Source organism: Microvirga guangxiensis, from assembly GCF_900102135.1.
GTDB classification, from domain to species: Bacteria; Pseudomonadota; Alphaproteobacteria; order Rhizobiales; family Beijerinckiaceae; genus Microvirga; species Microvirga guangxiensis.
Map to the genome: position 1 here is coordinate 279,792 of NZ_FMVJ01000003.1, position 335,000 is coordinate 614,791.

The 335,000-nt window shown below is 61.0% G+C and carries 299 protein-coding genes, 2 tRNA genes, 1 pseudogene and 3 riboswitches (1 of these 305 only partly in view); of the genes and pseudogenes, 157 read left to right on the forward strand and 145 right to left on the reverse strand.

Annotation, left to right across the window (positions count from 1 at the left end):
• Positions 1–377 carry the beginning of a glycoside hydrolase family 2 protein gene (locus BLP10_RS04885; protein WP_091131007.1) on the reverse strand. The gene continues 2,374 nt to the left of window position 1, outside the view, so 377 of the gene's 2,751 nt are visible here — the first part of the coding sequence; its start codon is at positions 375–377; its stop codon lies beyond the left edge, outside the window.
• A gap of 326 nt (positions 378–703) precedes the next feature.
• Here BLP10_RS04885 and BLP10_RS04890 point away from each other — a divergent pair, with 326 nt between their 5' ends.
• From BLP10_RS04890 to BLP10_RS04915, 6 genes are all read left to right on the forward strand, one after another.
• The gene (locus tag BLP10_RS04890; protein WP_091132058.1) at positions 704–991 is read left to right on the forward strand and encodes a hypothetical protein; all 288 of its coding nucleotides are present in this window, start codon (positions 704–706) and stop codon (positions 989–991) included.
• Positions 992–1,136: 145 nt separating this feature from the next.
• Entirely contained in the window at positions 1,137–3,692 is a 2,556-nt protein-coding gene (locus BLP10_RS04895; protein WP_244510399.1) for a DUF3772 domain-containing protein, read from the forward strand.
• A complete protein-coding gene (locus BLP10_RS04900) occupies positions 3,689–4,183 on the forward strand; it encodes a CAP domain-containing protein (RefSeq protein ID WP_091131010.1) in 495 nt (164 codons plus the stop codon). Before BLP10_RS04895 ends, BLP10_RS04900 begins: the two co-directional genes overlap by 4 nt.
• A 105-nt stretch (positions 4,184–4,288) precedes the next feature.
• Complete coding sequence (locus BLP10_RS04905) at positions 4,289–6,268, forward strand: ABC transporter ATP-binding protein/permease (protein WP_091131014.1); 1,980 nt, start codon at positions 4,289–4,291, stop codon at positions 6,266–6,268.
• Between the two features lie 108 nt (positions 6,269–6,376).
• Positions 6,377–8,179, forward strand: a complete 1,803-nt coding sequence (locus tag BLP10_RS04910; RefSeq protein ID WP_091131017.1) for a glucan ABC transporter ATP-binding protein/ permease — start codon at positions 6,377–6,379, stop codon at positions 8,177–8,179.
• Positions 8,180–8,206: 27 nt separating this feature from the next.
• The gene (locus tag BLP10_RS04915; protein WP_091131020.1) at positions 8,207–9,079 is read left to right on the forward strand and encodes an alpha/beta fold hydrolase; all 873 of its coding nucleotides are present in this window, start codon (positions 8,207–8,209) and stop codon (positions 9,077–9,079) included.
• A 6-nt stretch (positions 9,080–9,085) separates the two neighbouring features.
• On the opposite strand, the gene BLP10_RS04920 is transcribed toward BLP10_RS04915, so the two are convergent.
• The 3 genes from BLP10_RS04920 to BLP10_RS04930 are packed head-to-tail and all read right to left on the reverse strand — an operon-like array spanning position 9,086 to position 12,158.
• A complete protein-coding gene (locus BLP10_RS04920) occupies positions 9,086–10,387 on the reverse strand; it encodes an HlyC/CorC family transporter (RefSeq protein WP_091131023.1) in 1,302 nt (433 codons plus the stop codon).
• Positions 10,384–11,532: a 3-dehydroquinate synthase gene (gene aroB, locus BLP10_RS04925; RefSeq protein ID WP_091131027.1), complete on the reverse strand. Its 1,149-nt coding sequence runs from the start codon at positions 11,530–11,532 to the stop codon at positions 10,384–10,386. Before aroB ends, BLP10_RS04920 begins: the two co-directional genes overlap by 4 nt.
• Positions 11,529–12,158, reverse strand: a complete 630-nt coding sequence (locus tag BLP10_RS04930; RefSeq protein ID WP_091131031.1) for a shikimate kinase — start codon at positions 12,156–12,158, stop codon at positions 11,529–11,531. The genes aroB and BLP10_RS04930 overlap by 4 nt, the downstream gene beginning before the upstream one ends.
• Before the next feature lie 193 nt (positions 12,159–12,351).
• Between BLP10_RS04930 and BLP10_RS04935 the strand changes: the two genes are divergently transcribed.
• Positions 12,352–12,498 carry a histidine kinase gene (locus BLP10_RS04935; RefSeq protein WP_091131036.1) on the forward strand — a complete coding sequence of 49 codons (147 nt, stop codon included), beginning with the start codon at positions 12,352–12,354 and terminating at the stop codon, positions 12,496–12,498.
• Entirely contained in the window at positions 12,498–13,427 is a 930-nt protein-coding gene (gene xerD, locus BLP10_RS04940) for a site-specific tyrosine recombinase XerD (protein WP_091131039.1), read from the forward strand. The genes BLP10_RS04935 and xerD overlap by 1 nt, the downstream gene beginning before the upstream one ends.
• Before the next feature lie 6 nt (positions 13,428–13,433).
• On the opposite strand, the gene metW is transcribed toward xerD, so the two are convergent.
• Entirely contained in the window at positions 13,434–14,081 is a 648-nt protein-coding gene (gene metW / locus BLP10_RS04945) for a methionine biosynthesis protein MetW (protein ID WP_091131041.1), read from the reverse strand.
• The gene (metX, locus tag BLP10_RS04950) at positions 14,078–15,247 is read right to left on the reverse strand and encodes a homoserine O-acetyltransferase MetX (RefSeq protein WP_091131045.1); all 1,170 of its coding nucleotides are present in this window, start codon (positions 15,245–15,247) and stop codon (positions 14,078–14,080) included. The genes metW and metX overlap by 4 nt, the downstream gene beginning before the upstream one ends.
• A gap of 885 nt (positions 15,248–16,132) precedes the next feature.
• On the opposite strand from metX, the gene BLP10_RS04955 reads away from it, so the two are divergent.
• From BLP10_RS04955 to BLP10_RS04965, 3 genes are all read left to right on the forward strand, one after another.
• On the forward strand, positions 16,133–16,987 hold the full coding sequence (locus BLP10_RS04955) for a chorismate mutase (protein ID WP_091132066.1): 855 nt from the start codon (positions 16,133–16,135) through the stop codon (positions 16,985–16,987).
• 271 nt (positions 16,988–17,258) lie between these two features.
• Positions 17,259–18,362: a histidinol-phosphate transaminase gene (gene hisC / locus BLP10_RS04960; protein ID WP_091131048.1), complete on the forward strand. Its 1,104-nt coding sequence runs from the start codon at positions 17,259–17,261 to the stop codon at positions 18,360–18,362.
• Positions 18,355–19,302: a prephenate/arogenate dehydrogenase family protein gene (locus BLP10_RS04965; protein ID WP_091131051.1), complete on the forward strand. Its 948-nt coding sequence runs from the start codon at positions 18,355–18,357 to the stop codon at positions 19,300–19,302. Before hisC ends, BLP10_RS04965 begins: the two co-directional genes overlap by 8 nt.
• A gap of 176 nt (positions 19,303–19,478) precedes the next feature.
• Here the strand turns inward: BLP10_RS04965 and BLP10_RS04970 are convergent, their stop codons facing one another.
• Positions 19,479–20,528 carry a DUF2125 domain-containing protein gene (locus BLP10_RS04970; RefSeq protein WP_091131055.1) on the reverse strand — a complete coding sequence of 350 codons (1,050 nt, stop codon included), beginning with the start codon at positions 20,526–20,528 and terminating at the stop codon, positions 19,479–19,481.
• Between the two features lie 126 nt (positions 20,529–20,654).
• On the opposite strand from BLP10_RS04970, the gene BLP10_RS04975 reads away from it, so the two are divergent.
• Positions 20,655–21,191, forward strand: a complete 537-nt coding sequence (locus BLP10_RS04975; RefSeq protein ID WP_091131060.1) for a gamma-glutamylcyclotransferase — start codon at positions 20,655–20,657, stop codon at positions 21,189–21,191.
• Here the strand turns inward: BLP10_RS04975 and BLP10_RS04980 are convergent.
• The 5 genes from BLP10_RS04980 to BLP10_RS05000 form a co-directional block, all read right to left on the reverse strand.
• Complete coding sequence (locus tag BLP10_RS04980; RefSeq protein WP_091131063.1) at positions 21,179–21,616, reverse strand: hypothetical protein; 438 nt, start codon at positions 21,614–21,616, stop codon at positions 21,179–21,181. The two genes, BLP10_RS04975 and BLP10_RS04980, sit on opposite strands and share 13 nt — an antisense overlap.
• Positions 21,617–21,675: 59 nt before the next feature.
• A complete protein-coding gene (locus BLP10_RS04985) occupies positions 21,676–22,476 on the reverse strand; it encodes a lysophospholipid acyltransferase family protein (RefSeq protein ID WP_244510400.1) in 801 nt (266 codons plus the stop codon).
• Between the two features lie 401 nt (positions 22,477–22,877).
• Positions 22,878–23,579, reverse strand: a complete 702-nt coding sequence (locus BLP10_RS04990) for a YdcF family protein (RefSeq protein WP_244510401.1) — start codon at positions 23,577–23,579, stop codon at positions 22,878–22,880.
• Between the two features lie 252 nt (positions 23,580–23,831).
• The gene (locus BLP10_RS04995) at positions 23,832–24,812 is read right to left on the reverse strand and encodes a cell division protein FtsX (protein WP_091131070.1); all 981 of its coding nucleotides are present in this window, start codon (positions 24,810–24,812) and stop codon (positions 23,832–23,834) included.
• A gap of 5 nt (positions 24,813–24,817) precedes the next feature.
• On the reverse strand, positions 24,818–25,441 hold the full coding sequence (locus BLP10_RS05000) for a cell division ATP-binding protein FtsE (protein ID WP_244510421.1): 624 nt from the start codon (positions 25,439–25,441) through the stop codon (positions 24,818–24,820).
• Positions 25,442–25,802: 361 nt separating this feature from the next.
• Here BLP10_RS05000 and hpt point away from each other — a divergent pair, with 361 nt between their 5' ends.
• Positions 25,803–26,372: a hypoxanthine phosphoribosyltransferase gene (hpt, locus tag BLP10_RS05005; RefSeq protein WP_091131077.1), complete on the forward strand. Its 570-nt coding sequence runs from the start codon at positions 25,803–25,805 to the stop codon at positions 26,370–26,372.
• A 137-nt stretch (positions 26,373–26,509) separates the two neighbouring features.
• Here the strand turns inward: hpt and BLP10_RS05010 are convergent, their stop codons facing one another.
• Entirely contained in the window at positions 26,510–27,019 is a 510-nt protein-coding gene (locus tag BLP10_RS05010) for a TspO/MBR family protein (protein WP_091131080.1), read from the reverse strand.
• A gap of 68 nt (positions 27,020–27,087) precedes the next feature.
• Here BLP10_RS05010 and BLP10_RS05015 point away from each other — a divergent pair, with 68 nt between their 5' ends.
• The 3 genes from BLP10_RS05015 to BLP10_RS05025 all read left to right on the forward strand — a co-directional run bounded on the left by BLP10_RS05015 (position 27,088) and on the right by BLP10_RS05025 (position 31,250).
• The gene (locus BLP10_RS05015) at positions 27,088–28,242 is read left to right on the forward strand and encodes a trans-sulfuration enzyme family protein (protein WP_091131083.1); all 1,155 of its coding nucleotides are present in this window, start codon (positions 27,088–27,090) and stop codon (positions 28,240–28,242) included.
• An 81-nt stretch (positions 28,243–28,323) separates the two neighbouring features.
• Positions 28,324–30,267 carry a bifunctional 2',3'-cyclic-nucleotide 2'-phosphodiesterase/3'-nucleotidase gene (locus BLP10_RS05020; RefSeq protein WP_091131087.1) on the forward strand — a complete coding sequence of 648 codons (1,944 nt, stop codon included), beginning with the start codon at positions 28,324–28,326 and terminating at the stop codon, positions 30,265–30,267.
• A 356-nt stretch (positions 30,268–30,623) separates the two neighbouring features.
• Positions 30,624–31,250, forward strand: coding sequence for a hypothetical protein (locus BLP10_RS05025; protein ID WP_091131090.1), 627 nt, complete (start codon positions 30,624–30,626; stop codon positions 31,248–31,250).
• 10 nt (positions 31,251–31,260) lie between these two features.
• Here the strand turns inward: BLP10_RS05025 and BLP10_RS05030 are convergent, their stop codons facing one another.
• Both BLP10_RS05030 and BLP10_RS05035 read right to left on the reverse strand, forming a co-directional pair.
• The gene (locus tag BLP10_RS05030) at positions 31,261–32,148 is read right to left on the reverse strand and encodes a YihY/virulence factor BrkB family protein (protein WP_425286936.1); all 888 of its coding nucleotides are present in this window, start codon (positions 32,146–32,148) and stop codon (positions 31,261–31,263) included.
• Positions 32,149–32,320: 172 nt separating this feature from the next.
• Positions 32,321–33,931 (reverse strand): calcium-binding protein, encoded by a 1,611-nt coding sequence (locus BLP10_RS05035; protein ID WP_091131094.1) that lies wholly within the window; start codon positions 33,929–33,931, stop codon positions 32,321–32,323.
• A 321-nt stretch (positions 33,932–34,252) separates the two neighbouring features.
• On the opposite strand from BLP10_RS05035, the gene BLP10_RS05040 reads away from it, so the two are divergent.
• A complete protein-coding gene (locus BLP10_RS05040; RefSeq protein WP_091131097.1) occupies positions 34,253–35,119 on the forward strand; it encodes a DMT family transporter in 867 nt (288 codons plus the stop codon).
• Positions 35,120–35,171: 52 nt separating this feature from the next.
• Here the strand turns inward: BLP10_RS05040 and BLP10_RS23075 are convergent, their stop codons facing one another.
• The 4 genes from BLP10_RS23075 to BLP10_RS05060 all read right to left on the reverse strand — a co-directional run bounded on the left by BLP10_RS23075 (position 35,172) and on the right by BLP10_RS05060 (position 38,155).
• Entirely contained in the window at positions 35,172–35,339 is a 168-nt protein-coding gene (locus tag BLP10_RS23075) for a hypothetical protein (protein WP_175493768.1), read from the reverse strand.
• A gap of 111 nt (positions 35,340–35,450) precedes the next feature.
• Positions 35,451–36,539, reverse strand: a complete 1,089-nt coding sequence (locus tag BLP10_RS05050) for a TRAP transporter substrate-binding protein (protein WP_091131102.1) — start codon at positions 36,537–36,539, stop codon at positions 35,451–35,453.
• A 154-nt stretch (positions 36,540–36,693) separates the two neighbouring features.
• Positions 36,694–37,308: a hypothetical protein gene (locus tag BLP10_RS05055; protein WP_091131105.1), complete on the reverse strand. Its 615-nt coding sequence runs from the start codon at positions 37,306–37,308 to the stop codon at positions 36,694–36,696.
• A 124-nt stretch (positions 37,309–37,432) separates the two neighbouring features.
• Positions 37,433–38,155 (reverse strand): DUF4142 domain-containing protein, encoded by a 723-nt coding sequence (locus BLP10_RS05060; protein WP_091131109.1) that lies wholly within the window; start codon positions 38,153–38,155, stop codon positions 37,433–37,435.
• Positions 38,156–38,290: 135 nt separating this feature from the next.
• On the opposite strand from BLP10_RS05060, the gene BLP10_RS05065 reads away from it, so the two are divergent.
• The gene (locus tag BLP10_RS05065) at positions 38,291–39,397 is read left to right on the forward strand and encodes a S1C family serine protease (protein WP_091131113.1); all 1,107 of its coding nucleotides are present in this window, start codon (positions 38,291–38,293) and stop codon (positions 39,395–39,397) included.
• An 11-nt stretch (positions 39,398–39,408) separates the two neighbouring features.
• Here BLP10_RS05065 and BLP10_RS05070 read toward each other — a convergent pair whose 3' ends face one another.
• Positions 39,409–40,677 carry a glycoside hydrolase family 1 protein gene (locus BLP10_RS05070; RefSeq protein ID WP_091131116.1) on the reverse strand — a complete coding sequence of 423 codons (1,269 nt, stop codon included), beginning with the start codon at positions 40,675–40,677 and terminating at the stop codon, positions 39,409–39,411.
• Between the two features lie 164 nt (positions 40,678–40,841).
• Here BLP10_RS05070 and hpf point away from each other — a divergent pair, with 164 nt between their 5' ends.
• Positions 40,842–41,246: a ribosome hibernation-promoting factor, HPF/YfiA family gene (gene hpf, locus BLP10_RS05075; RefSeq protein WP_091131119.1), complete on the forward strand. Its 405-nt coding sequence runs from the start codon at positions 40,842–40,844 to the stop codon at positions 41,244–41,246.
• Positions 41,247–41,308: 62 nt separating this feature from the next.
• On the opposite strand, the gene clpB is transcribed toward hpf, so the two are convergent.
• Positions 41,309–43,933, reverse strand: coding sequence for an ATP-dependent chaperone ClpB (gene clpB, locus BLP10_RS05080; protein ID WP_091131123.1), 2,625 nt, complete (start codon positions 43,931–43,933; stop codon positions 41,309–41,311).
• Between the two features lie 199 nt (positions 43,934–44,132).
• Between clpB and BLP10_RS05085 the strand changes: the two genes are divergently transcribed.
• From BLP10_RS05085 to BLP10_RS05095, 3 genes are all read left to right on the forward strand, one after another.
• On the forward strand, positions 44,133–44,456 hold the full coding sequence (locus BLP10_RS05085; RefSeq protein WP_091131127.1) for a hypothetical protein: 324 nt from the start codon (positions 44,133–44,135) through the stop codon (positions 44,454–44,456).
• Positions 44,457–44,462: 6 nt separating this feature from the next.
• On the forward strand, positions 44,463–44,732 hold the full coding sequence (locus tag BLP10_RS05090; protein WP_091131130.1) for a hypothetical protein: 270 nt from the start codon (positions 44,463–44,465) through the stop codon (positions 44,730–44,732).
• 88 nt (positions 44,733–44,820) lie between these two features.
• Positions 44,821–45,603 carry an MOSC domain-containing protein gene (locus BLP10_RS05095; protein WP_091131134.1) on the forward strand — a complete coding sequence of 261 codons (783 nt, stop codon included), beginning with the start codon at positions 44,821–44,823 and terminating at the stop codon, positions 45,601–45,603.
• Between the two features lie 101 nt (positions 45,604–45,704).
• On the opposite strand, the gene BLP10_RS05100 is transcribed toward BLP10_RS05095, so the two are convergent.
• The 6 genes from BLP10_RS05100 to BLP10_RS05125 all read right to left on the reverse strand — a co-directional run bounded on the left by BLP10_RS05100 (position 45,705) and on the right by BLP10_RS05125 (position 52,921).
• On the reverse strand, positions 45,705–46,580 hold the full coding sequence (locus tag BLP10_RS05100) for a DUF4167 domain-containing protein (protein WP_091131138.1): 876 nt from the start codon (positions 46,578–46,580) through the stop codon (positions 45,705–45,707).
• A gap of 381 nt (positions 46,581–46,961) precedes the next feature.
• Complete coding sequence (gene prmC / locus BLP10_RS05105) at positions 46,962–47,810, reverse strand: peptide chain release factor N(5)-glutamine methyltransferase (protein WP_091132074.1); 849 nt, start codon at positions 47,808–47,810, stop codon at positions 46,962–46,964.
• Positions 47,811–47,812: 2 nt separating this feature from the next.
• The gene (gene fosX, locus BLP10_RS05110) at positions 47,813–48,226 is read right to left on the reverse strand and encodes a FosX/FosE/FosI family fosfomycin resistance hydrolase (RefSeq protein WP_091131141.1); all 414 of its coding nucleotides are present in this window, start codon (positions 48,224–48,226) and stop codon (positions 47,813–47,815) included.
• Positions 48,223–49,311, reverse strand: a complete 1,089-nt coding sequence (prfA, locus tag BLP10_RS05115) for a peptide chain release factor 1 (protein WP_091131144.1) — start codon at positions 49,309–49,311, stop codon at positions 48,223–48,225. The genes fosX and prfA overlap by 4 nt, the downstream gene beginning before the upstream one ends.
• Complete coding sequence (gene ptsP / locus BLP10_RS05120; RefSeq protein ID WP_091131148.1) at positions 49,311–51,578, reverse strand: phosphoenolpyruvate--protein phosphotransferase; 2,268 nt, start codon at positions 51,576–51,578, stop codon at positions 49,311–49,313. The genes prfA and ptsP overlap by 1 nt, the downstream gene beginning before the upstream one ends.
• 104 nt (positions 51,579–51,682) lie before the next feature.
• Complete coding sequence (locus BLP10_RS05125; RefSeq protein WP_091131151.1) at positions 51,683–52,921, reverse strand: aspartate kinase; 1,239 nt, start codon at positions 52,919–52,921, stop codon at positions 51,683–51,685.
• Between the two features lie 129 nt (positions 52,922–53,050).
• Here BLP10_RS05125 and ubiG point away from each other — a divergent pair, with 129 nt between their 5' ends.
• Positions 53,051–53,794, forward strand: a complete 744-nt coding sequence (gene ubiG, locus BLP10_RS05130; RefSeq protein ID WP_091131155.1) for a bifunctional 2-polyprenyl-6-hydroxyphenol methylase/3-demethylubiquinol 3-O-methyltransferase UbiG — start codon at positions 53,051–53,053, stop codon at positions 53,792–53,794.
• Here ubiG and nhaA read toward each other — a convergent pair.
• Both nhaA and BLP10_RS05140 read right to left on the reverse strand, forming a co-directional pair.
• Positions 53,767–54,981, reverse strand: a complete 1,215-nt coding sequence (nhaA, locus tag BLP10_RS05135; protein ID WP_091131159.1) for a Na+/H+ antiporter NhaA — start codon at positions 54,979–54,981, stop codon at positions 53,767–53,769. The two genes, ubiG and nhaA, sit on opposite strands and share 28 nt — an antisense overlap.
• 100 nt (positions 54,982–55,081) lie before the next feature.
• Positions 55,082–55,600, reverse strand: coding sequence for a metallophosphoesterase family protein (locus BLP10_RS05140; RefSeq protein WP_091131163.1), 519 nt, complete (start codon positions 55,598–55,600; stop codon positions 55,082–55,084).
• Positions 55,601–55,862: 262 nt separating this feature from the next.
• Between BLP10_RS05140 and BLP10_RS05145 the strand changes: the two genes are divergently transcribed.
• Positions 55,863–56,237: a hypothetical protein gene (locus BLP10_RS05145; protein WP_091131168.1), complete on the forward strand. Its 375-nt coding sequence runs from the start codon at positions 55,863–55,865 to the stop codon at positions 56,235–56,237.
• Between the two features lie 63 nt (positions 56,238–56,300).
• Here BLP10_RS05145 and BLP10_RS05150 read toward each other — a convergent pair whose 3' ends face one another.
• The 5 genes from BLP10_RS05150 to BLP10_RS05170 form a co-directional block, all read right to left on the reverse strand.
• Entirely contained in the window at positions 56,301–56,744 is a 444-nt protein-coding gene (locus BLP10_RS05150; protein WP_091131171.1) for a DUF1178 family protein, read from the reverse strand.
• A 55-nt stretch (positions 56,745–56,799) separates the two neighbouring features.
• Positions 56,800–57,663, reverse strand: a complete 864-nt coding sequence (locus BLP10_RS05155; RefSeq protein WP_091131174.1) for a carbon-nitrogen hydrolase family protein — start codon at positions 57,661–57,663, stop codon at positions 56,800–56,802.
• Positions 57,664–57,812: 149 nt separating this feature from the next.
• Entirely contained in the window at positions 57,813–58,214 is a 402-nt protein-coding gene (locus BLP10_RS05160; protein ID WP_091131178.1) for a hypothetical protein, read from the reverse strand.
• Between the two features lie 126 nt (positions 58,215–58,340).
• Positions 58,341–58,598 (reverse strand): glutaredoxin 3, encoded by a 258-nt coding sequence (grxC, locus tag BLP10_RS05165; RefSeq protein WP_091131181.1) that lies wholly within the window; start codon positions 58,596–58,598, stop codon positions 58,341–58,343.
• Positions 58,599–58,634: 36 nt separating this feature from the next.
• Entirely contained in the window at positions 58,635–59,414 is a 780-nt protein-coding gene (locus BLP10_RS05170; RefSeq protein ID WP_091131185.1) for a ComF family protein, read from the reverse strand.
• 361 nt (positions 59,415–59,775) lie between these two features.
• Here BLP10_RS05170 and BLP10_RS05175 point away from each other — a divergent pair, with 361 nt between their 5' ends.
• From BLP10_RS05175 to BLP10_RS05190, 4 genes are all read left to right on the forward strand, one after another.
• Positions 59,776–60,660 carry a methyltransferase domain-containing protein gene (locus tag BLP10_RS05175; protein WP_091131188.1) on the forward strand — a complete coding sequence of 295 codons (885 nt, stop codon included), beginning with the start codon at positions 59,776–59,778 and terminating at the stop codon, positions 60,658–60,660.
• An 83-nt stretch (positions 60,661–60,743) separates the two neighbouring features.
• A complete protein-coding gene (locus BLP10_RS05180; RefSeq protein WP_091131191.1) occupies positions 60,744–61,109 on the forward strand; it encodes a DUF427 domain-containing protein in 366 nt (121 codons plus the stop codon).
• 81 nt (positions 61,110–61,190) lie between these two features.
• Complete coding sequence (locus BLP10_RS05185; protein ID WP_091132078.1) at positions 61,191–62,339, forward strand: iron-containing alcohol dehydrogenase; 1,149 nt, start codon at positions 61,191–61,193, stop codon at positions 62,337–62,339.
• An 8-nt stretch (positions 62,340–62,347) separates the two neighbouring features.
• A complete protein-coding gene (locus BLP10_RS05190) occupies positions 62,348–62,782 on the forward strand; it encodes an acyl-CoA thioesterase (protein ID WP_091131194.1) in 435 nt (144 codons plus the stop codon).
• Here the strand turns inward: BLP10_RS05190 and BLP10_RS05195 are convergent.
• Both BLP10_RS05195 and BLP10_RS05200 read right to left on the reverse strand, forming a co-directional pair.
• A complete protein-coding gene (locus BLP10_RS05195; RefSeq protein WP_091131196.1) occupies positions 62,766–63,683 on the reverse strand; it encodes a DMT family transporter in 918 nt (305 codons plus the stop codon). The two genes, BLP10_RS05190 and BLP10_RS05195, sit on opposite strands and share 17 nt — an antisense overlap.
• A 4-nt stretch (positions 63,684–63,687) precedes the next feature.
• The gene (locus tag BLP10_RS05200; RefSeq protein WP_091131199.1) at positions 63,688–64,113 is read right to left on the reverse strand and encodes a (deoxy)nucleoside triphosphate pyrophosphohydrolase; all 426 of its coding nucleotides are present in this window, start codon (positions 64,111–64,113) and stop codon (positions 63,688–63,690) included.
• Positions 64,114–64,224: 111 nt separating this feature from the next.
• Between BLP10_RS05200 and BLP10_RS05205 the strand changes: the two genes are divergently transcribed.
• Complete coding sequence (locus tag BLP10_RS05205) at positions 64,225–64,602, forward strand: hypothetical protein (protein ID WP_091131202.1); 378 nt, start codon at positions 64,225–64,227, stop codon at positions 64,600–64,602.
• 9 nt (positions 64,603–64,611) lie between these two features.
• Here BLP10_RS05205 and argJ read toward each other — a convergent pair whose 3' ends face one another.
• The gene (gene argJ, locus BLP10_RS05210) at positions 64,612–65,853 is read right to left on the reverse strand and encodes a bifunctional glutamate N-acetyltransferase/amino-acid acetyltransferase ArgJ (protein ID WP_091131206.1); all 1,242 of its coding nucleotides are present in this window, start codon (positions 65,851–65,853) and stop codon (positions 64,612–64,614) included.
• Between the two features lie 155 nt (positions 65,854–66,008).
• On the opposite strand from argJ, the gene BLP10_RS05215 reads away from it, so the two are divergent.
• Positions 66,009–66,221, forward strand: a complete 213-nt coding sequence (locus tag BLP10_RS05215; RefSeq protein WP_091131210.1) for a hypothetical protein — start codon at positions 66,009–66,011, stop codon at positions 66,219–66,221.
• A gap of 82 nt (positions 66,222–66,303) precedes the next feature.
• Here the strand turns inward: BLP10_RS05215 and BLP10_RS05220 are convergent, their stop codons facing one another.
• Entirely contained in the window at positions 66,304–67,215 is a 912-nt protein-coding gene (locus BLP10_RS05220; RefSeq protein ID WP_175493785.1) for a peptidylprolyl isomerase, read from the reverse strand.
• Positions 67,216–67,469: 254 nt separating this feature from the next.
• Here BLP10_RS05220 and secA point away from each other — a divergent pair, with 254 nt between their 5' ends.
• Complete coding sequence (secA, locus tag BLP10_RS05225; RefSeq protein ID WP_091131214.1) at positions 67,470–70,283, forward strand: preprotein translocase subunit SecA; 2,814 nt, start codon at positions 67,470–67,472, stop codon at positions 70,281–70,283.
• 97 nt (positions 70,284–70,380) lie between these two features.
• Complete coding sequence (locus BLP10_RS05230; RefSeq protein WP_091131218.1) at positions 70,381–70,866, forward strand: hypothetical protein; 486 nt, start codon at positions 70,381–70,383, stop codon at positions 70,864–70,866.
• 222 nt (positions 70,867–71,088) lie between these two features.
• On the opposite strand, the gene BLP10_RS05235 is transcribed toward BLP10_RS05230, so the two are convergent.
• From BLP10_RS05235 to BLP10_RS05245, 3 genes are all read right to left on the reverse strand, one after another.
• Positions 71,089–72,372: a L,D-transpeptidase family protein gene (locus BLP10_RS05235; RefSeq protein ID WP_091131222.1), complete on the reverse strand. Its 1,284-nt coding sequence runs from the start codon at positions 72,370–72,372 to the stop codon at positions 71,089–71,091.
• Between the two features lie 261 nt (positions 72,373–72,633).
• Positions 72,634–73,587 (reverse strand): acetyl-CoA carboxylase carboxyltransferase subunit alpha, encoded by a 954-nt coding sequence (locus tag BLP10_RS05240; RefSeq protein ID WP_091131226.1) that lies wholly within the window; start codon positions 73,585–73,587, stop codon positions 72,634–72,636.
• 123 nt (positions 73,588–73,710) lie between these two features.
• A complete protein-coding gene (locus BLP10_RS05245) occupies positions 73,711–74,454 on the reverse strand; it encodes a class I SAM-dependent methyltransferase (RefSeq protein ID WP_091131229.1) in 744 nt (247 codons plus the stop codon).
• 117 nt (positions 74,455–74,571) lie between these two features.
• Here BLP10_RS05245 and gloB point away from each other — a divergent pair, with 117 nt between their 5' ends.
• Together gloB and BLP10_RS05255 are read left to right on the forward strand one after the other, a co-directional pair.
• A complete protein-coding gene (gloB, locus tag BLP10_RS05250) occupies positions 74,572–75,339 on the forward strand; it encodes a hydroxyacylglutathione hydrolase (RefSeq protein WP_091131231.1) in 768 nt (255 codons plus the stop codon).
• Between the two features lie 33 nt (positions 75,340–75,372).
• On the forward strand, positions 75,373–76,131 hold the full coding sequence (locus BLP10_RS05255) for a GNAT family N-acetyltransferase (RefSeq protein WP_091131234.1): 759 nt from the start codon (positions 75,373–75,375) through the stop codon (positions 76,129–76,131).
• A gap of 8 nt (positions 76,132–76,139) precedes the next feature.
• Here BLP10_RS05255 and yddG read toward each other — a convergent pair whose 3' ends face one another.
• The 3 genes from yddG to BLP10_RS05270 all read right to left on the reverse strand — a co-directional run bounded on the left by yddG (position 76,140) and on the right by BLP10_RS05270 (position 79,340).
• Positions 76,140–77,045, reverse strand: a complete 906-nt coding sequence (yddG, locus tag BLP10_RS05260; protein ID WP_091132084.1) for an aromatic amino acid exporter YddG — start codon at positions 77,043–77,045, stop codon at positions 76,140–76,142.
• A gap of 129 nt (positions 77,046–77,174) precedes the next feature.
• The gene (gene phbB / locus BLP10_RS05265; RefSeq protein ID WP_091131237.1) at positions 77,175–77,900 is read right to left on the reverse strand and encodes an acetoacetyl-CoA reductase; all 726 of its coding nucleotides are present in this window, start codon (positions 77,898–77,900) and stop codon (positions 77,175–77,177) included.
• Positions 77,901–78,161: 261 nt separating this feature from the next.
• Positions 78,162–79,340: an acetyl-CoA C-acetyltransferase gene (locus BLP10_RS05270; protein WP_091131242.1), complete on the reverse strand. Its 1,179-nt coding sequence runs from the start codon at positions 79,338–79,340 to the stop codon at positions 78,162–78,164.
• Positions 79,341–79,555: 215 nt separating this feature from the next.
• Between BLP10_RS05270 and phaR the strand changes: the two genes are divergently transcribed.
• Entirely contained in the window at positions 79,556–80,134 is a 579-nt protein-coding gene (gene phaR / locus BLP10_RS05275) for a polyhydroxyalkanoate synthesis repressor PhaR (RefSeq protein WP_091131245.1), read from the forward strand.
• A gap of 2 nt (positions 80,135–80,136) precedes the next feature.
• On the opposite strand, the gene BLP10_RS05280 is transcribed toward phaR, so the two are convergent.
• From BLP10_RS05280 to mtgA, 3 genes are all read right to left on the reverse strand, one after another.
• On the reverse strand, positions 80,137–81,747 hold the full coding sequence (locus tag BLP10_RS05280) for an EAL domain-containing protein (protein ID WP_091131248.1): 1,611 nt from the start codon (positions 81,745–81,747) through the stop codon (positions 80,137–80,139).
• Positions 81,748–81,937: 190 nt separating this feature from the next.
• A complete protein-coding gene (gene rpmF, locus BLP10_RS05285; protein ID WP_091131251.1) occupies positions 81,938–82,123 on the reverse strand; it encodes a 50S ribosomal protein L32 in 186 nt (61 codons plus the stop codon).
• 144 nt (positions 82,124–82,267) lie between these two features.
• Entirely contained in the window at positions 82,268–82,954 is a 687-nt protein-coding gene (mtgA, locus tag BLP10_RS05290; RefSeq protein WP_091132088.1) for a monofunctional biosynthetic peptidoglycan transglycosylase, read from the reverse strand.
• A gap of 103 nt (positions 82,955–83,057) precedes the next feature.
• Between mtgA and BLP10_RS05295 the strand changes: the two genes are divergently transcribed.
• Positions 83,058–83,984, forward strand: coding sequence for a polyprenyl synthetase family protein (locus BLP10_RS05295; RefSeq protein WP_091131254.1), 927 nt, complete (start codon positions 83,058–83,060; stop codon positions 83,982–83,984).
• Here the strand turns inward: BLP10_RS05295 and BLP10_RS05300 are convergent.
• From BLP10_RS05300 to BLP10_RS05325, 6 genes are all read right to left on the reverse strand, one after another.
• Positions 83,981–84,889 carry a DMT family transporter gene (locus tag BLP10_RS05300; RefSeq protein ID WP_244510402.1) on the reverse strand — a complete coding sequence of 303 codons (909 nt, stop codon included), beginning with the start codon at positions 84,887–84,889 and terminating at the stop codon, positions 83,981–83,983. The genes BLP10_RS05295 and BLP10_RS05300 overlap by 4 nt on opposite strands.
• A gap of 195 nt (positions 84,890–85,084) precedes the next feature.
• Positions 85,085–87,031, reverse strand: a complete 1,947-nt coding sequence (locus tag BLP10_RS05305) for a potassium transporter Kup (protein WP_091131261.1) — start codon at positions 87,029–87,031, stop codon at positions 85,085–85,087.
• A gap of 193 nt (positions 87,032–87,224) precedes the next feature.
• Positions 87,225–88,508: a flavodoxin-dependent (E)-4-hydroxy-3-methylbut-2-enyl-diphosphate synthase gene (gene ispG, locus BLP10_RS05310; protein WP_091132091.1), complete on the reverse strand. Its 1,284-nt coding sequence runs from the start codon at positions 88,506–88,508 to the stop codon at positions 87,225–87,227.
• 108 nt (positions 88,509–88,616) lie between these two features.
• The gene (locus tag BLP10_RS05315) at positions 88,617–89,108 is read right to left on the reverse strand and encodes a Fur family transcriptional regulator (protein WP_175493786.1); all 492 of its coding nucleotides are present in this window, start codon (positions 89,106–89,108) and stop codon (positions 88,617–88,619) included.
• A 174-nt stretch (positions 89,109–89,282) separates the two neighbouring features.
• Positions 89,283–89,933 (reverse strand): class I SAM-dependent methyltransferase, encoded by a 651-nt coding sequence (locus BLP10_RS05320; RefSeq protein ID WP_091131270.1) that lies wholly within the window; start codon positions 89,931–89,933, stop codon positions 89,283–89,285.
• Positions 89,930–91,072 carry a glycosyltransferase family 4 protein gene (locus tag BLP10_RS05325; protein ID WP_244510403.1) on the reverse strand — a complete coding sequence of 381 codons (1,143 nt, stop codon included), beginning with the start codon at positions 91,070–91,072 and terminating at the stop codon, positions 89,930–89,932. The genes BLP10_RS05320 and BLP10_RS05325 overlap by 4 nt, the downstream gene beginning before the upstream one ends.
• Positions 91,073–91,177: 105 nt before the next feature.
• Between BLP10_RS05325 and BLP10_RS05330 the strand changes: the two genes are divergently transcribed.
• The 7 genes from BLP10_RS05330 to BLP10_RS23825 all read left to right on the forward strand — a co-directional run bounded on the left by BLP10_RS05330 (position 91,178) and on the right by BLP10_RS23825 (position 96,754).
• On the forward strand, positions 91,178–91,507 hold the full coding sequence (locus BLP10_RS05330; RefSeq protein ID WP_091131274.1) for a SemiSWEET family sugar transporter: 330 nt from the start codon (positions 91,178–91,180) through the stop codon (positions 91,505–91,507).
• Between the two features lie 26 nt (positions 91,508–91,533).
• Positions 91,534–92,718 (forward strand): DNA topoisomerase IB, encoded by a 1,185-nt coding sequence (locus tag BLP10_RS05335; RefSeq protein ID WP_091132095.1) that lies wholly within the window; start codon positions 91,534–91,536, stop codon positions 92,716–92,718.
• Positions 92,719–92,774: 56 nt separating this feature from the next.
• Complete coding sequence (locus BLP10_RS05340) at positions 92,775–93,110, forward strand: hypothetical protein (RefSeq protein WP_091131278.1); 336 nt, start codon at positions 92,775–92,777, stop codon at positions 93,108–93,110.
• 70 nt (positions 93,111–93,180) lie between these two features.
• A complete protein-coding gene (locus BLP10_RS05345; RefSeq protein WP_091131281.1) occupies positions 93,181–94,059 on the forward strand; it encodes an MBL fold metallo-hydrolase in 879 nt (292 codons plus the stop codon).
• A 66-nt stretch (positions 94,060–94,125) separates the two neighbouring features.
• Entirely contained in the window at positions 94,126–95,562 is a 1,437-nt protein-coding gene (locus BLP10_RS05350) for a cytochrome ubiquinol oxidase subunit I (protein ID WP_091131284.1), read from the forward strand.
• An 11-nt stretch (positions 95,563–95,573) separates the two neighbouring features.
• Positions 95,574–96,623, forward strand: a complete 1,050-nt coding sequence (cydB, locus tag BLP10_RS05355; RefSeq protein WP_091131288.1) for a cytochrome d ubiquinol oxidase subunit II — start codon at positions 95,574–95,576, stop codon at positions 96,621–96,623.
• Positions 96,623–96,754 carry a hypothetical protein gene (locus BLP10_RS23825; RefSeq protein WP_280141076.1) on the forward strand — a complete coding sequence of 44 codons (132 nt, stop codon included), beginning with the start codon at positions 96,623–96,625 and terminating at the stop codon, positions 96,752–96,754. The genes cydB and BLP10_RS23825 overlap by 1 nt, the downstream gene beginning before the upstream one ends.
• 4 nt (positions 96,755–96,758) lie before the next feature.
• Here BLP10_RS23825 and BLP10_RS05360 read toward each other — a convergent pair whose 3' ends face one another.
• A complete protein-coding gene (locus BLP10_RS05360; protein WP_091131291.1) occupies positions 96,759–97,583 on the reverse strand; it encodes a hypothetical protein in 825 nt (274 codons plus the stop codon).
• Between the two features lie 398 nt (positions 97,584–97,981).
• On the opposite strand from BLP10_RS05360, the gene BLP10_RS05365 reads away from it, so the two are divergent.
• The 8 genes from BLP10_RS05365 to BLP10_RS05400 all read left to right on the forward strand — a co-directional run bounded on the left by BLP10_RS05365 (position 97,982) and on the right by BLP10_RS05400 (position 110,331).
• Positions 97,982–99,763, forward strand: a complete 1,782-nt coding sequence (locus BLP10_RS05365) for a type I secretion system permease/ATPase (protein ID WP_091131293.1) — start codon at positions 97,982–97,984, stop codon at positions 99,761–99,763.
• The gene (locus BLP10_RS05370) at positions 99,764–101,086 is read left to right on the forward strand and encodes an HlyD family type I secretion periplasmic adaptor subunit (protein ID WP_091131297.1); all 1,323 of its coding nucleotides are present in this window, start codon (positions 99,764–99,766) and stop codon (positions 101,084–101,086) included.
• A gap of 245 nt (positions 101,087–101,331) precedes the next feature.
• A complete protein-coding gene (locus tag BLP10_RS05375; protein ID WP_091131302.1) occupies positions 101,332–103,566 on the forward strand; it encodes an alpha,alpha-trehalose-phosphate synthase (UDP-forming) in 2,235 nt (744 codons plus the stop codon).
• Positions 103,559–104,329, forward strand: coding sequence for a trehalose-phosphatase (gene otsB, locus BLP10_RS05380; protein ID WP_091131305.1), 771 nt, complete (start codon positions 103,559–103,561; stop codon positions 104,327–104,329). Before BLP10_RS05375 ends, otsB begins: the two co-directional genes overlap by 8 nt.
• 4 nt (positions 104,330–104,333) lie before the next feature.
• The gene (locus BLP10_RS05385) at positions 104,334–106,145 is read left to right on the forward strand and encodes a glycoside hydrolase family 15 protein (RefSeq protein ID WP_091131309.1); all 1,812 of its coding nucleotides are present in this window, start codon (positions 104,334–104,336) and stop codon (positions 106,143–106,145) included.
• On the forward strand, positions 106,135–107,184 hold the full coding sequence (locus tag BLP10_RS05390; protein WP_342025958.1) for a glucokinase: 1,050 nt from the start codon (positions 106,135–106,137) through the stop codon (positions 107,182–107,184). The genes BLP10_RS05385 and BLP10_RS05390 overlap by 11 nt, the downstream gene beginning before the upstream one ends.
• A gap of 67 nt (positions 107,185–107,251) precedes the next feature.
• Positions 107,252–108,367, forward strand: a complete 1,116-nt coding sequence (locus BLP10_RS05395; protein WP_091131313.1) for a succinylglutamate desuccinylase/aspartoacylase family protein — start codon at positions 107,252–107,254, stop codon at positions 108,365–108,367.
• Between the two features lie 380 nt (positions 108,368–108,747).
• Entirely contained in the window at positions 108,748–110,331 is a 1,584-nt protein-coding gene (locus tag BLP10_RS05400) for a peptide chain release factor 3 (RefSeq protein WP_091131316.1), read from the forward strand.
• Between the two features lie 22 nt (positions 110,332–110,353).
• On the opposite strand, the gene BLP10_RS05405 is transcribed toward BLP10_RS05400, so the two are convergent.
• The 6 genes from BLP10_RS05405 to BLP10_RS05430 form a co-directional block, all read right to left on the reverse strand.
• A complete protein-coding gene (locus tag BLP10_RS05405) occupies positions 110,354–111,823 on the reverse strand; it encodes a sensor histidine kinase (protein ID WP_175493787.1) in 1,470 nt (489 codons plus the stop codon).
• Positions 111,824–111,979: 156 nt separating this feature from the next.
• On the reverse strand, positions 111,980–112,882 hold the full coding sequence (locus tag BLP10_RS05410) for a sugar kinase (protein ID WP_091131322.1): 903 nt from the start codon (positions 112,880–112,882) through the stop codon (positions 111,980–111,982).
• An 81-nt stretch (positions 112,883–112,963) separates the two neighbouring features.
• Complete coding sequence (locus BLP10_RS05415; protein WP_091131326.1) at positions 112,964–113,872, reverse strand: N-acetylglucosamine kinase; 909 nt, start codon at positions 113,870–113,872, stop codon at positions 112,964–112,966.
• 43 nt (positions 113,873–113,915) lie between these two features.
• Positions 113,916–114,806, reverse strand: a complete 891-nt coding sequence (locus BLP10_RS05420) for an N-acetylmuramic acid 6-phosphate etherase (RefSeq protein ID WP_091131329.1) — start codon at positions 114,804–114,806, stop codon at positions 113,916–113,918.
• Positions 114,807–114,914: 108 nt separating this feature from the next.
• Positions 114,915–115,934 (reverse strand): serine hydrolase domain-containing protein, encoded by a 1,020-nt coding sequence (locus tag BLP10_RS05425; protein ID WP_091131332.1) that lies wholly within the window; start codon positions 115,932–115,934, stop codon positions 114,915–114,917.
• Between the two features lie 3 nt (positions 115,935–115,937).
• Complete coding sequence (locus tag BLP10_RS05430) at positions 115,938–117,035, reverse strand: anhydro-N-acetylmuramic acid kinase (protein WP_091131334.1); 1,098 nt, start codon at positions 117,033–117,035, stop codon at positions 115,938–115,940.
• A gap of 138 nt (positions 117,036–117,173) precedes the next feature.
• Between BLP10_RS05430 and BLP10_RS05435 the strand changes: the two genes are divergently transcribed.
• The 4 genes from BLP10_RS05435 to BLP10_RS05450 all read left to right on the forward strand — a co-directional run bounded on the left by BLP10_RS05435 (position 117,174) and on the right by BLP10_RS05450 (position 120,961).
• Positions 117,174–118,673, forward strand: a complete 1,500-nt coding sequence (locus tag BLP10_RS05435; RefSeq protein ID WP_091131338.1) for an ABC transporter substrate-binding protein — start codon at positions 117,174–117,176, stop codon at positions 118,671–118,673.
• Positions 118,674–118,742: 69 nt separating this feature from the next.
• Entirely contained in the window at positions 118,743–119,690 is a 948-nt protein-coding gene (locus BLP10_RS05440) for an ABC transporter permease (RefSeq protein WP_091131341.1), read from the forward strand.
• Between the two features lie 3 nt (positions 119,691–119,693).
• Positions 119,694–120,518 carry an ABC transporter permease gene (locus BLP10_RS05445; RefSeq protein ID WP_091131345.1) on the forward strand — a complete coding sequence of 275 codons (825 nt, stop codon included), beginning with the start codon at positions 119,694–119,696 and terminating at the stop codon, positions 120,516–120,518.
• Positions 120,515–120,961 carry a GNAT family N-acetyltransferase gene (locus tag BLP10_RS05450; RefSeq protein ID WP_175493788.1) on the forward strand — a complete coding sequence of 149 codons (447 nt, stop codon included), beginning with the start codon at positions 120,515–120,517 and terminating at the stop codon, positions 120,959–120,961. The genes BLP10_RS05445 and BLP10_RS05450 overlap by 4 nt, the downstream gene beginning before the upstream one ends.
• On the opposite strand, the gene nagA is transcribed toward BLP10_RS05450, so the two are convergent.
• The 7 genes from nagA to thiB all read right to left on the reverse strand — a co-directional run bounded on the left by nagA (position 120,958) and on the right by thiB (position 128,299).
• A complete protein-coding gene (gene nagA, locus BLP10_RS05455) occupies positions 120,958–122,094 on the reverse strand; it encodes an N-acetylglucosamine-6-phosphate deacetylase (RefSeq protein WP_091131349.1) in 1,137 nt (378 codons plus the stop codon). The two genes, BLP10_RS05450 and nagA, sit on opposite strands and share 4 nt — an antisense overlap.
• Positions 122,094–123,146, reverse strand: coding sequence for an SIS domain-containing protein (locus BLP10_RS05460; RefSeq protein ID WP_091131353.1), 1,053 nt, complete (start codon positions 123,144–123,146; stop codon positions 122,094–122,096). The genes nagA and BLP10_RS05460 overlap by 1 nt, the downstream gene beginning before the upstream one ends.
• A complete protein-coding gene (locus tag BLP10_RS05465; protein WP_091131357.1) occupies positions 123,133–123,915 on the reverse strand; it encodes a GntR family transcriptional regulator in 783 nt (260 codons plus the stop codon). The genes BLP10_RS05460 and BLP10_RS05465 overlap by 14 nt, the downstream gene beginning before the upstream one ends.
• Positions 123,912–124,793, reverse strand: a complete 882-nt coding sequence (locus BLP10_RS05470) for a glucosamine kinase nucleotide-binding domain-containing protein (RefSeq protein WP_091131360.1) — start codon at positions 124,791–124,793, stop codon at positions 123,912–123,914. Before BLP10_RS05470 ends, BLP10_RS05465 begins: the two co-directional genes overlap by 4 nt.
• A gap of 231 nt (positions 124,794–125,024) precedes the next feature.
• Entirely contained in the window at positions 125,025–125,726 is a 702-nt protein-coding gene (locus BLP10_RS05475; protein ID WP_091131363.1) for a thiamine ABC transporter ATP-binding protein, read from the reverse strand.
• The gene (locus BLP10_RS05480) at positions 125,713–127,287 is read right to left on the reverse strand and encodes an ABC transporter permease family protein (RefSeq protein ID WP_091131366.1); all 1,575 of its coding nucleotides are present in this window, start codon (positions 127,285–127,287) and stop codon (positions 125,713–125,715) included. The genes BLP10_RS05475 and BLP10_RS05480 overlap by 14 nt, the downstream gene beginning before the upstream one ends.
• 10 nt (positions 127,288–127,297) lie before the next feature.
• Positions 127,298–128,299, reverse strand: a complete 1,002-nt coding sequence (gene thiB / locus BLP10_RS05485) for a thiamine ABC transporter substrate binding subunit (protein ID WP_091131370.1) — start codon at positions 128,297–128,299, stop codon at positions 127,298–127,300.
• A gap of 68 nt (positions 128,300–128,367) precedes the next feature.
• A riboswitch (TPP riboswitch) is annotated at positions 128,368–128,474 on the reverse strand.
• A 127-nt stretch (positions 128,475–128,601) separates the two neighbouring features.
• On the opposite strand from thiB, the gene solA reads away from it, so the two are divergent.
• A complete protein-coding gene (solA, locus tag BLP10_RS05490) occupies positions 128,602–129,786 on the forward strand; it encodes an N-methyl-L-tryptophan oxidase (RefSeq protein ID WP_091131373.1) in 1,185 nt (394 codons plus the stop codon).
• Between the two features lie 210 nt (positions 129,787–129,996).
• Positions 129,997–131,799 carry an HWE histidine kinase domain-containing protein gene (locus tag BLP10_RS05495; RefSeq protein WP_091131378.1) on the forward strand — a complete coding sequence of 601 codons (1,803 nt, stop codon included), beginning with the start codon at positions 129,997–129,999 and terminating at the stop codon, positions 131,797–131,799.
• 28 nt (positions 131,800–131,827) lie between these two features.
• Here the strand turns inward: BLP10_RS05495 and BLP10_RS05500 are convergent, their stop codons facing one another.
• The gene (locus tag BLP10_RS05500) at positions 131,828–134,173 is read right to left on the reverse strand and encodes a Tex family protein (protein ID WP_091131381.1); all 2,346 of its coding nucleotides are present in this window, start codon (positions 134,171–134,173) and stop codon (positions 131,828–131,830) included.
• A 194-nt stretch (positions 134,174–134,367) separates the two neighbouring features.
• Between BLP10_RS05500 and BLP10_RS05505 the strand changes: the two genes are divergently transcribed.
• From BLP10_RS05505 to BLP10_RS05520, 5 genes and pseudogenes are all read left to right on the forward strand, one after another.
• Positions 134,368–135,696 carry an Hsp70 family protein gene (locus BLP10_RS05505; RefSeq protein WP_091131385.1) on the forward strand — a complete coding sequence of 443 codons (1,329 nt, stop codon included), beginning with the start codon at positions 134,368–134,370 and terminating at the stop codon, positions 135,694–135,696.
• Positions 135,697–135,770: 74 nt separating this feature from the next.
• Complete coding sequence (gene ppc / locus BLP10_RS05510; protein WP_091131388.1) at positions 135,771–138,557, forward strand: phosphoenolpyruvate carboxylase; 2,787 nt, start codon at positions 135,771–135,773, stop codon at positions 138,555–138,557.
• 106 nt (positions 138,558–138,663) lie between these two features.
• A pseudogene (locus BLP10_RS23080) lies at positions 138,664–138,834 on the forward strand (plasmid stabilization protein); the annotation flags it as partial.
• A 139-nt stretch (positions 138,835–138,973) separates the two neighbouring features.
• Positions 138,974–139,891 (forward strand): dihydrodipicolinate synthase family protein, encoded by a 918-nt coding sequence (locus BLP10_RS05515; protein ID WP_244510405.1) that lies wholly within the window; start codon positions 138,974–138,976, stop codon positions 139,889–139,891.
• Between the two features lie 14 nt (positions 139,892–139,905).
• Entirely contained in the window at positions 139,906–140,685 is a 780-nt protein-coding gene (locus BLP10_RS05520; RefSeq protein ID WP_091131395.1) for an SDR family oxidoreductase, read from the forward strand.
• Between the two features lie 56 nt (positions 140,686–140,741).
• Here BLP10_RS05520 and chrA read toward each other — a convergent pair whose 3' ends face one another.
• The 3 genes from chrA to BLP10_RS05535 all read right to left on the reverse strand — a co-directional run bounded on the left by chrA (position 140,742) and on the right by BLP10_RS05535 (position 143,836).
• Positions 140,742–142,133, reverse strand: coding sequence for a chromate efflux transporter (gene chrA / locus BLP10_RS05525; protein ID WP_091132105.1), 1,392 nt, complete (start codon positions 142,131–142,133; stop codon positions 140,742–140,744).
• 10 nt (positions 142,134–142,143) lie between these two features.
• Positions 142,144–142,962 carry a chromate resistance protein ChrB domain-containing protein gene (locus tag BLP10_RS05530; protein WP_091132109.1) on the reverse strand — a complete coding sequence of 273 codons (819 nt, stop codon included), beginning with the start codon at positions 142,960–142,962 and terminating at the stop codon, positions 142,144–142,146.
• A gap of 109 nt (positions 142,963–143,071) precedes the next feature.
• The gene (locus BLP10_RS05535; protein WP_091131398.1) at positions 143,072–143,836 is read right to left on the reverse strand and encodes an LOG family protein; all 765 of its coding nucleotides are present in this window, start codon (positions 143,834–143,836) and stop codon (positions 143,072–143,074) included.
• Between the two features lie 465 nt (positions 143,837–144,301).
• Between BLP10_RS05535 and BLP10_RS05545 the strand changes: the two genes are divergently transcribed.
• Positions 144,302–145,480, forward strand: coding sequence for a fumarylacetoacetate hydrolase family protein (locus tag BLP10_RS05545; RefSeq protein WP_091132113.1), 1,179 nt, complete (start codon positions 144,302–144,304; stop codon positions 145,478–145,480).
• 333 nt (positions 145,481–145,813) lie between these two features.
• On the forward strand, positions 145,814–146,581 hold the full coding sequence (locus tag BLP10_RS05550; RefSeq protein WP_091131405.1) for a CYTH domain-containing protein: 768 nt from the start codon (positions 145,814–145,816) through the stop codon (positions 146,579–146,581).
• A 42-nt stretch (positions 146,582–146,623) separates the two neighbouring features.
• On the opposite strand, the gene BLP10_RS05555 is transcribed toward BLP10_RS05550, so the two are convergent.
• Genes BLP10_RS05555 through BLP10_RS05565 form a run of 3 tightly spaced genes read right to left on the reverse strand, consistent with a single transcriptional unit; the run spans position 146,624 to position 148,348 of the window.
• Positions 146,624–147,475 carry a lytic transglycosylase domain-containing protein gene (locus BLP10_RS05555; protein WP_091131409.1) on the reverse strand — a complete coding sequence of 284 codons (852 nt, stop codon included), beginning with the start codon at positions 147,473–147,475 and terminating at the stop codon, positions 146,624–146,626.
• 46 nt (positions 147,476–147,521) lie between these two features.
• Positions 147,522–147,998 carry a hypothetical protein gene (locus BLP10_RS05560; RefSeq protein ID WP_139165437.1) on the reverse strand — a complete coding sequence of 159 codons (477 nt, stop codon included), beginning with the start codon at positions 147,996–147,998 and terminating at the stop codon, positions 147,522–147,524.
• Positions 147,995–148,348, reverse strand: coding sequence for a DUF6152 family protein (locus BLP10_RS05565; protein WP_091131416.1), 354 nt, complete (start codon positions 148,346–148,348; stop codon positions 147,995–147,997). Before BLP10_RS05565 ends, BLP10_RS05560 begins: the two co-directional genes overlap by 4 nt.
• Positions 148,349–148,533: 185 nt before the next feature.
• Here BLP10_RS05565 and BLP10_RS05570 point away from each other — a divergent pair, with 185 nt between their 5' ends.
• On the forward strand, positions 148,534–148,833 hold the full coding sequence (locus BLP10_RS05570; protein WP_091131418.1) for an HlyU family transcriptional regulator: 300 nt from the start codon (positions 148,534–148,536) through the stop codon (positions 148,831–148,833).
• A 149-nt stretch (positions 148,834–148,982) separates the two neighbouring features.
• Entirely contained in the window at positions 148,983–150,719 is a 1,737-nt protein-coding gene (locus tag BLP10_RS05575) for a catalase (protein ID WP_091131421.1), read from the forward strand.
• 30 nt (positions 150,720–150,749) lie between these two features.
• On the opposite strand, the gene BLP10_RS05580 is transcribed toward BLP10_RS05575, so the two are convergent.
• Positions 150,750–151,631: a YihY/virulence factor BrkB family protein gene (locus BLP10_RS05580; RefSeq protein WP_091131424.1), complete on the reverse strand. Its 882-nt coding sequence runs from the start codon at positions 151,629–151,631 to the stop codon at positions 150,750–150,752.
• A 249-nt stretch (positions 151,632–151,880) separates the two neighbouring features.
• Positions 151,881–152,945: an NAD(P)-dependent alcohol dehydrogenase gene (locus BLP10_RS05585; RefSeq protein ID WP_091131425.1), complete on the reverse strand. Its 1,065-nt coding sequence runs from the start codon at positions 152,943–152,945 to the stop codon at positions 151,881–151,883.
• 528 nt (positions 152,946–153,473) lie between these two features.
• Between BLP10_RS05585 and BLP10_RS05590 the strand changes: the two genes are divergently transcribed.
• From BLP10_RS05590 to BLP10_RS05610, 5 genes are all read left to right on the forward strand, one after another.
• Entirely contained in the window at positions 153,474–155,420 is a 1,947-nt protein-coding gene (locus BLP10_RS05590) for a PrkA family serine protein kinase (RefSeq protein ID WP_091131428.1), read from the forward strand.
• Between the two features lie 29 nt (positions 155,421–155,449).
• Positions 155,450–156,751 carry a YeaH/YhbH family protein gene (locus tag BLP10_RS05595; protein WP_091131431.1) on the forward strand — a complete coding sequence of 434 codons (1,302 nt, stop codon included), beginning with the start codon at positions 155,450–155,452 and terminating at the stop codon, positions 156,749–156,751.
• A complete protein-coding gene (locus tag BLP10_RS05600) occupies positions 156,748–158,292 on the forward strand; it encodes a SpoVR family protein (protein ID WP_091131435.1) in 1,545 nt (514 codons plus the stop codon). Before BLP10_RS05595 ends, BLP10_RS05600 begins: the two co-directional genes overlap by 4 nt.
• A gap of 96 nt (positions 158,293–158,388) precedes the next feature.
• Positions 158,389–158,850, forward strand: a complete 462-nt coding sequence (locus BLP10_RS05605; protein ID WP_175493791.1) for a hypothetical protein — start codon at positions 158,389–158,391, stop codon at positions 158,848–158,850.
• Between the two features lie 69 nt (positions 158,851–158,919).
• Positions 158,920–159,210: a hypothetical protein gene (locus tag BLP10_RS05610; protein WP_091131439.1), complete on the forward strand. Its 291-nt coding sequence runs from the start codon at positions 158,920–158,922 to the stop codon at positions 159,208–159,210.
• A gap of 256 nt (positions 159,211–159,466) precedes the next feature.
• Here BLP10_RS05610 and BLP10_RS05615 read toward each other — a convergent pair whose 3' ends face one another.
• The 6 genes from BLP10_RS05615 to dctP all read right to left on the reverse strand — a co-directional run bounded on the left by BLP10_RS05615 (position 159,467) and on the right by dctP (position 165,340).
• Positions 159,467–160,648, reverse strand: a complete 1,182-nt coding sequence (locus BLP10_RS05615) for a YihY/virulence factor BrkB family protein (RefSeq protein WP_091131442.1) — start codon at positions 160,646–160,648, stop codon at positions 159,467–159,469.
• A gap of 410 nt (positions 160,649–161,058) precedes the next feature.
• Complete coding sequence (locus BLP10_RS05625; protein ID WP_091131450.1) at positions 161,059–161,913, reverse strand: shikimate dehydrogenase; 855 nt, start codon at positions 161,911–161,913, stop codon at positions 161,059–161,061.
• Positions 161,914–161,948: 35 nt separating this feature from the next.
• Complete coding sequence (locus BLP10_RS05630) at positions 161,949–162,404, reverse strand: type II 3-dehydroquinate dehydratase (RefSeq protein ID WP_091131453.1); 456 nt, start codon at positions 162,402–162,404, stop codon at positions 161,949–161,951.
• A 28-nt stretch (positions 162,405–162,432) separates the two neighbouring features.
• Positions 162,433–163,734, reverse strand: a complete 1,302-nt coding sequence (locus BLP10_RS05635) for a TRAP transporter large permease (protein ID WP_091131457.1) — start codon at positions 163,732–163,734, stop codon at positions 162,433–162,435.
• Positions 163,731–164,249: a TRAP transporter small permease gene (locus BLP10_RS05640; protein WP_091131462.1), complete on the reverse strand. Its 519-nt coding sequence runs from the start codon at positions 164,247–164,249 to the stop codon at positions 163,731–163,733. Before BLP10_RS05640 ends, BLP10_RS05635 begins: the two co-directional genes overlap by 4 nt.
• A 98-nt stretch (positions 164,250–164,347) precedes the next feature.
• Entirely contained in the window at positions 164,348–165,340 is a 993-nt protein-coding gene (dctP, locus tag BLP10_RS05645) for a TRAP transporter substrate-binding protein DctP (RefSeq protein WP_091131465.1), read from the reverse strand.
• A gap of 156 nt (positions 165,341–165,496) precedes the next feature.
• On the opposite strand from dctP, the gene BLP10_RS05650 reads away from it, so the two are divergent.
• Genes BLP10_RS05650 through BLP10_RS05660 form a run of 3 tightly spaced genes read left to right on the forward strand, consistent with a single transcriptional unit; the run spans position 165,497 to position 168,785 of the window.
• Positions 165,497–166,165 carry a GntR family transcriptional regulator gene (locus tag BLP10_RS05650; protein WP_091131469.1) on the forward strand — a complete coding sequence of 223 codons (669 nt, stop codon included), beginning with the start codon at positions 165,497–165,499 and terminating at the stop codon, positions 166,163–166,165.
• Between the two features lie 5 nt (positions 166,166–166,170).
• Positions 166,171–166,839 carry a GntR family transcriptional regulator gene (locus BLP10_RS05655; protein WP_091132115.1) on the forward strand — a complete coding sequence of 223 codons (669 nt, stop codon included), beginning with the start codon at positions 166,171–166,173 and terminating at the stop codon, positions 166,837–166,839.
• 59 nt (positions 166,840–166,898) lie between these two features.
• Complete coding sequence (locus tag BLP10_RS05660; protein ID WP_091131473.1) at positions 166,899–168,785, forward strand: bifunctional sugar phosphate isomerase/epimerase/4-hydroxyphenylpyruvate dioxygenase family protein; 1,887 nt, start codon at positions 166,899–166,901, stop codon at positions 168,783–168,785.
• 9 nt (positions 168,786–168,794) lie between these two features.
• Here BLP10_RS05660 and BLP10_RS05665 read toward each other — a convergent pair whose 3' ends face one another.
• The 6 genes from BLP10_RS05665 to coxB (BLP10_RS05690) are packed head-to-tail and all read right to left on the reverse strand — an operon-like array spanning position 168,795 to position 173,521.
• A complete protein-coding gene (locus tag BLP10_RS05665; protein ID WP_091131476.1) occupies positions 168,795–169,040 on the reverse strand; it encodes a hypothetical protein in 246 nt (81 codons plus the stop codon).
• 44 nt (positions 169,041–169,084) lie between these two features.
• The gene (locus BLP10_RS05670) at positions 169,085–169,432 is read right to left on the reverse strand and encodes a cytochrome C oxidase subunit IV family protein (RefSeq protein ID WP_091131480.1); all 348 of its coding nucleotides are present in this window, start codon (positions 169,430–169,432) and stop codon (positions 169,085–169,087) included.
• Between the two features lie 9 nt (positions 169,433–169,441).
• On the reverse strand, positions 169,442–170,164 hold the full coding sequence (locus tag BLP10_RS05675) for a heme-copper oxidase subunit III family protein (protein ID WP_091131484.1): 723 nt from the start codon (positions 170,162–170,164) through the stop codon (positions 169,442–169,444).
• 14 nt (positions 170,165–170,178) lie between these two features.
• Positions 170,179–170,883 carry a cytochrome c oxidase subunit 3 gene (locus BLP10_RS05680; protein ID WP_091132118.1) on the reverse strand — a complete coding sequence of 235 codons (705 nt, stop codon included), beginning with the start codon at positions 170,881–170,883 and terminating at the stop codon, positions 170,179–170,181.
• Positions 170,876–172,654 carry a cytochrome c oxidase subunit I gene (ctaD, locus tag BLP10_RS05685; protein ID WP_175493792.1) on the reverse strand — a complete coding sequence of 593 codons (1,779 nt, stop codon included), beginning with the start codon at positions 172,652–172,654 and terminating at the stop codon, positions 170,876–170,878. Before ctaD (BLP10_RS05685) ends, BLP10_RS05680 begins: the two co-directional genes overlap by 8 nt.
• A 60-nt stretch (positions 172,655–172,714) precedes the next feature.
• A complete protein-coding gene (gene coxB, locus BLP10_RS05690; RefSeq protein WP_091131491.1) occupies positions 172,715–173,521 on the reverse strand; it encodes a cytochrome c oxidase subunit II in 807 nt (268 codons plus the stop codon).
• Between the two features lie 334 nt (positions 173,522–173,855).
• Between coxB (BLP10_RS05690) and BLP10_RS05695 the strand changes: the two genes are divergently transcribed.
• The 3 genes from BLP10_RS05695 to BLP10_RS05705 all read left to right on the forward strand — a co-directional run bounded on the left by BLP10_RS05695 (position 173,856) and on the right by BLP10_RS05705 (position 179,041).
• Positions 173,856–177,209: an adenylate/guanylate cyclase domain-containing protein gene (locus BLP10_RS05695; protein WP_091131494.1), complete on the forward strand. Its 3,354-nt coding sequence runs from the start codon at positions 173,856–173,858 to the stop codon at positions 177,207–177,209.
• A gap of 254 nt (positions 177,210–177,463) precedes the next feature.
• Entirely contained in the window at positions 177,464–178,201 is a 738-nt protein-coding gene (locus tag BLP10_RS05700) for a hypothetical protein (RefSeq protein ID WP_091131498.1), read from the forward strand.
• A gap of 24 nt (positions 178,202–178,225) precedes the next feature.
• Positions 178,226–179,041 carry an SAM-dependent methyltransferase gene (locus BLP10_RS05705; protein ID WP_091131501.1) on the forward strand — a complete coding sequence of 272 codons (816 nt, stop codon included), beginning with the start codon at positions 178,226–178,228 and terminating at the stop codon, positions 179,039–179,041.
• A gap of 205 nt (positions 179,042–179,246) precedes the next feature.
• On the opposite strand, the gene BLP10_RS05710 is transcribed toward BLP10_RS05705, so the two are convergent.
• The 5 genes from BLP10_RS05710 to BLP10_RS05730 form a co-directional block, all read right to left on the reverse strand.
• A complete protein-coding gene (locus tag BLP10_RS05710; RefSeq protein ID WP_175493794.1) occupies positions 179,247–180,338 on the reverse strand; it encodes a TRAP transporter substrate-binding protein in 1,092 nt (363 codons plus the stop codon).
• Positions 180,322–181,122: a bifunctional hydroxymethylpyrimidine kinase/phosphomethylpyrimidine kinase gene (gene thiD, locus BLP10_RS05715; RefSeq protein ID WP_091131508.1), complete on the reverse strand. Its 801-nt coding sequence runs from the start codon at positions 181,120–181,122 to the stop codon at positions 180,322–180,324. Before thiD ends, BLP10_RS05710 begins: the two co-directional genes overlap by 17 nt.
• A complete protein-coding gene (gene thiE, locus BLP10_RS05720; protein ID WP_091131512.1) occupies positions 181,119–181,784 on the reverse strand; it encodes a thiamine phosphate synthase in 666 nt (221 codons plus the stop codon). Before thiE ends, thiD begins: the two co-directional genes overlap by 4 nt.
• Positions 181,781–182,569 carry a hydroxyethylthiazole kinase gene (gene thiM / locus BLP10_RS05725; RefSeq protein ID WP_210183593.1) on the reverse strand — a complete coding sequence of 263 codons (789 nt, stop codon included), beginning with the start codon at positions 182,567–182,569 and terminating at the stop codon, positions 181,781–181,783. Before thiM ends, thiE begins: the two co-directional genes overlap by 4 nt.
• Positions 182,560–182,665: riboswitch (TPP riboswitch) on the reverse strand. It overlaps the preceding gene by 10 nt.
• A gap of 43 nt (positions 182,666–182,708) precedes the next feature.
• Positions 182,709–184,115, reverse strand: coding sequence for an aminotransferase-like domain-containing protein (locus tag BLP10_RS05730; protein WP_091131515.1), 1,407 nt, complete (start codon positions 184,113–184,115; stop codon positions 182,709–182,711).
• A 117-nt stretch (positions 184,116–184,232) separates the two neighbouring features.
• Here BLP10_RS05730 and BLP10_RS05735 point away from each other — a divergent pair, with 117 nt between their 5' ends.
• The 8 genes from BLP10_RS05735 to BLP10_RS05770 all read left to right on the forward strand — a co-directional run bounded on the left by BLP10_RS05735 (position 184,233) and on the right by BLP10_RS05770 (position 193,032).
• Positions 184,233–185,093: a DMT family transporter gene (locus BLP10_RS05735; protein WP_091131518.1), complete on the forward strand. Its 861-nt coding sequence runs from the start codon at positions 184,233–184,235 to the stop codon at positions 185,091–185,093.
• A 178-nt stretch (positions 185,094–185,271) separates the two neighbouring features.
• Entirely contained in the window at positions 185,272–186,087 is an 816-nt protein-coding gene (gene fdhD, locus BLP10_RS05740) for a formate dehydrogenase accessory sulfurtransferase FdhD (protein ID WP_091132125.1), read from the forward strand.
• A 91-nt stretch (positions 186,088–186,178) separates the two neighbouring features.
• A complete protein-coding gene (locus BLP10_RS05745) occupies positions 186,179–186,829 on the forward strand; it encodes a cytochrome c3 family protein (RefSeq protein WP_091131521.1) in 651 nt (216 codons plus the stop codon).
• Positions 186,830–186,834: 5 nt separating this feature from the next.
• Positions 186,835–189,747, forward strand: a complete 2,913-nt coding sequence (locus BLP10_RS05750; protein ID WP_175493796.1) for a TAT-variant-translocated molybdopterin oxidoreductase — start codon at positions 186,835–186,837, stop codon at positions 189,745–189,747.
• A gap of 3 nt (positions 189,748–189,750) precedes the next feature.
• Positions 189,751–191,064: an NrfD/PsrC family molybdoenzyme membrane anchor subunit gene (gene nrfD / locus BLP10_RS05755; protein WP_091131529.1), complete on the forward strand. Its 1,314-nt coding sequence runs from the start codon at positions 189,751–189,753 to the stop codon at positions 191,062–191,064.
• On the forward strand, positions 191,061–191,600 hold the full coding sequence (locus tag BLP10_RS05760) for a DUF3341 domain-containing protein (RefSeq protein WP_091131533.1): 540 nt from the start codon (positions 191,061–191,063) through the stop codon (positions 191,598–191,600). The genes nrfD and BLP10_RS05760 overlap by 4 nt, the downstream gene beginning before the upstream one ends.
• Complete coding sequence (locus BLP10_RS05765; protein ID WP_091131537.1) at positions 191,591–192,085, forward strand: c-type cytochrome; 495 nt, start codon at positions 191,591–191,593, stop codon at positions 192,083–192,085. The genes BLP10_RS05760 and BLP10_RS05765 overlap by 10 nt, the downstream gene beginning before the upstream one ends.
• A complete protein-coding gene (locus tag BLP10_RS05770) occupies positions 192,082–193,032 on the forward strand; it encodes a hypothetical protein (protein ID WP_091131541.1) in 951 nt (316 codons plus the stop codon). The genes BLP10_RS05765 and BLP10_RS05770 overlap by 4 nt, the downstream gene beginning before the upstream one ends.
• A 20-nt stretch (positions 193,033–193,052) precedes the next feature.
• On the opposite strand, the gene BLP10_RS05775 is transcribed toward BLP10_RS05770, so the two are convergent.
• Positions 193,053–193,598 (reverse strand): c-type cytochrome, encoded by a 546-nt coding sequence (locus tag BLP10_RS05775; protein ID WP_210183594.1) that lies wholly within the window; start codon positions 193,596–193,598, stop codon positions 193,053–193,055.
• A gap of 326 nt (positions 193,599–193,924) precedes the next feature.
• Here BLP10_RS05775 and coxB (BLP10_RS05780) point away from each other — a divergent pair, with 326 nt between their 5' ends.
• From coxB (BLP10_RS05780) to BLP10_RS05805, 6 genes are all read left to right on the forward strand, one after another.
• Positions 193,925–194,848: a cytochrome c oxidase subunit II gene (gene coxB, locus BLP10_RS05780; RefSeq protein WP_244510407.1), complete on the forward strand. Its 924-nt coding sequence runs from the start codon at positions 193,925–193,927 to the stop codon at positions 194,846–194,848.
• On the forward strand, positions 194,845–197,412 hold the full coding sequence (locus BLP10_RS05785; RefSeq protein WP_091131548.1) for a cytochrome c oxidase subunit I: 2,568 nt from the start codon (positions 194,845–194,847) through the stop codon (positions 197,410–197,412). The genes coxB (BLP10_RS05780) and BLP10_RS05785 overlap by 4 nt, the downstream gene beginning before the upstream one ends.
• On the forward strand, positions 197,412–197,771 hold the full coding sequence (locus tag BLP10_RS05790) for a hypothetical protein (protein ID WP_091131552.1): 360 nt from the start codon (positions 197,412–197,414) through the stop codon (positions 197,769–197,771). Before BLP10_RS05785 ends, BLP10_RS05790 begins: the two co-directional genes overlap by 1 nt.
• 23 nt (positions 197,772–197,794) lie before the next feature.
• Entirely contained in the window at positions 197,795–198,322 is a 528-nt protein-coding gene (locus BLP10_RS05795) for a DUF421 domain-containing protein (RefSeq protein WP_091131556.1), read from the forward strand.
• 182 nt (positions 198,323–198,504) lie between these two features.
• Positions 198,505–201,216 carry an Ig-like domain-containing protein gene (locus BLP10_RS05800; protein WP_091131559.1) on the forward strand — a complete coding sequence of 904 codons (2,712 nt, stop codon included), beginning with the start codon at positions 198,505–198,507 and terminating at the stop codon, positions 201,214–201,216.
• A gap of 131 nt (positions 201,217–201,347) precedes the next feature.
• The gene (locus BLP10_RS05805; RefSeq protein ID WP_091131563.1) at positions 201,348–203,534 is read left to right on the forward strand and encodes a CHASE2 domain-containing protein; all 2,187 of its coding nucleotides are present in this window, start codon (positions 201,348–201,350) and stop codon (positions 203,532–203,534) included.
• 82 nt (positions 203,535–203,616) lie between these two features.
• Here the strand turns inward: BLP10_RS05805 and BLP10_RS05810 are convergent, their stop codons facing one another.
• Positions 203,617–203,985: a hypothetical protein gene (locus BLP10_RS05810; RefSeq protein WP_091131566.1), complete on the reverse strand. Its 369-nt coding sequence runs from the start codon at positions 203,983–203,985 to the stop codon at positions 203,617–203,619.
• A gap of 484 nt (positions 203,986–204,469) precedes the next feature.
• Between BLP10_RS05810 and BLP10_RS05815 the strand changes: the two genes are divergently transcribed.
• The 3 genes from BLP10_RS05815 to BLP10_RS05825 are packed head-to-tail and all read left to right on the forward strand — an operon-like array spanning position 204,470 to position 208,489.
• A complete protein-coding gene (locus BLP10_RS05815) occupies positions 204,470–205,627 on the forward strand; it encodes an acyl-CoA dehydrogenase family protein (protein ID WP_091131570.1) in 1,158 nt (385 codons plus the stop codon).
• Positions 205,628–205,668: 41 nt separating this feature from the next.
• A complete protein-coding gene (gene aliB / locus BLP10_RS05820) occupies positions 205,669–206,814 on the forward strand; it encodes a cyclohexanecarboxyl-CoA dehydrogenase (RefSeq protein ID WP_244510408.1) in 1,146 nt (381 codons plus the stop codon).
• Positions 206,815–206,860: 46 nt separating this feature from the next.
• Positions 206,861–208,489 (forward strand): cyclohexanecarboxylate-CoA ligase, encoded by a 1,629-nt coding sequence (locus BLP10_RS05825; protein ID WP_091131577.1) that lies wholly within the window; start codon positions 206,861–206,863, stop codon positions 208,487–208,489.
• A gap of 42 nt (positions 208,490–208,531) precedes the next feature.
• Here BLP10_RS05825 and BLP10_RS05830 read toward each other — a convergent pair whose 3' ends face one another.
• On the reverse strand, positions 208,532–209,023 hold the full coding sequence (locus BLP10_RS05830) for a MarR family winged helix-turn-helix transcriptional regulator (RefSeq protein WP_091131580.1): 492 nt from the start codon (positions 209,021–209,023) through the stop codon (positions 208,532–208,534).
• 90 nt (positions 209,024–209,113) lie between these two features.
• Between BLP10_RS05830 and BLP10_RS05835 the strand changes: the two genes are divergently transcribed.
• The 10 genes from BLP10_RS05835 to BLP10_RS05880 all read left to right on the forward strand — a co-directional run bounded on the left by BLP10_RS05835 (position 209,114) and on the right by BLP10_RS05880 (position 219,586).
• Positions 209,114–209,881: a glucose 1-dehydrogenase gene (locus tag BLP10_RS05835; protein ID WP_091132133.1), complete on the forward strand. Its 768-nt coding sequence runs from the start codon at positions 209,114–209,116 to the stop codon at positions 209,879–209,881.
• Positions 209,882–210,006: 125 nt separating this feature from the next.
• Positions 210,007–210,816 carry a 2-ketocyclohexanecarboxyl-CoA hydrolase gene (badI, locus tag BLP10_RS05840; protein WP_091131583.1) on the forward strand — a complete coding sequence of 270 codons (810 nt, stop codon included), beginning with the start codon at positions 210,007–210,009 and terminating at the stop codon, positions 210,814–210,816.
• A 5-nt stretch (positions 210,817–210,821) separates the two neighbouring features.
• Positions 210,822–211,859, forward strand: coding sequence for a zinc-binding dehydrogenase (locus BLP10_RS05845; RefSeq protein ID WP_091131586.1), 1,038 nt, complete (start codon positions 210,822–210,824; stop codon positions 211,857–211,859).
• A 5-nt stretch (positions 211,860–211,864) separates the two neighbouring features.
• Positions 211,865–213,961, forward strand: a complete 2,097-nt coding sequence (locus tag BLP10_RS05850) for a 3-hydroxyacyl-CoA dehydrogenase NAD-binding domain-containing protein (protein ID WP_091132136.1) — start codon at positions 211,865–211,867, stop codon at positions 213,959–213,961.
• Positions 213,962–214,082: 121 nt separating this feature from the next.
• Positions 214,083–214,874, forward strand: a complete 792-nt coding sequence (locus BLP10_RS05855) for an enoyl-CoA hydratase/isomerase family protein (RefSeq protein ID WP_091131589.1) — start codon at positions 214,083–214,085, stop codon at positions 214,872–214,874.
• A gap of 242 nt (positions 214,875–215,116) precedes the next feature.
• On the forward strand, positions 215,117–215,965 hold the full coding sequence (locus BLP10_RS05860; protein WP_091131593.1) for a branched-chain amino acid ABC transporter permease: 849 nt from the start codon (positions 215,117–215,119) through the stop codon (positions 215,963–215,965).
• A 1-nt stretch (position 215,966) separates the two neighbouring features.
• Positions 215,967–216,983, forward strand: coding sequence for a branched-chain amino acid ABC transporter permease (locus tag BLP10_RS05865; protein WP_091131597.1), 1,017 nt, complete (start codon positions 215,967–215,969; stop codon positions 216,981–216,983).
• Positions 216,980–217,681 (forward strand): ABC transporter ATP-binding protein, encoded by a 702-nt coding sequence (locus BLP10_RS05870; protein WP_091131602.1) that lies wholly within the window; start codon positions 216,980–216,982, stop codon positions 217,679–217,681. Before BLP10_RS05865 ends, BLP10_RS05870 begins: the two co-directional genes overlap by 4 nt.
• Positions 217,678–218,376 carry an ABC transporter ATP-binding protein gene (locus BLP10_RS05875; protein WP_091131604.1) on the forward strand — a complete coding sequence of 233 codons (699 nt, stop codon included), beginning with the start codon at positions 217,678–217,680 and terminating at the stop codon, positions 218,374–218,376. Before BLP10_RS05870 ends, BLP10_RS05875 begins: the two co-directional genes overlap by 4 nt.
• 31 nt (positions 218,377–218,407) lie before the next feature.
• Positions 218,408–219,586 (forward strand): ABC transporter substrate-binding protein, encoded by a 1,179-nt coding sequence (locus BLP10_RS05880; RefSeq protein WP_091131607.1) that lies wholly within the window; start codon positions 218,408–218,410, stop codon positions 219,584–219,586.
• A 261-nt stretch (positions 219,587–219,847) separates the two neighbouring features.
• Here the strand turns inward: BLP10_RS05880 and BLP10_RS05885 are convergent, their stop codons facing one another.
• Positions 219,848–220,549: a GntR family transcriptional regulator gene (locus tag BLP10_RS05885; RefSeq protein ID WP_091131610.1), complete on the reverse strand. Its 702-nt coding sequence runs from the start codon at positions 220,547–220,549 to the stop codon at positions 219,848–219,850.
• Positions 220,550–220,931: 382 nt separating this feature from the next.
• On the opposite strand from BLP10_RS05885, the gene BLP10_RS05890 reads away from it, so the two are divergent.
• The 13 genes from BLP10_RS05890 (at position 220,932) to BLP10_RS05950 (ending at position 236,028) form a co-directional block, all read left to right on the forward strand.
• Positions 220,932–221,975, forward strand: a complete 1,044-nt coding sequence (locus tag BLP10_RS05890; protein WP_091131613.1) for an ABC transporter substrate-binding protein — start codon at positions 220,932–220,934, stop codon at positions 221,973–221,975.
• A 2-nt stretch (positions 221,976–221,977) separates the two neighbouring features.
• Complete coding sequence (locus tag BLP10_RS05895; protein WP_091131617.1) at positions 221,978–222,796, forward strand: ABC transporter ATP-binding protein; 819 nt, start codon at positions 221,978–221,980, stop codon at positions 222,794–222,796.
• Positions 222,796–223,692: an ABC transporter permease gene (locus tag BLP10_RS05900; RefSeq protein ID WP_091131620.1), complete on the forward strand. Its 897-nt coding sequence runs from the start codon at positions 222,796–222,798 to the stop codon at positions 223,690–223,692. Before BLP10_RS05895 ends, BLP10_RS05900 begins: the two co-directional genes overlap by 1 nt.
• A 92-nt stretch (positions 223,693–223,784) precedes the next feature.
• Entirely contained in the window at positions 223,785–225,479 is a 1,695-nt protein-coding gene (locus tag BLP10_RS05905) for a thiamine pyrophosphate-binding protein (RefSeq protein WP_091131624.1), read from the forward strand.
• Positions 225,480–225,482: 3 nt separating this feature from the next.
• The gene (locus tag BLP10_RS05910; RefSeq protein ID WP_091131627.1) at positions 225,483–227,105 is read left to right on the forward strand and encodes a GMC family oxidoreductase; all 1,623 of its coding nucleotides are present in this window, start codon (positions 225,483–225,485) and stop codon (positions 227,103–227,105) included.
• Between the two features lie 10 nt (positions 227,106–227,115).
• Complete coding sequence (locus BLP10_RS05915; RefSeq protein ID WP_091131630.1) at positions 227,116–227,511, forward strand: carboxymuconolactone decarboxylase family protein; 396 nt, start codon at positions 227,116–227,118, stop codon at positions 227,509–227,511.
• 168 nt (positions 227,512–227,679) lie between these two features.
• A complete protein-coding gene (locus tag BLP10_RS05920) occupies positions 227,680–228,705 on the forward strand; it encodes a YeiH family protein (RefSeq protein ID WP_091131634.1) in 1,026 nt (341 codons plus the stop codon).
• A gap of 79 nt (positions 228,706–228,784) precedes the next feature.
• Entirely contained in the window at positions 228,785–229,882 is a 1,098-nt protein-coding gene (locus BLP10_RS05925; RefSeq protein WP_091131638.1) for an AbrB family transcriptional regulator, read from the forward strand.
• Between the two features lie 586 nt (positions 229,883–230,468).
• Entirely contained in the window at positions 230,469–230,933 is a 465-nt protein-coding gene (locus BLP10_RS05930) for a DUF4126 domain-containing protein (protein ID WP_091131642.1), read from the forward strand.
• Positions 230,930–232,309 carry an FAD-containing oxidoreductase gene (locus tag BLP10_RS05935; RefSeq protein ID WP_091131646.1) on the forward strand — a complete coding sequence of 460 codons (1,380 nt, stop codon included), beginning with the start codon at positions 230,930–230,932 and terminating at the stop codon, positions 232,307–232,309. Before BLP10_RS05930 ends, BLP10_RS05935 begins: the two co-directional genes overlap by 4 nt.
• 205 nt (positions 232,310–232,514) lie before the next feature.
• Positions 232,515–234,812: an FdhF/YdeP family oxidoreductase gene (locus tag BLP10_RS05940; protein WP_091132139.1), complete on the forward strand. Its 2,298-nt coding sequence runs from the start codon at positions 232,515–232,517 to the stop codon at positions 234,810–234,812.
• The gene (locus tag BLP10_RS05945) at positions 234,812–235,519 is read left to right on the forward strand and encodes a cytochrome c oxidase assembly protein (RefSeq protein WP_175493797.1); all 708 of its coding nucleotides are present in this window, start codon (positions 234,812–234,814) and stop codon (positions 235,517–235,519) included. The genes BLP10_RS05940 and BLP10_RS05945 overlap by 1 nt, the downstream gene beginning before the upstream one ends.
• The gene (locus BLP10_RS05950; protein ID WP_091131651.1) at positions 235,516–236,028 is read left to right on the forward strand and encodes a CopD family protein; all 513 of its coding nucleotides are present in this window, start codon (positions 235,516–235,518) and stop codon (positions 236,026–236,028) included. Before BLP10_RS05945 ends, BLP10_RS05950 begins: the two co-directional genes overlap by 4 nt.
• Here BLP10_RS05950 and BLP10_RS05955 read toward each other — a convergent pair.
• On the reverse strand, positions 235,998–236,513 hold the full coding sequence (locus BLP10_RS05955) for a DUF2231 domain-containing protein (RefSeq protein WP_175493798.1): 516 nt from the start codon (positions 236,511–236,513) through the stop codon (positions 235,998–236,000). The genes BLP10_RS05950 and BLP10_RS05955 overlap by 31 nt on opposite strands.
• Between BLP10_RS05955 and BLP10_RS05960 the strand changes: the two genes are divergently transcribed.
• The 7 genes from BLP10_RS05960 to BLP10_RS05990 all read left to right on the forward strand — a co-directional run bounded on the left by BLP10_RS05960 (position 236,493) and on the right by BLP10_RS05990 (position 243,952).
• Positions 236,493–237,209: a cytochrome c oxidase subunit II gene (locus BLP10_RS05960; protein ID WP_091131657.1), complete on the forward strand. Its 717-nt coding sequence runs from the start codon at positions 236,493–236,495 to the stop codon at positions 237,207–237,209. The genes BLP10_RS05955 and BLP10_RS05960 overlap by 21 nt on opposite strands.
• Positions 237,206–239,686, forward strand: a complete 2,481-nt coding sequence (ctaD, locus tag BLP10_RS05965) for a cytochrome c oxidase subunit I (protein ID WP_091131662.1) — start codon at positions 237,206–237,208, stop codon at positions 239,684–239,686. Before BLP10_RS05960 ends, ctaD (BLP10_RS05965) begins: the two co-directional genes overlap by 4 nt.
• On the forward strand, positions 239,683–240,003 hold the full coding sequence (locus tag BLP10_RS05970) for a hypothetical protein (protein ID WP_091131665.1): 321 nt from the start codon (positions 239,683–239,685) through the stop codon (positions 240,001–240,003). Before ctaD (BLP10_RS05965) ends, BLP10_RS05970 begins: the two co-directional genes overlap by 4 nt.
• Positions 240,004–240,202: 199 nt before the next feature.
• Positions 240,203–241,561: an amidase gene (locus BLP10_RS05975; RefSeq protein WP_091132143.1), complete on the forward strand. Its 1,359-nt coding sequence runs from the start codon at positions 240,203–240,205 to the stop codon at positions 241,559–241,561.
• Between the two features lie 44 nt (positions 241,562–241,605).
• The gene (locus BLP10_RS05980) at positions 241,606–242,487 is read left to right on the forward strand and encodes a polysaccharide deacetylase family protein (protein WP_091131669.1); all 882 of its coding nucleotides are present in this window, start codon (positions 241,606–241,608) and stop codon (positions 242,485–242,487) included.
• Positions 242,488–242,538: 51 nt separating this feature from the next.
• A complete protein-coding gene (locus BLP10_RS05985; RefSeq protein WP_091131672.1) occupies positions 242,539–242,868 on the forward strand; it encodes a hypothetical protein in 330 nt (109 codons plus the stop codon).
• A complete protein-coding gene (locus tag BLP10_RS05990) occupies positions 242,861–243,952 on the forward strand; it encodes a CobW family GTP-binding protein (RefSeq protein ID WP_091131676.1) in 1,092 nt (363 codons plus the stop codon). Before BLP10_RS05985 ends, BLP10_RS05990 begins: the two co-directional genes overlap by 8 nt.
• Positions 243,953–244,175: 223 nt before the next feature.
• Here the strand turns inward: BLP10_RS05990 and BLP10_RS05995 are convergent, their stop codons facing one another.
• A complete protein-coding gene (locus BLP10_RS05995) occupies positions 244,176–245,426 on the reverse strand; it encodes an RWP-RK domain-containing protein (RefSeq protein ID WP_091131680.1) in 1,251 nt (416 codons plus the stop codon).
• 793 nt (positions 245,427–246,219) lie between these two features.
• Here BLP10_RS05995 and BLP10_RS06000 point away from each other — a divergent pair.
• Positions 246,220–247,899: a DUF3987 domain-containing protein gene (locus BLP10_RS06000; RefSeq protein WP_139165438.1), complete on the forward strand. Its 1,680-nt coding sequence runs from the start codon at positions 246,220–246,222 to the stop codon at positions 247,897–247,899.
• 192 nt (positions 247,900–248,091) lie between these two features.
• Here BLP10_RS06000 and BLP10_RS06005 read toward each other — a convergent pair whose 3' ends face one another.
• The 3 genes from BLP10_RS06005 to BLP10_RS23085 all read right to left on the reverse strand — a co-directional run bounded on the left by BLP10_RS06005 (position 248,092) and on the right by BLP10_RS23085 (position 251,178).
• Positions 248,092–250,071, reverse strand: coding sequence for an AAA family ATPase (locus tag BLP10_RS06005; RefSeq protein ID WP_091131687.1), 1,980 nt, complete (start codon positions 250,069–250,071; stop codon positions 248,092–248,094).
• Between the two features lie 75 nt (positions 250,072–250,146).
• Positions 250,147–250,707: a GIY-YIG nuclease family protein gene (locus BLP10_RS06010; RefSeq protein WP_091131690.1), complete on the reverse strand. Its 561-nt coding sequence runs from the start codon at positions 250,705–250,707 to the stop codon at positions 250,147–250,149.
• Between the two features lie 114 nt (positions 250,708–250,821).
• On the reverse strand, positions 250,822–251,178 hold the full coding sequence (locus BLP10_RS23085) for a hypothetical protein (protein ID WP_091131693.1): 357 nt from the start codon (positions 251,176–251,178) through the stop codon (positions 250,822–250,824).
• A gap of 306 nt (positions 251,179–251,484) precedes the next feature.
• Here BLP10_RS23085 and BLP10_RS24000 point away from each other — a divergent pair, with 306 nt between their 5' ends.
• The gene (locus BLP10_RS24000; protein WP_091131696.1) at positions 251,485–251,676 is read left to right on the forward strand and encodes an integrase core domain-containing protein; all 192 of its coding nucleotides are present in this window, start codon (positions 251,485–251,487) and stop codon (positions 251,674–251,676) included.
• Between the two features lie 339 nt (positions 251,677–252,015).
• Complete coding sequence (locus BLP10_RS23830; protein WP_175493799.1) at positions 252,016–252,222, forward strand: ArdC-like ssDNA-binding domain-containing protein; 207 nt, start codon at positions 252,016–252,018, stop codon at positions 252,220–252,222.
• An 81-nt stretch (positions 252,223–252,303) separates the two neighbouring features.
• On the opposite strand, the gene BLP10_RS06030 is transcribed toward BLP10_RS23830, so the two are convergent.
• Positions 252,304–255,828, reverse strand: coding sequence for an AAA family ATPase (locus BLP10_RS06030; protein WP_175493800.1), 3,525 nt, complete (start codon positions 255,826–255,828; stop codon positions 252,304–252,306).
• Between the two features lie 388 nt (positions 255,829–256,216).
• Between BLP10_RS06030 and BLP10_RS06035 the strand changes: the two genes are divergently transcribed.
• The 5 genes from BLP10_RS06035 (at position 256,217) to BLP10_RS06060 (ending at position 266,173) form a co-directional block, all read left to right on the forward strand.
• Positions 256,217–259,813 carry a DEAD/DEAH box helicase gene (locus BLP10_RS06035; RefSeq protein WP_175493801.1) on the forward strand — a complete coding sequence of 1,199 codons (3,597 nt, stop codon included), beginning with the start codon at positions 256,217–256,219 and terminating at the stop codon, positions 259,811–259,813.
• Positions 259,810–262,980 carry a sacsin N-terminal ATP-binding-like domain-containing protein gene (locus BLP10_RS06040; RefSeq protein WP_139165439.1) on the forward strand — a complete coding sequence of 1,057 codons (3,171 nt, stop codon included), beginning with the start codon at positions 259,810–259,812 and terminating at the stop codon, positions 262,978–262,980. The genes BLP10_RS06035 and BLP10_RS06040 overlap by 4 nt, the downstream gene beginning before the upstream one ends.
• Before the next feature lie 210 nt (positions 262,981–263,190).
• On the forward strand, positions 263,191–263,412 hold the full coding sequence (locus tag BLP10_RS06045; protein WP_091131710.1) for a hypothetical protein: 222 nt from the start codon (positions 263,191–263,193) through the stop codon (positions 263,410–263,412).
• A 150-nt stretch (positions 263,413–263,562) separates the two neighbouring features.
• On the forward strand, positions 263,563–264,048 hold the full coding sequence (locus BLP10_RS06050; protein WP_091131713.1) for a hypothetical protein: 486 nt from the start codon (positions 263,563–263,565) through the stop codon (positions 264,046–264,048).
• An 892-nt stretch (positions 264,049–264,940) separates the two neighbouring features.
• A complete protein-coding gene (locus tag BLP10_RS06060) occupies positions 264,941–266,173 on the forward strand; it encodes a class I SAM-dependent methyltransferase (RefSeq protein ID WP_175493802.1) in 1,233 nt (410 codons plus the stop codon).
• 59 nt (positions 266,174–266,232) lie between these two features.
• On the opposite strand, the gene BLP10_RS06065 is transcribed toward BLP10_RS06060, so the two are convergent.
• From BLP10_RS06065 to BLP10_RS06085, 5 genes are all read right to left on the reverse strand, one after another.
• Complete coding sequence (locus BLP10_RS06065; protein WP_139165440.1) at positions 266,233–267,501, reverse strand: phospholipase D family protein; 1,269 nt, start codon at positions 267,499–267,501, stop codon at positions 266,233–266,235.
• A gap of 333 nt (positions 267,502–267,834) precedes the next feature.
• A complete protein-coding gene (locus tag BLP10_RS06070) occupies positions 267,835–271,074 on the reverse strand; it encodes a type I restriction endonuclease subunit R (protein ID WP_091131729.1) in 3,240 nt (1,079 codons plus the stop codon).
• Complete coding sequence (locus BLP10_RS06075) at positions 271,071–272,273, reverse strand: restriction endonuclease subunit S domain-containing protein (protein WP_091131732.1); 1,203 nt, start codon at positions 272,271–272,273, stop codon at positions 271,071–271,073. Before BLP10_RS06075 ends, BLP10_RS06070 begins: the two co-directional genes overlap by 4 nt.
• A complete protein-coding gene (locus BLP10_RS06080) occupies positions 272,270–274,291 on the reverse strand; it encodes a type I restriction-modification system subunit M (RefSeq protein ID WP_091131735.1) in 2,022 nt (673 codons plus the stop codon). Before BLP10_RS06080 ends, BLP10_RS06075 begins: the two co-directional genes overlap by 4 nt.
• A 570-nt stretch (positions 274,292–274,861) precedes the next feature.
• Positions 274,862–274,951 (reverse strand) — tRNA-Ser (locus BLP10_RS06085).
• 404 nt (positions 274,952–275,355) lie between these two features.
• On the opposite strand from BLP10_RS06085, the gene BLP10_RS06090 reads away from it, so the two are divergent.
• The 4 genes from BLP10_RS06090 to BLP10_RS06105 are packed head-to-tail and all read left to right on the forward strand — an operon-like array spanning position 275,356 to position 279,049.
• Entirely contained in the window at positions 275,356–276,960 is a 1,605-nt protein-coding gene (locus tag BLP10_RS06090; RefSeq protein WP_091131739.1) for an HTH domain-containing protein, read from the forward strand.
• Positions 276,953–277,585: a class I SAM-dependent methyltransferase gene (locus BLP10_RS06095; RefSeq protein ID WP_175493803.1), complete on the forward strand. Its 633-nt coding sequence runs from the start codon at positions 276,953–276,955 to the stop codon at positions 277,583–277,585. Before BLP10_RS06090 ends, BLP10_RS06095 begins: the two co-directional genes overlap by 8 nt.
• Positions 277,563–278,399 carry an SIR2 family protein gene (locus BLP10_RS06100; protein WP_244510410.1) on the forward strand — a complete coding sequence of 279 codons (837 nt, stop codon included), beginning with the start codon at positions 277,563–277,565 and terminating at the stop codon, positions 278,397–278,399. Before BLP10_RS06095 ends, BLP10_RS06100 begins: the two co-directional genes overlap by 23 nt.
• A complete protein-coding gene (locus tag BLP10_RS06105) occupies positions 278,396–279,049 on the forward strand; it encodes a non-canonical purine NTP pyrophosphatase (protein ID WP_091131746.1) in 654 nt (217 codons plus the stop codon). Before BLP10_RS06100 ends, BLP10_RS06105 begins: the two co-directional genes overlap by 4 nt.
• A gap of 646 nt (positions 279,050–279,695) precedes the next feature.
• On the opposite strand, the gene BLP10_RS06110 is transcribed toward BLP10_RS06105, so the two are convergent.
• On the reverse strand, positions 279,696–280,610 hold the full coding sequence (locus BLP10_RS06110) for a hypothetical protein (protein ID WP_091131749.1): 915 nt from the start codon (positions 280,608–280,610) through the stop codon (positions 279,696–279,698).
• Positions 280,611–281,251: 641 nt separating this feature from the next.
• Between BLP10_RS06110 and BLP10_RS06115 the strand changes: the two genes are divergently transcribed.
• On the forward strand, positions 281,252–281,794 hold the full coding sequence (locus BLP10_RS06115; protein WP_091131753.1) for a recombinase family protein: 543 nt from the start codon (positions 281,252–281,254) through the stop codon (positions 281,792–281,794).
• 267 nt (positions 281,795–282,061) lie between these two features.
• Here the strand turns inward: BLP10_RS06115 and BLP10_RS06120 are convergent, their stop codons facing one another.
• Together BLP10_RS06120 and BLP10_RS06125 are read right to left on the reverse strand one after the other, a co-directional pair.
• Entirely contained in the window at positions 282,062–283,810 is a 1,749-nt protein-coding gene (locus tag BLP10_RS06120) for a site-specific integrase (protein ID WP_091131755.1), read from the reverse strand.
• Between the two features lie 68 nt (positions 283,811–283,878).
• A tRNA-Ser gene (locus tag BLP10_RS06125) sits at positions 283,879–283,968 on the reverse strand.
• Between the two features lie 201 nt (positions 283,969–284,169).
• Here BLP10_RS06125 and BLP10_RS06130 point away from each other — a divergent pair.
• Both BLP10_RS06130 and msrA read left to right on the forward strand, forming a co-directional pair.
• Positions 284,170–284,490: a PetM family of cytochrome b6f complex subunit 7 gene (locus tag BLP10_RS06130; RefSeq protein WP_139165441.1), complete on the forward strand. Its 321-nt coding sequence runs from the start codon at positions 284,170–284,172 to the stop codon at positions 284,488–284,490.
• Between the two features lie 85 nt (positions 284,491–284,575).
• Entirely contained in the window at positions 284,576–285,235 is a 660-nt protein-coding gene (gene msrA, locus BLP10_RS06135; protein ID WP_091131763.1) for a peptide-methionine (S)-S-oxide reductase MsrA, read from the forward strand.
• Positions 285,236–285,271: 36 nt separating this feature from the next.
• Here the strand turns inward: msrA and mepA are convergent, their stop codons facing one another.
• Both mepA and BLP10_RS06145 read right to left on the reverse strand, forming a co-directional pair.
• Positions 285,272–286,183 (reverse strand): penicillin-insensitive murein endopeptidase, encoded by a 912-nt coding sequence (mepA, locus tag BLP10_RS06140; protein WP_091131766.1) that lies wholly within the window; start codon positions 286,181–286,183, stop codon positions 285,272–285,274.
• 100 nt (positions 286,184–286,283) lie between these two features.
• Positions 286,284–287,450: an SDR family oxidoreductase gene (locus BLP10_RS06145; protein ID WP_091131770.1), complete on the reverse strand. Its 1,167-nt coding sequence runs from the start codon at positions 287,448–287,450 to the stop codon at positions 286,284–286,286.
• Positions 287,451–287,485: 35 nt separating this feature from the next.
• On the opposite strand from BLP10_RS06145, the gene BLP10_RS06150 reads away from it, so the two are divergent.
• Positions 287,486–287,665 carry a hypothetical protein gene (locus BLP10_RS06150; RefSeq protein ID WP_091131774.1) on the forward strand — a complete coding sequence of 60 codons (180 nt, stop codon included), beginning with the start codon at positions 287,486–287,488 and terminating at the stop codon, positions 287,663–287,665.
• A 4-nt stretch (positions 287,666–287,669) separates the two neighbouring features.
• Entirely contained in the window at positions 287,670–288,080 is a 411-nt protein-coding gene (locus BLP10_RS06155) for a PRC-barrel domain-containing protein (RefSeq protein ID WP_091131778.1), read from the forward strand.
• 113 nt (positions 288,081–288,193) lie between these two features.
• On the opposite strand, the gene BLP10_RS06160 is transcribed toward BLP10_RS06155, so the two are convergent.
• A complete protein-coding gene (locus BLP10_RS06160; protein ID WP_210183595.1) occupies positions 288,194–288,889 on the reverse strand; it encodes a hypothetical protein in 696 nt (231 codons plus the stop codon).
• A gap of 647 nt (positions 288,890–289,536) precedes the next feature.
• Between BLP10_RS06160 and BLP10_RS06165 the strand changes: the two genes are divergently transcribed.
• From BLP10_RS06165 to BLP10_RS06180, 4 genes are all read left to right on the forward strand, one after another.
• Positions 289,537–290,403, forward strand: coding sequence for a DMT family transporter (locus tag BLP10_RS06165; RefSeq protein WP_091131783.1), 867 nt, complete (start codon positions 289,537–289,539; stop codon positions 290,401–290,403).
• Positions 290,400–291,491 (forward strand): ATP-dependent DNA helicase, encoded by a 1,092-nt coding sequence (locus BLP10_RS06170; RefSeq protein WP_091131787.1) that lies wholly within the window; start codon positions 290,400–290,402, stop codon positions 291,489–291,491. Before BLP10_RS06165 ends, BLP10_RS06170 begins: the two co-directional genes overlap by 4 nt.
• A 74-nt stretch (positions 291,492–291,565) precedes the next feature.
• Positions 291,566–291,739 (forward strand): DUF1328 domain-containing protein, encoded by a 174-nt coding sequence (locus BLP10_RS06175; RefSeq protein WP_091131790.1) that lies wholly within the window; start codon positions 291,566–291,568, stop codon positions 291,737–291,739.
• 192 nt (positions 291,740–291,931) lie between these two features.
• Entirely contained in the window at positions 291,932–293,020 is a 1,089-nt protein-coding gene (locus BLP10_RS06180) for a TRAP transporter substrate-binding protein (protein WP_091131792.1), read from the forward strand.
• A 57-nt stretch (positions 293,021–293,077) separates the two neighbouring features.
• Here the strand turns inward: BLP10_RS06180 and BLP10_RS06185 are convergent, their stop codons facing one another.
• On the reverse strand, positions 293,078–293,911 hold the full coding sequence (locus BLP10_RS06185; RefSeq protein WP_091131795.1) for a lytic murein transglycosylase: 834 nt from the start codon (positions 293,909–293,911) through the stop codon (positions 293,078–293,080).
• 118 nt (positions 293,912–294,029) lie between these two features.
• Here BLP10_RS06185 and BLP10_RS06190 point away from each other — a divergent pair, with 118 nt between their 5' ends.
• Both BLP10_RS06190 and arsC read left to right on the forward strand, forming a co-directional pair.
• Positions 294,030–294,683, forward strand: a complete 654-nt coding sequence (locus BLP10_RS06190) for a hypothetical protein (protein WP_091131797.1) — start codon at positions 294,030–294,032, stop codon at positions 294,681–294,683.
• A gap of 85 nt (positions 294,684–294,768) precedes the next feature.
• Positions 294,769–295,194, forward strand: coding sequence for an arsenate reductase (glutaredoxin) (arsC, locus tag BLP10_RS06195; RefSeq protein ID WP_091131800.1), 426 nt, complete (start codon positions 294,769–294,771; stop codon positions 295,192–295,194).
• Here the strand turns inward: arsC and BLP10_RS06200 are convergent.
• From BLP10_RS06200 to hrcA, 5 genes are all read right to left on the reverse strand, one after another.
• On the reverse strand, positions 295,191–296,426 hold the full coding sequence (locus BLP10_RS06200) for an MFS transporter (RefSeq protein ID WP_091131802.1): 1,236 nt from the start codon (positions 296,424–296,426) through the stop codon (positions 295,191–295,193). The genes arsC and BLP10_RS06200 overlap by 4 nt on opposite strands.
• Before the next feature lie 248 nt (positions 296,427–296,674).
• On the reverse strand, positions 296,675–298,480 hold the full coding sequence (gene lepA, locus BLP10_RS06205; protein WP_091132154.1) for a translation elongation factor 4: 1,806 nt from the start codon (positions 298,478–298,480) through the stop codon (positions 296,675–296,677).
• A 111-nt stretch (positions 298,481–298,591) separates the two neighbouring features.
• The gene (locus tag BLP10_RS06210; RefSeq protein WP_091131806.1) at positions 298,592–300,070 is read right to left on the reverse strand and encodes a SulP family inorganic anion transporter; all 1,479 of its coding nucleotides are present in this window, start codon (positions 300,068–300,070) and stop codon (positions 298,592–298,594) included.
• Positions 300,071–300,527: 457 nt separating this feature from the next.
• Positions 300,528–300,932 (reverse strand): hypothetical protein, encoded by a 405-nt coding sequence (locus tag BLP10_RS06215; protein WP_091131809.1) that lies wholly within the window; start codon positions 300,930–300,932, stop codon positions 300,528–300,530.
• Between the two features lie 212 nt (positions 300,933–301,144).
• Positions 301,145–302,236, reverse strand: coding sequence for a heat-inducible transcriptional repressor HrcA (gene hrcA / locus BLP10_RS06220; RefSeq protein ID WP_091131812.1), 1,092 nt, complete (start codon positions 302,234–302,236; stop codon positions 301,145–301,147).
• Positions 302,237–302,380: 144 nt separating this feature from the next.
• Here hrcA and rph point away from each other — a divergent pair, with 144 nt between their 5' ends.
• Both rph and rdgB read left to right on the forward strand, forming a co-directional pair.
• Positions 302,381–303,094 (forward strand): ribonuclease PH, encoded by a 714-nt coding sequence (rph, locus tag BLP10_RS06225; RefSeq protein WP_091132157.1) that lies wholly within the window; start codon positions 302,381–302,383, stop codon positions 303,092–303,094.
• Positions 303,091–303,732 carry an RdgB/HAM1 family non-canonical purine NTP pyrophosphatase gene (gene rdgB, locus BLP10_RS06230; protein WP_175493808.1) on the forward strand — a complete coding sequence of 214 codons (642 nt, stop codon included), beginning with the start codon at positions 303,091–303,093 and terminating at the stop codon, positions 303,730–303,732. The genes rph and rdgB overlap by 4 nt, the downstream gene beginning before the upstream one ends.
• Positions 303,733–303,793: 61 nt before the next feature.
• On the opposite strand, the gene BLP10_RS06235 is transcribed toward rdgB, so the two are convergent.
• Entirely contained in the window at positions 303,794–304,270 is a 477-nt protein-coding gene (locus tag BLP10_RS06235; protein WP_091131819.1) for a DUF2852 domain-containing protein, read from the reverse strand.
• Between the two features lie 122 nt (positions 304,271–304,392).
• A complete protein-coding gene (locus BLP10_RS06240) occupies positions 304,393–305,073 on the reverse strand; it encodes a TetR/AcrR family transcriptional regulator (protein WP_091131823.1) in 681 nt (226 codons plus the stop codon).
• Between the two features lie 172 nt (positions 305,074–305,245).
• Between BLP10_RS06240 and hemW the strand changes: the two genes are divergently transcribed.
• A complete protein-coding gene (hemW, locus tag BLP10_RS06245; protein WP_091131826.1) occupies positions 305,246–306,406 on the forward strand; it encodes a radical SAM family heme chaperone HemW in 1,161 nt (386 codons plus the stop codon).
• Positions 306,407–306,526: 120 nt separating this feature from the next.
• Here hemW and gshB read toward each other — a convergent pair whose 3' ends face one another.
• Positions 306,527–307,474 carry a glutathione synthase gene (gshB, locus tag BLP10_RS06250; protein ID WP_091131830.1) on the reverse strand — a complete coding sequence of 316 codons (948 nt, stop codon included), beginning with the start codon at positions 307,472–307,474 and terminating at the stop codon, positions 306,527–306,529.
• 166 nt (positions 307,475–307,640) lie between these two features.
• On the opposite strand from gshB, the gene BLP10_RS06255 reads away from it, so the two are divergent.
• On the forward strand, positions 307,641–308,510 hold the full coding sequence (locus tag BLP10_RS06255) for a lipid kinase (RefSeq protein WP_091131833.1): 870 nt from the start codon (positions 307,641–307,643) through the stop codon (positions 308,508–308,510).
• A 19-nt stretch (positions 308,511–308,529) separates the two neighbouring features.
• On the opposite strand, the gene BLP10_RS06260 is transcribed toward BLP10_RS06255, so the two are convergent.
• Complete coding sequence (locus BLP10_RS06260; RefSeq protein ID WP_175493804.1) at positions 308,530–308,733, reverse strand: YjiS-like domain-containing protein; 204 nt, start codon at positions 308,731–308,733, stop codon at positions 308,530–308,532.
• 103 nt (positions 308,734–308,836) lie between these two features.
• On the opposite strand from BLP10_RS06260, the gene BLP10_RS06265 reads away from it, so the two are divergent.
• Positions 308,837–309,709, forward strand: a complete 873-nt coding sequence (locus tag BLP10_RS06265) for a LysR family transcriptional regulator (protein ID WP_091131841.1) — start codon at positions 308,837–308,839, stop codon at positions 309,707–309,709.
• Here the strand turns inward: BLP10_RS06265 and BLP10_RS06270 are convergent.
• Both BLP10_RS06270 and rsmI read right to left on the reverse strand, forming a co-directional pair.
• Entirely contained in the window at positions 309,706–310,083 is a 378-nt protein-coding gene (locus BLP10_RS06270) for a YraN family protein (protein ID WP_091131844.1), read from the reverse strand. The two genes, BLP10_RS06265 and BLP10_RS06270, sit on opposite strands and share 4 nt — an antisense overlap.
• Positions 310,080–311,018, reverse strand: a complete 939-nt coding sequence (rsmI, locus tag BLP10_RS06275; protein ID WP_091131848.1) for a 16S rRNA (cytidine(1402)-2'-O)-methyltransferase — start codon at positions 311,016–311,018, stop codon at positions 310,080–310,082. The genes BLP10_RS06270 and rsmI overlap by 4 nt, the downstream gene beginning before the upstream one ends.
• Positions 311,019–311,158: 140 nt before the next feature.
• Between rsmI and BLP10_RS06280 the strand changes: the two genes are divergently transcribed.
• Positions 311,159–312,436 carry a penicillin-binding protein activator gene (locus BLP10_RS06280; protein ID WP_091131852.1) on the forward strand — a complete coding sequence of 426 codons (1,278 nt, stop codon included), beginning with the start codon at positions 311,159–311,161 and terminating at the stop codon, positions 312,434–312,436.
• 194 nt (positions 312,437–312,630) lie between these two features.
• Here BLP10_RS06280 and BLP10_RS06285 read toward each other — a convergent pair whose 3' ends face one another.
• From BLP10_RS06285 to BLP10_RS06300, 4 genes are all read right to left on the reverse strand, one after another.
• Complete coding sequence (locus tag BLP10_RS06285) at positions 312,631–313,140, reverse strand: OsmC family protein (protein WP_091131854.1); 510 nt, start codon at positions 313,138–313,140, stop codon at positions 312,631–312,633.
• A 16-nt stretch (positions 313,141–313,156) separates the two neighbouring features.
• On the reverse strand, positions 313,157–313,945 hold the full coding sequence (locus BLP10_RS06290) for an ABC transporter ATP-binding protein (protein WP_091131857.1): 789 nt from the start codon (positions 313,943–313,945) through the stop codon (positions 313,157–313,159).
• The gene (locus BLP10_RS06295; protein ID WP_244510422.1) at positions 313,945–314,697 is read right to left on the reverse strand and encodes an ABC transporter permease; all 753 of its coding nucleotides are present in this window, start codon (positions 314,695–314,697) and stop codon (positions 313,945–313,947) included. The genes BLP10_RS06290 and BLP10_RS06295 overlap by 1 nt, the downstream gene beginning before the upstream one ends.
• A 131-nt stretch (positions 314,698–314,828) precedes the next feature.
• Positions 314,829–315,797: an aliphatic sulfonate ABC transporter substrate-binding protein gene (locus BLP10_RS06300; RefSeq protein ID WP_091131864.1), complete on the reverse strand. Its 969-nt coding sequence runs from the start codon at positions 315,795–315,797 to the stop codon at positions 314,829–314,831.
• Positions 315,798–315,839: 42 nt separating this feature from the next.
• Positions 315,840–315,917: riboswitch (SAM riboswitch) on the reverse strand.
• A gap of 158 nt (positions 315,918–316,075) precedes the next feature.
• On the opposite strand from BLP10_RS06300, the gene BLP10_RS06305 reads away from it, so the two are divergent.
• On the forward strand, positions 316,076–318,826 hold the full coding sequence (locus tag BLP10_RS06305; protein ID WP_091131868.1) for a [protein-PII] uridylyltransferase: 2,751 nt from the start codon (positions 316,076–316,078) through the stop codon (positions 318,824–318,826).
• Positions 318,827–318,886: 60 nt separating this feature from the next.
• Positions 318,887–319,501: a nucleotide exchange factor GrpE gene (grpE, locus tag BLP10_RS06310; protein WP_091131872.1), complete on the forward strand. Its 615-nt coding sequence runs from the start codon at positions 318,887–318,889 to the stop codon at positions 319,499–319,501.
• A 92-nt stretch (positions 319,502–319,593) separates the two neighbouring features.
• Here grpE and BLP10_RS06315 read toward each other — a convergent pair whose 3' ends face one another.
• The 13 genes from BLP10_RS06315 to BLP10_RS06375 all read right to left on the reverse strand — a co-directional run bounded on the left by BLP10_RS06315 (position 319,594) and on the right by BLP10_RS06375 (position 330,664).
• Positions 319,594–320,529 carry a hypothetical protein gene (locus BLP10_RS06315; protein WP_091131875.1) on the reverse strand — a complete coding sequence of 312 codons (936 nt, stop codon included), beginning with the start codon at positions 320,527–320,529 and terminating at the stop codon, positions 319,594–319,596.
• A 34-nt stretch (positions 320,530–320,563) separates the two neighbouring features.
• The gene (locus tag BLP10_RS06320) at positions 320,564–321,184 is read right to left on the reverse strand and encodes an alpha-ketoglutarate-dependent dioxygenase AlkB (protein WP_091131879.1); all 621 of its coding nucleotides are present in this window, start codon (positions 321,182–321,184) and stop codon (positions 320,564–320,566) included.
• A gap of 139 nt (positions 321,185–321,323) precedes the next feature.
• Positions 321,324–321,944: a 2,3-bisphosphoglycerate-dependent phosphoglycerate mutase gene (locus BLP10_RS06325; protein ID WP_091131882.1), complete on the reverse strand. Its 621-nt coding sequence runs from the start codon at positions 321,942–321,944 to the stop codon at positions 321,324–321,326.
• A 24-nt stretch (positions 321,945–321,968) separates the two neighbouring features.
• Positions 321,969–322,775 (reverse strand): 4-hydroxy-tetrahydrodipicolinate reductase, encoded by an 807-nt coding sequence (dapB, locus tag BLP10_RS06330; RefSeq protein WP_091132160.1) that lies wholly within the window; start codon positions 322,773–322,775, stop codon positions 321,969–321,971.
• A gap of 116 nt (positions 322,776–322,891) precedes the next feature.
• Positions 322,892–323,197 carry a DUF1330 domain-containing protein gene (locus BLP10_RS06335; protein ID WP_091131886.1) on the reverse strand — a complete coding sequence of 102 codons (306 nt, stop codon included), beginning with the start codon at positions 323,195–323,197 and terminating at the stop codon, positions 322,892–322,894.
• The gene (locus tag BLP10_RS06340; RefSeq protein ID WP_091131890.1) at positions 323,197–323,487 is read right to left on the reverse strand and encodes a DUF1330 domain-containing protein; all 291 of its coding nucleotides are present in this window, start codon (positions 323,485–323,487) and stop codon (positions 323,197–323,199) included. Before BLP10_RS06340 ends, BLP10_RS06335 begins: the two co-directional genes overlap by 1 nt.
• Positions 323,488–323,546: 59 nt before the next feature.
• Entirely contained in the window at positions 323,547–324,566 is a 1,020-nt protein-coding gene (locus tag BLP10_RS06345) for a DKNYY domain-containing protein (protein WP_091131894.1), read from the reverse strand.
• A gap of 123 nt (positions 324,567–324,689) precedes the next feature.
• Positions 324,690–325,487 carry a class D beta-lactamase gene (blaOXA, locus tag BLP10_RS06350; RefSeq protein WP_091131897.1) on the reverse strand — a complete coding sequence of 266 codons (798 nt, stop codon included), beginning with the start codon at positions 325,485–325,487 and terminating at the stop codon, positions 324,690–324,692.
• Positions 325,488–325,509: 22 nt separating this feature from the next.
• The gene (pyrF, locus tag BLP10_RS06355) at positions 325,510–326,244 is read right to left on the reverse strand and encodes an orotidine-5'-phosphate decarboxylase (protein ID WP_091131901.1); all 735 of its coding nucleotides are present in this window, start codon (positions 326,242–326,244) and stop codon (positions 325,510–325,512) included.
• Complete coding sequence (locus tag BLP10_RS06360) at positions 326,241–326,864, reverse strand: class I SAM-dependent methyltransferase (RefSeq protein WP_091131904.1); 624 nt, start codon at positions 326,862–326,864, stop codon at positions 326,241–326,243. Before BLP10_RS06360 ends, pyrF begins: the two co-directional genes overlap by 4 nt.
• Before the next feature lie 66 nt (positions 326,865–326,930).
• Positions 326,931–328,073 carry a molecular chaperone DnaJ gene (gene dnaJ / locus BLP10_RS06365; RefSeq protein WP_091131908.1) on the reverse strand — a complete coding sequence of 381 codons (1,143 nt, stop codon included), beginning with the start codon at positions 328,071–328,073 and terminating at the stop codon, positions 326,931–326,933.
• Positions 328,074–328,249: 176 nt separating this feature from the next.
• On the reverse strand, positions 328,250–330,169 hold the full coding sequence (gene dnaK, locus BLP10_RS06370; protein WP_091131911.1) for a molecular chaperone DnaK: 1,920 nt from the start codon (positions 330,167–330,169) through the stop codon (positions 328,250–328,252).
• A gap of 240 nt (positions 330,170–330,409) precedes the next feature.
• Positions 330,410–330,664, reverse strand: coding sequence for a hypothetical protein (locus BLP10_RS06375; RefSeq protein ID WP_091131919.1), 255 nt, complete (start codon positions 330,662–330,664; stop codon positions 330,410–330,412).
• Between the two features lie 208 nt (positions 330,665–330,872).
• Between BLP10_RS06375 and BLP10_RS06380 the strand changes: the two genes are divergently transcribed.
• Positions 330,873–331,346, forward strand: coding sequence for a cupin domain-containing protein (locus BLP10_RS06380; protein ID WP_091131923.1), 474 nt, complete (start codon positions 330,873–330,875; stop codon positions 331,344–331,346).
• A 423-nt stretch (positions 331,347–331,769) separates the two neighbouring features.
• Here BLP10_RS06380 and BLP10_RS06385 read toward each other — a convergent pair whose 3' ends face one another.
• Positions 331,770–332,666 carry a methylated-DNA--[protein]-cysteine S-methyltransferase gene (locus BLP10_RS06385; RefSeq protein ID WP_091131928.1) on the reverse strand — a complete coding sequence of 299 codons (897 nt, stop codon included), beginning with the start codon at positions 332,664–332,666 and terminating at the stop codon, positions 331,770–331,772.
• Positions 332,667–333,066: 400 nt separating this feature from the next.
• The gene (locus tag BLP10_RS06390) at positions 333,067–333,483 is read right to left on the reverse strand and encodes a MerR family transcriptional regulator (RefSeq protein WP_091131932.1); all 417 of its coding nucleotides are present in this window, start codon (positions 333,481–333,483) and stop codon (positions 333,067–333,069) included.
• A 68-nt stretch (positions 333,484–333,551) separates the two neighbouring features.
• Here BLP10_RS06390 and BLP10_RS06395 point away from each other — a divergent pair, with 68 nt between their 5' ends.
• A complete protein-coding gene (locus BLP10_RS06395) occupies positions 333,552–334,289 on the forward strand; it encodes a cation efflux transmembrane domain-containing protein (protein WP_091131936.1) in 738 nt (245 codons plus the stop codon).
• Positions 334,290–335,000 lie beyond the last annotated feature (711 nt).

Genomic DNA, 335,000 nt, shown 5'->3' on the forward strand with positions numbered 1-335,000 from the left:
TCGGCAGGATTGTCGGTGGGGGAATCCACGCGCACCTTGATCTCGTTCGGTCCCGGCTTGAGGTGGGGGGTCACGTCGAACGAGAAGGGAAGGAAACCGCCTTCGTTATGGCCGACCGCCTCGCCGTTGATGAAAACCTTCGTGTTGTGAAAGACGGCGCCAAAGCGGATCCAGATGCTGTCGTGCAGCCACGCTTCGTCGATCTCGATGGTTCTGCGATAGATCCCGATGCCTGCGCGCATGCGCAGGTCGGAAAACTGAGCCTGCCAGGGACTCGGCACCATGATCTGGCGAACCTCCGCCGGGCCCGACAGACGATCGTCGGCCACGTGCAAAAATTCCCAAGCCCCGTCCAGACTGATGCGATTGTCCTGCATGTTTTCTCCTTGAATTAGAGATTACCCAAGGGCGCCTAAGACGGCGAAAAAATGGCTGCGAGCCGGGATACGAATGCCGTTCCCGGGGGTGCGACAATCGATGCTTTCACGTCTGCCGGAACCATCGGTCCTCGTCCCTGAGATTGGGTTGGTGTTCCGTCGTGAACAACGGCGGAGTGCTTCAATGGATCCAAAAGGGAGAGCGTGACCTCGATATGATCTATCATCGAGGCTTGGCAGGAACCGCCCCCTCCATCCAGCGTTGCCCTGACAACGCAGAGCCTTGCCGCTCGCCCGACATTCCGCAGTTTCCAAAGAGGCTTGAGATGGTTCAACAAATCCCCGACGATCGCGCCCGCCAAGGCGCTTCCGGCCGCCCGGTTCTGGGCGTTTTGCTCGGCTCATTGCTTCTGCTCGCCGTTGCAGTGGGCGGTTATTTGATCTGGGCAGGGGCACAATCGCCTGACGACCCTGGAACGGATGCTGCCCGCTCGGCCACCACCGGATCGACGACTGGCTCGTCCAACGCCAACCCTACGGACAGGGTTTCGCCTGCCAACCCGGCTTATCCTGCCCCCAACGCGCAGCCATCCGCAAACCAGCCGGCACAATGACAAGAGACTAAATTCTTCGAGAAAGCCTGGATGGTGGCCCGCCATCCAGGCTTTTTTGTTGCACTTCACTGGTCCGGCGGCGAGTTTTCGCCTTATTGATTCGCGAAAGAACCGACCCGAACGGGAATGCGATAAGGCGGACTGAATGACCGGGATTGGACTGAAGCGGCTTTTGAACGCCGCGATTGTTGCGTGCAGCCTTGCTTCGGGCGGCTTCGCTCTGGCGCAGTCGGCCCCTCAGGCACAGCCCCAGATTCCTGCTTCCTCTCCGGCTCCTGCTCCCCAGCAGCGTGCGCCGTCACCTGCAGCCCAGGAGGGGCCTGCAGCAACCGTATCGGCGGAAACGAAGGCAGCGCGCGCCAAGCTCGATGGTTTCAAGGCCGACCTCGAGCAGAAGGAACTGGCGCTGCAGGGGCGGGCGCAGTCCGATACCGAACTGCAGAATCTGCGTCAGCAGATCGAGCCTATCATCGCAGCGATCCGGGTTGTCATCGAAGAGCAGGCACCACGGCTGGAGGCGAGCCGCCAGCGCCTTTCCCAGCTTGGGCCAAAGCCTGCCAATGGCCAGCCCGAGGAAAGCGCCGACGTTGCCCGGGATCGCGCGGATCGTGAAGTGGCCGTTGCCGAACTCGACGAGACGCAGCGGCTCGGACGCGCATTACTGGTCCAGGCAGAGCAACTGAGCGCCCAAATCGGTGATCTGCGCCGGGCCGGGTTCACGCGCGCGCTGTTCGAGCAGAGCGACGGCATCCTAAGCCCCAATCTCTGGATGAGCGTCATCCAGGCCATTCCGAATGAGCTGAGGGCACAACGGATCGTGCTCACCGACGCCCTTGAGCAGGCGAAGCGCAATGCGACCCTGGGCGTGCTCCTGCTTCTTGGTCTCGCCATTGGGGCCGCCGTGGCGCTTTATGTCGGGCGTCGCTCTCTTGCGCCGCGCTTGGTGAGGCGCGATCCCGAGATCACAGATCCATCCCGCCGCAGCCGCCTGATGGCCGCAGTCGGCGTTCTTGCGCTCGGAGCAGGTCCGGCGATCGCAGGCAGCTGGATCGTCTGGATCGCATTTGATTCGGCGGATATCGTCCCGCCCCGCCTGGAAGAGGTTGGAAAATCGATGCTCGGCGGCTTGGCCTTCATCGCCTTCGTGCGTGCTCTGATCGATGCCGTTCTCGCACCTGGCCATACGTCCTGGCGCTTGATTCCGGTGCGTGACGTTTCTGCAGTGCGCATCATGGGTTTTTCGGTCACGCTGGCGACCGTGCTGATTGTCGAGAAGGTGATCGAGGCCTTCAATAAGGCCGTTGCCGCCGTGTTGCCCATCACAGTGATCACCAGGGCCGTCTTTGCACTGGCTATGGCATTCATCTTCGCGGAACTGCTGCGGCGCTTCGCGACGAGCGAGAACCAGGACGAGAACTGCCTCGGCCCATACGTGGCGCAGGAGGTCGATATCGGCGGACCGGTGCGAAGCATCGGCTGGTTTACTGTCGCGGTCGTCATCGGCAGCGTGATCGGCGGCTATACGGCTCTTGCTTCATTCGTCGTCGATCAGGCCATCTCGATCTCCCTGATCATCGCGATGCTTGTTCTTTGCATCACTCTGGCGGACGAGTTCATCGCCGGATCTCTCCGCAGTCAGAGCAGGCTCGCCACAACGCTGCAAGCCAATACGGGCATCCGCCGCCGTTCTCTGGAGCAGATCGGGGTGCTGGCGAGCGGCATCGCCCGGCTCGCGCTCATTATCATCGCCATTCTGATGGTTCTCCTGCCCTGGGGAATCGAATCCACGGATGTGATGGGTTCGCTGCGGGCTTTGTTCTTCGGGTTCAGTGTCGGCGATGTCACGATCTCCCTGTCGTCCATCCTGATTGCGGCGTTTTTGTTTGCTGCCGGCTTCACGGTCACGCGCATCATCCAGCGCTGGCTCGACAACACTTTCCTGCCTGCGACCGATCTCGATGCGGGTCTGCGCAACTCGATCCGCACGGCAGCGGGCTATGTGGGCATCATCACGGCCGGCGTTGTCGCCTTCACCTATCTGGGCTTGAGCCTGGAGCGGCTGACCATCGTAGCCGGTGCCCTCTCGGTGGGTATCGGTTTCGGCCTACAATCCATCGTCAATAACTTCATTTCAGGGCTCATCCTGCTCTGGGAACGACCGATCCGCGTGGGCGATCTCGTAGTGGTCGGTGATGCTGAAGGCTATGTGAGACGGATCAATGTGCGTTCGACCGAAATTCAAACCGGGGATCGCGCGACACTCATCGTCCCTAATTCGAACCTGATTTCCGGTGTCGTCCGCAATCGCGTTCGCAACGATCGTGTCGGGCGGGTGCTTGTCACGATTCCCGTGCCCCGCGCCTCCGACCCGGATCAGGTTGCGGAAATCATGAGAAACGCTGCTCTTGCGCATCGTGAGGTTATGACCGAGCCCAATCCGCGTGTCCTGTTCAAGAAGGTGACGGAAAACACCATCGACTTCGATCTCGTCTGCTTCGTGGATGACATCGATGCGGCGGGCAGGGTGTCGAGCGATATCTATTTCGACATTTTCCGGGGCCTGAGAAAAGCCGGTATCGGTGTGCCGACGCCGATCGTGCCTGAGCCCAAGGAAGAGGAAAATCCGAAGGACGACAGCTCCAAAAAGGGTGGAGAAGAGGATGAAACCTTAACTCTTCTCAAGGATAAATCGCCTGCATGAAGAGCCTCCTCTGTTCAAGCCTTGCAGCGCTCGTCCTGGCGGGATGCCAGACCGGGCAGCGCCAAGCACACCAGACGCCGAGCTTCTATACCTCCATGGCCAATTCCGGCGCGGTGGTGGATGCAGTCATGGCGCGCGACATGATCGGCGCCTATCGCCGCAACAATGGCTTAGGCCCCCTCACGCTCGACCCCGATCTGCAGGCAGCTGCCCAGGCGGAAGCCGATGCCATGGCGGCGGCCGACAAGCCGAGCTCCGCCGAGGCCTTCAAGGGTCGGCTATCCTCGGCAGGCTTCCTCGCGCCGGGAGCCAATCTCTCTGCAGGCTATCATACGCTCGCCGAGGCGTTCTCCGGTTGGCGGGAAAGTCCTCAACACAACAGGGTGCTGCTCGATCCCAAAGCGACGCGGATCGGCATCGCTACAGCCTATACGCCGAACTCGAAGTACAAGGTCTATTGGGCTCTGGTGGTCGCGGCCGACAAACCCTGATCTAGGATTTGTTTCGGTTTTGTAGTGGCTTGGAACTTAATTCAAAGCGTAGCTCTTTAGATTCAGCGTCGGTGGTGGCGTTGTAAGAGCGTGTTTTGAAAGACCATGCCGGACTTCGATCCCAAGCTGGGCAAGCAGATGCCCCCGCCTCCAGCGACAGGCAGCGAGCAGGACGTCGGACCCGGTCAGGATACTACGCTTGCGAAGGAAGCGGACCACGCCGCCGCTCACCAGACGAATCAAAGGCTTCCTGAACCTCCCCATGAATTGGCGCCCAGCATCGGGCGCGAGATGTTCCTGCTGTTCCGGGACATGTACCGGAACCGGAAGGGCTGGCCGATGACCCGGCTGGCCATTGCCATCGTCGTCATTCTCATCGGCAACATGGTGGGCCAGGTTCGTCTCAACCAGTGGAACGGCGCTTTCTTCGATGCTGTCGAAAAGCGTGACACGTCATCCTTCTTCGATCAGCTTCTCGTCTTCGTCATCATTGTTGCCGCTCTCCTTTCCCTCGTCGTGGCGCAAACCTGGTTACAGGAGAGGCTCAAGATCCGTCTGCGGCAGCGCTTGACTCAAGTGCTGCTCGATCTCTGGCTCAAACCCAACCACGCTTATCAGCTTGGCTTCATGGGAGAGAACAGCCGCCAGCCCGATCAGCGTCTGCAGGAGGATTGCCGTCTCTTCTCCGAGCTGTCGACGGAGTTGGGTGTCGGCATGCTCCAGGCCTTTCTCCTGCTCGTCAGCTTCATCGGCGTCCTGTGGACGCTCTCGGGCGACACCACCTTCATGATCGGCGGACGGGAAATCACGATCCCCGGCTACATGGTATGGGTTGCCATCGGCTATGCCGGCATCGGCTCCGGGCTGACCTGGCTTGTCGGCCGCCCGCTGATCCGCCTCAATACCGAGCGCTATGCCCGTGAGGCCGATCTGCGCTTCGCGCTCGTCCGTGTCAACGAAAGCGCGGAGAGCGTCTCGCTCTACAATGGCGAGAACGACGAACGACGCAATCTCGATGACTTCGTAGAGGCTGTTCTCAAGTCAACGCGCCGCTTGTCGGGGGCGCTCGCGCGTCTGACCTGGATCACGTCAGGTTATGGATGGCTCGCGATCGTCGTGCCGATCCTCGCAGCCGCACCTGGTTACTTCAGTGGACGTCTCTCCTTCGGCGGCATGATGATGGTGGTCGGCGCGTTCAACCAGGTGCAGGCGGCCCTGCGCTACTTCGTGGACAACTTCCCGAAGATCGCCGATTGGCGGTCTGCAGTTCTGCGCGTGGCTACCTTCCGTCAGGCGGCCATCGATCTCGAGGAGGTCACGGCCCAGAACGGCAGGATCGAAATCTCGCCCCATCCGCAAGGCTGGCTCAGCTTCGAGGGATTGTCGATCGCCTTGAGCGACGGAAGCATTCTCATCGAGGATGCCACGGCAGAAATACAACCCGGCGAGCGCGTATTGATCATGGGTGAGTCTGGAGCGGGCAAGAGCACCCTGTTCCGCGCCATTTCGGAACTTTGGCCTTGGGGCTCGGGCACGATCCGCCTGCCGCCCGGTCACGAGATGATGTTCCTGCCGCAGCGTCCCTATCTCCCATTAGGGACCCTGAGAGCAGCTCTCAGCTATCCTGCATCGCCGGAGACATTCGACGATGCCGCGATCCGCGGGGCGCTGGAACGGTGCGGATTGGGAGAGTTCGTGGATATGCTCGACAGGCATGAACGGTGGGACAAGACCCTGTCGCTCGGTCAGCAGCAACGTGTCGCCTTCGCACGCGTTCTTCTGCACAAGCCGCGCTGGGTCTTCATGGACGAGGCGACCTCTGCCCTCGACGAGGAAAACCAGGCTTCCATGCTGTCCCTGTTCGACGATGAGCTGAAGGGCGCGACAGTAATGTCCATCGGGCATCGGCCTGGACTTGAGGAGTTTCACACCCGAACCCTCTACATTCGAAAGACAGAAGAGGGCGCGATCCTCTTGCCGCAGTCCCGCCTCCAGAATGCTGCCCATCCGCGGCGGAAATGGATGGGAAGCCTCCGCAAGCGCTTCAAAAAGGGCGACCATAACCATAGGCGAAGCGAGGCATGAGGCGTTCATATTCTCCAGCCTTGGCAACTTCAGGGAACAGGATTACGAAACTCCTCCTCGGGAGTGGAGTTCTCCATATGACCATGGCGCCGGGGACAGGGTGATCCTATGCGGCTGATCAGGCTTTACATCCGCGTGCTGGGCCAGCTTGGGTCTGACCTGAGAGTGGGCGCTCTGCTCGCCCTGGCTAATGTCGCCCTGGCGATCTCGGCCTTCGCAGAACCGATCCTGTTCGGTCGTATCATCGACGTTCTTACGCGTGCCCAGATCCCGGGTTCGGCTCCAGTAACGTTCTCGGTGCTTACCCCCCTGATCGTGGCATGGGTGGCCTTCGGCCTTTTCTCGATCGGTGCAGGCGCTCTCGTGGCCCTCCATGCGGACCGGCTCGCTCATCGCCGGCGTCTTGCCGTTGTCGCCAATTATTTCGAGCACGTGCTCGAGCTTCCGCTCGCTTTTCACACGTCCACCCATTCGGGCCGGGTTCTGAAAGTCATGCTGGAAGGCTCGGGTAGCATGTCCTGGCTCTGGCTCGGGTTTTTCCGTGAGCACCTGTCGGCCATCATTTCTCTTGTCGTGCTGCTGCCGCTCACCGTTTTCTTGAACTGGCGGCTCGGAATTCTGCTTGTGGTTCTTGTTGGCGTCTTTGCGGTGCTGACAGCAATCGTGCTGCGTAAGACCGAGACCCTGCAAGGCTCGGTCGAGCGTTATCATTCCAGTCTTGCCGAACATGCTTCCGACGCGCTGGGCAACGTGCCCGTGATCCAGTCCTTCACGCGCATCGAGGCTGAAAGCCGTTCGCTCCGCACGATCATTCAGCAATTGCTGCAGGCGCAGAATCCGGTCCTGTCCTGGTGGGCTTTGGCTTCCGTCGCGTCGCGCGCGTCAGCCACCATCACGGTCACAGCGATCTTCCTGCTCGGGACCTGGCTGCATCTCAACGGCCTTGCCACCATCGGTCAGATCGTCACCTTCATGAGTATGGCGACGATGCTGATCGGGCGTCTGGAGCAGGCGGTCAGCTTCATCAACCAGCTCTTCATGCAGGCGCCGAAGCTGCAGGAGTTCTTCGAGATTCTCGATACGGCGCCTGCCGTTCACGACCGGCCGAACGCCAAATCGGTGGAACGCTTCGAGGGCGAGGTCGTGTTCGACAATGTGAGCTTCTCCTATGACGGCAAGCGCTCAGCCGTCCAGGATGTCTCCTTCTCAATTCAGCCCGGCGAGAATGTAGCTCTGGTCGGCGCAACGGGTTCGGGCAAGTCGACGACGCTTGGTCTCCTGCACCGTGCGTTCGATCCGCAATCCGGATGCATTCGGATCGACGGCGACGACATCCGGGATCTCACGCTGGCATCCTTGCGCCGCAACATCGGCGTCGTGTTTCAGGAGCCGATGCTGTTTGCCAGAACAATCCGCGAGAACCTGCAGGTTGGGCGCCCGGATGCCACAGACGCTGAAATGATCGAAGCCCTGCAGCGCGCACAGGCCATCGAGTTCATCTCCCGCCAGACGGAGGGCCTCGATACGGTTATTGGCGAACGGGGCCGCTCGTTGTCAGGCGGCGAGCGCCAGCGCCTGTCCATTGCGCGGGCCTTGCTGAAGAACCCGCCGATCCTCATCCTCGACGAGGCAACTAGCGCGCTTGATGCCGCCACCGAGAAGAAATTGCAGAAGGCCCTGGATGAAGTGATGAAAGGGCGCACGACCTTCGTCATCGCCCATCGCCTCGCCACGATCCGCAACGCCAATCGCATCCTCGTCTTCGACCAGGGGCGCGTGATCGAGACGGGTACTTTCGACGAGCTTGTTGCGAAAGGCGGCCGCTTTGCGGAACTGGCGCGCGCACAATTCATGGCGGCCGAGGAGCCTGCGGTGCAGGTCGTGCGGCCGAATGTTGTCGCGCAGGCTTGACCTATTCCTCGAATCTCTGCGAGCGGCATGAAACAAGCAACCGATCCTCGAGCGGCCGGCATCTTCCTCCAGAGCAACGGCATCACGCTGCATTGCATTGAGGCTGGGCCGAAAGATGGCCCACTCGTCATTCTGCTCCATGGCTTTCCAGAGTTTTGGTGGGGATGGCGCTATCAGATCGAACCGCTGGCGCAGGCCGGTTTTCGAGTCCTCGTGCCCGATCAGCGCGGCTACAATCTCAGTGACAAGCCCGAAGGCCGCAGGGCCTACCAGCTCGATTTACTGGCACAGGATGTGATTGGGTTGATGGATGCGCTTGGATGCAGCATATGCTCCCTCGTGGGACACGATTGGGGTGGCATTGCCGCCTGGTGGACCGCCACGCGACATCCCGATCGAATCGATCGGTTGGTGGCGATCAATGCGCCGCATCCCGATGTTGCCGGCAGTTACATGCGCCGTCATCCCAGCCAGATGCTGAAAAGCTCGTATGTCGGCTTCTTCCAGCTTCCCTTCATTCCCGAAGCCATGCTTTCAGCCGACAGCTACAAGGCCCTCAGACGCTCTCTTCTGCGCACGAGCCGCAAGGACACCTTTTCGTCGGCCGATCTGGCTGAGTATGAAAAGGCTTGGACCCGGCCGGGTGCGCTCACAGCCATGTTGAACTGGTACCGCGCCTTGCCGTTCAAGCCATCGCAGTCCGTGGAAGCCAAGCTCGCGATGCCGGTGCTTGCGATCTGGGGTATGCGCGATCCATTTCTGGAGTTCGGGCTTTGCGAGAAGAGCTTGGCCTTATGCACGAAACCGCAGGTTTCTAGGTTCGAGAAGGCAACTCATTGGGTTCATCTGGAAGACCCCGATGCCGTCAGCCGGAGGCTTGTCGATTTCCTGAAAGCCTGAATGGAATCAGCTGTCCCTGGCCCGCGCAGGCTGAAGCGGGGTGATCCTCAGCGCCGTGATGCGGTTACGCGATTTGCGTAGAACCTGGAAGCGGCATCCATGGAAGGTGAAGATCTGGCCGGTATCGGGAATCGTCTGAGCTTCGTGAATGACGAGGCCCGCGATGGTGGTGGCCTCCTCGTCCGGCAAGTTCCAGTCCATGGCGCGATTGAGGTCGCGGACCGGAACTGAGCCATCCACATTCACGGAGCCATTCGGCTGCGGTCGCACGCCCTGCACGGAGAGATCATGCTCGTCCTTGATGTCGCCGACGATCTCCTCGAGAATGTCCTCGAGCGTCACGAGGCCCATGACCTCGCCATACTCATCCACCACCAGGGCGAAGTGCGTTTTCTTGGCAAGGAATGCCTTGAGCTGGTCGCGCAGCGAGGTGGTGTCCGGCACGAACCAGCTCTCCAGCGCAATCGCCTCCACCTTCAGCTTGCTCGCATCGCCTCCGACAGCATCGAGCGCGCGCAGCAGGTCCTTGGCGTGAAGAACGCCGACGATATTCTCCTGGCTCTCACGCCAGAGCGGCATGCGCGTATAGGGCGAGGAAAGCACTTCGCGCACGATCTCTTCCGACGAGAGATCGGCATTGATGGTGCGCATCTTCGTGCGGTGAACCATGACCTCCGAGACGCTGAGATCCTCGAGATCGAGGAGGCCGCCCAGCATGTCGCGCTGCACCTTCGCGACGCCGCCTTCCTTGTGCAGCAGGTCGACTTGGCCGCGAATTTCTTCCGACGCGGAAAGGATTGGCGTGTTCTCACCGATCCTGATGCCGAACGGGCGCAGCATCAGGCGCACCAAGCGCTCGACGGCGATGGCCAAAGGGCCGAGGATCGCCACGACCCAGGACATGGGTCGCGAGAGAAAAAGCGAGACGCTGTCAGGCGATAAGATGGCGATGGTCTTGGGTGTAACCTCGGCGAATACGATCACCAGCACCGACATGATCGCGGTGGCATAAAGTGCGCCGCCATCGCCGAAGATGGCGACAAGGACACTGGTCGCAAAGGCCGACACGCCGATATTGACGATATTGTTGCCGATCAGAACAGTGCCGATGAACCGCTCGCGCATCTCGAGGAGACGGTTCACCAAGCGGGCTCGCTTGTCGCCTCCCTTTTCCAGCATGAGCATGCGGGAGCGGGAGGCACCCGTGAAGGCCGTTTCACCTGCCGAGAAAAAGGCCGACAGCAGAAGGCAGAAGATGACGACCAGGGCGGCAACCCAGAGATCGCCGGAAGAGGATTCCTCGATCATGACGATGATGCGTTGATTTCACTCATCAGGAATGTGCGGACTTTCCCTGCTTCGATGCCGGGGGCGATGAAGCTCTGACCGATACCCTTGGCCAGGATGAATGTGAGCGATCCACCCTTCACCTTCTTGTCCTGGGCCATCGCGTCCAGAAGTTCGTCCACCGTGCCGCACCCACCCGGTACATGGGACAGGCGCGTGGGAAGTCCAACGCTCGTCAGATGCGCCTCGATGCGCTCCGCGTCGGAGATCGGGCAGAGGCCCAGAGCGGCCGAGAAGCGGAACGCAAGGTTGAGGCCGATAGCGACGCCTTCTCCATGAACGAGGCGCGCGGAATCGTAAGCCGTGATCTTTTCCAGCGCATGACCGAAAGTATGGCCGAGATTGAGCAGGGCACGATCGCCGGTCTCGTGCTCGTCGCGCACCACCACGGCGGCCTTGGCGCGGCAGCTCTGCGCAACGGCTTCATCGCGCTCCATGCCGCCTTCGAAGATGCCCCTCCAGTTCCTTTCGCACCAGGCGAAGAAGCGCGCGTCGTCGATCAGGCCGTATTTCACCACCTCCGCATAGCCGGCGCGCATCTCGCGGAGCGGCAGCGTGTCGAGGAGGGCTGTATCGGCCAGAACGAGGCTCGGCTGATGGAAGGCGCCGACGAGATTCTTGCCGTGACGGGAGTTGATGCCGGTCTTGCCGCCGACGGATGAATCCACTTGCGCGAGCAGGGTGGTCGGCACCTGCACGAAGCGGACGCCGCGACGCACCACAGCGGCGGCAAAGCCTGCAAGATCGCCGATCACGCCGCCACCCAATGCGATCACGAGGTCGCCGCGCTCGATTTTCGCTTCCAGCACCGCGTCGCACACCCGCTCCAGGCTGGCATAGGATTTCGTCGCCTCGCCAGGAGCAAGGGTGATGACGGATGTGCGCAAGCCGTGGGTCTGCAAGGCATCGGAGAAAGCCTGCGCGTAGAGCGGACCGACATGCTCGTCCGTCACGATAGCGGCGGCGCGGGCGCCAAGCGCTGCGATGCGGGAGCCTACCGTGCCGATCAGGCCACGCCCGACCAGAATGTCATAGGCCCGCTCGCCGAGAGGGACCGGAACCGTCAGCGCGGATGCGGTGCTGGCCTGAGCCGATGCGCTGCTCATTCGGCGCTCCCCTGCTTTTCCTTGTCGAACCAGCCGCCGAGAGCCTTGATGATATCGGCCACCACACGGTCGTGCGGTGCCTCATGCGAATCGATGGTGAGATCCGCCAGAGCATAGACCGGGTAACGGAGTTCCATGAGCCGGCGCATAGTGCCTTCCGGGTCGGGGTTGCGCAGGAGGGGGCGGGTGTCGCGCTTGCGCACGCGCCGCATGAGCACGTCGAGATCGGCCTTCAGCCAGACCGAGATGCCGCTTTCGGCGATGTTCGCGCGGGTATCCTCGTTCATGAAAGCCCCGCCGCCGGTGGCCAGCACCATGGGGCCTTCCTGGAGCAGGCGGGCGATGACCCGGCGCTCGCCGTCGCGGAAATGCTCCTCGCCATGAATGGAGAAGATATCGGGGATCGTCATGCCGGCGGCCGCCTCGATCTCGTGATCGGCGTCGCGGAAAGGCAGCTTGAGCGTCTGGGCCAGTCTCCGGCCCACCGTGCTTTTTCCGGCGCCCATGAGCCCGACGAGCACGATCGACCGTGCGCCGAGCTGGCGGCTGATCGGGTGGCCGCGCCGGCGACTCTCAGTCTGCCCGCCAGCTTCATCGAGCGGATTGAAGCGGCTGATATTGTTCATGAGACTGTCCTAGAGCATCGGACCGGAAAGTGGAATGCACTTTTGGGATCAATCCGAAGTCCGCTTAAGGCAGCGGATCGTGCGGCCCCGATGATCGGAGGGCAGAGAGCTGAGTGGAGCGTGCCTTAACGTAAGGACTTGCCTTTGCGGCTCATGCATGGTTCTAGCGAGGTAACGCTTAGAAGAGGGTCCCTTGCCCACGTTATTCCGGTTTCTCCTCGTCGTTGCCATTCTCGCGGGCTTAGGGTTCGCCGCCATGTTCGCGCTGGCGACCTTCGTCCACCCCGATCCACGCGAGATTACGGTACCGGTCCCGACCCAGCGGGCCCCTTCCACCTGATGAGCGGCGCGCGTCAGGCCAGCCTTTTCCTGGACATGCTTGCCGCCGAGCGCGGCGCCTCCAAGAATACGCTGGATGCCTACCGGCGCGATCTTGAGGATTATCTGAGCTTTCTCAACGAGCAGAGGGCGCAGCCTGACAGCGCTTCCGCCGCCACCATTCGCGGATTCATGGCGAGCCTCGAGGAGCGCGGCCTGAAGGCCACCTCCGCCGCCCGCAGACTTTCCGCTGTGCGGCAGTTTCACAAATTTTTGTATGTGGAAGGCTATGCTCCCGCCGACCCTACGGCTGCGGTTTCCGCTCCGAAGCGGGGCAGGGTGCTGCCTAAGGTTCTCTCCGTCGATCAGGTGGACCGTCTGCTGCAGGTGGCCCATGAGGGGGTTGTTCATCCCGAGGCTTCGCAGCCTGAGCGGCTCAAGGCGGCCCGCATGGCCTGCCTGCTCGAGCTTCTCTACGCCACGGGCCTGCGCGTCTCGGAACTTGTCTCGCTTCCGCGCAGCGCCGCCAAAACCCGCGACCGCTTCCTCGTTGTTCGCGGCAAGGGTGCCAAGGAGCGTCTCGTGCCCCTGACAGAAGCGGCGCGGGATGCGGCCCGCGCCTATCTCGCCTTGCTGGAAGAGCAGGGAAAGGCGACCGGCCCCTGGCTGTTCCCGGCGGACAGCGAGACCGGCTATCTGACACGCCAGGCTTTCGCGCGCGATCTGAAAACGGTGGCGGCCGGAGCGGGTCTGCGCGCCGACAAGATCAGCCCCCACGTGCTGCGCCACGCCTTCGCGAGCCATCTGCTCCAGAATGGTGCCGATCTGCGTGTCGTGCAGGAATTGCTCGGCCATTCCGACATCTCGACGACGCAGATTTATACGCATGTTCTGGACGAGCGTCTCAAGAGCATGGTGCGCGACCTGCATCCGTTGGCGTCGGGGGAGTAGGGCGGCTTACTTCCGCTTGAGCAGAAACACGCCCTGGTCGCCGAGAAGGTTCCAGACCCACCAGGGCAGGCTCACCTGCATGGGCTTTCCGCCCGCGTTGAGGGCGACGGCCTTTTCCATCTGCGCGCCGACCTCGCGGCACAGCTCCACGAAATCGCGGATAGTGCAGAAATGGATGTTGGGCGTGTCGTACCAGGAATAGGGCAGGTTTTCCGTTACCGGCATGCGGCCCTTGAGAGCCAGGTCGACGCGCACGCGCCAATGGCCGAAATTCGGAAACGACACGATGGCGCGGCGGCCGATGCGCAGGAGATGCTCGAGCACCACGCGTGGCTGGCGGGTTGCCTGGATCGTCTGCGAGAGGATCACGTAATCGAAGGTATCGTCCGGATAATCGGCAAGATCCGTGTCGGCGTCGCCCTGGATCACCGGCAGGCCTTTCGAGAGGCAGGCGTTCACGCCCTCGCGGGAAATCTCGATGCCGCGTCCGTCAACGTTTTTTCGATCGCGCAGGAGCGAGAGCAGAGCGCCATCGCCGCAGCCGACGTCGAGCACCCGCGAGCCCGGCTCCACCATGTCGGCGACGAGCAGGAAGTCGAGGCGGTGGCCGGTGGCGAGATCCGTTGCCGGCAGAGCGAGACTCGATGTGGTCATGCGATGCCCCGCACCCGGGCCGCCGCGTCGATGAAGCCGCGCGCCGCCGCAAACATCTCAGGCTCCTCGAGCAGGAAGGCGTCGTGACCCTTATCGCTCTCCACCTCCACGAAGCCGACCGACGCCGCGGCAGCATTGAGCGCATGCACGATGGCGCGGGAGTCGGAGGTGGGGAACAGCCAGTCGGAGGTGAACGAGATCACGCAGAAGCGCGTGGTCGAGCCCTTGAAGGCTTTTGCGAGCGAGCCGCCATGCTCCGCTGCGAGATCGAAATAATCCATCGCCCGCGTTACGTAGAGGTAGGAATTGGCGTCGAACCGCTCGACGAATGAGATGCCCTGATAACGCAGATAGCTCTCGATCTGGAAATCCGCGTCGAAGGAGAATGTCGGGGCGGCGCGGTCCTGGAAATTGCGGCCGAACTTCCGGTGCAGGGCCATCTCGGACAGGTAGGTGATGTGCGCGCCCATGCGCGCCACCGCGAGACCTTTCGAGGGCCGCGTGCCCTCGAGCAGATAGCGTCCGCCGCGCCAGTCGGGGTCGGCCATCACGGCCTGGCGGCCGACTTCGTGGAAGGCGATGTTCTGAGCCGAATGACGCGCGGCGGTGGCGATGGGGAGAGCCGCGAACACGCGATGCGAATAGCTCGCTGCCCATTGCAGCACCTGCATGCCGCCCATGGATCCGCCGATCACGCAGAACAGGGTCTCGATGCCAAGCCTGTCGATGAGGGCCGCTTGCGCGCGCACCATGTCGCGGATGGTGACCACCGGGAAATCGAGCGCGTAGGGCTGGCCGGTCGCGGGATCCGTCGAGGCCGGGCCCGTCGTGCCCATGCAGCCGCCGATCACGTTGGCGCAGATCACGAAGAAGCGGTTGGTGTCCACCGGTCTGCCGGGACCGACCATGGTCAGCCACCAGCCGGGCTTGCCGGTGACGGGGTTGTCGTTCGCCACATGCTGGTCGCCGGTGAGCGCATGGCAGATCAGCACGGCGTTGGAGCGCTCTGCGTTGAGCGTGCCGTAGGTCTGGTACGCGATCTGCCAGGGGGCGAGCGCGATTCCGGAATCCATCATCAACGGCTCGTCCGCGCCAAAGCGCATGACCAGGCTCGACGGATCGTCGGCTTGGCTTCGCGCTTCCAGGGAGAGGGGTGATGCTGTCATGGATGAGGCGGCTGTGTTCGATTTTCCGAACAAGCCGTAATTCGTACAGGTCCAGCCGTCAACGCGCATAAGGCCCCATAAGGATTTGTCGCGGGGGCAAGCTGGGTCTCAAAGAGCAAGCGGGAATGGCCTCGCGAGCGTTTGCTCCGAGGGTGATGGGACGAGGGAGGGCGCGAGGAGGCGTCCGGCTCGTGTATCTAGTGTGTGAAGAACCCGACGGCTCCTCGCGCACGGTTTGTTTAGGCGGACATCGCATCTTGCAGCAATGGGCCTCCCGTCACAGGATTGCGAGGCCTGCACAGGACCGTTCCGGCTCCCATCATTCACGACGCCTCGCGAGCGCGCCCCTCCTGGAGCCGGATGCCCACAGCTATAGCCGAGGTTAGGACCAAAGTCAAGAACAAAGTAAGAACATAACATCCGCTGCCGTGCTTGGGTGGGGCGCGGGTTCCCTCCCCCTTGCGGGGAGGGGGAGGGGTGGGGGTCGATCGACCGGGTGAGACCTCAAACCAGTGAGACACGGGAAGACCTCTCCCGGGTGGGAGCGCAGCTCCGGGTGAGGGACTGCCTAATCCGGATGGCGGTCCCTCACCCCTGCCCCTCTCCCACCCGGGAGAGGGGATGTGCTGTAGGGCCGTCATGTTCACTGGAGCAGCCGCAGCGCTCTGACTGTCCGACCCCACCCCTAACCCCTCCCCGCAAGGGGGAGGGAAGTGCGCGTTGCAATCGTCCTGCGGGTTGAGCCTCTCCCGCGCAACCCCGGTCTTCCCCTGGTCCAACCGCTCGGCCGCGATGAGGCCGGGGCGCCTTTCCGCTTCCTTCAGCGGGGATGACAAGCGGCTTCAAACGGGCCAAAGAAAAGCGCAACGTTTCAGGATCGAAGCCATGACCGCCGAAAAGCCCGTCCCGTCGAAGCCCGTTCCATCTCTTGCCGAACTGCGCCAGGAGATCGACCGTATCGACGAGGCCATGCACCGGCTGCTCATGGAGCGCGGCACCATCATCGACCGGCTGATCGAGTCCAAGAAGGCGTCCGAGACGGGCATCAGCTCCGCCTTCCGTCCCGGCCGCGAGGCCTCGATGATGAAGGCGCTGGCCGAGCGCCATCAGGGCCTGCTCCCCCTCGATACGGTGGAGAGCATCTGGCGGGTGATCATCGGCACCTTCACCTATGTGCAGTCGAATTACTCGGTCCATGCGGATGTGTCGGGGGGCGATGCGCCCATGCGCGACTCGGCCCGGTTTCATTTCGGCTTCACCGTTCCCTGCATCAACCAACCGAGCGCGGCGGCGGTGATCGAGGCGGTGGCGAATTCCAAGGGCGACCTCGGTATCTTCCGCCTCGACCAGGGCGCGACCAGCGGCGCCTGGTGGCGCACCCTCGCCGAGAAGGACCGTCCCAAGGTCATCGCGCGGCTTCCCTTCATCGAGCGGCCGGACCATCCGGCGGGAACCCCGGTCTTCGTGATCTCCAAGCCCCTGACAGACAATGCGGTGCGCGACGTTGTGCTCTACGCGGCCCAGTTCGAGCGCTGGCATAAGGGCGCGAACGAGGCGCTGACGCGGCTCGGCGGCGAGGTGGTGGCGAGCGCCGCCGACGCCAACGGCCTGTCCGAACTCATTGCCGTGCCCGGCATCGTGGAGGCCTCCCGCCTGCAGCAGGAGCTGACGGAAGCAGGCGCGAGCCTCGCCCAGCTCGTGGAAGTCGGAAGCCATGCCGAACGTTTCCACGTGAAATAACCATCGAGCTGCGGTAGAGCCTTCTTCGGGTCAGTGAATGACGTTCGATGATTGGGCGCGATTTGCCCTCCCCCTTGAGGGGAGGGATTGAGGGTGGGGGTCGTAAAGTCAAAGCGTCGCGTTTCGTGATGAACTCACGACGCTTTTACAACTCAATCTCTCACCCAGCCGTACACCCCCACCCTTGCCCCTCCCCTCAAGGGGGAGGGAAGAGAGCGGTGAACTGAAGCGCTAACCCTGTTCGCAATCGATTGCCTAGGAAGTTTTGAAAATGTCCGTTCGTCCCGAACCCCGTCCCGGCGTCATGCAGATCGACGCCTATGTGCCCGGCAAGAGCAAGGCCGCTGCGGGCGTGAAGGTTCATAAGCTCTCCTCGAACGAGACGCCTCTGGGGCCTTCTCCGAAGGCGATCGAGGCGTTCAATTCGTTCGATCATCTGGAGCTTTATCCGGACGGCTCGGCCATGAAGCTGCGCGAGGCCATCGGCGCGAAATACGGGCTCGATCCCAACCGCATCGTCTGCGGCGCAGGCTCCGACGAGCTGCTCTCGCTCGTCACCTATGCCTATATGGGCCCAGGCGACGAGGGCCTCTACAGCGAACACGGCTTTCTCGTTTACCGCATCGCGATCCTAGCCGCGGGCGGCACGCCCGTGGTCGCGCCGGAGAAGGATTACCGCACCGATGTGGATGCGATCCTGAGCCGCGTGACGGACAAGACGAAGATCGTCTTTCTCGCCAATCCCAACAATCCCACCGGCACCTACATTCCCTTCGACGAGGTGAAGCGCCTGCATGCGGGCCTGCCGCCGCATGTGCTGCTGGTGCTCGACGCCGCCTATGCGGAATACGTGCGCCGCAACGATTACGAGTCCGGCCTCGAACTCGTCGCCACGTCCGAGAACGTGGTGATGATGCGCACCTTCTCGAAGATCTACGGCCTTGCCAACCTGCGCATCGGCTGGATGGTCGCGCCCGCGCATATCGCCGACGCGGTGAACCGCATTCGCGGCCCGTTCAACATGAACGGGCCGGCCCTGGCCGCTGGCGTCGCTGCCGTGCAGGACGAGGCCCATGTGGTGAAAGCCGTCGAGCACAACGCGCAATGGCTCGAATGGCTCACCGGGGAGATCGAGGCGCTCGGATTGAAGGTCACGCCGAGCGTTGCGAATTTCCTGATGATCAACTTTCCCGCGGAAGCCGGAAAGACCGCCAAGGAGGCGGATGAATTCCTCTCGGGCCGCGGTCTCATCCTGCGCCGGATCGATGCCTATGGTTTGCCGAATGCCCTTCGCCTGACGGTGGGCAGCGAGGAAGCGAACCGCCTCGTGGTGGAGGCTTTGCGCGATTTCATGAAGGGCGGCAACAATGCCTGAGCGTCTCGGACCTCCTCTCGACATGCCGCTGTTCGATCGCGTCGCGCTGATTGGCCTCGGCCTGATCGGCTCGTCGATCGCGCGCGCGGTGAAGCACCTGAACCTCGCCGGCACTCTCGTGGCCGTCGACCGCAGCGAAGAGGTGGTAACGCGCGTGCGCGAACTCGCCATCGCCGACGAGGCGACGACCGATTTCGTGGCAGGCGTGAGGGATGCCGATCTCGTCATCCTCTGCGTGCCGGTCGGCGTCTGCGGCACCGTGGCGGAGGCCATGAAGCCGGGACTGAAGCCTGGGAGCATCGTGTCCGATGTGGGCTCGGTGAAGGCGTCCGTTATCGCGCAGGTGCAGCCGCATCTGCCGGACGGCGTGCATTTCGTGCCGGCGCATCCGGTGGCGGGCACCGAGCATTCCGGCCCCGATGCGGGCTTCGCGACCCTCTTCCACAATCGCTGGTGCATTCTCACCCCGCCGGAAGGCGAGGATGAAGAGGCCGTCGAGCGGGTGCGCGCCTTCTGGACGGCCATGGGCTCGAACGTGGAGATCATGGCGGCGCAGCACCACGACCTCGTTCTGGCGATCACGAGCCACGTGCCGCACCTTATCGCCTACAACATCGTGGGCACGGCGGCGGATCTGGAGACCGTCACGCAGGGCGAGGTGATCAAATTCTCCGCCGGCGGTTTCCGCGATTTCACGCGCATCGCCGCGTCCGATCCCACCATGTGGCGCGACATCTTCCTGCACAACAAGGAAGCGGTGCTCGAAATGCTGGGCCGCCTCAACGAGGACATCGCGCTGCTTGCGCGCGCCATCCGCTGGGGCGAGGGCGACAAGCTGTTCGATCTCTTCACCCGCACCCGCGCCATCCGCCGCGGCATCATCTCGTCGGGACAGGAAACGGCGGAGCCCGATTTCGGGCGCCGCAAGGACCAGGCATAAGCGCCGCGCCTTATCCAGAGAGTCCGACGGCTCTACCGCGTCATAGCCGGGCCCGGCTCGGCCATCCCGGCGTCTTTCCCTCGGGATGAGAGCGGTGTTTCAAGGCTGGGATCACCGGCACAAGGCCGGTGATGACGCAGCAGATGTCGTCTTGAGGGATATGTTTCGAGCCACCCTCAATAAAGCGGCTGCAATCTCACGTTCGGGATCACGAACGGTCCCATCGCGAGATAGCCGTTGTTGAGCGTCAGCTGCGGCAATTGCGCAAGCTGCGGCTTTCCATTGCTGCCGCCCTGTGCGCGCGGGTTCTGCCCCAGCAGCGCGCCCAGCAGGGCGCCGCCCGCGCGATTGCCCGTGATGTTGCCGATGAGGCCGTCGAGACCCGCTGCCGCAACGGTGAGCTGGCCTGCGGGGCGATGCTCCTCGTCGAGATTCAGCTTGCCCTTCGCTTCGATGCGGCGGGGCCCTTTCGCAGCGGCCAACGTCAGGACGTCGAGCGTGCCGCCCGCGCTGCGCCAGCGCTCCAGCTCCTGTGCGATCGGGCGGCCCTGGAAGCCTGTGGCCTGCGTGACGGTGACGTCCGCGTTCAGGTCCGTGAGTTCCGAGCCGCCGATGAGGGCGTCGAGCAGCGGAACGGTCGCCTGCCGGATCGACAGGGCCGCGTCATAGGCCTTCTCCGATGCGCGGGAGGGATTGGGGCGCAGATGCAGTTCGAGATACTGGCACGAGGTCGCGATGTCCTGCGGCGCGAGGCCTGTCACGGTGAACTTGGGGGAGGTGGCCGCAACCGACAATCGCTGCAATCCGCTCCGTGAGGCATGGATGCTCGCCTGCAGCAGATCCCATTGGCCCTGCACGTTCGCCTTGCCGTCGGTCACGCGCATGGGGCCTGCGACCTCCACGATCACGAGCCGCGGCTGATAGACCTGCGCGATGGCTTCCGTGCGTCCGAAGGAGGCGGTCACCGCACCCTGCTTCAGCTCCAGCGTGTTGCAGACGATCTCGATGCGGAACGGATAACCCGCGATGGTGCGATCCGCGCAAGCCCATTGACGACCTCTTTGAGCCTCCGACGCGATCCAGGCATCCAGCGCCTCGGCTGCGCGGTTGCGGATGAAGAACCACGCCACGCTCCAGGCGATCGCGACGAGAAGCAGCAGGACGAAAGGCGTATAGAGCCAGAAGCGGCTATAGCGGACGTTTTCCGTGCGGATGGCCTCGGCCATGCAAGATCTCCTGTTGTGCTGCTGCTTCGTAGCTGGTAGCGCGCATGAGGAAAAGTGCTCTCCACTTTTCCCTTAAAGCGGCGCGCTCCTTAAACGGCAAAGCAGGCAAGGTTCGGGCATGAGGCGATGACGGACGGATCGGACGACCTGTGGGTTTTCGGCTACGGCTCGCTCATGTGGAGACCGGGCTTTCCTTTTGTCGAACGCCGTCATGCCCAGCTTTACGGTTATCGCCGCGCGCTCTGCGTGCTCTCCTATGTTCATCGCGGCACGCCGGAAAATCCGGGGCTGGTGCTCGGCCTCGACCGGGGCGGGCGCTGCCACGGCGTCGCTTTCCGCGTCGCGAAGGATGAAGTGCAGGCGACCGTTCACTACCTGCGCGAGCGCGAGCAGGTGACGAGCGTCTATCTCGAGCGGCACCTGCCCCTGCGGCTCGACGATGGCCGCGCCATCACGGCCCTGGGCTATGTGGCCGACCGCAAGCACGGGCAATATGCCGGAAATCTGGAATTCGAAGAGGTGCTGGCCCTGGTGCGGCAGGGCCGGGGCATCTCGGGGGCGAACCCTGATTACGTGCGCTCGACCCACGAGCACCTGCTCGGCATGGGCGTGGTCGATCCGCTGATGCAGCGGATCGTCGAGGCTCTCGATCAGGACGCCTGATCCGCGTTCTCGCGCAAATCGGCCAGGATCTCGCGGCGGCGCGCTTCCGTGTCGGCGAGGCGGTGGATGTGCAGTTCGGAGGCGCCGCGCTCCCGTACCTTTTCGAGCCAGCGCGTGCGGGTTTCCTCGCTGGGCTCGGCTCCCGCAAGAACCGAATCAACCACATGGCCGACGCCGCTCGTGTCGCGGCTCACGGCCAGGATCACCGCATCGGTGACATCCAGCAGTTCGTTCAGATCGAGGGGATGGACGCCGACGATGTAGCGCCGGCCCGACAGCCCGCGCCAGGAGCTCAAGGTAGCGGGAGAGGAGCGAAGCCCCGCCGTTGCCCTCAACCTTTCCTCACGCACGCCAGCCCTCCGCATTCGGTCGTTGCGGAGGTCCCGCATGGCCGTGTTCCAGGATATGGTACGTTTGTTCGCCATATGTTCTTATATGTAGGTGTGGCGAAGCGTCCCGTCAAGGTCGATAAAGCTTAGCAGTATCAGATATTTGTGCTGGAAGTGGCAGGTGTTCCGACCGAATCGCCGAGACCCAGCTCCCGACGGCCCTCAGCCAGCAGCCTGTTCGAGGATTCCTCGATCCGGTCCTGTACGAGCCTGAAGAACTCCTCCCGCTTCAGTCCGGGAGCGATCGGTTCGAGAATCTCCAGACGGATCGTGCCGGGGCGGCGGATGAACTGGCGGCGGGGCCAGTAGAGGCCTGAGTTCAAGCCCACCGGGACGCAGGGAAAGCCGAGGTTCTGGTAGAGATGCGCCACGCCGTATTTGTAGGCGGCCGGAGCCCCCGGCGGACGGCGCGTGCCCTCCGGGAAGATGATGATCTGGCGTCCGTGCTGCGCCTCTTCCCTGGCGCGCGCGGTCATCTGCATGAGAGCCGCCGATCCGGCCTTGCGGTTCACCGGCACGCAGCCTGCCTTCCAGAGATACCAGCCGAAGAAGGGAAGCCACATCAGCTCCCGCTTCAGGATGAAGGTCGGGTCGTCGAAGACCGTCATCAGGGCGAAGGTTTCCCACAGGGATTGGTGCTTGGCCGCCACCAGGGCGCCGCCGGACGGGATCTTCTCGACCCCGTGGATCTCGGTTCTGGTCCCGGCGATGACGCGCTGCAGCCACAGGGAAGAGCGCGCCCAGACCTGGACCATCCTGATGAAGGTCTTGCGCGGCACCAGCATGCCCGGGATCAGCAGGATCAGCCACAGGACGAGATAAGCGTAGAAGACGACGTTGAAGAGCAGGGAGCGAACGAACAGCATGGCTTCGTGAAAAAGGAAAAAGCGGAGCATCGGGCTCCGCGGGAACCGCACCTTACCGCATCATGCGGAAAAGTGGACCCGGTTTTCCGCGCCGACGGTGCAGGACGGGTCGGAGCCTTCAAGGAGGTACGTGTGCCGGATGGGTGTGTTCCCTCCCCGTTGCGGGGAGGGGCAGGGGTGGGGGTCGATTGACCGGGTGAGACCTCAAACCAGTGAGACGCTGGAAGTCCTTTCCCGATTGGGAGAGGTCGGAGCGCAGCTGCGGGTGAGGGACTGCCTGATCCGGAAAGGGCATTCCCTCACCCCTGCCCCTCTCCCACCCGGGAGAGGGGGATGTGCTGTCGGGCTGTCTGGATGCTTGCTGCGCCCCGACTCTGCGACCTCAACCCTCGGCTCCTCCCATCAAGAGGGAGAAGCGGACGCGAGCCGTCTTAATGCACGGATGTGTGGGCGCTGGCCTGCTGGCTCGGAGCGCCGCGGCTGATGAGATAGGCCATGGAGGAATCCTCCGGGTCGTCCTCGAACCGGGTACGGACCCAGACGGCCAGGAATTTCAGGTATTCCGTGGCCAGCACCTTGGCGGTTGCCGAATTGTGCCACCAATCGTGCGGGTCGATGGTCGCGGCCACCGGATAGGGGATCTTCTGCCGGTTCGGGAGGGCGTGGTCGAGCTCCACCAGCATGCGGGGCATATGGTAGTTCGACGTCACGACGATGATGGTGTCGAAACCGTTCGTTTCAGCCCAGCGGCGCGTCTCGATGGCGTTGCCGATGGTGTTGCGGGCCCGGTAGTCGAGATCCACGCAGCAATCGAAGAGCTGGCGCTGGCCGGGATTGAGGCGCGAGATCTGGTCCCGGTTGGTCTTCTCGTTCACGCCCGAAATCAGGAGCCGCTTGGCATAGCCCTTGGCCAGAAGATCGATGGCGTCGCCGATGCGCTGCGCGCCGCCGGTCATGGCCACGATGCCGTCGGCCCGGGTCTCGGGGGGCTGCTCGAAACGGTCGAGGGTGTAGACGAAGGCAAGGAAACCTAGAAAGAAGGCCAGGCAGCCGGCGATCAGGCTCCATGCGCCGATGCGGAAGATACGGCGAATCGGGGAGCGTTTCGCGGAATCCGTCGAGGCATCGGACATCGTCCAGCCCCAGCCTAAGGCTTCAGCGGGTTCCATGGCGCTCGGCGTCATCCAACTCTGCGTCTGCGAACTCATCCTGGAGGATGATACAGGAGAATGCGGCAATGGAGAGGCAACCCTCTTTATCCACGGGAAGCGACGGAACATCGAGAGGTCGATTCCGATCTTCCGCGTAAAGCGATGCGCTGCTTCATGAAACGGGCATCAGGCGAAACCCGGGAGCGGCTTTCACTCTCGAGCGACAATGGATGATCAGCCATTATCGTTAAGAAAACGTCTCACCGTCAGCCTTGACACGATTCCCGTGATCAGCGCGACGAGCAGCGCGATCAGGATCACGACCAGATACCCTGTCCAGCTCATGCTGAAGGCCCCGAACAGGGCCTCGATCTGGTCGCCCGCCGGGCTGGCGCGCCACGAACGGGTGACGAGGCCGAGAACGATGGTGAGCACCAAAGCCGAGCCCGCACCGATCACGCTGCCGCGAAGGCCGAGCCTGAAGAAGCGGCGCTGGAATTCCCTCGCGATGAAATCGTCGTTGGCACCCACGAAGTGAAGCACTTCCACCACTTCCTTGTTGCCCGCCATGGCCCCGCGCGTCGCGAAGATCACCGCAAGGCCCGCGGCGACAAGCACGAGGGCGACCAGGAAAACCCCGGTGCCAATGATGGTGTTCGCCATGGTCGACAGGCGCGAGACCCAGAGGGCGTGATCGTCCAGGGTCGCCCCCGGCACCTCGTTCTGGAGGCTTTGCCTCAAAGGTCCGAAATCGGGCCTCACATCCTCCTGCAGCTTGATGACGATGAGGCGCGGAACCGGCAGGTCCTTGAAGTCGAGGCCGGTGCCGAGCCAGGGCTCGAGAAGGCGCTCGGATTCTTCCTTCGTGAAAGGCTGGGCTGCTTCCACCCCCGGCGTCCGGCGTGCGAGCGCCACGGCGCGGGCGACGTCGTCTTCCATAGAGCGCTGGGGATTGGGGCGGATCTGGATTGTCACCTCGCGGGCGATCTCGGAACGCCATTGGGCGGAGCTGGCGGCCACCAGCTCCGCGCCCCCCGCGCAGAGAGCGGCCAGGAAGGTGAGGATCGCGATGACGGCGGCAAGCGCCTGGCCGCCCGCCGAATCCACGGGCACCAGGGGCGCGTTGCGGCTCAGGGAAGCGGGCAGGGAGCGTTTCTCGCCGCCCTGCGGCTTGTTCGACGCGGCCTTCCTGAGACGGGGCTGGGGCGCGTTCATCCGGCTCACTCGTCGATATGCAGCCGGCCGTCGCCGAGCACGAGGCGGCGCACATTGAGCTGTTCCATGAGGCTGAAATCGTGGGTGGCGATCACCACCGAGGTTCCGAGCCGGTTGAGCTCGATGAAGAGGCGCAGCAGGCGGCGGGCGAGGGAGGGGTCCACGTTGCCGGTGGGCTCGTCGGCGAGCAGCAGGTCGGGCCGCACGATGAGCGCGCGGGCAATCGCGGCGCGCTGCTTCTCACCGCCGGAAAGCACGGGCGGCAGCATGTGCATGCGGTCGCCCAAGCCCACCCAGCGCAGAAGCTCGACGACCTCGGCGCGGTAGCTCGACTCGTCCTTGCCCTGGACGCGCAGGGGAAGCGCCACGTTCTCGTAGGTGGTGAGATGGTCGAGCAGGCGGAAATCCTGAAAGACCACGCCCATGCGGCGGCGAAGGCCGGTCAGCTCGTCCTTGGAGATCCTGGAGACATCCTCGCCGAAAAGCGAGATCAGTCCCCGCGTCGGCTTCACCGAGAGCAGGATGAGGCGAAGCAGCGTGGTTTTTCCCGCGCCCGAGGGACCGGTGAGGAACTGGAAGGAGTTCGGCTCGATGGAGAAGGTCAGGTCGCGCAGGACCTCGGGCCCCATGCCATAACGCACGCCCACATTCTCGAAATGCACCGATGGGGCGGCGCCCTCATCGAATTCCTCGTCGTAATAGGCTCTCACGCGCGCCTGAACCCTCCTGAAGACGCAAGACGAAGTGGCGGACAAAGAGGTCGGCCACGGGCGATTCGTCCCGTTATCGCCCCAGTATGGTTAGCAAGCCATAAACTTGCGGGACGCGGACGGAAAGCGAGGCGGTCGTGGAACATTGCCGCAGGATCGGCTGCAATTCCTCAATTTGCCGGGAGAATCGTGAAGTCCGTTTGACTTCCGCGCTCCGCCATGGTCGTGAAGGGGGAAGCCTTCAGGCTTTTTCGACAAAAATTTTCTGGACCGACTGACGATGAAAGCTGCCCACCGTATCCGGGTTCTCTTCGACGAAGACGCCATCGCCAAGCGCAACGAGGCGCTGGCGCAGGAAATCGCGAGCGCGAAGCCCGAAAACCTGCTTGTCGTCGCCGTTCTCAAGGGCAGCTTCATGTTCGCGGCGGACCTGATCCGCGCCCTGCACCGGACGGGCCTCGAGCCGCAGGTGGAGTTCGTGCATCTCTCCAGCTATCTCGACGGCACGGTCTCCTCCGGCAACGTGACCATCCTGCGCGACGTGGAAAGCGACGTGCGCGGCCGTGACGTGCTGCTCGTGGACGACATTCTCGAATCCGGCCGCACGGTCACCTTCGCCAAGGACCTGCTGATGGCTCGCGGCGCGAAGACCGTGAAGACCGCGGTCCTGCTGGAAAAGCCCGGCAAGCGCGCCGTGTCGATCGATCCGGATTACGTGGGCTTCACCTGCCCCGACGTGTTCGTGATCGGCTACGGCATGGATGTCGCCCATTCCTACCGCCAGCTTCCGTTCGTCGGCGTGCTCGACCGCCACGACACGAACCCGGACCTGTTCGACAAGCCGGAATAAGGGCTCTCCTCCAGAGCACTGTCCTCATCCTGAGGAGGCGCGAAAGCGCCGTCTCTAAGGATGTTTCAGTGCGCTCTGGAGACGCTCGCCCTTCGAGACGCTTCGCTCCTTAGGGCGAGGCTGTGTGGTGATGTGGACTACCCGTTCAATTGCCAGATCGCGCCATTGAGCAGCGTCGCGAAGCAGACCCAGGCGAGGTACGGAACGAAGAGCAACGCCGCGACCCGGTCGAGTTTCCAGAAGGCTGCGATCGTAGACAGGATTGCGACGATCAGGGCCGCGATGACGACTAGGCCCAGGAGAGGGCTCTGCGCGCCGAAGAAGGCGAAGGACCAAGCTGAGTTCAGCGCGAGCTGCACGAAGAAGATCACGATGGCCCCCGTGCGCCCGGGCGTGCTTCTCGGCAGCGACAGGATGCGCCAGAGGGCATAGGCCATCATGGCGTAGAGCATGGTCCAGACCGGGGCGAAAAGCCAGTTCGGCGGACTGAAGCCAGGCTTGGCGAGCCCCGCATACCAGGTCGGGATGTTCGGCTGGGTCACAAGGCTTCCCGCCACCGCAACGGCCACCACCGGCAGAACCGCGATCAGGAAGCGGGGGAGAGGCGGCGTTGCATGGCTGCCCGGCACGGTTTGGTCTGTATGCATCCTCGAAATCCCTTTAAAGCAGTGCTCATCTTCAGACTACGCAACAGTCACGCTTCCCGGAGGTTCCCATGTCGTCGTCGCATTCCCCTTGGTCCAAGCGCAGCCTGACCGCTCAGGCCATGGGCCATGTGGACCCGATCACGAAAGCGGTGGTGCCGCCGATTCATGTGGCGACAACCTACATCCGCGACGAGGACAACGCCTATTCCTCCGGCTACGTCTATGGCCGCCCCGACAACGCCACCATCCGCGAGGCGGAAGAAGTGCTGGCGATGCTCGAAGAGGCGCAAGCCGGCGCGTTGCTCTTCTCCTCCGGCATGGCGGCGGCAACCGCCGTGTTCCAGGCCCTGAACCCCGGCGATCACATCGTCGCTTCCAAGGTCATGTACTGGGCATTGCGGAGCTGGCTGATGACGGAGGCCGTTCGCTGGGGGCTGGCGGTCGATTTCGTGGAGACGGACGATCTCGATGCTCTTCGCGCCGCCATCGTGCCGGGCCGCACCAAGCTCGTATGGGTCGAGACGCCCTCCAATCCGCTCTGGACCGTCACGGACATTGCCGCCGTCGCCGAGATCGCTCATGCGGCGGGCGCGCGGCTGGCGGTCGATTCCACCACCGCCTCCCCGGTGCATACGCGCCCGCTCTCCCTCGGCGCCGATATCGTCATGCATGCGGCCACCAAGGTGCTGAACGGTCACTCGGACGTGGTGGCGGGCGCGCTTGCCGGCGCGAAGGCCGACGAGTTCTGGGCGAAGGTCGCCTCCATCCGCAAGATGCAGGGCGCGATCCTCGGCCCCTTCGAGGCCTATCTCCTGATGCGCGGCATGCGCACGCTCCATGTGCGCACGGCGGCGCAGGCGAAGTCCGCCCTCGATCTCGCGGAGCGGTTCTCCGCGCACCCGAAGGTGGCGCGCGTTCTCTATCCCGGCCTGCCGCAGCATCCGGGCCACGATATCGCGGCCCGGCAGATGGAAGGCGGCTTCGGCTACATGCTGTCGATCCAGGTGACGGACGGGGAGGCGGCCGCCATTCGGACGGCCGCCAAGGTGCGCCTGTGGAAAAGGGCGACGTCGCTCGGCGGGGTTGAAAGCCTCATCGAGCACCGCGCCTCCATCGAAGGCCCTGGAACGCCTTGCCCGCCGGACCTGCTGCGCCTGTCCACCGGGATCGAGGACGTGGAGGACCTGTTCCGCGATCTCGACGAGGCCCTGCGGGCGTCGTGAGCGGGCTCTCTTGATCCTGTCATAAAAGTTGTGCTTCCTTCTGTTCTAAGAAACAACGTTCCATTCAGAGGGAAGCCGTCCATGACATCGTCGATCACCCGCCGCCGCGTTCTTCAAACCGGCGTCGCCGCCGCCGCTCTCGCGGGCATGCCGCAATTCGCCTGGGCCGCCGGTCCGGTGGTGAAGCTCCGCATCATGGAGACCACCGACCTCCACGTGAACATCTTCCCTTACGATTATTATCGCGACGCGGCGGATGACACGGTGGGCCTTGCACGCACGGCGACCCTCGTGAAGGGCGCGCGCTCCGAGGCCAAGAACAGCCTTCTCTTCGACAACGGCGACATGATCCAGGGTTCGCCGCTCGGCGACTTCATCGCCTATCGCCGCGGCATGAAGGCGGGCGACGTTCATCCCATGGTCGCCGCCATGAACGAGCTCAACTACGATTGCGGCACGCTCGGCAACCACGAGTTCAATTACGGCCTCGAATTCCTGCAGAACTCGCTCGGCGCCGCGAAATTCCCGATGGTCTGCGCCAACGTCGTGAAGGCGAACGGCGAATTGCTGCAGAAGCCCTGGATCGTGCTCGACCGCGAATTCACGGACGAGTCCGGCGCGAAGCAGAAGATCAAGGTCGGCGTGATCGGCTTCGTGCCGCCGCAGATCGTGCAGTGGGACAAGGCCCATCTCGACGGCAAGGCCACGACCGTGGACATCGTCGACGCGGCCAACAAGCATGTGCCTGAGCTGAAGAAGGCCGGCGCCGACATCGTCGTGGCGCTCTGCCATTCCGGCATCGCGGGCGGCGAGCGCAAAGGCGGCGAGGAGAACGCGGCTCTGCATCTCGCGAAGGTCGACGGCATCGACGTGATCCTCACCGGCCACCAGCACTTCGTTTTCCCGGGCGGCAAGGAATTCAACAACATTCCGGGCGTGGACGTGAAGGCGGGCACGCTGCACGGCAAGCCTGCCGTCATGGCCGGTTTCTGGGGCAGCCATCTCGGTCTCGTCGATCTCGAGCTGACCAAGGACGGCGATGCCTGGAAGGTCGCGAATTTCCGCACGGAAGCGCGCCCGATCTACGACCGCGTCGACCGCAAGGTGGTCGCGAAAGTGGATTCCGACACGGCGGTGATGGCCGCCGCGCAGGCCGGTCATGACGCGACGCTCAAATATGTGCGCGAGCCCGTTGGCACCACGGCGGTGCCGATCCATTCCTACTTCTCGCTCGTGGCTGACGACGCTTCCGTGAAGCTCGTGGCCGAGGCGCAGGCCTGGTACGTGGCCGACCAGCTGAAGGCCTCCGCCTTCAAGGACCTGCCGATCCTGTCCGCGGCGGCGCCCTTCAAGGCCGGCGGACGCGGCGGCCCGAACTACTTCACCGACATCAAGCCCGGTCCGCTCGCCATCAAGGACATGGCGGATATCTATATCTATCCGAACACGATCCGCGTGGTGAAGGTGACGGGCGCGCAGGTGCGCGAATGGCTGGAGCGCTCCGCAGGCATCTACAACCAGATCGATGCGGCCAAGGGCGGCGAGCAGGAGCTCGTCAATCCCAAGTTCCCGGCCTACAATTTCGACGTGATCGCGGGCGTGCAGTACAAGATCGACCCGACGCAAGCCTCCCGCTACGACGACAACGGCAAGGTCGTGAATGCCGATGCGCACCGCATCAAGGAGCTGACCTATAACGGCAAGCCCGTGACGGACGATCAGCAGTTCCTCGTGGTGACGAACAATTACCGCGCGGGCGGCGGCGGCAACTTCCCCGGCAATGACGGCAGCACCATCGTGTTCGAGGCGCCCGATCTCACCCGCGATGCGATCATGCGCTATATCCTCGAGAAGAAGGAAGTGGCGCCGAAGGCCGACGGCTCCTGGTCGCTTGCGGTGCCCGCCGGCGTCACCATGACCTTCACGACGGGCCCGAATGCCGCCGCCTATCAGCCGGCCGGCATCAAGGTCGAGAAGATGGGCGATGCGCCCGATGGTTTCGTGAAATACCGCATCGTCGGCTGACCTCGCAGAGACGACGTTCTGGAGCGGCCGGGCTTTTGCCCGGCCGTTTTCGTTCGAGGCCGATGCGTCCTTATGTCCATCGAGAACGCGACCAGCAGAACTCTCTTGTTCCTCAAGGCTTTTGCGTATCCGCTCGAGCCGGTGCGGACCTCTGATGATTATTTGGGCACCGCGCAGGCTAAACCCTTGTTCATCTCTTTGTTAGACACTCGCCTGCGAACCTCGTTACATCTTTTTATTCGTTTCAAGATTTTATTCTTTGTCGCTCCATGTCTTTGCAACTTTGGAAAATTGCAGGCTTTTCGCTTTGCGTTCTTGGTCTTTCTCCCTCGGCCCTCGCGCTTGAAGACGGAGCAATGGCCGACATGCAGGTCTGGCGCGTCGAGGATGTCGCTGCCCGGCGTGCCAGGATGCCGGCCGCGAGCTATTCCCTGAACCGCACGCAGACCTGGGCGAACGGGCTTGCCGCATCCCGCTTCTCCACCTTCACGCCGTTCGATTCCGCCAAGAGCGTCGGAGCGAAGATGCAGCCGTTCCAGGATTGGAACTTCATGGTCGGCACGGAGCTGACGAGGAACAGCGGCGAAAACCGTTTCCTGTCATCGAAAGCCATGTGGGAGACATCCTGGTCGCGGGATATGCATACGCTCGGAGGCCTTGAAATCGGCCTCTCGACAATGGGCTCCGTGGACAACGCGCAGGCCGACTATTTCCAATCGCTGAGCGGAAACCTGCACGTACCGCTGGGGCTGCCTTTGAATGCATGGGACATGAAGCTCCGGGTCTCTCCCAACATGAACGTGGACGTGTCCAACGGAACGCTCAGCTCAAGTCTCATGTCGGAGCTTCTGGGGCAGACGGTGCTCAGCTCCGATTCCGAGTTTCAATCGGTTCTCAACGTTTCCGTCGGCTACAGCCTCGCGCCGGATACGCGCCCCGCGGGATTGGCGAGGGTGGAACTCAGGATTTCGCCGAAGCTCTAGAAACGCATCCCTAAGGGAGCGTGATCACATCGGCCATGTTGGGCTTCGGTTCCTTCCCAAGCCGTCTCTGCTTGGCGGCGAGGATCGTGCCGTTCAATTCGCCGCCGAACAGGAAGATCGCGCCCAGGGTGTAGAGGAAGATCAGCGCCACCATCGCCGTGGCGAGGCTGCCATAGGTCGAGGCGTAGGCGCTCGGATAATAATCGAGATACCAGCTGAAGCCGAAGCCGCCGAGGAGCCACAGGAAAAGCGTGACGCTCACTCCCGGCAGCACCGACCGGAAGCTGCGCCGCCCGGCGGGAACGAGCTTGTGGGCCAGCATGAGCCCCGCCACGATGATGATTGTTGCAACGCCGATCCGCAGGAACCCCACCAGCACATCGAAAGGCTGCAGGGCCGGCACCCATCGCAGCACGCCGCGCCAGATGAAGGGGCCAAGGACCACGAGAAGGGCCATGGCCATGAGCACGAAAGCGCCGCCGATCACGAAGGCGATGGATTCGAGCCGGGTGAGCCACCACGCGCGGGTCTCGCGCACGTTATAGGCGCGGTTGAGACCCACCCTGAGGCTCTCCACGCCGCTCGATGCGAAATACAGGGTCAGCACCACGCCCAGGGTGAGCACGTCACTGCGCCGCCCGGTCATGATGGTGTGGATCTCCCCGGCAATGGGCCCCGCGATCTCCTCGGGCCATGCCTCGAGAATGAGGTCGGCGACCTCGTCGGCGAGCGTCCCGGTGCCGAACACGCTCGCGAGCGCCGTCACCAGGATCAGGAAGGGGAAGAAGGAGGTCAGCACCGACAGCGCGATATGGCTCGCGATCGCCCAGGCATCGTGCAGCACGAAGCGGTTCATGGTGATCACAAGCAGTTCGAACGTGAGGCGCAGGCGTTTCAACAATGGGGCTCCAGGCTGCTGGAGATGGTGCGGCGAGAGGGCGGTGCAAGGCAAGACCGCCCAACCTTGGCAGGAACCTTGCCCCAATCAGTCTTAAACGGCAGCGCTGCCGTTCGTTCCCATAAAAAAGGCCTCCCGGAGGAGGCCTTCACAGCTTTCCGATCGCGAAGGATCAGATCACGAGGATATCGGCAGCCGTCAGATTGATCTTCTTGTCGAACTTGATGATCTCGACGGCCTTCTTGGAGCCCGATCCGTCCACATCGTAAGACAGGGTCTTCTTGCTCTTGTTGTAGATGATGTAGTCGTTCTTGTCCGTGGCCTTGCTGCCGAGCTTGAAGAAGTCGTCCTTCAGCTTGCCGGTCTTCTTGAGCTTCTTGAAGATCGCGTTGTCGAGCAGGATCTTGTCCTGCTTGACCTTGAAGTCCGTGATGCGATCGAGGTTGAACGTCTTGTTCGTCCTGTGGTCGCCGATCTTGCTGTCGAAAACGAACGAGTCGCGGCCGGATCCGCCCGTCAGGACGTCGTTGCCGATGCCGCCGTTGATGCGGTTGGCGCCGGAATTGCCGAGGATCGTGTTGGCGGAAGCATCGCCCGTCAGCGAGATGCCAACGGATCCGGTGGCGATCACCTTGCCGCTGAACTGGCTGCCGTTGAAGTTGGCCGAGGTGTAGACGATGTTGTTGCCCTGGCTGTCGATCACCACGTCGCCTGCATTGTCGACGTAATAGGTGTCGTCGCCGCCACCGCCTTCCATCGTATCCGCGCCGCGCCGGCCGTCGATGATATTGTTGGCTTCGTTACCGATGATGTGGTTGGTGTGGTAGTTGCCGTAGAGGTTGATCGCCCCGGCTCCGGCAGCCGCCTGGAACAACTCGATCTCGCCATCGCCGCGTGCGGCCAGATCGAAGGTGACGGTGGTGATCACATGATCGTAGCCTTCGCCGCCGCGCTCGCGCACATAGTCAAGGGCATTATCGACATAGTAGAGATCGTTGTCCGCAAGGCCCTGCATATCGTCGGCGCCGAGGCCACCGTAGAGGGTGTCGTTGCCGCCCTTGCCGACCAGGATGTCGTCGCCGATGCCGCCGTCGATGTAATTGGCGCCGGTATTGCCGTTGAGCGTATCGGCATAGTTGGAGCCGGTCAGGTTCTCGAAACCATTGATGTTGTCGCCATTCGCATCGCCGAGACTTCCAAATCCGTTGACGGCTCCATCAGCGCTGTTGAGGGTGACATTCACGCCCGAGCCGGCTGTCGCATAGGAAAGCGTATCGATTCCCGCGCCGCCCCGCAGAATGTCAGCGCCCACACCGCCGATGATCGTGTCGTTGCCGTCACCGCCCTGGATATCGTCGATGCCCGCGCCGCCGTTGAGCCACTCGGAGACGGCGTTGCTGCCCACGATCGTGTCGTTGTGGTTTGAGCCGATGACGCCTTCGATGCTCACGTAAGAGTCGGAATCCGTTCCGGCAGCGAACGCGGGGCCAGTCGAAGGAGTATTCACGTTGAGATCGATCCGCAGCCCGGATGTGGAATACTCATAGGAAACGATGTCGAAGCCAGCCCCACCGATGAGATGATCTTCCCCAAGGCCGCCGATCAACGTGTCGTTGCCGTCGCCGCCTGAGAGCTCATTGCTGCCGTCAGAGCCCGTGAGGACGTTGTTGAGCGCATTTCCCTGAACATTGCTGTGCAGGGTGGAAGCGCCACCCGGAATCTCAAAATTCACCTCGCCCGCTTCGAGGACAAAGGTGTTCGTTGCATCTTTGTAGGTTGCCATGAGGTGTCCCCCCTTGCTTGGTGTCACTAATTTTTGCGGTATCTCGGTCGACTAGGGTTGGCCTCAGAGATGCTGGCCCACGACGCCGAATTCATGTGATTCGTGCTTATTACATACAATATTACGTAACGTTTAACAGCTCCGGCTTCACCGGGGTGGAAGCCATAATGTCACAGCTCGGCTTCAGGATGTGCTTCGACGCACGAGGCCGCTCTCCGAAGCGTGAGGCATGGCTCCGGCATATCGACAAGAAGACCCTGAGAGGCCTAGAAGGGGGAGCCCTTTTCAATCGGCGCTCCAAGCACCTTCCGGCCCATCCCCATGCCCTCATCCCCGCTCGCCCGCCTCGCGCCGCCGCTCTTCGTGCTCATCTGGGCGACGGGGTTCATCGTGGCCCGGGCGGTTGCGCCCTATGCCGATCCCCTGACCTTCCTGCTGGTGCGATACCTGCTGGCCCTTGCGGTTCTGGGGCTCATCATCCTGGTGGCCAGGGCGTCCTGGCCCCGTACGGCGAGTGAATGGAGGAACGGGCTCATCGCCGGGGCGCTGCTCCACGGGTGCTATCTCGGCGGCGTGTTCTGGTCCGTGAAGCATGGTCTCCCGGCTGGGATCTCCGCGCTGGTGGCGGGCCTTCAGCCCCTGGTGACGGGGGCTCTCGCCGGGCCCCTGCTGGGCGAGACGGTTTCAGGCCGCCGCTGGGCGGGCATCGGTCTCGGCTTCGTGGGGGCTGTCCTCGTGGTCGCTCCCAAGCTCGGGGCCGGCGGCGTGCCGGCATTCCCGCTTCTGATCTGCATTCTCGGCATGCTCTCGATCACCGTCGGCACGATCTGGCAGAAGCGCGCGGGCAGCGCGCAGGACCTGCGGGTGAATGCCTTTGTGCAGTATATCGGCGCCGCCGCCGTCACCCTGCCGATGGTATTGCTGACCGAAGAGATGCGCATGGAATGGACGCCGCCGCTGATCGGCGCCATGGCCTGGGCCGTGCTCGGCCTGTCCATCGGCGCGATCGGCCTGCTGCTGTTTCTCATCCGGCAGGGCGCTGTCGTCGGCGTGGCGACGCTGCTCTATCTCGTGCCGCCGGTCGCGGCCATCATGGCCTTCGTGATCTTCGGGGAGGCCTTGAGCCTGATCCAGATGCTCGGCATGGCCTGCGCGGCCCTGGGCGTTGCCGTTGCAAGCCGCAGCTGACATGGAAAAACCCCAGGCCTCAGGCCTGGGGCATCGCATCGGATAACGAAACTTACTTCGTGATCTTCACAGAAACTGGGTCGCTGGCCGGGAAGGTTTCTTCCACGCCTTCATCCAGCTTCTCGTCGAGAGACTTCTTGGAGTTCTCCGGCAGCTTCTCGTCCTTGGACTGAGATTTGTCGGCCTGTTCATCCTTGTTGCGCATCTTGTCGTTGTTCATGGGGATCTCCATGGGCTTGGAAAAAGCGTTCCCCTGAACAACGCCGCACTCAAGGCTTCGATCCCGCCAAGGTGAGGAAAAGGCGACGCTTGCGTCGCCTTTCCAAGAAGCTTACCGCTGGCCCTGCTGCTGGTTGACGAAGTAGTCGAAGGGCAGCTCGGCGATGCGGAACCAGGTCAGCTCCTTCTCGCGGAAGGCGCTCCAGTGATCGAAGATCTTCTTGAACTTCGCGTTGGACGCCGCGATGTCGCTGTAGGTCTTGAAGGCTTCCTTGTAGCTCTGCTCCATCACATCGCGCGGGAAGGCGCGCAGCTGCGCGCCCTGCGAGACGAGACGGCGGATCGCCTCGGCGTTCTGCGCATCGTATTTCGCCATGCACAGGGCATTGGCTTCGGCGCAGGCGGCTTCCAGGATGGCCTTGTAGTTGGCAGGCAGCGAGTTCCACTTCTCCATGTTCACGTAGAGCGAGGGCTGGGCGCTGCCTTCCCAGAAGCCGGGATAGTAGTAGTACTTCGCAACCTTCACGAAGCCGAGCTTCTCGTCGTCGTAGGGTCCGGAGAACTCCACCGCGTCGAGCGTGCCGCGCTCCAGCGCCGGATAGATGTCGCCGCCCGCGAGAACCTGCGGCACGACGCCGAGCTTCTGCAGGATCTGGCCGCCCATTCCGGCAATGCGCATCTTGAGGCCCTGGAGATCGGCAACCGAGTTGATCTCCTTGCGGAACCAGCCGCCCATCTGCGCGCCGGTCTGGCCTGCCGGGAAGGAGATGACGTTGTAGTCCTTCAGGAACTCGCGCACGAGGTCGAGACCGCCGCCGTAATACATCCAGCCATTGTGCTGGCGCACGTTCATGCCCCACGGCACGGAGGTGTCGAACATGAAGGTGGGATCCTTGCCGATGTAATAGCTCGACAGGGTATAGCCGCATTCCACGGTGCCGTTCTGCGTGGCGTCGAGCACCTGCAGGCCGCTCACGATTTCGCCGGCGGCGAACACCTGGATCTGGAACTTGTTGTCTGTGGCGGCTGCCACGCGCTTGGCCACCATCTCGCCCGCGCCGTAGAGGGTGTCGAGGCTCTTGGGATAGCTCGACGCCATGCGCCAGCGAATCTCGGGCTGGGACTGCGCGATCGCAGGCGAAGCCACGACGCCTGCCGCTGCAGCGAGACCGGCGCCTTTGAGAACGTTTCTTCTATCCATGAGAGTTTCCCCGTAACTTTATTTCAATTAAGTCATTCGACTTGAACGATCCATAAAGCCCAAGGGAGGTGCTGTCACTCCGCCTTCCGGCTGAGTGAACAAAGACATGCCTCGGAGACATGGCTCCGAGGCAGTGGAATCGTATCGAAAAGGATCAGCGTTCTTCCGATCCGCCCTTGGAAAGGGGGCGGTCGACCTGGCCTTCCGCGGCGCGGCCTGCGCGCTTCGGCGGCTTCTCGTCCCCGGTGGAGGACAACGACTTTCCACCGGACTGGCTCGCCGTAGGATGCCCGCGCACGAGCGTTCCTTTCGGCACATCCACCGCATTGCCGGGAGCGGGCACGCGCTTGCGCGAGGTCGCGCCGCCGCTCATTCCCGTCGATCCCGTTCCTGCATCCGTCTGAGCTGCGCGAGCCGCGGGGCTTTTGTTCGCCGTCGTCGGCACGCCTTCGGCGATCTCCTCGTTGGACAGGGTGAAGCTGGCGTCATCGTCTTCCTCTTCCGGCACTTCCTTGAAAGAGCGGATTCCCGCCTTGGAACCGCTGGCGATCCGTCCGTCGTCCACGTGATCGATGTCGAGATCGGGATCGAGTTTCTTCGTTGCGCCCATCACGCCGGTGGCTTTCGCCGCTGCGCGCTTCGTGTTGCCGACATCGTTGCGCTGAGTCGGGCCCGCGATGAAATCGTCGCCGCCTTCTTCCTGCACAAGCTCGTTCAACACTTCATCGACCGGAGGCTCAGGCGGATTTCCGCGCTTGTCTCGCGCCATCGGATATTCCTCTTCTTCGTTTCCCGGCGGGCTCGAGAGCGTGCCCGCCTATCTTGAAAAGCAACGGCCTGTTGAAAGAGGTGTTCCGGCCCGCGCCGTGCAAACAGGCGGGGCCGCGACACCTTTAGCGGCCAAGCTCCTTCTGCATGGTTTCGAGCAGCACGATGTGCTCCTTGATCTGGCCGCGCGCGAGCTTGGCGATGTTGGTCATCTCGCGGTTGCCGGAGTTCTTTAGGTAATCTTCCTGCAGCTTCAGAAGCTTCTGATGTCCCTGAATCTGCATGGTCACGTATTCACGATCCAGCGCGGCGCCGGGCTGGGCTTTCGACAGGCGCTCCATGGCGGCGGAGTCCTCCTGCGACAGTTCCGGTGCCGTGGCGGCCGAAGCCTGTGCGCCCGCGGAGGTCGATGCGGTCGCGGCCGGATCGGCGAAGGAGCGCATGACATCGGTGAGGGTATTCTGCTCGCCGATCTCGAATTCGGCGAACTGCTTCACGCGCGGATCCTGCGCCTTCGAGAGGGCGAAGTTCGATTGCTGAAGCGAGACCGTGCTCAATGCGAGCGCCTGCTGAACGTATTGGCGATCGGCCTGAGATTGCTGCTGGCCTTGCGCGGAGGGTGCGCTGTTGGCTTGGCCCTGCCGCATCGGCGTCTGCGTATCCTGCGGAGCGCCGCCCTGCTGCGTGCGCTGCTGGCGCTGTTCCGCACCCTGGCCGAGGGCCTGGTTAGACCGCGTTTCGGTCGGCTGCGGCGTTACGGGATAGGACGGTGCCTGACTTTGCTGAGCGAAGGCGGGAAGGGCGAAGGCGGCGGCGATGCCAGCAACCATGAGACGGCGAGAGGACATGAGCTTCTCCTGAAAGGGCCTGTGGTGTCGAACGCTCGCCGAAGAGTTTTGTTCGAGATATCAGTTGGGAGGAACGAAGTCCGTCCAAGCGCGTCCATTGTGTGAGATCGCATGCGGCAACCACACGGAGAAGAGATGCAGGAGCGGACGACACGGCTCATCATGTTGGCGGTTGCGGTGCTGCTGGCGATCCTTGTGATTCAGCCTTACGTCAGCACCTATCTGTTTTCTGCCCGCGAACCGCGTGCGGTGACGGCGCGCGGCGACCTGTCGGAACTGGAACGCTCGACGATCCGCGTGTTCGAAACCGTGGCGCCATCCGTGCTGCAGGTCGTGAGCGTGTCGAACCGTGGCTTCACGACGGAAGCGGAGCCGTCGGGATCGGGGACGGGTTTCGTCTGGGATGCCGCCGGTCATGTGGTGACCAACGATCACGTGGTGGCAAACGGCACAGGCTTCGTGGTGCGTCTCGCTTCCGGCGAAGTGGTGCCTGCCGAAGTGGTGGGCCGCGCGCCCAACTACGATCTCGCGGTGCTGCGGCTCAACACCCGGAGCGGCTTGCCAGCCCCTGTCGCCATTGGCGGCTCCGCCGATCTCAAGGTGGGGCAGACGGCCTATGCCATCGGCAATCCCTTCGGCCTCGACCAATCCCTCACCACAGGCATCATCAGCGCGCTCAAGCGCCGCCTGCCGACAAGCGGCGGACGTGAGATCGCCGACGTGATTCAGACCGACGCCGCCATCAATCCCGGCAATTCCGGCGGCCCGCTGCTCGATTCCGCAGGGCGGCTGATCGGCGTGAACACGGCGATCTACTCTCCCTCCGGAGCGAATGCAGGCATCGGCTTTGCCATTCCCGTCGATGTGGTGAACCGGGTCGTGCCGGAGCTCATCCGCAGCGGTCGCGTTCCGACGCCCGGCATCGGCATTCTCGCGGCGAACGAAGCCGTCGCCGCTCAGCTTGGCGTCACCGGCGTCATCGTTGCGGGCGTGGCGCCAGGCTCGCCCGCGGAACAGGCCGGGCTGCGCGGAGTCGATCCCACCATCGGCGCCATCGGCGATATCATCATCGGCATCGAAGACGTGCCGGTGCGGCGTCTGTCCGATCTCACGGACCGGCTCGAGCGCGAAGGCACGGATAAGACCGTGACGCTGAAGGTGATGCGCAACAACCGCACCCGCGATGTCGCGGTGCGCGTGGTGGATGTGGGTGAAGTGGCGCAGCGACAGCCCCGGCGGTGAAACCGCCGCGCTCAGCACCAATCCTTGTCGGACGTGACGTTCATCCGCTCGGCGGCTTCCTTGATGTCGGAGAGATCGACGGGATCGCTGAACGGGTCCTCATCCAGAACCGTGACCCGGTTCAGAATGGTCTGCCACTTCCGCAACTCATCGATGTAGGGCTGGTACGGCACACGCTTGAGGGTGCCGTTCTCCTCCACGAGATCGCACAGGCCGTTGTGCAGCCACTCCCCCGTGTGCCAGTCGGGCATGTCGATTGCGGGAAAGAGGCAGACGCCGTGCAGATCGATGCCCTTGCGCACGGCGGCAAGCGATTCCTCGACGATGTCGCACAGCCAGTCCGGGCGGCCCTCCCGCAGGCCGCTCGTCTCGCCCACGATCATCGGACGGTGATAGCGCTCCCAGGCATAGCTCAACAGATCGCCAAGAGGGCGGATCCGCTCGTCATGGGGTTCGAGCGAAGCATGCGGGCCATGCTCGCGATATTCCATCTGCCCGAACGAGTAGCAGTTGACGCCTACGATATCGAGCACGTCCGGCGAGCCGCCGAGTTCGGGATGACGCCGACCGGCAATCACGTCCCAGGCGAAGAACGTGTCCTCGTAGGTCTCGCGATCCGCCTCGTCCCGAAGGTCGGACCTGTCGCGCGGAGCCACGACGAGGATCAGCGGATCGATGTGAACCATGCGCGCTTCAGGGTCGACGTCGCGGATAGCCTTCACGGCTGCGATGTCGGCGCGGCACAGAGCCAGACGCAGCTTGATCCGCTGCTCGTTGGTGGTGCCGAAGGGAGCGGTCCAGCCCCATTCGCCGCCCATGAAGGCGAAGAAGGTGATCTCGTTGATCGGAGTAAAGAAATGCGGGCCGTGAATGCGCGTGGTCACGTATTCAGCGGCGGCGCGGGCATAGGCCGCGAAACGCTCCGCGAAATCGTCCGCGAAGGGATCCGCGTCGTCCGGATAGCCGTAATGGCAGAGATCCCAGATCGGCAGGATCTGGTGGCGGTTCATCGCATCGATGAAAGGATCGAGGCATGAGAAGTCATAATCCGCGCCCTTGTCGACGAACGGCCAAGGTATGCCCTGCCGCGCAACGGCGATGCCGAGGGAGCGGAGAAACGCGTAATCCTCGTCCACGTGTTCACGGTGCTGCGTTTCTGCGACGAGATCGCGCCGTCCCTGGTCCTTCCAGATGAAGGTGGAACACTCGAAGCCCGAGAGAAAGAACGTCGGAAAAATGCCGGGTCCGCTCGTGGCGGCAGAACCTGTTGCGGGCTGCATGATCCTGTGCAAGGCTGGCGTCCTTCTCTGCGTGAAGGGATTTTTCCGTTCGCGAAAGCTAAACAGGATATAACTGCCGCCGGAAAAATTTGTTTCCTTTCATCCTGAAACCTTCTTGCAGAACAGCCGTTAGCCCTCGAACCTTCACACCAACGGAGGACCGAATGAGTCTAGAAGGCGCCGAAAATGCGATCCTGGTGCAAAGCTCGAATGTCGATCTGGGAGATATGTTTCCCGAATATGCCAGAACCAACATCCGCCAAGTGGCGAGCAAGTATTTCGGAAGGCTGAGCACCGCCTCCGTACACGTCACCCGCGAGGGAAACACCTATCGGTGTACGGTGAACATCCAGATGGGCGCTTTGAAGGTGATGACCGGCGAGGCCAAGAACAAGGACCTCTATGCCGGCTTCAGGCAGGCTTTGCAGAAGACGGCCAAGCAGCTGCGACGTTCAAAGCGCGAGTTGCGTGAGGACAAGGTCGCTCGCACCAACAAGGACATGCTGCTCCGCGAGGGCAACAGGCCCCCGGCCCGCGATGAGGACGATTTTCGCGCCGCTGCGGAATAGCAATCAGACATGAGAAAGGCCGGGTTCGTCCCGGCCTTTCCTATTGCCATGATTGATAGCGATCAGTTCAACCGCACGCCTTCCGGCGGGCGCTCCGTGGCCTTGGCCACGACGGCGTCGCCGATGGTCAGGCCCATGGGGCCTGCATGCACGGGGACGGACTCGCCGTCCTTGATCTCACCGGCCAGGATGGCCTCGGCCAGCGGATCCTGAACGTTCTTCTGGATCACGCGCTTCAGCGGACGCGCGCCATAGGCGGGGTCGTAGCCCTTCTCGGCAAGCCACGCGCGGGCATCGTCGTCGAGTTGCAGCGTGATCTTGCGATCTTCCAGCAACTTCTGCAGGCGGGTGAGCTGGATGTCGACGATGGCACCCATCTCCGAGCGCTTCAGCCGGTGGAACAGAATGATCTCGTCCACACGGTTGAGGAACTCGGGCCGGAAGTGCGAACGCACCACGCCCATGACTTCATCGCGCACCGCGTCCGTATCCTGACCCTCGGGCTGGTTCACCAGATACTCGGCACCCAGGTTGGAGGTCATGATGATCAGCGTGTTGCGGAAGTCCACGGTGCGGCCCTGGCCGTCCGTCAGGCGCCCGTCGTCGAGCACTTGCAGCAGGACGTTGAAGACGTCCGGATGCGCTTTCTCGATCTCGTCGAACAGCACCACCTGATAGGGCCTGCGGCGAACCGCTTCCGTCAGGGCGCCACCCTCCTCATAGCCGACATAGCCGGGAGGCGCGCCGATCAGGCGGGCGACCGAGTGCTTCTCCATGTATTCCGACATGTCGAGGCGCACGAGCGCGGTTTCGTCGTCGAACAGGAACGCGGCGAGAGCCTTGGTAAGCTCCGTCTTGCCGACGCCCGTGGGGCCGAGGAACATGAACGAGCCGATCGGCCGGTTCGGATCCTGCAGGCCTGCGCGCGCGCGGCGCACAGCCGTCGAGACGGCTTCGACCGCTTCACGCTGGCCGACGACGCGTTTGCCGAGATCCTGCTCCATGTGCAGCAGCTTCTCGCGCTCGCCTTCCAGCATCTTGTCGACGGGCACGCCGGTCCAGCGCGAGACGACCTGCGCCACGTGGTCGGGCGTCACCGCCTCTTCCATCAGGCCGCCGCCATCGGCTTTCTCTTCCACATCGGCAAGCTGCTTCTCCAGGCCCGGGATGACCCCGTAGGAGAGTTCGCCCGCCTTCGCCCAATCGCCGTTGCGCTGTGCGGAAGCGAGCTGGTTGCGCGCCTCTTCGAGCTTCTTCTTCAGATCGGCGGCGGCGCCCAGCTTGTCCTTCTCCGCCTTCCAGCGCGAGGTGATGGCAGCCGATTGCTCCTCCAGATCCGCAAGCTCCTTCGTCAGACGCTCGAGGCGGTCCTTGGAAGCGGCATCCGTCTCCTTCTTGAGAGCCTCCTGCTCGATCTTGAGACGCACGATCTCGCGGTCCACGTTGTCGAGCTCTTCCGGCTTCGAATCGACCTGCATGCGCAGGCGCGACGAGGCCTCGTCCACGAGGTCGATGGCCTTGTCCGGCAGGAAGCGGTCGGTGATGTAGCGGTTCGAGAGCGTGGCCGCGGCCACAAGCGCGGAGTCGGTGATGCGTACGCCGTGATGCTGCTCGTATTTCTCCTTCAGTCCGCGCAGGATCGACACCGTGTCCTCCACGGTGGGCTCGCTCACGAAGACAGGCTGGAAGCGACGGGCGAGTGCTGCGTCCTTCTCCACGTGCTTGCGATACTCGTCGAGCGTGGTCGCGCCGACGCAGTGCAGCTCGCCGCGTGCAAGCGCAGGCTTCAGGAGGTTCGAGGCGTCCATCGCGCCATCGGCCTTGCCCGCGCCGACCAGCGTGTGCATCTCGTCGATGAAGAGAATGATGCCGCCTTCGGCTGCCGTCACTTCGTTGAGCACGGCCTTCAGGCGCTCCTCGAACTCGCCGCGATACTTTGCGCCCGCGATCAGCGCACCCATGTCGAGGGCAAGCAGCTGCTTGTCCTTCAGCGACTCGGGCACGTCTCCATTGACGATGCGCAGGGCAAGGCCTTCCACGATGGCGGTCTTGCCGACGCCGGGCTCGCCGATGAGCACCGGGTTGTTCTTGGTGCGGCGCGAGAGCACCTGGATCGTGCGGCGGATTTCCTCGTCGCGGCCGATCACCGGATCGAGCTTGCCCTCGCGGGCCGCCTCGGTGAGGTCGCGGGCATATTTCTTCAGCGCATCATAAGCGTTCTCCGCCGTCGCATTGTCGGCGGTGCGGCCCTTGCGCAAGGCATTGATGGCATTGTTCAGCCCTTGGGCCGTCACGCCGGCCTGGGCCAGAATCTTGCCGGCCTCCGAATCCTTCTCGACAGCGAGCGCCAAAAGCATCCGTTCGACGGTGACGTAGGAATCGCCGGCCTTCTCGGCAGCCTTCTCGGCGGTGTCGAAGAAGCGCATCAGGTCGCGCGTCGCCTGAGGCTGCGCGGCGGAGCCGGATACTTTCGGCTGCTTGGCGAGCCATTGCTCGACCGCTGCATGCGCATCGCGCGAGCGTCCGCCCGCGCGGTCGATAAGGCCGGCGCAGAGGCCTTCCGGATCGTCGAGCAGGACCTTCAGCACATGGCCGGGGGAGAGCTGCGGGTGTCCTTCCCGCATGGCCAGATTTTGCGCAGCCTGAACGAAACCCCGGGCGCGCTCGGTGTATTTTTCGAAGTTCATATAATCATCCCTCCTCAAGCTATCCCGCCCTCTTCGAGGCACAGGCCAGCTCAGTGATGTCGGACCTTCTTCAGGAAGCATCCGCTGCGCTTAAGGTGGGGGCAAGGCGCAAGAACAACAAGAGGGGTCTTAAGGGGAACCCCTCTTGAGGCCTCGCATTGACCCTGCACGTGATTTCAATGGATTCAAGGAGGCTTCCATGTCGCGCGATCCGCGCTCAGACGCCGAAAAAGCCCGTGCCGATCTGGCGCGAAATGCCGAGCTTGGTCTGGCCGTTCCCGAAAGCCCGGCGGAGGAGCAGCCCTCCGTCACTCCGCAGACCTTCGGCGACACGACTGAGAACGGTCGCCTGCTCAGGAACGGAGAGGGGGCCAAGGCCACCGACGCCGACCAGGATATCGGCGATTCGACCGGCACCATGAAAACCTCCCGCGATATTCCGGAGAACCGTCAGAACGTCGAAACCCCGCCGACCCATCGCAGCGACCGGAGCGATGGTGTGCTTTCGCGCGCAAAGGAGTAATTCACCATGGGATTTTCAGATTTTCTTTCCCGTCTCAGCCCCAAGAAGCGCAAGGCCGAGAAGGCCCGCCAGGAGTTGGTGGCCAATGCCGAGAAGGCGTTGCGCATGAAGCAGGAGGCTGGGCCCACGGCCAATATCCCTGAGCACCAGACCTCGCATGAGGGCATGCAGCAGGATCCGCACATGGTCGAGTTCGACCGCTCGAGCGGTCGCGAGGCCGGCTTCACGCCGCAGCTGAAACGCTCGAAGGTGGCTCGTTCGGGTGACGCTTCCTAACATCCTCATGCAGATTTTCAGGTGAGAGAGCCCTGCCGGTTTCCGGCGGGGCTTTTCTCTTGGTAAGGCATGCCTTAACCCAGGATGCATGAGCATCCGCATCGCCTCTCTTCAACGCTATCCCGTAAAAGGCCTCTCGCCAGAGAATCTGGAGACCGCTACCCTCGACAAGGGCGGGTACTTCCCCGGCGATCGTCTTTTCGCCATCGAGAACGGGCCTGCCGGGTTCGAGCCTTCAAGCCCGCAGCACCAGCCCAAGATCAAGTTTCTCATGCTCATGCGCAACGAGAGCCTGGCGCGGCTGAAGACCCGCTATCTCGACCGCATCACGACGCTCTTCATCGAGGAGGGTGGGCGCGAAGTGGCGCGCGGCGATCTTTCGACGGAGCAGGGAAGGCTCGCCATCGAGGCGTTCTTCCGCCGCTATATGCCGAGGGAGCTGCGCGGCCCGCCGAAGGTGCTCACTGCGCCTGATGGCTTCCGCTTCACCGATTCCCGGCGGGGCTATGTCTCTCTTATCAATCTCGCCAGCGTGCGGCAGCTCGAAACCGTCATCGGCGCGCCCGTCGATCCTTTGAGGTTTCGCGGCAACCTGCATATCGACGGGCTGGAGCCCTGGGCCGAGTTCGATCTCGTCGGGCAGGTACTCACCACCGCGTCCGGCGTGCGGTTGAAGGTAACGAAGCGCATCGAGCGTTGCGCCGCCACCAATGTCGATCCCGATACCGGCATCCGCGACCTGCAGATTCCGAAAAGCCTCATGCAGGCCTATGGCCACTTCGATTGCGGCATCTATGCCGAAGTGCTCAGCGGCGGGAGCATCGCGGTCGGCGACCACCTCGAAACCGAGCAGGCGACACTGGCGCTGTAAGAGGGGTGTTCAGCCGTCTCGTTCAGGTCGCCTCCGGGCTTTAGACAACAAAAAAGGGAGAGCCCGGCTCTCCCTTTCTTAATCTTGTCTTGTGCGAGCCGTTACTCGGCGGCGGGCGTTTCCACATCCGGCGTGAAGCTGCCGCCCTCATCGCCTGCGTTCTCGACGACCTCACGGCGAGGACGGCGGGTGCGGCGGGGACGCTTCTCGGCAGCCTCGGTACCGAAATCCAAGGTCGGAGCCACGGGCTGCTCCTCGACAGGTGCGGGAGCCGAGCGAACCGGGTTGGTCAGGAAAGCCGGCAGGCCACCTGCATCGGCGTTGTCCGCTTCCTCGCGAGGGCGGCGGTCGCGCTGGAAGCGCTCACGGCGCTCGGGGCGGTCCTGACGCTCCTGGCGTTCAAAGCGGGCGGGGCGCTCACCCTCGCCGTTGCCGGCCTGGTCGTCGCGCTGGAAATCCTGCCGATCCTGGCGCGGGCCACGATCGCGCTGGAAACGCTCACGACGGTCACCACGCTCCTGACGATCGCCGCGGTCCTGGCGCTCGCCACGATCCGGACGGTCTCCACGGTCGAAGCGGGCCGGGCGGTCGCCTTCGCCGCGTGTCTCGTAAGGCTGCGGCTGGGAGCCGAAGTCGGCCTCATCGCCATTGCCGCCGGAACGCTCGAAGTTCGGACGATCCTGGGCGAAGCCCTCTTCGTCGCCTTCGTCATCGAAGCGCTGCTGGTAGCCGTACTGCTCGCGCAACTGCTCCTGAGCGGCCGCGATGATGCGGTAATAGTGCTCTGCGTGCTGGAAATAGTTCTCCGCAGCCACCGGATCGCCGCTCGCCTGCGCATCGCGGGCAAGCTGGCTGTATTTCTCGGCGATATGCTGAGCCGTGCCGCGGATCTTCACGTCCGGGCCGTTGGACTCATAGCTCTTGGTCAAGGGATTGGGACCCTTGTTACCACCATTGTTGCGGTTACGACCGCGCATACGCCTGTTTTGTCCTGGTCTCATTTTTTGCTCTACGAGCCTCGCTGGTTCTTCAAACCCACGCGATATGCAGCCAATATTCACCGAACGGGCTCAACGCCCACCGTTCGCGTGGCAAACCGCCTGTCGTTCAGCCAGAGCGCAAACGAGCGCCTGACTATCCTTCAGTATCGGGTTCAGATGATCGCGCTCGGCTGTTCATTAAGCCCCTGCCTGCGCGATGGATATCGTTTGGTCTTCCGGCATGCTCCTCCTGGGAGCTACCGTTTTCTTACGACCGAGGACGATCTCTATGATCGAATCTAGCGGGTTCCTCTCGGTCCAACAAGCCATTTTTAGCTTTTACCCCTGCCTGAGGCAAGAATGCCTCACTCGGTACGGTTATGGGCGCCTCATGGCAACACATCTGGGGTTGCCAGAAAGATCGTGAGCGATTTCCACGATTTCAAGGCCCTTCTCTGCGGCCAAGGTTTTTAATTCCTCCGCCTGGTCGTAGCCGATCTCGACCGCCAGAAGACCCCCGGGCACAAGAAGGCGACGGGCCTCGTCCAACAGGATCCGGTAGGGCTCCAGCCCGTCCGGGCCGCCGTCGAGGGCAAGCAGGGGGTCATGCTCCCGCACCTCCCGGTCGAGGGTGGGGATGACGGGAGAAGCGATATAGGGCGGGTTGGAGACGATCAGGTCGAACTGGCCTGTCACCGCATCGGCCCAATGGGACAAAGCGAAAAGGCTGCGGTCTCCCACCCCGTTCGCCCAGGCGTTCCGGCGGGCGGTTTCGAGGGCGCCCGGCGACAGGTCCACCCCCAGACCGGTGGCCTGGGGCAATTCATGGAGCAGGGCCACCAGGATGCAGCCCGAGCCGGTGCCGAAATCGGCCATCAGCAGGGGTGCCTGCCGGTCGGGCAGGAGCTCGAGCACCGTCTCCACCACGGTTTCCGTGTCCGGACGCGGCACCAGAGTCTCGGCCGAGAGGGCGAAGGGCAGGCCCCAGAACTCCCGTTCCCCGACGATTCGCGCCACCGGCTCATGAGCGAGGCGCCGTCGGGTGAAAGCCGCGAGAAGCTCTGCCTCGGCTGGGGTCAGTGGAATGTCGGGATTGGTGATGAGCGCGGTCGCTGGGATATCGAGCGCGGAGAGAACCAGCAGACGGGCATCGATAGCGGCTGTCTCGAAACCCGCTTCCATCAGTGTCTGGCGCAAGTTCCTGAGCGCTTGGGCGCGGGTGAGAATGCTCACGCCGCAACGCCTTTGCGATACCGCTCCAGCCGCTCTTCCAGCGTGCCGGTATGCAGTTCGAACAGATGGTTGTCGTGGTCGTAGAAGTAGATCGAATGACCTTCGCCTTCCACGCGCGGGCGCGGCTCGCGGGTCTCCAGACCGAGTCTTTCGATGCGGGCGCGATAATCGTCGATTTCGGAAGCGGGAATCTTGAAGGCGATGTGGTTGTAGCTGCGCGACGGCAGGCTTTCGCCTTCCATCAGCGCGACCCATTGCCCGCCGACGATGAAGAATTTTTCGCGCGAGAGCGAGAAGGTGTCGTCGCCTGAGGAATAGACCTCTTTTCCGTCCAGAACCTGTTCGACAATCGCGCTCATGCGGTCGAGATCGCGGGTGATGAGCGTGATGTGGCTCAGGCCCTCGATCACGCGGCCTGATCCTGGTCCGCGAGCTGGGCTGCCTGATGCTCGGTGATCAGCGCATCGACCAGCTCGTCGAGGGCGTTGCCGGCCATGACCTCTTCGAGCTTGTAGAGCGTGAGGTTGATCCGATGATCGGTCACGCGCCCTTGCGGGAAATTGTAGGTGCGGATGCGCTCGGAGCGATCGCCAGAGCCCACCTGCGACTTGCGGTCGGCGGCGCGGGCCGCGTCCTTCGCGGTGCGCTCGGCGTCGTAGAGGCGCGAGCGCAGCAGTGCCATGGCGCGGGCGCGGTTCTTGTGCTGGGAGCGTTCGTCCTGAACGAACACCACCGTGCCCGTCGGCAGGTGCGTGATGCGGATGGCGGATTCGGTCTTGTTCACGTGCTGGCCGCCAGCGCCCTGCGCGCGCATGGTCTCGATCTTGAGGTCCGCGTCGTTGACGACGATGTCCACATCCTCCGCTTCCGGCAGCACGGCGACGGTGGCGGCGGAGGTGTGGATGCGGCCTTGCGTTTCCGTGTCGGGCACGCGCTGCACGCGATGCACGCCGCTCTCGAATTTCAGGCGCGCGAACACCCCGCGCCCTTTCACCTCGGCCACCACTTCCTTGTAGCCGCCAGCGGTGCCTTCGCTCTCGGAGACGATCTCGACCTTCCAGCCTTTCAGGTCCGCATAGCGCGAATACATGCGCAAAAGATCGCCCGCGAAGAGAGCCGCCTCGTCACCGCCCGTGCCGGCACGGATTTCGAGGATGGCGCTTTTCTCGTCCGCCTCGTCCTTCGGCAGCAGCATGATGCGCAAGTCCTGCGCAGCCTTCTCCAGGTCCTCCCGCGCCTGCGGGATTTCCTCCTCGGCGAGCTTGCGCATTTCGCTGTCCGTCGAGGGATCGTCGATCAGCGTTTGAAGTCCTTCCAGGTTGTCTTCCATGGCGCGGTAGGCGCGGATCGCGCCCACGACGCCGTCGAGCTCGGAAAGCTCGCGCGACAACGCGACGAAGGTTTCCGGATCGGGGCCGGCATTGAGCGTCGCCGTGATGATGTCATGGCGAGCGAGAATAGCGTTCAGGCGGTCGGTGGGAGGCGCAATCGACATCAGACCGGAATACCACGGCTTTCGGCAAACTGAGCAAGTTTCGGGCGCAGCGTATCGCCGCTTCCCGCATGCTCGAGCTCATTGTGAAGGAAGGTTTCGAGCTCGGCGATATCGAGCGCGAGCAGCATGGCTTTCACCGGCCCGATGGACGCCGGCGACATGGACAGCGAACGGAAGCCGAGGCCCAGCAGCGTCATGGCTTCGAGCGGACGTCCGCCGATCTCTCCGCACAGGGTCGCCTGGCAGTTCGAGGCGAGAGCCTGCTCCGCAACCATCTTCAGGGCACGCAGCATGGGCGTGCTCAATGGATCGAAGCGGTCCGCCACGCGCCGGTTCTCGCGGTCGATGGCGAAGAGGAACTGCATGAGATCGTTCGAACCGATGGAGATGAAGTCGGCCCGGTCGCAAATCTCTTTCAGCTGGAAGAGGAGCGAAGGCACCTCCAGCATCACGCCGAGCTTGAGATCGGAGGGAAGGACGTGGCCGTGATGCGAGAGATAGCTCTTCTCCCGCTCCACGATGGTCCGCGCGCGCTCGAACTCGTCGCAGGTCGCCACCATCGGGAACATGATCTTCAAGGGGCGCCCGGAAGCGGCCTTCAACAGGGCGCGCACCTGGGCGCGCAGGAGGCCCGGACGGTCGAGGCCGATGCGGATGGCGCGCCAGCCGAGCGCGGGATTCTCCTCTTCGACGGCCTGCATGTAGGGCAGGATCTTGTCGCCCCCGATGTCGAGGGTGCGGAAGGTCACAGGCTTGTCGCCCGTTTCCGCGAACACGGCGCTGTAGAGCGCCTGCTGGTCGGAAGCGGAGGGCATCCTCTCGGCGATCATGAACTGCAGCTCGGTGCGGAACAGGCCGACGCCGGCGGCGCCGGTTTCCTCGAGATGCGGCAGGTCGACGAGAAGGCCCGCATTGAGCTGCAGCGTGATTTCGACGCCGTCCTTGGTCATGGACGGCACGTCGCGCAGCTTGAGATATTGCTCCTGCCGCCGGGCGCGGAGACGGGCCTTTTCGGCATAAGCCGCCTCGACATCCGCGTTCGGGCGGATCTGTACTTCACCGGCTGCGCCGTCGACGATGATCGCGTCGCCTGGCTCGGTCAGCGAGGTTGCGTTCGATACCTCGCCCACGGCGGGAATGCCGAGCGCGCGCGCCACGATGGCGATGTGACTGGTCGGACCGCCTTCCTCGAGCACGAGGCCGCGCAGGCGCGAGCGGTCGTAATCGAGGAGCGCCGCAGGACCCATGGAGCGGGCCACGATGATCGCATTGTCCGGCAGGGAATGGCGGTCGGCCACGAGATCGCGCCCGACGAGGCGGAAGAGCAGGCGGTTGGCGAGGTCGTCGAGATCGTGCAGGCGCTCGCGCAGGTAAGGATCCGTCTGGCGCAGCATGCGGGCGCGGTTGTCCGACTGCACCCGCTCCACGGCGGCCTCTGCCGTGAGGCCGGAGATCACGGCCTCGCGCATGCGGCGCAGCCAGCCCTGATCGTGGGCGAACATGCGGAAGGTCTCGAGAACCTCGCGGTGCTCGCCGTGATGGGCCACGTCGCCACGCTCGATCAGCTCGTCGATGGAGACGCGCACTTCGCCGATGGCTTTCTCCAAACGCTGGAGCTCGGACTCGACGTTCTCGGCGATCAGGTTCTTGATGACGACGCGGGGCTCGTGCAGCACCACATGGCCAAGGCCGACGCCGTCGGCGAGCGCCGTGCCCTTCTGGTAGACGGGGCGGCGAAGCGCGATGCCCGCATCGACCGGGGCCAGCGCCTGCAGCTCGCCGGTCGCGAGCATCTCGGCCACCACCATGGCGGTGGTCTGGAGCGCCTCGACTTCCTCTTCCGTATAGACCCGGTAGGTGCGGTTCTGGACGACGAGAACGCCGAGGGTGTTGCCCGCGCGCAGCAGCGGGACGCCGAGAAAGGCGTGGTAGATCTCTTCGCCCGTCTCCGGCTTGTAGGAGAAGGACGGATGGCTCTGGGCATCGGAGAGGGCCAGCGGTTCGGCCGTGGAGGCGATGAGGCCGACGAGGCCTTCGCCCGCGCGCATGACGGTGAGGTGGACGGCCTCCCGGTTCAGGCCCTCGGTGGCGAACAGCTCGAGGACGCCGTCGCCGCGCATCACATAAACGGAACACACCTCCGCCACCATGTTGGCGGCGATCTGGATCACGATCTTGTCGAGGCGGTCCTGAGCCCCCACCGGCTCCGCCATAATCTCGCGGAGGCGGCGCAGCAGAAGGCGCGGACCGCCGGGAGCGCTTGGCATGAGCTTCTCAGTTCCCGTCCTTCGGAGCCGGCGAGGCGAACCGGCGGTTGTTGAGCCGAGTGTGGCAGGCCGGGTGACCCGCCGTCAATCTGGCCTGCTCTCAATCAAGCCTTGTCCAGGCCGTATAGCGAGTGGAGCGTGCGCACGGCAAGCTCAGTATAGGCCGAGTCGATCAGGACAGAGAACTTAATTTCAGAAGTCGTGATCGCGCGGATGTTGATTCCCTTGTCGGCCAAGGCTTTGAAGGCCTTGGCGGCGACGCCCGCGTGACTGCGCATGCCGACCCCGATGGCCGAGACCTTCACCACGTCCGTGGCGCCCTGGAGGTCGCGGAACTCGATCTCGCCTTTGTGGGCGTTGAGAACCGTGCAGGCCCGCTCGTACTCGGCGGAGGGGACGGTGAAGGTGATGTCCGTGGTGGTGGTGTCGTCCGACACCACCTGGATGATCATGTCCACGTTGATGTTGGCGTCAGCCAAGGGCACGAAGATCGAGGCGGCGATGCCCGGCTTGTCGGCCACATTCCGCAACGTAATCTGGGCTTCGTCGCGCGAATAGGCGATGCCCGTGACAACCTGCTGTTCCATGATGTCTTCCTCGTCGCAGATGAGGGTGCCGAGCTTGGGATCGGCGGGATCGTCGAAACTGGAGCGCACATAGGTGGGAACCCGGTGCATCATGGCGAGCTCGACCGAGCGCACCTGGAGCACCTTGGCCCCGAGGGAGGCCATCTCCAGCATTTCCTCGTATGAAACTTTATCCAAGCGCTGTGCCTTGGGCACGATGCGCGGATCGGTGGTGTAGACGCCGTCCACATCCGTATAGATGTCGCAGCGCTCCGCCCCGATGGCGGCGGCCAGCGCCACCGCGCTGGTGTCCGAGCCGCCGCGGCCGAGGGTGGTCACGCGCCGGGTGTCCTTATGGACGCCCTGAAAGCCGGAGACGACGGCGACTTCCTTATTCTTTTCAAAGCCTTCGATGATGCCGGAGCCGTCGATGTCGGCAATGCGGGCCGAGCCGTGGGCATCCGAGGTCATGATCGGGATCTGCCAGCCCTGCCAGGACCGGGCCTTGATGCCGATCTCCTGCAGCGCGATGGCGAGAAGCCCCGAGGTGACCTGCTCGCCGGAGGCGACGACCACGTCGTATTCCTTGGCGTCGTAGAGAGCGGAAGCGTCTTTCACCCAGCCGACCAGTTCGTTGGTCTTGCCCGACATGGCCGAGACCACCACGGCCACGTCGAAGCCGGCCTCGACCTCGCGTTTGACGTGCCGCGCCACGTTGCGGATTCGCTCTACGTTCGCGACGGATGTACCGCCGAACTTCATGACAAGACGGGGCATGCGAAGAAGGCCGTGGGTTAGTTGAAAATTTTGCCCTTCGCGACTTCGGAAAGGCGCGTATACATGACGTTCAGTCCGCTCCCTGTCAACGCGCGGAAATCAATTCTTTAGCCTAAGGAATCGGATCTCATGACCGACGCCGCATCCACGACCATCGACCCTGCCGAGGTCGCCCGTTTCGAGCAGATTGCCGAAACGTGGTGGGACTCGAACGGTCCCATGAAGGTGCTGCACAAGTTCAATCCCGTCCGGCTCGCCTATATCCGCGACGAGGCCTGCCGCCGGTTCGGACGCGATCCACGCTCCGCCCGTTCGCTCGAGGGGCTGACGATTCTCGACGTGGGCTGCGGCGGAGGGGTGCTCTCGGAGCCCTTGGGACGGCTCGGCGCGACGGTGACCGGCCTCGATCCGGCCCCCACCAACATCTCCGTGGCCAAGCTCCATGCGGAGCGCGCAGGGGTGCCAGTCGATTTCCGCAACGAGACCGTCGAGGCGGTCGTCGCAAGGGGCGAAACCTTCGATATCGTGCTGGCCATGGAAGTGGTGGAGCATGTGGCGGACGTGCAGGCCTTCGTGAATGCCTGCGCCCAGGCGGTCAAACCGGGCGGCGTTCTCGTCATGGCGACGATCAACCGGACGCTTCGCTCCTTCGCCTCCGCCATCGTCGGCGCCGAGTACATCCTTCGCTGGCTGCCGAAGGGCACCCACGAATGGGACAGGTTCGTCACCCCGGACGAGCTGACCGATGCCCTCAGGAATGCAGGCTTCGCCGTCAACGACCTGACGGGCGTCGGCTACAATCCCCTGCGCGACAGCTGGTCCCTCAGCCGAGACCTCTCGGTCAATTACATGCTGCTCGCCTCGCGGACCTGAAGCTTTTCGCGGGGCGCGAAGCTGAGCAGGATATAGCCTGCCAGCGCCGAGAGAACCGAGCCCATGAGCACGCCGATCTTGGCCTCGTCGGTGAGCAAGGGGTCGTCTGGGAAGGCGAGGGCGCCGATGAACAGGCTCATGGTGAAGCCGATGCCGCAGAGCAGAGCCACGCCGTAGCATTGCAGCCGCGACGCGCCTGCGGGCATGTCGGCAAGGTTGAGACGGATCGCCAGCTCGGAGAAGGCGAACACGCCCACCTGCTTGCCGATGAAGAGGCCCATGGCGATGCCGAGGGGCAGGGGGCTGAGCAGGGCGTCGAACGACAGACCCGACAGTGACACGCCCGCATTCGCGAGACCGAAGATCGGGATGATGCCGAAGGCAACCGGCTTATGGAGCGCATGCTCCAGGCGGTGGAGCGGGGCATCCTCCGCCCGCGTCGCCTTCGGGTTGGCTTGAAGCGGGATGGTGAGCGCGAGCGCAACGCCCGCCAGTGTAGCGTGAATGCCCGATTGCAGCACGAAGAACCACAGCACCGCGCCGACAAGCAGATAGGGCACGAGGCTTGTGACGTTGAACCGGTTGAAGCTCACGAGCGCGACGAGGCAGAACACGGCTCCGGCAAGCATCGGAAGCGACAGATCGCTCGTGTAGAACAGGGCGATGATGATGATCGCGCCGAGATCGTCCAGGATCGCAAGCGCCGTCAGAAAGATCTTGAGGGAGGTCGGCACGCGGGAGCCTATGACCGCCAGCACGCCGAGCGCGAAGGCGATGTCGGTAGCTGCGGGAATCGCCCAGCCGTGATGCAGGTGCGGTTCGTTGCGTGTGATGAAGAGGTATACGAGGGCCGGCACGATCATGCCGCCGAGCGCCGCGATGCCGGGCAGGATGCGGCGCGGCCAGGTGGAGAGCTGTCCGTCCAGCATCTCACGCTTGATCTCGAGTCCCACGAGCAGGAAGAACACGGCCATCAGCGCATCGTTGATCCAGTGCAGAATGCTCAGGCCAAAGACGTAGGTTTTCAGGATTCCGAAATAGACAGGCGCTGCAGGAGAGTTGGCGAGAACGAGCGCGATTACCGTCACGCCCATGAGGATCATGCCGCCGGAGGCCCCGCTATCGAAGAATTGGCGCATCAAGGAGATGCGCCGTGTCGGCCTCAGATCGCTTTTCGGATGATCCATCCCTCACTCCTATCGTTCAAACCGGTCATAGCCGGAAAGGTTCGAGGGGGAAGGAATTTCGGCACCTGTCCCTTCACAAAAACGGGAGCAACTCTGCTGCTCAGGCGTGGGAAGGCGTGCGGCGGCGTTTGGTGGACAGGATCGTTTCCAGGGTCACGGGACGAAAATTCCAGGCATCGACCCCCACATCGTATTGGCGCGTCTGGGGCTTCAGCTTGCCGTGCGAGTGGCCGTGAAGGTCGATCCAGCCGCGTCCCATGTTCTTCCAGGTGCGGAACGCGTAATGACACATGACGACCGCGCGGCCTTCGAGGGCGAGCTCGGCATAGGCCTGCACGCTCTCCCAGCCTTTCGCCTTGATCGTCGCCTCTCCATCGTTGTTGCCGGTGATCAGGTGTTTCCGTCCGTTGAGCAGGGAGAGCAGCTCCTCGATGCGTTCCGGGCGCGCATGCAGGGCGAAATCGCCCAGGTGCCAGATCTCGTCATCCGCCGAGACCGTCTCGTTCCAGTTGGCGATGAGGGCTTCATCGTGCTCGGCGACGGTCTCAAACGGTCGCTTGTCGATCCGCAGCACCCGGGGATCGCCGAAATGAGTGTCGCTCGTGAAGAAGATCGCCAAGAGAAGTCCTATGCTCTGTTCAACCTGACATGGAGTGTCAGTGCGTGAGATCGAGGCCTTGGCAGGGCATTTTTCCAGGATCGATGCGCCCTGCATCTCAGACGATATAGGAAAATAGAGCTGTTTACCTAAGGTAAGATGTGTTACCTCTCCCGCGCATTCGCGACGTCGGGACAATAAAAGTCACCAACAGCTAGGCTCGGTGAAGACGAACGCTGACTTGTTGAGAAACGAAGCGCAATCTGAGCCTAGGGGCTAAATCTTGAAGACAATCGCAACGCTGGCCGCGGCCAGCCTTTTTGCCATGGGTGCGAGCGTTCCCGCCGCGGCAGCCGGTCCCGGTGTTTATACGGTCAAGGGCAGTAACGGCGAGTCCAACTCGGAGTACACGGGCACGCTTACCATCGTCCAGACGAGCAAGGACACGTTCAAGCTCACCTGGATCATCGGAAATGAGCGCTATGAGGGCTTCGCTGTCGGAGACGAGCGCGTTCTCGCGGCGAGCTTCGTCACCAAGGGCGCAAGTGGAACAGCGCTTCTCGTCGAGGATGACGAGAACGAGGGCGGCTACCAGAGCATCTGGGCGTTCAAGGGCACGACGACGCTCGGCTACGAGATGATCTCGCCGAAGAAGTAATCCGCCATCCCCTATCGATCCCCGAGAGCGGAAGCCTGCTTTTGGGGATCGTGGTTTCGGTTTCTAGTTCCGGTCGTCCGGAACGACGGGGATCGGCAGCACGTCGATGCCTTCTTCGAGCAAGGCGCGGGCTTCCTCGAAATCGGCCTCGCCGTGAATCGAACGCTCCTCCGCTTCGCCGAAATGCATCTTGCGCGCTTCCTCGACGAAGTTGCGGCCGACATCCTCCGAATTCTTCAGCACGTGCTCACGCAGGGCGCGCAACGCGGCGCGGATCTCGTGCTCCTTGTCCGAGAGAACGGCCATGGGCTGCGCTTCCGGTTGCGCGACAGGCGCCTTGTCGGTGCGCGCGACGGAAGGCGCCATGATCTGCTTCTCGACCTTGGGCGAGTTGCAGAACGGGCAGGTCACGAAACCGCGCTTGCGCTGCGTCTCGAACGCCTCGCTTGAAGGAAACCAGCTCTCGAATTCGTGGGCCTGCTCGCAGGCCAGGGCGTATTTGATCATGTCCTTGAGTTCAGGCTGACGCGATACACAAACAGGCAGTACACAAACGGGAATGTCAGGCTAGAGCCGCCTGACGATGCTCGGAGGCCGATACGGTTTCGATCGTGAAGGAACGCGCGTTCTTGAGCGTCGGAATGCGTCCACGCACTTCCGTCACAAGGGCCGGATCGATTTCGGCGAGGATCACGCCGGGCTCAGTGCCCGCTTCCGCCAGCACGCGGCCCCACGGATCGACGATGATCGAATGGCCGAAGGTCTCGCGCCCGTCTTCATGCAAGCCGCCCTGGGCGGCCGAGATCATGAAGGAGCCGGTCTCGATGGCGCGCGCCCGGTGCAGGATATTCCAATGGGCTTCGCCGGTCTGCTTCGTGAAGGCGGCGGGAGCCGTGAGGAACGACGCGCCGTTTTCGGCCAGTGCCTTGTAGAGCGCCGCAAAGCGCACGTCGTAGCAGATCGTCATGCCGAGATAGCCCCAGGGCGTCTCGGCCAGCACCGCCGTGCTGCCGCCCGTATAGGTGGCCGATTCACGCCAGCTCTCGCCGTTCGGCAGATCCACGTCGTAAAGGTGAATCTTGTCGTAGCTGGTGACGATCTCGCCGCCCGCATCGATCAGAAAGGCGCGGTTGGCAACCTTGTCGCCTTCCTTCACGGCGATGGAGCCGATCTGGATCATAATGTTTTTCTCGCGCGCTACCTCGCGCAAGGCGGCGAGAACCGGATCGCTTTCCTGCGGTCCTACCTTCTCGAACATCTCCGCCCGCTCGCGGCAGACGAGAGAGGTCATCTCCGGCGTCTGGGCGAAATGCGCGCCCTTCTCGGCAGCCTCGCGGATGAGGGCCACGGCGTCGTCGCGGTTCTTCAGCACGTCGCGGCCGGAGCGCATCTGGATGCAGGCGGCGGTAAAGCGGGTCGAGGTCATACGCGATCAATCTCCGGCAAAAGACAACATAAGCCTCAAATGGGATTGAGGCTTATATATTACTACCACGTATAGATGGTACTTGCCGAAGTGAACTTGTTGAAGGCGCTGGGCGCCGATTTATGTAAACCGGGCCCGGCGGCAGCGCTTTAGCGGACTTCGAGCTTATAGTTGTAAGTGCGGGCTGTTCCCGATGGATAAATGACATCCATCTTGAAGCTGTCCTGGCCCAAATACCCCGGCGATGGAATGTAGATGGCCTGCACTACAGGAACGCGCTGCCTATTGCAGTGATGGCGGCTGTTGCTTTCCCGGAAGCTCGGGAAGTCGGTTGCTTCTTTGGTTTCGAGCCTGCCATTCTTGGGAGCTTCGACGAGGCGTACTACGGTCTTCCCGACTGAGCTGCAATCTGGATTGATGGAGTAATAGGAATCTACCGTGAGGGGCTTGCCAGCGGTCGTGACCTTGAGAGGTGGGGACACGGAAGCGGTGGTGTTGCATCCAGACACGGCGAGGGTGCAGAGCAGAGCCGTAAGAGCATAAACGCGCATAGGAGAAGCCTTGGAGTTTCAAACGTCCAAGAAATACTACATACGATATATCGTTATGCAAGGCTTGGGCTCAGAGGTGGCGATGTCCTTAGCTTGCTATAGCAGACCTACATCACTCTGCCACGACTATGCGGCCAGGAGGCGCTCCAACTCACCCCGGTCGTCAAGGGCATAAAGGTCATCGCAGCCGCCCACATGCTTCCCGTCGATGAAGATCTGCGGCACGCTGGTGCGCCCGTTGGCCTTCTGGATCATCTCCGCCCGGGCTTCGGGCTTCTTTTCGATGTCGATCTCGGTGAAGGCGGCGCCCTTCTTGTTGAGCAGTTCCTTCGCGGCCGAGCAATAGGGGCACCAGCCCTTGGTGTAGATCGTAATGGACGGCATGCATCTCTCCGTAGCGTGGCCCTGATATAGGGACAATCATGTCTCTGTAACAACTCTCGCGAAGGCCAGAATGTCCACGCAGGCCGCGCCGCCCCGCAAAAGCGCCCTTGAGGCGGCATTGGCGGTGGAGCCGGTGGTGAGCACGTCGTCGATGAGCAGCACCCGCTTGCCCTTCAGCCGGACCTTGGCGTCAGGCGGCACGCGGAAGGCGCCCTGGAGGTTCTCCTGCCGTTGCGCTTTGGAGAGGCCAACCTGCCGGCGCGTTCGCTTGATGCGGTGGAGGAGCGACGGATCGCAGGGCACCCGGCTCTCCTGAGAGACGACCTGAGCCAGGGCCATGGCCTGGTTGAAGCGCCGCTGCCACAATCGCCAGCGATGAAGCGGAACCGGCACGATCACATCCGCGTCCGTCAGCAGTTCCGCACCTGCCCGGCTCATCATAGTCCCCAAGGCGCGGGCCAGCTCCAGCCTGTCATTGTATTTCAGCCGGTGCACCAGCAGGCTCGCAGTACCGTCATATTCCGCCGCCGCCCGGGCCCGCTCGAAAACCGGCGGGTCGGCGATGGCCGCGGGCGAAAGCAGGGGCTGGCCGAGATCGACCTGGAACGGCGTGCCGAGCCGCTCGCAGAACGGGCGCTCGATGAAGCGGATGCCTGACCAGCACGCGGCGCACAGGCCATGAGGCTCGCCGGTCGCGCCCTGACAGGCGATGCAGCTGGGTGGATAGATCAGGCCGAGCGCGGCCTTTGCCAACCGTGAGCCGAAGGACAGCGCAATCTTGGAGGAAAGGTGGCTCGGTTGGGTTTCCAGGGACATGGCTCAAGCGTAGCCGATCGGAAGTTGAAGAGCGAGATACTATTCCCTTCCGCTTGAGGGGAGGGGCAGGGGTGGGGTGGTCTGACTGGGTGAGAGGGTGAACCAGTGATGTCATCCCCGGCGAGCGTCAGCGAGGGAAGGGGATCCATAGCGCAGTGCGTGTGGGTGGCTTCCCTTCCCCTCCCCTCCGCTGCGCTCCGGCCGGGAATGACACTGTCGGCTGTCGTGCGTTCTGGCTGAAAAACGCGCAGCGCTCTGACTGCCCGACCCTTACCTCTGCCCGTAAGAGAGATGGAAGAATACCTCAGTGCGCACAAAACCTCTTTGCGCTTTTCCCATTCCACGCCATATCCAGCGCCTTATGAGCACACCTCTGGTTTTCGACCGCTCCCTTGTCCGCCTGCGCCTCGCCCGTGCGTTGAAGGCCGGCTATGCGGATTTTCTCCTGGCTCGTGCTGTCGAGGATCTGCAGGAGCGGCTCTCGACGGTGCTGCGCACCTTCTCCCTCGCCCTCGATGTAGGAACGCCGACGCCTTTGGCAGCCGACGTGCTGCTGCGGAGCGGCTTAGCGGAGGGCATGGTGCGCCTCTCGCCCACGCCCGAGCCGGGCAGCGTGCTCGGCGATGAGGAGCGGCTTCCCTTCTCCGGCGCGAAGTTCGATCTCGCCGTGTCCCTTCTGGCGCTTCAGGGCGTCAACGACCTGCCCGGCGCGCTCATTCAGATCCGCCGCGCGCTCAAGCCCGATGGCCTGTTCGTCGGAGCGCTGCTTGGCGGCTCGAGCCTGAACGAATTGCGCCAAGCCCTCACCCAGGCCGAGGCCGAGCTGGAGGGCGGGGTCAGCCCGCACGTGGCGCCCTTCGCGGATCTGCGCGACATCGGTGGCCTGCTGCAGCGCGCAGGCTTTGCCCTGCCGGTGACGGATTCCGACATCATCCGCGTGCGCTATGCCAATGCCTTCGCTCTCATGCGCGACCTGCGCGCCATGGGGCTGACCAATGCGCTCAACGACCGCCGCCGCACACCTTTGAAACGCGGCACGCTGATCCGCGCGGCTGAAGTGTATGCCGAGCGATTTGCCGATCCGGACGGGCGCATTCCCGCGACTTTTGAGATCGTGTGGCTCTCCGGCTGGACGCCCCACGAGAGCCAGCAGAAGCCCCTGGCGCCGGGCTCGGCCAAGATGCGGCTCGCCGATGCCTTGGGCGTGAAGGAGGGAGAGACCCCTGCTCAACCGGAGAAAGAATGATCTTTCGTAGCAATGGCCTTGGGCTGCAACCGGGAAGCCCTAGTTCCGTTCTCCAGAGATCAAGTGCTGGAGAGCCCCGTGTCATGAAAGAACCCGGACCGGATCATCCGATCACGATCACGCAGAACCCGCACCGAATCCGGGTCATGCTCGGCGGCTTCATCATCGCCGAGACGACGCAGGCGCTGACTCTTCAGGAAGCCACGCTCCCGCCCGTTCAGTACATTCCGCGGCAGGATGTGCGAATGGATCTCCTCGATTCCACCGATCATGTAAGCCACTGTCCCTACAAGGGCGACGCCTCGTATTTCACGGTCAGCGGCGGCGGCCTGGTGCGCGAGAACGCGGCCTGGAGCTATGAGCAGCCTTCGCCGTCGGTTGCAGCCATCAGGGAACATATCGCCTTCTATCCGGAGAAGGTCGACGACATCGAGGAGTTCCGCGACTGAGGACGCTCGGGCGGCTGGGCTTTTAGTGGGGCTTGCTGAAGCAGCGCCTTGGCTCCACTCTTCGGCAAAACGGATCGCCCCATGCAGCCCTTCACGTTCAACACAGCTCCATCGCTTGTCTTCGGCTCAGGCAGCATCGCGCGGATCGGCGAGATCGCGGCGCGGCATCTCGGTCCGCGCATCGCGCTCGTGACCGATGCCGGTCTGGTGAGGGCAGGCCTCCTCGAGAAGGCGCTATACGCCCTGGAAGAAGCGGGCCTCGCCGTCGATGTGTTCGATGGCGTGGTCGCCGACCCGCCCGAGGCGATCGTGCAGGCCGCTGTTGCGAAGGCCAAGGCCTTCGACGCGCGGGCCGTGATCGGTTTCGGCGGTGGCTCGTCCATCGATGTGGCGAAGCTCGTGGCATTGCTCGCGCGGAGCGGCGAGGACCTGCCCGAGATCTATGGCGTCGGCGTTGCGAAAGGGCCGAGGCTTCCGCTGCTCGCCGTTCCGACCACCGCCGGCACCGGATCGGAGGTCACGCCGATTTCCATCGTGACCACCGGCGCGCATGAGAAGAAAGGCGTGGTGTCGCCGCTCATCATCCCCGACATCGCGCTGCTCGATCCCGATCTGACGCTGGGCCTTCCGCCGCATGTAACGGCCGCCACCGGCGTCGACGCGATGGTTCACGCCATCGAGGCCTATACGTCAATGAGCGCCAACAACAATCCGGTCTCGAAAGCGCTTGCGAAGGAGGCGCTGCACTTGCTCGGGCGCAACATCGAACGCGCTGTGCATCACGGCCAGGATGTCGAGGCGCGGGCCGCGATGCTGCTCGGATCCATGCTGGCGGGACAGGCCTTCGCCAACTCGCCTGTGGCGGCGGTGCATGCGCTCGCTTATCCAATCGGCGGCCATTTCGGCGTGCCGCATGGCCTGTCCAACGCGCTCGTGCTGCCGCATGTGCTGCGCTTCAATGCCAGCGCCTGCGAGCGGGCTTATGCGGAGCTCGCGCCGCATGCTTTTCCTGAGCTTGAAGGAGACGCCAGTGCGGACACGTTCGTCGAGGCGCTGGCTGCCATGTGCGGAAAAGTCGATCTCCCGCCGCGTCTGCGCGATGTCGGCATTCCCCAGGATACGCTGCCGATGCTGGCGGAGGACGCAATGAAGCAGACGCGCCTGCTCGTGAACAACCCGCGTCCGCTGTTGCTGGCCGACGCGCGCGCCATCTACGAAGCGGCCTGGTGAGGCGTCTCATGCCAGAGCGTCCCGCGCGGCTGTCCCGTTCCGCCTTCAAACTCTTTCGCCCCATCGCCACGCGCTGGATGGACAACGATGCCTACGGGCACGTGAACAATGTGCATTACTATTCGTATTTCGACAGTGCCGTGAACGGCTGGCTCATCGAGCAGGGATTGCTCGACTTCGCCAGCGCTCCCGTGATCGGCCTTGTGGTCGAGACAGGCTGCACTTATTTCGAGAGCGTCTCTTTCCCTGAAAAGCTCGAAGCCGGTATCGCCGTGGCGCATCTCGGTCGCTCATCAGTGCGCTACGCGATCGGCATCTTCAGGGAGGGTGGGGAGCTTGCCGCGGCGCAGGGGCACTTCGTCCATGTCTATGTGGATCGGGAAACCCAGCGCCCCGTCGACATCCCGCTGGCAACGCGCGAGGCGCTCAACCGGCTCGCTTGAGCCTACCGGTAAAGGACACGAGCGCGACGCCTGCGAGCACCACCGCGCCGCCGAGGAGTTCGCGCAGGCCCACGCTCTCGTTCAGGAACAGAACCGCGAGAAGAATGGTCCAGACCGGAGCGAGATAGCCCACCATCGAAGCGCGTGTCGGGCCTGTGCGGCGGATCAGGTGCATAAAGAGAAGGATTGGCAGAGCCGTCGACAAGGCGCCAAGGGCCAGAAGCGGCACGATGCTCGAAGGAACGGCAGCGAAGGCCGCAGGTCCCGCCATCACGAGCGCAAGCGCGGTTGCGGCTGTGCCCGAGCCGATCTGCTGACCGAGCGCCATGCGCGCGGGGTTCACGTTCTTGACGGTGCGGACATAGACATTCGCCGCCGCATAACTGCACGACACCAGCACCATGACGATGATTCCGGTGAGGCTGATGCCGCTGTCGGGCAGGGCCGCCGGACCGATCAGGATGCCCATGCCTGCAAAGCCCACGAGAACGCCGAGGAACCGCTGCGGCGTGAGCCTCTCGTCCACGAACATCAGATGGGAGATGGCGGCGACGATGAGCGGAGAGGACGCCTGGATCATCGCAGCCGGCGCCGTGGCGAGCTGCGTCAGCGCATAGGCTACGAGCACATTCGGCAGCCAGCCGTTGAAGGTGCCCAGGAAAGCCCAGACCGGCAGCTCATGACGCTGAGGCAGAATGCTCTTGCCCTGAAACAGGAACCACGCGGCAAGCGACGTTGCCCCGATCACGCCGCGCATGGAGGCGAGCACGAACGGGTTCAGGTTTCCGCTGAGCTTCACGAAAAAGAACGCGCTGCCCCATAACAGGGAGCAGATCAGCAGATTGGACAGGATGAAGGCTGGCGTCGGAGCGGAGCTCGCTCCCGCAGGCTGGGCGGACATGATCTCAAGAGCCGAGAAGATCGAGAAGGAACGGGATCAGCGGCTCGTCCGCCGGCGGCATCGGATAGCTGCGCAGCTCCTGCGGCTTCACCCATTTCAGGGCCTGACCCTCCATGGGCTGCACGAAGCCTTCCCACCGGCGGCAGATGTAGAGCGGCATCAGCAGGTGGAAGCTCTCGTATCCATGGCTCGCGAAGGTCAGCGGTGCGAGGCAGGGCTCCTTCACGGTGATGCCGAGCTCCTCGCGCAGCTCGCGGATCAGCGTTTCCTCGGGCCGCTCACCGGGCTCGACCTTGCCGCCCGGAAACTCCCACAGCCCCGCCAGCTGCTTTCCCTCCGGCCGCTGCGCCAGAAGAATGCGGTTGTCCGCGTCGACCAGAGCGACGGCAACGACGAGGGTGAGCTTGAGAGGCAAGGTGTTCGTGGTCATGTCGGATCGTCACTCATCAGATTCCATGGCGAATGACAATCGTCCGAATAGCCATGGGAATTATTATTATGTTATAAAGTTCGTCATTGCCTCTTCTGAAAGAAGTATCTCATGACGTCCAACATAAAGACTTTCGCCTTTGCCAGCTTCATCGCTCTCACCGGCATGGCAAGCCAAGCCGATGCCTCATGCTCAGGCGCGCCCGTTCCAATCCCCGGTTACTCGGCAGACATCGAAGGCCCGCTCACGGTGAAAGCCGGAACCGGGTGCGCCTTCGGCCTCAACGGCATCGAGGGGGCGATCTCCGAGGTCAAGATCACGCAGATGCCGAGGGTCGGCAAAGCCGGGGTTCAGAACATGAGCGCCTATTACATCGCCAAGCCCGGCTACAAGGGTTCCGATGAGTTCACCTATGTGTTCATCGGAACGGACGCGCATGGCGGTCCGATGCGCATTTCGGTCAAGCGGCAGGTGACCGTCGTTCCCTGATCGGGCCGATCAGCTACGGTAATCGCCGTTGATTTCCACGTAAGCCTTGGTGAGGTCGCAGGTCCATGCGGTGGCCTCGCTGCGGCCCAGGCCGAGATCGACGCGGATCGTGATCTCATCGCCTTTCATGTAGGCGGAGGTCTTCGCCTCGCTGTATTCCGGATCGCGCGCGCCTTTTACCGCCACGCGGATGTCGCCGAACCAGATGGCGAGCTTGTCGCGCTCGGCAGGCTCGCCCGCCTTGCCGACCGCCATGACCACGCGGCCCCAGTTGGCGTCCTCGCCGGCCACCGCCGTTTTGACGAGCGGGGAATTGGCAATCGCCATGGCGATGCGCTTGGCGGAGGTGGCGCCGGTTGCGCCCGTCACCTTCACGGTCACGAACTTGCGCGCGCCTTCGCCGTCGCGGGCGACCTGCTGAGCGAGATCGCAGAGCAGGCTCTCGAGAGCTGCGCGGAATTCCTTCAGGCGGCGGTCGCTCGGCAGGGAGATCGCGGGTGCGCCGCGGGCCGCGGCAGCGCCGGTGGCGAAGAACATCAGCGTGTCGGATGTGGAGGTGTCGCTGTCCACCGTCACGCAGTTGAAGCTCTTGTCGGCGCCTTTCTTCAGGAGCGCCTGCAGCACGGGTGCCGCAATCGGCGCATCGGTAAAGATGAAGGAGAGCATGGTCGCCATGTCGGGCGCGATCATGCCCGCGCCTTTGGCCATGCCGTTGATGGTCACCTCGACGCCGCCGATGGTGGCCGTGCGGGTCGCCACCTTCGGGAAGGTGTCGGTGGTCATGATGGCTTTCGCCGCATCGAGCCAAGCGGAGGGCTTCGCCTTCTTCTCGCAAGCCTCCAGCACGCCCTGGAACTTCGTCGCGTCGAGCGGCTCGCCGATCACGCCGGTGGAGGCGATGAAAACCTGCGAAGCGCGGCAGCCTGCGGCTTCCGCTGCGATCTCGGCGGTGAGCTTCACGGCTTCCGCGCCCTTCTTGCCGGTGAAGGCATTGGCATTGCCGGAATTCACCACGAGCGCGCGGGCGGTGCCTTTGGCAAGGTTCTTGCGGCACCAATCGACGGGAGCCGAGGGGCATTTGGAGCGCGTAAACACGCCTGCCACCGTCGTCTCCTTCGGGAGCGTCACGTAGAGAACGTCGGTCCGGTTCTTGTATCGGATGCCGGCCTCCGCAGTCGCGAGCCGCACGCCTTCGATGGCGGGCAGGGTCGGGAACGTCTTGGGTGCGAGGGGAGACACGGTCTTGGACATGCGATGGGTCTCGGAATGGGGCGGATGGAATACCGTTAGGAAACGCGACCTGTGGTTTTTTAAGGCTTTTTGTCAAGTCAAAGCTGCACGGCCGAGGATCAGGAACGCCGGTGATGTGTCTTCGTTGACCCAATCTGAAAACAACGGAGGCCTTCATGACCGGCAAGCACCCCAAGACCCAGCCCCAGGAACGACCGCGCAGCGACCTCGATGTGGATCCGGGCATCGGACGCTCCAAGGGTTCCAACATGAGCGGCGAAGACCCGCGCGACCTCGACGGTGGGTCGACCTTCCAGGGCGACGTGGAGAACCAGACGAACCGCGAGGGCGGCGTCGATCCCAACCGCATGGGCCGGACGAACAAGTGACCTCGGTTCTCGAAACCGAGACCATCCCAGACGCAAAAAGGGCGGCCTTGAAGGCCGCCCTTTGAATCCAATGCCGTGATCTTTACGGCTGCTTCTGTTCGACCAGGTTGCCCTTGTCGTCGAGTTTCTCGATCTTGGCATCCTTGCGCAGGCTCATGATGAGGTCCTGCTGAGCCTTGCGGCCGAGATACGCCTCGACCTGATCCTTGGTCTCCTCGAAGCTCGGCGCGGGCTTGGCGCGCTTTTCCTCGAGCTTGATCACGTGCCAGCCGAACTGGCTCTTCACGGGATCGGAGATCTGGCCGGGCTCGAGCTTGAAGGCGGCCTCGGCGAAGGGCTCGACCATGCGGTCCTTGGTGAAGAAGCCGAGATCGCCGCCATCGGTCTTGGAACCCGGATCCTTGGAGACTTCACCGGCAACCTTGGCGAAGTCCTCGCCGCCCTTCACGCGGGTCGCGACCTTCTTGGCCTCGTCCTCGTTCTCCACGAGGATGTGGCGTGCGCGCACCTCCTGCTCGGCAGGGATGTTCTTCACGGTTTCATCGTAGAGCTTGCGGGCGGCCTCGGGCGTCACGGCCTTCTTGGCCGTTTCCTCGAGATAGGCGTCCAGCAGGGTCTTGTCCCGGTTATAGGCGAGCTTGCGGGCGAAGTCCGCGCCGCTGCCGATCTTGGCATCTTCGGCGGCCTTGGCGCCGAGCTTCAGGTCGATGAGATAGCCGGTCAGCATCTCGCGCTTCTGCTCGTCGGGAACATTCGGCATCTGCAGGGCCGGATCCTCGGCCGCGACCGCCAGATCCCCTTCCGTAATCTCCACGCCGTTCACCCGGGCGACCACCTTGGCGGGGTCGACGGCGGGCACGGCCGCCGGGGAGGTGGCAGGGGCCGAGGCGGGGGGCGTCTGGGCCAGAGAGGTCTGGAGATAGGCGGCGCCTGCCATGAGGGGCAGGGCGGTGCCGAGGGCGAGAAGGCTTTTACGAACCGTAAGTGGCAGCATGAATGATCCTCTGGTGGGCTGATCGAGCCCACGGACAGCACCGATGAGATGGCCCAACGTGTTTACGTTTGCAAGCGATGGCATATTTATGCCACAGCATCTCGCACGGCGCGGCCCTATTTGGGGTCGGCTGAGGAACGTTAAGGCTGCGCCATTCAGGCACGGCCTTTAAGATGCGTTTCTACATGATTAGGTCTATAAGGCGGCTCCAAAGCCCCTTATCTCCGGATTTATGGAATTTTCGAAGGCTCTCGATGTTCGGTTCTCTCGCGAAGAAAATCTTTGGCTCGGTCAACGATCGCCGGCTGAAGTCCTATCGGCCCAAGGTCGCGGCCATCAACGCGATGGAGGCCGAGCTGGAGGCCCTGTCCGACGAGCAGCTGCGTGCCCGTACGGAAGAGTTCAAGGCCCAGCTCGCCGCCGGCAAGACCCTGGACGACCTCCTCGTTCCGGCTTTCGCCACCGTCCGTGAGGCGGCCAAGCGCACCCTCGGCCAGCGCCACTTCGACGTGCAGCTCATCGGCGGCATGGTGCTCCACGAGGGCTCGATCGCCGAGATGCGCACCGGTGAAGGCAAGACCCTGGTGGCGACCCTGCCGGTCTACCTCAATGCGCTCTCCGGCAAGGGCGTCCACGTGGTTACGGTGAACGACTACCTCGCCAAGCGCGACTCCGAGTGGATGGGGCAGATCTACCGCTTCCTCGGCATGAGCGTCGGCGTGATCGTCCACGGCCTCGACGACGCCGAGCGCGCCCAGGCCTATACCGCCGACATCACGTACGGCACCAACAACGAATACGGCTTCGATTATCTGCGCGATAACATGAAGTACGAGATGGCGCAGATGGTCCAGCGCGGGCACAACTTCGCCATCGTCGACGAAGTGGACTCGATCCTCGTGGACGAGGCTCGCACGCCGCTCATCATCTCCGGCCCGCTCGACGACCGCTCCGAGCTCTACAATGCTATCGACAAGGTGATCCCGCGCCTCGACAAGAGCGATTACGAGGTCGACGAGAAGCAGCGCTCCGTGGCGCTGACCGAGGACGGCACGGAGAAGATCGAGGAGCTGCTGCGCCAGGAGGGCCTCCTGAAGGAGGGCGATCTCTACGATGCGCAGAACGCCACCCTCGTGCACCATATGAACCAGGCCTTGCGCGCGCACACCCTGTTCCAGCGCGACAAGGATTACATCGTCCGCAATGGCGAAGTGGTCATCATCGACGAGTTCACCGGCCGCATGATGCAGGGCCGCCGCTACTCGGAAGGCCTGCACCAGGCGCTCGAGGCCAAGGAGCGCGTGCAGGTTCAGCCCGAGAACCAGACCCTCGCGTCGATCACGTTCCAGAACTACTTCCGCCTCTACGACAAGCTCGGCGGCATGACCGGCACGGCCGCCACCGAAGCGGACGAATTCCTCGAGATCTACAATCTCGAAGTGGTGGAGATCCCCACCAACCGTCCCGTCGCCCGTATCGACGATGACGACGAGGTCTACCGCACGATGGAGGAGCGCTACAAGGCGGTCATCCGCGATGTGGAGGCGTCCTCCGCCAAGGGCCAGCCGATCCTGGTGGGCACCACCTCGATCGAGAAGTCGGAGATGCTCGCGGAGCTTCTCATCAAGGAAGGCTACAAGCTCATCGACTTCGAGGACCCGCAGGCGCTGGAGCCGCTCTATCGAGATGCGCGCGCCGGACGCGGCACGAAGCACTTCGCGGTGCTGAACGCCCGCTTCCACGAGCAGGAGGCCTTCATCGTCGCGCAGGCCGGCGTGCCGGGCGCGATCACCATCGCCACCAACATGGCAGGCCGCGGCACGGACATCCAGCTCGGCGGTAACGCCAAGATGCGCATCGAGCGCGAGCTCGTCGGCGTCGAGGGCGAGGAACGCGCGCGTCGCGAGAAGGAAATCCTCGACGAGGTCGTGGCCTTCAAGGAGCGCGCGCTCGCGGCAGGCGGTCTCTACGTGCTCGGCACCGAGCGCCACGAGTCGCGGCGCATCGACAACCAGCTGCGCGGCCGTTCGGGCCGTCAGGGCGATCCGGGCCGCTCCAAGTTCTACCTGTCGCTCCAGGACGACCTGATGCGCATCTTCGGCTCCGACCGCATGGACGGCATGCTGCAGAAGCTCGGCCTGAAGGAAGGCGAGGCCATCATCCATCCTTGGATCAACAAGGCCATCGAGCGGGCGCAGGCGAAGGTCGAGGCGCGCAACTTCGACATCCGCAAGAACATCCTGAAATACGACAACGTCATGAACGACCAGCGCAAGGTCGTGTTCGAGCAGCGCAAGGAGTTCATGGCGGAAGAGAGCGTGCGCGACACCATCGACGACATGCGCCACGGCGTCATCGAGGACATCGTGGCTCGCGCCATCCCCGAGAACGCCTATGCGGAGCAGTGGGACGTTCAGGGCTTGAAGCAGAACGTCGTCAACTTCCTCAACCTCGACCTGCCGATCGAGGAATGGGCGAAGGAAGAAGGCATCGCGGACGACGAGATCCGCGAGCGCATCACCAAGGCGGCGGACGAGTCTTACGCGCAGCGCGTGGAAGCCAATTCGTCCGAGGTCATGAACTATGTGGAGAAGCAGGTTCTGCTGCAGAGCCTCGATCATCTCTGGCGCGAGCACCTCGTGACCCTCGACCACCTGCGGCAGGTCATCGGCTGGCGCGGTCTTGCCCAGCGCGATCCGCTTAACGAGTACAAGTCGGAAGCCTTCGAACTCTTCAACTCCCTTGTCGGCCACCTGCGCGAGCAGGTGACGGGCCAGCTCATGCGCATCCAGGTTGTCTTCCAGCAGCCTGAAGCCGCTACCCTGCCGCCCATGTTCCCGCAGCATCTCGATCCCGCCACCGGCGAGAACGAGTTCGACATGCCGCAGGGCGCGGCCTTCGGCGAAGGCGGGGCTCAGGGCTTTGCCGCGACCGCCATCAACCCGTCCACGGGCGCTCAGCGCGATCCGAACGACCCCTCATCTTGGGGTCGCGTGAGCCGCAACGAGCCTTGCCCCTGCGGTTCCGGCAAGAAGTTCAAGCACTGCCACGGCCAGTTTGTGGCTTAAGGCGAGAGCTAAGGCAGTTTTAGAAGCCCAGCCTTTGAGCTGGGCTTCTTTGCCGTTATACAGTAGCGGGGCAGACATTCCGCTATAGGGTTATTATATGCAGGAAAAAGGTGATCACTGGTCTGGATTGATTGGTGGATATAGAATTCCCTACGATCCTCGCCCAGCCTTGCAGGCCATTGAGCAGGGAAAGGCTGAGCTTGCCTGGGAAGAGCTGTGGGAGAACCTCTACCATCAAGGTGATGTCGGCTCTGCGTCCTACGCCGCAGTTCCAGAGATTGTCCGTATCATTGCACATACGGAGAAGCCTGACTGGAACACATATGCTCTAATTTCCACAATCGAGGAGGCTCGCCTCAGCGAGCATAATCCGCCTGTTCCCGAGTGGCTTGAGCCGGCTTATCAGGAGGCGTGGAAGAGAGTCCCTGAACTCGCCCTAGTCCATCTTGCACCAGCAAGCGACGAAACTCTTATCTGCAGCATTCTAGCAGCTCTCGCACAGGCTAAAGGCCAGACAACTCTTGGAAAGCTCGCCTTGCTTACGGAAAGAGAGTTGCAGGAGATAATCGCCGACTATAGCTGATCGACCCACCTCTCTAATGAGAATCTTCGCATAGGCGAAGGCTTGCCAGTGGCAGGCTTTTGTTGTGGAGTCTAAATTCCCTTACGTCATCTTTCAGAGCTGCTCCAGGATCCGCACCTTTCAGCTATATGGCTCAACGACGTGGATAGCTAGGACGAGCCCGGCCATCGCGCTGGGCTTTCGCATTGAACGAGTGGGCGCTCCTTAACCTTTTAGAACCTTTTAGTTGGCGACTGCCACATTGACCGGGGTGGAGCTCTGCACTCTCTTCTGAGGCACAGGCTTGTGGACAGGGGCCGTACGCAGGGCGGGGGCGGCCTGTGCCGTCTCGGCGGCCGGCTGCAAGGGCGAGGGGCTGAAGAGATCCGCAACACCGCCGAACATCTTCTTGTAGAAGGGTGTCTCCTGCGACGAGGCAGGTGCAGTGGAGGCCGTTGCCACCGGCGCTGGGGCAGCGGACTGGGGCACGGCGCGGGCGACCAGAGGCTCAGAGGACTCGGCGGGCACTTCCCGCATGGAAGCGAAGGCCAGTGCCGTGGACGGGGTGTCGAGGGTCTCGCGGCCGCTGTCATCAAGCGCGATCTGCTGCGGGCCGGAAGAGATGCCCTCGGTGCGGCTCACATAGCCGAGCCTGCTGTCGGTCACGCCGGACACATTGGCGAGCGCCGTGCGGAAGGATTCGTGCGTGTCGCCGTCATGATAGACGAGCTTGATCGGCTTCGTGCCCTTGGCGACGAGCTCGGCCACCTGCTGCTCATCCTGGGCGTGCTTCTGTGCCACGGCGGCTACGACGGTGGGATCGGCGTTGAACTGATAGCGACGCCCTGCCACGGCCACCGGCACTTCTTCCTTCGTTACCTCGAAGGTGTCGGCACCTTCCTTCAGGTTTTTCCAGAAGGCGATGTTGGGATCGAGACGGTGCTTGGCCAGGTTCTGGGCCGTCATCCGGAACGGATAAGACTGGAACTGGACGGCGCGCTGGCCGCTGGCGAAGGCTTCGCGGGCGATGGAATAGATTTCGGCGATGTTCTGATCCGTCATGGCGAAGCAACCGCGCGAGGAGCACGAGCCGTGGACCATGATATCGCCGCCGTTGCGGCCGAGCGAGCGGTCGAAGGCGTTCGGATAGCCGGTGTCGAACGAGAGATAGAAATTCGAGTTGGGGTTCATCTGCGCCGGGGTAACCGTGTAGAAGCCTTCCGGCACCTGGCGGTCGCCTTCGCGGGTCTTGGGGCCGAGCTGGCCGGACCAGCGGCAGATGGGATAGGTCTTGAGCAGGGCGTACTTGCCGTTCGAGCTGCGCTTCCAGATCTCCAGCTCCGATTCCTTCTTATAGGCCCGGATCAGGATCGGATCTTCCTTGCTCATGCCCTTGGAGGACATGAGGGCCATGGCGGCCGGCGGAATCGGCTGAAGATGGCGGGTGGAGCCTTTGGTGAGATTGCCGTCCTGGCAGGCAGCAAGCGCGAGCATCAGGCTCGCGGCCATAGCAATACGCTTCATCATGGGGGACCCCGCATTTCTGATCTGCCGGCGTTATGCCTGACAGTTCCCCTTAACCCTTAAACCGTTAGCCTTAACTGGCCCTTACTGCAAGCGGAGCCGTCATGTTGTGATGGTTAACGAGAGGTAAATTCGCCTCTTCGGGGGAATGTATTGCTGGGCTTATCCTCCCGGAGAGGCATGCCTTTGGAGGAGCCAGGGTTCCGAAAGCTTCAGGGCTGCTCTCGTGAAAGAGCAGCCCCGGTTTGGAATCTTGGGCGTTGCTTAGAGCTTGCGGCCGATATTGAGGAACTTCTCGGCCCGGTGATCCCGAATTTCCGCGGGGCCCATGTTGCCGAGGTCGTGGAGAGCTTCCTCGATGGCGTTGCCGGCGGCCTGAATGGCGGCCTGCGGGTCCCGGTGCGCGCCGCCCACGGGCTCGGTCACGATCCCGTCGATGATTCCCAGCCGCAGGAGATCCTGGGCGGTGATCTTCATGTTCGTGGCGGCGTCCTGAGCACGGGCGGCATCGCGCCAGAGAATCGAGGCCGCGCCTTCGGGCGAGATCACGCTGTAGATGGCATGCTCCATCATCAGCACCTTGTTGGCGGTTGCGATAGCAATCGCGCCGCCCGAGCCGCCCTCGCCGATGACAAGGGAAACGTTCGGCACGCCAAGGCCCAGCTGCGCCTCGGTGGAGCGGGCGATGGCCTCGGCCTGTCCGCGCTCCTCCGCTTCGATGCCGGGATAGGCGCCGGCGGTGTCCACGAAGGAGAGGACGGGAAGGCCGAAGCGGTCCGCCATTTCCATCAGGCGCACGGCCTTGCGGTAGCCCTCAGGACGCGCCATGCCGAAATTGTGCCGGATGCGGGTTTCCGTGTTGTGGCCCTTCTCCTGGCCCAGCACGCAGACCGGTTGGCCCCGGAAGCGCCCGAAGCCGGCCAGGATGGCCTCGTCCTCGGAGAACTTGCGGTCGCCGGCGAGGGGCGTGAACTCGGTGATCAGGCCGGCGCAGTAATCGACGAAGTGAGGCCGCTGCGGGTGGCGCGCGACCAGGGTCTTCTGCCAGGGCGTGAGCTTGGAATAGAGATCCTTGAGGGCGTCCGCCGCCTTGACCTCCAGGCGCGAGACATCGTCGGAGATGGAGACGGCATTGCCGTTCTCACCCAGGGCCCGGAGCTCTTCGACCTTCGCCTCAAGCTCGGCGACGGGCTTTTCGAAATCGAGATAACTGCGCATCAGACTCTATAAAGATGAAAGCCGGCGTGAGGGAATAGCCTTGCCGGAGCGGGGCGGACACTGGCGATTCAGGGGCCCCAAGTCAAGTTGAGCCCCGTCTTACTCCCCTAAAACCGGGCAAAATCAAGGAAGATCCCCAATTCGGGACGCAGTTGCCGGTACGAAAACCGGGGCGGTACGGCGGGAGCGGCGTACCGCCATGACCGTTCCGGGGCGATAAAGCTGCTTGGTGGCCTCCACGATGTGAAGGCCCGCGAACGGCAGGGAGAAGCCGGCGCCGATGCTCTCCCAGGCCTGGGCAGTCCCGAGCACCAGGCGGCTGGTGAGCGGCGGCACGTAGAGGGTTTCCGCCCAGCCTTCCGGCGAGAACCAGGTCTGCCGCATGAGACTTTTCAGCTGCGAGCGGCTATAGGGCTGGCCATAGCCGAAGGGTGTCGTGTCCATGCGGGCCCACAGGCCGCGCCGGTTGGGAGCCACCATGATGATGCGTCCGCCCGGCGTCAGAATGCGCCAGATCTCGTGCAGAAGCTCGCTCGGACTTTCCACCGTTTCGAGGGCATGCACCACGAGCACCCGGTCGATGGAGGCGTCTGGCAGGGGCATCATGAGCGGATCGACGAGAGCCGAAGCCGAGGCGCCCGTGCTCGGCCAGTTCACTACGCCCTGATGGGCGGGCATGAAGGCGATGGTCCGCTCGGCTTCGCTCCGGGCGGTCGAAAGATAGGGCGGCGCATAGCCGAGCCCGAGCACGCGCAGGCCTGTCAGCGGTCCCCAGAACCGGTTGATGGCCCGTCCGACATAGCGGCGGGTCACGGTGCCGAGGGGACTCGCATAAAAGCTGCGCAGATCGGTGATATCGATGCTCATGGCCTCGTCAGGATGCCTCTCGATCTGCTTCGACGGAGCGTATCCATCGCATGGGGACTGGTTTCACCCCTTGAGTGTTCCATGATAGCTCAAAGTGCATCAAGACAGGTTTCCTCGATGTCAGCCCAGATACACGCCTTTCTCTGCCTGCAGGACAATATCGGTGTTCTGATCCACGATCCCAATACCGGCGCTTGCGCAGCCATCGACGCGCCGGAGGAGGAAGCGATCCTCGCGGCCCTCGCCGAGAAGGGCTGGACGCTCACCGACATTCTCGTCACTCACCGCCACAGCGATCACGTGCAGGGGATCGACGGCCTCAAGCGCCGCACCGGCTGCCGGGTGGTGGCGCCCGCCAAGGCCCGCGAGGCGGTGCCCTCCGCCGATGTCTGGGTGGGCGAAGGCGACGGCGTGCTGGTGGGGACTCTCGAGGCGCGCGTTCTCGAGACGCCCGGCCATTGCGCGGATCATGTTTCGTATTGGTTCGAACAAGATCGTGCGCTGTTCGCCGGCGATACGCTTTTCACTCTCGGCTGCGGGCGCATGTTCGAGGGCACGTACGCCGATTTCTGGAAGTCGCTGCAGCGGCTTGCCGCCTTGCCCGACAACACGCAGGTGTATTGCGGTCATGATTACACGCTCTCCAATGCGCGCTTCGCGCTTGCAGCTGATCCCGACAATGCTGCGCTGAAGGCGCGCGTCAGGCAAGCCGAGCAGGCGAAGGCGGAAGGCCGCTTCCTGGTGCCGTCGACCATTGAACAGGAAAAGGCCACCAACCCATTCTTGAGGGCAGGGGAGCTTAGTGTGGCGAAAACCGTTCATAAGGAAGGTGCTGCGCCCGTAGAGGTCTTTCAATCCCTGCGCGAATGGAAGAACACGTTCTGACGGCAACGCGGCACGGCAGGAGCGGCAAATCTCATGAATGATCACGGCCTCATCATCGGGCTTGAGAGCAGGCTTCTGAATGCGTGGCCTTCGTTCGATTATCAGGCTTATGACGGATGGATCCTGCGCTTTGCCAACGGCTATTCGAAGCGCGCCAATTCCGCGACCCCCCTCCTGCCGCATGCGGCTCTCGACGAGGAATTGCTCGATTACATGATCGCCCGCTTCGTCGAGGCGAATGTGCGTCCCACCTTCCGCTTGAACGGGCTGCAGGCGGCGGACGTGGACGAGCGCCTGAGGCTGCGCGGCTTCAAGGAGATCGAGCCGACGCATGTGCTCGTGGCGCCTATCCCGCAGGCCGATTGCGAGCCCGATCCGGAGGTGGAGCTCGCGCCGCAGGCATCGAAGCGCTGGGTGCGCGAGGCCGCGGCTTCTTACGGTGGCGACAAGTCCGATGACGAGACGCTGATGAAGATCGTCTCGCGCATTCGTCAGAAAGCGGCTTTCGCCACGCTCAGCCTTGACGATAAGCCGGTGGCCTGGGGGCTCGGCGTCGTGGAGCGTGGATATGTCGGCCTGTACGACATCGTCGTCGCGCCCGACCTGCGCGGCATCGGCCTCGGCCGCCGCGTCGTCTCAAGCCTCATGGCTTGGGGATGCGGGCAGGGCGCGCACAGCGCCTATCTTCAGGTGCGCGAGGAAAACGAGGTCGCGCATTCGCTCTACAGGGCGCTGGGCTTCGAGATCGCCTATGGCTACAGGCACCGGGTCATGCCCGGGCGGTCTAGCTAAGAGCTGCTTTATCGCATTCTCTTACGGCGAACCGAGGCCACTTCGCCGGAAAATGCTTTAGGCGTTAGCGTCGCCACCAGCGCACCGGCGACGATGAGGCCGCACGAGAGCGCCAGCGTGAGCGTCGGCTCCGCATAGCCTGCGAGCACGAGCAGCAGCGTCGAGAGCACCGGCGTCGCATAGGATGCGACCCCGAGCAGGCGAATGTCGCCGCGCTTCATGCCGATGTCCCACACATAGAACGCCGCGCCTACGGGACCGAGTCCGAGCGCCAGGACTGCGAGCCATTGCGTCGTGTTCTCCGGCCACACGGTTGTCTCGAACGCGAGATGGCAGATCCAGCTCAACAGCGATGTGGCGAGGCAGAAGCCCGCCACCGCATCGGTGGGCACCTGCCCGAAGCGCCGCGAGAGCACGGAATAGCCGCCCCACACGAAAGCGGCGACGAAGGCGCACAGGTAGCCGGGCAGATATTCCGAGCGCGCATCGAATGCGCCCCGCCCGGCGATGAGCACGATCACGCCTGCAAAGCCGAGGAGGGCGCCGACAAGATGCGCCCGGCGCAGATGCTCGCCCGGCAGGAGCGAGGAGAACAGCACGATCAGCAGCGGCCAGAGATAATTGATGAGACCGGATTCCGCGGGCGGCGCCCAGCGAAGCGCCGCGAAATAGAGCGCGTGGTAGCCGAACAGGCCCCCTAAGCCCAGCGCCCAGACCACCGGCTTCTGCTTCAGGGCCTTGACCCCTTCCGGCCGCGCGATCCAGCTCGCCATGCCCACGAGCCCGCCGACGAGAAAACACATGGCGTTGAGCTGGAAAGGAGGGATCGTGCCCGTAGCCGCCGTGAACAGGGCGAGCAGGGACCAGAGCAGGATGGCCGTGAGGCCGATGGTGGTGGCGGTGCGTGTCGTCATGGTGACCGCCACCTAGCACGTCATCCCGGTCGAGGCGAAGTACAGATCCGGGGTCTTGTGCAGATTATGGCGCCATGGGCGATCTGCGATTCCGGATCGCGGCCGGGCCGCATCCGGAATGACGCCGTCTTAAGCCATGTACTGCCCGCCGTTGAGGCTCAACGTCGAGCCGGTGACGAAGCCCGCATCGTCGCCTGCGAGGAAGAGCACGCCGCGCGCGATCTCTTCCGCTTCGCCCAGGCGCCCAACGGGAATGAGCGGCAGGATCTTGGATTTCAGAACCTCTTCCGGCACGGCTTTGACCATTTCCGTGGCGATGTAGCCCGGCGCGATCACGTTGACCGTGACGCCCTTGTTCGCGTTCTCAAGGGCGAGCGCCTTGGCGAAGCCGATCACGCCCGCTTTCGCGGCGGAATAGTTCGCCTGGCCCATCTGCCCCTTCTGGCCGTTGATGGAGGAGATGATGATGATGCGCCCGAAGCCGCGTTCGCGCATGCCCTCGATGACGGGGCGCGTGCAGGTGAACATCGAATCGAGGTTGGTGCGGATGACGGCTGACCATTGGTCGAAGGTCATCTTGTGGAACATGCCGTCGCGGGTGATGCCCGCATTGTTGACCAGAACGTCGACGGGGCCGAGTTCCGCTTCCACTGCGCGAATGCCGGCCTCGCATCCTGCCGGATCGGAAACGTCGAATTTGAAAACGGGAATGTCCGTTTCCGATTTGAATTGGTTTGCAGCCTCGTCATTGCCTGCGTAATTCGCGGCAACCTTGTAGCCTGCCTGCTTCAAGGCCGATGAGATCGCGGCGCCGATGCCGCGAGTGCCTCCGGTGACCAATGCAACGCGCGCCATGGAATTTCCTTCCCTCAAGCTTTTTCTGAGCGGATCTTCATGGATCCCTTCATGTGATGGAGTGCCGTTGATCCGGCGACTTCCAGTCTCAGCTTATTACATGTGGCGGACTGGGAAAGGGTGTAGGTCCGCTATTTCGTTTAAGCCTTTCGGTCTAACGAAAAAGGCTTGCGCTCCCTCGAAAGCGCAAGCCCTCCTTTCGATCAGGTGCAACACCGCAGGGATGTTGCACTTGCGAAATTCCTCAGCGCTCCAGGCGGCTTATCTTTCAAGGCACATGGCGACACCCATGCCGCCGCCGATGCAGAGGGTAGCGAGGCCCTTCTTCGCGTTGCGGCGGCCCATCTCGTGCAGCAGGGTCACGAGCACGCGAGCGCCCGATGCACCGATCGGATGGCCGATGGCGATGGCGCCACCGTTCACGTTCACGATCGACGGATCCCAGCCCATATCCTTGTTGACCGCGAGCGCCTGAGCGGCGAACGCCTCGTTGGCTTCGACGAGTTCCAGGTCCTGCACTTTCCAGCCGGCCTTCTCCAGCGCCTTGCGGGAAGCGGGAATGGGGCCCGTGCCCATAATCGCAGGATCGACGCCGGCAGTCGCCCAGGAGGCGATGCGGGCGAGCGGGGTGAGACCGCGCTTCTGGGCTTCGGATTCGGTCATGAGCACCAGGGCAGCCGCGCCGTCATTGATGCCGGAGGCGTTGCCTGCGGTCACCGTGCCTTCCTTCGAGAAGGCGGGCCTCAGCTTGGCGAGCGCGTCAATGGTCGTTCCCGCGCGGATGTACTCGTCCTGCTCCACCACGATGTCGCCCTTGCGCGACGAGATGGTGACGGGCGTGATCTCGTCCTTGAAGCGGCCTTCCTTCTGGGCGGCCTCGGCCTTGTTCTGGGAGGCGGTGGCGAACTGGTCCTGCTCCTCGCGGGTGAGCTGCCAGCGCTGCGCCACGTTCTCGGCGGTGTTGCCCATGTGGTAGCCGTTGAAGGCGTCCATCAGGCCGTCCTTCAGCATCGTATCCACGAGCTTGAAATCGCCCATCTTGGTGCCAGCGCGCATGTAGGCCGCATGCGGGGCCAGCGACATGGATTCCTGGCCGCCGGCCACGATGATGTTGGCATCGCCGTTGGCGATCTGCTGGAGGCCGATGGCGACCGTGCGCAGGCCCGAGCCGCAGAGCTGGTTGAGGCCCCAGGCGGTCTTTTCCTGCGGCACGCCTGCCGCCATGGCGGCCTGACGGGCCGGGTTCTGGCCCTGACCTGCGGTGAGGATCTGACCGAGGATCACCTCGTCGACCTCCTCAGCCTGCACCTTGGCGCGCTCCAGCGCCGCCTTGATGGCCGTCGCGCCCAGCTCATGGGCCGGGGTGTTGGCGAAAGCGCCGTTGAAGGAGCCGACCGGCGTGCGCGCGGCGCCGACAATGACGATGCTGTCCTGGGCCATTCCTGTCTCCTATGACTCTCTGTCCGATTAGATAGTGCTGGTGCGATCAAAGCCCCAGAGCCTGCGATGTCAAGGACAGGATAGAACAAGTCAGCCATGCGTCCCTTAGACTTTTGGCGCTTTGCTCGTGGGGCATAAGGCTTATAATTAGTTAAGGCCGTCGAGGTCCCGACAGGGCACGCGGTCACCGGTTTCGAGGAGCGTATCGGGTCCACATGGCGACGGAAAAACAGCCGACGATCATCAAGAAATATGCCAACCGCCGCCTCTATCACACCGGCACCTCAGCCTATGTGACGCTGGAAGATCTGGCCGGCATGGTCCGCCAGGGCGACGACTTCGTGGTCTACGACGCGAAGTCGGGAGAGGACATCACCCGCAGCGTTCTCACGCAGATCATCTTCGAGCAGGAGAACAAGGAAGGGCAGAACCTCCTGCCCGTCACCGTGCTTCGCCAGCTTATCCGCTTTTACGGCGACAGCATGCAGGCCCTCGTGCCGAGCTATCTCGAGTTCTCCATGAACAACCTGTCCCAGGAGCAGCAGAAGCTCCGGGATCAGATGACCAGCGCTTTCGGCTCCGGGGCCTTCCAGGCCATGGAGGAGCAGGTGCGCAAGAACATGAGCTTCTTCACGGAGGCCATGCGCATGTTCTCGCCCTTCCCGCAGGGGGGAGCGCCCGGCGCTCCCGCGACGAAGGCGACGTCTCAGGCGGAAGAGGGGGGCGATCTCGATGCCCTCAAGCGTCAGATGGCCGACATGCAGGCCAAGCTCGACAAGCTCGCCGGAAAGTAAGGTCAGGCCCTGGCTTTCTTCAGCAATTGCTTGAGGCCAGCAGGCTCCTGAACGACTGCCGGCTCTCCGAACAGCGCGCCTTCCAGATAATCCACGCCCCAATCGGACAGCATCCGCGCGGTTGCCTCGTCGTCCACCCATTCGGCTGCGACGGCAAGGCCTGAGTTCTGAGCCTTGTCCACGAGGGCGCGCACGAAAAGGCGGTCCTGCGTCGAGCGCTTGAGCGGCTGGATGAAGACCCCGTCGATCTTGAGCATGTCGAAGGGCATGTAATGCAGAACGGATGGCAGGATATGGCCGGAGCCGAACCCTGACAGGGACAGGCCGATGCCGAGGGCCTTCATGGCATGGAGGCGGCCCACAAGGGAGGCGTCCTTCGCCAGCGCGATCTCCGGCACCTCGATCATGAGGCGCGACTCGATGCCGGGCCGGGCCCCGAGATGGGCGGCAAGGGTCGGCAGCCATTCCGCGTCCAGCAGGGTTGCGGGCGCGACGGGCAGGGCCATCCGCTCATGAGAGTGTCGGCTCAGATAGTCCGCTGCCAGCTCCAGCATGCGTCCATCCATGAGCAGGCTCACATTGGCGTCGTTCAGGGGCGGCACGGGACCAAGAGGGATGATCCGCCCATCGGAGGCGCTCAGGGCGGAAGCGGCCTGCATCAGAGCGGGGGCTCTGCTTCGGGCATCCACCATGGGGCGGCAGGCCAAGGTGAGGCTTCGCTCGTTGAGAGCAGAAATCAAATCGAAGGAAGCCTTCTCGGCCCGCGTCGAGCGGGGAGCCGGATGAGGATCGTAGAGCTTGAAGGGCTCCTGGCCCGCAAGGGCGGTCTCCAGGGCCTGCTCGGCAAAGCGCAGGAGCTTGGTAGCCTTGAAGGTGTGGTCCGGCGCGCAGGCGGCGGCAAGCGTCAGCTCGCCTGCGCAATCCTTCAGGAGGCCGGCCGCCCGCAGCATTGCGCTCGAGGCCTCCGAGACCGGGCAACCGGGCAGCGTCAGAGTGAAGCGGCTGGGGCTCAGGGCGCCGAAATGGTCCTGCCGCCGCATCATCGGGCGCAGTCTGCGGGCGATGATGTCGAGCGCATCCGAATCGTCACCCTCCAGGGAGCCCACGATCAGGGTGCAGGTCTGGGAGAGGCGAAGGGCCTCGTTGATGCCGTTCTGGATCTGCCGCAGCAGGCCCGAGCGGGCTTCGATCCGGGCCGGCAGGCAGGCTTGGCCGGGATCGGTCCGCATCAGGCCCCGCACGAAGGCAGGGCGGCCTTGGGCATCCGGCAGCCAGCGCCCCGCATCCTCAATCATCAGAACCTGATCCGCCGCGAGGCGAAGGGCGTAGCGCGTCTCGAAACTGCCGGAGGAGCAGTCGGCGATCGCCTGCGGACGACTGGTGCCGATGCCGGGCTCCACGAGCTGGGCGAAGGCTTTGCCCGTTTTCGGCAGGTCTCGGGCCGGAACGCCCAGAAGGGCAGCCGCATTGGGCCCCCAGGTCAGGGTGTCCGAGAGAATATCCCAGGAATAGGCGGAGCCGGACTGGGAGGCCGGGAAAGCCTCTTGGCGCTTGCGCGGCGTCCGGGGTGTTCCCTGAAAGATCCCCGCCCGGCCCGGACGCTTCGTCGCCATTGCTCACACCCCAAAACGCAATACACAGCGGCCGGGAGAAAGCTCCAGCCCGTCAAAAATCGAGGCTCAAGGATCGGGCTTCAGGCTTAATGATCGGTAAAATCGATAGAGAAATCGGGCCTCTGGGGATTGCGGGCATAAAAAAACCGGCGCGGTGCGCCGGTTCTTTTTACTTGCATGCCGCGTAAACTTACGCGTCAGCCTTCACCTTCAGGACCTGACGGCCACGGTACATGCCGGACTTCAGGTCGATGTGGTGAGGACGGCGAAGCTCGCCGGAGTCCTTGTCCTCGATGTAGGTCGGGGCCTTCAAGGCATCGGCGGAGCGACGCATGCCACGCCGCGAGGGCGACGTTTTTCTCTTAGGAACGGCCATTTCTCGTCTCCGGTCAAAAAAGCGGAGCGCCCGCTCAACCGGGGAACGCTCACATCTCAAACTTAATGAGGTTGCGCCTCATACAAGGTCTTGGAGGAAATATCTAGTCCTTAGTGACTTAAAAAGGCTTTTCATGGTCGCAGCTCAAGGTTTCAGGCATTCGCTATAGGGGGCGGCCCCTACCATCCGGGCCTGGACCTGCCCTGCCAGGGCATTCAGCCTTGCCGTGGGGCGTCCGGGGTTGCGCCTGAGCGGGTTGGGGAGGGCCTTGGCCAGAAGCGCCGCCTCACGGCGTGTCAGGTTCTTGGCGGACTTGCGGAAATACTTTTGCGCCGCGGCTTCGGCCCCGAAGATGCCCTCGCCCCATTCGGCCACGTTGAGATAGACCTCCATCATCTGGCGCTTGGACCAGATGAGATCGAGATACATGGCGACCGGGATCTCCAGCCCCTTGCGGAGGTAGGAGCGGCTCGGGGTGAGGAACAGGTTCTTGGCCACCTGCATGGAAATGGTCGAGGCTCCGCGGGACGGGCCATCCTCGTCGGAATCATCGATCACCTCCTGGACGGCGATCCAGTCCACGCCGCCATGGCTGCAGAAGCGGCTGTCCTCAGCCGTCATGACGGCGAGCGGCAGGTGAGGGGAAATCTCATCGAACGGGACATAGGTGCGCTCCACGCCCTGGAGCGTGAGCCAGCGGCCGAGCATGAGGGTGGAGACGGGAGGCACGATCCAGTACAAGAGCCCTAGCCAAAAGACGGCTCCGACCCATAAGAGGATAAGGCCGAGGCCGAACTGGACGAAGCGGCGAAGGAAACGGGCGACCGTCATCGGCTCCCGCGACCGTTCCCGCCGCAGAATCCATCCCCGGTCCGTTCGTCCGCCGCTGTTCTCCTCGGAGGGAGCGGCCGCTCCCTCCGAATTCGGACTCACCATGACGCCATCCACCAGCACTTTCAGCGCGCGGCTCAATGAGGCCGCAAAGCTTATCGAAGCCAATCTCGAAGCCTTGCTAGCAGACAATGCTCGCCACGGCGAGATTGCTCGGCCCGCCCGGCTGATGGAGGCCATGCGGTATGCTGTGCTGGGGGGCGGCAAGCGCCTGCGGCCGTTTCTCGCCATCGAGGCGGCGCGCCTCCTTGGGATGGAGGGACAGGGGCCTTTGAGGGCAGGCTCGGCCATCGAGCTTCTGCATTGCTATTCCCTGGTCCATGACGACCTGCCGTCGATGGACGACGACGATCTGCGCCGTGGCCGGCCGACCGTGCACAAGGCCTATGACGAGGCCACGGCAATTCTCGTGGGCGATGCGCTCCAGACCCTCGCCTTCGAGGTGCTGGCCGATCCCGAGACCGATGCCGATCCGGCGGTGCGCTCGGACCTCGTGCTGGGTCTCGCCCGTGCCTCGGGCCTCGGCGGCATGGTCGGCGGGCAATTGCTCGACCTCTCTGCGGAGGGCCGCTATGGGGCGATCACGATGAAGGAGCCTGACGTGCGCCAGCTCCAGATGATGAAGACAGGCGCCATCCTCACATTCTCGGTGGAAGCCGGGGCGATTCTCGGCAGAGCCGATCAGGATGCGCGCCGGCACCTCGTGGAATACGGCCGTGCGCTCGGTGCGGCGTTCCAAGTGGCCGATGACATTCTCGATCGCGAAGCATCAGCAGAAGCGCTCGGCAAGCGCACCGGCAAGGACCAGGAAAAGGGCAAGGCCACTCTCGTGGATCTGCTCGGGCTGGAGGGCGCGAAACGCGAATGCCGCGAACTCATCGAGAGGGCGGATGCCGCGCTCGATCCATTCGGCGACAAGGCGCAGACGTTGCGCGAGGCCGTGCGCTTCGTGGTGGAGCGTGAGGTTTAAGCGCTCGCCGATGCTCTACGCCTCAACCAGCGCGGCAGCTTCATCTCGCTCACGATCACGCCGGCAACGATCAGCGACGCTCCAAGCAGTGCGGCGGCGGGCATGAGTTCGCCATAGAGGCGTCCCACGATTCCTGCCCACACCGGCTCACCCGCATAGATCAACGTGGCGCGGGTGGGAGACACGCTCTTCTGCGCCCAGTTCATCGCAAGCTGGATGCCTGCGCTGGCAAGGCCGAGACCGACGGCGCTGAAGATCAGAAGCCATGACGGCTCAGGCAGCGATTCGCCGAGTGGCGCCATAAAGGCGAATGCGAGAACCGATGTTGTGGCGAGCTGCACAACGGTGACGCGGCGCGCATCCACCTTCCCCGCGAAGCCGCCGATCAGAATGATCTCGGCGGAAATGGCGACGGCGCAGAGAAGCGTCAGCAACTCGCCGATCCCCATTCCGATCGATGTCCCGTCGGGCCCTGCGAGCAGCGCGAGGCCGATGAAGGCGAAGACGATGCCCGTCCAGGCCATGACACTCGGCGGCCTCCTCAGGACCAGCCATTGCAGCAGGGGCACGATCGGCACATAGAGCGCCGTGATGAAGGCCGACTTGCTGCTGGGGATATATTGCAGCCCGTACGTCTGGAGCGTGTAGCCGAAGAAGATCGCAACACCGATCAGCATGCCGGCCTTGATCTCGAGCCAGGTCAATCCGCGCAGCACCGGCGCTGCGATGAGCGCCATCATCAGAGCAGCCGTGCCGAAGCGAAGGCCAACGAAGAACAGCGGGCCGCTGACGCTCAGGGCAAGCTGGACGATGAGAAAGGTCGCACCCCAGATCATCGTGACGAACACCAGCACAGCCTCGCTGCGGCTGAGGGCGAAGGAGGAAGGGGGTGGGGCGGTGCTCAAGAGACGGGTCCTCGACGGAATGGGCGTCGGTTAGGGGCAATCAGCGCAACGGTCAAGGATGGGCCGGAGGGTGATCGGCTGAGGCGAGTGGGGCTGGTAGGGGTCAATCTTGCCCAACCGGACCTCATCCCTATTCCCTCGCCGCAAGGAGGGGAGAATAGGGGGAGTTAGAGAGGACGCCTTGAAGGATCCCGTTTAAACAGTCACCTGCGTGCCCACTTCCACCACGCGTCCCGTCGGGATCTGGAAGAAGTCCGTGGCGTCGCTCGCCGACTTTGCGAGGCTGATGAACAGCTTGTCCTGCCAGAGCGGCATGCCCGATTGGCTCGCAGGGCGGATCGAACGCCGCGAGAGGAAGAACGACGTCGCCATGATGTCGAACTTGAACCCCTGCTTGCGCAGGATCGCGAGGCCGCGCGGAATGTTGGGCGTTTCCATGTAGCCGTAGCTCAGGCGGATGCGCCAGAACGAGTCGCCCACATTCTCGATGGCGACGCGATCCTCGTCTTCCACGCGCGGGATGTCCTCACCGCGCACGGTGAGAATCACGTTCTTCTCGTGCAGCACCTTGTTGTGCTTCAGGTTGTGCAGAAGCGCGGCGGGAGCGGTGTCGGGATCGCTCGTGAGGAACACGGCGGTGCCCTTCACGCGATGCGGCGGGCTCTTCTCGAGCATGCCCACCAGTTCGAGCAGGGGCACGTCGATCTTGCGGGTCTTCTCGAACAGAATCCGCGTTCCCTTCACCCAGGTGAACATGATCACGAAGAAGGTGAGAGCGATCAGCAGGGGCACATAGCCGCCATCCAGGAGCTTGAACAGGTTCGAGGACAGGAAGGTGAAGTCGAGGGCGATCAGCGGTACCATCACGAGGGCGGTTTTGATCGGACCCCAGCCCCAGACCCGGCTGAACACCAGGCAGGCGAGCAGCGCCGTCACGATCATCGTGCCGAAGACCGAGATGCCGTAGGCGCTGGCGAGGTTACTCGAGGAGCCGAATGTCAGCACCAGCGTGACGACGGCGACGAGAAGGAACCAGTTCACGCGTGGCAGATAGATCTGTCCTTGGTGCGTTTCCGAGGTGAAGCGGACCTCCAGGCGCGGCAGGAGGCCGAGCTGCACCGCCTGCCGCGTCAGGGAGAACGCGCCGGTGATGACGGCCTGGCAGGCGACGATGGTCGCCAAGGTCGCCAGGATCACCAGCGGCAGCAGCAGCCACGGGGGTGCCAGCAGGAAGAACGGGTTCTCGATCGAATCTGGATTCGAGAGCACGAGCGCGCCCTGCCCGAGATAGTTCAGGGTCAAGGCCGGAAAGATGACTGTGCCCCAGGCCATGCGGATCGGCTTGCGGCCGAAATGGCCGAGATCCGCATATAGCGCCTCGGCGCCGGTTACGGCGAGGCAGACGCTGCCGAGGATCGCAAAGGCGGTGCCCGGGTGCGTGACGAGGAAATGCACCCCGTAATAGGGGTTGAAGGCGAGCAGAACCTCCCAGTCATCCGAGATGTGGAGAAGGCCGAGGCCCGCCATGGTGATGAACCACAGGAGCGTGAGAGGGCCAAAGAGGGCGGCAACCTTGCTGGTGCCGCGGCTCTGCGCGACGAAGAGGCCGATCAGGATCGCTACCGCAACCGGCAGGATGTAATCCTCGAAAGCCGGAGCGACGAGCTTCATTCCTTCCAGAGCGGACAGAACCGAGATGGCCGGAGTGATGGCGGCGTCGCCATAGAACAGGGCCGCTCCGGCCATGCCCATCATCAGAACGGGCAGGCTGCGCCGCCCGAGCGCGCGCTGCAGAAGCGCCACCAGCGTCAGAGAGCCGCCTTCGCCCTTGTTGTCGGCGCGCAGCAGCAGGATCACGTACTTGACGGTCACGGTCAGGATCAGCGCCCAGATGAGGAGCGAGAGAATGCTGATCACCAGATCGCGCGTCAGATCGACCGGGACACCGTGGTGGCCTCCGGTCGCGGCAGCGACCGTCTCTCGCATGGCGTAGAGCGGGCTCGTTCCGATGTCGCCGTAAACGACGCCGATGGCGCCGAGCGTCAGGGTCCAGAAACTCGCCTTGTGGTGGCTTCCGGGAAGGGTTGCCTCCGGGGCGGCGGAATCCGCGTGCCCGGGAGCGACAGCATGCTGTTCTGTCATGTGTGTTTTCTTTGCGGACGTGTCCGCGGACAGCCTTTGTTCCAAGTCACTCTGCAATAACGACGAAGGAAGGAGATCTTCATCTTCGAGTGCAGTGGCCGTCACTGCTGCCGGCGCGGCGCGCTCTCTAGCACATCGCGCTTGAGCTTAAAACGGAATTTCTCCCAGGGTTCCACGAGGCTCACGCGCCGATTCACTCGGCGGCGTCGCGCTCCCGCTGGCCATAGGTCTTGCGGATGTAGTCGAGCACGAGAGCTTGGAAGTCCTGGGCAAGCGTCGGGCCGCGCAGGGTCATCGCCTTCTTGCCGTCGATGAAGACGGGGGCCGCCGGCTGCTCGCCTGTTCCGGGCAGCGAGATGCCGATATTGGCGTGCTTCGACTCACCGGGGCCGTTCACGATGCAGCCCATCACGGCCACGTTCAGGTTCTCGACGCCGGGATAGGTGCGCCGCCACTCGGGCATGGAGGTGGAAATCCAGTTCTGGATGTCCCGCGCCAGCTCTTGGAACACCGAGGACGTGGTGCGTCCGCAGCCGGGGCAGGCGGCCACCAGCGGCACGAAGGTGCGGAAGCCCATGGTCTGGAGCAGTTCCTGCGCGGTCTTCACCTCGAGCGTACGGTCTCCGCCCGGCTCGGGCGTGAGGGAATAGCGAATCGTATCGCCGATGCCTTCCTGCAGCAGGATGCCGATGGCCGCGGAGGATGCCACGATGCCCTTGGTGCCCATGCCGGCCTCAGTGAGACCCAGATGGATGGCGTAATCGGAACGGCGGGCAAGCTCCTGATAGACGGCGATCAAGTCCTGCACGGCGGAAACCTTGGCCGAGAGGATGATGCGGTCCCTCCCTAAGCCGATCTCTTCCGCGCGGGCGGCGGAAAGCAGGGCGGATTGAATCATCGCCTCGCGCGTCACCCAGCGCATCTCGCGAGGCTTAGCGGAAGCGGCGTTCTCGTTCATGAGGTGCGTGAGGAGCTCCTGATCGAGGGAACCCCAGTTCGCGCCGATGCGCACGGCCTTGTCGTGCTTGATGGCCAGCTCGACGATGGCGCCGAACTGCCGGTCCTTCTTTTCCTTGAAGCCCACATTGCCCGGGTTGATGCGGTACTTGTCGAGAGCCTCCGCGCATGCCGGGTGATCGGCCAGAAGCTGATGGCCGATATAATGGAAGTCTCCCACCAGCGGCACGGTAACGCCGAGCCGGTCGAGCCGCTCGCGGATCTTCGGCACAGCCGCAGCGGCCTCGTCGCGATCCACCGTGATGCGCACGAGCTCCGACCCGGCGCGGGCGAGCGCCGCGACCTGGGCGACGGTGGCGTCCACATCCGCCGTGTCCGTGTTGGTCATCGACTGGACGACGATCGGTGCGCCGCCGCCGACCATGACGGAGCCGACCCGAACGCCTACCGTGCGGTGACGGGGGCTAGGGCCTGCGGGGCGCTCGAAGGGGACGACATTGGAGGAGGACATAAGAGACATGCTGCAATCCGCGGCGGCCGATGACAAGGCCGTCGCCGTTTAGCTGAGGCGAAAACCCCTTCTCGTCAAGCGTAGCCCAGTCAATAGAGTGTCAGATGTGATCTGCAATCAGCAGTGAATGCAGCGGCCGGTGAGCTCCAATACCTTGGCATGCGGTGAGAAAGCATGGGTCTTGTGGAGCGACGATAAGGCATCGGACAATTCCGGCAGGATCACTTCCCTGACGTCTCCGCAGCCCTCGCAGATGAGGAGGGCGGATGATCCATGGCCGTCGGAAGCCTGGCTGCTGGCGGTATAGGCATTCAGGCTGGAGAGCCGGTGGGCCAGCCCCTGCTCGATCAGGAAATCCAGGGCGCGATAGACCGTGATAGGCGCCATGCGGCGGCCTTGAGGCGAGAGAACATCCGCCAGGTCGTAGGCCCCGAGGGGCCGCTTGGCTTTATGAAGAGCCTCGAGAACGCGACGGCGGATGGGTGTCAGCCGCACCCCATTGGTCCGACACAGGCTTTCCGCATAAGCGAGACTTTTAGCAACCGTGGCCGATTTGGAGACCGGCTGAGGGTGGATGGCAGTCTGGAGATCGGAAGAAGGCTGCGTCACGGTGTTGTCTCTGGATTTGTAAAACGGAACTTGATTGGAAAATGAAAGGGCAAGAGGGCTCATAGGCCGCCCTCTCCGCAAAGATAGGTTACAACGCTACATATTCAAAGGGGCTTTTGGTATTCAAAGTGCATGGTCTTGCAGTCATGCAGTGAGGGAATGCGCAGCAGCTGACTATTCGTGCCGAAATTCCCAGACGCTGGTTTTCTTGATTTCGGCATCCTCCAGAGTGCGCGTTACCGGCACTTCGTAGATTTCCAGACGTTCGAGACGGTCCTTGGGGAGATAGCTACGGCCCGGATCGCCGATGAGGACGGCGGCACCGCGCCGGCTCAGAGCAAACAGCCAGTCCGTGACCCACGCCGCCAGATCCTGCTCGTAGCAGATGTCACCGGCGAGAACGGTCTCCCAGCCCCGATCCTGCCCGATGAGGTCTTCTTGTATGGGCGTGACGCTGACGCCGTTTGCCTCGGCGTTCAACTGGATCGCGGCGATGGCGAAGCCGTCGATGTCGCAGGCGAGCACCTCGGCCGCGCCCGCCTTCATGGCCGCGATCGCCACGAGACCCGAGCCCGAAGCGAAATCGAGAACGCGTCGCCCGCGCACGGTTTCGGGATGATCGAGAATGTAGCGGGCGAGCGCCTGCCCGCCTGCCCAGGCAAAGGCCCAGAAAGGCGGAGGCAGGCCGATCTCGCCCAGTTCCTCTTCCGTGCGCTGCCACAGATCGGTCGCTTCGTCGGCGACATGCAGCAGGAGTTCCGGCGTGTGGGGCACCGGCAGCAGCCGCGTCTCGGCGCGGATAAAGGCAACCGGATCCGCGATCATGGGCTCAACATGGAGGCATAAAGCCGTTTGACGTCGTTCATCACGTCCCGTTCCGTGAAGCCGTCGAGAACGCGGGTGCGGGCTGCCTCGCCCATACGCACCACGCGCTCGGGATCGTTGGCGAGAGACAGGAAACCAGCGCCAAGCGCTCCGGCATCGTTCGGCGGCACGAGGTGACCCTCAACGCCATCCCGCACGAGGGTGCGGCAGCCGGGAACGTCGGTGGTGACGATGGCGCGCCCACAGGCGGCGGCTTCAAGCAGCGTCCGCGGCAGGCCCTCGCCGCCTCGGGAGGGAAGGCATGCCACGTGATGATCGCGCCAGACGGCCTGAACATCCCGGGTTGCGCCGTGCCAGGAAATGCCGGGCTCGGAACTCCAGGCCTTCAGGGTTTCCTCCGGGATGGCTTTCGGGTTCGACGGGTCGGGATTTCCATAGAGCGAAAGCTCGACGGCGGCGCCTTGCGCCCGGGCCTTACGTACGGCCTCCACGGCAAGGTCCACACCCTTCGACCAGAGCATGCGGGCGACGAGGGCCACCTTCAGCGGCGGCTGCGCGGGGAGGGGAGTAGGCTTGAACGCCTCGGGATCAATGCCTGCGCCCCCGACGATGGTGACGTTCGAGGCTCCCGGGTCGAGGCCGAGGAGCTTGGGGTCGTCCGTATTCTCGAAGAGGTAGCGTGTTTTTTCGGTCTGAAGGCCGCGCACCAGCAACCGCACGGCACGCTGCGAGAGGCGCCCGACCCTGTCGGTTCTTGCCCCGAGGAAGCCAAGGCCGGTGAGCGCGTAAACACGATGCTTGATGCCGGCGAGGCTGGCCGCGAAGCCTCCGACCAGAATGCTCTTGAGCGCAATGCAATGGACGATGTCGGCCTTCTCGTCCTTCAGAATCGCGGCGAGCTGACCGGCCGCATAGCCTGCCGTCATGGGATTGATGCTGCGTCGCTCGACCTGCAGCGGAACCACCCGCGCTCCCGTCGCCTCGATGGCTTCCCGGTGCGCCTGAACGCGCGTGACAACCGTCACGTCGAGGCCGAGCTCGCGCGCAGCCGTGGCCATGGGGAGGAAGTGCGAGGCGAAGAACCAGTCCTCGGTCACGACGAAGACGAGCTTGCGGCCTGGAAAAAGAGGGTCGGTCAAGGGAAGCCTTTGATGAAACAGCGCTGCTGTATCTAGCGACCTCTCCTCCTGGAGGGAACCACCCTTTTCCGTCGCCGTTGCATTCGGCCTGGAAAGGAGGCGTGAATGAGTGAGTGGCTGCCGACGATCCTGGCGACCGTTGCGGGAATTCTGTCCACGGCGAGCTTCGTCCCACAGGTGCTGAAAGCCTGGCGCGAGCGCGACACGGCGGCGATCTCGAAGAAGATGTACCTCGTGACGGTCACGGCCTTCGTGCTGTGGTCTGCTTACGGCTTTCTCATCGGGGCGATTCCGCTCATCGTGTTCAACCTGCTGAGCTTGTGCCTGAGCGGCACCATCCTCGCCTTGAAGATCCGCAATGACCGGCAGGAGGCGCGCACCGGCAAGTCTGCCGCAGGCGAGCGGAGGGAACCGGGCATGGCGCAGTCCGGTTGATCCTCTGCTTCACAGCAAGGCGCGACATGCTTCTGGACCCGAATCCTTCCAACGACACCATCGTCGACCCGCGGGACGCCGCCGAGACGGCAGGGCTCACTTATGTCTCCGATGAGTCACCCGGGATCAGACGCAGAAAATCCGGCAAGGGCTTCACCTACACCAAGCCCGACGGGAAGAAGGTCGAGGACAAGGCGACGCTCGACCGCATCAGGTCGCTCGCCATCCCGCCTGCCTACACGGATGTGTGGATCTGCCCGAAGGCCAATGGCCACATTCAGGCGACGGGCCGCGATGTGAAGGGGCGCAAGCAATACCGCTATCATCCCGCCTTCCGCGAAGTGAGGGAGAGCACGAAATACGAGCGCATGCTCGAATTCGCGCGCGGCCTGCCGGCCATCCGCAAAACCATCGACGAGCACATGAAACTGCGCGGCCTGCCGCGCGAAAAGGTGCTGGCGACGGTGGTGCATCTGCTCGAGAACACGCTGATCCGCGTCGGGAACGAGGATTATGCGAAGCAGAACAAGAGCTATGGCCTGACCACCTTGCGCGACCCGCACGTGAAAGTGGAGGGGGCCGAGTTGCGCTTCCAGTTCAAGGGCAAGAGCGGCAAGACCTGGAAGCTGCAGGTGAAGGATCGCCGTATCGCCAGGATCGTAAAGGCCTGCCAGGATCTGCCGGGGCAGGACCTGTTTCAATATCTCGACGAGAGCGGCGAGCGTCAGTCGATCTCATCGTCGGACGTGAATGCCTATCTGAAAGAGATCACCGGACGCGACATCACCGCAAAGGACTTCCGCACCTGGGCAGGCACGGTGCTTGCCGCCATGGCCTTGTCCGAGTTCGAGCAGTTCGACAGCGAGGCCAAGGCGAAAAAGAACATTCGCGCAGCCATCGAGCAGGTTTCCTCGCGTCTCGGCAACACGCCGACCATCTGCCGCAAGTGCTATGTGCACCCCGAGGTATTCTCCTGCTATCTCGAAGGCGGCCTGCTTCTGGAGATCAAGGAGCAGATCGAGGCCGAACTGCGTGAAGACCTGCCTTCCCTTCGGCCGGAAGAGGCTGCGGTGCTGACCCTGCTTCAGGAGCGGCTGTCCCGCGAGGTGCAGGAGCAGGCAGAAAAGCAGGCGAAGAAAAAACCTGCCAGGACGCGCCGATCTTCGGTTCGCCGGAAGCAGGATGCGAGTCAGGCCGAGATGCGCGCCTGATTCTTGACCCTCAGGCCCGGTCATGCTCCATCGCTGCCGTGATGGAGCGAAAGTAGATGAAACGTTCAGCGATCATGGTGGCCGCTCTTGCGATGGCAGGTTCGTGTGCCGCGGGACTCTCCTGCGCTGTTGCTCAGGAACCAAGCTGGGTCGAGGTGAAATGTGACCGTTACAAGAAGGCGTGGGATGACGCTCTCGCACGGCGGGGCACCAAGGGTTTAGGACAGGAATTTCTCGATCGTCACGAAGCCTTCCTGGTCTCCGGCTGCGTCGCCAAAGCCGAAGTCTGTCCCCGCTCCGAGGAGGAGCTGACCCTTGCCAACATGATGGTGGTGGCCGCCATGAACGCGGGAACGGCCAGCACCTTCCCGCCTTTCGCCTGCCGGAAGTAGGCTCCCGCGTCGAACATTTCCCTTCGGTCTGGCGTTAGGGTTTCTCTCCACCCAGTCAGCGAGGCCTTCCATGCGTGTTCACCATCTCAATTGCGGTTGCATGTGTCCGGTGGGTGGCAAGCTGTGGGACGGGGTGAGCCGCGGCATGACAGGACAGCTCGTCTGCCATTGCCAGCTCGTCGAGACCGACAATGACGGATTGGTGCTCGTCGATACCGGCTTCGGTTCGCGGGATGTGGAGCATCCTTACGAGCGGCTGAGCCCGCTGTTCATCCATACCAACCGCATCCAGCTCGAGCATCGCTACACGGCCCTGGAGCAGGTGAGGAGCCTGGGGTTCTTGCCTCGCGACGTGCGCCACATCGTGCTCACTCATCTCGATTTCGACCACGCGGGCGGACTCGAGGACTTTCCGGAAGCGAGAGTTCACGTGCTGGAAGCCGAGATGGACGTGGCCGAGGATCGGCACGGGCTCATCAACACGCGCCGCTACCGGCCCGAGCAATGGGACGAGGTGCATAACTGGCGCTTCTACAATCCCGAGGGCGAACGGTGGTTCGGCTTTGACGCCGTCCGCGATCTCGATGGGTTGCCGCCGGAGATTTTGATGGTTCCGCTGCCGGGCCACACCCTCGGCCATGCAGGCATCGCCATCGATACGCCGGAGGGCTGGCTGCTGAACGCAGGCGATGCTTATTTCCACCGCCATGAGATGGATCCGGAGCCCTATTGCACGCCGGGCCTTGCCGCCTATCAGCGCATGATGGAGATGGACAGGCCGTCCCGCCTCCATAACCAGGAGAGGCTGCGCGAACTTGCGAACGATGGTCGCAGCAATGTGAGAATCTTCTGCAGCCACGATCCGGTGGAGCTAGAAGCCCTGCAACGCCTCAGCACGGGCTGGCGTCCGCTGCAGGCTGGATCCATGTCGCAGGCGCGATATTCCTAGGCGCGAGCCTGGACCCTTCTTGTCCGCGCCCTAAAAGCAGGGGGAGGAAGATAGAGGGGAAGCGGTATGGAACTCGACGCCTTGATGCTTTCACGCATCCAATTTGCGTTCACGATAGCGTTCCATATCATTTTTCCAGCCTTCACCATCGGCCTCGCGAGCTGGCTCGCGGCGCTGGAGTTCAACTGGCTGCGCACAGGCAATCCGCTCTATCGCAATCTTTTCCGCTTCTGGGTGAAGGTTTTCGCGGTGTCGTTCGGCCTGGGCGTCGTGTCGGGCATCGTCATGAGCTATCAGTTCGGCACGAACTGGTCGCGCTTCTCAGAATACACCGGCAACGTTCTCGGTCCGGTCATCGCCTATGAGGTGATCACGGCGTTCTTTCTCGAAGCGGCCTTCCTCGGCATCATGCTGTTCGGCTGGGAAAGGGTTGGCGACCGCCTGCACTTCTTCGCCACCTGCATGGTGGCCTTGGGAACGCTGATCTCCGCCTTCTGGATTCTCTCGGCCAATTCCTGGATGCAGACGCCGGACGGTTTCGCCATCGAGAACGGCAAGGCCGTGCCGGTCGACTGGTTCAAGGTCGTGTTCAATCCGTCCTTCCCGTTGCGCTACGCGCACATGGTGCTTGGCTGCTACATCACCACGGCCTTTGCTGTCGCAGGGATGTCTGCCTGGATGCTGCTGCGCCATCCTCACGATGCGCCGGAGGCCAAGCTCGCCGCATCGCGGCGTTCGCTCTCGATGGCCCTGTGGTTTGCCGCCATCTTCGTGCCGGTTCAGATCGTGATCGGTGACCTGCACGGTCTCGGCGTGCTCAAATACCAGCCCACGAAGCTCGCGGCCATCGAAGGCAACTGGGATCGCATGTCCAACATGCCGCTTCGTCTCTTTGCCATTCCGGACGAGGAGGCGGAGACCAACCACTACGAAATCGGCATTCCGAAGATCGGCAGCTGGGTGCTCACCCATGCTTTCGATGGCGAAGTTCCTGGCCTGAAGGAAGTTCCGCGCGAGGACCGCCCGCCCGTATGGCCTGTGTTCTTCTCTTTCCGGATCATGGTGGGCATCGGCTTCGCCATGCTCGGCATCGGGTTGTGGAGCCTATATCTCCGCTACAAAGGCACGCTTTTCACCAACAGAACGTTCCTGACCGCCACGATGATCATGACGCCGTCGGGTTTCGGCGCGGTGCTGTTCGGCTGGTTCACGGCTGAGATCGGCCGTCAGCCTTTCGTGGTCTATGGGCTGTTGCGCACCGCCGATGCGGTCTCGCCCGTTTCGGCAGGCGCGGTCACCGCATCGCTTCTCACCTTCTTCGTCGTCTATGCCTTCGTGTTCGGTTTCGGCTCGTACTATCTCGCGAAGCTGCTGCGCCGGGGCCCGGATCCTGTCGAGGACATTCGCGGAGACGATCTCAGCAAGAAGCCGAAACGTCCGTTCTCCGTGCCGGACGAGGGGCTCGAAGGCAGGCCCGGCCATCGGCCGCAGCCGGTGCGATAGGAGGCAGCAGCATGTTCGGTTTTGGAAACGAATACGAAGGTCTCGCTTTCTGGCTGCCGCTGATATGGGCCGGACTGATCGCGGTGGCGGTCGCCATGTACGTGATCGTCGACGGGTTCGATCTGGGCGTCGGCATTCTTTTCAAGGCGGCGCACAGCGAAAACTGGCGCGATCGCATGATGTTTTCCGTCGCGCCGATTTGGGACGGCAATGAAACCTGGCTCATTCTCGGCGGCGGCGGCCTCTTTGCGGTCTTCCACATCGCCTACGCGGTTCTCATGCCCGCGCTCTACGTGCCGATCATCCTCATGCTGATCGCGCTCATCTTCCGCGGCGTGGCCTTTGAGTTCCGCTTCAAGTCTGAGCGGTCGAAGTTCCTCTGGGATAATGCCTTCTTTTTCGGATCGCTCCTCGCGACGTTCTTCCAGGGCATGGTGCTCGGCTCCTTCGTGCAGGGGTTCTCCAACGACGGACGCCAGTTCACGGGGGGCACTTTCGATTTCCTGACGCCTTTCAGCGTCGTCACCGGCATCAGCCTCATTTGCGGCTACGGATTGCTCGGGGCGACCTGGTGCGTGATGAAGACCACAGGAGAGCTCGAGATCTGGGCGCGCCGCATGGCGGTGCGTTTCCTCATCGCGACCATCGTCGCCATGGCCATCGTCTCCTTGTGGGTGCCGTTCCTCGGGCGGCAGATCGAGATGCGTTGGTTCACCTGGCCCAACATTGCGTTTCTCGCGCCGATCCCGCTGATCACGGCCTATGTCGCCTACCGCCTGTTCCGCGATCTTGATGAAGGGCGGCATTATCGGCCCTTCTTCCTCACGATTGCGCTCTTCCTCCTGGGCTATCTGGGGCTCGGCGTCAGCCTCTTTCCCTATAACGTGCCGCCGAACCTCACGATCTGGGATACGGCCAACACGGTGAACTCGCAGCTCTTCGCGCTTGTGGGCTTCGCCATCGTGCTGCCCATCACCTTCGCCTACACGGCCTATGCCTATTATGTGTTCCGCGGAAAGGTCGCCGAGGAAATCCAGGGCGGCGGCTACGGATATCACTGATGCAGGCAGAAACGCATCGCCCACCGGAGCGGCGCTCGAAGCGCCTGCTCTGGTTCGTTCTCATGTATGTCGTGAGCTTGGCGGTTTTCGCCGCTCTCGTCTATGGGCTAAAGCTCATCATTCCCCACTGAGCCTTCAGCGGTAGGTGCCGATGAAGCCCTTGTCGGTGACCACCACCCAGCGTGCGCCGCGCCGCTCGATGGTCTCCACCTTGCCGACCCCGGGAATGAGGCTGCCGGGCATGACCTCGTAAAGGCCACGGTTGCGGCTCTCCACGAGGGCCGATCCATTGTAGACCTCCCGCAGAACCCATCCGTCGACAGGTTCGGCCTTGGCTGGCTTCAGAGCGGGCGGGCTGTCTTTTTCGGCTGCCGGATCAGGGGCGGGAGGCTTGATTACGCTCAGATTATTCAGCCCTGCCATAATCTGGCCTTCCATCCGGGTCAGACGATCCTCGAGAGACGTGAGCTTCATGCCCGGTTCTTGGATCGATGCCGCAAGGCGGTCGATCTTCTCGGCAAGCCTGGCTTGTCCGGAATTGGTGGAGGCCGTGTGTTCGACGTCGCGCGCTTTCACCGCGACTTTCAGCGTTGCCAGTTCATCGTTCAGTTTGACGAGAATGTCCTGGTTGCGCACCGCCTCGGCTTGCATGAGGCGGATTGCCTCCCGGGTGCCTGAGTTCCCTGCATAGGATGCAAGCCATCCTGCGCCGAGGAAAATCAGGGCCACGGCTGCTTGAGCCAGGAGGGGATTTTTAACGCGGTGTCGAGGTGCTGTTTTGGCCTCGGCCTCCGTCAGGGGATTGGGAGAACCTTCAGGCTTCGCCTCTTCGCGGGCGCTCCTGATCGCTTCTGCCAGGGCCGCACTCGCGGCAGGGTCGATCCGGATTTCTTTCGGCGCTGATTCGCCGGTTCGGAAAGGCGCTGCCAAGGTAAGATGAGGGCTGTTGAGCTTGTCCATATTGCGACCTCATTTCTAGGTCACATCTGTTTAACTATGATTGTTTACCAAAGAGTTACATATTAAAAGGGGCTCCGTTACGTTACCTCTATAAATAGAGAGTAAGCAAAACGAGTTCGGCATTTGATAACACTTTTAGTTGACACGTGTGCCTGAAATAGGGTTACAACCAGGGTGGCGTAACGGAAGGCGCTGACTTTGGGGGCATCTCAATATCCTTAAGGGCAAAGAAAAAACCGGAGTTTTCAGTCCGGTCCGTTTAGAATGCTCTTAGCGATCCAAAGCCCGACATCCGAGCTGTCGCAAGACAGCTAACATCATGCTAGGATATAACCGTGCATGGTGGCACTGCAACTGAACGGTGCGCCGCGTGAGCGGCTCGCCGATGGAAAGAACAAATGAAGCAGTCATCGAGAAATCGGGAAGAGAGCACAGAGGTCCAAGACGCTCTGAAATCCTGCTTACCTTCTTTTAGCAACGTGGCCATTTTCTCGGCCGTCGTGAACATCCTGGCACTGACCGGCTCGATCTACATGCTCCAGGTCTATGATCGCGTGCTGTCGAGCCGAAGCATTCCGACGCTCATCGGCCTCTCGCTGATCACCCTGGCGGCCTATGCCCTGTCCGGCGGCCTCGACATGCTGCGCGGCAAGATGCTGGCCCGCATCGGCGCCCGCTTCGACGAGATCCTCGCTCCGCGCGTCTTCGATCTTGTCGCCACCATGCCGCTGAAGGGCGCCAAGCAGGCCGAGAGCATGCAGCCCATTCGTGACGTGGATACGATCCGCGGCTTCCTGTCGGGCCTCGGCCCGACCGCCCTGTTCGACATGCCTTTCATGCCGATCTTCCTCATCGGCTGCTTCATGATTCACCCCTGGGTCGGCATCATGTCGACCATCGGTGGCGTCTGCATCGTGTTCCTGACGATCTACACGGACTCCAAGAGCAAGGAGCCGTCCTATCAGGTGACGAAGAGCGGCGCCGAGCGTCAGGCCCTGGCGGAAACCAGCCGCCGCAATGCGGAAGCGATCCGCGCGCTGGGCATGCTGAGCTTCCTCGGCAAGCGCTATGACGAAGTGCATGTCCGCCACGTCAACGACGGCCTCGCGAGCAGTGAGTCCTCTGCCGGCATCAGCGCCTTCGCCAAGGTGTTCCGCATGGTCCTGCAGTCGGGCGTTCTGGGTCTCGGCGCTCTCCTCGTCATCGAGGGGCAGATGTCGGGCGGCCTAATGATCGCCGGTTCGATCCTGATGTCCCGCGCCCTCGCGCCCATCGAAATCGCGGTTGCTCACTGGAAGGGCTTCACTGCGTCCCGTCAGGCCTATCGCCGCCTCCAGCACATCATGTCCATCGTTCCGGCGCAGGGCCAGCGCATGCCGCTGCCCGCTCCGAAGCAGGCCGTGTCCGTGGAGGAAGTTTACGTCTCGGCTCCGGGCGCTCAGTTCCCGATCGTCCAGGCTGCTTCGCTGCGCCTCCAAGCCGGTCAGGGCCTCGGCCTCATCGGTCCGAGCGCCTCGGGCAAGTCGACGCTCGCTCGCGCCCTCGTCGGCGTGTGGCCGAGCATGCGCGGCGAGATCCGTCTCGACGGCGCGGCCCTCGACCAGTGGGAGCCCGATGCACTTGGCCGTCACATCGGCTACCTGCCGCAGGACGTGGAGCTGTTCGAAGGCACGGTGGCGGAGAACATCTCCCGCTTCCAGCCGAACGCCAAGCCCGAGGATGTCATCGCCGCTGCCAAGACAGCCGGCGCTCATGACCTGATCCTCAATCTACCGGATGGCTACGACACGAAGATCGGCGAAAGCGGAGCGTCCCTGTCGGGCGGTCAGCGCCAGCGTGTGGCCCTCGCCCGCGCCCTCTATGGCAATCCGTTCCTCGTCGTGCTCGACGAGCCGAACGCCAGCCTCGACGGCGCCGGTGACGAAGCCCTGAACCAGGCGATTCTCGCCGTCAGGCAGCGCGGCGGCATCGTGGTGGTCATCACGCATCGCCCCGCCGCTCTCGGCCAGGTCGATCAGGTCGCCATCATGGAAGAAGGTCGCATCAAGGCCATGGGCCCGCGGGACGAAGTTCTGCAAGGTGTGATGAAACGCAATACGACTCCGGCCCCGCAGCAGGCACCGACGGTGCGTGTGCAGCCGGCACAGGCGCAGGCCGGAAACCTGCGGGAGGTTGGTTAAATGATGATTATGCAGCAGCCTCAAAAGCCTTCGATGCACGAGAAGGTCCTGCGCCAGTCGAGCGTCGCGGGTCTCGCGATGATCGCCCTGTTCGGCGGCACGATCGGCCTCTGGGCGGCCACCTCGACCTTGTCGGGCGCCGTCGTGGCCGGCGGCCAGTTCGTGGTCGATTCAAGCGTCAAGAAGATCCAGCACTCCACCGGCGGCATCGTCGGCGAGCTGAAGGTCAAGGACGGTGACCGCGTGAATGCGGGCGATCTCCTGGTCCGCCTGGATGAAACCTTGACCCGCGCCAACCTTCAGGTCGTGTCCAAGCAGCTCGATGAGTTCATCGGCCGCCAGGCCCGCCTGGAAGCGGAGCGCGACGGCGCCAGCGAGATCAAGGTGCCGGACGAGTTCGCCAGCCGCCTCAAAGATCCTGCGGTTCATAAGATCATCTCTTCCGAGCACACCCTCTTCTTGGCGCGCCGCGCCGCAAAGGATGCCCAGAAGGATCAGCTCAAGAAGCGCATTGCGCAATCGCAGGATGAGATTACCGGCCTGAAGGCGCAACAGCATGCCAAGGCCCGCGAGGCCGAGCTCATCACCGAGGAGCTGAAGGGCGTCCGCGAGCTCTACGAGAAGAACCTGGTGCAGCTTCCGCGCCTCAACGCGCTGGAGCGCGACGCTGCCAGCATCGAGGGGCAGCGCGGCCAGCTCATCGCCGCCGTGGCCCAGGCTGAAAGCCGCATCGCCGAAACCTCGTTCCAGATCATCCAGATCGACGAGCAGATGCGTGCGGAGGCCATGCAGGAGCTGCGCGAGATCCAAAGCAAGATCGCCGAGTACACGGAGCGTAAGGTGGCGGCCGAGGATCAGCTGAAGCGCATCGACATCCGCGCGCCCAGCGACGGCTACGTCCATCAGCTCAACGTTCACACCATCGGCGGCGTGATCTCCCCGGCCGAGCCCGTCATGCTCATCGTTCCCACGAACGACAAGCTCGAGCTCGAAGCCAAGGTCATGCCGAACGAGATCGATCAGGTGAAGATTGGCCATAAGGCCACTGTGAAGGTGCACGCCTCGAATGCCCGCAACATGCCGGATCTGCACGGCAAGGTCAGCCGCATCTCGGCCGACGTCTCGCGCGACCAGCAGACGGGCATGACCTTCTATACGATCCGCGTGGAGCTGGCGCCTGAGGAGATCAAGCGCCTCGAAGGGCTGCACCTGATCGCAGGCATGCAGGCCGAGGTCTTCGTCGAGGTGAACGAGCGCACTCCGTTCGAGTACTTCTTCAAGCCCATGAAGGACCAGATTGCCCGCGCCTTCCGCGAGCACTAAAGCCTCCTCAAAAGGGTTCAATCCTTTGCACCGCAGCCGGCCCATGAAGCCGGCTGCGGTTTTTTATTGCCTGGGTTGCACCTTGCGCTCAGGTCCTAAGGCTGGAAAGTTCACCGGAAGAACCCATAACAGGGACGGGCGCGTCTTCGAGGCCGCGCCAGGGCTGGTGGCGAAACATCGAATTTTTCCCGGTGTTTAGGCTCCAACTCTTCGAAAGGTCTTGAACATCCTAGGGATAAAGAGGTTTGAGGATTATCTTTCGCTTCGGCGGTATTGCGTTGCTTGTTGCGGCCATCGTCATTCTGGCCGTTCTCCCGTTCGCCACATCCTTTGTGGATGAATGGGCGCGGAGGGATGTGGAGTTACGGTCCCAGCTGGTTTTCAACTCGGCTCGTGATCAGGTTTCCAATCTGTTGACCCGAAACGATGTCGGGCGGCTGTCGGGTCTCTTCGAGCGGATTGCTTCCGGCGAACGGGTTCTCGCGATCGGCTATTGCGACGGCGATGAGCTGCGCGCCCCCACCCGCAGCATGCCGCAATCATTCTCCTGCACTCAGGCTGCCAGAGCAGACACGCAGAGCTTCTCCACGGTTACCCATAATGGGCAACGCATCCTGGTCAGCACCTTTCCTCTGACGGTGTCCGGTCGCGAAGGGCACCTCATGGTGCTGCACGACCTGAGCTATGCGGACCGGCGCGGAGGAGAGGCGAGAAATTACCTTTTCCTGGCTCTCGCCGGTGTTGCCTTCGGCGCGGCCGCGCTTGCGGCCATGATCGCGGCGCTGATCATGCGTCGGTGGCTTGCCTCCATCCGGCTGGCCCTCGAGAACGCCCGCGCCGGAGCCGCCGGGACGCCTGAGCAGGAGAACATCATCCCCTTGGGCCAGGAAATCCGCGACGTGCTCCAGGAGTTGGAGGCGTCCCGCCGGACCATTGACGCGGCCCATACCGACTGGAGCCCCGATACCCTTCGCGCGGCTCTCGCAAACGAGCTGTCGGGGTCCGAGGTGATCGTGGTTTCGAACCGCGAGCCCTACATCCACAACCGCTCTCAGGATGGCGCCATCGCCCTGCAAATCCCGGCAAGCGGCCTCGTCTCCGCTCTTGAGCCGGTGGTGCGCGCCTGTGGCGGCACATGGGTGGCTCATGGCAGCGGAACGGCGGACCGGGAAACCGTGGACGCCAATGACCGCGTCCCCGTGCCCCCTGCCAATCCGTCCTACACGCTTCGCCGCGTGTGGCTGACGGACGAGGAGCAGGACGGTTATTATTACGGCGCCGCCAACGAAGGCCTATGGCCGCTCTGTCACATCGCCTTCGTGCGTCCCGTCTTCCGCGAGCAGGACTGGCAATATTATCGCGCCGTCAACGAGAAGTTCGCCGATGCCATCGTGGCCGAGGCCAAGCGCGAAGACCCGATCATTCTCGTACAGGATTACCATTTCGCGCTCCTGCCGCGCATGATCCGCAACCGCCTGCCGCAAGCCACCATCGTGACCTTCTGGCATATCCCGTGGCCGAACGCGGAAACCTTCGGCATCTGTCCGTGGCGGGAAGAGATCATCGACGGTCTGCTCGGCTCGTCGATCCTCGGCTTCCATACGCAAGCCCATTGCAACAACTTCATCGACGCGGTGGATTCCTACGTGGAGAGCCGCATCAACCGTGAGACGGATTCCATCACGTTCGGCGGAGAGGAAACCCAGATTCGCCCGTATCCAATCTCCATCGAATGGCCCCCGACGGCCCTCGCGGGCCAGAAGCCCGTCGAGGAATGTCGCAGCACCGTTCGCGAGCGTCTCGGTCTCTCCCCCGACATGCGCATCGGTGTCGGCATTGAACGCTTCGATTATACCAAGGGCATTCTCGACCGTATGCAGGCCATCGACGCGCTGCTGACCGAACATCCCGACTGGAAAGGCAATTTCACCTTCGTCCAGGTGGCGGCTCCGACCCGCAGCAAGCTCGCCAATTACAGGCAATTGCAGGAGGAGGCGGAAGCACTGGCGCGCGAGATCAACGAGAGACATGGCAGCGAAGGATACGAGCCCATCAAGCTTCTCATCCGCCATCATGAGCCCGATGAGGTGTTCGAGTTGTTCAGGGCCGCCGATCTCTGCATTGTGTCGAGCCTGCATGACGGCATGAACCTCGTGGCGAAGGAGTTCGTGGCGGCCCGCGACGACGAGCAGGGTGTTCTCATCCTCTCCGCATTCGCCGGCGCGTCCCGCGAGTTGTCGGAGGCCTTGATCGTCAATCCTTACAATGCCCATGCCATGGGCCAGGCGATCAACCGCGCGCTCACCATGTCGGAAACGGAACAGCGCGAGCGGATGCGGCTCATGCGCGATCAAGTGAAGGAGCGCAACGTTTATCGCTGGGCCGGGCAGATGCTGCTCGCCGCGTCCCGCCTGCGCAAGCGGTTAAGGATTCGGCGTCTCATTGCCTCCGGCAGAAAGCGGGCGGCTGCCAATGCGTGATGCTCTCATTCAGGAAGCGGGAACAGAAGAGGCTTACGCGCTCTTTTTGGATTTCGACGGAACGCTCGTGGACATCGTCGAGCGTCCCGATGCTGTCGTGGTGGATCCCGACCTGCCGGATGTTCTCCGGCGTCTTCAGGAGAGGCTGGGCGGGGCTCTTGCCATCGTCAGCGGCAGACCCGTTTCGTTTCTCGACCATCACCTGAAACCCTACAGCTTCGACATGGCGGGGCTGCACGGTCTCGAACAGCGTGTGGCAGGCGATCTGCATCTTTGCGATCCCGACGAGCATCCTCAGCTGCGCCGGATGATTGGACGATTGAAGGATGCCGTGGCTGACAAGGCAGGCGTCCTGATCGAGGACAAGGGCTGCTCGGTCGCCATTCACTGGCGTCTCGCGCCTCAGGAAAAGGACTTCGCCTTATCGACGGCTCATGCCGCCGTGGAGGCGCTCGGAAACGAGTACCGTCTCCAGCACGGCAAAGCCGTTGCGGAAATTCTTCCGTCCGCGGCAGGCAAGGGCAAGGTCATCGAGAGCTTTCTTCACGCGCTGCCCTACAAGGGACGGCGCCCGATCTTCGTCGGCGACGACCTGACCGACGAGAACGGCTTCAAGACGGTGAACGCCCGCGGAGGCTTGTCCGTTCGCATCGGAGCGGGCGAGACAATCGCCAAGGTTCGCTTGGGAACGCCTGCCGATTTGCGACATTGCCTGTCCACATGGGCATCGGATGGTTCCTTTCCTTTCAACGTGGATAAATGATCAGATGAGTTCGTTGGACCTCGCCGTCATCGGCAATTGCATGATCTCGGCCCTGGTGGATCGCCGGGCGCAGATCGTCTGGAGCTGTTTTCCCCGGTTCGATGGCGACCCGGTCTTTTCCGCACTGCTCGATTGCCCGGAGGGGCAGACGGATGCGGAGCAGAAGGGAGTCTTCGCCATCGACATGGTCGGCATGGTCAGCTGCGAGCAGAGCTATCTTGAGAACACCGCCGTTCTCGTCTCGCGCATGACAGATTCCTTCGGCAACATCATCGAGGTCACGGACTTCGCCCCGCGCTTCAAGCATTTCGACCGAACCTACCGCCCGCCGCTGTTGATCCGTCGCATCACGCCGATCAAAGGACGTCCGCGCATCCGCGTGCGCTTGCGTCCGCATTACGAGTGGGGCGGCTGTGCGCCGACCACGACGCGTGGAAGCAATCATCTGCGCTTCGTCGGCCCTCATTATTCACTCAGGCTCACGACCGATGCTCCCGTCTCATACGTGCATGAGGAGCGTCCCTTCGTGGTGGAACGTCCGCTGTCGTTCTTCTTCGGAGAGGACGAGCCGCTCCGCTCCGAGGCGGATTCGACCGCACGCGAGTTCCTGGATAGCACCATCGGCTTCTGGCGCGACTGGGTGCGCTCGCTTTCCATCCCGTTCGACTGGCAGGAAGCGGTGATCCGTGCAGCGATCACGCTGAAACTGTGCAATTTCGAAGAGACTGGCGCCATCGTCGCTGCGCTGACCACATCGGTGCCCGAGGCACCGCACACGCAGCGCAACTGGGATTACCGCTATTGCTGGCTCCGTGACGCCTATTTCGTGATTCAGGCACTCAACCGCCTGGGCACGACGAAGACGATGGAGGAATACCTCACCTACATCACCAATATCGTCGACGACATGGACGCCATTCCCGATCAGAAGGACATGCCGCCGCTGTTCAGCATCACGCGCTCGCCCGATCTGGAGGAGCGTGAGGCGACGGCGCTTGCAGGTTACCGGGGCATGGGCCCGGTTCGCGTGGGCAACGCGGCCTATACGCAGGTTCAGAACGATGCCTATGGCAGCATCGTCCTGGCCTCGGTGCACGCTTTTCTCGACAAGCGCATGATCCGTCCCGTCGGCAACCGGGCCCTGTTCTCGCATCTGGAGAAGCTAGGGCATCGCGCCATTGAGGTTTTCGACCAGCCCGATGCCGGTCCCTGGGAGCTGCGCACGAAAGCCGCCGTTCACACCTTTCCGAGCGTGATGTGCTGGGCGGCCTGCGACCGCCTCACCAAGATCGCTCTCGCCATGGGGCGGGAAGATCGGGCCGACTTCTGGCGCGAGAACGCGGCGCGAATGCACCGCATCATCGACGAGAAAGCCTACAACCCGGAGAAGGGCACCTTCGTATCGTCTTTCGGCGGCGAGGATCTGGATGCAACGCTGCTTCTCCTGCATGAGCTCAATTTCGTGAAGCCGGACGATCCTCGCTTCATCGCCACGGTGGATGCGGTCGGCAAGAGCCTGCGGCGCGGCGATCTCCTGCTGCGTTATGATGTGGAAGACGATTTCGGGCTCATGCATACGGCTTTCATGATCTGCGGCTTCTGGTACGTGGATGCCCTGAACGCCATCGGACGCAAGGAAGAGGCGAGAGAATTGTTTGAGCACATCCTGGGCCTGCGCAATTCCTTCGGGCTCTTTTCCGAGGATGCCGACTTCACGACCGGCGAGTTGTGGGGCAATTTCCCCCAGACCTACTCCATGGTGGGGCTCATCAACTCCGCCGTGCGCTTGAGCCGGAGCTGGGAGGATGCGTTCTGATGGTGGCGGTCGGCAGAACCTGAAGAGAAACGAGAAGGCTCTCTCGATGTTTGCATTTCCTGTTTTGCTGGGGGATATCGGTGGCACGAATGCGCGCTTTGCCGTTCTTGCCGCCCCCGGAGAGCCTGTTCAGCTGCTGCCGCGCACACTGACGGCGGACACGCCCGATCCAGTCGGCGCCATTCGAATTGCCCTTCAGGGTTATAAGGGCGAAGCGCCCCGGTCCGCCATGATCGCTGTGGCGACCCGCGTCGATGCGCCCTCCATTCGCCTCACGAACGCCAGCTGGGTCATTGATGCTCAGGCCATCGCCAAGGCCCTGGGCCTTGAGCGCGTGACCCTCGTCAACGACTACACGCCCGTTGCCGCTTCCGTGACGGTGCTGAGCGAGGAGAAGGGCGATCTTGCGCCCATCGGCAGCGGACATCCCGGGGAGGGCGCCCGTGTGGTGCTCGGGCCGGGCACCGGCCTGGGCGTGGGCGCGCTTATTCCGGTTGAGGATCGTCTCGCCATCGTCGCCACCGAGGCGGGACACATCGAATTCGGTCCATCGACCGAAGAGGAAGCAGCTCTGTGGCCACACCTCGAGCGAGTCGGCGGGCGCGTTTCCGCCGAAGTGCTCCTGTCCGGTCCCGGCCTTTTCCGCATCGCCAAGGCGATTGCCGCGCATCGGTGCGTGGATTGTCCTTATGCGAAGCCGAACGATGTGCTGACCGCGGCCCGCGAGGGCGATGAAATGGCGCAGGCCGCGCTCAATCTCTTTTCCCGGTGGCTCGGACGGTATTCCGGCGACATGGCGCTGACTTTCGAGGCTTCCGGCGGCGTCTTCATCGCCGGAGGCATTGCTCCGCGCATGGTGGACATCCTGCAGGACGGCGGCTTCCGCGAAGCCTTCGACAGCAAGGCGCCGCACCATGCCTGGGCGAGCAAGGTGCCGGCCTTCGTGATCGTCAATGCAGAGCCGGCCTTGCAGGGGCTTGCCGCACTCGTTACCAATCCCGGTCGCTTCGTGTTCAAGTCGCAAGGATGGGCCGCCTGAAAGCCTGCTCTCATGCCTTGAGCACGGTTCATCATACCCGCTCAAGCTGACAGCAGCATTGCCCATCATGAAAACAGAACAGATTGCCCTTTCGCCGCTTGCCCCCGGGGCCAGCCTGTCGCTGACCGTCCATCGCTTCGGCCAGGAAGGTGCGCGCCCGCGCGTCTACGTGCAGGCTTCCCTTCACGCGGATGAAATCCCAGGCATGATCGCGGCGCATCACCTGCGCGAGCGGCTGATCGCCCTGGAAGCGGAAGGCAAGATCAAGGGTGAGATCATCCTCGTGCCGAGCGCCAATCCCATCGGCCTCGCACAGCGCGTGCTCGGCAGCCATATCGGACGCTTCAATCTCGCCGACGGCATCAATTTCAATCGCGGCTACCCTTATCTCGTGCCCAAGGTGGCCGAGAGGATCGAAGGCAAGCTCACAGACAGCGCCGAGGCCAATGTGCGCCTGATCCGCGAAGCCCTTCGCACCGAGCTGGACGCTTGGGGGACGAGCAACCCCGCCGAAGTGTTGAAGAAGGCGCTGCTAACCCTCGCCATCGAGGCCGACATCGTGCTCGATCTGCATTGCGACTCGGAGGCGGTGGAGCATCTCTACACCCACACCCGCTCAGCGGATGAGTTTGCTCCGCTCTCCGCGCTCATTCAGGCGCAAGCCTATCTGCTGGCCGAGGAATCCGGCGACGATCCGTTCGACGAGGCTCTCAGCCGCCCCTGGGGCGAGCTTGCCGACCGCTTCAAGGATCATCCAATCCCCTTCAGCTGCCATTCCGCGACCCTCGAATTCCGCGGTGAGCGGGATGTGAGCCACGAAACGGGGAAGCGCGATGCGGCAGCGCTCATTGCCTACATGACCCTGCGCGGGGTCATTGCGGGCGAAGCCCCGTCGATCCCTGAGCCCCTCTGCCAGCCGACGCCGCTCGCGGCCTCCGAGCCCGTTCCGTCGCCGGCCACCGGCATCGTGGTGTTCCAGGCCCAAATCGGGGACCAGGTAAAGGAAGGCGATGTGATCGCCGATATCGTGGACCCGCATAGTGGGACGGTGACACAGGCGAAATCCCCCTGCGACGGTGTGGTCTTCGCCCGTATCGCGCTCCGCTTCGCCACCGAAGGGGCGCGCCTGGCCAAAGTAGCCGGCAAGACGGCCAAGCGGACCGGCAAGCTGCTCAGTGCTTGAGCCAAAAAGAAAGGCCGCCCCAAGAGGCGGCCTTTCCATTGTCGGTTCCACGGCCCGTTCAGGCCGTTCCTAGCATCGGCCCCAAAAGTGGCAGGCACTTTTGGGACCCATTCGATGCTCCTTTTTCAAGGGCGCATCGTTAGGCGCGGAAAACCGGATTCCACTTTTCCGCACGATGCGCGTGCGTTACGCACCAATCTCGGCAGAGGCCAAGATCCAGGTCACGGCAACCGGGGACCGTAGGGTATGACAATGAGACACTGGATCACCTCCTTTCGTTGTTGACGGGAAACCCCCATATGGGGTCAGAAGAAGCCCATGAAAGGGCGGGGCGCTGCGGCGTTCTGTCCCCCACCGCGTGATCAAGAACCTATAGAGCCATGACCGACCTTCCGGCCCCCGTGGGCCGCCGCCGAACCTTTGCGATCATCTCCCACCCCGACGCGGGTAAGACCACGCTCACCGAAAAGCTGCTGCTGTTCGGAGGCGCGATCCAGCTCGCCGGTGAAGTGAAAGCCAAGAAGAACCGAGTCTCGACCCGCTCCGACTGGATGGGCATCGAGAAGGAGCGCGGCATCTCGGTCGTGACCTCTGTGATGACTTTCGAGTATGGCGGATGCGTCTTCAACCTGCTCGACACGCCGGGCCACGAGGACTTCTCGGAAGACACCTACCGCACGCTCACGGCCGTGGACTCGGCCATCATGGTGATCGACGCCGCGAAGGGCATCGAGGCGCGTACGCGCAAGCTCTTCGAGGTATGCCGCATGCGCGACATCCCGATCGTCACCTTCATCAACAAGATGGATCGCGAGGCGCGCAGCCCCTTCGATCTGCTCGACGAGATCGAGAAGACGCTCGCACTGGATACCGCTCCCATCACCTGGCCGATCAGCCAGGGCAAGAGCTTTGCAGGCACCTTCGACCTGCGCCGCAACGTGGTTCGCCGCATCGACACGGACGATGAGCTGATGCCGGTCTCGGGGCCGGACGACGCCAAGCTCCTGAGCCTGCTGCCTTCACATGAGGCGGACGCCTGGCAGGAAGAGGTGATGCTGGCGCAAGAGGCCTGCAAGCCGTTCGATCTGAAGGCTTTCCGCGAAGGCCATCTCACGCCGGTGTTCTTCGGCTCGGCCTTGCGCAATTTCGGCGTGCGCGATCTCATCGATGCCCTGGCCGAATACGCACCGCCGCCGCGCGGGCAGGAGGCTGACAAGCGCCTCGTGGAAGCGGGCGAGAGCCGCATGACCGGCTTCGTGTTCAAGATCCAGGCCAACATGGATCCGAACCACCGCGACCGCATCGCTTTCATGCGCATCTGCTCCGGCAAGCTCCAGCGCGGCATGAAGGCGAAGCTCGTGCGCACGGGCAAGCCCATGAGCCTCAACACGCCGCAATTCTTCTTCGCGCAGGACCGCGCGATCGCGGACGAGGCCTGGGCGGGCGACGTCGTGGGCATTCCCAACCATGGCACGCTGCGCATCGGCGATACGCTCACCGAAGGCGAGGACATCGTGTTCCGCGGCGTTCCGAGCTTCGCGCCGGAAATCCTACGCCGCATCAAGCTTCAGGATGCCATGAAGGCGAAGAAGCTGCGTGAGGCGTTGCAGCAGATGGCGGAGGAGGGCGTCGTCCAGCTCTTCATTCCGCAGGACGGCTCCGGCGCCATTGTCGGCGTTGTCGGCGCGCTGCAGCTCGACGTGCTGAAAGAGCGCCTGAGCGTCGAATACGGTCTGCCGATCGATTACGAGCCGACGCGCTTCTCGATCTGCCGCTGGATCACGGCGGATGATCCGAAGGAACTCGACAAGTTCATCGAGAGCCATCTGTCCTCCATGGCACGCGATCTCGACGAGGCGCCGGTGTTCATGGCGGCCAACACCTTCAACCTTCAATACGAGATGGATCGCTACAAGGCGATCCGGTTCTCGGATGTGAAGGATTACCAGAAGAAGGCGGCGTAACAGCCGCCTTTCCATTTTCAGCTCAGCGGGACAACTGGCTCAACGGAATCTGCAGGTCGACGCGCAGGCCTTCTGCGCGCCAATCGCACTGGAGCGTTCCGCCGAGCTGATCGGTCACGCTTTTGCGGGCGAGTTGCGAGCCAAAGCCTTTGGCTGCCGGCTCGCTTTGGATGGGCGGCCCGTCGGTTTCCTGCCAGACGAGCGACATCATTTCTCCATCCTGCCAGCAGGTGATGGTGAGGTGACCGTGGGCGACCGAGAGCGAGCCGTATTTCGAGGCGTTCGTCGTCAGTTCGTGCAGGACGAGCGTGAGGCTCGTCGCTGCTTTCGCGCCTACGCTGATCGGCGCGCATTCGATCAAGACGCGCGCGGGCAGGCCAAAATCCCTGTGCGGTGCGAGAATGGTCCGGACAATCTCGGCCACGGTGGTCTCACCCTCGACGGGGCTGTCCTCAGCGACCGCGGGCCGGATGAGCTCATGGGCCTTGGCCAGAGCATTCAGGCGCCCATGAAGCGCGTCGGCCATATCCTTGGTCGAGGTGGCCGTTCGTGCCGTCATCGTCACCATCGCATTCGCCATGGCGAACAGGTTCTTGACGCGGTGGTCCAACTCTTTGGCGAGAAGCTGGCGAGCTTCTTCGTTCTTACGCCGTTCCGTGACGTCGAGCATCGTGCCAAGAAGGCGTAAGGGCTTCGGTGTGCCGCTTTCGGAAGTGTAGAGCATGCGGCCCCGGCAACTGATCCAGCGGATGTCTCCATCGGGATGAATAATCCGGTAATCCATCTGGAGACGCCCACCGGAGGCGGGATCGTTCAGCGCATCGACCTTCTTGCGGACCCATTCTCTGTCGTCGGGATGAATGAAAGACAGCCACAGCTCATGCGTGAGCGGAGTGTCTGGACTGATGCCGAAAATCTGCCTGTAGCGATCCGACCAATAGATCGTGCCGCTCGCAGCGGTCCAATCCCACATGCCCATTTCAGCGGCTTCGACGGCCAGGGTCAGGCGCTCGTGGAAGAGATCGACTTCATGGGCCTGACGATCCGCTGCATCGCGCGCCTTGGCGCGTTCCGTCACATTGGCCGCAAGAGCCAGAACGCCCTTGATCTGATGGCTCGTATTGCGGATCGGCAGAATCTTGACATCCCAATAGGAGACCTGTTCAGGCGCCAGCGTGAGAGGAACTTCTCTTAGTTCCTGCGGTTCGCCTGTCGTGAAGGCGCGGTGGCGGAGATCTTGCAGGACAGGGGTATACACCTCTCCCATCACCTCGAAGGTCGTGCGGCCTGTAAAGTCGGCATCCGGCGCGCCGAAACTCGAACGGAAGAGCTTGTTGGCAAATGCAAAACGCGGGGGGTAGCCATAGGTTACCACGACCGCCACAGGAACGTTCTCGAGAATCTCCGCGAGGGCTTCAGGCCCTAGATCTTCGATGCCATCCCGTAAGCGGATCTCATCGAGCCCAAATGCCCATGGCCTAGCAGGACTCAAGACCCTAACCCCTCGTCTGAGGACCAAGCCCTCTGGAACCTAGAGGGTCCTCCTATACGTTATTACAGGAAGATTGCAGGCATTCAGGCCCGAAAGCAAGAAGAGAATGAGGGCGGCCAGGCTTCAGAGGCCTAGCCGATCAACGATGCCTGCACATCACGCAGCCAGCTTACGCTCCGAGAAGCGCGCCTGCGTCTCCTCGATGTCACGCAAGCTCGGAATGCTTTCTTCATTGCCGAGATGCTGAATAGCGTAAGCGGAGGCAGCGCGGGCGAAGACGAAATGTTCGCGCCAAGGCTGGTCCGGGCGCGCCATGGCGGAATAGACGTAAGAACCGTGAAAGATGTCGCCCGCGCCGTTGGTGTCCACCACCGCTGCGGCCGGAACGTCGAGGGCCGGCAGCACGCTTTCGGTTCCATTCTCGTCGTACCAGACCATGCCGCGCTCACCCATGGTCACGCCGCCGATCTTGCAGCCGCGCCCTTTGAGGTAAGTCAGCATTTCGCTCGGCGTCATGTTCATCTGTTCGCAGAGACGCTCGGCGACGATCGCAACGTCGATAAACTCCAGCAGCTCATGGGTATTGGAGCGTAGTCCGCCACCGTCGAGGGAGGTCAGGATGCCCGCTTCGCGGCACGCCTTGGCATAGTGCATCGCAGCGTCGGCTTGGTGTCCGTCGAGATGGAGCGCACGGCAGTTCTGCAGGTTCAGCGGCGGCACCGGATGCAGATAGTGATCGTCGCGGCAGCGCACGATGGCGCGCTTGCCGCCCCGCGGCATGATGAAGGAAAGCGAGGATTCCTTCACCTTCCGATGATGGACCGAGATGCCGTATTTCGACGCCATGTCGATGAACATGCGGCCGAGCCAATCGTCCGCAATCGAGGTCAGCAGGTCGGGTGCTATACCGAGCTTGGCACAGGCGAAAGCTGCCGTCACGGCATTACCGCCAAAGGAGATGGCGTAATCCCGCGCGACGGTCTTCTCGTCCCCTGTGGGGAGTTCGTCCGCCAGGAAAGTGACGTCGATATAAGTCTGGCCTACGAAGAGTGCTTGCATGGTTTCAACAACAGTCCCAGTCCGAATGGAGACAGAATTCTTGGACGAGGATAGGGCAATAGGCAAGCCTTGCGGGTAGACTCAGGTCCTGTTCAACGTAGCGGCGAGCCTCGCGGCGGTCAGCGCTGCATCCAGATCCGTGGTGATGAACTCGACCGGCGTGAGGAGATCATGCCTGAAGGCTTCGGCCACGATGGGATGAAGGCGCGAGCTGCCGCCTGCCAGGGCTACGGGGCGTGGCCCGATGCGCTTGGTCAGGCTGTTGGCCAAACGAGCCAATTCTTCTCCGGCGGAATGCAGGATGCGCAAGGCAGTCTTGTCGTCCGCTTGAGCCGCTTCTCCGACAGCCCGCGCCAGAGAGCCGATCTTGCCTCTGTCGCCTCCATAGACATAGGAGCGCACGAGGTTCCAATCCGTCCCGCCGAGAGCTTTTGCCAAGCTCTGGCCAAGGGTCGTAGCCCAACCTTCGCCGGGGCTTTCTTCTTCCTTGCGCAGAACGGTTTTCAGGGCCTCTCGGGCGATCCAGAAACCGGAGCCGCCATCGTCGATGAGGTTCCCGCGGCCGCCGACGCGGATCACATCTTTGGTCTCGGAAAGGTAATAGCCTATGGAGCCAGTGCCGCTATAGACCAGGATGCCTTCGCCCAGGGCGAAATAAGACAGATAGGCAATCCACATGTCTTCGGCGACAAACACCTTGTCTTGCGGAAGCTCGAAGATTTCCGCGAAGAGGGAGCGCATCTTCGCCTCGGGTGGCGTGTCTCGGGTCAACCCTGTGATCCCCGCGATGATGCCCAGAGGCTTGCCCTGACGCATCACCTCCTGCGCCATGTCGAGGACGATCTGCCGGGCCCGCTCTTCGGCGGCTGCGGAGAAGAGATGGCCGGTCAACGGTTCGGCGTTGCCTTTTGCAATGCATTGGCCTTGATCGTCCGCCAAACGCCAGCGCGTCGCCGTTCCGCCTGCGTCGATGCCAAGCCCCAATGCCATGACGCTTCTTCAGCCCCTTCTGCCGCTGGAATCCTGCGGCCTCTTATGAGTTCTTCGGAAAGTCTGCCAGGGCTTTCCGCAAATTGCCATCGTTTCGATCGAGGGCGTCTTGCGCTTCTTGCGGCCCGGCGCCCATGGCGATGAGAACGGCGGTCTTGAGGTCGCCATTCGCCTGAAGAATCGCATCGGCGGCTTTGGCCTCGTCGCAATCAGTAATCTGCATCACCATGATCTCGCTGCGGCGGCGCAATTTCGCATTGGTGGCGCGCATGTTCACCATGAGCCCGCGATAGACGCGGCCCATGCGAACCATGATGAGCGAGGAAAGCAGGTTCAGGATGATCTTCTGCGCCGTGCCCGCCTTCATGCGCGTCGAGCCCGCAATCACCTCTTCGCCCGTGTCGGCGAGAATGGGGTGAGAGCAGGCTTCGAGGATAGGCGCATTCGCATTGTTGGAAATGCCGATGGTCTGCGCACCGCGCACGGCAGCCTCTTTCAGAGCCGCGATGGTGAACGGCGTGCGTCCGCTTGCGGCGACGCCGATGACCACGTCATTGGGGCCGATATTGTTGTTGCGGATGCCTGCCTTGCCTTCCTCAACTGAATCTTCGGCATTTTCCACCGCCTTCATGATGGCGCGGTCGCCGCCAGCGATGAGATAGACGAGCTTGTCGTCGGGCCAGTTGAAAGTGGGGGGCAACTCGGTGCCGTCCTGCACGCCGATGCGTCCCGAGGTGCCGGCGCCCACGTAAACCAGACGTCCGCCCCGGCGCAGGCGCGCGACCGCCTCTTCTGCCGCAGCCTCGATCTCCGGGAGCGACGACCGGACGGCTGCCACCGCGGAGAGCTGACCCTCATAGAAGGCTGACAGCACGTCGAGGCCTGACCACGTATCGAGATCCTGGAAGCGGGCGCTGAAGTGTTCTGTAGCCATGGCCTACCTTTCTTGCAGACCAATATAGGTCCAGTTCAGGGGCCCAGCAATCGGCAGCACGCTCCATGTGATCGACGTCACCAGCTTTTTGCTGACATCCTTAAGGCCTCAATCCCGGCCTTCAAACAACGCGATGACCCGCTCGCCTGTTGCACGCCTAAGATCCATGATCCCGCTGTCCTTATGGCGGGAGGGATGAACCCGGTTGGTCAGGAGTGACCAGGCAAGGCCGCGTTTGAAATCGAGCCAAAGGCCCGTTCCGGTAAAACCCGTATGCCCGATGGTCGTGGGAGAGCACCCATCGCCGCCGTGCCAGCCGGGGTAAAATCCTTCCCAGCCGACGGTGCGCTTCTCCGACTCGTGGGTGCGAACGGCATTCAGCGATTGTGGCAAGAGAATTTTGCCGTCGAGGAGGCCATGGGCGAAGTCCAAGACGCCATCGATGGTGCCGAACAGGCCCGCGTGGCCGGAGGCGCCGCCGAGGGCGAAGGCGTTCTCGTCATGCACCTCGCCACGGATCACGCGGCCGCGCCATGCGCAACGTTCGGTCGCCGCGCAGAGACGAGGCTCCGGGTTGAACGAAAAATGTTCAGGAAGCGGCTGATCGCTCAGGGGCTTTCCCGTGATGCGCTCGATGGCAATCCCCAGCAGAATGAAGTTGATGTCGGAATAGACCGGCGGCCCGCTTCTCCATTCGCGCTGGAGAACGAAGGCGCGAAGCGTGTCTGGGTTCTGGCCGTAGGTGTAAAGCGGTTCGACGGCAGGCAGGTGCGTCTGGTGTGCAAGACATTGCCGAAACGTGAGACGCCGCTCTGCGGCATTCATGTCGTACTGGCGCAAGTCGGGGATCGCTTTGACCAGCGGATCGTCGAGTGCGATGCGGCCTTCCTCCACGAGCTTCAGGATGGCTGTCGTGGTGAAGATCACTTTCGTGAGCGACGCAAGATCGAACCACGTCTCGCGCGCGAGGCTCTCCTCATGAGGCTCGATTTGCGCCATGCCCTTCCAGCATACTGCGCGCTGTCCGTCCGCTGTGACAATTCCAAGGACCGCGCCGGGAATATTACCGTGCGCGATGGATTGGGCAGCCGGGGCGAAAGCCTGATCGATGATACTCGCGGGTGACATGGTTCAAGCCGCGCGATGCAGCTCGCCGCCGGTCATGGGTTGGGGAACTCCCGTGGTCGTGGGAAGGCTCAAGGAGAGCCCGAGCGTTGATCGAACGGCGAGATAGCCGAAGGCTTGCGCTTCGAGAAAATCACCGTTCCAGCCGACGGATTCCACGGGGTCGACAGGAACGCCGAGACGCTCGTGCAATCGGCGCATGAAATGTGCGTTGAGCCGTCCGCCGCCTGTCACGAGCCAGCGCTGCGGTGGGCGAGGAACATGGCGAAGGGACGCGATGACGGATTCGATGGTGAAGGCGGCAAGAGTCGCTGCGCCATCCTCATCCGAGAGTGCCTCCACGCTTTTGGCACGTGCGTGGAAATCCTGGCGGTCGAGGGACTTAGGAGCAGGGCGGTCGAAGAACGGATTGCTCATGAACTCCGCCACGAGCTTTTCGTCGACCTTGCCGGATGCCGCGATCTTGCCGTTCTCGTCAAAGCTCAAGCCACGGCGGCGCAGCACGAAATCGTCGAGCAGGGCGCTTGCGGGGCCCGTATCGAATGCGATCACCGTCTCCCCGTCGATATAGGTGACGTTTCCGACCCCGCCGAGATTGAGAATCATGATCGGATGCGGGAGCTTGCTTGCAAGCGCACGGTGATAAAGCGGCACAAAAGGCGCGCCTTCCCCGCCTGAGGCCACGTCGGCATGACGGAAACGGTAAACCGTGTCGATGCCAAGCTCCTGCGCAACCATGGAACCGATGCCGAGCTGGCGGGTGAAGCGGACTTCAGGGCGGTGATAGACGGTCTGCCCATGGAATCCGATCAGGCTCACATTCTTTGCAGGGATTTCTGCTTCTTCCATGAAGCGGCGAATGGCAGCGATGTGCGCCTGCGTGACAGCCTGTTCGAGATCCTCCAGAGGTTCGCTCTGTGCGCGCGCCGGCTCGGCGATCAGCGCCTGAAGCGTCTTTCGCAGATCGGCAGGGTAGGAGAAAGTGCGGCCCGGTCCCGGCTGGACGAAGGCTTCTCCATCCGTCTCGACAATGGAGACGTCGATGCCGTCCATGGAGGTTCCGCTGATCACGCCGATGGCTTTGACGGGCGGGCGCTGTGGCATCGATTCCTCCAAGATGATCCAGTGTCCGAACCATAGCACAGGATGCGAAGTGGTCCAGAGTGGTACGTAATTGGACCATGACAGGCCTCAAGACGTGTTCTATAAATCCCCGGCGGCTTCCAAGGGAGGACAAGACGCATGTTCAGGTCAGCACTGCGCGGTACGTTGAGCGCGGGTTTCATGGTAGCCGCGATGGCTGCCGCTTCGGCTCAGGTTCTGGAAATCGGCGCGGATCTCAGCCCGACCGGCCTCGATCCCCATCTCATCACCGCTTTTCCGAGCTTCATGGTGGTGAACGGCAATATCTACGAGGGCCTGACCGCCATCGACAAGGATCTGAAGACCGTTCCGAGCCTTGCCGAATCCTGGACCGTGTCGGAGGACGGCAAGTCCTATACCTTCAAGCTGCGCTCGGGCGTGAAATTCCACGATGGCTCGCCCATGGAGGCGGCAGACGTGGTGGCTTCCGTGAAGCGTCTCCTGAGCAAGGACATTGCTTCGCCGCTCGCAAGCCGCCTCTCGGCGGTCGAGAGCGCCAACGCGGTCGACGCGCAGACCGTCGAGCTGAAGCTGAAAGAGCCATCTGCGGCGCTTCTCAGCTCGCTTTCGACGATTGCCATCGTGCCGCGTTCCATGGAGACGAACAAGGACGCGCTTCAGAAGACGCCTGTCGGCACTGGCCCATTCAAGTTCCAGGAATGGCAGCCCAACGGCTACATCCTTCTCTCGAAGAACGATGCCTATTGGGAGAAGGGGCTTCCGAAGCTTTCCGGCCTCAAGTTCAACATCGTCCCTGAATCGGCGACCCGTCAGGTCGGCCTCACCAACGGCCAGTACGCGCTTTTGCCCAATATCGATGCGGCGACCGCCCTTCAGCTCAAAGGCAAGCCGAACGTGAAGCTCGCCGAGACCATGGATCTCGCCTACACGCTGATCGGCCTGAACGTATCGAAGCCGCCCTTCGACAACCCGAAGGTGCGTGAGGCCGTGAATTACGCCATCAATCGCCAGGAGATCGTGGACGCGGCTCTTTTCGGTGCAGGCGTTCCAGGCGGTCCTCTCTCTCCTGCGCTCAAGTCCTGGGCGCTCGATGTGAAGGAATTCAGCTGCTACGCGCACGATCCTGCGAAGGCCCAGGCGCTTCTGAAGGAAGCGGGCATCACGACGCCGGTTGCGGTTTCCATGAAGGTGCTGCCGCGCCAGGACATCAAGGATGTGGCGCAGGTGGTGCAGGAGCAAATGAACAAGGCTGGCTTCAAGGTTGAGCTCATCAACCAGGAGCAAGGCCAGTTCATCCAGGATTGGCGCAACAGCAATTTCGACATGTTCGCCTCCATCAATGCAGGCCAGCCCGATCCGGACGAGTACTTCTACCGCACCTTCCGCACAGGCGGATCGACCAACGTGTTCAAGTACTCGGATGCGGAGATCGACAGCCTGCTCGACAAGGCGCGCACCCTGACGGACCAGGCCGAGCGCAAGAAGGCTTACGATCAGGTGCAGAAGAAGCTGGCCTGCTCGGGTCCGGTCGCGCACTTGGCCTATGGCACCCTGTTCTCGGCCATGAGCGACAAGCTCAAGGGTTATGACGTCATGCCGAATCGCTCGCTGATGATGCTGCGCGGCGCATCCTACTAACTTTGTGTCTTGCACCGGCGCGGATCGTCTGCGCCGGTGCTTTTCTTTTTCGGGAGAGCTGGGTTTTCCATGAATCGCGTTCTGCTCGCGCGTCTGGTCGATCTCGTCGTCGTGCTTTTCGGCGTATCGGTCATCGTATTCCTGATGATCCGTCTGATCCCCGGCGATGCGGTCGCGATCATGCTGGGGGCCAATACCGAGATCACGCCCGAGCGGATGGCGGAGCTCAACCGGCGCGTCGGTCTGGATCGACCGATCATCGAGCAATACCTTCTCTGGGCCGGTTCGGGCTTGCGCGGCGATTTCGGAACGTCGCTCTGGACGGGACGTCCGGTCGCCACGGAAATTCTCATTCATCTCTGGCCGACTCTCGAGCTGACCTTCCTCGCCCTCGTCATCGGCGCCGTTCTGGCGGTTCCTGTCGGATGCCTGATGGCCCAGACGCGCGGAGGCGCTGCCGATGTCGCCATGCGCATCGGGGCCATTGCAGGGCTTACGATCCCGTCCTTCTGGCTCGGGATCGTCATGATCCTGCTTTTGTCTTCATGGGCGCCGAGCTTTGCTTCGCTGGGCTATGTGCCGTTCTCAGATGATCCCATCGGCAATCTGCAGCGCATGTTGCTGCCATCCATTGCGCTGGCGCTTCCGATCCTCGCCAATCTCTCGCGCCTCGTGCGCTCCGCCATGCTCGATGCGCTGGGACAGGATTACGTCCGCACGGCCCGCGCAAAGGGCCTGCCGGAGCGGAGCGTGGTTTACAAGCACGCGCTGCGCAATGCGCTCATTCCGTTTCTGACGAGCGTCGGCATCATGACAGGTTACCTTCTGGGCGGCGCCATCGTCGTCGAGCAGGTCTTCGCTATCCCGGGCCTGGGCCGCTTGATCCTCGGCGCCATTGCCGAGCGCAATTATCCATTGATTCAAGCGACGATCCTGGTGGTGACGGCAGGATTCGTCATCGTGAACTTTCTGGTCGACTTCCTCTACATGCTCGTCGATCCGCGCGTGAGGGCCTGAGCCGTGAAATCCCTGGCCAAAAACAAGCTCCTCACCTTTGCTGTGCTGCTGGTGGCGATCCAGCTCATTCTTGCCTTCGGCGCTCCGCTGCTTGCGCCTTATGACCCGATGGCACAGAGCGTTGCGCGCCGCTTGAGAGGACCGACCGAACTCAACTGGCTCGGCACCGACCAGTTGGGGCGCGATGTTCTCACGCGCATCCTTTACGGCTATCGCACATCCCTTATCGCCTGCGTCCTCGCAGTCGGCATCGCGCTGTTCGCCGGTGGAACGTTAGGGCTGATGGCTGCCTATTATCGCGGTTGGCTCGACCGGATCGTCATGCGCATCATGGATGTGCTCTTTGCCTTTCCCGTCATGCTGCTTGCCATCGGCATCATCGCCGTTCTGGGCCCGCACACATTCAGCGCCGCGACCGCCATTGCGGTGGTCTATACGCCGATTTTCGCGAGGCTCTTGCGCGGTCCGGCGCTCGTTCTCTGCGAAAGCGAGTTCGTGGCAGGCGCCAAGGCCATCGGGGCGTCCGATGCCCGCATCATCTTCCTGCACATCCTGCCGAACCTGGCTTCCGTCATTCTCGTGCAGACGAGCCTTCTGCTCTCCGCCGCCATTCTGGTGGAAGCTTCGCTCTCCTTCCTCGGCCTCGGCACGCAGCCGCCAACGCCTTCGCTGGGCCTGATGCTCTCGGAAGGCCGCAACTTCCTCATGCTCTCGCCCTGGAGCGCGATCTTCGCCGGGTTCGCGATCCTCTTCCTGTCCTTCGGCTTCAATCTTCTTGGCGATGCCCTGCGCGATACGCTCGATCCGCGCCTCAGAGGCCAGTCTTGATCGTTCGGGAAGCCCGGCTTGAAGACATCCCAGCCTTGTCGGAAGTCGCGGCGAGGTCCTATCGCGCAGGCTTCGCGTCGATCCTGGAGCCGGACGTGCTTGCAACGCGCGATCCTGCCTTCTTTGCGGAACGGTTCTCCTCAAGCTGGGAACGGGTGCTGGTGTCAGAGCGGCAAGGCGAGATTGCCGGCTTCCTGCTGATGACGGATGGCCATATCGACATGCTGTTCATGGACCCCGATGCAAGCGGGCAGGGCGGCGGCGCGCGGCTCCTTGAAGAGGCGGAGTCGAGGGGAGCGAGGAGCCTCGAGTGCTTCCACGACAACGAGGGGGCGCGGCGCTTCTACGAGCGTCATGGCTGGCGCGTCACTCGAGCCTATGAGCGGGACTTCGCCGGACGCCGCCGCAGCTTCGTCTTCTACGAAAAAAGCAAAGCGTCTTAAGACAGCGCCTCTCCGCCGATCCAGGTGTCCTGCACATGCAGGCCTTCATCGAGCAGAACGAGATCGGCGCAATAGCCCGGCGCAATGCGTCCATATTCGTGATCGAGTCTCAGGAAGGCGGCGGGGACGAGAGAGGCCATGCGCAACACGTCGGGAAGCGCAAGGCCAAGGCGCTCCACGCTGTTGCGTACCGCGGCCGCCATGTCGAGGTCCGATCCTGCGAGCGTTCCGTCCTCCGTCGCGAGCCTGCCGTCCTTGCGATAGATCGTGCGGCCATGGAGCTCGAACGTCTTCATGTCCGTCCCTGTCACGGCCATGGCATCCGTCACCAGCATCATGCGCTCGGTGCCCTTGGCCGCTATCGCAAGGCGAAGGGCAGGATCGCTCACGTGATGGCCATCGACGATGATGCCGCACCAGGTATCGCGATTGTCGAGGGCTGCACCCACTGGGCCGGGATCGCGCCCGGCAAGCGGCGGCATGGCGTTGTAGAGGTGCGTGAAGCCGCGAAGGCCATTGCGGAAGGCTTCCATCACCGTCGCGTAGTCGCTTGCCGTGTGGCCCGCGCAGATGAGAACACCTGCCGCTGCGAGCCGCGCGATGAGATCCATGCTGTTGCTCTCGGGAGCAAGTGTCACGAGCGTCCGGCCTTCCTTCAAGGAGGTAAGGATGTCGAAATCCTCCTCCTCCATCGGACGCATGAAGGCGGCGTTGTGCACGCCTTTCCGCGCGGGATTGATGAAGGGACCCTCCACGTGGATGCCGAGCACCCCGGGAACACGGGTAGCGAGAGCCGCGCGCATCGCCTCGACAGCTTCCGCCATCTTCTCACGCGTATCGGTGATGAAGGTCGGCAGCAGGCCCGTCGTGCCGTATTTGCGGTGCGCTGCTGCGATGGTCTTGAGGCCTTCCACGGTGCGGACGTCGTTGAGCATGACGCCACCACCGCCATTCACCTGCACATCGATGAAACCGGAGGTCAGCAGGCCCGTCACCGCACGCCGCTTGACACCCGCGCCGAGATCTCGCTCCGGCGGAAGCGCGACGATTCGCCCGTTCTCAATGACGACCGCGCGGCCTTCGAGCATATGAGTGCCGTCGAAAATGCGCGCACCTGTGAGGGCAAGAGGCATCAAACCGTCTCCGTCACCTTGCGCAGGCGCGGAGGATTGTCCGGATTGCGGCCGCGCGCCAGGGCAATGGCATTCACGAGGGGGTAGAAGCTCTGAATCATGGCGATCGGAGCAAGATAGGGATGTACGTTGTCGACGGACGGCAGCATCACCGTTGCAGGCCCCTCAGCTGCGCCCGCCACCACGACGGGAACGTCCTGCTCCCTGAGCTTCGTAACGAGATCGTTCACGCCGCTCAAGGTCTCATCCCGCTGGCTTATCACCAGGATCGGAAAATGGTCGCCCGCGAGCGTCCAGGGGCCATGCATCAGCTCGGCGGCGCTCATGGCTTCCGCATGCACGCCGGAGGTTTCCTTCAGCTTGAGGGCCGCTTCCTGAGCAACCGCAAAGCCGACTCCGCGCCCCACGACGAAAAGGTTGTTCGCCTGGGACAGTTCAGGCAGTGCCTCCGACCAATCGATGTCGGCAGCCTTGGCGAGAACCTCCGGCAGGGTGTCGAGCGCAGCCAGAAGCTCCTTGTCCTGGGACCAATGAGCGACAAGCTGGAACCCTGCGGCAAGAGCAGCAATAAAGGACTTCGTTGCGGCAACGCTCTTCTCAGGCCCCGCATGGAGCGGCAGCACAACCTCGCAGGTGGAGGCCAGCGGCGAGGAGGTGTCGTTGACGAGCGCGACCGTCAGCGCGCCATCGTCACGCCCAGCCTGAGCGAGGTTGAGAATGTCCGGGCTGCGACCCGATTGCGACACGGCGAGGAAGAGCGCATCGCGCATGCGCGGGCGGGCTTCATACACCGATGTCACGGACGGGCCCACGGAGGCCGTCACGAGACCGGAATGAATCTCGAGCAGATATTTGACGAAAGTGGCGGCATTGTCCGAGCTTCCGCGTGCGCATGTGACCGCAAAAGGCGGCGGAGATGCGCGCAGGCGCTCGCCGAGATCGCGGCATAGGGCTGCATTGCTGTCGAGCAGGCGCGCCACGACCTGCGGTGCCTCGCGGGCCTCGCTCAGCATGGCGGTCATGGTGGAAGAAGAATTGTCAGGCGTCATCATGATGGATCCGATCGGGCTGGCTAATGGTCAGCTCAGCCACGAAGTCATAGGCATCGCCCCTGTAATAGGACGAGGTGAACTCGACGACCTCGCCCGTTGCCGTGAACGAGCGACGCTCGATGTAGAGGGCAGGGCTTTGAGGCTGAACGTTGAGCAGGGAAGCCTGTTCCTCATTCAGCAGCACCGCATGCAGCCTCTGCAGGGCGCGAGTCGGCATGCAGCCCTGCTCGTGCAGCGCCGCATAGAGCGATTGTTTCACAAGGCTTGGGTCAGGCAGGAAGCGCGAGGGAAGAACCGCGTGCTCGATGGCCATGGGAATGTCGTTCGCCATACGCAGGCGATTGACGCGGCTTACGGTCTCGCCGGGAGACAGGCCCAGCGCCATCAACTCATCGGTCGACGCCTGGCCGCTTGAGCGGCTCAGGAGAACGGCGGACGATTGTAGACCGCGGGCCGACATGTCGTCGGTGAAGCTCGACAGGCGTGAGAGCGGCTGCTCCACGCGCATCTGCGGCGCGATGAATGTACCCGATCCCCAACGTTGAACGAGGACGCCTTTCTTGACGAGACCTGTAATCGCCTTGCGCACTGTGACGCGCGAAATGCCGAGCTGCTTGGCAAGATCCCTCTCGCCCGGAAGCGCGTCATCGGCCTTCAGCGAGCCTTTGCGGACGGCATCCTCGATGGATTGCTGAAGCTGGAGGTAAAGCGGCGTCGGATTGTCCTCGTCCAGCGGAAGGGTGAGGGCTGCTGCGGCATGTTCGTTCATGACTGCCTCCGCGCCGCAGCGTTTCGTGCCAGAAGAATGGCTCCGTCCAAGGCATCGGCCTGAGGCGGTACGACCGCCTGTTGAATCGCCGGCGGCATCCATGGAAGCAGAGGTTCCGCCAAGCCGCCGAAGAGGCACAAGGAGGGCGCGCCGAGTTCCAGAAGACGCTCGGCAATGCGCGTGGCACCCCTAGCTGAATCTTCGATCAGGGCGATGGCCAGCGGGTCACGGCGGTTCGCATGATCGAACACCAACGGCGCATAGCGGGCATAGTCGCCGGGGCGCGCCGTGCCGACCCAGTCGACAAGCACTTCGAGATCGTTCTTGAACTCAGCCAGCACCACATCGGAGAGCGGAGTGTAAGCAATGCGACCGTCATACGCCCAGACGCAGCGGCGCAGAAGCTCGCGCCCGAGGGCGGCTCCGCTGCCTTCATCTGAAATTTCAAAGCCCCAACCGCCGACATAACGGCATTGACCGCCCGTGCCGCCATAGCCGCAGGAGCCCGTGCCCAGGATCAGGATGGCCCCGTCGCCACCATTGAAGGCGCCGAGCCAGGCGGTGTGAGCGTCCGTGTCGATGGCGAAAGAAGCGAAGGGATGCGGGCGGGACAAGAGCCGCTCGACCGCGCTCGCCTGTCCGGCGCCTGCAGCCCCCATGCCGGCATGAACGCTTTTGAGGTCGCTTTCCTGGAGGCCTGCCTGGCTGAGAGCTTCCCGGCAGGCAGTGAGAATGGAGTTCCAGACCAGATCGGGATCGAGACGAATGTTCGACGGGCCGCCGGAGCCCTCTCCCAACAGCGTCCCTCGGTCATCGCGCAGCCGGGCACGGCATTTCGTGCCGCCGCCGTCGATGCCGATAAAAAGGGATTGGTTCATGGGATCAGGGGTTCTCACGAAGAAGACGACCAGACCGGTATAATGCCACTTAATATCCAGTTGGGGAAGGGGAGCGAGAGAACCATACCCAGGCCCCTAACGCCCAAGTTGCCTGCTGAGGTTGCTCATGGCTGAAGCGCAGCCCTAAAAAGCTGCGGTCCGGCCGGAGGTTAACGGAGGTCAAGCAATACCAGTATGAAGTCACTTAAGCCTTAAAGCTTAGAGGCGGCCTCAGGTGTTGGAAACCGCGGCGGCGATCTTTGCTCCAAGGGGGCCTCCAAGGATGGCAGAAGGCACATCCGACGCGACGACCTTTCCATCCGCGACAAACACCATCTGATCCGCAAGGTCGGCGACATCCTCGGGGGTATGGATCGTCATGAGGATTGTAACCGGACGCTTCCTGCGCAACTCGCCCACAAGCTGGATCATGTCGCGTCGCAGGCCAGGGTCGAGGCTGCTGAAGGGCTCATCGAGAAGGATCAAGGGGCGGCCCGAGACGAGCGCGCGCGCCAGTGCCACGCGCTGGCGCTGCCCGCCCGACATCTCTCCCGGCTTGCGTGTGTCGAAGCCTTTCAAGCCGACAGCGTCCAACATGTCATCGATGAGGACGCGTTCTTCGTCGGTCAGGCGTAGTGATGGGCGAAGGCCTAGGGCTACATTCTGCGCTGCCGTGAGATGCGGGAAGAGATTGTGGTCCTGAAAGACAATGGCGACAGGGCGTTTGGCAGGCTCAAGAGGCAGTAGGTTCTGCCCTTCGAACGTGAGCGTGCCGCTTTCGGGCGTCTCGAATCCTGCAATCATGTGCAGCAACGTAGTCTTCCCACCGCCAGATGGGCCAATGACGGCACAGAGATCGCCCTTATCGACCCTCATGGAGTAATCGGCCGAGAAGTCCGGCCATGTGAGGCGGCAGTTTTCAATCACCAGCATGGGATAAGCGACCTGAGGCATGAGCGAGGAGAAAGGCGACGATCACGATGAGAAGGCCGATGGCCGAGGCTTCATCGAGCCGGTATGCGCCAAGCCGCTCGAAGAGAAGATAGGGCAGGGTGACGAGTTCCTGTCCGCCGAACAGGGCAATGATGCCGAAATCGCCGAAGGAGAGAGCCATGGCCAAAGCAAAGGCCGCACCGAAAGGACGCTTGATCAGCGGCCAATCCATGATGGCGAGCTTGTTCATGCCTGCGATGCCGAGAGACGCTGCAACGCGGCCATAACGCTCCTCGGCCGTCAGGAGGCGAGGTGCGAGCGAACGATAGACGAAAGGAAGTGCGGCAAGTCCGTTGACGAGCGGCAGAAGGATAAGGCCCGCTGCTGAAGGGTCGGTGAAGCGCCTCACGATCAGGAATAATCCTGCCGTCAGTGCAAAGGGAGGCACGGCCAGCAGAGTGTTGGGGAGGAAATCGTAAAAGGCGGCAATGCGGGGTGAGCGCAAGGCGACCCGCCATCGGCGGGCTGAAGAAGCAAGGGCAAGCGCAGAAATGCAGGCGATGGTTGCTGCAATGATTGCAATCGTCACGCTCGTCATGAAAGCGCGCAGCAGGTCGGCATCGACGATGTCCGATATATAGGCCAGCCCACTCAACATGCTGAGCGCCAGAGGCGCGATGAAGAGAGACCCTGCCGCCAGAACGACGGCATCGAGAATTCTGAGACTTCCGTTTCGTGCATCGGGACGCTTGATCAAGCCGCGTATGGTGTGAGCCGTCGGCGGCCGCGTCAAAGTCCAGTTGAGAAGGCCCGTCAGCGTGAGACAGATCGCGAGCTGGATCAGCGAAAGCCAGGCCGCGCGCCCGAAATCGAGGTCGATCTTCAGCGCCTCATAGATGGCGACCTCAAGGGTGGAGCGGCTGGGACCTCCGCCGAGGGCCAGCACGATGGCAAAACTTTTGAAACATAAGAGGAAGACCAGCCCAGCAAGCCCCGGTAATTCCGCGCTCAGCACAGGCCAGTCGAGATGGCGGAAGATATGGGAGGGCTTGAAGTCTAGGGCCGATGCAAGGCGCCATTGCTCAGCCGGAACGAGGCTCAAGGAATCGAGAAGGATGCGCGCTACGAACGGCGCGTTGAGAAACACATGGGCGATCAGGATGCCCGGATAGCCGAAGATGCTGAAACTGTCCGTCCATCCGAGAAAGGAGAGCGCCTGGGTGAACCATCCACTGCGCCCATACACGGCAAAGACCGCGAAGACTGCCACGATCGTGGGGATCACCATCGTGGTGCCAAGAAGCGCTAGCACCAGGTCGCGCCCTGGAAAGCGGCGGCGTGCGAGAGCAAGAGCCAGCGCGGCTCCGAGCGAGAGGGACAGAAGGGTGGAGAGCGCCGCCTGGATGATCGAGAAGGCCAGCACCCGCCGGAGATAGGGGCCGATGGAGAGAGAAGTCGGCCCCTCTCCACTGACCGTTGCAAGTGCGATGAAGCCACCCGCAACCAGAGCCACGATGACAAAGGCCACGAGGCTTCCGGGATGGGGCAGCTTCATCGTCATCGCAATTGCTTCAACGCGCTGCGGCGTTGAGCCAGGTATCGGTGAAGGCCCGACGGTTCTGCTGGACTTCCTCCGGCGTGAAGAGCAAAGCCTTCTGCGGCTGCACCAGATCCTTGAACGAGGCAGGCAGCCCCGATGCAGGTACCTTGGCAGGCATCATCCAGTTGCCTTCAGGCATCGCCGACTGGAAGGGCTCGCTGAGTACGAAGGCCATGAACTTCTTTGCCAGTTCAGGCTGCTTCGTGGCGCGCGTCATGCCGGCGAGCTCAACGTGCAGGTAGTGTCCTTCCGAGAAAGCGGCTGCCTTATAGTTGTTCTTCTTCTCCGCGGAGATGTGATAAGCTGGAGATGTGGTATAGGACATCACCATGTCGGCCTCCCCCTTCATGAACAGGCCATAAGCTTCCGACCATCCCTTGGTGAAGGTCACCACACGCGGCTTCAGCTGCGTCCAGGCTTCGCCAGCCTTTTCCCCATAGACCTGCTGCATCCACAACAGGAGGCCGAGACCAGGCGCGCTGGTGCGCGGATCCTGCAGCACCACCTTCGGGCCATTGGGATTTTCGACGAGCTCCTTCAGGCTCTTTGGCGGGTTGGGGAGCTTATTGGCGTCGTATACGAAAGCGTAATAACCCCAGTCGAACGGGATGAAGGTGTCGTCGTTCCAGGCGATCGGAAGCGACAGGTCCTTCACATCTACGCCATGAGGCGCAAAAGTGTTGAGCGCCTTGGCTTCCGCCGCGAGGTTCATGTCGAGGCCCACGACCACGTCGGCCTTCGTGTCGGCGCCTTCGAGACGAAGGCGCCCGACGAGACTTCCTGCATCTTCTGCGGTGACCCAGTTGAGGTCGCATCCACAGGTTGCTTCGAAGCGCTCCTCGACGGTTTTCCCAGGACCGTATTTCCCGGCGAATGAGCCGTAAGTGTAGACCGTGAGCACAGGTTTGCCCTGTGCATATGCAGCATTCGCCAGGAAGATCGAGGCGAGGATGATAAGGGATCGGCGTAACATCAAGGTTGCTCCCATGCATGATGCAAGCCGGGTTGGCGGCATAATTCGCACGGGGCGCAGCTTTCTCTGCGATATCGCATGCTCATTCCCTCCGCCGGCATGACCCGGATCAGGTTCGACGGGTCGGCAGCCTAGCCACCTCTCAGCCTCGAATGAGGCTCCCCGTGAGACAAGCCGGTTCTAAAGCAGATCCTTTTGCAACACAAGGCAAGGCGCAGGTACGTCCCGGCGCTTTGGAGTGGTGCCCTTGCGGTAGAGCTAAGATTCTGTTTGGAATAGAAAAAAGTTATGGAATATCGAGCATGAACCTTTCCCAAACTTGCGATGTTGCCGTAATCGGGCTCGGTGCCATGGGGTCGGCTGCGCTTTATCAGCTGGCAAAGCGAGGAGCGAAGGCTGTTGGAATCGACCGTTTCCGGCCCCCCCACGACCAGGGTTCGACCCATGGCGAGACGCGGATCACGCGGCAGGCGATCGGCGAGGGCGCGTTCTATGTTCCGCTTGCACTGCGCTCCAACGAGATATGGAAAGAGCTTGAGGCTGAGACCGGTGAGCGGCTTCTGACGCAGAACGGCTGCTTGATCGTAGAGGCGGCAAGCCCCGTCTCGACCGGCGTCATTCGCAACGCCTTTCTGGAGCGGACACGAAAAGCAGCCCTAGCCTACGATATCCCGCACGAAATGCTGGACGCTGCGGAGATCCATCGTCGCTATCCGCAATTCACGCCGCGCGAAGACGAGATCGGCTATTTCGAACCGGGCGGCGGGTATCTCAATCCGGAGCGCTGCGTCGGGGTCCAGCTCGAACAGGCCCGTGCCCTCGGGGCCGTCACCGAACTCGGAACGCAGGTGATCTCCGTCGCCCAGACCGGCGATGGCGTTCGGATCGTCACGGATCGAGGCGAGCTTTCGGCTGGTCAGGTCATCGTCTCTGCTGGAGCCTGGGCTCTTTCCCTGCTGGGAGAGCCGTTCAAGAAGCTTCTGTCCCCGAGCCGCCAGGTGATGCATTGGTTCGAAGTCGATCCGGATTTCAGGCAGCATTGGGCGAACAGCCCCGTGTTCATCTGGTCGCATGGGCCGAGCCCCAACGATTTCTTCTACGGCTTTCCCTCCTTGAGCGGCAGCAAGGCCATCAAGACTGCGGGAGAGCAGTATGATGCATTCGTCGATCCCGATGAGATCGAGCGAACTGTCACTCCTGCCGAATCCGATGCCATGCGGGAGGAACATCTCTCGGGGCGAGTCCAGGGACTTCGGGCTCGTGCCCTGCGTGCCGTGACCTGCCTTTATACGGTAACCCCCGACTCGAACTTTTTGATCGACCGTCACCCCGAGAGTGATCGGATTCTTGTGGTGTCTCCTTGTTCTGGGCACGGCTTCAAGCACTCGGCCGCCATCGGCGAAGTGGCTGCCCAATGGGTGCTCGACGGTCAATGCAGGATTGACGTGTCTGCCTTCGCCCTCTCTCGGCTAAGGGTTGCGGCATGATGGGGCGTCGTAATGAAGTTCCGTTTACCAGTTGGTGCCACAATGCGTTCCAACAGCATGGGCCATTCAAGGCTGGCGTCAGCGGTGGGCTTGATGTTTGCAGGGCATCTTGCCCTTGGTCGTATGCGCAAGCGAAACACTCAGGTGAGACGCTCAAGCACAATGCTTCAACGGCCATCATGGGCTTCAAGGATATGACAGGTTCACGGAATGGCTGATCTGCCAATACTGGATTGGCGAGCATTCGCAGCCTTGATTGCGTTTGGTCTCACGGCCGGAGCGGCATGGCTGGCGGGGCGGGCCTCCGTTCGCCGCCCTCTCAAGTCGTTTTACCAAGCCGTGGACCAGTGGCGGCATGGAGATCTGCAGGCCAGGGTTGAGATCGGAAATACAAAGACGCCGCTCGGGCATTTGAGCGTCGCCTTCAACGACATGGCCGGCAAGCTCAGTCTGCGCGAGATGGAGCGTGAGAATGTCCTGAAGATGCTTCGGGAGGGGGAAGAGCGGCTCCAGATCGCCCAGGATGTTGCGGGCCTCGGCATCTGGGACTGGGACCATTCGACCGGCAAGATCACGTGGTCGCCGCAGATGTTTCGGCTCACCGGGCTCGATCGCGATGAGAGCCAGGACAATCCCTTCAAAGCTTGGATTGGAATCCTGCATCCTGACGATCGGGAGCGGATGGAGTGGCAGGTCAAGCAATTGCCGCGCACGCTGGAGCCTTTGACGTCCGAATATCGGATCATCAGGAGTGACGGCTCGGTGCGTTGGCTGCAAATGCGCGGCCAGTCTCTCGCGGGCAAAATGGACAAGCCATTGCGGACGGTGATCGTCAATCTCGATATCACTCCCAGCAAGGAAAACGAGGTTCGCGAGAGCTTTCTTCTCAATCTCAGCGACCAGATCAGAGAACTCGTTCGCCCTGACGACATCCTGATGACCGTGGCGGAGGCTCTCGGCAAACATCTGGGCGTGACGCGTGTCGGCTATGGCGAGATCGACCATGCCACCATGATGCTGACCACGCTGGTCGATTGGCGGGCGGAAGGAATGCCCTACATGGCGGGGCGTCATCCCCTCACGCCTTTCGGCTCGTTCGTCTGCGAGGAAATGCGGGCTGGGCGAATGATCGTCATCGACGATGCGCTGTCTGATCCTCGTGTTGCTGACAATGTCGATGTTTTCGTCGCCCTCCAGACCATTGGCAACATTACGGTCTCGCTCGTCAAGGAAGGCAAGTTGCGGGCGACCCTTTATCTGCACAATGTCACCAAGCGGCTTTGGTCCCAGAGCGAAATCGAGCTTTGCCGAGATGTTGCCGAGCGCACATGGTCTGCCGTCGAAAGAGCCCGGTCCGATGCGCGTCAACGCCTGCTGATCAACGAGCTCAATCACCGCGTCAAGAATACGTTGGCGACGGTGCAGTCCGTAGCAGCTCACAGCTTCCGGATCGGTGACCCTAATATCGGGCGCGCGGCTTTCGAGGCGCGCCTGTTCGCTCTTTCCAAGACGCATGATGTCCTCACGCGGGAGAATTGGGAAGGCGCTAATCTTCAGGACATCGTTCAAGAGGCTATGGCTCCCTACGCAAGGGACAATGCCGAGCGTTTCAGGGTCGTCGGTGAGCCATTGCAGCTTCCGCCGCGGATTGCCCTGCCGCTGGCCATGGCTCTCCATGAACTCTCAACCAACGCGGCGAAGTATGGGGGCTTCTCGACGGAAAGCGGCGAGGTTCTCATCGAATGGACTTTGATCCGCCTGGAGGATGGTCCTCGTCTTGTCCTCAAGTGGACGGAGACCGGTGGCCCGCCGACGGAATCTCCCACTCATAAAGGCTTCGGTTCACGGCTGATCGAACGTGGACTGACCCGCGAGCTCGGGGGGACAGTCGATCTCGACTATCGGCCAACCGGGCTCGTCTGCACGGTAAGTTTCCCGCTCCCCGAGGCAGAAACCGTCGATTACTATCGCGCCAACGAAAAGCTCGCGGGAGAGTTTCTCCCGCGAGCTTGAATGCTTGTTTGTCGACAGCGCTGCCGTGTCAGCGGCGTGCGTTCTTGTCTTTCTGCAGCCCCGCCCGGCGCAGGGCATCCGCCAAGGCGCCGCCGGACGCATTCGAAGCTGCGGGCGCGGAAGATTTCTTCTCGTTCTGTGAACGGTGCTTCTGGAATGCGCCCCGATTGTCGTCAGAGCGGCCCGCCTGACGCTTCTCGGCAGGATCGCTCATGCGCATGGTGAGCGAGATGCGCTTGCGGGGAATATCGACCTCGAGCACCTTCACCTTCACGATGTCGCCGGGTTTCACCACATCGCGCGGATCCTTCACGAAGGTTTCCGACAACGCGGAGATATGCACCAAGCCATCCTGGTGCACGCCGATATCGACGAAAGCCCCGAAGGCAGCCACGTTCGTCACCACACCTTCCAGCATCATGCCGGGTCGGAGATCGCTGATCTTCTCGACGCCTTCCATGAAGGTTGCGGTCTTGAACTCGGGGCGAGGGTCGCGGCCCGGCTTCTCGAGCTCAGACAGGATGTCCTTCACGGTCGGAACGCCGAATTTCTCATCAGTGAAGCTCTGCGGGCTGAGCTTCTTCAGCACTCCGCCATTGCCGATGAGAACTTTGATGTCGCTTTTCGTCGCCTCGAGAATGCGGCGCACGACGGGATAGGCTTCCGGGTGCACTCCTGACGCATCGAGCGGATCGTCCCCATTCGGAATGCGCAGGAAGCCTGCAGCCTGCTCGAAGGTTTTGGGTCCAAGACCCGGCACGTCGCTGAGGGCTTTACGGGTCTTAAACGGGCCTTTGGCATTGCGGTGCTCGACGATGTTCTTCGCGACCCATTCGCCTAGGCCCGATACGCGCGACAGGAGCGGTGCAGAGGCAGTGTTGAGATCGACGCCGACGGCGTTCACGCAATCTTCCACGACAGCATCGAGGGAGCGGGAGAGCTTATGCTCGGCCAGATCGTGCTGATACTGGCCGACCCCGATGGATTTCGGATCGATCTTCACGAGCTCCGCCAGCGGGTCTTGCAGACGTCGTGCAATGGAAACCGCGCCGCGAAGGGACACATCGAGCTCAGGCAGTTCCTGGCTTGCATAGGCCGACGCGGAGTAAACGGATGCCCCGGCTTCCGACACCATGATCTTGGTGAGCTTCAAGTCTGGATATTTCGTTACCAGCTCGCCTGCGAGCTTATCGGTCTCGCGCGAGGCGGTGCCGTTGCCGATGGCGATGAGTTCCACCTTGTGCACGCGACACAGGCGGGCAAGCGTTGCGATGGACTCGTCCCATTGCCGCTTCGGCTCGTGCGGATAGATGGTGTCAGTTGCAACCACCTTGCCGGTGGCATCCACCACGGCCACCTTCACGCCTGTGCGATAACCCGGATCGAGACCCAGCGTCGGGCGCGTGCCTGCAGGGGCCGCGAGCAGAAGATCGCGCAGGTTGCCGGCGAACACCTTCACGCCTTCGTCCTCAGCGAGCTGCCAGAGCTTCATCTTCATGTCGAGCTCGATAGAGAAGCGCAATTTCGTGCGCCATGCCCAACGCACCGTATCGAGAAGCCACTTGTCGCCGGGACGGCCTTTGTCGGTGATGTTGAAGGCAAGCGCGGTGCGGCCTTCATAGCGGCTCACATAACCGGGCTCTGCCGCATCCTTGTCCTCTTCCATCCTCAGATCGAGAATCTCCTCCTTCTCGCCGCGGAAAAGCGCAAGAATGCGGTGAGAAGGAAGCTTGGTGAGGGGTTCTGCGAAATCGAAGTAATCGGCAAACTTTGCGCCATCGGTCTGCTTGCCGTCGCGCACCTTCGAGGTGAGGCTACCGCGCTCCCAATAGATCTCGCGCAGGGCGCCGAGCAGTTCCGCGTTCTCCGCAAAGCGCTCCACGAGAATCGCACGCGCACCTTCAAGTGCTGCTTCTGGTGTCGCGACTTCCTTCTCGGCGTTCACGAAAGCGACGGCTTCCACCTTCGGATCGCGCTGCGGCTCGGCGAGGATGAGGTCGGCGAGCGGTTCGAGGCCTGCTTCCTTGGCGATCTGCGCCTTGGTGCGGCGCTTGGGCTTGTAGGGCAGGTACAGGTCTTCGAGCCGCGCCTTGGTATCGGCCGTGCTGATCTGGAGCGCGAGTTCGTCGCTGAGCTTGCCCTGCTCACGGATGCTGTCGAGGATCGTCTTGCGGCGGTCCTCAAGCTCCCGCAGGTAGCGCAAGCGCTCTTCCAGGGTGCGCAGTTGCGCATCGTCCAGGGTTCCTGTGACTTCCTTGCGGTAGCGCGCGATGAAGGGCACGGTCGCGCCGCCATCGAGCAGGTCGACAGCTGCCTTGACCTGCCATTCCTGCACATTCAGTTCGCTCGCTATGCGCTGACCGATGGATAGCATGGACCTCTCCGACATTAAGACAAGGTGCGGCTTCTACGGGGTGCGAGCCCCCCGGGTCAACGGCCTATCCCCAGCCCCGGGGTCGCACTGCCGCATGGGCAGGAGCCAGGGCGAATCCTCGAAAAACTTCTTGGCTGCCGGGGTTTGGGCGTATAGACCGTCCGGCCCTCCAACCGCTCTTTTCCGGGCCCGCCATGTCAGTTTCCCACGATCTTTCCATCGGCATCGACTTCGGAACCAGCAACACGGTGGTGGCGGTCGCCGATTCGCATGGCAACGTGAAAGCCCTGACTTTCGACCATGGCGGGGAAAACCTGAAGGTCTTCGTGACCGCCCTCTGCTTCTGGGACGAGCGCCACGGCAATGGCTTGCGCACACAGGTCGAAGGCGGCCCCTGGGCCATTGAGCAGTTCCTGGAGGGCCTTTCTCCCCATCGTTTCATCCAGTCCTTTAAGACCTTTGCCGCAAGCGCGACGTTCCAGGAAACCCGCATCTTCCGCGATCGCTATCGTTTTGAGGATCTTCTGAGCGCTTTCCTGCGCACTCTCGTGCGCCACGGCGGAGAGCAGCTTAACTGGGGCGTTCCCAATGTGGTGATCGGAAGGCCCGTTCAGTTCGCGGGATACAATCCTGATGACGATCTGGCCATGCAGCGCTATCGCGCCGCGTTTGGAAAGCTCGGCGCCGACCATGCCCGCTATGTGTACGAGCCCGTTGGCGCGGCCTTCTTCTATGCGCGCCAGCTCAACCGTGATTCCACGGTTCTGGTGGCGGATTTCGGCGGAGGCACCAGCGACTTTTCCGTCATGCGCTTCTCTCGAGAGAGCGGAGTTCTCCGTGCCGAGCCCCTGGGACATTCAGGTATCGGCATTGCCGGAGACGCGTTCGACTACCGCATCGTCGATCACGTTGTCTCGCCGCAGCTCGGCAAAGGCGGATTTTACCGCTCCATGGGCAAGACCCTGTCGATTCCAAATCATTATTACGCCAACTTTGCGCGCTGGAACCAGCTTGCGATGATGAAAGGAAGCGGCGACCTGAAGGAGCTGCGCGAACTTGCCAAGGTGGCTCTCGAGCCGGAGCCCTTGGAGAAATTCATCGACATCATCGAATACGATCTGGGCTTTGAGCTTTATCGCGCGGTATCCTCCACTAAAGTGGCCCTGTCGAGCCAGGACGAAACGGAGTTCCGGTTCCAGGGTGAGGGCGTGGATATCAAGGCCCGTATCAAGCGGGCGGATTTCGAAAGCTGGATTGCAGATGATGTAAAGCGCATCGCCGGAACGGTCGACGAAGCTCTGATGAAATCCGGTGTTTCGGCGACAGAGATCGACAAGGTCTTCCTGACAGGAGGCACATCCTTCGTGCCTGCCATTCGCAACCTTTTCGTGGAGCGTTTCGGAGAGGAGCGGCTGACTTCGGCCGACCAGTTCGAGTCGATCGCTTACGGTTTGGCGTTGATCGGCCAGACCGATGATCCCGAGCGGTGGGCAGTGCAGGGCTCTCAAGACGTCAAGAAATAAAATTACTCTTGTGGTCTAGGGAAGAAAGGTTTTATTTCGCGGTGCAGCATCAAGCCTGAACCGGGAGTAGCCCTTTGTCCCTGATCAATCCCGACGTCACGCCAGAAAAGGATTTTCCGCTTCGCGATGATATCCGGCTCCTGGGCCGCCTTCTCGGCGACACGATCCGCGAACAGGAGGGTGAGGCCGTTTTCGAGATCGTGGAGCGCATCCGGCAGACCTCGATCCGATTCCACCGGGATGAGGACGAGGCAGCGCGCACGGAACTTGAGACGATCCTGAATAGCCTCTCCCGAGGGCGCACCAATCAGATCATTCGGGCCTACAGTTATTTCTCGCATCTCGCGAACATCGCGGAGGATCAGCACCATGTGCGCCGGTCCCGCGCCCATGCCATGGCCGGCGCCCATGCGGTGACAGCGCCAGAGCCCCGCGAAGGCACGCTCGCCCGTGCATTGAAGCTCGCGCTCGAAGCCGGCGTCAGTCAGGAAGCTCTGCAGGCCTTCTTCGCTTCCGCCCTGGTTGCTCCTGTTCTGACTGCGCATCCGACGGAGGTGCGCCGCAAAAGCACGATCGACCGGGAGATGGAGATCTCTCAGATTCTGGCGCAGCGCGACCGTTACAGGCTGACGCCTGAAGAGGAGGCGGCTACGGAGGAAAGCATTCGCCGTGCCATCCTCACCCTATGGCAGACGAGCATTTTACGCCGCAACCGCCTGAAGGTGATCGACGAGGTCGTGAATGGCCTGTCCTATTACGATTACACTTTCTTCAAGGAGTTGCCGCGCGTCTACGCCTCCCTGGAGGACCAGCTTGTGGAGATGAGCCCCACTTGGCAAGGTGTGGAAATTCCGTCCTTCCTGCGCATGGGAAGCTGGATCGGTGGAGATCGTGACGGAAACCCGTTCGTGACGGCGGACGCGCTCAGGCAGGCACTGCTTCTCCAGAGCAAGCATGCTCTGGGCTTTTATCTGGAAGAGCTGCATTGCCTCGGCGGTGAGCTCTCGCTTGACGAGCGCTATGTGAACGCCTCCGAACAGGTTCATGCCTTGGCGAAGGCCTCGCCGGATGCTTCTCCGCATCGGCAGAACGAGCCTTACCGCCGCGCCATCACAGGCATGTACGCGCGCTTGGCCGCAACAGCTGCTGGTTTCGGTCACGACGATGTCGCGCGCCATGCGGTAGGCGAAGCGCCGGCCTACGCCAGTGTCGAGGAATTCTTGGGGGACCTGTCCATCCTGCATCGTTCGCTCGTCAGCAACGGATCCGGTGCTCTTGCGCGCGGACGCCTGCGCCGTCTGCGCCGGGCAGTCGATGTCTTCGGATTCCATCTCGCAAGTCTCGACCTGCGCCAGAACTCCGACGTGCACCAGCGCGTAGTGGCCGAGCTTTTCGAGAAGGCCGTTCCGGGTACAGCTTACGAAACATTGTCGGAGGAGCAGCGTGTCGAACTTCTTCTGGAAGAACTCAGAACACCGCGTCTGTTGACGTCGCCCTACCTGGAGTACTCGGAGGAGACGACAAAGGAACTCGCCATCGTTCATGAAGCAGCCGCATCGCATCGGCGCTACGGGCAGGCGTCTGTGCCCAATTACGTGATCTCCAAAGCGAGCGATCCTTCCGATATTCTGGAGGTTGCGCTTCTCCTCAAAGAAGCAGGCCTTCTGCGTTCGCGGGAAGGAGAGATGGCGGTCAACATCATTCCGCTCTTCGAAACCATCGCCGATTTGCGCAATTGCAGCCGCGTCATGGGCGATCTCTTTGCATTGCCCGATTATATGCGCCTTCTGCGCAGCCGCGGGCAGGCGCAGGAGGTGATGCTCGGTTATTCCGACAGCAACAAGGACGGCGGCTATCTCACCTCAGGATGGGAACTCTACAAGGCGGAAACCGATCTTGTCGGTTTGTTCAAGCGCCATGGCGTTGCACTTCGGCTCTTCCACGGTCGTGGCGGGTCCGTCGGTCGCGGCGGTGGGCCGAGCTATCAGGCTATTCTCGCGCAACCGGCCGGCGCAGTGCAGGGCGCCATCCGCATCACAGAACAAGGCGAGGTAATTGCGGGCAAATACTCGAACCCGGATCTTGGACGACGCAATCTCGAAATCCTGGCGGCGGCCACTTTGGAAGCATCCCTTCTCCATTCGGAGCAGCCGGCGCCGCGGGAGGACTATCTCAAGGCCATGGAGGAGCTCTCTGAAAGCGCCTTCAAGGCTTATCGTTCGCTCGTATATGAGACCGAAGGGTTCGAACGCTATTTCTGGGAATCGACGGTGATCGGCGAAATCGCCAACCTCAACATCGGCAGCCGTCCTGCCTCGCGCACGAACTCGCGCCGCATCGAGGATTTGCGTGCCATTCCCTGGGTGTTCGGCTGGGCTCAATGCCGTCTCATGCTGCCGGGCTGGTACGGCTTCGGCTCCGCCGTCAAGGAGTTCCTGGAGAAGCACCCGGATACGGGTTTGGCGCTCCTGCAGGAAATGTATCGAGAGTGGCCGTTCTTTCAGGCGCTGCTGTCGAACATGGACATGGTTCTCGCCAAGAGCAACATTGCCATCGCGTCGCGCTATTCCAAGCTGGTGGAGGACGAGAGCTTGCGGCAGGCGATCTTCCCAAGGGTACGGCATGAATGGGAGGACTCGATCAAGACGCTACTCGCAATCATGGAGCAGGAAACCTTGCTCGACAAAAATCCCCTTCTTGCTCGCTCCATCCGCAACCGCTTCCCTTATCTCGATCCGTTGAACCATCTTCAGATCGAGCTTTTGAAGCGCCACCGTTCCGGTGATGCGGACGAGCAGGTGGTGCAGGGCATCCACCTGTCGATCAACGGCATCGCGGCGGGCCTGCGCAACAGCGGCTGATAAGCACACCCGGAACCCACCTGTTGCGCCCGGGTTGAAACAAAAGAGCGTCGCTGGTCCTCTGTGGGCTTGCGGCTGCTCGATGGTTCAATCCAGGGAGAAAAACATGTCTCGTGGTGACAAGTCGGCCTATACGGACAAGCAGAAGCGTAAGGCCGAGCACATTGAAGAATCTTACGAGAATCGTGGCCTCTCGGAGAAGGAAGCCGAGCGGCGCGCTTGGGCTACCGTCAACAAGCAGGATGGCGGCGGCAAGAAGGGTGGTTCCGGGCGCGGTTAACGTCTCGAAGGGCTTTAAAGGCTACATACCATCCATGCATTGAAGTGTAGGCCGCAAGCCTACTTGAGCGGTGCATTCGTCGGCGAGGCCGTGTATGGAAGGGGCTGACACAAAAGCCTTTTCCAAGGAGGAAGCCTTGCTCACGAGTTCTGCCGCCGGCGTCTATGTTATCTGTCCCACGCCCTTCGAGAGCGATGGGCGGCTCGATATGGCCTCTACCGATCGGATGGTTGAGGCCTATCTCGAAGCTGGCGCAACGGGTCTCACGATTCTCGGCATCATGGGTGAAGCCCCGAAGCTGACATCTGACGAGTCGCAGGCCTTCGTGCGTCAGGTCATGAAGGCGGTGGCAGGACGCGTTCCGGTAGTCGTGGGCGTCTCGGCGGCAGGTTTTGCCGCCATGTCGGCCTTATCAGCAAAAGCGATGGATGCAGGTGCCGCGGGCGTGATGATCGCGCCGCCTTCGACGCTCAAGACCGACGATCAGATCGTCGCCTATTACGCCGATGCGGTCGAAGCCATCGGCGCGGATGTTCCTTTCGTCCTTCAGGATTACCCGCTCACCACCAATGTGGTCATGACGCCCAAGGTGATCATGCGGATCATCGAGCAGAGCCCCTCCTGTGTCATGCTCAAGCATGAGGATTGGCCGGGATTGGACAAGATCACGACCCTGCGCCGCGCGAGCGACAAGGGAGAAGTGCGTCGTGTCTCCATTCTCTGCGGCAACGGCGGCCTCTTCCTTCCCTTCGAGATGGAGCGCGGGGCCGATGGCGCCATGACAGGCTATGCCTATCCGGAAATGCTTGTGGGCGTCGTCAACCTCATCAACCAGGGCAAGCGTAAGGAAGCGCACGATCTCTTCGACCGTCATCTGCCGCTGGTGCGCTACGAGACGCAGCCCGGAGTAGGTCTGGCCGTCCGCAAATACGTGCTGAAGAAGCGCGGCATCATTGCCCATGACACGCTACGCAAGCCGGGACCGAAGCTGAGCCCGGAAACCATCTCGGAAATCGACTGGTTGATGCAGCGTATCGAGCGCTCGGAATCGTGAAGGAGTCTGACAGAATGAAGACAGGGTTGGAAGGAAAGCGCGCGCTGGTCCTCGGCGCAAGCAAAGGTTTGGGCTTCGGCATCGCGCAGGGGCTAGCGGAGGAGGGCGCGCGCGTCGCCATCGCTAGCCGCACCATGGAAGGCTCGAAGGCCGCTGCCGACAAGATCGGCCGGGATGTGTTGCCCTTCATCTGCGACACCGGCAAGGTTGATCAAGTCGATGCTCTTGCCAAGGACATCACCGCGGCTCTTGGTGGCGTCGATATTCTCGTGCTCAACAGTGGCGGCCCGCCGCCCGGCAAGGCACAGGGCGTGTCGTCCGATCAGTGGCGGCAGTCGTTCGATGCCATGTTCGTCAATCTCGTGCGCATCGCCGACCATCTGCTGCCCGGCATGGTCGAGCGGAAGTTCGGCCGTATCATCTCGGTGATCTCCTCGGGTGTCATTCAGCCGATCCCGAACCTCGCTATCTCCAACGCAATCCGCCCGGCGCTCGTCGGTTGGGGCAAGACGCTCGCAAGCGAAGTTGCCTCCTCCGGCGTGACCGTCAATGCCATTGCGCCGGGGCGCATCGCAACGGATCGCCTGAAGCAGCTCGATGCCGCCAATGCCGAGCGCACAGGGCGCTCCGTCGAGGATGTGGCTGCTGCCGCTCGCGCCGGAATTCCGGCAGGCCGGTATGGCGAGATCGAGGAATTCGCGGCTGCCGCCGTGTTCCTCGCCAGCGAGAAGGCCTCGTTCATGACCGGTTCGATTCTGCGCGTCGACGGCGGGCAGATTTCGTCCGTGACCTGATCCTATTGAGGGAGGGAGGCGAGACTTTGCCTCTCTCCTGTCCGCCATGCTCTCGATCAGGAGAGCATGCCGCTTGCGTAGAGTGCGATGCCTGCTGCGGACGTTGCCGCCAATGTCGGCAGCATGCCCACCTTGAAGCGGAACATCGCGATGACGGCGGCTGCTGAAACAAGAAGCGCCCAGACATTGACGGTGCCCCAGACGGGCGCACTCACATTGACAGGTCCCCATGTGAGGTCCTGCGTCTCACGAAAGATCGTGTGAATCCCGAACCAGATCGCCAGATTGAGTATGACGCCGACGACCGCTGCCGTAATGGCGGTCAGCGCGCCGCTGAGAGCACGATTCCCGCGCAACACCTCGATGTAGGGTGCGCCGAGAAATATCCACATAAAGCATGGGGCAAAGGTCACCCAGGTGGCCAGGAGCCCGCCCAACGTTCCGGCCGCAAGCGGATGAAGCGCTCCTGGATCGCGGAATGCCCCCATGAAGCCCACGAATTGCAATACCATAATCAACGGACCAGGTGTCGTCTCGGCCATGCCGAGGCCGTCCAGCATCTCGCCTGGTTTCAGCCAGCCATAGGTCTCGACCGCCTGCTGAGCCACATAGGCCAGCACCGCGTAAGCGCCGCCGAATGTGACCATGGCTATCTTGGAAAAGAACAGCGCAATCTGGGAGAACACATTGTCCGGACCAAGGATCAGCAGAAGCCCGATCACGGGAATGAGCCACAAGGAGAGCCACAGACTTGCTACCCTCAGGCTTTGCCTGCTGTTGGGATAAGCATGCGCGGGCAAATCATTGCCGAGCAGGTCATCCGGGTGCACTTTTCCGTCTGGATTGCTGCTTGCGCCAATGAGTGAATGCAGACCTGCTCGTGCAGAGACGAGGCCGATGAGGCCTGCGGTAAGGATGATGATTGGAAAGGGAATTCCGAGAAAGAAAATCGCCACGAAGGCTGCTGCTGCAATGCCGATCATCAGAGCGTTCTTCAGCGCGCGTCTGCCGACCCGGACGACAGCTTCCAGAACGATGGCGAGAACGGCTGCCTTCAAACCGAAGAACAAGGCTGCGACAAAGCCGACATTGCCATAAAGCGCATAGATCCAGCTCAAGCCCATGATCGCGATGACACCAGGCAGAATGAATAATCCGCCCGCCATAAGGCCGCCGAGGGTCCGGTGCATGAGCCACCCCATATAGGTGGCGAGCTGTTGCGCCTCGGGGCCCGGCAAGAGCATGCAATAGTTCAGCGCGTGGAGGAAACGCTCCTCGGAGATCCAGCGTTTTTCCTCAACGAGAATGCGATGCATCACTGCGATCTGGCCCGCAGGGCCGCCGAAGCTCAACGCCGCGACGCGCAACCACACGCCAAAGGCTTCACGCAAGGAGACACCATGATGAAGTCTCCGCTGAGAACGCTCTACATCGGTTCTTTGCGTCATCGTTTCCATTTTACGCCTTCTTAGAGGGCCAATTGTGCGTCTCATCGGTCGCATCGCGGCACCAACGATAGAAGGCATCGTACAGTAGGAGGCCTGCGTCGAGTTGAGCGAGGTCATCCGTGAAGATGCGTGAAAGACCGAGCGATGCGGCAAGAAGGCCGGACGCTTCAGGCGCAAGGTCGAGGCGTGCCGTATCGGCGCCTCTGACAATCGTCGCAAGCCGCTTCAAGGGTTCAGTCTCGAGGCCGAACTCCTCGATCATCACGTCAAACGTGCAGAGTTCCCCCCGATGACTCCAGAACACGCCTTCTCCCTCAATGTCGAAAGGAGTTGTGCCGAAGCGTTCACCGACAGCCTGGACTTCGGAAGGTGGGACGAACAGGAACACTGCATTGGGGTCGACAAACCGTCGGATCAACCAGGGGCAGGCAATGCGATCGATCTTGGGTCGCGAGCGGGTGACCCATAACGTACGGCCCCGTGAGTCGCGCGAGGGAAGCTTCGCTTTTGGGACCATGGGGAGCCCTGCCTGCGCCCACGCGAGAACTCCTCCTTCGAGAGCATCTGCCGAAGCCCCTGCATGGCGGAGCCAAGCTGCTGCGCCGTGACTGAGTTTGTGTCCCTTCTGGCAGATCGTAACGACAGATTGGCCGACATACTCATGTGCCCATTCCGATACGGCGCCGTAAGGCCGCCGGATGGCACAGGGGAGGATGCCCGGATTGGTGGAAAAGTCCTCGTCTGCGCAGACGTCGATCAGAGTGGGGCACTTGGGAGTGCCGATGAGCCGGGCGAGTTTTTCGACTGAAATGGTGTTGAATGACGACATGATGCATCCGTAAAAGCTAGAGCGGATGCGATGCTTGGGCATGTCGCCTCGTGGGGAGATCGCATTCCCCATGAAACGAATTACATCTGAAGACACTTGGATTGTCAATTCAGCTCGTAGGGACGAGAAGGCCGTTTTCAACCAGCTTGGCCCACGTCTCTTCCGCAGTTTCCGCAAAGTGGACGAGCTTGCGGTCATCGGGGCTGACCATGCCGTGTTCGAGCAGCGCATCGAACTTGATGACCGACTGCCAATAGGCTTTGTCGAACAGAACGATCGGCAGCGGCGGCGCCTTGCCCGTTTGGCGGAGAGTCAGGATTTCGAAAAGCTCATCGAGAGTGCCGAACCCGCCAGGGAAGACCACGAGCGCATTGGCGCGCATCGCCAGATGCATCTTGCGCATGGCGAAGTAGTGGAATCGGAAGGTGAGATCGGGAGTCGAATAGGAGTTCGGCTCCTGCTCGTGCGGCAGTGTGATGTTGAAGCCGATGGACGGCGCGCCTACGTCAAAGGCTCCGCGATTGGCAGCCTCCATGATGCCCGGTCCGCCGCCGGTGGCGATCACGTTGTCACGTATGCCGCCTGTGGCTGTCATGGCGCCGCCGCGCTGGGAGGCAATGGAGCCGAAAGCGCGAGCTTCTCCATGCCAGAATGAATGACGACCTGGGCCGTTCTCGTGAACGCGGGCGCTCCCGAACACGACGATGGTGGAGCGCACGCCCCAGATCCGAAGGTTTTCCTCAGCCTTGGCGTATTCCAGCTGAAATCGGACTCCCCGCATGGAATCTCCCAGCAGGAAATCCTGATCCATGGCAGCCAGCCGGTAGGAAGGAGAGGAGAGGTGGGCCGTGTTTGAAGGCTTTCCATTGTCCATGGGCAGGAACTCCTGTGTTCATGGTCTGCAGAAAGCACATCTCCAGGCTGCCGTTAAGAGCCTAGCGGTCCGGTTGGGATTTCCTGGGGGCTGGACGGCGGAATACCGGTGGGCTCGCTGGGGCTCGGCGCTTCGCTTGGGGTCGTCGGTGGAACGCCCAAGGGTTCTCCGGGGCTTGGAATACCAGAGGGGCCGGGATCTGGATGGACGGGCTGCGGTGCAGGGTTTGGGACATCGGGCTGCGGCGGTGTCGGATTGGGTGTGTCGGACATAGGCAGGCTTCCTTCTTGATCGAAATGCTTCGGTTCGGAACGGAGCACAAACGACCTTTGTTCCGATCTGCTCACCCGTCATGCCGTCTCTGTCTTTTTGTTGGTAGGCTCCAACGCCAAGCTCGCTATATTGGCGCCTAAGAAGGGCAGGAGGCCCTTCAGAGATGGAAGGGAGTGCCAGCCTGTGAACCGCCTGTCCTCATTGAATGCAGCGGATATCCTGCCTGTTGATGGTTATCGTGGAGCTCTTGCGGGCCGCGTCTGGCTGCCAGATATCGGCCCCTGTGTCGTGGCCATCCGAGAGGATGGAGTTTTCGACATCTCCGCTTCCTTCGCGACCATGAGCGAGCTGGCAGCAGCGGAGAACCCGGCGCAGGCGCTGAAAACGGCACAGGGCGAGAGGATCGCCTCGCTCGACGAACTCATGGCCAACACGCCGTCCGACAAGCGCGACACATCCAAGCCCTGGCTCCTGGCACCTGTCGACCTGCAGGTGATCAAGGCGGCCGGCGTGACATTTGCCGTGTCCATGCTGGAGCGCGTCATTGAGGAGCGGGCGCGCGGCGATGCAAGCGCCGCTGCTGCGATCCGGGCGGAAGTCCTGCGTCTGGTTGGCGACGATCTCAGCCGTCTGAAGCCGGGATCGCAGGAAGCCATGGCTTTGAAGGACGTTCTCGTCGCTCAAGGTGCTTGGAGCCAGTACCTCGAAGTCGGCATCGGTCCGGATGCGGAGGTGTTCACCAAGGCGCCGACCTTGTCGGCGGTCGGTGCCTTCATGGACGCTGGACTGCATCCCAAATCCACCTGGAACAATCCTGAGCCGGAAGTGGTGATCGTCGTTACCGCCGACGGCAGGATCGTGGGCGCGAGTCTGGGTAACGACGTGAACCTGCGCGACTTTGAAGGACGGTCGGCACTTCTTCTCTCGAAGGCGAAAGATAACAATGCGTCCTGCGCACTGGGCCCGTTCATTCGCTTCTTCGACGAGAGTTTCAGCCTCGATGACGTTCGCAGTACCAATGTTACGTTGACTGTGGAAGGCGAGGATGGCTTCAAGCTCGAAGGCTCGTCATCGATTACGAAGATCAGCCGCGACCCTGAGGATCTCGTTGCGCAGACACTCGGCCCCCACCATCAATACCCCGATGGGTTCGCTCTTTTCCTCGGCACCATGTTCGCGCCGACGCAGGACCGTAACGAACCTGGCATGGGGTTTACGCACAAGACCGGCGACATCGTCACGATCGCAGCACCAAAACTTGGAAAGCTCGTGAACCGCATGAAGCCGAGTTCGGAATGTGAGCCCTGGACCTTCGGCCTCACGGCATTCATGAGAAACCTTGCTGGGCGCGGCCTGCTGAGAACTCACTAACATTACATGAGGCGCATGCGTTTCGCATGCGCCTCATGATGATTATCATTTGTCACACGTCGACTTTTCACTGACGAATTAACCCCGTTTGCAAAACCCCGGAAGCTTCCTGGGTATTCCATTGAAGTTTGCCTTCCGAACGCCATCATAAGCGAGCACAAAGTGGTGTTGGCCTAAAGAGATCAAGTGAGTGTCACGCCAGAATGTAGTTTTGTGGCGAGTCATGCTGACTAAGCATGCAGGCTATGAATCGAAACTTCATTCTGTTGAACATTGACGCAACGAGTTCTAAGGGCAGCAAGAGTTTACGCGCATTGTACCAGAGAGCTTAAAATGGTTGCTTACAGACGTTATCTCATTGCCTCGTCGCTTGCGCGCTTGATCAGGAAGGAAAGAGGCGGCAATCGCATTGCCGAAGGCCACTTTCCGAACCAAGCCGATCGAAGCTCCTTCGTCATCGTGGACGGCGACAAGGGAAGTCTCGTTCTGGTTCATGCAGGACCCAACGGGCCGACCGAAGAGCGGACGGAAGTGCCGCGCGCTCATGCGGAAGCCTTGCTCGATGTGACACCGGGAAAGATCGACTATCTGATGACGCATCTGACGGTCGGTACACGCGATGTGCAGATCGCTCGGTTCGTTACGCCAGGTCCTCTCGATATGATCGCGGTATCCTTCGAGAGCGAGGAAGAGGCTCGGGATTTCCGTCCTCTCTCCTGGTTCGGTCCAGACGTCACTTCGGATGCGGCCTATCAGAACCGCGCGATCGCGCTCAACGGCGCACCGCAGGTGCCCGAGGTTCCGCTGACGAATGCAGCGCTCAACAGCCTGCTCGATACGCTTGAGAACCGCTACAGCACTGGCCGTTCCTATGCGCCACAGCAGCAGCAGACCAGGAACGCCGATATCGAGATCGTCGAAGGTGCAGCATCCACGGCACCGTCCGAGAGGGGCGCGCCTGCCGCACAAGGCCGTGCATCGGCGCAGGCGCCGCAAGTATCGACCGATGTCGAGATCGCCGAGGACGAGAACAGCGATCTCAGCATCGAGGACAATGTCATCAGGGAGCTGGCGCGCTCCCTCCGGCCTCAGAGGCGATAAGAGTTGAACAAGGCCCGGATCGAAAGTTCCGGGCCTTTTCCGTTAGCTCGGCAGGACGATGCAGCTGCCGCCGAGAGACCGAATTTTTTGGCAAAGCTCTTCTGCGCCTTTGCGTGACTCAGCAGGAGCCCGCACGCGATAGAACGTTCTCGTCCCCCGGTAACGCAGCCTCGTTCCAATGATCATGGGGCGCGTATCCTGAAGCACCGATGCATAAGCGGAACTGGCGCGCCTGTATGACGACAGGGCTTTCGACTTTGAGAAATTGCCGGCCAGCTGGACGCCCCACGGTGCAAAAGGCGCTTCAATCTCATCTCTCCGCCCCGGTCGACGCAGGACCGCTACGATCTGCTGGCAGCTTTCCGTTCCTGTCTTCGTTTCGCTCCGCTCCTGCTGATCGGAGGCGTTCTTGCGATCGGCTGCCCAATCTTCAACGTCCCGCCCTGTAATCGCGGCGACATAGTTTCTGGTCTCGAAGGGGAGGCTCCCACGGCCCTCGAGCCATGAGGATACGCGCGCGGGGCCACCATTATAGGCTGCTGCTGCAAGGCCCAAATTCCCGAAACGTACGGAAAGGTCCGCAATCAGCTCGGCTGCTTTCGGGATAGCCTGTTCCGGATCGAACGGGTCCACGAGACCGCGCTCCTTCGCCGTCCCCGGCATGAATTGCGCAATGCCCTGAGCCCCTGCCGGGCTGACCACGCCGGTGCGGAACGAGCTTTCCTGCCAGATGAGCTTCGTCAAAAAGTCGCGCGGAATATCCCGCTGCTGCGCAGCCCCTTCGATGAGGCGGCATAACGCCTGCTCAACCGTTTCGCCGGAATTGCCCGTTGAAGCCAAGGCGGCTCCACAGACAAAGAGAAACCCGCAGAGTGACGTTAGCCAGACGCGCATGCCACATCCCGTCAAAACAGCTTTGTACCGTGAGAAGAGTAGAAGCCTAGAGATAGGCGATCATTCGGCCCGCCAAGAGGGTGGCGATCCATGCAATCAGCGAAATGAGAGCATAGGTTCGCGCCTCTGGGGGCAATGAGCCTGCACGAAGATTAATATTGAAGCGGGCATGAAACAGGGCAACGTTGACGAGCCCGATGGCAATGAAGGCGAGCTTCGCGAAAAAGGCAGGGTTCGTGCCCAACGCTCGGGCCTCGACTGCGAGGAGAAGAACGCCGGTAGGGATTTGCAGCGCAACTCCTGCCGCCGCGAGAGGAATGGCATAGCGGCCGACCTGCTGAGCGTTCTTTCCATGTTCGGCAAGAACCTTCAGATCGAAGACTGCGATGCTGCCCACAACGAAGGCTGCTCCCAAAACATGAAGGAGATTGGCAATGGTATAAAGCCATGCCGAATGACGCCCGGTATGGCCAAGCCAGGATGCTTCAAGTGCAGCGAGCATGTCGAGATACATGGACGTCAACGAAGCTCGAAGATTCTGCCGCCGACGCTGATCCGCTCTGCTCTCATCTCATTGTCGACCTGGGTGGAAGGATAACCTTCAATCGTCACCTGCGTGCCAGGCTTGAGCATTTCGGGCGAGAGCCCACGGGCGTTCATGCGAAACGGCGGCGCCAGAACCGCCTCCCAGTTCCTGTTGTCATGCGTGACGGCAACCGTCACGTGAGGGTTCTGCCAGTTGGCTTCCCTGACTGAGCTGTTGATGGAAATCTGCTTGGAGGCGTCATAGCTACCCCAGCCGTGGTGAGCCAAGGCCATTCCTCCGGTCAGGAGTGAACAGGACAGAGCGAAGGTGAACAGAGGATGCTTCATGGTGAAACCCCTGCATCTGAACAACAAGGTCAGGGTTTACTCGAAGAGCAGAGCCGTCAAGACACTCAGCCTGATTTCTTGGGCCAGATCAGAGAGTTGTGATCGATTGCAACAGGGTTGACCCTGCCGGCGCCTCCAGGGATATGCTGGCGTCTGACGAATCATTCAGTTGTTCCGGTGGTGTCATGGCTTCCTTCTTCAGTAATCTTTGGACCCGTTTTGCCGGGGCGGGCGAGCGTGACGATGCAGGCAAATCTGCAGCCGAAGCTGTGGAATACAAAGGCTTCCGCATCCGTCCCGATCCTTACCCTTCCAGGGGGCAGTTTCAAACAGCCGGGACAATCGAGAAGGATTTCGAGGCTGGCGTGAAGGAATATCGCTTCGTGCGGGCGGAGACGCATCCCAGCAAGGCCGATGCAACAGCCTTCGCCATCGTCAAAGGCAGACAGATCATCGACGAGCAGGGCGAGCGTATGTTCGACTGATCGGGAGTGGGTGTAGCAAACCCCCTTCTCCTATTTCCTTTCCTGCCTCCTGCATCAGGTATCCCTTTCATTCGAAGCTGCGAACCAGCGGCGGTGCCGCGTGTTGGCTCGTAGCCCAAGCATTGTCCGCATCGGAAAGGGAGAACCAGATGGCCAACAAGTCAAAAGAACCCAAGACTGGAAAGTCACAAGCGTCCGGGGCCCCGGATCAGGTTCTGACGAACCGGCAGGGACATCCCATCGCCAATAATCAGTCGCAGCGCACCGTCGGTGCGCGCGGTCCGGCAACGCTGGAAAACTATCAGTTCCTAGAAAAGATCACCCATTTCGACCGTGAGAGGATCCCCGAGCGAGTGGTTCATGCTCGCGGTTTCGTCTGTTACGGAGAGTTCGAAGCCACCGGCAAGATCGGCGACGAACCTGCCTCCAAATACACTCGTGCCAAGCTGTTCCAGGAAGCCGGCAAGAAGACGCCGCTCGCGATCCGGTTCTCGACCGTGATCGGCGGACGCGATTCTTCGGAAGTGGCGCGTGACCCACGCGGCTTTGCCGTGAAGTTCTATACGGAGGATGGAAACTGGGATCTGGTCGGAAACAACTTGGCCGTTTTCTTCATCCGTGATGCCATCAAGTTTCCGGATGTGATCCATTCCCTCAAGCCTGACCCGGTCACGTTCCGCCAGGAGCCGAACCGCATCTTCGACTTCATGAGCCAGACGCCTGAATCCATGCACATGCTGACGCACCTGTTCAGCCCGCGTGGCATTCCGGCCAGCTACCGGCATATGGAGGGTTTTGGCGTCAACACCTACAAGATGGTCAATGCCCAGGGCGATACGGTGCTGGTGAAGTATCACTTCCACCCACGCTGCGGCCTGGCGAGTCTGACGGCAGATGAGGCAGCCAAAGTGCAGGGTCAGGATCTCGGCTCGGCTTCCAAGGACCTATTCGAGGCCATTGAAAGGGGCGAGCACCCGCAATGGGACATGTATGTCCAGATCATGGAAGACCATGATCACCCGGAGCTCGACTGGGACCCCCTGGACGATACCAAGATCTGGCCGGAGAAGGATTTCCCCCTGCGCCATGTCGGCGTGATGACGCTCAACCGCAATGTTCAGGATCATTTCAATGAGAACGAACAAATCGCCATGGGTACGGGCGTGCTGGTGGACGGGCTCGACTTCTCCGACGACAAGATGCTGGTGGGACGTACCTTCTCTTATTCGGATACCCAACGCTATCGGGTCGGCACCAACTATCTGCAATTGCCCGTAAACCATGCGAAGAATGCCAAAGTCGCCACAAATCTGAACGGCGGGCAGATGTCGTATCGCCGCGATCTCGCTCCCGGGCAGAACCCGCATGTGAACTATGAGCCTTCGATCCATAACGGATTGCACGAGTCTTCCCGTGAGGAGCCGAATAACCCTCCGGAGGTTCGCGGGCGTTTGACCCGCAGTGTCATCGAGCGCCGGAACGACTACATCCATGCACGCGGACGCTATTGCACCATGATGGACTGGGAGCGGGACGACCTTGTTCTCAACATGGGCACTTTGCTCGGGCAATGCGAACGCGATGTGCAGGAACGCATGGTCTGGCACCTTCTGATGGTCCATGACGATTACGGCAAGCGGGTCGGGGATATGATTGGCGTCACGGCGGACGACGTCCGCAACATGCCGCCACTGCCGAAGCAGGTTCTGACGGACGATGAAAAGCGCCGGTTGCAGAATCTTGGCAACAACGGCGACAAGATCGATCCAACCGTGTGGGGCCAGTGGACCAGCTCGGTGAAGAACTACAAGGCCTCGGCCGAAGAGGTTTTGGGCGGAATGCGCAACGTGCCCACGACTCCCGCAACTCGCCAGGCGGCTGAATGAAAAGCATAGGTTGAGATCAAGCGAGCCGGTTCAAAGCCGGCTCGTTTTCTCTGGGGTGCCGCCCCTCGTCCCGCTCTGGCTTCCACGACTTTCGGCATAGGCTTTCGTGAATTCTGCGCCGAACAGCAGGATCAGAGACGAATAATAAATCCAGAGCAGAATCGTGATGATGGACGCCGCCGCACCATAGCTTGAGGCGATGTTGCTCTTGCCGAGGTAATACCCGATCAGAAACTTTCCGAGCGTGAAAAGGAGCGCCGTCACCAGAGAACCGGTCCAAACATCACCCCATGTAATATTCACGTTCGGCAAGAGCTTGAAAATCATGGCAAAAAGGAACGTTGCGATCACGAAGGCAACGAGGCTGTTGAGAAAGCGCAGGATCGCTGTCGCGCCGGAAAAGTTGGGTTCGATATAGGCTCCAACAGCGGACAAGCCGGCATCGATGATCAGCGAGACGAGGAGCAGAAAGCCGATCCCTAGAACCAGGGCGAAGCTGACCAGTCGTGTTCTGAAGAAGTTGATGACTCCGGAGGTCTCTGGCGGTTTCACCTTCCAGATGATGTTCAAATTGTCCTGCAGTTCGATGACTGCGCCGGTAACCAGAAGCAGGAAAGTGACAATACCGACCGTCGTTCCGACGATGCCCGATCCAACATTGCTGGCACTGGCAATCATGCCTTCCAAAGTAGAGGCCTCATTCGTCCCGATCAGGCCCCCGAGTTCCCCGACGATGGCGCCCTGCGCTGCTTCTCTCCCGAAGGCAAGGCCTGCGACGGCAATAGCTGCGAGCAACATGGGAGCTAAGGAAAAGACCGTGAAGAATGCGATCGACGCCCCTAGACTCATGGCGCGATCGTTCCACCACCCTTCGAATGCAGTCTTGAGAAGCCGCCCTGTTTCGGAGAACATTCCCTACGCCGTTTCCTGCCGCCGACATCGACGATGTGGGCCTGTATTGCCTTGGCCGTTAACCGGCAGGAACCTTGTCTTGTTCCTGGGGTAACCGAGGCCATTTCATGGGGCGATGACGGCCGATATGAAGACGAGATAACCCTCCGCCGGCTGCGATAAAGGCGACAGCGAGGGCCGAGCGACCGCACGGCCGCGGCAAGCCGAATTCGTTCTCCGTTTGCCGCGACCGCTTAGGGTGATCGAGGCTTAAGCGGCGGCTTCCTGCTTCAGCGAGGCCATATCGATCACGAAGCGATACTTGACGTCGCTCTTGAGCATCCGCTCGTAGGCTTCGTTGATCTTCTGGATCGGGATCATCTCGATCTCGGACGTAATCCTGTGCTGAGCACAGAAATTGAGCATCTCCTGCGTCTCGGCAATACCGCCGATCAGGGAGCCGGCAAGCTGGCGCCGTTTCATGATGAGGTTGAACACGGTGGTGGCCGGGTGAGGTTCGGCAGGGGCGCCGACCAGCACCATGGCGCCGTCCCGGGCGAGAAGCACGAGATAGGAATCGAGATCGTGCGGGGCTGCGACGGTATCGAGGATGAAGTTGAAGCTATTTAGGTGGGCCGCCATGGCTTCCTTGTCCTTGGATACCACCACCTCGTGCGCGCCGAGCGCCAAGGCGTCCTCTCGCTTGTTGGGTGAGGTGGTGAACAGCACTACGTGCGCGCCCATGGCTCGGGCGAGCTTGACGGCCATATGCCCGAGGCCACCGAGCCCAACGACGCCGACCTTGTGTCCGGCTTGAACGCGCCAGCGGCGGAGAGGAGAATAGGTGGTGATGCCGGCACAGAGAAGCGGGGCCGCAGCAGCAGGATCGAGATTGTCAGGAACGCGCAGGACAAAGCTCTCATCCACCACGATCACATCGGAATAGCCGCCATAAGTGTTGGCGCCGGTGCCCTGCTCAGGACCATTGTAGGTGCCGGTAAACCCGACCTCGCAATATTGCTCGAGGCCTTCCCGGCAACTGCTGCAGGTCCGGCAGGAATCCACCATGCAGCCAACGCCGACAAGATCGTCGACTTTGAATTTTTGAACTCCATCTCCGACCCGAGTGACTCTGCCCACGATTTCGTGACCAGGCAGGCTGGGATAGAGCGAGCCGCCCCATTCGCTGCGAACGGTGTGAAGATCGGAATGGCAGACACCGCAGTAGAGAATTTCAATCTGAACATCTTTCTCGCGGGGCTCACGGCGCTCGAAGCTGAAAGGGGCGAGCGGCGTCGTTGCGTCCTGGGCGGCATAACCGAATGCTTTAATCACGGGATTCTCCGTTGCAGGGTAAGAGGTCTGGCAGGTGTCAGCCTTCTGCTGCAGCAGACCATAGGTTAGGCGAGTGCCTCGTCAATGAGTGCGGCGTTTGACCGGCCATGAACTTGAAGGGATTGGGCTATCATCCGCGTTTGTAACAATACATCATCAAAATTTATTCTGTGTGCTTCTGGTTTTCACCGTCTGACGAACTACCTCTTTAATGAAGGTCCTGGTGAGCTAGAGAGCAGATGCTGCTTCGAGGAGGCGGCAACGCGGCACATCAGAAATCGGTGCTCAAAAGAAACTTTAACTTGCCGTGCTAGCGGCAATCCGCGAGGCTAGGTAGGAAAGACGGTTCGCTAACGACAAGGATGCTTCCTTGCAGATCCAGGCGTCCTGATCGTATCGCGCAAGCCGCAGATGTCGAGGAGGGGAACTGCCATAGGCCGTTCTGACGCATCATCGCACCACATGGTTTGGGCAACCTTAGCGGTGCAGAATCGTTGTCTCTGAGAGGGATCTGATTTCGGTGGCGCCATGCATCACTCCGACGACCTGTTCTCGAGTTTTCTGAAATCTTACGAGAGCCGCCGCGAGGCGGAGATGTCCCTTGCGGAATACCTAGAAGGGTGCCGCGACAACCCCATGATGTATGCCAGCGCTCCAGAGCGCATTCTGGCGGCGATCGGCGAGCCGGAACTCGTCGATACGTCGAGGGATGCGCGCTATGGACGCATCTTCATGAACCGAACGATCCGCGTCTATCCGGCTTTCTCCGAATTCTACGGCATGGAAGAAACGATCGAGATGATCGTGAGCTTCTTTCGTCATGCAGCGCAGGGCCTCGAAGAGCGCAAGCAGATCCTCTACCTTCTTGGCCCTGTGGGAGGCGGCAAGTCCTCCCTTGCCGAGCGTCTCAAGGCGCTGATGGAAGTGCATCCTATTTACGTGCTCAAGGCAGGAGACGAGATCAGCCCTGTTTTCGAGAGTCCGTTGGGGCTGTTCGATCCAGAGCAGATGGGCGCTACGCTGGAGGAGCGGTATGGAATTCCTACCCGCCGGCTGACCAATCTTCTCAGCCCTTGGGCCATCAAGCGACTTGATGAGTTTCGAGGCGATATTTCCAAGTTCCGAGTCGCTAAGATCAATCCGTCGCGCCTGCGCCAGATTGCCATTGCCAAGACAGAACCGGGTGATGAGAACAACCAAGATATCTCATCCCTTGTCGGCAAGGTGGATATCCGCAAGCTCGAGACCCTCTCTCAGGCCGATCCAGATGCTTACAGCTATTCAGGAGGCCTCAACCGAGCCAATCAGGGCATTCTTGAATTCGTCGAGATGTTCAAGGCCCCGATCAAGATGCTTCATCCACTCCTGACGGCGACGCAGGAAGGAAATTATGTAGGGACGGAGAATATCGGCTCCATCCCATTCACCGGAATCATCTTGGCGCATTCCAACGAAGCCGAGTGGCAGAGCTTCAAATCAAATAAAAACAACGAGGCGTTCATTGATCGCATTTATGTGATCAAGGTTCCCTACTGCTTGCGGGTCACCGAAGAGCAGAAAATCTACGAGAAGCTGATCCGCAGCTCTGAACTCGCGAATGCCCCATGTGCCCCCGCTACGCTGGAGATGCTGGCAAGGTTCTCGGTTCTGTCGCGCTTGCGCGCTCATGAGAACTCCAACTTCTACTCGAAGATGCGGGTCTACGATGGCGAGAGTCTTCGCGAGGTCGACCCGCGCGCGCGTAGCCTGCAGGAATATAAGGACGCGGCCGGTGTAGACGAAGGGATGGACGGAATCTCGACCCGCTTTGCGTTCAAGGTTCTAGCGGCGACCTTCAACCATGACACGATCGAGGTGGCAGCCGATCCGGTTCACCTCATGTATGTGCTCGAACAATCGCTCCGCCGCGAGCAGCTGCCGCAGGATGTCGAAAGGCGTTATCTCGAGTTCATCAAAGGTGAACTCGCACCGCGATACGCCGACTTCATCGGCCATGAGATCCAGAAGGCCTATCTCGAATCCTATCACGATTATGGTCAGAACCTGTTCGATCGCTATGTGTCCTATGCCGATGCATGGATCGAAGATCAGGACTTCAAGGACCCGGATACGGGCCAGCTTCTCAACCGTGAACTTCTGAACCAGGAACTCACAAAGATCGAGAAGCCGGCCGGAATCGCGAATCCGAAAGACTTCCGTAACGAGGTGGTGAAATTCTCATTGCGAGCGCGGGCCAGCAACAACGGGCGCAATCCCTCCTGGACGAGCTATGAGAAGATTCGCGACGTTATCGAGCGACGCATGTTCTCGCAGGTGGAGGAGCTTCTCCCCGTTATCAGCTTCGGCTCGAAGAAGGATAGCGAGTCCGAAAAGAAGCACGGCGAGTTCGTGAAGAGGATGATGGAGAGAGGCTATACCGAGCGGCAGGTGCGGCGCTTGGTGGAATGGTACATGCGTGTGAAGCAGGCGGGCTGACAGAAAGCGGAGGCAGAGCAGGCGTTCCTATGTACATCATCGACAGACGCCTCAATCCCGGCGGCAAGAGTCTTGCCAATCGCCAGCGTTTTCTTCGCCGTGCCAAAGCGCAAATTCAGCGGGCCGTGCGCCAGACGGCGGGAGAACGCGACATCACCGATCTCGAAAGAGGAGGAGAAGTCACGATTCCCGCGGATGGTGTGCGGGAGCCCAGCTTCCGCCGCTCAGGCGAAGGTGGCGTGAACGATCACATTCTTCCGGGCAACAAGCGATTTGTCGAAGGCGACACAATTGATCGGCCTCCAGGCGGAGGTGGCGGAGGTTCCTCGGCCGGAAACAGCGGCGAGGGGGAGGATGACTTTCGATTCGCCCTGAGCCGTGAGGAATTCATCGACCTCTTTCTCGAGGATCTTGAGCTTCCCGATCTCGCCAAGCGACGCTTGGCGACGGTCGAGGTGCAGGGCATGCGGCGAGCTGGCTATTCCGTCACTGGATCGCCCGTCAATCTGGCGCTGTTGCGCTCCATGCGAAACGCCCTGTCCCGGCGGATCGCCATGCGGCGCCCGAAACCTGGCGACCTGCTGAAGCTCGAAGAGGAGATCGCGTTTCTCGAGAAAGATGGTGAAAGCGACAAGCTGCTGGAACTGAGGCAGAAACTGGAGGAGTTGCAGCAGCGGACACGGCGCTTTCCATACATCGACCCTCTGGATCTCCGCTATCGCCGGTTCGAGCCTGTCTCCCGGCCCGTGGCTCAAGCGGTCATGTTCTGCCTCATGGACGTGTCCGGTTCCATGACAGAGCATATGAAGGATCTCGCCAAGCGGTTCTACATGCTGCTCTATATTTTCCTGACCCGTCGCTACAAGCACGTAGAGATCGTCTTCATCCGCCACACTCATGAGGCGAAGGAAGTGGACGAGGACACATTCTTCCATTCTCCGGAAACAGGCGGCACCGTGGTCTCTTCCGCCTTGCGTGAGATGGAACGGATTGTCACGGAGCGCTATCCGCCGGAGAACTGGAATATCTATGCCGCACAGGCATCGGACGGAGACAATTCGCCCAATGACGGAGCGACGAGTGCGACCCTGTTGAGGGATGTGATCCTGCCGGCCTGCCAATACTATGCCTATCTCGAGGTGGGCAGCGATCATGACCGGATGCAGGCAGGGTTCATCAACCATAAGACAGCCCTATGGCAGACATATGAGACGCTGCAGGACGATGGCTCCAACATCGCCATGCGCAAGGTCAACCACCGCCGGGAGATCTATCCCGTCTTCCGCGAGCTGTTTCGCCGCCGCGATGCTGTCGAGGCGAAGATACCATGAGCTTGATACGGGAAGACATGCTGCTCTTTCATGGAGCGGACTGGGATTTCGGCGCAATCCAGCGTGTCTACGACGCCATCGAGAGGATCGCCCTCGGCGAACTGGGGCTTGATGTCTACCCTAATCAGATCGAGGTGATCACGGCTGAGCAGATGCTGGATGCCTATGCGTCTATCGGCATGCCGCTATTCTACAAGCACTGGTCGTTCGGTAAGCATTTCGCCACGCATGAGTCTGGTTACAGACAGGGCCTTATGGGCCTGGCCTATGAAATCGTCATCAATTCGAATCCGTGCATCTCCTATGTCATGGAGGAGAACTCGGCGACGATGCAGACTTTGGTGATCGCCCATGCGGCTTTTGGCCATAACCATTTCTTCAAGAACAATTACCTGTTCAAGGAATGGACTGACGCCGATGGCATCCTCGATTATCTGGAGTTTGCCAAAAGCTACATCTCCCGTTGCGAGGAGCGCTATGGGCAGAACGCTGTCGAGAAGGTACTCGATGCAGCTCACGCTCTCATGTCGCACGGGGTGCACCGCTATCCGCGCAAGAAGCGGCCGGATCTTCGCTCGGAAGAGCGGCGAGAGCGCGAACGGCAGATCCACCAGGAGCAGACCTTCAATGATCTATGGCGGACACTTCCCTCCAAGGGCAAGGCTCCCAAGTCTGCCTTGAGTGACGAACGCCGGCGAGCTCTTCTGGAACTGCCCCAGGAGAACATCCTTTATTTCCTTGAGAAATCCGCGCCCCGCCTCCAGCCTTGGCAGCGTGAGATCCTGCGTATCGTTCGACAGATTGCGCAGTATTTCTATCCGCAGCGTCAGACCAAAGTCATGAATGAGGGATGCGCGACTTATTGCCATTACCGCATCATGACCCGCCTTCATGAGACGAGGCAGATCAGCGACGGAGCCTTTCTGGAATTCCTCCAGTCCCACACCAATGTCACGCGTCAGCCGGAATACGACGATCCGCATTTTGGCGGCATCAATCCTTACGCTCTAGGTTTCGGAATGATGCAGGACATCGAGCGTATCTGCACGCAGCCGACTGCCGAGGACCGGGAGTGGTTTCCTGACATTGCAGGCTGCGACGACGCGATGGGCGTTCTGCGCGATGTGTGGACGAATTATCGGGATGAGAGCTTCATCTCCCAGTTCTTGAGTCCGCAATTGATGCGGCAATGGCGCTTGTTCCACTTGCTGGATGATCCGGATCGGCCCGAGCTGCTTGTCGAAGCCATTCACGACGAGCGGGGATACCGGCGCGTGCGCCGCGCGCTGTCCCGCCAATACGATGTAGGCTGGAGCGATCCGGACATCCAGGTGGCCGACGTGGATCTTGCCGGCGACCGGCGTCTCATTCTTCATCATCATGTCCTCAACCGGAAGCTGCTGCATAAGGACGATGCGCAACGTGTCCTCCAGATGATCGCGAACCTATGGGGCTATGATGTCGTGCTCAAAGAGGTGGAAGCCTCGACAGGCGCCATCTTCCAGGAACATGTGTCTCACCCGCATGAGACACTCTTCTGAGTTCTCATGACGTAAAAAAGCCTACGACTCGTTCCATCATCACTCTCCCAGGGCTTGCCTTGGTTTTAGGGCAGGCTCCCATTGCGGAGAACACCGATGGAACACAAGCCTGTAGAGACACTGCGTGGCGTTGCTGAGGTACTTGAGTTCAAGCAAGGTTTCCTGTCCCGGCGTGAGCGTCTTGACCGTTGGGCCGAATTGTTGGAGCGCCAGCCGAAACGGCGGCTGCGCTCACTGGGCGAAATCGAGTTCACGCCTGAGGAGAAAAGACCTGAGTTAAGGTCCGACGAGTCTCCTATTACTGTAGCTTTCGAGGATCCCATTCTGCGGGCAGATGGCCTCAGGGGCGACCGGCTCGGCGACGCCATGGAATACTTCGATTTGTCGGAACGTTCCGCCCATCGGCTTCTGTGTTCCTGCATGAATGGCTGGAGCATGGAAGCGGAAGTAACTGCCCGGAAAGTGCGCCGCATCGCCAATCCGGATCATCGTCTCATGCTGTTCACATCCGCCGGTCTCCTGGCAGCAGTACCGGCGGCGCTCTACCTTTTGAGCTGAAAGACAGAATGACATCGAGCCCTTGAAGTTCTCCAAGGGCTCGATGCACTAACCAATGGAAGATATCGCGTGACGGAAGCAAAGCGAAAGATTGGCCTTCCTTGGTATAGTCGAAACGACTACGCCGAAATTCGCAACATGATGGCCGACCGCCATAATCTTGCTCCGTCCTACGAGCAATGGCTCGCCGCTGCAGAAAATAATGAAAGTGTCGGCATTCAGGCTGGTTTGGAGATCGAGCGCATCCTGATCGAGCCATCATCCTTTTCCCGATGGTGCGCGACCAATGGCCTTGAACCCGACAGCGTGGCTCGCATGCGCTATGTTGCAGAAAGTCAGGCGAAAACAGCCAAGGTCTAGGGGCTTGTCGAAACGGTTCGGTCGCGTTGCGATCAGTCTGACGTAGCGGTCGCTTTCATGAATGGGCAAGCCTAGACGCATCTTTACCGTAGCGGAGCCGGCTTCTTGGGTCGCCTCTGTATGTCGCGTTGACTAGCGATTCTGAGGTTTACCGCAAAAGGAGAATTACTGAGGCAACATGAATTTTAGAGGTCCAAAATAGCATGCTTAAGGAAAAAGGCGCCCCGCAGGGCGCCTCTCATGATCACCAAGAGGATCAGGCTTTCGCAACGCCGACTGTGTCAGCCATCTTGGCGCCGCGTGCGCCCATGGGCTGATGTACGCCTTCCGTAGTATCCTTGACCGTCTGATGTTCCATTTCCGCGTTGATCTCAGCACCCAGCAGAACGACGATGCTTGATAGCCAGATCCAAGTCATGAAACCAATGACTGCGCCGAGAGAGCCGTAGGTTTCATTATAGCTGCCGAAGTTAGCGACATACCACGAGAAGAGCATCGACACAGCGACCCAGAGCACAGCCGCGACGATGCCTCCCGGTGTTACCCAGCGCCACTCCGCTTTGTCCCGGCTTGGGCCGAAGCGATAAATCAGGGACAATCCAAGAGTCACGCCGACGAGAAGAACAGGCCAGCGCAGGAGCGATACAAGCCATTCGGTTCCCTCACCCAAGCCAATGAAGTTCAGGACGATCGGCAACACGACGATGCCGCCCAGAGCGAAGAGGATGAACAGAATGGCGCCAAATGTGAAAGAAAGAGAAGTCAGGTTCAGGGCGATGAAGCTGCGCTTTTCCTCCTCGTCGTTCACGATGTTGAGGGCATCGAACACCGCCTTCATGCCGGCATTGGCGCTCCAAAGCGAGAGGCCAAGTCCGAAGATGAAACTGAAGCCTAACGCACCCCCTCCTTGCGAAGCGATGCGCGTCACTTGCTCCCCGATAATCTCCAATGCACCGCCAGGTAAGACGCCCGACATCGTATTGAGATGCTCTTGGATCGTCCCGGGATCGGCAAACAGGCCGTAGATGGAGACCAGGGCGGCGATGGCGGGGAAGATGGCGAGCAGAGCATAGTAAGTGACGCCTGCGGCAACCGAAGTGACCCTATCCTTGCCGAATTCCTCATAGGTGCGCCAGAGAATGTCCTTCCAGCCCCGAGCGGGAATTTCGGTTGGCGTCTCAGCTTCACGCCCACGGCCGCCTTCACGTGCTGCAGAATTTGGGTCGGCATGCCGCTTCTCGGTAAATCCCGTGTCCCTTTGCGCCCCAGCCTGGCTTGGGCTCCGCGACCCGGGGTGCCGTGGAACAGGCGACCGCTGGCGCTCCCCTCCGGCAACCAGCCTGACAAGAGCCCAACCGGCCACAACCGCGGCCATGGTTGCGATCACTGAAGGGGATTGGGGAGAACCAGATCGCTGAACTGCCGGATTATCTGCCATCGGGGACCAAACCTCTTCCATACGCGCCAGCCGGACAGGCTTGGCTTATGCTTAAACCTCATGATGAAGTCGGCGGTTCCACTTATGAAAGATTCTCATGGCTTCTGTTCCATGCCCATCAACGCGGAGCTTGGCCGCAAGAACATCCCTCCTTCGCCGGGCGACGACCAAGAGGAGTGCTCCATGCAGGGGCTCTGGTTCATCAGAGGGCATCTGAACCCCGCATCCACAAACCAGTGCTCCTCTGCCTGCAGAGGCATCTCTTTGATGTCACGCCCGATCAAGCCAGGCATCTTTTCCATGACATCAGAATTCCACGCCCAGCTAAGCAGCTAATCGAAGAAAACAGGCCTTTAGCTTAGTTCCATGATGCTTCGATAATCTGCTGAGTCGGTTCCGTCGGCTAACCTTCACATTCCCTCGAAGTGCTGGGTCATGCGAGCAGCATCCGGCTCAAGGCCGGTAAAAAGGCGAAAGGCGCCGGCAGCCTGGAATACAGCCATGCCGCCGCCGGACATGGTTCGGCAGCCGCGAGCCCTAGCCTCGCGCAGCAATTGAGTCTCCAAGGGAAAGTAGACAATGTCAGCGACCCATAAATCAGGGCGCAAGAACTCGGCAGGGAAGGCCATGCCGGGATATTTCTCCATTCCCAGCGGCGTTGTATTCACGATGCCATCGGCGGTTTTCAAAGCAGCGGGATAGTCCGTTGTTGCGGAAGCGCGGGCCCTGAACCGCTCATGCAAGGAGCGCGCGAGGGTTTGAGCGCGGTCCTCATGCGTGTCTATGAGGATCACTTCGTCAACACCTAAGGTCAGCAGAGCGTGTGCCACGGCTGCTCCGGCGCCACCTGCTCCGAATTGAACTACGCGGTTCTTTTTGACGTCCGGCAGAGCGAGCTTGAAGCTCTCAGCAAATCCCCACCAATCGGTGTTGTGACCGACGCGCTTGCCGTCCTTCAAAACGACTGTGTTCACCGCGCCAAGGGCAGCTGCATCGGGCGACAGTTCGTCCAGCAGCGGGATCACCGCCTGCTTGCAGGGATGGGTGATGTTGAGGCCGGAGAAGCCAAGGCGCTGTGCTGCCGTGAGGATGTCTGGCAAGGCGCTGGCATCGAGATGCATAACCTCGAGGTCTATAAGCTTATAAATATAGCGCAGGCCATGCAGCGCTCCTTCGCGCTCATGAAGGAGGGGCGTACGAGACGCCTGGATGCCAGCCCCAACCAAGCCAACCAAAACAGAAGGCCAAGCATAAACCTTCTGCATAGCGGTTTCCGCTGTAGCCGTTGATGGCACATCGGTCATCGCTTGGCGCTCGCAGCCGTTTTGTCGATCATGCCGAGCATCGCTTTGACTGCTATCGGATAGCCATCCGTACCAAGACCTGCAATGACCGCCGTTGCAATGGGTGAGACATAGGACTTGTGATAGATCGGCTCACGCTTGTGAATGTTTGAGATGTGCAGCTCGATAATAGGGCCTGGAAACATCTTTAAAGCGTCCATGATGGCCATGGATGTAAAAGTGAATGCTGCCGGGTTGATGATGATCCCGCTGCCCTCATCGATGGCTTCATGGATCCAATCGATGATCTCATACTCGCGATTGGATTGCCGGAAAACGATAGCATGCCCGGAGGCAGCATCCCGGCACAGTTTTTCAACATCGACCAAGGTCGCCCGACCATAAATTTCGGGCTCGCGGGTTCCCAGGCGGTTCAGGTTGGGGCCATTGAGAATGTAGATGGATTTGGTCATCGCTATGCATTTCTGGGATGTGAAGATGTCACCCCTGGTATCCGAACATTCGTGGCAGCCAGAGAACAGTTTCAGGGATGAAGGTGAGAACGCCGAGAGCGACAATCATGGCGAAAAGGAACGGCAATGTGTCCTTGACGATATTCCGCAGGGGCTCGCCCGAGATATTTGCCATGATGAACAGGAGGAGACCGTAGGGCGGCGTGATCAAACCGATCATGATGTTGACGACCACCACCACTCCGAAATGCACAAGGTCGATCCCTAGCGCCTGAGCCGTCGGGACGAAGACCGGTACGACGATGAGGAGAATCGCCGTTCCCTCGAGCACGCATCCCAGAAGCAGAAGCAGAACATTGACGAGGATCAGGAAGCCGACTGGAGACAGATCCCAGGTCGAGAGCAGGGTTTTCACGCCTTCCGGGATGTTCTCGATGGTGATGACGTAGTTGAACACGAGCGAGCCTGCAATCAGCATGCCGATGGAGGCCGTCGTTCTGGCACTGACAGCGAGCGACTTGTAGAAGTCTCGCAAGCTCACGCTGCGATAGAGCCCGGCCGATATGAGGAGCGCGTAGGCGGCGGCGACCGCAGCCGCCTCGGTAGGCGTCATGACGCCGCTATAGATGCCGCCGAGAAGCACGACGGGCATCATCAGAGAGGGAAAGGCCTCCCAGGTGATCCTTGGGATCTTGCGCAAGGGAACAGGCTTTTCAACCGGGAAGTTCCTGCGCTTGGCCGTGATGGCCACGATTATCATTTGGCTCAACGCCATCAGCAATCCTGGAATGACGCCGCCGAGAAACAAAAATCCGATGGAGGCGTCCGAAACCAGGGCGTAGAGAACCATCGGAATGGATGGCGGAATGATGGGCCCAATCACGGAGGAAACAGCCGTGAGCGCAGCCGCATAGCTGGGCGTATACCTCCCATCGCGTGTCATCATCACCTGCATCATGCGGCCGGTGCCTGCCGCATCCGCGATCGCGGAGCCGGACATGCCGGCAAAGATGATGCTCTGGAGAATGTTGACATGGGCAAGGCCGCCGCGGAAGCGCCCGACGAGAGCGTTGCAGAACGTCATAAGCCTGTCGGTCATGCTGCCGATGTTCATGAACTCGGCAGCCAGAATGAAAAGCGGGACCGATAAAATGACGTAGTTTGAGTACATGCCGTTCAAGAGCTGCTCGGCAGCAGTGCCCATATCCTGCCCAGCGAGGAACAGGTAGAGAATTGATCCGGCAATCATCGAATGGCCGATTGGCAATCCTAGGAAGGCAAGGGCAGTGATTGCGACAAGGGCGAGCGAGAAGGGGCTTGCAAGGTTCATACGCCGGAACTCGCTTTAACAGGGTCGAATTCATCCGGCGCAACGCCACGCATCGCCTGCCATGCGAGCCAGATGTATCGAACGATCGTAGCGATCACGAAAAGGATATAGATCGAGAAAAGATAATCGAACCGGATCTTCAGGTAAGCGGTCTTTTCGACCTTCATGAAGCTCACGTAATCGAAAACTGCCGGGAACGAGATGCTATAAAGGGCGATGAGGACAAAGGCCGTGATGATGCACATGATCCGTCGCGCACCTGAGCCGACCGACCCGTAGATGATGTCGAAGCGGATCTCTTCACGTTCCGTGATTACGAAGGCTGCGCCCCATAATACGAGCCATACCCAGAGGATGACGCTGATCTCATGGGTCCACCCGATAGGAAGGCCGAAGACATAACGGAAAACGATTTGGAGAATGAAGGCCAGGAACATGGCCGCCAACATGGCGGCAGCTATGTTTTCAGCACGGCGGGCCAGCCACAGGCTGAGTGATCGCATATGACCAGGCATGGCAGGAACCTCATGCGGGAGCGCGATATGCTCCCCGAATGATGCGGCGTGAGTGAGAAGACGCCGGAACGTTGCGTTCCGGCGTCTCAAGGCTTACTTTACATAGCGTTGATTTTGTCGAGCATGCCCGGCTGCCAGCTCTTAGCAAGGTCGGAAGCCAGGTATTTCTTCTGCGCGTAATCGCGGAAGGCCTTCTGGTCCGGCGTATAGACCTCAAGCCCCTTGCCCTTGAAGAAGGTCGCGAGCTCTGCCTCTTTCTTCAGGTGCTCTTGCGTGCTCCACTCGATTGCCTTGTCTGCAGCGGCTTGGAACGCAGCCTGCTTCTCAGGCGACATGGCATTCCAGACTTTGTTCGACACGGCCAGAACATCGAAGCCAACGAGATGCGAGGTCAGAGCAATCTGCGACATCACCTCGTAGAATTTCATGTTCTCTACGTTGGGAAGCGGATTGTCCTGTCCGTCGATGGCGCCTGTCTGAAGTCCGGTGTAAACCTCGGCATAGGCCATGGGCGTAGGGTTGGCGCCAAGGGATTGCCCAAGAAACTGCCAGGCGTCCCCACCCGGCATGCGCAGCTTGATACCGGCGAGATCCTCAGGAGTGTTGATTTTCTTGTTCGATTTCAGGCCCACGTGACGGGCGCCGAAATAAGTTGGTCCCAGAATGTGAATGCCCAGCTGATCGGACGCCATCTTCTTGAGTTGCTGCCCCACATCGCTTGCGAACACCTTCTTCAGGTGATCCGCATCGCGGAAGAGATAAGCGGATGTCACAATTGACCAGGCCGGGATCTGGTTGGAAATATCTTGGGGTGCGATGTTGCCCATTTCCAGATTGCCACGCTGCATGGCCACGAGCTCGGTGCCCTGCTTGAACAGGGTTCCACCATAATAAGGCTGCAGATTGAACCCCTGAGCTTTGAGCTCCTCCCCAAAGCGCTTCATCATCTGAGCGCGGATATCCTGCTCGGAGAAGACAGCCGAGAAGCGAAGGTTCTGCGCGGATTGGGCTAGGGCAGGCCCGGCGATGCCGCAGGCTACGACGGCCGCACTGGCAGCCATGAATAAACGACGATGAATGTTAAGTGACATGGTTTCCTCTCCTGATAGTGGCGCGCATTTTTGCGTCTTAAGCGAACTATCTGCTTGGATAGGAAGGGAATCAATAGGCTTTTTTGAAATCATCTGATATTTTGGATATTCTCTGATGTCGAAGTTGAGGCTGGAGTCTTTGGCGAGCGTGGCGGTATGAGCATTGAGTTGCTGGCAACATCTATCGCTGACCGGGCTTATGACCGGATCCGGGCCGATATCGTGTTCGGCCGCCTTGAGCCGGGCGGTAGGCTCCGTCTCGATCGTCTGGCGAAAGAATATGGTGCGAGCATCAGCACCGTACGGGAAATCCTCAGTCGCCTCTCATCGGAAGGGCTGGTGATCGCTGAAGAGCAGCGGGGATTTCGCGTGACCCCCGTCTCCCCGGAAGGGTTGCAGGATGTGTCGGCCATGCGGCTGCTCCTCGAAAGCTATGCCCTGCCCCTGTCGTTCGCAGCTGGTGACCTCGAGTGGGAAAGCCGGGTTGTGGCTTCCCACTACAAGCTCGCCTCCATGGAGCGGCGGATGTTGGCGGGTGAAACCGAGGGGGTGGAACTCTGGAAGCGATATGATCGCGAGTTCCATCAAACCTTGATCGAGGCCTGCGGATCGCAAACCCTCCTCGATCTCTATGGCAGTGTCTTTGACCAGTATCTCCGTTACCAGATGGTGGCGGTCGTCTTTCGCGGGGAGACCGCCGCGGAAGAGCACAGGCTCCTGCTGGAATGCGCTTTGACGCATAATGCCGAGCGAGCCTGCGAGGTGCTCAGCCTTCATGTGAACGAGTGTGTGGATTATACCCTGAACAGCGGGGCTCTGCGATGAACGACATGCAGATGAGTCCGCAGCTTCACGGTATTGGCGAAAGCGCGTACCGCAGGATCAGGACAGATATTGTGTTCGGGCGCCTTGCGCCCGGCAGGAAGCTGAAGCTCGAGCGCTTGAAATCCGATTATGGCGCAAGCGTCAGTACGCTTCGGGAGATCCTCAACCGTCTTTCATCCGAAAGACTCGTCGTTGCCGAGGGCCAGAAGGGGTTTGAGGTTGCTCCCGTCTCCATCGCGAACCTGCGGGAGATAGCATCGCTCCGCCAATTACTGGAATGTCGTGCCCTGGAGCAGTCCTTTCGCGCAGGCGACATGGAGTGGGAGGGGCGTGTTGTCGCCGCGCATTACCGACTAGCGAGCATGGAAAAGCTCATGGCCTCGGGAGATCGCAGCCATACCGAAGAATGGAAACAATACGATTGGCAATTCCACCAAGCACTGATCTCGGCCTGCGGGTCGAAAATGCTGATCGACACACATGCATCCGTCTTCGACAAGTATCTTCGCTATCAGATGATTGCCTTGAGCTATCGCGGTGACATCGCGTCCGAGGAGCACAGGCTTCTGATGGAATGCGCATTGCAGAGGGATTCCGCGCGAGCGTGCGAAGTTCTGACACGCCACGTCGCTGGTGGAGTCGAGCACGCGCTAGCCACAGGCACGATCACATAAAGGAGCGGGCCCAATCGGCATCGCTCTCCAAGAACTCCGAGGAAACTGGAACCAAGAGCATGCAAACCGCCATTGCAACAGTCTGTCTGAGCGGAACCCTGGCCGAGAAGGTGGAAGCCATAGCAGCCGCCCAGTTCAAGGGTGTCGAGATTTTCGAAAACGATCTTCTCTCCTTTAATGGGACGCCCGCCGATGCGAGGCGCATGATCGAAAATCTTGGGCTCAAGATTATCACTTTTCAGCCGTTTCGCGATTTCGAAGGCATGCCTGAGCCACAGCGCTCGAAGGTGTTCGCCCGAGCCGAGCGCAAGTTCGATGTCATGCAAGAACTCGGCTGCGATCTGCTGATGATCTGCAGCAATGTCTCGCCGGATCCCCTCGGCGGTGTCGAGCGAGCCGCCGCTGACTTCCACGAGCTTGGCGAACGCGCGGCAAGGCGAGGCATGCGCGTGGCTTTCGAGGCTCTCTCCTGGGGGCGCCACATTCATGATTATCGTGATTCCTGGGAGGTGGTGAGGCGAGCGAACCACCCATCTGTTGGATTGGTGCTCGACTCCTTTCATATTCTCGCCCGAGGAACGGATCTATCGGCGATCCGATCGATCCCTCCGGAGAAAATTTTTCTGGTGCAGATGGCGGATGCGCCGAAGCTCAGCATGGACTATCTGTCTTGGAGCAGGCACTACCGCTGCTTCCCGGGGCAGGGCGATCTTCCGGTCGATGAATTCATGCTTGCACTCCATGGCACCGGATTTGATGGGCTGCTGTCACTGGAGATCTTCAACGACCGTTTCAGGGCAGGTTCCGCGCGTAGTGTCGCCATCGACGGGCACCGCTCGCTCATCGCCATGCTGGATGAACTTCGCATGCAGACGGGGGCGGGGATACCAAGCCTGCCGGACGTCCCGCCCAAAGCCGTTTGCTCCGGCGTCGAGTTCATCGAATTCGCCGTAGATGAACGCGGTGCGGGAGGATTTGAGAGGACCCTGAGCGGTCTGGGATTTCGCAAGGCCGGCATTCATCGATCTAAAGCTGTGACACATTGGCGGCAAGGAAATATCAACATCGTCCTGAATGCCGATAAGGAAGGGTTTGCGCACTCATTCAACATTACGCATGGAACCTCTGTGTGCGCTCTCGGACTGCGCGTTAGCGATGCTCCCGCAACTGTCGACAGAGCCGTCACGCTTCTCGATCAGCCCTTCCAGCAACCGGTCGGACCAGGGGAGATGAATATTCCTGCAGTTCGCGGTCTCGGCGGAAGCCTGCTCTATTTCGTGGATCATAAGACCGGACTCGACCGGCTATGGGACGTCGATTTTGAGCCCGTCGATTCTAATGAACCTATCGGAGCGGGCCTGACCGATGTCGATCACGTCTCCCAATCAATGCACTACGAGGAGATGCTCACTTGGCTTCTATTCTACACCTCTCTTTTGGATGTGCAGAAGACGCCGGTTCAGACCGTGATCGACCCCGGCGGCGTAGTGCAAAGCCAAGCAATCGAAACCACCGACGGATCTCTCCGATTGATTCTCAACGCCTCCCAGAGTCAGCGCACTCTGTCGTCCCGTTTCCTGAACGAACTCTTCGGGTCAGGCGTGCAGCATATTGCCCTTCGGACCTCCGACATCTTTGCAACCGTTGCGCACCTGAAGAACAATGGAGTGGAGCTTTTGCCCATTCCTGAAAACTATTATGATGACCTCGAAGTTCGAACCGACCTCTCGACCGAGGAGGTCGAGCGGTTGCGATCGGCCGATATTCTGTATGACCGCGAGGGGGCAGCCGAGTACTTCCAAGTTTATACCAAAACCATGGAAGGCGGCTTCTTCTTCGAGATCGTCGAACGGCGCGATTACAAAGGCTATGGGGCCATCAACGCACCCATCCGCCTTGCCTCCCAGACGCGCCTCGTCTCCGTGGAGGCTCTGCCCGGGGTCTGAAGGAAGCCGTTAGAACGCGGTTTCCGTAAAAATAAGAATGCCTCCAAGCAAGATCATGACGAAGGCGGGCCAATGGGTTTTAAAGCTGAACGAGCGCGGGCTCTGTTGTGGTTCCAGGCTGGCCCCCTTGCGGGATGCCTGACCGCGTCTCGCATCACTGAGCCGCCCTGCCCGGAGAGCTTGGGCCGCTCCATAGACGACCCCGCAAAGGATGAGCAATGCGCCGATCCAGATGAGGACGATGCTCGAATCCATGGACTACTCCCTGCGTGGATCATTGACGGACCCAATTGGCCCCTTCAAGGTCCGAGTGCGAAGAACGAGAGCCTCGATAGGAGAGTATGATCGGCCTCAAACGCCATGATGGCCACGAAGACCAGAACTGCGCTGATTGGCACGAGAATGGCATAAACCAGAGACAGGCGCTCCCATGCCATGTGCATGAAAACGGCGATGATGAGACCGGCTTTCAAAAGCATGAACAGCAGGATGAGCGAATAACGGAGAAATCCCTCGAGCTGGAAGTAATCCACGAGATAGGAACAGGCGCTCAGGATGAACAGCCACGCCCAGACTACGAGATAAAGCCGGATTGGATGCTGCTGGCCTTGTTCGTGAGCGGATGCGGACGTTGCTGCCTGTGCCATGACCGATTCTCACCAGAGATAAAAGAAAGCGAAGATGAAGACCCAAACCAAATCGACGAAGTGCCAGTAAAGGCCCATGATCTCGACTGCTTCATAGCGGCCCTTCCGACTTGTGAAAAAGCCTCGTCTTTCTTGGTCGAAGTCGCCGCGCCAGACTTTTCGAGCGATGATCAGCAGGAATATGACGCCAAAGGTCACGTGAGTGCCGTGGAAGCCGGTAATCATGAAGAACGATGATCCGAACTGGGCCGCGCCCCAGGGATTGCTCCAGGGCCTCACGCCTTCATGGATCAGCTTGCTCCACTCGAAGGCCTGCATGCCGACGAAGGCAGCCCCTAGAAGGGCCGTCAGCAGCATCAGGGCCGCAGTTTTGCGCCGGTCGCGACGATAGGCGAAGTTCACAGCCATGGCCATCGTTCCGCTGCTACTGATCAGAACAAATGTCATGATCGCGATCAGGATCAGCGGCAGCGTCACGCCTCCGATGGTGAGTGCAAAGACCTCACTCGGATTGGGCCACGGAACGGTCGTGGACATTCTGGCGGTCATGTAGGCGATCAGGAAGCTGCTGAAGACAAAGGTGTCGCTGAGAAGAAAGATCCACATCATCGCCTTGCCCCAGGAGACGTTCCTGAAGGCGCTTCTGTCGGAGGAAAAGTCGGCTGCGATGCTGCGCAGCCCGGAAGACTCGGAGTGTTTGGCATCAATGTTTGAGAAGGCCTGTTCAGTCATGATCAGAGCTCCTCTCAACTCAATAGCTGACGGCAGATGTCGATCATGTTTCCCGCCCAGCCTGTCAGGATGCTCAGAAGGATCAGCCAGACGAGAAGCAGAAAGTGCCAGTACATGGCACATAGATCCACGCTCAGCCGCAGGCGTTCTGCTCCGACGCCTTGCCATGCTCTTGCGGTCGTTCGGCCTAGAACTGCCAGCCCGCCCAAGAGATGCAGGCCGTGTATTCCGGTGAGCACATAGAAGAACGCGTTGGCCGAATTCGAGGATAGAACATACCCTTCCGTCGTAAGCTGACGCCATGCCAAGAGTTGACCGGACAGGAAAGCCAGAGTCGTCACGCTTGCCGCCAGCAGCCCGATCTTCAGCTCATCGTCCTTCCCCTGGCGGGCGGCGTTCCACGCGCCATGCAACGCAAGGCTGCTCAAGATCAGCATGCCGGTGTTCAGCCAGAGCACCTTCGGCAGAGGCAGGGCACGCCAGTCCGGCAACTGCATGCGGATTGCATAGGCGCTGATGAAGAGCGCAAAGAGAGAGCCGACCACGGCCAGAAAGACCTTAAGTCCTGCCTTTGCGGCTGCTGGAGCTGCACTGCTCGTCGAGGGCCAATCGGCAGCGATCCCCTGCTCGAGCCAAGGCTTCGCCATCAAGCCCTGCCGCGAGAGCCACCAGACGCCGATGATGAGCAGCACGCTTAAAAAGATGAGAATGCTACCCATGAGCCAGCCCCGCTGTCGCTTGAGCATTTGGTTGGTTTTGAGGGAGGAAATCTTCCGCTGCGCCTGGGACGCTGTAGTCGTAAGCCCAGCGATACACGACCGGAAGCTCTTTCCCCCAATTGCCATGCGGGGGCGGCGTTTCAGGGGTCTGCCATTCCAGCGTGGTCGCTCGCCATGGGTTGCCGCCTGATGGCCTCCCGTGACGCAGACTCCAGAACAGGTTGAAGACAAAGACCAGTTGGACGGCGCCGACAATCAAAGCGACGATGGTGATGAAAGCGTTGAGCGTATGAGCGGAAGGGGGGACGAACGCCATCTCGCCGATCTCATGGTAACGGCGCGGGACGCCCATGAGGCCGAGATAATGCATGGGAAAGAAGATCGCGTAGGCCCCGAGGAACGTGACCCAGAAATGAAGCTTGCCAAGCGTATCGTTCAGCATGCGCCCGGTCACCTTCGGATACCAATGGTAAATGGCGCCAAAGATCACGAGGATCGGCGCAACTCCCATGACCATGTGAAAATGCGCCACCACGAACATCGTGTCGGAGAGCGGGACATCAACGACGACGTTTCCGAGAAACAGGCCTGTCAGGCCTCCATTCAGGAAGGTCACGATGAAGGCGAGGGCGAACAGCATCGGCACATTGAGATGGATGTCTCCGCGCCAGAGAGTGAGGATCCAGTTGTAGACCTTGATCGCGGTTGGGATGGCGATGATGAGGGTGGTTGTCGCGAAGAAGAACCCGAAATAGGGGTTCATGCCGCTCACATACATGTGGTGCGCCCAGACCACGAAACTGAGGGCGCCGATAGCCAGCAATGCCCACACCATCATGCGATAGCCAAAGATGTTGCGCCGCGCGTGGGTACTGATCAGATCGGAGACGATGCCGAAAGCCGGTAGTGCGACAATATAAACCTCCGGATGGCCGAAGAACCAGAAAAGATGTTGGAAGAGCAGGGGGCTTCCGCCACTGCGATCGAGAGTCTGCCCCATCTCGACGATGGCAGGCATGAAGAAGCTCGTGCCGAGCGCTCTGTCGAACAGCATCATCACGGCGCCGACGAACAGAGCCGGGAAAGCCAGAAGAGCCATGAAACTGGCCGTGAAGATCCCCCACACGGTCAGGGGCATGCGCATCAGCGTCATGCCTCGAGCCCGCGCCTGCAGCACGGTCACGACGTAGTTCAAGCCGCCCATGGTGAAGCCGATGATGAAAACCATCAGTGAGACGAGCATCAGAACGATGCCCCAATCCTGTCCACCGGGCGTGCCGGACATGATGGCCTGGGGAGGATACAGGGTCCATCCTGCGCCGGTGGGTCCGCCCGGCGCGAAAAAGCTCGCGACCAGAATGAGGACGGCGAGCAGGTACACCCAGAAGCTCAACATGTTGAGGTAGGGGAAAACCATGTCGCGGGCGCCGACCATCAGAGGGATGAGGTAATTGCCGAACCCGCCCAGGAAGAGTGCCGTCAGCACATAAACCACCATCATCATCCCATGCATGGTGATGAACTGGTAATAGGCGTTCGCATCGATAAAGGTGAAGACGCCTGGAAAGCCGAGTTGCAGGCGCATCAACCAAGACAGGACGAGGGCGATCAACCCGACGGTGAGAGCCACGAAGGAATATTGGATTGCGATGATCTTGGCATCTTGGCTGAAGACGTACTTCGTCACCCAGCTATGCGGATGGTAGAGTTCGACATCTTCGGTCGCAGGCGAGGGCGCCGTTCCGATCGGCCCGAGGGGTACATCAACCATCAGGGTTCCTCTCCCTGGACGTTTCCACTGCCCCCATGCCGCCTTTTGCCGGCAGCTTGCTTATTGAGCGTCAGGCGAAAGGCGCGCGAAGCTGCGCGATGCTTGGCCCTGAAGCCATGTCTGGTAGTCCTTTTGCTCCTGCACGACGACTGTTCCGCGCATCTGCGAATGGCCGAGCCCGCAGAGTTCCGCGCACAGGATTTCGAAGGTGCCCGTTCTCGTGGGCGTAAACCAAATGTAGGAAACCTGGCCTGGAACAAGGTCCATCTTGGCTCGGATTTCCGGCACATAAAAATTATGAATGACGTCAACCGAGCGCAGCAGGGCTTTCACAGGTTTGCCAATGGGGAGTCGGAGTTCGCCGCCCTCGACGATCACGTCGTCCTGTCCGCTTTGATCTTCGCGGCTTAAACCCAAGGGATTGTCCGGGCTGATGAGGCGTGCATCGGTTGTGCCGAGTTTGCCATCGGGCCCTGGAAGCCTGAAGCTCCATTGCCATTGCTGTCCAAGGATCTCGATGTCGGTTGCATCCTCCGGGACCGAGATGAATTGATGCCAGACGAAAAGGCCAGGCGTCAGCATGGCTGCGACACCGACGCCTGTGATGACGGTCAACCACAATTCCAGGCGCTTGCTTTCCGGTTCATAGTGGGCTTGCTGGCCCTGCCGATGGCGAAAGCGATAAACGCAATAGGCCATGAAGAGAACGACAGCGACGAAGACCGCTCCGGTAATCCAGAAGGTGATGACGATCGTGGTGTCGATATAGCTCCAGTTCGATGCAATAGGCGTCCACCACCAGGGGCTCCAGAGATGGAACGCCACCGAGCCGAGGGCGATCAGAACCAGTATGAGCGCTACAGCCATCCCCGTTCATCCTTGCCTGAAGAGGCTTCTGGCATGAAACAGAAGGCAACAACTTCGCCGCTGAAGAACTTCCCGCAAGAAAGCCGAAAGTCGGTTCAGTGGTTTAACACGCAGCTCTGCAGGATGATCTTCATAGTGATGGGAATATGAAGTTCATCCATCGACTTGAGTTAAAATTAAACCTAACGGCCGAGTTGGTCAATGATGGCTTACGCTAAGCTGGTAACGACCATGCCCAGCCTGATGAAGCATAGCTGTAAGGTGGGGAGTGCATTTGATCGGTTAGCTGTGCTAATTTCCTTACAATGTAAGGCGGCTGCAACCGAGATGTACTGTGATTGACGTAGCAAGATGGCTCGTCGAGCAGGGGCTTGAGCAATACGCCGAGGTATTCGCCGCGAATGCCCTCGAAGGCGAAGTCCTGTTCAGCCTCACGGAAGCCGACCTCAAAGACTTGGGAATTTCGGCTCTCGGACATCGGAAAAAATTGCTTCGATCCCTTGCCGCTCTCCAGGCACAACAGGAGCTGGCAACGACAAGGCCTTCCCGCGAGTCCCAAAACACATCGGCGGGCTTTGCCGAGCGGCGTCAACTGACCGTTCTTTTTTGCGACCTCGTGGGTTCGACGGAACTGTCGGCGCGGCTTGATCCTGAGGATCTGCGCGAGGTCATCAGTGCTTATCACGATGCCTGCATCCAGGTAGCAGCTCGAGTGGAGGCTTATGTCGCCAGGTTCCTCGGGGATGGTGTGCTGATCTATTTTGGGTGGCCGCAAGCTCATGAGGACGATGCCGATAGGGCGGTTTCTACAGGCCTCGCCCTGATCGAAGCAATCAATCATCTGAAACCTCCGGGGGGCGCGCAGTTGCAGGCCCGCATAGGTATTGCGACAGGGCCGGTGGTGATCGGCGACTTATCGGGACGAGAGGCCGCCGACACTGTGATTGGTGAAACGCCAAATCTGGCGGCAAGGCTCCAAGCTATTGCGGAACCGGGCGCTGTGCTTATCAGTCCGATAACGCGTCGGCTTGTAGATGGATTGTTCGAGCTGGAGGATCTGGGCCCGCAAAATCTCAAGGGCTTTGCAAACGCGCTGACGGTATGGCGCGTCAAAAGCGAGATACGAGCCAACGACCGTTTCGAGGCCAAGCATCCTGTCGGCTATACGCATCTTGTCGGGCGCGAGGAGGAACTCTCGTTGTTCCTACGCCGCTGGCAGCAGGTCAAAGGAGGCGAGGGCCAGGTCATCCTTCTCTCTGGACCGGCGGGAATAGGCAAATCGCGTCTGGTGCTAGAATTGCGTGAGCAACTGAGTGGTGAGACTTATGTGGCGCCTCGCCTGCAAGGTACGCCCTATCATATTTCTACACCTCTTTATCCTGTGATCCAGCACTTCGAGAACGCCGCCGATGTGAAGCGCGATGATCCGCCTGAGGTGAAGCTTGACAAGATCGAGGCGCTGCTTGCTCGGAATACGGGTGATCTTGACCCTGCCGTTCCGCTGATGGCAGCTGTGCTCGGCATTCCTACAGGCTCTCGCTACACCCTCCCGGAATTGACGCCGCAACGCCAGAAGCAACTCACGCTGGAAGTGATATTCCAACAGCTCGAGGGCTTGACTGCCGGCTGCCCCGTGCTTTTCATCTGCGAGGATGCGCAATGGCTGGATCCGACGACGCTGGATTTTCTGGAGCTTGTGATCGAGCGTATTGAGTGCCTGAAGGTGATGCTGATTGTCACGGCGCGGCCTGAGTTCTCGCCTCCTTGGGATAGCAGCGGCCATATGACTGCGCTGTCTCTGAATGGCCTCCCAAGAGACCAAGGCGTCAGCATTGTCGAGCAGATGACTAAGGGTAAATCGCTGCCGGGCTCCCTGCTTCAAGAAATACTGGAAAGAGCGGACGGCGTACCCCTTTTCATCGAGGAACTGACGAGGGAGGTCATTGAATCGGGTATCGTGATCGATGAAGGCAACAGTTATGCCTTGGCAGGCCCTTTGTTTCCTCCGGTCATCCCAGCGACTTTGCACGATTCTCTTCTGGCCCGCCTGGATCGTCTGGGGAAAGCCAAGGAGATTGCCCAGATCGGAGCTGCAATTGGCCGCGACTTTTCCTTTCCATTGTTAGCGGCAGTTGCCGAGCGCCCGCAGGAAGAGTTGCGGGACATGGTGGAGCAACTCGTCACATCCGGTCTCGTGCAACCTAGTGGCTCACCGGATACGGGAGTCTACAGTTTCAAACATGCTCTGGTGCGGGATACGGCTTATGAGAGCCTCCTGAAAAGCAGGCGCCGGCAGATCCATTCCGGCATCGCCAGTGCTCTCGAGAGTCAAAGGCCCGAAACCAAAGATATTCAGCCGGAGCTTCTGGCTCACCACTATGCCGGTGCCGGACAGACGCAGGAGGCTGCAGATTATTGGCGCAGGGCAGCGGAACGGACGATTGAACACTTCGCCAACAGTGAGGCCATCGCTCATTGCGACAGAGCGATCATGCAGCTTCGCACTTTGCCGCCGGCACCTGAGCGAATACGGGCAGAGCTTGAGGTGCAACTCATCAAAGGTGTCGCCGTGCGTGCCGCCAAAGGCTACAGCGTGCCGGAGTCCGAGGAAGTTTTTCTCCGGGCCTGCGAGCTCTGCGAGACTTTGGGAGATCGCGTCAATTTGGTCCATGCGCTTCGCGGCCTGTTTGGAGCCTACTACGTGGCCGCTCGATGGTCCGATGCCGAACGGGTTGCCGAACGGATTTGTGCTGCCACAGACGGCCTCGATGATCGCGTTCTGCTGTGCATCCGCTGGACCATGGATGGGGCAGCTCGGCTATTCAGAGGAGAGCCTGCAGACGCTTGTACTTGTCTGCAGAGAGCGCTCGACTGTTACGATGAGAAGGATCGCGAGATCCATATTCGGCTGACGGGGCACGAGATGGCCTCCCTGATCCGCTTTCACCTCGCCATTGCAGAATGGCTCAGCGGAAAGCTGGATAGGGCCATGCGCACTTCCGCGGAGGCCGTGGATATTGCCCGGTCTGCCATGCAGCCTTTCTCGCTTGCTCAAGCGCTCGGCAACATCGCATTGCTCCAGATCCTCGCAAGAAATTTCGATGCTGCCAAAGAGCTTACCAGAGAAACGGTCGAGATTAGCGTTCAACACGGAATTCCTGATTACATTCTGTTCGGCAACTTGTTGGCCGGAACGCTGACGGCCATCGAGGGAGATCTTCGAAACGGAAATCGTCTTGCCCAGGAAAGCATGGTCGGATTGCATCGAGCTGGTTGGCGCTGCTTAATTCCTATCTTGCTGGTCCACATCGCTGCAGCTGCGGAGCGGGCTGAAGAGACAGACATGGGACATGAGATAGCGAGAAATGCACTGTCCATGATACGCGATAGCGGTGAGGCGATATGGGAGGCCGAGGCCTTGCGCATTCAGGCTCTCATAAAAATGGCCTGTGGCGCTGACAGTGCTGAAGCGGAGGACATTCTGCATGCTGCCATCGATCTCGCAAGGCGCCAGAAAGCGAAAGCGTTTCAGATTCGCTCGGCTGTTTCACTTGCCCACTTGTGGATGAGGCAGGGGAAGCTGCATGAAAGCCAGAGCCTGCTTGGTCCAATCTATGCGGAAATCACTGAGGTATTCGGAGCGCCTGATTTGGTGGAAGCGCGAATGTTGCTTGATAAGCATCACTAGCCCTCTCCATGCGAGGTAATTCCGGCGCAACGCTTAAAACCGTAGTTCTATTCTCTTTCGAAGAACGGCCAAGTTCAGCCGCGACGCATCCGATCTATCTCCAAAGATGGTGACTAGTTTTGATGTTCAGCGTTTGATCTGATCGACAAGTGCCTCGAAATATCCGTTCCTGCCACCTGTTCCGAAGAGCATCCAAACTAGTCACTTTCGTGCCATCACGGTACAGTTTGCGTTGACATTCCACGGAGAGTGCCATGGCAACGGAGCTTCGTGACTTTCTGGCCGACTTGGCGACCGACCCGAAAAGTCTGGCAGGGTTCATCGTCGATGCAGATGCCGCAATGGAGCAGGCGGAACTCTCCGACGAGGACCGCAAGCTCTTGCTGAGTGGGAACCTCGCGGCGATCCAAGCGCGATTAGCCGGCCTTGACGCCGAGAGTGCAGCGACACCGCAGATCGTCGTTGTAGCCGGGCTCGATCAACTCCGGAAAGTATATGTCGATCACATGCGAACCACGCCTCCCCCAGGAGCCGAGGTATCGCAATTTGGAGCGCGCCAGCAGACGCTTGTTGGAGCCGTAGCACCTCAATTTGGTGTATGGCAGCAGGCGCTCGCAGGAGCTGTGGCGCCTCAGGTTTCACCATCGCAGCAAATGCCGGCAGGAGCTGTGGCTCCACAGGTTTCACCTTGGCAACAAACCCCTGCGGGTGCGGTTGCGCCACAGGTTACCCCTTGGCAGCAGTTGCCAGCAGGGGCTGTGGCGCCGCAAGTTGGGTTCTGGCAGCAAGCTCCCGCGGGCGCTGTCGTTCCTCAAGTTGCGCCATGGCTGCAGCCTGCGCCGGGAGCCATGGCCCCACAATTTGCGATGTGGCACCAGGCGGCGCCAGGTGCTGTTGCGCCACAGATGGCGTTCTGGCCACAGGCTGCGCCAGGAGCCATGGTGCCACAATATGCATTTCCGTTTGTCATGATTCCGATCTGGTGGCGATGAGCTCTGTGCAATGCGCCAAGCACTATGACGCGCACTGTCTGCTCTAAGGGAGGCAATGTGTACGACGATCAACTCCTTGTCGTTGGAACGGGCATCCGAACGACCGGCCAACTAACCGTTGAAACGATTGCTTGCATGCAATGTGCCGCCCGCCTCTTTTACATCGTCGCGGACCCTGTGGCCGAAGAGGTGATCCGCCGTCTTTGCCCCGATGGAGCCGAGACGCTTTACGACCTTTACGGAGAGGGCAAGCCGCGGATGCAGACCTATCAGGAAATGGTCGACCGTATTCTTGCGAGCGTGCGATCCGGCGAGCGCACCGTCGCAGCCTTTTATGGTCATCCCGGGGTCTATGCCTATGCCTCGCACGAATCGATCAGGCGCGCTCGTGCGGAGGGGTTCCGTGCTCGGATGCTGCCCGGCATCTCAGCCGAGGACTGCCTCTTTGCGGATCTGGGCATAGACCCATCTGCGAACGGTTGTCAGTCCTACGAAGCGACCGACTTTCTTCTCAATTCGCGCTCCGTCGACAATTCGGCTCAGCTCATCCTCTGGCAGGCCGGACTCGTGGGCGATCTAACCTTTCGCCGCTATGCCTATGACATTTCGGCCATGCCGCTCCTGCTTGAAAAGCTTTCGCTTTTCTATCCGCGAACGCACCCGGTGTATCTCTATGAGGCACCAACAGTTCCCGGATGCGAGCCTATGATCCGTCCCATCATGCTGGAGGAAATTTTAACGGCAAGCATCACTGCGACAACGACACTCTATCTGCCCCCGGCGCGAGCGACGATGCCGGATCCGACTTACCTCAGCCGGGTACGATTACCGCAAGGATGAGCGGGCATAGGACAAGCTTAATCTCCATGTTCGAGGGAAACGAAAGTGCCCTCGTGGAGAAGGGAAGCCCTCATGTGCCTTAGCGCCATTGAGCGCGGGCCCTGAGCATAGGTTGCCAGTCGCAGGCTTGGGCTGGCCTTCGACAGCTTCTTTCATACCGCCTGCGAACTTTTCGTCACTAGCTGACAGCTTGATAAGTTTATCCTTACCGTGCGGCTGAAGATGTTCTTATGCTCGCTCTCGCCATATCCGCTGCGAGAGCCGACCAGCCGCGCATATCGTCCTGAGCTTTTCTGTAGCTTTCAACGATACGGTTGGCGAGGGAAGAGGTCGAAGCAATCTCTGACAGGAGCTCGGTCGAGGCCGATTGTGCCATATCTAGAACGGATCGAGGGAATGCCTGAAGGCTCACTGGATATCTGCCGAGAATCTCCGTCAAAGCCGCAGCATTGGTTTGATAGGCATCGGCAAGCCCCAAGGTATGTTCTGCTCTGCAGGCTTCCATGACGATGTTGCGCAGGTCTGTCGACAACGTCTCCCAGGCCGCAAGCGAGATCAAAAGTTCGCTAGCGCCATTGGGTTTATTGAACCCTGGTGCGTAATAGAACGATGCATATTTCGGCAGGCCGGTTTCCAGATCCGTCGCAGGAGCCAGAAACTCCGCAGCATCGATAGTGCCCTTTTCAAGAGCAGGTAGAAGATCGCCGGCGGAAACGGTCATCGGGACAGCACCCAGCTTGGCATAAATCTCGGCTCCCAAACCCTGAACCCGCAATCGCATGCCTTTTAGGTCTTCGACGCCATTCAATTTGTGACGAAACCATCCGCCCATGGACGGCCCCGTATTGCCTGCAAGAAATGCCCGTACTCCGTGAGGCCTGTAGAGTTCGTCCCAGAGCGTCTGACCGTCCCGTAACTCGATCCAGGCCTGATGCTCGATCGGGCCGAGGCCAAAAGGAACACTTGTGAAGAATCCTGCGGACGGCATGCGCCCCTGCCAATAGAGCGACGCCGTGTGACCCATTTCCACGGTTCCATTCGAAATCGCATCGAGGACTGCGAAGGGCGGCACGATCTCGCCGGCCGCAAAGAGATCGATCTGAAGCCGCCCGCCGCTCATGGCGTTGATGCGATCAACGATTCGTTGCGCCGATATGCCGGGACCGGTGCGTCCCTTCGGCCACGATGTGACCATGCGCCAGCGCAGATTCTTAGCATGAACAACAGCTGGAGTTGCAAGAGCGGCTGCACCGATGCCGAGCGCAGCGCGGCGTGAAAGTTTAGGACCAAAGAGCATGGAAGTGATGCACGGGCCCATGCCCGCGTCCAATGGTGAGATGATCGGATGCGCCGATGGCCGCGCTGACGAAACGCTTGCCTGCCGAAATCGCCTCGTCGAGCGATAGGCCTCTCGCAAATCCCGCTGCAATTGCCGACGACAGGGTGCAGCCCGTGCCGTGCGTATTGCGCGTCTTGATGCGAGGAGACGCGAAGCGCCGCATGCCCTCCACGTCCAGGAGAACATCGATGCTCTCGGGACCCGTACCATGGCCGCCTTTCAGCAGCACCGCTTTGGGTCCCATGGCGAGGATCCTCTCGGCTTGCCGGTGCATGGTGGCCTCGTCCTGGGCCAAAGGCTCATCGAGAAGGGCAGCGGCTTCCGGAAGGTTGGGCGTGACGAGCAAAGCCATCGGCAGCAAAACTTGCCGCAAGGCGTCGACCGCCATTGGTGCGAGCAAAGTGTCCCCGCTGGCGGCCACCATCACCGGATCGAGCACGATCTGCGTGATGCCGTGACGCGCAAGCCCTTCTGCGACTTCCGTGATGACGGCAGGCTGGGAGAGCATTCCAATCTTCACGGCATCGACGGAGAGGTCGGAGAAGACACTGTCGATCTGCTGTGCAACGAAGTCCGGAGGGACATCATGTATTGCCTGAACGCCGAGCGTGTTCTGCGCCGTCAGCGCCGTGATAACACTGGCGCCGTAAACGCCGAGTGCAGAAAAGGTCTTGATGTCCGCCTGAATGCCTGCCCCGCCACCTGAGTCAGAGCCTGCAATGGTGACCGCGATGGATGTCATGCGGGAGCACTCCTTTTTTCCAAGGCTTGATCCACCATTCTCCTTAGTCTTCTGGCCTCTTCTTGGGTGTCAGGCGCCATGAAGAGTGCTGAGATGACTGCGATGCCGTCAGCCCCCGCAGCAATGACGGACTGCGCATTCGATGCGTCGATCCCTGCAATTGCGCCGATGGGCTTATTGGCTGCAGCTCTGGCACTCGTCAGGATGCTGCGAAGCCCATCGATGCCGATGGGCAAAGAGGAATTGTTCTTGCTTGAGGTTGAGAAGATGCCGCCAATACAGGCATAATCGACCGGCATGCCTACCATGTTTGCAGCATGCTCTTGCGTCTTGAGGGTCCATCCGATGATGGCGTTGGGGCCGAGCAACTCGCGCGCATCTTCAGGGTGCATGTCATCCTGACCGAGATGAACGCCATCGGCGCCGGCGGCCATTGCGACATCGACCCGGTCGTTAATCAGCAGAGGTACGCCTGTGCCTACGAGTGCCTCTTTTAGAGCGCGAGCCAGTTCTACAGAACGGCGGCCATTGGCGTTTTTGTCCCGGTACTGCATGAGCGTCGCGCCACCGGAGACGGCTTGCCGTACAAGTCCGATAGGATCGCGGCCTGCCGTCCGTTCAGGGGCGATAATGCCGTAAAGCCTGAGATCAACAGAATTCATATGATCTTTCCATGTGTGGAGATGGCTGATGAATTGAGGCTGAAGAGGGCGTCGAGGAAAGCAGGCTGAAACGTGCCGGGTCCTTTCGCCTCGTGTGCAGCGATTTCACCGGCAATCCCGGTGACGAGCAGAGCCGCGGCGGTGGCCTCAAGTGCGTTGTCGTGCAAAGCGGAGAAAGCTGCGATGAGGGCCGTTCCTGCGCATCCCATAGCGGTTACGCAGGTCATCAGCGGATGGCCGTTTGCGATGCGAATAAGACGATTTCCGTCAGTGATGAGATCGATTGTGCCGGTGAGCGCAACGACCATCGCATGGGATTTAGCGAATGCCTGCAAGGCCTCGGACGTTGGCTCTGTTCCGGAGAGGGCTTTGAACTCGCTCTCATTGCAGCGCAGGACCCGGGGCATTCCCGAGAGGCATTCATGGCAAAACTCCAGGCGAGGCGGAGAAACTTCTACGAAGACTGGATCAAGTACCCACGGCTTGGCCTGAGCGTTGGCTGTTGCAATCGCATGTGGGATTGCCAATCGACGATCTTTGTCAAGGGTGCCGAGATTGACGAGAAGGGCATCGCAGCGGCTCGTAAAGCCGGTGACCTCTTCCGGTGCGAAGGTCAGAGATGGAACCGCGCCTGAGGCCAACAGCAGGTTTGCCGTAAAGGTCTGTGCAGCTGCGTTCGTGATCGCATGCACGCGTATGTGCCTGCTGCGAAGACGCGCAAGCAAAAGCCCGGCCAAATTCGGAAGATCAAGGGCGTCCATCACGGACGCTGGTGCGCTCATCATCTCGCAATCCCTCCGCCGGCATGATCCGGATCAGGTTCGATGGGTTGATCTTTTAAAAAGACCTCTCAGCCCGAATGGGCACCCCAAGGAGATGCTTGAGACATAGTCCCTAAACTGCGTCTTGGCAAGGATCACTCGTTCAGGGAGAGGGATGCTGGATTTGCATTGCCCGTTTCAGAGACGAGAGGATTCTTGGATCGCCTGTTTGCGCAACATTGAAGCGGATGAATGGTGCAGCCATTTGTGAGATGCTGAACACGTTTCCTGGAGCCAGAACCACGTTTTCTTCCAGCAGCGTGCGAGCCAGCGTCGCTGAATCATGATCCTCCGGCAGACGGCACCAGAGATAAAATCCGCCGCGCGGCATAACCCATGGCTTGATGCCGAGATTATCCAGCCGGGTTGCCATTTCGCGCCTTGCCCGTGAAAGGCGCTTTCGCAGTTCCTCCATGTGCTTGCGGTAGCTGCCACCCGAGAGAACTTCGGCAATCAGCTCGGTCGCAATCGGGCTCGGCCCGCCGAAGCAAGTGGCAACTTGAAGATCTGTCAGACCTTCGATCCAATCCTTTCTCGCGGCGATGTAGCCACAGCGGATCGAGGCCGACAGGGTTTTCGAAAAGCTCCCGATCCGGATGACCCGGTTGAGGCCGTCGAGGATCGCAAGACGTGGCGAGGGCTCCGGTTCGAAATCGGCAAAGATCTCGTCCTCGACGATCGTCACGTCATGAGCGGCGGCTGCGCTCAGGATTCTATAGGCATTCTGTGGAGAAGGGGTGGCTCCCGTCGGGTTATGAAGCGCTGAGTTGGTGATGTAGAGGCGCGGCCGTTCTGTCGCCATGATGCTTTCGAAAACGTCGGCATCAGGGCCGGAGGGTGTATACGGCACGCCGACGATCCTGACCTGATGCGCACGGAGCAGCGCCTGAAAGTTGAAGTAGCATGGATCGTCCACCACAACCGTGTCGCCAGATCTCAGCAGGAAACGACAGACTAGGTCGATCGCTTGCGTCCCCGAGCCCGTAAGCATGATCTGATCGGGTGACGTCTCAAGGCCTTCTTCCGCAAATCGTCCGAGCAGCAGCCGGCGCAGGCGCAGCGAGCCACGTGTACTGCCATAATCCGCAAGCATCGCATCCTCGGCCCGCGCGAGTGTGCGCATGGCGCGGCGAAGGGCAATATGCGGCATCCAATCCGCAGGTAACCAGCCGCATCCAGGTTTCAGTGCTGTAGAAGCGGCGTCGAGCGACTGTCGCGAAACCCAGAATGGGTCGACGGCACGATCGCGGCGTGGCTCAGTTTCCGCCAGCGCAAGCGGCGTCATGGCATTGCCTGCGACATAGAAGCCGGAGCCCCGTCGGGCACGGATCAGGCCCTCTGCGGCAAGGCGATCATAAGCCTCGACGACAGTCGACGGCGACACCCCCATGGAGGTTGCAAAGCTTCTGATCGAGGGCAGCCTGTCCTCGGAGGAGAGGGCCCGGCTCGATATCTTCGAGCGGACCGCTGCCATCACTTGTTCTGTCCGTGTGGGTTCTTCGTTCTTCATCCATGTTCTGCCAAGTGTATGGATAAACGTACCCATACAATTTTGACAGATTGTATTGCATTGTTGCTGTTCGAGCCAGCGGCCAAATCCTATGCTCGTCTTTGAAAGAGAGGCGATATGGATCGAACGACGGATGCGTGGGGCAGCGGCCTCCTGGGTGTTATCATCTTCAGCGGCTCGTTGCCTGCCACCCGAGTTGCTGTCGGCGATTTCTCACCCCTGTTCCTGACCTCGGCTCGTGCAGTGATTGCCGCTCTTCTTGGGGCGGTCTTCCTGAGACTTCTCCGGCAGAAGATGCCTGAACGGGGCGACCTCTTCTCGCTTGCGGTGGTTGCGCTTGGCGTTGTGGTCGGTTTCCCGTTGCTGACCGCGCTTGCCCTTCAGCACATCACCTCGGCTCATTCCATCGTCTTCATCGGACTGCTGCCGCTTGCAACCGCCATCTTCGGCGTTCTGCGGGGAGGCGAAAGACCCAAAGCGATCTTTTGGCTGTTTTCAGGGCTCGGTGCCGCCACGGTCGCCGGCTTCGCCCTGCTCAACAGCGGCGGCGGATCGCTTACGGGCGAGTTGCTGATGGTAGCAGCGATCCTGTTGTGCGGCCTCGGCTATGCGGAGGGCGCCACGCTGTCGCGCAGGCTTGGTGGATGGCAGGTCATCTCATGGGCTCTGCTGATGTCGCTCCCGATGATGGCGGCTCTCGCGCTGATGACGCTGCCGGGCTCCTGGAGCGGGATCGGCATGCCCGCCTGGCTTGGGCTCGCCTATGTTTCCGTATTCAGCATGCTGGTCGGATTTGTCTTCTGGTATCGCGGCCTCGCCCTGGGCGGCATCGCGGGAGTCGGGCAGCTGCAACTGCTCCAACCCTTCTTCGGGCTGGCGCTGGCGGGCCTTCTGCTTCATGAGCCGGTCGCCTGGACAATGATCGCGGCGACAGGCGTTGTTGTCCTTTGCGTTGCCGGCGCCAAGCGGTTCGCATGAGCCTGATGTTCCTGCTCTGAACAGCTTTGGATGCTCGGCCTCGATCTGGGGCGGATACGGCCGGCAAGGGGAACGGTCAGGCTTCCCATTCATTATCATGCAACGCAACAATCGCCGCCAATGCAGCGAAATCGATCCGGATTGCTTTAGTGCGGTCGTCATTGCCGGAGGCGGCAGAATGAGCTTGAACCTGTCCCCCATCGTTCGTATGCCGCAAGTCAAGGTCGGCAGGGAGGCGTTTGCGCCTGGCGAGCGTGTCGTGGCGGAGGAAATGCCCATTGCCATGACCTATAACGGATCGACCCATGCAGTGATGATGGCGAGCCCGGCCGACCTGGAAGATTTCGCTCTCGGCTTCAGCCTCTCCGAAGGTGTTATCGCGGCTCCGGACGACCTCGTTTCAACCGAAATCATCGAGCACGAGACGGGATGCGAAATCCGCATGTGGCTGTCGGAGCGGCGCAGCGCATCCTATCAGATGCGGCGGCGCGCCCTTGCTGGCCCGATCGGATGTGGATTGTGCGGGGTTGAATCCTTGGCTGAGGTCGAACGTCCGCTTCCTTCGATCACAAGCGAGCTGCAGGTTTCACCAGAGGCGATAGCGGGGGCGATGGAAAATCTTTCCGATGCTCAGCGGCTGAACCGCGAGGCCAGAGCCATCCATGCTGCCGCCTTTTGGCGTCCAGAGCAGGGCGTGGTTGCCATCCGGGAGGATGTCGGACGGCATAATGCGCTCGATAAGCTGGCTGGAGCTTTGGCTGCGCGCTCAGAAATCTGCTCGGATGGTGCCGTTCTGCTGACCAGTCGCGTCTCGGTCGAGATGGTGCAGAAGACGGCCCGCATGGGGGCTCCTCTCCTCATCGCGATCTCCGCGCCGACGGCCCTTGCTATCAGGGCCGCCGAAGGTTGCGGCATTACTTTGCTGGCGGTCGCAAGAGGGGACAGCTTCGAAGTCTTCACCCATCCCCAAAGGGTCGCCCTGACCCAGCCATGAGGGAACGAAGCTGCGCTGAACCGATTGTCCAACAGCGAAGCTTCGATCGGGCCAGAAAACCTGACCAAACGATGGGTGCGCGACACAGGCAATGGCGCAGCTCTTTACACCGGCAGCAACGACCCTGTTCAGGGTGGTCATCGTGCTCGTTGGGGCCGGGATCGTCGCGGCCGGCGCGCTGGCTTATGTCTGGGCCCGTTCCGACAGCACCTGGAATGTCGGCAAGCCTGCACCTCAGCCTGTTCCATTCCGGCATGATCTGCACAGCGGAACTTTGAACATCGATTGCCGCTATTGCCATTCCACGGTCGAGCGCGCGGCCGACGCCGGCATGCCTTCTGCTCAGACCTGCATGTCATGCCATTCTCAGGTGTGGGTGGGCGCGAGCGTCCTCGATCCGGTCCGTTCCAGCTTCACCCTTGGACAGCCGATTGAGTGGACGTCCGTCCACCGCCTTCCGGATCACGCCTATTTCAACCACGCTGCCCATGTGAGCAAGGGGGTCGCCTGCGAGACCTGCCATGGCCGGGTGGACCAGATGCCGAAGACCGTGAAGACGCAGACCTTATCCATGGGCTGGTGCCTGGACTGCCATCGCGACCCGGTTCCGAATCTTCGACCGCAAGAGGCCGTGTTCACCATGGGCTATGATGCCCACGACAAAGATCTGCCGAATGATATTCGCGAATTTTATCGGGCCGCTTCGCAGCGTCTCACCAGTTGCAACACATGCCACCGGTAACAGCGATGGGTGAGAGCGCAAAGTTCGATCTGGATGCATTGAGGGCTCGCCTCGCCGCGGAAGAAGGCCCAAGACTCTGGCGCAGTCTTGAGGAACTGGCAGATATGCCGGAGGTGCGCCGGTATGTGGAAGCCGAGTTTCCAGACGTGGCCCAAGCCTCGTCAATCGACCGCCGGACGCTGCTGAAATTGATGAGCGCGTCATTCGCCCTGGGAGGGCTCGCCGCCTGCAATGGAAGCGACGCGAGCAAGAATGCTCCGCTCCTGTCCCAGAGTCATAACATGCCGGGCTATACGCCGGGCGTGCCTCTCACGGTTGCGACATCCCTTCCATTGAACGGCTTTGGGCGAGGCGTTCTTGTGAAGGTACAGGAGGGGAGGCCGATCAAGATCGAGGGAAATCCGCTTCACCCGGCAAGCCTCGGAGCAACGGATGTCTTCGCGCAGGCCGAAATCCTGTCCCTCTACGATCCCGATCGCTCGGGCTCACCGATTCAGAACGGCATCCCGCGAAGCTGGGAAGAGCTCACGAACTTCATTCGCCCTGTGCGGAACGAGCTTGTCGTCGGTGAGGGACGGGGACTTCACATTCTGATGCCGCCTACATCATCGCCGACCCTGAACAGGCTCATCGGCCAGACAAGGCAACTGTTTCCGCTTGCGCAATGGCATGTGTTCTCGCCTATCGACGACAACAACAGGCAAGCGGCTGCCATGGAGATATTCGGGCGGAACGTCGATCTCATCTACGACCTGTCCCAAGCCGATACCATTGTGACCCTCGGGGGCGATCTCTTCGCCGAGGAGCCGGGACATCTGCGCTATGCGGCCGATTACCAGAACCGGCGGCGCATGCAGGATAAGGATCTGCCGCGTCTCTTCTCGGTCGAGGCCAGGCCGAGCCTCGTCGGCGCGCGCGCGGATGAGCGCGTGATCATTCGAGCACGGGAGTTCGAAGCATTCACGCTATCACTGGCATTCGCCATCGAAGCAAACGCTGAACAACCTTCGGACGCGCATCCTGCAATCTCCCGTCTGGCGAACGAACTGCGCCGGTCGGGATCTCACGGCCTGGTCGTTGCTGGACAGGAGCTGCCCGCCCATGTGCATGCTCTCGCGCTTTCAATCAATGCGAAGCTGGGCGCGTTCGGCACGGCGATACGAGCCGTAGAGCCGGCACGAGTCGCAGTAGAAGGCGCCCAAGGGCTCCGTGAGTTGGCCGAAGCGATGGAGGCCGGTCGGGTAACCCATCTTATCGTTCTTGGAGGCAACCCGGTCTACACGGCTCCAGCAGACATTGACCTTGCCGCCCTCATCCGGCGTGTTCCTCTCTCGATGCATCTTGGCCAGCATCGCGATGAGACCGCTGCCGCCTGCCAGTGGCATGTGCCCGAGGCTCATCCCCTGGAGAGTTGGGGTGATCTGCGGGCTTTCGATGGCACTGTGGGCTTGAGACAACCTGCGACGATGCCGCTGAAGCCGGTGTTGAGTGCGGAGGAGTTTCTCGGCCTCATGGCGGGTCAGAACGTAGATGGACGCAGCCTTGTCCAGGTAACCTGGCGTGAGGCTTGGGGCGATGCGTTTGGGGAGCGCTGGGCGCGCTCGCTTGAAGACGGCGTGATCGATGGCTCGGCATCCCCTGCCATCGACATCTCCACGCGGGTTGATTGGCAGCCCGGAGCCGCTGATCCGATTCCATCTGCAGGCATCGATGTGATGTTTGCGCCTGACCCATCCATGTGGGACGGGTCCTATGCGAATAACGGATGGCTGCAGGAACTGCCGAAGCCGCTGACGAAACAGGTCTGGGGCAATGCGGCACTGATTGCTCCGGAGACGGCGAGCATCTTCGGCCTGTCATCAGGCGATGCCATCGATCTTAGCGTGGAAGGCCGCGTCGTGCGAGCTCCTGTCTGGGTGATGCCGGGACATGCGCCTGGAGCCGTGACAGTGACGCTCGGCTACGGGCGCCGGCAGGCGGGCCGGATCGGAAACGACATCGGGTTCGACGCGTATGCAATCCGACCGTCGACCCAGCCATGGATCACCGCAGGTGACATCAGGATCGTCGGCGGCCGAGTGCCGATCGTCTCCACGCAGCAACACCACTCTCTCCAGGGGCGCGACATCGTACGCACCGTCTCGCCCGATCAAGCAAGTGCGCAGGAGACGGAAAAGCTGCCGTCATTCTATCCGGAATGGCCCTATCAGGAACATGCCTGGGGTATGGCGATCGATCTTGACGCCTGCATCGGGTGCAATGCCTGCGTCATCGCATGCCAGGCAGAAAACAACATCGCGGTCGTCGGCCCGGAGGAGGTTGCGAAAGGGCGCGAGATGCATTGGCTGCGTGTGGACCGATATTATGGGGGAAACCCTGTCAGTCCGGACACCTATTTCCAGCCCGTGCCCTGCATGCAATGCGAGAAGGCTCCGTGCGAAGTGGTGTGCCCGGTGAATGCCACGGTGCATTCCTCCGAGGGACTCAACGACATGGTTTATAACCGCTGCATCGGCACGAGAACCTGCTCGAATAATTGCCCCTACAAGGTCCGCCGTTTCAATTTCCTTGACTATCAGGGCACCGATTACACGGCCTCACCCGATGCCATGAACCCGCAGGTAACGGTGCGGGATCGCGGGGTCATGGAAAAGTGTACTTACTGCGTTCAGCGGATTGGCGCGGCGCGTGCCGAAGCCCGCATCGAGGACAGGCATCTGCAGGATGGAGAGGTCATGACGGCATGCCAACAGGCTTGCCCGACCCAAGCCATCATATTCGGCGACATCAACGATCCCGTCAGCTCTGTGAGCCAGCTTAAGAAAAATTCGCGCAACTATGCGCTGCTGGGTCATCTGAACACGCAGCCACGCACCACTTATCTCGCCCGCATCAAGGCTTCTACGGAGAACGGATAGCCGATGACAAGCCATGCGCAGGCCAGAACCAGCAAGATTGCGGACATCCCCCTTCGCCGTCGCTTCGGCGCGATCTGGTGGATCGCCTTGGGGGTATCGGGCGCGCTCGTTCTGCTGCTCGGCTACACGCTGGCCTCGGTCACGATTTTCGGCGTGGGGGTTTGGGGCGTCAATATCCCCTTCGTCTGGGGATTCGACCTGATCAACTATGCTTGGTGGATCGGCATCGCTAATGGGGCAAGTCTTTTTGCGGCCATCCTGGTTCTGCGCCGGCACGATCTGCGAACGGCCGTCAATCGCTTCGCGGAGGGCATTGCGCTCTTTGCCGTCATCTGCGCGGGGATCTTTCCGATCTTCCATCTTGGCCGCCCTTGGCTGTTTTACTGGACGTTTCCGTATCCCGCGACATTCCAGGTCTGGCCGCAGTTCCGCAGTACGCTGACCTGGGACTTCTGGGCCATCAGCACCCATGTCGTCGTCACCAGTTTGCTCTGGTATGTTGGCCTTATTCCCGATCTCGCGACCCTGAGGGATCGGGCCCGGAAGGAGAGCGTTCAGCGGATTTATGGAGTGCTTGCCCTCGGCTGGCGAGGTTCCGTGCGCCATTGGGCCTATCACCAGCGCGCTTATCGCCTTGTCGCCATCCTCGTGCTGCCTCTGATCCTTATCATGCAAAGCACGGTGGCCTTTGAATTCGCCGTGACATTGGTGCCTGACTGGCACGAGACCCGTCAGCCGCTCCATTTCGTAGCCACAGGCTTGGCTCAAGGCCTGTCCATCGTTCTCCTTGTCGCTGTTCTGCTGCGCTGGGGATTGAAGCTCGGGCACTATATCGATGAGGGCGACATCGATCTTCTTGGCAAGCTCGTTCTCGCAAGCGCTCTCGTGTCCGGCTATCTTTATCTGGACGAGTTCGTCTCCGCCCTTCTGTCGGACGGCTTGGCACAAGAGGCCACTTTCAACCGCATGACGGGGGACTATGCCGGCCTCTACTGGACGGCAATCGTTTACAGCGTCCTGATTCCACAATTGCTCTGGTTCAAATCCGCACGTCAGAGCACCATTGCCGGCGTTTTCGTCGGCGTGTCCATAGGCGTAGGCATCTGGTTCGACCGGTTCTCGATTATCGTCGGTGGGCTTCAGACGGATTATCTGCCCTCGATCCAGCGAACCTACAGCCCAAATCTCGCGGAGACAGGCCTGTTTCTTGGGACGATCGGATTGTTCTCAGCCTTCATCCTGCTCTTTGCTCGCTTCCTGCCCGCGATTTCCATGTTCGAAACCCGTCACGACGAACATGAGGAGAAAACCTCATGACGTCATCCGTTTATGGGATCATGGCCGAGTTCGAGAACCCCGAGGCTCTGATGGATTCCGTCAGGGCGGCAAAGCGGAAAGGCTTCACGAGGATAGACGCTTTCAGCCCCTTCCCACTCTCCGATCTCGCTGAGGAAATGGGCGTTCGCACGACGATCATTCCTTGGATTGCCCTCGTTGCGGCCTTGGTGGGGGCGGGTATTCAGTACGCCGCCCAGTACTGGATGAATGCTGTCGATTATCCTTTGAATGTTGGAGGCCGTCCGCTCAATGCGTGGCCTGCCTTCATCCCATCGACACTGATCGTTGCAATCCTATGGGCCGGTGCGGCAACCCTGCTCGGGCTGCTCCTGATCCTTCGGCTCCCGCGTCTGCATCATCCGGTCTTCGAGGTGCATGGTTTCAAACGCGCTTCGGAGGACAGGTTTTTCCTCTGCATTCTGAGCAGCGACCCCCTGTTCGACGATGATGAGGTCAGGCACTTTTTCGAAACCCTGTCACCGAAAGCGGTGCGCGAGGTGCCGGCATGCGGCTAGCCGTGGTCATGATCGGCCTGTCCCTCCTGACCTCCTGCGATACCGGCACGGAGCAGCGGGATGAGGTCGCCTCGACCCGCACAGTGCAACGGCCGTATGTGCCTGTTCCTCCTGGCGTCATTCCACGCGGAACCGCCGCACAGGAGGCAGCACTGGCAGCGCCAGGGCCGCAGGTTACTCCAGGATTGATCGCCAGAGGCGAAGAGCGTTTCCGGGCCTTCTGCTCGCCTTGTCATGGCCTGAGCGGCCGTGGAGATGGAACGGTGGTTTCTCGGGGCTTTCCACCTCCGCCATCCTATCATGAAGAGCGCGTGAAAGCCCTTTCTGCTGAGCAGATCGCCACGGTCATCACAGAGGGGAGAGGTCGCATGTTTTCTTATGCCGATCGGGTTCTGCCGGAGGATCGCTGGGCCATCGCCCATTACGTGAAGCAGTTGCAGGCAGAAGGTGGAACTCCGATGCGTCAGGGAGAAGCATCTCCATGAATGTGATGGAGGCCCTCTATATCGTCTTTGTCGGGCTTGCCGGGATCTCCATGGGCAGCCTGATCGTGTTGATGATCGGCCACCTCATGAACGAGCATTGGCTGGCTCCGATCCGAGCGGAGGTAGAAGCCGCCGCATTGACGCTTCCGTTGTTCATCCTTCTCGGCGTTCCGCTTGCCTTCGGCATCGATCAACTTTTTCCCTGGGTCAGTGAGAGGGCCGATCTGCCGCCGGTGCGGGCCACATTCTTGAGCCCCGGCTTTTTCCTCCTAAGAAGTGCAATCTATCTGTTGGTCTGTGCCGGAATGGCGTTCTGGCTGATCCGGACCCGGCATGTGCGTCAGGTCAGCGCTGTCGGTCTGGCCCTGTTGACGCCGATCGTGAGCTTCGCGGCCTACGACTGGGTATTGTCGCGCGAGCCGCATTGGTGGTCGAGCCTGTTCGGGTTCGCCTTCGGGCTCGCCCAGGTTCTCGCCGCGCTGGCCGGCGCCATTCTGGTGAACTTTCTCAAGCCCGACCCGGCCTCCTCACAGAGGATGAAGAGCCTGGAACGTGCTTTGCTGACATTGGCTCTTCTGACTGTCTGGACATGGTTTGCCCAATTCATCATCGCTTGGCTTGCCAATCTTCCGCAAGGTGCAGGCTGGTTCCTGAGGCGGGCCGATGCTTCGGATCAATGGCTTCTCAAGACTTCCTATCTATTGATGCTGGGCGCCATCGTGGTGCTGGTTCCTTCCGGCGTGAGCCGAGCCGCCATGATTGGAGGGAGCTCGCTGGTGCTTCTGTATCATGGCGCTCATACGCTCTGGATCCTGCAGCCGAGGGGGATATCTTCCTGGCTGGATATCGTGCTCATTCTTGGCATCATCTGTCTTTGGATTGCAGCTTTCATCACATTGATGAAAGTCCGTCCGAGTTATGCCGAGGAAGCGTCCGCTGAGCCCTGAGCGCAGGCAAATGCATCTCGCTAAGTGCGAGGTTCTTGGCTGATGTTTTGATCAGGGATGATACGGCGCGTACGCGGATCTGTTTCCGATGGTGTTGTTGTCGAATCGGGGATCTCGATGGTTCTCCCGCTGGCATCGCGAAGCGGAAGGGGAGGACCGCTTGGATAGACCCGCAGATCCTCGCTTCCCAGGGAATAGAGATAGGCGGCCATATGCCGGGCTTCGGCCTCCGTCACGCCTTGCGATGGCATTCCGGTCTGCGGCTTCAGCGCTACAGGGTCCATCAGCCACGCCATCAGATTACGTGGCGTGTTCGGCAGGAAGCCTGCGAGGAGATGCTGCTGCGCGTAATTCTCGAGGATCGGCCCGACCCTGCCGCGCGCGCCTCGGATGCCGTCGATCTGGTGGCATGTGCCACAGCCATAGGAATGGATCAGGGCGCGGCCCTGCTCAGGCTCACCGCCGGCAATATGCAGGATGGAAGCCTGCTCCTGCTGGTCGCTGCAGGCCACCAGCCCTATGAGGGCGGAGGCGATGAGCAATCGATTGAGCGCGCGCCTGATCATGAGCTCTGCTTCGGAGTTTCCGATGAAGCAACCGGCAGGAGCCGCTTCCGTTCCTTGGCGACCATATAGCGCTAGATGACCCGTGAGCCACGAGGTGCCGTGTTCATGGGCCCAAAGGAGCCCGACAACCCAGTTGTAAATTGAGGGCAGGGTGTTTCGAGGGAACCATAGCTCACGGCCAAGCTTTGTTACTCGATACAGATAAGACCCAAGTTGGGCAAATGAACCTTGAAGCGAGATGGCATACCCTTCATGGGTGGCTTGGCACCTTTGCGAAGCGTGCGGCTGCCCTTTTCTGTATGCTCTCCCTCATAGGGTGCAGTGGCGTGCAATCGGCCCTCGATCCGGCCGGAGGCGATGCTTCGAGGATATACTGGCTTACCGTCATCATGACGGTGGGAGGCACCCTCATTTTCTTGGGTGTCACGAGCCTTCTGCTCTACGCGATCTTTGCTCCCCCCGAGCGGCGGGCATGGCTCGGCACCCGTGGAACGATCGTCTATGGCGGACTGGCCTTTCCGATCGTGACCCTATCTGCGCTTCTCCCTTACGGGCTCATCGTCATGCGCGACACCGATGTGCCGCAAGAGGGTGCGCTCCCGATCGAGGTGATCGGCGAGCAGTACTGGTGGCGCGTCCGTTATCCTGCGGATGGTCGTCAGACAGAGTTTTCGACAGCCAATGAGATCGTCGTCCCTGTCGGGCGCTCCATCGCCGTGTCCGTCACCTCTGCCGATGTGATCCATAGCTTCTGGATTCCGAATTTCGGTGGCAAGATCGATATGATTCCGGGGCGCATCAATCGCATCAACTTCACGGCAGAGAGACCGGGCGTCTATCGCGGCGTCTGTGCGGAGTTCTGCGGCGATCAGCATGCCCGCATGGCTTTCGATGTCATTGCATTGGAACCTGAGGCTTTCGAGGCCTGGCGGACAGAACAGGCAAAGCCTGCCCGAGAACCCGAAATTCCCCTGCTTGCACGCGGACGAGAGCTATTCCGTGTCGGCGGATGCGGATCCTGCCATGCGGTGCGAGGGACAGAGGCCAGCGGGCAGTTCGGGCCTGACCTCACTCATGTGGGAAGCCGTCGCACGATCGGAGCAGGCCAGTTCCCGAACAATATCGGTACGCTTGCTGGATGGATCGCCAACACGCAGCATATCAAGCCGGGTGTGCGGATGCCCTCCTATGGATCCCTGAGCGGTGAGGACCTTCGCGCCCTGGCCGGATACATGGAAAGCCTGAAATGAACGCACCCGAAAGTCCTCGCTCCTTCGGGCGCAACGAACCTGACTATCCCAATCCGCTACCCCGGCCGGAGGGAGAGTTCGAAGCTCTGCAAAAAGCCTGGAAGGCACCGAGCGGCCTCAGCTTCATCACGGCCGTCAACAACACCTATGTCGGCCTGTGGTATATCGGAACGGCTTTTCTGTTCTTCATCCTGGCAGGCATTCTGGCGCTCATCATGCGCGCGCAACTCGCGCTGCCGGAAAGCAATCTCGTCGGGCACGATCTCTACAACCAGCTCTTCACCATGCATGGCACGGTGATGATGTTCCTCTTCGCCGTTCCAGCGGTGGAGGCCGCCAGCGTTTATCTGCTGCCGAACATGCAGGCCGCCCGCGACCTCCCCTTTCCACGGCTTTCGGCATACGCATTCTGGGCATATTTCGTCGGCGGACTGGTATTCTTCGGGACGATCTTCTTCGGTCTGGCGCCGAACGGCGGCTGGTTCATGTATCCGCCGCTCACCGGCAGCAAGTATTCGCCGGCAGAGAATGCCGATTGGTGGCTGCTCGGCATCGGCTTCATCGAGATCTCGGCCATCGCGGGCGCCATCGAAATCATCGTGGGCGTGATGAAGACACGCGCCGTCGGCATGAGCCTTGACAAGCTGCCGATCTATTCATGGGCGATGCTCGTTTTCGCCGTCATGATCGTCATCGGCTTTCCCGCGGTCATTCTTGCGACGCTTTTGCTCGAGATGGAACGGGCTTTCGGCTGGCCGTTCTTTATCGCGGAAAGAGGCGGAGATCCTCTGTTGTGGCAGCACCTGTTCTGGTTCTTCGGCCACCCGGAGGTGTACATCATCTTTCTGCCTGCAACCGGCATGGTTTCCATGATCGTGCCGACGATGGCGCAGACGCCGCTAGTTGGGTACCGCCTCATCGTACTCGCTCTCGTCGCCACAGGCTTTCTGTCCTTCGGGTTGTGGGTTCACCACATGTTCGCGACGGGCCTGCCGAAGATGTCCCTGAGCTTCTTCTCGGCTGCCAGCACGGCGGTTGCGGTGCCGAGCGGTATTCAGGTTTTCGCCTGGATCGCGACTATCGCGTCCGGGCGCATGAAGCTGACGACGCCATCGCTCTTCATCATCGGTTTCCTCTTCATCTTCACACTCGGCGGCCTCACGGGCGTGATGGTGGCGATGGCGCCTTTCGATTGGCAGGCTCATGACAGTTATTTCGTCGTGGCGCATCTTCACTACGTGCTCATCGGCGGCATGGTGTTCCCGCTCTTTGCTGCGTTCTATTACTGGATGCCGGTAGCCAGTAAGTACCCTCTTTCGGAACGCCTGGGACGCTGGGTCTTCGGCCTCATGTTCCTCGGGGTGAACGTGACCTTCCTGCCGATGCATATTACCGGCCTTATCGGCATGCCCCGGCGCGTTTATACCTATCCGGTCGGAATGGGATGGGACACGCTCAACGTCGTTTCGACCATCGGTGCGTTCATGATCGCCGCTGGCGTTGCGATATTCATCTACGACTTGGCGCGCAAGTTTCGGTTCGCCTCGGACGATAATGCCGGAAACGTCTGGAATGCCAGCACGCTCGAATGGCTTCCGAACGGAAACTATAATACCCGCAGCATACCCGAAGTTGTCAGTAGAGATCCGCTTTGGGATCAGCCCAATCTGTCGAAGGATGTGGAAGAGGGGCGGTATTATCTGCCTGGAACGGCGACCGGCGGGCGGGAGGCCTTGGTGACGAGCCCCTTCGATGCACGGCCTCAATATATCCTGCAGGTCCCAGGTCCTGGCTGGCAACCGGTGCTCGCCGCAGTCTTCACGGCTGCCTTCTTCCTGTTGCTGACGGTGAAGTTCGTTCTTACATCAGTCGTCTGCGGCGTGATCGCTGTCGGATGCGTGATCTGGTGGCTTTGGGAAACCGATCCAGGGCCCGTTCGCCCGCCCGCCGATATCGGCGGTGGCATCGTCGTGCCTGTCTATGTCACCGGGCCAGCGAACCATTCCTGGTGGGCCATGATCGTTCTCATGGTCGTCGCCGGTATGGTCTTCACCTGCCTGATCTTCTCCTATCTCTTCCTCTGGCTCGTGAATCCGGGGGCATGGCCACCGCAAAACGTCCGAATTCCCGAATGGACGTGGCCCTCTCTCGCGGCATTTCTTTATTGCGGCAGCGCTGTCCTGATCGCTGCCGCGAGCCGGCAACTCCGCGGTGAAGATCGCCGGAGCCCAATCTCTGTTCCAATTTTGATCGGGGTGGCGCTTCTGTTCTTATGCGGTGGGTCAGCCATCGATCTTTGGGCACAGTGGGGGACGGATCTAAGCCCCTCCGCTCACGCCTATGGTGCAGCAGTTTACGCCATCATGTCTCTGCAGATATTCTTTGTCCTGACGACGCTCATCATGGGGGCCTACACAATCGCCCGCTGGCTCGCAAGACGGCTCGACAGCGTGCGGCGGACGACCTTCGATAACACCATGCTGTTCTGGTACTACACGGTAGGACAAGGCTTGGTCGCTCTTATCGTAGTCCATTGTTTCCCGCGGTTGACGGGAGGGATCTGATGAGCGGGAGACGCACGGGACAGGTTCTCCTTATGGTGGCCGGCCTCATTGCGTGGGCAGTTCAATTCACGATCATCTACGCAGTGACGTCGACCCTGTGCGGTCGCGGGTGGGCAGATGCGGCTTTCCTCGGATTCGAGATTGTCCCGATGACCATCGTCTCAGCGACACTTGTTACGTTTTCTGCGACGCTCCTCGCTGCCGTCTGGTCCTTCAGGAACCATCGGCGGAAAGGGGAGCAGCCCGTCTCAGGGGCGGACAGTTTCATGAATCATGTCGCAACCCTCATCAATGGCTTATCGCTCGTTATCATTCTTTGGCATGGAATCTCTGCCTTCATTCTTCCGGCTTGCGCCTAGTGCCCCATGAGGAGGCTTCGACGATGATCGACTGGCAGGAAATTTTCGTACCAACGCATCCAATCCATGAGATCATCATTCGTGGGACGTTCACTTATATCTTGCTGTTCCTTATTCTGCGTTTCCTGCTCAAGCGGCAATCCGGAGTCATCGGCATAGCCGACTTACTTGTGATCGTCCTTATCGCCGACGCCGCCCAAAACGCGATGGCGAGCGAGTACAAATCCATCACTGAAGGCACAATTCTGATTCTGACAATTGTCTTCTGGAACTACGCAATCGATTGGATCGGATATCGCTTTCCCGCGCTTCAGCGCCTGACAAGGCCTCCACCGCTCCTTTTGATCAAGAACGGCGAGATGATTTTTCGCAACATGCGCCAAGAGATGATCACGACCGAGGAACTTACCAGTCAGCTGCGCCAGCAGGGCGTCGAGCACTGCTCGGAGGTTAAGCTGGCGTATATCGAGGGTGATGGGCGGATCAGCATCATCCGGAAGGACAAGGAAGAAACGGGACAGGCGGATACCGCCATGAAAGGCGCGCCCTGAAACGCTTCTCCATGCCAAAAGGCCGAGAGTAGTAATATAAAATCGGTCATCGAGAGGGCTGTTCGACGGGGAGTGAGCGAATTCGAGACAGCCGAAAACCTCGTCTCAATCCATGAGATTACATTCTCGTGGGAATAGGACTGTAAAAAGCGTATGATCCTTCAAATGCAAGGGTTTTCGCTGTGTATCAATCCGGTGACGGCACCCGTGTTCTTGACATCCAGATCGACGCTGACAAAGCGGCGGGCCAAAGTGGTGAGCCGGATTCATCCATTCTGTTTCCCGACAACGACCTCCTGTTTACCGCCGATTTCAGGAGATCAGGCTCGGATCTCCTCCTTGAGGGCCCTGAAACGACATCCGTCATCATGGGTTATTTCAGAGGTGAAAGAAGGGCCAATATTGTAACGCCCGAAGGAGCCGGGCTCAAAGGGGAAACCATTGAGATCCTGGCAGGCCCCGATCCTCCAGGTCGATATGCGCAAGTGACCGGTGCTGCGCCGGGCCTGGTTCCGATCGGACGCGTCGAGAAAGTGTCAGGATCTGTCACCGTCCTGCGAAACGGCATTCCGATCGATCTTCGGCTCGGCGATACGGTTGCCAAGGGTGATGTCGTTCAAACCGGCTCGTCCTCGTCATTGACGATCAAACTCAATGACGGAACGGTTTTCAACCTGTCCTCCAGCGCCCGAATGGTCCTGAACGACATGGTCTATTCGGCGAGTTCGAACGCGAACTCGGCATTATTCACCCTGATACAAGGGCTGATCGGGTTCGTTGCAGGGCAGGTGGCCAAGACGGGCGATCTCAAGGTCGACACGCCCGTCGCCACCTTGGCGATCCGAGGTACGGCGGTCCAAACGGAGATCACTGCGATCAGCGGCACGACGCGTTTTTCGCTCCTCACCGAGCCTGACGGGCGTGTCGGTTCAATCGTCCTTCTGGACAAGAACAATCCATCCCGGATCATAGCGTCCATGTCGGATGCCCGCGTCGCCACTCTCCTTACCCCGGTGGCAGGCGCCGATCCGTTGATCAGTCAGATTGCAAAGACCAACGACGAAATTCGAACCGAAAGCAGCTTTGTCAGAGATCTGTTCCAATTCTTCTCCGAGCCAAGTCAAAGAAGAGGCAGCAGCGATCCAGAGGACGCGCCCATCGTTCCTGCGAGCTTGCCTCGGTCCATCGACGCGTTTGATCAGAGGCAGCTGGCCTTTGTCCCTTTCGCTTTGGAGCGTGTTGAGATTCCTAGCCTGACCATTGCAGTACCTATCTCCGCGCCTGCGCCGATCCGGGGGACGGCTATCGAGGACGGGCCGGTCGCGAGGCTTGGCGCATTATCCACTGCAGCAAGTAATGAGGCGCCACCACTTGTGCTCGTGCCTGCAGCATTGCCACCTGGCGTGAGGTACCTTGGCAGTTCGCGAAGTTTCTCACTGGACCCCACGCATCCTGCCTATCAGCACCTGGGGGCGGGTGAGACGGAGAGCGTGACAGTCGAGTACCGGTTGGCATTCAGTGACGGGTCTGTCGTGCCGGCTTCTGTCACTTGGGTCATCAATGGCAGGAACGATGCTCCCATTGCAGGCAATGACCGCATTGCAGGCCTTGAGGAAAACGGGCGGACGACGCTTGCGGTGCTTCCCAATGACCGCGATATCGATGGCGATGCTGTGCGAGTGGTCAGTTGGACATCTCCCTTTGAGGGTTCGCTCAGCCTCGATGATAAAGGAAACCTCGTCTTCGATCCGGGAGATGATTTTGGTGCGCTAAGCCGTGGCGAAACTGCGACGGTCTCTTTCGCCTATACGATTTCCGACGGCAAAGGGGGGAGTGATACGGCAACCGTAACCCTGCAGGTCAATGGCGAGGGGGCGTTCTCGTCGCCAGATCAAGCCGCCTCAGATGCAGACATCCTCGATTTTAATGGACAATCGGCTTCGCTTACGATTGAGACGCCGACAGCGACAACAGCCTCAAGTGCAGACCTTGAACTGACCATATCGCTTGGATCGGTTCTGCAGCCTCAGATGAATATTCTCTATTTGATTGATGTGTCAGTCAGCACTTCCGACAGATACGAGGGTGATCCGGTCGGTGATCTGAACGCAGATGGCCGTTTCAATACGATCCTCGACGCAGAAATCGCCACCCTGATGGCCCTGACTGAGAAGGTAAGAGGGCTCGGTTTCTTTCCTGAGGACGTCTCAGTAACGATCATCCCTTTCAATGGAAGCGCAGATCCAACGGATTCCGGATCCTCCAGCGGTAACGGCGTGAGCGCAGAGACTTTCAGCCTCGGCCAGACAGGGGACGATGCCATCGGCAACTATCTCAGAAATCTTGATGCAAGTGGAGGGACTGATTTCGCAGATGCGTTGCGTGCAGCTAACGAACAGCTCCAAAACCTGGATCAGGGAGGCGAGAAGAATATCCTGTATTTTCTCTCGGACGGCAGAGGCCAGGGGAATTTCGGACCGGAGCTTGCCGAGTTGAACGATCGGTACAACGCAACAATTTCCGCGCTCGGATTCAGTGGCGCCGGGGAGAATGCGCTCGGAATCTTGAATGGAATTGACAATACGGATGGGGCGTCCCTGGTGATGTCGCCTGAAGAAGTCGGTGCTTCGGATGTCGGGTCTCCGCTGCAGGGCGGGAAGGTCGCCGATGTCGATCTCTTCCTGAACGGCATGGAGATTGCTGGGATCGGACGGGAAGATCTCATTGAGGTCGGAAACGGATGGACCCTGAGCACATCGGTCGATGGTCTGAGACGACTTGTCGGAGATGCAAACGAGGTGCAAGCGGTCGTCAGGTTCGAGAGTGGGGAGGTGCTGACCGCCGATCTGACGATCGCTGGAGCGCTGCCCCGCTCGACCGATCTTATCCTGTGAGGATGCATGCTTGGGCCCTCACCCCTCTTCCATCTGCACGGTCATCGACCGGTTCCGCAGGAAAGGAAGGTGACTACTGAAGCAATGACGTGGAGCCTTGCAGGACAACCCGACTTCAAAGGCCCGCAGCCATGGCCTCTTTCCTGAACAGGTTGCGCCGCTTTGGAGCCGGACGTGTCGTCGGTATCATACTTCTGACAAGTCTGCTGGGGCTACGGGTCTGGGACCCGGGGCCGGTCGAAGTCATTCGTCTCAAGGCGCTCGACATTTACCAACTCCTGCATCCGCGCCAGGAACGTCACGATCTTGTCGCGATCATCGATATCGACGAGCAGAGCCTGAGGGCACTTGGCCAGTGGCCATGGCCGCGAACGATCATGGCTGAAATCATTGAAAAGATCGTTGAAGAGGGCGGAGGAGTCATTGGGTTCGATGTGCTCTTCCCCGAGCCGGATCGTAGTTCGCCCGAGGTCTTTGCTCAGACGTTTCAAGGGCTCGATGACGCTACAAGGGAAAGCCTTCAGCGCATGCCCGGGAATGACGCCGCCTTCGCTGATGCGATCAAGGCGGCAAAGGTGGTTCTGGGGCAATCCGGGTATCGTGTCTCAGGCGCTATGCCGAATGTGCCGCCTCCGGTTCAAACAGGGATCGCGAGCTTAGGCCCAGACCCACGTCTCTTCCTCGTCGACTTTCCTCATCTCTTGCAGAACATTCCCATTCTCGACGAGGCCGCGAGCGGGCATGGCATGTTTTCGATTTCTTCCGACCGCGATGGGGTTTCTCGCCGCGTTCCTGTCATGGCGGTCGCAAACGGAACCCTCGTTCCTTCGCTCTCGCTCGAGATGCTTCGGGTTTCGACCGGATCAGATACCATTCTCGTCAAATCAGATGCGAGCGGCATCCGAAGCGTTGGAGTGAGCGACTTCGAAATTCCAACAGACGGCAAAGGCCGGGTGTGGGTTCACTACTCGGCGCCTAAAGTGGGCCGGTATATATCTGCGATTGACCTCCTGCAGAACCAAGTGCCCAGCCAAAGGCTCGCTGGCAAGATGGTGTTGATCGGATCCTCCGCGGCAGGACTTCTCGACCTCAAAGTAACGCCTGTTGATCCGGCGCTGCCAGGAATGGAGCTGCACGCTCAGGTTCTGGAGAACGCTCTCATGAGATCGACATTGAGCCGCCCAAGCTATACGGCCATCGTCGAGCTTGGGCTCAGCGCTCTGCTCAGCATTCTCCTGATGGTCCAAGCTCCGAAGATGAGCGCCGGCTCACTCCTCGTTCTCGGGGCGGTTCCTGCTGCCGTGACATTAGGCCTGTCCTGGTATTGCTTTGAAGTTCTCGGAGTGCTGATCGATTTCACCTTCCCGCTGATTTCGAGCTTCTTGGTCTATGCTCTTCTCGTTTTCACGAATTATGTGACCGTTTCCGCAGATCGCTTTCGGATCAGATCCGCCTTCAGTCAGTATCTTTCCCCCGATCTCGTCGAGCAGCTGGCGCAGTCGCCGGATAAACTGAAGCTCGGGGGAGAGCAGCGTGAGTTGACCGTGCTCTTCTCGGATGTTCGAGGCTTCACGTCGATCTCGGAACTCTACAAGGGCGATCCGCAAGGCCTCACGGCTCTCATCAACCGGCTGTTCACGCCGCTTACCCACGATATTATGAATCATCGCGGGACCATCGACAAATACATGGGCGATGCGATCATGGCATTCTGGAATGCGCCGCTTCCAGATCCTATCCATGAGATCAATGCCTGCAAAGCGGCCTTTGCCATGCTGGAGAGCTTGAAGGCACTCAATGTGCAGCGCCGGCAGGAAGCCGAAGAAGGTCGAGAAGCTCCTCCGCTCAATATCGGGATCGGCCTGAATACCGGACTTTGCGTTGTCGGAAACTTCGGCTCAGACCTCCATTTCAATTATTCGGTTCTAGGCGACACGGTCAATCTGGCATCGCGGCTGGAAGGTCTGACCAAGGAATACGGGTTCCCCATCATCATAGGCGAGACGACCGCTCAAGCGGTGCAGGTTCAGTTCGCTGTCCTCGAAATCGACCATCTCCAGGTTAGAGGAAAGCGGGATCTGGAGCGGATCTTCACGCTTCTCGGCGATGCTGAAATGGCCGGAAATCCTGACTTCATCGAATTGAAGGAACGGAACCGCGCCATGCTTTCTGCCTATCGAAGCCGGGAATGGGCGCATGCCCTTGAAATGATCCTTCTCTGTCGAGAGCTGGGGAAAGCCTTCGGCCTCGAAACCTATCATGAGCTTTACATCCAGCGGATCCGGCAGCAGATCGACGCCGCGGCATCATCCAGCTGAGAAGGGTTGAGCCAGGTGGAGCGCCATGAAATGGCTCAACGCTTGACGATCGCTGCCGGCACAGATGTGACGAATGCAGGCCTTACGTTGTCAGCTCTGATAAAGACTGTTGAAGTTGAGCGGGATCAATCCGCACCTTCAAAACCGTTCCGCCGAAATCGAGTGCCAGAACAGAGCCTTCACCATCACGGTGAATCTTTGTGCTCAGAGGCTGCACCGGCACGCTCTTGCTGTGGTTGGGGCCGGCATCCCTGGAGAAGGTCCTGGGCGGCTTGTCCTTGTGGGTGCGCACCATGTCGCCGAGCAGGTCTGTCAGGATCGGAGTGGAATCGATCACGCTGAAGAGGACTTCATATTCCTTGCCGGTCTCAGTGCGGATGCCAAGGACGACGATCTCCCCATCGTTCGTCACGTGCACCCGCCAGGCTTTAGATCCAATTCTCTTGACCATCGTCGTCTTTCCCGATGCAACTCTTCATCCGGATCGGTTTGCCACGATAATGTGATGACCGCCAGACCTGCCCGGGGCGTTCGGCGCTAACAGCACATATACTCCGTTCGTAAGCTGGCTGCGGGGCTGGCTAGTACATGGCGAATGAGCAGCGAGCGGGTGTATGGGATACGCTTGCACTGATGCTGATAAATAAAGGATTGTATCAGGAAAAATAGTAACCTCGTAATATACTCTGGGTAGTTTTACAGAATAATTATTCAAGTATAGAGAAATTATCTTAAATAAATCAAAAGATATTTTATATTCTGCTAGCTTGGGCCTGTTATCCATTGAAATGGACTTTTGGTCCATGGAAAAGCTAAGTTAATTGATGCCAAGTTCATAATTAGGAAGCCTTGCTCGGCTCTTGGCGCAAGCCGCGATATGACAATGCATTGACATTTAATTGAAGGCCGATAATCTCCTCATTGGAGAAACGAAGATGCCTTTAGATAAATCGCTTTTGCAGTCTCTAACCTCCTCTGTGCGCCGTTTCGTCGATGAGCGGCTGATCCCTCAGGAGGCGAAAGTATCGAAGGCCGACGCCATCCCCGATGAGTTGATCGAGGAGATGAGAGAGCTTGGTCTTTTCGGTCTCTCAGTGCCTGAGGCTTATGGTGGGCTAGGACTTTCGCTGGAGGAAGAGGTTTCTGTGATGCTCGAACTCGGGCGCGCGTCACCTGCCTTCCGTTCGCTGATCGCAACCAATGTCGGAATTGGGTCTCAAGGAATCGTCATCGATGGGACGGAGGAACAGAAACAATCCTTCTTGCCTTCGATCGCCTCTGGAGAGGTGATCGCCTCTTTCGCGCTGACGGAGCCAGAAGTCGGATCGGATGCCGCATCCGTGCGGACCACAGCCCGGCGTGAGGGTGACGTTTATTATCTCAACGGCACGAAGCGCTTTATCACCAATGCTCCCCGCGCCGGATTGTTTACCGTCATGGCCCGGACCGATTCCGCGAAGCCGGGAGCATCGGGCGTGTCGGCCTTCATTGTTCAGGCTGGCAGTCCTGGCCTGTCAATCGGCAAGCCCGAGCATAAGATGGGGCAGCAGGGATCACACGTTGCCGACGTGATTTTCGAGGAATGTCCCGTTCCCGTCGCCAACTTGATCGGCGGAGTGGAAGGACAGGGTTTCCGCACGGCCATGAAGGTTCTTGATCGCGGACGCCTGGGCATTGCTGCGGCTTGTGTCGGCTTTGCTGAACGCATTCTCGATGAAATGGTCGCTTATGCGGCAGGCCGTCGACAGTTCGGCTCTCCCATCGCCGACTTCCAGCTCGTGCAGGCGATGATCGCGGATTCTCGAACGGAAGCCTATGCCGCCCGCTGCATGGTCTTGGAAACCGCCCGCGCCAAGGATGCAGGCGCCGAGATCGGCACTGAGGCTTCCTGCTGCAAGCTGTTTGCGTCCGAGATGGTCGGCCGTGTTGCTGACAGGAATGTGCAGATCCACGGCGGATCGGGCTACGTCTCAGACTATGCCGCTGAAAGACACTACCGCGACGTCCGTCTCTACCGGATTTACGAAGGGACGTCGGAGATCCAACGCCTCAAGATCGGGCGTGACACTGTTCGCGCCGCCAATGTGAGTTGAAACCGATGAATGCTTCCTTCCAACCTATGGACACTGCTTCGATGTTCGGCCTTACGTCGGAACAGAGGAGCTTCCGCGAGACGGCTTTACGCTTCGCGCAGAACGTGCTTGCCCCTGCCTCTCGACAGATCGAAGCCGAGGGTCGCGTGCCGATGTCGCTGCGCAGGCAGATGGGTGAGCTCGGGCTAATCGGGGTCGAGATGCCCGCCGAGTACGGCGGTTTGGCCGTGGATCACGTCACAAGCGGCGTTGTGATCGAGAGCATTGCTGAAGGTGACTTCAACGTTGCCTATATTCAGCTGCTTGCATCCTTGTGCGGCACCATCGTTGCACGTCATGCCTCGCCGGAACTTGCGGCAGAGATTCTGCCAGGTGTGTGCAGCGGCGAGAAGATCATCGCACTGGCCCTGACCGAGCCGCAGGGCGGGTCCGATGCGGCGTCGCTGCGATTGAAGGCAACGCGTGATGGCGATTCTTACATCCTCAATGGGGAGAAGACCTCCATCTCCATGGCGGACCAATCCGAATATGCGGTAGTCTTTGCCCGTACCGGCACCGAGGCGGAGCGCGCATACGGCGTTTCGGCGTTTCTGGTGGATCTCGATGCATCCGGAATCAGCCGCACGCGGTTCGACGATCTCGGTGAGCATGCCATCGGACGTGGCTCGATATTCTTCGACAATGTGCGGGTGCCGGCATCGCGCCTGCTCGGCGGTGAGGGCAAGGGCTTCGTGCAGGTCATGCAGGGCTTCGACTTCAGTCGCGCACTCATCGGCCTACAATGCCTCTCAGTGGCCCGCGTGTGCTTGGCCGAGACCTGGAAATACGTGTCCGAGCGAAAGGCATTCGGCAAACCTTTGTCCGACAATCAAGGGGTCACCTTTCCGCTCGCGGAGTGCGAGACCCATGTCGAGGCGGCGCGCCTGCTCTGCTATCGGACGCTTGCCGCCAAGGATGCCGGCGTGCCGCATACCCGTGAAGCTGCCATGTGCAAGTGGTGGGCGCCGCAGCTTGCTTTCGAGGTCGTTCATAAATGCCTGCTGATGCATGGCCATGCCGGCTACAGCACCGAACTGCCGTTCGAACAGCGCCTGCGCGATGTGCTCGGCCTGCAGATCGGTGACGGCACGGCCCAGATCATGAAGCTCATCATCGCTCGCGAGACGCTGAAATCGCTCGCAACCTGAATTGAACGGGCGCGACAGACGCCCGACATCTCGAGGAGGAAACACCATGAAACTGGAACTGGATTCTCTGCACAGGCGCCGGGCCGCCATGACGGAAAGCGGCCATTGGCGGGACGAAACACTTCTGGAACACCTGGCCCGCGTCGTGAGCCGAACGCCCGGCAAAACCGCCATCATAGCCACTCAGTCGGAACAGGGGCAGGAATACCGGCTGACCTATGAGGAGCTTGACCGGCTCTCCGATCTCGTCGCTCTCAGCCTCGATGAGCGCGGCGTCGGTCATGGTGATGTGGTCTCGTTTCAGCTGCCCAACTGGTGGGAGTTCACGGTTCTGCATCTGGCCTGCCTCAAGCTCGGTGCGATCAGCAACCCCCTGATGGTGATCTTCCGCGAGCGTGAATTGAATTTCATGCTCGGTCTTGCAGAGACGAAGGTGCTCGTCGTACCTGCGAAATTCAGAAACTTCGATTATGCCGCCATGGCGGCCAACGTCCAGGCACAGCTGCCATCTCTCAAGCACGTATTCGTCATCAATGGCGAAGGCGAGCAATCTTTCGATACATTGCTGAAACCAAAGGCTGGCGAAGACGGACGCAAGCGCCTACGCGAGCGCAAGCTCTCGCCTGACGACGTGATCCAGTTGCTTTACACCAGCGGCACCACAGGCGAGCCGAAGGGTGTCATGCACACGTCCAACACGATGCTGTCCAATCTCGTGCCCTTTGCCGAACGGCTGCATCTGGGCGAGAGCGACGTCATCCATATGCCGTCGCCGATGGCTCACCAGCTCGGTTTCATGTATGGCCTCGTACTCCCGGTCATGCTGGGTGCAACCGCCGTGCTTCAGGATATTTTCGTCGCCCAGACGATGGCGGAGCAGATCACGCGGGAGGGCGCGACCTTCACCATGGGGGCAACGCCTTTCCTGAACGACCTCACCGAGTATGTGGAGCGGACCGGCACCGCTACGCCCACACTGCAGGTATTCGTCTCCGCAGGTGCGCCCATTCCACGAGCACTCGTGACAAAGGCGCGGCAAGCGCTTGGGGCGGCCATCATTTCCGCCTGGGGAATGTCGGAGAACGGTGCCGTCACCACGACGAGGCCGGAAGATCCCGAAGAGAAGACGACGAGCACCGACGGCAAGGCGCTTCCGGGCATGGAGGTGCGCATCGTCGATGCCGATGGCAAGTCCCTGCCGAGTGGCGCTGAGGGGCAGCTTCAGGTGCGTGGCTGCTCCAATTTCGTCGGCTACCTGAAGCGCCCGGAGCTGGACAATACCGATTCAGAGGGCTGGTTCGACACCGGCGACATCGCGCGCATGGATGAGGATGGCTATATCCGTATCGCCGGCCGTTCGAAGGACATCATCATCCGCGGCGGCGAGAACATCCCCGTCGTCGAGATCGAGGGCATTCTTTTCAAGCATCCCAACATCTCGGGCGTTGCCATCGTCGGCTATCCTGACAGCCGTCTCGGGGAGCGCGCTTGCGCCTATGTCACCTTGAAGGAAGGAGCGACACTCGACTTCGAGGAAATGACGTCCTTCCTCAAGGAACACAAGATGGCGGTGCAGTACATTCCAGAGCGTTTGGAAATCGTTCAGGAACTGCCGCGTACTCCGAGCGGCAAGATCCAGAAGTTCAAGCTGCGGGAAGAGGCCAAGCGCCTCTAAGCCGATCGGAAGTTCGCCGCGCGGCTTTTTGCTGCGCGGCGGTTACACGGTGCTCAACTTGTCTTTCATGCGGTCGAGCAGGCGATAGAGAAGAATCTGATCCTCGAGGCTGAAGCCATCGAGCGCAGCCTCGTAGAACGCCCTGATCGTATTCAGCATCTGGGCCCAGGTTTTCTCTCCCTTGGCGGTCAGCCTGATGAGGCGGCTACGCCCATCCTCCGGATCTTTCACGCGCTCTACCCAGCCTCTAGCCTCGAGGCGGTCAAGCACGGCGGTGAGATTCTGGCGGCTGAGAAGCAGAAACTCGATAAGGTCTTTCACCGACATGCCTTGGGTGCGTACCCGCGGGCGCGCCAACGCTCCCAGCACAGCCCATTGCTGGGTGGTGCTGCCGTAATCGGCCATGAAGCGTGTGCCGTTCTTATGCATCAGGTTCGAGCATTGATACAGGCGGAAGAACACGCGGTTGGCAACCTCGAAGGCAGGATCCTCCAATATTTCACCGGTCGCTACAGCAGGCTTGGCTTTGCTCATGAGGAGGCCTTCAATAATACATCAATGGGTTGCCATAAATCCGAATATATCATAGTGTTGTCATATCTTCATATAGCCAGTGAGGTCACGGTGCGCGACTTTCAGGAAAAGACCATTATCATCACAGGCGGCGGAGGGGGAATAGGCTCGGCGACTTCGCGCTATTTCGCGTCTTGCGGGGCTCAGGTAGCTGTTTACGACCGCGATCTGGAGGCTGCCGAAAGAACCGTTTCAGCCATCAAAGCAGAAGGCGGTCTCGCAAAGGCCTTTTCGTGCGATATCACCGACCGGACGCAGATCGACCGTGCCGTGGCCGAGACTGAGAAGGCCTTGGGCCCCATTTCCGTGCTCGTCAACAATGCGGGCTGGGACATCTTCCGGCCCTTTCTCCAGACCTCGCCTGAGGAATGGGAGAAGCTGATCGCCATTAATCTCGTCGGCGCGCTCCACATGCACCATGCCGTCATTCCTCTCATGGCGGAGCGTAAATATGGGCGCGTCATCAACATCGCGTCCGATGCGGCCCGCGTAGGATCGACGGGCGAAGCGGTTTATGCAGCCTGCAAAGGCGCGCTCGTCTCATTCTCGAAAACCCTGGCGCGTGAGCACGCACGCGACGGCATCACCTTCAATGTGGTTTGCCCAGGTCCGACCGACACCAATCTTTTCGCCGAATATACGAAGGGCGCAAGCAATCCCGAGAAGCTCATGGAGGCCTTCAGGCGCTCCATTCCGCTAGGCCGGATCGGTACGCCGAACGATCTGCCTGGAGCCATCGCCTTCTTTGCGAGCGATCAGGCAGCGTTCGTGACGGGCCAGGTTCTCAGCGTCTCCGGCGGTCTGACCATGTCTGGCTGACATGTGTCAGGAACCCGATGCCGCAGGGCAGAGAAGAGCGTTCGAACGAAAATGAGAGCTTCCGTGCTTCATTGAGGGTTCTTGGGGAGCCGTATGAGGCAGGAGGAGCTGCAACGGAGAAGGCAATGAGCCAGTACGAAGACATTCTCTATGAAGTGCGCCCGGAAGGGGTCGCGCGGATCACGATCAACCGGCCCGATCGTTACAACGCGTTCCGCGGCCAGACTGTCGATGAGCTGATCGACGCGTTTCAGAGAGCCGGGTGGGATCGCTCCATCGGCGTGATTGTTCTGACCGGAGCCGGCGAGAAGGCTTTCTGCACGGGCGGTGACCAGACGGCGCATGACGGTCAGTATGATGGGCGCGGCACGATAGGTCTGCCTGTCGAAGAATTGCAGGGCCTCATCCGCGATGTCCCCAAGCCTGTGATCGCTCGGGTCGACGGCTTCGCCATCGGCGGCGGCAACGTGCTGGCAACCGTATGCGACCTGACGATCGCGTCCGACCGGGCGCAGTTCGGCCAAGTGGGCCCTAAAGTCGGCTCCGTCGATCCCGGCTTCGGGACCGCCTATCTCGCCCGCGTCGTCGGCGAAAAGAAGGCACGCGAGATCTGGTACATGTGCCGCCGTTATACGGCAGAAGAGGCCCGGCAAATGGGCCTTGTCAACACGGTCGTCCCGCATGCGGAGCTCGATGCCGAAGTGGATCGCTGGTGCGCGGAACTTCTCGAGCGCAGCCCGACTGCGCTGTCGCTCGCCAAGCGCTCCTTCAACGCGGACACGGAAAGCATCCGTGGCATTGCGAGCCTGGGAATGCAGGCGCTGAGCCTTTACTACGATACGGATGAATCGAAGGAGGGCGGCATCGCTTTCCGCGAGAAACGGAAGCCGAATTTCCGCCGCTATATAAAATCCTCGGGGTCGAAGGGAGAGTAGCGGTCATGCGGGCAGCTTTCATTACGGGTCACGGCGGCAACGAGGTGGTCCAGATCGGCCAGCGACCTGAGCCGATCCGAGCGCCGGGCGAAATCCTGGTCCGGGTGAAAGCTGCGACGCTCAATCGCGTCGATCTCTATATGCGCGACAGCGGTGCTGGGATCACCCATACCCTGCCGCAGATCATGGGACTCGATGGCGCAGGCGTTGTCGAGGAGGTGGGTGCCGACGAGAGAAGGATCAAGGTCGGGGATCGCGTCGTGCTCCATCCTGGAGTGGTTTGCGGCCGATGCGAGTTCTGCCAGCGAGGAGAGCAGGTGCTCTGCGTCGAGATCAAGTATCTTGGCGAGCACCGGGATGGAACCATAGCGGAACTGGTCAGCGTTCCGGCAGATAACGTCTTTCCCATGCCTGAGGCTTTCAGCTTCGCCGAGGCTGCGTCTCTTGGAGTCAACTATCTCACCGCCTGGCGCATGATATTCACCAAGACTCAGGTGAAGCCCTGGGAGACGGTTCTGATCTTCGGCATTGGCGGAGGCGTTTCGCTGGCCGCACTGCAGCTCGTCAAAGCGATTGGGGCAAAGGCTATCGTGACATCGCGCGACGATGCCAAGCTGCAGCGCGCTCGTGCGATGGGCGCAGACGGTACGATCAACGGCCGCACTCAGGACATCGCCCGCATGGCGTTGGAGCTGACAGGTGGGCGCGGCGTAGATGTGGTCATCGAGAATGTGGGCGAGGCCGTGTGGCCTGCTGCTATGCGCTCTCTCGTGCGGGGAGGGCGCCTCGCCACCTGCGGGGCAACGACTGGCGACAACCCGTCGGCGGATCTGCGTCGTCTCTTCATTCGACAATTGCAGATTTTCGGCTCGACGGCGGGAAACTTCTCCGAGTTTCGAGATCTCATTGCCTTCTGCAAGCAAGGCACAGTGAAGCCAATCATCGATTCCCTCTACCCACTCGACCAAATGCATGCCGCCCTGTCCAGGCTCGAGGCGGGCGAGCAATTCGGCAAGGTGGCCATCGAGATTGAACAGCATTGAAGGGCATGAAACCGGTGACTGCATCCTACACTCTCAACGATGCTCAACCTCGGACGGTCGTCCTTCGGCGACAGAGCGACATTGCCATCATTGAGATTGATCATCCGCCGGTAAACGCCATGTCCGCGCATGTGCGCAGACAATTGCTCGATGCGCTTCAGGAGGCTGAGGCCGATGCTTCCGTCGCCGGCATCGTGCTCACAGGACGCGGCGGCCGGTTCGTTGCCGGCGCCGATATCCGTGAGTTCGGCAAGCCGCCTGTCGCACCGACGCTTCCGGATGTCGTCGAGGCCCTGGGCCGGTGCAGCAAGCCAATCGCTGCGGGAATCGAAGGGCAAGCCCTCGGTGGTGGGCTTGAGCTGGCTTTGGCGTGCGATTGGCGCATTGCAACAGCCGGTTCCGTTCTCGGGTTTCCTGAAGTGAAACTCGGACTGATTCCGGGGGCTGGCGGAACGCAAAGGTTGCCGAGGCTGGTGGGTGTCGCTCGCTCGATTGAGCTGATTGCCACTGGCCGCATCATCAAGATTCCCGAGGCGCTGGAAATCGGCTTGATCGATGAGGTTCTACAAGGCTCAACGGTAGACGCATGCATCCTCCAACTCCAAAAGAGGAGGGGGATGAAGCGGCCTGTCTCGTCTCTCCCTATCGTTTCGGATCAGGCCGGGATCGATGAAGCACGCGCTGCCGTTCTGAAGAACAGGCGCATCGCCACCGAAGCCGCGAGAACTGCCGTGGATGTGGTGGCGAGCGCGATGCATCTCGGGTTCGATGAAGGTCTCGCGGCGGAACGCTCGGCCTTCGCCAAGCTAAGGGGTGGAGAAGAAGCTGCGGCCCTGCGCTATCTGTTCTTTGCCGAGCGCGAAGCCCCCCGGGTTGCAGGCTTGGATGCCTCTCCTCTGCCTGTCGGAAAGGCAGGCGTCGTCGGCGCTGGAACCATGGGGTCTGGCATTGCCGTAGCTCTCATCAATGCGGGGTTCTCCGTTGTCCTGGTCGAGCAAAGCACGGAGGCGCTCGAGAAGGGGATCAGCCGGATCGATGAGATCCTCAGCCGTGCCGTGAAATCGGGGCGGGCTTCTGCCGAAACCGCAGAAAGCCAGAGGAAGCAACTCATCCCGACCACCAGCATGACGATGCTCGGGGACGTGGACCTCGTCATCGAGGCCGCATTTGAGGTTCTTGAAGTAAAACTCGATTTGTTCAGGCGTCTCGACCAGATTGTCTCACCGCAGGCGGTTCTTGCAACCAATACATCCTATCTCGACATCGATGCGATTGCTGCTGCAACCACGAATCCTGGGCGTGTGCTCGGGCTGCATTTCTTCAGTCCGGCTCATGTTATGCGTCTGCTCGAAATCGCGCGAGGGCGGGAGACGTCGGATGAGGCCCTCGCAACGGGCCTGGCGTTGGCCCGCAAGCTCGGAAAGCTCCCTGTCGTTGCGGGCGTTTGCGACGGTTTCATCGGAAACCGGATCTTTTCGGCCTATCGCCGCCAGTGCGAGATCATGCTCGAAGAGGGCGCTCTGCCGGAGGAAATCGACAAGGCTTTGGAGACCTTCGGTTTTGCCATGGGTCCTTTCGCAGTTGCGGATCTCGCGGGTCTTGACATCTCCTGGAGCAGGCGAAAGCGTCTTGCGTCCTCTCGCGACCCCCGAGAGCGCTATGTGCCCATCGCGGATATGCTGTGCGAGCAGGGACGCTTTGGCCAGAAGACCAGCATGGGTTGGTATCGCTACTCCGGGACAGAGAAGCGTCGTGAACCCGATCCCGTTGTGCGTGCCTTGATTGAACAGGCTTCAGCGGCTCGTGGAATTGAACGCCGGTCTATCGATGCAGATGAGATTCAAAGGCGCGTTCTTGCCGCCATGGTGAACGAGGCCGTGCTCGTGATCGAGGAACGCATCGCGCAACGCGCCTCGGATATCGATGTCGTGCTTGTGCATGGTTACGGATTTCCGCCAGCGCGTGGAGGCCCGCTATTTTGGGCCTCGCGGCAGAACGCCGCCTCTCTGAACCAAGCGCTTGATGCGGTCGAGGCCTCCACCGGATTTGGATTCAGGCGTGCCCAAACCATTCCCCAGGTCTTGGCTGAGGTCGCATCATGATGACGCTTCATCCGTGAGAGACAGATCATGAATTGAAGGCGCAACGAGGCGACGATCTTTCAATCCCTTGAATCCTGAGACTGGTCCGACGTTCCAGACCCTTGCTTGAAGATGATGTGACATGAACAACCAGCCGATCGATCTGACGAAACCCCTTCACCTCGTGGTCGAAGGCTCGACTGCCGTACTGACCCTCTCTCGAGCGCCGGTGAATGCCATTGACGACGTCCTCACCGATGCGCTTGAGGCTGCATTGGCGGAGCTCGAGGGAAATGATCGGCTTGCCATTCTACGGATCCGTAGCAATCAGAAGGTTTTCTGTGCCGGCGCCGATCTGCGAATGATCGCGGACAGGTTTGGAACGGAAGAAGGCAGGGCCGCCATGACGGCGAGCGTTCGCCGCTTCCATGCGGTTTTCGACCGGCTCGCGGCCCTGCCGATGGTCACGTTCGCAGAGATCGAAGGGCATGCGCTTGGAGGAGGGCTGGAGCTTGCGCTCGCCTGCGATCTGCGGATAGCCGCCCATGAGGCCAAGCTGGGGCTCCCCGAAGTCAATGTCGGCTTGATCCCAGGCGCCGGCGGAACACAGCGGCTGACGGCTTTGTGCGGATCAGGGATCGCATCGCGGCTGATCCTCACGGGCGAGGTCGTCAGCGGCCTCGATGCGGAGCGCCTCGGGCTTGTCCAATGGGCGCGGCCCTCGGCTGGATTCAGCGATGCCGTCGGCGGGATCGTGGAGCGGATCGCCAAGTTGTCGCCGGAGGCTCTTCGGACGGCGAAAGGCTGCATCCGCCTTGCGGGAGCGCTGAATCCCGCTGGCGTCGCAGCCGAAATCGATGGAATTGGGATGCTGATGCTCCGCCCTGAAACCGCCAAGCGCGTCGCTTCCTTCGTTGCTAAGAGCAGCGGCTAGCCGGGAAACTGCAAACAAGATTGCGGGTAAGCCGGGGTGCCTGCCCCATGAAGGAAGCCGCTTGGATGCTTTTGCTGGCGTCTCGCTAAGCTCGCAGAATTATAACAAGCAGTTGACATAATAAATATAGCTATGCATTGATGTAAGTGCCGTGCTGCACCAGCTGCATTGGTCCTGCTGCGGTAAGAACGGGAGGTCTCTGAGGTGCGAATGTCAGTTCGAAAAGATCGGGTTGATGCCTCATGCTGACGAATGCTCTCAATGGCCTGGTTTACGGCAGCCTGCTCTTCGTTCTCTCGTCCGGCCTTGTCCTGGTCTACGGATTACGGCGCGTGGTGAACTTCTCCCATGGCGCGCTCTATATGCTCGGTGCCTATATCGGCTACTCGATTGCGCTTCGCTACGGCTTCACGGCTGGCGTCCTTGCCGGAGGCATTGCACTGGGGCTGGTCGGAATCGTTCTCGATCTCCTGGTGTTTCGTAATCTCAGCGACCGTAATCCTCTCGTGACCGTGATCGTGACGTTCGGCGTCTTCCTGGTCCTTGAGGATATCGTCAAATCGGTATGGGGTACGCAGAACTATACGCTGGATCCTCCTGCCGCATTGGCCGGTGTTGTGGAGATCGGCGGAAATCCTTTCCCGGCCTACCGTCTCTTTATCATCGGGGCGAGCTTCCTCATGGCGATGATCCTCGTGGTTTGGCTGAAGTTCGGACGCACCGGTCTCTTCGTCCGCGCTGCAAGCGTCGATCCGTCTGTTGCCGCAATGTGCGGTGTGCGAACGGACCTGCTGGGCCCTGCAGTCGTCGGGCTCGGTGCGGCCTTTGCAGGGTTCTCCGGCATCATCGCGGCTCCCTTCCTTTCTCTTCACCCGGCGATGGGCAGCGAGATTCTCGTGCTTTCCTTCGTCGTATCGGTCATCGGCGGGCTCGGCAGCTTCGTGGGAGCTTTTGTATCGGCCATGCTCTTGGGGCAGATGCAGGCGTTCGGCACGGTCTACATGCCTGAACTGGCCTCGCTGCTTCCTTTCCTCCTGATGTCCTTCATTCTGATCTGGCGTCCGCAGGGACTCGGCGGGCGGAGCGCGTAAGATGAACCGCGCCATTCGCCAGAATGCCCCCTTCCCATATGCTGAATTGGCCTGTGTGGTCGCCATTGGCATATCGGGCGTTGTGTTTGCGCATTTGGATCTGCCGCTGCTGCAGAGCCTGATCGCCCAGGCGTTGATCCTGTGTTTTCTTGCTTTCGGTATAGGCTATCTGATCCGTATGACCGGGCTGGTGAGCTTTGGACATGCGGCTCCATTCGGAATAGGAGCCTACGGCATCGCGCTCAGCTTCTCAGGTTCAGGCGTGGCTCCCGAGCTCATGCTGCTTCTCATCGTTCCTGGCGTGACCCTGCTCTATTTCCTTGTCGGCCTGGTCGTCAGCAGGCTCGAAGGGATCGGCTTTGCCATGCTGACCCTGGCGCTCGGGCAGGGCGTGTATGTGGCAGCCACGAAGTTTCGCGCGATCACGGGAGGAAGCGATGGTATCGCAGTCTCGCTGCCGCGGCGTCTCTTCGGATTGCCGACAGACATCCTTCAGCAGCCTCATGGAATGCTCGTTGCCGCGTTGATCATCCTGCTGATCGTCTACGTGATCCTGCGCTTCTTCGAACGGTCGCATCTCGGGCGTCTTGCGATTGCAATTCGTGAGAATGAAGAGCGCGCTAATTTTCTGGGTTATCGCACCCGCGCGCTTCGGGCCGCCGTCTACGGCGTATCGTGCGGGATCGCATCTCTTGGCGGGATCGCCTTTGGTATCTACCAAGGCTTCGTCTCGCCAGACGTCCTCACTTGGGGCATGTCCGGATCCGGCTTGATCATGGCGATCCTCGGGGGCTCCAGTTTCCTATGGGGCCCAATCGTCGGCGCACTTGTCTTCTTCTTTACCCGTGAATGGCTGACCGAGTTCACCAGCCACTGGCTCGCCATTCTAGGCCTCACGCTGATCGTCGTCATGGTTCTCTGGCCAAAGGGAATATCCGGCGGTGTGGAGCACCTGCTCACACGGCGTCGCGCTCCTTCCAAGCCTGCGTCGGCAGAACTTCAGAGGAACGCGGCATGACAGCTCTGCTCCAGTGTCGCAATATCAGCAAGAGCTATGGCGGCGTACACGCCTTGCAGAAGGTCGATCTCAAGGTGGAGCCGGGCAGGGTTCATGGGCTGATTGGTCCCAACGGCGCCGGGAAGTCTACCTTCATCGATGTCGTCTCGGGGCGCACCCGCGGGTCGGGCACGGTTATCCTCGGAGACACCGATGTTTCTGGTTTTGCGCCCAACAGGCGACGGAGGATGGGCCTTTCGCGGTCATTTCAGCGTACGTCGATTTTCCCTGCACTGACGGTGCGGTCGCAGTTCGAGCTTGCCGCTGGTTGGGTGGACAACGACAATACAGCCGACCTCATCGACATGTTCAATCTTCGAGGCGTCCTCGATGTGCGGGCCGAGGAGATCAGCTATGGCCAGCAGCGCCTCGTCGATCTGGGGCTTGCTCTTGTGGGCACACCGAGAGTTCTTCTTCTCGACGAACCCGCAGCCGGTCTTTCGGCAGCCGAGTCCCATCACCTGGCAGATCATCTGCTCGACATCGCCCGCCGATGGAATGTGGCCGTTCTCCTCGTCGAGCACGACATGGACGTGATCTTCAAGGTCTGCGATGTCCTGACCGTTCTTGAGACGGGAAAACTGCTGATCGAAGGACCACCCGAATCCGTCAGGAGCGATCCGAAAGTCATTCAAGCCTATTTCGGGAGTACGGCATGACGGCGCTTCTGGAATTGCGCAATGTGGTCGCAGGCTACGGCGCGGCCCGGATCCTTCATGATCTCAATCTCTCGATCGGAGAAGGCGAGCGCGTTTCCGTGATCGGCAGAAACGGGGTCGGCAAGACGACGATTGTCAACACGCTCCTTGGCACATCCCGGTTCATGGGAGGCGAGGTGCTTTACCGTGGCAGGGCTCTGCCAAAAATTGCAGGGCACACGGCTGCGACATGCGGAATTGCCGTTGTGCCTCAGGGACGCAAGATCCTGCCGAACCTGACCGTCGCCGAGAACTTGCGGCTCGGAGCTGCCTTGGGGCGCAAGGGGCGATGGACGATCGATGAAATTTACCGCCTGTTCCCCATCCTGCATGAAAGGCGCAACTCTTCAGGCACGGCGTTGAGTGGTGGTCAGCAGCAGATGATCGCCATTGGCCGCGCGCTCATGGCGAATCCTGATCTCCTTATTCTCGACGAACCCTGCGAAGGTCTTGCGCCCGTCATCGTCGACGAGATCAGCGCCATTTTCAAGAATCTCGCCGCCACGGGAGTCGGGATCCTGTTGATCGAACAGCATCTCAACCTCGTGCGGGAGATAACCGACCGCTTCTACGTGATCTCCAAAGGAAGCGTCGTTCGGTCGGGTCATGTTGCAAGCGTCAGCCAGCATGATCTTCAAACGAGCATAATGCAATAAGAGCGAACAGAACCGTTCCCGGAGGAAACCCATGTCCCGCTATACCTACCCCGTTGCTCTTCTCTTGAGTATCACCTGTGCCACAGGCGCTCTCGCACAAGCCGAGCCCCTGAAAATCGGTGTGCCGACCTCGCAGACTGGTCCCTATGCCGCTCTTGGAGAGCAGGTGATCCGCGCCATTGAGTTCGCAGCCGCCGAGGCGAATGCGGCAGGTGGTGTCGACGGCCGCAAGGTCGAGGTCAAGATCGGAAACGACGAAGGTAATCCCGAAGTCGGACGCCGTGCAGCAGAGAAGCTCGCAACCGAAGGTCATAAGATCTTGATCGGCTCCATCTCATCCGCTGTCGGCCTCGCGCTGTCGACACAGCTCAACCGGTGGGATGCGATCTATGTGTCGGTCGTCAACAAAACTCCCAAGCTGACCGGCGATTCCTGCACCCCGCGTACCTTCCGCGCAAATCATTCCGACGATATGGACATCGCTATCGTCGCCCCGTGGCTGGCGGAGAGCGAAACGAAGAAATGGGCCATCATCGGCGCGGATTATGTCTGGGGCCGCGGCTCCGGCGCCGCATTCAAGGCGGCTGCAACCAAAACCGGTAAGTCCATCACGACCGAGCTCTATGCTCCTCTCGGAACAGCGGACTTCGCGCCTTACATCACCCAATTGCGCGATTCAGGTGCAGAGGGTCTCTGGGTGGCTTTGGCCGGCTCCGAAGCGATCAACTTCGCCAAGCAGGCGAAGCAGTTCGGTCTTGTCGACAAGATGACGGTGTTTGGGCACAACTTCGTTGCGTCCTCGATCATCAAGGCCGTCGGCACGGATGCCGTCGGCTTCTGGGGCAACGTCAACTATTCGGCATCGATCAAGACGCCGAACAACGAAAAGTTCGTTGCGGCTTGGCGTGCGAAGTTCAACGCGGATCCGACCGAGTATGAAGGCGAGGCATATTCTGGCATGCAGGCCATCTTCGAGGCGGCCAAGAAAGCGAAAAGTGCCAAGGCTTCGGATATCGCAAAGGCGTTCAGCGGATTGACCGCAGAGACCGTCTACGGGCCAGTGACCATGCGCGCTGCAGATCACCAGCTCGAGATGCCGAACTATCTCGGACGTGTGGCCGAAAAAGACGGTAAGCCCGTCATTCAGGTGGTGCGTTCCTTCGACTCGAAGGCCGCCACGCCCCCTCCCAGCGGCGAATGCAAGATGTAAGAATCTACTGATGTTATCGTGATTGAGCAGGGCCCCATCCATTGGCGGCCCCGCTCGGACTATCTAATAGCCCGTGAGGGAAACGACGGCGTCACCAGAGGCTAGAATTTGCGGGATGCTCAAGGTTGCCTAGCAGCTTATGTAGATTTTCCACACCATGCGGCCCTTGATGCCAGGTGCGGCTCCAAAGAGCGCATATCGTTATTGTGATATCGATCTACGCCGCCCCATTCTTCGCCGAACAGGCAAGGTGCCGGCGTTCTAAAGGATCAGGGATTTGTATTTCCCGAACAGCTCTTTGGCTGTTCTGATAATCTCGCGCTTGCAGCGCTGAGCGCCTTCGGCATCACGATCTTCCATACTACGCAGCATGCGCAGATGCATTTCGCGGCCGAATTCCGCCCGCCCGGGGAGTAGCGTAACCCTTATCTTGATGACGCGCGCACGGTCCAGGATCTGATTCAGGAAGTGCTTGCCGATATCGTTGTCGGACAGCTGAATCGTTTTGGCACGAAGCCGCTCCAGAGCATCGTTGTAGGCATCGATATCGCCGTCCGCGATTCTCTCTTTCAAGGGGCCTTCGAACTCGTCAATGAAGGGACGCCAGGCGCCTTCGGGAGCCAGCAGCGTTGCCTTGTATGTCGCGAGTCCCTCCAGAGCTTCTCGGATCTCAAAGATCTCATGCACCTCTTTCTCTTCGAGGCGCTTGACGATTGAACCGCGGTTGGGAATGCGCAAAACCAGACCGCGCTGCTCAAGCGTATTCAGAGCTTCGCGAATGATTGTCCGCGATGAGCCGAATTCCGCAGCAAGCTGGGCTTCCTGAAGTCTGCTTCCCGGGGGAAGTTGCTGACTTGCGATCTGCTCTTGGAGAACTTCAGCGACCCTTGTGGCCGTCGATACCGTTCTTTTCTCCGTAGTGGCTCTTTTCGCTGTCCGTTTAAGGCGACCTGATGCGAGCATTCTGTCAATACCGTGTGTAGCCCAGAGGGATAATCTACAAGTTTGTACACAATCTATATGGTATTCTCTAGGGGCATAATTAGAATACTAGGGATCCAATGACCCTCCCGAGCTTAAGTGCTAACTATATCAAGCGCGTGGCGCCATTTAGGAATAATCTGTACTATCAATAACTTGCGGCAAAGAATCCTGGTCCTAATACCGAGTCTCTCATCATCATAGACAAAATTGTATGCAATTTTGTCTATGATAGGTTGACAAAGAAATCTCCTTCGTTGACGCTTGGGAAAGTTGGCTCGTCAGAAAGCCGTAGAGCGCCAAAGCGCCAATTGCGAGCACACCGCGAGTCGGGTGCTGTCTGCTACAGAATGGAGGAAATTGAATGCGCAGTGGTATCCACAAACCGATCCGACGCACGATGCTTGGATTGGCGCTCCTCGGAATGAGCGTTTCAGGTCTCGCTTCGAGTGCAGCTGCTGAGGCCAGCAAAGTTCGCTTTGCCGACCAGATTGGCCTTCTCTATCTTCCCATGCGGGTCGCCATCGAGAAAAAGCTCGTCGAGAAGCATGCGAAGGAAGCAGGCTTGGGTGATGTCACGGTCGAGGTCAGTCAGTTCAGCGGTGGCGGCGCAGTCAATACGGCAATCCTGTCGGGGGGCGTTGACTTCGCAGCGGGCGGCATTCCGCCGTTGCTGAAGCTGTGGGATCGCACGAAGGGAACGGATACCGAGGTGAGGGGCACGATTTCCCTCACGCACATGGCTTACAAGCTGTTCACAATCGACCCTAATGTTAAGACGATCGATGACTACGTCGGCATTCAAGGTCATCGCATTGCGCTGCCTTCCGTGAAGGTATCGACCCAGGCGGTAACGCTCGCAATGGCGGCGGAGAAAAAGTTCGGTCAGGACAAGGCTTTCAGCCTGGACAACCTGACGGTTTCCATGCCTCACCCACAGGCTTACGCTGCCATGAAGTCGGGCAGCCAGCCTATCAAGAGCCATTTCGCGACGCTCCCGTTCTCCTACCAGCTTGTTAAGGAGATAAAGGCGCGTCAGGTGTTCTCATCCTATGACGTCGCCGGCGGATCTCATACAGGTGTTGTTCTCTACAACACCAAGAAATGGAAGGACGAGAACCCGAAGCTGTTCAAGGCCGTTGTCGATGCCTTCTCCGAGGCGAGCCAGTGGATCAAGGACAATCCCAAGGAGGCAGCGGAGCTCTTCAAGAATTCTGAAAAATCGCCCAACACTGCAGAAGAAATTCTTGAAATGATCTCCGACCGGAGTGAGGTCGAGTATCGCACGGACGTCAGGGGAACGCTGATTTATGCGGAATTCCTCCACCGTACCGGCGACATCAAGAACATGCCGACCTCTTGGAAGGACTACTTCTGGGAAAGCGTGCATCAATTCGAAGGGGATTGATCATGCTCGACAGTTTCAATCCTTCTTACAATCCGGCCTGTTCTCCCATTCTCAGGGTCGAGAATGTTACGATCCGGTACCAAACCGACGATCATCATGTCACGGCAACCGACCGGGTCAGTTTCGATGTCTTCGAGAGCGATCGCTTCGTTCTCCTTGGGCCATCGGGCTGCGGAAAATCGACACTGCTGAAGTCGATTGGCGGATACATTCCGCCCACAGCCGGCGACGTCCGCCTCAAAGGAAAGAAAGTCACCGAGCCAGGACCCGACCGGGTCTTGGTCTTCCAAGAGTTCGACCAGCTTCTCCCCTGGAAGACGGTTCGGCAGAATGTGATCTTCGCCTTGATCAATGGAGGCCGTTGCAAAACCGAGAAGGAAGCGGACAGTATCGCGCTGCATTATCTCGACAAGGTCAAGCTCAGCAAGTTCAAAGACAATTATCCGCATACGCTCTCGGGCGGTATGAAACAGCGGGTTGCCATCGCGCGTGGTCTCGCCATGAAGCCTTCGATCTTGCTGATGGATGAGCCTTTTGCCGCCCTCGACGCTCTGACGCGCCTGCAGATGCAGGATGAACTACTGGAGCTCTGGGAGGAAACGAAGTTCACACTTCTCTTCGTCACTCACTCCATTGAAGAAGCCATCGTCGTTGGAAGCCGAATCCTCGTTCTCTCGCCCCACCCGGGACAAGTCCGCGCAGAGCTCAACTCGCATAAGATGACCAGGGGTGAAGCTGGAGCAAGCGAGTTCTCCGCCCTCCACGACCGGATTTACGAAATGCTCTTCGTCGAAAAGCCAACAGCAAGGGCAGGTGCGTGATGTCAATCGAAGTCATTGGAGCCAGAACACCTGAAGGCATTGTTCTCCGCCCCGAATATGAGCGCCCTGTCGAAACCAAGCCTGATGCGAAGGACGTGACGCGCAAGCTGTCCACCTGGGAACACATCATCGGCAACGAGATGGTCCGAAAGGCCGCTGTCGTAGCTCTGGTGCTTATTGCGTGGCAGCTCTACACGGATTTGGCCGACGTCCAGCCGCTCGTCTTTCCAAGCGTCGTCGATACCCTGAAGGCCCTCTTCGCATCGATGATGGATGGGGAGCTGTTCCTGCGTGTCTGGGGGTCTCTCAAGGTTCTTCTTGCCGGTTACGCGATCGGCATGGGACTTGCGGCGCTGCTCACTGTCTTCGCCGTATCGAGTCGGTTCGGCAGCGATGTGCTGAGCACGCTGACGGCCATGTTCAATCCGCTACCGGCCATCGCGCTCCTGCCGCTCTCGATGCTCTGGTTCGGTCTTGGCAGTCCAAGCCTGATCTTCGTGATGGTCCACTCCGTTCTGTGGGCTGTGGCACTCAACACGCATTCCGGCTTTCGCTCCGTCAGCGAAACGCAGCGCATGGTGGGGCGGAATTATGGCCTTAAAGGAGTTCGTCTCGTCGCTAAAGTTCTCATCCCAGCAGCTTTCGCATCGATCCTGACGGGAATGAAGATCGGCTGGGCCTTCGCATGGCGCACGCTCATTGCAGCAGAGCTGGTTTTCGGAGCCAATCAGGGGGGCGGCGGCCTCGGCTGGTATATCTTCGAGAACAGTCAAAATCTCAACACAGACCGTGTGTTCGCAGGTCTTCTGACCGTGATGCTGATCGGCGTTCTCGTCGAGAGCGGCTTCCGCGCGATTGAAAAAAGGACGGTCCAGCGCTGGGGCATGCAGCGATAACATCCTGATGCGCCTCAGGTGACCAGGCAACGTTCGCCCCGCGAGCGAATCCAGAGTTTCGGCCAGAGAGCCGAGCAATAAGGAAAACGACAATGAAAGAACTATCAGGCGGTCAAGCTGCCGTTGAATCACTGCGCGCTGAGGGCGTCGAGCATGTCTTCGGCCTGATCGGTTCCGCTACGATGGAAATGTTCGATGCTCTTCATGGAGCCAGCGACATAAAGTTCATCAGCGTTCGTGACGAGCGGACAGGCACTCACATGGCCGATGGCTATGCAAGAGCCAGCGGCAGGGCAGGGGTCATTCTGGCGGGGCAGAACGGTCCCGGCGCAACGAATCTGGTGACGGGGCTTGCCCAAGCTGCGGCTGCCTATTCCCCGGTCGTTTCTCTCGCCGGCTCCCTGTCGAGCGGCCATGTCTATCGGGACGCGTTCCAGGAAGTCGATCAGCAGGCGCTGTTTCGCCCCATTACCAAGAAGACATGGACCGTGACGCAGACGGAGCGTGTCCCGGAAATGTTCCGAGAGGCATTCCGCGTTGCGATGACTCCGCGGCGCGGCCCGGTGCAGCTCAACCTGCCTCGCGACATTCTTTCCACGACTGCCGACTTCCCCGACTTCCAGAAGCCAGAGAACTATCGGCCAGTCTCGGCGCCCGCAGGCGAGACTGATGCGATCAACCGGGCTGCCAGGCTTCTGGCCAATGCCGCGAAGCCGTTGATCATCGTCGGAGGCGGCATCAAGAACACGGGCGGCCACGAGAGTGCCTTGCTGCTCGCCGAGCGTCTGAATGCTCCGGTCGTGATGGCTCCTGGCCATGGTGACGCAATCCCCTTCGGACATCCGCTGAATGCCGGACAGATGGGCCCCCGCGGAAACCCGGTTGCCTCCAAGCTCGCGCGGGAAGCGGATGTGATTCTCGCCCTGGGTACGCGCTTGGGCTTCAACACGACGTTCTATTCGTACGACAACATCAATCGCGATGCGGACATCATCCAGGTTGAGCTGGAGCCGACCGCAATCGGACGCTACTTCCCGGTTGCAGTCGGCATCTGGGCGGACGCCCCTACGGCGGCGCGGCAGATCTGCGATGCGGTTGGAAATGCGGCACGCCGCCAAGAGGTGGAGGCATGGTCGAACACCTTCAAAAATGAGCGGGCCGCTTACCTTGAAAAGCGCGACATGGACGGAACGCTCATGTCTGATCCCATTCAACCGGCACGCCTGTTCAAGACCCTGCGGGATGTGTTGCCGAGGGATGCTGCGGTGACGATGGACGCGGGAACCCTGTGTCTGCAGGCAACGGACGCCCTGAACTTTTGGGAGCCGCCGTGCTTCTTCACGCCACTGGATTTCGGCCTCGTCGGCTTCTCCTTCGCCTGCGGACTTGGTGTGAAACTGGCGCGCCCCGACCGCACGGTGGTCAGCCTCATGGGAGATGGCGGCTTCGGTATGACTCTGTCGGAGCTCAGCACTGCGGTGGAGTACGGCATCAACACCGTGACGATCGTGATGAACAATCAGAGTTGGGGCGCGGAGAAAGCCTATCAGAGAGATTTCTTTGGCGGGCGCTATATCGGAGCCGACATTTCGAGCCCTCCCTTCGATGAGGTCGCGGAATTGTATGGCGCCGCAGGCTTCCGTGTCGATCGTGCCGCCGACATGGGAGATGCGATCCAGGCGGCCCTCAGGTGCGGCCGTCCGGCGGTCGTTGATGTCAAGGTTGAGCCGGCGGCGCTCTACAGCTTCCGCAGAGACTCCTTCCAGCATCGGGTCGCAAAGGCTTGAATAATGGACGAAACATACGACTATATCGTTGTCGGTGCGGGCTCGGCCGGAGCCCCACTCGCCGCGCGACTAAGCGAAAGCGGCAGACATCGGGTTCTTCTCCTTGAAGCGGGCGGGGAGGATGACAGCATCTGGATCCATATTCCGCTCGGCGTCGGCAAGCTCCTGACGAACGATCGCTACGTATGGCCCTACAGCTCGGAACCCCAGGTCCACCTTGCAGGACAGCGCATCTACTCGCCGCGTGGACGTGTCCTCGGCGGCTCGAGCGCCGTCAACGGCATGGCCTATCTCTGGGGCGATCGTGAGATCTATGACGGCTGGAGCAGGGACGGACTGACCGGATGGAGTTTCTCCGACGTTCTGCCTTACTTCCAGAAGATGGAGTCGAATGAGTACAGCGAAAATCCATTACGCGGACGCTCCGGGCCGCTCAAGATCACCGATCTGAAGAAACGGGATCCGGACTCGTTGTCAGATGCCTTCATTGCAGGCTGCAAAGAGGCCGGAATCCCTGAAACGCAGGATTACAACGCGGGAAGCTACGAAGGCGTGCGATACCTCGAGCAATCCGCCTATCGCGGGCGGCGGTTCTCGACGGCAGTCGCCTATCTGCGTGATGCGAAGCGACGCAAGAACCTGACGATCCTGACAAAAGCGCAAGCCACCAAGATCCGGTTCGAAGGACGCAAGGCCGTAGGGGTCGACTTCATCCAGAATGGTGTTCTCAAAACAGCGAATGTTCGGGGAGAGATATGTCTCTGTTCGGGTTCGATCATGAGCCCTCATCTTCTCGAACTGTCGGGAGTAGGGGATGGCGATCGATTGAAGCAGCTCGATATACCCGTCGTCTTCAATAACTCTTCGGTCGGCGAGAACCTGGTGGATCATCTTCAGGTCCGGCGGACTTATGAGACGAATGTTCCGATTACGATCAACGATCTCATGAACCGACCAACCCGGAAAGTCACGGCGGGTCTGCGCTATTTGTTCAGCCGGAAGGGAACATTCGCGGGAACATCCTCCACTGCACATGCCATCACTCGATCCAGCCAGGATCAAGCAAAGGCCGATGTGATGATCCGCCTCTACCTGATCAGCGGCAAGGATCGGTATTCGCGCACGAAGCTCGGCGGCATCGACGCATTCTCGGGCTTTTCCGTCGGCGGCTTTCTGCTTTCGCCAAAATCCCGCGGTCATGTTCATATCGCGTCGACGGACCCGCTCCAGCTTCCGGCCATCCAGCCGAACTATTTCGGGCATCCGGACGATGCCGCAGCCGCGGTGCGCATCCTCAGGCTCATCAAACGTGTGGCGGAGACATCGTCATTCGGTTCGGTGATCTGCAAGCAGCATCAGCCCGTATCGCCGGAGGAGACCGACGACGCATTGCTGGAATACGCCAAGCAGACGGGACAGACCGCTTGGCACACAGTCGGAAGCTGTCGGATGGGCAAAGAGGGCGATGCCGTCGTGGATACGCGCCTTCGCGTCCACGGGCTTGAGGGAATTAGAGTCGTCGATGCTTCCGTGTTCCCGACGATACCTTCATCGAATACCAATGCGCCTTCGATCATGCTTGGGGAGCGAGGTGCCGATTTGATCCTGAGCGATGCGAGAGCCTGAGAGAACTAGCATGACAACCCTTCAAGATACTCAATCCTACCCTCACACTCTGGATCATATCCGCAAAGGTGATTGGAACCCGCTCTGGGATCAGATCCGGGAGCGCGATCCGGAATTCCTGGAGGCCTATCTCGCCTTCCGCAGCGTTCCTCATAGGAACGGCCCACTGCCGCAAAAGACGAAAGAGCTGATCCTGGTTGCCGTCAACGCCTCAACGACGCACCTCTATGGGCCGGGCGTCCGGCGCCATATGCAGAATGCAATCCGAGCCGGTGCGACACCCGAGGAACTCATGGAAGTGATCCAGCTGACAACGGTGATCGGGATACATTCCTGCAATCTGGCGCTGCCGATCCTCATCGAGGAGGTGGAGAAGGTGTCGGCGGGCAATCCGTCAGGTCAGTGAGGGGAACCTGGATCGGGCTTCGTCCCTGAGGCCCGATTCCTCAACAACTTCCTTGGATTTCCTGTCCTGTTTGGATTATCTGCACCTTGTTCAGCGCTGCGGCGGGCCATGGTCCCTCCGCGGCAAGATCTTCCCATGGCCCAGGTTTTCCTTGGCCAATGACGCAGGATGCGTGAAGTGCCGACTAATAACTGGAGCCGCATCCTCCCCGGGATCGCCCTTTGTACAGCGATCTCGCTCGCCGCCATGGGATTGCAGGCCATCGAAGAGCACTGGACCGGACGGCCATGGCTCGAGGCGCTCGTCATTGCAATCCTGCTCGGCACGATCCTGCGAACCGCATGGACGCCCGGCCCCCGCTGGACGCCCGGCATCAATTTTTCCGCTAAGACTCTTCTGGAGGTCGCCGTTGTGCTCCTGGGAGCTTCCATAAGCTTTCAGGCGGTGATGCAGGCGGGTTTAGGTCTGATTATCGGCATTGCCGCAGTCGTGGCCGTTGCAATCCTTGCAAGCTACGGCCTGTGCCGTTTGCTGGGCTTGCCGAAACGCATGGCAGTTCTGGTCGCGTGCGGAAACTCGATCTGCGGGAATTCGGCTATCGCGGCGGTTGCGCCGGTGATCGGTGCAAAGCCCGAGGATGTCGCTTCTTCTATTGCATTCACGGCTGTGCTGGGTGTGATCGTCGTGCTGACCTTGCCGATTCTGGTGCCGCTGCTCGGTCTCTCGCTCACCCAATACGGCGTGCTTGCGGGGCTCACGGTATATGCGGTGCCGCAGGTTCTGGCTGCAACCGTGCCGATCGGCCTCGTCAGTACGCAACTCGGCACTCTCGTCAAGCTCGTGCGAGTTCTTATGCTCGGCCCGGTCGTTATCGTCCTATCGATCCTGGGCGGTCGTGAAACGTCGACTTCGAAAACGGGCTTGTCCCTGAAGAAGCTCGTGCCTTGGTTCATAATCGGCTTCCTGGGTTTGGCTGCCCTGCGCTCCTTCGGCGTCATTCCAGAGGCCATCTTAAGCGCCATCCTTCCGACCGCCACGATGCTGACCATCATTTCCATGGCGGCGCTCGGTCTCGGCGTCGACTTGAAGGTGCTCGGGCGTGTAGGCGGCCGGGTGACGCTCGCCGTCACCCTTTCTCTTCTCGTTCTGGTTTCGATAAGCCTGGGACTGATCTGGCTGCTCGGATTGTCATAGGAACGTATGGACCGATGCGGAACGGTGCACATGCCGCTGCATGGTCTGAGAGCTTTGTAAATTCGGAAGGTTTGTTGGAGTGACTGAAGTTCGCGGGATTCTTCAACGATGGCTGCGAGCCTTCACCTCGTCATTCTTTCTCTACGGGCGGTTCGTGATTGCCCTGCTCATCGGCGCATTCGGGGGATGGGTGTTCGTCCAGGCGCAGTTGCCGCTGCCGTGGATGCTCGGTTCCATGACGGCCTGTACCCTGGCTTCACTCGCGCGGTTGCCGATCAAAGCGCCGGAAATGATCCGGCCACCCATGACGATGATCATCGGTGTAATGCTGGGGGCAGGCTTCACGCCACAGATTCTCGAAGGTCTTGGTGGATGGATCCTTACGATCCTCGGCCTTGCAGGGTTCGTTCTGGTGAGTGGTGCCGCCTGTGTTGCCTATTTCCGCCGGATCGGAGGATTCGACCTTGCCACAGCCTATTTCTCTGGGATGCCCGGCGGCATTGTCGAGATGGTCGCCGCAGGTGATGAAGAAGGTGGAGATGCGCGAACTATCGCGCTCGTGCACTCGGCTCGCATTCTGCTCGTCGTACTCACGCTGCCATTCCTGGTACAGGCGATCAGCGGAACCGCGATTGGGGCACGGCCTCAACTCGGATTGTCAATCCTGGAGACGTCTTGGCGCGATGAAGTTTGGCTCCTTGTTACGGCACTGTCCGGAGCGTGGATTGGGCGTGCCCTGCGTCTGCCGGCTCATGTCTTGCTTGGTCCGATGCTCGTCAGTGCAGGGGTGCATATCTTCGGCTGGACGCAATTCAAGCCGGCAATCGAGATCGTCAATGCGGCGCAGTTGGTGCTGGGCACGGCCATTGGATGCCGCTTTGCCGGAACGGCCACGAGAGAGGTCGTTCGTATCCTTGTACTATCCCTTGGGTCGACCATTCTCCTGCTCGCGATCACGGCGATATTCGCTGTCGGAGTAAGCCGGGTTTCGGCTTATGGCGAAATTCCATTGCTCCTTGCCTATTCCCCCGGCGGCCTGGCCGAGATGAGCCTTGTGGCACTTGCGCTCGGTATCGAGGGCGCCTTCGTCGCCGCTCACCACATCATCCGCGTGTTTCTTGTGATGCTGGGAGCAGCACCCGCATTCGCTATCGTGTCCAAGAGAAACAAGCGGTAAAGTTGGCAGCAATCGTCCTCATCTTTCAGAGGTACCTCGACGAGCGAACCAATAGCACCCTCCCTGACGACCTAGGTTAAAGGATGATCATGCGTTAGCGTTCTTTGCAGATCGCGAAGGCCCATCGCACCGCGCGTCAGGATGAGGCGATTTTTGCCTGCTGACATCACATGCCTTGCGGAAGTCTCAGGTAAGATTAGATTAGCAGTCACGCTTGAGGGCGTCCGCATATATTCATGCTTGGCCTTAACAGGGAGGTCCGGCTTTTGTGAAGGCTGTCGCTTCCACGCATCTGTCGCATCAATGCCCACAGCGGGACGGTTTATAAGCGTGCCAGTAGAGTGATGGGGTGCCTCGTGCCGAGGGGCCAAGATCAACAAGGACATTTACGCTGAATCGATAGAGCCGATCAGGAGGTTCGCATGCGTCGTCTCCGGACGCTGCATCGATGGCAGGTCGGTTGGGCGTTATGCGTTCAGAGGCGTCGCGCGTTCGCAGGGACTCTTTAACCCTTGAGCCGGAACCTGCAGCGGAGCCCCAGAGCAGATTGCGATAGCGATTGTCACGCCTGATGGAGCGTGGAAGCATGGGTATCCTTCTTTTCAGTGCGTTGATCGGCATGGTCGCAGGTCTGCGCGCCATGATGGCCCCTGCTGCGGTGAGCTGGGCGGCGTCGTTGGGCTACCTGGATCTCGAGGGAAGCTGGCTTGCATTCTTGGGCTATCGTTTCACGCCATGGCTGCTGACGCTGCTCGCACTGGGTGAACTCGTGGCCGATCAGTTGCCCTCTACGCCAAGCCGGAAAGTGCCCATCCAGTTCGGCACACGGATCGTCACGGGAGCCTTGTCGGGAGCAGCCATCGGTGTTGCGGGCGGTAGCCTTGTCGCGGGCCTCATCGCCGGGGCGATCGGGGCTGTCATCGGCACATTGGGAGGCGCGGCCATACGGTCTCGTCTGGCCAAGAGGTTCGGAATGGATCGTCCCGCCGCCTTTATCGAGGATGCCGTTGCATTCCTGGCCTGCGTGTTTGTGATCGGAGCCATGCCATGACTGAGAACTTCGACGCCATCATCATCGGGGCCGGGCAGGCAGGGCCGCCCCTCGCCGGGCGTCTGACCGGTGCGGGAATGAGAGTCGCGCTCATCGAGCGCAAGCTGTTCGGCGGCACCTGCGTCAATACCGGCTGCATGCCGACCAAAACGCTGGTCGCCAGTGCTTATGCCGCTCACCTTGCCCGGCGAAGCGCCGAATATGGAATCATGATCGAGAGCCCGATCAGCATCGACATGAAGCGCGTGAAGGCCAGAGCCGAGACCGTTTCGACGAATGCCCGCACGAACCTGGAAAAATGGCTGCGCAGCATGGATGGTCTGACCGTCATCGAAGGCCATGCCCGCTTCGAAGGGCCGGATACCGTCCGGGCAGGTGAGCGGTTACTGAGGTCACCGCGCGTCTTCATCAATGTCGGCGGACGGGCAAACATCCCGGACATGCCGGGTGTCGGCACGGTCAGCTATCTCACCAATACCTCGATCCTCCAGCTCGATACTCTGCCAAGGCATCTGGTCGTGATCGGAGGCAGCTATATCGGTCTTGAATTCGCGCAGATGTACCGGCGCTTCGGCGCCGAGGTCACGATTGTCGAGAAAGGGCCGCGCCTGATCTCACGCGAGGACGAGGATGTGTCGGATGCCATCCGGGACATCCTGGTCGATGAGGGGATCACGGTCCGCACCGATGCCACCTGCATCGGCTTCAAGCCCCATACTGAGGGCGTATCGGTGGATGTCGATTGCACCTCCGGCGATCCGGCGGTCGTCGGTTCGCATGTGCTTCTCGCCATCGGTCGGCGTCCCAACACCGAGGATCTCGGCCTCGACAGAGCAGGCGTCGCGATGGACCAACGGGGCTATATTCGCGTCGACGATACGTTGGCGACGAACGTGCCAAGCATATGGGCGCTGGGCGATTGCAACGGTCGCGGCGCCTTTACGCATACGGCTTACAACGACTTCGAGATCGTCGCCGCCAATCTGCTCGACGACGCTTCCCGAAAGGTCAGTGAGCGCCTTCTCGGCTATGCCTTGTATATCGACCCTCCGCTCGGGCGTGTTGGAATGACAGAGGCTGAAGCGCGCGGGAGCAGCCGACGGATCCTCGTGTCCAAGCGCCCGATGACGCGGGTCGGGCGCGCCATTGAAAAGGGCGAGACCAAGGGTTTCATCAAGCTCGTCGCCGATGCAGAGACGAAGAAGATCCTCGGCGCGGCTATTCTGGGAACAGGAGGCGACGAAGCGATTCATGGCATCCTCGACATGATGAATGTCGATGCAGTTTATCCTGATCTGCAATGGGCAGTGCCCATCCATCCCACCGTCTCGGAACTGATCCCCACGGTGATCGGCGATCTGAGGCCGAGCGATTGAAGAGGAGTCTGGCCTCGCCAGGGCATCCGGTGGAGTTCGCGCCGTAGCTTCGTTCTGTCGCCGAACGAAGACAGCCGGATCGGGATGATCCTCCTCGATGGAAGAAGAGGCATCTTCGGCCGGATGGAACTTCCGGCTTTCGGGCTTGTTCCGAACTTAGCAGCACCGAATGGTTGGCCTGTCCGCCGCCTCCGAGGGGAGCCAGATGAGCAAGTCCGAAGAATCCAGCCAGCGCCCCGACACGCCGCATTACGAGAATGCAACAGGCGGCTGGGGGTCGCTCAAGGGCGTCAGCCGCATCCTGGTCGATCAGAAGCCGTCTCCGGGCGTCTTCCACACGCTGATGCGCCAGAACAAGCCCGGCGGGCACATGTGCACGTCCTGCGCCTGGACCAAGCCCGCACAGCCGCACCTCTTCGAATTCTGCGAGAACGGCGCCAAAGCGACGATATGGGACCTGACGCGCGACCGCTGCACGCCCGACTTCTTCGCCCGGCATAGCCTGGCCGAACTGCGCGGCCTGTCGGACCATGAGCTGGAGAAGACGGGGCGCCTCACCCATCCGATGCGCTACGACCCGTCTTCGGACCGCTACATCGAGACGACATGGGAAGAGGCCTTCGCGGGGATCGGCGCGAAGCTCAGGGAGCTCGATCCGAAATCGGCTGTTTTCTATCTGTCCGGCAAGGGCAGCCTGGAAACCGCCTATCTCTATGCGCTCTTCGCGCGGCTCTATGGGCACAACAATCTGCCCGACAGCTCCAACATGTGCCACGAGACCACGAGCGTGGCTCTCAAGAAAGTGATCGGGATCGGCGTAGGCACCTGCGTGCTGTCGGACTTCGATCATTGCGATCTCATCCTGTTCTTCGGGCAGAATACGGGAACCAACTCGCCTCGCTTCCTCCATACGCTGCAGACAGCCAAGGAACGGGGCTGCAAGATGATCACCTTCAACCCGATCCGGGAGAGAGGTCTCGTCGAATTCGCCAATCCTCAAAATCCCGCTCAGATGACGGTTAAGCCGGCGACCCGGATTTCCGACATCTATCTCCAGGTTCGTCCCGGAGGCGACATTGCGGTGCTGGCGGGGCTGTGCAAGCGCGTGCTCGAGCTCGATGCCGAGAGGGGAGGCCAGATCCTCGATCGGGCTTTCATCGAGGAGCATACGACGGGGCTCGACGAGCTCATGGCGCGGCTGCGAGAGGTGTCCTGGGAGGAGATCGAGAAGGAATCCGGGCTGCGTCGCGAGGAGCTCAACGAGGTGGCGGAAATCTATGCGACGTCGAAGAACGTCATCGGCATCTATGGGATGGGCCTGACCCAGCACGTAAAAGGTTGGCTCAATCTGGCCATGTTCGTGAACCTTCTCCTGCTGCGCGGCAATATTGGGCGGAAAGGAGCTGGCATCTCGCCCGTGCGCGGGCATTCCAACGTTCAGGGCCAACGCACCGTGGGAGTTTCCGAGAAACCCGAGAACGTGCCGTTGGACAAGCTCGCGGAGCTGTTCGGTTTCGAACCGCCGCAGGAAGAAGGGCGCTCCACCGTGGATCTGGTCGAGGGGCTTCTCGACGGTTCCGTGCGGGGCCTCATCTCCATGGGCGGCAATCTCGCTCGTGCCATTCCCGACAGGGCCCGCGCCGAGGAGGCATGGCGCAATCTCGACCTCAACGTGCAGGTCGCGACGAAACTCAATCGCTCGCATCTGCTGCCCGGACAGGCCACCTGGCTGCTGCCCTGCCTTGTGCGTGCCGAAGAAGACATGCAGGCGGCTGGGCCGCAGGTGGTGACGATGGAGGACAGCCTGAGCATGATCCACGGCTCCCTCGGCAAGCGCGAGCCCGCTTCTCCGCATCTCAAGTCGGAAGTCACTATCATTGCGGGGATCGCCAAGGCGGCGCTGCCGCCCAATCCCAAGGTGAAGTGGGACGAGTGGACAGGCGATTACGGCCTGATCCGCGATCTGATCGAGGCCACCTATCCTGACAAGTTCAAAAACTTCAACGGGCGGCTTTTCACGCCGGGTGGTTTTCATCGCGGCAACTCGGCGCGTGACCGCGAGTGGAAAACTGAGAGCGGGAAAGCCCAGTTTACCGCACCGGAGTCGCTGACTGCTCTCGGCGAGTCGCCCGAAGGTGAAGAGGTCACCCTGATCACGCTCCGCTCGAACGACCAGTTCAACACGACGATCTACGGCTATTCCGACCGGCTGCGCGGTTTATCCGGCGCGCGCGACATCGTTCTCATCAACCCTGAGGAAATGGCGCGGCGGGGCCTGTCGGAGGGGCAGTTGGTGACGCTTGAATGCGCCGTGGAAGACGGTGCCGAGCGGGTAGTGCGCGGGCTGAGGGTCGTTCCCTACGACCTGCCGGATTCCTGTGTCGCGGCCTATTACCCTGAGGCCAATCCGCTGATCCCTGTCAGCTATCACGATGAATTGTCCAAGACGCCCGCTTATAAGGGTGTTCCCGTCCGCATCCATGCAGACGGGGCAGTCAGGTGATGGACGCGCTTGCGGGCATCTATTGTGGTCCGGCGCCGCTGCCGGCAGAGATCTGGGGGCGCTGGAACTTCGATCCGGCACTGCTCGTGGCATTGGGGCTCCTTGCCCTTATGGTGAGACGGAGCAGGGCGGGCATGCTTGCCGTCGCTGTACTGGCGGTGGCGTTCGTTTCGCCGCTCTGTGCGCTTTCGGCGGCGTTGTTCTCTGCGCGGGTGGTGCATCATGTCCTGCTCGTGGCGGTGGCCGCGCCGCTCCTTGCACTGGCGTGGCCCGGACGCAGGCCGGCCTCGCCGACAGTTCCGTTCCTTGTCTCGACTGGAGTGCTCTGGGCCTGGCATTGGCCCCCGGCTTACGATCTGGCGCTGTCTGACATGGCAGTTTACTGGGTGATGCAGGCGACGCTTCTCGGCTCGGCCTTTATCTTCTGGCGCTCAATCCTTCACCGCGAGCAGGCACCTGGCACCGGCGTCCTTGCTGTGCTGGGCGGCTACATGCAGATGGCGCTTCTGGGAGCGCTCCTCACCTTCGCGCCTCAGACCCTCTACGCGATCCACGCAGTCGCGCCTCTGGACTGGGGCTTCACGCCCCTCGGCGACCAGCAATTGGGCGGCCTCATCATGTGGGTTCCCGCTGGTCTGCCCTTCGTCGTGTGGGGAGCCTTCGTTGCGCGGCGGGGATGGCAAGCGATGGCGCAGGGACTCGCATGATTCCATGGCTCGACGGTGCAATCCCATATCTGAAGGCGCTCCATATCGCCGCATTGGTGCTCTGGTGCGCGGGGCTGTTCGCGCTGCCCTTGATGCTGGCCCGCCACGACCCGGCAATCGGGCAGGCGGACTATACCCGGATCAGGCTCGCGTCCCACTACGGCTATACCGCCGTCGTGACGCCTGCCGCCCTGATCGCAATCGGCGTGGGAACCCTCCTGATCTTTCTGCGGGAGGTCTTCGACGTTTGGATGTTTGCGAAGCTCGTCTTCGTGGCGCTGCTTATCGGTTTTCATGCCTGGGTCGGCCATACGATCGTCACTGTTGCCGAGACCGAAGGAGAGCACCAGACGCCCGAGCCTTTGGTGCCCTTGCTCCTCCTGCTGATCCCGGTTCTTGCGATCCTGTTTCTGGTTCTGGCCAAGCCCGACCTGAAGGAGATTCCGCTACCGGACTGGCTTACGGAACCCAGGGGCGGTCAGCTCCCGTTCGACGTGCCCAGACGATAGTCGAAAACGAGCTTGCCGCCATGCCACCCCGTTACGCCTACCATGATGACGCAGAAGCCCGACAGCAGGATGCCGTATGGCAGCACGGCCGTCTCGTAGCCGTAAAGCCGGTAGCCCCAGTTCGCCCCGAGGGTCGACAGGAGTGCGACTGCGATCGCGGCATGGGTCCAGGCGGCGGCCCGCGCACGGATGCCGGGGACCAGCAGCAGCTCCATCGTTCCGGATGCGGCTGCGGCGAGTCCGATGAGAAAGGCCATTCCTGCTGCCCATACGCCGGCCCGTGCCCAGAAACCGTCGCCGGTCCACCAGTAGAATGCATCCGCGCCAAAGTTGCAGAAGGTCAGCGCGACGGGAAAGGCTACCGTCATGGCGTGGATCGGGTGGCCTGCGACAGCAATTCTCGATCCGGTCTCGTCGAAGCCGGGGGTCTGTGCGACCGGATCGACGAGCGGCTCGTCCCTCATTTGGATCTGGGTTTCGGCCAAAGGCGGGGTCTCCTGCGTGGTCTGGTTGGGAGCCTAACGCCCGTTACGGTTGCCGGTTGCGCCGAGTCCCTCTCGACCGTCCATCCGGCGGGCCCTGCGGCCGATACCATCGCGACCCTGTGGTGGGTGATGCTGGCTGGGGCGACGGCGATCTTCCTGCTTGTGTTGGTTTTGCTCCTGCTGGCTTTCCGCCGCGGTGGAGGGCCCTCCGGATCGGAGGCGGACGCCCGGCGCGAACGGGTGTGGATCCAGGGATTGGGGCTCGGCTTTTCACTCACGGTTCTGGCAGCGCTGACCGCTTATGGTCTCTATGTCGGCGAGCGTCTTCTGCCTCGGCCCGGGCCTGATGTGGTGACCGTCCGCGCCGAGGGACGGCAGTGGGCCTGGTCCTTCGGCTATGCCGATGCGCCGGGGCGCTCGACCGAGAACATCCTCCACATCCCGGCCGGCCGTCCGGTGGACGTGGAGATCACTTCAGCCGACGTGATCCACAGCTTCTGGGTGCCGCGCCTCGCCGGAAAGCTCGATGCGATCCCCGGCCACGTGAACGTGCTGCGGATCGAGGCGGATGCTCCGGGCGATTATGCGGGCGTCGGTGCCGAGTTCAACGGGCGCGACTACACAAAGCACCGCTTTACCGTGCGGGCGCATGACGAAGCGGCCTGGAACGCCTTTCTTCAAGAGGAGATGCAATGAACGCCCTGCGCCGCCACCGCGCGCTCGAACGCATATGGGGGCCTCGACCAGGCTGGCGCGGCAAGCTCACGACCGTGAACAACAATGACATCGGGCTGATGTTTCTGTTCCTGGCGGTGACGTTCTTCGTGATAGGCGGCATCCTCGCGATGCTCATCCGTGCGCAGCTCGCAACCCCACGCTCGGTCTTCATGGGTCCTGATATCTACAATCAGGTCTTCACGATGCATGGCGTCATCATGATGTTCCTGTTCGCGATTCCACTCTTCGAAGGGCTGACGGTTTATCTCCTGCCGAAGATGCTCGGGACGCGCGACTTGGCCTTTCCGCGCCTCAGCGCCTTCGGCTTCTGGTGCTACGCCTTCGGCGGCTCGCTGCTGATCTTCGCGCTTCTCGCCGGGATTGCGCCCGACAGCGGCTGGTTCATGTATCCGCCGCTCTCCTCGACGCTCGGCTCGCCGGGAATCAACCCAGACTTCTGGCTTCTCGGCATCACGTTCGTGGAAATCTCCGCGATCTCGGCGTCTGTCGAGATCGTCGTGACCGTGCTCCTCTACCGCGCGCCCGGCATGTCGCTCGACAAGCTCCCGATCTTCGCGTGGTACATGCTGATCGTCGCGGTGATGATCCTGACAGGTTTTCCTCCGCTGATCCTGGGCTCGATCCTGCTCGAGCTCGAGCGCGCTTTCGGAATGCCGTTCTTCCAGGTTGACGCCGGCGGGGACAGCCTGCTCTGGCAGCATCTGTTCTGGCTCTTCGGCCACCCGGAAGTCTACATCATCTTCTTGCCCGCCGCGGGCGTCATCTCCACCGTTCTGCCGGTGATGGCGCGCACGACTCTGCTCGGCTACGGCTGGATCGTGGCTGCTGCAATTTCCCTCGGGGTGCTGAGCTTCGGGATCTGGGTCCATCATATGTACGCGACCGGCATCCCGCATATGGGGCTGGCTTTCTTCTCGGCGGCCTCGACGCTGGTGGCGGTGCCCACTGGAGTGCAGATCTTCGCCTGGATCGGGACGCTCTGGAAAGGCCGTCCCGAGATGCACATGCCGATGCTCTGGATCCTGTCCTTTTTCGCGACCTTCGTGATGGGTGGGCTTACCGGCGTCATGGTCGCGGTGGTGCCCTTCGACTGGCAGTCACACGACACCTACTTCGTCGTGGCGCATCTCCACTACGTTCTGGTCGGCGGCTTCGTGTTCCCGATGCTCGCAGGGCTCTACTACTGGCTCCCGCATTTCACGGGAAGAAAACGTTTCTTCAAGCTGGGAAAGACGGCGTTCTGGCTCGTCTTCTTCGGTTTTCACGGCACCTTCCTGCTCCTGCATTGGGCGGGTCTTTTGGGAATGAGGCGCAGGATCGACCACATCGAGAATGGATCGGGATGGGAGCTCATCAACCTCCTGGCATCGATCAGCGGCTTCGTCATGGCGATCGGATTTGCGCTCGTGCTCATCGATGTTGTGGTGAACGCGGTCGTGGCAGTTCGCGGACGGCGTAATCCCTGGCACGCGGGGACGCTGGAATGGGCCATGCCTGCGCCTTCAGCTTCTTACAACATCGCCTCGATCCCCGAGGTTCGCAGCCGCAATCCTCTCTACGACGATCCCGAACTGCCCGTGCGCATCGCACGCGGCGAGGGATATCTCGGAGACCCGAGTAGCGGTCTGCGCGAGATCCTGACGGTGGAGATCGCGAGCGGGCGACCGAGCAGCCTCGTCATCTTCCCGACCAACACGGCGCTGCCGATTGTCATGGCCTTCGTTACCGGCGGTCTCTTCGTAGGCATGTTGATCAAAGCCTATTGGCTCGTTCCACTCTCGATCCTGGGCGTGACTGCGCTCGCAGTGTGGTGGGCCTGGAGCCTGGGGAGCCGAAGAGATCAGGAGCCGCAGCCGGTGGGACATGGGCTTGTCCTGCCGCTTGCCTCCGAAGCGAAGCGGCCGCCGGGCTGGTGGGGATCGCTGTTCCTGCTCATCGCGAACGGAGTTTTCTTCGGCTCGCTCCTCTTCGGCTATGCGTTTTTGTGGACCGTGGCGCCGAACTGGCCGCCGCCTGCGTGGCTCAAACCTGATCTGACCGGGCCGCTGCTGGCGCTTGGCGGCGCGACCCTGTCCTGGAGAGGCATACGTGTTGCCGACCGCGGGCTTCGTCGCAATGGAGGCCCTTGGCTAGGCTTGCTCCTGAGCCTTGCGGGATCGGTCGCGCTCGCAAGCGCTGCCGTCACAATATTCATGCGGACGACCCACGATGCTCACGCCTATGATGCAACGCTCTGGGTGATTGCGGGCTACGTGCTTTTTCACGCCACGATCGTGGGGCTCATGACGGTATTCCTGGCGTTGCGGGCTGCCGCTGGCTATCTCTCGGCCCGGCGCATCGGTGAGGCAAGAGTGGTGAGGCTCTGGACGGACTATGCCGTCGTTACGGCGCTGCTGGGCCTCGGCGCCGCCTGGTTGCCGGGAGTGCTGACGTGACAGACATCCTTCGCATCTCGGTTCCGCTGACAGCATGGCTTGTTGCCTTCAGTGCCGTCTACGGACTGCACGGCCTCGTTTGCTCCGACCGCTGGGTTGCGGCAGGGCTTGATCTTGCTGTGGGCCGCGCCGCCATGGCAGCAGCCTGGATCGTCGCCATCGCGCTTCAGGTCGCGCTTCTTCTCGCGCTCCGCTCGCCCCGCTTCGCTTCGCCCTCGGCCTTCATGCGCGGGGTAAGCCTGACGCTGTCCGTCACCGCCTTGGTTGCGACGCTGTGGACGCTCATGCCGGTCGTCACGACCTCGGCCTGCCTTTGACGGCGCCGTTAAGCTGTCTGCTGCGGTTCCGGATCGTTTGAAGGTCTTGAGCCGCCCTGCTGATGGAACTTGGCAGGAGACGTTCCGTTGAGGATCGAAGGGCTGCATCGATCTGTTCCCGCTTTCCCGATGTTGCTCAATCGGACGAACAGAGGCCCGCCATACTTCAGGTTGGATCATTGGCATGGAACTCAGCTATATGCCGACTCGCCGATCTGCCGTTCAGTGGGCGGCGCAATTTGCAGCGGGAGAGATCGACGTCACGGACGCGATCGATCAGACGCTCGCCGCTGTGGAAGCCTGCGACGACCCGGCCATCTTTACGCTGACAACACCTGAGCGGGCCCACGCCGCCGCGCGGGCCGCCTCGGTCCGACAGAGAGACGGGCGCTCCCTCGGATGGCTCGACGGAGTTCCCGTCGCATGGAAGGATCTCTTTGATCTCTCGGGACACCCGACCACGGCAGGATCCCGCCTGCTGACGGATGCTCCTCCGGCGATTGCAGATGCTGTCATCGTCACGCGGCTCGAAGCGGCGGGCATGGTCAGCATAGGCCGCGTGAACATGACGGAGTTCGCGTTCTCGGGCATCGGTCTCAACCCGCATTACGGCACTCCGGTCAATCCGCACGGGCAGCGCAGGGTGCCGGGCGGATCCTCATCGGGCTCGGGCGTCGCGGTCGCGCGAGGTTTGGTGCCGATCTCCATCGGGACCGATACGAGCGGCTCGGTTCGCATTCCAGCAGCCTTCAACGGCATCGTCGGCTATAAGACGTCCGGAGGGCGCTGGCCCATGCAGGGCGCCTTTCCCTTGTCTCGTACGCTCGACACGCTCGGCGTTCTCTGTCTGAGCGTGCTGGATGCAATCTTGGTCGATGCGGCCGCGCGAGGGCTTGCCGCCCCCGATATCCGTCGTGAAAGCGTCAGGCACCTGCGCGTGATCGTGCCGACCAATGTGGTGTTCGACGAGTGCGAATCGGCTGTCGTCGCGAATTTCGAGGCCGCGCTGAAACGCTTGGAAAGTGCCGGAGCATATGTCGAGCGACGGGCTTTGCCTGTGCTCGATGAAATCCTCGCGCTGAACGCGCAATACGGCCCCATCGTGAATGCCGAAGCCTACGCCCTGCACAGGGAGCGCGTCGAGGGAGAGGCCGCTGCTCGAATGGACCGACGGGTCGCCTCGCGGATGAGGCTCGCGGCTGCGACACCTCTTAGCGCGTACATCGCTATCATGGAAGCGCGCCGTCGCATCGTGGCGGAAACGGCAGCGATGCTGGAGGAGGGCTGGCTCGTGGCTTATCCGACGGTCGCTCATGTGGCGCCGTCCATCGATGAACTCGAAGCCGACGACGATCTCTTCTTGCGCATCAACATGAAGACCCTGCGCAACACGCTTCTCGGCAATGTCCTCGACTGGTGTGGAATATCCATTCCCAATGGAGCCGACGCACAGGGAATGCCAACGGGCTTTCTTCTGTCGGGCGGCCCAGGGCGGGATGACCACCTGCTCGCATCGGCGCTGGCGGCGGAGGACATCATCCGCAGCGAGGCCGCATAACAGCTTGATCCGTTTTCTGAACATGCACCGGAGGAGGAGCACTCATGGCGAAGGAAATTCTCTGCAGCTTCGGCATCGACGTCGATGCCGTCGCAGGCTGGCTCGGGAGCTATGGCGGCGAGGACTCGCCGGACGACATCTCCCGTGGCCTGTTCGCAGGCGAGGTCGGAAGCCTGCGTCTGCTGCAACTTTTCGAGAGGTTCGGCATCAAGACGACATGGTTCATTCCGGGCCACTCGATTGAAACTTTCCCGGATCAGATGAAAGCGGTCGCCGATGCAGGCCACGAGATCGGCATTCACGGCTACAGCCACGAGAATCCGATCGCGATGACGCGGGAGCAAGAAACCGAGGTCCTGGACAAGTGCATCGAGCTCATCACCCAACTCTCCGGCAGGCGGCCTACAGGATATGTCGCCCCCTGGTGGGAGTTCTCGACCGTGACCAACGAGTTGCTGCTGGAACGCGGCATCAAGTACGATCACTCGCTGATGCACCATGATTTCCAGCCGTACTATGTGCGCGTCGGAGATCGCTGGACCAAGATCGACTACTCCAAGAAGGCTTCCGAATGGATGAAGCCTCTTGTGCGCGGTGAGGAGACAGACCTCATCGAGATTCCGGCAAACTGGTATCTCGACGACCTTCCGCCGATGATGTTCATCAAGACCTCGCCGAACAGCCACGGCTTCGTCAACCCACGCGACATCGAGCAGATGTGGCGGGACCAGTTCGATTGGGTCTACCGGGAGTACGATTACGCCGTCTTTCCGATCACGATTCATCCGGACGTCTCCGGACGGCCGCAGGTGCTGATGATACTGGAGCGCCTTTACCACCACATGATCAGCCATCCAGGCGTACGCTTCGTGACCATGGACGAGATCGCGGATGATTTCTCCAAGCGCTTCCCGCGAAAGAAGTAGCCGGCGGTTTTCCGTCGATTGCCATGCTGTCGTGACGAGGAAGGATCAGCCATGTGCGCACTCTGCGGCGTTTTAGGCAGCGCAGATCACTGGACGGACGCCGTCGCCCGTCCAGGAGTCTTCAGCCGCAACTCGGATGCTGCGGAGCGGCGGCGCGAGCGCATGCGACGCGTGCAATCCGCCAACAGGGTGCTGAGCTTTTATGGGCTCAAGCTGCGCGACTGGCAGGGCTCCGCCTTCGTTCTGTCCACTGTCACTGGTAAGACGGAGATCGTCGATCACCTCGCCCACCTGTGGGTCGCGGCCGAGAAGCTGATCGGTCGCGCCTGCGATCCTCTCGATCCGGCCCTGATCGCCGAGCTTGAAGCGAAGCATGACTGATACGTCGGCATTGACGCCCGTCAATCTGATCACCGGCTTCCTGGGCTCCGGCAAGACAACGCTGCTTCAGCGCCTTTTGCGTGATCCGGCCCTTGCCGACACGGCTGTCCTGATCAACGAGTTCGGCGATGTCGGCCTCGATCATCATCTTCTCGAACGCATCGACGAGACCATGGTGCTTTTGCAGTCAGGCTGCCTGTGCTGCACGATCCGTGGTGAACTGTCGTCCGCGATCAAGAACCTGCACTCCAAACGCGAAGGCGGCCGCATACCATTCTTCCGGCGCTTGGCGATCGAAAGCACGGGGCTTGCCGACCCGTTCCCCATTCTCTCAACTGTCCATGCCGATCCGGTGCTGAAACATCACTTCCGCCTGGGGAACGTCATCGCAACCGTCGATGCCGTGAACGGTGAAGCTCAGATCGCCCGTCAGCAGGAGAGCGCCAGGCAGATCGCCATTGCCGACCGGCTGGTCGTCACCAAAACGGATCTTGCCGATGCAGACATGCTCGAGAGGCTCATCCCGCGGATTCGCCAGCTCAACCCATCGGCTCCGCTCTGGCATGCTCCGCGAGATCCGCTCGATGCGGAGCACCTTCTCTCTCAGGGAGTGTTTGAATTGTCGGAGAGGAGCGAGATGGCGCAGCATTGGTTCGCTAGCGAACTGAAGGGGAGATGGCAGCAGGATGGATTCACCCATGGTTCGAGCGGGCTCGGGCCAATCAAGTCTCTTCGTGGTGCCGACGATCAAAGGGCGTCCGGATCCGGCTTGACTTGCCACGCCGACAACATTCATGCGTTTTCTCTCGTGTTTGACAAACCGCTCGATTGGACAACTTTCGGCATCTGGCTGACCATGCTGCTCAACCGGCATGGAAACAGCATCCTGCGCGTCAAGGGTATCCTCAATGTCGAAGGCTCACCGACACCGGTGGCCGTGCACGGGGTGCAGCATCTTGTTCACCCGCCGGTGCACATGGCCGCGTGGTCCGACGAGGATCGCCGGTCGCGCATCGTATTCATCGTCGATGGTCTCGATCGCGCCCTAGTCGAGCGATCACTGGCTGCCTTCTTGCCCCGATGAGCTGCCAAACACCGAGATGGGCAGCTGCCGTTCAGAGACTGAAGCCGTGCAGGCTCAGACCGCATTAGATCAGGAGTTCAGATAAATGGCGGAGGGAGCGGGACACTCCGCCGTTTCAGGCCCAAAGCCCTACGATCCAAGGGTTTGTCCGCAGCCGCTGCCCTGGTTGACTACATATTGATGTACAAATCGCCCGGAAAACGTCAAGGCTGGCGTGGCGATTTTAGGCCGGATCAGCCCCGTCCCGCGGCGGGTCCGCCAAGTCATCAGCCTCCGGAAACAGCTTCTGTTCGGCGAGGGCGGCAGCAACACCCTGCGGCTCTAGGCTCGCCTGCAGGACCCGGATCCGGGATTCTGCCCAGGCCAGCATCCGGGCGACCTCCCCAGGACAACCCGGCCTCTTCGGCTGCATGCGCTCCAGGAAGCCTTCCAGCTGGCTGATTTCCGCAGCGGCAGCGGCGAGCCGCCCGACAAATTCCTGCCGCCGCTTCTCGCGTTCCTCCCGGGCCCTTGCAAGCGCGCGACGCTGTTCCTGGAGCCGCCACTCCTGCTGCCAGCGTTCATGTTCCTCGCGTCGGGCTTTGACGCCGGCAAGATACAGGAGCATCCCATCGGCGATCTCCTCGATCAGGTTTTCAAGGCGCTGGGTCTTGCCGTCCTTCCAGACGCGCCGTGCCCCAGTGACATACTGATCGGTGATCCGAATGCCCAGTTCACCGGTCCGCATTGTGTCGGTCTCCGGATACGCCCTTTTCTGACCGTACTCCCAAAGTCCGAGACGGGCGTTACGCTCGTTGCGCCTGAGCCGGCGCTCTTCCTCGGCCAGCTCGGCGTCGGTGGGGATATGAGGCCGTGTCTCGGTGCGCTCGATCAGCGCGAACGTCAGCGTATCGCGGCCGATCCCGGTTCGCATCAGGCGTCCCTCCGCATGGAGGGCGAGATCACGGGCCTCCAGGGCGCGGGCCAGAGCATCGAGGATGCGGATCACCCGCTCGACGCTCGTGATGCCAACCTCGATCCCGCATTCCCCTTCGCCTGAGGCGCTGACGGCTCCGTCGGGCCCGGGTTTTGCCCGGCGCAGCGCCTGAGCCGTGCGTGCAATGCTCGGGTGAATGATCCGTACCGGCTCAACGGGCTCGAACTCGATAGGCTTTGGACGGCTTGGGCGGACGACATGCCGCTTCCGGTGGTCCTCGATAGCCTCCCGGACTGCTGGCGACCGAGGGGCAGGCGGGCCATGAATGACGATCTGCTCATCGGCTGGATCCGCCGTTGCGTAGAATCGTACCTGCTTAACCGGTTGCCCGCTCTCCTTTCGAGCCCAGTATCCGCGACCGGGCGTAGGGATCCGATGCCGGTCACAGATCTTCTTGAGGGCAACGTCCGAAATGCCGAGTTCCGCAGCAATCTTCGTCATCGGCTTCGACCAGACGAGGTCGTACATGGCGCGTCGTGTCAGCTGATCCGGGAGCATTGCACATGCTCGTTCGGAAGCCGAGAATCTGTCAACAGCAGCCTGATCGGAGATGCGGTTCAACGTTGGCATGGACCGGCAATGCTGATGGATGGTGCTGGCCCGGGAATCCGCGTCGAACGTTCCGCTTGATCCTTGCGCGCCCGCAAGTTCTCATCGCATTTGACAGGCTTCCTCCAGCGCTCTGAGGGGGTAGCTGATCAAAAAACTTGTCCTTGGAAACGCGTTACTCTTCTTCGGAAAAGCGTTTCACTCGTGCGGAAAACCGTTTCAGAAATTCGGCGCCGAATTTTGGAAAAACGTTTCTTTTCGTAGGAGTAACGGGGGGACATCGACGGCCTGCATCCAGGATGCCTGCCCCGGAGGCTGCAGGAAATCCGTCTCTCATGCTCCCAAAGAGCATCTCCTGATGCGCGGGCGACTTTGATCGGGGAAGGTCGCAATCAATCTCTCCAGAGAAACCGTTTCTCGCAGGAAGCCCTCCGCATCGTAAGCCAGCGAATGCCCAACCCGTTCCTGTGTCTGCAGCAAGGTGGCTGATCACCCGAATGCTGGCCATGAGACCATTTTGGCATTTTGGCAGTATTGGCAGCGGCTCTGTGCATCCAAATTGCTCGGGTGCAGGACGTCCGGCTGCGGTTCCGAAAATAGATTTATTTATCCTACATTGTGTTGCTTGACGGTCAGGGTTGGTGAGTCATCCTGGGTGCAGAACCGGTTCGCTCAATCCTATTCGCCCATGCCAGACCACGCAGGCGTCGTCCCCCGACGGCCCTGCGGGAAGGGAGCCGTTGTGTCCGATTTCAGCATTATCCGTTGCGTGGCGCCGCCCGCGCCGACCTCGCGCCTGCCTGATACCCTCGCCGAGGCCGCCTCGGCCCGCGCCATTGTCGCCTCCACGCCCGCCGTGACCCCGTCCGCGTCGGTGGACCTGTCGACGGACGGCGAGCCGCCAGTCCGGCCCCTCATGGAGGAGGCATCGAGCACGGACCAGCCTATCCTGAGCGAAGCCTCTGCGCCGAAAGCCGACCATGCCCTGCAGGGATGGCCTAAACTCACGTCCGACTGGAGGGGAGACCTCCTGGGGGAGGCTCCGGACCTTCCGCTCTGGAGTCTCGTGCCGCAACTCAGGAGCTGGGTCACCGCCATCGCTGATGGACTCGGTGTGAACGAGTCCATGGTCCTGCCTGAGGTTCTTGTCCTCGGAGGCGCGGCACTTGGGACTCAGATCCGCGTGAAAGCCGGCGCGACGTGGACCGAACCGCCGATCCTCTGGTCCTGCACCGTCGCGCCGCCGGGGTCGCGCAAGACGCCGTTGGGGGCATATACGCGGAGCATTGTTGTCGCTCTTGAGCGGTTCAACAGGGACTACACCCGCTCCATCAATGAGCAGCGCGAAGCCGAGCGCGCAATCTGCGAAAGGGCTTGGCAGGCCTATGAACGCGAGCGTCACGAAGGGGGCCGTGAGGGCCGCGCCGAACCAACGCCGCCGCAACGTCCGGAGGACGTTGCGGCGGCAAGTGCCGAGCCGCGCCTGCTCGTCCAGGACGTGACCCCGCCATCACTCATTGACGCGGCGGCCGTCTCCCCGCGCGGGCTCGTAGCCTATGTCGACGAGGCAACAGCCGTGTTCCAGGCTGCGGGAGGCTCGGGCCTCGGACGAGCGCTGTGGCTGCAGGCATACTCCGGCGAACCCTACACCATTGATCGCGTGACACGGGGCGTCCGTCACATCGAGAGGCTTGCGATTTCCGTCATCACCGGTACGCAGCCTGATCGGGTCGCCGGCCTGATCGGGTCAGCGGACGATGGCCTCGCGTCTCGGTTTCTCTGGATCTGGCCAAGCAAAATGCCTGCATGGCGAATTTCCCATACCTCGGTGCCGACCGAGGAAATGGTCAATGTCCTTACGCGGATTTCTAAGCTTGATCCGCGCAAGGGTATGCGCATCCTGCCGATAACCCCGGACAGTGAACCTATCCTGCAAAAGGCCATAGAACGATGGCAGGAGGAGAGCGAACGAGGCGGCGATCTTGCGGCAGGTTGGTATGCCAAGGCGCCAGGCCGGGCCCTCCGGATTGCGCTCATCCTTGCAGCGTATCGCTGGGGCTTGGACCATGAGAGCCCCGATCTTGCTGCCGTTGAAGCCAAAGACGTTACCACCGCCGTGATGCTGATTGACCGGCTCTTCGGGCCGATGATGCGGAGGGTCACAGGTGCGCTGGGCGAAAGCCGTGCCGAGCGGATGGTCGCGCGCGTTGTAAAACATCTCGTGGCGACGAAGATTTCAACCTTCAACGCAAGGAGCTTGCGGCGCGAGAATCTGGGCCTGTTCGCCGACAAACATGCCTACGACGCAGCGCTCCAGGAGCTTGTCGACCATTGCGTAATCCGGCGTGCCGACCGTACTCCCGGCAAAGTAGGCCGCCGGCCGGGAACGTACGAAGTCAGTCCCCGGCTATTGGCGGAGTGAACTAAAGAGAAAGAAGCCGGGCTGACATCTCAGCTCGGCTTCCGGCCAATCACCGCATGGCCTTGAACCTCGTTTCCTCGTGCTCTCAGGATCCGATCACGCCGGACCCCAAGGCACATCCGGACATCCGGAGCCGGCGAATGCCGAAGAACGAAGGAAGAAACAGGGAAGAGCTGCGCGGGACTTTGTGCATCAGCACAACACCAGACTCTTCCGAATGCTCATCTTGGAGCTTGGCAAGTGGGCTGCTGCTACCGATGCGATCTCCTTGGCTGAAACGACGCGCTTGGCCAGGAGCTGTTCGGTAAGCGCGAGGATGGCGGCAATGTTCGATTCTACCAAGACCATCGTTCGCGCCATGAGGCGCTGCAGATCCGCTTCAACGGTAGCCGCCATCTTGGGGTCCATCATGAGCGTGCTCAATGCGTCCTGTTGCGGAGCTCGATATGAAAGAGTCTCTCCAAGCCCGAACGAAACATGGAGAGCTGCAACGAGCCGCGTGGCTTCCTTCAAATCACTGGCGGCGCCGGCGTTCGCTCCCTGACCCAATACGATATCTGCACAGCGGCCGGCAAGCGCTGCCATCACCTGTGCCTCCAGCGTAATCCTGTCAGGGGTCAAGCCGGTGATGTTGAGCCGGGTCGAGCCGCCTGCCGTATCTGACGCCATGATCGTTGCACTGAGGACCGGAAGATTGAGCCGGTGGGCAACGATGGCATGACCTGCTTCGTGGATCGCGACAATCCGCAGCTGCTCAGCGCTTCGCGGGTCGACAGGCGCGGCTTCGGCCAGAAGATCATCAAGCCCCATCATGCGCTCGGCGAGACGCGCTCGCTGTCTCGCTGCACGGATCCATCCCACTGCCACGGCACCGGTCGCTCCCTGTCCAAGCCGGGCCACCGGTGTCAGGTCCGCATCCTTGAGGTCGGCACCGAGATGCAGCCTCAGGATCGCGATCAGGGCCTCCTCATCCGGAGGCATGATCTCGAAGGTGCGGTCGAACCGGCCGGGTCTGCGAAGCGCGGCATCGACTCTTTCCACATGATTGGTTGCGGCGAGGAGTACCACCCCGGCCTTTGTTGCCCGGACCTGGTCGATGCGGAGAAGCATATTTGTAATCACCGGGAGCCACCAGTCCGCTCCTTTATGGGATAACGTTGCTCTATTTGGCAGCGCATCCACCTCGTCCAAGAACCCGACGGAGGGAGCGGCCGCGATCAGCTGATCGAAGAAGGCGTTCATCTGCTTGATCACCGAATCCAGGTACCCTGGACCATCGGCAAAAAATTTTGCAATCGAGGATTGAAACAGCGGGAGGTTCGCCGTTCTGGCGATGGACCGCGCCAGGGTAGACTTGCCCGTGCCGGGAATGCCGAACAGCAGGCAGCTCTCCAAAGCATCGGGACCGATCTCGCCCCGCCGCAGGCGCGCGACGTCGTCGACCAGCGCGAGCGCCCAGTCCCGGGCCGGCCCATAGCCGTGCAGATCCTCCAGGCGCGGCGTGTCGTCGTCCCGGTGGGCGACTGTGCGGGACCGGGCGGCACGCCTCAATCTCTCGATGCAAATCTCGGGCGTCTTGCTGCCCGGGCGCAGGCTGGCAGAAAGGTCAGGCAGATCGAGGCCCGCCAGATCCTCGGCCTTGAGGCCGCGCGGCTGCTGGCTGCGGCACCAGGCGGCAATCGCCTCGCCCATCAGCTTCGGCGACGGCGGCGGCACATGCACCACCAGGTCCGCCGCACCGGTGACCACCGACGGGAGATACAGGTCGGGCGCCTGCGAGACGGCGAGGACGGGAACATTGCGCTCAAGCGCATGCGTGACCTGGATCTCAAGCGTTTCACTGTATCGGCGCTGGTTGGTCTTGGCTTGCAGCACGACCGCCTTGTGGCCCAGCAGACGATTGGCCGCGCTGGAAATGGCCTCGACCCAGGCCGCGGTCGGCACGTGCAGGACCAGCACCAGCGCGCCGCCCTTTTGCAGAAGGCGACGGCCGTTGCGGCCGAGTGCCCGGCGCAGGGCCAGATCGGCGATGAGCTCGGACGGGGCCGTCGGGGGCTCATCCTTGCTCTTGGTGGAAGCCTCCGTGGCGGGCGTCTCGGACTCCAGCTCCAGGTCGGGGAAGGGGAGGCTGTCGGTGCTCGGGGTCTTCAGGGTTTCGCTGATGGTCGACATCAAGAACCACTCTCATCACAAAGGGAACGGACTGCCCGGCTGCATGGAGGCCGGGCGCGTGGGGCTGCGGCGCGGTCAGGCGTGGTTGGCCTGGGGGCGGGGGCTGCGCGCCGGCTCCAGCCAGGGGCAACCGGCGGCCTTGAGCAGGGTGAGGCCATAGCGGAGCACGAGGTCGAGTTCCCGGCGTTTGGAGGCACAGAGCGGCTGCGAGATCGGCCCGGTGCCCTGAACCAGGTAGGCCCGCTGTGCCTGCTTCACGAGGCCCGAGATCCGCTCCTGCAGGTAGACGATGTCGCTCTTATCGAAGGCGGCGTTGGCGAGGACGAAGATCTCCTCGGCAAAGAGCAGGTCTTCGTTCCGGCGGTGGTCCGGCAGGCGGCAGGGCGGCTTGCCGGCCTCGCCAACCCGGGCCGAGAGCCCGTTCTCCTCGTCATATCCGACGAGGAGATAGGCGATGGCTCCCCGGAGCTCGGGCAATTGCAGGAGGCGGGTGAGGTCATTCCAGTCGGCTCGGATGACGCTGGTGCCGACGACTTTGCTGTTGAAGGCGGCGAGGCTGGTGCCCTCGACCGGATAGCTGATCTCGATGCGGGGGAGGGGGAGCGGCGTGAGGCTCATGAAAAGCTCCAAAGACATGCGCTAGGGATCGCCGGCCATGGCAGGCGGCAGCGTGAGGCGCTTGACGGGACAGGCGTGGAGATCAGCCGGCTATGCCGCCGGCTGGCCTTGTGGTGTGAGGAAGAGGTTGGGCTAGGCCGTCGGCCGCCAGACGCGCAGGCTGGCGTCGAACCCGGCCTGCAGGTCGAGGGCCAGCAGGCCGGCATCGACGAGGGCGAGCACGGCCGAGATCGGGCGCGGGTGGTCGGGGATCACGCAGGCGAGGTCGCCGAGCTCGGCGATGACGGCCTCGTCCACGGCCGCGAGCAGGGCAACCTGCACCTCAGGGGTGAGGTCCGGGTGCTCGATGAGGCCCGGGTGCACGGCGGCCGGGCCGGAGCCGGGCGGGACCGGCGGGGCGCCGGCACTGGCGCGGAGGAGGGAGGCGGCGTGCGGGGCGCACGCGAGGTTGCGCGGAGCGTGGGCTCCGGCATAGAAGGGGGTAACCATGTGGTCTCCTGGCACAAACAGGGGGCCGGATGGCCAGGCTGTTGGGGACGGGTCGCAACCGCTCCAACAGCCGCTCGGCTGTCCGGATTGGGATCGAGGTCCCAACAAGTGACAATGTGGATCGCCACAGGCGCTAAGACAAGCACGACCGACGCAGCCCGGAGGCCGATGGTTAACGAGTCTTTAAGATTTCAGAGTTGTCTCGCCGGAAGCGCACCAATGCAGTTTACTATGGCACGGAATTCGCCGGTCAGATGCTGGACGAGTGGACCTATTTAAACTGGGTCGAGACCGACTTCTCCCGACCTGTGCCACCCCCACGGACATGCACAAATCAAGGCGTTCAACTGCCGCCCGCGGGCAGAATCCCTGAATGCCTCCTGGTTCCTATCCATGGCCGACGCCAGGTGGCGGATTGAGCAATGGTGGAAAGACTACAATGACACCAGACCACATATGGCGCTTTGTGGCTTCACCCCGAGCGCCTTCGCCCAATAAACTACCAGGCTCGGAAACGCATAGGCTGTGGATCGCAAACGGGGGCAGGTCCAAGGTGAGCCTCAATACATAATTCAAGGTGGACCAATTAAATGGGGGTAGAACATACTCGCGTCGCTCGCGGAGCCGCACAACCGTCTCCGCGCTCCGGTAAGGAACCCTCGCGCCAGAGTTTGCGGCCAGCCTGCGTCTGACTTTTCCGTTCGCATAGTTGGGGCCTGCAGCCTCCTTCCGTCAAGGCCATGCCCTGGCGGGCGTTCACGGCGATTCCTCACGTTGGTCGTGTAGGCCGGGTAATCCCCCCGACGTCCTGTCCCTTGACGGTAATTCTCCCCCTCATTGGCGTTTGCCGAGTCTGGTTGCACGCGCACACCGCTTTTAAGACTAGGAGAAAGACCAAAGAATGTAGATGTTTATGAGAGGATCACCATTCCCGTAGTGGCCGAGCTGGAGCAGGGCGCAAGGCCGTGGCTCAAGCCGTGGAATGCCGAGCACGCCGCCGGGCGGATCACGAGGCCGCTGCGCTTTAACGGCATGCCGTATTAGGGAAGCAACGTGCTGACGTTCTGGGGCGAGGCGGACGCCAAGGGCTGCGTCGCGCCGATCCTAACGACCTTCCAACCGTCATCAGTCGCCCTCTTTGATTTTCCTGATCAGCCGCGCGATTTGAGCGTAGTCGATCCCTTCCAGTTCTGTTGTTGTAACCAGCGTGCCGTTCGGTCCGCCCCCCTCGCTTTCGTGAAGAATGCCGTTAGTGCGGTACCATGCCTGCTTTGCGACCCACTTCTGGTCATACTCCGCGTCGCCAAGCATGCCGAGATGCTCCCAGTACCATGTGATGCCGGTGTCGGCGTCTTCAATGGTAAAGTCGGGATACCTGCGCGTTCCATCCATTCCGACGAATGGGCGCTCGTATTCGTAGACGATTCCTGCTGTGCTGAGCTCGTTGGCAATGATTACCTCCGACTTGGAGATCATGAGTTCGCCGCGCCGTGATCGGTGAATATGCTTGTTGTCGTAGGTGCGGTGCCCGACCTGCACGGGTTCCGGTGCTTCGAACAGGTTGGTCAGGCGGCGCGCCGTGTCCGACTGATGCCGAAAATCCAGCAGCTTGTGAGCTTCGCCTTGGCAGAAGACAACCAGTCGGGAGTTCTGCCGTGTCAGGGCTGTGTAGATAAGCTCTCGCGAGAGGATACGGCATGGGTTGGGAAGCACGACGAACACAATGTCGAACTCGCTTCCTTGCGCCTTGTGAACCGTCAGCGCATAGGCAAGCTCGAGCAGCCGCCCGTCCTCGTCGAGATCGCTCGGCCAGTAGGTGTACTCGAAGCCCGCCTGAGAAGAGAGGGTCACCTTCAGCTGGTCGAGGCTGATCTTAGTGCCCTTCTTCTTGAAGGGGCCGGTGACAATGCCGATTTCACCGTTGGCAACGTAGCGCAGCGGCTCGTTGCCGTTCCTATCCGGATCAGGATAGACCCATTTTCTGCGATGGTTTCCGAGGTTGATGACCTTATCGCCATAGATGATGCCATCGCTTCCCATCGGCGCGGCGACCTTGGCGAACCTGCGATCCTCGCGTTCTGCCCGTTTGCGCGTCTCGCGCCGGAAGCCCTGCTGAATCAGCCGGTTCAGTATCAACGTCCCGGCTGCGTCGCCCTTGATGGGCGAGAGCACCTGCCAGCGGTCAGCTGCCGGGCCGGAAGACCAGAAATTGAAGTAGACTGATCCGTTGCTCTCCGTCCCTCCAAGCGCTTTCAAAGCAAACGATTTCTCTTGATCCTCGGAGTCGATGCCGAGCTCCTCGGCAATGACCGCCGGTAGCATTGCGGCGAGCTGTGAGGGCGAGGACCAAGGGCATATCCGCAGGTGCGGACCGCAGTCGCCGCCCGAGAGCTTCGAAATGATTTCATCGCTGGCCGGACCGGAAGGACGTCCGCTGAAGAGTTCCGCGAGTTCCAGGTCCTGGCGGGACGCTCCCTTTTGGCGGCTGCCGATGGTCAGCTCCGCATAGCCCGGTCCGACACGAGGCTTGTTTGCGGGCAGGTTCTCGGGCCTGAGCAGCTTGACGATGTCGACGAACGGTCGTCCGGCTCCGATAGGCGGCAGCTGGCTAGGGTCGCCCACGAGAATGATCCGGTCCACTCCGCTGAGAGCGTCGAGCAGCGCCCCAAGCTGCTCTTCAGTAAGCATCGAAGCTTCATCGACGATAACGGTCTTGTACGTCGCGTTTCGTTCGAGATCACCGACAACATGATAAGTTTGCGTTGCTTCCCGGTAGCGCAGGGGGCGCAGGAATTGCGCGAGCGTGCGAGCCTCGATCCCGGTCGCCTGCTGTAAGCGCACGCGAGCCTTGCCCGTAGGGGCGAGGAGTAGGACGCCCCTCTGCTTTATCGGTGCTGCGCTACAGAGGGATCGTAGAAGTGTGGTTTTGCCCGTGCCTGCGGCTCCGATCAACACGGCGAATCTCGCTGCGGCGAGTTCCTGCAGGGCTGCAGCCTTTTCGGTGCGGCCGCGATCTTCGAGCGACCCTTTGGCTGCAGGAATATCCTTGAAGATGCGGTCGAGCTCCGCGCGCCAGTCGATCTCGACGACAAGCCGCTTGCCCTGCTTGACACGCTTGCGGACCGTGGAGGCGATGACCTCTCGCGTCACCACGAGACGATCCAGCTGATAGGCCGGTTTGCCGTTTTCCAGGGTACAGGGTATCAGGACCGGTGAAAGCCTGTCCCGATGAATTTCGTACTGATCGTCGGTCGCTGGCAGGGTGGGGCTGAGATTGAGGTCCCGGACTTTCGCGATGATCTCCTCGCGCGAAAGCAGAGTGTGGCCGTCGCCAGCCGCCTTCTCCAGGATCGCCGCCGTTGCGGCGCGAAGCCTTCGTCCGTCTACGGGGCCTGTCATTGCTGACGGCGCAGGCAGTGGATAGGCGCTCGCGATCGTCTTCTCGGGAAAGATCCCCTGATCGGCTGTCTGAAACGCGATGGGGCCGGGCTGAAGCCGGTCGCATTCATAGAGCAGATAAGGGTTCTTGAGGACGGCCGCGTCAGTGATCTCCTCTCCGCCAAGCGTCAGTCTGGCATGGTTGCGCGCGGATTGGTCCCACCAGCGCGCCGCCTGATCGGCCGTGATATCGAGCCTTGCCAGCAGCTTTGCAAACGCAAGCCGTTGAGCGCCCCTGTCGCTGGCAAAATAATTCCAGGTCTCGGCAAAGCCGATAATCTGAGCATAGAGGTCTGCCGGGAGTTCGGTGGGATCGTTGGCAAGCGCGGCGAGCACCGACCAGGGATCGCCGTTTTCTCCTGCCTTGTCCCAGCAGTAGTGGGCAAGCTGATAGCCATACTCGACACCAGCAGCGCACAGGACTGATCCGAGGCCGGGATATGGTCCGCGTAGCGTCCACAATTCCCCGAGCCGCTGATCAATCCATTTTAGCTGGCGGGTCCAGTCTCCGCCGAAGCGCTCACTGTAGTTGGATAGCGCGGTCTTAACGGAGAGGAGTGCGGTAATGGCTGTGCCTGTCGCGACATGCTCGCTCGCATAGGAGAACTCGCCCCGGTACTCGTTCGGGACGAAGGCGATGCAGTCTGTCGGATCAAGGGCAGGGTCGTTATCACAGCGGTTCAGAAGGTCATGGTAGGGAAGCAGCACCCCGTTCTCGCCGCCGGGCCGGATACTGTGCCCTACCGAGCGCTCCCATAGATAAGATCGCAGGCCGCTGTGATCAGGCAGCTCGTAATCCCACTCCTGCAGGTCACCAACCGAGGTGACCTGTCCGACACCGATAATCATCCACTGGTCATCATCGATCAGCGGAGTGCGCTTTGCGTAAGCGAAGACGAGGCTACGTCGAGGCTCCAGTGCCCCGAAGAAGGCATCGAGCAAGGCCTTTTGGTTCTTGTGCCCCTGAATCCAAGGTCTCTCTTCGAGCCATTCGGGTTCATCCGGCTCGTGCTCGGGATGAGCTTCGATCCCATAACGCTCGACGATGGACTGGCTCTCGATCTTGCCCTTTCTCCACTCTTTCCCCCAAGCACGCTCCTTGAGAAGCCATCCGAAGGGCGTCGCTGCCGCTGAGAAAGCAGGATGCGTGAAGGCCGTGTCGACGATGTGCTTGTGATGCTCGCTCGTGTCCGAGTAGGCATGGTGCGCCATTCGCCTTTGGGCGCGCGGCGAGAGGAAGTTTACCCGTTCGGAGAAGCAAGGTGGGGCTTCACGCGGAGAAAGCTCGTCAAGGTTCCGGCCTGCATACTCCATCTCCTGCACTTCGTTCTTCGCGGAGCCAATCCGATTGAGGGCAAGGCAGCTCGCATTCTCGCGCGGTGACCGGCAAACGGTTCCATCCCATCCCGCATCGTGCCAGGGAACGCGGATCGAGAGATGGCGCAAGGGGATACGAGAGGCATTTCTTCCAGGCACTGACATTTACTCTTTGTTCTCGGAACCGTAGGATCTTTCAAGCGGTACTTATAGGTTTTGGAGCATTACTGATTGCGCTATTCCATAATTTATGCAAGGTAATTTTTGCTTAAGCCTGAATAAAATGACGGGGGAAACAAATAAAGTGCTTGACGCGATAGGTTTGGCCACGAATGAAATTGCCCGATTTCTCGAAGCCAAGATGCCAGGACTGTCGGAAGACTGGTGGCAGAAGCATGTCGTTGACCGTCTGAGCTTCCAGCAGCAGCGCACTGTTATCGAACGGGGGCACAAGACGCTTCGTCAGCTTGATTTTGCCGCTCTGCTGCGAGTGCTCGATCAGAACTGGTATGAGCTCTCGAATATGCTGCGGCTCCCCCGTGAAGGGCGCACTTGGGTCAAGGAACTCCAGACCGTCCGCAACAAGTGGGCGCATCTCTCTTCGGAAACCATGCCCGCGAGCGAAGTATATCGGGACGCTGATACTCTTGGCCGGCTCCTCGGCATGATCGGCGCCGATTCGGCGTCTCTGGAGCTCATCGAATCCGTCAAATCGTCGGCGCTCGCAACTATGGCTGACGCAGGAAAAATAGGCACGGCGAGCGTCTCCGAGCAGGTGGAAAGGTCCGATAGCGGGCCTGCAAGCGCGAGTGATACCGCAGTGACGAGCTTCAAGGTGGGTGACCTCGTCGCGCTGCGCTCCAATCCAAACATTCAGGTGCCTGTTCTGGAGGTCCTCACCGGCGGGCCGGAAACCCGCTACAGGGTCTTCCAGAACAACGCGAAGGCGACGTACTACGAAAGTCAATTACAGGCCGTGGCAGCTACCGAGGGCGAGCGCGCAGCGCTTACGGTTTTGGAGCTGCATGCGCATCTTACCGCGTTGCAGATTCTCTCTCCCTCGACCGCGAACCTTTTCTCCCTGCGTTCGGGCCGGGTGCAGTTCGTCCCCTATCAGTACCGGCCGGTTCTCAAACTGATTCGCGCGGACCGTCCGCGCCTGCTGATCGCTGACGAGGTCGGCGTCGGTAAGACCATTGAAGCTGGTTTAATCGTCAAGGAGTTGCGCGCGCGGATGGATATCAGCTCCGTGCTCGTGATCTGCCCCAAGGCACTTGTGGCCGAGCGCAAATGGCATTCGGAGATGAAGCGCTTTGACGAGCACTTCACGGCGCTTGACGGGCCGCTGTTGCGACATTGCCTAAAAGAAACGGACCTCGAAGGCGAATGGCCGGAACAGTACGCGAAAGCCATTCTGCCGTTCTCACTGTTCGATTCGGATCTCGTGTTCGGACGGAACGGTCGCGCCAAGAAGAGGGATCTCGGTCTGCTCGATCTGAATCCGCCTCCGCAATTCGACCTCGTTATCGTCGACGAGGCTCACCACATTCGAAACAGTGAAACATTTTTGCACCAGGGCGTGCGATACTTCTGCGACAATGCCAAGGCTGTTGTGTTGCTTACGGCGACACCGGTCCAGCTGGGAAGCGAGGATCTTTTTACCTTGCTCAACGTGCTGCGCCCTGATTTGGTAATCGATCACGCCAGCTTCGAGCAGATAGCGGAGCCGAACAGATATATCAATGCGGCTGTCCAGCAGTGCCGGGCCGCAAAGCCAGACTGGCAGGAAGAAGCCCGGAAATGCCTCGAAGAGGTGGCGCGCACCGAATGGGGCAGGCTTTTCCTTCGCGAGTCTCCCGCGTTTCAGGCTGCTTTCGACAAACTTCAGGAGAGCGATCTCGGGGATGCCGACCGCGTCGGACTCACACGCTCCGTCGAGGAGCTCTACACCTTCAGTCCCTTGATCAATCGCACGCGTCGCAGGGATATCGGCGAGTTCACCACACGCAAGCCTGAGACCGTCACCGTCGATTTTACGCCCGAGCAGAGCCGCCTGCATGACGGGCTTCTCGATGTGATAGCGCGCATACTCGCCCGCTGCCATGGTCAGCAGAACGTCAAGTTCATGATGACGACCATCCGCCGCCAGGCGGCGAGCTGCCTCTATGGTCTTGCACCATTGTTGTCCGACATCCTTTCCGGCAAGCTCGACCAGCTGGAGACAATGGAAGCGAGTGACAGCGACGCAGATGTCGATCTCAGCTTTCTGACTCAGGTGCGCAGCGATATCCAGGACCTGTTGGAGCAGGCTCGAACCCTCGATCCGCGTGATGAAAAGGTAGAAGCATTCGTCCGGATGCTAACCGAGAAAAGCAGCCTTCCCAACAACAAGGCGCTGGTCTTCAGCACATTCCGGCACACGCTCCGCTATCTGGCCGAACATACCGAGAGGGCAGGGCTCAAGTACGGCCTCGTGCACGGCGACATTCCGGACGATGAGCGCGCCGAGCTGCGTCGCCGTTTTGCCCTGCCGAAAGAAGACGCAGACGCGCTGGACATTCTACTCTCCTCCGAAGTCGGATGCGAGGGCCTCGATTTTCAGTTTTGCGATTTCCTCATCAACTACGATCTGCCGTGGAACCCCATGAAGATCGAGCAAAGGATTGGCCGTATCGACCGCTACGGGCAGAAGAGCGAAGCAGTCGCGATCATAAATTTCATCACTCCCGGAACCGTGGATGCAGACATATACCAGCGTTGCCTTTGGCGTATTGGCGTGTTCCAGCATGCCGTGGGGGGCAGCGAGGAAATTCTTGGCGAGATCACCAGGGAGCTGCACGATATCGCGGACAGCTTCACCCTTACCGCTGAAGAGCGCGAGCACCGGCTCCAGCAGCTCGCGGACAATGGCATTCGCCGTATCCGTGAAGAGCAGGAACTCGAGTCGAAGCAATCCGAATTGTTCGGGCTGAACGTGCCCACCCAATCCTGGCGTGAGGAGATTGCCGCTGCTGAAACCTACTGGCTTTCGCCCGCCGCTATCCAGCGATGCGTCACAGGCTACCTTGCCGCGCGGCTAGGTGGGGAAGGGGAGCACCTCCTTGGGGAGAAGCCGCTCAAGACATTGAGGCTCAGCCAGGAAGCCAGGACCAGGCTGCTAGAGGATTTTAAGCTCCTGCCGCGCTCCATCGACCCCGTCGCGCGTGAATGGGAGAAGTGGCTGAAGGGCGGTCAGCCTCTGCTGCCCGTCACCTTCGAGCAGGAGATCGCAGCCGAAAACCCGAAAGCTGTCTATTTGACGGTGCTGCATCCGTTGGTGCGCCAGGCCGCTGCGTATCTCGACTTCGAGGAAGCGAGCTACTGCACGCTCGCGGTGCAGAGCGACGCCGTGCCGCCAGGAATCTACAACTTCGCTCTATACCGTTGGACTAAACACGGTATCAAGCCAGACGAGTCTCTCGTGGCAGTGGCCGATCATCCGCAGGTCGAGGACTTTCTATTCGAGTTGCTGCAGGCCGGGACGGGAGACTATGCGCCATCGCTCCCCGAGGCTGCCGCTTGTGACGGTCTCGACGTGCGTCATCATGCAAAGTGGTCTGAAGCCCAAGCCAACCACATGGCGCAGAACAGGGAGCTTGCCGACCATCGCATCCAGAGCCTTACCGCCAGCCACCGCGCGCGGTGCAAAGCTATCGAGGATCAGGTGATGAGGGCGACGAACGATAAGATCCGACTGATGAAGGAAAGCGAACTCGCGCGCGCGAACGTGGACTTCAATCGGCGGCTCGAAGAGCTCGGCCTCGCTGCCGCAAGTAGCGACATTCGATCGGCTCCAATTGTGTTTGGAACAATCGCGGTAACAAGGGGGCAAGCCGCATGAGCACCTTTCTTAAAACGTTGATGCAGCAAAGGCGGATGTTCCTCGATGGGCTGGACGCAAACCAGGGGGACATCAACCTCGATATCTTCGAGGACTTCTACCCGGATCAGGCTCACTTCGTGTTTGAGCTGCTTCAAAACGCCGAAGACACCGGCGCGACGGAAGCGGCCTTCACGCTGACGAATGAGGGCTGCTGGTTTGAGCATAATGGAACGCGCGGCTTCACTGAAGGAGACGTGCGCGCCATTACCGGCATCCACAACAGCACGAAGACCAAGGCCCCGGATCAGATCGGCAAATTCGGCGTCGGCTTCAAATCGGTTTTCGTCTACACGTTGACGCCTACAATCTACTCGGCCGACTTTTCCTTCCGCATTTCACGTCTTGTCATGCCGGAGCCGGTTTCTCACGATTTGGCTATCGGGACGAGAACGAAGTTCTGGTTGCCCTTCAACAATCCCAATAAGGAGCTGACGGCGGCCTTTGCCGAGATCAAGGCTGGCCTTAACGAACTGGCCGAGACGACGCTTCTTTTTCTGTCGAACATCGAATCGATCAAGTGGCGGGTGGGCAGCGAGACGGAAGGGGAGATCCTGCGCATCGGTCACTCCGAATTCCACATCGAGGTTCTGAAGCAGATTAACGGCGAGACCACGACCAGCGCCCATTTTCTCAAGTTCAACGAGCCGGTTTCAGGTCTCGAAAGGCAGAACGTCGCCATTGCCTATGCCCTGGATTTTCTGCCGAATGTCCAGTCCTTCTCCCGAAGCAAGCAGCTGTCTCAACAGCTCCGAATCGTTCCGACACGGGGACAGGTCGCCGTCTTCTTCCCCGCAGGGAAGGAGACCTCCGGGTTGCGCTTCCATCTGCATGCCCCCTTTGTTCCCGAGCTGAGTCGCGCCAGTATCAAGAAGACCCCGGCCAACAATCCACTTTTCCAGCAGCTTGCGAGTCTGACGGCTTCATCGCTTCACACGATTCGGGACCAGGGCCTGCTTACGACGGACTTTCTGGGCGTCCTGCCGAACCCGCAGGATCAGCTCGGGGACAGCTATGTCTGCATCCGTGAGGCCGTTGTTGAAGCCATGAATACGCGGCCGCTGACCCCGACGCATGCGAAACGCCATGCGCCCGCGCGCTATCTCGTGCAGGCCAAATCGTCCCTCAAGGACCTCCTGTCCCTCGAAGATATCGAATACCTCATCGACTATGACGACGAGCCGCCGCAATGGGCCGCGAGCCGCGCCCTCCAGGGCACGAACGTCGAAAGGTTCATGAACGGCCTCGCGATTGAGGATTGGGATATAGAACAATTCGTCGATTGCGTTGTCGATAAATCATCCGAGGGCAAGTGGGGAGGTGTTGAGGATGATTTCATCACTTGGATCGGCAGCAAAAATGCCGAATGGCATCAGCAATTCTATGCGCTGCTGACGCGGGAAAGCGAAGCCCAGGATGAGCTATACCGGCTCAAGCGCTGCAAGATCGTGCGCCTGTCCGATGGACGCTATAGTGTTGCGACAAAATGCCATTTTCCGGACGAGCGGGGGCTCAAGTCCAGTAATGTGTTGTGCGTCGATCAGGCTGTCTACACGGCGGGCAAGAGCAAGGCACAGCAGGAGAGCGCCCGGAAGTTCCTGGAGGAGGCCGGCGTCACCAGCATCGGCGAGCGCCAGCTGGTCGAAGCAATTCTCCGCAGTAGTTATACCGACGACAAGCGCACGCTGAACCAGAGGGAATACCTCTCGCATATGCGTCGCTTTATCAAGCTGCTGGACGAAGACCCCTCCAGCGCATCACTGCTTTCGTCCTATCCCCTTCTAATGGGCAAGGACAACAAGTGGCACAAGCCAAGCGAGATTTATCTCGACGCACCGTACCTGGACACAGGACTCGGCGAGTACCTTGCCATCGCCGGCGGTGCTCCTCAGTTGCATCCGCTCGCCGACTTCTACCAGGCGCTGCCCATCGATACACCGAAGGTCGTACGTTTCGCCGAGACTCTCGGCTGCCTCACGCAGATCTCGCTGACGAAGGTAAACTGCAGTAGGAACCCGCAATGGCCGTATCTTAGCAGCGTTTCAGGAAAGCTGTTCACAAGCCCTATCGATCGGGATTTTCTGATCAAAAATTTCCAGCAGCTGGTCGAACGCAAGTCGGAGAAGCTCGCAAGACTTGTCTGGAACACAATGTGCTCCCTGACTGGTACGAATTACATGTACGATTCCCCGTACAATCAGAATCCGTTGCGAGCGGTATATCAGAAGAACAGCACGGGCGGCGCTCGTTTTGCCGATTCCCAGCTCATACATCAGCTCCGAAACTATCCCTGGGTGCCCCAGCGAGGGGGCGGATTTGTGCGTCCGGCACAGGCGCGTGCGGAGCTGCTACCTGACGGGTTCACATTTGATCCCGGTTGGCGCTGGATCAAGGCGGTTGAATTCGGCAAGAGCATTCAGCTCCAGAACGAGAAAGCGGTGGCCGAAGCTGCTGCTGCAGCCGAGAGCCAGCGCAGGCAGCAGGAGGCTGCCAAAGCTCTGGGCTTCGACGATCCCGAAACGGCCCGTAAGCTAGCAGCAATCCCAGCCGAGGAGCTCAATCGCTTCTATGCTGACTGGATACGCCGCAAGGACATCGAGCTTCCCGACCGTGAGCCGAAAAACCCGGCGCGCCGGGCGGAAGCCGTCGCCACTCAAGCCGCCGATGCGCCCGAGAGGATTAGTGAGCAGAGGACCAGATCGGTTTCGGTCGGGCGGGAGGCTGTCAAGGAAGACGCCGCTCAGTACCTGCTTCAGCAATACACAACCGATGGAGACGTCATCTGTCAGGTCTGCAAAAGACCCATGCCGTTCAAACGCGACGACGGAAGCTGGTATTTCGAAAAAGTCGAATTCATTCCCGAGCTTCGGAAACGATATTACCAGAACTATCTGGCGCTTTGCCCTAACCATGCAGCGATGTTCAAGGAGGCAAACGGCTCATCGGAGTTCATGCGCGATATGTTCGTGGAGCTCTCCGGGAGCGAGCTGGAGGTCGTTCTCGCCCAGCAGGATGAAACCATCTATTTTACGAAGACCCATATCGCCGATCTGAAACAGGTGATTGCCGTCGACGAGGCGTCAGCCGCGCCGGAGCTCGAACTCGTACATTCCTCCGATGTCGGCTGAGCGATCCTCAGTACAGAGCGGTGCGTGATAATGTTATCCTGCGGGGGAAAGCCTCCCCTTGCCTTCAACCCGCCTTGTGCGGGAATCATCCCACAACGCCCTCGGATCCGGCTGAGAAGAGTTGAAAGCGCTTGGGCATGGTTGTTGGGGCCTGCGCCCCCTCTTAGACTAATCAGTCCTTCATCCGGCGCTCGCACTATGAGGAATGACATGGCCACTTTTCGAATGGGACCAGTCGAGATTCAGGTAACCGAAGATATGACCGCCGGAGACATCCAGACTCTCCAGCAGGCGTTCGACGAACTTAAGATATCCTATCCCGACGTTGATGATCGAGGGCTCGCTCAGGGCGTCTTCTTCAACTGGTTCCCGGGATGCTCTAAGGATGACCTCATCGCCGCCGCGTCTGTGATGCTTGGGCACCACAGCTGAATAAGTTTTAAATCCCTGCCTGCATCTCCTGCTGTCGGCCGAGAGCTGGTCGGGGAGAGTGCATCGGAAGCCATGTCGAAGAATTGATAGTATGTAACGCGTATCGCCGGCGGTCCAGCAATCTGAATGTTCACACGAAGGAGATCACTTATGAGCTATGAGGATGAGGACGACATTTATTCGACAGCTCCAAGGTTGGTTGAGGCTGCGCAGCGGGATGCTGGGCCGACCGATTATGTAGTTGTGATCAACGAAGATGGGGCTCCGGCAATGGTTCATCCGACACTGTGGCCCCATGCTTTTCCGGACGAGGAGGCAATGCTTTCAGCCGTTCTGGAGGAAGTCTGTCATTACACTCCTAGTGGTGGCGACAGAGTTTTAGAAGACATAGCTGAGCATCTACGCTCAGTGATCAGCAAACTGCGTGGCGGATCGCTTGATTACATGGCTGCAGCCGGTGCGATCAACGAAAAGTCGAGCGGCGCCTTTTCGATCGTGTGGTGGGGGCCGGTGAGCGCTCTTCTAACTTGCAATAGCGAGTTTGCACGTGAACTCAGGGATGAAATCGTCGAGAGTGAGGAAGAGGTAACCCTTGAGCGCGTCGTTGAACGCATAGAAACGATCAATTTCGCCTAAGCTCCTGCAAACTTTCAAGAGGTTCGGAAAGATGCATTTGGCAAAGCCTGATTTCAAGCCAGGCGTGAGGAGCAGAGGTAGCCTGCCCTGAAGGGGTGAACTGGCTAGCCGATTTCTTATCCTTGAGGAAAAATGTGGGAGTGCTTCTTTGAGTGTCTTCGAGAAGCTGCAAGCATATCCATTGCAGGAGCGCATTGATGCAGTCCTTGACGACATCGCTTTTGGAAACGACCAATTCCGGTCCATGGAGGCCCATGGACTCGCTGAGATCCTAGGCGTTCCTGACGCTTGGAAGCCTGGCTGTGGATGGGACCGCATTCATTTTATGCGCCGCTGTACACCTGAAGGATGCATCGACCAAGGCTACTCACCTGAAGAGTTACTGGAATGGATTAAGGACACTGTCCCCGCAGAGCGATATTAGTTTCTTATAAGGCTGATCGCCAAATATGTAGCTAAGCAAGAGGACTTCCGTTTGGACGCCTTCTCTAACAGGGAGCGACACCTCATTGGGGATGCGGCAAGCGAACAAAAGTTTGATCAACTAGAAAGCGGGCAAGTTGTGACTCGCTATACAATTACAGCAACCTCATGGCAGGAGCCTCCATTTCGAAGGTCTCATTGAGGATGACGGGGGTGCTTTGACCTGAAAACGCCATATGACCACCGTGACGGCTTGTTCAGGGATCTTAGAAACTGTGTTACACAAACGTGGTAACCGGTCATAGTCCCCTTCGCGCTCAGATAAGGCGATTGAGCCTCGTCCCACACCAAGCCATGGAACTGCCTCCGTGCCTTCTTACGCCTGGGATGTGGATTCTCCATCCGGGGTTCATGTAAACGTGAGAGCCCAAATCGTAAGCGAAAGCACTAATAATGAATGGAGGGATTGATGAAGTATCAGTCGGTTGAAGAATTTTTCAAGGCTGCCAAAATTGGCCGTCCTAAGTCCGAAGCGATCTTTGAAAAGAACGGCCGTAAACGCTTCCGCGAGGCGTTTGATGAACTGATGTTTGTTATTCAGGCTCGCGTTGAGGGCGCAGACTTGGACCCTTATGACCTAAAAAACTCGTCCCTCGAACTCTCCTTGTATGTCGGCGAATATTACGCATCAAATATGTGGCGTGAATTCGCTCAATGGATCGCCAAGGAGAACTTGCCCGCGCCAAATGAAGTTCTCGATTTGGGATGCGAAAATGGCGTGCTAACGTGCTTCTGCGCTGCCTTGTGGCCCAATGCTAAAGTTACAGGCGTAGACGCCAGTGCTCCTGCAATAGCTGCAGCTCGTGAGCTGGCTACTCGCCTAGGGCTGTCGAACATCACATTTGAACATTCGGATGCCCCGGAGTTTCTTGCCGGAAGTGCAGGACGCTTTGACGTCATTGTGGCGACTATGTTCATGCACGAGTTCCTGCACACTAAAGGGGGACGTAAGCCGTTTTTGTGGGGCGAGCACCCCGAATCCTTAGAGCATGTGCGCCTTACCGCCGATGACCAAAGCGTGATCCAGTCGCTCTCCACGACAGCCGCAGCACTCAACGAAGGTGGATTGTTGATCTCGCTGGATCGTTCCCCGACATCGGCCAGCATGTGGTGGTATGCTCAAGTACTGGAAAAGGCAGGTCTCAAGGTCTCGCTCTCGCGAAGTTACGTTCTTGAGGTCCAAGGACCGTCTCGCCTCGAGACCCTCCCGCTCACCGTAGCGCGGAAACGCCGGGAGGGGGACACAGAGACGACACCTGAAGAGATCCTTAGTCTTGCGACCTTCCGCAAAATCTCTGAGATGTCATTGCACCTCAAGGAAATGGTTGCGGATGTTTTCGTTCGTTCGCTTGGTCCAACCGAAATCCTATTCGAGGCAACGGCTGATTACATTGATGGGAGCGGCACCCGCATATTACGCCTCATGAAGACGCCAACGCTGCTTGTAGTCCACGATTTTACGACCTTGGGCTATCAAGAAGCCTTTATTGCGCCCTTGGTCGCCCTTCCAGACATACTATCAAACTGCGTTCAGGTCGCAACCGCACTCCAAGAGCACTGTGCCGTAATCGGAGATTTAACTGAGGCTGGCAAGGTGTGGCTTTCCCGCCTAGATGCTCCGCATTTTGAAGCTGCTATCTGAGCGCTTGTGGTCCTTGGCCGGCGGCCCATCCCGAATCTACCAACGCAAGAAGTTGCCGGTCATTTCAATTCTCGCCTCCGCAACGATACAAGAGCAAAAACGTCTGCGTCCGGACGAGCTCGCTCCAACGCAGCTTCATCAGCTTCCATCTTAGCCCCCTTTTTGGGGGTGAGGCCGGCCACAAGCGTCCAATCTCCAGTGGGACGGTTCCCTCTAGCCTCATTGAATGTGACTTTGTTTTCTAAGAAGGATGGAATAGGCGGAAGCCGGTCATTCAGCGATTCAGTGTACACGGGCTCCCACTCCCCGGTTTCGCGCTCAAACCCATATTCGAATAATGGAACGGCTTTAGATTGAACCTTGGCTCGAACTTGCTGCATGTCGGAAGGTGTAGTAGGGCGATAGGTGCCGCCTAAAACCGCCTGAAGGCGAGGGGTGGGTGTGCGATCAATCTGCCAATCGGCTCGGACCTCTGCGTTTCCCTGCTCATCATCTGCGCCCAGCGTAATGCAAGTATACTTCGCATCCGCCTGCTCCACTTGGTTCAGCGCATCAAATGGGCTGGCGGGAAGTATGTTGAATAAGAAGAGATGTACTTCGGTCTTTAGACTCTCGATCTGGATTCCTGAAGGAAGCTCAAAAAAGAAAGTATCTCCTATATCAAGTCTATCACTGCTGGCAGCCTCGGCGAAAATCAGGATCGTCCGAATGCTATTCCAGTCACGCGGCACTCCAACTTCAAACTCGACCGAAACTCCCTCGTAATACTGCTTTGCCCACCACGCATAAGCATGCTTCAACGAGGGGTCGTATTGAATCGCTTTTGCTTCTGCCGCCGCTATATGGCTTCGTACCTGCTCAAACTCAGGTGAATTTAATGGTCCCTCTAACATAACGGCAGCTTCACCATTTTGGCCAGTAAGAGCAAAGGCGGTCATGTTATGAGAGCCTATGAAAGCACAAGCATGCTCGTTCGGAAGCTCCATATAGTAGACTTTGCTATGAAGCATAGGGTGATGACGGGCGAACGGATGCCGCCCAGTTGTTGGCTTCGTATGTCCCAAATAGATGCGTAGACGACTTAGTGGAACATGAGCTGCTATCAGTCCGTCCAGCGCCTTGAACGCAGGGTAGGTCGCTGCTCCCACGACAAGGCTCTTCAGCTTCCCAGGGTTCGCTCGGATTGGGCGATCAATGGCCGCTAAACCACCAGGCGTCGCGAAGCCTGTAACGATGCTCGTGGATGTTGAGGCGGCAATCTTGGAGTTGATTAGCGAGGCGATCGCGGTATGCGGTCGGTCAAATAGGACCGTAGCAGTTACTGACAACTATCCCTCCCTCTGTGGAGCCAACCCATGCTTGGTCGGCTTCCTCAGCGAACAGCGGCATCATCGACAGCCGATCGGTCAGAATGACCGAGATTGGCTGACCGCGGCGAAACGATGGCCAATAAGATCAGAGGCCGCAAGCGCCATTTGCTCGTCAATCCACAATGTGAGAAGCCGGAAAGGAAGCCAAGTTATACCGAAATGGGCAGAAGGTTTGGCAAATTGAAAAGACCGCACATGAAATAGCTGTTGGGAGTAGGTGTAGATATGGTCAGGCCCGCGTTTTCGGACGCGGGCCTTTATCCATCATCGACAGTGAGTATGTAGACTGCCTCAGTCGATATCGTCGAGCGGGAGATCGCGACCGTTCTTCAGGATATCGTAAATGATGTTGCTCAGGATGCCCATTGCTTGTTTGTCGGACTTGAGGAGGATGGTAGCTAGTGAATTGCTGGACGACATTGCGCGAACTACTGCGCCTTGAACCGCACCCGGCAGGTTCCCTTTTAGAGCCTGCTGCTTGGGATTGTTCTGAACCTGCGCCATTACTATCGCGTTCTCGCGGGCGATAGAGGCGATCTGATTAACGAATTGCGCCTGATCTTTTAAGGGTGCTGCCTGCCCAAAAAGGCTGTTCAGCTTCTCAATAAGCTCCTGAAGATAGACAGGTGTGCCGCCCGGCAGCTTTGATCCACCGGGACCGAGGGGGGTGAGGGTCGGATTGGCAGGCGGCCCGTCATTGCCGCCAGGTGCTTCTACGTCATCAACTGCCTTGATCTCGTACCCGGTCAGCAACAGCCCCTTGAGGTCTACCCCCTCGGGAGCGATTCCGTTCAGACGCTTAGCCAAAAGCTTTGCGAATGCAGCGTAGTTCTCGAGATCAGGATCTCCGAGATCAATCAGCTGAGCGATATAGGCGTAAGTCCGGGTGAAGCGTCCAAGGCCAGATTTGAATTCGGTGAGCCTCCCAAGATCCTCCTCGAGTTCTTTCCGCCGGTAATCCGCGGCCTTCATGCCGTCCGCGCTCCCAATGGAATGGGCCTTCTGATATTCATTCTCGGTCTTCTGAATCTCGGTCCGCAGCCGGTCAAGGCGACCATTATAGACATCGGTAGGCTCCTGCGTCGCCGCGTAAAGCGCTTTGTGCTGGGTATCGCCCGACTTCAGGATATCCTTTAAGGCTTTGAAGCGGGCTTGCTTGAAAGCTTCCAGGTGGGTGAGGTTGTAGATCCCCGTCTGGTCCAGCTTCGCCTTAACCTCGTAGATCACATTGAGGTCTTGGACGCTTTCAATCTTTGCGCCCGCGTCATATAGGGTGAAAGCCGCCCTGACAGTCTCGGGATCGTTGACGAAATCGATCACGAAGGTCTGGTCCTTGCCGGGTGCGGTGCGGTTCAGCCTGGATAGGGTCTGCACGATTTCCACCGCATTGGCGATTTTTTTGTCCAGATACATCGCCACGAGCTTGGGCTGATCAAACCCGGTTTGGAACTTATCGGCGACCAGCATGACCCGATACTCGGGACGATCGAAGGCGATCCGCAGGTCAGTCCCTTTGATGTCCGGATTCATCGAGAACTCGCTGAATTCAGCATCGTCATCGACTACAAACATATCGCCGGCGAGCTGGTCATCATCAGCGTGCTTGACCTCTTTACCCGTCAGTGTGCCTGAAAACGCCACCAGAGCTTTGATGTCGGCATACTGGGGATTCTTCTCGATAAAGGCGTCAAATCCCTTCTTGTAGCGGACGGCAGCCGCTCGTGAGCTGGTTACGACCATGGCCTTGGCCTTGCCGTCCAGGAGGTGGGCGACATTCTTCGAGAAATGCTCGATGATGAACCGAACCTTCTGGGTCACGTTAGTCGGATGCAGAGCCATCCACTTGGCCAGCGCCCGTTTCGCCACCTTACCGTCTACCCGCTTCTCGTCGACAAATTTCTTCCCGAGGTTAAAGGCCGTCTTGTATGGGACATAGCCCTCGAGGACGTCGAGGATGAAGCCCTCCTCAATGGCTTGCCGCATCGGATATTTATGGAAGGCTTCCGGCGGATTTTCGTCCGAGACGGGTTGCGTCGGGTCGGCAGGGCGTCCGAATAGCATCAAAGTCGAGTGCTTCGGTGTTGCCGTGAAGGCGAAATGCGAAATGTTCTTTGGGCGAACCCGGGAAGACTGGATCTCGGCGAGTAGCTCTTCGACCGTCATGTTATCCATGGCCGCCTTGGAGCTCATTGCGAGGGTCGCCTGCAGCTTCGACGCCGTGCTGCCCGTCTGAGAGGCGTGTGCCTCGTCTATGATGACGGCAAAGGATCGATTCTTTAGAGAGTTTTCGGTCAGGATCGCTTCCATCGCATATGGAAAGGTCTGGATCGTCACAACGATGATCGGGACACCTTTGAGCAAGGCCTCCGACAGCTGTTGGCTCTTGGACTTGCTCGACTTGTCCCTATCTATTGCGGCGATCAAACCCTTCTGGTGATCGAGCTGCTGGACGGCATCTTGGAGCTGACCATCGAGAACATTACGATCAGTGACGATGATGGCGGCATCGAAGACCGGCGTGCCGTCGTCGTGCCGCAGCTTGATGAGGTCGTGCGCTGTCCATGCGATGGTTGATGTCTTTCCGGAACCCGCGGAGTGTTCGCATAGATAGGCGTGCCCAGGCCCCTTCTCCTTGGCGTCTCGGACCATAGCATTCACCGCGGATAACTGATGGAAGCGGGGGAAGATCAGGGCTTCCTTCTTCGACCAGTTGCCCTTTAGATCGACGACGTTCTTCTTCTCGACGTAGACGAAGTTGTGGAAGATTCGGATCCACGAGTCCCGTTGGCAGATCTCCTCCCAGAAATAGGCAACCGGATATTCCCCGTCGGCACGTGCCGGATTTCCAGCATGCCCATCTCGGCCCTTGTTGAAAGGCAGGAAGAAGGTCGCTTCCCCGGCAAGCTTCGTCGTCATCCAGATCTCGGAATCCGACATCGCGAAGTGCACCACAGCCCCCCGCTTAAAGGTGAGGAGCGGTTCCTTACGCTTGGTTTTCGGGTCAATTGGAAGGCGGTCGGTCTTGTATTGATTTATCGCTGCTTCGACTGACTGGGTAAAATCAGTCTTCAGTTCAACGGTGGCGACGGGTAGACCGTTGAGGAAGAAAACTAGATCGATGGCGTAGTTGTGCGCTGGATGGTATTTCAGCTGGGGGACTACCCGCAAGATATTCGATGCATACCGGTGCAGGACGTCCTTGTTGCGCTTGTCCTCAGGGGCGGCGGTGCTGATATCGATATGCCCACATCCGGCAATGGAGAAGCCAGTACGCAGGATGTTGATGGTGCCGTAATTTTCCAAGGCCTGCGCCAACCGGTTCGTTAAGACGGTGAGCGCCTTCTCTTTGTTGAAGGTAACCAGCTTGTCCCACTTCTCTGGCTGGGTTGCCTGCACCCACGCTCGCAGGTCTTCTGGATACAGTGCGGTATCCTGATCGTATCCGTCCGAGCTGCCTTTTAGCCAGCCCTGGGCAACTAGCTTCTCGACGACGTAATTTTCTAAATGAGTTTCGTGGTGGGCTTCGCTCATGCCGCCTGCCTCACGTCGATCTTACCGGTCACAGCCGCGGTGATCAAAGCTGAGCGCTTCTCCTTGAGGAGTTCGATGCTGCGGTCAGTCTTTGCAATGAGCGTATCAATGCGCCTGCCTTCGGCGTCGAGAAGAGAGACAATTGAATTCTGCTCTTCCACAGGTGGGATTGTTACTGGAACAGTGCGTAGATGCGGCCACTTTACCTGACGTTGAATATCTCCAACGCTCATCGACGCGAGCATAAACCTATCTACGTATATGCGAGCGCGGAACATGTAATTTGCAAATGCCGGCTCAAGCTTCGTCCGATCGAGCTCAAAGATCAGGTATGCAGGGCTTACAATTCCGCGATGAATAGATACTCCTAGAGAGCCCCTCCAAGCTTGCTGGTTGTTCATCACGAGGTCGCCAGGCTCGACAAGCTGATATTTTTCAAGGCTCTCCGCTGGCTTATGAACAAGCCCGCCTCCCTCAGAGTACGGGATGACGCCCCGATCAAGGTAGACCGAAAGAAGCTGTTCGTCGGCATAACCCGAGATCGACTTGCCCCGAACCAAGGTCCAGAACGGGTAAGTGGTCCATCCGTCTTTGGGAGAAATGGCCTTGGTTATATCTGCCAGCCGCTTTTCCTTAAGCAACTCGATGAAGCGGGCCTTCTTGTCGATTAGGTTTTCGATCCGCGCTGTCTCGCGATCGAGAGACATGACGATGCTTTGCTGTGTATCTACATCGGGGAGCCAGAATTCGGTTGAGAGGAATTCGTCGGGGTTCAGGCGCATGAAACCCGTTCCAATTCCATTAGAGCGCGACAAGAAATCTGCCGCGTACAATGGGGTTCGGACAAGATACTCAATAAAGCGCGGGGAAACGTCTCCATGAAAGTCGTAAATTGCATAGTCGGGGCTCGTAATCCCATCATAGGGCGAAAGTCCGAATACCCCGTTCCAGGCCTGCATTTTATTCGAGATCAGTTGCCCTGAGCGCACACATTTGTAGCCAACGTGGGTTTCTGCCTGTGCAGATCGCTGCCCAATTTCGGACTTCTTTAAGACCCCGCGCGCTCCTGAAAGCCCAAGTAGATCCTCCTCGCCAGTCGTCGAGCGAACATCTACTTCATGGAGGAGGACTTTCGCACGAGTGCGCTTCCAGTTTGAGATTGCGAGTTCTCCGAGAAAATCCTTAATTTTGAAGGTCATTCCGTGACCTCCGCCAGCATGGCAGCAATTTCCTCTTCGATTGTCTTCAGATCACCGTTGATCGCTTCTAGATCGCGAGGCGGCTTATACTCATAGAAGTAGCGGTTAAAGTTGATTTCGAAGCCGACAATGCCAACTTGGCCATCATATTCGTCTCGGAAGCTCTTATCGATGTAGGCATCTGGTGCATGCGGATGCACCTCCCGGGCGATATAGTCATTGACGTCCTGCATCAGCGGGACGTTCTCGAAATCGATCAGCTCGTCGTCGGCAATTGGATTGCCCTGATCGTCAGTCACGATTTCTGCGCCCGGATCCCGGACGCCGAAGGCGGAAATCAAAGCCTTGATGAAGGGTTTGCCAACCTTGCCGAGGGTAGAGTCCTTCTTCCCTGCCGTCTTGGCAAAGCTCTGCAGCCAGTCGTACTCGTGCTCCTGGCCGATGTGCCGGAGCAGAAGGTCAACCCAAGCCTGCTGTTGGCCAAGCGTGAGCTTCTCCCAGACCTTATCCCGCTGCAGAGTCTCGATGCCGTCATGGGTGATGGCGATCTTCATGCGCAACGGTCGCAGAATTTTGACCCGGCGGTAACCGAAGTCCCGGTAGTCCAAGATCGCGCTGCTCTTTGTCAGTTCGAAGGCGGAATACTGCGCCACGATGTCCCGAATCTGGTCCGGGCTGATCATTCGCCGCTTATTGCCTTCGTTCTTGCGCATGGGCGTGAACATTTCGGTGGCGTTCAGAAGCTGCACCTTGCCCTTGCGATGATCGGGCTTTTTGTTCGATAGGATCCACAGGAAAGTGCCGATGCTAGTCCGGAAGAAGATGTCGGCGGGAAGAGCGATAATCGCTTCGACGAAATCATTTTCGAGCAGGTAGCGCCGGATTTCAGATTCACCCTGTCCCGCATTGCCATTGAACAGCGGTGATCCTGAGAGGACAATGGCGCCGCGCCCGCCACCGTTTTCCGGGCGCTCCAACTTGCTGACTAGGTGCAGCAGGAACAACATCGATCCATCGCTGATGCGGGGCAGCTTGGGCCCGAAACGGCCATCGAAGCCCTGCTCCTCATGCTCCCGCACGACGACGTCCTGATCCTTCTGCCACGGCTTGCCGAAAGGCGGGTTCGAGACGCAGTAGTGGAACTTCTCGCTCGCCAGCTTGTCGTTCGACAATGTACTACCAAGTTTGATGTTTCTCGACAGGTCGCGCCCGGGATCAGACTCCAAAGTCCGAAGAAGCATGCTGGTGAGGCAAACCGCATGAGTTTCGGGTTCCAATTCCTGGCCATAGGGTACGATGACCGGGGCGATGTTGTAACTGTCCCGAAGCGAGTCCACGTGATCCATGCCGTCGGTCAGAAAGCCGCCGGTGCCGCAGGTCGGATCATACAGGGTGCGGATCAGACCGGGGTTCTCGATAAAGAGGTGATCATCGGGATCGAGCAGCAGTTCGATGGCGAGGTGAACCACGTCCCGCGGGGTCATGAAGTCTTCGGCCGCTTCGTTAACCTCTGCGCCGAACCTGCGGATCAGGTGCTCGTAGACATTGCTCATCACGCGATCTGGAACGGCATCCGGATGCAAGTCGATTGCCGCAAAGTTCTGGCAGATCCTATAGAGCACGCCCGCCCGGTCCATCCGGGCAATGGTGTTCATGAAGTCGAACTGCTCAAAGATCACCCGAGCGTTGTCCGAAAAGCTGGCGACATAGTCCTCGAGATTGAGGCGCGTCTTGGTGCCGCCCAGCGTTCCGAGGGTATAGTTCGAGGTGTTGTAAAACGGCAAACGAGTGATCTGCCGCAGAACGGGATCCAGATCGATGCCGCTGTCCGCCATGGACTTCGCGGTCTCTAGTACCTGCGAGCGGGTGGGTTCAAGAACGCATTCGAGGCGCCGAAGCAGCGTGAACGGGAGAATGATCTTGCCAAACTCAACGTGCTTGAAGTCGCCCCAGAGGTCATCGGCGTTCTTCCAAATGAAATCCGCCAGCGTTGTGTTTGTTGCCTGATACTGGTTCACAGCCTGCCCCCGATTCGCAGCAAATAGGTTTTTTCTAGGGCAAATTTAGATGGTCTAAGGGCGACACACCAGATATTGCCTGATCAGATTCGAATGTTTGCGAGAATTAGCAGTCGCCCCTCAGATCGGGCAAGGCAATTGCAAGGAGCTGGTGGCGAAGCCGTAGCCCTAACTGAACCCTAGTAATCTTTAAATGGGTCATGTCCTCAGGATCAGCCGGCGGCAGAGCGAACCAAAGCGCTGGCTAGCCTGTGGCCGCGATCCCCGATCTCATGTGACCGCTGTCGCAGACGAAAGGATCGGACATACGGCCAGACGAATCGCGATACGTAACAAAGTAGCGAGTTGGTCAACCGATCAACGGTGTTGAGGCTGGCGCCCTCTCGCTGGACTTGAACCTGCGGCCTACCGCTTTGGGGTCGTGGCATTCAGAGCGTGATTGAGCGGCGGACGTTCTGAGTAGCGCTAGGATTCGTGCGCATGATCCCGGATGCTGTTCGGGTGGATATTAGGGTTCAGATCGGGGCTTGGTCAAAATTATCCGTATTTCAGACATTTGGCCCAAACGAATGGCGGAGAGGGGGAGATTCGAACTCCAGATACGGTTGCCCGTATGCCGCATTTCGAGTGCAGTGCATTCAACCACTCTGCCACCTCTCCGGGGTGCGAAGGCCGTCAGGCCCGCTGGTTGAGGCGGGGTAGATTGCTCCAAAACTTCTGAAATATCAGCCGCTTAATTGCTTTTATACCAAGCGTGGTGTCGAGGAAAGCCAAGGCCGCTTGGCCACATTTTCTCATCTTACCCATGGCTTTTGTCGTTGCGCTGTGGCGATCGTGTGGCAAGCCTGAGCAAAGGGTAAGCCGTGTCTAGGCTGCCAACGACTATTCAAACAGCGCAGTTCGGCAGTTCTGGTGTAGTGTTGTTGCATAATGATAAATATGTGTGTGGGTATCTTATGGACCCCAGTGCCGACTCGGATTTAGTAGCAAGTGAGCTAGTATCCTGGTGGCATCGTTGGGGAGTGAGCGGCGGTTTTGCTGCGACCGCTGGAGAAATGCGCTGAATGTCGAGCCGGGACGACCTGGAGAACACTACATACCTGTGGGTCGCTGAGACAGTCCTTGCCCGCCAAAAGCGTCCGCTTCGGGCAGGTGAGATTGTTCGTATCGGCTTAGATGATGGCTTATTCGGCGACAAGGTCCTCAGCAGAACGCCACAGAAGTCCATGCAGGCTCGTTTAAGCATGGATATTCTGCGGCATCAGCAAGAATCCCGTTTCCTTCGGACAGGTCGGGGGCGGTTCTTCCTACGCTCCTTCGTAGAAAACGAACCTGATCCAGAAGCTTTTCCAACTGCCCTGGCCAAACCAGTCCAAGAGTATATTGCTCCCCGTCGCACTCCCCTTCCGTCAACTGAGCGGGTTCTAGTCATATCAAAAGCTGACTACGCTCGGATCCTCGACTTTCAGGGGATCAACTTAGCTCACGGGGAAATCCTTTCTGCCCTGCTCAGTGCGCCATCCCTGACCTACATGAACAGGGCGTTGGCTGAGACGAACAACGATTTCAAACAGGTAGTCACCTATGTCGTAATTCAGTCGGGAGATCGTGTGCTTTCGTTTCGGCGCGGTACTTACAATCGGGCCGCAAGCTTTCTACGTGGTGCTCTCTGCATAGGATTCGGAGGACACGTAAACGAAGATGATCTCGACATTTTTTCTTACCAAGACCGGGGAATACGTGCCAACGCGGTGCGTGAGATAGGTGAGGAACTGCGCTTGAAATCGGGGCCTGTCGAGATACAGCCCCATGAGATTGAGCCGATCGGGATCTTGAATGATGACTCGTCTGAGATCGGGCGACGGCACCTAGCCGTAGTTCTGCGCTACCGACCAAGCACCCTCCTGGAAGAGTGGGAACATCCACTCAAGGGAGAGGCCTCAATCAATCAGATTCGATGGGTAAGCCCTGATAGAAAGCCCATAAACCTTCCCGAGTATGAGTATTGGTCACAGCTTTGCTTACGCAAGCTGTTCCCTGCCTTCGCCTCCGGAGAGCCGTCCTATCTCGTCCGGCGACGCTCCGCTTTCGCAAAGGATCATGCCCTCTGCGTCGTCGGCTCGATTGGCTCAGGTAAGTCTGTTGCCACCGCGATGATAAGAAGAACTTGCGGGTATGCGGAAATAAATACGGGTCGCGTTCTCGCGGGTATACTGGGTGTTCCTCCTGTGCCAGAAACAGACCGTCGCGAGTTTCAGTCACTTGCCCAGGAGTTTATCGAGCGGCCACATGGCCCCAGTCTATTGGCAGAGCGGATCGCTAGCGAAATAGCATCCTGCGACTCTCGCCGAGTGATCGTCGATGGACTCCGTCATACGGCGACACTCGAAAGGCTCCGGGAAGTGTCTCCTCTCCCGCTGGCAATGGTTTACATCCAGACGCCGCCAGATGTTGCTTTCGAGTTGTATCGACTTCGCGAGGGTCGTGATGGCGACATGTCTGCAGCGGAGTTTATGGATATACTCCATGCACCCGTCGAAGCGGCTGTCCCGTACCTGATATCAGAAGCCGATGCGATAATTTATAACTGGTTCGGGATCGACAGCTACAAGAGCGTCGTGGCTTCGTTCGTAGCAGATGCTCAATTATCAGGAGCGATTGATGCGTGATGGAGGTTACGATGTTGGATACAGAGCAGTATCCTGCTTTTGGGGAACAGAGCCATCTTCGCTCGTAAAATTGTTTCTCTCCGATATTAGGCCCAGCGGAACAGGCCGAGTGCTTGATTTAGGGTGTGGAGAGGGGAAGAACGCTGCTGCATTCGCAGAGGCAGGGTATTTGGTTGATGCAATAGACTGTTCGTCTGCTGCCATTGAGAACGGGCGCAAGCAGTTTCCCATTCAGCGCGTTAACTGGACCGTCGGCGATGTTTTGAGTTACTCATCTCCTGACGACAGTTATGACATCGTTGTCGCTTATGGGCTGGCGCACTGCCTTTCAGATGCAGAGGAAGTTGAACACCTTGTCAAGTTGATGAGGCGCCTGACCAAACCATCTGGGTACAACATTCTATGTACGTTCAACGACAGGTCTCATGACCTGTCGGCACATCCCGGCTTCGCTCCCCTTCTCCTTCCGCATTCGTTCTTTACGATGCTCTATCAAGATTGGACCCGAATTACGTCCACCGACGATACCATTCATGAAACGCACCCTCACAACGGAATTCCCCACCACCACTCTGTAACTCGGATCCTTGCGAAGAAGCCCAATGCCACACCTCTGTCCACCTGAGCTAAAGCAGTTATATCGCCAAGGTCGAGTTCTTCCTTTCGTTGGCGCGGGAGCATCCATTGCTGTGTCATGGGATCACGGCGGCAGCAAGCGAACTGGACCTTCATGGTCCGAAATTGTTGAGCAAGCCTGTAAGATGCTGGGATACGAGGATCCGGAACTGCTGAGAATGCGGGGAAACGATCTGCAAATCCTCGAATATTTCAAGATCAAAAAGGGCAACCTTGCGCCTTTAACGAATTGGCTTGTGCGCCTCATGGAAGCTGATGATCATGCCATTCGGCAGTCAAGGCTTCATAGTGCGTTAGCGGCTCTGGATCGCTGTAAAATTTTCTACACGACCAACTATGACGATTTTCTAGAGCGTGCACTAACACTCGCTGGTAGGCAGGCGCAGCCGATCACAGCTGAGCGTGACATGGGATTTGGAAGCGATGCTGTGCAGGTTGTAAAATTTCATGGCGATTTCAACAGTCCGGAGAATATGGTCGTTTCCGAGGCCCATTATTACGACCGTATGCGCCTTGATGGCCCAATGGATCTGAAGCTTCGATCAGACTTGCTCGGTCGTGCTGTGGTATTCATCGGCTACAGTTTCCGTGACACGAACATCGCCTATCTGTTCCGGACCGTTAACGCGATGTTCAGTATGCTTCCTAACAGCTTCTCAGGAAAGCGGGCGTACATCGTCTTTCACAACCCATCTGATTTTGAGTTCAGCCTGTTCAATCAGCGGAATATCCAAATCATTCCGACATTCGGGAATGACAGGTCAACGGCTACTTCCGAGATCCTTGAGGACATGGCGTCATGACAAAGATCCTGATAACGTACGCGTCATCAAGCAGATTCAAGAAGCAGGAGGTAGAAGTCCTGCTGGAAAGCGGCACGTTTCCTGACTCAAGCGGGCGTGAAAGGAAAATTGGGGATCACTTCCGGTTTGATTTTTCGGGAATTCGAACCGACGAACCTCTCGAAATCGATCTAATTGAGATGGTCAAACATAAAGCACGGTCGGCTTACCGTTCCCTACTGATGCCCTGTATTGTCGAACATGCTGGGCTCATCCTCGGCGCAAATTATGAACAAGGTTTTCCAGGCGGGTTGACGCAACCGATGTGGGACGCGCTTGGAGCTGAGGAGTTCCTGAGGCGAACAGCTTCAGTCGGAGAGCCCGTGGTTGCTCGCGCAGTGATAGGCTACTGTGACGGCATGTCAGTACGAACCTTCGTGGGCGAGACAAAAGGAACCGTAGCTGATGCGCCGCGTGGCGACAGAGACTTCTACTGGGACACAATCTTCTGTCCGGATGAGATTCAGCCTGGGACGTATGCAGAAATTGCCGGAGATCCGGAGCGCGGTATTCGCGTGAAAATGACCATCTCGCAGTCCTATCGTGCGATGCGGCAGTTTCTCTGCATGAGGTTCTCTCAGGAGGAAACCGGTCTGTTCGCGGCAGAGTAGGTTTATTGCTAGGAGCTTCGCGTACGCTAGAGAGGGTTAATCAAAGGATTGCTCACTTGAGTAGCGCGGATTCGGTCCGGATAGTTTGCGGAAAATTCGAAAGCCGATCTTCAATTCCCGCCATCTAAGATTCCCACTCTAGGGTAGGGCGCAGGAAAATGACGAACCATTTTGGTTCTGGCAATGGTTTGCACCGCCTGATAAGTATAACTATGTGAAACTGCGCTGGCTGTTCGAAGTGCAGACGGTAGGCAATCGACAGCTTTCGTTAACTCCGTCACTATTCAATCGAGTTAGATCTGAATGCTGTCGTAAATGATTGACGCCCCAGGGTTCATTCGGATGCCCCAAACGGTGTACTCAATCAAAAAAATTGCAGCTTCCTTCACGTCAGAAAATTCGCGAGCTGTTGATACTTCGTTGCTCGATGGGGGAAAGCATTTGAATGTCGCTCCACCTACTTAATGCGCCTCACGCTCAATACCGTTAGTTATTGCCCATATCCTCATGTTGCTCCTCGATGAAAGTCCGTCTCACCGTGCAAGCCATATTGGAATATCCATAAAGGAAATCTGAAGCATGGGGCTGGTTAGATTACCGTCCCATGCATTCCGGCAGATTTCATCTTTTGTCGGGATCCGCACCGTTAGATGCGATCCATCAACGATGCGCCTGGACGCCGATCACAAAAAGTAATCTCGTCGAGAGGCCATCCCTTCAGACCAGTGCCATCGTTAAGTGGGGCATCCCCTGGCAGCTTTGAAAAATGCCTCCATAGAGAATTTGCGACGATATCCGCAGCGAAGATCAATGGATCAGCTTTACCAACTACAACGATGTCCCCAACGTATGACACATCTAGTCTGAAGCCAGCGTTCGCATTTATTGAGATCGTCGCTGTTTCATTTGTTCTTGTAACGAGATTTCTTGCGATGACCTCTGTCGTGCGGCTTGATATGTTTTTCGTTCGCTCCAGGAGTTCCTCGTACCGCTTTGCGACAGGGGCGTCGATTTGATCGAAGTATAAGTCCGTTTTCTGAAACCCGGCGTCCTCAACAAATAAATCCAGTATGAGTGCGAGATCGATCAGGACCTGATCTTCTACCTGATCGTCACTTGGTCTGTTTGCCCCGGGAATGGCATACATACGAGGCCCGTGGACTGGTGACTGATCCTTGGCACTTGCTGTCAACTGTTCATTGATGCCATGCACTTCCCGAGCAATCTTGAAACGCCTAGCAGCATAAACAACGCGAAGCTGTCTCCGGATCATGAACCCAAAGATTTCTTCGCGAACCTCATGAGCAGTTTTTGCCCACTCATCATTGCCTGATTGGAAAGCGTCCGTGATGTGAAGCTTTGCGCCAGGTGGTGCGGCTTTGCAGAATCGGTCGAAGGAGGGGCGTATGCTCTCGCGAGCGAATTCTAGGTGCTCTACCGGGATAGGAAGTGCACACATTAGGCTGATGTAATTATCGGCCTGCTCGGTGATGTTTCTGAGATAGCCCCTCCCACCAGCCTCGTCGACAAACGATACTACGTCGGCAACTAGGCCCGTCATGTAACTCCCCACTGCTAAGATTTCTTGCTTCGTTGATCCTGGGCATAGAATGCGCCAGGCTTGTCATTGCCGATATTTATAAACGGCATATTCTCCTAACAAGAGGTGTTTTGAAACCTTGAGGCGGCCGTAATATTTGCAACAAAATAACAATGACGACGCGTTAAGTTCTCCAACGAGTAGTCCTCGATACTGGCCTGATTTCGAGGTGCTGAGGCCGAGTAAGTAGTAGAGCCAAGATGCAGACGGCGAGACACTCAGGATAATGATCTTCAAAGTGAAACAGACTCCGCATCGTGATTACATTTGGCGCGAGCAGCCAAGCTTCGAGATCCGTCTGCACCCATCCGGGACCATTCTGCCATGGCTAAGAAACAGAGGGATTCCATGTTGCCCAAAACCCTCCGGTACCCTCCGACTCAGGGGCGAGCCACAGGAGTTCTGGGTTAATGTCGACCATCCGTTGGATTTGGAGGTTTACGTCCGATGGTTCTGAATACCACACCTACTTACCTCGGTGCCGCGTATGAGTATACCCTGGTGTGACGTAACACAGCCACGCTTTGGTGCGTAACATCAGAGTTAACATTGGATCAATGTGACGAGAATGTGCGCAGGTCTAAGACCCTGAGGCTAAATCTATGGCTCGTATCGGTTACGCTCGCGACTCCAATTCCGATCAGAACCTTCAGACCCAAATCGACAAGCTCAAGGCTGAAGGCTGTGAGGTCGTTCGCTCCGAGAAAGTCTCAGGCGCAAGCCGGGACGGACGGAATGAACTGGCAACCATCATTGAGTTCCTTCGCTCTGGCGATGAGCTTGTCGTCACTCGTCTCGACCGGCTCGGACGGAACACCAGGGATGTTCTCAACATCGTTCATGAGGTTGAGCAGAAGCGAGCCTTTCTGACCATCCTAGATCCACTCGTCAGCACACGCGGGGAGATGGGACACCCCGTACTGACGGTACTTGACATGGTGGCTCAGATGGAGAGGCGCTTCATTAAGGAGCGTCAGAGGGACGGGATCGAGAAAGCGAAAGCAGAGGGTGTCTACAAAGGCGGGAAGCGTCGTCTCGACCATGCCAAAGTGAAGGCCATGCACTCGGAAGGGCACGGCCCTGCGGCAATAGCAAAGGCCCTCGGCTGCTCTCGGATGCAGGTTTGCCGGGTCCTACAGGCGTGATCCTCTGAGCGGCTACCAAAAGTGCAGTGGACTGCACCTGTCCTAATCTAATTAAGCCCCACCTCCAGAGAAGAAGGGCAATAACCCCTACTCTTAGAGAAGGTAATTACCATGCACCTTCGGAGGAATTGGGGAATTGTCCCTCACCTTCAGAGACAAGGCTTTAGGTTGCACCTCCAAAGATAGGCGCCTGATTGCGAATGTGTCTTGCGTGTCTGTAAGCATCTTGCCACCTCTTCTGGGCCGGATGCAGGTTCCAACGGTACTTCAGTCATTAATCCGCTTCGGACGGCCGCGCGACGGGCGGTTCGCCGCCATGCCATCGAAATCAAGCCCGCGGAAAACCGTGAAATCAATCTCCGTGGGCAGCGGAGCCTTCGCGATCTCGTGCAGCTCGCTCCGGCGCAGCGATCCGCCATACTCCTCATGCACGTCGAGCAGCTCGTGACCAACCTGAAGCCGCGTCGTCCGTGGGTCGATCTTGAGATCCCGGTCGAAGTTGATCTTCGCGGTCCGCAGCGAATGGTATGTCTCCAGCAGGTGAGGGGAGGCTCCCGCCGCCCGGAACAGCCGCCCCATGCGCTTCTGGGCGGTGTCCGCCGGATCGACGACACCCTCATGCAGGGACGGAAAGATGAAGCCCTCCCGCCGGCGGGCCCAGTCGATGAAGCCGATCTCGTCGAGGAAGTTGTGGAGCACGAAGAAGCTGAGGCTCTCCTGCGTCTTGTACGGCACGATCTGGTATGAGCCGTCGACGGTGATCACGTTCGGCGGAATGGCGATCCAGACCCCATGATACCGCCTGATGTTCTCGCCGCGCAGGAAGGAGAGCAGGCCAATGCGCCGGCCGGTGACGAAGCCGGTCAGCGGAAGCAGAGCCTTTGTCAGCTCGCCGCTTGCCACACCCTTTGCAAAGATCTGGTTCAGGAGCTCGTAGTCGGGAGCCGTGCGCTGGCGCTTGGGCGGCGAGATCTTCGGGTAGATGAGCCGCAGGTCATCGAGCTGGAACGGGATCTGGGCCTGCCGGCATCCGGCCCGGATGATCGTCTTGATCTTGCCGACATAGTTGTTCTTGAGCGTCGACCGGCTGAGCGGCCTGCGGGCGAGCTTCCTGTTGTCTTCGACGATCTCCCGGATCCGCGCCATGTCGTAATCGTCGTCCTTGGACGCGTTCGCCGGCATGTACGCGACCTGGTCGATGAATGCCTGCAGGTCGTCTTGGGTGTAGCGACCGACCGGCTTGTCCTCCATAAAGGCGAGGAACACGTCCGTGCGGTGCCGCAGATAGCTGAGCTCGCCGTAGTCGGCGCCATGCGCATTGCGGAGCTTGTCCTGATAGGTGCGGCTCGCCTCGCTGAACAGGGAGCCACGATCCTGCTCCTGCGGCGCCATGCCGGCGATTTGGGCCTGAAGCGCCGCCTGCGAGGCCATGAGTTCCCTGAGCATGCCGGCGAGCTCGTCATTCCGGGCGGGTGCGGCCGAGGCGGGAGCGGTCGGCGCCAGCGGCGGCAGCCCGAGATGCGCGCGGGTCGCGCCCTCATCCGTGACCAGCCCCAGATAATAGCGGTCGAGCACGGGCGCCTCGGCTGCCACGAGGGCGCTGGCCCCGGAGATCCGGTCGGCGGCGATGCCGATGAGCCCGTTGAGACCGGTCTCGGCCATCCGTCCGGCGATGGCCGCCGAGGATGCCGGCGCGCTGCCGTCCGCGAGCCGGCCGACGCCGTCGAGGCCGCGCAGTACTGGCAGGAGGGCGGTGAGATGATCGCGCACCGCCCGTCCCACGTTGTCCTGATCCGTCATGATTGCCTTGCCCCCTTCGGCCGCATTCCGCTGCAGATGTCCGAAGGCGAGATGGGCGGCGCCGGCAAGCTGTGCCGCCAGCCGTCTGGCCTCGCGAATTCGGACATGTCCCAGGGTCACCCGGATCGGAGCGAAGGACAAGCCCGGGTCGAGGGCCTTGGGGATCCGGATCTGGAAGACGAGGCCCGCAGGGGTGCGCGTGAGGTGGTCCGGCATGTGTACAATCCCATGTACATGCAGGCCGACGGCATTGAAAAAGCTTGGATTTTCGGCGGGTCAGAAAATGGCGGAGGGAGCGGGATTCGAACCCGCGATACGGTTTCCCGTATACACACTTTCCAGGCGTGCGCCTTCAACCACTCGGCCACCCCTCCAGCAGGAATCTTTCATCGTTGTAACTATGTTCGCGGCGTTGCGCGAACCGGATGAGATCCCCCGCATCTCTGCGGAGCGCTCCTGTAGCTCCAAAACGGTGCAAAAGGCAAGACCGAACTGCAGAAAGTTTGGAGGGGGTGGCTTTGCGGCGATCCCAAAACGCTCTAGATATTCCCCCTCTGTTTGGAGAGGTACCTTCCTTGAAATTTCTAGCGCGTAGTTTGGGGCTTCTGCTGGTCGCAGCCGGCTTCGTCGGTCTTGTGATCGATGGAACGCGCTCCATCGTCAATCATGCGGTTTCGTTCGTCTCGATCTCGAGTGCGGCCGGCACCCTGTTCCCCAATGGCCCCACAGGCTTCGAGGGGCAACTGGCCGCGCGAACCTATCCGTGGCTGTGGGATCCCTTCGTGAGCCATCTGCTCCAGCTTCCTGCCTCCGTCACCGCCTTCATTGTCGGCGCATTGCTTCTCTGGGTCGGCCAGAAGCCGCTCGAGCCGATCGGTTACCTAGCGGGGCGCTGAAGGCTTTTCATCGTAAGGTGAGGGCTGGCCCCTCCTGCTCGGGCTGTGGAATGACTACATAAGGCAGGTCACGAGAGAGGCCTCCATGTTCAGCTTCCGCAAACCCCTCACCATCCCGACCCCCGATCAGGCTCTGCCGGGCCGTGCGGCTCCGCTTGCCACTGCCGAAACCCATTTCATCAATGGCCGTCCCCTCCAGCCGCCGTACCCGGATGGTATGGAGAAGGCGCTGTTCGGGCTTGGCTGTTTCTGGGGCGCGGAGCGCAAGTTCTGGCAGATGGGCGACGGCATCTGGGTGACGGCCGCAGGCTATGCCGCCGGCGTCACGCCCAATCCCACTTATGAAGAGGTGTGCTCTGGCATGACCGGGCATAACGAGGTGGTGCTCGTCGTCTACGATCCGAAGAAGACCTCTTACCAGGCGCTGCTGAAGACCTTCTGGGAGAACCACGACCCCACGCAGGGCATGCGCCAGGGCAACGACGTCGGCACGCAGTACCGCTCCGGGATCTATGTGTTCAACGAGGCTCAGCGCGAAGCGGCGGAAGCCTCGAAGGCAGCCTATGCCCAGGCGCTCGCGGAGCGTGGCTATGGTGCCGTCACGACGGAGATCCTGGACGCGGGCCCGTTCTACTTCGCCGAAGATTATCACCAGCAATACTTGGCCAAGAATCCGAACGGCTATTGCGGTCTCGGCGGCACGGGCGTGACCTGCCAGATCGGCACCGGCATCGCGGCCGAGTGACCGAAAGCGCGGACGGAGGCTGCCGTCCGCGCAGCATCATTCAGATACAAGAACGCGTCGGCACTCCTCCGGCAGCTGCGCCATCGTCAATGGCGGACGCGGCCTGCCGGGCTTTGGATAGAGCATCTCGGGAGTGAACCAGCGCGCGAGATCCGCACCGCATCCATCGCCCGGCGGAGGCGGATCCTGATCGGAGCAGCCGGCGCTTCCCGACGGACAGGCGAGGCGGATGTGGAAATGGTAGTTGTGCCCCCAGGTCGGGCGCACCTTGCTCAGCCATCCCCGATCCTGTCCCGCCTCGCGGCAGAGCGCCTTCTTGATCGCCGGGTTCACGAAGATGCGAGCAACGCTCCTCTCGGACGCGGCCGCGCGGATTAGGGCCGTGTGCTGTGGCGTCCAGACAGCAGGATCCACATCGAGCCAGTCGCTGCGCACCACATTGGTCGCGGACATCTCCTCACGCTCGAGTCGCGACAGGCGGCGATCGGGCATGGGGGTCAGCCACACATCCGCATCGAGGCCGATCTGGTGTGAGGCATGTCCGGTGATCATCGGTCCGCCGCGCGGTTGCGAGATGTCGCCGATGAGAAGGCCCGGCCAGCCATTGACGTTCGGCATGCGCGCGGAGAGACGCTGCAGAAGCGCGATCAGGTGCGGGTGGCCCCAATTGCGGTTGCGCGACAGGCGCATCACCTGCCACGTCTCGCCGTCAATGGGGATGGCCGCAGCGCCGGCCACGCAACCGCGCGCATATCCGCCGATGGAGCGGGCCTGCAGAGAGGCGGGCACCGTAGCGCGACCGAACAATTCCTTCGCGGCGAGCTTCGGATCGTTCGGGTTCGCCAGGGGCGGCAGGGGTTTGGGGGCGAGGGATCCCTTGTCCTGAGCGACGGCAGGGCCGCCGACGGCAAGAGCAGCGATGAGAATGAAAGAGCGAATCGGCTTCATGCAGGAAGGCTAGCGCGGGCGGGCGAGGTTCGAAACAACCTGTGGGCTGTCATCTTGTCGCCGCGAGGGGCCGGTGCTGACCCGGCCCCTCGCGTGAGGATTAGTGGCGCGGCTGCGGACGGCCTTCATGCTTGCCGCGCTGGCTGATATGGCCAGGACCCATGGTGCGTTTGTCGTGGCCGTTACCGGTGCGGCGCATGGTGGGCTGGTAGCGCGGCATCGGCCGCTTCGCGGGACGGCTTGGGCGGCGCGTGCCGGAGGTGAAGGGCGCAAGAAGCAGGCTTGCGACGACGGCACCGACACCGGCCAGAACGGCAGCCGTTGCGAGGGGATGGAGCTGCGCCTCGAGCAGCAGACTCGTCTTGCGCGGCTCGCCCGGCAGCGACGAATACATGTCGCCATCCTCACGGGCGCGATAAAGGTTGTCGCGCATCTGCTTGCGTTCGGGATGGTCGGTCGTTTGCGAGCCGTAGCCCGTCCATTCCATTGCCTTGTCCAGCATGCGCGGCGCGACCTTGCCCATGGCGCCGATCACCCATCCTCCGAAGCCGATGGTGAGCTCGCGTCGATGATTCTCCGCGGCGAAGACGATGGCCTTCGCGACCAGATGCGGATCGTAGGCCGGCGGCGGAACTGCGTTCTCCTTGTCGAGATAATTACGGGCATGCTCGACATAGGGCGTGTCGATGGAGGAGGGCTTGATGAGCGTTACGGAGATGGGCGCGCCCTGTTCCTCCAACTCCATGCGCAGGCCATCCGTGAAGGCCTTCACGGCATGCTTGGAGGCCGAATACTGCGTCTGCAGGATCATGGCTCGCTCGGACAGCACGCTGCCCACATTGATGATGGTGCCGCCCCGGCCGCGCAGGTGTTCCGCGGCAATGAGCGAACCATTGACCACGCCCCAATAATTGACCTCGAAGAGCTGACGCTGATCCTCGATAGGGATCTTGTCGAGACTCCCATAGAGAGCAACGGCTGCGTCGTTCACCCAGGTGTCGAAGCCGCCGAAGGTGTCGATGGCGGTGCGGGCGATGCGCTCCAGATCCTCGCGCTTGCTCACGTCCGCCGCGACCGCGACGGCGCGGGTGCCGCCCCGGCTGAGCTCATCGGCAACCTTGCGCAGGGCATCCTCGTTGCGGGCTGCCAGAACAAGGCCCTTCGCTCCACGCGAAGCAAACATGTGTGCTGTCGCGAGGCCGATGCCGCTGGACGCCCCCGTGATGACGATGACCTGCTCCTCAACCGGCTTCTGGCGAACGGGCATGGCGATCTCCTTCGTTGTCTCTGGATCAGAAACGCATGGGTCAAAAGCGAGGGTTCAACGTGACGGTGATCGACCCGGTTCCTATGGCAGCGCTTGATGCCGCAGGCGCGGAGAAGCGTTGCGGAGACTTGTCGCGTCCAAGCCGCGCAAAGCCTTGGCCGGAACGGCTTCTGGACCGGAGCGTTGCCCTAGACCTTGCAGATGACAGGGAGTGAGAGAATGGAGACGACGGTACAGAACACCGATGTGCGTGAAACCCACAGCCTGATCGCCAGCGACAAGGTGGAGGGTACGCCGGTCCGGCGCTCGGACGGCGAGAAGATCGGCACCATCGAACGCGTGATGATCGAGAAACGGTCGGGCAAGGTCGCTTATGCGGTCATGAGCTTCGGCGGCTTCATGGGCTTGGGCGAGGAATACTACACGCTCCCCTGGAGCGTCCTGAAATACAACACCGAGCTCGATGCCTATGAGCTCAATCTATCGGAAGATCAGCTCCGCGGCGCACCCCGCCGCACGGCCGAGGGGCACGACGCCTCCTATGACCGTGAATGGGAGGAGCATGTCCACCGCTACTACAACGCCACGCCCTATTGGGGCGAGAGCGATCCCATGAGCACTGGCCGCTGATCCTTCACCGGCCTCGCAAAAAGAAAATCGCCCGGTTTTCACCGGGCGATTTTTTATGCCCATGCGCCGGTCGAGAGCTTGAACCCTCTTCTGGCGCATGGGGCATGCTTGGCTTAGCGCTTGCGAGCCTTCGAGGGGCTCTTGCGAGCGCTCGTCGAACGCTTGGCGACCTTGCCGGACTTCTTCGTTGCGGAAGTGCGGCTGGAAGCGGCGGCAGCGCGCTTCGTCGTGGTCTTCTTGGCAGCCGTCTTGCGGGCCGAAGCCTTCACTGCACCGCGGCTTGCGCTGCGAGCGGGGGACTTGCGAGCCGTAGACGTACGGGCCGTAGACGTGCGGGCCGTGGAAGCACGAGCCGTGGTCTTGCGAGCCGGCGACTTGCTGGCGGTCGACTTACGGGCGGTCGACTTGCGAGCCGTCGACTTCGTTGCCGACTTGCGAGCAGTGGACTTCGTTGCCGACTTGGCAGCGGTCTTGCGAGCCGTGGGCTTCTTGGCTGCAGTCTTCTTGGCTGCAGTCTTGGCAGTCGTCTTCTTGGCGGCCGACTTGGTGGCGGTCCGCTTCGTAGCTGTCTTCTTGGCAGAGGACTTCGCCGAGGACTTGGCGGCCGATTTGGCCGTGGTCTTCTTGGCAGCAGTCTTCTTGGCAGCGGTGGTCGTGCCGGCCTTCTTCGTGCTCTTGCGAGCCGAGGAAGTGCTGGCCTTCTTCGCGCTGGACTTGGAGCTCTTCTTTGCTCCGCTCTTCTTGGTGCGGGTCGCACCGGTGTCACCCGTGAACAGTGCTGTCAGCGGGTTCTTGGTATCTGTCGGCATAGCCGCCTCCTTCAAGGGCCTTCGCGTGCAACCGTCACGCTTGGAAGGCAACGTCGTTATACCAAGCGGGTTCCGATTAACGGAAAGTGTAGAAAGTAGAACGCGCACTTTTTCTGTGGATACTTTCACCGCAAGAGATGCCTGAACTTGCTCTTCCAGTGCTCGATAGAAGGTGCCTGATGCGACTCGCAGAGACTCTTCTTCGGAGTCTTCATCATCACTTCCGATCTCGCAGATTAGTTTTTCGCGCTACTTGAAACGCTTTTAGCATCAATGGCTTACGAGGCTGAAGTCGTTCGTCTGCTTTCGCTTTCACGCGCGACGCGCGTACCGAAAACCTCTTCTTCGAGAGGGGGTTGCCCGCGGTTTTGAAGATGTCGTCGAAGGCGTTTTCGATGAGTGAAAATTTTTTTCGCGACGGGCACAAAAAAATGCGGCTCGGAGGTGCTCGTGATGCTCATCGACGTGTCGAGCGATGCAAGAATCACCCTGCGAGCACCCTAACGTAGGGACAAGAGCGGAGTCTGAATCGACATTCGTGCGATCATGCTCCGCTGACACGCGGCAACCTGCCTCTCGCTTCACCCTTCACGCGGTGCACGAGGCAGGTTAAGCGGAGGGATCGAACATCTTGTCGTGGTCTCGTCTTGCCTCATCGCAATCTCCTTGCCGTCGTCGCCTGGATGAGCGGCGCACTCCTTGCTTTCTCGGCAACCGCGGTTGCTGTGCGCGCGCTCGCGCCGGCCTTCTCGGTGTTTGAGATGCTGGCGGTCCGCAATCTCGCCGGCGTGGCGATCCTGCTTGTTCTGGCAGGGTTCAAGCCGGAGCTGCGACCCGGATTGAAACCACGCCGGTTCACGCTTCACCTGACGCGCAATATCCTGCATTTCGCGGGTACGGACGGTTGGGCCTATGGCCTCACGCTGCTGCCGCTCGCCACCGTTTTCGCGCTTGAGTTCACAACGCCCGCATGGGTCGCGCTGCTTGCGATCCCGCTGCTCAAGGAGCGGATGACCTGGGGACGTTTCGTGGCTGTAGTGCTGGGCTTCGCGGGTGTTCTCATCATCCTTCGTCCTGGCCTGGAAACCTTGCAGCCAGCCAGTTTCCTGATGCTCGGGGTCGCGTTTTCCTTCGCTCTCGTCGCCATCATGACAAAGCACCTGACGAAGACCGAGAGCACCTTCGCGATCCTCTTCTTCATGAACCTGCTGCAATTGCCGATGAACCTCGCGGGCGTCAGCCGGGCGTTCTGGCTCGCTGTCGAGCCGCAGCATATCCTGCCCTTCATCGGCATCTGCGCGGGCGGCCTGCTCGCGCATTACTGTCTGACCAATGCCTATCGCCGTGGCGACGCCACCATGGTCGTGCCGCTCGACTTCATGCGCATTCCTCTGATCGCCTTCGTCGGCTGGCAGCTCTACGGCGAGCCGCTCGATCCATATGTGTTCGTCGGCAGCGCCTGCATCGTCGTCGGCCTTCTCTACAGCCTGAACCGGGAGGCGAAAGCATCATGACCTGGTCACCGCAGCAGGACGCCGCATTGAAGGCCGTGGCCGATTGGCTCAAGCGCGGAGACCGTCCGGTCTTTCGCTTGTTCGGTTACGCGGGTACCGGCAAGACGACGCTCGCGCGGCACATCGCCGAGGGTGTCGATGGCGATGTGTCTTTCGGCGCCTATACCGGCAAGGCCGCGCTCGTCCTGCGCAACAAGGGATGCGCGGACGCATCCACCATTCACTCCATGATCTACCGGTCGCGGGAGGGAGACGAGAACGGGCCGCAATTCGTCATCAACCGGCAGAGTCAGGCTGCCAAGTCCGACCTCATCGTGATCGATGAGTGCTCCATGGTGGATGAGGAATTGGGGCGCGACCTCCTGTCGTTCGGCAAGCCGGTACTCGTGCTCGGCGACCCCGCGCAATTGCCGCCGGTGAAGGGCGGCGGTTTCTTCACGGAGGCCGAGCCCGATGTGATGCTCACCGAGGTGCACCGCCAGGCCAAGGATAATCCGATCGTTCATCTCTCCCTGATCGTACGGGAGGGCGGCAGGCTCGAGCCCGGGACCTACGGCAAAAGCCGCATCATCCGCCGCCGCGAAATCGATGCGGCGACCGTGATGGCCGCCGATCAGGTGCTGGTGGGATTGAACAAGACGCGCCGCCTCTACAACTCGCGCCTGCGCGAGCTGAACGGCTACCGCGATCCGACGCCGGCAGCCGGCGAGAAGCTCGTCTGCCTGCGCAACGACAAGACCAAGGGTCTGCTCAATGGAGGGACCTGGAGCATCCAGGCGCTGCGCGGCATCCGCAACGACTTCGTCCGCATGGATGTGGTGCCCGATGACGATGCGCGCCGCAGGTCCGTGGAGGTCGCTGTCCACAAAGCCTTCTTCCTCGGAACCGAAGAGGAGGTGGCCTTCGCCCTGCGTCGGGAGTCCGACGAGTTCACTTATGGCTATGCGCTGACCGTGCACAAAGCCCAGGGCTCGCAATGGGACGATCTCGTGCTCTTCGACGAGTCCTATGCCTTCCGCGAGCATCGCAGCCGCTGGCTCTATACCGGCCTGACACGCGCAGCCGACAAGTTAACCATCGTCATGTGAAAGCAGGCTGAGGAACCTCGGCTCAAGCTCGGCGGTTATACGTCAAGCTGAACCGTTCTCGACGAGGCTCCTGCATGCTGAAATGGGCTCTGATCTTTCTCGTGGTGTCGTTGGTCGCCGGGGCTCTGGGCTTCACCGGGGTCGCTTCGGGCGCAAAGACGATAGCCAAGATCCTGTTCGCCCTTTTCCTTCTGGCCTTCATCGTTCTGGTTCTCTTGGCCTGGAGCGCGGGCCAGCTCATCTTCTGACCATTTCCTGCGGGATAAAATCTTAGGCACGGCGATGCATGCGCCAAGCGCATGAGGCGTCTGCTTGAGACGCACTCCTTCTCCCGTCAAAAGTCCTTATGAGGGTCGTTTCCTTTTTTGCGTTTCAATGCGCCAAGTTGAAACTTTATGTCTCAACGGCGCGTTGAATGCTTCATTCGTGAGAGAAACGCCATGAAACGCCGCGCATTCCTCCAGGCTGCCACCCTGGGTGCAGCAGCAGGGACCATCGCCAAGCCCGCCATCGCCCAGTCCAATCCGGAAATCCGCTGGCGCCTGACCTCCGCCTTCCCGAAATCTCTCGACACGCTTTACGGCGGCGGCGAGACTTTCGCGAAGCTCGTGGCCGAAGCCACCGACGGCAAGTTCATCATCCAGCCTTTCGCTCCGGGTGAGATCGTCGGCACGCCGCAGGCTGCCGATGCGATTGCCGCTGGCACCGTCGAGATGGGCCACACCTGCTCCTACTACTATGTGGGCAAGGACCCGACCTTCGCCATCGGCACGAACCTGCCGTTCGGCCTCAACTCCCGCCAGACCAACGCATGGCTCTATCATGGCGGCGGTAACGAACTGCTCAACGAGTTCTACGCCAAGCACAACCTGATCGCCCTGCCTGCCGGCAACACCGGCGCGCAGATGGGCGGCTGGTTCCGCAAGGAGATCAAGACCGTCGAAGACCTGAAGGGTCTCAAGATGCGCATCGCGGGTCTCGCAGGCCAGATCATGGGCAAGCTCGGCGTCGTGCCGCAGCAGATCGCAGGCGGCGATCTCTATCCGTCGCTCGAGCGCGGCACCATCGACGCCGCCGAGTGGGTGGCGCCCTACGACGACGACAAGCTCGGTCTCAACAAGGTCGCGCCGTACTACTACTATCCCGGCTTCTGGGAAGGCGGTCCGGCCATCCACATGTTCATCAACCTGCAGAAATGGAACGAACTGCCGAAGTCCTATCAGGCGGCAATGCGGGCTGCTGCGGGCTACGTGAACGTGGATACTCAGGCCAAGTACGACGCCAAGAACCCGGTCGGCCTGCGCAACCTCGTCAGCAACGGCGCGCAGCTGCGCCCGTTCTCGCAGGAGATCATGGAGGCCTCTTTGAAGGCCGCCAACGAGATCTACGACGACATTTCGGCGAAGAACCCCGACTTCAAGAAGATCTATGACAGCTACAAGGCGTTCCGGAACGAGGAATATCTGTGGTTCCAAGTGGCGGAATACGCCTACGACACCTTCATGATCCGCGCTCGCGCGCGCGGCTGATCCATCACTGAAAACGAAAAGGCGGGCTTCGAGCCCGCCTTTTTTGCTTTGCGCCGCTTACTGGCTCGGGAAGGCCGATGTGTCGCCGCCCGCGAGTTTCGTGGCGTAGAACGCGATGGTCTGCGAATAGACCTGTGACTTGTTCCAGGCGCGGATCGCCTCGAAGTTCGGAGTGCCCGGCTCCCAGCTTCCGCCTCTCACCCAGCCATGGCCTCTGAGATAATTCGCGGTCGAGGCCAATACGTCGGCAGGGCTGCGCAGCAGATCGGCCCGTCCGTCACCGTCGAAATCCACGGCATATTTCACGTAGCTCGAGGGCATGAATTGTGTTTGTCCCATCTCGCCAGCCCAGGCACCGCGCATTTCGGCGGGTGTGAGATCGCCTCTGTCGACGATGCGCAGAGCGTCGAAAAGATGCGCTTTGAAGAAATCCGTGCGGCGGCAATCATAAGCGAGAGTCGCCACCGAGCGGATAACCGGAAGATTGCCCTTCACGGCGCCGAAATCCGTCTCCAGACCCCAGATGGCGACCAGCACCGGAGCCGGCACGCCGAAGCGCTGCTCGATGCGCGCAAGAGTGGCCGCATGGCGCTTGAGCATACTGGCGCCGCCTTTCAGGCGGGCAGGGGAGACCATGCGTCCGGCAAATTGCTGAAAGCTCTGCTTGAACACGCCCTGACCGCGATCCTTCCGGATGACGCTCTGGTCGAATGTGACTCCCGACAAGCCCTGCCTCACGGCCTCCGGCGAAATGCCCTGCGCCACGGCTTCCTGCTGAATGTCGCCGAGCCATTTCTCGAACCCTGCCGGATCACGGCATGTCGCTGCGGAAGCGGTTCCTGCAGCAAGCAGGAGGGTTGCAATGAATGAAGCGCGCGTCAGAGCCTTCATGTGTTCTCTCCTGAAATCGTTGAGCTGAGGACGAGGTAGGGCCTCCACACGTCAACTCAAGGCCACGCATGACACGCAACCCACGCAAGGACTCGAGCGTTGCCATGGGAAGGCCGCAATGATCGCCTTGAGGAATCCCATGATCCAGGCTTCGAAAATCGTGTCGTGCGGGACAGCGCTTGCGGCGTTTCTCTGCACGGCGTCGATTGCATGGGCTGCCACCGCTCCGCTCGGTGCCTCGGGATCGTGGCATGAGACCATACGGACCCGCTTCGAGCCGCAGGCAGGGCAGACGCGGGTGGCGGGGCGCGTCTCATCGGGATTGTGCTTTGCCCTGTCACTGCCGCAGGAGTGGCGCGCCCACGCGGAAGGGTCGGGGACCCGTTTGAAGGCTGCTTTCTCGGATGCGGAACTGGAGGTGGGTTTGCGGTCCGCTCATGAGTTGCGCGACATGCCTCAGCCCGATCTCGCCAGCCGCGACGCCGCATTGCTGCAGCAGGATTACGAGAGCCTTCTCGGGCGTCCGGCGCAATCCGTATCGCTCGCGTCCCTCTCCGCCGGAGCGACACGCTGGTCGGCAACGTGGGTCGATGCGTATCTGCCGTCCGGCAGCCACGGCATGACCGTGGAGACCCTCATCGTACCCTTGTCGAGCGATTGGGTGCTCGAGCTCTCCGTCACGCAGGTGATGGAGAAGGAGCGCTACGAGGCGCTCCTCGCGTCGGTTCTGTCGGGTTTGCGCGTCCAGCGCGGCTCCGATTGCGGGGTGTGAGGGGCGGGAACGTCGCGCTTCGCTTGCTCGCCGGAACTTGCTACCTTTCCTGGGCGCGAGAATGCGCAGGAGGGGATCAGCAGCCATGGACGCGATCATCTATCACAATCCGCAATGCGGCACCTCGCGCAACACGCTCGGCCTCATCCGCAACGCAGGCATCGAACCGCATATCATCGAATATCTGAAGACGCCGCCGACACGCCTCCTGCTGCGCCAGCTCATCGCGCGCATGGGGCTGAGCGTCCGCGACGTGATCCGCGAAAAGGGAACGCCCTACCATGAACTCGGGCTCGACGATCCGGAGCTCGGCGACGATCATCTGCTCGATGCGATGATGGAACACCCCATCCTCATCAACAGGCCTATCGTGGTGACCCCTCTCGGCGTGCGGCTCTGCCGTCCCTCGGAGGCCGTGCTCGATATCCTTCCTCCGCAGCAGGGCGAGTTCCGAAAGGAAGACGGTGAGCTGGTCGTCGATAGCTCGGGGCGGCGCGCAGCGACGGCTTAAGACGGTTCGAGCTGCGTACCGACGGGGACGGGCGGTTCCGGTGTAAAGCTCTCCTTCTCGGCCGTCGGAGGAGCCGCGCGCATGAGGCTGCGGTAAGCGCCCCAGATCGCCATGAGCGCCTGCGCCACGATGAAGATGTAGAGAAGTCCCAGACGCCCGAACTCCGTCATTGCGACGCCGGAGATCACCGGTCCTATCACGGACCCCACGCCCTGCAGGATCAGGAGGCCGCCTGCCGCGGCCACGAACTCGCCGGGCTTCACCATGTCGTTCACATGCGCGATGACGATGCTGTAGGTCGGGATCACGCTGCCGCCGAAGATGGCGACATAGAAGAACAGAAGCCATGTCGGCACGGTTGCTGGGACGAAGTGGATCAGCGCCAGGAGAATGGCAGCCGCCATGCCGGAGGCGCCGATGATCACGTGGCGCCTGTCCATGCGGTCGGAGAGCCAGCCCAGCGGCCATGTGGTGAGGAAGCCCCCCAGCGTGCCGCATGCCATGAAGATGGCGATCTCCGCCGTGCTCAATCCGCGCTCCTGCGCCCAGATGGGACCGAGCGCGAAGAACGAGCTGGTGGTGATGCCGCAGAGAACGGCCGCCACGACGCCGAAGGGGGATTGCCGGTAGAGCTGCACCAGGTTGATCCGGGTGTCGCTCACCGCCTGAGCCGGTGCGACGGCGCGTGAGAGGGCCGTGGGCACGAGCGCCAGACAGATGAGGATGGCGACGAAGCAGAACAGCTGGAAGCCTGCAGGATCGCCGGTCGGAAGTAGCATCTGCCCGCCAATGCCCGCGATGAGACCCGTCATGCCGTAGATGCTGAGAACCTGACCTCGCGTCTTTGCTGTCGCCGACGCGTTGAGCCAGCTCTCGACCGCGATGAACAGGCCTGCAAAGCAGAAACCCGTGACGGCGCGCGCGGCGATCCAGACTAGCGGGCTGATGACGAGAAGATGAAGAAGCGCAACACTTGCCGCGATGGCTGCAAGGGCGGCGAAAGTGCGCGTGTGGCCCACCTGCTGGATCACGCGCCCGGCCCACAGGGAGCCCACGACGATGCCTGCCCAGAAGGCGGAGCCCACGGCGCCGATCTGCGTCGGCGAGAACTGCTCGATGCTGCCGCGTACGCTCAACAGGGTGCCCTGAAGCGTATTGCCGATCTGCATCAAGGCATAACCGAGAAGGAGCGCAACCAAGGTGGGAAGCACGGAGCGCATGGAAGTGGACATGGGCTCTCCTGAAGGCGAGTTCGTCGAGGCGTCGTGCCAGGACCTGCCCCAATCATTCACATCGCGACATGGCAATGCCCGGCGTCGACGAGACACCGTGCTCATGAATCGTTGATCGGGATCAGGCCCTGTGCGTGAGGTGAACTCTGGCCCGAAGGTCGGGTTCCGGAGTTTCATCCAACAAAAGAAAAGCCCGGCTTGGTGAGAAGCCGGGCTTTTGAGGATTGGGAGGAAGACGTCGCGAGGACTTACGTATCCATCTTCAGCGCGGCGATGAAGGCTTCCTGCGGAATGTCCACCTTGCCGAACTGGCGCATGCGCTTCTTACCTTCCTTCTGCTTGTCGAGCAGCTTGCGCTTGCGGGATGCGTCGCCGCCATAGCACTTAGCGGTCACGTCCTTGCGCAGGGCGCGGATGGTTTCGCGAGCGATGATCTTGCCGCCGATGGCGGCCTGCACCGGAATCTGGAACATGTGCGGCGGGATCAGCTCTTTCAGCTTCTCGCACATGGCGCGGCCACGGCCCTCGGCACGGTCGCGGTGGACCAGCATGGAGAGGGCGTCGACAGGCTCGGCATTGACCAGCACCGACATCTTCACAAGGTCGCCCTCGCGATAATCGGAGATGTGATAGTCGAAGGAAGCGTAGCCTTTCGAGATAGACTTCAGGCGGTCGTAGAAGTCGAACACCACCTCGTTGAGCGGCAGGTCGTAGACCACCATGGCGCGCTTGCCGACATAATTCAGGTCGATCTGGACGCCGCGCCGCTCCTGGCAGAGCTTCAGCACGGAGCCGAGATAATCGTCGGGGGTGAGGATCGTGGCGCGGATCCAGGGCTCCTCGATGGTCTCGATCTTCATCACGTCCGGCATGTCCGCCGGGTTGTGCAACTCGATGGTCGAGCCGTCGCGCAGCTTCAGGTGATAGACCACGGAAGGCGCGGTGGAGATGAGGTCGAGGTTGAACTCGCGCTCCAGGCGCTCCTGGATGATTTCCAGATGCAGCAGGCCGAGGAAGCCGCAGCGGAAGCCGAAGCCCAGCGCGGCGGAGGTTTCCATCTCGTAGGAGAAGCTGGCGTCGTTGAGGCGCAGCTTGCCCATGGCGGCGCGCAGGTTCTCGAACTCGGCGGCATCGACAGGGAAGAGGCCGCAGAACACCACCGGCTGCACGGGCTTGAAGCCCGGAAGAGCCTCGGCCGTGGGCTTGCGGTCATCGGTGATCGTATCGCCGACGCGGGTGTCGGCCACTTCCTTGATCGAGGCGGTGAAGAAGCCGACCTCGCCGGGGCCGAGCTGCGCCATTTCGGTCATCTTCGGATTGAACACGCCGACGCGGTCGAGGCTGTAGGAGGCGTTCGTCCCCATCATCTTGATGGTCTGCCCCTTCTTCATGGTGCCGTCGATGATGCGCACCAGCACGACCACGCCGAGATAAGCGTCATACCAGGAATCGACCAGGAGAGCCTTCAGCGGCGCATCCGGATCGCCCTTCGGAGGCGGCAGCTTGGTGACGATGGCTTCCAGCACGCCCTCGATGTTGAGGCCACTCTTGGCCGAAACCGGCACGGCCTCGGAGGCGTCGATGCCGATCACTTCCTCGATCTGCTCCTTGATCCGGTCCGGGTCGGCGGCGGGCAGGTCGATCTTGTTGAGGACGGGAACGATCTCGTGGTTGGCGTCGATGGCCTGGTAGACGTTCGCGAGCGTCTGGGCTTCCACGCCCTGGGAGGCGTCCACCACCAGCAGCGAGCCCTCGCAGGCGGCCAGAGAGCGCGAAACCTCGTAGGCGAAGTCCACGTGGCCGGGGGTGTCCATCAGGTTCAGGATATAGGTCTTGCCGTCCTGGGCCTTGTATTCCAGGCGCACGGTCTGCGCCTTGATGGTGATGCCGCGCTCGCGCTCGATATCCATATTGTCGAGCACCTGCTCCGTCATCTCACGGGCGGTGAGCGCCCCCGTGGTCTGGATCAGGCGGTCGGCCAGGGTCGACTTGCCGTGGTCGATATGGGCCACGATGGAGAAGTTGCGGATGTTGTCGAACGTACGTGCGGTCATCATAAAACTCGGGCGGGCATGAAACCCTGTTGGCCGGGCAATAGCAGCCCGGCCTCCTAATGCCAAGGGAAGGCGGTGTCGCGTGGCCGTTTTGGCGGCCAACCGGGCCGTTTAATGGCCCGAAGCGAGCTTCGCCCCCTCCTTGTCGTGGGTGCTCAAACGGTCCACCAGGGTGGCGCTGGCCTCGTTCAGACCCACGATCTCCACCGGGATATCGTGGTGGCGGAACTTGAGCACAACCCGGTCGAGGGCGTTGATGCCGGTAATGTCCCAGAAATGGGATGCGTGGACGTTGATGACGACCCGCTTCACATCCTCCTCGCGGAAGTCGAAGGCGCTGTGGAAGGCTTCCGCTGTGGCGAAGAAGATCTCGCCGTTGACCCGATACGTCCGGACATCGCCTTCGCGGGTTGAAGAAACCTGGAAGAACTTGGCGACCTTCCGGGCAAAGAAAATGCCGCTCAGGATCACGCCCACCAGCACGCCCTTGGCGAGGTCGTGGGTGAAGACCACGACGGCGACGGTGGCCAGCATGACGATGCTGGAGCTCTTCGGGTAGAGGCGCATGGCCAGGATCGAGCCCCATTGGAAGGTGTTGATCGACACCATGATCATCACCGCGACCAGCGCGGCCATGGGGATCTGGCGCACCCAATCGTCCAGCACGAGGATGAGGAACAACAGGAACACGCCCGCCCAGAAGGTGGAGAGCCGCCCGCGTCCGCCGGAGGAGACGTTGATCACCGACTGGCCGATCATGGCGCAGCCCGCCATGCCGCCGAACAGGCCCGCGACGATGTTGGCGAGGCCTTGTCCCGTGCATTCCCGGTTCTTGGGGCTGTCCGTATCCGTCATCTCGTCCACGATCGACGCTGTCATGAGGGATTCGAGCAGGCCCACCATGGCGAGCGTGAGCGAGTAGGGCAGGATGATCCGGAGCGTCTCGAGGTTCAGCGGCACATCGGGAAACGCGAAAGCCGGCAGGTCGCTCGGGAGCTGGCCCATGTCGCCTACGGTGCGCAGGTCGAAGCCGAAGTAAATCGAGACCGCCGTCAGCAGCACGATGGTGACGAGCGCGGAGGGCACGGCTTTCGTAATCAGCGGCAGTCCGTAGATGATGATGAGACCCACGGCGACCATGCCATACATGAGCGGCGGCGCATCGTTGAACTCCGGCAGCTGCGCCATGAAGATCAGAATGGCGAGCGCATTCACGAAGCCCGTCACGACAGAGCGCGACACGAAGCGCATGAGATCGCCGAGACGAAGGAAACCCGCGACGATCTGCAAAGCGCCGGTGAGAAGCGTGGCGGCCAGCAGGTATTGCAGTCCGTGATCCTTCACGAGGGAGCCCATGACGAGCGCCATGGCGCCGGTCGCGGCGGAGATCATGCCGGGGCGTCCGCCCGCGATGGCTGTGATCACCGCGATGCAGAAGGATGCGTAGAGGCCAACCTGAGGATCGACGCCCGCGATGATCGAGAAGGCGATCGCTTCAGGGATGAGCGCAAGCGCGACCACGGTGCCGGCGAGAAGATCGGCGCGAACGTTTGGAAACCATTCGGCCTTGAGGCGGGAAAGTCGAGTCATGCGGGAAAGTCTCTTTGGCCCGATGAAGGGCCCATGGGTCCGCGAGGCGTTGATCGCCGATCAAGCAGGCGGCCTGAAGAAGGAAAAGGTTCGGGCGCGTGGCTGCGCTTGCAAGGGCGCTACGGCGGAGCGTTTCGCGAGATCAAAGCAGAGGAGCCATCATGAGCCATGGGTCCTCATAGCAGCATTATGCGACCTTGCAACAGATCGAATGCGGGAGGGGCCGTCTCAGACACATGCTCCAGGCTCGAATACCCATCCTGTGTCAGCGCCCCAAGGTTTCCGGAGCGTTAGGAGGCCTGGAGGCTGCGATGGCAGAAACGCAGGCAATACGGGATGCTAGACTCTGCCCGAGAAAAGATCCCTGCAAGGAAAATTGCGGATCGTCTGTACGGTGCGTGACGGAAGAGACAAGCGCGGGTCTGTGAGGACCCGCGCTTCCTTAAGAGACAGTGGTTTAACGGGCGCACTCGACAGGAACGCGCTCGCTCGTGCCCTGAACAAGCACGGTGCGGCAGGGAACGCCGTTGATGATGCGGATTTCATGCGGAGCGGCAGTTGGGAACGCGGAGGTCGGCGTGCCGGAAATGGCGCCACCTGCGGGCGGACCCATGAGAATGCTGCCGGTCGAGGTGGGATCCATGCCGACCATGCCGGTCGGAGCGGCGCACTGCACCGGAACGCGGGCTCCGCTCTCGCGGTCGAGAACAGTGCGGCAAGGAATGCCGTTCACCGTACGAATCTCATGCGGCGCAGCATTCGGGAAGGGAGAGTTCGGGGTGCCGCTGACCTGAGCCTGCGCAATACCGAAAGTGCCAAGCATCAGAAGGCCAGTACCGGCAATCATCGAAAGAGTCTTCACAGGAACCTCCTAGGTTGATGGGAATATGAACCGCTTTTCACGGACCGGAGGTTTAACGCCTATCGAGAGGATGGTTTCCTGCGTCAAAATAAAACTTCTGTCCGCCAAAGACGAAGACTGACGGAACATCTGGATATGTCACGGACTTGTGAGGGCAAAGGCCAAGATACTTATAAACTGCCAAGCAGGACTGAAGGAAAATGGCGCTTTCTTCAGCGACCCTGCTCAAGAATGCGCGAGATAACCTTTGCCGTGTAATCCACCATCGGCACGATGCGGGCGTAGTTCAAACGTGTCGGGCCAATCACGCCCAGAACGCCGACGATCTTCTGGCTGCCGTCCCGGAAAGGAGCTGCGATCATCGACGAGCCAGAGAGCGAGAATAGCTTGTTCTCCGAACCGATGAAGATGCGCACGCCTTCGCCGCCTTCCGCGCGGCTGAGCAGATCGATCACGTCGGTCTGCGTTTCGAGATCGGAGAACAGCAGGCGGATGCGCTCGAGGTCGTCGGCCGCCTTCAGGTCGTCGAGAAGATTTGCCTGGCCGCGCACGATGAGCTGGCGCGATTCCGCCGGGCCTACGGTGGTGGCGAGCCCCGCTTCCACGAGCTTGGCGGTGAGCGTGTCGAGCTCGCGCTCCATGTCCCCGCGCCGCGTTTCGATCTCCTGCTTGAGGTCGCCGAGCGTCTTTCCCTGAATGCGGGCATTGAGGAAGTTGCCAGCCTCCATCAATGCACCGGCAGGCAGACCCGCGGGCAGATCGAGAAGCCGGTTCTCGACCGAGCCGTCCTCGGACACCAGCACTACGAGGGCGCGGGTGGGATCGAGGCGAACGAACTCGATATGCTTCAGGCGTGCATTCGATTTCGACGTCACCACCACGCCCGCGCCGCGCGAGACGCCCGACAGCAGCGCCGAGGCTTCGGCGAGCGCCGTTTCCATGGTGTGTCCGCTGGCGGCCGCCCGCATCTGCGCCTCGATCCGCGTCCGCTCGTCGGCGGTCACGTCTCCGATCTCCATCATGGCGTCGACGAAGAAGCGCAGGCCGATTTCCGTCGGCAGGCGTCCGGCGCTGGTATGAGGCGCGAAGATCAAGCCCGCCGCTTCCAGATCCGCCATCACGTTGCGGATCGAGGCCGGGGAGAGCGTCATCGGCAGGATGCGGGAGAGATGACGCGAGCCGACGGGCTCGCCGGTCATGAGATAGCTCTCGACGATCTGGCGGAAGATTTCGCGGGAACGGTCGTTCAGTTCCGCGATGGCGCGGACGTCCGACAGGTTCGAGAAAGAGCCGGTTGCGTGCATGGAAGGGTTCTACGCTTTCACAATTCCACCCTGCAAGTCAGCATTATGTGCGGATGAAAAGCCCTTTAGGCAAGGCTTGAGCTTGCCTAAAGGGCTTCGTGGCCCCAAACAGGCTCCCAGACAAGCCTTATGGAGAACTCGATCATGCGACCTTCCAACCGCGCCCCCGACGAACTGCGTCCCGTTACCCTGGAGCGAGGTGTCGCGCGCTATGCGGAAGGCTCCTGCCTCGTGTCCTTCGGCAATACGAGGGTTCTCTGCACGGCTTCGCTTGAGGAAAAAGGGCCGCCGTGGCTGCGCGGCACCGGCAAGGGCTGGGTGACGGCGGAATATTCCATGCTGCCCCGCGCCACCCATGAGCGCACCCGCCGCGAGGTCAATTCCGGCAAGCCTTCCGGCCGCACGCAGGAGATCCAGCGCCTCATCGGCCGCTCGCTCCGCGCCGTCGTCAACCTGCCCGCCATCGGCGAGCGCCAGATCGTGCTCGATTGCGATGTCATCCAGGCGGATGGCGGCACCCGCACGGCGTCCATCACGGGCGCATGGGTCGCCCTGCACGAGTGCTTCACCTGGATGCAGGGCCGCTCGATCATCTCCATCAACCCGCTGCGCGAGCCGGTGGCCGCCATTTCCTGCGGCATCTATCAAGGGCAGCCTGTGCTCGATCTCGATTATGCGGAGGATTCCGCCGCCGAGACGGATGCGAATTTCGTCATCACCGGTTCCGGCGGCATCGTTGAAGTGCAGGGCACGGCGGAAGGAAAACCCTTCTCCGAAGAGGAATTCCTGAGCCTGCTTCGTCTCGCCAAGGCAGGCGTGGCGCAGCTCGTGGATCTGCAGAAGAAGGCGGTGGCCTGATGCTGCACCGTGCTTTGACAGGCAAGGTCGTCATTGCCACCCACAACGCGGGCAAGCTGCGCGAGATGCAGGAGCTCCTCGCACCCTTCGGCATCGAGGCCGTGTCTGCGGGCGAACTCGGCCTGCCGGTGCCCGACGAGACGGGACACATGTTCGCGGAGAACGCTGCGATCAAGGCGCACGCCGCCGCGAAGGCAACAGGCCTGCCGGCGCTTTCGGACGATTCCGGCCTTTGCGTTCATGCGCTCGATGGTGCGCCGGGCCTGTTCACGGCGGATTGGGCCGGTCCCAACAAGGATTTCCACGCCGCCATGGAGCGCGTGCATCGTGAGATGAAGAAGCGCGAAGCGACCGACAAGAGCGCGCATTTCGTCTCCGCCCTCGTCATCGCCTGGCCGGATGGGCATGAGGAATTGTTCGAAGGCCGCGTGTTCGGGCAGGCCGTTTGGCCGCCACGCGGCGAGAAGGGTTTCGGCTACGATCCCATGTTCCAGCCGGACGGTTTCACGCAGACCTTCGGCGAGCTGTCATCGGAAGAGAAGCATGGCATCGACTGGTCGAAGCCGGAGCCCGAAGGGCTCTCTCACCGCGCACGCGCTTTCGTGAGGCTCGCGGCGGGATGCTTGAACAGGGTCTGAGCCCCTGTTCGTTTCATGAAAAGAAGAAGCGCCCCGTAGGGCGCTTCTTTTGTTTTCAGGGTTAAGCGTTCGTCGGGCCGTTGCCGCGGCGCTTCGCCATGAAGGCGTCGAACTCCTCGCGGTCCTTGGCGCGCTTCAGCTCTTCCACGAAGTTGCGGAATTCGCGGGCTTCTTCGTCGAGCTTGCGGCGCTCTTCCTCGAGACGCTCCAGCTCGCTGCGGCGGTAATCGTCGAAGGCCGCATTGCCGGTGCTGGCATAGCCGAAGCCTGCAGCAGGACGGCGCGACCCGAAGAGGTCCTCAGATGCGCGCCCAACGGTGTCGCGGAAGAAGGCCTTCGCCTCGTCGTATTTCGGATATCCACACATTTTCCACACCAGGTAGGCCAGCGCGAGCGGCCAAGCAAAGATGAAGCCAAGGATGATGACGGCGATCTCCAAACCGCGTCGGGGGGAGCGCCCGCAGCGACGGTGAGCGCCGGTGTTCCAAGGTCCCCCATGAGGGCCCTGGTTCCAGGCGGTTGAAGCAGAGTCAGACATCGGTGGTTCTCTCTATGTTAATGCTAACAACATTAACATGCGGATCGATTTTGGCGCTTTCAAGAGTGGGCTTGGCAATTTTTTGAGGGTTTGAAAGGCCGAGCTTCCGTCAGGGCAGGAACTCAGAGGCCGGCGCTGTCCGGCTTGTCCTTCAGGGCACCATGGACGAGCGCCAGGACGCCGGCGCGCAGCAGCTCGTATTTGTCGGGCAGGCCCGGGCCCTTCGGAAGCTGGCCCGCGGCATCCAGGGTGGCGATGCCGTGGGAGAGGGCCCATACCCCAAGGGCGATGAAGCGAACGTCCACGTTCTGGAACCCTTCGGGATAGGTCCTGGTCAGGGCCTCCACCAGATAATCGAAGGCCGTGTTCGGCCGTTCGGCGTCGCCCCCGCCTTTGCCGGGCGAACTCTTGCCCCAGGGGCCGCAGCTTTCGGCTTCGGCCGTCGGCCTGGCGGAGAACATGGCGGCATAGAAGCCCGGTTCCTGCTCGGCAAAGTCCAGATAGGCCTCCCCCATGCGGGTGAAGCGCTCCCGGGGGGAGCCTTCCGTCTGAAGCGCCCGGCCAAGGCGCTTCGCGAGTTCGTCGAAGCCCCGGAAGGCGACCTCGGCCACCAGGGCGTCCCGGCCGCGGAAATGGCGATAGAGCGCCGCGGGCGTGACGCCTACGAGCTTGGCGGCATCGGCCAGGGTGAAGCCGCCAAGGCCGCGCTCGGCAATGAAGCGCTGCGCCGCTTCGATCAGCGCCTCCTTCAGATTGCCGTGGTGATAGCCCTGCCGGTCGAACGGGCCGCGCCAATGCCGCATGATGGCTCCTATGAACTCTCTGCCGCGATCTTAGGTCCCTCCTTCGGGAGAGGCTAGGGCGCAGATGTCATGAGGGGTGAACAACCATTGCAGGGAGAGGTTCAGACAAAAATGATTCGGTGCGGCAAGGGCTGATCGTGACGTTGGCCGCGAGACCTGCCATATACGGCCCATGATCGATCATCCGACGCGCGATGTGGGCTTTGGCGTATACGTCCATTGGCCCTTCTGCGCCTCCAAGTGCCCCTATTGCGACTTCAACAGCCATGTCCGCCACCAGCCGGTGGACCAGGAGCGGTTTCTCAGTGCCTTCAAGCGCGAGATCGCGCATACGGCGTCGCGCATTCCGGGACGGACGGTCACCAGCATCTTTTTCGGGGGCGGCACGCCCTCGCTCATGAAGCCGGAAACGGTGGGCGCGATTCTCGATGCCATCGGGGGGGCATGGGGTATCGACGCCAACGCGGAAGTGACGCTGGAGGCCAATCCCACCAGCGTGGAAGCCGAGCGCTTTCGCGGCTATCGCAGCGCCGGCATCAACCGCGTGTCGATGGGCGTGCAGGCGCTCAACGATGCTGACCTGAAGCGCCTGGGCCGCATGCATTCGGTCGAGGAGGCGCTTGCTGCGGTGAAGGTCGCGGGCTCGATCTTCGACCGCTATTCTTTCGACTTGATCTATGCCCGCCCCGGTCACACGCCGGAGGCCTGGGCCGCCGAGCTTGAGCAGGCCATCGGTTATGCGGTCGAGCATCTTTCGCTCTACCAGCTCACCATCGAGCCCGGCACATGGTTCCAGCGCCTGTTCGATGCGGGCAAGATCACGGTGCCCGACGAGGAGACGGGGCGCGCGCTCTACGACATCACGCAGGAAACCTGCGAGAAGCATGGAATGCCCGCCTACGAGATTTCCAACCACGCGAGGCCCGGCGCGGAATCGCGGCACAACCTGCTCTACTGGCGCTACGGCGAATATGCGGGCATCGGCCCCGGCGCGCATGGACGCCTGGTGACAGGCAATGCACGGCTTGCGACATCGACCGAAAAGCATCCCGAGACATGGCTCGAGCATGTGGAGCGCGAAGGTCATGGCGTGATCGAGGAAGAGGTGCTCACCTCCGAGGCCGAGGGCGATGAATTCCTCCTCATGGGCCTTCGCTTGAAGGAAGGCGTCGACGCGCGCCGCTACGAGGCGTTTACGGGAAAGCCGCTCAACCAGCGTGGTTTGCGCATCATGCAGGAAGAGGACCTCATCCGCGTGGACGGCTCTCGTCTTGTCGTGACGGAGAAGGGCTTTCCGGTGCTCAACGCGGTGATCGCGGAACTGGCGGCTTAAACAACAGTGGTCATCCCGGACGAAGCGTAGCGAACATCCGGGATCGCAAGATGATTTATTCTGCAGGCAATCCCGGGTTCCGCTGCGCAGCCCCGGGATGACGCAGGCCTGAGCAGGCTATCAAACCCGCTTCACCTTGCTCTCGATCGCATCCCACACATCCACAGCAAGGTCCGGTCCGCCGAGGCGCTTGATGGCGCGGATGCCGGTGGGGGCCGTGACGTTGATCTCGGTGAGGTTGCCGTCGATCACGTCGATGCCGACGAGGATGAGGCCCATGCGCTTGAGATCGGGGCCGATGGTTTCGCAGATCTCGCGCTCGCGCGGCGTGAGATCGGTGGGCTTTGCAGCGCCGCCGCGCACCATGTTGGAGCGGATGTCGTTGGCTGCCGGAACGCGGTTGATCGCACCCGCCGCTTCACCGTCGATGAGGATGATGCGCTTGTCGCCTTCCGTGATCTTCGGCAGGAAGCGCTGGATCACCCAGGGCTCGCGGAACAGGTTTGCGAAGAGATCGTAGAGCGAGCCGAAATTCGGATCCTCGCGTCCGACCTTGAACACGCTCGCGCCGCCATGGCCGTAGAGCGGCTTCATCACCACATCGCCGTGCTCGCGGCGAAACTCCTCGATCTCCGCCTTGTCGCGCGAAATCAGAGTCGGCGGCATGAGGTGGGGGAACTGCGTGACGAAGATCTTCTCCGGCGCATTGCGCACATGCATCGGATCGTTCACCACGAGAGTCTTGGGGTGGATGCGCTCCAGGAAATGCGTGGCGGTGATGTACGCGAGATCGAAGGGCGGATCCTGGCGCATGAGCACCACGTCCACGGTTGAAAGGTCGACGCGCTCCTGCGCGCCGAACGTGAAGTGGTTGCCCTCTTCGTCACGCACTTCGATGGGATCGGCCATCGCAATCACCGTGCCGTCGCGAAGGGACAGGCGGTCGGGGGTGTAGTGAAGAATGTGATGCCCGCGCCGTTGCGCCTCGAGCAGTAGCGCAAAGCCCGTATCGCCTGCGATCTTGATGCTGTTGATGTGATCCATCTGGATCGCAACGGTGAGGCTCATCGATCTTCCTCCTGAGGATGCGGGTTTATTGGGCTGTTTCCTGGAGAAGGCAACTCTCGGAGGCCCCGAATGAACGAAAAAGCTGGCACGGTGTTATTGAATAGCTCCGCTTCAGGTTTCCCCGACCCCCTTGCGGAAAAACCCAAGCTTCCACATCTGATTGGTCATGTCACGCCGCGCCCTCCTCATCGTCAACGCCAAGAGCCGCAGCGGCGCAGCCCAGGTCCAGGCCGCCAAAGATGCCCTCATATCGCATGGCATCGAGCCTGTTCATGTGGAGTGCGGCCGGCGGGAGGATCTTTCCCCCCTCATCGTGAAGCATCGCGACGGCGTGGATTGCGCCGTGGTCGGGGGAGGAGACGGAACCTTGAACGCGGCCGCTCTCGGCGTCATCGAAGCCGGGCTGCCGCTCGGCATCCTGCCGCTCGGAACCGCGAACGACCTGGCGCGGACGCTGGACATCCCCTTCGATCTCGATGGGGCGGCACAGGTCATCGCCGATGGGCATACACGCAAGATCGATCTGGGCCTTGTGAATGGGCAACCCTTCTTCAACGTGGCGAGCCTGGGGCTCTCGGCGGAGCTGGCGCAGAAGCTGACACGAAACATCAAGCGCCGTTTCGGACGGCTTGGTTATGCGCTCGTCGCCATGAATGTCCTGGCGCATGCCAAGCCTTTTCGCGCCACCATCGAGAGCGAGGAGGGGACCGTGCGCGTGAGAACCCTGCAGATCGCGGTGGGCAACGGGCGCTTCTATGGCGGCGGCAACGCCGTGGAGAAGGATGCCGCCATCGACGACCAGCATCTCGATCTCTACAGCCTGGAGTTCGAGCGCGCATGGAAGCTCGCTCTCATGGCGCGCTCGTTCCGTTATGGCGAACACGGAGCCTGGAGCGAAGTGCGGGCGATCCGGGCAAAGGAATTCGACATACGCACGAGGCGCCCCAGGTCCATCAATGCGGATGGCGAGATCGTGACCCACACGCCCGCGCATTTCTCAATCAGGCCCTGCGCGGTGACGGTGTTTGCGCCTTAGCGCAGCTCGCTCCATCGCCTCAGCAGCGCCCATGGCGGATGGCATCCTCGATGTTGCCGGGCCCAATGCCGATATCGTGGAGCGTGGCCTCGTCCAGGGCTGCCACCTCCTTCATCGCGCGACGGATGCGGATCTCCCGCAGCACGGCCGAGAAGACGCTTCTGAGGCCGGAGGTCGGGCGGGTTTCGAAGGTGTCCTGGCGGGTGGTCGAAAGGGCTGACATAGCGCTCTCCTTGAGTTGGTAAGGAGAGTATGGGATTGCCCCTTGCATAAGTGAAACGAATGTTCATTATATCGATGATAATGCTTCGTTATGGGTGGGTCGCATGCCTCACAACCTCGATGTCAGCCTTTTAAGAGCCTTCGTTGCCGTGGTGGATACCGGCGGCATGACCGCCGCCTCAGGCATCCTCAACCTCACTCAGGCCGCCGTCAGCCAGCAGATCAAGCGGCTGGAGGAGTTCGTCGGCGAGGACCTGATCGTCCGGGACAGGCGGGGCGTAACCCTGACCAGGGCCGGCGAGCGGCTGTTCGGGCGCGCCAAGCGCATGCTCGCCATGAACGACGAAATCTGGACCGAAATGACGACTCCGGAATTCGAGGGCGAGATCCGCCTCGGGATTCCCAGCGACATCATCACCACCTATCTGCCTGCCTTCCTGAAGGACTTCGCGCGCAATTATCCGCGCGTGCAGATCTCGCTCAACAGCGGTTCGAGCGCCGAACTCCGCAAGAAGCTCGGGGCCGGGAAAGTCGATGTCGTCATGGCGACTGAGCTTGCCTGCGATGCCGACGGCGAGAACCTCGTGATGGATCGTCTCGTGTGGGTGGGCGCGCGCGGCGGCGAGGCGGCGTGGAAGCGGCCGCTGCCGGTTTCCATCGGTTGCTCCGACTGCGCATTTCGACCGCCGATCCGCGATGCGCTGCAGAAGGCGGGCATCGAGTGGCGGCAGGTTTTCGATTCCACCAACACATCCGCGCAGGTGGCGACGGTCGCCGCCGATACCGCCGTGATGGCGTGGATGGCGTCCACCGTGCCGGCCAATCTGGAAGTGCTGGGACCCGAGACGGGTCTGCCGCTGCTTCCGCCCTTCATGGTCAATCTCTACCTGCCGAAAGGCGGCGGCAACCACATCGTGCAGGAAATGGCGCGCATGATCCGCGATGCGGTGCGCGATCCGAGAAAGCTGGCGGCTTAAGAAATCTCCAGCTCGAAGGCCGATACGATGTGCTGCGGCCAGCGCTTCGGCGCGATGAACACCGCGTCCGCCCGCCATGTCTTTCCCTGTGCATGGGGATGCCGCGCAAGCCACGCACGCGCGGCGCGGGAGAATCGCTGGCGCTTGGTCGCCGTGATGGCGGAGAGCGCGTTGTCCATCAATCCGCGCGCCTTCACCTCGACAAAGGCGATGGTATCCCCGCGTCGCATGATGAGGTCGATCTCACCGCCTGCGGCGGCATAGCGGCGCGCAAGCGGTCGGTAGCCTTTCGCAATCAGGAACAGCAGCGCGATCCACTCGGCGCGATGTCCGCGTAGGAAAGTGGCGCGCCGCCGTTCGAGTGCTGTCTTCATGCATCCCGTTTCGCGAGTTCGAGCGCGCGCGCATAAACCTCGCGCTTCGGCATGCCGAGTTCCGCCGCAACGATGGCTGCGGCATCCTTGATGGAATGGTTCTTGAGCGCTGCTTCGAGCCTCCCGTCGAGAGCGGCATCGGCTTTCTCCGCATGCATCTCTTTCGTCGCCTCGCCGATCAGCACCACGATCTCGCCTTTCGGTGGACCTTCCTCGGCGAACTGCGCGGCGAGCTCCGGCAGGGTGCCGCGCCGGATCGTCTCGAACATCTTGGTGAGTTCCCGCGCCACCACGGCCTGACGTTCACCGAGCACGGCCGCCGCGTCGGCGAGCATCTCGGGCAGGCGGTGCGGGCCTTCGAACAGCATCAGCGTGCCGGGAATGGTGCTGAGTTCGGTAAGCCTCGCACGGCGCGCGCCACTCTTTGCCGGCAGGAAGCCTTCGAAGAAGAAGCGGTCGGTCGGCAGGCCCGATGCCACGAGCGCGGTGAGCACGGCCGAGGGGCCGGGAATGGGCGTGACCGGCAACCCTTCCTCGATGGCCGCCTGCACGAGCTTGTAGCCGGGGTCGGACACCAGCGGCGTGCCCGCATCCGATACGAGCGCCAGCGCCTGACCCTCGCGGATGCGATGCACCATGCGCTCGCGCACGGCGTCGTTGGAATGCTCGTGATAGGCGACCAGCGGCGTGGTGATGCCGTAATGGGCGAGCAGCGTCTTCGTCACCCGCGTATCCTCGGCGAGGATCGCATCGGCGGCGGCCAGCACGTTCAGCGCCCGGAAGGACACGTCCTGCAGGTTGCCGATGGGGGTTGCCACCACATAGAGGCCCGGCGTCAGGGGCTTGGCCTCGGCGGCAAGCCCGAAGGCCGTGAAGGTGGCAGTTTTCTCGCCCGGCTCACGCCGCCGGGTCCTGTTGTCGATTCTCTGTGTCATTGCCGCCTAGTCTCGCACAAAGCTCCCACCCAACGAAAGCAGCCGCTTTCTCGCGGGCCAATGTTCTTTGGAACAATGTTTACTTTTTGCGGCCAAGATTGGTCCCATGTCCGAAAGCTGTTTCCAAGAAGGGGGCGGAGATGGCGAATTTTGTCAGGGCGAACAAGAGAGTCTGGAGCATCCGGGCGGCATGGGCTGTGCTGCTGACAGGGGCGCTTGTCCTCTCGGGATGCGCCGGATCGGGGCCGACCCGGCAAACCCGCAAGGCGGCCAGGCCCGTCCAGAAGGCCGTCGCTTCTCAGCCGGTCTACAAAGCCGATGAGGCCACGGAAGGGACCTTTGCCGGGCCGGCTCCCATGACCGGCGCGATCATCGGCAACGGTCCCGTGAAAGTGGCGCTGCTCCTGCCGCTGTCCGCGCCGGGGCAGGGTGCGATGGTTGCGCAGAGTCTGCGCAATGCCGCCGATCTCGCGCTCAGCGAATTCCAGGGCTCGGATCTGACCATTCTGGTGAAGGACGCACGCGGAACGCCGGAGGGAGCTCGGGAGGCGGCAAACCAGGCAATTGCGGAAGGCGCTCAGCTTCTCATCGGGCCGCTGTTTGCCGGATCCGTCCAGGCCGCGGGGCAGGTGGCGCGCCAAGCCGGAAAACCGCTCATCGGATTCTCCTCGGACCGGGCTTCCGCCACGCAGGGCGTCTATCTCCTGAGCTTCATGGTGCAGGCGGAGGTCGACCGCATCATCGCCTACGCCGCGTCGCAGAACCGCCGTTCCCTCGCGGCCCTGATCCCCGACACGGCCTATGGCCGCGTGGCCGAGGCGCAGTTGCGGGAAGCGGCAGCTGAGAACGGCATGCGCATCGCCGCCATCGAACGCTATCCCGCCGGACAGCCGCAGGGCTCGGTACAGCGCCTCGCGCAGGTCATCGGCGGCTCCGCTCCGCAAGCGGATGCATTGTTCATTCCAGACAACGGCGATGGTCTGCCTGCCGTGGCGCAGGCCCTGCAAACCATTCGTTTCAACGCGCAGAGAGTGCAGCCGCTCGGGACGGGCGTGTGGGACGAGGCGCGCGTGTTCGGTTTGCCTGCTCTGCAGGGCGGCTGGTTCGCCGCTCCGGACAAGCGCGGCTTCATGGATTTCGCCGCTCGCTACCGGGCGCGCTTCAACAGCGAACCGGTGCGCCTCGCGACGCTCTCCTACGATGCGGTGACGCTCGCTGCGGCGCTGGCCCGCATGCAGGGGCCGCAGGCCTTCAACGACAGCGTGCTCACGAACGGCGCAGGCTTCGCCGGCGCCGATGGCGTATTCCGCTTCAATCCGAACGGCACGAATGATCGCGCTTTGACCGTGCAGCAAATCCAGGGCGGCACGGCTGTGGTGATCAACGCCGCGCCGCGCACCCTGATGGCGCAGAACTGAAGGCATCAGCAGCGTCTCTCCGCTCCGGCTATCCTGTCTCCATATCCTCCGTCCTCATCCTGAGGAGCAGCGCAGCTGCGTCTCGAAGGAGGCCTCCCGTGCACTCTGGATCCTCCTTCGAGACGGCCTTTCATGCCTCCTCAGAATGAGGGCCGAGTGTGAGAGGCCGGTGATGGCGAGTGAGGCTTTGGCTCTTACTTGCGCGCCACCGTGGCGCTCAGGTTCGGCTTGTTGTTGAGGGTCTGGAACACCACGCAATAGCGCTCGGTCAGCTTGAGGAGCTGCTCGATCTTCTCCTGCGGAGCATCCGTGTCGACCTCGAAGGAGAGGCGGATATCCTTGAAGCCGACCGGCGCGGTCTTGTCGACGCCGAGGGTGCCGCGGAAGTCGAGATCGCCTTCCGCCTTCACGGCGCCGTGGCGCAGGTCGATTTCGAGTGCCGTGGCAACGGCCTTCAGCGTCACGCCCGCGCAGGCGACGAGAGCTTCAAGCAGCATGTCGCCGGAGCACAGCTCCGCGCCCGAGCCGCCGGTCGCGGGGTGCAGGCCTGCGACCGCGAGCGCACGGCCCGTCTCGACCTTGCAGGCGATGTGCTGGTCATCGAGCGTGCCTTGCGCCTTCAGGGTGATGACGGCGGAATCCGGGTTGCTGCGGTATTGATCCTTCAGCGGCGCCTGAAGGGAGCGCAATTCGGTCGAGTCCATGATGCCTGTCCTTGTTCTACCACCACAGGGCCGCGGCCTGACGGTCGCGTTCGCGCTGGGGTTGCTGCTGAGGCGTGTTGAGGGAATGATCGAGAGCCGTCAAGATGCGGCGCACCGATGTCTCAAATGGCAGGCCTGTCTTGTCACGGGGGCGGGAGAGCGTGAGCGGCAATTCGTCGAAGATGCGTCCGGGCTTGGGCTGCATGACGACAGCGCGATCCGCCAGCGTCACAGCCTCCTGCACATCGTGCGTCACGAGCACGACGGTGGGGCGCGTCTCTTCCCACAAGCCCAGTAGATGCTCGTGCAGGCTCGCGCGGGTGAAGGCGTCGAGGGCCGAGAAGGGTTCGTCGAGGAGCAGCACTTTCGGGTGGGTCACGAAGGCGCGGGCGATCGCCACGCGCTGCTGCTGTCCGCCGGAGAGGTCGCGCGGCCAGCGCCCGGCATGTTCCGAGAGCCCGATCTTTTCGAGCGCGTGCTCGACGCGGGCTTTCCGCTCAGTGGCGTTGATGTGATCGAGGCCGAAGGCGATGTTGTCGAAAACCGAAAGCCACGGCAGAAGACGCGGCTCCTGGAACACGATGCCGACGGAAGGATGCGGGCCGGAGAGCGCTTCGCCGTCGAGTTTGATCGCGCCTGCGCTCGCGCGGTCGAGCCCGGCGATGAGGCGCAGGAGCGTGGTCTTGCCGCAGCCCGAGCCGCCGATCAGCGAGACGATCTCGCCCTGCCGGACGAAGAGGTTGATGTCGGACAGCGCGCGCGTGCCGTCGGCATAGATCTTAGAGAGGTGTTCGAGTTCAAGCATCAGAGGCGCTCCCGCACGGTATCCTGCCAGCGCACGAGCGGGCGTGTCGAAAGAACGAGCAGGCTGTCGGCGAGCTTGCCGAGCAGGGCGAAGGCGATGATGGCCGCAAGGATCTGATCGGGCTTGCCCATCTGCTGACCATCGACGAGCAGATAGCCGAGGCCTTCCGATGCGCCCATGAACTCGGCCGCGACCACGAACATGAAGCCGAGGCCGAGCCCCGAGCGCAGCGCGATCACGGCTTCGGGCAGAACGGCCGGCAGCAGGATGCGCCTGGCGAGCTTGAAACGCGAGAGGCGGAACACGTGACCGACCTCCACGAGCTTGCGGTCGACGGAGAGGATCGCGCCCGCAATGCCGAGATAGACGGGAAAGAACACGCCGACTGCGATGAGCGCCACTTTCGAGGCCTCGAAAATCCCGAGCCAGAGAATGAAGAGCGGCACCCAGGCGATGGAGGGAATGGCCCGCAGCGCCTGCAGCGTGGGATCGAGCAAGCGGCGGAGCGTTTCGCTGGAGCCGGAGAGGGCGCCCAGCACGATGCCCGCAACCGCGCCGATGACGAAACCGACGACGACGCGCCAGAGCGTCATCCAGGTGTGGGTCCACAACTCGCCCGTTTCAGCGAGCGCGAGAAGCGTTGCAAAAATTCTGCTCGGTGGCGGGACGAGGCGGCCCTGCGCAAGCCCGAAGCGCACGGCGGCTTCCCAGAGAAGCGCGACGGCGATGGGCAATAAAAAGCCGAGAAGGATGCGCCAGTCGAAGGCGCGTCGCTTCTCGGCAAGGGAAGGGGCCGCGAGAGCGGCGGCACCCTGTTGGGAGGACCAGGCGGAAGCGGTAGTTGCGATTTCGCCTGACACGGCGCTCTCCCGTGGTGAAGTCATTACCGTGACGCAGTGGCAAATTGGCGGTCGATGAGGCCATCGACAATCGCCTTCACATCGGTATCCGCGGGCACCACGCCAGCCTGCTGAAGGGCGATGCCTGCGGCGAGGATCGTGTCGGCCTGCGGCTGGCCGATGGTGGAGTGCGTGAGCTCGGTCCGCTCCAGCTGACGGTCGATCACCGCGTCCGGCAGCTTGGTGTAGGTCGAGAGGGACTTCTTCAGCTCAGCCGGATTGGCGAGAGCATATTTGCGCGCCTCCTCATAGGCCTTCAGCACGCGGCCCACGAGAGCCGGATTGTCCTTTGCGAAGGTCTCCGACACGTTCAGCACGCCCCAGGTGTTCGCTTCCGCCTTGCGGTAGAACAGCTGCGCGCCGCTCTCCACTTCGGCCGCCGCCATCAGCGGATCGAGGCCGGCCCAGGCATCCACGTCGCCGCGCTCGAGAGCGGTGCGTCCATCCGGGTGCTGAAGCAGGACGAGCTTCACGTCCTTCTCGGTGAGCTTGGCGTCCTGCAGGGCACGCACGAGGAAGATGTGCGGATCGGTGCCGCGGGTCACGGCCACGCGCTTGCCCTTCAGGTCCTCGACCTTGGTGATGCCCGTGTCCTTGCGGGTGACAAGCGCGGTCCATTCAGGACGGGAATAGACGTAGATCGACTTGATCGGATTGCCGTTGATCTTGGCGATCAGGGCTGCGGCGCCTGCGGTGGAGCCGAAGTCGATGGAGCCTGCGTTGAGAAACTCGAGCGCCTTGTTGGAGCCGAGGGACTGCACCCAGCGAACCTTGATGCCGTCCTTCTCCAGTTCCTTCTCCAGGAAGCCCTTGTCCTTCAGGACGAGGCTCACCGGATTGTAGGTGGCGAAGTCGATCTTGATTTCCTTGGGCTGCGCAATGGCGCCATTGGCGAGAACTGTCAGGCCCGTGGCAACGGAAGCGGCGAGAAGGAGGCGGCGGGTCAGGCTCATCGTATCGGTCCCATGTTTGGCGCATGGGAGCTTGGGATCGAGATCCTGAGGCACCCGGCGCTTTAGCTGCACTTGTTTCGCGCCCGCAAGCTGCTAGCTCAAATCGGCGCGTGTTCTTTTTATGGAACGATCAGTTTCTTGTGTCAAACAAAATTTCTTATAAAGAACACTCTATCCGTCTTAACGGATAAGTCCACTTCGCCCTTGGAAGGATATGGCTCTTGGGGGGAAGGACCTGGGGTGATAAGCCAGAACCCTTGATCGACAATGGTTGTTCCATGCCGCTCCACACACCCGACGCCGTCCTGAAGGCCCTTGGTCCGAGGCCGATCCGCGATGCAGGAGAGCTGCGGGCGAAGCTCGTGCCTCAGCTCAAGCTCTACCTAGAGGAGAGCAGGGCCAAAGCGGAGCAGCAGCTTCTGGACACGCAGGACGGTCTCGTCTGCGCCAAGTATCTCTCCACTCACATGGATGACCTCGTGCGCCTCGTGCACGACGCGGTGGTGCGCCATCTCTATCCGGCGGAAAATCCGTCCTCGGGCGAGCGCATCGCCGTGGTGGCCACGGGCGGCTACGGGCGCGGAACGCTGGCCCCCGGCTCGGATGTCGATCTGCTCTTTCTTCTCCCCTACAAGCAGACGGCCTGGAGCGAGAGCGTCGTCGAGGCGATGCTTTACGTGTTGTGGGATCTCAAGCTGAAGGTCGGCCATGCCACCCGCTCCGTGGAGGATTGCATGCGCGAGGCGGGCGCGGACATGACGATCCGCACCTCGCTCCTCGAAGCGCGCTTTCTCTTCGGCGACCGCGCGCTGTTCGATGATCTCGTGCAGCGCTTCGACAGGGAGATCGTCGCGCCGTCGCCCGCCGAATTCGTGGACGCGAAATTGAAGGAGCGCGATGCGCGCGTGGCGAAGGCCGGTGCATCGCGGTATCTTGTCGAGCCGAACGTCAAGGACGGCAAGGGCGGGCTTCGCGATCTCAATACCCTCTTCTGGATCGGCAAATACGTCTATCAGGTGAAGAAGCCGAAGGAGCTCGTGAAGGCCGGTCTCTTCACGCCGGAGGAGTTCAAGCTCTTCCAACGCTGCGAGGAGTTTCTGTGGCGCGTGCGCTGCCACATGCATTTCGCAACCGGACGCGCGGAGGAGCGCCTCACCTTCGACCTGCAGCGCATCATCGCCGAACGCATCGGATACGCACCGCGCGGCGGCCTGTCGGGGGTCGAGCGCTTCATGAAGGCCTACTTCCTGATCGCCAAGGATGTGGGCGATCTCACCGCCATCGTCTGTTCCGAACTCGAAGCGCGCCAGACGAAGAAACGGCCGATGCTGGATCGCGTCCTGGGCCGGTTCCGCCGCCGCCGCGGCGGAGCCATCGAGGGCAACGATTTCGTCATCGACAACAACCGCATCAACGTGAAGAGCGAGGATGTTTTCGCGCAGGATCCCGTCAACCTCATCCGGTTGTTCTGGCTGGCCGACCGGCACAATCTCGCGATCCACCCCGACGCGTCGCGCCTTGCCACACGCTCTCTGAAGCTCATCGGCCAGAATCTGCGCAACGATGCGGAGGCGAACCGGCTTTTCCTCGACATCATCGCCTCCAAGAATGCACCGGAGGTGGTGCTGCGGCGCATGAACGAGGCCGGCGTGATCGGGCGCTTCATCCCCGATTTCGGCCGCATCGTCGCGATGATGCAGTTCAACATGTATCATCACTACACGGTGGACGAGCATCTCATCCGTTCCATCGGCGTGCTGACGGAAATCGAGGCCGGGCAGCTCGGCAACGAGCACCCGCTCGCCAACCAGATCTTCCACACGATCCAGAATCGCCGCGCGCTCTACGTCGCGGTGTTTTTGCACGACATCGCGAAGGGGAGGCCGCAGGATCACTCTATTGCGGGCGCATCCATCGCCCGCAAGCTCGGCCCGCGCTTCGGGTTGAAGGATGCCGAGACAGAGACCGTGGCATGGCTCGTGGAGCATCATCTGCTCATGTCCAACACGGCGCAGAGCCGCGACCTGTCCGATCCCGCCACCATCAAGAGCTTTGCGGAAGTGGTGCAGACCATGGAGCGCCTGAAGCTCCTTCTCGTGCTCACCGTCGCCGACATCAGGGCGGTCGGGCCGGGCACATGGACGGGCTGGAAAGGCCAGCTCCTGCGAACGCTCTATTACGAAACCGAAGTGCTGCTCGGCGGTGGCGCGGCCGATGTGGCACGCTCGGACCGCGTGCGCTTCGCACAGGAAGAGCTGCGCAAGGCGCTGCCCGATTGGTCCGACAAGGAGTTCGAGGATTATGCCGCCCGCCACACGCCCGCCTATTGGCTGAAGACCGATGAGGAGCGGCGACTGAAGCAGGCGCATTTCGTGCGCGATGCCGACAGGGCCGGGCGCACGGTCACCACGTCCTATGAGACCGATCACTTCCGCGGCGTGACCGAACTGACTATCCTCTCGCCCGATCATCCGCGCCTGCTCGCCATCGTCACCGGCGCCTGCGCGGCAGCGGGCGGCAACATCGTCGATGCGCAGATCTTCACGACGACGGACGGCATGGCGCTCGATACCATCGTGCTCTCGCGCGCCTTCGATCGGGACGAGGACGAGCTGCGCCGCGCGGAGCGTGTCGCCAAGGCCATCGAGCGGGCCTTGAAGGGCGAGGTGAAGATCGCGGATCTCGTGGAGAGCAGGAAGCCGTCGAAAACATCCTCCAAGGCGTTTCATGTGCCGCCCGAGGTCAATATCGACAATTCCCTCTCGAGCCGGCAGACCGTCATCGAGATCTCGGGGCTGGACCGGCCGGGCCTTCTCTACGACCTCACCACCGCTCTTGGAAAACTCAACCTCAACATCGCCTCCGCCCATATCGTCACCTTCGGCGAAAAGGCTGTGGACGTGTTCTATGTAACGGACCTGACGGGCACGAAGGTGACCCATGCGGGACGCCAGGCCACGATCCGGCGGACCCTGCTGGAAGTGTTCAAGACCAACGAAGCGGAGCCGTTACAGCGGCGAAGCGCTTGATTTGTGAGCGCTTCGCCCTGATATGTGGCCTGACCCTTTCCCTATCTTTAGCGGATCGACATGAACCCGAACGACACGGACAACCAGAACACCAATCCCCAGGCCGAGACCGCCAATGGCGCCGACAACCAGGCCGCCGCTGAGACTCAGGCCGATCCGGTGGCCGTTCTCGAAGCCGAGAAGGCCGATCTGAAGGATAAGCTCCTGCGACTGATGGCGGACATGGAAAACCTCCGTCGCCGCACGGAGCGTGAGATAGCGGACGCGCGCGCCTACGGGGTCGCCAATTTCGCCCGCGACATGCTGAATGTGGCCGACAACGTGCGCCGCGCCATCGAGAGCGTGCCGGAGGATGCGAAAGCCGCTGCCGAGGGCGCTTTCAAGGGCCTTATCGAGGGCATCGACCTCACCGAGCGCGATCTTCTCAACACCCTTGAGCGCCACGGCGTGAAGAAGCTCGAGCCGCAGGGCCAGAAGTTCGATCCCAACGTGCATCAGGCCATGTTCGAGGTGCCGAACCCGGACGTGCCGAACGGCACGGTCGTGCAGGTGGTCCAGTCCGGGTTCGTGATCGGCGACCGCGTATTGCGTCCGGCCCTCGTGGGCGTCGCCAAGGGCGGCCCCAAGGCTCCGGCCAATGGCGAGACGGCTGACAACCCCTCTTCGGCCTCCTGAGGCTTTTCTCCGGCAACACCCTGAAAGCTCGCCGCGCCCCAGGCGCGGCGGCAAAGGATGGCCAGATCCTTCCTGTCCGGAGGGCTTGCGCTCTAGAAAGCCGTCTCGATCCCGTCGGCGATGGCGCGGAAGCGTGGGAGGTTCTGGTCCCGCTGCTCCTCGCGGGTCAGGCCGACCATCCGCACGTAGCGGTTCCCATCGAAGCGGATCGACTGCATCACCACGATAGGCTGGCCCGATTCGGCCTCCACGGCCTTGGCCACGATCTCGTGCCAGTCCTGGCCCTTCAGGCGGAAGGACTCGGAGCGTTCGATCCGGATATTCTTGAGCACCTGATTGGCGTAGAGCGCGGCCTGCGCGAATTGCTTGCGCCGCTCCCCGGGAGGCGGCGGGGGCTGAAGGGAAGATGCCAGGATCATCATCGGCTGTTCCATGGCCTTGACCGCGTCCTTCGGCCCATCCGTGAACAGCACGGAATTGCCCGCCATCACCCGCACGGGCCTGAAGCCGGCCTTCTCGCCGATCTGGAAGGGCAAGGCCGAGAGCTGCTCTTCGAGGGAGACGTTCTGGCGCACGGCCACGCTCTTCAGGGCGTCGCGGATCTGCGCGTCGCTGTAGCCGTCCTGGCCGCCCTGCACCTGCGCCACCACGAGGCCGGTCATGGTCTCGTCCTTGACCAGAAGGAGCCACTTGCGCCCCATCTCCTTCGTCATCGTTGTGCTGACGAGGATGCCCGTCTTGGAGCCGAGCTTCACATTCTCCCGTGACTTCATCTCCAGACCCTGCTTCCTCAGCACCTCCTTGGTGAGGCCGGAGGAGAGCTGCTTGAAGGCCTCGGCGGGCATCTCCGCGAAGGTGATCGCGGCAGCGCGCTCCTCGCTTTCGAAGCCGCTGAAGCGCTTGGACAGGGTCATTTCCTGCGGGGGTACCAGGCCAAGGCGCGAGGCCGGCGGAAAGACCGGCTCGGCGGCAAAGGCCGCCTGGACGGATAGAACCAAGCCGAATGCTGCAGCGGAAAGAGCTTTCATGGATGCCCCTTGAGCGTTTTCATCGTCATCAAGGCTAAAGCGGCTTCTCCACCTTGCGCAAGGTGAGATTGAGCCGCCCTGCATGCGACAGCAGGTCCGAGGAGTGGGGGATCAGCCGGTCGATGCCGTGATGGATCAGGCGGGCAGGGCCCCCGAACACGATCGCGTCGCCGGATTTGAGCCTGACGGAGCGGGTGGGGTTCTTCCGCTCCAGCCCGCCGTAGCGAAACAGGGCCGTATCGCCCAGGGAGAGAGAGACGACGGGCGCGTCGAACTCCGCCTCATCCTTGTCCTGATGCAGGCCCATGCGGGCCTTAAGATCATAGTAATTGATCAGGCAGGCATCGGGCGGATGCGGATAGCCGCTCAGCTCTTTCCATGCCTGCAACGCCTGGGCCGGCATGGCAGGCCAAGGCCTGCCCGTCTCCGGGTGAGTCGGCTGGTAGCGGTAGCCGTCGGTATCGGAGACCCATCCGAGCCGCCCGCAATTCGTCATGCGTACGGAGAAGGGTTTTCCCGTGCGCGGCATGCGCGGCGTGAAGAGGGGCGCAGCCTTCGTGATCTCGCGCACCGATTGCAGCAGCTGCTCCTGCGCGGGGCGGTCCAGGTAATCCGGGTAATAGGTCAGGCCGGGGGCGAGGGTGATGGCAGTCATGAAAAGCGCTACCTCATCCCCTCCCCCTTGTGGGGAGGGCTAGGGTGGGGGTGTGAGCGCTGAACCAGACCAGCTTAACGCCGACACCCCGCCTCCATCTCCTCCCCGCAAGGGGGAGGAGGGTTCATGTCGTGCTGGGTTACCCCTCCAGCACCTTCTTGTCGGCGACCGTGGTGTCGGCGTTGAGCTTGTAGACCAGCGGGATGCCGGTCGCGAGCTCGAGTCCGGGAATCGTCTCCGAGGTCAGGCCGTCGAGCACCATCACGAGGGCGCGAAGCGAATTGCCGTGAGCGGCCACGAGCACGCGCTCGCCGCGCATGACGCGGGGCAGGATCTCGCGGATGTAATAGGGCAGCACGCGGGCCACCGTATCCTTCAGGCTCTCGCCACCGGGAGGAGGAACGTCATACGACCGACGCCAGATATGCACCTGCTCCTCGCCCCAGCGGGTGCGGGCGTCGTCCTTGTTGAGGCCGGACAGATCGCCGTAATCGCGCTCGTTGAGAGCCTGATCGGCGATGGTCTTCAGGTCCGGCTGGCCGATCTCTTCCAGGATCAGCTTGCAGGTGCGCTGGGCGCGGGAGAGGTCCGAGGTGTAGGCCACGTCGAACTGCACGCCCATCTCCTTCAGGCGGCGGCCCGCATTGCGCGCCTCCTCGATGCCGAGATCGGTCAGGCCCGGATCCTTCCAGCCGGTGAACAGGTTTTTCAGGTTCCACTCGCTCTGGCCGTGGCGGGCAAGCACAAGAAGGCGATCCATGTCTTTAGCGTCTCCGTGATCGTTCTAGAGGTCGTTGAGGCCGAGCACGTCGGCCATGGTGTAGTAACCGGGTTTCTTGTCGAAGCCCCAGAGCGCCGCTCTCACCGCGCCGCGCGCGAAGATGCTGCGGTCCTCGGCGCGGTGGCCCAGTTCGAGGCGCTCGCCCTGTCCGGCGAAGATCACCGAATGCTCGCCGACCACCGAGCCGCCGCGCAGGGTCGCAAAGCCGATATCGCCGGGACTGCGCGCGCCGGTATGCCCGTCGCGGCTGCGTACGGAACGCTCTTTCAGAGAAATCTCGCGCCCTTCCGCAGCGGCCTCGCCGAGCAGCAGCGCGGTGCCGGAGGGCGCATCCACCTTCATGCGGTGATGCATTTCGAGAATCTCGATGTCGAAATCCTCGTCCAGGGTCGCCGCCACCTTGCGCACGAGGCCCGCGAGCAGGTTCACGCCGAGCGACATGTTGCCGGATTGAACGATGCGCGCATGGCGCGCCGCCGCTTCCAGCTTGGCGAAGTCGTCGTCCTGCAGCCCCGTCGTGCCGATCACGTGCACGATGCGGGCCTGAGCCGAAAGGGCCGCAAAGGCCACCGTCGCGGCAGGGGAGGTGAAGTCGAGGACGCCGTCGGCCTGGGCGAAAACGGGCAAGGGATCATCCGTCACGCTCACGCCGAGCGGGGAGAGACCCGCGAGAATGCCCGCATCCTGGCCGAGCACCGCCGAGCCCTCGCGCTCGATGGCGCCCACGAGGCGGCAGCCGCCGCTTTCCGCGACGGCTTTGATGAGCATGCGCCCCATGCGTCCGGCCGCACCGACCACGACAAGTCGCATTTCGCTCATGCTCGATCTCCTGTTGTTCCAGGCGCTGGGTATAGCGGCTCAGGGGGTGACTGAGAAGCGCAGCCTGTCAACGCGTCATGGCCGGTCTTGTCCCGGTACGACGAGACTCAGCCCGGCTGCGGGCCCTCGTAGCCTTCGATGATGATGATGTCGGCCAGCGCATGGCCGTCCCGCTCGGCTTTGGCCGCCTGGTATTCGGGCGAGTCCCAGCAGGCGGTGGCGGCCTCATAGGAGGGGAACTCGATGACCACGTTGCGCGCCCGCGCTTCGCCTTCCGCCACGCGATACTGCCCGCCGCGCACCAGAAACTTCGCGCCGAACTTGGAAAACGCAGCCGCATTGGCCTTCACGTAGTTCTGGTAGGCATCCGGATTCGAGACGTCGACCCGGCCGATCCAATAAGCCTTCGCCATTATTCCGCTCCTTCGACCAGCACGAATTCCGCCTCGCAGGCTCCGTCGCGCTTGGCCTTGGCGGCCTGATATTCGGGGGAGTTGTAATAGGTGCGGGCCTGCTCGACGGAGTCGAACTCGATCACCACATTGCGGGCGCGGGCTTCGCCTTCCAGGGCCTCATAGGCACCGCCGCGCACCAGCGGTCGTCCGCCATATTGCTTGATCGCCGCCGTCGCGCCCTTGGCATATTCCGCATAGGCTTCGGGGTTCGTGACGGTGACGCGGGCGATGACATAGCCTTTGGGCATGAAGGGCTCCTCTCGAAATGGGTGTGCAGCGAACCCCGGTGGGCGCGATGCGTCAAGCTCTACGTTGGCTGCGGAGCGGATTTGAGCGGCACGCCATCCTTGAAGGTGGTGATGCCGTCGGTGGCAAGGCCGAAGACTGCTCCGTCGCTGCCGTATGCAGGCTCGATGGACCTCAACGCCTTGGGGTCGGGAAGCGTGAAGCGCTTTATCTTCAGGCTCTGTGAGCCGAACATCAGGCAGAAACCCGCGGTGTCGTCGGTGGCGTAACGGACAGGATGAAAGTACGGCTCGATGAGGCGGAAGCTCTTCGGGTCCGCCTTTGGAACGGGCGTGTAGGGGCCCCACAGGCAGAACACGTGGTTCCTGTCTTTGAAAAACGACCCGCCGATATGCTCGACTGAATCCCTGTCGATCTCGGACATGATCGCCGCGCCGCGAAAGAAATGGTCCTTGTCCCGGCCCGTGTCGTCCGTGAGGGCCTCGAAGCTCGCTGGATCGCAGGGAACGCGACGACGCGTTTCGAGGCGGCATCCCTCGTCCGTGAGCACCATCGCCGTCTCCTCCTCTTCGCCGGGAGGAAATTCGGCGGGCACATAGGCTTGCCTCACCTGCTCGATCCAGTCGCTCTCACTGCCTTCGATCGGCACGCGCGTGATGGAGAGCACTTTCTTGAGTTTCGCCGGATTGGCGGCCAGAGGCTCTTCCTGAGTCATGAAGCCGCCCGTCAGGCTCTCGAAGATGAAGCGCTGATGATCGTCCGTTGCCAGAGCAAGCCATGGAAGCGGATGCTTCAGAAGCCTGAAGGATGCCGCATCCGTTTTCACGAGTTTCGCGCCATAGGCATAAACGGCCTTGCTGTCCTTGTAGAGAAGACCGGGCAGCACGCAGCTCAATGTGCCGGGATCGGCTTCGAACCGCGACGTGCCCCACAAGGCGTGGTCCCTGTCCACGGCGACAGGGCCTTTGGCTCCGATCGTGCGGAAGGATGCGGCGTCAACCTGTCGGGCCGGACCGGTGAAGGCGAAGAAGACATTCTGGTTCGAGACGAGATAACGGCTGCTCAAGACGATCTCACGCATGGAATGGACGCGAACTTGTAACCCAGTCTCGAACGGTTGGAAACGAGGCTTGGCCGTTTCAGGCCGCAGCGCTTTCCTGCGCGATGCATTGCGCAGGAAAGCGGAATTATCCGCCGGGGCGGATTACGGCTCCAGGATGGCGGGCAGGTCGGCCAGGAGGCCGTCGCGGGCGCGGAAGCTCGCCACGCCTTTTTCCTTCTTTTCGTCTCGGATCAGGCGAACGAAGAGTATCTTCCTCTCGCCCTTCTGCGCCCAGCCGACAAACCATCCGAACTGCCGGTTGCGGTCGAAGGCGCCGTCTCGTGTCGGTTGGAAGCCGGTGCCGGTCTTGCCATAGGCCGTCCAGCCGTCGGGGAGGGGAAAGGCCGGCATGATCGTGAGCGTCATGTCCTGGGCTCGGGCTGAGACCGGCAGCTCGCGCTTGAGAAGCTTGCTCAGGAAGTCGATCTGCTCGAGGGGCGAGATCTGGAGCGACGATGCACTCAGCCATGAACGGGTAAGACCGTTGTTCTTCCCCTTGTCGCCGCTGACATCGTGGTTGCCGTAATCGAAGGCATCGACATAGCGTTTGAAGCGCTCTTGTCCCAAGTGGCCCGTCAGGACGAGCGAATACCAGAGCACGGAGTCCTTCAGCCATGTCCGAGGCGTCGTGGTCTTTTTCCAGGCCTCGTTCCAAGTCTTGTATTCAGGCTTGTAGGGCCATGCAGGCTCATCCTCGCCGGTGAAGATGCCCGCATCATAGCCCATGAGGCTCAAAGGAACCTTGAAGGTGGAAGCAGGATTCAGGCGGCGCTTGCAATTGCCTTCCTGCTTCAGAACACGTCCCGTCTCGAATTCGGTGACCAACGTGCAAGTATCGGCCAGGGCCTGTCCGCCGGCGAAGAGAAACTCGCACAGCAGAACAAGTCGCAAGACACGCATGGAGAACTCCTAGAGGAGGGAATCAGGCCTTGGCGATCTCGTCGACGATGGCCTCTGCCACTGCGCGCGGATCGTCAGCCTTCACGATGGGACGCGCGACGACGAGGTGATTGGCGCCCAGGCGAATGCCTTCGGCCGGCGTGACGATGCGCTTCTGATCGCCCGCATCCGCGCCTGCGGGACGGATGCCCGGCGTCACGATGAGACGGTTGCGGCCGACGATGGTGCGCACGGCTTGCGCCTCCGTCGCCGCGCAGACGATGCCGTCGATGCCGATGTCGCGCGCCTGCTCCGCGCGCTTGGCGACGAGCTCCGCCGCTGCAACGGGCGCGTAACCTGCATCGATGAGATCGTTGTCATCGTAGGAAGTGAGGACGGTGACCGCGAGGATCTTCAAATCCGATCCGGCTTTTCCGGCAACGGCGGCGCGCATGGTCTGCGGATAGGCGTGAACGGTGAGAAAGGTCACGCCCATGCGCGCGATGGAGCGCACGCCCTCTTCCACCGTGTTGCCGATGTCGTGGAGCTTGAGATCGAGAAAGACCTTCTTGCCCTGGCCGATCAGCTCGCGCGCGAATTCGAAGCCGCCCGCATAGGCCAGCTGATAACCGATCTTGTAGAAGGTGCCGGCATCGCCGATGCGCGATACGATGGAGCGCGCTTCATCGACGGTTGGAACGTCGAGGCCGATGATGAGCCTGTCGCGAATGTCTCCTCCTGAAACGGGCTTCGGAGAGGAAGACGAAGGCTGGCTCATGGATTCTTGGCCTTGTTGTAAACCCAGACGCGGGCAGGGGGGAGATTGCGCCAGATGCGGTTGGACGCTTTGGCTCTGTAATCTTTCGAGCGAGCCGGAATCGGCGGCACGACGGCGTAGGTGAACTGGACGAAGGGCGCGTTCGGATGCATCAGCTCCTGCGCCGTCTCCAGCAGATCCAGGCGATGGTCCATGGGCTTGGTGAAGAGCGGCAGGCTCGACACGGTGGCGGCCGCCGGTTCCTTCAGGATGCCGGACAGGGTTTCCTTGAGATCGTAGGCATCGCCCTGAACGATCGTCGCCTTCGGGAAGCGGCGCTTCAGGAGCTGGCAGAATTCGGGGTTGAACTCCACAAGGATCAGCCGCTCCTGCTCGACCCCGCGCCGGATCAGCGCGTCGGTCACCGGGCCAGTGCCGGGACCCAGCTCGACGATGGGCCCCGGAATGCGGGGATCGACATAGGACGCCATGGTCCGCGCCAGAACCTTGCCCGAAGGGGTCACGGCGCCGATGGTCAGAGGGCGTTCGAGCCAGGAGCGGAGGAACCGCGCCTCGTCCTGAAAGCGATCTTTCTTGACAGGGAGTTTCCGGGTCGTGGGCCGTTGGAACGACTGAAGCACTGGGAAGATCCCTCAAGCGGGCGGATCACAAAGGCTGTTTAGAACTCAATGGAAACGACCGTCAAGTTAACTTGATCCGCCGAGGCCATCGAGAAATTCCCGGAAACGCGAGAAGAAGCCCGAGCTTTCAGGATGGTTTTCCTTGGAGCACTCCTTGTCGAACTCTTCCAGAAGCTCGCGCTGGCGCTTGGTGAGCTTCTGCGGGGTTTCCACAACAACCTGGATATAGAGGTCGCCCACGTCGCGGGAGCGCAGCACCGGCATGCCTTTGCCCCTGAGGCGGAACTGCTTGCCGGTCTGGGTTCCCTCGGGAACCTTCACCAGCGCCTCGGTGCCGCCTAGGGTCGGCACGTTGAACTCGCCGCCGATGGCGGCCGTCACCATCGAGATCGGCACGCGGCAGAACAGGTCGGCCCCGTCGCGCTGGAAGAACGGATGGGGTTTCAGGGACAGGAAGATGTAGAGATCGCCCGGAGGCCCGCCGCGCAGGCCCGCTTCGCCCTCGCCCGCAAGGCGAATGCGCGTCCCGTCCTCGACGCCCGCCGGAATGTTGACGGAGAGCGTGCGCTCGCGGGTGACGCGGCCCGCGCCGCCGCAGGAGGCGCAGGGATCGTCGATCACCTCGCCGCGCCCATGGCAGTTCGGGCAGGTGCGCTCGATGGAGAAGAAGCCCTGGGTGGCGCGTACACGTCCGGCGCCCGCGCAGGTAGGGCAGGTCTTCGGCTTCGAACCGGGCTTGGCGCCGGAGCCGGAGCAGCCTTCGCAGGTGATGGAGGTGGGGATTTTCAGTTCGGCGGTCTTGCCGTGGAAGGCCTCGTCGAGGCTGATCTCGAGATTGTAGCGCATGTCCGCGCCGCGCTCGCGCCCGCTCGATGAGCGCCCGCGTCCGCGCCCGCCCGCATCGCCGAAGAAATTCTCGAAGATGTCCGACATGAAGTCGGAGAAATCGCCGTTGAAGCCGGGCCCGCCCGGTCCGCCGCCATTGGCGAAGGCCGCATGGCCGTAGCGGTCGTAGGCCGCGCGCTTCTGACCGTCGGAGAGGGTCTGGTAGGCCTCGTTGATTTCCTTGAACTTGACTTCCGCCTCGTGATCGCCCGGGTTGCGGTCCGGATGATACTGCATCGCGAGCTTGCGGAAAGCGGATTTCATCTCCGCCTCAGACGCGGTCTTCGCGACGCCGAGAACCTCGTAGTAATCGCGCTTGGACATGTCAGGCGCCCCTCGGAGCGACGATGCGCTCCGTCATGCTGCCGATCGGACCCTGGCGCTTGGATGCATCATGTTGAACGGTCGATGGATCGGTCATTGTTGTTTCAAACCATTTCACGAAAACGGCACCCGGCCATGAAACCGGGTGCCGAATTCGTCAGAGAATGCGCATATTTTTAGGCGCGCTTCTTCTTGTCTTCGTCGTCGACTTCCTGGAAGTCGGCGTCGATGACGTCGTCCTTCTGGGCATTGTCTTCGCCCGAAGCCTGCTCGCCGCCTTCGCCAGCATTGGCTTGCGCGGCATACATGGCTTCGCCGAGCTTCATGGAAGCCTGCATCAGGTCCGTGGTGCGGGCCTTGATGACTTCCGGATCCTCACCGGCCAGCGCCTGCTTGAGCGCGTCGATGGCGGTGGTGATGCCCTGCTTGTCGGACTCGGAGACCTTGTCGCCGTACTCGGTGAGCGACTTCTCCGTGGCGTGAACGAGGCTTTCGCCCTGGTTCTTCGCCTCCACGAGCTCGCGGCGCTTCTTGTCTTCCTCGGCGTGAGCCTCGGCGTCCTTCACCATCTTCTCGATGTCGGCATCCGACAGACCGCCGGAAGCCTGGATGCGGATCTGGTGCTCCTTGCCGGTGGCCTTGTCCTTCGCGGTGACGTTCACGATGCCGTTCGCGTCGATGTCGAAGGTCACCTCGATCTGCGGCACGCCGCGCGGTGCCGGCGGAATGCCCATGAGGTCGAACTGGCCGAGCAGCTTGTTGTCCGCCGCCATTTCGCGCTCGCCCTGGAAGACGCGGATGGTCACCGCGTTCTGGTTGTCTTCCGCGGTCGAGAAGACCTGGCTCTTCTTCGTCGGGATCGTGGTGTTGCGCTCGATCAGACGGGTGAACACGCCGCCGAGTGTCTCGATGCCCAGCGAGAGCGGAGTCACGTCGAGAAGCAGAACGTCCTTCACGTCGCCCTGGAGCACGCCCGCCTGGATCGCCGCGCCGATGGCCACGACCTCATCCGGGTTCACGCCCTTGTGGGGTTCCTTGCCGAAGAAGTTCTTCACCACTTCCTGGATCTTGGGCATGCGGGTCATGCCGCCGACCAGAACCACCTCGTCGATGTCGCCGGGCGAGATGCCGGCGTCCTTGAGGGCCTTGCGGCAGGGCTCGATGGTTCTTTGCACGAGATCGTCCACGAGCTGCTCGAACTTGGCGCGCGAGAGCTTGAGGGCGAGGTGCTTCGGACCGGAAGCGTCAGCCGTGATGTAGGGCAGGTTGATTTCGGTCTGCGAGGTCGAGGACAGCTCGATCTTCGCCTTCTCGGCGGCTTCCTTCAGGCGCTGAAGGGCGAGCTTGTCCTTCGTCAGGTCGATGCCCTGCTCCTTCTTGAACTCGGCCGCGAGGTATTCGACGAGGCGCATGTCGAAGTCTTCACCGCCGAGGAAGGTGTCGCCGTTGGTGGACTTCACCTCGAACACGCCGTCGCCGATCTCGAGCACGGACACGTCGAAGGTGCCGCCGCCGAGGTCGTAGACCGCGATCATGCCGGACTGCTTCTTGTCGAGGCCGTAGGCCAGGGCCGCGGCAGTCGGCTCGTTGATGATGCGCAGGACCTCGAGGCCGGCGATCTTGCCCGCGTCCTTGGTGGCCTGACGCTGAGCGTCGTTGAAGTAGGCGGGAACCGTGATGACGGCCTGCGTCACCGGCTGGCCGAGATAGGCCTCCGCGGTTTCCTTCATCTTCTGGAGGGTGAAGGCGGAGATCTGGGAAGGCGAGTAGGTCTTGCCGTCCGCCTCGACCCAGGCGTCGTTATTGCCGCCCTTCACGATGTGATACGGAACGAGGCCCATGTCCTTCTTGGTCATGGGGTCGTCGAAGGTGCGCCCGATCAGGCGCTTGATGGCGAAGATGGTGCGCGACGGGTTCGTGACCGCCTGGCGCTTGGCCGGCTGGCCGACGAGGCGCTCGCCGTCGTCGGTAAAGGCCACGATGGACGGGGTCGTCCGGGTGCCTTCCGCGTTTTCGATAACTTTGGGCGTCGAGCCTTCCATGACTGCGACGCAGGAATTGGTGGTGCCGAGGTCGATACCAATGACCTTACCCATGGCGGGATCCCTCACTTTCAAGCAGACCGCCGCACCCCGAAGCGGCGCGGCCCATGGCTGATACGTTGATGACTAAAACAGGCTCACCCCAGCCCGGGGCTCCCTGTTGGCGCTGATATAAGAAGGGGTTTGAAGCGCTGCAAGACGATCTTGGAAGCTAGTTGGCTTCAATTCATGGGAGTGGGACCCTGTTGCAGCTATACAATAGGGGGGAAAGACAGGGCTGGGTTGCGATTTGGGTCAGCCGCAGCCTGGCCCGGGCCCGCCAAGCCCGATGATGGGAAGCAGCTGGTCGCCTTTGAAGCGATCGGCCAGCTCCCGTTCCCGCGCTTCGATCTGCTCAGCCGTGGGCGAGCAGTCCTCGCATTCCTTGAACCTGAACGGAACCGTCTCTGGAACTTCCGATGGCTCGGGGGCGGCCTCGCGGCCAAAAAGGCAACTCAAGGGCGGCCAGGACGAAAGATCGTGCCAGAGCTTCTGGGTAGGCTTTCCCATGACAACCTCCTCTCATCCGAGAGAACGTTCTTGTGCATGAGGATAACACGAACCGCCGGAATGTACGATGGCTCTATGCGGCCTCGCTCCGGCCATCGACCGGGCTGAGCGTCCGAGCCCAAACCGTGTTCCGGAGCCGTGCTTATGCTATAATGAGGGTTCTCATGTGACCTGTGTTGGGGGCGAGGAACACCAGAGGAGGAGTTCCATGAAAGCGCTTCTGCTCTCTGTCGCATTGGTCGCGTTTTCCGGGGCTGCCTGGGCCCAGGACACCCAGCAGCTCCAGGAGCCTGTCGTCGTTCAATCCGAAAAGCTGTCCTGGACGCCCAACCGCTCCCTGCCCAAGGGGGTGGTGAGCACAAGCCTGCTCGGCGAGTCCAACAAGCCGGGAATCTATGTGCGCCGGCACAAATTCCCGGCCAATTACCGCATCCCGCCGCATACTCATCCGGACATGGAGATGGTGACCGTCATCAGCGGAAGCCTCGGGGTGGCCAAGGGAGAGAAGTACAGCATGGAGCCGGCTGCCATGCTGACGGCGGGGGGCTTCTTCGCCATGCCGGCAAAGACCACGCACGTGGTCTGGACGGGGCCTGAGGAAACCGTCATCGAAGTGCACAGCACCTCTCCGACCAATATCGATTACGCCAATCCCGCCGACGATCCGCGCAAGGCACAGTGAAGCCTTCGTCCGGCAACTGCGGACCCGCGAGGGTCCGCAGTTTCCTGTTCGACGCAATGAGCTCCTGCTGCTTTCTTGCAATAAAGAAAAGGAGGGGGAGGGGCCGGCCTGCTATATCAGAACAATATTCTGTAAGATGCTTGGCGATCGATCGAGGATTGAAGGCATCTTCATGAAAGGCCCGCGCCTACCCCGAATAGATATACCCATGGGCTATGTTCCAGTTGCAGCCGCATTCGCCATAATCACGGTTGTGATGCTTGTTGCTGCAATCCGTTGCGCGCGATCGAATGATCGAGAGCAGTTTTGGATAAGACTTGTGGGCACGGTCCCATTTATTGCCGGCCTAGCCTTTGTCTTGTGGAAGGCTTTATTTTCTCATGAGCCTTAGGCTCTATCCTTGATCAATCCGCTTCCGATGGACTAGTCGCTTGCCTGCCCGGCCTCCCAGCCCAGGATCGCCTGTTTGCGGGTGAGGCCCCAATGGTAGCCGGTGAGCGCGCCGGAGCGGCCGAGGACACGGTGGCAGGGAACCACGAAGGAGATTGGGTTCTTGCCCACCGCCGCGCCCACGGCCCGGCAGGCGGCGGGCTTGCCGATATGGCGGGCGATGTCGGAATAGGTGGTGGCCTTGTCGCGGGGAATGCGCAGCAGGGTCTGCCAGACGCGCACCTCGAAATCGGTGCCAATGAGCACGACCCGCAGGGGCTGCTCAGCCTGCCATTGGGTGGGGTTGAAGATGCGTTGTGCGAGCGGCGCGGTGGCGGATGTGTCCTCCACATAATGCGCCCTGGGCCAGCGGCGGGTCATATCCGCAAGCGCCGCCTCCCTGTCCCCGTCATCCACGAAGCCGAGGCCCGCAAGCCCCCGCTCCGTCGCAACCAGGATCGCCTCGCCGAAGGGGGAGGGGTGAAAGCCGTAGCGCATGGTGAGGCCCAAGCCTCCCGCCTTGTAGTCGCCTGGAGTCATAGCCTCGTGCGTCACGAACAGGTCGTGCAGCCGGGCGGGGCCCGAGAGCCCGACCTCATAGGTGGCGTCGAGTACGCTGGCGGAATCCGCCAGCAGCGCCTTGGCATTGTCGAGGGTGATCGCCTGCAGGAAGGCTTTGGGCGAGAGCCCCGACCAGCGCCGGAAGAGGTGATGCACATGGGTGGTCGAGAGCCCCACATGATCGGCAATGGCCTCCAGCGAAGGCTGCTCGCGCCAGCGCTCCGAGATGAACGCGATGATCCGGCGCACCCGCTCATAATCGGTATGAGGCTCCTCCGGCAGTGTAAGCTCGCTGGGTTCGATGGTGATGTCGCGCAAGGTGTCGAGCATGGCATGTTCCTCTTGTGCGCACTCTAGGCGGTCCCAGCAGGAGGCGACACCCGATTTCTGTGATGTTTCGGAAGCGAGCCGGAAAGATGCGCAGCGCGTGTTCCCCTCCCCCTTGCGGGGAGGGGCAGGGGTGGGGGTGGTCTGACGGGGTGAGCGGCTGAACCAGTCATGTCATCCCCGGCGAGCGCCAGCGAGGGAAGGGGATCCGTAGCGCAGTGCGTGTGGGTGGATTCCCTTCCCCTCCGCTGCGCTCCGGCCGGGAATGACACTGTAGATCTGTCGTGCGGTCTGGATGCCTGCTGCGCTCCGACTGTCCGACCCCCACCCTCCATCCCTCCCCGCAAGGGGGAGGGAACACGCGCTCTTTGCGAGTCAGCGACTGCGAGCAGCACCTATGCTTTCACCGATGCTCGTGCCCGCATTGGCTGTGATCGGCCAGAACCTGGATCACGCGGCATTCGCCGACGCGGCCATGGCTGCATTCTTCGACCATGTGTCGCAGCTCGGCGCGCAGGGCCGTCAGCTGCTCGATGCGCCTTTCCACCTCCGCCATGTGCCTGCGGGCGATCCGGTCGGCCTCGGCGCAGGATTGATCCGGCTTTTCGCTGAGCTCCAGCAGCTCGCGGATGGCCTCGACTTCGAAGCCGAGCTCCCGCGCATGGCGGATGAAGTTGAGGCGGGAGACCTCGTCGGCTCCGTAGCGCCTCTGTTTTCCCTCAGTCCTCGGAGCCAAGGGCATGAGGCCGATCTGCTCGTAATAGCGGATGGTTGGCACCTTCACGCCGGTGCGCCGGGACAATTCTCCGATGGACAGCATTTTGCTCTTGAACCTCTAGTCGCTAGAGATTGTAGGCTCCTCTCACCATCAAGCAAAGAGGATTCGCGATGGCAGAGGCCTGCTGCTCCAACCATGATCACGGTCATTCCCACGCACACCATTCTCACGGCTCAAAGACGCCGCAGGAAGCCGCGGATTCTTGCGGCTGCCAGGGCGGCGTGCCGGTCTTCGACGGCGTCGATCCGCGCTACAAGCGGGTGCTCTGGACCGTGATCGCGCTCAACGGGGCGATGTTCGTGACCGAGATGGTGGCCGGGCGCCTTGCGGGATCGCAGGCCCTGCAGGCGGATGCGCTCGACTTCCTGGGAGATACCGTCACCTACGGTCTGAGCCTTGCGGTGATCGGAATGAGCCTGCGCACGCGCGCCACGGCGGCCTTGTTCAAGGGGCTGTCGTTGAGCCTGATGTCGCTCTGGGTCTTCGGCTCGACACTCTATCAGACCCTCATCCTCGGCGTGCCGCAGGCTGGGCTCATGGGCGGCATCGGTCTTCTGGCGCTCGCCGCCAATCTGGCGTCGGTGCTGCTGCTCATGCGCTACAAGGACGGTGACGCCAATGTGCGCTCGGTCTGGCTCTGCTCCCGCAACGATGCCATCGGCAACGTGGTGGTGATGATCGCCGCGCTCGGCGTGTGGGGCACCGCCACCGCATGGCCCGATCTCATCGTGGCGGCCCTGATGGCCGGCCTGTTCCTCACCTCCTCGGTGCAGATCCTGAGGCAGGCTTGGATGGAATACAGGACCGGAGGAGCAGAACCCCTGGCCCACTCGCACGCGGCGCGATAGTCCCGCCTCTGCGATGGACCGGGCGTCCGCCTTGTCCTGCGAGGCTGGCTCACAAAGGATGCACCGTGCGCTTCCCTCCCCCTTGCGGGGAGGGGTTAGGGGTGGGGGTCGAACAGTCAGAGCGCTGCGGCTGCTCTAGTGAACATGACGGCCCTACAGCGTCCCCTCTCCCGGGTGGGAGAGGGGCAGGGGTGAGGGACTGCCCTCTCCGGACAAGGCTCGACCTCACTCTGCCCGCAAGACGTGATCAGCGCTTCACTGGTGTGAGGTCTCACCCGGTCGGTCGACCCCCACCCCTTCCCCTCCCCGCAAGGGGGAGGGAACACGCGCCTTGTCCTCCGAGGCTCCTTGGCTGGTTGAGGCGGATGCAATGTTCTTACTTTGTTCTTGACTTCTGTCCTAAGCTCGGCCATAGTGTGGCGGTCTGCTTCTCGCGAGGGACGCGCCCGAGGCGTCGGTGGCGGAAAGCAGAGGCGGCTCTGAGATGCCGGCGGTCTCGCACCCGCCGGCCTCAGCGATCCGAGCGGGGAGGAAGAGGCGCTGAGCCTGATCGGGCAGGCTGCGTCGACGCTCCCCCAGCCTCGCCGGGTCTGGAGCACGCTCTCCAGCCCCGCGTGCCCAGCCACGCCGTACCGCGTCTCTGAGGGTTCGTCCCTGATGGCGCCGGAGTGCCGAGGCCGGATGGTGACGAAGCCGCGCGCGGGAGGCGTT

Excerpts from the sequence above, each read along its gene's own strand:
- BLP10_RS04890 (WP_091132058.1), top strand. The coding sequence starts at position 704 with ATGGTTCAACAAATCCCCGACGATCGCGCCCGCCAAGGCGCTTCCGGC.
- BLP10_RS04895 (WP_244510399.1), top strand. The coding sequence starts at position 1,137 with ATGACCGGGATTGGACTGAAGCGGCTTTTGAACGCCGCGATTGTTGCG.
- BLP10_RS04900 (WP_091131010.1), top strand. The coding sequence starts at position 3,689 with ATGAAGAGCCTCCTCTGTTCAAGCCTTGCAGCGCTCGTCCTGGCGGGA.
- BLP10_RS04905 (WP_091131014.1), top strand. The coding sequence starts at position 4,289 with ATGCCGGACTTCGATCCCAAGCTGGGCAAGCAGATGCCCCCGCCTCCA.
- BLP10_RS04910 (WP_091131017.1), top strand. The coding sequence starts at position 6,377 with ATGCGGCTGATCAGGCTTTACATCCGCGTGCTGGGCCAGCTTGGGTCT.
- BLP10_RS04915 (WP_091131020.1), top strand. The coding sequence starts at position 8,207 with ATGAAACAAGCAACCGATCCTCGAGCGGCCGGCATCTTCCTCCAGAGC.
- BLP10_RS04920 (WP_091131023.1), bottom strand. The coding sequence starts at position 10,387 with ATGATCGAGGAATCCTCTTCCGGCGATCTCTGGGTTGCCGCCCTGGTC.
- aroB (WP_091131027.1), bottom strand. The coding sequence starts at position 11,532 with ATGAGCAGCGCATCGGCTCAGGCCAGCACCGCATCCGCGCTGACGGTT.
- BLP10_RS04930 (WP_091131031.1), bottom strand. The coding sequence starts at position 12,158 with ATGAACAATATCAGCCGCTTCAATCCGCTCGATGAAGCTGGCGGGCAG.
- xerD (WP_091131039.1), top strand. The coding sequence starts at position 12,498 with ATGAGCGGCGCGCGTCAGGCCAGCCTTTTCCTGGACATGCTTGCCGCC.
- metW (WP_091131041.1), bottom strand. The coding sequence starts at position 14,081 with ATGACCACATCGAGTCTCGCTCTGCCGGCAACGGATCTCGCCACCGGC.
- metX (WP_091131045.1), bottom strand. The coding sequence starts at position 15,247 with ATGACAGCATCACCCCTCTCCCTGGAAGCGCGAAGCCAAGCCGACGAT.
- BLP10_RS04955 (WP_091132066.1), top strand. The coding sequence starts at position 16,133 with ATGACCGCCGAAAAGCCCGTCCCGTCGAAGCCCGTTCCATCTCTTGCC.
- hisC (WP_091131048.1), top strand. The coding sequence starts at position 17,259 with ATGTCCGTTCGTCCCGAACCCCGTCCCGGCGTCATGCAGATCGACGCC.
- BLP10_RS04965 (WP_091131051.1), top strand. The coding sequence starts at position 18,355 with ATGCCTGAGCGTCTCGGACCTCCTCTCGACATGCCGCTGTTCGATCGC.
- BLP10_RS04970 (WP_091131055.1), bottom strand. The coding sequence starts at position 20,528 with ATGGCCGAGGCCATCCGCACGGAAAACGTCCGCTATAGCCGCTTCTGG.
- BLP10_RS04975 (WP_091131060.1), top strand. The coding sequence starts at position 20,655 with ATGACGGACGGATCGGACGACCTGTGGGTTTTCGGCTACGGCTCGCTC.
- BLP10_RS04980 (WP_091131063.1), bottom strand. The coding sequence starts at position 21,616 with ATGGCGAACAAACGTACCATATCCTGGAACACGGCCATGCGGGACCTC.
- BLP10_RS04985 (WP_244510400.1), bottom strand. The coding sequence starts at position 22,476 with ATGCTCCGCTTTTTCCTTTTTCACGAAGCCATGCTGTTCGTTCGCTCC.
- BLP10_RS04990 (WP_244510401.1), bottom strand. The coding sequence starts at position 23,579 with ATGTCCGATGCCTCGACGGATTCCGCGAAACGCTCCCCGATTCGCCGT.
- BLP10_RS04995 (WP_091131070.1), bottom strand. The coding sequence starts at position 24,812 with ATGAACGCGCCCCAGCCCCGTCTCAGGAAGGCCGCGTCGAACAAGCCG.
- BLP10_RS05000 (WP_244510421.1), bottom strand. The coding sequence starts at position 25,441 with ATGGGGCCCGAGGTCCTGCGCGACCTGACCTTCTCCATCGAGCCGAAC.
- hpt (WP_091131077.1), top strand. The coding sequence starts at position 25,803 with ATGAAAGCTGCCCACCGTATCCGGGTTCTCTTCGACGAAGACGCCATC.
- BLP10_RS05010 (WP_091131080.1), bottom strand. The coding sequence starts at position 27,019 with ATGCATACAGACCAAACCGTGCCGGGCAGCCATGCAACGCCGCCTCTC.
- BLP10_RS05015 (WP_091131083.1), top strand. The coding sequence starts at position 27,088 with ATGTCGTCGTCGCATTCCCCTTGGTCCAAGCGCAGCCTGACCGCTCAG.
- BLP10_RS05020 (WP_091131087.1), top strand. The coding sequence starts at position 28,324 with ATGACATCGTCGATCACCCGCCGCCGCGTTCTTCAAACCGGCGTCGCC.
- BLP10_RS05025 (WP_091131090.1), top strand. The coding sequence starts at position 30,624 with ATGGCCGACATGCAGGTCTGGCGCGTCGAGGATGTCGCTGCCCGGCGT.
- BLP10_RS05035 (WP_091131094.1), bottom strand. The coding sequence starts at position 33,931 with ATGGCAACCTACAAAGATGCAACGAACACCTTTGTCCTCGAAGCGGGC.
- BLP10_RS05040 (WP_091131097.1), top strand. The coding sequence starts at position 34,253 with ATGCCCTCATCCCCGCTCGCCCGCCTCGCGCCGCCGCTCTTCGTGCTC.
- BLP10_RS23075 (WP_175493768.1), bottom strand. The coding sequence starts at position 35,339 with ATGAACAACGACAAGATGCGCAACAAGGATGAACAGGCCGACAAATCT.
- BLP10_RS05050 (WP_091131102.1), bottom strand. The coding sequence starts at position 36,539 with ATGGATAGAAGAAACGTTCTCAAAGGCGCCGGTCTCGCTGCAGCGGCA.
- BLP10_RS05055 (WP_091131105.1), bottom strand. The coding sequence starts at position 37,308 with ATGGCGCGAGACAAGCGCGGAAATCCGCCTGAGCCTCCGGTCGATGAA.
- BLP10_RS05060 (WP_091131109.1), bottom strand. The coding sequence starts at position 38,155 with ATGTCCTCTCGCCGTCTCATGGTTGCTGGCATCGCCGCCGCCTTCGCC.
- BLP10_RS05065 (WP_091131113.1), top strand. The coding sequence starts at position 38,291 with ATGCAGGAGCGGACGACACGGCTCATCATGTTGGCGGTTGCGGTGCTG.
- BLP10_RS05070 (WP_091131116.1), bottom strand. The coding sequence starts at position 40,677 with ATGCAGCCCGCAACAGGTTCTGCCGCCACGAGCGGACCCGGCATTTTT.
- hpf (WP_091131119.1), top strand. The coding sequence starts at position 40,842 with ATGAGTCTAGAAGGCGCCGAAAATGCGATCCTGGTGCAAAGCTCGAAT.
- clpB (WP_091131123.1), bottom strand. The coding sequence starts at position 43,933 with ATGAACTTCGAAAAATACACCGAGCGCGCCCGGGGTTTCGTTCAGGCT.
- BLP10_RS05085 (WP_091131127.1), top strand. The coding sequence starts at position 44,133 with ATGTCGCGCGATCCGCGCTCAGACGCCGAAAAAGCCCGTGCCGATCTG.
- BLP10_RS05090 (WP_091131130.1), top strand. The coding sequence starts at position 44,463 with ATGGGATTTTCAGATTTTCTTTCCCGTCTCAGCCCCAAGAAGCGCAAG.
- BLP10_RS05095 (WP_091131134.1), top strand. The coding sequence starts at position 44,821 with ATGAGCATCCGCATCGCCTCTCTTCAACGCTATCCCGTAAAAGGCCTC.
- BLP10_RS05100 (WP_091131138.1), bottom strand. The coding sequence starts at position 46,580 with ATGCGCGGTCGTAACCGCAACAATGGTGGTAACAAGGGTCCCAATCCC.
- prfA (WP_091131144.1), bottom strand. The coding sequence starts at position 49,311 with ATGTCGATTGCGCCTCCCACCGACCGCCTGAACGCTATTCTCGCTCGC.
- ptsP (WP_091131148.1), bottom strand. The coding sequence starts at position 51,578 with ATGCCAAGCGCTCCCGGCGGTCCGCGCCTTCTGCTGCGCCGCCTCCGC.
- BLP10_RS05125 (WP_091131151.1), bottom strand. The coding sequence starts at position 52,921 with ATGCCCCGTCTTGTCATGAAGTTCGGCGGTACATCCGTCGCGAACGTA.
- ubiG (WP_091131155.1), top strand. The coding sequence starts at position 53,051 with ATGACCGACGCCGCATCCACGACCATCGACCCTGCCGAGGTCGCCCGT.
- nhaA (WP_091131159.1), bottom strand. The coding sequence starts at position 54,981 with ATGGATCATCCGAAAAGCGATCTGAGGCCGACACGGCGCATCTCCTTG.
- BLP10_RS05150 (WP_091131171.1), bottom strand. The coding sequence starts at position 56,744 with ATGATCAAATACGCCCTGGCCTGCGAGCAGGCCCACGAATTCGAGAGC.
- BLP10_RS05155 (WP_091131174.1), bottom strand. The coding sequence starts at position 57,663 with ATGACCTCGACCCGCTTTACCGCCGCCTGCATCCAGATGCGCTCCGGC.
- BLP10_RS05160 (WP_091131178.1), bottom strand. The coding sequence starts at position 58,214 with ATGCGCGTTTATGCTCTTACGGCTCTGCTCTGCACCCTCGCCGTGTCT.
- grxC (WP_091131181.1), bottom strand. The coding sequence starts at position 58,598 with ATGCCGTCCATTACGATCTACACCAAGGGCTGGTGCCCCTATTGCTCG.
- BLP10_RS05170 (WP_091131185.1), bottom strand. The coding sequence starts at position 59,414 with ATGTCCCTGGAAACCCAACCGAGCCACCTTTCCTCCAAGATTGCGCTG.
- BLP10_RS05175 (WP_091131188.1), top strand. The coding sequence starts at position 59,776 with ATGAGCACACCTCTGGTTTTCGACCGCTCCCTTGTCCGCCTGCGCCTC.
- BLP10_RS05180 (WP_091131191.1), top strand. The coding sequence starts at position 60,744 with ATGAAAGAACCCGGACCGGATCATCCGATCACGATCACGCAGAACCCG.
- BLP10_RS05185 (WP_091132078.1), top strand. The coding sequence starts at position 61,191 with ATGCAGCCCTTCACGTTCAACACAGCTCCATCGCTTGTCTTCGGCTCA.
- BLP10_RS05190 (WP_091131194.1), top strand. The coding sequence starts at position 62,348 with ATGCCAGAGCGTCCCGCGCGGCTGTCCCGTTCCGCCTTCAAACTCTTT.
- BLP10_RS05195 (WP_091131196.1), bottom strand. The coding sequence starts at position 63,683 with ATGTCCGCCCAGCCTGCGGGAGCGAGCTCCGCTCCGACGCCAGCCTTC.
- BLP10_RS05200 (WP_091131199.1), bottom strand. The coding sequence starts at position 64,113 with ATGACCACGAACACCTTGCCTCTCAAGCTCACCCTCGTCGTTGCCGTC.
- BLP10_RS05205 (WP_091131202.1), top strand. The coding sequence starts at position 64,225 with ATGACGTCCAACATAAAGACTTTCGCCTTTGCCAGCTTCATCGCTCTC.
- argJ (WP_091131206.1), bottom strand. The coding sequence starts at position 65,853 with ATGTCCAAGACCGTGTCTCCCCTCGCACCCAAGACGTTCCCGACCCTG.
- BLP10_RS05215 (WP_091131210.1), top strand. The coding sequence starts at position 66,009 with ATGACCGGCAAGCACCCCAAGACCCAGCCCCAGGAACGACCGCGCAGC.
- BLP10_RS05220 (WP_175493785.1), bottom strand. The coding sequence starts at position 67,215 with ATGCTGCCACTTACGGTTCGTAAAAGCCTTCTCGCCCTCGGCACCGCC.
- secA (WP_091131214.1), top strand. The coding sequence starts at position 67,470 with ATGTTCGGTTCTCTCGCGAAGAAAATCTTTGGCTCGGTCAACGATCGC.
- BLP10_RS05230 (WP_091131218.1), top strand. The coding sequence starts at position 70,381 with ATGCAGGAAAAAGGTGATCACTGGTCTGGATTGATTGGTGGATATAGA.
- BLP10_RS05235 (WP_091131222.1), bottom strand. The coding sequence starts at position 72,372 with ATGATGAAGCGTATTGCTATGGCCGCGAGCCTGATGCTCGCGCTTGCT.
- BLP10_RS05240 (WP_091131226.1), bottom strand. The coding sequence starts at position 73,587 with ATGCGCAGTTATCTCGATTTCGAAAAGCCCGTCGCCGAGCTTGAGGCG.
- BLP10_RS05245 (WP_091131229.1), bottom strand. The coding sequence starts at position 74,454 with ATGAGCATCGATATCACCGATCTGCGCAGCTTTTATGCGAGTCCCCTC.
- gloB (WP_091131231.1), top strand. The coding sequence starts at position 74,572 with ATGTCAGCCCAGATACACGCCTTTCTCTGCCTGCAGGACAATATCGGT.
- BLP10_RS05255 (WP_091131234.1), top strand. The coding sequence starts at position 75,373 with ATGAATGATCACGGCCTCATCATCGGGCTTGAGAGCAGGCTTCTGAAT.
- yddG (WP_091132084.1), bottom strand. The coding sequence starts at position 77,045 with ATGACGACACGCACCGCCACCACCATCGGCCTCACGGCCATCCTGCTC.
- phbB (WP_091131237.1), bottom strand. The coding sequence starts at position 77,900 with ATGGCGCGCGTTGCATTGGTCACCGGAGGCACTCGCGGCATCGGCGCC.
- BLP10_RS05270 (WP_091131242.1), bottom strand. The coding sequence starts at position 79,340 with ATGGCCCAGGACAGCATCGTCATTGTCGGCGCCGCGCGCACGCCGGTC.
- phaR (WP_091131245.1), top strand. The coding sequence starts at position 79,556 with ATGGCGACGGAAAAACAGCCGACGATCATCAAGAAATATGCCAACCGC.
- BLP10_RS05280 (WP_091131248.1), bottom strand. The coding sequence starts at position 81,747 with ATGGCGACGAAGCGTCCGGGCCGGGCGGGGATCTTTCAGGGAACACCC.
- rpmF (WP_091131251.1), bottom strand. The coding sequence starts at position 82,123 with ATGGCCGTTCCTAAGAGAAAAACGTCGCCCTCGCGGCGTGGCATGCGT.
- mtgA (WP_091132088.1), bottom strand. The coding sequence starts at position 82,954 with ATGACGGTCGCCCGTTTCCTTCGCCGCTTCGTCCAGTTCGGCCTCGGC.
- BLP10_RS05295 (WP_091131254.1), top strand. The coding sequence starts at position 83,058 with ATGACGCCATCCACCAGCACTTTCAGCGCGCGGCTCAATGAGGCCGCA.
- BLP10_RS05305 (WP_091131261.1), bottom strand. The coding sequence starts at position 87,031 with ATGACAGAACAGCATGCTGTCGCTCCCGGGCACGCGGATTCCGCCGCC.
- ispG (WP_091132091.1), bottom strand. The coding sequence starts at position 88,508 with ATGTCTCTTATGTCCTCCTCCAATGTCGTCCCCTTCGAGCGCCCCGCA.
- BLP10_RS05320 (WP_091131270.1), bottom strand. The coding sequence starts at position 89,933 with ATGATCGCGGATCCGGTTGCCTTTATCCGCGCCGAGACGCGGCTGCTG.
- BLP10_RS05330 (WP_091131274.1), top strand. The coding sequence starts at position 91,178 with ATGAGTGAGTGGCTGCCGACGATCCTGGCGACCGTTGCGGGAATTCTG.
- BLP10_RS05335 (WP_091132095.1), top strand. The coding sequence starts at position 91,534 with ATGCTTCTGGACCCGAATCCTTCCAACGACACCATCGTCGACCCGCGG.
- BLP10_RS05340 (WP_091131278.1), top strand. The coding sequence starts at position 92,775 with ATGAAACGTTCAGCGATCATGGTGGCCGCTCTTGCGATGGCAGGTTCG.
- BLP10_RS05345 (WP_091131281.1), top strand. The coding sequence starts at position 93,181 with ATGCGTGTTCACCATCTCAATTGCGGTTGCATGTGTCCGGTGGGTGGC.
- BLP10_RS05350 (WP_091131284.1), top strand. The coding sequence starts at position 94,126 with ATGGAACTCGACGCCTTGATGCTTTCACGCATCCAATTTGCGTTCACG.
- cydB (WP_091131288.1), top strand. The coding sequence starts at position 95,574 with ATGTTCGGTTTTGGAAACGAATACGAAGGTCTCGCTTTCTGGCTGCCG.
- BLP10_RS23825 (WP_280141076.1), top strand. The coding sequence starts at position 96,623 with ATGCAGGCAGAAACGCATCGCCCACCGGAGCGGCGCTCGAAGCGCCTG.
- BLP10_RS05360 (WP_091131291.1), bottom strand. The coding sequence starts at position 97,583 with ATGGACAAGCTCAACAGCCCTCATCTTACCTTGGCAGCGCCTTTCCGA.
- BLP10_RS05365 (WP_091131293.1), top strand. The coding sequence starts at position 97,982 with ATGAAGCAGTCATCGAGAAATCGGGAAGAGAGCACAGAGGTCCAAGAC.
- BLP10_RS05370 (WP_091131297.1), top strand. The coding sequence starts at position 99,764 with ATGATGATTATGCAGCAGCCTCAAAAGCCTTCGATGCACGAGAAGGTC.
- otsB (WP_091131305.1), top strand. The coding sequence starts at position 103,559 with ATGCGTGATGCTCTCATTCAGGAAGCGGGAACAGAAGAGGCTTACGCG.
- BLP10_RS05385 (WP_091131309.1), top strand. The coding sequence starts at position 104,334 with ATGAGTTCGTTGGACCTCGCCGTCATCGGCAATTGCATGATCTCGGCC.
- BLP10_RS05390 (WP_342025958.1), top strand. The coding sequence starts at position 106,135 with ATGCGTTCTGATGGTGGCGGTCGGCAGAACCTGAAGAGAAACGAGAAG.
- BLP10_RS05395 (WP_091131313.1), top strand. The coding sequence starts at position 107,252 with ATGAAAACAGAACAGATTGCCCTTTCGCCGCTTGCCCCCGGGGCCAGC.
- BLP10_RS05400 (WP_091131316.1), top strand. The coding sequence starts at position 108,748 with ATGACCGACCTTCCGGCCCCCGTGGGCCGCCGCCGAACCTTTGCGATC.
- BLP10_RS05410 (WP_091131322.1), bottom strand. The coding sequence starts at position 112,882 with ATGCAAGCACTCTTCGTAGGCCAGACTTATATCGACGTCACTTTCCTG.
- BLP10_RS05415 (WP_091131326.1), bottom strand. The coding sequence starts at position 113,872 with ATGGCATTGGGGCTTGGCATCGACGCAGGCGGAACGGCGACGCGCTGG.
- BLP10_RS05420 (WP_091131329.1), bottom strand. The coding sequence starts at position 114,806 with ATGGCTACAGAACACTTCAGCGCCCGCTTCCAGGATCTCGATACGTGG.
- BLP10_RS05425 (WP_091131332.1), bottom strand. The coding sequence starts at position 115,934 with ATGTCACCCGCGAGTATCATCGATCAGGCTTTCGCCCCGGCTGCCCAA.
- BLP10_RS05430 (WP_091131334.1), bottom strand. The coding sequence starts at position 117,035 with ATGCCACAGCGCCCGCCCGTCAAAGCCATCGGCGTGATCAGCGGAACC.
- BLP10_RS05435 (WP_091131338.1), top strand. The coding sequence starts at position 117,174 with ATGTTCAGGTCAGCACTGCGCGGTACGTTGAGCGCGGGTTTCATGGTA.
- BLP10_RS05440 (WP_091131341.1), top strand. The coding sequence starts at position 118,743 with ATGAATCGCGTTCTGCTCGCGCGTCTGGTCGATCTCGTCGTCGTGCTT.
- nagA (WP_091131349.1), bottom strand. The coding sequence starts at position 122,094 with ATGCCTCTTGCCCTCACAGGTGCGCGCATTTTCGACGGCACTCATATG.
- BLP10_RS05460 (WP_091131353.1), bottom strand. The coding sequence starts at position 123,146 with ATGATGACGCCTGACAATTCTTCTTCCACCATGACCGCCATGCTGAGC.
- BLP10_RS05465 (WP_091131357.1), bottom strand. The coding sequence starts at position 123,915 with ATGAACGAACATGCCGCAGCAGCCCTCACCCTTCCGCTGGACGAGGAC.
- BLP10_RS05470 (WP_091131360.1), bottom strand. The coding sequence starts at position 124,793 with ATGAACCAATCCCTTTTTATCGGCATCGACGGCGGCGGCACGAAATGC.
- BLP10_RS05475 (WP_091131363.1), bottom strand. The coding sequence starts at position 125,726 with ATGCTGGTGATTGAAAACTGCCGCCTCACATGGCCGGACTTCTCGGCC.
- BLP10_RS05480 (WP_091131366.1), bottom strand. The coding sequence starts at position 127,287 with ATGACGATGAAGCTGCCCCATCCCGGAAGCCTCGTGGCCTTTGTCATC.
- thiB (WP_091131370.1), bottom strand. The coding sequence starts at position 128,299 with ATGTTACGCCGATCCCTTATCATCCTCGCCTCGATCTTCCTGGCGAAT.
- solA (WP_091131373.1), top strand. The coding sequence starts at position 128,602 with ATGAACCTTTCCCAAACTTGCGATGTTGCCGTAATCGGGCTCGGTGCC.
- BLP10_RS05495 (WP_091131378.1), top strand. The coding sequence starts at position 129,997 with ATGGCTGATCTGCCAATACTGGATTGGCGAGCATTCGCAGCCTTGATT.
- BLP10_RS05500 (WP_091131381.1), bottom strand. The coding sequence starts at position 134,173 with ATGCTATCCATCGGTCAGCGCATAGCGAGCGAACTGAATGTGCAGGAA.
- BLP10_RS05505 (WP_091131385.1), top strand. The coding sequence starts at position 134,368 with ATGTCAGTTTCCCACGATCTTTCCATCGGCATCGACTTCGGAACCAGC.
- BLP10_RS05520 (WP_091131395.1), top strand. The coding sequence starts at position 139,906 with ATGAAGACAGGGTTGGAAGGAAAGCGCGCGCTGGTCCTCGGCGCAAGC.
- chrA (WP_091132105.1), bottom strand. The coding sequence starts at position 142,133 with ATGACGCAAAGAACCGATGTAGAGCGTTCTCAGCGGAGACTTCATCAT.
- BLP10_RS05530 (WP_091132109.1), bottom strand. The coding sequence starts at position 142,962 with ATGTCGTCATTCAACACCATTTCAGTCGAAAAACTCGCCCGGCTCATC.
- BLP10_RS05535 (WP_091131398.1), bottom strand. The coding sequence starts at position 143,836 with ATGGACAATGGAAAGCCTTCAAACACGGCCCACCTCTCCTCTCCTTCC.
- BLP10_RS05550 (WP_091131405.1), top strand. The coding sequence starts at position 145,814 with ATGGTTGCTTACAGACGTTATCTCATTGCCTCGTCGCTTGCGCGCTTG.
- BLP10_RS05555 (WP_091131409.1), bottom strand. The coding sequence starts at position 147,475 with ATGCGCGTCTGGCTAACGTCACTCTGCGGGTTTCTCTTTGTCTGTGGA.
- BLP10_RS05565 (WP_091131416.1), bottom strand. The coding sequence starts at position 148,348 with ATGAAGCATCCTCTGTTCACCTTCGCTCTGTCCTGTTCACTCCTGACC.
- BLP10_RS05570 (WP_091131418.1), top strand. The coding sequence starts at position 148,534 with ATGGCTTCCTTCTTCAGTAATCTTTGGACCCGTTTTGCCGGGGCGGGC.
- BLP10_RS05575 (WP_091131421.1), top strand. The coding sequence starts at position 148,983 with ATGGCCAACAAGTCAAAAGAACCCAAGACTGGAAAGTCACAAGCGTCC.
- BLP10_RS05580 (WP_091131424.1), bottom strand. The coding sequence starts at position 151,631 with ATGTTCTCCGAAACAGGGCGGCTTCTCAAGACTGCATTCGAAGGGTGG.
- BLP10_RS05590 (WP_091131428.1), top strand. The coding sequence starts at position 153,474 with ATGCATCACTCCGACGACCTGTTCTCGAGTTTTCTGAAATCTTACGAG.
- BLP10_RS05595 (WP_091131431.1), top strand. The coding sequence starts at position 155,450 with ATGTACATCATCGACAGACGCCTCAATCCCGGCGGCAAGAGTCTTGCC.
- BLP10_RS05600 (WP_091131435.1), top strand. The coding sequence starts at position 156,748 with ATGAGCTTGATACGGGAAGACATGCTGCTCTTTCATGGAGCGGACTGG.
- BLP10_RS05605 (WP_175493791.1), top strand. The coding sequence starts at position 158,389 with ATGGAACACAAGCCTGTAGAGACACTGCGTGGCGTTGCTGAGGTACTT.
- BLP10_RS05615 (WP_091131442.1), bottom strand. The coding sequence starts at position 160,648 with ATGGCAGATAATCCGGCAGTTCAGCGATCTGGTTCTCCCCAATCCCCT.
- BLP10_RS05625 (WP_091131450.1), bottom strand. The coding sequence starts at position 161,913 with ATGCAGAAGGTTTATGCTTGGCCTTCTGTTTTGGTTGGCTTGGTTGGG.
- BLP10_RS05630 (WP_091131453.1), bottom strand. The coding sequence starts at position 162,404 with ATGACCAAATCCATCTACATTCTCAATGGCCCCAACCTGAACCGCCTG.
- BLP10_RS05635 (WP_091131457.1), bottom strand. The coding sequence starts at position 163,734 with ATGAACCTTGCAAGCCCCTTCTCGCTCGCCCTTGTCGCAATCACTGCC.
- BLP10_RS05640 (WP_091131462.1), bottom strand. The coding sequence starts at position 164,249 with ATGCCTGGTCATATGCGATCACTCAGCCTGTGGCTGGCCCGCCGTGCT.
- dctP (WP_091131465.1), bottom strand. The coding sequence starts at position 165,340 with ATGTCACTTAACATTCATCGTCGTTTATTCATGGCTGCCAGTGCGGCC.
- BLP10_RS05650 (WP_091131469.1), top strand. The coding sequence starts at position 165,497 with ATGAGCATTGAGTTGCTGGCAACATCTATCGCTGACCGGGCTTATGAC.
- BLP10_RS05655 (WP_091132115.1), top strand. The coding sequence starts at position 166,171 with ATGCAGATGAGTCCGCAGCTTCACGGTATTGGCGAAAGCGCGTACCGC.
- BLP10_RS05660 (WP_091131473.1), top strand. The coding sequence starts at position 166,899 with ATGCAAACCGCCATTGCAACAGTCTGTCTGAGCGGAACCCTGGCCGAG.
- BLP10_RS05665 (WP_091131476.1), bottom strand. The coding sequence starts at position 169,040 with ATGGATTCGAGCATCGTCCTCATCTGGATCGGCGCATTGCTCATCCTT.
- BLP10_RS05670 (WP_091131480.1), bottom strand. The coding sequence starts at position 169,432 with ATGGCACAGGCAGCAACGTCCGCATCCGCTCACGAACAAGGCCAGCAG.
- BLP10_RS05675 (WP_091131484.1), bottom strand. The coding sequence starts at position 170,164 with ATGACTGAACAGGCCTTCTCAAACATTGATGCCAAACACTCCGAGTCT.
- BLP10_RS05680 (WP_091132118.1), bottom strand. The coding sequence starts at position 170,883 with ATGGGTAGCATTCTCATCTTTTTAAGCGTGCTGCTCATCATCGGCGTC.
- ctaD (WP_175493792.1), bottom strand. The coding sequence starts at position 172,654 with ATGGTTGATGTACCCCTCGGGCCGATCGGAACGGCGCCCTCGCCTGCG.
- coxB (WP_091131491.1), bottom strand. The coding sequence starts at position 173,521 with ATGGCTGTAGCGCTCATACTGGTTCTGATCGCCCTCGGCTCGGTGGCG.
- BLP10_RS05700 (WP_091131498.1), top strand. The coding sequence starts at position 177,464 with ATGGCAACGGAGCTTCGTGACTTTCTGGCCGACTTGGCGACCGACCCG.
- BLP10_RS05705 (WP_091131501.1), top strand. The coding sequence starts at position 178,226 with ATGACGCGCACTGTCTGCTCTAAGGGAGGCAATGTGTACGACGATCAA.
- BLP10_RS05710 (WP_175493794.1), bottom strand. The coding sequence starts at position 180,338 with ATGCTCTTTGGTCCTAAACTTTCACGCCGCGCTGCGCTCGGCATCGGT.
- thiD (WP_091131508.1), bottom strand. The coding sequence starts at position 181,122 with ATGACATCCATCGCGGTCACCATTGCAGGCTCTGACTCAGGTGGCGGG.
- thiE (WP_091131512.1), bottom strand. The coding sequence starts at position 181,784 with ATGAATTCTGTTGATCTCAGGCTTTACGGCATTATCGCCCCTGAACGG.
- thiM (WP_210183593.1), bottom strand. The coding sequence starts at position 182,569 with ATGATGAGCGCACCAGCGTCCGTGATGGACGCCCTTGATCTTCCGAAT.
- BLP10_RS05730 (WP_091131515.1), bottom strand. The coding sequence starts at position 184,115 with ATGAAGAACGAAGAACCCACACGGACAGAACAAGTGATGGCAGCGGTC.
- BLP10_RS05735 (WP_091131518.1), top strand. The coding sequence starts at position 184,233 with ATGGATCGAACGACGGATGCGTGGGGCAGCGGCCTCCTGGGTGTTATC.
- fdhD (WP_091132125.1), top strand. The coding sequence starts at position 185,272 with ATGAGCTTGAACCTGTCCCCCATCGTTCGTATGCCGCAAGTCAAGGTC.
- BLP10_RS05745 (WP_091131521.1), top strand. The coding sequence starts at position 186,179 with ATGGCGCAGCTCTTTACACCGGCAGCAACGACCCTGTTCAGGGTGGTC.
- BLP10_RS05750 (WP_175493796.1), top strand. The coding sequence starts at position 186,835 with ATGGGTGAGAGCGCAAAGTTCGATCTGGATGCATTGAGGGCTCGCCTC.
- nrfD (WP_091131529.1), top strand. The coding sequence starts at position 189,751 with ATGACAAGCCATGCGCAGGCCAGAACCAGCAAGATTGCGGACATCCCC.
- BLP10_RS05760 (WP_091131533.1), top strand. The coding sequence starts at position 191,061 with ATGACGTCATCCGTTTATGGGATCATGGCCGAGTTCGAGAACCCCGAG.
- BLP10_RS05765 (WP_091131537.1), top strand. The coding sequence starts at position 191,591 with ATGCGGCTAGCCGTGGTCATGATCGGCCTGTCCCTCCTGACCTCCTGC.
- BLP10_RS05770 (WP_091131541.1), top strand. The coding sequence starts at position 192,082 with ATGAATGTGATGGAGGCCCTCTATATCGTCTTTGTCGGGCTTGCCGGG.
- BLP10_RS05775 (WP_210183594.1), bottom strand. The coding sequence starts at position 193,598 with ATGATCAGGCGCGCGCTCAATCGATTGCTCATCGCCTCCGCCCTCATA.
- BLP10_RS05785 (WP_091131548.1), top strand. The coding sequence starts at position 194,845 with ATGAACGCACCCGAAAGTCCTCGCTCCTTCGGGCGCAACGAACCTGAC.
- BLP10_RS05790 (WP_091131552.1), top strand. The coding sequence starts at position 197,412 with ATGAGCGGGAGACGCACGGGACAGGTTCTCCTTATGGTGGCCGGCCTC.
- BLP10_RS05795 (WP_091131556.1), top strand. The coding sequence starts at position 197,795 with ATGATCGACTGGCAGGAAATTTTCGTACCAACGCATCCAATCCATGAG.
- BLP10_RS05805 (WP_091131563.1), top strand. The coding sequence starts at position 201,348 with ATGGCCTCTTTCCTGAACAGGTTGCGCCGCTTTGGAGCCGGACGTGTC.
- BLP10_RS05810 (WP_091131566.1), bottom strand. The coding sequence starts at position 203,985 with ATGGTCAAGAGAATTGGATCTAAAGCCTGGCGGGTGCACGTGACGAAC.
- BLP10_RS05815 (WP_091131570.1), top strand. The coding sequence starts at position 204,470 with ATGCCTTTAGATAAATCGCTTTTGCAGTCTCTAACCTCCTCTGTGCGC.
- aliB (WP_244510408.1), top strand. The coding sequence starts at position 205,669 with ATGTTCGGCCTTACGTCGGAACAGAGGAGCTTCCGCGAGACGGCTTTA.
- BLP10_RS05825 (WP_091131577.1), top strand. The coding sequence starts at position 206,861 with ATGAAACTGGAACTGGATTCTCTGCACAGGCGCCGGGCCGCCATGACG.
- BLP10_RS05830 (WP_091131580.1), bottom strand. The coding sequence starts at position 209,023 with ATGAGCAAAGCCAAGCCTGCTGTAGCGACCGGTGAAATATTGGAGGAT.
- badI (WP_091131583.1), top strand. The coding sequence starts at position 210,007 with ATGAGCCAGTACGAAGACATTCTCTATGAAGTGCGCCCGGAAGGGGTC.
- BLP10_RS05845 (WP_091131586.1), top strand. The coding sequence starts at position 210,822 with ATGCGGGCAGCTTTCATTACGGGTCACGGCGGCAACGAGGTGGTCCAG.
- BLP10_RS05850 (WP_091132136.1), top strand. The coding sequence starts at position 211,865 with ATGAAACCGGTGACTGCATCCTACACTCTCAACGATGCTCAACCTCGG.
- BLP10_RS05855 (WP_091131589.1), top strand. The coding sequence starts at position 214,083 with ATGAACAACCAGCCGATCGATCTGACGAAACCCCTTCACCTCGTGGTC.
- BLP10_RS05860 (WP_091131593.1), top strand. The coding sequence starts at position 215,117 with ATGCTGACGAATGCTCTCAATGGCCTGGTTTACGGCAGCCTGCTCTTC.
- BLP10_RS05865 (WP_091131597.1), top strand. The coding sequence starts at position 215,967 with ATGAACCGCGCCATTCGCCAGAATGCCCCCTTCCCATATGCTGAATTG.
- BLP10_RS05870 (WP_091131602.1), top strand. The coding sequence starts at position 216,980 with ATGACAGCTCTGCTCCAGTGTCGCAATATCAGCAAGAGCTATGGCGGC.
- BLP10_RS05875 (WP_091131604.1), top strand. The coding sequence starts at position 217,678 with ATGACGGCGCTTCTGGAATTGCGCAATGTGGTCGCAGGCTACGGCGCG.
- BLP10_RS05880 (WP_091131607.1), top strand. The coding sequence starts at position 218,408 with ATGTCCCGCTATACCTACCCCGTTGCTCTTCTCTTGAGTATCACCTGT.
- BLP10_RS05885 (WP_091131610.1), bottom strand. The coding sequence starts at position 220,549 with ATGCTCGCATCAGGTCGCCTTAAACGGACAGCGAAAAGAGCCACTACG.
- BLP10_RS05890 (WP_091131613.1), top strand. The coding sequence starts at position 220,932 with ATGCGCAGTGGTATCCACAAACCGATCCGACGCACGATGCTTGGATTG.
- BLP10_RS05895 (WP_091131617.1), top strand. The coding sequence starts at position 221,978 with ATGCTCGACAGTTTCAATCCTTCTTACAATCCGGCCTGTTCTCCCATT.
- BLP10_RS05900 (WP_091131620.1), top strand. The coding sequence starts at position 222,796 with ATGTCAATCGAAGTCATTGGAGCCAGAACACCTGAAGGCATTGTTCTC.
- BLP10_RS05905 (WP_091131624.1), top strand. The coding sequence starts at position 223,785 with ATGAAAGAACTATCAGGCGGTCAAGCTGCCGTTGAATCACTGCGCGCT.
- BLP10_RS05910 (WP_091131627.1), top strand. The coding sequence starts at position 225,483 with ATGGACGAAACATACGACTATATCGTTGTCGGTGCGGGCTCGGCCGGA.
- BLP10_RS05915 (WP_091131630.1), top strand. The coding sequence starts at position 227,116 with ATGACAACCCTTCAAGATACTCAATCCTACCCTCACACTCTGGATCAT.
- BLP10_RS05920 (WP_091131634.1), top strand. The coding sequence starts at position 227,680 with ATGCGTGAAGTGCCGACTAATAACTGGAGCCGCATCCTCCCCGGGATC.
- BLP10_RS05930 (WP_091131642.1), top strand. The coding sequence starts at position 230,469 with ATGGGTATCCTTCTTTTCAGTGCGTTGATCGGCATGGTCGCAGGTCTG.
- BLP10_RS05935 (WP_091131646.1), top strand. The coding sequence starts at position 230,930 with ATGACTGAGAACTTCGACGCCATCATCATCGGGGCCGGGCAGGCAGGG.
- BLP10_RS05940 (WP_091132139.1), top strand. The coding sequence starts at position 232,515 with ATGAGCAAGTCCGAAGAATCCAGCCAGCGCCCCGACACGCCGCATTAC.
- BLP10_RS05945 (WP_175493797.1), top strand. The coding sequence starts at position 234,812 with ATGGACGCGCTTGCGGGCATCTATTGTGGTCCGGCGCCGCTGCCGGCA.
- BLP10_RS05950 (WP_091131651.1), top strand. The coding sequence starts at position 235,516 with ATGATTCCATGGCTCGACGGTGCAATCCCATATCTGAAGGCGCTCCAT.
- ctaD (WP_091131662.1), top strand. The coding sequence starts at position 237,206 with ATGAACGCCCTGCGCCGCCACCGCGCGCTCGAACGCATATGGGGGCCT.
- BLP10_RS05975 (WP_091132143.1), top strand. The coding sequence starts at position 240,203 with ATGCCGACTCGCCGATCTGCCGTTCAGTGGGCGGCGCAATTTGCAGCG.
- BLP10_RS05980 (WP_091131669.1), top strand. The coding sequence starts at position 241,606 with ATGGCGAAGGAAATTCTCTGCAGCTTCGGCATCGACGTCGATGCCGTC.
- BLP10_RS05985 (WP_091131672.1), top strand. The coding sequence starts at position 242,539 with ATGTGCGCACTCTGCGGCGTTTTAGGCAGCGCAGATCACTGGACGGAC.
- BLP10_RS05990 (WP_091131676.1), top strand. The coding sequence starts at position 242,861 with ATGACTGATACGTCGGCATTGACGCCCGTCAATCTGATCACCGGCTTC.
- BLP10_RS05995 (WP_091131680.1), bottom strand. The coding sequence starts at position 245,426 with ATGCTCCCGGATCAGCTGACACGACGCGCCATGTACGACCTCGTCTGG.
- BLP10_RS06005 (WP_091131687.1), bottom strand. The coding sequence starts at position 250,071 with ATGTCGACCATCAGCGAAACCCTGAAGACCCCGAGCACCGACAGCCTC.
- BLP10_RS06010 (WP_091131690.1), bottom strand. The coding sequence starts at position 250,707 with ATGTCTTTGGAGCTTTTCATGAGCCTCACGCCGCTCCCCCTCCCCCGC.
- BLP10_RS23085 (WP_091131693.1), bottom strand. The coding sequence starts at position 251,178 with ATGGTTACCCCCTTCTATGCCGGAGCCCACGCTCCGCGCAACCTCGCG.
- BLP10_RS06030 (WP_175493800.1), bottom strand. The coding sequence starts at position 255,828 with ATGGCGCACCATGCCTACTCGGACACGAGCGAGCATCACAAGCACATC.
- BLP10_RS06035 (WP_175493801.1), top strand. The coding sequence starts at position 256,217 with ATGACGGGGGAAACAAATAAAGTGCTTGACGCGATAGGTTTGGCCACG.
- BLP10_RS06040 (WP_139165439.1), top strand. The coding sequence starts at position 259,810 with ATGAGCACCTTTCTTAAAACGTTGATGCAGCAAAGGCGGATGTTCCTC.
- BLP10_RS06045 (WP_091131710.1), top strand. The coding sequence starts at position 263,191 with ATGGCCACTTTTCGAATGGGACCAGTCGAGATTCAGGTAACCGAAGAT.
- BLP10_RS06050 (WP_091131713.1), top strand. The coding sequence starts at position 263,563 with ATGAGCTATGAGGATGAGGACGACATTTATTCGACAGCTCCAAGGTTG.
- BLP10_RS06060 (WP_175493802.1), top strand. The coding sequence starts at position 264,941 with ATGAAGTATCAGTCGGTTGAAGAATTTTTCAAGGCTGCCAAAATTGGC.
- BLP10_RS06070 (WP_091131729.1), bottom strand. The coding sequence starts at position 271,074 with ATGAGCGAAGCCCACCACGAAACTCATTTAGAAAATTACGTCGTCGAG.
- BLP10_RS06075 (WP_091131732.1), bottom strand. The coding sequence starts at position 272,273 with ATGACCTTCAAAATTAAGGATTTTCTCGGAGAACTCGCAATCTCAAAC.
- BLP10_RS06090 (WP_091131739.1), top strand. The coding sequence starts at position 275,356 with ATGTCGAGCCGGGACGACCTGGAGAACACTACATACCTGTGGGTCGCT.
- BLP10_RS06095 (WP_175493803.1), top strand. The coding sequence starts at position 276,953 with ATGCGTGATGGAGGTTACGATGTTGGATACAGAGCAGTATCCTGCTTT.
- BLP10_RS06100 (WP_244510410.1), top strand. The coding sequence starts at position 277,563 with ATGCCACACCTCTGTCCACCTGAGCTAAAGCAGTTATATCGCCAAGGT.
- BLP10_RS06105 (WP_091131746.1), top strand. The coding sequence starts at position 278,396 with ATGACAAAGATCCTGATAACGTACGCGTCATCAAGCAGATTCAAGAAG.
- BLP10_RS06110 (WP_091131749.1), bottom strand. The coding sequence starts at position 280,610 with ATGACGGGCCTAGTTGCCGACGTAGTATCGTTTGTCGACGAGGCTGGT.
- BLP10_RS06115 (WP_091131753.1), top strand. The coding sequence starts at position 281,252 with ATGGCTCGTATCGGTTACGCTCGCGACTCCAATTCCGATCAGAACCTT.
- BLP10_RS06120 (WP_091131755.1), bottom strand. The coding sequence starts at position 283,810 with ATGCCGGACCACCTCACGCGCACCCCTGCGGGCCTCGTCTTCCAGATC.
- msrA (WP_091131763.1), top strand. The coding sequence starts at position 284,576 with ATGTTCAGCTTCCGCAAACCCCTCACCATCCCGACCCCCGATCAGGCT.
- mepA (WP_091131766.1), bottom strand. The coding sequence starts at position 286,183 with ATGAAGCCGATTCGCTCTTTCATTCTCATCGCTGCTCTTGCCGTCGGC.
- BLP10_RS06145 (WP_091131770.1), bottom strand. The coding sequence starts at position 287,450 with ATGCCCGTTCGCCAGAAGCCGGTTGAGGAGCAGGTCATCGTCATCACG.
- BLP10_RS06150 (WP_091131774.1), top strand. The coding sequence starts at position 287,486 with ATGGGTCAAAAGCGAGGGTTCAACGTGACGGTGATCGACCCGGTTCCT.
- BLP10_RS06155 (WP_091131778.1), top strand. The coding sequence starts at position 287,670 with ATGGAGACGACGGTACAGAACACCGATGTGCGTGAAACCCACAGCCTG.
- BLP10_RS06160 (WP_210183595.1), bottom strand. The coding sequence starts at position 288,889 with ATGCCGACAGATACCAAGAACCCGCTGACAGCACTGTTCACGGGTGAC.
- BLP10_RS06170 (WP_091131787.1), top strand. The coding sequence starts at position 290,400 with ATGACCTGGTCACCGCAGCAGGACGCCGCATTGAAGGCCGTGGCCGAT.
- BLP10_RS06175 (WP_091131790.1), top strand. The coding sequence starts at position 291,566 with ATGCTGAAATGGGCTCTGATCTTTCTCGTGGTGTCGTTGGTCGCCGGG.
- BLP10_RS06180 (WP_091131792.1), top strand. The coding sequence starts at position 291,932 with ATGAAACGCCGCGCATTCCTCCAGGCTGCCACCCTGGGTGCAGCAGCA.
- BLP10_RS06185 (WP_091131795.1), bottom strand. The coding sequence starts at position 293,911 with ATGAAGGCTCTGACGCGCGCTTCATTCATTGCAACCCTCCTGCTTGCT.
- BLP10_RS06190 (WP_091131797.1), top strand. The coding sequence starts at position 294,030 with ATGATCGCCTTGAGGAATCCCATGATCCAGGCTTCGAAAATCGTGTCG.
- arsC (WP_091131800.1), top strand. The coding sequence starts at position 294,769 with ATGGACGCGATCATCTATCACAATCCGCAATGCGGCACCTCGCGCAAC.
- BLP10_RS06200 (WP_091131802.1), bottom strand. The coding sequence starts at position 296,426 with ATGTCCACTTCCATGCGCTCCGTGCTTCCCACCTTGGTTGCGCTCCTT.
- lepA (WP_091132154.1), bottom strand. The coding sequence starts at position 298,480 with ATGACCGCACGTACGTTCGACAACATCCGCAACTTCTCCATCGTGGCC.
- BLP10_RS06210 (WP_091131806.1), bottom strand. The coding sequence starts at position 300,070 with ATGACTCGACTTTCCCGCCTCAAGGCCGAATGGTTTCCAAACGTTCGC.
- hrcA (WP_091131812.1), bottom strand. The coding sequence starts at position 302,236 with ATGCACGCAACCGGCTCTTTCTCGAACCTGTCGGACGTCCGCGCCATC.
- rph (WP_091132157.1), top strand. The coding sequence starts at position 302,381 with ATGCGACCTTCCAACCGCGCCCCCGACGAACTGCGTCCCGTTACCCTG.
- BLP10_RS06235 (WP_091131819.1), bottom strand. The coding sequence starts at position 304,270 with ATGTCTGACTCTGCTTCAACCGCCTGGAACCAGGGCCCTCATGGGGGA.
- BLP10_RS06240 (WP_091131823.1), bottom strand. The coding sequence starts at position 305,073 with ATGCGGCATTGGCGCGGCCCGTTCGACCGGCAGGGCTATCACCACGGC.
- hemW (WP_091131826.1), top strand. The coding sequence starts at position 305,246 with ATGATCGATCATCCGACGCGCGATGTGGGCTTTGGCGTATACGTCCAT.
- gshB (WP_091131830.1), bottom strand. The coding sequence starts at position 307,474 with ATGAGCCTCACCGTTGCGATCCAGATGGATCACATCAACAGCATCAAG.
- BLP10_RS06255 (WP_091131833.1), top strand. The coding sequence starts at position 307,641 with ATGTCACGCCGCGCCCTCCTCATCGTCAACGCCAAGAGCCGCAGCGGC.
- BLP10_RS06260 (WP_175493804.1), bottom strand. The coding sequence starts at position 308,733 with ATGTCAGCCCTTTCGACCACCCGCCAGGACACCTTCGAAACCCGCCCG.
- BLP10_RS06265 (WP_091131841.1), top strand. The coding sequence starts at position 308,837 with ATGCCTCACAACCTCGATGTCAGCCTTTTAAGAGCCTTCGTTGCCGTG.
- BLP10_RS06270 (WP_091131844.1), bottom strand. The coding sequence starts at position 310,083 with ATGAAGACAGCACTCGAACGGCGGCGCGCCACTTTCCTACGCGGACAT.
- rsmI (WP_091131848.1), bottom strand. The coding sequence starts at position 311,018 with ATGACACAGAGAATCGACAACAGGACCCGGCGGCGTGAGCCGGGCGAG.
- BLP10_RS06280 (WP_091131852.1), top strand. The coding sequence starts at position 311,159 with ATGGCGAATTTTGTCAGGGCGAACAAGAGAGTCTGGAGCATCCGGGCG.
- BLP10_RS06285 (WP_091131854.1), bottom strand. The coding sequence starts at position 313,140 with ATGGACTCGACCGAATTGCGCTCCCTTCAGGCGCCGCTGAAGGATCAA.
- BLP10_RS06290 (WP_091131857.1), bottom strand. The coding sequence starts at position 313,945 with ATGCTTGAACTCGAACACCTCTCTAAGATCTATGCCGACGGCACGCGC.
- BLP10_RS06300 (WP_091131864.1), bottom strand. The coding sequence starts at position 315,797 with ATGAGCCTGACCCGCCGCCTCCTTCTCGCCGCTTCCGTTGCCACGGGC.
- BLP10_RS06305 (WP_091131868.1), top strand. The coding sequence starts at position 316,076 with ATGCCGCTCCACACACCCGACGCCGTCCTGAAGGCCCTTGGTCCGAGG.
- grpE (WP_091131872.1), top strand. The coding sequence starts at position 318,887 with ATGAACCCGAACGACACGGACAACCAGAACACCAATCCCCAGGCCGAG.
- BLP10_RS06315 (WP_091131875.1), bottom strand. The coding sequence starts at position 320,529 with ATGAAAGCTCTTTCCGCTGCAGCATTCGGCTTGGTTCTATCCGTCCAG.
- BLP10_RS06320 (WP_091131879.1), bottom strand. The coding sequence starts at position 321,184 with ATGACTGCCATCACCCTCGCCCCCGGCCTGACCTATTACCCGGATTAC.
- BLP10_RS06325 (WP_091131882.1), bottom strand. The coding sequence starts at position 321,944 with ATGGATCGCCTTCTTGTGCTTGCCCGCCACGGCCAGAGCGAGTGGAAC.
- dapB (WP_091132160.1), bottom strand. The coding sequence starts at position 322,775 with ATGCGACTTGTCGTGGTCGGTGCGGCCGGACGCATGGGGCGCATGCTC.
- BLP10_RS06335 (WP_091131886.1), bottom strand. The coding sequence starts at position 323,197 with ATGGCGAAGGCTTATTGGATCGGCCGGGTCGACGTCTCGAATCCGGAT.
- BLP10_RS06340 (WP_091131890.1), bottom strand. The coding sequence starts at position 323,487 with ATGCCCAAAGGCTATGTCATCGCCCGCGTCACCGTCACGAACCCCGAA.
- BLP10_RS06345 (WP_091131894.1), bottom strand. The coding sequence starts at position 324,566 with ATGCGTGAGATCGTCTTGAGCAGCCGTTATCTCGTCTCGAACCAGAAT.
- blaOXA (WP_091131897.1), bottom strand. The coding sequence starts at position 325,487 with ATGCGTGTCTTGCGACTTGTTCTGCTGTGCGAGTTTCTCTTCGCCGGC.
- pyrF (WP_091131901.1), bottom strand. The coding sequence starts at position 326,244 with ATGAGCCAGCCTTCGTCTTCCTCTCCGAAGCCCGTTTCAGGAGGAGAC.
- dnaJ (WP_091131908.1), bottom strand. The coding sequence starts at position 328,073 with ATGTCCAAGCGCGATTACTACGAGGTTCTCGGCGTCGCGAAGACCGCG.
- dnaK (WP_091131911.1), bottom strand. The coding sequence starts at position 330,169 with ATGGGTAAGGTCATTGGTATCGACCTCGGCACCACCAATTCCTGCGTC.
- BLP10_RS06375 (WP_091131919.1), bottom strand. The coding sequence starts at position 330,664 with ATGGGAAAGCCTACCCAGAAGCTCTGGCACGATCTTTCGTCCTGGCCG.
- BLP10_RS06380 (WP_091131923.1), top strand. The coding sequence starts at position 330,873 with ATGAAAGCGCTTCTGCTCTCTGTCGCATTGGTCGCGTTTTCCGGGGCT.
- BLP10_RS06385 (WP_091131928.1), bottom strand. The coding sequence starts at position 332,666 with ATGCTCGACACCTTGCGCGACATCACCATCGAACCCAGCGAGCTTACA.
- BLP10_RS06390 (WP_091131932.1), bottom strand. The coding sequence starts at position 333,483 with ATGCTGTCCATCGGAGAATTGTCCCGGCGCACCGGCGTGAAGGTGCCA.
- BLP10_RS06395 (WP_091131936.1), top strand. The coding sequence starts at position 333,552 with ATGGCAGAGGCCTGCTGCTCCAACCATGATCACGGTCATTCCCACGCA.